The sequence below is a fragment of the Desulfosporosinus youngiae DSM 17734 genome (genome assembly GCF_000244895.1).
In the GTDB taxonomy this organism is placed as follows: Bacteria; Bacillota; Desulfitobacteriia; order Desulfitobacteriales; family Desulfitobacteriaceae; genus Desulfosporosinus; species Desulfosporosinus youngiae.
The window spans coordinates 3073862-3535234 of sequence record NZ_CM001441.1 but is presented as its reverse complement, the minus strand read 5'-3'; the positions used below and the strand labels follow the sequence as shown (position 1 = coordinate 3535234).

The following is a 461373-nucleotide window of genomic DNA, read 5'->3' as shown; positions in this document are numbered from 1 at the left end:
GCCAGTAATTCTTTCGGAACAGCTCCGCAATTTATGGCAACAAACGGACCTTTTCGTCGGTCACTGATTTGATGGATAGCTCTGGCAAAAAGTTCTTTACCTGATCCGCTTTCTCCGAACAGTAATACGGGAACGTTTGTATCGGCGACCATATTGCACTGGGTCATCGCAGAACGAATACTACCGGACTTGCCAAGGATTTTGTTCCAGGGAGTATTCTCCGGGGCTGATTTAGCGGGTGTTTTTTGCTTAGATCCGCTGAGTATCAGCATGGAACCTATTCGCTGGGCATTCAGATAGATTTCTTGGATAACTGCCGGAATTCCAAACTGTTCGATGAATACTTCGTATTCATCGTTCTTTGGCTCAGAGTTGTGATAGTGCAGCAGGCAGGTATTAAGTCCTTCCTCAGTCCATAATCGTTCCAAATTCTGACCGGAAATTTGATTGACAAATCTGCGTGCAAATTGGTTCGACTGAATCGGATTAAATGCTGCATCGAGGACAATAACACCATTGTGCGGATAACGCAGGATGGCTGATATATAGTTCTCCATTAATTGGGATCGGGCTATTATTGTTTGCTCATAAAGTTTATATTCAATAACTTGTGAGGCCATAACCGCCATTCCCAGGGAGTGGGCCTGAGCGTCTTGCCAAGAACCTGTAACATCGATTACCCCTAAAACTTCCTTTGTTACAGGGTCTTTTACCGGTGAAGACGAACAAACCCAGTCATGGATTCCTTCGCAGAAATGTTCCGCGGCAAAAATCTGGACAGGGTAACCTGTTTTTAGGCAAGTACCTATTGCATTAGTTCCAATAGATTCTTCACTCCAACAAGAGCCTAAGACGAAATTAATTCTTTCAGCTTGCTGTTTTACGTGACGGTTGCCGCCAAGGAAAATTATCCGGCCTTGGGAGTCGCATAAGGTTAAAATATAGTTTGTTTCCTGAGCTTGAATCAATAAATCATTTAGTGTAGCGATAGAATAATCATAGAGTTTCGAACGTCTGATAATATTAGCGGTGTCTTCAGTATTAAGGGGATCATCAGTCTGTTTTCGTCTGGGGTCAATGCCCGATTGCAGACAACGTATCCAAGAGTCATACACTGTGGATCGTATTGAACTAGGGTCTTTAGAATTAAATAGAAATCGGTTTCGTGTCTCTTCTAATCGTTTTCGGTGTTTGAAAAGTCCTTTAGAGCTAAATACAGCTAATTGCGAACTCATAAAAACCACCTTTTTATAAAGTATTAAAAGTAGACTGAAAATTGTGATTATTACTGTAATTTTATGCCAAGCACTTGTTAATAGCAAGTATTTTTCTTGAATGTAATTAAACCCCATAATAAAAAAGACTCCCGTCTCGGGAGCCTTTTTACCGATTCATATTTCTTAAGTAGAAATGAAGAAGAAATCAACTTAGATGGTAATTATTTAAGCATCTCCTTTTAGGACGACTTTAATAGCGTTGTCACGGCGCTCTTCAAAGATATCATATCCTTCCGCAACCTGTGATAAGGGTATGGTGTGAGTTATCAGCGGTTTCATATTAAGCTTGCCCTCTTTAATAAGATCAATCAGCTCAGGGATATGATCGGCCTTAACGAGTCCCATCTTAATAGTAATGTTTTGAATCCAGAGCTTTTGCATTTCTAAGATCTGGGGTTTTTCAAAGACTCCGATTAAGGAAACTGTCCCGCCTGGCCTGACCCCTTCAATAGCACCTTTAAAGGTTGGCTCAAACCCATTAGCTTCAATGGTTACGTCTGCCCCGCGGCCATTGGTGAAATCCTTTAAGGCCTGGGTAACATCAACATTTTGGGGATTTAATCCATAGTCTGCCCAGCCTTGCTTAATGGCAAAATCCAGCCTGGATTGATCTATGTCTACAGCAACAATTCTCGACGGTCCCCATAGTCGTGCGGCTGCCATGGAACACATGCCGACAGGACCGGAACCAAATACCGCTACAGTATCTCCCGGCTGAATATTGCCATTTTCCGCTCCGAAATAACCGGTCGAAAGAATGTCCCCAACGAACAAGACATCTTCGTCTGTTAAACCGTCAGGAATAAGATACATTCCTGAATCAGCATAAGGAACTCTGACGTAATCTGCCTGGCAGCCATCGATCATATAGCCGAAGATCCAACTGCCATTTTCACATCTGGAATATAGGCCTCTTTTACAATAGAAACATTCCATACATTGAGTAACGCAGGATACAGCGACCTTATCCCCTACCTTGAACTTATTAACCCCTGGTCCGGTTTCAACGACTACGCCGCAGAATTCATGTCCGATGATTCTTCCGGGTTCTACCTCGGGCAATCCGCCATTTCGAATGTGTTTGTCTGTTCCGCAAATGGTTGAAGTGGTTACTTTTACTATGGCGTCCGTAGGTTTTAGGATTACTGGATTTGGTACTTGGTCAAGGCTCATATTTTTGGGACCATGATAGACAAATGCTTTCATTGAAAACCCCTCCTGTTTTTTCATTGACTAATCTAGATTCAAGAGTCCTTGCCTCTTGATTTAAACTTGAAACCACTAGGGTTTAATCTCAAAGAGTTGTTTGGATAGGGAAATCCAGCAATATTACCTAATGCCCGATAACCAGTCACTCCCTTCTTATAGATAATATAAATTTATATAATATTCTGTATATTGCAAAAATAATGCCAGCGATCAAATTTAGCCGGGAAGGCAGGAATTACGGGGATATGTCCAAAATTTAAGATTGACTGATTTTATAAATGCTACAAAATTTGCAACAGGTTGTAGCGCTACATATGTTGCGCTACATGTTTAGGCTTGTAAAGTACAGATGGATTGGATGGTTGATGATTTAGCGGGATTGGGGAGAATTGCAAACTATTGTCGAATACAAAATGCTTTTATGATAAACTATATAAAATAAAATGAAAGGATTTGGTAATTCCTTGAAAGAATATAAGAATGATCATCTCATCGTTCACTGGTTTCCTGAACTATGTGCTCATCCAGGAACATGCTTAAGGCTTTTGCCAGAAGTGTTTAGTTTAAAACAACGTCCTTGGGTTAATGTAAATGCGGCTGAACCGGAGAAAATAATAGATGCGATCGACCAATGTCCATCAGGTGCCTTAAGATACTCCCTTCCCGAGAGTTCCAAAGTTGATAAACAAATCGCTAATGGGGTAGGTAACATGAATTTCGAAAAATCAAACCCGCCTATAGTAAAGATACGAGTAATCCCTAACGGACCATTGTTAACTGAGGGTCCTGCCGTTGTAATTGGTTTGGATGGCAAGCCTATGAAAGAAGGCAGCAGACTGGCATTGTGCCGTTGCGGACTTACAGGAAACCGTCCATTTTGTGATGGAGCTCATAGCAAACAAGGATGGAAGCCTGATGATGGCGATGATTTGAAATCCTGTGAGTAATCTATGATAGAATGATAACTGAATGGCAGTCCTAAGGAGTATGAAGACAACGGTCTTTAATTTAAGAGAAAGGAGCAGGATGTATGCCCGTAATTACGATTGATGCAGGTAAGATGTCTAAAGAACAGAAAGCGACGCTGGTTAAAGAGCTGGCTTCTAAAGCCAGCGAAACCCTGAATATTCCAGTGGAAGCTTTTGTGACAATTATTCGGGAAAATGACCCGGATAATATCGGAAGCGGCACTCAGCTTTTGACAGAAAAAATGGCTAAAAAATAGACATAACTTTCAGAGCCGGACAACATAGAAACGAAAACGTTTAGAACAATGCAAAACCCACTGCATGTGTCATTGCAGTGGGTTTTGCATTGCTACCCGGAGGGATCAATCTTCAAGAATTTGTCCGTCGGTGGAAATTGTTACAACATTCCAGGGTATCATTTTTTGACTGTTGATTAAGGCGTTTTTAACGGCTTGAACCATACCCCCGCAGCAGGGAACCTCCATCCTTAGAACCGTCACGCTTTTTATTTCATGCTGTTTCAATATAGCGGTCAGTTTCTCTGAATAATCTATAGCATCTAGTTTAGGACAGCCAATTAAGGTGATCTTATTGCGCATGAAGGTTTGGTGAATATTGGGGTAAGCGAAAGCGGTGCAGTCAGCTGCTATCAGCAGGTGTGCGTTATCAAGATAAGGCGCGGTTATTGGTACCAGTTTTAACTGGCAAGGCCACTGACCAAGTTGAGATTGGGCGTTTTGTTCTGAGAGAACGGATGTTGCCTGAGGTTTTCTTTTAGCCTGCAGCTTAGCTTGGCTACCAGGGCAGCCGCAGGGGAGAACTTCTTCGGGTTGCTGCTTCCGTTTCTCCATATGTTTCTTTACAGCTTCCTCATCATATTCAACAGTTTCTCTCTCTTCAAGGACGATAGCTCCGGTCGGACATTCCGGCAGACAGTCTCCAAGGCCGTCACAATAACTTTCGGAAACAAGGCGGGCTTTGCCATCAATTAGCTGTAAGGCACCTTCATGACAGGCATTGACACAAAGACCACAGCCATTACACTTTTCTTCATCTATTTTGACAATCTTTCTTAACATCGTAATTCCCCCTTAATCTTGTTTTTACAGGTTCATTATATTACAATCAAAGAACTAAGTCGGTATCCTGGGATACAAAGTATAGGCGGTAAGAAGATGTTTGGTAAATATTTAGAAAAAGTATCAGGTGTGGGCTTATTTCATGGAATCCCCAGAGACTCCCTTGAGGTTATGTTAAATTGTCTGAAGCCCAAAGTGTGCTGCTTTAAAAGAAATGATTATATTGTCACCGGCGGGGATACCTATGAAAGCGTTGGCATACTTCTTCAGGGCACAGCAACCGTCAGTAAAGAAAATGCTGCAGGAAACAGAATCGTCATGTCTCTTTTAAAATCAGGGGATATTTTCGGCGAAATTGTTGCTTTTTCAAGCTTCATGACATGGCCCGCTACAGTTCAGGCCCAGGAAGTATGTGAAGTTCTCTTCCTGCCGAGGGGAAAAATAGTCGGTGATTGTGAGAGAATGTGCTCGTGGCATAGGATTTTAATCCTGAATTTCTTGCATATAATTTCTGAGAGGGCAATCATGTTAAACAAGAAGGTCGAATATCTGACACTCAAAAGTATCAGGGGGAAGATCTGTACGTATTTACTGGATCAATATAAAACAACAGGAAACAAAAACATAATATTACCATTAAACCGCAATGAACTGGCTGACTTTCTCAATATTTCCCGGCCCTCCATGTCCAGAGAAATGGGTAAACTGCGAGATGAAGGACTTATAAAGTTTCATTTAACATCTTTTGAACTTTTAAATCTAGAAGAATTAAAATCTATGAGTGAGTTATAGTATAGAGACATAAATTCTAATTAGCTATTGACGGCAAGGTTAATTTAGAAATATAATATCTTTGTAATCAATACAAAACCTTATTTTACTTGTTTGATTCAAGATGTTTGGGTGTAGTGGTTACAGTGAAAATGTGGATTAATTAGAGATAGGAGTTTTGAGGATGAATTTAAAGGGAACTAAGACTGCGGAAAACCTAATGAAAGCCTTTGCCGGTGAATCCCAAGCCCGCAACCGTTATACTTATTATGCATCAGTGGCAGATAAGGAAGGTTATAAGCAAATTAAAAATATTTTCATTGAAACCGCTGATAATGAAAAAGAGCATGCCAAGAGATTCTACAAGTTTTTACTGGCGGGATTTCAAGGGGAACTTCCGGCTGGAATCGAAATCACGGCTGACTTCCCGGTGGCTCAGGGGACGACTTTAGATAATTTGCTTGCCGCAGCAGGCGGAGAAAATGAAGAGTGGGCTGAATTATACCCCGCATTTGCAAAAGTTGCTGAAGAAGAAGGCTTTCCGGAAATAGCCAATACTTTTAAAATGATTGCTTCCGCTGAAAAGAGACATGAAACAAGATATAATAAGCTTGCAGAAAATATTAAAAATGGTACTGTATTCAAAAAAGAAGAGACAAAGCTTTGGAAGTGCGGCAATTGTGGTTATGTTCATGAAGGAACCGGTGCACCTGATGAATGTCCTGCCTGTATCCATCCACAAGCCTATTTTGAAGTTTTCGAAGAGACTTATTAATTCTTTAAAGCTTTCATTTTACTGAAAAGCTAATCCTTAATACTCTCGAAGTAACCTTAAACCCCCTGAAGCAGGCTTTTAAGCCTGATCTTTAGGGGGTTTTGAAATATCCTTTATCTTAAAACAACACGTTGCTACTACCGGGAAAAAATTCTATACTTAAAGCAGTTATTCAGATCAACAATCAGTTTAGACCGGTCAAACGGGTTTACCGAAAAGAACGTCTTAAACCAACGCTAGAAAGTAGGTTCTGATAGCTATGGATGATAATGTGAGAAAACGGATGGAAAATGATCGTTTTGCGGCATTTGTCGGTATAAAATTAGTCAAACTTGAGCCCGGGTACGCTGTTGCGGAGCTGGATATTTCCGAGAAGCACTTAAATGGAGTGGATATTATTCAAGGGGGAGCGATCTTCACTCTTGCTGATTTTGCCTTTGCTGCAGCCTCTAATGCTTGCGGACAAATAACCGTAGCTATAAATGCCAACATTTCGTATTATAAAGCTTCAACTGGAACAACATTAATCGCGGAGGCAAAAGAGGCTTCGGCTTCACATAAAATTGCCAATTATAATGTTGATGTTTTTAACGAACATAGAGAGCATATTGCCCATCTGAGTATAACGGGCTATAAAAAGACTAAAGAGAATTTTGGCGGTGAGAACCGGGGGTAAGATAATGAATAGACAGACAGAGGTTCTAAACGAGTTTGGCCGGGCACGCCTGAATGAAGAAGCTGTAAACATAGAACGAGTTTATTTTTATAAAACAGATAAACGGGTTAATCCTAAGCAGGAGGAGCCTTTCTGGATTTCTGCCGGAAAGCTGCCTGTTTTGCTGTCTGCCCCACATGCCGTCAGGCATTACAGGCAAAAAAAGATTAAAATGTCGGATCAATTCACCGGCTCTATTGTCTACTTATTAGCCCGGCTGACGAACTGCCATGCAATTGCAGCGTCTAAACTTTATGGAGGAGATCCTAATTTTGATGACCCGTGTATCTTTAAAGAAAAAATTGCCGAATTGTGTACCGGTAGGAAAGTGAAGCTCGTACTTGACATCCACGGTGCCGCACGTGAAAGAGAATTCGATGTGGATTTTGGCTCGAATAGAGGAAAAAATCTTTTAGGCAAACCCATAATTCTGGAATCCTTGCAGCGAAGCTTTCAGGACTTCGGATTCTCCGGAGTCTCCCATGATTATTTTGCAGCTTCCGGGCCAAACACGGTTGCCAATTATGTGGCACGAGAGCTGGGAATTCCGGCTATTCAGATAGAGATTAATAAACACTATAGGGTACCCGCTCAAAACCCCCAGGGGTTTCATCGTTTGTTGGGTGCTTTGGCTGAAAGTATTAACAAGTTGGCATGATCCGAGATTACGCAGCCTGGGAAGAGCAGAAAAGATCACTTAAATTACTGAGTTGGATTTGACAAGCTGAATAATTTAAGGTACACTTAAATTGTTAAGAGGGAGTAGTTGAATTACAAAGGCAACATACCCGGTAAGGTAACTTACCTGACTTTGTAAACCGTTTGAGGTAACAAGACTTTTAACATGGCTATTATGCTGTGTTAAAAGTCTTTTTTGTTTCTTCAAACACTTGATTAAAATGGAAGTAAGGAGTGATTATTTCGTAAATACTATAAGGAACGATCAGCTCTATTAATTAGCAATGGGTAAATAGAAGGAGGATTATACTGTGGAGTTTTTCCGAAAAGAAGCTGAAGAAGTCATCTCCGAGTTGCAGAGTAACGAAGAGAAAGGCCTGTCAGCAGCTGAAGCTGAGTCGAGAATCCAACGTTATGGGAAAAACATTTTTACTCCGAAAGAAAAAGAGAGTATATTGGTAAAAATATACGAAAGCTTAAAAGAGCCCCTTATACTCATTCTTTTGATTTCCGGGTTAATATCACTAGCGATGGGTCATATTGCGGACGGTTTAGGGATCTTTGTTGCCGTTTTAATTGCTACCTCAATTTCAATTATTCAAGAAGGTAAATCAGATAAAGCCTTTGAAGCCCTCTCTAAGCTAAGTGAAGATGTGCATGTCAAAGTAGTCAGAGACGGAAAAATTGTGTTGCAAGCACAAAGTGAACTTACGGTTGGAGACATTATCCATTTAGAAACAGGGGATAAAGTTCCCGCGGATGCTAGGATCATACATTCTTCAAATCTTGGAATCGACGAATCGATGTTGACCGGTGAAGCTGAAGCAGCTTCTAAGAATTCATTGAAAATCGAAAGGGATAATTGTCCTCTGGCAGAACGCAAAAACATGTTATACTCCGGTACGATGGTGATTGAAGGCAGGGCCATCGCCATTGTAACATCTATCGGTGATAAGACTGAGATGGGTAAAATCGCTGATGAATTAAAAGGAGAAATAACCTCACAAACCCCGCTTCAACAAAAATTAGCGGACCTGGGTAAACGAATATCCATTATCGGATCGATCGTGGCCGCCGGAATTTTCCTTTTCGAAGTCTTCAAGATGTACAGCCAGGGGATCCTGGTGTTGGATAATCTGGGGGCTGCTCTTCCAGGGATCAAGGATGCATTCGTAACTTCAGTAGCTCTGATTGTCGCTGCCGTGCCTGAAGGATTGCCCACCATGGTTGCTATTACCCTGGCCTTTAATATGCAAAAAATGGCTAAGAATAATGCGCTTGTTCGAAAGCTTATTGCCTGCGAAACAATTGGCTCGGTTAATGTCATCTGTTCGGATAAGACAGGGACTCTGACAGAAAACAAGATGACCGTTGTTGAGGTATGGGCCGATGGCAACGATGTTTCAGTCGATCAGCTGCGTAATGAAGAGATGCTTCAGAATTTCTGCCTCAACTCGACAGCGGATATTTCTAAAAAAGATGGAAAATATGAATTCCTGGGAAATCCCACAGAGTGTTCGCTGCTTGTCTGCGCCGATAAAAATAATATCAACTATCTCCACTATCGCAAAGAGTATAGTGAGCCTGTCAGTGAATACAATTTTACGTCGGCCAGAAAAATGATGTCCACAGCGTATCAAACAGAAAAGGGCTTCAGACTCTATACAAAGGGTTCGCCCGAAAAGGTTTTAAGTATTTGTGACCGGATTCTCTACAATGGAACGATTGTTCCGATGACTCAAGAGCACATTAATGAAATTGAGGCTAAAATAAAGCAGCTTCAGGATAAGGCAAGAAGGGTTTTAGGGTTCGCCTTTAATGATTTTACGGAAGAACCTCAATGGGAAGATATCTATAATGTTGAAAAAAACCTTGTATTTACCGGCTTTGTCGGAATTGAAGATCCATTGCGTTCGGATGTCAAGGAAGCCATTGACCATTGCCGAAGAGCAGGCATCACGGTCAAAATCCTGACAGGGGATAACATTAATACAGCGCGGGCCATTGCCGGTCAATTAGGAATTGTCAAGAATGACTCCCTGGTATTAGAGGTTACAGACATTGACGCCATGAGTGATCAGGAGTTGAAGAGTAAGCTTCCGAATATTGTGGTCATCGCACGCTCAAATCCCACGGCTAAGATGAGAGTTGTCAAGCTCTTGCAGGAAATTAATGCTTCAGTGGTTGTGACCGGTGATGGCATTAATGATGCTCCTGCTTTAAAATCGGCAGATGTCGGTGTTGCGATGGGGATTGCAGGAACGGAAGTATCTAAAGAAGCTTCGGATATCGTCTTATTAGATGACTCTTTCTCCACCATCGTTAAGGCTATTAAATGGGGACGGGGCATCTACGAAAACTTCCAGCGGTTTATTCAATTTCAGCTTACGGTCAATGTTGTTGCCTTTGTAACTGTCATCTTGGCAGAAGTCATGGGATATGCGATGCCCTTTACCACCTTACAGTTATTATGGGTGAACATTATTATGGATGGACCTCCGGCCTTAACCTTAGGTTTAGAACCGCCGCGGGAACATCTGCTTGAAAAGCAGCCAATCAGGAGAAATGCATCGATTGTCACCAAGGATATGCTATTCAAAATTGTTGCTAACGGGTTATTTATTGTAGCAGGCTTATTATTGCTGATGGACACACAAATGCTTGGCGGTACAGCAGCACAACAATCCACCATTGTATTCACTTCCTTTGTGTTGTTCCAGCTTTGGAATGCATTTAACAGCCGGGAGTTTGGGGTGCGGAGCATTTTCCCGAATCTCCTCAAAAACAAAACCATGGTCGGGGTTGTGTTCTTGACCTTCCTGGTTCAGGTTATGGTTACTCAATTTGGCGGAAACGTGTTCAAAACGGTTCCTCTCGAATTGGGATTATGGTTCAAGATCATTGGCTTCACCTTTAGTATTGTGATTTTCAGTGAAGTCTTGAAACTAATAATGAGAGCCTTCCCAGGGGCTAAGACTGCTTAGAATGACACAAACGTCCACAATCTCATCTAAAAGGGATTGTGGACGTTTTATGTAAACCTTGTACTAGGGGCAATTCATGAATTGCCCCTAGTACAAGCACATTTGCCAAAAAAGTATTATAATAAGAATGCTAAGCAGTTTAGTAACTAAATCTTGAGGAGGAAATCTTAAATTGGTTATCATCAAAACTGAAAAGGAAATTGAATTTATGGCAGAGGCTGGAAAGATTCTTACTGCCTGCCATCGAGAACTCCGTTCGTTGATTCGTCCAGGGATAACATCTTTGGAAATCGATAAATTCGCAGAGGATTTTATCCGCTCCCATGGAGCGACTCCCGAGCAAAAAGGGTATAAGGGATATCGATTTGCTACTTGTGCGTCCGTCAATGATGAAATATGTCATGGGTTTCCAACGAAAGACCCTCTGAAAGACGGAGATATTGTCGGTATTGATATGGTGGTCAATCTTAAGGGCTGGCTTGCGGATTCAGCCTGGACTTATCCTGTGGGCCAAATATCTAAACAAGCCGAAACCTTGCTTAAGGTTACCAAGGAATGCCTCTATCTGGGTATCGAAAAATCAGTCGTTGGCAATAGAATCGGGGATATATCCCATGCTATACAAAGTCATGCTGAAGCGCACGGGTTCTCAGTGGTCCGGGATTTTATGGGTCATGGAATCGGGCAAATGATGCATGAGGATTTGCAGGTCCCGCATTTTGGAAAGCCTCACAGGGGGGAAAGACTGCGGGAAGGGATGGTATTTACGATTGAACCCATGATCAATATCGGTACATATCATCTCAAAATTGACTCTAATCAATGGACGGCCAGAACGACAGACGGCAGTCTTTCCGCTCAATATGAACATACCATCGCAATTACTAAAAATAGTCCTCTAGTATTAACCGAGCAGGACTAAGGATTACACTTTCCAACGTTTGCGCAGGATTATGTACCTTAACATCAACCAATTTCTAGCTTTAGTCAATTTCCATAACATCCTTGAAAAAATATCCATATATTTGTACCCTCCTATATTAAGATTAAAGTTATGTTTCCCGAATTTCTGAAAAAAAGTCAATAATAAGCTGGTGCTTTGAATATTTTGTAAAGTGATGAGAAACTTATGTATCTTGAAATGAGTAAACTGAATTATAGGATGAGATACTATAGTTTTAAAGGAGTTGTGATATGAGCTTTATTAAGGAATTCAAGGAATTTGCCACTAGAGGCAACGTGGTGGATCTGGCGGTAGGGATCATCATCGGAGGCGCTTTCGGGAAAATTGTATCCTCTCTTGTCGCGGATATTATTATGCCTCCGATTGGCCTTATTGCAGGCGGAATAAAATTCACAGATATAAAGCTGGAGCTTAATGATCCCGTAGTCGATGGTGCGGGAGAGATTGTTCAAGCGGCTGTTACCTTAAATATTGGTAATTTCATTCAGACGACGTTTGACTTTTTAGTTATTGCGGGTTCGATTTTCTTACTGGTTAAATTAATGAATTCGCTGAACAGGAAAAAGAAGCAAGAAGAAGCCGTTAAACCGGAAACTCCAAGTGCAGAAGTTCAGCTTCTCACGGAGATCAGAGACCTTCTAAAAAAGCAGCCATAAATTTAGAAAAAACATAGAGCCTCCCTTAAACGTTTTGATTTAAGAGGGAGGCTCTTGATATTAGGGTATTTCATAATAATAGTATATAATTAATAAATTACTTAAATATGGAAGGATAAAATGTGAAGGGGCACAAACTATTCCTGAGTAGTTGCAACAAAGTCCCGTAATTTTATGACTAGCAGGCGAAGATCTTCCGGAAAGGGAGCGCGAATCACCATGGGGAGGCCGCTCGAAGGGTGCAGAAAGGCATACATTGAAGAGTGTAAGGCATGACGATCAAGAAGTGTTTTCGTACCGCTATAAAGGTCATCCCCGATTAAGGGATGGCCGAATCCTTCACAATGTACTCGGATTTGATGGGTGCGTCCGGTTTCTAAGATGAACTCAAGAAACGTGGCGCAGGAATAGCGGCGGAGGACACGGAAATGGGTCCGGGCTGTCATGCCATCGGGGTGGATCTGGCGTTTGATAAAGCTATTTGGAGCAAACCCTATGGGATCGTCGATCGTTCCTTCATCTTCAGGCACAACTCCTTCGACAAAACCGAGGTATCGTTTATGAATATGCCCCCGTTCGAGCTGCCAGGCAAGCTGTTGATGGGCGAACTGATTTTTGGCGATGACTACGACGCCTGAGGTATTCCGGTCTATCCTATGGATTGGGCGATATAGGCGATTTTCTCCTTTGCGTTCCCAATGACCGGTGACAGCATTTGCTAAAGTGTGCTCAGGGTAACGGCGGTTGGGATGAACCACTTGGCCGACAGGCTTATTGACAGCTAACAGGTAGTCATCTTCATAGAGTATATCAAGGGGCAGATCTTCTCCTTGAAGGTTGGCTTCCTCGTCGGAAACGAGTTGAATGGACAACAAATCCCCTTCTTTCCCACGTGCGGTCAGATAGGTGAATTGTCCATTAACCCAAACTCGTTCTCCTTGTTTCAAGCGCTGTAATAACTTAGCTGAAAAATGAAATTTATGAAGCAGAATAGACAAATATTTATGACCGGAGTCTTCAGATTGCAGCCGGTATTCCCAAAGGTTAGATGATGTTTTCATAATTCCTCCAAGTAAAGCAGTGAGGCTCACTAAATTCATAAGAGTAAAAATTAATCCAGTGAACATACTTTTAGATAGACTAAAATTTAAAAAGGAAAATTATGCGGCATGAAGAATATTCCATAATGAACGTATCCTTCATCCTGCCCAAACCACGTTCTTAATAATCGAGTTGTAAGGAGGCCCTAATGTGAAAGATCCGCGTATAGAAGAACTTGCCGATTCCTTAATCAATTACTCAATCGCCCTTCAGCCAGGTGAAAAAATCCTGATAGAAGTGATAGGACCGGATATCCCTCTCGCTCAAGCTTTAATTGGTTCTGCTTACCGGGCAGGCGGATTGCCATTCCTGTCTACCATTAATCATACCCTACAACGTGAACTATTAAAAGAATTCTCGGTGGAACAGGCTGAAGCTATGACCCGCTGGGATCTCGCCCGCATGAAAGAGATGCAGGCCTATATCGGGATTCGCGGAGGAGACAATGTTAATGAGTGGGCAGATGTTCCAAACGAATGTCTGAAAACCTATACATCCTGCTACCAAAAACCCGTTCATTCAGAGCAGCGAGTAGCGCATACCCGTTGGTGTATACTGAGATATCCCAATGCTGCAATGGCCCAGTTAGCTAATACAAGCATCGAAGGGTTTGAGGACTTTTACTTTAAGGTGTGTAATTTAGATTACTCGAAAATGTCGAAGGCTATGGATCCCCTGAAAGAGCTGATGGAGAAAACAGATCGGGTGCGTATTGTCGGCCCCGGAACCGATTTGCAATTCTCGATAAAAGGAATGCCGGCGATAAAGTGTGACGGACATCTTAATATTCCGGACGGGGAAATATTTAGTGCCCCCTTGAAAGAATCCGTCAATGGCCGGATCAGTTACAACACACCGTCACTTTACCAAGGATTCACTTACGATAATATTGTTTTAGATTTTGAAAACGGGAAGATTGTTAAAGCGATGGCCAACGACACTGAACGAATTGAGTCCTTGTTTAACACTGACGAGGGGGCGCGTTATGTCGGAGAATTTGCCATAGGCGTCAATCCGTATATTAGTACTCCCATGAAAGACACACTTTTTGACGAAAAGATTGACGGAAGTTTTCACTTTACCCCGGGATCCTGTTATGACGAGTGCAGCAATGGAAACAAATCCGCGATTCATTGGGATTTAGTGTGCATTCAAAGACCGGATTATGGTGGCGGTGAAATCTACTTTGATGATCGATTGGTACGGAAAGATGGGCGTTTTGTCTTGCCGGAACTTGAGGATTTGAACCCGGAAAACTTAAAATCTTAGACAAAACCCACCTTAAGAAGAGGATAAGGAGTCGATTACTAAGCTCATGAAGGGTCAACGATTACGTTTAGTTTATAATCCCTATGCAGGCCGGCGAAAACTGACTGCACAGCTGGATACGGTTATTCGCATTTTCCAGGAAAGCGGCAATGAAGTATGTATACACCGGGCCTGTTCTCCGGAAGATATGGAACAGGCTGCCTCTCAGAGCAGAGATGTTGATCGGTTTGTGATTGCCGGAGGGGATGGCAGTATTCATCAAGCGGTTAATGGACTGCTGAAAATACCGGAGGAGCAGCGTCCTGCCTTGGGTATTCTGCCGGTAGGAACTGCTAATGATCTGGCCTACGCCTTAGGCTTGCCTAAAAGTATCCCTGAAGCCTGCAAAGTTATTGCCAAAGAAAATATCTTCAGAATGGACACGGGTCAAGTTAATGAGCGCTATTTTGTCAATGTCGCCAGCGCCGGACTTTTAACCGATGTTTCCCAAAAAGTAGATACTCGTGTCAAAAATACCCTTGGACAATTAGCCTATATTCTTAAAGGAATCGAAACTCTTCCTTCCTTCCGGCCTTTTCACATTGAGTATGAAAAAGACGGACAACATTATAATGAAGAGGTTGTCTTGTTTCTGGCGGTGAATGGTCATTCAGTGGGAGGACTCAGGCAGCTGGTTCCCAGAGCTTCACTGACGGATGGCAAGCTGGAAGTTTTAATTGTACCGGCAGCAGGCTGGCCGGAGACCATCCGCTTGCTGTTAAATGTTCTGCGCGGTGAAAAAGCAGGTAACGGGAAGATTAAAGAATTCCAGACCACGGAACTGACGATACACACGGATCGGCCTATAAAGTCAGATCTTGATGGAGAATATGGCCCTGTAAGCTCATGGCATGTAAAAATTGGGCCGAAAATTTCAGTGCTTTGTTAATACTATCAGGGGAGGGATTTCATGATCGGTACACCATTCCAACAAGAGGTCTTGATGAGGCTGAGTGAGTTAAGCCCAGTCTATATTGTAGGCGGGGCTGTTCGGGATGCGGAATTAGGACTCCCCTCAAAGGATGTGGATGCGGTAACCCGCCTTCCCCTCCAGCAGATTGAGAAGAATCTGTCTGATTGGGGGTATCATCCTCACCTGATCGGAGCGCATCAGCCGACGGTCAGCTTGTTTCGGGAAACGGACAGGGTAGATATCTCGGTATTTTCCGGAGAAGTCGAAAGGGATGCTCTATGCAGGGATTTTACTATTAATGCCATTTATCAAGATGTTCGCACAAAGGAGATCATTGATCCTTTAAGTGGGATTCAAGCCTTAAGCGAAGGGAAATTGATCGCCTGCGGACAGGCGGAGGATCGTTATCAGGAAGATCCCCTCAGAATCCTGCGTCTGGTTCGATTAGCAGTCCGTTATAATCTGGCCATCAATCCTGAGACTTGGCAGGCCGCCCAGGATAACCTTTCTCTGCTGGAAAGAGTCTCCGTAGAACGGGTAACAGAGGAATTAGGGCGGATTCTCGTCTTGACAGAGGTGGATAAAGGGTTAGGACTTCTCGATGAATTAGGGTATTTTAAGGTGTATATACCCGAGCTGGCCAGGCTGAAAGGGCTGGTACAAAACCGGTATCATACCAAGGATGCCTGGGATCATACCCGGCATGTGGTTAAAAATACTCCCTCTCGGGTTTTAGTGCGTTTAGCGGCCTTATTTCATGATATGGGGAAATGGGAAACAGCCAGCCGGGAATGTTATACATGGGGAACAATCAGGTTAGCTGACGAAGGGTATAAAGTCAATGAATTTAAGTTGGTTGGGAAAAACCTGGATAAATGGAGGAATAAAGAGGTTGAAGTCCATGGGGGAAGACTGGACAACCACCCTGATACGATCGTGATTAAGCGAATTAAACCCTGGCGCAACATACGCCGGAACCATTTTGAGTGGGTCACAGACGGAAAACGGCATTTCTTGCAGCATGAAAAGGAAAGTGCACGTTTGGTCACGGGAATCCTGCCCCGCTTCCGCTGGTCGATGGTCCTTCCCGGAGGGAGTAAAGGAGAAGGAGAACTGCACTTTTTAGTGGGGCATCATATGCTGGGAACATTGACCTTTATGAGTGAATTAAAAGGAGACGTGGATAATACTAAGCTTAGAATTAAAGCCCGCCGCTTTGCCTGGGAGGTTGGCTGGGATGGGCAGATCTTTAATGCCCAGAGGATCGAGAACCTGCTCACCTTATGGAAAGCGGATTTTCTTGGAGGCAAGCAGGATGCTGAACGAAATTTGATCCGCTTGGATCGGATACAGGCAGAAATCCGAAATGCGTGTGCTTTTATAACTGAGCGGGCCGGCATCTTGGATTGGAGGCTTTTTGCAGAATTTGCCCGCGGAAAAGGACTTGAAGCCCAGCGATTCGGCCAGTTCAAAGAACAAGTCCGCAAGCAGGTCATGATAGACACGAAGAATTGCTTGACTGATCAGGAATTTCTTGAAAAAGAATACAGATTCTTTTCTACCAGGCAGAAATGAAGATTACATCATTCTCAGACAAGATAAGCCGAGGTATGATCATGATCAACGTGAATTGGTTAGCTAAATTGAACATCGTATTAGCTGATTTCTAAAGGATTTCAAAGGATTCATCTTGACCTGTATCTATTATAAAGTTATAATTATTGCAATGAGAGGATGGTGTTAATTAATGGAAAAACGTTGGCGTTGTACGGTATGCGGGTATATACATACTGGCGAGAATCCGCCGGATATTTGTCCGATTTGTGGGGTTGATGCAAGTTTCTTCGAACAGGTGACTGAGGAGGAAGCGGCGAAAGCTTCGCCCGCGGAAAAATCCGTTCCCAAGCCGGTAACCGTTCAGCCGGATAAAGCAGCGGCTATTCGTCAAGCACTTTATCGAATTTCGTACGGCCTTTTTATTATTACTGCTCATGCTGAAGGTAAAGATAATGGGCAATGTGCGAATACATGTTTTCAAATCACCTCTGAACCGGCTAAAGTAGCGATTGGAATTAACAAACAAAACTATACTCACGAGTTAATTCAAAAGAGCGGCAAGTTTGGAGTATCCGTATTAAGTCAAACAGGACACGACTATGCCCGGGGGTTTGGGTACCGGTCAGGAAGAGATGTCAATAAGTTCGAAGGTTTAGCGGTGCACCGGGGAGAATCGGGAGTTCTGTTGCTGGACGATGTACTTGTAACCATGGAGGCGACGGTTACGGGCCAACTGGATTGCGGAACCCATACCCTATTCGTAGGGGATGTTACGGCAGGGGAGATCCTGCAAGAAGGAGATCCCATGACCTATGCCTATTTTAGGGCGTCTAAGTAACCCGTTAAGCTAAGAGGAAGGTTGAAAATTTAAGTGCTGCCAATGACTGATGGTGTTATCAAGAACTAATGAGAAAAGACTTAAAGCATAAAGCCATTATATTAAGGTGGTTTTGTGCTTTATTATTTGGGTAAAAATCAAACATCCGTTGAAAGGCGGTTTTCAAAATCGGGGAATTTGAAGATGGATATTGTTGAACAGACGCAGTGGAAAATGAACATAAAAAGATGGGCAAGGGAATTGGGTTTTGTCTCAGTTGGGTTTACTGCGGCTGAACCTATAGATAGCCTGGCCTCATTGTTGCAAACCCGAATTGATCAGGGGTTGATGACACCTTTTGAGAGCAAGGTAATTGAACAAAGGATAGATCCTCAAGCGGTCTGGCAAGATTGCCGGACGGTCGCTGCCTTAGCTTTTCCGCTTCCTTTAACAGTTCCGCCTCAGGAAGGAGAGGGTGTCATGGCACGCTCAGCAGTGGGGGAAGACTATCACCGAGTTATTGTTCGGAAAATCAATCAGCTGATTGATAGGATGGTTAACCATGGTTGGCCGGGTTTCCCACGCTTTCAAGTGGATACCGGACCATTAGTCGAGCGTGCCTTTGCGCTGCGGGCAGGAATCGGCTGGATTGGACGGAATCAGCACCTGATAATTCCAGGGTACGGATCGTTTGCAGCTCTTGCCCTGCTTCTGTTAGATCAGGAGATCAGGCAGGATGATCCTTTAATCCCCGGGCAATGCGGAACCTGCCAAAAATGTGTTCAGGCATGTCCTGCCCGGATCATCGGCCAAGAACCCTTTGCGGCTAAGAAATGTGTTTCTTATTTAACTCAGAGTAAAGAGGTGCTGACGTCTGAAGAGAGGCACCGCCTTGGGTTAAGAATTTTTGGCTGCGATACCTGTCAAGAGGTGTGCCCCCACAATCAAAAACGGCTGGAAGAGGAAGCGCTGGCTGAAGATCCAGGCTTATGTCCGCCCGCAGCCTCGACAGCCCCGGCTCCCTTCTGCCGAGGTGTGAATTTGTACGAGATTCTTAATTTAAGCAAAGGGGAATTTATAAAACGCTATAAAGCGACTGCCGCAGGATGGCGCGGAAAGGGAGTTCTGCAGAGAAATGCTTTTTTAGCTTTAAGGAATGCTCAGGATGCCCGGAGTGAGCAATGGTTGGCAGAACGCGAAAAGGATAAATCTGTTCCGCCGGTGATTTTGCCTTATATTCAGGATGGCTCCGGAAGATGTGAGTAACACGTATAGAAGGCGGTAAAAAAATTTCATAGTATCTTTGTTATAGATTTTACGTGGATCGTAAAAGACTGCGGCATCCCGCAGTACGATTTTCGGTGCAAAAATATTTGGATTATAGTAAAGTTATTTGTAACAAAGAAGGATTAATTTACCCGATCAATATTGGTGCGATTTTGAAGCATTCATTGAGGCCGGATGGGATATTGAAGAAGGTTGTCCTGATATAGGTTTTTCAAGAGTCGTTCTTGCGCGCTGCAATCCTTGCTAAAATGCAGACTAATTAAACAGAAGGAGGTCAGCCGTGCCTTTATTCTTTTGGTTACCTTTACTCGTAATCGTTGTAACATATTTTGCTTGGCATAAGTTAGATACCAAAATCAATGCACGTTCCCGAAAAATCATAAAATTACTTATATACATCATCACTTGGGTATCAATGGTTTACCAGTTTATAAGTATTGCTCATTATATAGATGACAGTGGACAGCGAATAAGTAATGTAATTGGAGAATACGGATCGATTTTATCTTGGGTTAGTCTAATAATATTCTCGTTATTTTTGATATGGACTATCTTTGAAACCATAGGAAAAAAACCGCAATAAAAAAGGGGAGCATAACAAAACCACAATGCGCTTCATTTTTTAATTCGTGTGTTATTTGCAATGTATTCCCATGTCTGCTACTGGTCGGTCTACAGACATCTTCCTGGCGGCAGCCGCGGTTGAGCTTATGATTCTTTCGCTGGATATATTTGATGACTTGCAGGACCAAGACAATTTTTCAGTACCTTGGCATACTATATAACCGTCTTTAAGCTAAGCCCCGATCCTGACTAGAGGATTAATTTTGAAATTCGAGGTTGAGGGGATTTAAATGAGCATAGCAAACGAAAGAATTAAACGTTTTAATAAAAAAAGGGGAAAATTTAAGCCTAAACTATTAATTTTATTTATTATCTTTCAGATCCTTTTTCCTATGTTAATGGCTCCGTTTATCATCTTTTACGGCCCATTCGACACGCTTAGATCTCTTGCCGTTGGTACGGTTTATACATCCCGTCATCCTCAGTATCTTCGTTTTTTTTTAGCCCAGGAAGAGATTGAAAAGATTATTGGTCAAAGTAATCAGAGTTTGGGGGGGGACATTGAGAATACTAATCGCAGTAATGCTGTGAATTTAGCATCAGGTATCGTTGTTGAAGATATAAATGGTCAGAACGCATTAGGGAAATTTCATGGGAAAGTCATGTTAATAAAAGACCCCAAACGCATTAAAGTTGCTGTTACAAAGGATATTGGAGTTAATGGGAATCGTTTAAGCGATTTAGTTAAAAATATAGGGGCCATTGCCGGTATAAATGGCGGGGGTTTTTATGACCCGGATGGCATCGGTAATGGAGCTTTGCCGGACGGGCTTACGGTTCATAATGGGGAACTTGTCCATAACAATGTTGAAGATAATGCTGTGAATATTATTGGCTTAGACAAAGAAGGACACTTAATACTGGGTAATATGTCATCGACGCAGATACGTGAGAAAGGTATTCAAGAAGCAGTTCATTTTGAACCCAATTTAATCGTCGATGGAAAGAGGGCGGATTTTACTGACGGTCCGTATGGATATGCACCTCGCACGGCCATAGGTCAAAAAGCCGATGGAACAATTATTTTTGTAGTTATTGATGGCCGCCAACCCACATGGAGTATGGGGGCTGGCATGAGTGATGTCTACAATATATTTAAAAAATACGATGCTGTTACGGCTGCTAATCTAGATGGTGGATCCTCCTCCGAAATGGTTTATGATGGTAAAGTATTAAACAAACTTTGGAATATTTTTGGTGAGCGCTATATTTCTACTGGTTTTGTGGTTATGCCATAAGTACATCAAGAAGTGAGGAGAGTTAAGCTATTAACCCATTTACTTGTCCACGTATACTAAGCAGCAATTCCTTGACGGATATTGCTGCTTAGTACAATTTAAACGTTATTCCAATTTAAAGTTCGTATATTGTGTTTGGAGGGGTAATCGGAGCTGCTAAAGCTGTAGTACTTATGGAGAGAACTAAACCTAAGGTAGTAATAATATAGAGTTCAGAACGAAATTGAAAAGTTTTAGTTTGGGGGAATTGGAATTCAACGTAAAGAGATGAAGTAGGCGGATCAACGAAGTAACCTGGCTCTTTCCTAACCTTACGGGTGGTCATGGGAAATTCCTCCTTATTTAATCTTGGGATATTATCTCGGTTCCCAATGGCTATTGCTATGTGCAGACATTTTGACAATTACCAATATACTCAAAGACTAATTCTTGAGCTTTTTAAATGGTTTTAATCACATAGTGCTTGGGTCGGAAAAAGTCTCCGAAGTCTATCTTCGAGGGTCTTTCTTACCAAAGGGACTAGTGCGTCTCGAACATTGTTGAACTATTCGGATCGTAAGCATAGGGCTAATGACCGTGCCAAGAGATTCTTCTTTGCATTAAGATGCTTCTTGTCATCATAAGCGAAGGGACTTTGGAGAAATAAGGCTGAAAGGTGTGAGTAACCTACGTCAGCGGAGCAGTTGTTCTGTACCTTTACGCTTTTGTGGGGACATAGGAGGGAACAAATTTTATGCAAGAGGATCGGGATGTTATTGGACAAGTCATGTTACAATTAGTACAACAGTTTTTTTCAGTAAAAGATCTTAAAAATGATATGTCAGACTTCATTATGTTCAAAATGAAAGGCGACTTTCCTTTTGGTCAGCTGGTTATTTTGCATTACCGGATGTTTGCCGGCCAGTCTAAAGACATCTTCCTGGCGGCAGCCGCGGTTGAGCTGATGATTCTTTCGCTGGATATATTTGATGACTTGCAGGACCAAGACAATTTTTCAGTACCTTGGCATATTACTAACCCGGCATTAGCTATGAATATAGCTACGGGCCTTCTAGCGCTTAGTACAAAAGCAATAGAACAAACGTCATTTGAACAAGATCTAAAGGATATGGCAAACGATCACCTAAATATGTGTGTACTAAAAGCGGTTAATGGTCAACACACGGATCTTATGGATTTGATTGAATCCGAAGAAGATTATATTCATATGGTCAGGGGAAAGTCAGGTTCACTTATGGCTGCCGCATGTTTGGTAGGAACAGTTTTAGCCGGAGGAAAACATCATGATAGTGTTAATAACTATGCGGAGCATATCGGGATAATTGCCCAAATCAAGAATGATATTAAGGATATCTGCCGGTGGGATGAAAAAAATGACCTGGTCAATAAGAAAAAGACTCTTCTTACCCTATATTTACTTAAGAAACAACAACCGCAATATCAGTTTGCCAGGGACTATTTTGCCGGTAAACTAACTAAAGGAGAACTCGTAAAAAGAAAGGTAGAAATTCAAGAGTTAATTGAAAAATCCGGTGCTCTTGAATATGCACGCGTTATTATGAGGCTAAATCAGTTACAAGCTGTTGATCTAATAGATAGTATAGGTATAGTTCAAGAATGGAAGGAAAAGTTGGTGCAATATATTTAGACCTTTTGTTCCCCCGCAATATAATTGCGGAAAACCGCAGTACTGTTGGCGGGGTCAAGCGGTAGTTTTTATGATAGAATTTTGATAAAAATTAAGGGGGGAAAAGGGTATGTTGCAAAATGTTGTTGAGTATTTAATCCAAAATCCTGATGTAAAAGAGAGAGTACAAGAAGGGACAGCAAGCTTAATAGGATTAACAGAAATGGAACAAAAGGCCGTTCATGATGTTTTTGAAAGTTCAGGTAGCACCTCTGAAATCCCGATAGAGTATTGGTAAAAGACACGAAGAGTCAGGATAGCACCTGACTCTTTTTATGGAAGGAGATTTCGCATGGGAAACTTAAAAAAAAGGTTCGTGTTATTAATTTTAGCAGGAATCATTTTAATGTTGTCCTATTACTTGCTGTATATCACTTTAAACATTCCATACATTGGAGTAAGTGTAGATGAAAATGAAGCAGGTAAATGGCAAATATCTTATGTGGATCATCTCGGATGGGCGAAACAACAAGGAATCAAAGTTGGGGATACTGTTTCACTGATAAACCAAAATCAACCTAGTGAGTATTTTGCAGTTCTAAAGTATGGTGTCATAGAACAAGCAGAGACAATTGTCATTAATAGAAACGGAGAGTTGATCTTACATAAGGTGACAAATAATATGACTCCGCAGCAAGTTCAGTATCATATCGTGATACCAACACTTGTCTTTGTAATTTTATTCGTTTTTTCCTGTGTCTTGTATGTCAAAAAAAGCAACGATATGTCTGCTCATATTCTAATGCTCTTTTTTCTTACTATTGGATTAAGTTATTTAAGTGCTGGGGCTTCGTCAAGGATAGATACTCCAGGGATATACGTCAACCGAATTACATTCTCATTAATACCAGTACTTTTTTTGGAATTTCTAAATACTTATTTCTATCGATATGGGCTTTCTTTTTTGAATAGTCGTAAAATCCTGTTTGCATTATATTTAACAAATGGTTTTCTTCTGGTTATTCTTGCAGTATCTCAGATTTTTGGCCGAAATTTATGGATTATTAGACATTTATTCCTTGTTGTCTTTTCAATAGGTATTCTTTTATGTCTTTACATTTTAATCTCTCGTTATATTCGTTATAGGAATACCATCCGCAAACCAGTTTTTAAAATAATAATAATTGGGTTTACACTGTCGTTTTTTCCCTTTGTTGCCTTAGCGAGTCTTCCAAAAGTTTTATTTGGAATTGAACTAATACCAGGAGCTTTAGCAGCAACTTTTTTAATATTTCTGCCCGGAGTATTTGTATATCTGATTATAGCAAATAGCTTGTTCGATATTGATTTTATCCTTGACCGTATACGTTATTATTCTCTATTAACCCTTATACCCACTGCAATCTTTATATTGTTTCTTTTTAATTTTGTAAGGGGATTTACCTTAGTTCAGTGGATTCAGATTATCCTTGTTGTATATATAGGACTTATAGCATTTCTTTATGTAAAAGAAGACCTTGATTTCCGTTTTCGTACGAAATTATTTAAGGAAAAATATAATTTCCAAGCAAGCTTAGATCGCTTTTCTCAGGATATTGCCAAAGTAATGAAAATATCCGATTTAGAAGAACGTTTAATTATGGAAGTAACTGAAGTTTTATCCGTCAAATCCATCTCCTTATTAGAAATAGATTTGACAGATTATTCATTATCGATAGGGACGGGGAGTGCAGACTTTCCAGAAACAATAATAATTGATTGGCTGAAGAATAATACTGAATTAGTTTTGGTCGGTGAGTTAATTGACATTGGTAGAAGTGGAGTCTTTCTCATACTAAGTAAAGAGAAGGACAAAAGTCGCCTCGTATGGATTAGGGAAAAATTAAATCGGACTGAATTTAACCAAGATGAAAGAGTATGGCTTAGAACAATCGCTTCTTATGCAAGTATAGTTTATGAAAACCTACACTTAATTGAGGGGCTAATAGAGAAATTAGAGGAAGCGGTTACGCGGAAAGATTCAGCTAATCCTTGGGTATTGCGACTTTTATTTAATTTAGCGGAGAAAGAGAGACGTCGTTTAGCCTCAGACTTGCATGATTCAGCATTACAACAACAATTGCTGTGGTATCGTAACCTTGAAAGAATATCGGTTGATGAAAGAATCCCGGTAGATCTAAGGAAACAATTAAAAAACATGGCCGAAGGGCTGTTAGATGTCACTCATCAAATTCGTGAAACCTGCAATGAACTCCTCCCACCTTTATTAAAAGAGTCGGGAATTGTAGAAGCGTTAAAGAATTTATTTGCTAAAGCTCAGTTACGAAATGATTATATTGTGAATTTTAATGCAAAAGGTTTCAGTATAAATTTGGATTATGAACATGTATTGGTACTTTATCGAATTGTACAAGAACTATTGACTAATGCAGCTAAACATTCCAAGGCAACGGAAATCAATATTACCTTAGCCAATAGTAATGATAGTATCAATTTCGACTATCGAGATAATGGTATTGGAATGGATCTTCAGAATTTGCAATCTTCTTTGAGTCATATGGGGTTAGCTGGAATCAAAGAGCGAATTTCGGGTCTTGAAGGTAAAACATGTTTTTATTCGAGTTTAGGCAAGGGGCTTGAAGTTTCAATTTGGCTGCCGATTGATATGATTACTAACGTAAACGAACAAGGCGTTAAAGAGGGGAAGAGGACAACGTGATTCAAATATTATTAGTCGATGATCATCCCTCAGTTGGCGAAGGGACAAAAAGCATGATTGAGCAAGACGTTGAAATGAAAGTTACTGTTGTAACTTCTAGTATGGAAGCCTTAGAGGTTTTGAAAAGCGAGACATTTGATGTGCTGATGTTTGACTTGAATATGCCGGTAATCAATGGATTGGAATTAACTCGGAGGGCAATCGCAATAAATCCGGATACTCCTATTTTAATTTATACAGGATACGATATTTCATCTCATTTCAATATTTTGGTAGAAGCACGTGTCTCCGGGTTCATAAGTAAGACGGCATCCCAAGAGCAGCTTGTTAACGCTATTCGCTGTGTATTACGTGGTGAGGCAGTTGTACCGATATCCCTTTTACATCAGCTAAGGAGGAATGATGTACGGGCTATTGTTTCGGCGAATGAAGTAAACTTAGAAGGTATATCGATTGATGAAAAGGAGCAAACAATTCTTCAAGAAGTAGCCAGAGGTAGAAGCAATAGGGAAATTGCGGATAGTTTATTAATGAGCCAACGTATGGTTGAGTATAATTTGACTCGAATTTTTGGGAAATTAAAGGTTCGGTCGCGATCAGAAGCGATATTTGAAGCCAAACGCCTTGGGCTTATTCCTAATGAGGATTTCATGAGTTATTAGTTATAACAATTTGGGTGGTCGCGACGGTTGTCAAGATAGTTGTAGCATTTGACTAAGATTTCACATAAGGACCAATCCCTTGTTTGACGTGTCCAGCGTTCCAGATGACAGGCCTTCGCAGTTTCATAGAGCTTGTGCAGTTTCTCAGGTATCTCTTCGCACTAATGTAGATTTTATATAGTTATTAGGTTTTAAATATGGGAAATAAACTCAGGGGCCGTGAGGTCAATGTCATTAAGTTAAGGTGCAGGGCTAAAAATCAAGAAAAAGAGTAGGTTATCGAAAAAATAGCCCGCTCTTTTTTTGTATGGAAAAGAAAATAGGACTTGACAAGCAGATGAAATTGTGTAGCGAAGCCCCTTGAAAAAACAAGGAGGCTACGCTAATGAATGGGTACACACATTCGCTAAAAGAAACACTGACATCCCTCATACGAGAAATGTCAGCCGCACCAGCATCTTATGTCAAAACCCTGAAAAAGATTTTATCCGAAAGAAAAAGCTGCTCTTTGAAACGGTTATGCAACTCCTAATCTCCATGGGGGGGGCAACAGCCTATATAAGGAGCTCTTGGAATCGCAGGGCTATGACGTAAACACCGCAACCACTTCTGCTTTTGTCTAACAGAGGAATAAAATCTTGCCGTCCGCTGTGGAATTCTTGTTTCATCAATTTACGCAATCGTTTACGGATATTAAGGACTACCGAGGGTATCGATTACTTGCCGTTGACGGTTCGGATTTGCATATCGCGACGGACTCTGCGGACACGAACACCTATTTTCAAAGTCAACCGAACACGAAAGGCTATAACCTTCTGCATTTGAATGCAGCCTATGACTTGTGCAATAGTCTTTACGTGGATGCCCTTGTTCAGCCGCGAAGATTGTGCAACGAGGGAAGGGTGCTGACTGCTATGGTTGACCGTTCTCCCATCAAGGGCAAAACCATTGTTACGGCCGATAGAGGGTATGAAAGTTACAACAATCTCGCGCATCTTGAACGCAAAGGGTGGAACTTTCGTCCCGCCTAATGGCCCTTATGAAACCGTCATGACGGATCTTTCTGCCGCTGATTTCCCACCCGATGAAATCAAGTCCATTTATAATATGTGATGGGGCATTGAAACCTCTTTCAGGGCGGTACCCCTACTAAGTCAACTTCACGGTTGCCGTTCACGTTTGCAGACATTTCCTGTGCTCACGGGACGATGAATCCCCGCCCGATGTTGAAGCGTTGATTCGCAAAACATTTTGCCGATTCGACCCATTCGCCCAGGACAGAAGAATACGCGCAAAATCCGCTGGAAATCAGTCGTTAGCTTCGTCTACAGAGTAGCATATTCGTTTTACATGAACACTTTTTTAAGCGGATATTTCATCCGCTTTGTTTCCTGTACGTTTTTTTTCTGCTTGCACAAAAAAACAAACGGCACAGGGCTTTTCCCATGCCGTTTCGAATTCCAGTTTTATTCCCGGTCTTATCTTTGAGCTTAACTTAATGACATTGACCGTGAGGTCCCTTTTTTCATCGCATCTTATATTTTGTAAAATAGGGCTTGCGGTGACCACAAAAGAATTGCGGTATCTTGCAGCATGATTTTCGGTGCAAAAGTATTTATATTATTGTATAGTAATTTGCATGAAGAAGGTTATATTTTCCAAGAGAGTTGATCCGAGGATATTGGTGTTCATATATGCTGATATCCAGTGAGGTGTCGAGTAGACTTTATTGTATTTAATTGGTTTTGCCATTTAAATAATGACGTCCCAAATCATCAATACTCGTAAGGTAATAAATGATCTGAAGGCGTTCGCCCCTACACAAGACATACTAATACTACTAAGGATTTTTGTGAAGGGAGATTTAGAAAAGGAGAGAGCAATATGTTTCGTATCCCAGAAACTATTTTTAGTCGTTCTATATTCGATAGGATTAGGTAAAGCTTTTGCTATCTTATTCTGTGAGTGAATTCTGAGAGGCTAGATATTTAAATGAGGAGGAAGAAAGTTTATGAAACTAATGGAAAAGATCAAGTCAATATTAGTTCTAACACTAACAGCATTTTTATTAGCAAATAGTGTTGCTTTTGCGTCAAGTACAAAATTATCAAACTTAAACCTTTCAAAAAGTGTTGCGATAATTGATACCGTAGGGGCTTCTGAGTTCATTGATGTCGATGCAATCTTTAATGATGGAACTTCGCTAAACGTATCAAAAGATGCCGAATGGCAAACCGAAGACCCGAATATTGCAATAGCATATGATGGGAGAATTCTTGCAAAAGGAATAGGTAACACTGTAGTAAAAGTTTCTTATAATGGCATTGAAGAAAAAATCAAAGTAAATGTGCAAGGGCCTAGTAAAAGGCAACTCAAACCTCATGTACTCAGTGCAACAGATACATCAATATCACCTCTTTCTCTTACCCCTGCAGAAAGACAGGCAATTTTAGATAAAGGTTATAGTATGGTATCTTTATTCTGGACCCCAACCAAAAATTTAGTTGGATGGAAAGGAAGATATACTTTTTCTGCAAATACTGAATATAGAGGAATACCATATACCCAAACCTATTATCAGGTAGACAATACTGGATTTAAGAATGCTCTTAGCAAAACCGATTTTTATAATGCGTACTCAATAAACGACATTAAAATGCCTAAATATGGTAATGATTGTTCTGGTTTCGTTAGTTTTTCCATGGGATTATCTCGCCAGACTACTTATACTTTTATAGAAGGGATAAAAAGCGGGCTATATCCGAAGGTTGGTAGTTACAATGTTAACAGCCCTAGTTACACCGATCTATATAATTCATATAATTACCTTCAGGCAGGCGATGCTGTTGTAATGAATGATCATACTTTCTTAATAGATTACAATAGTACTTACTATAAAACTATTTCTGCCTATGAACAAACACCATATCATGCTGAGTATACAACCTGGTCCTATGATCAAATGGCTAGTGCAAAATATATGCCTTTTTCAAAAAAATAAGAACTAATATCTATAGGTTATTAGCTATTGAATAGAATGGTTAATAACCTTTCTGCCATCATAAAACCAGAAATGAGGATTTAATAATGAAAATTTATAAATTTATTATTTTATTAGTAGTTCCTTTAATTCTGTGTGCCTTTTGTTCAGGATGTAACAGTATAGCTAAAACAAATGTGACCAGTGAACCAGGAAATTCTGAAAGTAGAATGAGTTTTATCAAAGAGTTGGATAAATTTACAAACATCTATATAAATAATAAATTTAAATTTAGCGTTGCTTATCCTAAAAAATGGACGGTTCATGAAGACGTTTACAATTCAGGTACTAATGAACAAAATGCAAGCCCTGATGGTGGACTGAATATTTTTGTAGAAGGTAAACAAGATGAAATAATCTATGTTTATGGTCAAGTCGGACATATAGTTATTCCAGAACCTGATTTCCAAAGAGATGACTTTACAACAAATAGTGGCTTAAAGGGAACTTTATCAAGTAAAGAAATTGACGGAAAAAAAGTAATCTATTTAATCCTTGATGAAGGTTTCATAGGAGCATATCTAAATATTAAGACTGAACATTTTAATCAAAACAAGAACGAGATAATAAGTATTCTTAGAAGTATTAATCTCATAAAATAAGACTTAGGGACATAATTTATATCTTCATCTTTACTTACAAGGAAGTGAATCCAACCCCCTACATATTGCGGGACTAGCAATCAAAATGTCACAGTCAGCAGTTCGAACCTCGGATGATACACTGATAACAGAAGACATTGCTTTAAATTTAGCAACTGGATACTTTGTTAAAAGCCAAAAACTCATCCCACAAGACGAAATATGTTAAGGATTTTAAATAAAGCGGTAGTAGCAATACTATTCGTGATTGTCATCATGTTACCGCCGTTGCAAGCGCACGACTTGAACCCACCCTTTCTCCGGAGCGGTTTGGTTCCGCTCTTTGAGCTGCCGCCGTCATCGCTGGCAGCGAACAGTATCCTCCATGTTTTTCAAAGAGTAGAATCAGCCCGGATTTTCGACAAATTGCGGGAATTTAAATCACCACGCCGTGCACCTTGCCCAGCGCAGAAACAGTTGGAGTGCCGGCCTTTTCGTTTAACTCGTTTTTTCGGCATGTTTTGCTGTCAGGATGGGATATAATTAGTTTGAAAAGTTTATCCGGTGAAGTGGTTAAAACAGGACGTTTGCTTTATGAAGTTCAGGAAGGAGTGGCAAGTATGGTTAAAATAACAGAACCGGCGGCCCAAAAAGTTAAGGAAAGACAAAAAGCAGAAGATACGGAAAACGCATTTCTGAGAATCCATTTCTTAAATGCAGACTGCAGCGGACCCAATTTTGGCATGACTTTTGAGGAGTCAATGACTGAGGATGATATGTTATATGAAGAATATGGAGTATCAATCATCGCGGACATAGGACTGGCTACGGTTTTAGAGGGAGTCACCATAGATTATAATGACTCTGACAACGGCAAAGGTTTTGAAATGCGCAAGGAAATCAAGGGCCATGCCGGAGGCTGTGGCGGGAGTTGCGGATGCGGAGGAAGCTGCTGATAGACACAACTTTTGCAGCATTTACGGTTCATTTTAAGACAAAAAGAGGCATTACGCTTTGTAAAGCCTCTTTTTGTCTGCGGCTTGAGGCTTAGTCACAAATCTATGTGATAAGTCCTTACCTTTAGCAGTATTTTTTTCAGTGATATTTCACCTGGCAAAAGGATCGTATACTTTATCATTATTCCAAATATATTCGCTTTCGATCCCAGCTTGTTTGGTAGCTTCAGGACCATTAATATCATTCAGGAGTGTTAAGTTTTTATCAAAAGCGACGATATATAAGGAAAGAGGATATTGAGAATTGGGGGGAAGTATTATGCCAATTAATCCGGTATTACCATCGACACCGAGTGGGATCACTAATGCGGTAAAGGTTCTTGATAGTGAGAATAGTTCCAAAGCCTCCGCCGCTGATAAGAGGTCAATAATTCCTGTCACGGAAGCTGCCGTATATGAGGCGTCAGGGCAAGAGACCAACAATACGAAGCTTACCTATACCAGGGATTCGACAAAACTGAGCGAAATCAGCAAGCAAGTTGATTTAAAACTGAGTAGTTTGCAGGGAATAGTGGAAAACCTTGTCGCTATGCAGAGTCTGAAAACAGGTGAAAGTAAGGGCCTAAGCTACGATCAGATCATGAAAAAATACGATGGCAGACTGAAGGCGTTTTATCAGAATCTGCAAGTGAATGATTCGACTCGCCTAAATGCGCAACAGGAAATTTCTGAAGACGGCTTTTGGGGTGTAAAGCAGACTTCGGAAAGGGCAATAGAATTTGCAAAAGCGCTTGCGGGCGGTGATCCCTCCAAGGTAGCTTTATTAAAAGATGCTATAGAAAAAGGTTATAAAGCTGCCGAAAAAGCGTGGGGTGGAGGATTGCCGGAAATCTGCAAACTGACCCAGAAGGCTATTTTGAAAGGACTTGACGATTGGGCTAATGAAACAATGCACCCGGCCGAGAATGATAAAGCCGACGGATAAACTCTTAATACCATAAGCCAAAAGCGTCCCGCTTTATTTTGACAGTAAAAGGGGACGCTTTTCATTTCTCCGGTACCGGCTTCTATAATTTGAAATCAGGAGAATATCATTAAGGTATATGTCGCACATTTTTTTGAGACTATCTAATAAATTCTCTTATCCTCCAATCTGCTGGATAGGCAATATACAAAAAACCGCATTGAGCAGAAATTAGCAAATTATGAACATATGGAAATCGTTATTTCAGAGAATACCAATTGACGGCGGCAAAGAAATGGTAATAAAATACACTCAGGGAAACCCGGAAGTTCAATCAGCGGGAGAGGATAAGGCTCAGAGTTTACTGTAAAGGGCGGGATAAACATGAAAGGTAAAACGGCTGTTATAACAGGAGCGACCAGCGGGATTGGTGCGGCTTATGCCCTTAGGTTTGCACGGGACGGATATGATCTTGTCATCACGGGAAGGCGCAGAGCCGTCATTGAGGAGTTCGCCCAAAAGCTGAGACAAACCCAGGGCGGGAAAGTGGACGTTGTGTTAGCAGAACTATCCCAGCCTGACGGGGTGGAGAAACTTATTGAGGCAATCAGATATCGCCAGGTGGAGGTCTTAGTCAACAACGCCGGTTTTGGGATAAACAGCTTCTATCAGGAGTCGGATTTAAATACCATGGAACAAGTTGTGGCAGTGAACGTTTCGACCCCCATGAAGCTCATTCATGCCCTGCTGCCGGGCATGGTGCAAAGGGGCAAGGGGATTATTATCAATATTTCCTCGGAAAGCGCCTATCTAAGTATTCCTAAAAACTCAGTTTATTCAGGAGCCAAAGCTTTCTTACTAAGTTTCACTGAAGGACTTCACCTGGATTTGCTGAACACCGGCGTCATAGTCCAAGTGGTTTGTCCGGGTTTGACGAAGACGGATTTTCATAAAAAAATGGGAATGAAGAAAGCGAAACAGCGGAACAAAGGTTTAATTCATTGGCTGTCTCCGGAAAAGGTAGTGGAAATAGCCATGAAGGACCTTGAGAAAAACAGGGTTATCTCCATACCGGGAATACATACAAAATTGACCGTTAAAATTGCTAAGGTGCTGCCAAAAAATTATTATTATAAATTAGCAAGTACGTTTAATCAGAAAGGAAGAGGCAAAAAGAAGAAAAATTTATGAAATAAAAACACTCCATGAGGAAGCAGATTCTGAATCAGTTATTCGACAAGTAGATGGTATGGAAGTTCTTTCCCATTTAGCTTACAGGATACAAAGTGAACAGTAAACTATTAACCGGGGGGGATTGTATTTGAGAAGGGAAGGATATCTATGAGGAAATTATTAAGGATCTTATTTTTCATTTTGATTATTGTTGTTTTAAATACGGGTTGTTCTAATCAGTTAGATTTAAAAAGTAAGATTGAATCTTTAGAAAATGAGAATGCTGATTTACGGTCAAAGTTAGAGCAGGTTGATTCATTATCTATGGCCTACCAAGATTACAAGGATAAGCAAAGATTTGTCGCGAAAGAATCGCTGATTCATGCGCTTCCAATTCAGAATTATAAAATCATCCGTCCAATAGCAGCAAACACTGTAATTCAAGTGTTGGATGCTGCTCAATGTCAAGATCAGCGCTTGTGGTTACATGTATCTGTGCCGGTTTATGATTCTCCGATAAATTATAAAGGATGGATACCTGAATCGGAAACTGTTCGATTAACGGAGAACAATATTAAGCTGGTTCAGGGAGATTTATTTATTAAAGAAGGTACTCCAATTTATGAAGTAGATCAGTATAATCAGATTGAATCTACAGTTTCAACTAAGATTTCTCACGACGTAAGAGGAAGGATTGAGAAAAGACAAGATTCTTACGTCTACTTTATGTCGCCGGGAGGATGGTATTTTTGGGTACAGGAAAAATATCTTATATTTCCGGTACTTGAATAAGCGAGATACGCAGTCTGTCGCTAACAGTCAACTCACAAATCTGAGAGAATATAAAGGACATGGAATTCATAAGAGTCTTTGATCTGTACCAGTGAGGCGTTCATTGAGATCGTATGCATAGCTGCTGACTGTAGAATTTGGTGCATTCTTTTTAGAACAGCTACATCAAAATAAAGAAGACCACTGATACATTTTATGGATTGTATTGGTGGCCTTCATTCATTTTCAAATTGATGGCGTTCGTAAGCTTCCATGCTCATTACAAACCATATCGCCGTAGCTAAAATGAGAAAAACCACTCTCTTTTTAATGATTCCTTGTTAATTTCTTGTCTCGTGTTATAATTAAAGCAAACAAGAAGAATTGCAGAAGATGAAAGGAGAGAGGATATGATTTGGAAAGAAAAGTATATGGTGGGAGTTCCCCAGATCGATCAGCAGCATGAAGAGCTGTTTTCCCGGGTTACTGCGTTTGTAGAAACCCTGCGTTCCGATAAACCCTGGGAGGAAAAGCTTGAAAAAGTCAATGAAACCCTTGAATTTATGAAAGGTTATGTAGTGACCCATTTTGCCGATGAAGAAGCCTATCAGGCGGCAATCGGCTATCCCCATTATCAGGAGCATCAGAAGGTTCATCAGAGAATGGTTGCCTATGTGGTGGCGGTTTCTGATGAATACGAAAAAGAAGGCTTTAAAGAAGAACTCATGCAGCAATTCGGAGGGAAGCTTTTAGCTTGGTTGATCAATCATGTGGTGGCAGATGATCAGAAGATTGCGGAATATGCAAGAAGTAAGGAGGCTAACTAATGAAAAGCGAACTTTTAACCTCCTTTTCTGATGCAGCCAGTCAGACCTTTAAACTGCTCTTGGATCTGGACGTAACCACTGATACTGTTCCGTCCCTGGAAAACAATGATAAGAAGGAATACATAGAAAACATCGATATTGTCATAGAAATTACCGGAGATCTCAATGGTGAGGTCATGTATAGCTTTCCCAAAGATACGACCCTGGAAATGGTGAAAATGATGAGCGGTATGGAGTTCAAGGAAATCGATGAGTTTGTTAAATCGGCTTTAGGTGAGATCGCTAATATTATCAGCGGCAATGCTTTGTCAGGTCTGTCGCAAGCCCAATTGATCTGTGATATACGTCCTCCCAAAATTATCGAGGGCCAGACTTCCACTGTCGATGAAGGGTGTTCCATTTACCAGGCCAAGGTCAAGACTTCTATCGGGGATGTGGGGCTGAACCTCCGGACAATTCAGGCTGCGGGCTAAGGCAGTTTCAAATAAGTCCCAGTACATTTTTGCGATGAAAATGAAAGGATAGGAGTTTATCTGATGGCAAAATGGTTATTAGATGGAGACAAGGAAAAATGTCTGACTTCGTAGAAGGTCCTGGCAGCAGGTCAAATTCGTCAGCGCTGACGAATTTGACCTGCCTGCGTCATCGCTGGAAGCGAACAGTTTAGCTCCATACTTTTCAAATAGCTGCATCAGCCTGCTGGTTGTGGGGGAGCAGGGCCTTGACCGGCAAGGTGAACTCGTTTACGCTCAAGCTGAACGAGTTCACTTTCATATCCGGGAACAAGTAAAAAATATATAATTTCGCAATAATTCCGAGCACAGAAGCCCTTGTATTAAACATCAGAACAAACGACTATTTTTCTACATTTAAAGTAGCAAAGGAGCAGTGATACATAATCATGCCTATCGAAGTCGTTAAAGGTCAAAAAACTGAGATTACGAAAACTAATCCGGGGTTAAAGGCAATTGTGATAGATCTGGAATGGAAAGTCCCCATGGGTATGGAAGTAGATGCCTCGGCCTTTCTGTTGGGGGCTAATGGCAAGGTTCCCAAAGATGAAGATTTTGTCTTCTATAGCAACCCAAAGGATAGGAGCAATTCTGTCTTATATGTCGATCAAGATTCCGCTAACAAACAACTTAAGATTAACCTGAATACCATCCCGTCGGAAATCCAGAGAATTGCCTTCAGTGTTACAATTTATGATGCCTTAGTAAGGAAACAAAACTTTGGGCAAATATGGGATTTGCATATTAAAATCTTAAATGGTGTTAATAACACTGAAATATGTAAACTGAATCTAGGCAACGGTCTGACAGTGGAAAATGCACTGGTTCTGGGTGAGCTTTACAGGCATAATGGAGAATGGAAATTTAATGCTATTGGCAGCGGTTTTAACGGCGGTTTAGCCGCTCTATGCCAAAACTTTGGAATTGAGGTCAACGAACAGCCCAAACAAACCAAGATTACTTCTAAGGAAACAGATAATCCGCAACAATCCTTAAATCCTAGGGAAACAGATAACCCCGAAAAAAACCTTAATTCCCAAGCAACAGGTTCTCCGAAGATAAATCTCACTAAAATCGAGCTTAAGAAAAAAGGCGAGACTATTAATTTGGTCAAAACGACCACTAAACTCGGGGAGATTTTAGTCAATTTGAATTGGAATCGAAACCGGGAGACTAAACCATCGGGCGGATTCCTAGCTAATTTAATGGGGAGTGGTGCTAAGTCAATCGACTTGGACTTGGGTTGTTTGTATGAACTTAAAGATGGGACCATTGGCGTGGTCCAGGCCTTGGGAAATTCCTTTGGCAAGCTTAATAAACCGCCCTATGTTGCCTTGGATGGGGACGATCGGACCGGAGCTGTTTCGAGAGGGGAAAACTTAAGGATCAATGGGAATGAGCTGGCAAAGATAAAACGGATCTTGGTCTATACATTTATTTATGAAGGTATCGCCGATTGGAGTCAAGCTGATGGGGTTGTTACCTTAAAGCAACCTAATGGCCCGGACATTGTTGTCGCCCTGGATGAATATAGTACAGCTCAGAGGATGTGTGCCATTGCCCTGATAGAAAATGTGAATGACCAAACTTTAAGCGTTAAACGATTAGTTCAATTTTTTAAGGGTCATAGAGATCTGGACCAGGAATTCCATTGGGGACTTCGCTGGCAAGCCGGACATAAGTAGCAAGGGACAGTTGCTACGCCAGCTTCAGCGGAAGGGTAACGCTCAAATCGGCGAATTGCTAAGATACATGAATAGTGCTGGAGCTGCTCTGTCTTTTTTGGATATGGAAATAGAGTTTCACAGCGGATCAGCGAATGCTGGTTTCTTTCTAAACGTGAATTTGTCATGAAGTGACGTTTGTTGTGAAGGCGGATGAAAATGGGGAAAGAGTTATTACGATTCGACAAAAAGCTGCCAATCTAAAATGCTATAATAGGTGGTAATTAGACAAAAAATCCTTAAAATTTTAAGTCGTGGATTTAATTGCCTCTAGTTGGCTGTAATTCAGTGAAAAACCTTAATTCCACAGACCAATTAAATCTCGAACTTTGAAAGGGTACATGAGTGATAAAGATAAACAGACCTGCCCTCAGGCCGGAGGATGCCAGTACAAACACTGAATGGATTATTCAGCGTTTGTCGGATAAGGCTGAATAGGCGGCTGATAATATCAATCAATATTAGCAAATAATAATCAATAATATCACTAAAAAAGCTTAACGGTTGATGTGGAGGTACTTAAACCATGAATTACTCGACAAAAGAAGAAGTGCTCGGGGCAATGACGTTTGCCGCCGGATTTATTCAGGATGTTTTTCCGTTGGACTGCATGGTCAGCGTGACCGATGAAAAAAAGTTTATAGCCTATTATCCCGGTAAAAAGATTGATGTCAAGGCGACTGTGGGGGCGGCGATACCGCCCGAGGATATTATTAACCAGGTTCTGAGGACAGGTACGAAAATAGTGGCCGCAGTGCCAAAAGAAGCTTATGGTTACACTTTTCAGGGGATTGTTACGCCCATCGTGCATGCCGGCCGGGTCGTAGGCACTTTCAACGTCGGCATAGATCTTTCTTCTCAGAGCGAATTGATTGGGATCGCTGAACAACTCTCCAGCGCTTTTCAGCACGTGGCCGCCAGTTCGCAGGAGCTTTCGGCGTCTGCGCAGGAACTGAGTGATTTTCAACGTGAATTATTGGCACTGTCGCGTAATGCTGAAAACGATCTGCAGAATACAGCCCAAATCCTCAATGTCATCGAGAGTATTTCCAAGCAAACCAATTTGCTCGGTCTTAACGCTGCCATTGAAGCGGCGAGAGCCGGCGAGCAAGGCAAGGGCTTTTCTGTTGTCGCCGAAGAAATAAGAAAATTATCGCTCAATACATCTGTTTCCACGAAGGAAATAGCAGCGATTCTAGCCAAAATCAATGAAAACATCGCCAATATCATTGATTACACGGAAAAAACTGAAAAGATTAGTGAAAACCAGGCGGAGGCCACACAGGAAATCGCTTCTGCGATCCAGCAGAATATATCGATTGCCGAAAAGTTAATTGAATTGTCTAAAATACTGTAAGCTCAATTGATCTGTGATATACGTCCTCCTAAAATTATCGAGAGCCAGACTTTCACTGTCAATGAAGGGTGTTCCATTTACCGGACGAAGGTCAAGACTTCGATTTGGACATAGTCTTGGTGTTATGCATTTAATAGCTCAAGCTATGGATATATTAAAAATAAAGCAACCGGAACCGATGGAGGACAGTGAATATGAACGTCTGAAGCAAATCATTAAGATTGTTGCTTTACTGCATGATATAGGGCATGCTCCATTTTCTCATGTGGGAGAGGAAGAGGGTGGAGTATTCCCACTACTCATGGATTTTGATGGCGAATTAGCATCTGGACATGAAGTGTACTCAAGGCTGATTGTTCAACAGTGCTTTAAAGACGTCATAGAAGAAAATGACTATTTTAAAAAAATGGATATTAAAATCACGACAATCCTTTCTTTTATGAAAGGAACAATAATTGAACCTAAATGGTTTTTTGCCAAAGAGCTGATCAGCGGTCAGATCGATATGGATAGGATGGACTATCTTTTAAGGGATTCTTATTATTGCGGTGTAAAATACGGTGAATATGATTTGAACCGATTATTGGATACCTTAACAATTTGCCCTTCACTGGAAGGAATCTGGCAGTTGGGTGTAGAATCTGATGGCGTACAAGCTGTGGAGGAGTTTGTTTTTTCCCGATATTGGATGTTTATTCAGGTGTATTTTCATAAGACACGCCGCATCCTGGACAGCTACCTTATTAACTTTTTGAAAAACTGCCTTCCGGGAGGCCAATATCCTACGGATATTGAGGAATATCTGGGCTATACTGATAATTTTATTTTAGAACTGATAAGGGAAAAGGCACGCAAAAATCAATGGGCAAAGCGGTTACTGAACAGAAAGTGTATCAGTGAGGTCTTTGTTTCCACTCCTCATCAGTTAAGCGATGAAGAAAATGGTTTTAGCGATTATCATAAGCTCGGTTGGATCGATGATGAAATTAGAAAAAGCTTTCCTATTGACGTGGAGCCTGAAAATTATTATATTGATCAGGCCAAAACTTCGTCTGCTAAATATCAAATAAGTCCCAGTACATTTCTTTCCGATGAAAATGTAGGGGAAGGATCGCAGCAACTTTATGCAGTACCTATAAAGGATAAGCATACCGAAAGTATAAAGCCAGTCCAGAGTTATTCCCTGCCCATTAAGAGTTTATCTGATAGTAAAATCAACATTATCCGGATCTATGCCAATAAGGAGCACTGTCTTGCCGAAGGTGAGAATGCCTATAAGACAGTGAAGGAGTATATGGACACAATGGATGATCGGTGGCTGAAATATGTACAAAAAATGAAGAATCTTGAAAAAGAGTATGAAGAAATGCAAACCAAAAAGGAGGGATTTGGGAAACGATTTAAATGAATCGAAATGAATTGGAGGAGGTATGTATGAATATGGGCAAAAAAGCCTTTTTAACGGCTTTGATTGACCAATTGCAAGAAATCAACGGCAAGAAATCATTGCAAAAATTGGTGTATCTGGCAAGGGCCTTTGGATTGGAAACCGGATATTCTTTCCGCTTTCATTACTATGGTCCGTATTCGGACAGCCTGGCAGCAGATTTTGAGCAATTGCTGGAAACCGATCGGGTAAGTCTTTCTGATAAAAGCAGATATAAATATCAGGTTTCAGACGATTTGTCTCAGGATCCTGCACTTCAGGAACTAGATGCAGATAAACAAGAGAAAATTCGTGAATTGATTGAGTGTTTTGGTAGCAAGAGCCCTTCAGATCTGGAGTTATATGCTACAATTTACTTTATTGATCACCATGAAAAATATGTTTTAGGCAATGGATCCGTTGAAGATGTTTTGGAAAAGACATATCAAGCTAAACCTAAATATAAAAAGCTGGAAATTAAGAAAGCCTATAAAGATCTTGAAGATTGGGGCTTGCTCTATCAATTACAATAAATAGATACATGGCTGAAGTATTGAACAGTTTTATTGGACTGTCTAGTATTTCGTACCTTTTTTTATACCCAAAAGCCTATGTTTATCGGTGGGGGAAAGGTTCTTTTCAAAATGCTTCCATCGCTCTCGGCTCCGTAACAAAAGTACACTCCGAGCAAATTATTGAAGAATTAATAAAAGAGGCCGATAAAAGAATGTATTCTCAAAAACAATATGATCGCAGAAAAAGGTGAATACATCGGCCGGGAATGCAGAACAAGGCCGCCATCGCAACCGGAGAGGATAGCGGCATTGGCCGGGCAGCTGCGTTTACTGCAGAGAAAACGAGATGCTTCTGCTGAATCCCCGGAAGGAGAAGGGCCTGGTAACAGGTCAAATTCGTCGGCGCTGACGAATTTGACCTGTCGTCGTCAGTGCTGGCAGCAAACAGTTTGTCTCTCCATATTCTTCAAAGATGGGTTCATTCATTTTGGTTCCCGCCTTTTAATAGCTTTAATTACAGCATATGTAGACTATGAACCTATCAAATCACTTTCCAAATTGGAGAGCTGACTTCATCAAATAATAGAGCGCGTATTATACCTAATGCCGGTTCTCAGAGAGCCGGCATTTTTTTATTCTTTGAAAATCTAACAAGCCAGTTTGGATTCAACTTTATAATGTAATATTTTTTTTCGGGAAAATTTTATTACACCTTAATAATCGCTCTTTAGCCCCGACTGTAAGAAAATAGTTACAAACAAGGTTACTGTTGTTTGGTCCGGAATTCCTGAGAACCGCTAACTATCAGCATTTTCATCCTTGTCTAATGTTGGCATCAAAGTTGCTTAATAATTCTGATAAGCGGGGGAGAAGGAGGATTATGATGTCCGGGGATCTCTAATTGAAGTATTAAAAATAGAGAGTAAAGGAGTTGTTTTAATATGATTATTATCGGCGAATTAATTAACTCAACACGAAAAGCCATTAAACAAGCTATTGAAGAAAGAAATATCCTGTACATTCAGGAGCTTGCCAAAAAACAAGTCGAAGCAGGAGCCAACTACATAGATGTTAATGCAGGGGCTTTTGTTGATGACGAGGAAGAACATTTGCTTTGGTTAATTGATGCAGTTCAGGCTGTCGTAGATGTTCCTTTAGCAATAGATAGCGCGGACCCGGAAGTTATACAAAAAGGACTTATGGCCCATAAAGGGGAGGCCATGATTAATTCCGTTACAGCTGAAAAAGAAAAACTTGAAGCGATAATTCCGCTGATTAAAAAATATAACGCTAAAGTTATTGCCTTATGCATGGATGATAACGGCATGCCAAACACCGCAGAAGAACGTTTAGTTATAGTTGAGAAGCTCTGTGATAGTTTCGCCAGTGCCGGGATAGGCTTAGGCGATGTATTTTTAGATCCCTTAGTTAAGCCTGTTAGTGTAAACACGAGTTTTGGTAATGAGGTATTAACTACATTAGAAGAAATTAATAAGCGTTACCAAGGAATTCATACCACTTGCGGCTTGAGTAATGTTTCCTTTGGACTGCCTGAAAGGAAACTTTTAAATCAGGCGTTCTTCGTAATGTGTATTGCTAAAGGAATGGATTCTGTAATTATCGATCCCTTGGATAAAAAAATAATGGCCTTACTCTATGCCTCCGAGGTCCTCGTGGATAGAGATAAACGATGTATGGCTTATCTTAAAGCGGTAAGAAGCGGAATTGCCAACGCGTAATCTTAGGTCCATAACTATGGCGTCTTCCCGTTAGCGGGGATAATCGCATAAAAATTTGAAAGGAGCTTGAAAATGACTATTACAACCAGACTAGGCGACGGCTTGCGAGTAGAAATGTCGGTGGACGAAATCAAAAAAGACATCGAAAATGCCACCATTGATGCCGCAGACCGTGCCAATTGTGCTCCTCTTTCTGAGGATGATCAAAAACATTTGCTGGAGATTATCACTAGAAAAGGCCGGTTTGTAGGGGTTGAACCTGGTAAAGAATTAGTTCTGACCTATGATGAGGGCAGCGTTAAGCTGATGCGCTTGGGAATCTCTATCGGCAGAATTCAAGACTTACAAATATACGAACGGTGTTTTGGTGCTGATACTGCTGAGCTGGCTCACGTAGACTACAGCTATAAACCCACGAAGCCCATTATTCACGAAGAACAAGCCACAATGGAACAAGCACAACTTGTTACGACTCTTCCTTTATTTTACGGAGCAATGCCGAATATGGCACTTTACAGCTACCCTGACGGACCCGCTGCTAACCCGATTACCCTATTGCCAAAGGGTAAAATTAAAGAAGCCCGGGCAGCCTATGATGAATCCATTGAATTAATGATTCACGACCTCGTTTTTACGTCGAGCAAGATGTACGAGGCCGGTGCAGATGGGATTAACTTTGACACAACGGGCTCCGCTGGTGATGCTGATTTTTACGCAACACTGAAAGCCACTGAAATTCTAAAGAAGAAATATCCTGATATATGCATTGAAATGGGTATGGCTGGAGAATACGTGTTAGGTATGCATGGGGACCTTTATTATGATGGAGTAAAACTGGCTGGCTTATATCCCCATGAGCAGGTTAAATTAGCTGAAAAGGCCGGAGTAACCATCTTTGGCCCCGTGGTTAACATTAATAGCAGTCACTCCTTCGCTTATGACATCACCCGGGCTGTAACCATGTGCAAAGCCTGCACGGAAGCTTCCAGTATTCCGGTTCATGCCAACATGGGAATGGGAGTTGGAGGTATTCCGATTGTCGATACTCCACCTGTCGATGCTTTGAGCCGGGCCTCCGTCGCAATGACCGAGATTGGCCGGTTAGACGGATTATAGGTAGGCGTGGGCGATCCTTTCGGAATGGCAATAAGTCATGCAATGGCCGCAGGCATGGGCGGAGTACGTACTGCCGGAGATCTGGTAGCACGTATGCAAATGTCTAAGGGAATGCGCTTAAATGAAGCGAAAGCATATGTTGCCGGAAAATTAAAAGTTTCTGTAGAAGATTTAGTTGATCCGGTAGTGATGGATGAAGTGAGAGAAGACCTTGATATTGGCAGAATCCACTCAATCGCCACCGCTGCTAAGGGCATTGAAGCGAAACATAATATCGCTAAATTGCTCGATATTGAAATCAACTGTGTCGAGCGTTTTAAGAAAAGAGTTAAGTAATTAGGGAAGATTTTAATTAGCACAGATCTTAGTTTCCCAGACTCTAGTTATTGGCGTAGGTTAGCAGGGCCTAACTTGCTTATAATTAAGCCTGGGTCACTAAGTCTGACTAATTAAGTCTGTCTGGATTATTAAGTTTTCGAAGTAAGTCAATCCGGAGCAGAACATGAAAAGATGATGGGGAGGGGTTATAACAATGAGTAATGAACTGTTTGAACTAGCGGCGCAATCCATTATAGATGGAGATGAGGCCAAAGCTGTAGAAATAGCCAAGCGGGCCTTGGCCGAAGGATTAGACCCTTTAGAAGTTATCGAAAAGGGCTTCACAGTGGGGATTAATAAGGTAGGCGATCTTTTTGACAGGGGCAAATTCTTCTTGCCTGAACTTATGGTAAGTTCTGATGCTATGAAGAACGCGGTAACGATTTTAAATGATGCCATTCCTCCAGCCGAACAAACTAAAAGCATTAAAGCCTTAATCGCAACCGTTGAAGGGGATATTCACGATATTGGCAAAGGTCTTGTTGTTTCCTTGTTTAGGGTTCATGGCATGGATGTTTATGACATAGGTAATGATATCCCCGTCGATGAGATCATTGATAAAGCTTTGGAATATGAAGTTGACGTTATCGGTACAAGTGCATTACTTAACACGACCATGAAAAACATGAAAAAGCTGGAGGATGCACTCCGCGAAAGGGGAGTTCGTGACAAATTCAAGACGATCATTGGCGGAGCTCCTGTAACGCAACGATATGCGGACAAAATCGGGGCTGATGCTTATGCGGAAAATGCCAATGATGGAGTCAAAAAAATTCTTGAAATGGTGAAAGCATAAAAACTAAGTGATTCCAATGGTAGAGTAAGCGGCCTTCTAACCGCTTGCTTTACTTTTTATTAAGATCACCTTATTGCAACTGCTATTGAAAAGGTGTGATGAAAGATGGCTAAGGTAACCTTTTTACCCTTCCGCAAATCAGTTGAAGTTCCGATGGGCAGCACTATTTTGCAGGCTGCTGTGGCAGCCGGAGTACAGATACAAAGTACCTGCGGCGGCAGAGGGACGTGCGGCAAATGCAAAGTGCAAATTTCCTCAGACGGTTGGGTTTTGGCTTGCCAGCATATGATAGAACAGGATTTGACGGTAGAGCTCAATGTACAAAAAGATGCGTTTGAACGAAAGCTCTCTCTAAACCATCTTAAAGATATTATGATAGCGCCAAGTATTCGTAAATACCATGTACAGGTTGAAAAGCCCAGTGCTAAAAACCAAACACCGGACTGGGAGCGTCTATTGGCAGCTTTGTCCAATCGTACAATCCCATTTAACCGACGGGTCGCGGCAAATTTGCCAGAGACGCTGCAGAAAGCACAATTTCGTGTGACGGCGGTACTCGATGAGAATTTCCTGCTGGCAGTGGAAGAGGGAGAAACGCTGGAGCGCAGCTATGGTCTTTCGGTGGATATTGGCACGACCACTGTGGCGGCCTACCTTATGGATCTGAATAATGGTACTGTCCTCACTAGCGGGGCTATTACGAATCCCCAGCATGTTTTTGGGGCGGATGTTATTTCACGCATTACCTACGCTTCAGAGGATTCAGATAAACGACGCCAGCTTCAGGTGAAACTAATCAATGCGCTCAACGAAATTATTGCCCAGCTCTGTGAAGCGGCTGGAATAGACCATCAGGAAATTTATCAAGCGGTCGTTGTTGGCAATACGACGATGAGCCATTTGTTTCTGGGCATTGACCCCACTTATTTGGCGACGGCACCCTTTATTCCCGTTTTCCGGCAAGCTGTTGAGGTTGAGGCTAAGGAATTAGGTCTCCGTATTTTAGAGTCGGGCAAGGTCGTCGTCTTACCGAATATCGCGGGCTATGTTGGCTCTGATACCGTAGGCGTCATGCTGTCCACCGGAATCGACCGCCTTCCCGGCCTGAGTTTAGCGATTGATATTGGTACCAATGGTGAAATAATTCTAGCCGGCAATAAGCAAATACTCACTTGTTCCGCAGCAGCCGGACCCGCCTTTGAAGGGGCTGAGATAAACTGCGGAATGCGAGCTGCCGAGGGTGCTATAGAAGGGGTTTTAATCGGTGATGACGTAGAGTTGGCAGTGATTGGCGGCAGCAAACCCAGAGGCATCTGTGGTTCCGGTCTGATTGATGCTATCGCTCAACTACGAAAAAGTGGTATTATCGAAGCATCCGGGCGGCTGACGAGCAAAGCAGATCAACTGGAGAAGCTGCCTCCGGCGGTCAGGGAGCGGTTACGTAATGACGATCAGAAAAGTGAATTTATCCTGGTTTGGAGTAAGGATTCGGCCACGGGCGAGGATGTTGTACTTACTCAAAAGGATATCCGTAAATTACAGTTGGCTAAAGGAGCTATTATGGCGGGGATACAGCTTCTGCTCCAGGAAATGAAGGTGAGTGCGGAAGCAATCGACCGTGTACTGATTGCGGGAGCATTTGGTCATTATATTAAAAAAGAAAATGCTGTGAGCATCGGACTTCTCCCTTCTCTTCCGCTCGATAAAATAACCACTGTCGGTAACGCAGCCGGGGATGGTGCCAAGATAGCCTTGCTTTCCAAAGAAGAAAGAACCCGGGCCGAAGCATTGGCCGGCCGAACTGTGCATATCGAATTATCGGCCCGAAGGGATTTTCAAACGGTCTTCATGAAGGCTTTAAGTTTGTGATTTAAAAATACTATTTTTTAATGCCCAATATTTTAAATTTATAATATAAATTTTGTCTGGAAATACCCAATTCCCGCGCCGTTTTAGTGATATTTCTATTGTTTTGTGCCAGGATACTTTCTATCATTTCTTTTTCAGTTTCTGATAAAACGCTTTGAAGCTTTTTATCAGAAACTATAGTATTTACTGGAGATTTTTTATTAGAAAGAATTCTTTTTCTGAAATATTCCGGTAAATGGTGCAAATTTAATGTCTTATCCTTATCTTGAACAAAATTCATAGCACCTTCAATAAAGTTTTCCAACTCCCGAACATTGCCTGGCCAGTAATATTCATCAAAAAGGTTAAGCAATTCCTCTGCAATGTTATCAACAAATAAGCCAAATTTAAGGTTATATTTCTTAATAAAGCTTGCGGCCAGATAGTTTATATCTTCTTTTCGTTCTCTTAGGGGAGGAATGTTTAAGGTGATGGTTGCTAAACGGAAATATAAGTCGGACCGGATAAGTTTTCGTTCAATGGCTTCAACAGGATCATTATTTGTGGCACTTATAATTCTGCAATTGATAGGTTTTTGAACTGTGCTTCCGATTCTTTGAATGGATTTGACCTGTAATACTCTCAGCAGTTTAGCCTGCAGGAAAAGGGGCATGGAATTAATTTCATCAAAGAAAATCGTTCCATCTTCGGCTTGTTCAAACAGGCCGGGGGTTTCAACGGCACCGGTAAAAGCACCTTTAACGGTGCCGAAGAGCAGGCTTTCGAAGAGCGTTTCGGGAATAGCGGCACAATTGACAGATATAAAAGGACCTTTTGACCGCAAACTGGCATTATGAATACCTTGAGAAAAAAGTTCTTTTCCTGTGCCGGTTTCCCCAACGATTAATACCGGTGAGTCGCGGCGGGCAATACTGCGTGCTTCTTCCTTGATCTTTTTTATCGAGCCGCTTCCAATGATATGGTCCAGAAGAAACACAGCCCCCGTTTGAGAGGTAGTTTCATCCTCGAAAAACCTTTTCCGCATTTCTAATGTCCTTGCTATAAAATCACTCATCTGATTCACATTGCGAAAGATAATATAAGCCCCGAAGATTTGTCCCTTGTATAAATAAGGAAACACGCTGAAGATCATGTTCGTTTGTCTGCCGTCATTTAAGTAATACCAATAGGGCTGTTCAATTACGGCTATGCCTGTTCGCAATACTTTTTTTACAACTTCGTCTGAAAAGTAAAAAGGCGGGGCATATACATCATCTTCTTTTTTCCCTAAGACATCGTTTCGGTTAAGCCCTTCCATTTTTTCTGATTCGCAGTTATAGAGAATGATCTCATCGTTTTTATTGACCGCAATGACCGATTCGTGAATATTATCAATAATGGTTTTAAGCAATTCGTTTTCTATTTTCAGTTTTTCATTCTCTATTTTTAGTTCTTCATTTTCCTTTTTAAGTTCCGCTATTTTATCATTTTGCAAAAAAAATACCTCCAACAGACAAGTTTAAATCTTCTGTAAGTTAAATAACTTGTTATATTAGGTATTAAGTATTTAATATTGCCATGAAGCTGCTTCTAGATGTACAGAGTATCGCCGTTTTAATGGGAATTTTACGACATTAATTTGGGGAAGAAGGCCTATAAAACGATGATTGCAAGGGATTGCTAGGGCTGGAATGCTTGAAAGCTGCCTGTATTATATCATATTAAAACAATGATTATATTTTGAAAATTGTGATTATTAAGCTATGATTTATATATTTGATGATATATTTAATGGAAAAGCCCGGGCTTTAGCCTGGGTTCTTGTATGAACATTATTTTTCCTAGGCATCATGAAGAGTCAGTGGATAATATTCATGATCAAAGGTTATAGAAAATTGGAGTATCGAAAGAAAAACAGACTTTAGCTTTCAAACGAATATTCATAAAAAATATTGATTGTAATAATTCGTATAACCTATCGACATAATGCTAAAACAGTGATAATCTTCACTTAACGGAAACTATATGATGATCAGGCCGCAGATATAGGCAAGAACCAGAAGCCATGTTGGAGTCCCGGAATGCTTAAGTATTCCGATTGGGAAAAAGCAGAGACAGGTCAAACATGTGGAATTAAGCAAGGTGAACGGAAAATACCAAGGATATGCGAAGGGACGGTTAATTGAAGGAAAGGAAGTGGTATTAATGTCAAAGTCTAATATTGATAATTTCAAAGCGGAAGCAATTAAAGAGGCAGCAGCGATTAAAGCAGAAGCCATTAAAGAAGCGACAAGGATTAAGGCAGAAGCCATTAAGTGGCATCTGGCTAAAGAGGTGGGAGTGGTTGATGAAGCATTCTGGGAAGGTTTGGTCTTTGAGTGAAGATAACTTTTCTCACATTTGTGAATTTTAGAACATTATAAAGCTCCGGCTCACAGGATAGGGTTGGAGTATAAAGAAAGATTTGTGCCGCCTATAATGAAAAGACATACTGGTTTCAAACCAGTATGTCTTTTCATTATAGGCAGATCCTCACCTTTTAACGTTTGGCCAATCTGCGTTCCACAAAATTGGCGATGCGTTTAAGGGCTTCCTGGATTTGTTCCATAGAATAAGCATAAGAACAGCGGATATGACCTTCCCCGGAAGGGCCAAAGGCAGTCCCCGGAACGACGGCTACTTTTTCTTCTTTTAAGAGCTGTTCAGCAAACTCTTCTGAAGATAATCCGGTCTTAGAAATATCCGGGAAGGTATAAAAAGCACCTAAAGGCTCGAAACAGTCCAGGCCCATCTCCCGAAAACCATGAACCATCAGCCGTCTCCGGCGATCGTAGGCTTGGACCATATCGTTTTTAGCTTCATTGGCAGACTGCAAGGCCTCTATGGCTGCAAATTGTCCCATAATGGGGGCACAGAGCATAGTGTATTGATGAATTTTCGTCATTCCTGAAATCAAGTGCGCATTACCCGCGACATACCCGATTCTCCACCCTGTCATAGCGTAGGATTTCGAGAAACCACTGACAAATAAAGTACGGTCGCGCATACCGGGTAAGCTGGCAAATGAGACATGTGTTCCGTCATAGGTAAGATCTGAATAAATATCATCTGCGAGGACGAGAAGATCGTGCTCAGTCACAAAATCGGCGATGGGCAGCAGATCCTCGCGGTTCATAATCGCTCCGGTTGGATTATTCGGATAGGACAGGACCAGAAGTTTCGCTTCAGGAGTATAGACTCTGGCTAAGTCTTCCACACGCATGCGAAAGTTTTCCTTAGCATAAGTTGGAACGTACTTAACGCTTGCCCCGGCCAATATGGCGCATGGCGCATAGGACACATAGGATGGATCGGGAATTAAGACAGTATCCCCAGGTCCCAGAACCGCCCGCATTACCAGGTCTACGGCTTCACTTGCTCCGGTAGTGATGAGAATCTCATGAAGCGGGTCGTAGTTTAGATTCAAAGTCCGGCTCAAATGGTGGGTCAATTCTTCACGTAATTCAAAGAGCCCCGCGTTACTGGTATACATGGTCTGTCCTTCTTCTAAGGAGAAGATGCCGCTTTCCCTGACCGTCCAAGGGGTGACAAAGTCAGGTTCACCGACCCCTAAAGAAATGACATCTTTCATGGTTGCGACAAGGTCAAAGAATTTGCGTATTCCCGATGGGGGAAGGGTAGCAACGTGGGGGGCCAGATATTGATTCATGGTGACACCACCAAGCGCTGGATAGTCTCTTCATCACCCATAAGCTCTATTCCGTCCTGCTTATAGCGGCGGAGCACAAAGTGGGTTGCAGTGCTTTGAACATGTTCAAGAGAGGCCAGTTTTTCAGCCACAAAAAGAGCGACATCCTGCATGGTCTTACCTTCGATAAGAACGGATAAGTCATATCCTCCCGACATTAAAAAAAGCGCTTTGACTTCCGGATATTTCTGCAGACGTTTAGCTATTTTATCAAAGCCATAGCCCCGTTGGGGTAAAACTTTAACTTCAATTAAAGCAGAAACCTTTTCATCGCCGGTTCGATCCCAGTTGATCATAGGCTGATAGCCGACGATTACTTTTTCATTTTCCCAATCCCGGATACGTTGTTTAATATAGTCAGGGGACAACCCTGTTTGAATAGAGAGTTCCTCAGGAGTAAGCCGGCAATCTTCAGCGATGAGTTTGAGCAGGCTGCGATCCTTTTCAGTGAGCATTTTAATCCACCTCTTTTTATCTACCTCGGCGACCGAAGTCCTAATGTTCAGCATTAACTGAACAATTCATTATAGTATATCATATCTCGTTTTTTCTTCTATAAAAAAATTTGTCATTTCAACGGCAGGAAAAAGGAATAGGGGGGCGCCTGGAATATTTAAAGATCAAATAGAGGCTCTTGTTGAATTCAGCAGCCCTCCGGCAAGCAGGATTTTCGCTTGTCGTTCGGTGAGATCATGCCTGACCAAGACTGGAGCCGAGTCATTATCTAAAGCAATGGCGAAAGGCTCAGAGGTTTGAATAGCCTGATGCAGGCCGGAAAGGTGCAAAGTCGTCCCAACATTTAGACGGTCCAGATCATTTTCATCAACAAAGGTTAGGGGCAGAATCCCAAAATTAATTAGGTTAGCACGATGAATGCGGGCAAAACTCTTGGCTAAAACGACACGCAGTCCGAGATACATGGGAGCCAGAGCAGCATGTTCCCGGCTGGAACCTTGACCATAATTATGGCCGGCTATAATGACACTTTGGGTTTGGGCCTTGGCCTTAGCAGCAAACTGAGGATCAATCTTGTGAAATGTGAATTCAGAGATAGCGGGGATATTAGAACGGAGCGGCAGAATTTTAGATCCGGCCGGCATGATATCATCGGTGGTTATATTGTTGCCCAGCTTTAGAATAATAGGTAAGTCAAGTGAGTCATCTAAGGCGGGAGCAATAGGGAGGGGCTGAATGTTAGGTCCGCGTTTGATTGGGGTATCCGGACTCCCTGGGGGGAGAATCATACTGTCATCAATGCGAAACCGCTCAGGGAACCCGACATTGGAAGATAGTCCCAAGGTCCGCGGATCAGTTAAGAAGCCGGTCAAAGCACAGGCTGCCGCAACTTCGGGACTGGCCAAAAACACGGAGGCATCTTGAGTCCCGCTGCGGCCTAAGAAGTTCCGGTTAAAGGTCCGGACAGATACCCCTTTCGAGACTGGGGATTGTCCCATGCCGATACATGGTCCGCAAGTCGATTCCAACAGTCTGGCCCCGCTGTCCAGGAGATCGGTTAAGGCGCCATTGCTGGAAAGCATGCTTAGAACCTGGCGCGATCCGGGGGATATGACTAAGCTGACGCCTGGATGGACATGTTTTCCTTTAAGGATTTGACGAACCCGCATGAGGTCTTGATAAGATGAGTTAGTACAGCTTCCGATAGCCACTTGATGAACTTGAGTTGTGGAATGCTCACTAACCGGAGCTACGTTATCCGGGCTATGGGGCTGGGCGACGAGGGGAACCAGAGTGGAAAGATCTATAGCTAATTCTTCGTCATAAGCAGCATCTTCATCAGCGCAAAGAGGAACATAGTCCTCTGCTCTGCCTTGTGCTTCTAAAAAACGAAGGGTTTGTTCGTCACTGGGAAATATTGAAGAAGATGCGCCTAATTCTGCGCCCATATTGGTGATAGTTGATCGCTCCGGAACCGTAAGAGTTTTTACACCCGGTCCGGCGTATTCGATTATTTTGCCGACGCCCCCTTTGACCGTGAGCGTGCGAAGAATTTCCAAGATGATATCTTTAGCTGAAACCCATTCGGGGAGTTGGCCCGTCAGCCAGACACGCAGGACTTTAGGGTTAGGAAGATAAAAGGCTCCGCCGCCCATCGCCACAGCAACATCAAGCCCCCCGGCACCCATAGCAAGCATGCCCATTCCGCCGGCAGTTGGGGTATGACTGTCGGACCCCAGCAAGGTTTTGCCTGGTTTGGCGAAACGTTCAAGATGGACTTGATGGCAGATCCCGTTTCCCGGACGGGAAAAATATGCCCCAAAGCGCGCAGCGGCACTTTGCAGAAAGGCGTGATCATCAGCGTTTTCAAACCCTGTTTGGAGAGTATTATGATCTATATAACTTACCGAACATTCGGTTTGCACTCTGGAAAGATTCATGGCTTCAAATTGCAGATAGGCCATGGTTCCTGTGGCGTCCTGGGTTAGAGTTTGATCAATGCGAAGCGCGATCTCGTTTCCGCTGTCCAAGCTGCCGGAAACTAAGTGAGATGAGAGTATTTTTTGTGTCAAGTTTTGTCCCATGATAATTCCTCCTTTGAACTTGGTATTAACTTTACCAAAAACAAGAGGAAACATCTATGGGTTTCCTAAATGTATACAAAATTTCTTGTAAGTTAATATATTATTTCCAATGTTTGTTTTACATAGCAGAACTGTAAAGATTTATGTGTTTATAATGTTGATTAGTTTTCATGTTTTACATAGAAGTTTTAGAATAGGCTGGGTGTATTGAGTCATTTGCTTATACTTGCAGGTATAACCTAAAGAGATAGTCAGATGATTTACAATACAAAAGCCTTTAAACGTATGTTAAGTTTCGGTAATATTTGTTTGGGTTTGTCATTATTTCAGGTTATAATAGGTTGGATAGCCTTTGACGTTTGATGTTGATAGCCGGGAGGAATCGTTTTATGCCTATGTATGAATTTGGATGCCCGAAATGCGGGGTTGTGATCACAGAACTGTGTAAAATGGGAGAAAAAGGTGAGCGGCTTGTGTGCAGCAAATGCGGACATATTGGGCTTACCAGACATATCTCCGGTTTTTCCAGCCCGGGAATTTCGGGAGGAACCGGGGGCGGAAGCTGTTCGCCGGGATGCAGCGGTAATTGTGCGGGGTGTCATTGAAAGGGGACCATCTAATTGAACACGAGACTTAATATTGTCCTTGTAGAGCCGGAAATTCCTCCTAATACAGGGAATGTGGCCCGGCTTTGTGCTGCTACCGGAGCTGCGCTGCATTTGGTAAAACCATTAGGTTTTAGCATTGATGATAAGCACCTTAAACGTGCCGGCCTGGATTATTGGCACTTGCTTGATATCTTTCTTTATGAAAATTTTGCCGAGTTTGAGGAAAAAAATCCCGTGGGCCCGCGTTATTTGGCGACCACTAAAGGCGGGCGATCCTATACAGATGTTACGTATGAGCCTGGCGGATACCTTCTTTTTGGGAAGGAAACCAAAGGACTGGCTCCTGAAATCCTGGCACGCTATCCGGAAACGGCCTTAAGGCTGCCGATGCGTGCAGATGCCCGTTCCTTAAATTTATCGAATTCTGTAGCAGTTGTTGTTTACGAAGTACTACGCCAATGGGGATTTCCTGATCTTGTATAGGAAGGGATACGTAATGCATGCAAAGGCGGTTGAAGAACAATCATGATGAATGAGTATGGGTTGACCTTTCTGATGGCTTTGGTGATCGTAATAATCGCTACGCCTGTTTCTATTAAACTTGCAAAACATTGGGGAGCGATTGCTTATCCGGGCGGACGGCATATTCATAGCCGGCCGATTCCCCGGCTGGGCGGATTGGCGATTTACGCCGCGTTTTGGATGACCGCTTTGGTGACACAGGCTTGGACTAAGAATATCTGGGGCTTATTTATTGGAAGTACGATCATTGTAGCGGTTGGCATCTGGGATGATATCCGTGAAATTCGTCCTTTGTATAAGCTTTATTGGCAAATCGCCGCTGCGGCTGTGCTCCTCTTCTTTGGTTTTTCCATGGATTTCATTTCCCTCCCGTTCCTCGACAAAGACGTTATCTTTTCGGACTTCGGTCTAAGTGCTGTAGGTATTATTTTAATGCTCTTTTGGGTGGTTGGACTGGTGAATACGGTTAATGTATCGGACGGATTGGATGGCCTGGCCGCCGGCATTTGTTTTATAGTCGCCATTTTGTTGTTTTGGTCGGCGTATGGAATCAATCAAGTTTCGGCTGCCCATCTTACTTTAGCATTAGCCGGAGCACTCCTCGGTTTTCTGTTGTTTAATTTTCCCCCGGCCCGTGTTTTCATGGGAGACTCGGGAAGTATGTTTTTAGGGTATATTATTGGAGGAATCTCAATCATGGGTCTCCTCAAAACCGCCACAATTCTGGGATTGGTTTTCCCGCTCCTTGTGATGGGTATGCCGGTTACAGATCTTACCTTTGCCATTATTCGGCGAAAGCTGCGGGGGCAATCCATAGCAATGGCCGATCGGGGGCATCTGCATCATCGTTTGCTTGATGCAGGGTTTACACAAAGGCAGGCTGTGCTTTTGATGTACGGAATCAGTGCCTGTTTTGGGATGGCCGCTGTACTTGGAGCCAAAGGGCTGTGGGTAGGTGCTCTGGTTGTTCTCCTGATCGTTTTTGGGATCTTGATTACTATTCTTATGCGCAGAACGGAAAAACTGGCGGTATTCAGCCGGCGGCATTCAAAGTAAGCTTACACTTCTTTTTTCCTCCATGCATATGATGGTCGGAAAGGGGGTATAAGTATGCCATTAAATGTATTTGCCTTTTATAATGGCTTAACAGAGCAAACAAGGGGTTATCCTTATCTCCAGCGTTACGGAAGCAGTATTGACCAGTTAGCAATTTTTGAGGTTTCGATTCAGAATAATGGAACAATCCTCGGGCGCCCAAGCCGTGGGCTTATTGATGAGGCCCACGCCATGGGAATCAAGGTTTTCCTGGTGGTCAGCAATCTGACACGACAGGGCCAATTTTCCACGGCTCTGATGAGTCGGTTAGTGCGGGATCAGGACTTTGCTAATCTTGTTTGGCGAAACATACGTGATATCTTAGTTGATTATCGGCTTGATGGTGTCAATTTTGATCTGGAAAGGGCGGCACCGGCAGATCGTTCTCTTTTTACCCGACTGATTCAAACATGGTCCAGGATGTTTCAACAAGCAAATTTTATTGTATCGATTGATGTTCCTGCTAAAACTTGGGATGATACTGAGAATGTCTGGCGAGGGTCCTTTGATTATAAACTGATCGGTCAGGCTGTTGATAAAGTTATTCTGATGACTTACGAAGAGCATTGGTCGGAAAGTGAACCAGGCTCAGTAGCCTCAATTCCCTGGGTGACTCAAGTTTTAGATTATGCCATAACCAATATTCCGCGGGAAAAAATCTATATGGGCATTCCGATCTATGGTTATGATTGGCCGGAGGAAGGGAGGGGCAGGGTTATAAGCTACCGGCGGGCCACTGAGCTGGCGCGGCGATACGGTGCTCCGCTGCAGTGGGATGCAAGGCAGCATAGTACATTTTTTCGTTACGAAACTGGAGGCGTGCGTCATACAGTATATTTTGAAGATCCCAGAAGCTTAAGGGAAAAACTCGACTTAGCTCTGCAGAAGGGCATTGGCGGTGTGGCGCTTTGGGAAATGAACCTTAGCTATCCTGCTTTCTGGGAGGTGCTTCAAGCGTACGTTAGGCGTTAAAATATAGGAGGTTTCTAAAAAGTATGCGTATTCATTTCCATGGACATGCCTGCTTCGAAATAGAAGGGGAAGCAGGAAGAATCCTTATAGACCCTTTCTTGACGGGTAACCCAAGCGCTACAGCTAAGCCCGAAGACTTTACCCATCTTGATGCAATTCTGGTCACTCATGGACACAGCGATCATTTAGGAGATGCGATACAGTTGTCTAAACAGACAGAAGCTCCGATCATTGCTGTTTTTGAGCTGGCGAATTATTGCCAGAGCCGGGGTGCCAAAACCCATGCTATGCATATTGGCGGAAAGCATCAGTTCCCCTTTGGCTGGATTAAGCTTACTCAAGCTTTACATGGATCAGGGATAGAAAACCCTGATGGAGAAACGATTTATGGGGGCTTAGCCTGCGGTTTCCTGCTCCAGGTGGAAGGAAAATGGCTTTATCATGCAGGGGATACAGGGTTATTTGGGGATATGGAACTGATCGGACGTCGTTACCCCATTGAGGTTGCTATGCTTCCCATCGGCGATAATTTTGTCATGGGGGTCGAGGAAGCCGTTCATGCCTCCCTGCTATTGCGTCCTAAAGTCGTTATTCCGATGCACTATAATACGTTTCCGGTGATTGTTCAGGATGTAAAAGAATTCTTACATCTTCTCCAGCGCAGAGTTCCGGAAAGCCGGGGTCAGGCCCTTAAGCCTGGCGATGTTTACGAGGTTTAAATCATTATAGAGATCATTCATCCCGCTTGATGATTCAAGTGGGATATTTTTATTTGGAAATGGTCAAACTTATTGAGAGGAGAGATAAATTTATGGACATAGGAGATGAATTTAATGACAAGAAAACCATGTACGACTCGTTGTCTTTATGGGTCTGAAGGCCGTTGTAGTTTGGAACATATTTTAGGTGAACGCGGACCAAATTGCCCTCATTACGAAGAAGGGTTTATTTTGAGCAGAGGGAGAATCTAGAAATGGAAAAGAAACAGAAAAAACCTAAGGTGAGACGAATAGATCCTTTAGAACCGCTGAAAATGGAGATCGCGGCTGAGCTGGGATTGCTCGATCAGATCCATAGTAATGGCTGGCATTCTTTAAGTGCCAAGGATGCCGGAAGAATCGGCGGGCTCATGACGCAAAGGCGGCGAAAAAATGTATAGAGCCGCTGAATTCGTAGTTGAATAGTCAATCATGTGATATAATAATAGTCCGATATAGTTAATAGTAGGGAGCGTATAAGTTGACAAAACATCAACAAATTTTAACCTTTATTGAAGATCTCGCGATTGGCAGCAAGGTCTCTGTTCGCTTTATTGCCAAGGAGTTGGACGTCAGTGAAGGGACTGCTTATCGGGCTATTAAAGAGGCTGAAGCTAAAGGATTTGTCCGTTCGATTCCTAAGGTTGGAACCATACGGATAGAAGGGGTTAAAGAGCGGCAAATTGAGGATTTAACCTTGCATGAAGTTTCCCAAATCGCTGAAGGGGTTGTTATCTGCGGCTTCGCGTATCTCAATCGCTCCCCTAATAAGTTTGTTATAGCTGCAATGGAATTAAAGACTATGGCCCGGTACTTAGAAGATGGAGCGTTGTGTATTGTTGGCAACCGTCGCGATGCCCAGATGTTTGCTTTGAGTCATCACAGTTCCCTGTTAGTTACCGGGGGATTCGAACCTGATGAAGAGGTTATAGCCTTAGCACAAAAAAATGAGTTAGTGATTATCCAGTCTCCCTATGATACATTTGCAGTTACTTCGATGATTAATCGGGCTCTTTATGATCGCTTGATCGAGAAGGAACTTATTTTGGTTGAAGATATTATGGTTAAAGATGTGAGCTATTTAAAAGCGGATGCAACGGTTGAAGATTGGCGAAAACTTTCCCAAGATACCGACCACAGCCGCTTCCCGGTCGTTGATGAGGAAATGACTCTGGTTGGAATCGTTTCCGCAGTGGATGTCGCCGGGGCCGATGTTAAGACGCCGATCAGAGAGGTAATGAATGCCAATCCTTTTCTTGTCGGACGAGATGACCCTGTGACCCATATCTCCCGGATCATGGTTTGGGAAGGGTGGGAAATCGCGGTAGTCGCCGATCAGGGAAAATTAATCGGTATCATAAGCCTGCAAGATGTTATTGAAGCTTATCAGCAAGTCCAGAAACAACCGCAATTCGGTGAAACAGTGGACAATCTTGTCCTGAGCGGGTTCCGCTTTGTTGATGATGCGGAACATCTCACGATCGAAGGGGAAATCACGAATGCCATGAGTGACGACTATGGGTCAGCCAGTTGCGGAGTCATAGTGACAGTCATGAATATGGCCGGCTATATAGGACTGCGGAAGAAGTATCGACTGAATGCGATTACCGAAAATTTTACGCTCTATCAGCTTCAGCCGATTGCGGTCGGGACGGAGATCAAGGTTACCGCCAAGCTATTGCTGGTTGCCAAGAAACACTGCAGTATTGAGGTGGAAGTAATGGCCAACAGTGCCTTGGTAGCCAAAGGTTTGATGACAGCCAGAATAGGGGATAAGAAATTAGTCATTGAGACAGCCCATCCGGAGCTAATGGTATAAAGAAAACTTGGCTGGCGCCAAGCCGCAGGCGCGGGCGGCCGCCTTAGTTGCACTTATGCTCAGAAAGTATATAACGCAAGTTTATACTTTCTATACAGTATAAAATAGCCCCCTCGTCATGTGAAGCGAGGGGGTTTTCTGAAGGAAGGTGAACCACTATAAAGACTGAAAAAACTCAAAAAACCTGTGGCTTTGTTCACCTTCATAATCATACAGAATTCAGCCTGCTTGACGGAGCAGCACGGATCAAGAACTTAGTCCAGCGTGCGGCAGATCTGCAAATGCCGGCTTTGGCAATTACGGATCATGGGGTGATGTACGGGGTCCTGGATTTCTATAAAGCATGCCGGAAAGCAGGAATTAAACCAATTATCGGGTGTGAAGTATATGTGGCACCTAATAAGAGGACGGATAAGATCTCAGGCAAAGACGACTCCAATTATCATTTGGTCTTGCTTGCTGAGAATGAGCAAGGATATCGCAACCTGATCCGACTGGTTTCGATGGCTCATATTGAAGGTTTCTATTATAAGCCTCGGGTAGATAAAGAAATTCTTCGCAAACATGCCGAGGGGATTATTGCCCTTAGTGCTTGTTTGGCTGGGGAAGTCGCGGATTACTTGGTACAGGATCAATTGGAAATGGCAGTTCAAAGTGCCCGGGAGTATGAGAGCATTTTTGGCCAGGGAAATTTTTTCCTTGAGCTTCAGGATCATGGCTTAGAAGAACAGCGCAAGGTCATAATAGGAATGTGGAAGGTGCATGAGCGTACGGGGATTCCCATGGTGGCCACCAATGACGTACATTATGTTAAACGTGAGGATGCGTTTGTTCAAGACGCCCTGCTTTGTATTCAAATGGGCAAGACCTTAGAGGATACTGCAAGGATGCGTTTTTCAAGTGAGGAATTCTTTCTCAAATCTGAAGAGGAGATGGCCATGCTCTTCGGAGAACACCCGGAACTATTGACAAACACCTCCCTGATCGCTGAACGCTGTCAGATGGATTTTCATTTCGGGGAGAACTTTTTACCTGTGTTCGAGGTCCCTTCAGGCTATACACTAAATGGCTATCTTGAAGCAGAATGCCGCAAGGCCTTTCCCCGTTTCTATCCACAAATGACAGAGAGAGAATGTGCGCGCCTGGATTATGAACTCCAAGTTATCTTCCAAACGGGTTTCGCCGGATACTTTTTGATCGTGGCAGATTTTTGCCGTTATGCAAGAGAAAATGGGGTCGTTGTCGGTCCGGGGCGGGGATCAGCGGCAGCTAGTATGGTTGCCTATTTATTAGGGATAACCTCGGTTGAACCTCTGCGCTTTGATTTGCTCTTTGAACGGTTTTTAAATCCCGAACGTGTTTCGATGCCCGATATTGATATAGATTTTGATCCGGAAGGCCGTGAACGTGTTATCCGCTATGTTACTGAAAAGTACGGTGCTGATAAGGTGTGTCAGATTATCACCTTCGGAACTATGGGTGCCAAAGCAGCCATTAGAGATGGGGGACGAGTGTTGGCAATCCCTTTGTTTCGAGTCGATAAAGTGGCTAAAGCAATTCCTTCGGATCTGGGGATGACGTTAGAAAAGGCTCTGGAGGTATCCCCTGATTTGGCCCGTATGGTGGAAGAGGATGAGGAAATAAAAAGGCTCTATACCTTAGCCAGATCGTTGGAAGGGATGACCAGACATGCGTCTACGCATGCTGCCGGGGTCGTCATCGCCAAGGAGCCCCTTATGAATTATCTGCCTCTGCAAAGGACATCAGAAGACTTTGTTATGACCCAATTTCCCATGAAAGCTGTCGAGGAAATCGGACTCTTAAAAATGGACTTTTTAGGTTTGCGGAATTTAACGATTTTGCAAGAGGCTGTGCGGCGAATTGAAGAGACCCATGGCTTCAAGCTTGATTTACAAACATTAGCTTTAGATGATCCCAAAACTTACTCGCTCCTGGCCTCAGGAAACAGTACGGGAATCTTTCAGTTGGAAAGCGGAGGGATGCGCACGATCCTGAAGGACCTCAAGCCGAACTGCTTTGAGGATATTATTGCCGTCGTGGCCTTATACCGCCCTGGGCCAATGGAACAGATCCCGGAATTTATCCGGCGGAAACGCGGGGGCAACATTACCTATCTGCATCCAAAACTGGAACCAATCCTTAAATCGACCTACGGTATTATCGTCTATCAGGAACAAGTCATGCAGATTGCCCGGGATTTAGGAGGTTACTCCCTGGGACGAGCGGATTTGCTCCGGCGGGCGATGGGGAAAAAGAAGAAAGAAATCATGGCAGAGGAACGCCAGAACTTTATTGATGGTTTGCAGGACAGTGATGGAACTTGGATTATTCCAGGCGCGCTTCGGCTTGGCCTGACACTTAAAGATGCGGAAGAAATTTTTGATTTAATGGCCAAATTTGCGGAGTATGGCTTCAATAAAGGGCATGCGACAGCTTATGCTGTGATTTCGTATCAGACGGCTTATTTGAAAGCAAACTATCCTTTAGAGTTTATGGCGGCGCTTTTAAGCACTGTAATGGGTTCATCGGATAAAATATCCTTCTATATTCAAGATGCCCGTTCGAGTGGAATTAAAGTATTGCCGCCGGATGTTCAATACAGCCAAGTTGGATTCTCCATTGAAGACCAGGCTATCCGTTTTGGCTTGGGAGCGATTCGCAATGTGGGAATCAATGTCGTAGAAAAGATTCTGGAGGCCAGGCAAGAGGGGCCTTTTAAATCTCTCGACGATTTCTGTCTCCGCGTTGACCAGAAAGTTTTAAATCGGCGTGTCCTGGAGAGCTTGGTCCGTGCCGGTGCTTTCAGTTCGATTTGTACACGGGCTCAGGCCTTGGCAGTAATGGATCAAGTTTTGGATACAACCGGACGCCGGCAAAAAGACCGGCTGTCGGGCCAATTTTCTCTTTTCGATTTAGATGAAGAGATGGATGAAGGGACCAAGCTTCCTCAGCTGCCGGATTTTAAAGAACGGGATATTTTGAACATGGAAAAGGAATATCTTGGTCTCTACTTAAGTGGACACCCCCTTTCTTCCGTCTTGCCTCAACTTAAAGAATATATCTCATCAGATATCATAACATGTCTGGAGGGGGAAGAAGAGAAGAAGGTTGCTCTAGGCGGACTGGTAACTGGGTTTAGGCAGAATGTTACTAAAAAGGGAGAAATGATGGCTAGTTTTGTTCTGGAAGATTTAACGGGCGGTATTGAGGTATTAGTCTTCCCCCGTGTCTTCGCTCAAACCGGCACTCTCAGCAATGATCAGGCAGTTGTTGTGGTTGGCAGGTATAATATCCGGGATGAAGAGAAAAAGATTTTTGCCGAAAAAATCACAAGATTAGAGGACCTGAAACCTTCCGGAGAGAATAAAACTATCATGTCACCGGCTGCATCGAAGCGTCTCTTCTTAAGGTTTTCTCATGAAAAAAGTGATCTTATGCAGCTTGTTTTAAGTATTATCCAACGTTTTCCGGGCAATCAGCCGGTGTATTTCTACTTTGAGGATACTCAGAAAGTCCTTGAAGGAAAACGACAATTTTGGGTGAACGATCAGGATGAGCTGACGAATGCGCTTCGTGAAGTGATGGATCAACATAATATAGTCTGGCAGCAAACTAAAAATTTTGCTTAAAGGGTTATATCCTTGCAGGATTATTCGCTTTCAAGGCGAAACCCATCAAAATATCCTTAAATGAAAAGGAGATTGATTGTGCGTATTGCAGTATATCCTGGAACATTTGACCCTGTAACCAAAGGACACCTTGATATTTTAGTCCGGGCTAAAGAACTGTTTGATCTCTTGATTATTGCTGTTGCAGCCGATAGCAATAAGACTCCATTGTTTACCCTTGGTGAGAGAATGGAACTTCTCGTGGAATCAACCAAAGACATGCCGAATGTTGCTGTTCGCGTTTTTGAAGGGCTGACAGTAGAGTTTGCCCGTCAATGCGGGGCCATAGCAATCATTCGGGGACTCCGGGCCTTATCCGATTTTGAGTATGAGTTCCAATTAGCCTTAATGAACAAAAAAATTGCGCCGGATATTGAAACGACGTTTCTCATGACTCAAAGTGAGTACTCATTTATTAGCTCAAGTGCGATTAAATGGGCCTCCAGCTTGCATGCAGGAGTTTCGGATTTTGTGCCCCCACATGTGGAAAAAGCCTTGATGTCGAAATATGCCAGGCAGCGTTCAGACTCTGATGCAGAGGATTAAGGGCCCGTTTCTTGCACAATAAGAGGTGCTATGGTATCATAAATCGATTTAATAAGGGGGATTTTAGGAAAATGTGGACGGTTATTTATATTGCTCCCAATAAGTTAATTGCAGAAAAGTATAAGAAAATCCTCACTGATGAAGGAATGTTGGTCCAGCTTCGTCCAATTGGTTCGGCTCATCTTGGGGAACACGCTTCCGTCGAAATTCTTGTTCCGGAATCCGAAGCTGAAGAAGCACATGAAATAATTACTGGCGCTATGGGGAGCTGACTATGTTTAAGGATATATTCAGGAAGACAAAGTATGTTACGATCAATTCTGGTCAGGCCAAGGATCGCAGAGCTTCTGAGGTTTTAACTCAAGAAGAGCCTGTGATAACTAAGAAAGAACTTCCTGATGGTCTTTGGGCTAAATGCCCAAAATGCGGGGAGGTTCTCTTCAATAAAAATCTGGATGAAAATGCACGGGTTTGTACAACTTGTGAGTATCATTTTCGAATTACAGCCGGTTTACGTCTCTCATTATTGGTTGATGAAAATAGTTTTGAAGAATGGGATGCTGAATTAAAAACCCTGGATTCCTTAGAGTTTCCTGGCTATGATGAAAAAATCTCAGATGCTCAGGAAAAGACGGGTATGGCTGAAGGGGTACTGACAGGCCGCGCTAAGATAGAGGGTGTTCCCTTTGTTGTGGCTATTAATGAAGCAGGTTTTATGATGGGCAGTATGGGTTCGGTCGTGGGGGAAAAGATTGCCCGTGCGATTGAACGTGCGGTTGAGTTAAGGCTGCCGGTGGTTATTTTTTCCACGTCTGGAGGCGCGAGGATGCAAGAAGGGATTCTTTCCCTTTATCAGATGGCAAAGACGAGCGCGGCTTTGGGAAAGTTAGCTGAAAGCCGCTTATTATATATTTCCGTACTTACAGATCCCACTTTTGGCGGGGTTACAGCCAGCTATGCTTCACTTGGAGATATTTTGATTTCAGAGCCTAATGCTTTAATTGGGTTTACAGGACCGCGTGTTATTAAGCAAACCATAAGGCAAGAACTTCCCAAAGGAGCACAAACAGCGGAGTTTAACCAAGAACATGGTTTAATCGATCTGATCGTGTCACGTACTGAGATGCGGCCTGTTTTAGCACGTTTACTGCGATACCATCAGGAAGGGGCTCATTATGGCGCAACTGTTTGAATTTGAAAAACCAATTGCGGAATTAGAGCAGAAAATCTCCGAACTTCAAAAGTTTTCCGCGGACAAAGGAATTGATCTTTCCAGAGAGATTATAACCCTTGAAAAGAAGGCGGTTGATTTAAAGAAGGAGATTTATGGAAACCTTGAACCCTGGCAAAAGGTTCAAATAGCCAGACATTCCGAGAGGCCTAATTTCTATGACTATGTTCCTCTCTTGTTTGAAGATTTTATAGAACTTAAAGGGGATCGGCTTTACGCAGATGATCCTTCTATTAGCGGTGGAATTGCACTTTTTCATGGGATTGCCGTAACTGTTATAGCCCAGGTTAAAGGTAAAGATACGAAAGAAAATATTAAACGCAATTTTGGTATGCCACATCCGGAAGGATATCGTAAAGCGGTACGGCTGATGGATCAAGCCGAAAAGTTCGGGCGTCCGATTCTGACGTTCATCGATACACCTGGAGCCGCATGCGATCTTGCTGCCGAGGAACGAGGCCAGGGTGAAGCTATCGCCCGCTGCCTGATTGCAATGTCAGGCTATCATGTCCCCGTGATCAGCACGGTTATTGGGGAAGGCGGAAGCGGCGGTGCACTGGCTCTTGGAGTGGGCAACGTTCTTCTGATGCTTGAGAATTCCTTTTACTCGGTCATTGCTCCGGAAAGCTGTGCTACAATTCTCTGGAAGGATGCCACTAAGGCGAAAGAAGCTGCAGCCGCTCTGAAGTTTACGGCTCAGGACCTGCTAAGACTTGGGGTTGCTGATGAATTGATACGCGAGCCTCAAGGCGGGGCTCATAATAACCTGCATCAGACTGCGGAGGAACTGTCCCAGGTTATTTCCAAGTATCTTGTACGGCTGCGTTCTGAAAGTCCGGAAGCGCTGCGGGCTAAGCGCTACCAGAAGATGCGGGCTATTGGATTTTTTCAGGAAACAGGGGTCAAAGAGAGTGCTGATATAAATTTAACAAAAAAGCTTGACTAAGTCTTTGGTTTAATGTTATTATATCTAAGTCGCCGCGGTTAATGCCGCGGAGCTGAATAAGGGCGAGTGGCGGAATGGCAGACGCGTCGGTCTCAAAAACCGATATATGTGAGTATGTGTGGGTTCAAGTCCCACCTCGCCCACCACAGTAAATTCAAGGCCTGCGGGCCTTTTTTAGTTTGAGAAAACAGCAGTGTAATTTTAGAAAAAGCCATGAACTTAAAAATGGCCAGATAAACACAAAAAGAGGGCATAGATACCATGCTCTCTTTTTGTGTCTCCAGAAAGAACCGGCTTAAGCCGCCTCGAAAGAATAGCTATGAGAATACGAAGGAATTTAAGGCGATTGACCGGATGATGAGGAATAATCGCGGGGTAGCATTAAAATAAGCAGCCTTAACGGCCGCTTACTTTGAAATATATTATATTTTTGTTTTAAGAGAGTCTGATACCCTAGGCTAAGGCTTGTTAAAATAATAATCTGCGACAAGGCTTAGGTGGTGGCGGAAAGATTGGTCTCTGAAGCCAGAATAGTACTCCAATAATTACTAGCAGTAAAAAAATAATTATAGACAATGCTAAGATCATATACTTCACCTCTTTATCTTAGATTCCTATAAGATTAAGATTGAGAGGTTTCTCGATTTATACTATTCAGCATGTCCCTAAAATGTTCATTGTAACAAATTGCCCATCATCTAAAAGAATATCCTTTACCATTGATGGAGTTGGGATGATCTCCTTTTCATCCATGAGGTAGTCTAACCATGAAACATTTTGCAGAAAAGGAATCAGTTATTATATGCTAAAATAGGGGTATATTAAAATTTAAGTTTTAAATTAAAGGAGGGTTTATCTATGAATAAGTTTATTTTCAATGATTATTTTCATGAGCCCCAAGGAAAAATCGCCAAGCGGATGCTTTTCAAAAGCGATAATGTAATTGCCTTTGTTCTAAACATTGCAAAAGGGGAAATACTACCGGGACACACACATCTGGAATCAACCCTTTTCCTGCAGGTCATGGAGGGTAATGCCAAGGTTGTCACGGATGGCAATGAGACCTCGTTGCAAGTGGGCGAGTTAATGCAGGTTGATGGTCAGGAAAGCTTGCAGGTTATAAACATCGGCGAAGATGTCTTGCGCCTTTACGTCACAATTTCACCAATGGGTTCAGAGGCTTTTGCAACAGATGCCAATGTTTAATGACTTATCTTGTCCTTGCTATGTGAAGAACTTTTTTCACCATTTGTACCACTTGTTAAAATTGAGACAGATAAGAACTTGAGCTAAAATACCAAAGCTTTGAAAAGACTTTCTATGAAATGAGTGAGAAATCTTTTTTCCACTGTTACTTCACGATTAATGAAATACAGTTATATCAAGGCTTTAACGGAGTTGGTAAGAAATTACCAGCTTCTTTTCGTTTTTAGACCGTTGTATTCAGAGGTAAGTGTGACGGATACATTATGACAGGATAACGGTCGTGTTTGGTGCTGATGGGGAATAACTGAATTATAGCACGGAATTTAACGGACTGTTATTGAAGGATTTTCCGTGTCCTCACCAGCATCAGACGCCTTTGCCATCTATGGCCAGGCCTTGTGGCTAACTAGAGGGCTAATTCGTGCGAAGACAGTGTTTCCGGGCGTCAGCCAAGTCGCTTTAGGCAATGACCTTATAAATTGGTAAGAAATGGACGTCTAAGCTAACGGTAAAAGGTTACATTAAAAGAGAGACATTCATTTGTCCAAAATCAAATTCTAATGCTAATCCAACCTAAGAAAAAAGATTTATAAGGAGATGTTAAATTAATGATTACAGGAACTGAATCGATTACGAGTGTTGTCGAAAAATATCCACAAACGGTTGAAGTCTTTGCAAAATATGGCATGCATTGTTTTGGCTGCATGGCTGCACGATTTGAAAATGTAGAACAAGGGGCATTGGCCCATGGAATTGACGTACCGAGTCTGATTAAGGACTTGAATAAAGTGGTTGATAATCACTAGCGAAATTATAACCTTGGCGTTTCTTTATGTCTGATTGATGTAGACTGTCTACGGCAATCAGGCTTTTTTTATGGCCATATAAATGTTAGGCAATAAAAATATATCGATAAACAATAAAAATATATTGATAAATGGGTAAACCTTATGTATACTTAATCACGCAAAGCAGTTTATAGGGAGGACTTAGAGCCTGGTGATTTAGATCAAAAACCAGGAGACATTTTTTAGCCTATGAAGAAGATTGAAGAACTGAAAGGGGCATAATGATGGAGGATTTAAAGATAGTTCAAGTGGAAGAGACCAACAAGACTCCAGTTCAGAAGGAGGATATCTATCTCCTCATTTCTTCAGTTGTGTTAGGCCTGCTATTTGACACTTTGTTTTATAAAAAACCACTGGGGATTTCTTACCCGCTTTTTGTAATTGCTTTTTACATAGTGTTTTTAGGAAATCTTCGTTGTAAAGTCAAATTTAAGTGTAATTTTGGTTGGTTTTTAAGTATACCCATCATCACCTTGTCAGTGACTTATTTTACCGGTTCTAATCAAATTTTTGCTGCCTTAAACTTCCTCATAATCCCAATTTTGATAATAGCCCAAACAGTATTGATTAACGAAGGCAATAAATACAAATGGTTTGATGCAAGGTTTATTAAGGATATTTTCTATGGAGTCTTTAATCGAACCTTGGGGAATATCCTCAAACCATTTGTCGTGGTATTAAGCTCTTTAAGAATCAGGAAAAGTGATGGAAAACATGATGTGCTTCAAAGAGTCTTGATTGGGCTAGCTATGTCGATACCCCTTCTGATGATCATTATCTCTCTTCTTACCTCAGCGGACAGGGTTTTCAAACATCTTATAGACAATATTGTAAGTTCATTGGGCAGTATTAACCTAAGCGATTTTCCGATACAAGGAACTCTTGTCCTGCTGATTAGTATCCTTGTATTCAGCTATACATGGAGCTTTTTAAAACCCACTGATAAAGAATGTCCGTCAACTCAAAGGCAGCAGGGACCGGAAAGTAAGCAAAGCACTATTTGGGATCCGGTAATTTCTATAACCGTTATGAGCCTGATTAATGGGGTTTATCTGGTATTTATACTAATTCAGTTTGCTTATATGTTTGGTTCTGTCAATAATGGTTTACCGGCGGATTTTACCTATGCGGAGTATGCACGAAGAGGCTTTTTTGAATTACTAATGGTCACATTAATTAATTTTAGTCTTTTACTGAGCAGCATTAAATTCACTGGAAACAATGGAAAATCAGTCGCCAGGATTGTTCGTATTTTGCACTCGCTTCTAGTTCTCTGTACCATGGTTATCTTATCCTCGGCATATCTCAGAATGTCACTCTATGAGGCAGCCTATGGGTATACCTATTTAAGAGTTTTAACCCATAGTTTCATGATTTTCCTGTTTGTATTGCTTGTGATAGCTCTCTATAAAGTCTGGAATGAAGGAATCTCGCTGCTGAAACCCTATGTCGTTCTTGCAATAGCGGCTTATATGATCCTTAATTTCGCGAATATTGATGTCTTGATAGCGAAAAAAAACATAGACCGGTATATGGAAACGGGAAGGCTGGATACTTATTATCTGAGACGATTATCCTATGACAGCATTCCAGTCTTAGTGAAGCTGCTTGATGAGGAAAATGTCCCTCTGGAGCTCAAAAATGATTTAGCGCAAAAACAAAAAGAGCTATCTGAAAAGCAGGCCTGGCAGTCGTTTAATTTGTCCAGGCATAAGGCTGGACAAGTGCTTTCACAATATGACTTGAAGTCCAGTGAAACTATGCCTTAAAAAAATCCCCACACCTCAAACTGGGTGTGGGGATTCCTCATTGGCTTATTTTTTCTTAGTATCCCGTGATCGTGTGATTACAAAGAAGAAAAGACCGACAAGAATATAAATTGCCCCTGTACTTGCCCGCTCTGTTGCCAGATAGTAACTGCCTGCAAGAATAAAAGCTATGGCTGCAAAATAGTCCCAGAATGCTTTGATTGGCTTCTTCTTTGACGTGTTTCCCATCCTTTTCCCTGTTTTTTTCATAGGTATTCCCTCGCTTTATTAGTTTTCACATGTAATCGCATCGGCGGCGACCTTAGGTTAGAATTTTTCAAATCTATTGGGATGATCAGGTCCGGGCCACAAACGGGCATGGTTTATTGTAGCGCATAATAACTATTAACATTCAGCATTCACAAAAATTGGCTGGAATCTCCGGCAACGGCTTATGCGACACTCTGAGATTTCCAGGAATTAGCTCTCGGGTCCTGGTGTGTCGCCAAATAAACACCGGATATAACAATGCCGGCACATAATAATTTAATAAGGGTGATCGATTCCCCTAAGATTGTCACAGACTGGATAATTGTAAAGATAGGGACGAGATTAATAAAAACGGCGGTGCGGGGAGCACCAATGCGCTGAATAGCAATTGCCTGAAAAAGGTAACCCAATACTGAAGCGAATACGCTCATATATAAAATAGAGAGCCAGCCTCTGGCTGTGGTTGTTGGCAGATAGGCGGCGGGGTTTTCCCACAAGACGAAAGGAATCGAGATAACAGCACAGATTAAGAAGGTATAGGCGGTGACCATGAACGGTGTTAGTTGATAGTTTTTCATATACCGCCGGCTGAGAAGGGAATAGACCGCAAAGCAAACGACCGCGAGCAGCATTAAAAAATCCCCATGATTTAATTGGAATTGAGAGATCAATTGCAAATCCCCATTTGTAATGAAGAGAAAAACACCACTGAAGGATAGAATAATTCCCAATATGCTCCGAAGAGTTAAACGTTCACCGAAGAACGCAGCTGCAAGAAGGGCCGTAACCATGGGGTTGATCGCTCCGATTAGCGAGGAGTTGATCGCTGTGGTATAGCTGAGGGAACTAAAGAATAAGGCGTGGTAGCAAAAGGTTCCGACAAATCCAAGCAAGAGCAGTGCCGGCCATTGCTTGCCATGGGGAAAAAGGTTTTTTGGTTCTTTGAAGAACAAGATTGCAAAGATAAAAGGCAAGGCGAAGAGAAAGCGAAAGAAGGTTAAAGCGAATGGCGGAAACTCCTGTACGGAGAATTTTCCGGTGATAAATGCGCCAGACCACAGAATACTGGTAAGTACCATGAGCAAACGGACTTGTTTATCGGACACAAGAATACATCTCCTTTATGTAGAGGGAGTTTCAATAATACCGTAACCTCTTAATCGTACCATGGATTATGCGCTAGTCAATCATTAGGACTAAGATTTACTACAAGAATTTAATGGGCTAATTTGTTAGAAAGTAGTGGGTATGGTATAGTTAATTGTGAAAGAATGGGGGTTTTAGGATGCCGCGGATGGTGATTTTAGACGGAAACAGTCTTGCAAATCGCGCCTTTTATGCTCTCCCGCCGCTAACGACGGCCGATGGGAGACCGACGAATGTTTTGCATGGTTTTCTGACCATGCTCTTTCGCTTAGAGCAAGAGCAACATCCGGATTATTGGGTGGTGGCTTTCGATAAAACAAAGGCAACTGTTCGGATTGAGCAATATGCCGGTTATAAAGCGCAGCGCAAAGAAACCCCGGAGGGACTGCGTCCGCAATTTGATTATCTAAAAGAAATACTGACAGAAATGGATGTTCCCATGCTTGAACTGGCGGGCTACGAAGCGGATGACCTGATAGCTGCCATAACCAAACAAGCGGAAGCGCAAGGTATGGAGATTCAGATATATACCGGGGATAAAGATGCACTGCAGCTTATTTCACCCAGGACAACTGTTTTCCTTACTAAGAAAGGCATCAGCGAAGTTGAACCTTATGATGAAACAGCGTTATGGGAACGCTACCAACTGCGTCCTCATCAAATCATTGATCTTAAGGGTCTGATGGGTGATACCTCGGATAATATCCCTGGGGTTCCAGGAATCGGAGAGAAAACCGCGCTGAAATTACTCTGGGAATTTGAAACGGTCGAAGGGGTTTTGGCGAATGTGGATAAAGTCTCCGGGAAAAAGGTGCAGAGTAATCTGAAGGAGTATACCGATCAGGCTATTCTCAGCAAAAAGTTAGCAACCATGCTGACAGAGGTTCCGATCGGGTTTTCCTGCGATGATTTTGTTCACCGGCGTTCCATAGCAGCCAAAGTACTTCCTGTCTTGCAGAAATATGATCTCAAGAGTGTAACCCGTTTATGGCAGGAACGGCATAAGGATGACGAAGAAATCCCTGGCGGAAGTCCGGAAGAGGTCTTAGAAAACTGGCCAGAACGGGTATTGACTGAAGAAGAATGGCTTATGCAGATTGAACAATGGCAATCGAAAAACATCCCACTTACCCTGGCCTGCCGATATGAAGGAACCGGTTTGCAAGGGGGGCGCTGGCTGGAATGGGGAGTGGCCGCCCAAGGTGAGACCTTTACATTGATACGTGAAGAGGCATCTGAAAAAGTTTGCGAAGCTTGGCTGCAATTGATGGGAAGCGAGCGGGTTCCTAAAACTTTAGCGGACAGTAAAACCGTGGCCTTATTACTGGCTAACGAAGGTATAAGCTTGAAACGTTCCGTCTTAGATCTAAGCCTTGCCTCATATCTGATTCAATCCTCACGTCCGAAATTTGCTCCCTTGGATTTGGTCAAAGAATACTTCCCGACCCAACCGGCCTTCAGGAATGTTGCTGAAGAAGCGGCTGCCTTAGCTCAAGTTGCTCCAAAGTTTGAAAAAGAAATTCACTTCCTCGGACTTGCGCGCCTGCTCCATGAAGTCGAAGAACCTTTAAGCCTGGTGCTTGCCCAAGTGGAAAGGCATGGAATTGGGATTGACTCTGAGCAATTAAAGGTTTTTGGTGAAGGAATAAGCCTGACTCTAAGGGAGTTGGAGCAGGAGATCTATGCTCTCGCTGAGGAAACTTTTAATATTAATTCCCCCAAACAATTAGGCACCATTCTTTTTGAAAAGTTAGGTCTGCCGACCGCGAAGAAGACGAAAACGGGTTATTCGACAGATGCGGAAACCTTAGAAGAACTGCGCAACGCTCACCCTGTCGTGGCTAAGATACTTGACTACCGGCAGTTGAATAAATTGATGTCTACTTATGTAAACGGTCTGCTTGCTCAAGCGAAGGAGGGGCGGATTCACACCACCTTTCAACAAACCGTGACCACCACCGGTCGTTTGTCGAGTACGGAACCCAATTTGCAGAACATCCCGATCCGGCTTGAACAAGGACGTCAGCTCAGAAAAGTTTTTCATCCCACCGAACCTGGATGGGTGTTGCTGTCTGCTGATTATTCCCAAATTGAGCTTCGGATTTTAGCCCATTATTCTCAAGATCCTCTTTTATGCGAATCGTTCTCCCTGGGACAGGATGTCCACACCCGAACTGCGGCGGAAGTCTTTGGCATCTCACTTAATGAAGTGACTTCGGACATGAGACGAAGTGCCAAAGCGGTCAATTTTGGCTTGGTATACGGTTTAACAGAGTTTGGCCTTTCCAGGGATTTAGGAATTCCTCGCAAAGAATCGAAGTTTTACATTGAGCAATATTTTAAACGCTATGGCGGAGTCAAACGATATCTGGAGGATGTGGTGACCCAGGCGAAAAAAGAGGGACAAGTGCGCACCTTGCTGAATAGACTGCGGCGGATTCCGGAGTTGCTTCATTCCAACCGCGTTAAACGTCAATTTGGAGAACGGATTGCTATGAACACACCGGTGCAAGGTACTGCTGCTGATATTATGAAATTAGCCATGCTTAAAGTGGCGGAAGGATTGGCGCCATATCGGGCGGCGATGCTTCTCCAAGTCCATGATGAGCTTTTGCTTCAGGTGGCTCCTGAGGATCTGGAGAAGGTTGCTCATATGCTGAAAGATAAAATGGAAAATGCCTTCACACTGTCGGTGCCAATGACGGTGGAATGCAAGGTGGGAACGAATTGGTATGATATGCAGCCATTTAAGCCGATAGATTAAGTCCAAATCCATTGTTTATGAGTATGGACCTTTAGATTGGTAAATAGGACATAATAGCTAAAGGAAATGAATCGGTTGTTCAGTTGTCTTCACTGAGACAAATATAAGCCGACCGTCTGGTTATGAGCGGTCGGCTCTTTTAAGTTATCTAAGTTCAAGTCAATTAGATTTCATAATTAGGCCCGAATATCAATGGCGTTATTGCTTAGAATAGTTGCAGACTCTGTTGCTTGTACACGATTACTAATTTCATTGCTTGGGGTAGACTGTTTTGCTTGGATTTGTGCTTGAAGTTGGCTTATTTGAGCTTGTAATAGTTGAATCTTTTCCTGTTTGACTTTTTCGCTGTCCTCACTTTGATTCACAGTTTTGATTTGATTCTGAAGTTCTTTGATACGATCCGTGATTTGCTTTGCGGTATTATCATTACTTGAGATATAAGAACTATTAGATGTTGAAGAAACTGAGGAAATGTTCATCAGATGTTAAAACCTCCCAGCTATTGATTTTAAACTTATTGTACTTTACTATATAAATCTGAAAAATGGCTGAAAGTTAACTGAAAGTTTCCTGAAGATTTTGTACGATGTAAAGGACCAATGCGTTCCAGCATTGAGAAAAAATAAAGGAATGAGATAAGAATATGCCGGAATTACCTGAGGTTGAAACCATTCGACGAACATTAGCCCAGCACGTTACTGGTTTAGAGATTAGAGAAATAAAACTTATCTGGTCCTCTGCAGTCTGCGGTTGGGAAGATCAATCATTTGAATACCTGGTCACTGGTCGAAGAATTAAAACCATAGACCGCCGCGGTAAATACCTTTTAATTCGGCTGGATGAAGATTTGACCCTAATAGCTCATATGAGGATGACTGGGCGCTTGAATTATTACGCGGAAAGTCAAGAGCCGGAGAAGCATACTCATGTTGTTTTTCAATTGGAACATGGAGAAGTGCATTTCTCAGATGTGCGGAAATTCGGGCGTATTCAGGCGATACCAACTCAGCTTTGTATAAGCGGATCATCTTTATGTAAACTAGGTCCTGAGCCCTTGGAGGCAGAATTCACACCTGAAGTCTTAAAGGAACGTTTCGGGAAGAAAACCCTCTCCCTAAAAGCGGCCTTGCTCGATCAGCATGTGCTGGCAGGTTTGGGCAACATCTATGTAGATGAATCTCTTTTTCAAGCAGGAATATCTCCCGAACGCGGAGTAGATACTTTATCCGAGGAGGAAATCTCCAGACTCCATGGTGCTATTCGAAATGTGCTTCAAGCGGGAATCGATGCTCAGGGCACCTCTTTTCGGGATTATCGGGATGCCAATGGAGAAAAAGGATCCTTTGAACGGGCCTTGCAAGTGTACGGGCGGGGCGGGGAACCGTGTAAGCTGTGCGGGCAGGCGCTGGAACGAATTCGTCTTGCCGGCCGGACGACGGTCTTTTGTTCCAAGTGCCAGAGGTAGACTGATAAGACGGTTGCTTGATCACGGTCAATTTACGTCTGATTCTACGAATATGATTATAAATGGTGGTTTAGGAGAAAGCGTTTTACCAATAAGGTTTTACAATAGGCCGGAAATTGTACTGGTAAAATTAGTTTCCGCTGGTTAGCATTTGGAGAGATGTAACGACATATAGCAGAGAGGAAATGAATTGCGTTTGACACCTAAACGAAATGTAATCACCTATTCTTTCCTGAGTGTCACGGTTATGATACTTGGTTTATGCGCCAGAGGTTTTTCTGTCTATTTTCCGGGCTGGATTAATCTGTATTTAGGTGATGCCCTATGGGCGCTTATGGTCTTTTTCTTACTGGGACTTCTATTCAGGAGCAGGGAAACAAGATGGGTTGCGGTAGGCGCGCTCCTTTTTTCCTTTGCTATTGAATTCAGTCAATTGTACCATTCCCCTGGGGTTGATTTATTAAGAAAGACCAGGCTCGGCGGACTGGTTCTAGGTTATGGATTCTTGTGGAGTGATTTAATTTCCTATACGGCGGGAATTGGGATCGGAATCCTAATTGAGATTAGAGTTTTGCATTCTTACAGATTGGATTAATCCGTAAGTTAATGTTATTGGGTGATGTTTCCAAATCAGCCCGACCATTTTAATCGTTCATGAAAAAGCGAACATGGCTGTTGGTGGTGCTGGAATTGTTGGCGGTATGAGCCCGAAAGGTTATGTGGATGAAGAGGCCGATATTTGATAATAGTTGGCTTCGATAATAGGACTATTGTACCGTTTGTCAAAGAAGTACCTTTAAGTGTTTGTTTGAAAACAGTGTGTATGATATAGTAAAATTTATAGAAGCGTCATAACGTTTTCAAAGATTGAATGTTACTCAAGCTTCAAGAGGTACGGAGCAATAGAGCAGATATGAACGTAGAAGCAAGAGAACATCCCCTTGCTTCCACTGAAAATAAAGGGGCTATCTAGAGAAATGAGTGTTTTATTTTGCCGGGATTGCGGCGTTGATATATCGGGTGAGCCGCTTTTTCGGCGGATTAGTCTTGCCTTAGAAAATGGAGAAAAGGCAGCCTTGGTTGGTCCCAATGGAGCGGGTAAGACGACCCTGATTCGGGCTTGTTTAGGAGATGTGCGCTTAGAAAGCGGAGAAGCTCAAATTCTGGGTTCTTATGGATATCTGCCCCAGACTCCCATCGTAGAGGACGAGGGGACCGTTTTTGAGTGCGTAATCCAAGAACGGGCAGATTTACTGCAAATGCAGGAACAACTGCGTGAGCTGGAAGATAAAATGGCTTCCACGCCTAGTGAGAAAGTCATGGATCAATATGCAGCCTTAACTGAATCATTTGAACGCCAAGGAGGGTACGCTTTAGAAGCTTTGGTCAGAAGAATCCTGGCGGGACTGGGGCTTGAAGCGGAGGTTAATTCTCAGGTTGCGAGGCTGAGCGGAGGACAGAAGACAAGGTTGGCTTTGTGCAAGCTTTTGCTTAGAGCGCCCGAACTTTTGATTTTAGATGAGCCAACGAATCATTTGGACATCGCTGCAATGGAGTGGCTTGAAGGATATCTGCGGGATTATCCAGGTGCCCTGCTGATAGTTTCTCATGACCGCTACTTCTTAGATCGTACTGTTACGCGGGTTTTTTGCCTGGAAAACGGCGGGTTAAAAGGATATACGGGGAACTATTCGGAATACGAATTACTGAAAGTGTTAGAAGCAAAAACTTTAGGCCGGGAAGCCGAGCGTTTAGCGAATAAGATTGCTAAACTTGAGGAGTATGTCCGCAGAAATAAAGCTGGGGTTAATTCCAAGCAGGCTCGTGGACGTGAAAGTCAGTTGCAGAAACTTAAACCGATTCAGGTTGCCAAGACGGAACTCGGACTTTCTATTTCATTGGGAAATGGAGGACGAAGTGGAAATCGCGTTCTTTTAATAGAAGACCTCTCGATTTCCTTTGGTTCCCGAACGCTTTTTTCGAATGTTCAATTAGATCTGAGACGGGGAGATAAAGTAGCCCTATTGGGCAAAAATGGCGTAGGAAAAACCACCATTCTGAAGGCGATTCTTCATCAGGTTCCAGTAAAGGGAACGATTCGTTTGGGAGCGAATGTGAAAATTGCTTATTACTCACAGGAACATGAAAATTTAGGCACGACCGGAACTGTGATGGATGAGATCCGCAATGTCTCTAAATTGAAAGACCCGGAAATTCGAAATCTGCTGGCACGCTATGGTTTTCGAAAAGATGATGTTTTTAAATTGATTTCCGTACTGAGCGGCGGAGAGAAGAGCCGTTTGGCTTTATGCAAGCTTTTTTTAGAGCAAGGAAATTTACTTTTGCTGGATGAGCCGACCAATCACCTGGATGCGGAAACCCGGGGAGTGTTGGAGGACGCTCTTCAGGAATACGAAGGAACCGTACTCGTAGTTTCTCATGATCGCTACTTTTTAGATAAGGTTGTGAACAAGATTGCTGAACTCACACCACAGGGGCTGTTGCTTTTTGAGGGAGATTATACTGGGTTCAAGGATTATAAGCAACAAGAGGAAGCGAATCTTGTCCCCATCGAACGGAGTTCAAAGCCAAGTAACCTGGATCAGCAGGAAAGCCGCAATTTGGCACGTGAAAAAAAGCGGCTGAAGCAACTTGAGCTGGAAATTGAGGAGTTAGAAGAAGCTCTCCAATCTTTGGAAGAGGAACTTGCTATGGCGGGTACTAATTATGAATTGGCCATGAAACTCCATAATGAGTGCGAAAACGTTAAGCAGCGGAGAGATAATGCCCTAGAAGAATGGATTGCTGGAAATGATTGATTTCACCAAATAGCCTTTGATTCCATATATTATCCTGAAGTCGCAAGATGGAGGGATACATATTATGGGTGTAGCTTTACTTATGGCAGTGGCTTTAAGTTTGGATGGATTTGGAGTCGGATTGGCGTATGGGTTGCGCCGTATTCGTATTCCCATCAATTCACTTATTGCTATTGCAATGTGTACAGTTCTGGCAATGGGAATATCCATGCTCTTTGGTGGTTGGGTTACGTTATGGTTTGAGTTAATACAGGCACGTTTGCTGGGGGCTTCAATTTTGCTGACCTTAGGGATTTTTCAATTAGGGAAAGCAATCTGGAACCATAAAAAAGAAGCGTTTCCGGAAGCAGTTCCTGCGATGGCTATGGCCCAGCCCAATCCGGTTTTAGAGCCTGTATTCCGGTTTCAATTGCGTTTTTTCGGTTTAGTAATTCAGGTACTTAGAACGCCGGATATTGCCGATATTGATGGTTCCGGAGTCATTAGCCTGCGTGAGAGCTTTTTATTGGGGTGTGCTCTGGCAGTCGATGCTTTTGCCAGCGGAATAGGTGCTGCAATGGCGGGAATGACCATATCCGTTATTGGGATTGTGGCTTTAACACAAATTATGATGCTGCGTTTAGGTCAGCAAATGGCTGGCAAGATACCGGTTAACTGGACAAATATTGCGGAGTATTTGCCGGGCGCGGTATTAATCTTAATCGGTCTAGGAAAATTGATCTGAGGTGATATGGATGGTGAACATTGGACTGACCGGCGGAATCGGAAGCGGCAAATCCACAGTGGCCCAATGGTTTATAAAGCAGGGAGTACCAGTATTGGATGCCGACAAAACGGTACACCGTTTGCTGCAATCAGATCAAAGAACTATTTTAAGACTCATCGAAGAATTTGGCCCGGACATTCAAGCTGAAAATGGACAAATCGATCGCTCCAGATTGGGAAACGTGGTTTTTAAGGATGATGATGCACGAAAGCGCTTAGAGCGCATCGTGCACCCTCGCGTGGTGGAAAGTATGAATGAAGAAAGAGATGCCCTAAGCAATAACGGGGCTTTAGCTTGTGTATGGGATGTGCCTTTGCTTTACGAAGCAGGTTTTGACAAATTTGTGGATGAGGTTTGGGTGGTGTGGGTACCCCGTGACATACAAATTTCCCGTGTTCTTGCGCGGGACAAGCTCAGTCTTGACGAGGTGGAAGCCCGAATATCTGCCCAAGGCTCGTTAGAGGAAAAACGTCAGAGAGCGGATATTGTCATCGACAATTCGGGGAGCGAGAGTCAAACGACAGCTCAGCTTGAAGATGCTTGGGAAAAATTGCTGCAAAGACAAACGGATTATCAATCATAATAGTTGATGTGGTGTAAATAGATTAAGGATAATGACCTTCACAATTTGAGAAGAGGAGATGGGATGGCCATAAAGAAGCGTTGGGCAAATGGAAAAACAGTAAGTTTAATGATTATTTTGACGGTCCTATTGGGTTATAGTATATTTCAATTATCGGACCTGCAGAAGATTATCTATCCATATCCGCATCGGACAATCATAGAAAAGTATGCCGCTCAGTATGGAGTAGATCCTTTGTTTGTGCTTGCCGTAATCCGTGAGGAAAGCAAGTTTCTTCCCCAATCAGAATCCTATAAGGGTGCCAAAGGTTTAATGCAGCTGATGCCCAGCACAGCCCAATCGATTGCTGAAAGTATTGGGGATAAAGCCTATACTGACGAGGATTTACTGAACCCTGAGAAGAATATTCAATATGGAACCTGGTACCTTGCAAGTCTGCAAAAGTTATTCTCTAATAATCGTACCTTAGTGATCGCCGCTTATAATGGTGGAAGAGGTCATGTAAAGGAATGGATTGACACCGGTCAAATTGATCCTGAAAATATTCGTCAACAAGATATTCCCTTTAAAGAAACCCGGGATCATGTAGAGCGTGTTTTGAATAGTTATCAGAAATATATTAAACTTTACCGTACATAATCCATTAACTTAATAGCCTGCAGATGTTAATGAAGCAAACGAGTAAAGTGATTTTTCCTGATGGGAATTAAGAGATTTTTCTTGGCAGTTTGACGGCAACAACGAGGTCAGAGTGCTGGAATGTGAGGATAATTAGCAACGTCCCGGAGAATAAGCTATAGAAAGGAATGTGTCTTTTTGAAAGAAGTCGATCCCGAAGAAGTTCAAAAAATTCTTACGCGTCTGAAGACTGTGCGCGGGCATATAGCAGGAGTAGAACGCATGATAGAGGAGGATAAGAGTTGTGAAGACATATTATTGCAGCTTGTCGCTATCCGCTCTGCAGTGCATAAAACCTCTGTTATAATAGCAAAACATTATGCAAGTTCCTGTCTGCTGGAGGCCATTGACTCAGGGGAGGATCGTCAAGAGGTCCTAAGCAAGGCCATTGAAACTCTCATGACATTAAATCAATAACCTGAGACTGACCGGCATCCTTTTAGGGTGGCGGTTTTGTTTTTCTTTTATCAAATTTGGGGATGGATAAGCGTAACCATTCAAGAAATAATAAATCCAGAAATAATAAAGTTAAAAAAATAAATGTTTTTTGTTTTATACCAAATTTTTATTGATTTATTTGTCAAATTTGATATACTTTATTTGAGCATATGCCCAAAAGGAGCTGGTGTGATGCCAAGGCAACGTTGTTGTGGCCTGATCGACGATGCAATAGTCTGCCAAACGTTTATTCCTCTTGGACAATCCTGTTTGGAAGAGGTAAACATTAAGCTGGAGGAATTAGAGGCCATTCGTCTTAAAGACAAAGTGGGTTTGGATCAAGCCGAGTGTGCAGCGTCTATGGGGGTTTCCAGAGCTACGTTTCAGCGAATTTTAGGTTCTGCCAGATCAAAAATTGCTTCTGCATTAGTAGAAGGACGGCCTATAATCATTCGAGGTGGTCATTATTTGATGAAAAACCGGGTGTTTGAGTGTGTAGGATGCGGACATGTCTGGGAAGCTGCATCCTGTGCAGCAGGGGGTAAATATGGGTATGAGATCTCTTGCCCGATGTGTGGGAGCATGAAAAAAATGAGGCTCAACAACTGTCATCAAGAAAGGAATATCTAAGGTCGTTTGGTGCAGTCAGGAACGATTGATTCAAAAAGAATTTAGCGGGAGGTTTAGTTATGGCAAAGAAAATAGCAATTCCAACAAACGGTGAAGATTTAGATCCGCATTTCGGACGAGCTGCTGGGTTCACAGTGTTTGAAATCGAGGGAAATGAGGCTCGTTTTGTTGAATTACTAAGTTCGACAGGTCTTCAGCATCAGCATGCAGGTCTTGCCAATATGTTCAAAAGTAAAGGGGTCGAAGTCCTCGTATGCGGTGGTATCGGCGGAGGCATGATTAATGGTCTTCATGCGGTAGGACTTGAGGTTGTTTCGGGCGCATCGGGGAAAGTAGCTGATGTGGCGAAACGGTATGCTTCAGGTCAGATTGTCAGTACGAATGTGGTTTGTTCACACGATCATGGTCATGAGCATGGTCACCATCATCACTGAGGCGAATTTAAGTATTGGCATGAGTGATTGGACAGTCCTTGACAAGTAAAGAATTTGAGGAGTAAGATGAATTTTGGTTACTTATCCGTACAAGGGTAAATATTTTATTTAGAATGGGAGGCAGTTAAGTGAGCGAGTCATGTAGCAGCTGTGCTGCAGCAGGTTCATGCAACACAGAGAGTTGTTCTAGTGCGCCCCAATTAACCAAAGCTCAGAAAGCCAGTAACGTTAAGAAAGTTATTGCGGTCATGAGTGGAAAAGGTGGAGTCGGTAAATCGTCGGTAACAAGCATGCTGGCCGTAAGCCTTATGCGCCAAGGATATAAAGTAGGGGTATTGGACTCGGACATAACCGGCCCAAGTATTCCTAAGATCTTCGGGATTAAAGAAAGAGCGGGTGCCAGCCAGGGCGGCATTATTGCACCTACTAGCCGTGGCGGCATTAAAATCATGTCCCTAAATCTGATGATTGAAAATGAAGATGATCCGGTAATTTTACGCGGGCCATTGATTACTCAGGTTGTCAATCAGTTTTGGACGGATGTTATCTGGGGACAGCTGGATTATCTCTTAATTGATATGCCTCCCGGTACCGGGGACGTAGCTATCACAATCTTCCAATCCCTGCCGATTAATGGAGTTGTAATGGTAACAAGCCCGCAGGCTCTGGCCAATATGGTGGTACGTAAAGCAATCAAGATGGTCAGAAACTATGAACCGCCTATTTATGGGTTAATTGAAAATATGGCTTATGTTCAATGCCCGGATTGCAATAAAAAGATTGAGGTCTTCGGGAAACCTCAAGGGGAAGCAGAAGCTAAGCGCTCATCTCTTCCATTCTTAGGTGCACTTCCTCTTGATCCTGTTTTAGCGACCTTATCGGACGAGGGGAAAATCGAAGACTATCAATCACCGGAGTTTGATCAGATTGCACTTAACTTAGCAGAACAGATTAAGCAGGGCAATGAAAATATTTTTGCCTAATTAACAACTAATATTATAGATATTATTCATAAGGGGGTGCAGCAACCGGCTTTTCAGTTGCTGCACCCCCTTTTTAAGTGGCGGATCTCTTATTTGAATCCGAAGGAACTTCCATTTAATCCATAGGAGGCTGATTAGTTATCTGCGAAGTTCTAATTCCGCTTTTAATTCTGAGATAGAATCCTTTAAGGTTTGGGTTTGAACTTCATATCGCTTTACGGTATGGCCGGGAAGATGCAGACCGGTCTGTTTAAGAACAAAGCTTCGCTCTTCTTCTAACTCTTCAAGTTCTTCAGACAATGTTTGCAGACGTCTTGACAAATCTTCGTTGCTTAATGAGGATAAATCACCCATAGTTAATCTCTCCTTTGCCCTCGATGGCATCATTATAGTATAGGGCAGTGATTTTGGATGTCCTATCTCTGACGTTTATCGATCAGATATTTAAGCCAAAGATAGATAGAGTTTAAGGGGTTGACAAAAGAGAACCGGGAGAATATATTAAAACATAATACCTCGTGGGGGTATCTAAGCCGGCTTCACGCCGCATCGGCTGAGCAGGCCGCTGAGCGAAACCGTGTGTTCGCTGGAAGGGAGTTTGAGACAGATGGCTGCGTTCATTTTAGAAAAGCTGTGTCGGGGGTGCAAACGCTGTGTTAATGCCTGCCCTGTACAAGCCATTACTATGCTTTCACATCTTCCGGTGGTAGATCCCGCGATTTGTATCGAGTGTGAAACTTGTATGGAACAGTGTATGCATGGCGCTATTACGTTTGTTGTGCCAGAGGAGGGAACGTTGGATGGATAATAAAGAACAAAGGATCGATGGACCCGGACAACCCATAGATCAGCAGGAGCTGATGCGCCAGCTTAATATTGTAGAGAAAAAGTTAGCTGACGTAAAAGCGCGCTGGCCTTATCATTCTGTTCAGCCAAGGCTGGTGGCTGAACGAGAGGATTTAGAAGAGGAACGGGAGAGATTGCTGAACTTGCTTACATAAAAAGCAGCCGGCTCGCTGCCGGCTACTTTTGTTACGGTTTATTTATTCTAAAATAGCACCCTTATTTCCAGACGTTACTGCGGCGGCATATCTTGAAAGATATCCGGTGGTAATTCTCGGCTTTCTAGGCTTCCAGGCCGCTCGTCGTTTTTCTAGTTCTGAGTCACTAACTTTAAAATTAATCTCATTAGCCATAATGTCAATTTGGATAATATCTCCGTTTTCTATCAAAGCGATATTGCCGCCTACCGCTGCTTCAGGGGAAACATGACCGATTGCCGCGCCTCTGGTTGCACCGCTGAATCGTCCGTCGGTGATCAAGGCGACGCTCTCTCCCAGTCCATGTCCCATGATAGCTGAAGTAGGATTTAACATTTCCCTCATACCTGGTCCGCCTTTAGGGCCTTCATACCGGATCACCACAACATCTCCTGATACGATTTGACCGGAATTAATCGCCTGCATGGCGTCTTCCTCGCAATCAAATACTTTTGCAGGGCCTTCGTGTTTTAACATTTCCGGGGCAACGGCGGAGCGTTTGACAACACAGGAGTCAGGAGCCAGATTCCCTTTCAATACGGCGATTCCGCCTGTTTTACTGTAAGGGTTCTCGACAGGTCTGATCACCTCGGTATTTTTATTAATGCAGCCGGCAATGTTCTCTCCGACGGTTTTGCCTGAGCAAGTTATTATATCGGTCTTAAGCAAACCTAATTTGTTGACTTCATTCATGACTGCGTAGATGCCGCCGGCTTCATCGAGCTCTTCTACAAAGTTATGCCCGGCAGGGGCGAGGTGGCAGAGATTCGGGGTTTTGTCACTAATGGCATTAGCGATATCCAGATCTAATTCAATGCCGCATTCATGAGCAATCGCAGGAAGATGCAGCATACTGTTCGTACTGCAGCCTAAGGCCATATCTAAGGTCAGGGCATTTTCAAAGGCATCTTTAGTCATAATATCTCTAGGCCGGATAGTTTGTTTCAGCAGCTCCATAATCTGCATACCTGCGTGCTTTGCCAGCTGAATCCGGGCCGAATAAACAGCAGGGATCGTGCCGTTGCCTTTTAATCCCATTCCCAATACTTCTGTCAGGCAGTTCATACTGTTGGCAGTATACATGCCTGAACAGGAGCCACAGGTCGGGCAGCCTTTATTTTCATATTCCTGTAGTTTTTCCTTAGTGATTTTTCCCGCCTGGTATTCGCTGACTGCTTCTGAGACATTAGAAAAGCTGATTTTCTGCCCATCCACTTTACCGGCAAGCATCGGTCCGCCGCTGACAAAAATGGTCGGAATGTTTAATCTTGCTGCAGCCATTAACAATCCAGGAACGTTTTTATCACAGTTGGGAACCATAACCAAAGCATCAAAGGCATGAGCTAAGGTCATGGCTTCTGTAGAGTCGGCAATCAATTCTCTGGTGACAAGTGAATATTTCATTCCTTGATGTCCCATGGCAAGACCGTCACATACAGCAATGGCAGGGAATACAAGTGGAGTACCTCCGGCCATGGCGACACCCAACTTTACAGCATCGACAATTTTATCCAGATTCATATGCCCCGGGACGATATCGTTTTTCGAGCTAACAATGCCGATTAAGGGACGTTCGATTTCCTCATTAGTCAATCCCAGCGCGTGAAATAAGGCGCGGTGTGGGGAAGTTTTGGTTACTGCATCACTATTCATAATACAAACACCTCTTTAATGTAGTTGTATAACTGCATTATATCTTGTATGATGTCCAATGTCTATCTGAAAATTATACGAATCTTTCCTCAGTCTTCAGTAATCCCAAAGCCTCTCATGGCATGGATGATATGCAGTTTCATAGCAAGTTTAGCCCCCTCGGCATCCCGCTTTGCTAAAAACTCCATGATCATCCGATGGTCATTTAAGGTATTCTGCACCATTTCTTCATTGGAGTCAGACAAAAGGACTCCCTTGTCAATGGCCTGATAAAGTATCGGCATCAAACGATTCATAAACTCGTTGTGAGTTGCCTTGGCAATTGATTTGTGAAAGGCTTGCTCTACCTCCGTACGATCTTCCTTTTTCAAAATCTTTTCTTCTTCCAGCCTGCCATAATATAAGATGCGCTCAAGTTCTTTATCAGTAGCTCGTTTGGCAGCATAATAGGCTGATTGGGGTTCAAAGATCAGCCGCATTTCATAGAGATCTTTGACGCCAAGCTGTAAGGATGAAAGCTCTTTCAGGCCAAACTCCTCGTTTAACTCCTGATTATTCTTTACATAAGTTCCTTTCCCGCGTTGGATTTCCAAAACATTATGTGCGGCTAAAATGCGAATTGCTTCCCGTAAAGTTGTGCGGCTTACCTGTAAAACTGCGGAAAGCTCATTTTCATTAGGGAGCTTATCGCCCTTGGCGAACTTTTTGTCTATGGTAATCATCGCCAGAATATCATCCGCTATAGTTTCTGCCAGACTTCTTCCTTCTCTTGTCATAAGAACCTCCCAATATGTCTGTTCAATTTATTGTACCAGACATCTTTTTAAACACAAGATGTCTGATGTCTGAAAATATTCCCACAAGAGAGGAATTGAAGTTAAAATGGTGAGATAATACATTGACTGGAGGTGTACAGATGATCATTCGTGAAATGATCCTTGAAGATGTTCCTCAACTTGCCCGGATTTATAAACAATTTTGGAATGAAGAGTCGTCTGTTGAAATCATGAGCAAGAACTTTGTCAAGTTTCATGAGGATGGTTCACACTTATTACTTAGTGCGGTAGAAAACAATCAGTTAATAGGTTCGGTGATGGGGATTATCTGCGGGGAGCTGTATGGAGATTGCAAACCTTTTATGGTATTGGAAAACATGATCGTTGATAGCAGGTACAGAAATAATGGAGTCGGGAAAGCACTGATATCTGAATTGGAAAAAATAGCTTCTGAAAAAAATTGTTCACAAATTATTCTTGTTACTGAAGCCGATAGGATTGAGGCGTGTAAATTTTACGAATCTGCAGGATATAATCCTGATACACATAAGGGATACAAAAAGAAACTAAATGATGGTTGAAGAAAGGGAAGACTAACAATGAAATATGAGTGGAAAAAACAAGCCAAGGAATTGTATTTGCCAAAGAATAAGCCTGAACTTGTTACGATTCCGGATTTTAAGTTCTTTATGATTGATGGAAAAGGTAATCCTAACTCCGAAGAGTTTTCTGAAGCTATCGGAGCGCTGTATTCTTTAGCTTATGCCGTCAAAATGTTGCCCAAAAAAAACAGTATTCCTGAGGGGTATTATGATTTCACGGTTTTTCCTCTTGAAGGAGTCTGGGATCTGGCGGAAGAAGCACGAACTAAGGAAGTATTGGATAAAAACAGTTTGATCTACACTATCATGATCAGGCAGCCTGATTTTGTAACAGAGAAGTTAGCTCAGGAAGTCATAAATAGTGTAAAATTAAAAAAACCTCACCCGTTGCTTGATCAAGTAAGATTTGATTCCTTAGAAGAGGGACTTTGTGTACAAATGTTACATCAGGGATCTTACGATGATGAGCCAAGGAGTTTTGCAATCATGGAAGATTATTGTGTGCAAAATAATCTAAGACGCTTATCAAAGATTCACAGAGAGATTTATCTTTCAGATGTGCGTAAAACCCAGCCGGAGAAGCTTAAAACAGTCCTGCGGTTTAATGTTGAGTATCATGGTGCGTTTGCAGAGTAAGAATTTTATTTCCCATTACAGAAACGTGAAATTGTAGTTAAGGGGTACATAATTAATGCTGAGAGTAGAAACTATTAAAAGAATCTGTAATTTAGGGACAGGCACAATTGGTCCGAGTATAACCCTTACATTTGCCATGGCCGGCTATCAGGTCTTTATGTTTGGTCGTTCCGATGCCAGCGTTAAGCGCGGCTTTCAAAGAATCGAGACTATCCTGGGAAGTTTCTGTGAAAATAATATTATTCAAAAAAACCAGGTCCCTGAGATAATGGGACGGATAAAGGGTGTGACAACATTAGAAGAAGCAGCAGAGGGAGCAGACTTTGTCATCGAGGGGATCGTTGAAAACCTGATTGCGAAACAAGAGGTTTTTGGGAAAATGGAAGAGCTTTGCCCTGCTAATACCGTGTTTGCTTCAAGTACTTCCGGTCTTAGTCCTACTTTAATTGCAGAGAAGCTGGACCATAAGGACCGCTTTGTCGCAGCTCATTTTTGGAATCCGCCCCATCTTATACCTTTGGTTGAAGTAGTCCCGGGGAAGCACACTTCCCAAAAAACCGTTGATTTTACGGCTCAACTAATGGAGAAGGTTGGGAAGAAACCTGTGGTATTAAATAGGGAAGCTTTGGGATTTATCGGTAATCGCCTGCAGTTTGCGATGCTTCGGGAAGCTCTGTACCTTATTGAGTCAGGAATTGCAACTAAAGAAGCAGTTGATACCACGATTAAATACACTTTAGGACGCCGCTTAGCTGCCACAGGCCCATTTGAAAGTGCTGACTTAAGTGGTCTGGATATTATCAATAATATTGCTTCTTACCTTTTTGAAGATCTTTGCAATCACTCCCATGTGTCGCCAATACTAAGAGAGCTGGTTGACCAAGGAAATCTTGGCGCTAAGAATGGTTCTGGTTTTTACGAATGGACCATAGACGAACTGACCAAAATTAATAAAATCCGTGAAAATGACTTAATTCAGTGGCTGAATAAAGATAAAACAGGCAGGAACCCTTGAATGAACTTGTTTATGATCTTGGAGGAAGAGTTTTTTAGTTTATGATAATTGAAGGGAGAATTTACATGAATTTTGAGTATAAGCTGAATGAGCAGGATCTGGTGGACTTTAATCTTTTCCATATTACCTATTCCAAATTGTCCAGGCGGTCGTATTTTATTCAACGGTATGTACTCTCCTTATCCTTTTTAGTCCTCCCCTTCTTACTCAGGAGATTTACAAATCTGCCATTAGGGTACTGGTTCGTTGTTTTCATACTCCTGTATGTGTATTGGGTGGCTGTCTATCCGAAACGTTTAAAGAAAATTGTTTCCAGGAAAATTTCAAAGATGCTTGCCGGCGGGAAAAATAACAGTGTGGTGGGAACTCACAGCTTAGCGATCTCTGGCAGTGAGATTATCGATAAAAGTGAATACAGTGAAGCAAGGACTCAGTTCAGTGATATTGAAAACATTGTTGAGGACAAGGAACATATTTTTGTCTATGTAAATTCGAATTCGGCACATATCATTCCCCTTAGAATATTCGAAAATGAGAATCAGAAGCAGGAGTTTTTAACACTTTTGCGTCAGAAGGCTGGTAAAACAGATGGAGTCTTAAAGAAATAGAAGGATAAATAAACGGTGATAATAAGAAAATAACTCAACTTACAAAAAGGGAGGTACTATTGATGGCAGAAGAGCTTCATACCTTAAAAGATCACTATGAATTAGCGATTATCGGTTGTGGACCCGCCGGAATGTCAGCAGCCCTTAATGCGAAAATACGTAATCGTGATTTTGTTTTACTGGGTTCCGAAGTTTGTAGCCCGAAGCTCTCCAAAGCTCCGCAAGTTGACAATTGGCTTGGCTTCCCGGAAATAGGTGGTGAAGAATTGCGCCAGCGCTTCCTGAAGCATGTAACGGAAAAGGAAATACCGATAACACAATTTAAAGTGACCAATATTTATCCTGGGCCGCCCTATATCCTTATGGGAAAAGACAAATCCTTTGAAGCAGATACCGTGATTATTGCTACAGGCGTTTCAGCGGGAAAACTATTGCCAGGCGAAGCCGAATTGTTGGGTAAAGGAGTAGGGTATTGCGCGACGTGTGACGGTCCTCTCTATAAAAACAAACAAGTCGCTATTATTGCTTACCATCAAGAAGGAGAAGAAGAAGCTAATTATATGGCCGGTATCTGCTCAAACGTTTACTATATTCCATATTACCGCGACATTTTAAAGCTTGACCCACGAATTGAGGTTATTAAGGCCAAGGTTGAAAAAATCATTGGGGATCAAGCTGTGCGGCAGCTTGACCTCGGAAAAGAAACCTTAGAGGTTGATGGGGTATTCATCCTGAGAGATACCCTGCCTGCCGAGCAGCTAGTGCCAGGCTTGGAAATGGAAGATACAGCAATTAAAGTCAACCATAAACTGGAGACAAGCTTGCCGGGCTTATTTGCCGCCGGAGATTGTACGGGCCAACCTTATCAGTTGATCAAAGCGGCAGGAGAAGGTGGTACCGCTGCTTTGCAGGCTGTCAAATATTTAGATAATCAAAAATCAACGAGTCCTATTCACTAAAGGATAAAAGCCCGCTGTCTGCAGACTTTCATTTGACTTAGCAAACAGCGGGCTTTTATATTACTGTAGTTTCTTGAACAACCATAGAGGCAATTTCCCTAAAATATCATGATCTTTTAATGAGTTCAGCCCTGAATTGTCCTTTAAGACCATGCCAAGTAACCCAAAGGCTTTTTGAACCGCCTCGGTTATACTCGGCGGAAGAGGAAATTGTTCGGAATTTTTTTGTGCGGAAATCTCTTTTTTCTTATTCTCGAGGGGTTTAATTATAAGGTCTGAAAATTGTTTTTCTGAAATAGGAGAGTCTTCTTTCTCAGATAGCCCTTGCGTGTCATCAATCACCCTGTTTTTCCTGAATAGTCGAATAGACTCGTAATTATTCATTTAAATGAACCTCTTTTCTATAAAAAATACCAAAAAATGTTATTTGTATAAGATATGTAAGACAGCATCCATTTGTTTATCTATCTCAAATTTACAGGGCATGTCACCGTTTGTCCTCTTTTTCATATATTGCAGAAAAGGACAAACGGAGGGCTTTCTTGATGAATAATAAAAACAAGAAATCATTAATGGCTCTTCCTCAAGTTATTGGGGTAGGTCAGGGTCTTAAGGAAATTGGGGGAGTCACAACAGAACAAAAAGCAATTATTGTTTTAGTAAAAAGAAAATTACCATTGGACCAATTAAAAAAGCATCAGCTAGTTCCCAAAACCCTGAATGGAACAGTAACTGATGTTATTGAAGTCGGGGATATGCAGGCATTTTCAGCAGGAAATCCTGCATATGCTATTCTAAGCTACCCAAGGCGTATGCGGCCGGCTGCTCCGGGTGTCAGTATTGGGCATTATCTTACGACAGCAGGAACCTTTGGAGCGGTTGTATATGACCGCAAGAGTGGGCAACCACTTATCCTATCTAACAACCACGTTTTGGCCAATTCCTCCAACGGCAGAGACAGGAGGGCAAAAATAGGGGATTTGATTCTTCAACCTGGAGCAATTGATGGTGGAAGTACATCGGCAGATGGAATTGCCCGATTGAAGAAATATGTTGCATTAAATGAGTATCCTACAAGAAACCATGTTGATTGTGCTTTAGCGCAACCCCTGAACAATGAACTGATTATCCCTGAGATCCTGGAAATTGGCTTAGTTCGAGGGACTGAAACAGCAAAAATAGGTATGAATGTTAAAAAGACTGGGCGGACGACCGGACTGACCACCGGCAGAATCAGAGCAGTTAATGTCGAGCTTAATGTCGGCTATGGGAGAGGTCGAACCCTGAATTTTCAAAACCAAATTTTAACCACAAATATGTCTGCAGGAGGGGATAGCGGATCTTTAGTTCTGGAGGAAAATAATCGTGCAGTTGGGCTTTTGTTTGCAGGTTCAGGTCAGGCAACCCTCTTAAATCCAATTCAAACGGTGTTAAGCTTACTGGATATTGAGTTTTAAGACCAAGGAGGGCTTCGTTTTTAGTTTGTGTCAGAGTATGCTGAAAGCCCGTGGAGGCAATTCATGAATTGACCCTACGGGCTTTCTTAATATCAGAAATCCATGCCGCTGTGCGGCACCAGCAGAGGATGAAAACGAGCCTTACCTCCTCTCCATGCAATGGGTTCACTTCTGTAGGCGAAGCTGCCTTGCTTTTGGGTCTGTGAGATTCTTTAGGGTACCCTTTCATTTACTAATCGATATAGCGGTCATGCTTGTATCAAAATCCCAAACGTTTGGGATTTTGGACAAACGCAGAAGTTTGGCTCCAGCCAAGTTTTCTGACTTTCTGTGTCATCCCTGATAAAGATAGGCTTTATGCGTACCTGATTATCTTAACTTTGAGATGGAATAAAAAAAGCCCACCTTTAACGGTGGACTCGTTGAAAATGGATCTTTAGAGAGCGAAAATGACAACACCAATTAGAAAAAGAATAAAACCGACAATGGATGTGACGGGACCGGAGGTTGGAGAACCGATGAGAAAAAGACCAATTCCGGCAGAAAAAGCACCGATCAACAGACCGATATTATTAAATGGGAAGGATTGAATGGCAGCTTCTTCATCTTCGGAAATAACTATATCCGGCATTGCAAGTCCCCCTATAGTCTGTATTGGTCCTGCCAAAGAGCAAGTCCTGATATAGGCTATGTGGAGGACGTACATGTTGTTACCTGATTGGGGAAGATGAAGCTCCGGCGGAATCAATCTCAAGGATCATGGCCTGTGCATTGATTCCATGTGTCGCAAGCGTGGATATCATAGTTTGAGATACATCTGTCTTAGAGTTGCTGGGAATAAGAGCTAACAAGGTGGGGCCGGAACCGCTGAGAGCGGCACCATAGGCTCCTGCCTGAAGGGCAGCTTCAAGAGTTTCGAGTAAGCCGGGAATAAGTGCAGCACGTTGACTTTGGTGAAGTGTGTCACGCATTCCCTCCTTTAGCAGAGCATACTCTTCGCGAATAAAGGCTTCTGTGAGCAGTGAGACGTGGGAAATATTAAAAACCGCATCCTTACGCTGAACTTGCGGAGCTAAGATTCCCCGTGCTCTTTTGGTATTCAAGTGTGTATCGGGGATTATGACAACCCCTTTCAGATTAGGGGATTGAGCCAGAACTCTGGGAAGTACACCATTTTCCGTAGGCACAGACAAAGTGACTCCGCCATATAAAGCAGGGGTTACATTGTCAGGATGTCCTTCCAGGGCATCAGCTACCTGAAGCAGCTCCAGCTTTGTATAGGGTGATCCGGCAATTATGTTCGCCGCTACGAGTCCGCCAACGATGGCTGCCGAACTGCTTCCTAAGCCCCGGGCCGGAGGAATGAAGTTTTCAAAGGTCAAATCAACTGTGGGAGTAGGATAATGGATAAGGTCCCAAAAATGGCACATGGTTCTCCAGACAAGATTGCTTTCGTCCGCGGGTATACCATCTAGATAAGATCCGGCCAACGAAATCCGGAAGGGCCGCTTAGTTTCGACGGTAATCCTGTTGTATAGTTGAAGGGCCATGCCCATGCAGTCAAATCCAGGCCCGAGATTGGCGGAGGTGGCTGGTATTTTAACTTGAAACATCATATTCCTCCCTGAACTAATCTTCCTTTTCAAAACGGATGACATTATCAATACTCAGGACTTTGCTATAAGCTCTAACAGAATCAAGGGCTTCCTGAAGTTCGCCTTCACGGCAGGGATGGGTCAGGAGGACAATCTCCGCCTGATGCTCGCCGCGCTGCTTTTGAATGATTGAGGCGAAGCTGATATTTGCTTCTGCAAAAAGTAAAGCAAGAGTAGCCAGGACACGGGGTTCGTCTTTAACAAGAAGGCGAATATAAAATGCGGTATGGAAATCAGAAGCGGCCTTGATCGGCAAGTCGAGATAACATGTACAGTTACTGGAAGGGGTTGATTTGGTTTGGATATTGCGGACGATACGCATAATATCTGATACAATCGCACTTCCGGTGGGAAGAGATCCTGCACCTCTGCCATAAAACATGGTTTCTCCAACAGCATCTCCTACGACATAAATAGCGTTGAAAACACCGCTGACAGAAGCAAGAGGATGGTTAAGCGGCAATATAGCCGGATGAACCCGAACTTCGATTCCCTCTGAGTGGTGTTTAGCAATGGCTAACAATTTGATAGTACAGCCCAGCTCGGCTGCATAAGCCAGATCTTCACGAGTAATTTTCGAAATACCTTCCACAAAAACGTCCTTAAGGGCAACACGTGAGTTAAAGGCGATGGAAGCAAGAATGGCAAGTTTACGTGCAGCATCCAGGCCGTCAACATCGGAAGAAGGGTTAGCTTCGGCGTACCCTAATTGTTGTGCTTCGGCAAGGACTTCCGCATACTCACGCCCCTGCTCAGCCATGGCCGTGAGAATATAGTTTGTTGTTCCGTTGATAATCCCAAGCACTTCTGTAATATGGTTGGCTGCTAAAGAATCTTTCAGAGCTGCAATAATCGGAATTCCCCCTCCGACACTGGCTTCGAAGCAGAGATCCTTCCCTGCTGCATCGGCAGCTTCAAGGAGTTCATGACCATGCAGTGCTATTAAGTCCTTATTGGCAGTAACGACATTTTTTCCGTGTTCCAAAGCTTCTAAGATAAAGGTACGAGCAGGTTCTATTCCTCCCATTACTTCTACAATAATGTCGATATCAGGGTCATGAAGAACCTCTTCAGATTGATCAGTGAGGAGATAGTCTCCGCTTACATCCCGTTCACGGTCAAGATCACGGTCCAGGATTGCTTTGATTTGCAGTTCGCAATTGGTACGTGTTTGAATATCCTTAGCATTTTGCTGTAATACTTTCACTACCCCGCATCCTACAGTGCCTAAACCCAATATGCCTATGTTAATTGGCATGAAGAACAACTCCTCTCGAAAAAACAAATGTACCTACATAGTGGACATTATACCTTGTACCCTCTAACTTTGACAAGGAAATTCTAGAGGAAATTCCCCATAATTACAGTAAATTAGGGTTGACACTGAGTGAGGTATTCTGTATCATATACACAACGTTCCCTAAAATGAATGTAATATAACAGATAAGGAAGTGTACCTAGGGTTCCGAGGATATTCTCCTCCACAAATGGAAGAGAACCTGGCTGGTCCGAGCGGTACAGAATCCAGAATGGGTTTACACCGTGGGTAGAAAAAACCCAAGCGGAAAGTTCCACGTTATTAGGGGACTGCGCTTGGGATTTTATTTGTTCACTATTAGAGAGGTGATTCGATGGGACTAATCATTTACCTGAATGGCGCTTTCGTTCCTGAGGAAGAAGCGAAAGTATCTGTTTTTGATCATGGTTTTTTGTATGGAGACGGGATTTTCGAGGGGATCCGTGCTTACCATGGTCGAGTGTTTAAATTAGAAGAACACTTAAAACGTCTTTATGAATCTGCAAAGTCGATTAATTTATCGATTGGATTGACTAAGCAGGAAATGCAAGAGGTTGTTTTGGAATCGCTGCGCAGGAATGGCTTAAAAGATGCTTACATTCGCCTGGTGGTATCACGAGGTAAAGGAGATCTGGGTCTAAACCCGGATAATTGTTCCGGGGCTTCTATTGTGTGTATTGCAGCACAAATTAAGCTTTTTGAGGAAAGCATGTATGAGCAGGGATTAGACGTGAAAACTGTGGCAATCCGGCGGAACAACCCGGATTCTTTGAATCCGAGAATTAAATCCCTTAATTATCTTAATAATATTATGGCAAAAATTGAAAGCATTCAGGCCGGTGTTATTGAGGCCATTATGCTTACTCAAGACGGGTATGTGGCAGAAGGAACGGCTGATAATATCTTTATCTATCGTAATAATGTCTTAATAACCCCGCCTCTTTCTGCAGGCATACTTGAAGGTGTCACCCGAAATACAGTGATACAGCTTGCTGATGAGCTTGGAATCAACGTAAAGGAAGAGCTGTTTACTCGTCATGACTTGTATACGGCAGATGAATGCTTTCTCACCGGCACTGCAGCTGAATTGATTCCGGTAAGAAATGTCGACGGGCGTGTGATCGGAGCCGGTGTTCCCGGTCCTGTGTTTAAACAACTTCTGGAGGTATTTAGGGCTCATACCCATGTCAATGGTCCTGAGATTTACAGCATGTAAAAAGTAATAGCAGGGAGGGCAAAGACTATGAGTGAAGAAAAAAAAGGGTTAATGGGAGCGACCATCTTATTGAATGCCTTGCAGCAGGAAGGTGTCGAGGTCATCTTTGGTTATCCGGGTGGGGTATTGCTTCCATTATATGATGCCCTTCTGGATAGTCCTATACGCCATGTGCTGGGGCGGCATGAACAAGGGGTTGTGTTTGCAGCAGATGGTTATTCACGTGTTACAGGGAAAGTCGGAGTTTGTTTAGGCACCTCCGGCCCGGGGGCTACAAATTTGGTGACCGGTATAGCCAATGCTTTCTTAGACTCTATCCCGCTTGTTGTTTTAACGGGGCAGGTTCCAACCAGTTCTATAGGATCTGATTCCTTTCAGGAAGTAGATATCGTTGGAATTACAATGCCTGTCACTAAACACTCCTATTTGGTTAAGGATCCGCGTGATCTCCCCAGGATTATCAAGGAGGCTTTTTATATAGCCCGGACCGGCCGCCCTGGTCCTGTCCTCATCGATCTTCCCAAAGATGTATTAGCTGAGGAAAATGTTGTTCCCTTTTCCAATGAAATGAAATTGAAAGGGTACAAAATTTTTGGCCGGGATAATAATGGTCAGATTGAAGAAGTGGCAAGAGCACTTTCAGAAGCCAGCAAGCCGGTTTTTTATGCCGGAGGCGGTGTGGTGACTGCCGGAGCTGAAGGGGTCTTAAAACAATTTGCTGAAAAAACGGGAGCACCGGTGGTCACAACCTTGATGGGAATAGGGAGCCTGCCGCTTGGACATCCTAATCTATTGGGTATGGTGGGGTTGCATGGCACGGTAACAGCGAATTATGCTGTTAATGATTGTGACTTGCTTATCGCTGTGGGCGTACGTTTTGATGACCGTGTAACCAATGGTCCCGGAGATCGATTTGCGACCAATGCTAAAGTTATTCATATTGATATTGATCCTGTCGAGATCAGTAAAGTTGTTAAAACGGATATTCAAATTGTAGGGGACGCCCGTAAGGTCCTGGCAGAGATTATCGAGGCCCTGCCCAAATTTGTCTTGCCGGAAATTACAGACTGGTGGGATCAGTTGCGTGAATGGAAGGAAAATCATGCTTTAGATTATGATAAGGACAGACTCACGCCTCAGATGGTGATGCAATGTCTGGGAGAGATCGCGGGAGGAGAAACCATCATCACTACGGATGTAGGTCAGCATCAAATGTGGGTAGCTCAGTATTATCCTACAGTCAATCCACGCAATTATGCGAGTAGCTGCGGACTTGGGGCCATGGGCTATGGACTTCCTGCCGCAGTAGGAGCGCAAATAGCTCGCCCGGAGGATAGGGTCGTATTGGTAACAGGGGATGGATCCTTTCAAATGTCGATTCAAGAGTTGGGGACAATTGCTCAGAATAATCTGCCCATAAAAATTGTGCTGATCAATAATGGGGTTCTGGGAATGGTTCGGCAAATGCAAAAATTATTTTATGGAGAGCGGTATAGTCAAATTCAGCTTCAAGGGAACCCGGATTTTGTTAAAGTGGCGGAGGCCTATGGTATTCGCGGGATCCATGTTAATTCCCTGGAGCAGGTGCGCAGTGCCTTTGAGGAAGCTTTTAAACATCCTGGGGCAGTGCTGGTAGATATTAAAATTTCAGAAGATGAAAATGTTTTGCCTATGGTCTCGCCGGGTAAGGTCATTACTGAAATGATTGTGAGGTAATCATATGTTGCATACACTTGCAGTTCTTGTAGAAAATAATCCTGGTGTTTTGATTCGAGTGGCAGGATTGTTCACACGCAGGGGGTATAATATTGATAGTCTTACGGTATGTCAGACAGAGGATCCTGAACTTTCACGAATGACGATTGTCGTTAATGGGGATGATCAAATCATTGAGCAAGTTAGGAATCAGCTGAGCAAACTGGTGGTTGTTCAATCAGTCGCAGATCTGTCCGGACAAAGTGTTGTGGATCGGGAGCTGGCCTTAATCCGCGTTCAGGTCAGCCCGGAAACACGATCTGCGGTTCTCCAGACAGTGGATATTTTCAGAGGACGGGTTGTAGATATGGGAAGAACCAATATTACCGTAGAGTTGACAGGGGACATTCCTAAAATAGACGCCTTTGTTCATGCCATTCAACCTTATGGTTTATTGGAGCTGGTGCGTACCGGAAAGGTTGCAATTTTGCGATCTGAAGCATAGAGAAAGATTTTACCAAGTGTAGTATAATAAATAAGGCCTTGCAGACAGGCTTAAAGTTGAAAGGGAGTTATGAATAATGGCAAAAATGTACTATGAAGTAGACGCAAATCTGGAGTTATTAAAAGGCAAAGTTATTGCAGTAATGGGTTATGGCAGCCAAGGACATGCTCAGGCTCAAAACCTCAAAGATTCCGGTCTTAATGTTGTAATTGGGCTTCGCCCAGGCAGTGCTCGTACAGAACGGGCTCAAGCAGCAGGCTTTGAAGTTATGACGGTAGAAGAGGCGGCCAAACGCGCCGATGTTATTCAGATTTTGCTTCCTGATGAAACCCAAAGTAAAGTTTATAATCAGGAAATTAAACAACATCTCACCGCAGGCAAGGCTTTAGTCTTCTCTCACGGATTTAACATTCATTTCGGACAAATCGTTCCTCCAAGTGATGTGGATGTCTTCATGGTCGCACCTAAAAGCCCAGGGCATTTAGTGCGCCGCACCTATACTGAAGGTGCAGGAGTACCGGCTTTGATCGCAGTCCATCAGGATGCTACAGGAAAAGCTAAAGAATTAGCCTTAGCTTACGCTAAAGGAATCGGATCGACTAAAGCGGGCGTACTGGAAACAACCTTTGGAGAAGAAACCGAAACCGACCTTTTTGGAGAACAGGCAGTCCTTTGCGGAGGGGCGTCCGAACTGGTTAAAGCTGGTTTTGATACCTTAGTTGAAGCAGGCTATCAGCCGGAAATTGCTTACTTTGAGTGCTTGCATGAGCTTAAACTCATCGTCGACTTAATGTATGAAGGCGGTATGAGTTGGATGAGATATTCCGTATCTGACACGGCTCAATATGGAGATATGACGATTGGTAAACGAATCGTTAATCAGGAAACACGTAAAGAAATGAAACGTGTGCTCGAAGAAATCCAAGATGGCCGTTTTGCGAAAGCCTGGTTGCTGGAAAACCAAGCCAATCGTCCGACCTTTAACGCGATGACCCGTATTGAAGCAAATCATCCTATCGAAAAAGTTGGGGAACAGTTAAGAGGAATGATGAGCTGGCTGAAAAAACACGAGTAGGGGTAACGTTATCGGAAGGAAGTAGAGTAATGCGCCGGATCGAGATCTTTGATACAACGCTTAGAGATGGTGAACAATCTCCCGGAGTAGCACTTAATGCAGATGAAAAATTGCAAATCGCTCATCAATTAAGCAGGCTGGGGGTTAATGTTCTCGAAGCAGGATTTCCTATTGCCTCCCTTGGAGATTTTGACGGAGTGCGCAGGATTGCCCAGGAAGTAAGAAATGTAAGTGTAGCGGCTCTGGCCCGGGCGAATGCCAAAGATATTGAACGTGCCTGGGAAGCAATTTCGGGTGGAGAATCCCCACGTATTCATACGTTTATTGCCACTTCGCCGATTCATATGCGTTATAAATTGCAGAAATCTCCCGAAGATGTGCTGGAGCAGGCTGTTCAGGCGGTCCGATTGGCCAAATCTAAAGTAGCTGATATTGAGTTCAGTGCGGAAGATGCTTCGCGCAGTGAGGTGGATTTCCTGGCCAAGGTCTTTTCAGGTGTTATACAAGCGGGCGCCACTGTACTCAACATTCCGGATACTGTGGGATATGCGACACCTGAAGAGTATGCTGCCTTTTTACGAGCCATTATGGAGCGAACCGCCGGCATAGAGAAGGTTAAAGTCAGTGTCCACTGTCATAATGATCTGGGTCTGGCAGTGGCCAATTCCCTGGCCGCTGTCGGGGCAGGGGTGCATCAGTTGGAGTGTACCGTGAATGGGATCGGAGAACGGGCCGGAAATGCAGCCTTGGAAGAACTTGTGATGGCGCTGCACACCCGCAAGGATCAGTTTGGTGCAGAAACAACGATTGTGACATCGGAAATTGCCAGGACGAGTCAGCTGGTCAGCCGCTTAACCGGTATGGTGATTCAACACAATAAGGCTATTGTGGGTAAGAATGCCTTTGCTCATGAATCGGGTATTCACCAGGATGGCATGCTTAAAGAACGGTCCACCTATGAAATTATGTCGCCAAGTGTCATTGGAGTGGATGTTGAATCCATTGTTTTGGGGAAACACTCCGGACGGCATGCGGTTCAGCAGCGACTTACGGATTTAGGGTTAAATTTAGAAGAGAGTCAGTTTGAAGACTTGTTTTCCCGTTTTAAACTGTTGGCAGATCGTAAACGGGAAGTAACGACTTCGGATTTGTTCTCCTTAGTAGATGAACAAAAAGAAAAGGCGGAAGAGATCAGCTTAGATTATTTACAGGTTTCAAGTGGCACCAATTTAGTTCCCACAGCAACAGTCGGTCTCCTGTATCAGGGGCAGCGCCAAGCAGATGCAGCCTGTGGGGACGGACCGGTCGATGCTGCGTTTAAAGCCATTGATAAGGTACTGGGGACTAATGGTAAACTAACCCACTATTCCTTGCAGGCTCTTGATGGCGGAGAAGATGCTCAGGGAGAAGTTACAGTTAGTGTGAAATTCGGAGAGAATCTGGTTGCCGGACGCGGGGTAAGTACGGATATTATTGAAGCAAGTGTGCGTGGTTATCTCCAAGCGGTAAACCGCGCCTTCGTTCGGGGTTGGATAGAAATCAGAGCGAATAACGAGAGCTAAACCATAGGTCAAAAGGAGGAAAAATAATGCCTAACGTTCTAGTTCTCCCTGGAGATGGAATTGGGTTAGAGATAACCCCTGAAGCGGTAAAGGTATTGCAAGCAGTGTTAAAAGGCCATTCAACTACGCTTAATTTTGAATATGGGTTGATCGGCGGAGCTGGGATTGATGAGGCAGGCAAGGCTTTGCCGGATGAAACATTAGCAGCGGCACAGGCAGCTGATGCGATTTTGTTGGGATCAGTTGGCGGTCCTAAGTGGGACACTCTGCCGGCACCCCAACGCCCGGAGTTGGGAGGACTGCTGGCGCTTCGTAAAGCTCTGGGTCTGTTTGCCAATATCCGCCCTGTGAAAATGCTGCCGATGTTGGTGGAAGCTTCTACCCTTCGTACCGAAGTCGTTAAGAATGTTGATCTGGTTGTTCTGCGTGAGCTGACAGGTGGACTTTACTTCGGGGAGAAAGGGAGAGGAACAAATCCCAATAGTGCATTTGACACATTAGTTTATACAGAAGAGGAAATCCGGCGCATTGTTGACCTCGGTTTCCAAATGGCAGCTAAGCGCCGGGGCAGACTTTGTTCTGTGGACAAAGCGAATGTCTTGGAATCCTCCCGTTTTTGGAGAGAGATTACCTTGGATATTGCTAAGAACTATCCGGAAGTTGAATTAACCCATATGTATGTGGATAATGCAGCTATGCAATTGGTCCGCTGGCCCGAGCAATTCGATGTAATCGTAACAGAAAATATGTTCGGTGATATCCTTACAGATTTGGCATCCATGTTAATGGGGTCGATCGGAATGATCTCCTCGGCAAGCTTAAATGGAGGCAAAGGACTCTACGAACCAGCTCATGGATCGGCGCCGGATATTGCGGGCAAGAATATTGCCAACCCCTTAGCTACAATACTCTCCGGAGCCTTAATGCTGCGTTATTCCTTTGGATTAGAGCATGAGGCTCAGATGATCGAAAAAGCGGTTGAGCGCGTCTTGCAAGAGGGGTATAGAACGCCTGATTTAGCAAAATCAGGGGATAAAGTACTAGGAACCCGGGAAATGGGAGATGCTGTTGTAGAGGCATTAAAGTAGAGGATCAAATATAGTACTTGAAATTTTTGGACCAGTGAGTTAGAGTATAGTAAGATGAATAACGCCTAAAGCATGAGATCGACCCAGTATGGTAGACGTTGGTGTTCAGAGAGAAAAGCAATTGCTGAGAGTTTTTCCGCCTATGGTATCAGAAACCCAGTCGTGATGCTCTGATGATGAATCGGACGGTTTCCACCGTTATTGGAATTTTGTTGGATCAATCTGGCAGCATAAAGTTGGCATTGGCAATAAAGGTGGTACCGCGGAAGGCTTCTTTCGTCCTTGATAAGGATGAAAGGAGCCCTTTTTTCTGGGTAATAATAATACGGTTTAGGAAGGATGGTAGTGGGATGTCACAAAGTATTGGTTTTATTGGTGGGGGAAATATTGCGGAGGCTATGATCAGCGGTCTGAAGAAGACGAATAGTGCACTGGAAATCCGAGTGACTAATCTTTCAAATCATGGACGTATTCAGGGTTTGGTTGATAGATATAAGGTTATTGCGGCTCCGCTGAAGGAACTCGTGGAAGATTCGAGGGTCTTGATTATTGCAGTGAAGCCGAAGGACGTCCAAGGCGTGCTTAAAGATTTAACGGATTTTTCGCTGCAGGATAAGCTGGTTATTAGTGTGGCAGCGGGTGTCCCTTTGAAGCTTTTTAATAAATATCTGCCCGGGGTTGCAGTTGTTCGGGCGATGCCAAATACCTCTACTGCCGTGCTTCATTCAATGACCGGCTTAGCGCGGGGGGATAATGTCACTGATGAACAGGCGGAGATAGGAGAGAAGATTTTCTCGGCTACAGGACGAATTATGTGGGTGCCGGAAAAAAACATCAATGCCTTAACAGCAATTAGCGGAAGTGGTCCGGCCTATTTTTATCTGTTTGCGGAGAGCTTGATTAAAGCGGGGATAGAATTAGGACTCAGCGAAGAGGAAGCCGAAATATTAGTCCTGGAGACCTTGATTGGCTCAGGAAAAATGATTGCCGAAAGTGATAAATCGCCGGGGAGGCTTCGTGAAGAAGTCACTTCTCCCAATGGTACAACTTACGCAGCTTTGAATGTTTTTATGGATGAAAAATTAGCTCAGACTGTGCTGAACGCTGCTAAGGCTTGTGCGAAGCGTGCAGAAGATCTGGAAGGAGAGTATTCCGAGTGTTAAGTGACGTGCGTAGAGTGGTCTTGAAAATAGGGAGCAGTAGTTTAAACCATCAGCAGGGTGGGATAGATGAGCGGGCAATTGATGAGATTGTCTCGGTTATTGCAGCCTTAAAGGAAGATGGAGTGGAGTGTATTATTGTTTCATCAGGGGCTGTTGCCGCGGGAATGGGGCAACTAAAGCTGCAAGGCCGGCCCCGGGATTTAGCGGGAAAACAAGCTGTAGCGGCTGTGGGCCAAGGGGTACTCATAGAGATGTATACCCGAAATCTCGAACAACATGGTATTATAGCTGCTCAAGTATTGTTATCTCGAATTGATTTGGCGCAAGCATCCCATTATAGGAACGCCCAAAATACACTGGAGAAATTGCTGCGTCTGCAAGTCGTACCGATCATTAATGAAAATGACACAGTTGCGGTAGAGGAACTTTGTTTTGGGGATAATGATACTTTGTCTGCTTTAGTGGCAGGCCTGGTCGGGGCCGACTTATTGGTCATTTTAACAGACGTCGATGGCTTGTATACGGCCAATCCGAAAAAGGATTCCTCCGCTCAACTTATTAAAGAAGTGACAGAGGTATCCGCTGTTGAAAGTATGGCGAGCGGGGCTGGAAGTCTTTTAGGAACGGGAGGGATGGTCACCAAATTGAGAGCTGCCAAGATTGCCACTCGTTTTGGGATTGGTATGCTTCTCTTGAATTTCACACGTCTTCAGGAACTTAATTTCCTGACTAAGGGTCAGAGTCCCGAAGGAACCTATTTTCAGCCGGTAAAGCATCGTCTTGCCGGTCGGAAACGCTGGATTGCCTATGCAGGCTTAACTGAAGGAAGTATCCAAGTCGATGATGGGGCGGCTAAAGCTCTGGTGGAAGAAGGCAAGAGCCTGCTGGCCAAAGGAATCATTGCAGTGGAAGGGACTTGGGAACGGAAAGAAATCGTTCGGATTATCAATACGAAAGGAGAAGAGATTGCCAGAGGGGTAGCAGAATTGACTAGGGATGAAGTACAGACAGTGAAGGGGCTGCATTCGGAAAAACTGCATCAGCTTTTTAGGGATTTTGACGGGGAAGAAGTGGTTCATCGCGACAATATGACACTTATATAAACAAAGGAGGCAGATTCTATGATTTTCCCGGAATTAATTGAGATCGGGCAAAAGGCTAAACAGGCCGCACGGCAGTTGGCTTGCGCAAGCACTGAGGCAAAGAACAATGCTTTAATCTCAATGGCAGAGGCGCTCCTGAAAAGTGAAGAAGAAATCCTGAAAGCCAATGGCTTAGATGTTAAGGCGGCTGAAGAGAAAGGTCTTAAGAAGAGTCTGGTTAATCGTTTGAAGCTGACATCGGCAGGCATTTCCCAAATCAGCCAATCCCTTAAAGAAGTCGCCGCTTTGAGGGACCCTGTCGGGGAAGGGGAAGTCTGGACGCGGCCGAATGGACTGCGTATTCAACAAACCCGGGTTCCTTTGGGAGTTGTGGCGATGATCTATGAAGCACGGCCCAACGTTACTGTCGATGCGGCTGCTCTGTGTCTGAAGTCAGGCAATGTGGTGATTTTAAGAGGTGGATCAGAGGCTTTAGAAAGTAATAAAGTTTTAGCCGGAGTTATTGCCGAGGCTGCTGAGGCCGGCGGACTGCCCTCAGGATGTATCCAATTGATTACGGATACGAATAGAGAGTGGGTTCAGCAATTGATGCGTTTAAATGATTATGTTGATGTCATTATTCCCAGAGGAGGAGCCGGGTTGATTGAAACGGTGGTGCAAAATGCCACTGTACCGGTGATTGAAACCGGTACAGGCATGTGTCATGCTTTTGTTGACCGGGATGCAGATTATGAAAAGGCGTTGCCCATTATTATTAATGCCAAGACCCAAAATCCGGGAGTGTGCAACGCCTTAGAAACTGTGCTCGTGGATGAGGGGATTGCGGAGAACTTTCTTCCCTTAATCGGTGAAGAACTTAAAAAGAAACAAGTTGAAATTAAAGGTTGTCCGCGAACCTGTGAACTGTTGCCCTATGCTCTCCCGGCTAATGAGGAAGACTGGGTTCTGGAACACCTGGACCTTATATTAAGCATAAAAGTTGTGCCGGATCTGGATGGGGCACTGGATCATATCTTCCAATACTCTACCAAGCATTCTGAAACAATTATTACCGAGAACTATACCAAAGCTCAACGGTTTTTAAAAGAAGTTGATGCGGCTGCTGTATACGTAAATGCTTCAACCCGCTTTACGGATGGAGGACGTTTTGGCTTTGGGGCGGAGATAGGAATTAGCACTCAGAAGTTACATGCCCGTGGACCTATGGGTCTGAAAGAATTGACGACGATTAAGTATATGGTCTATGGAGACGGACATGTTGTAAAATAATTATTGGCTGGACTTTTGCTGATGATTAAGTTATTCTTAGCTTGGTATTGTGGGTCCATTTTAAGGAGTGGCTGGGATGGCAGGTTTTTACCTTAATATAAAATAAGAATGATGCAGAAATTAAAGGCCGCCAATTTTCTGGCGGCCTTTAAAGATAGATAAATGATCACTCAATACAATCATCCTATGTGCGAGAGTTTGTGAAGGTAGGGGCAACGGCAGAAAAAGGGTGTGAATTAATTGGAGTGGGATATCGCGGAAAGAGAATTATCTGGATTAAGCGTCTCAGCGAATGGGAAAAATGAGCTTGTTACTGTAGAGGGAAGTTCGAATGAATTCGAGTGCATCGGTGTGGGGACTGACGCTGCCGTATTTCGTTCTTTGTCTGAGCCACAGTATGCTTTTAAAGTATTTAGCAATGATAAGCTAGGGAAGTTAGAAAGTGAGATTGAGGTTTATCAAAAACTGGGCCGTTCAGAGTATTTCCCAGTGTATTATGGCAGAGGATTAAATTACCTTGTGATTAGTTTTGAAGAAGGGGTAACTCTCTACGATTGTCTATGGCAAGGGATTCATATACCACACCAGGTTATTTTGGATGTCGACAACGCAATTAGCTATGGATTAAGCAAAGGACTAAACCCGAGAGATATTCATTTAAAGAATATAATCCTTCATGAAGGCAGAGCTAAACTTCTTGATGTCTCTGAGTATATGAAACCGGGAAACGATCGAAGGTGGGAATACTTAAAAGAAGGGTATATGGAATACTATCACTTATTTGATGGTAAAGCTCTTCCGCTCCTGCTGATTGAAACTGCACGAAAGTGGTATAACCTGACAAAGCCTGAAAGTTTTAATGTTCAAGACTTTGTCAAGGCGATCATTGTTCTTTTCCGAATGAGCAGATAGGGAATGTAAAAATAATCATTAATGTTAATAAGTGTTTGAAGCAAAAATATTGTAGCGACTGATGAAATTCAGTCGTTTTTTTGGTTTTAAGAAGTATTATTTCCAAGATGATTCAAAGGGGCAGCGCTTTCAGCTGCTATAAGAAAAAACACATAGTGTGGCCTTAGTGAAGTATTAAAGATGTTTTTAATTTGATTTTAAGAAATTCCTAATAATTTGACTTACTTTATTTTAAGAACTACACCTTATAATGCAGTTATGGCTGATGTCCTTTTGCTGAAGCTGCATCACTCTATATTAAAGAGTTAAACAGCTGGCAGCGGCGTGTTTAGGACGTTTGAGCCGGAAACGATTTTTGAGGGGGGCTATCGTTGAAGCATTTACGAATTCTTGTGTTTTCTGCAGCCTTTGGAAATGGACATTTTCGGGCTGCTGAAGCAGTTATTGAGGAAATACGTATCAAGGAACCTTCAGCAATTGTGACACATATAGATTTTGGGGATTTCCTGAGTAAGCGCTTTAATAGCGTGATTAAAAAACTATACTTTGAGTTGATCAAACATTCGCCAAAACTATGGGGGAAATTATATAAGCAAACCTCCAAGCTGAGTCCTAAGTCGAAAATTCAGCGTTTTTTGAATCTATTAGGCCGCTCTGATTTTCTCAAATACATTCAGGAATTTGATCCTGATCTGATCGTCTGCACTTATCCAACAGTCTCTTCGATCCTGGCTCAGCTGAGATTAGAGCATATATTACAGGTTCCGGTGGTCACGGTCATTACGGACTACACGGTTCACGGTCATTGGATCCATCCAGGTGTGGATGGGTATATGGTGGCTTGTGAAGAGGTTAAGGAAATGTTAGTGACAGCGGGAATCCTTGAACAACGAATACATGTGACAGGAATCCCGATTAGTCCAAAATTTGAAAAAAAGAAGGATCGGGAAGAGATTATCTCTGCTCTGGGACTTAAACCGGGTCTGCCGACCTTTCTTGTAATGGGGTCCTATGGTAACTGGGAAAGCACGAGAAAAATCTGTACAACACTTGCAGATTCAGGACCACCGGTACAGTCAATTATTGTATGCGGGAATAATAAAAAATTGTATCATTCTTTGCAAGATCTCGTTGCCAGTGCCCTTAATCCCCTGATTATCTTAGGGTATGTTGATAATATGGAGGAATTAATGTCCGCAGCGGATCTAATTATAACCAAGTCCGGAGGTTTAACTGTCACTGAAGCACTAACGATGGACCTGCCGCTCGTTATCTATAAGCCTATACCGGGTCAGGAAGAAGAAAATGCAAACTTTGTGCAGCGCATCGGTGCGGGACAGGCCGCAGGTTCAGACAAGGAATTGGAAGGATTACTTAAGTGTTTTATAAGCCATCCGGAGGAACTTGAGAAAATGAGGGAGAAAGCAAGATCTGCTTTAATGGGTCATTCGGCAGAACAAACGGTTAATCAGATGCTTCAATTAGTGGCGAATTCAAGCAAAACCCAAAGAACTGGATGATTCCAAGGAGATAGTCAGCCGAAAGGAAGATATAGATGCAGAAAAAGATTAAAGGTCTGATGCCTCTTTTCTTAATGTTGTCGATTCCAATTTCTAATATCCTATATTGTCTGCTCAATAATGGGGATCGAGGCATCCATAGCCTGGTTACAGATATAGATCAGGGAGTCCCATTTATAAAACTTTTTATTTTACCTTATATAGCTTGGTATTTTTTCATATTTGGAACCTTAACTTACTTTTGTTTTAAGGATAAGAACATCTATTACCGGACGTTGCTGTCAATTAATCTTGGATTATTGATATCATACGGAATCTATTTCTTTTTTCAGACACATGTTCCCAGGCCTGAACTTATTGGCGATGACCTGCTGACGATGCTGACAGCTTTTATATATAGTAACGACCAACCTTATAATGCCTTTCCAAGTATTCATGTCCTGTTAAGTTTTCTAATGATTAAAGCAATTAACAAGTATCCGGCTAAAAATTACTTAAATGTAACGTTTGTTTATATTAACGCTATCCTAATCATTTTAGCAACTCAATTTATTAAGCAACATGTTATTTTAGATCTCTTATCCGCTATACTATTAGGAGGGTTAATTTTTGACCTGGTTTTTTACGTAAACATGGAGAGATTGGGCGAACTGCTAAAGGCCCCCGGCTTGGGGCCGGTAATAAAAAAAGTCAAACATCAAATAATAGTTATTACCAATGAACAAAGCAACAGCAATAAGAGATTTTAGCGGTTTATCGTCCGATAATCGGAATGATTTTAATGTCAGAATCACTAACTAACTTCCGTCTATAAGAATATAGGTAGTGATAAAGCAGATCACTAGGTAATAAAACAATGACGTTTACGGAGGGTTAAATGAACGTAAGTAAAGTAATCAAAACCATCGCTATCTCGCTTGTAAGTGTTTTAGTCCTTTCCGGATGCGATGCTGCCAAGCCCCAAGACTCAGGGAATCCCCAAGATGCCAAGCAAATAGACATTCTTGGTACTGTTATCAGCGTGACCAGAAATCAATCCGGGGATATACTCGGAACCATTTACGTGGAAGGGGAAACGGGTTTTAAGCCTTACGATAAGGCATCAATTAAAGTGACTCAAAAGACCAGAATCTACGAAAAGACTGCAGACCAAGAGGTAAACGCTATATTTGATTCCTTAAAGAAAGATCAAAGAGTCGAAGTGAGCTTCATTGGACCGGTCGCTGAATCATACCCTGTCCAGGCAACTGCCGGTGAGATCACGATACTGAACGATGAACAAGCGGATAAGCGCGCGAGCCTAGGCGGAATCCGGTTAGGAGATAGTCAGAGTCAGGTTGACAAGGTATTAGGGAGTGCCTTTAAGGAAGAAGTTTATGATGAACCTGGTCATTTTCCGGAAGCTTGGAAGCGAAGGGTCTATGATAATGGGATGACTATTATTATAGGAAAGAACTCAGGACAGGTACTCGAACTTGAGACCACCTCGGCACAATTTCCGACAAATCGGGGAGTTAAAACGGGGGATATGGCCAAAGACGTGTTTGATAACTACGGTTCAGACTATAAACAGATGGAAAGCCGGCACGGAGAAGGAATGCTTGAAGGTTTTTATGAGCTGGGGGAGGGGCAATTAATCATTTTTGACCTGGACAAAGCGGATAACTCCCTGTTAAACCAGAATGTGAAGGCGGATTCCAGAGTAGAAATGATTCGCTTAACCAGGGACAATTTTATAGACTAGAAAATAGCTAAGAATTCAATAAACAGGGAAAAGTAAGCCCATAATCCCGGAAAAAGTGAGGATTATGGGCTGTGTTCTGTGTATTATTCATTAGTATAGTATAATTTGTCGTTGGAAATTTTCTGGAACTATCTATAAGATAGGGTAAAGGGGGAAAAATGCGTAAGAACTATTTGCTTTTAATCCTTGTCCTTGCTTTATTGGCTATCCTGGGGTATGGATATGTTACGACCATGGATAACCGGAAAAATACGGAAGATATTGATCCCATTCAAGAACAAATTAAGGGGATGAGCTTGGAGGAAAAGGTCGGCCAATTGGTCATGGCGGGCGTTGACACATATGAAAATGACCTTAATTCGGCGCGGCTGCTTCAAGAGTATCATGTGGGCGGTTTTGTATTTTTTAAAAAAAATGTCAAGGATGCCAACCAACTGCTGTCCTTAATAAATTCATTGAAAGAAACAAATTCGGTTAACAAACTGCCTTTAATGTTAGCCGTTGATGAAGAGGGGGGCAGAGTTTCCCGAATGCCGTCCGAATTCACAAAGCTTCCGTCGAGCCGGCGAATTGGTGAGCTGAATAGTGATGAACTTTCCTACCGGCTGGGTGGCATCGTCGGAGAAGAATTAAAATCCTTTGGGCTGAATACCAATTTTGCGCCGGTTCTGGACGTTTTCAGTAATCCTCAAAATCAGGTGATAGGAGATCGGGCTTTTGGAGATAACCCAACTCTGGTTAGTAAGCTTGGCATTCAGACCATGAAGGGACTCCGGTCGCAGAATATTATCTCTGTTGTCAAACACTTTCCGGGGCATGGGGATACTTTCGTTGATTCTCATGTTGGGCTGCCTGTTATTAATCACGATCTGAACAGGTTAAAAAGTCTTGAATTAGTCCCTTTCTATAAGGCTGTCGAAAACAAGGTTGATGCAATTATGCTGGCGCATATCCTCTTGCCAAAAATCGATTCCGAGTATCCCGCCTCGTTTTCGAAAATCATTATTTCGGATATTCTGCGCAAAGAAATGTTGTTTGATGGGGTAATTATAACCGACGATCTGACGATGGGGGCGATCGTCAATAATTATGATCTTAGTGAAGCTGCAATAACATCCATAAATGCCGGCAGTGATATGGTATTAGTATGTCATGAGTATGCTAAACAAGAGGCTGTACTTAAAGCAATGCAAACGGCCGCCCAAACAGGAAGGATTTCTCTGGAGAGGATAGATCAAAGTGTTTATAGGGTATTGAAATTAAAAGGGGAGTACGCCCTCTCCGATAGGTCAATCGAATCGGTGAATCCGTTAAGTATCAACCATAAGATTGAAGTACTCTACAGGGATTTCCCATCCCTAAAACCATAGAAACTAAAAATCATTCCTTTTGCCGGAAACGGCAAGGGGTCCCGGAAATCCTTTCCGGGGCCCCTTTTTTTATACTATTAGAAAGTTTTTTTACCTGGGGTCATAGCCTGTAACTGTCCAAATGCCGCTTTGGTCCTGACGGATTAATCGTTTCAAATAAACCGTTTTGACAGGACCTTCAGATAGTTCAATCCTGGCATCTGTACCTGTATTTGAGGTTATTTTGAGAGAATTGAAATCAAGGGGAGGTTCACCTTGGATTCCTTCCGGGGATATCTGCAGTGCGGCAAAGGTGAAGGCCACCTGTACAGGGTCGAGCTGCCAAGGGCTGCTTCCGGCATCAACTTGTTGTTGATTGTTTTTAACGACCTCCATGTCGATCTCTACTTTAACTGAGGGTTGATCCGGAAGGACTTGGCCGGGTTGGGGGATAACAATAGTTTTGGCTAATTGTTTGGCCAGTTCCTCAGTTCGTTGTCCTTGAATGTTTATTTCCAGTCCGTTTTGCTGCCAGCGAAGGCTATCCGGCAAAATTTCCAAGGGGCTTCCTTCTATCTGCCCAAGGGTTGCCAGAGGGGAGAGAATAAAGGGGGTCGTTGCTTTAGACTCGATAACAATTGTATCATCGAAGTCAAGGACGATTCGGTTAGGGGAGGCAAAGAAGCGCAGAGGTTTATCTGAGGGCTGGAGCGGAGAGAGGTTACTCAAGGCGACTGCTTCCTCTAAGTCAGCTGCGGGCTTATCAGGATTCTGGTCAATGATTCGATATCCCTCCGGCAGATTATAGTTGAAGGTTGAATTAGGAACTTGAACATTTGTTTCCAGAGTCACAAATGTATAAGTCGTGCGCAGGGATTTTTGCATAGCGGTTTGAAGCTGGATTGGCAAATGTGTTTCTTTATCAATCCACAAATAGTAGGTCAAACCGCCGGGAGGAGCTATTTCCAGACGGGTAGCGGCACGACCTGCAACGGTGTCTGTACCTGCGATTTTGTGGGGATATTGTTGTGCTCTGGCTGCTTCTTTCTTTAAATCGAAATCATGTGGGTCAAGATAGATAGGCAGTAAAGTGATTTCTTGATTATTAGCCTGAGTCTTCCAACGCTGTTCTCCGTTGTTGACCGTTATTATGTTATCTTCGCTTTGGGTAGCATATTTATTTCCCTCAGACCAAATCTCAGTCCGCTGGATGAGCTGAGTTTCGCCGGCTGCATTTGTACTGACCTTTTCAAGAATTCCATGATAGTTTTGAAGCTGTTTTACTTCCTGTTCCATTGCCAAGACAAGATCTTTGTTCGAATGAGACCAGGGGGATATTAAGAAAATAACAACTAAGATACTGGCTACGAGCGCACCCCAGGGTAAGAATTTTTTCTGAGGCTTGTTTGTTTTTCTGAGGTTTTCCTGTAATTGGCGAGTGAACTGTTCACGAGGTTCTGCAGCCGGACGCAGGTTTTTAATGTTTCTCGTTAGGGACTGCAGTTCCGCGACATCGTCATGGGTGCTTTCCTTAGGCCTTAGTTCCAGATTCAGAGCATCAATAAAATCGTCTAATTCTTGCTCCGGAGAACTTTGAGCGAAGGTGTCCTTTGTTTTCATAGTTTTTATCCTCCATTCCCGTCTGCGGCTTTAAATAAATCACGTAAAGCTTGAAGCGCTCTATACTGTAAACCACGAATGGCATCCTCACTGCGTTCCATTCGTTCCGCTGTTTCTTTGCGCGAATATCCTTCAATAATGCGGAGTTCTAAAACCTGCCTATATTGCTCCGGAAGTTGGTTCATGAGTTCCTGTACTAAGGCTCGAGTCTCCCAATTTTCTTCGGTGGCAGAAACATCTTCGGTCAGAGAGTGATCGTCCATCTGGCTGCCGATTTTCTGCCAATGGCGATACCGGTCGTAAATTAGATTGCGGGCAACCTTTTTTAGATAGGGATAGGGCGGAAAACTCTTGGTATCTCTCCTCAGGCAGCGAAAATAGGTTTCTTGAGTGATATCTTCCGCCTCTTCCCGGTTCTGAAGAAGAGAGTATGTGAAACTATATAGTTTCTTAACTGTTTGTTGGTACCAGGTTTCCATCCCATATTCATTAAATGAGCTTTTCTTCGTGGTCACTTTTTCACCTCCTCATTAACTAAAACGGCTAAGAGATTAAAACGTCACGGCAAATTTATAAAAACTAAATTGAGATTAATATAATCATCGTAGTATGTTCGTTTCTTGGATAAATCAAACAATCCCGGATTTGATCAGGATGCTTGAACCAAGAAGCTTCACGATCGAGGTGTTGGAAACTCTTGAATTCTGAACGGGGAACCACAGATTAACACAGATTTCACAGATTAAGAAGGATTACGTATAGAAAAATGGCGGAGATGGGAGTCAATGAAGAAGCGATAATTATCAATTATCGCAAAGCTACAGGATTAAATCGGCCTTTTATCAACTTTGGTGAATATCAATTGCGTTACAAGCGATAGGTAGTTTAGAGCTAAAAATGTATTTTTTAAATCTGTGCTAATCTGTGTAATCTGTGTAATCTGTGGTTGATTAACTGAGTACCTGAATAGTCACAAAAAATAATGATGGATTGGGAAGAGAAGTTAGCCAAAGATAACGTTGAATTTTATAAGTGACATTGGAAAGGTCTGAATAATCCTGAAAGAAAGGCGTCCTTATCCCACGTTTAGCGTGAGAGAAGAACGCCTCTTGTTACCTGTAATTACTTTGAAGTTTGAGAATTATGGTTTCGCACAGCCTCTTTGTAATGGGTAAGGTTACCTTCCGGATTAAATTCAAGTTAGAACTAATAGACACGTTTGGCCCCTACATAGGCCTTGGTCCAATAGGGAGTAAAGCTGTAGACAGCAATTCCCTTACTGCTCGTTGCACTGATAAATTCATTGTTTCCGAGATAGATACCGACATGGCTAACGTTTGTTCCTGAGGTAAGGTTAAAGAAAACTAAATCACCGGGGATGAGATTGTTAAAACTTACCGGGGTTCCAACTTTGTATTGATCAGCACTGACACGCGGCAAATCAATACTTTGGCTGGCAAAAACATAACGTGTAAATCCTGAGCAGTCAAATCCTGCCGGAGTGGTTCCTCCCCATTTATAGGGAACGCCTAAAAAACTCTTGGCAGTACTGATTATTTGCTGAGTTTTTTCCCGGGATGAAGGTGAAACCGTTGATTTCTTTAAAGCCGCTTGAGTTTGTGGCCCGACAATTCCATCTGCTACTAGATTGTTATCACGTTGAAACGCTATTACAGCAGCTTTGGTTCTAGTTCCAAAAATGCCGTCGACCGGGCCCACATCATAATTCATGGCTTGGAGTTCTGATTGCAACAGGCGGATTTCTGAACCAGCTGATCCGACCTTTAATGTTGCAGCTTGGGTCACGGAAGCTGAGGCGAAAAACGTAAGGACTATTAAGGCCATTAGGATAATGCTTTTTTTCACTTAAACTACCCCTTTCCTGTGCTTGCTACCTTCAAGGCCTCGTAGTGAAGTATACATGCTGACTACATAAAAATATAGTACAAGTTGTTGGTTTTGCTGCCATTTATATCCGCCTGAGGAATTTTGCACAAGATGACTGCAAGCTTTTTCAGTTTCGGGGCACGATATGATTACCTGAAAAGTCAAAGTGAGGGAGAGGTACTATGCAAAAGGTTTTAGTTGCAGAAATTGGAAATGAGACAACGGTCGTCAATGCCTTTGGTGATTTGGCTACTGAGAATCCCAAGTTACTTGGCCAGGGGATTTCTCCGGCGACAGCAGGTAATGGAGATATCGGGATGGGAATAAAAATGGCCGTAACAGATTTAGAGCAAGAGATTGGGCCGCTTGGTTCATTGAGAGATACGCCCTTTTATGTTACGAGTTCATTGCCCATTGAGAGCGCTATTCAAGAGGGAGAAATTGTGTTGAAGGGCAAGATCCTGACTACTTCGGAAGCTATTATGCAGGCAGCCCAACTGATTTATGAAGAAGTGGGTGATGTGCTGGTGTTTGATATTGGAAGTGCAGCGTCGGCAGTATATTCGGTAACTTCGAAACGACAGGCTCAGCATACCATTGAAGAAGATCTCGGAGTGGCTAAGCAGGCTACGGCCTTAGTAGAACTCATCGGTGCAAAGAAAATTATGGAGCATCACGGGCGGGATTGGGAAAAATTTTTAAAACCCAAACCAGAGACAGCAGAAGAGATAGCCCTTAGTTCGGAGCTGGCTGCAGCGGCTGTGTCTAATGCGTTGCAGCGACACAGTGAACGATTAAGAATTTTAAATGGGGCGAGTGATCAATTGGCCAGTATCGCAGGAGAGGATTTCCGGATTAGGTGGATTGTCGGAACAGGTCTGGCGCTCACTCAGCTGCCCAATGGCCTGGATATTATGAGAGAAAGTATTAAGGGGATTGCTGGTGGTGCTTTTTCACAAGAGGGCATAGCAATGTTGTTAGATAAAGACTGCATAATGGCTCCCTTGGGAGCGTTAGCAATGGGTTTTCGGGCAGGTGCCTGGCAGCTGTTGCGCGAATCATTTGGAGTGGAGAATTAGAGGCTGACCATCTCAAAGGGAGTTGCATAAATGACGAATCAGTACAATAAGCTATCAGTTGGACTGGCATTGTTGTTTGAGTTGATTCTAGTGGTTACGGCCATCCTTAGTACTGTATCGGGAGAATGGAAGAATGTAGCTTTGACCATGCTCGCTATGGTCTGCCTTATGCTTCCTTTTATAATCACTCGTATTGCTGACATGAAGATGGTCGTTCTACCTTCCGGCTTTCAGATAATGGCCTTAGTATTTATTTTTCTCGCCCAGTACTTGGGGGAAATTCGGAACTTTTATCATATGCTTTGGTGGTGGGATTTACTTCTTCACGCTATATTTGGAAGTTATGCGGTTATAACTGCCTTACATATAATCAAAGGGATTATTATAAAGGAAAGAGAAACGACAACCAAGCGATTCGGCTTTTTTGCAGTAATTTTCGCATTTAGCTTTTCCATTGCTTTAGGCACATTATGGGAAGTGTTTGAGTTCACGGGGGATTATCTGCTTAAAACAAACATGATTAAGGGCGGACTTGAGGACACCGCTACAGATCTGATTGTAAAAATCCTGGCGGCTTTTACTACATCGGTCATAGGTTACTATTGCTTTATAAAACCGAAGAAATTTTATCCTTAGGGGCGGCGATCTAAAGGGTGCACTTTTTTAAATGGAGCAATAGGAAATCCATGTTATATAAGCGGTAACTTCAATACTAAGAAAGTCACCTGAATTATGTTATAATACTATGTAAGATGAAAAGTGCCTAATATAGGACAACGCATGTGGACAACCTTCCTGATGCTCGATTTCTCGCTCTGGAACCGGACAGACTCTATCATCCATTACATATGGGCATCCATTGCAACATGCTGGTAAATCAGGCTTAATCGCAGCGTTCCAGTAATGTACAAGGTTCAGTACATCCCATTGTTAAGTAAAGCTAAAAAGAAAGGTATGATCATTAATGATATCCCAAAAAATGCAGGAGCAAGTACAAAACAGTTCTGTTATTCGAGCTATGTTTGAGGAAGGAAAACGGCTGGCAGGAATTCATGGTGCGGAAAATGTCTTTGATTTTAGCCTGGGAAACCCCAATGTTGAACCGCCCGAAGAAGTAAAAAAGGCAATTTTGGAAATCGTCAATGATGAAAATAGTATGGGTATTCACGGGTATATGAATAATTCCGGCTTTGAAGATGTGAGAGAAGTGATTGCTAAATCGATCAATCAGAAATTTGGCACCGCATTTACTCAAAAAAATATTATTATGACGGTTGGTGCCGCCGGCGGTTTAAACGTTATTTTTAAAACCTTACTTAACCCAATGGACGAGGTCATTACCTTTGCTCCTTTTTTCGGAGAATATAGAAGCTATGTTAAAAATTATGGGGCAGAGTTAGTCGTAATATCCCCTAATACCATTGATTTCCAGCCTAATCTTACGGAATTCAAAGAGAAAATCACCTCTAAAACTAAAGTGGTTATTATTAATTCCCCCAATAACCCAACAGGTGTCATCTATTCGGAAGATACCATTATCAAGCTCTCGGAAATACTGAGAGAGAAGCAAAAAGAATTTGGAACAGATATTTATATCGTTTCCGACGAGCCATATCGGGAACTTGCCTATGATAATGCTGAAGTGCCCTATCTTTCGAAGTATTATGCAAACACGATTATTGGCTACTCCTTCAGCAAATCTCTTTCCTTACCGGGAGAAAGAATAGGCTATTTAGTGATTTCTGATCAGGCTGCTGATTTTGAAAATATCATTTCGGCCGCTAATATTGCCAATCGCATTCTAGGGTTTGTCAATGCCCCATCATTATTTCAGCGCGTCATTGCCAAGTGCTTAGATGCCAAGGTGAATCTTGAGGCCTATAACAGGAATCGGGAATTATTTTACAATGAACTCTTAGCCTATGGTTACGAATGCATTAAGCCTGAAGGGGCATTTTACATGTTTGTTAAATCCCCCATTGAGAATGATGCTGAGTTCTGCAGTTTGGCTAATAAGAAAAATATTCTTATCGTTCCAGGCAGTGCATTTGGCTGCCCAGGTTATGTTCGTATTGCCTATTGTGTTGCTTATACTACCATTGAGAAAGCATTACCGGGCTTTAAGGCATTAATTGAAGAACTGAAGAAATAAGAAGTGCAGTATTTACGCTTAGCTATAATATGTTTCTAGGTACACGAATGAGAGCAAGAAGCTAAACCCTTGTGCTATGGGTGCTTCTTGCTCTTATAAGTGAAGGGGTGTTTAATTGCTTGTGCTATCTGAGAACCAAACTACGGGGATTTTTCTATAGAAATGACCATAGGAAAATGGCGGAAACAGAGAGGAGTTAAATGAGTTAATGCATATTTCGTGTAGTGCAGAACAGAAAATCTTTGAAATTCCCAGTACGGGAGAAGGAATTATCGCCGGGTATTGGAGTTCTGAACAAGATTTGTGTTCTCAGCCCGTACGTTTACAGTGGAAGGATGGTAAGGTCAGCTCATTGGAGCCCTTAAATCATTTAGAGGATTATCCTGAAAAAGCGCTGCGTTGGGATTCCTATTTTCTGATGCCCGGATTTTCAGATGCCCATGTGCATCTGGCTTTAGACAGTCTTGACTTTTATCAGTGTTTGGAAAATTGGGCTCAGCCTTTATTAATCGAGGATAAGGTCAAAAGGTTTTTACAGCGGTATCTTGAAATGGGGATTGTGGCTGTTCGTGACGGCGGTGACTTACCGGGATTTTCCTGGAAGGCGAAAAATAGGGTGAATGAAGGAGTCTGGTCCGGACCTGCTGTCGTATCTGTACACGAAGCTGTGAACCGGGCGGGAATGTATGGACGTTTTCTGGGGCGTGGCTTCAAGGATCTCTTAGAGTGGCGGGAAAAGGAGAGCGACTTCTTTAGGCAAGGCCTGGATCAACTCAAAGTTATCGTGACGGGATTGATTCGGTTTGATGATTTTCAGAGAGTCGGCCCAACTCAATGGATGGTTGAGGAATTAAGTGAGTTGGTCAAGTCCGCTCATGAACGAGGCATACTTGTTATGGCCCATGCCAGTGGGGAAGAGGGGATTTCTGCAGCAATTGCTGCGGGTGTGGATTCGGTTGAACATGGATATTACATAAGGACTAAGCAGCTTGAATTAATGAAAGAAAAAAACATTGCCTGGGTTCCAACGGTAGCACCAATCGGCAATATTCTGAAATATCCAGCCGATCGTTACTCCTCTCAGGAGATTGATACCTTAAAACGTATTCTGGAATCACAACTATCTAAGATCCAGGAAGCTTATGGTTTACATGTCCGGCTGGGTATAGGGACAGATGCCGGTGCGTATCGGGTACCCCATGCTGAAAGCTTGTATGATGAGTTTGAGTGGATGGTTCAAGCCGGAATTCCCAGGCGGGAGGTCTATGGGATGGCGACGCATGAAAACGCTCGAATCCTGGGCAGGCCTGAACTGGGCAGGTTAGAAATTGGAACGCCTATGAATCTATTACAACTGGTTAATAACTTAGGTAAAGGTTTGGCTTAAATGTGCCTGGAAGTGATCTTTTGAAACATCACCAAAAGTCCAACGCAAAGCCTATAGATTGAATCAATCTTAAGGTTGTCCTCCGCTGTCGCATCGAAGAAAACATTAAGCTTAGATTCCAGATCTTCTTCCGGTTTTTTATAACAAATGAGCATCGGAACCTTGGGGAGGGGATGCAAGACAAGGGAAATATCGGAGGAGAAGCTGGTTTCAACTGGTTTTCCGTTAAAAATTACAATCAAATCCTCAATCAGATCAGGATAACTATCCACAAGTTGTTTTAAAGGTTTTTCAAATCTCTGTTCAAAAAACGAATTCCATACGGTTTGACTGCTTAGTTCCCTGAAAGGGACCCATTTGCCGGAAGGATCGTTCCCTGCACTGTAAATAATATAATTTAGTAAAGGGACACTCACCCAGACATTGATGTGACAGTCTGAGACAATAGTTCCCTTTGGATCGACGGTGAAGTTCTTGCCAAGACACTTAATGGTCAGCTTATCGTCAGTAAGTTTGGCCTCTAATCGTTTGACTGACTCAGCAAAATTTATTTTAAGAATTTCCTTTTTCAAAGGCTCAAGGGCTTGCTTAAGTTGATCTTCGGGAGTCGCTTGTTTGATTATTTTTCCGTCAAGTTCCTCAAGGATATTGTTTTCCAGATGGGGGCATTGATTGAGACGCTTCTGCCCTTTAATTACCTCAGCGGCAAAGGCTAAGCAGGTGGCTTGCCCGCACTGTCTGCAATTTGATTTGGGGAGCAACTTATAGAGTTCAATGGGATTATCGAGTTTTGACATGGTATTACCCCTTTCAGATAGGATTTACCTTTTTAAACAGAAACTGCATAATTCTTGTATAAAGAATATTCTATGACAAATCATAATTTCCTTCAGCAAGTTAAGTGACACTTCAAGAGATAACATGGCAACGAATAGGATTTTTGGTTCTTCCACCATAAAAAACACCGCAAGCTGGCTGCGGTGTTTTTAAGTGACTCGGTCAGGCCTAAAGTTGGATTCTGATCAGGTTATCCAGTAAAGGAAGTATTCTGGGAGTAATGGTTATTTCTTCTTTTGTAAGCGCGTGTTATGATAATAAGTAAAATGTAATTAGCACGTTATCCCTGAAATATTGTCATTCTGAAGAATTATAATGTTTGCCGGGAATATGTGTAGAAGGAGAGATGTTACTTATGGAGAATTTTTTTGGAGGGCTGGGGTTACAAGCTGTATTGATGGGGGGTTTAGGGATTCTGGCAGTAGGTTTTATCCTTAAAAAATTGTTCAAATTGGCCATTACTATAGCTGTTATCATTATACTTGTTTATTATGGATTACCTATACTCCAGACGGTGCTGCCAAATTAGAGGGAGGTAGGCTATGAACCTTATCGGTAATTTAATCTGGTTATTATTTGGGGGTATTATTGCAGCAATTATTTGGTTTTTAGCAGGCTTATTATTGTGTTTAACATTCATCGGCATACCATTTGGTCTTCAATGTTTCAAGATTTCCATGTTTGTATTGTGGCCTTTTGGAAAAGAAATAGAGCTTGGACACTTCGGAGCGGGAGGGCTAATTTTTAATATCATCTGGCTGGTTGTTTTTGGTTGGGAATTTGCTATCGCCCATCTTGTGATAGGTGCAATATTTTGTATAACAATTATCGGCATACCATTTGGGTTGCAGCATTTTAAATTTGCGAAACTGGGGCTCATACCTTTTGGGGCCAAAATACTCTAGACATAACATTAGTTCTCAGTGGTGTATTGTTCAAATGCTTACACTTTTTCCTGCAAATACGAGATTAAGCTTTGACTAAACATGCTATAGGATTTTAGCAATCGGCTAAACTACAAGATTAGATTAATAGGCCGTCCAGCCTGCATCGGCTGTAATTACGGTTCCGTTCACAAAACTTGAATCATCGGAGGCTAAGAATAGTGCAACTCTAGCGATTTCTTCTGACTCACCCATGCGGGGATTTAGATTTATTCCGGCCATGGCTCTTGCCATACCAAACTCATTGGGAGCGCTTATAGTAGCACCAATATTCGTGTTAACTCCCCCCGGAGCAATTGCATTACAACGAATTCCTAAAGGAGCATATTGAAAGCCTACATTTTTAGTCAGTCCCACAACAGCATGTTTTGAAGATGTGTATGCCGCGCCCGCTCTCGAACCAAATAAACCTCCTGCGGAAGCAACATTTACGATGACTCCACTTCCCTTTTCAATGAAAATGGGAAGTGCTTTTCTAATGGTGCGCATTGGGCCAGTCGTATTAATGGCAAAGGTTCGTTCCCAAAGTTCATCCGTTACCTCTGCAGCAGGATAAAAATTATCCATAACCCCGGCATTGTTGACGAGAATATCTAAAGTTCCATAAACCTTGACTGCAGTATCAATCAGATTCTGAACATCGTCTTCTTTGGTTACATTAGTCGCTACGGCAGTTGCCATACCGCCATTGGAGACAATCTCAGAAACCGTTTGATTTGCTCCTTCAAAATTTATATCCGATACGACTACTTTGGCACCTTCTTGGGCGTAAACCAGGGCAATTGCTTTTCCCATACCAGATGCAGCGCCTGTGATGACGGCTACTTTTCCTTGAAGTTTCATAATTTACCTCCTTTTGATAAATCAACAGTGTTCAATGGGTTTATTTGAATATCATAATAATTCTGACTAGTATATGCAATAGGCAAAAGGTTAAGTATATTTCCATACCAGTTAAGTAAGAAATTCATGGTGATGAACTCTTATTTACCAGTCCTTCACGCGAAAGTGATCCCCCGAAGCGCTTTAAGTTGAGTAATTCTCCAGAACTCGTAAAAAATTTGTTGGATACGATGCTTCAACCATAATCTCACCCTGCTCAACGGGATGTGGGAAGCGTAAAGAGAAGGCATGTAAAGCTTGACCTGTTATGAGAGCTGAGCCTTTCCCGTACATCCTGTCTCCGATAATGGGATGTCCCAAATATGCTAAATGAACACGGATCTGATGAGTCCTGCCAGTGTCTAAGGTTAGTTCCAACAAGGAAGCTTCAGAAAAGCTTTGAAGTGTTTTGTAATGAGTTATTGCCGGGTCCCCTTTTTGGTTAACTGCGCGGCGATTCGGTTTAGTAGGATGTGGGCCGATCGGCGCATTGATTGTTCCGAGCGGAGGATTCACAATTCCATTTACCACGGCTCTGTAAGTGCGCTTCAGGCTTCTAATTTTTAGAGATTTATCTAATAGGGCTTGGGTATGGCTGTCTTTGGCGAAAACAATACATCCCGAAGTTTCTCTGTCGAGGCGGTGTATTGGACGAACTGTGTTAATTGCATTCTGCTCTTGATAATAATAGGCGAGGTAGTTACTTAAGGTACCCCGTGAGGTTTGACCGGCCGGGTGTACTAATAGACCAGTTGGCTTATTCAATACGATAAGATAGTCATCTTCATACAATATTTCTAATGGCCCTTGTTCTGGTTCAACCCCGTAGGAAAAATCCTCGAGGGTCGCTACCCGCAAAATATCTCCGGATTTAATTTTTCGCTGCAAGAAAACCTTCTTTTTGTTAAGTAAAATTCCTTTTTGCCGAGTCAGCTTCTGTATTTTCCTTCCTGAATAATTAAGAACCTGTTTTAAGTAGACTTCCACGGTAAAGCCTTGATGTTCCTCAGCAATCGAATAGCTATTATATGATTTCATAGTTCTAGTTCCATTCTATTCAAGCTCAACACAACATTTCTTTATAGTTTAGTTCTAATATCGTCCGCAGTAATGATGAAAACCACTTCCCTTTACACTAACATATTTTGGCCATATTATCATACAAAAACTTCATATTTATTCAGGCAGGATATTAGTGATATAATCGGTGCATTTAGAGGTCGTCTTGGTATTAAGACTACAGGAAGTATTTATTTACCCTGTTGTAGTTATTAATTATATAGAAGTAGAATTCATGAAATATCTCGTAAAAGGAGAATACCTGCAAATGCTAAATATTGACACACTTCATAATCCTTATCCATCACGCCGAATGACCGTATATGCCAAAAACGGTATGGTGGCCACTTCTCAGCCCCTTGCAGCAGAAGCTGGATTGGCTGTCTTAAGAAAAGGAGGAAATGCAATAGATGCTGCAATTGCCGCAGCAGTATGTCTGACGGTCGTTGAACCGACCTCGAATGGTATCGGCGGGGATGCATTTGCCTTAGTCTGGTCAAAGGGTCAACTTTATGGTCTTAATGCCAGCGGTCCCGCGCCGCAGTTACTCACATTGCAAGCCCTAGAAAAAGCCGGGTATCAAGAAATGCCCGCCTATGGATGGTTTCCGGTCACCGTTCCAGGCGCCCCTGCCGCCTGGGCAGAATTATCCTCCCGTTTTGGTAAACTGCCTCTGACCGAAACAATGGCACCAGCCATAACCTATGCCCAACAAGGTTTTCCCATTTCTCCGACGGTCGGAAGGAATTGGGAGATCGCTTTCCAGCGCTACGCACAAGATCTTAAAGAAGAACAATATCAAAACTGGTTTAAGACATTTGCACCGCAAGGACGTACTCCGAAAATTGGAGAGATTTGGAGTTCAGCTGATCATGCCCGCACATTACAATCGATAGCGGAAACACAGGCGCACTCGTTTTATTGTGGTGCTATTGCTGACCAGATCGATCATTTTTCTCAACGATATGGTGGTTTCTTGAGAAAAGAAGATTTAGCGGCTTACAAGCCGGAATGGGTAACTCCGATCTCTATTAATTATCGTGGTTATGAGGTCTGGGAGATTCCTCCCAATGGACATGGACTGGTGGCTTTGCTGGCCTTAAATATTCTGAAAGGGTTTGACTTCGGGATAAAAGAGAGCGCAGATTCCTATCATCGCCAAATAGAGGCTCTGAAGCTGGCTTTTGCTGACGGGAAAAAGTACATAGCCGACCCCTCCCGGATGACATTAAGGATTGAAGATCTCCTTTCTGATGGATATGCCATGGAACGCCGGAAACTCATTGGAGAAAAAGCGTTACAGCCTGAACCGGGTAACCCTCATAAAGGGGGAACTGTCTATTTGGCAGCAGCAGATAGTGAGGGAAATATGGTTTCCTTTATTCAGAGCAATTATTTGGACTTTGGCTCCGGCTTAGTCGTCCCAGGAACAGGGATTTGCCTTCATAACCGCGGGAATAATTTTTCCCTTGATCCCAGCCATGCTAATTGTCTTGAACCCGGTAAAAAGCCATATCATACTATTATTCCAGGTTTCTTAACTAAGGGGCACCTTCCAATTGGCCCCTTTGGAGTTATGGGTGCATTTATGCAACCTCAAGGACATGTTCAGGTTATTATGAACACTCTCGATTATCATTTAAATCCTCAAGCATCCCTAGATGCACCCCGGTGGCAATGGATTAATGGAAAAACGGTCGAGATTGAACACGCTTTCTCAAATCAGGTTGCAGAAGAACTTATTCGCAGGGGACATGATATCAGATGGTCGGTAAATACGGCTGGCTTTGGACGGGGGCAAATCATTTGGAGAAATAAAGAGGGAATATTAGTCGGCGGCACTGAGCCAAGAGCCGATGGGCACATTGCTATGTGGTAATTTAGGGGGGATAATAGGGGGCACCCTTTCACTTGCTGGTCCATATAGCGGCCATGCTTATTCCAAAATCCCAAACGTTTGGGATTTTGGAATAAGCATGGCCGTCTGGCACCGGCTTAATCTCTAAGCACAGGCTAAAACCGATTAAACGGAATTACGTGGAGCCAGAGGCAGGGCCTTTGCTATAGGCGGGTTGGATATGGATTACTGTGTATGGAATAATGCCGTTTCTGCAATACTAGGGGTAATAAGTGATTGGAGGTGTTTTTGTGGGAGACAAAAATCCTAAGAACAAGGAAAAAATGAAGAAGAAGTCCGAGAAAAAGACAATTACTCCAATATCTTAGTTCCAATCTTAAAATGCAGATGATTTATATCTATCTAGACGACTTCGGTATTAGTCCGGGGTCTATTTTTTTAGTGAATTGACCTTAAATATTCATGTTTTGTTATAATGAGTGTAAGCAATAAAATAAGCTTGTAATAATAGTTGTTAGGATTTTAAGATTAAAATCTTGGGGGAGTTAAGGTGACAGATTCGCAATTATTCGGTATGCCGGTAACTGAAATAATCAGAAAGAGAATATCTATCCGAACTTATTCAGACCAACCTCTGACGCTTGAGATAAACGAAAAATTGAGTGGATTTATTCAGAATTCGAGCGGTCCATTTGGAAGCTCTGTGAGATTTAAACTGATAGAAAGCGATCATGCTCGTAAAGGATCGAATGCCAGGCTTGGGACATATGGAGTGATAAGGGGTGCCTCGGCCTATATTGTTGGGGTAGTCAAAAAAGCTCACAGAGATTTAGAGGATTTGGGATATTCTTTAGAAAAAGTAATTTTATATGCAACATCTTTAGGGTTAGGCACATGTTGGCTTGGGGGAACTTTTAAGAAAAGTGAATTTGCTAAAGCAATTGGGCAAAAGGATTATGAGATATTGCCCTGTATCTCACCGATCGGGTATCCCAGTAGCAGAAAGAGTCTGATTGATTCTGCTATGAGATTTACTGCCGGATCAAATAACAGAAAAAGATGGGAGGAGCTTTTCTTCCTTAGGAAGTTTGGCCAGCCTTTAGCTGAGCCAGAGGCAGGGAGTTACGAAACTCCTTTGGAAATGATTCGGCTTGCGCCTTCTGCATCTAACAAGCAACCTTGGCGGATTGTGAAGGATTCTAATCAGATTCATTTCTATCTCCAGCACACAAAGGGATATGCGAAGTTTTTAGCCTATGATTTGCAAAGAGTAGATATGGGAATTGCTATGTGTCATTTTGAAATGACAGCTAAAGAACTGGGCATTGATGGGAAATGGCTGATTAGTGATCCCGAGATAAGTACACCTCAAGACACCGAGTATGTTGTAAGCTGGTCTGAAGGGATTTAATAAATTCTTTATGAAGGATGGGGTCGATTGAACACAGGGTCGTGGATTGCAATCTATTTACCACTGTTCATTATTTTTGTTATCATTCTGCCTCAGCAACGTGCAGTACATAAGGCGGTACTCTTAAAAGTCAGGAAACGGAAAGGTGTTGCAAAGATGACAAACGATCTCCTAAAAAAATATATCGGCAAGAAATGCTTAATAACTACAGGGACTTTTGGAACTAATGTCAGGGGAATTATTATTGAAGTCAATGAAAACTGGCTTGAAGTAGAAACAAAAAAGGGTAATGAACTTATTAATGGGGAATTTATTCAAAGCATAAAAGAGGAATAAGGAAAAAGTTTGACTATCATATCGTCAGGTAACAAGCGAGAGACTATCTCTAACGAGGTAGTCTCTTTACGTTCAGCCATACACGTAGTTCAATTCTCAAATCGTTCTCTTAACCTAAAATAGCCCCAGGTAGCTAAAGGAAACCAAAAAACAAAGGGTATGATGGAGTCTATTATTCCATGGGAAAGTTTCAAAACACCAAGCTTCGTAATCATTTGGCAGAACATTATACTGTAAAATATCCCTGAAATAATGTAAAGATAAATATAATATCGCTTGTCGGGCAAGAAATAGAAATATAATATAAAGAAGATGGCCCAACTAATTGGGGCAAGAAAATGTATGCCCATAAGTCCAAATGGCTCATAATTGATGTATGTAAATGATCCGGTAATATTTGCAATAGTTACAAGTATTACATCAAATATTGCTCCGAAGATAATTCCGTAAATTGAGAGTCTGCGAATTTCTGCTTTGGGTACTACCGAAACAAGAATCATACTAAAAATCAACGTGTAGAAGAAAGGAATATATTTTATCGCCATCTCGTAGCTCCTTTTTAGTGATGGTGTTAGAATAACCTTTCAATAATGATTTTATTTAATTTGAACAATGGTCATATTTACGGCTTAAGGTTAGCCGTAGTATGAGCCAAGCCAGGCGCTTTGGAATGCTTGTACATGAAATTAGGGAATGCCACAACCCTATGAGCATCTTAGAAGTTAGCATGTATCCCAGGCTATCCATGGTATAATAAAATCATAATGCTTTACCTATCAAACAGAGAGCGGGCTGTGGAGGTAATATGTATCAAAAAGATTATATTATTAAGATGATTAAACAATTAACGTTGGCTGTGGCCACACTTCTTAGCTCAAAATCCAAGACCAAAATTGAAGAATGTCAACAAATGCTTAATGGAGCAATTTATGATTTAACGGGTATGAGTGAGCACACAATACTCAAGCTTTCGCATAGAGATTTGATCAGTATAATTAGTGGCGGCAAAGAGATCAATACCGAAAAGTGTTTTGCACTTGCTGAAATGTTGAAGCTTAGTGCAGAGGTCTCTGAAGATGATACGGCCAGAAGTTTTGCTTTATATCTTAAAAGTCTCAATATCTTTATTGAAGTATCTTTAGATCAAAGATCAGATACCACCCAAAATAAATCCCAAGCCATTCATGAAATTATCAATGTCATAAAACAATACAAGCTTCCGAAGGAAAGTAATCTATTAATCTTTCGGTATTATGAATTTAATGGTCGGTACGACAAGGCGGAAGATGTACTCTTCAACATGATAAAGACAAATAAGGACGAAATAGTCGATGAAGGTTTCGCCTTTTATGAAAGGCTTAGGATGAAGACACAAGAAGAGTTAGAAAGCGGAAATTTACCCTTGGATGAGGTGATCGAGGGCTTAAACGTATATCGAAACTTACTGAACCATTAAATTAAACCCTGGTTATCATACCTGATTGGAGTGCTTGCATCAGTATGATGGAAGCTTTCCAAAAGAGGCTTACAAAGCAGAAAGTACCCCTTGCTATTTAAGGGGCATCAATATAATCTGGAGATATTCTAAAATATTTGAGGTTGAGAGAGGAAATGGATACAGAGAGTTTGTTTTCGGCAGTATCATTAGTTTCTGTTGTTGTGTATGCATACATTGGTATTTATACCTTCACCCAAAACCCAAAATCGATGGTTCATAAAGTATTTTTACTTTTATGTACTAGTTACGCCATATGGTCCTTTGCTTATTCTTTCGCCTATATTGCCCAGGATAAAATCAGCTTTTCCTTGTGGAACAAGATATCGGCTCTGGGGTGGTGCAGTTTCAGTGCTCTAACCCTGTTTTTAGTTCTTTTAATAACGGAGAGTTCAATTGTAAATAATCGAGTTGTCAGGGTTTTGATATTTTTGCCAGCAGGAATTTTCTTTTACATGGCAATTTTTTTGTTTGGGGAAGGCATTGAGACTTCAGAATTTATTACCCATACTTTTTATATAGGAAATTTCCTATATAATTTTTCGTTCTTATTAATCAGTATACTGACCTTGCTCTTTTGGGGTTTAAAAAGTAATAATGTCAGAATTAAAAAGCAATCCTTTATATTAGTTGCCTGCAGCGGGATTCCTTTTAGTTTAAATCTGTTGACTCAAACCATACTCCCGGTCGTTGCAGGAATTCAATTTCCACTAATGGGGCAATTATATTCCATTATTATGATTTTAGGGACTTATAGAGTGATTACTAAATATAAGTTTTTAAGGTTACCGGAACGATTCATATTTGAAGAAGTTGTTAAAGAAATTATGGATATGGTCATATTGTTAAATTCAGAAGGTAAGATTATTAAGATATCTAAACATACTTTGAGTTTACTGGAATTTAGAGAAGATGAACTGATAAACCAGGATATTGATGTAATTCTTGAAGAGAAAAGAAGACAAATTTTATTAAACTCGTTGAAAGAAAGCAGTAAATTTAATGATATAAATCTATTGCAGAAAAGCGGCGGGAGAATTCCAGTTAATATTTCCTACAAGCAAATCATTGATGATAAACTGCACGATCTCCTTGGTGTCATTCTTGTTATTCAAGATATTAGATTAATGTATGATTTGCGGAGAAAAAATGAAGAACTCCAAGCTTACGTCCAACAAGTAGTGGCTAGTGAATACACTTTTAGAAAGCTGTTTGAGGGTTCGTCGGATTCAATTCTAATAATGGAAGGAAATAAGATTATCGATTGTAATCCAGCTACCATCAAATTATTAGGATTTGCTTCTAAAGAAATAATCATCGGGAAACATCTCTGGGAGCTTTCGCCGGAACATCAACCTGATGGGGTTCTCTCCCAAGAAAAAGCCCGGGTTATCAATAAGCAGGCCGAGACCACAGGTGAAGTAAAATTCGAATGGTGGCATAAGAAAGAGAATGGTCTTGAGTTTCCGGTTGAAATCATGTTGACTTCTATTCTACTCCATGGCAAACAAGTTTTTCATGGATTGTTAAGAGATGTTAGTGAGCATAAACAATTGGAAAAGGAGCTTGAGTATTTAAGCTACAATGACGTACTGACAGGGTTATATAATAGAAGGTTCTTTGAAGAGGAATTAAAGCGGCTGGATGCAGCGGGGAATCTTCCGCTAACCATAGTTATGGCTGATGTGAACGGGTTAAAGCTTATCAATGATTCATTTGGCCATACTATGGGGGATAAACTCTTGCAGAAAGTAGGTTCAACTCTGGCAAAAGGCTGCCGGTCAGGTGATATTATTGCAAGGCTTGGGGGGGATGAATTTGTTATCCTGTTACCTAAGACAGGCAATAAAGAAACAGAGCAGGTCGTTAAACGTATCAAAGGCTACTCCAAATTAGAAAAAGTAAGCCCGATAGAACTATCTATTTCCTTTGGTTGGGAAACTAAGCATGATCCGCAAGAGAATATTTTGGAAATATTTAAAAAGGCTGAAGATCGAATGTATAAGAAAAAGCTCTTTGAAAGTCCAAGCATGAGAGGAAAGACCATTAAGGCCATCATTAGTACTCTTCACGAAAAAAATAAACGAGAAGAACAGCACTCTTACAGAGTTTCGGGATTATGCAAAACTATTGGGAAAGCTCTTGGTTTACCGGAAGGGGATATTGAGGAGCTTGAAACAGTCGGGCTGCTTCATGATATAGGGAAAATTGCCATAGAGGAGACCACTTTAAATAAGCCGGGAAAATTAACGGAGGATGAATGGGAAGAAATAAAGCGGCATCCGGAGATAGGTTACAGAATACTTAGTACCGTCAATGATATGTCAGAAATAGCGGAATACGTTTTGTGTCATCATGAAAAATGGAATGGTATGGGTTATCCGAAAGGCTTAAAGGGGGAAGCAATACCGCTGCAAGCGAGAATCATAGCTATAGCTGATGCCTATGATGCAATGACTAGTGAAAGGAGTTATCGCAGTGCGTTGCCGGAAGAGACTGCTCTTGAAGAACTACAAAAAAATGCAGGTATCCAGTTCGACTTGGAAATTTTAAAGGTATTTGTTGAGGCCGTATTAAACAAACCTGCTGTAAATGACAGTCAGGCCGGATAAACCGGTTCAATTGATTTCGGGACTTTGGATCTTTAACAGAAAGGTATGATTTCGGCAATAAACCTCCATAATAACAGAGAACTACTCATAATATCCGATACCTTGATTTGAGATTAGGTAGTGGACAGCGAAGAGGGGTTCTTGACTTAGAGAAGGGGGTTTCACGGGTGCTTTCTAATGAAACGGCTTCACCTGAGGAAGATAAGAATATTGCTTTATCCAATTTGAAAGAATTAGGACAGATTCAAATCCCCAGTGCAACAGAGCGAATCTATTGTTTACCGATCATTGGGCAAATCGAGGGGCATCAAATCTTACCCGCCCAATCCAAGACGACTAAATATGAGCATATCATCCCTCAACTATTGGCAGTTGAGCAAAACCCAAATACTGAAGGAATTCTGGTGATCTTAAATACTGCGGGCGGTGATGTAGAAGCGGGATTAGCAATTGCTGAAATGCTCAGCAGTTTAAGCAAGCCTTCTGTATCCTTAGTTCTTGGCGGCGGGCATAGTATTGGAATTCCTATTGCTGTAAGTTGTACAAAAAGCTTTATTGCCCCGACAGGGACCATGACTGTTCACCCGATCCGGTATACTGGATTAGTGATTAATGGACATCAGCAGTTTGATTATTTACGTAAAATGCAAGAACGGATTAATCAATTCATTTATTCTCATTCAGAAATTACTCCAGAAAGATTAGAACAGTTCATGTTTACTACAGGAGAATTAGCCCAAGATATTGGAACCATCCTAATTGGAAATGAAGCAGTGAAAGCTGGGTTGATACAAGCCGTTGGAGGAGTCAGGGAAGCCTTTAAAGAACTCAATGATTTGATTGCTTCGAAATCTGAAGAGTGAAGTTTTAGCAACGGGAAAAGCAGCGAAAGCTGCTTTTTAACGTATTTTTCGGAACAAAACAGGAATATGCACTCAAGGTGTGGAATTTATATATAGTGTGGACAACTTTTGAGAGCCCCATTAATTTTTTATGTTTGGAGGATTGGTTCTTGGCGAAGGCAAAAAAACGCCGCACGGTTAACAAGCAGGTGAATATGAGAGTAACTTCCTTAACAGAGACAATACGCAATGAAGTGATCGGAGTTTTTATTGTGGGGATGGCTTGCTTGGGATTGGTCACGCTTTTCTCAGATAAAATTGGCGTGGTTGGCGGGCAAATCAAACACCTTTTAACAGTGCTTGCAGGAAGCGGACGAGTCAGTATTCCTCTCATGGCAGGGGCCTGGGGACTTGCGTTTATGAACAAGCAAACCCTTCGTGTTGGATCTAAAGCCGGTGGAATAATCCTTCTCTGGCTTGTTTTTCTCGGGATTCTCCACCTTCAGTTGCCGGATATAGAGGCTTTTTCCAGTGCGGAAATGGTTGATGAAGGTATATTAGGGCATGGCGGCGGACTTATAGGTGCCGGTGTTGCAATCCTTTTAAAAACAACCATCGGTATTACAGGAAGCTATGTTGTCCTAATTATGGCTGCCCTTATGGGGGCATTGCTGATTACCAATCGTTCGTTGATCAAAGGAGTTCAAGAAGTAGGTCAGGTTGGGAAAGAATCAGGGCAATGGATGAAGCACCAAATGGGCGATTTTATCGATGTCCTCAAGAATTCAGACCCTGAGGACTCTCATAACAAAGGCTCAGGTACGCAAGCGGATTTAAAAGCAGATACAAAAATACAGACCAAAAAGAGCAATACAGTAAAAAGCAGCACACGAGCCCTCGACCCGGATGTAGCGGAACGACCGCTGGTTATCAAGACTCTTGAAGATCATAATGAGCTTCAAGAAACGAACATCCCCCCCAAAGGACAGATCGGTTTTGAGAAAATGTCCAATACAGTGCTCGAAAATACGATTATGCCTCCCGGGAAAGTGACAAGTACTCCAGTTTCCCGTCAGACCCGGGAAGATGGGAATTTTCAGCTTCCTCAAGTTGCGTTGTTAAATAAAGCTCTGAAAATAAAAAATCCGAGGCTTAATAAGGATTTAGCTGACAATGTAAAGATCCTTGAGGAAACCTTGGGCAGTTTCGGAGTGAAGATAAAAGTGACTCAGGTCACACAAGGCCCTGCTATTACACGATATGAAGCACAGCCTGCACCAGGCGTGAAAGTGAGTAAGATAACAAATTTAGCCGATGATATCGCTTTAAGTTTAGCTTCTGCCGATGTGCGTATCGAAGCGCCTATCCCCGGGAAATCCGTGGTAGGGATTGAGGTGCCGAACAAAGAAATCTCAATGGTGCATTTCCGGGAAGTTCTTGAAACGCCGGAATATCAAGGTACTCCCAGTAAATTGGCTTTATGTCTGGGCAAAGATATTACAGGAACCCCGGTTGTTGCGGACTTGACAAAGATGCCCCATCTTCTGATCGCGGGGGCAACAGGCTCCGGAAAATCCGTATGTATCAATACCTTGATTCACAGTATATTGTTTAATGCCCGTCCCGATGAAGTAAAGTTTCTGTTAGTGGATCCTAAGATGGTTGAACTGGCGAACTATAACGGAATACCTCATTTGATTGCTCCGGTTGTCACGGACTCCAGGAAGGCGGCGGGTGCTTTGAAGTGGATCGTGACTGAAATGGAGACCCGCTATGAACTATTTGCTGCTGCCGGAGTTAGAGATATCGTTCGTTATAACTTTCTGCGCATTCAGGATAAGCTCGATGAGCATCCGCCGCTGCCCTATGTGGTAGTGATTATTGATGAATTAGCGGATCTAATGATGGTTGCGCCGGGTGATGTAGAGGATGCGATTTGCCGTTTAGCCCAAATGGCACGTGCGGCAGGTATTCACTTAATTGTTGCGACTCAGCGTCCGTCCGTTGATGTGATTACAGGCCTTATTAAAGCAAACATTCCTTCGCGTATTGCTTTTGCAGTTTCCTCTCAAACAGATTCCAGAACGATTCTGGATATGAACGGTGCGGAAAAACTTTTAGGCCGGGGGGACATGCTTTATTACCCCATGGGGTCAAGCAAACCCCTTCGTGTCCAGGGGTGTTATTTAGGAGATAAGGAAGTAGAAAATGTTGTGTCCTTCCTGCAAAACCAAGCTAAGCCGGAATATCAGGAAATACCTAACCTGGATCTGGGGGATATTAAAAAGGAAGAGATGGAAGATGAACTCTTTTATCAGGCTGCCCAGCTTTTCATTGAAGGCGGAACAGCTTCTGTCTCTCTTTTACAACGCCGTTTGCGCATTGGGTATACAAGAGCCGCCCGGTTGATGGACTTTCTTGAAACTAAAGGGGTTGTCGGTGGATACGAAGGCTCCAAGCCCAGAGAGGTGCTGATGACCAGAGGTCAGTTTGAATTAAAATATGGCCAATGGATGGATGAAGCTGTACACTAGTTGCATATTCCTTGCGAAGGATTTATGATAACATTAGTAGTATATCGAACTGGAAGGAATTAAGGATGATTAAGGAGATCAATGTAGAAGAACTTCAGACTTTAGACAAGCCGATTCTGATTGATGTGCGTTCTGAGGGGGAATACGCTGAAGCAACCATTCCCGGTGCCGTGAATCTGCCTCTTTTTAATAATCAAGAACGTGCTGAAATTGGTACGACATACACACAAGCTTCACCCGGTTTGGCCCGGGAACTTGGTTTAAGTATAATTAGTCCGAAACTTTCCGGCCTGGTCAAACAGGTAGAAGAACTTGCGAAAAAAGGTCCACTGGTTCTTTTTTGCTGGAGAGGCGGCATGCGGAGCAAATCTCTGGCGACGGTAGCCGATTTGATGGGTATTCCTATTTACCGTTTGCAGGGAGGATATAAAGCCTATCGCAGTCAAGTCGTTGAGTTTTTTCAAAAGAAACTTCCGTTTCAGGTTGTAGTGCTCCGGGGAAATACGGGAGTTGGAAAAACTGAGTTTTTGCGCCGTTTAAGGGCTGAAGGGTATCCGGCCATAGATCTGGAGAAGCTTGCCAATAACCGGGGATCTGTTTTTGGGGCCATGGGTTTAGGGAATCCGCCGTCCCAAAAAAAATTTGAAGGATTATTGTTTGAGGAACTTGCAACTCTTGGAGAATTTTCTTATATTATTGTAGAGTGTGAGAGTAAACGAATCGGAAGAGTAACCTTGCCGCCCAGTTTCTTTTCAGCGATGCAAGAGGGAATTCAAATCCTCCAATATGATTCCATAAAAAATCGGGTTCAACGACTTATCAATGAGTATACTTCTGTGCCTGATGCCTTTCAGGAAATTAGTGTGGCCTTGGAGAGGCTGATAAAAACATTGGGGCATGTGAAAGTCCAAGAATTACGGACGTTATTGGAATCGAATTGTCTGGAAGAGTTTACGGAGCAATTACTGGTGGACTATTATGACAAACTTTATGCTTATCCAAATGAACCAAGTTCCGACTATGCGTTTTATATAAACTATGAAGAGCCGGTGAAGGCGCTAAGGGAGTTGGAGTGCTATCTTGATGAGAAGGTGGCCCAACAAGGCGGAAAATCTTCTGTATCTAGAGTACGATATTCAGCAAAATAAACCGGGATTACTTGGCGCTGTCTCAACCTTGATTGGAATGCTGGGTATTAATATTCTAACAGTTACCGGGATCGAAGATATTAGCCGGGGGCTTCTATTAGAGACTCATTCGCAGAGGAAATTAAAAGCTTTATATGAAGTGCTTAATGAAGTAGAAGCTATTAAAGTGACGGCCTTTCGACAGCCCACCTTATTAGACCGGATTGCCCTGCGTCATGGAAAGCGTTTGGGTATGGCGGAAACTAATCCGCCAACTTATCGCTTTGTTCGTGAAGAATTAGGTGTGCTGGTTGACTTTTTAGGAGATACTTTATTAGAAGGCGGAAATCATGTCATTGGGATAAGGGGTATGCCTCGTGTTGGTAAAACAGAAGCAGCTATAGCAGCCTGTGTGTATGCCAATAAACGGTGGATATTATTGTCTTCGACAATCATTCGTCAAGCATTACGAACCGAGTTATTACTTGATGAAGCCAAGAACAGTATTTTTCTGATTGATGGTATTACAAGTACTACGCGCGGAAATGATGCACATTGGTCCTTAATAGAGAAGACCCTGCAAATGCCGACGATTAAACTTATCGAACATCCGGACATTTTTATGCGGGATGGGCGTTTTGAAGTTGACTTTGATTTTATTATTGAAATCCGCCATCATGAAGAAGATGTGATTCGTTTAGAGGATATCTCTATGAGTTTCACAGCATTCGATATGAGTTAACAGAGATAGAAAGGGGGTTTTAGCAATGGCAGGAGAAGGTCAAATGCTTCGGACCGCTCGGGAAGAAAAAGGGTGGAGCTTATTAGAGACTGAGGAAATCACCAAAATACGTGTTCGCTATATTCAGGCTCTGGAAGAAGAGGAATATGGAATAATCCCCGGGGCTACTTATGTGAAGGGGTATTTGCGAACCTATTCAAAACAATTGGGTATAAATCCAGATGAGATTATTGAACTTTACAGTTCTTCAATTAAGCCGGAGCCTGCACCTGTCATTGAAATACCGGACAGGATGGTTAAATCTCACTCATTGCGGGTCAGGCCGGTGATTATAGGAAGTATGGCTTTAGCGGCAATTGCCTTGGCAATCGGCATCAAAATTTGGTACCAACCGGAGGGAAGTGTTCCTGATCCTGGGTATACCTCACCGCCCATGATTAGCTCCCCGAATACAGAGACAACCCCTCCTCCCGCGACCTCACCTGAAACGCCTGGCAAAAGTTCACCTCCGGATGTGGTAGCCTCTCCTCAGGATGGCTTAACAGCACAGCTGGTTTTTACTCAAGCCTGCTGGATTGAGATAAAAATCGATGGACAGGCACCTTTTCAAGGAACGTTCGCAGCCGGAACAAGTAAAGAGGTTAAAGGTATCGATAAAATTGAGCTGGTCTCGATTGGGAATGCAGGAGGACTTACAGTTACATTGAATGGTAAAGCTATGCCGAGTTTAGGGAAACCCGGCGAAGTTCTCCGCAATGTTGTTTTAACAAAAGAGACTTTGAATAAGCTTTGATTAATTTAGTTGAAAAATTATAAAGGAGAGTTTAGTTTGGCTAAAGATTCTTCATTCGATATTGTTTCCAAAGTAGACATGCCCGAGGTTACGAATGCGGTACAACAGGCGCAGAAAGAGCTTGCCCAACGGTTTGATTTTAAAAACAGCAAGTCGTCCATAAAGCTTGAGGGAGAAAAGATAATTTTGGTCTCTGATGATGATTTCAAGTTGACTAATGTGGTTGACATTCTAGAGGGAAAACTCGTCAAACGAGGAGTCTCATTAAGAGCCTTAGACTATGGAAAGCCTCAGGCAGCGGCCGGTGATACAGTAAAGCAGGAAGTTAAGTTAGTTCAAGGGATTGCCCAGGAAAAGTCAAAGTTAATGATTAAGGCTTTGAAAGATAGCAAGCTAAAAGTTGTAAGTTCAATTCAGGGCGAAGAGATCAGAGTGTCTGGCAAGAATAAAGATGATCTGCAAGCAGCGATTGCCCTTTTGCGCAAAGAGGACTTTGGAATTGAACTTCAGTTTATTAATTTCCGATAAGGAGTAAAGTTCATAGGATGTAAAATGCTTGGCAATTTGCCAAGCATTTTTATGGAACAGGTTAGGTGGCTAATGCTTCATAGTTTGATATATTTCGCCGGAGATAACAAATTTAAAGGAATTCGTCGAACCGATATTGAATAGTAATTAATAATTAATTAACGGGTAGGGAAAGGAAAATTTACAATGGAGAAATCAACCTACATTGGTTTGATAGCAGCGGTCATTGCCATCGGTGCCGGAATGGTCCTGAAAGGTGCTAGCCTTTCGGCTTTGCTGAACCCCGCTGCAATTTTAATTATTTTAGGGGGTACCGTGGCATGTATATTTGTTGGTTTTCCAATGGAGGACCTGAATAAAGTACCAAAGCTCTTTAAGATAATGTTTACTACCCAAGCATTGGTCTCAAAAACTGAGCTGATTAATCAGATCGGCGAATGGGCAACGATCAGTCGGCGAGAGGGCTTGCTTTCCCTGGAAAGCAAGGCAGAGGAGGTTGAAGATGAGTTTCTGAGAGAAGGAATGCGCATGGTCATTGACGGGAATGACCCGACGTTTATTCGTGAAGTCCTTATGGAAAATATTACATCAATGGAGGAGCGGCACAGACAAGGTGCGCTTATCTTTACTCAGGCAGGAACTTATGCACCGACCCTGGGAGTTCTGGGTGCAGTCGTAGGCTTGATTGCCGCCTTGGGTAATCTTAATGAAATAGAGGCATTAGGACATTTGATTTCCGCTGCTTTCGTGGCAACCTTGCTGGGTATTTTTACGGGTTATGTCTTGTGGCATCCTATGGCCAATAAATTAAAGCAAAAATCTAAAAAAGAGGCACTGCTCAAGACGATGATGGCAGAAGGGCTCTTAGCCATTCAAGCAGGTGAGCCTGTATTGTCCATTAACCAACGATTAGCAGTCTTCCTTACTCCGACTGAACGCAAAGTTATGAGGGTTGATAAACTTGAACAAGCATAAAAAAGAACACCATGAAGAACACGCAGATGAAGCATGGTTACTCCCCTATGCAGATTTGTTAACGTTATTATTGGCATTATTTATCATATTATTTGCATCCAGTCAGGTTGATGAAAAAAAATATGCTCAGATTATGCATGGCTTGAACAGTGCTTTCAATGGGGGGATCAATGTTTTTGAGGAATCAAATAGCATATCAATTGAGGATATTCCGGCTAAAGATATTAAAAACATTCATGATTATGGCCAAGACCAAGCCCTGGATAATCAAATAAACAGAGAAAAACAGGATATGGAAGCCATTAAGAAAAAGCTTGATCTTTTTATTTCGGAAAACGGCCTGACTATGCAACTTCAGACTAATGTGACAAGCGATATGCTGAAGATCACGATTCAAGATTATGCTTTATTTGATTCAGGAATGGCTGTCGTAAAACCAGAGGCTCAAAAACTGGCTTCGGTCATTTCAGACATGCTAAGCATGTATCCAGGTTACAAAGTTGAAGTAGCTGGGCATACTGATAATATCCCGATTAAAAATCACGAATTTGATTCGAATTGGGATTTAAGCTCAAGACGGTCTTTGAACTTTATGAAATATCTGTTGAATTCCAATGACCTTAATCAAGCTCGATTTCGTTCCATTGGATATGGTGAGTATCAACCGATTGCCAGCAATGAAACGCCGGAGGGCCGTGCAAAAAACCGGCGCGTTGAAGTGAATATTATTCGAAATACCATAGAAGCTAAAGCTATTATTCCATGATCCAACCGGTGTTGTTGACTATAGAAAGGGGAGACTATGCGTACACGAAATTTTTTGCCTATGAATCGACGGGATATGGAGACGGTTGGCTGGAATGAACTGGATTTTCTTCTGATTACCGGAGATGCCTATGTGGATCATCCGAGTTTTGGGATTGCTATTATCGCTCGTGTTCTGGAAAAGCACGGTTTCCGGGTGGGAATTGTGGCTCAGCCTGATTGGAAGAATCTTGAGGATTTCCGGGTGATGGGAAAACCCCGCTTGGCTTGTTTGATATCCGGCGGGAATCTGGATTCTATGGTCAATCACTATACAGCGGCTAAGAAAAAACGACATCAAGACGCTTATTCTCCCGGCGGAGAATCTGGTCTGCGTCCCGATCGGGCTACTATTGTCTATGCAAATCGGGTCAGGGAAGCTTTACCCGGTATTCCAGTGATTATAGGAGGGATTGAAGCTTCCTTGAGACGCTTTGCCCATTACGATTATTGGAGCAATGAGGTTCGAAGGTCCATTCTTTTGGACAGTCAGGCGGACTTATTGGTCTTTGGCATGGGAGAAACGTCGATCGTAGAGGTTGCGGAACGTCTTAATAACGGGGAACAGATTGACCAGATATGGGATGTAAGGGGTACTATGGTACCTTTGAGAGGAGAGGCCGTACCCCATGATGCCCTGGTTCTTCCGGGCTTCGACGAAGTCCTTAAGGATAAGAAAAAATATGCTGAAGCTTTTTGGGTGCAATATAACCAACAGGATCCTTTTTTAGGAAAGCCTATGGTTCAAGCTCATGGACGAAAAAGCGTGCTGCAAAATAAGCCTGCACTTCCTTTAACCCAAGCCGAAATGGATGCTGTTTATGCCCTGCCGTTTATGGGAACCTATCATCCATCCTATGAGGAACAAGGGGGAGTCCCGGCTATAGAGGAAGTAGAGTTTAGTTTGACCAGTGTGAGAGGATGTTTTGGGTCATGCTCTTTTTGTGCCTTAACTTTTCATCAAGGGCGCATCATTCAAAGCAGAAGCGCAGAATCAATTACCAGAGAAGCAGAGAAAATGACTTGGAATTCCCGCTTTAAAGGATACATCCATGATGTAGGGGGTCCGACGGCCAACTTCCGGCGTCCGGCCTGCAAGAAACAATTAACCAAGGGAGCTTGTTCACACAAACAGTGTCTATTTCCTGAGCCATGCGCTAATTTGGAAAATGATCATGAGGAATACATTGATCTCTTGCGTCGTTTGCGTAACTTACCAAGGGTGAAAAAAGTATTCGTTCGTTCCGGCATCCGTTATGATGCGGTGTTGGCCGATCGAAAATCCAAATTTATCCGCGAACTTTGCGAGCACCATGTCAGTGGTCAATTAAAAGTTGCGCCTGAACACGTTAGTGATACGGTTCTGAACCTAATGGGCAAACCAGGCAAGGGTGTGTATGAAGAGTTTGTGCAGGAGTTCCGCAAGACGAATGAGAGATTAGGAAAAAAACAATACCTTGTGCCTTATCTGATGTCCTCACACCCTGGAAGCACGCTTAAAGAAGCCGTCGAACTGGCGGAGTATGTTCGGGACATGGGCGTGAATCCTGAACAAGTACAGGATTTTATTCCAACCCCAGGAACCCTTTCTACTTGCATGTATTACTCCGGTTTGGATCCCAGGACGATGCAAGCGGTTTATGTCCCCCGCAGCATGCATGAGAAGGCTATGCAGAGGGCTTTAATTCAGTACCGGAATCCCAAAAACTATGCCTTAGTTGAAAAAGCTTTACGTGCAGCACATCGTGAAGATCTAATTGGGCATGGACCAAAGTGTCTGATACGGCCTGGAAATTATGGGCGTGATGATCAGAAAGAGACTGGTATCGGGAGAGCTAAACGTCCAAGACGATCCGGCATGAAGAAAAAGGATGCTTGGGGTAAGGATGTCCAAGCCAAAGATACGCCGGTCAAAGAACAGTCAGGAAAGGCCAATAAAGATAGATCAGGAAAGTCAGGCCGGTTCAGGGATATCAGGAATGCTGAAGCACCTCATAAAAGCACAGCAGGCAAATCAGAGCGCTCAAAGAATGCCGGGAGTCTGAAATCCCCGCCAACGAAGATAAAACCTAAAGCTAAACAAAAACGAAAATAACCAAGACGAAACGCGGGGACAGGTGCACTGTTTCGCCGAAAGGCAAAACAGTACCCTGTCCCCGCGTTTTGTATTATGTCCACTCACCGAACTCATCGATGAGTGTATCTTCAACCTCATCCAGAATAATTCTCCCTAATTCTTTAAGGTGTCCATCTTCGGACCATTCCAGAAAATCTTCGTAGGTTAAGTTTGGTTCATCATAATAGAATTTCAGAAAGGAAAACCAAATCCCTTCCGTGCGGCTATCTTCCTCATAACGAAGCAGGTAGTATTCGGAATCCTCAAGTTTGCTGCGGAAAAGGATAGCCTGGCCGGGTACGATCTGTACGACCCGAGCATCTTCGTACTGCCGGTTGACAAACTGAAGAGTAAAGGCTTGTAAAGCAAGTTCGTCCGTCGTCTGATCCAGGGCGGTCTGGTCTGGCTGGGTGCCTGAATCCTGAACGGGTATTTCTTTGTCCTGCCAGGTATAAGTCGTTTCCGTTGCTTGTGTCTCTTCCATCTGTTCCGCAATGGTTTCCAGACGGCGGGAAACAACTGGAGGAAGAGAAAATTCCTGACAGTAAGCGGATCTGCAATGGTAGACGGGAACCTTATCTATGCGCCCTACGCCGTGGGCTAGGTCGATGGGAACCGTTCGAGCGGTTAAATATCCTATATCCCCACAACCGCATGTGTCCATAGGTTCTATGGTTTCATTTTCGTCAAACACACCTGACACCTCACAAAGCTTGATGGAACTTAATTCGCCAATATTAATGACAGTTCCTTTAAACCCTTATACATTAAATGTAGCCATTTAACGCAAACTTTACACAGAGCCAATTTTAAGACGTTTCGATAATCTAACCAAGACTATTAATGAAATAAGGGGAATGTTATGTTTAGAAAAAAAGAAAAGTTTTTAACCTGCTTACTATGGATGGTATTAGTTCTTGCCCTTGCCGGGTGCGGAGACAAGACTCCGGGTACGCCGGCAGGACAAGAAAACACCGGGAAAGCAAGTCTGACGGGGTCGGGCAGTTCGTTTGTCTATCCTCTCTTAAATCAACAAATAGAAGAGTACCGCAAGCAAAATCCAAACATTACGATTAACTATCAGAGTACGGGCAGCGGCGCAGGGATTAAGCAAGTTTCAGAGCAAACCATCGATTTTGGAGCAACCGATGGATTAATGACAGATGACCAGCTTAAGGCAGCAAAAGGCGGTAAATTATTACACATTCCCTTGACATTGGGGGCTGTAGCCGTCACCTATAATCTTCCCGATGTACCAAAGGATTTAAAAATTAGTCCTGCGGTGCTGGCGGACATTTTTCTGGGGAAAATTACAAATTGGAACGATCAAACCATTGCAGCGGATAATCCGGGTGTATCTTTGCCGGATGCAAAAATTACAGTGGCACATCGTTCTGATGGGAGCGGCACAACCTATATATTTTCAGATTATCTTAACAGCATCAGTCCGGAATGGTCAAGCAAGGTAGGCAAAGGGACTTCATTAAATTGGCCGGCGGGGCTTGGCGGCAAAGGGAATTCCGGTGTTGCCGGTGTTATTCAGCAAACCTCCGGAGCAATCGGATATCTGGAGCTAGCCTATGCTGTACAAAATAACTTGCCCTATGCCATGCTGAAAAACAAAGAAGGAAAATGGATAGCTCCTAATCTTCAATCAACATCTGCGGCCGCAGCCGGAGCAACCATTCCAGATGATATGAGAGTATCAATCGTCAATGCTCCGGGACCTGATGCTTATCCCATTGCCGGCTTTGCCTGGGCATTACTATATCAGGATCAAACGGATAAAGCCAAAGGTGCAGCATTAGTTAATTTCATAAATTGGGCTATTCATGATGGGCAGGCTCTTGCTGAAGGGCTGCACTATGCAAAACTGCCCGGGGATTTAGTTGGTCGTGAAGAAGGGATGCTTAAATCGATCACGTTTCAGGGGCAGCCTTTATTGAAGTAAAGGCTGAATGAGGACGGCGAAAGGATCAGAGAATATGAGTAAGACACATAAACTTACAGCTTCGATAGGGGATCAAATTTTGAGATTCCTGACACTCTTAATGGCTATGGGTGTCTTGGTACTCATGGTTTGGATGGGCTGGCAGACGTACGATGGGGCACGCCCAAGCATTCAAACATTTGGACTTGGCTTCCTTACCAGCCGTGTTTGGGACCCGGTAAAGGAACAATTTGGAGCGCTTCCCTTTATATATGGAACATTAGTCACTTCTCTGCTGGCCTTGCTCCTGGCGGCCCCAATTGGTCTGGGAGTAGCAATTTTCTTGAATGAAATGGCTGAGTCGAGGTTTCGTGCTGTGGTTGGTTTTTTAGTAGAGATGCTGGCTGCGATTCCCAGTGTTGTCTACGGATTATGGGGGATTTTTGTCCTGGCCCCCTGGCTTAAGGAAACGGTTGAACCTGGGCTGGCTAAGTGGTTAGGGTTTATCCCACTCTTTCAGGGTACTCCTGTCGGCTTTGGTATGTTAGCCGGAGGATTGATTCTGGCAGTGATGATTTTGCCTACGATTGCGGCCATCTCCAGAGAGGTGATGGCCGCTGTGCCTGATATGCAGCGGGAAGCTGCTCTGGCTTTAGGAGCAACAAAGTGGGAGATGATTCGGGTAGCCGTGCTGCCCTATGCCAAATCAGGCATTATGGGGGGAATTATGCTTGGTTTAGGCCGGGCACTAGGTGAGACGATGGCTGTAACAATGGTCATCGGTAATCGCCCTGATATCCTTCCCTCCTTATTTGCGCCTGCTTATTCTATGGCAGCGGTAATTGCCAACGAGTTTACGGAAGCTACATATGACCTTTATTTAAGTGCACTCGTTGAAATAGGGCTGATATTATTTGGAATCACTCTCGTTCTTAATTTTTTTGCCCGACTTCTTGTTTGGTCCGTAGCGCGTGGTCCGAAGGGAGGCAGCCTTGTATGAATGATGTTTTCCGTAAATATCGGAATTATCTGATGCTGGGTGTCTTTATTGCAGCGACCATTATTGCCTTGATTCCACTGTTCGGAGTCCTTGGTTATGTTTTGAAAAATGGGTTGAGTGCCTTGAATATGCAGTTTTTTGTCAGTTTACCTAAAGCAATGGGTTTGCCGGGAGGAGGCATGGCCAATGCCATTGTAGGTACCTTGATCATGGTTTTGCTTGCCAGCCTGATTGGTATTCCAATGGGTATCCTTGCGGCAATTTATTTGACAGAATATGATCGCCACAGTTGGCTGAGTACAGCTGTTCGTTTTGCAACCGATGTTCTAACGGGAATCCCCTCAATTATTGTCGGAATTGTTATATATACGGCAGTGGTTTTGAAAATGGGGAATTTTTCGGCTCTGGCCGGAGGGCTTGCTCTGGCAATTATTATGATCCCCTTAATCATTCGATCGACGGAGGAAATGTTAAAGCTTGTTTCTCATTCAATCAGGGAAGCAGGTTATGCTTTGGGAATTTCTAAAGGGAAAACTATTTTGCGAATTGTATTGCCTACCGCTGCCAAAGGAATTATCACTGGGGCGATGCTGGCAGTAGCACGTGTGGCCGGAGAAACAGCTCCTTTGTTATTCACCGCCTTAGGCAACCAATATTGGGCACGCTCTCTGAATGAACCGACAGCTTCTTTGCCGGTTCAAATCTTTCAGTATGCTACTTCTCCCTATAAAGAGTGGCACCAACTGGCTTGGGCAGGATCTTTAGTATTGATACTAATGGTGATCATTTTGAATTTAGCGGCACGGTTTGCATTTCGGTCTCGAAGCAGCTAGGAGGGGGGAGTACGGATGAGTCATAGCTTAAGTGTTCGTCAGCTGGAAGCCTGGTATGGGTCTAATCAGACCCTGAAAGGCATAAATATGGAAATTATATCGAATCATGTGACAGCGATTATTGGTCCGTCGGGGTGCGGGAAATCAACCTTTGTCCGCTGTATTAATCGTATGCACGAGACACTGTCAGGTGCGAAGGTTAAAGGGGAAATTATTTTAGACGGTAAAAGCATTTATGAGCAAGACCCTGTAGTGTTGCGGAAAATGGTAGGGATGGTATTTCAAAAGCCTAATCCCTTTCCTTCCATGAGCATCTATGAGAATGTCGTTGCCGGAGTCCGGCTTAATGGGATGCGGGACAAGCAAACCTTACAAGGCATCGCGGAGAAAAGTTTGCGTATGGCAGCTTTGTGGGATGAAGTAAAAGACCGTTTAAATTATTCAGGCATGAGCTTGTCAGGCGGACAACAGCAGCGCCTTTGTATTGCCAGAGCTTTAGCAGTAGAACCGTCTGTTTTGCTCATGGATGAGCCGGCCTCGGCCTTAGATCCCATTGCGACCTTGCACATCGAGGAATTAATCAGGCAGCTGAAAGAAGATTACACCATCCTCATTGTAACCCACAATATGCAGCAGGCAGCGCGAATAGCAGATTCCACCGCATTTTTCCTTAGTGGGGAACTGATAGAACATGGACCGACTTCGGGTATTTTTACCAATCCGAAGGATAAGCGGACAGAGGATTACATAACGGGTCGTTTTGGATGATGAAGGAGGGAAAAAAATGCGTCAGTCGCTAAATGAAGGACAGCTTGTTTTAATACAACGGCTTAAAGATATGGGAGGGGAAGTTGAGCGCATTCTTCAGGGGTGTATGCAAACCTTGATAACCCTAGACCGGGGACAGGCAGAATTTTGGATAACAGAGGATCAGAAAATCAATGATTATGAACGTCAGGTCGATGATGAATGTGTACGTTTAATCGCTACCCAGCAGCCGGTAGCCAAGGACTTGCGGAAGATTATTTCAGCTATGAAAATATCGACGGATCTGGAACGGATGGGGGATCTGGCCATTGATATTGCTAAGATTGTACGTAGAATAGAAGGGCCCTTATTAAAAGAGCTGGTTGATATTCCCCATATGGCCGAAAAGGCTCTGGCAATGATGAAACAAGGCCTGGAAGCCTACGCTGGGGAGGATATGGAACTTGCCCATGATTTGGCCGTTCAAGACGACCAAGTGGACAAACTTTATAATAAAGTTTTGCGGGATTTGTTAATTATCATGACAGAAAATCCGGACGTCTTGGATCAAGGCATGTACTTAGCGTTTGTAGGCAGATATCTTGAACGGTTCGCTGATCATGCCACCAATATCGGAGAAAATGTCATCTATATTGCTACGGCAGGGAGACAGGACTTAAATAAATAATTCGGCCTTGAGGCGGCGCGGCAGATAGTTTAACTACAATATTTTTTGACCTTGTTGAGGTGTTGGTTTATACTAATAAAAGCAGACCAATGATATGAGGTGTAACGTTGACTAAGAAAGTTGCAGTTGTCACTTTGGGATGTCCGAAAAATCAGGTGGACAGCGAAGTAATGTCAGGATTACTGGCCCAAAATCACATATTTATCGAAAACCCTGAAGAAGCGGATGTTATTATTGTAAATACTTGTACTTTTATTCAATCTGCCAAGGAAGAATCCATTGAAGCGATTTTTGAAATGGCGAGTCTTAAGAAAACCGGTGCTTGCCGAACCCTGATTGCGACGGGTTGTCTGGCTCAGCGCTATGGTTCCGAATTAATGCAGGATATCCCGGAATTAGATGGTGTGCTTGGAACAGGAAATATTGATGAAATTACCAAACTAGTTGAGACTGCCGAAGGATCACGAACCTCTTTGATCAAAGAAGGCGCGCCGGATTTTCTCCACACTGAGCAGATGGCGAGAATTCGATCTACGCCGGATTATTTAGCTTATGTCAAGGTTGCAGAGGGCTGTGATAATTACTGCACCTATTGTGTCATTCCTTATGTCCGCGGACATTTTCGCAGTCGCACGGAGGAATCGGTGATACTCGAAGTACAGGAGATGGCTGCTCAGGGAGTTAAGGAAATCCTTGTTATGGGGCAAGATACCACGCGCTATGGGCAGGATCTCTATAAGGAACTCCGTCTTCCTCAACTCATTCGCAAGCTGGCAGGCATTGAGGGAATCGAATGGATTCGCTTGATGTATTGCTATCCGGAGCGTTTTACCGATGAATTGATCGAAACTATGCGGCAGGAACCAAAAGTCTGCAAATATATTGATTTGCCCTTACAACATGCGGACAATAAGATCCTGAAAGATATGAATCGGCGCGGTACCATAGAGCAAGCCGAAACGTTGATCGAAAAATTACGGACGGCTATGCCGGAAATAACCATTCGAACGACCATGATCACTGGTTTCCCGGGTGAAACTGAGCAAGAATTTCAAACGATGGTTGATTTTATTCAACGGGTTCAATTTGACCGGCTTGGAGTGTTTTCCTATTCTCAGGAAGAAAATACGCCGGCGGGTCAAAGAGAGGATCAGATTCCACCAGAGGTTCGCGAACAGCGCAGAGATCATATAATGCAAATACAACAATCCATATCCCGGCAGCGGCTGCGGCGATGGCTTGGCCGGGTTGTAACCGTGCTGCTGGAAATGAAACTACCGGATGGACGGTGGATGGGGCGAACAGAAGGGGACGCTCCTGAAATTGACGGGCAGGTCTATATCCCTGATACTCAGACCTCACTAAATGTGGGAGATATGATCAAAGTTCGCATTATTGAGGCGGATAACTACGATTTAATGGGAGTGGTTGTCTCGTGAATTTACCCAATCGCTTAACTCTAGCCCGGATTATATTAATACCGGTGTTTATGAGCTTTTTACTGCTGAAGGTCCCTAAAGGTTATACTCTGTTTCCCCATCAAGACCTAGTGGCGGCTGTGATTTTTATCCTGGCTGCTGCTACAGATGGTTTGGATGGCTATATTGCTCGCAGGCGGAATCAGGTTACGAACTTGGGCAAATTTATGGATCCCTTAGCTGATAAACTCTTGGTTTCCGCCGCACTCATTTCTTTAGTTCAGCTTGGAGAGGTGACAGCCTGGATTGCCTGGATCATCTTAGCCAGAGAGTTTGCGGTGACAGGATTGCGGGCTATTGCAGCGGTGGACAGGGTTGTAATTAGCGCCAGTAAACTTGGTAAAATTAAAACGATTACTCAAGTCATTGCGATTTCCGCAATCCTTCTGAAGGATTGGCCTCTTTCACTCATTGGTATTCATATTGGTCAGCCCCTGTTGTACATAGCCCTGTTTTTCACAGTTATTTCGGGGTTTGATTATTTGCTTAAATCACGTAAATTGCTGCGCAAGTGAACTAGGGGATACAAATTAGAGAGAATCAAGTGCATATTTACGTTATTGCTGTGTTTACAGAAACGGGTGCCATTCATAAGATTGGCGCCCATTTTGATACTATCTGCCTGATTATTCCTCATTTGGTTATAGAATAGTTTTTCTGTGTGATATACAACGTGCTATAATGTCGATATAGCATGAAGTGTAGCAAATGGAGGAAAATGTTATGACAAATCGCCGAATACTGCTAATCAGCTTTGTTGGACTTCTAATATTTGGACTGCTATTAGGGGGCAAAATTGTATATCAGAAAAAGTGGGTCGATGTTTCTATTTTAAATCAGAGTCAGCAAATTCCCGGTGTGGTTTCTGCTAAAGTTGTTAATAAGAATAGTCTGAAAGAGATGGTTGTGGAGACTGATCAGCTGACCGGCCTTCGTAAAGCCAGTCAAACACTTGCAGAGGTCGCGGATAATGTCCCGATACGATTCATCGATCGAAGAAATAGCTCTCTTGAGAAATTATTTGGGCAAATTCAGTTTGCCCTACAAGAGGGAATTGCACGTGGGAATTTTACGGAAATGGAACAAAGTGTTAGAAATCAAGCTGAAAAGGCAGGCGTACAAATAGAATTAGAAATGGATAGTGATGCTATCTATGTGATCCTTAATCAAGAGCAAGCTCAATTGATTGAGGTGATTGAACGGAATGGGCAAAAGAAGTTTCTGCCGACTGAAGAAGGATGATAGATATTACGTAAGAGAGGGAGAACGTTCGTATGAAATTAGACGTCTTAATAGGTCTGGCTATAGGGGTTTTTGCCTTTTTGATGGTTATGGGATATAACGTGTTCCCGGTAGGTCTGCTTTTTGTGACTGCTTATGTTGTTTGGAAGTTTGTCCTTTCCCGTCAAATCGTAAAAAACGGCAACGGAGTAGCCATAGCCACCTCGGGGGTTGATTTCGAGGATATTGGAGGACAAAGCGTCGCTAAAAAGGAATTGCAGGAAGCTCTGGACTTTCTATTATACTCAGATCGCATGAAAGCCTTAGGAATTCGTCCCTTAAAGGGAATATTATTATCCGGTCCAACGGGGACCGGAAAAACCTTATTAGCCAAAGCAGCGGCAAGATATACAAACTCAGCATTCCTTTCGGTATCAGGGAGTGAATTTGTGGAAATGTATGCCGGTGTGGGAGCGGAACGTGTACGGGGCTTGTTTCGCAGAGCACGTGAAATGGTACGCAAGGAAAAGAAGTCCAGCGCGATTATTTTTATCGATGAAATGGATATCTTAGGGGCCAAGCGTGGAAGTAATGTTTCCCACCATGAATATGATCAGACCCTTAATCAACTTTTAATAGAAATGGATGGCTTGAAAGTAGATCAAGGTCCTCATGTCCTTGTCATGGCTGCAACCAATCGCCCGGAGGCCTTAGATGCGGCATTGCTTCGTCCGGGGCGGTTTGACCGGCAGGTGAAAGTAGACCTTCCTGATAAAGAAGGACGTCTGGCTATCTTGCAAATTCACACCAAAAATAAGCCCTTAGCTGAAGAGGTTAGTTTGGAAGAAATTGCCCACGAAACATTCGGTTTTTCAGGTGCTCATTTAGAGAATGTCACCAATGAAGCAGCTATTCTCGCTTTGCGTGAGGAGGCTGAGGAGATTAATAAGCGCCACTTACATGAAGCTGTCGAAAAAGTGATGTTGGGAGAAAAACTTGACCGGAAACCAACCTCTGAAGAATTACGCCGTATTGCCATCCATGAGAGCGGGCATGCGATCCTTGCCGAAACAGTTCGTCCAAACTCCGTTTCGCAGATATCGATCCGCTCAAGGGGAAACGCTTTAGGCTATGTCCGGCATTATCCAAAGGATGATTTGTATCTTTATACACAGGTAATGCTGGAAGAACAGATTATGGTTGCTTTAGCGGGAGCATTGGCAGAAGAGCAGATTTTAGGTACACGGAGTACCGGAGCAGCGGGTGATTATGAACAAGCCTTAAATCTTGTGGAGAAGATGCTTCTTGCAGGAATGTCTTCTTTGGGAGTTACAGATGTCTCCCTCTTAAATGCGGATAAACGCCAGGCTGTTACCAAGGATATCCTGGCGGAACTTGAAGAACGGACGATGAAGATTATTGAGAACAACCAACAATCCTTATTAGGGATCACTGAGATTCTTGTGGCTGAAGAAACCTTAACTGGCGATACTTTGCGAACCTATCTAAAAAACGCAGCCTGAAAAAATCCTCCGATAGCTGAGATTATCAGCTATCGGAGGATTTTTTCTATACTAATTTAGGCTTAATCCTCAGATGGGAGCCAAAATGGCATGAAGCCCAGCATAACTTAAATTTAATAGTTTGCTCGCGAAAGAAGGATATTTTCGAGCTGGATCAGAAATAATTAATCAAGAGAATGGTCGTAGTTCGATGTCAGACAGTCTAAGTTAAAACTACAAATATTTAACATGAACTACGTATTTGCGTTGACTATGGGAGAGTGATAAACTATATGAAGGCTGAAATTGTCTCAACTGGGACTGAGTTATTACTTGGAGAAACCCTTAATACCAGTGCTCACTATTTGACGGGAAAACTGTCGTCTATAGGTATTGAAGTAGATTATCATACGACCGTAGGGGACAATTCCCAACGCTTAGAGCAGGTTTTGCACCAGGCGATCGAACGTTCTGACCTGGTCATTACCACAGGGGGATTAGGCCCTACTGCAGATGACTTAACCAAGGAACTGGTTGCCAAAGTTTTAGATTTGAAGATGGAAATGGATTCCTCAAGTTTAGAACAAATTAAGCAGTTTTTCGGTCGCAGAAAAGCTCCGATGCCTTCCAGCAATGAGAAACAAGCTCTTTTCCCTCAAGGCTCAAAAATTTTACCGAACCCTATAGGAACTGCCCCTGGTGCAATCATAGAAAAAAATAATAAGATAATTATTATATTGCCTGGTCCTCCCTTTGAAATGGAACCTATGTTCAATAACTATGTGTGGCCGGAATTAGCGGAGATCTCCGGATCGAATGCCGAGCGGATGAATGAGCGTGTCCTGAAGGTTTTTGGAATCGGGGAATCGGCCATTGAGAAAGTACTCGCTGAACTGATGGATCTGCCGAACCTGACTGTGGCCTTATTAGCTAAACGGGCAGAAATGCATATTCGTTTGGTGGCGAGAAGTTCGGAAATGGAATCCGGTCAGGCTGCAAAGATTCTGGATGACGTTGAACAGGAAATCCGACGCCGTTTAGGAAATAAAGTATTTGGTAAGGATCAAGAGACAATGATGGGGATTGTCGGACAGGCACTAAGTCATCAGAATCTTACTATTTCGACGGCAGAATCGTGCACGGGAGGTTTACTTGGTGCTGCACTGACCCAGGAGCCGGGAAGTTCCAGCTTCTATTTAGGCGGAGTTGTGAGTTATTCTAATTCTTTAAAACAAAGTCTTCTGGGAGTTGGTGAGGAAAGCCTGAAAGCATTCGGAGCGGTGAGCGAAGAGGTTGCTAAGGAAATGGCAGAAGGAATCCGTTCCAGGACGGGATCAGATCTGGCTGTCTCAACGACCGGAATAGCAGGGCCTGACGGAGGCAGTGATCTAAAACCAGTGGGGCTTGTTTATATCGGTATCGCCACGTCCGAGGGGGTTCATGCGGAAAAATTTCAGTTCTACGGTGAACGGGAGTCTGTTCGTCAGTTGACTGTCCAAGCTGCCCTTAATAAAGTACGCCTATATGTTAAACAGTGAAAGGAGATTACAATTAGGTGATGGTTGAACGGTTACATACCTTTGGAGATATACAGTTAAGCAAACAACTTTTACAGGCACTTTCAGAGATGGGGTTTGAAGAGCCTTCTCCCATTCAAAAACAGGCCATTCCGGTTGCCCTTGACGGTGTCGACCTAATCGGTCAGGCTCAAACAGGAACCGGTAAAACGGCTGCTTTTGGAATTCCCATTACGGAAAAGGTTAATTCAAAATTCCAGGCGGTGCAAGCGCTGATTGTCACGCCTACCCGGGAACTGGCAATCCAAGTTTCTGAGGAGATCGCGAAACTCGGCAAGTACAGGCATGTAAAGCCATTGCCGATTTACGGCGGGCAACCTATTGACCGCCAGATCAGAGCCTTGAGGATGGGATATCAAGTCGTCGTAGGAACTCCCGGACGCTTGTTAGATCATTTAAATCGCGGCACACTTCGTCTCCAGCATGTGAAAATGGTGGTTCTTGATGAAGCTGACGAAATGCTGGATATGGGCTTTATTGACGACATAGAGAGTCTGCTGAGAGAGGTGCCTGAAGAAGGTCGTCAGGTTCTGCTTTTTTCAGCAACTATGCCTCCGGGAATCCGAAAATTGGCCCAGACCTATATGAATGCTCCCCGCTCTGTAACAGTTAGCCGTGATGAACTAACCGTTCCGCTCATTGATCAGGTTTTCTATGAGACCAGGGAAAGTATTAAAGTAGATGCTTTAGGCCGGATCATTGATACGGAGGATATCGGGCAGGGCATCATATTCTGCCGTACCAAACGGGGGGTCGATGAGTTAGTCGTTTCCCTTGAAGCCCGGGGATATTTTGCCGATGCCTTGCATGGAGACTTAAGCCAACAACAGCGGGACCGGGTCATGAAGAGGTTCAGAGATGGAAAAACTGAATTATTAGTGGCCACGGATGTTGCGGCCCGGGGCTTGGATATCAATAACGTCACCCATGTTATTAACTTTGATATTCCTCAGGATCCGGTATCCTATGTGCACCGGATAGGACGAACCGGGCGTGTCGGGCGCAAAGGTCAGGCAATAACTCTGATTTCTCCAAAGGAATACCGCCAGCTGCGGCTGATTGAGAATCTTATTAAAACCAGAATTCGCAGGCAAGAGCTGCCCTCATTGGCTGATATAAGCGAACGTCAAGCAGAAAATCTTAAGCACCAACTTATTAAGCTGATGCAAAGCAACCGTTTAGGCAGCTATCGTGCGATTGTCGGAGACTTGCTTCAGGAATATGATTCCATGGATGTGGCTGCTGCTGCCTTGAAATATGCCATCGAGGGAGCAAGTGTGGATGAATTGGAAAGTAAGGATTCTGATGAGCGTCTTTTTGGAAATACAGGTGCAGCAGCAGGAATGGTCCGCTTTTTTATAAATATAGGCAGAATTCAACAAATCCGTCCTCAGGATATTATCCGTTGGATTGCTGATCAAAGCGGAATTTCCGGGAGTTGTATCGGAACCATAAATATTTATGATAAGTTTACCTTTGTGGAGATACCGGAAAAATATGCTTCCCGGGTTCAGAGCTGTATGCATCAGACAATGATTAAAGGGCGTAAAGTGAGTGTTGAGCCGGCGAAGGTACGTGAAATCTGAGTTTTGAGCGTTAATCTGCGGTTCCTTTAGAAAGCTAACCTTGACTGGGTTAGCTTTTTAAATAGATTAGGCTTTTATGCCGTATGGCGGCGTTAGTGATAAATGAAAGATTTATTAATTTTTCAAAGTAGCCTGCCATGCCGCTGATGCGACACCAGCAGAGGATGAAAAGGAGCTGTGTCCAGGTCGGGCAGCTTCTCCCACATCCTGTAAGAAAAGCTAATTCGTGCGAAGACAGTGTCTTCGTCACTCAGCACTCCGAGGCTCGCCCACTTACCGGCGCGGGAGCTACCTTCAGCGGATAAGTCTTCTTTGGAGATTGCCGCTTCGGCGAAAGTGTCCACCGGACACTTTCGTGCCAAACCTCTGGGTAATACCTTGTAAGATAAGTATAGGGTTTGTGGTTAAAACCTCTCCATGCGATGAGTTCACTCCTGTGGGAGAAGCTGCCTTCCTTTGAGGTCTACAGATTCTTTGAATGTTTTTGGGGTGTTTTTCAGAGTAGAAAGTTTTTGGGGTGCCATCATAGGGTACCCTTTTACTTGCTAATCGATATAGCGGCCATGCTTGTCCCAAAATCTCAAAATCCCAAACGTTTGGGATTTTGAGATTTTGGGACAAGCATGAAAGTCTTGGCGTCAGCCGAGTTTTCTAAACGTGGGGGCAATTCATGCATCCCCACTGATGGCTTATTTAACCTATGTTCACAAAGAATTCTCCCACCTCGTTAGGTGAGGGATGAATTTGCGATATCTTCTTGTTATTTGTTGTACCTATTATATAATTACAATCAGTAGTAATTTCTGGAAGGCTGATGGCTTGGGGGAAGAAGGAATTTCCCCTTCTAAGAAAACAGTTACGGAAGGAATACTTTTGATCAAGAAGTTTTTGCTTGGTGACAACGGGTGGAGTTCCCATTGAAGTATTAAGAGATATATTGAAAATTAAGGGGGTGATAAGGTGTGAACAAGGCTTATAATTTTAGGTTGTATCCAACTAAGGAACAGGAACTATTATTTGCCAAAACATTTGGCTGTGTAAGGTTCGTCTACAACAAAATGTTAGAGGAACGAATTGAGCTATACGAGCAATTCAAAGATAATGAAGCTGAACTGAAGAAGTATAAGTCACCGACTCCTGCTAAATATAAGGCTGTATTTGTCTGGCTAAAAGAAGTTGATTCCCTAGCCTTGGCAAATGCGCAAATGAATTTGCAAACTGCCTACAACAACTTCTTTAGAGATAAAAGTATTGGATTCCCAAAGTTCAAAGCTAAACATAGAGATAAGAATTCTTACACAACCAATAACGTCAACAACAATATTAGGTTTAGAGATAAGCAAATCAAACTTCCAAAGCTTGGTTTTGTTAAGTTGAAACAACACCGCGAAATACCCGGCAATCAAATTATTAAGTCTTGTACCATATCTAAATCACCCTCTGGCAACTATTATGTGAGTATCTTGGTTGAATTCTTTCAAGATGTACAACCAATCTCTCCAACAAGGGAAAATGTTTTAGGGTTAGACTTTGATATGAAAAACCTTTATACAGATAGCCAATGTGAGAGGGCAGAGTATCCAAGATTCTACCGTAAAGCATTAGAGAAACTTGCAAGAGAGCAACGCAAGTTAGCCAAGTGTACCAAGGGAAGCAAGAACCGACGTAAGCAAAGGGTCAAAGTTGCCAAGGTGCATGAAAAGGTTGCCAATTGCAGAAAAGATTTCCTCCATAAGAGGTCAAGAGAATTAGTGGAGAGCTATGATGCAATAGTAATTGAAGACTTAAATATGAAAGCCATGAGCCAATGTTTGAATTTCGGAAAATCAGTCGGTGACAATGCTTGGGGCATGTTCACGACATTCCTAAAATACAAGCTAGAGAATGAAGGAAAATTATTAGTCAAAGTTGATAAATGGTTTCCTTCCTCCAAAGCCTGTCATTACTGTGGTGAGATAAACAAGGAGTTGGAACTGTCCGATAAAGAGTGGACTTGTTCCAACTGTGGATGCACGGTTGATCGAGACTATAATGCCTCTAAAAATATCAGAGACGAAGGGTTGAGACTACTTGCCTTGACAGGATAAGTTAGCACTCAAAGAACCGTAGGGATTACGGGGTTAGCCTGTTGATACTCCTAGCAATAGCTAGGTTGAGCAGGAAGCACCCACCTCTTAGGTGGTGTGTAGTTCACTCCATAAGAATGTAAAATAGTTTGTTTTATTGTCGGCAGCGGAATAAACAAATTGACAAGTGTTAAGGCGGGCATCTATAATAAGAACCGAACAGACGTTTTGCTGAGAAATTAGATGCTAAATGCGTTATATCCAAGATGAGGAGGATAATAGAATGGCCGAAACGAATAAGCTGAAGGCACTTGACAATGCACTTGCCCAGATTGAAAAGCAGTTCGGTAAAGGTTCGATCATGAAACTTGGGGAATCTACGGCGGATAGGTTTATCGATGTTATCCCTACGGGTTCTTTGGCGATAGACCTTGCCTTAGGAGTTGGAGGGGTGCCGCGGGGACGGGTCATCGAAATTTATGGACCGGAATCTTCAGGAAAAACAACCGTAGCCCTTCATATTATTGCTGAAGCTCAGAAATTAGGTGGTGCTGTTGCCTTCATTGATGCTGAGCATGCCCTTGATCCGGTCTATGCCAGAGCATTAGGTGTTAATATTGATGATTTGCTCGTAGCTCAGCCGGATACAGGAGAACAGGGCTTGGAAATCTGCGAAGCCCTGGTGCGCAGTGCCGCGGTAGATGTGGTTGTTGTGGACTCCGTAGCGGCTTTAGTTCCCCGTGCCGAGATTGAAGGGGAAATGGGGGATAATCATGTCGGCTTGCACGCCCGGCTCATGTCACAGGCTTTACGTAAGTTGACAGGGTCTATCAGTAAGAGTAATACCTGCGTGATTTTTATTAATCAAGTTAGGGAAAAAATAGGGGTTATGTTTGGTAATCCGGAGACAACTACGGGTGGCCGCGCTTTGAAGTTCTACGCCTCAATTAGAATGGAGATACGTCGCCAGGAGGCCATTAAACAAGGCCAGGATGTTATCGGCAATAAAACCCGGGTTAAAGTTGTCAAGAATAAAGTTGCGCCGCCCTTTAAAACAGCTGATTTTGATATTATGTACGGAGAAGGTATTTCCCGGGAAGGCAGTCTTGTCGATATAGGTACAGAATTTGAGGTCATCGCGAAATCGGGGGCTTGGTATTCGTATAATGGAGAGCGGTTAGGGCAAGGTCGGGAGAATGTCAAAGAACACCTCAAGCAGCATCCGGAAATAGCCCTTGAAATAGAGCAAAAGATCCGGGCCAACTTGGCTCCTGCAGCCGCCCCAACTTCTCCGGATGAAGATGGTACCTTTGACGAAATCTAAACCTCGCAAAAGCGCTAAGGAAACTGCGCTTGATTTATTATCCCGCCGGGCACTGACTCATTACGAATTAGAGACACGTCTTAAGGATAAAGGCTATGAAAGCTCGGAAATTGATGAAGTGTTGGCAACGATTCTGGAATGGGGCTATCTAAACGACCAGGAACTGGCTCTTAGGTATTCTGAGAGCCGTCTTAAGCGTTATCCCCGGCGACGGGTTCAACGGGATATGCAAAATAGAGGATTGGAGCCTCAATTAATTGAACAAGCCCTGGGAGAAACCTATTCCAGTGATGATGAGCTGGAGCAATGCCAAACTCTCGCCGAGCGTTGGTGGGTACAAGAGAACAAGCGCTGGGAACATAGAAATACAGCGGATAAGACAAAGGAAACGACTCCCCGTGAACTATGGCTCCGGCAAAAGATTGCCCGGAAGCTTATCCAACGGGGGTATCCCTCAGACATGGTACGGAATGTACTTTATAGTATTCAACAGGATAAAAATGAAGATAATTGAGATATAGACTGATTGCATAGAATTTACCGATTTAGGACAAGCTTGACATTGATTGCAATTGATATTAAAATCTTAACAGAGACCTGTCTCTGTTAAGATTTAACCTTTAAAGGTTTTCTTATAGATTTCGTTGTAGTTAGCTCTAAAATATGGGTTTTTTTGACTAGCGAGCGAGAGTTGTAGGAAACAGGATAAGATGCCTGTTTTAAAGGTTATGCTTAAAGTGACTGGTTTTGGAACCAGTTTTTTTTATGCAAATAATAGAGTTTAAAGTTGATTAACAAAGGAGGTGTATAGACGTATGATGGAACTTATTATTACCGGATTGATCTCCATTTTAGTGGGATTAGGTATAGGCGTTTCAGTCGGTTGGCTTTTTCGTAAAAATACTGCAGAAAAGACTATCGGATCTGCAGAAGAAGAAGCAAAACGAATTGTTGAAAACGCTCATGCGGCCGCTGAAAGTAAGAAAAGGGAATCTGTGGTGGCGGCTAAAGAAGAAGTCATGCATATTCGCAATGAAGTAGAGAAAGAAACCCGCGAACGACGCAATGAACTTCAACGGTTAGAGCGGCGCCTGCTCCAAAAAGAAGAGAGTTTAGACCGTAAAATCGAGTCATTGGAACGCAAAGAGGAAAATCTGCACCGTAAAGAAAACGAAGTGGAACAGCTAAAAGAAGAATTGAATCAGATCGTTGGCAAGGAACAAGCTGAACTAGAACGTTTATCAGGCATGACATCGGAAGAAGCCAAACAATTGTTACTTAAACGCGTCGAAGAAGACGTTCGCTATGAATCTGCAATTCTGATTAAGGAAATTGAGACTCGTGCCAAGGAAGAAGCTGAGAAAAGGGCAAAGAATATTATTGCCTTAGCGATACAGCGATGCGCAGCGGATCATGTAGCTGAAACGACGGTATCCGTGGTAGCATTGCCAAGCGACGAAATGAAAGGACGGATTATTGGCCGTGAGGGACGCAATATCCGTACCTTAGAAACCATGACAGGGATTGATCTTATCATTGATGATACTCCTGAAGCTGTAATCTTGTCAGGATTTGACCCAATCCGCCGGGAAGTTGCTCGTATTGCCCTTGAAAAACTGATTGCTGATGGCCGCATTCACCCAGCGAGAATAGAAGAGATGGTGGAAAAGGCTCAGAAGGAAGTTGATCAAAAGATTCGTGAGGAAGGGGAACAGGCGACGTTTGAGACGGGTGTGCATGGGTTGCACCCTGAGCTGATACGTTTGCTTGGCCGGTTAAAATTCCGAACAAGTTACGGACAAAATGTCTTGAAGCACTCGACAGAAGTCTCTCATTTAGCCGGATTAATGGCAGCTGAGTTAGGTGTCGATATTCAACTTGCTAAACGCGCTGGTTTGTTGCATGATATCGGTAAGGCAGTGGATCACGATATGGAAGGGACTCATGTGCAAATCGGGGTCGACATGGTAAGAAAGTATAAGGAATCCAGTGATGTTACTCATGCCATTGAAGCACATCATAACGATGTTGAACCCAAAACCATCGTAGCAGTACTTGTGGCTGCTGCAGATGCAGTTTCTGCTGCCAGGCCGGGAGCTCGCAGAGAAACCCTTGAAACCTATATTAAGCGCCTTCAAAAACTCGAAGAGATTGCTGAGAGTTTTGAAGGAGTTGAAAAATGTTTTGCTATTCAAGCCGGGCGGGAAGTTCGCATTATCGTTAAACCCGATAAAATCGACGATGTGCTCGCTCCGCGTGTTGCTCGTGAGATCAGTAAGCGAATAGAAGAAGAACTTGAGTATCCGGGACAAATTAAGGTTGTCGTTATCCGTGAAACTCGGGCAGTTGACTTCGCGAAATAATTATTTATTGTAAAATGTTTGATCAGGCGATCCAGAGGGTCGCCTGATTTTTGTATTTGCTGCCAGAAAGCTAGAACCTGGGTCGTTTATTTTCTGGCAGGTCAGTTTTCGCCAGCCGGTTTTCTACTCTGTGAGGGTCTATCCATAAATGACCAGTTCAAATCAGCGGAGTCAGAGCAGGAGTTTGCTTCCCAATGCCGAATAGTAGTTTGATAGACAGCGTAAAAGAGAGGGCGAAAACAAGGATGTTAAGTAATTTGACCTATAAAGATGGAGGGCGTTCACAGGATGGAGTTGGATTATTGACTTCGATCCTAATGAGATATTCTGAGGTAGGATCAGTACATTATTGGCGTGAACAACATGCCTTAAAGTTTACATTTATGGTTACTCAGGCTCAAGATGATGCGACTGTCCAAGACTTTCTGCAACCCGCTATAGAATTTTTCCATCAACTTGAGGGGCAGAGGATGCGAATGTTTGCTATTGCCTGTCGAAATGAGGAAGGCTTTTGTATGATTACCATAACTCGTGATGTTGATAGTATGAGTCAACGTGAAGTGGGACTTATTGTTGAGCTTTTAAAAAGGAATTATAAACACCAATTAGTGTATGATGAAATTTACCTGCCTGAAGATGAACAAATTTATCAGGAAGAAATAATAACTCAGATGCTGTCTTCCATTCAGAGCAAGGAAATAAATAAGAATGTTGTTGCGTTGCGGGAAGAAGGAAAAGTATTAGTTTTCAAAAACTAGTTCCTTTAGCTAGCATGCTAATTACGGCAGCATGTGAAATTTTCTGCAACCAAGACTTTGAATGCAATGGTTATTATCCTGGTGAAATAATGGTATCCTATATATAATAGTTAATTTAGCTATTTGAAGGAGGAAACAATAGTTGCGCATACTTTTTATTGGAGATATTGTCGGAAAGCCTGGAAGAGAAGCAGTAAAACGGTTTTTAAATCCACTTCAACTAGAGCATAAGATCGATGTAACGATTGCAAATGGTGAAAATGCTGCGGCTGGGAAAGGACTAACCAAAGAGATAGCTGATGAACTATATAATAATGGAATTCAATTTTTAACAATGGGAAATCATGTTTGGGACAATAAGGATATAATGAACTTTATTGATCGTGAATCCCGCATCGTACGACCGGCTAATTACCCAGTTGGAGCACCGGGTCAGGGACATGGTTTTTTGCGTGCGATGGGTAAAAAAATCGGTATCCTTAATCTTTCGGGACGTGTATTCTTACCTTCTCTCGATGACCCTTTTAGTGGAGCAATACGCTGGATTAATCAGATGAAACAAGAAACTCCGATTATTATCGTAGATTTTCATGCCGAGGCGACATCGGAAAAGGTTGCCTTGGGTTGGTTTCTCGATGGAAAAGTCAGTGCGGTAATAGGTACACATACTCATATTCAGACAGCGGATGCCCGCTTACTTCACCAGGGTACAGCTTACATCACAGATGTCGGCATGACCGGACCGCGAGACTCTGTCTTAGGAGTTAAGAAAGAAATCATAATCAATCGTTTCTTAACCCAGCTGCCCGCGAAGTTTGAATTAGCAAATGGACCGATACAGATGAATGCTGTCGTTTTAGATATTGATGAAGATACTGGAAAGACCCGGCAAATTGAAGCTATTCAACGATTTGCCGATACTTGAAACGAAGCGGCTAAGGATGAAGGAAGCAGGAATTGTAACCTTAAACGGTCTTGATGTCAGATGTTTAGATACTATGACCATAGAAATCTGAAAATTCTTTATGCGTAATAGAGGATTTTGTCTGCTTGCTCGCGAATACATATATTCTAAGTTGTGGTAATACTTGTAAATGAATTCGAGCAGGAGGATGTGTTTATGGAAGTATTAAAAGTCTCAGCAAAATCAAGCCCGAATGCGGTTGCAGGTGCTCTTGCGGGAGTACTTCGTGAAAAAGGCGGCGCTGAGCTGCAAGCTATTGGGGCCGGTGCTCTGAATCAAGCTGTAAAGGCTGTTGCTATTGCTCGTGGTTTTGTAGCTCCCAGCGGCGTAGATCTGGTATGCATTCCTGCCTTTACAGACGTAATGATTGAAGGAGAAGAAAGAACAGCCATCAAATTGATAGTCCAGTCACGCTAAGGTTATTGGTGGTATAATAAATCACCTGTTTGCTTATTCATAAGCAGACAGGTGATTTATTACTTAACAGGGAGGTTATGCTGATGAACAATCCTTACATTATTGACGGTCATTGTGATAGCTTAATCCACTTTGTCGATGGTGAAAGGACCTTGCAAGATCCTTCGGAAGGCGGGCAGTGGGATACACGGCGTGCCTTGAGAGCGGGAGTATCCCTGCAGTTTCTGGCAGCCTTTATTGAGACAGAGTATAAACCGGCAAGGTCAACATCCAGGGGCTTGCAACTAATAGAAGGAGCGCAGCGATTCATTGCGGATTATTCGGATCAAGTCTTTCTCGTACTAGGAAAATCCGACCTTACACGAATACCTGACCGTGAACGTATTGGTATCCTGCTTAGTGTTGAGGGCGGAGAAATCTTAGGGCAAAACCTCTTTATGCTCGATAAAATCTATCAATTAGGAGTAAGGGCTTTAGGCTTAACCTGGAATCAACGGAATGCTTTGGCAGATGGTGTCGGTGTGCCGCAAAGCCAAAACAGGCTGACCAGGCTCGGACAAGAGGTTGTTTTGCGTATGAATGAGCTGGGAATGCTTATCGATGTTTCTCATCTTAATGAAGCCGGGTTTTGGCATGTCTTGGAATTATCAAAGTCCCCAATTGCCGCCAGTCATTCCTGTGCCAAATCCTTATGTAACCATCCCCGGAATTTAACGGATCAACAATTACGTGCTCTGGCGAAGCATAAAGGGGTTGTAGGGGTGAACTTTTATCCGCGGTTTCTTAAAGAAACCGGTCCGGTAACCCGAGAAGATGTGATTCGCCATATTTGTCATATTGCTGAAGTAGCAGGGGTTGAGGCGGTGGGTTTAGGCTCTGACTTTGATGGAATCAGTGAAGTGCCTATAGGGCTGGAGCATGTGGGGGATTATCCCTATCTTATTGAGGACTTGATAAAAGCAGGTTTTTCTGCAAAAGAGGTTGAACAGATTGTGGGGCGTAATTTTATGCGGTTACTCACGGACGTGTTAAAATAGAAGGAAAGATTGGGGTAACCATTAGAAATGAGGTTTTAACATGGCTGCAGCAGGCTCTCTATTCGAGGCAGATTTACACTGCCATACAACTGCGTCCGACGGATTACTGTCACCGAAAGAACTTATTTGTTTAGCAGCAGAGTTAGGCTTAAAAGGTATAGGAATCACAGACCATGATACAATACAGGGCTGGAAGGAAGCAGAGGAAGCAGGAGCAGATTATAAGATACAAATACTTAAAGGGATCGAACTTAACACGGATTGGCAGGGAAAAGAAATCCATATCCTTGGCTATGAGCTTGATCCCGCAGCGGGCTATTTGATAAATAAGCTTAAGACCATACGTGAGGCTCGTGAACAACGCATGCTTGATATTATCCAGCGACTGTCTGCCCAAGGAATTCGAATTGGTGAGGATGAAGTCCGGCAGTTAGCACAAGGGGAATCTATTGGTCGTCCGCACATTGCTCACGTATTGCTGGAGCGTGGCTTTGTAGGAAGTATCCAGGAAGCGTTTGAGCGTTTCATAGGTATAGGAGCTCCAGCCTACGTTCCGCGCTACAGATTAACCACAGAAGAGGGAATAGCCTTGATCCGGGAAGCACACGGTATCCCGGTTCTCGCCCACCCCGGAATGCAGCGGCTTGAAGGTGAAATATCGACTTGGGTTAAATTCGGATTGCAGGGAATTGAGGTTTCCCATTCTGAGCACTCATCAGCTGATGTTGCCAGATATCAGGCCCTTGCCCAGCAATATAATTTACTTATGACCGGAGGATCAGATTTTCATGGGGAAGTTCGTAAGCCCGGAGTAGAGCTTGGACGGTGGGGTACGTCCCTTAGCGTTCTGCAGAAAATTCAGGAACTTGCCAAGTTTCCTAGAGATATCTCAACCTCTGAATGAGTCTTTTGAATTTTGGGTTTAAAATGTGTTTTTCCGGCATAGACTATTATCATTGATAGAGCCGGGGGGGCGTTTGGATTGAATTCAACGGACGAAATAAAGTTGCTTAGGGCTCGTGTTGGAGAATTAGAACAGCGTGTCGAACACTTAAGAGTAAGTCGCCGGGTGCTAATGAATTTGTTAGAAAAGGTTGAACGGGAAAAGGTGGCCTTAGTTCGCCATCTTGAAAGGGAAAATGTTCGCTTGCAACGAGATAACAAACGTTTTGCAAAGTGGATTTTTTCTAAGAATAGGGAAATAGTAGAACTCCAGGATAAGATGCAGTCATCTGTGCAAAAGGCATGAGTAACCGTTTGGGGGACTCATGCTTTTTTAATACTATTTAGAGGTCCATGCCGTTATAAACAGCACCGGCAGATGATGAAGAAGAGGGTCTTTTTTAGAGTAGCCTGCCATGCCGCTGCCGCAGCAACATCAGAGGATGAAAATGTGAGTGCTTCCGGGTTGGGCAGCTTCGTCCACATCCGCTCACCGCAGCACTCCGAGGCTCGCCCACTCGCCGGTGCGGGACTCCGCCAAACCTCCGGGTAATACCTGATGTGAACCCGTGGCTCCGTATCCCCGCACCGTCTTGTGGGCTTTTACCGCCTCTCCATGCAATGGGTTCGCTTCTGTGGCCGAAGCTGCCCTGCTTGCGGGTTTGGGGATTTTTCTGCATGTCTTTAGGGTCTTTTATTTTTCAGAGTAGCCGCCCATGCTGCTGACGCAGCACCAGCAAATAATATCCACTAGTGCATATTATCTGCTTGTTCAAGTATACGGCCTAAATATGTACTGGGAGTATGATGTTCGCGTATTAAGAGGCAAACGGCCGAATTCAGTCCTGCTTTTTTGGCTAAGGATTCCCCCCATAAGGCGTGTTGAACATCAATCCTTAAGGAAAACGCAAAAACCGAGCGTCCTTTTTCAAGGCGGGAGCGCAGAGATTGGGGTGTTTTTTGCATTAAGACTATGTAGACCCTTTGCCAGAGACGGATAGAGACAAGGGATTTTCCGCAATCATGGAGGAGTGCGGCGGTAATAAGGTTTTGTAAATCTTCTAAGGATATGGGAGGGTTTGTTTCAAGTATACTCTTAGCCACGTTAATAGCGTGCCGTTGCTCCGGCAGGGATTGTTGAAGGAAAAGTTCTTTCGCCTCAGGAGATAAATAACCTAAGGCCCAATTTTTCTCAGAAGGATTAATACGAGGAAAGACAGCGAGAATGAATTGATTTATGCGGTACAACATGATTGCCCTCCTTCTTTCCTATCATAATAATCTAAACCTTGTTTGACAAGCCAAGGGAAGTATATCATTAGACAGAATTGCTGCCGATCCCATTTCCTAAGTGATTAGGTATACCGCTAAGTTGTTTGGCCGTATTCTTTGACGTTCTAGGGGCAGAGCTTTTTCCGGAACTTTATCCGAATATTGTTAATGGGAATGGGAAAATCTAAGGATGAAAGGAGGAATTGTCGATGATCCGTGATAAGGACGGCGATAATCAATCTTACTTTAATTTTGCTCCGTGGAGCATGGATTCTAGTCTTAAAGAGAAAACAAGCGAAGTCAATGTGAATTATGATGCCTTTATCGAAGGACTGCAAAACAATCGCAGTGACATGGAAATGGCAACGGAGTTTGCCGTTCCAGAAGGAACCATTCGCAACTTGCGTGAACATTTTGAGTCTGAAATTGGCCTGAACTGCATAATGGGACACTAACAAATGGAAAGGGCATTCGCATGTATTGTGTATAATGCCCATTTTTTTATATAGTAAATAGAATTACAAACTTAGATAATTCCAGAAGACATAGGACGGTTTAATTTTTAGATGTTTTTTGATTGTATTTCTGATATACTAATTAGAAAACCATTGCGAAGGGAGTATATCATGTCCAATCGTATAATCAATGAAGCGGCACTAACGTTTGATGATGTTCTCATTGTTCCGGCAAAATCTGAGGTTCTGCCACGAGATGTGGATGTCAGCACTTATCTGACCAAAAAAATTAAACTTAATATTCCTCTGATGAGTGCTGGTATGGACACAGTGACTGATTCCCGGATGGCAATTTCGATTGCGCGGGAGGGCGGAATAGGGATTATTCATAAAAATATGAGCATAAAGCAACAGGCTTTAGAGGTAGACAAGGTCAAGCGCTCCGAACATGGGGTTATCACTGATCCGATCTTTCTAAATCCAACCGATACTATTATGCAAGCCTTAAAACTAATGGAGCGTTACCGAATCTCAGGCGTTCCGATTACGGTTGAAGGAAAACTGGTTGGCATATTGACCAACAGAGATCTGCGCTTTGAAAAAAACTATGATCGTCTGATTGAGGAAGTTATGACCAAAACCAATTTGGTGACCGCCCCTGTCGGGACGACCCTTGAGCATGCCCAAGAAATATTAGGGCAACATAAGATCGAAAAGTTACCTATTGTTGACCCCGAGGGGATGCTGAAGGGACTTATCACAATTAAAGATATTGAAAAAGCACGACAATATCCGAATTCCGCCAGAGATGAGAGCGGACGGTTAGTGGTCGGTGCTGCTGTAGGCGTGACAGCAGATACCTTACAACGTGCCGAAGCGTTGGTTAAAGCTCGTGTGGATGTTCTTATCCTGGATACCGCCCATGGACACTCCAGAGGAGTTATAGAGATGGTTAAAATTCTTAAAGATCGCTTCCCGGAGACCCAAGTAATTGCAGGTAATGTGGCAACAGCAGATGCCACACGGGATCTGATCGAAGCAGGTGCAGATGGGATTAAGGTAGGCATTGGCCCTGGATCCATTTGTACTACCCGTGTCGTTGCGGGGATTGGAGTTCCTCAAATTACCGCAGTAATGGATTGTGCTGAAGAAGCCGAGAAGTATGGAGTTCCGGTTATCGCGGATGGCGGCATCAAGTTTTCCGGAGATATTGTTAAAGCCTTGGCGGCAGGTGCTCATATGGTGATGATCGGAAGTCTCTTCGCCGGAACAGAAGAGAGTCCTGGAGATTTAGAGATATATCAGGGACGAAGTTTCAAAGTCTACCGGGGGATGGGATCAATCGGCGCCATGAAAGAAGGCAGCCGGGATCGATATTTCCAAGATAAGGATCAGAAACTTGTTCCTGAGGGAATTGAAGGACGGGTTCCATATAAAGGTCCGGTATCTGAGACGATCTACCAAATGATCGGAGGATTACGTGCAGGAATGGGGTATTGCGGAACCCCTGACATCGAAGCCCTTCGAACCCAAACCAAATTCATTCGTATCACAGCAGCAGGACTGAGAGAAAGTCATCCTCATGATGTGACCATAACCAAAGAAGCACCTAATTACAGTTAAAGAACGGGGAGGGAGTGTAGCTCTCTCCCTAATTTAATCACAAGTTATTACTACTGAGCGCCTAAGCTGAGAAATTAGCACAAGCAAAGGCTTCTGTATAGTTTGGGGAGGTGCGCATGAATTTAGCTTTTTGGCGCTATCAACTTATTTTAGGTCTTCTTTATATTTTTTGGGAAGAGTTTTTCGTGATGGGTGGCATACTAAATCAGCTGGCGTTTAATTTTTCAGTCTTTTATCCGCTGGGCTTTTTAGTAGGATATCGCCCGGAAAATGAGGATTTGCGGACAGCCTATCTTGCGGCCTTTATATTTAACCTTTTATCCTATCTGATTGCCCGCTTGGTCGGGTATCCCATTGAAAGCGTGATTTTAGTTGTTTTAGACTTCGTTAGTCTGGTTGTTGTACTTAAACTTGGTCTGTATTTTGGGCGGCGCGCTCAGTCTGAGGAGTGAAATAATAATGCGGATTGTCATTGCACCCGACTCGTTCAAGGGTTGTCTGAATGCCTTAAACGTTGCCCAAGCTATGCGCAGAGGAGTTCAGCGGGTCTATCCGGAAAGTGAGATCCATATGATCCCGATGGCCGATGGGGGGGAAGGGACTGTAGAAGCTATCCTAAGTGCGGTCCGCGGAGCAGAGGTTAAAGTGAAGGTTACAGATCCGCTTGGCCGTCCAATTGAGGCAATGTATGGTCTTATCGATAATGGTTCGACCGCCATTATTGAAATGGCTGCGGCTTCCGGGCTGACCCTTTTAGCGGATGATGAAAAGAACCCATCCGTAACCTCTACCTATGGAACAGGTTTGCTTATTAAGGATGCCTTAGAACGTGGTGTGAATAAAATTTTGCTCGGTATTGGAGGAAGTGCGACTAATGACGGCGGAGCAGGTCTTGCTGTCGCCTTAGGAGCCAAATTACTGGATTCCCGGGGTAAGGAGTTGCCTCCTGGGGGAGCGGCCCTTGCCCAGCTTGCCTGCATAGATATGTCAGAACTGAGTCCCTTTCTCTCAAAGGTAAGAATTGAAGTAGCTTGTGATGTTCAAAATCCCCTTTGTGGACCGGAAGGTGCCAGCGCTGTTTATGGTCCGCAAAAGGGTGCTAACCCGGAAGAGGTTCAGAAACTGGATGGGGCTTTGAAAAATTATGGGGAATGTCTTAGTGCTGTTGCAGGCAGAAATCTGCTGGAATTAGCAGGAGGCGGCGCTGCCGGAGGACTTGGTGCAGGTGCCGTCGGTTTTTTGGGCGCAGAATTGCGGCCGGGGTCGCAAATCGTCTTAGAAGTATCTAAAGCAGAGGAAAAAATCAAAGGTGCTGATTTAGTATTAACAGGTGAAGGAAGGACCGATTTTCAGACAGCTTACGGAAAAGTACCGGTAGGTGTTGCAGCCTTGGCCCAAAAGTATGATGTCCCGGTGTTGGTTGTATCGGGATCTGTAGAAGGGCCCCCAAATCTTCTCTCAGATCAAGGGATTGAGAGTTGCTTTAGTATTTCCGAAGGGCCTGCTTCTTTAGAAGAAGCCTTTGCCAAAGCTCAAGAACAATTGGAAAGGGAAGTTTGGAGGATCCTCTCGGTCTGGAAACTTGGATGGAAGTCCGCTTCAAAACTGAACCGAAGTTGAACACGTTCAACCAACTAAATAATTTGTAGATATCCCCTTTTAACAGAAGGAAAAAAATGTAAAATCTAGAATAGATAATTATAGTTTTTTCTTACTGATATTGGGATAAGGGGGGATTCTAAAGTGAAAGAGTTGTCTCGCAGAGAGCGTAAGAAAAAAGAAACTCGCGAACGGATATTCTCCAATGCTATGCAGCTTTTTCGTAGGCAAGGGTTTTCAGCTACATCTGTTGAACAAATTACGCAGAAGGCCGATGTAGGTAAAGGAACGTTTTATAACTATTTTCCTACAAAAGAAGCCGTGATTACGGAGTTTTCCAGACGAACATGGCAGGATCTTGCCAATAAGGGGCGTCAAAAGCCCAGTATAGGCACACGACAGCGGTTAGGGACCCTTCTTCAAGATTGGGCTGATTTTATGACAAAGGATCGTGAAATTGCCTGGGTCACTGTGCGGAGTCGTGAAGGGGCAGATTATGATATGAGCTTGCATTACGGTTTATTAGCTATCCTAACGGTTGGGCAGCAAAATGGTGAAATCAGCCGTGAGTTTGATCCTGCTTTTCTGGCGGAAAGCTTGGAAGGAATGATGGTGCAGCATTTTATCCGCTGGTTTGTTTCCGGTACGGGAGATTTGCATCAGGAGTTGAACCATGCCCTCTCTGTTTTTTTTGACGGACTCTCTGAAAAGACGTTGGAGGCTTGACAATTGTCTGCAGGGTCAAAGTTTAAATTAATTATCAGATATTTATTCATATCCCTCCGATAGTGCCCATAGTGTTACAACGGAGGGGTTTTTGATGCAAGTAAGAAGGACACCGCGGGATTTAGGGCTTTGGGTGGGACAGATGCCGGCCGGCACGAACAATGATATAACGGATGTACCGGGAGTGCGAGTGGGTCATGTATCCCTAATTCAAGGAGTTGGACCGTTAATTCCAGGTAAGGGTCCTGTCAGAACAGGCGTGACTGCGATCTTACCCCGCACGAATAATCTGTATCGTGAGCCATGCAGCGCCGGTATAGAGGTCATAAATGGGTATGGGAAGTCTCTAGGAGTTCCTTACATTCAAGAAACAGGTGTCTTGAATTCTCCAATTTTATTAACCAATACACTTAGCGTGAATGATGTAGCTAATGGAGTTATCACCTATCTATTAAAACAGAATCCGGAAATTGGGAATGATGGGCGAACTCCAAATATTGTTGTTTTGGAGTGTGATGATTCTTATCTAAACGACATACGCGGACGTCATGTCAAACCATGGGATGCCATATTGGCGCTTCAACGTGCTGCTAAAGGTCCGATTGAGCAGGGTAATGTTGGGGCGGGAGTTGGTATGTCCAGTTTTCAAATGAAAGGCGGGATTGGGAGTTCTTCCCGTCTTGTTAAGGATCAGAGTGGGCGTAATTATGTCTTAGGAATGCTTGCTCTTGCGAATTTCGGAGTTTTACCTGATTTTTATCTAGTGGGTGTTCCGGTAGGAAAATTGTTAACTCAGCAGCCCTTAGGGTATATTCCAGGTTCATTAATTCTCGTAGGAATTACGGATGCTCCCATATCCCGCTGGCAATTAAAACAGCTGGCGCGCAGAGCAAGCTTGGGAATGGCAAGGACTGGTTCAATCTCCATGACAGGAAGCGGGGATTTCTGTCTGATGGTCAGTACTTATAAGGGCAATTTGAATAATTATTTATCGGATTGGGACTTAGATGAATTCTTCAGAGCTGTAGTTGAAGCAAGCGCAGAGAGTATTTGGAACTCAATGTTCTTAGCTAAGACAATGGAAGGGCGGGATGGACATATCCGGACAGCGCTGCCAATCCAGGAAACCTTAGAAATTGTTCGTTGTTGGCAAGGAGGTCTGGGATATTAGTCTCCTTTTGAAAATTTTGTCATGATCTTCGTACTTAGCGCGTAAACATCCTTATGGAGAAAAGCTAAGGGAGGGTCTTTGTTGAGTATTACCTGGAACAAAATCTGGGAAACTCATCCGGATGTATTTATCGTCAGGGATTGGAAAGAGTACCCGGAAGAGAAAAAAAAGGCAAGTCGGCTTCCTCTGCAGTATGACTATTTCATGGGCGGAGAAACGACTTTAAGAGTAGGCATTATTGCCTGTTCTTCCATAATTCACGAAGAGGAATTTCTTCTTGCAGGCTTACTATGGGGAAATCGTCTGAGCAATGGAGCGAAGACGGTCATTTATTATGTTGCTCCTGATTTTTCGGCGTCCTTTCTGACAGGGCTCACTAAAATAGGAGGAATGATTCATGCCAAAGCCGTATATTGGCGTGAGAAACTGACTCCTAGTTTATACCCTATTCCGGAAAAACAGCAAATCAGACGACCGCGATATGCTATAGGGGAAGAACGTTCAGATTGGAAACGTTGGGGAGTAGGCTTAAATCCTGTGGCAAGACAACAACTAATGACCGTGAACGGGTTTTTTAATCAGTTGGCTGATCGGCAAGTTCGGTCTGTTATTAAAAGCCAAAGTATTAACTTTTATTGGGGTAACATAGAAATTGCAGAAGTACGGCGTAAAGGCAAAAAATTTGAGTTAACCAGCAAAGTAAAATGGCTTAAGGCAAAGGACCTTATGTTGAAGTGGCAGAAACAAGGCTGGGTAGATTCTTCAGGGTCTCTAAACTCTGATTTTTGTGAAACGATCTCAGGAATTGTAGATTATCTTAACTCTCTAAAGAGAGAGGGTAAACTTCGTCCTCAAGATCTCCTTTCTTTGTTGCTTCATCAAGGAGATGGTGCACTGAAATTACTGTGGGGGAGTCCCTGGCCCTGGCCCTGGCTCCCTAAAGACCGCAGTGAAAATGCTGTCCTTGAATTGGAAGAATGGTTTTATTTCCAGGGTAATGGACAGCTGAGTGTGGTATGTCCGATTTTCGACAAACCACTTCTAAGAGCTGCGCGCAGCATTTTGTTGGCATCTGTGTTGGAAGGCAGCTTACTATTAGCGATTGCTAGAGATAATCAAGGAAATCCCTTAGTTTGGGATGGACGAGTACACTGGCTGACAACGCTGGGCAAGGAGGAAGAACTTCGGCGATGTTACTCCTGGTTAAACGATGTGGATCGGTTTCCTATTTGGACATTACCGGAAGATTGGCAGGATAATGGAATTTATCAGCTGAACTGTCAAAGTAATTATTTAAATCATTCTCTTATGCAGAAAGATTACCTTTAACATTGGATAGGCTGGGAAAATCGATTGTGACGATGGTTCCGGAAGAGGATGCCAATTCTGAAAAATTGAGCTTGCCATGATGGGTGAGAATGATTTGCTGAGCAATGGTTAAGCCCAACCCGGTATTTTCGGCGCGGGTGGTAAAGAACGGATCCAGCACTCGCTGGCGAAGATTTTCCGGTATACCGGGACCATTGTCAATGATACTGACTCTGACAAAAGGCTCTTCTTCTGTTAAGCGAATAATAACCGTTCCTCCTTTCGGAGAGACTTCAATTGCGTTATTGAGAATTGACAATAGCGCTTGAAGAAGTTGTTCACGGTCGCCCATTACATAGACTGAGTGAGAGGGACATTCTAAAGCCAGCGTAACATTCTGTTTATGGACGATAGATTGAGTTTTTTGAGTCAAGGAAGGAATAGCTTCTACTAGGTTAAGTTTCTCTATATGTGGCGCAGTAGGACTGGTTAAGAGGAGAAAATTGTTGAGTAGTTGATCGATGGTTTGGATCTCGTCGAGAATAAGCTGCTGGTAAGGCCGAAATGATTCCGGCCACTGCTCAGGGGTGATTAGCTGCATGAAACCTTTGATGGTTGTCAAGGGGTTTCGGATTTCGTGCGCTAAACCTGCTGAAACCTGGCTGATGATCGAGAGTTTTTCGACCTGCATAGACGCTTCTAAGCGAGTTTTTGCTTCGCTGATATCGGAAAGTGTTACAAGCGTGCCCGTTGGAATGTCATCGTCAAGGATAGGACGAGTATGGTATTTTACTTGGATTGTAACTCCTTTGGGAGTTTTCCAGGCAAATTCACCATGTTCCGTAGCATCGGTTTGCTGTAAATTTGGCAGGATGCCCAGAACATCAAATATATGTTTGCCAATCAGATTGGATTCGGGCAGGGATAGAAGTAAGGCCGATTGAGAATTCAGTTCAATAATAGAACCGGTATTATCCAATAAGATAACTGCTTCGCAAGTATAGTCAAGGGTTTGAATTAAAGGAGGATCTTGGCGGAGAAGGGCTTTCATCGTTTTAAGATGACGTTGATGAAGAGCGCTTTTTTGTGATTCCCTACGGTCAAACAGATACATCAACCCAAGCAGGAAGATGATATGAGCTAAAAGTAATGGACCTGTAGGAAGGACAGGATCCGCATGTGAACCAACTGTGAATAGAGCGGCAGATAGAATCCAAACTTTTCCCCAACTGTGAAACCAGAGTTCAAACCATATAATAATGATGATTAGCGGAAGGAATCTTAAGGCAATCTGCAAAGAATAGGGAATTGGCAAGATATCAGATATAATAATCGTTATTATGAAGATAAGTGACAAAACGATAAAAACCCGTTGACGAAGAAACGGACGGTAACGAAATTTGAGAGGTATCACTTGATAATCTCCTTCCAAAAACTACTACAACCAGCACACTGACATAGTTTACCATAAAAGCCCGCAAAAAATTGTAAGAAAAAGGAGATAGTGTAATTTTCAATACATTTGTTAGAGTGGCCTTTTATCCTAGGTTTTTAAGACTTAAGTCCGAAAACAATGTTTCAAAATCCGACAAAACTAAAAAAGATACATGTCACTAAGTTGATATTGGAAAGCTAAGTAAAGGGATATGCAAAAATATAATATATGGTGTATAATTATGCAAAAACTAATAAAAGGGGATATCGAACGATGAAATTGCGTAAGGCTCGAATAGCGGATGTAGAAGCTATGATGTCATTGATTAATAGTAATGCAGAAGAAGGACTCATGCTTCCCCGATCCAGAAATATGCTTTATGAAAACATTCGCGAGTTCTTGCTGGCTGAAGTTGATGGGCAAATAGTAGGAGTTGCGTCCCTTCATATTCTCTGGAGTGATTTAGCAGAAATAAGAGCGCTGGCGGTCGCAAGTGGTTACAAACGAAGAGGGATTGGAACACAAATTGTTAGAACACTTGAGGAAGAAGCCAAGGAACTTGGCTGTGCCAAAGTTTTTGCTCTGACATATCAGCCCGAGTTCTTCAAGCATTGTGGATACAGTGAGGTCAGTAAAGATCAAATGCCTCAAAAAGTATGGCGGGAGTGTATCAATTGTATCAAATTCCCGAATTGTGATGAGATTGCAGTTAGCCGAAATCTCTAAAAAATAAGATCAGATGCCGAACTAATGAGTTCGGCATTTTCTGTTTCTGGAACAATTTTCCTCAGGATATCATAGCTTAATATTACAGCGTGCGCTAAATAGAAGGATGGAGAGAGTTCTATGGAGCTTAGAAGAGAAGTTCAAGAATGCCTTGATTTGGCACGATCTTATGTGTCTGAGGGTGTGGGGCAGATTTTATCGGGAAACATCAGTGAATCTTATGGCGTTTCATCAAGCCCAGGGGCTACTGCACTGGCAGCTCTTGCTCTCCTCGCACTTGGCAGAGGGTATGAGAACTCCCAACAGCAAGGGATCAAATGGCTTGTGCTGCAGGATCATGGAGGATGGGGGAAGTTTCCGGGAGACGAACGAGACGAAGAGATAACTCAGATTGTAAGAATGGTTCTTCAGGGAAGTCAAGGCGGATGGAAGGCTAAAATAAGACTTTTATCTCAGGCAAGACAATTTTCTCATGTGATTTTATCCCTAGGTCATAGAGTAGTTCCCGGCCTGGAGGGGCCAACGCCGGAAGAAATATTGTTTCCTACAATCCTGGAAGACAGGGTATTGACTAAGCTGCCGCTCTATGGCAGACCAGTTGTGGTTGCGGCATCCCTCTTGGCTTCAAATTCTCAAGAGGAAATGCATAAAGGTCTTAACTATCTTTTGCAAACCCAAATGCCGGACGGTTCATGGGCAGAAGATATTATTGCAACGAGTATGTCAATTCTTGCGATCATGAGCAAAGGAAGCCATACGGAACAGGTTCGGAGAGCTGGACGATGGTTGGTGCAGAAACAATATCCAAGCGGCGGATGGCCCGCCTTTGACCAACTTCAAATATGGGCAATTGGTTGGGCTATTAGTGTATTTGGAGAGACAACTCAAAACCCCTCGGATATCCCATGGTTAGATGAAGGGATCGATTGGTTGAAAAGAGCACAAAACCAAGATGGCAGTTATGGAAGTACACCTCCCTACACCCATCCTGATCTGGATGATACTGCAGTTGCTTTGATTGGGCTGCACCAAGTGAGTGGAGAACGAAATATCCTTGGAGTTAATCTTCTTGAACGGTTACAAAATGCTGATGGAAGCTGGAGTACATTTCCTAGTTTTCAGGGGATTCCCCCTAATGTTTCTTCGGAATTTCCAGTTTATATACCAAGTGTGGATGTCAGCATTCATGTCTTAGAAGCCTTGTGGCGAAGTACACGTTCTCAAGAGGAAAGAATATGGCGTGGGCTGAATTGGGTCTTGTCGCAGCAGAATGATCAAGGCGCTTTTCCTGCCTCTTGGTTCGAAGGGTCGGTTTATAGTACGGCACAGGCCTTAGAATTATTCAGTAAGTGGAAGTTCAGCTGGGAACGCTGGAATACCGCACGTCACATTCTTGGGGCAAGAAAGAAAGGGCTTGATTATCTCTTGAAAATACAGAATAGTGATGGAGGCTGGGGTTCTGTTGTTGAAACGAGCTTAGCTCTTGCCGGGTTATGGCGTTATATGAGACATGTGCCGCAACAAGTTTTGGACAACGGGGTGAAAAACCTTCTTACTTTACAGAAAAGCAATGGTTCATTTGAACCCTCTTATCGGGGGATCTATGCCAAAGGATGGAATTATGAAGAGCCCATAACAACAACTCTGACAGCTATCAGGGCCTTACAGCGTTATCAACGCTTGTATAAAGCATCATTTTTTAGATGAAATAGAGAAAAAACAAGAGCCTCTTTCAATGGCTCTTGTTTTGGGGCGTAATTCAACTATGAAGAGTCTCAAGTTTAGGAGTCTTAATAGTTAGTTTTTTTTTAAGGATCGTATGCAGGAAATTCCATTGTAAGTCAAGATAGGCATTTCTCATCTCGTATTCACTCAAGCCCTTGGAGAGGAGATAATCACGAGAAGATACTTCAAAATCACGGATAAATCCCAGAACCTCGTCAGCATGTGTTGACAACATTTTTCACCCTCCATTTCAGAACTCAGAGTTAGTATTGTCCGATTTTGCAATAAGATATTAGTTTTATCAATATTATAGGAAATTATCATTGAAAAAGCTGTTGGAATAGGGCATAAGGATTGGTGGCAAAAGGGAAAAGAATGAAGAACTAATAAGTATTTTTGCAGTTTTTTGTTGAATCAATATGAACAGCCGGACAATGGCGCCAGAGAGATATGTCCAGCAGAAGGCGATTTCCTGCTCGGAAATGCTTTTTAGCTTGTTTAAAGTCATTAAGGATAACATAACAATCAGCCAGTTTATGATGAATATTAGCGATATAGCTTATGGTAAGCATTTTTTGCGTGAACCAGTTGGAGGAGCTTTTGGGAAAGTTCACCTGTCTTGAGAGGTGTAAACTTCGTTCGAACATTCTAACAGCTTCGGGAATTTTACCAATCTGTTTAAGAACACGGCCTTGTGTCGCCAGCATAAGCGGGTCAACCAGGGCATAGGGATTATCTCTGAGAATATAAAGTGCCCGCTTCGCTTTTCCCTCTTTAAGAAGGATGTCTCCAAGTGTCGTATAGATGAGAGGATCATGATTGGGAAGAAATTGTTCCAGCAGAGATATTGCCTGATTAGATTCATGAAAGTAATAATAAAGTTGGCAGGCAAAACGTGCGATTGTTAAAGAGCTGGTGTCTTGAGAGATTGTGTGAGCCATTCGTTTCGCGGTTGTTTTTTTTTCAGGAGGATTAAAGTTCTTTTTCAGAACCATAGCCGCATAGGAAATGCCTAGCCCACCGGCTAGTACATAAAGTCCTGTATGCCAATCAAACTTCCATAGAATAATTCCGGCAGCAAGTGTGGTCAAAGTAGTTAAGAACAAAAAGAAATATAGTTTTTGAACATAAATTATTTCTGGATCGTATCGCATACTATCCCCTCATTCATTATTACGATAGTTGGTTGCTAAATAGAACTGTTTTATGAAGGTGAGCGCTTTTTCAATTGTACCAATAATTAAGAAACCGCCCTTTCGGACGGCTTTGATTATTTACACTCCTCTTTGTCCCCGCAGGATTTACCGATCAAAGCTGCAGTTCCTATGGCAGCCAGGCTAAGGATAAATAACGAAGGAGGACTAAATAATCTATTTGGTTTTCTGGATCTCATTTTTATGCCAAACATTCACAAAACCTCCTCTTTAATTCGACAGTTTAGGTTTTGTAATTTACGTTCATGCAATACCGGTTAAAATTTGTAAATTATAAGAAACCAGGAGACTATCAATCTCCTGGCCTGCACAATTTGTCCATGCCGACGTTTTGGGCTAGAACTTGTTAAAATAATAATCTGCAGCGGCAAGGTTGTGGCGGCGGCGGCAAGATCGGTCTCGGAAACCTTTGTAATTGCCCAATAATGATAAGCAATAAAATAATAATTATTGTCGGCGCTACACAAATCATATGCTTCACCCCTTTATCTTAGATTCCCATAAGATTGAGAGGTTTCTTGATTTATATTATGCAGCATGTCCATAAAGTGTTCGGGATTGGATATTCTATGGGATCAGATCGCAATTCAGATAATGTAAACAGGGGAGAGCTGTCCAGACTCTCCCCTTCAGAAAGGAAGACAAATAATGGCCACAACCAATACATACTATGCCGGATTGTCCCATAAGGTTACAAGCTTAGGCTCTCGCTAAAACGGTGGGGGCTTTTTTAAAGATAGGACCTTTTTCCTGTTTTTGATCCGTATAGAGGATAAAGGCTATGCATTGCAGAAAAAGCCAATACAAGAGCGTGGGAGAAGGTGAATTATTATTTGATCATAATTGATGAAACCGTCTGTAGACGGATAGCTTACTACAGAAATAAGCGTAATTTGACCAGAGAAGATTTAGCCTTTAATGTTGGGGTAAGCTTGAAACGCCTTATCAGTATAGAAGATGAATCAAGGATTCCTCGTATAAACGAACTTGCACAATTGGCTGCAGGGCTAGGTGTCTCGATTGGTGAGCTCGTTAATAACGAATAGGCTTCTACCAGAAAGCGGTAGGGCCTTTTTTGTTTGCTAAAGATCAAATGTGACGCCAGTAATTAGCCAGCGCTTGTCACACTCTCTTGGACAGAGGCATATAGTATCGTAGGGGTAGGGTTTGTTGTATCTATGGTTTCATATCTCGTTTACCAAAAGCAGAAACCTGGTGTGTGGTGGCACCGGGTTTCTGCTTTTGGCGGAGGGCTTTATAACTCTTTATCACACTTGGCTCTGCTGTGACATAGAGTATAGTAGCTCAGGTAATTCAGGGTTTTTTGCAAAGCAGAACTCCGGTATGGTCGAGCTGGGGTTCTGCCTATAATATTAGGCAAAGTAAGCTGAAGTTTTAAATGCTTCCTATTATAATGGTATAATGGGTCGTCCCCAATTGCATTTTTAACCCTTAACTCAAAAAAAATACATAATGCAAAAAGAAAAAACCCTTGGAATACCAAGGGTTTAACGCTTTCATTATGGTGGAGGTAAGCGGGATCGAACCGCTGGCCTCTAAAATGCGAATCTAGCGCTCTCCCAGCTGAGCTATACCCCCAATAACAATATACTAAATCGACTGATTTAAAATTGCAAGCATTTCTTCATTAAAATCATTAGTTTGAGCATCATTATTTATAACTTTATATCGTTTACTATAAATTTTTGAGGATTCCCGCGTCCGGGAATCCTCTTATTTGCGCAAAATCCAGAAGATTTAACTACTAGACTTCACTGTCTAAACCATAACGCAAATATTGTCGAAAATCAATATGTAAATTATAGGAGATTTAGTAGGTTGGCTGGAATTATATCTGGCTAAATTAAAGGCATTACTGTCTGCGCAAAGAATCTTCGTCTATAGACTCCCCAAAACGTTCTCTTAGATAAATATCACAATAACCATTATCCCAGCGTTGACACATATCACAGCTAATAATGGTTGCTCCCATAAGGTCATTAGCCAGCTCAACAGGATAACTAGATTTAAAATACGAGCACTCTTCGCCTATAGCTCTTAATTCTGTGGGTGCATCATGTTCTGGCATTTCACAATCCTCCTTATATGGTCATATGTGTTACAATCTCCAAAAACCATGAAATAATACAAGCCCCCTCAGAACTTAGAGACAGAAAGATATTATCTTAATATTTTAAAATTTTAGGTAAACAGGATATTGTAATTTTAATAATTATGTCATAAAATTAGACTAAAGTGGCATGATGGTCTGACCATTTTATAAATTATAGAATCATTAGGAGGAAGTCCGTATGAGAGATGACCAAACAAAATTGTACGAACGTTTTAAAACAAAATTAGAAAATGTGTCCGGCGAATGTTATCGTGTGAACACTGCCAAAGAAGCAGGAGAACTTGTTTGCAAAGTTATGATAGAAAAAGGAATTGAGAATGTCGCTCTCCTGAATTCCTCTATCTCACAAAAAGGAAGGTTTGCTGATTTAATCGGAGAAAAAGGCATAACTGTCTATACGGATAAGTTTCGTGAAGTAACGCCAGAGGCGCACGCGGGTATCACGCAAGTGAACTATGCCATAGCTGAACTTGGAACCCTCGTTCAAGCAGATTCCGATGTCAATCAGCGCCTATGTTCGACCCTTGTTCCCATCCATATTGCCCTGGTATCGACTTCCAGTTTAATTCCAACCCTCAAAGAAACGATGGCCACACTCCATAGGCTTCCTGAAATCCCAGGCTTTGTAGGGTTTATTACGGGTCCAAGCAGAACTTCAGACATTGAGCGGGTTTTAACCATAGGAGTTCACGGACCCAAACAACTAGTTGTTATCTTTGTCGATGAGGAAGTAGGAGGTTTGGCTTAAATGGCGGATAAACAGTTTAAAAAGAAAATTTCAGATGCACTTGGTAATGACGTCTTACGTGGAGCCTTGGGGCGTTTTGGAGATGCTTATGTCATATCTCGTGAAAAAGCGTATGAAGGCTACAATTTTAAGGAAATCAGCGACAATATTGCCCAAGTCAAATCCTATGCGGCAAGTCATTTGGATGAAATGATTGATCAATTTGAAAAAGCCGCAACTTCACGGGGTGCTAAGGTATTTCGTGCCATGACAGGTGAGGATGCTAAGCAATATATTCTTGAGTTAGCCAAACGAAACGACGTGAAAAAAGTAGTAAAGTCTAAATCAATGGTCTCAGAGGAGATCCTACTTAATAAAACATTAATGTCTGAGGGAATGGAAGTACAGGAGTCCGACTTGGGAGAGTGGATTGTACAATTGGCAGGCCAACATCCCTCCCACATGGTTATGCCGGCGATTCATATGACAAAAGAAGAGGTTGCCGATGTCTTTTCTGGTCACCTGCATAAATTGAACCAGCCAGTGATCGCCGAATTGGTTAAAACGGCTCGATCCGAGCTGCGAAAATCCTTTCTTGAAGCTGATATGGGGATTTCAGGGGCCAATATGGCGATTGCCGAAACAGGGACGTTAATGATGCTTACCAATGAAGGCAACGGTCGTTTAACCTCTACCTTGCCCCCTATTCACGTGTTCTTAGTTGGTATCGAAAAACTAGTTCCAAAGTTTGAAGATGCAACCCACATTCTTCAAGCACTTCCGAGAAGTGCAACCGGCCAGCAAATTACCAGCTATGTCAGTATGGTAACAGGTCCAACCCCTGCCTATTACGCAGATGGTACGGTGAAAGATAAGGAATTCCATATAATTCTCATGGACAATGGCCGACGAGCGATGTATAACGATGAAAAGTTCAAAAAGACCTTTCAGTGTATTCGCTGTGCATCCTGTCTTAATGTATGCCCGGCTTTTCAGCTCGTAGGCGGGCATGTGTATGGACATATTTATACCGGAGGCATTGGTACGATTTTGACTAATTTCCTTAACTCCGAAAAAGATGCCCAAAATCCTCAAAATCTTTGCCTGCAATGTGGTAAGTGTACTGAAGTATGTCCTGGGCAATTAGATATCCCACAAATGATTCTGGAAATTCGCAATCGTGTGGGAGAAAAAGAAGGACTCCCGTTCACGCAAAAGTTTGCCCTTGATGTAGTGTCGAATCGAAGACTCTTCCATTCATTGCTGCGGGTTGCCTCCGTCGCCCAAAAGCCGTTTACCAAAGGACAGCCGGTTATACGACACTTACCAATGTTTCTTTCCGGACTTACTGAGAATAAGAGCTTACCGGCAGTAGCTAAGGTTCCCTTCCGGGATGTGTTCAAAACAATCAAGCAGGAAGTTAAGAATCCGAAAGGAACGATTGCTTTTTATGCCGGCTGCCTGATTGATTTTGTTTACCCCAAAATTGGCGAAGGTGTTATCGGCGCACTGAATGAAAAAGGATATAAAGTCGTTTTTCCGGATGGCCAATCCTGTTGCGGTGCTCCAGCGACTTATATGGGGGATCGGGCTAATGCCCGTAAGTCTGCGATTATTAATATCGAAGCCTTAGAAGCTGAAAAGGTTGATTATGTAGTCTCAGCATGTCCAACCTGTACTCATGCACTTAAAGAGAGCTTTAAAGAGTTGCTTCAGGATGATCCCAAATTAGCGGCCCGGGCTGAAGAGTTAAGCCGGAAATCCAAAGACTTCTCCAAGCTGTTATTTGATCTGGGGGGACTGACGCCAGGGGGAGATGGAGTACCACTAAAAATTACCTATCATGATTCCTGTCACTTAAAACGTTCAATGGGAGTTTTTGCAGAGCCAAGAAAGTTATTAACGGATACTTCGGGGGTCCAACTCATTGAAATGCAGGAATCCGATCGCTGCTGTGGATTCGCTGGATCCTACTCCATCAAATTCCCCGAGTTATCAGGTCCAATCCTGGCCCGTAAGCTAGACAATATTGATAAAACTGGTGCGGATGTTGTTGTTGTTGACTGTCCTGGATGTTTGATGCAAATTTCAGGTGGCCTCGATAAGCATAATCCAAAGGTTAAGGTTATTCACACGGCAGAACTTCTCTTGGAAAAACGAAAAAATCAAACTGGGAATAAGAATACAAACAAAACCAAGAAGAAAAAGTAACCCCTAACCGACAATATTAGTGTCAAAATTCTCTTTTTCTGCCAAGGATTTTCCAGGTGATACCAAGAACTAAACTAAAGGAAGCAGACGACCATTTATCTAAAGATAGTAGGCAATGTGTTGCCACGAAAGCGAGCGAAATCGCATGACAGGAGAATGGTTGTTGGCGAGAGAGGAGAGGGCAGAGAAGGGTTAACCATTTTAAGAAGTGACGTTTTATTATTTTTAGTGTGTTGAGAGGGACGGACTTAAATTTTCAGTCAAGTCTTAGTTGTAAGAAGGAATTGCAGTATATCCTTACCCTTTAAAACCACTAAATTAAGCGTTTTATGACATGAATGGGGATCCTTTGTGCTGAGGCCTCATAATCACAAATGGCCCTCCCAATATGCCTGCAGCATACTAGGAGGGCTGCCTTAGGGATTGCACCTCTGATAACAGAGTGGGTCGTTGCAAGAACTGAGATTGTTAAGTGCCCCAGGGGAAAACTCTGGGGTCATTTTTAGTTTCAGCGACAAACGAACGAGGATGTGACGGGGGGACTTGACAAACCCGTCCCTGTCACACCGGAATTAAGTTCGTAAAGATGGGAATATTAATAGTTACCTGTGAACAACGAAGGTTAGAAGGAATTTCGAAGAAAAAGGAGAATACTACTGTACAGAACCAGAACAAAGAATTGTTCTGCGTTTGAGACCTCAATTAGGAGGACAACAATTGTGATCCAAGCTATTCTCTTTGATATAGAAGGAACAATGATAAATCTTGATACGGCAAAGTTCATACAGAATTACCTTGGAATTTTGGCGCCTCGTTTTGCCCATCTTCTTTCGCCTGATAAATTTACTAAACATTTATTAAAATCTATAGAAACCATTCAAAAAGAACCAAAGCCAGAGCAAACAGTTGTGCAGACATTGTTAGATGATTTAGCCAAAGCTACAGGTCAGTCCGTACAGGTGCTAAAGCCGATTTTTGAAGAGTTCTATGTTTCAGATTTTCCTGCCTTACGCTGCTTAGTTCAAGCTAATCCACAAGGAGTTAAAGCAGTGGAGTATGCTATTCAACAAGGCTTTTTAACAGCTGTTCTTTCTAATCCCCTAATACCCTTAATAGCCATAAAGGAACAAATTCGCTGGGCCGGTCTTACTCCTGAACACTTTAAGGTTATCGCAACTCCGGATAACTGCCATTACTGTAAACCTCATCCGGGGTTTTTTAAGGAAGTGGCCAATAATCTTGGGGTTAGGCCACAAAACTGCTTAATAGTTACTAAGCAAATCAATGATTTGATCTGTCGGGAACTGGGAATGAAAACATTTATTGTTGATGGAATTGATTTAGAAGTTCAGACTGATTATTCGGGTTCGCTCGATGATCTCTACAGGCTTATTAGTCAGGGGAGCTTGTAAAGAAGCCTGATCAAGAAAGGAAGGATAAGAGTGGGAGTACTTTGCCAGTACGTTGGCGATAAAACGGTTGAGAGTCCGAATCCGCCGTTTCCATCAGTGCGTATGGCACAGTTGTTTTTTGAATTTCTAGGACGGTATAATGAGTGGAAGTTGGCTAGACGCCAGGAAAATGTGGGAATGATTATAGTTTGTACATTAGGATTATTGGCCTTAATCATTCCTTGGTTGTTTCCAAAAGCGGGGATAGCTGTGAGTATTGTTCTACTGATACTGTTTTATTTTTCAACCAAACACTATCTTGAACTAAACGAGCGAGTGAGTCATCTGTACGTTAACGTTCATATTCTACATCATCATTTAACAGGTAAATTAGAAGTTGGTTTTTGCGATCATCAAGAACCTTGCAATTGTGTTGATAATTTCCGGAGGTATGTATTAACGAATTACAATATTTCCTTTGATACAGGATTTATTCGATAAAAACATTTAAAATTATAGGAAAGGATTGGCTAAACTAGCAAAATAGTGCTAGAATAAGGAATACTTAAATTTATGAAATGGAGGATAATTGTTATGAAAAAGTATGTTTGTACAGCATGTGGTTATATCTACGATCCTGAGGCTGGAGATCCTGATTCAGGAATTGCTCCGGGTACCGCTTTTGAGGATATCCCGGAAGATTGGGTTTGTCCGATCTGCGGCGTAGGCAAAGACATGTTTGAGGTTTCAGAGTAAAGAATGTATAAGAAAACCCGCCGGGCAATTCATGAATTGCCCGGCAATGGTTTGCAATCTACTTTTGGATATCGTACAAAGGGAAAAGCATTGTGCTTTTCCCTTTCCCTTTGTACGGATCTAATACAAGCCAAGTTTTACTTCTGATGGTGCCGCGGCAGCGGCATGGAAGACTACCCTGAAAAATCCTCGCCTTCGACAAACTCTGGGAAGTACCAGACCCCAATAGCACACTCCTATGGCAGATCCTTTATTACGGTAAAGCAAATTCGCCAGCGCTGGCGAATTTCAGGGCTGATCTATCTAAAAATGGCCTAAAACCGCTGCCTAACAGCCCCCAAAATTGCACAACAAAAACACCCCTGGACCCGTAAGCAGGGCAGCTTCGTCCACAGAAGCGAACCCATTGCATGGAGAGGCGGTAAAAGCCCACAAGACGGTGCGGGGAAACGGAGCCACGGGTTCACATCAGGTATTACCCTGAGGTTTGGCACGAAAGTGTCCGGTGGACAGTTTCGCCGAAGCGGCTATCTCCAAAGAATACTTATCCGCTGAAGGTAGCTCCCGCACCTGCGAGTGGGCGAGCCTCGGAGTGCTGCGGTGAGCGGATGTGGACGAAGCTGCCTGACCCCCGGGAGCGACCCCATTTTCATCCTCCGCTGGTGCCGCAACAGCGGCATGGGCGGCTACTCTGAAACCAGTCCACCTATAGTTCCATAATAGCGGCTTCATCTCTATCAAGTTTTTCCATACAAGCTTTCAGACGATTGCGCAGAATTGTATCACTAACTGCCTCCCGCATTTGACGCATAAGATCTATAGCTCGTCGAAAAACGCTGATGATGTCTCCTTCATCCAGGTTACATAACGCCTGGACTTCAGCGAATGTGCTGCCTTGACTCCAAGCATGGGTAATTCCAGCAACTCGGGGGTCGTATCTCACAGCATCCTGTCCGCAAATGCTTTGGATGTATTCTGCAATTTCTTTGACAGGGGTTGGATCAAAGACTGTCGTACGATGAAACATATCATTTTTCCTTGCTTCAAAGTCAATGCTGGAAATTAAAGCATTCAATTGATCGTCATCCAGCTGCTGGAAGACATCAGAGTAAATCAATTCTGTGACCAGGAGTTCTTGAACATAGATACGACTGGCACACGTACCACGAGGTAATAATTCATCATTTCGTAAATATCCTAGTTGACGCAGGTGATTCTTCTTGTATTCAAATTCTTGAAGAAAGGCATTTTCATCAGGAAGCGCATCCAGAGCATTTTGTAGTTCTTGCTGTTGATGTTTTAGTTTCGAATAGGTTTTACCTTGAGCATGGCAGTTTTCCTGGTGTTGAATGGAGCAGTTTTTGGGAGTTTGGGATAGGAGTTTTTCCCAAGCCCGAATTTTGCGAGCCATTTCTCGTCCATAGACGCGCGATTGCTTGCGGGGACCCAATGCTTTATAGGCCTTTTTAAGCTTTTCGAGCTCTTTGCGTTTGGGATGATGTTTTAAAGGACAGGTAAAGGAGCCAACCTCTTCGCAGAGATATTGGGTTTCTTCGAGTCTTTGCTGTATTTGGGCCAGTTCGGAATGTAGCCGCTCGGAACTTAAGTGGTAGCTATAGGCAGAAAAACTTTTTTGAAAGTAAGTTTCTATTTGAGTTTGAGTTAAAGTTGCAGTGAGATTCAGAACGGTATTGTAAGTCAGCCGAAATTGACTGGTAAGAGGTTCGAGCCGGTTTAGCTGGAATTTAGGGGGCGGACTTTTTTCCATATAGGCTAAATCAACGATGGCGAAGGAAAACCCTTTTTCATCAAGCCCCCGTCTTCCTGCCCGACCGGACATTTGGAAAAATTCATGATTGGCAAGGGGACGGAAATTCCGTCCGTCATATTTATTGAGAGAATCAAAACAGACTGCCTTAACCGGATAATTAATCCCGACACTAAAGGTTTCTGTACAGTAAAGGACTTTAATCAATCGTTCAAGAAAGAGTTCCTCGACGACAACCTTTTGAGAGGGAAGTAATCCGGCATGATGATAAGCGATCCCTTTGGAACACAAACGTTTGAGTTGACGTGTTGAGGATGACCAGTCAATTTCCTGACCAAAGATATGAATAAATTTCTCCTCGACGATTTTCCGTTCATGAGGTCTTAAATAATTAGCAATGCTTGCTAACTCCAGTGCTTTTAAGGCACATTGCTTTCTGCTGAAGACAAAGAAAAGTGCAGGAAGATGACTGCGCTGAATTGTGCGAATGAGGTCCAAGTGAGTTGTGGGGCCAAAGGGATTTTCGTCGTAGTTCCGGTCTTTGATTTTTCGACGATAATAACGCCAAAGCTGATCATAATTTACGAGGCCGGTGTCTTTAGTATAGTAAAAGTACTCAAGAGGAACAACTCGATTATGTTCTTCGATCAGAGCAACCTCTTCATGCCGAATGGATTCGATCCAATCCACTAAATGCCGGGCGTTTGCAATTGTGGCGCTTAACCCAAGAATTTTCATTTTAGGCGGAGCAAGAATGATCGACTCTTCCCATACTGTCCCGCGTTCCTCGTCGTTCAGCCAATGAATCTCGTCAAATACAATGTGGGAAACATACTCCAGGTTGGGATCTTCGGTAATAACTTGATTGCGAAAGACTTCTGTTGTCATAATAAGCAGGGGAGCGGTTGGGTTAAGGACAACATCCCCAGTCATTATTCCTACAGCATCTTCTCCAAACTGCTTTTTGAAGTCTCTGAATTTCTGGTTGCTGAGGGCCTTGATCGGTGCCGTGTAGATAACTCTTAAGTGCTCATTCATAGCCTTTTCTATTAAATAATCCGCAACAAGAGTTTTTCCTGTCCCGGTGGGTGCGGCAACAATGACGGATTTACCGGCATCGATTGCATCAAGTGCCTCTTCCTGGAAGGGATCCAGGATCATTTCGTGATATGTACGCTTAGACATAGTTGTCAGCTCGTTTCTGATATCATTTTACTAATTTTAACAAAGCAACGAATAATGGTCAAATTTAGCTCCGGCAGGTCTGAATTATCTCTCGAATCCATAGGATGAAACAAGAGACAAGGCTAGGGGGGATCAGATGTGTCTTCTATGAGATTAGATATTGAGAAGGCCATGGGGCTTAAGTTTCCGGAGCGAAATGGAGAAGTGATAGTACGGTTTGAGGAATCTATGGAGATTCCCCAATCAGCTGAAGCGCTTATGCGGGGATTATACCGCGATCCTGATCGGGTCCGTCAAGGCTTTAAACTTTTGCACCAAGAGACTGGTTCGATAATAGAACTTTTGATGCCTCGGCGATCCCGCTTGCGTGAATGGGCAGATTCCCTTCCGGAACGTCCCAGAGAAGCGGAATCCTTTTTAAAAGAAACGGCAGACCAGTTTCTTTTAAGAGAACAGCGTTTAATTCAGGCAGAGCGGGAGTTAGTAGGTCAATTACAAGAAAGCGGGTTGGATGATATTTACCCAATCCCACTTGCAGCCTTTGGAATATGTACTTATCGGGATCCCTGTGTTAAACTGTTTTTGAAACCTTTGGGACGTTTTGCAGAGCTATATGAGCTTAATCCGGATACATTGCGGCAAGCTGTACGGGTGCATTTTTTGTTCTTACTGCTCTTAGTTGCCGGGTTAGACTTGGATGGGCAAGTATATTCCAGGGGTGGTGAAGATAAGGTTATCCATTGGATAACGAGCATTTACACGCTGCGGTATTTGAAAAGCCAATCCACAGAATTGATTCATTGTTATCAAGAATGGCTCAATGCCTGGGGCGGCAAAATGCCCAGCCAAAGCATGCTCAACGATCGTGAGTGTGAAAAAACTCGTGCAGCTATGATATTTTGGCGCCGTCAGGCTAGTATAAGTTGGGAAGAATGCTGGCGTATTGTTTGTCAACTCGAACGGTCAAATAGTGCTGGTTCCATGATGTTTAATTAAGGCCATTCAGCAAGTTCATAGGGTTTGATAATTTCTAACCGATTGTCAACCAGCTTTATGATCCCTGATCGTTTCCAGCCATTAATAGCCCGGTTGACACATTCCCTTGATGTGCCGATCATACTGGCTAAATCACGATGTGTCAGAGAAGCGTCAACGAAAATCGGCTGCCCGGGAGTTGTAGCCGGTTGCGCCAGACGAAGGAAAAGTGCTGCAAGAATTCCGGTAGTAGATCGGTTGGTTAAGATTCGTATGAACTCTTGCGCAAGTCTTAAACGTCGGCTCAGCGTACGGATCAGTGCTACAGAGAGTGCAGGATTGGCTTCTAAAATTTGTGGCATTAGTTCATTGTTAAGGACTAACAGGGTGCTGTCTTTGAGTACCTCAGCTGTTGCGGGATATGAACCGGATTCAAGAAGAAGAACCTCAGCAAAACACTCATACGGACCACACCAGTCGAAAATTTGCTTTTCACCTGTCAAGGTTGATTTGCTTAGTTTTACTTGCCCGGAAAGGACAAAATATACAGATGAACCAATCTCGCCTTCGACAAATAGCAGCTGTCCGCGACGATAATGACGCTCTACTAAATGTGGAAGAAGAGGGGCAACATCATCAGAGCTTAAGGATGAAAACAGAGAAAATCGGAGAAGGTCTTCAGCGGTAAGCACTAATTGCACCTCGATTCTGAATTTGTTCCCTATAGAATTAGCTTCGTTGATATAATAATATTTTTAATGCCTCATTCTCACAATTCCATTAAATCTCATACACTAGAGAAAAGTGGTGAGGAGGCGTGGAATATGTTGGATATTGAATGGACTCCCGTTCGGATAATACCAACTATCAATGATGCATTTCGGATATTTGCCTTGTTTCTATTCGCAGTTCTCGCAGTAATTATCATAATTAATGCAGACTAATTGTACATTTTCGCTGGATTATTAAGGATTATCGAGTGGGTGAGAGGGATTTGTACTAACTTGCTGTGCCGCACGGACGACATCTGCCATAACTCGGGCTTGGTCCGGAAGGCCTTGGGCCTCACATTGCGTCATGATCTCTCCACGGCTTGAAACATAATATCGTGCTGGTAGGCGATTCAAAGCGAGTGCCATAATGTCGGCCTGACAGCGCTTGCATGTGCAACTTAGAATGTTGTCACGGAGGTAGGTTTCCAGTGCTTGTTGAACAACGACTTCCGTGTGGTTTTTAAGCTCATACATATATTCATCTCCTTAATAATTAGTCAAGTCAATAATAATAGTTCATCATCTAAAGAACAAGTACATATGATTACATTTTAGAAAAAATTTTAAAATAATAAAAGGTTAATTGTTAAGAAGTTTAGGATAGATTTGAGGGGATAATTTTTGTGCGGTTTGATTGCTAAAATGAACGTATTGGAGAGACGGATATGAAATGGGAATTTATCAAGGATATGCAAAGGATTTTTACATTATTGGATAGTATTGAAAAGCAAAGAAGTGAGCGTGATTATCCGATCATGTGGGAAAAAGTTCATGCGGTGAGCTGTGCTCAGATTGGCCGCATGCTTGCGGAAAAAAGAGGAGCGGATATTGAACAGGCTGGATTAGCATGTGCTTTACATGATATCGGCCGGTGGATCACGGGACGACAGCATGACCATGCGCCAAAAGGTGAAGACGCAGTAAGACGTTTCTTAGCCGAAAAACAAGGTACAGATGAAGAAAAAGAACAGATTGTCCAAGCGGTTATAAACCATTCTAAAAAGGATGAGATTGGAACGTTGCTTGAAGAAATTGTAAAAGATGCTGACATCTTAGATTGTCATTGGTACGGAGAAGGTATTATGAAACCATTTCATATAGCCAGACTGAAGAAGGCTTTAGCGGAACTGCAGATCCATAATCCTGAAGTGCTTAACAAGTAACAGAGTTAAGGTTGGACTCTAAATTAAGTTATCTACTTAGTTAGATTTCGATAAGGGATTTCAAAAGACTATGATTTTGTAGAAAATTTTGGTTGCTATTAGGCAGACCCTCTGCTATACTGACCCTGTGCTTGTTAATATTGGGGCCTAACTAAATTTAGAATCCATAATTCAGACCTTATTTGGTGCAAGGATGATAATTTGTGAGGATCCAACTCGTACAAGAACACCAAATAAGGAGGAGTTATCATGGCTCAAGACAAATATCTAACATGCCGGGATTGTGGTCAGGAATTTGTTTTTTCTGCAGGTGAACAGGATTTCTACGCTGAAAAAGGATTTGAAAACGAACCAACCCGCTGCCCTGCTTGTCGTCAGGCTCGTAAGCAACAATCAGGTGGCGGTCGCAGTAATTACGGCGGTTTTAGCCGTTCACCCCGTGAAATGTACCCGGCAGTCTGCGCAAGTTGCGGAGTACAAACGGAAGTTCCTTTCCAACCATCTGGAGAAAAACCCGTATACTGTCGGGATTGCTTCCAATCCATGCGCCGTTACTAAGAACGATTAAAAGAAGGCTAGGGGATACCCCCTAGCCTTCTTTAATACAATTATCGAAGTCTTTACAATATCATTCTACATCCAATCGTTAGACACCCACTTCCACAAGTGGGTATTCCATATTCAATTAATTGCACGAGGTTACTCCATGATCTCCAGATCATCCGGGCTTTTATCTTTAGCAAAAATCACGTCGTCTTTAATTTTCCCTCTGGTGTTAGTTAGAGGAGAGTTCTGAGAATCAGGTTTAGATGGCTGGGATTCGGCTTGGTTGGCAACCGGCCTTTTTTGAGATGGCATGGTATCTTCCTCCTTACGCATGGTTGGATATGGCGAAAAACATAGTATTTAAACTTATTTCTTAATATTATTAAGTATGATTATCTTGAAGAGGAATTATGTATAGTAGAGTCATCCTGCTATTAGGATTAGGGATATTATGTAATTCAGGAAGGTTATGGTAATATTATGTCTCGGATCATTCAAAAACTTATCCGTTTATTTATGGGTCTTTTTTTGTATGCTATAGGTATAGTATTGACGATAAATGCTAACCTCGGTCTATCCCCATGGGATGTCTTTCATCAAGGAATTACCTTTTTGTTTGGCATAACAATGGGGCAGGCAACCATAGCAGTGGGAATTCTTATAATAATCATCAGTTCAGTCCTGGGAGAACGGCTGGGATGGGGAACGTTATTCAATATGTTCTTTATTGGGTACTTTATGGATCTGATCATGCTCAATCACCTGATCCCAATCTCGAATAATGCCGTATCCGGCCTGATGATGATGTTTTTGGGAATGATTATTATAGGCATTGCTAGTTATTTCTATATTGGCGCAGGAATAGGTTCCGGCCCGCGGGATGGGTTAATGATTGCCTTGACCAAAAAGACTCACAAATCAGTTCGGTTCATCAGAAATTCCTTAGAAATCAACGCACTTTTAATAGGCTATCTATTAGGTGGGTACGCGGGGTTAGGAACCTTGATTATGTCAATAGCTTTGGGGTATATAATGCAGTTTGAATTTAAACTCCTCAAATTTGATATTAATAGTATCCAGCATAGGTTTATTGATGATGATGTAAGGCTTCTAAGGGAGAAGTTATACAACAAAGGTGAGACAAGGGGGCGGTCTTTTTGACATATTTCTGTCAAAACTTTATTAGATCAAAATCCCTGCAAATAATGTCAGAATCTTAAATTATATGGTATGATGGATGGGTGTTATATTAAGTAATACTGAGTTTTGAGAGTAAAGAAGGGAGCTTGTATCCATATGAGTAAGCCCCGTGAAGAAAAATATCACGCAATTTTAGATGCTGCCACGGAGGCTTTTGCATTATATGGCTATTTCACTTGCCAAGTCTCTAAAATTGCAAAATTAGCCGGCGTTGCTGATGGAACGATTTATTTGTATTTCAAGAATAAGGAAGATATTTTGGTAAGCCTTTTTTCAGATCGAATGGGAAAATTCATTCAGGAAATTCTTCATTCAGTTGTGCAGTATCAGACAACTCAAGAAAAATTATTATGTATAATTCGAACTCATTTCAGATATCTACAGGAAAATCGTTCTCTGGCCATAGTTACTCAGATTGAGCTTAGACAGTCCGACCCAAAAATCAGAGAGGCTATTTCCGGGCCTTTGCGAGACTACTTTCATTTGATAGAGCAGGTTCTCGCTGAAGGGATTGAGAGAGAAGAAATTGTCTTAGCGGACGTAAAAGTAGGCCGCCAGATGTTTTTCGGAACTCTGGATGCTGTGATCAGTGATTGGGTGAGTTCTAAGAAGCCACGTCCACTAGAGGGGATAGAAGACTTAGTTTTCGATCTAATGCGCGGAGCCTTTAGAATTAAAGAGTGATACTGTTCTATAATTCATACGAGAAAAACATAAAGCCTTTCACTTTATTTTATCAAAAAATGAAAGTGAAAGGCTCTATTTGTCAATGAACCAGTTTTGATGGCGGAGCCAAGGTATGTTTATGGTGCGGTTACTCGTTCTGATTTTGCCGTAGGGCGTTTTTTCATGAATAAGGCGGTAGTACCTGCTGCCAGGGGGAGAAAGAACAGTACGGAAATTGCCGTAGATAAACCATGCAGATCTGCTATGCGACCGATTAAAATGACCATCAGGCCTCCGATTCCTCCGGCAAACCCCATTGTCAATCCAGCTGCTAAAGACTTATTGTTAGGAATTGCTTCCTGTGCTGCAACAACGGTTACCGAAAAGCTGGACAATAGAGAAGCGCCTGCAAGGGCTAAGAAAACAACACTTAGAGTGCCCTGAGTGTGTGTGAAACCAAAAAATAGAGGGGTAGCCAAGACCAGTGAACTTACGATCAATAGTTTACGACCATAACGATCGGATATATATCCACCTAGAATTCCGCCGATTGCTCCGGAGAAGAGCATGATAAAGACCAAATGACTTGAAGCGATGGAAGAAAGATTTTGGGCATGAAAGTATAAAGGAAGGATGGTTAACAATCCGGTATAGGCTAAAGCACGAATTGCAATGACGCTGGTAATTGCCAGCAGTTCAGTGCGAGCATTTTTCAAAGAACGTAATACGTCAGTTAAGGTCGGGGGGGCTCCGCTAAGCACAGTATTTTTAGGGGCAAAGAAAAAGAGCAGCAAGGCGACGAGAATTCCGGGGATAACTGTGTAAACAGTGGCTCTAAGCCCATAGGTTTGAAATAAGGGAACGAGCAGAAGCGGGCTAAGTGCAAAACCCATATTTCCAAAAGCGATAAAAGCAGATAGGAGAACCGCTTTTCGGTTGCCGCTTACAGCAGTAATCATGGTTGATGCCTGAGGATGAAAAGCGGCAGTTCCAAGACCGGCTAAACCGGCCAGGAGTACCAGAAGAAAATAGTTACTGACAAGACCTGTCAAGCTGAGCATGATCGCCATCCATAGTGTGCCCACATGGACCAACCAACGTTTTCCCTGCCTGTCGAGGAAGTAGCCAAAGATTGGTTGGATGAAGGATGAACTTATAGTAAAAGCAGAAACTAAGATTGCTGCTCTAGTGGCACTTAGGGATGTGGCGGCTACAAGAAACGGGAGCATTTGCGGCAGATAGTTGCTGTACATGTCGTTTAGCATATGAGCCAAGGACAGTATGCCGATCGTTGAATACTCTATAGGTTGCTTAGGATTCATGAAGGAGGCTCCTTTCGGATAATACGGAAATCATTTTTGCATTAAACGACCATAATGCTCAAGAAAGTAGTTAAAGTTGGCTTGACGTTGAGTAATGTCTTTAGCGTAATCATGGAGTGCCATCCGCCCTTGGGGCGTGATAGAATACCATTTGCGAGGAGCACCGGTCTTTGGAGCTATCCAACTCGATTTCACCCAACTCTTGTCTTCCATTTCTTGAAGAGCACGATAAACACTGGGGCTATCTGTTAAGCAAAAGGGCAAATCTGCCTGTAAGCGTGAGAGAATCTGGGCACCGTAAGCAGATTCCGACTCTTCTAAAAGGAGAAGAATAAAGGCATTCGTATGACGGCTTTGTTTAGATCGATTCAATGGTTTCCTCCTCGCTATACTGTTTTTTGCAGTGTACTGTTTTTTACACTATATTGCCGTGGCCGCATAATGTCAACAACCTTTAATCTATTGCAAAGGTAGAATTGTTTAGTCTCTGGACAAGATGTTAATGTAGGGGTAGTATTTAAGAAACTGTTAATACTATTTAAAAGAACTCGTTGAAACCATTAAAAACCGTTAGATAGGGAGATTAGGATGGATTTTGCAGGGAAAGATAAAGCAACTTATGTAAAAGAGACGTTTAATGCAATAGCAGCGCGTTATGACTTAATGAATAGTTTAATGAGTCTGGGAATGGATAAGCGATGGCGGCGCCTGGCGGTTAAGGAAGTCGGTGCAAAGCCTGGCATGCATATTCTTGATGTTTGCTGTGGGACAGGCCAGCTTTCTATGGAATTAGGAAGGGCAGTCGCTCCTGAAGGAAGCGTGACAGGTTTGGACTTTTCGCAAAAAATGTTGGAGGTTGCCGAGAAATCATTGCTTCAAACCTCGAATCCCGGACATATTCGATTTATTCAAGGAAATGCCATGGAACTTCCTTTTTCGGATAATTCCTTTGACGGTGTGACTGTGGGGTGGGGATTGAGAAATCTGCCGGATTTGCGTCAGGGTTTACGGGAAATGGTAAGGAATGTTAAGCCGGGAGGAAAAGTCGTATCACTGGATATGGCTAAACCATCACTTTTCGGTTTTAAACAAGCCTATTGGTTATATTTCGAAAAGCTTATTCCCTTAATGGGTAAAGTATGGGCCAAGAAGGCTAGTGCCTATCAATATCTTCATGACTCAGCCCGAGAGTTTCCGGCTCAGGAAGAATTAGTCAAACTATTTGCGGAATGTGGACTCCAGGATGCTCATTTTACGAATTTGGCCGGTGGTGTTGTAGCCATCGTTTCAGGAACAAAACCACGTGATTAGCCGCAGCGAATAATACTTCCGCTTTTCAAGTGGGGGTTTTATTTAATTTGCATGATTCGAAGCAAAGGAGTTCATACTATCCTTGTTATATGAAATAATTAACGTTTAAAGGAAGGGATAAGTATGAAAGTTCGTGACGTTATGACTCAGCAGGTTGATTGGGTTGCTCCAACTGCTTCAATAGCAGAAATCGCGCGGTTAATGAAGAACAAAGATGTCGGTTCAATCCCTATTTGTGAAGACAAAAAGGTTATTGGAATGATCACAGACAGAGATATCGTTTTAAAAGTTATCGCAGATGGTTTAAACTGGGAAAGCAAAACGGCTAAAGATATTATGAATTCCCAGGTTATCACAGTAACGGCTGATCAGGATGTTCATGAGGCTGCTCATTTAATGTCAGAGTACCAAATCCGCAGATTGCCGGTCGTGGAACAGGGCAAACTAGTTGGTATTGTAGCCTTAGGAGATTTGGCGATTGAAAAGATTCATATTAATGAAGCCGGTGATGCACTAAGCGATATTTCGCAAGGGGCCCGTCATTAAATTTACCGGCAGTGACTTGGCAGGATATAGGTTGAACTGGTAAAATAATAGCGTTGTGAGAAAATCACAACGCTATTATCTGTTATGAGAGTTTTGTGATAGACTTATGAGAAATAACGACAATATTACTAAGAGAAGGATGTGCTTGCTGTGACGTTAAATGTTGGAATAAAAGGACAGGCGCAAACGACCGTCACTGTCTCAAATACGGCCAAGGCCATGGGCAGTGGACAACTTGAAGTTTTCGCGACGCCTGCAATGGTAGCGCTTATGGAACAAGCTGCTGTGAATGCTTTAGAATTACCGCAAGGTCAATCTAGTGTAGGGACTTCAATAACTATAAAACATACCGCGGCTACGCCTCTGGGTGCTAAAGTCTTCGCAACGGCAGAACTACTTGAAATAGACCGCCGCCGGCTAGTTTTTCAGGTAGAAGCATGCGATGAAGCCGGGCAGATCGGTATAGGAAATCATGAGCGTTTTATCATCGATATTGAACCTTTCCTTGCTAAAACCCAAAATCGTAAACAGGAGTCTTAGGCGTGGAAGGGTTTAATACACTCTCTGGGATTATAACCGGAGAACAAGTGATTGATAAATCTCGCTTTATTTGTATTGGCATTCCCCTCTCATCCCTGGAGGAAATTGAAAAGGCTATGCTGAAGATTCGCGATGACTATCCCAATGCCCGTCATTATGTTTACGCATACCGACTGCACAATGGATTTATTGAGAAATCCTCCGATGACGGTGAACCTCAAGGGACGGGTGGCCGCCCGATTATGGATATTCTACAACATCGGAATATTTGGAACGTTTTAGTAGTGGTTGTAAGATATTTTGGCGGTATCCTTTTAGGAACGGGGGGACTATCCAGAGCGTATGGCGGGACTGCCCGGCAAGTTATTAATGAGACAGAATTAAAAACGTTAACTCTTTATCAGATCTATGCCCTTCGTGTGCCCTATCAATGGTACGAAACGCTTAAATATCAATTTGACCAACATACTTGGATCATTCAAGAAGAAGATTTCAGTGATGTGATTAAGCTTACTGTTCATGTCCCTGAACAAGAAACCGGTTTATTCGAAAAATGGATCAATGACTTCACCAGAAAACAAGTTCAATTTGAGGCGCTGGGGGTTGTCTGGAGGTAGTCCATTTAGTCAGAAAAGTCTCCCGATTTAGAATAATAAAACTTTAAGAAAGTGAACACAATCACTTTCTTTTTTTATATATATCTGGTAATATTAATGATGAGTATCAGAACAATTAATGATTGTACAGCAAATAATGATCAGCGAAGAATGTGCAAGTTATTCTCGTAAAAAAAATGAATGAAGGGAGTTGTTTCTATGTTAGCTTTCATTCCGGCTCTAATTATCGGAGGATTTCTTGGGGGATGCGCAGTGGTTATTACAGCTTCATGTTTACAGCTTGTTAAATTAACGGTCAATTTACCCAAAAACGGCAGATCGATTCGCAGAGCAATTGAAGCCTAGTCTTTGTTTAAATGGCAGGTCGTAAAAACACCCCTTCATTATTTTGAAGGGGTGTTTTAGGCATTCCTGTTACTTATAGATACTTTGATTACGTCCTGTTGTTTTGGCCTGGTAAAGAGCCTGATCTGCTCTTGAAATCACAATAGAGGGTGAATCGGAGGGATGCCAAAGAGTCACTCCGATACTTATAGTGACAGATACATAACTGTCCGTCGCTGGGTTCAGTACTTGGGTTTTTTCCACAACTTGCCGTATTTTTTCACTGATAAATAATACGATTTTTTCAGTAGCTTCCGGGATAAGAATGACAAATTCTTCCCCTCCATATCGGGCAATGAGGTCTTCTTCTCTTAAATTATTGCGAAGCTCCCGGACAATCGTTTTAAGGACGGTGTCCCCAAATTGATGTCCATAACGATCGTTAAAGTGTTTGAAATTGTCAACATCAATCATAAGTAAGCCAAAGGTTACTGACCGCTTATGACGTTGGCAGAGGGATATGTATTCGCGCAAACGCTTTTGGAAGTAACGATGATTATAGACACCCGTTAATCCATCCGTGATTGATTCGCGTTCTACTATAGCGTAAAGAAGGGCGTTTTCCAACGCTGAAGTGGCGTGACCGGCTACAGTTTCTAAGAATCTCATTTGTTCAGGAGTGATTTCCGGCTGGCGAATAGAGTGAATGTTAATGGTACCTGTTTTGTGTTGGGCATTCTGAAGAGGCAGACAACAGATCCATTCCCAATTTTGTGTTCTATTTCCGGGTGGACAATAATAGGTCACACCGTTTGATAATACTTGAGAAAGAAAAGACAAATCAAGATTTGAAGGTATCTGAGGTGAGATGGTGCGTGAGTCGAAGACTCCTATAACCTCAAACGTTTGGGTTTTCTCATTGAAAAGGCAAACGCTTGCTTGATCAATACTAATTAGGCAGGCAATGGCGCTTATAATATTGGTGGCTATTACCTTTGGATCAAGAGAAGCATTAAGAGCACGTGCAATGTCTAAAAGAACGTTTGTCTGTAAACGTATTTCCTCTAATTGGTTTTCTAATACTTTTATTCTTTGCAGTAATTTGGAAGTGTCTTCTGGATCAGTTTTGTGATCACTTGACATACCTATGCCCCCTATAACCCATTCTTAAAACATTATATTATTCTCTATTCAGATTAAATAATCCTTTCCAACTTTTATTTTTTCTAAAAAAGCTTATTAATAATACCCTAAAAATGCAAATCAGAGGAGACAGAAGAAGGAGAAACAGGAGTTCTGTCGAATTTTTAAATACAGAATGGCCAAGATAAAGGGGGACCTATTCTGATATATGAAGTAACCGTAATTTTAGGGAGCATACCATTTTTTGTGTTTTTTATACAGAAAGCTAAGGCATTTGGAATATCCCGCATGAGGGCGTTTTCGGTCACTTTTTTAGTAATGGGTGCGGTCTTGATGTTTCCAAGGGCTCTTCGATTAGGTTGGGCACTTTGGTGGTTTTTGTCAGTGATGATTATGGTTATCTGTGGTAGTATATTATGGTCAAGAAAGCAACTGGCGGAAGAGCTAGGCCAAGCAGAGGAGATAGGCCGCGCAGAAGAGCTAGGCCAAGCAGAAGTGATAGGTCAGGAAGAGGCGATAGGTCAGGAAGAAGAGCTAGGCCAAGCAGAAGAGCTAGGCCAAGCAGAAGTGATAGGCCAAGAAGAAGAGATAGACCAAGCAGAAGAGATAGGCCGAGCAGAAGTGATAGACCAAGTAGAAGAGATAGGCCAGGAAGAAGAGATAAGCCAGGCAGAAGCAATAGAGGAAGTAGATACTATGCCCTCAGAAGCTGTTGTTGAAGCAAAACCGCTAGTTGAAGAAGACTATCCGGTGGATAATAATGTCTCGATAGAGATCATTGAACGATCCGAAGGTTCCCTAACCATTGAGGAACTTATCGATATGGGATTTGACGAAAAAAGTTCAGGGAATTTCCAACAAGCAGCTTATTATTTTTCCCGGGCTTTAGCTCAAAAACCAGTGCCTGATTTAGCCTTTTATTTAATCATTGATTACTACTGGCTGCTGAATAATCTGGAGGAGCGTGATTATGCATTAACTGAGTTAAAGGTACATATTCAGAATTATTTACCTCAATTTAATCCAGAACTGCGAAATCGCTTTGACGCCTGGATGACCAAGGAAACTATCACAAGTATTTCTTAATTGAATAGGAGGCGTTAGCCATGAAGCCGACAAACGAAATTATTGGTTTACGAGTTATTAGTATCTCAGATGGGACACAAGTTGGGGTTATAAAGGATCTGGTTCTTAATCAGCAGAGTAAATCTCTGGATTTTTTGATTATTGATCAGCCATCTGATTATTTTGGAGCAAAAGTTATCCCCTATTCGGATATTTTGGGCCTTGGGGAGTTTGCAATTACGATCCCCCATCAGCAGGTAATTCAAGATGTTGCTCAAAATACCGAGGTGCAACATCTCCTAAAGCAAGATATCCGCGTAATAGGAACTAGAGTTTTGACTAAAAAGGGTCAACTTATTGGAGAAGTAAAAGAGATCATTATTGATGAAGAGACGGGTCTTATTGCATCGTGTCTTTTTGAATCAGAGGGACAGATGAAGGAAATTGATAAAGACAAAATCATTACCTTAGGTAAAGAATTACTGATCATTGAAGGGGAACCTTCGCCTACAAATCATGAGAGCCTAGAATTCAGCAATGAACCACTAATTCAAGCTGAATCTCAAATTCAGACCTTAGACAACGTTGAGGATATTGCTGAAACGGCAGAATCTGCTGCGGAAAAAGAAGCTGATTTTAACTTGTTTGAGCAGCGCCAACTCCAATATTTCATTGGCAAAAAGGTTGATAAGGACATTGTCTTGGACAATAATGATATTTTACATGCTGGTGAAAGTATTACACCTGAAATGGTTGCAAATATTACGACCAGAAGCACATTAATGGAAGTAACTTCTCATTTGCGAAAAAGCTGAGAAGGTTAATGTGATTTATGATAAAAACTAAGTTGTTTATCCTAGCCTTATTGTTTCAATTATGCTTCACATTAGGGTTAGGAACGGTCGTTTCATATGGTAATACGCGTGACAGAGCACCATCCGGTTTAATGGTCTGGGGCGAGGATCTGACTGGACTCAATAGAGCCCAAGTATCTGCTCTAATAAGAGAAAAATTACCGACGGCTGTTACGTATGAAGGACAAGTTTATCCCTTAAAGTGGGATAAAACTTATGCGGAGATTGAATTATGGCTGGATCGAGTCTATCCTGTCACCACGGGTTCTTGGTTTGAGGATGTCCTTCAAAATCTCGCCCGGCCTTCTGACGTCACCTCATTTGGCAGTATTTCCTTAAACCAAGCTGAAATCTTTGAACAGCTGCAAGCATTTAGTTTGAAGATCAATCAACCTGTACGTTCAGCAACCATCAGCTTTGCAGATGGTCAGTTAAAAAAGTCCGATGGGGCAGCAGGGAAGGAATTGGATATTGAAGCGACCTGGCTGAAGATTTCCCAGGAGCCCCAACAAAAGCAGGTAGAAGCTAGTGTAAATGTTATTCCCGCTAAGCCAAGCACGTCTGATATCAATAAAATTGTTAATAATTTGGGAGATTACACTACATATTTTAATCCCCTGGATAAGCTGCGAACGAATAATGTTCGTTTGGCCGCTTTGGCCTTGAATAACCGTTTGATTCCGCCGGGAGACGTGTTTTCTTTCAATGAGGTAGTGGGAGAACGTACGGAAGCTTCTGGTTATTCCCCCTCAGTTGTTTTTGTAAATCAGTCGATGATCAAAGATATTGGAGGAGGGATTTGCCAAGACTCAAGTACTCTCTATCAAGCGGTCCTCCAAGCTAATCTAGCTATTGAAGAAAGGCACAGCCATTCTTTGGCGGTATCTTATGTTCGGAGAGGACAAGATGCCACAGTGGCCTATGGAATTCTTGATTTTCGCTTTCGCAATAATACAAAGGGATATTTATTAATAAGTGCACGAATTGGACCAAACTGGCTTAGAATACGATTATTTGGAGTAGCGGATGAAAAACATCCTGAGCTTCGGAAGCCGGAAGGTTATCCTATTGGCCCGGAATCCTGGGATAAAGATCCTAAATAGGTCTTATAAAGTATTTATTCAAAAGAATTGACTCGCGGACAGGGGGTTAGCGCCCTATTCGCGAGTCAATCTGGTTTTTCAGCAGTATTACAGTTTAATCCCGGATTGTTACAAGAACTGAAAAATAAGTTTGGCGGCCACTAGGATAGACATTATAACAAAAAGAGGCCTTACAAGCTCCGGACCATGATGAATGGCAAGCCTGGTACCCGCATAAGAGCCTAAAATCATGAATAGAGCCATAGGGATTCCAATAGAGTAAAGAATCTTCCCATTCCAGGCAAAGAAAATAAGAGAAGAAATATTGCTTGAGAAATTTAATACTTTAGAATTTGCGGAAGAGGAAACAAAGTCGAAGCCAAAGAGTGTGATGAATGAGAAAATCAGGAAGGACCCAGTTCCCGGTCCAAAAAATCCATCATAAAATCCTAAGAACATGGCCAATAAACATCCCATAACTATTTTCGATGAGCTGAGGCCTTTGAAGTTATTTTCCATCCCTAAGTTTTTACGGACAAGAGTGTATATTCCTACAAAAAGAATCAAGAATAAGACCGCTTTGTTTAAAAAATCCGAACTAACACCAAGTACGGCCCAAGCACCCAGGAAGGCGCCAAGCAAAGAAAAGGGAATCTGCCACTTAACCAGAGGAAAGTGCACTTTACCAGACCGGGCGAAGGTGATAGAACTATTCAAAGAAGCCAGCGATGCAGCAAATTTATTAGTACCCAGTGCAAAATGAGGGGGCAGCCCGACCATCAGCAAGGCCGGCAGACTGATAAGCCCGCCTCCTCCGGCAATAGCATCGACCATCGCAGCAATAAAGCCAAAGGTACATATTATGATTAGATCAAGAGACATAGTTTTACCTCACATTCAACATCCCTTTATAGTATACTCCTTGAAAGCAGCTTGAGTATATACTTGTTATAAAACCCAGACTGGGAAAAACGCTGAAAATAGTGTAGGATTATAGTGCAGGGTGTTGAAAATGATGCTTCAACAGGAAGGAGCAACTATCTAAGTGCGGCAAGTAAGTGTGAATTCGTTAACAATGGGAGATGTATTGGGTAAAACCATTTTCTCTAGTTCAGGCAGAATCCTGCTAGGGAAAGGAGTTAAACTTACTCCATTGTATATAGCGAAATTAAAAGATATGGGAATTTCTATTCTCTACATTGAAGATGATCGTTTTGACGATGTGATAGTTGAAGATGTTATTAGCGAAGAGCATCGTCGTGAGGCCATGGAGATTCTGGAGAAAAGCACAAGGTCTGTTCGATTAGGCAAAGATCTTGATGGTTTTGACTTGAAAAAGATTATCAACAAAATTGTCGAGGAGATCTTATTTAAAAAGGATATACTAGTCAACATGATGGAGATGCGCAGCTTAGACAACCAAATCTTTGCCCACTCTGTTAATGTGTGTGTTCTCTCAACCATTTTAGGGAAGGCCATGCTATTAGACCGCGAAAAGCTTGAAAATTTGGCCATTGGTGCCATACTCCATGATATTGGCAAGGTACATCTCGACCCTAAGCTATTAGCAAACGATGATTTGACGGCTGAAGAAGCTGAGCTCCTCAAAACACACACAACCCTTGGTTTTGAGGAGCTCAGAAAGCGAAAAGATCTTAATTTGGTTATCGCCCATATTGCCTTTCAACATCATGAACATATAAATGGTACCGGCTATCCCAGACGTCTGAAAGAAGGGGAAATTCACCCTTTGGCGCAGATTGTAGCGATTGCCAATCTCTATGATAAGATGACATCCGAGCAAAGCAGTGGAAAGAGAATCATGCCCCATGAAGCTTGTGAAATTTTAATGGGACTGGCCGGTGTGCTCTACCCCTTAGAAATGGTCCGGGTATTCCTCAAAAGTATTGCTGCGTATCCGACCGGGATCACGGTCAAATTAAATACAGGTGAAATCGGGGTTGTTGTGGATCAGAATTTAAGCATGCCGGCAAGGCCGATCGTCCGGGTTTTTGATGGGTCAGAATTTGGATCAAATGGGATGAAAGAGTATAATATGGTGGAAAAACGAACGATCTTTATTCAGGAAGTCTTAAGCTAGACAGCGGAGGTAAGATAATGACAAAGATTGGTTCTAATGAGCCAGTTTCACAGTTTATTTGTGATGCTTTACAAGAGAGATTCCCGGATGCTCACTGTGAGTTGGAGTACAACACCCCTTTTGAGCTATTGGTAGCTACGATTTTATCCGCTCAATGCACCGACGAAAGAGTGAATCTGGTTACTGCGTCCCTATTTGCGGAAGCAAATACTCCCCAATCGATCCTTAATTTAGGGCAAACCGCACTTGAGAGTAAGATTCGTTCCTTGGGTCTCTTTCATAATAAAGCTAAAAATATACTTGCGGCCTGCAAAGTGCTCGTTGAGAAATTTAATGGAGAAGTACCTGCGGATTTAGAATTATTAAGGAGTCTCCCGGGTGTCGGACGCAAAACTGCCAATGTCGTTGTCAGTAACGCCTTTGGAATTCCGGCAATTGCTGTCGATACCCACGTTTTTCGAGTTGCCCACCGCTTAGGCATAGCCCGCGGGAAAACCCCGGAGAAGGTTGAAGAAGAATTGATGAAGATTTTCCCAAGAGAACGTTGGTCCCTGGTCCATCATCTTTTGATCTTTCATGGAAGGCGAATTTGCAGTGCCCGGAAGCCTGCTTGTGAGGAATGCCCTGTTAATCAGGTTTGTAAGTTCTATTCTGAACAAAGGCCCTAAAGATATGCAGAAGAATCCCTAAGCCCACAAGCAGGGCAGCTTCGTCCACAGAAGCGAACCCATTGCATGGAGAGGCGGTAAAAGCCCATAAGCCGGTGCGGGGATACGGAGCCAGGGGTTCACATCAGGTATTACCCGGAGGTTTGGCGAAGTCCCGCACCGGCGGGTGGGCGAGCCTCGGAATGCTGCGGTAAGCGGATGTGGGCGAAGCTGCCCGACCCGAGAGCGCTCTCTTTTTCATCCTCTGATGGTGCTGCGTCAACTGCATGAAAGGCTGCCAAGGATCTCCTCCCATATTTGTCCATTAAGAAAGGTTGGTCTTTATGAAATATGTCCGTTTCTTAGATAGTAAAAACGAGATTAGATATGGTATCGTCGAAGGGGAGAAGGTGCGCCTTCTGGATGGACCCTTTTTAGATTCCAAAAGCAACCCGACGGATGCTGTGTTATCCAGCCATGAAATTACCTTGCTTGCTCCTGTAGAACCCAGTAAAGTAATTTGTGTAGGACTTAATTATGCGTTGCACGCTGAAGAGTTAGATCATGCCTTACCTGAAGATCCGGTTATTTTTATGAAGCCGCAGACAAGTGTCATCGGTCCGGATGCTCAGATTATCTGCCCTAAAGTCAGCCAGCGTGTTGACTATGAAGCAGAGCTGGCTGTCGTCATTGGCAAGACAATCAAAGACGTTCCTGAAAACGAAGCCGCCGCGGCTATTTTTGGCTATACCTGCGCCAATGATGTTACTGCCAGAGATTTGCAAAAGAAAGATGGTCAATGGACTCGGGGAAAATCATTTGATACCTTTTGTCCAATTGGACCGTGGGTTGTGACAGATATTGATCCCAGCCACTTAGATATTCAGCTGCTGCTTAATGGGGAAATCAAGCAGTCTTCGAATACCCGTTATTTTATAAACTCAGTACCAAAACTAGTGAGTTTTATGTCTCAGGTTATGACGCTTAATCCAGGAGATGTGGTGCTGACCGGAACTCCTGAAGGGGTTGGTCCTATGCAGCCAGGGGATGAAGTTATTGTCAGACTGCAAAGTATTGGAGAATTAAGAAACACTGTAGAGTAGGCATGGGGGTACAAGCATGATTCGCATCGGACATAATCCAAATACTAATATGCTGCCAATGTTTTATTACTTAGAGAAAGAGCATCCTTTACTCGAATCAGTTACGGCAGAACCAACAGGGCATAATGCAATGCTGGCTGAAGGTCGGATTGATATGGCTCCGATCAGTGCCTTTTCCTATGGTGAGCATTGGAAGGACTACGCGATTTTGCGGAACCTCTCGGTCTCGACCAACGGAAGAGTAGGATCAATTCTATTATTCTCTAAAGTCCCCATAGGGGATTTGGAAGGTTTGACGATTGCTTTGACAAATGCTTCAGCAACGTCCGTTAATCTTACTAAGATTTTACTCCATCATTACTATGGAGTTACCCCTGGCTATTTAACCATGCCGGCTAATCTCCCGGAAATGTTTGCCAAAGCGGATGCGGCACTCCTGATCGGAGATGCAGCAATACAAGCTGCGCTTCTGCGCCCGGAGTGTTATATCTACGACCTGGGTGAAGAATGGCATAAACACACAGGCTGCTCTATGACCTATGCTGTTTGGGCATTTCCTAAGAGTCTCTTAGCTGAACGAGAAGAAGAGATAATGCGCATTTATGATTTGCTTCTGGAAGCAAAGGCTAAGGCTTTGGGCAATATGGATGATATTTTAAGGACATGCCAAATGATGCTTGGAGGATCGCTGGAATACTGGCGGGACTATTTTGCTCAGTTTAACTACGGACTTGATCATGACTTGGTCTTAGGGCTGGAGAAATACTATAATCAATGTTTTGAGCTGAATTTGCTGCCCAGCCGTCCGGTCCTTGAGTTTTGGCCTAAGGAGTAAAGGATGGAATATTGGGTTTACCTGGCAAGGTGCGGAAACAATACGATCTATACCGGTGCGACAACCGATCTTAGGCGGAGACTGAAAGAACATAACGGTACAGCGAGAGGGAAAGGAGCCAGATACACAGCCTCGCATCTTCCGGTTACGTTGGCTCAAGCCTGGCAGGTTGGCTCGTGGAGTGAAGCTTTACGTTTAGAGTACGCTATAAAACAATGCCCGCGAATAGAAAAGGAGCAGCTAATAAATCAACCGGACCGCATTTCCCAGCTTGCAGAACGACGCAACCTCACCTTCTCAATTCTAGAGGTTTCTCAAGAGTTCATTCATTCCGGGGATGGATCCCTTGATAATAAATAGTTTGGAGGTATACCATGCCAATAGTTCAAATCGATCTGTTAGAAGGACGTACACTTGATCAGAAACGCTTACTCGTAGAGAAAGTCACTCAGGCTATCATGGAATCGACTGGGGCTCCAGCGGAGAGTATTTCAATCATCCTTCGGGATATGGCCAGGGAAAACTATGCCAAAGCCGGGAAGCTGGCCAGTGACAAATAGTCTGCACTATGATCAGAGTATAAGCAAAAAGCCAAGTGCGAAGCAAGACTGAACTTCGCACTTGGCTTTATTATTGAGCTGATGGATTTGGTTGATAGACTCATCCATAGGTTAGGGGCAAATTAGGATTAGGCCCCCATGCTATACGTTGAAGGCACTTCCTCCCAAAAATTCTCTGAGAATTGAGTTAAAGGGAACTTTAGAAATATCTAAAGTATCAAAAAAGGAGAGAAGAGTCAGGAGGTGGACTGCCATCTCATAATGAGGGCAATCCGGGGTAATAGAGACTAATAAGTGTTCGGCATAGGGACGTAAAGCATTGAGTTCGTATAGAAGGCTGGAGTTAAACATGACATCCGCTTCTTCCTGATAAGGGAAGATATTGTTGTTTTCCCCTCGGCGGACACTCTCCCACTGGGCAAGAGTTCGGGCAGGGTCGGTCCCGCGGAATTTATCATCTCTGACAAGCCGGCGGATGAGCCTGACCTCTGTTGTAGGAACCCGAGTGTAGGCATCAATATTCAGCTGGAATAGGGCACTTACGTAAATCTTGAACATTTGGGTCCGATCAAGTGAAGGCAATAAGGCTGGATTCAAAGCGTGAATCCCCTCAATAACCAGAATTTCATCGGAGCTGAGGCGCATAGGTTTGCCGGCAGGGCAGCGTCCGCCGCAGACAAAATCAAAGACCGGAGTTTCAACTTCTGATCCCCCAATAAGAGCATTTAACTGGGCGGCCAGTAAGGGTAAATCAAGGGCTTCCAAGCACTCAAAATCGTATTGTCCGTTGCTGTCAAGAGGGGTTTCTTCTCGAGGCAAGAAGTAATTGTCGAGAGATAAAGCAACTGGACGCAGACCATTGACGCGTAATTGGGTCGAAAGTCGTTGAGCAAAGGTCGTTTTACCTGATGAGGTTGGCCCTGATATAAGGATGACCCGGACTTTGGAACGCTGCTCAAAAATCCGATCCGCAATCGAGGAAATCTTTTTTTCATGTAAGGCTTCCGCCAAATAGATTAGATCGTGGGAAGACTTTGTAGAAATAATGGCATTGACATCTTGAACGTTCGAGAGGTGCAAATTTTCTAACCAACGCTGAGTTTCGGAAAACGTTGCTGAGAGTTTTTCCGGAGGAACAAAGGGAGACAGAGACTCCGGATGGTTAGCATTCGGAAAGAGGAGAATAAAACCAGGCAAAAAGTGAATTAATTTAAAATACGTTAAAGAACCTGATCGCTCCAGCGGCTGATAGATTGTTGTGATCATTTCATCGTTTATGCGGCAGCGATAGAGATGATCCTTTCCGGTTTCATAAGAGATAGCCTGATCTGAAAGCACCCAAGCTCTTAAATAATTTTCAATTTTTTGGGTTTCCCTTGAAGATAAAACAGAATTTTCAAGTTCGCAATACACACCGTCAAGGATTGAGTGAGAAATTTTGAGTTGTTCACCAGGAAAAAGGTCTTTCACGACTCCAATGAGTCCAATAACCAAACTTTGTCGATATTTACGTATTGAGTAGTCTGACATTCCTGCTCTCCTTTCCAATCTTAGTTGCATTAAAATGGTTATTCAACAAGAATGATTGCTTTCCTTCAATTTTTAGATTAAAATTTAAAATCAAATGGTCATTTACATAAGTCTTTTTTATAAGGAGGATATTTATTCTTATTGGGCGAATATACCGCGAATGATGTAAATAATCAGTCTAAATTAAAGGTCAAGGAGGGAAACGTATTGTACGAAAGCACACGGGGTAATCTGCATGGCCAAACTGCATCACAAGCCATCACTTTAGGAATGGTACCAAACGGGGGACTTTTCGTTCCTTCAGCTTTTCCCGACTTGAATTGGCAGGACTTGGAGGGGTTAACCTATGGTGAGGTTGCCAAACGTGTTATGATGCCATATTTAACGGACTTCTCCGAGGAAGCTGTTTCTCAAATTGTCAATGTCTATTCAGATGGAACATTTGATGGAGAAGACCCGGCACCTTTAGTTTCTCTGGGCAGCTTCGGAGTGTTGGAACTCTGGCATGGCCCCACGGCCGCTTTTAAGGACATGGCCCTGCAAGTGCTGCCCGACTTATTGAGGATCAGTCTTAAACAGTTTAACCGGGATGAAGAGGTTTTAATTCTGGTAGCAACATCTGGTGATACTGGGAAAGCAGCCTTAGAAGGGTTTAAAGACAGAAAAGGTATGCATATCGTGGTCTTTTACCCTGAGGGAGGCGTGAGCCCGGTTCAAGAACGTCAAATGACCACAACAGAAGGCTCTAATACTCATGTTGTTGCGGTTAAGGGAAACTTCGATCAATGTCAAACTGCCGTAAAACAAATTTTTGGTTCCGATACCTTAAAAGCTCAGCTTCAAGAGAAACAGCTGATCTTTTCCTCCGCAAATTCAATTAACTGGGGCCGGCTTCTGCCTCAAATCGTCTATTATTACTGGGCATATTTGCAGGCCGTAAAACAGGGAAAAGTCCCCTCGGGGGGTAAGATGAACGTTGTGGTTCCTACCGGAAATTTCGGAAATTTACAGGCCGCTTATTATGCTAAGCGCATGGGTCTGCCCCTTGACCGGATTATTTGCGCTTCAAACAGCAATAATGTCTTAGCCGATTTCTTTGCATCCGGGGTTTATGAGAGCCAGCGAGCCTTCTATCAAACTATCTCCCCTTCCATGGATATTTTAGTTTCCAGTAATTTCGAACGTTTTCTTTATGAGATGAGTGGAAGAGATGCGGAGAAAATTCGGACCTGGTACGATTCGAGTCGGCAGGGAACCTTTACGGTTGATCCAACAACCCTAAAAGCCTGTCAGGATACAGTTTATGCCGGTTGGGCGAATGAAGAGGAAACTCTTGAAACAATAACCAGAAGTTATCAAACCTATCAGTATGTGTTTGATCCTCACACTGCGGTTGCTATGAAAGTGTACGAGGATTACCGCTCTGAGACAAAGGATCAAACATTCACAGTTATTGCCTCAACGGCAAGCCCTTTCAAGTTTTCATCGAATGTGATAAGAGGTTTGGATGGAGTGAACCAAGAGAGCTGCCGGGATGAATGGGAAGCTCTTAAGCGTTTAAATCAATTAACGGGCTGGGAAATCCCTAAAGGTTTACAGGGCTTGGAAAATAAGCCGGAGAAAACAGTCAGCTCTTGTACACCGGAAGGGATTGCCGACTTAATCCAAACGATGTTCGTCGGATGAAGGTTAAAGAAACATCTAATTGGCGGGAGTAGACGGGAAGAGTTAAGGAGCTGCGCGAAAACTTGTTGATAGTTTTAGCGCAGCTCCTCTTTCGTCTAAATAATCATGAAAGAAAGAATTAAAATATTCTCTCATCGGGCAGTGCTTTGGGGTAGGACCCCAGTAGTTTAACGGAAATACGTTCTTGCTTGAGTGCCCATAGAACATCTTGAATGGGAGGAGCAAAAACATAGCCGTCTACGTCCACAAAGAAAACATACTCGCCTAGTTTCCGTTTCGAGGGACGGGATTCAATGCGGCTAAGATTGATTTGGCGTTTAGCGAATTCCCCTAGGATTCGATAGAGAGAACCCGGCGTATTGGCAGCAATAACCAGAAGAGATGTTTTATCTTCTCCGTCGGACATTTCCGCAAGATGATGACCGACCAGTACAAAGCGCGTGGCATTTAAGGTGACGTCCTGAATGCATTCTTGCAGAAGATGAAGGTTATAAAGCCGGGCGGCTCGGCGTGGTCCTATAGCCGCCCAGTTTTCCCGGATTGAAGAAATCCGATGAGCCGCTTCAGCCGTGCTTAGACAAGTGACCTGTTGAGCATGAGGCAGGTGTTTCTCAAGAAATTCCCGGCATTGCCCAATCGCCTGCTCGTGAGAATAAATTCGCTCGATTTGTTCAAGGGACATAGGTTCGTGGGTTAAAAGGCATTGATCAATAGGATGGACAAATTCACGAGTGATATAAAGATGTTCGGTTTGCCCCAGAGTATCCATGGTTACGCCGACTTGCCCTTCCGTTGAATTTTCTAAAGGGACAAAAGCCCAGTCAATTTCTTTATCATTACAGGCGAACAGTAACCGCGGTATGGTAGGGAAGGGAATAAGCTCAGGCGGTGAATCCTTAAATTCAGGTTGTGTGGCTAGAAATAAGTGAATTGCCTCCTCAGAAAAGCTGCCTTTTGGCCCTAAAAAGCCCATTTTTTTCATGTTTAGTTTCCTCCCATAAATAAAAAGGATCTGCCCCATCCATTCAAGGGACGAGTCAGAATCTCATGTTCCAACCTCAGGCCGTTTAGTAGTCAGGATATTTATGTAAACTCATGATGAATATTAAATATTTTTTACTATCATAATACAGATAAAGATTATCAGCAAGTTTATTGTCGAATACAAATAATCAGTCACTTGCATAGGGCGCTGTGATTTAGTAAAATATAGCTAGGAAGGTTGGGGAACCTTCCTAGGGGATAGTGGACAAGGTGAAGCAGGCAGTGGAACGTACGCTGCCTGTTTCGCTTTGTTTTACGGCAGTATGGGCTTCCTTACCTGATCATGGCCCTGAGAAAATAGTAATTTTCCGGCTTGATGTATATAATAAGATAGGAACTATTTATAGGGGGGTAAATTAGTGGAACAACAGACCTTAAAGTCCAGATCAGAGATTCCGGAAGCGGACAAGTGGCATTTGGAAGATATTTTCGCCAATAATGATGAATGGGAGAAAGAGTTCGCCCATGTGGAAAAACTCTTGGATGAGGGGAAGAAATTTCAGGGTCATTTAGCGGATGATGCGGATACTTTAATCTCCTGTTTTGAATGGATGGATGATTTAAGTCTCCGGATTGAAGAAGTGTATGCCTACGCCCGTATGAGGCGGGATGAAGATAATCGAATTGCCAACTATCAGGCTTTAACCGACCGGGCGGGAGCGCTTGCTGTCAAGGTGAGCAGCGCTGCCTCTTACGTAGTTCCGGAGTTACTGGCTATGCCGGAAGGAAAACTTGACGAATTCCGCGCAGCATCTGCCGGGATGGAACTCTATAACCATGCCTTGGATGATATTCTGCGCAAGAAGGAACATATTCTTAGTTCCGTGGAGGAACGATTATTAGCTGAAGTTGGGGAGCTGGCAGAGGCGCCCGGAGCAATCTTTTCCATGGCTAATAATGCTGACCTTAAATTTCCCAGTATTACCGATGAATCAGGCAAATCTGTTGAGTTAACTAAAGGGAACTTTATTCAATTTATGGAGAGCCAAAAGCAGGAGGTGCGCAAGGAAGCTTTCCAAACTCTTTACAGTACTTATGGCAAGCAAAGAAATACCTGGGCAGCTACCTTGAATTCCAGTGTAAAGTCAGACGTATTTTTTGCTAAAGCACGGCGCTATCCGTCAGCCCTGGAGGCTTCTTTAGATGATGACCGGGTTCCGTTAAAGGTTTATGATGCTCTGATTGATACAGTCCACGAGTTCTTACCTCAGATGCACAGGTATGTCCAACTCCGTAAAAAAGCTCTGAAACTTGATGAATTACATATGTATGATATTTATGTGCCCATCGTACCTGAAACAAGCATGACCATTACCTATGAAGAAGCGAAGAAAATGGTTGTCGAAGGATTGAGGCCGCTGGGAAAGGATTATATTAATATCCTGGAAGAAGGGTTTGCCAAGAGCTGGATTGACGTTTATGAAAATGAAGGGAAAACAAGCGGAGCTTACTCTTGGGGGACCTATCGCTCCCATCCCTATGTGCTGCTGAATCATCAGGATACACTGGATTCTATGTTTACTCTCGCTCATGAAATGGGTCATTCATTGCACACCTATTTGTCAAATCGCAAACAGCCCCATCTTTATGCCGGATATAAAATCTTTGTCGCTGAGGTAGCCTCGACATTAAACGAATCCTTAATAATGGAGCATCTCTTAAAAGAAACAAAGGACTCTAAAACTCTGGCGTATTTGATCAACCATTATTTAGAGCAGTTCCGAGGGACTATTTTCAGGCAAACCATGTTTGCTGAATTTGAGAAGAAGATTCATTCAGTCGTTGAGGAAGGCGGGGCCTTAACGGCCGAAAACCTCTCTGAAATGTATCGGGATTTAAATGCCCGATACTATGGTCAGGAGGTTGTCCTTGATCCGGAAATTGCCCTGGAATGGGCGCGTATACCTCATTTTTACAACGCATTTTATGTTTATAAATATGCTACAGGTTTCTCTGCGGCAATTGCTTTTGCCCGGGCGATTCTGGAAGAAGGGGAACCGGCAGTAACCCGGTATTTAGAGTTCTTAAGCGGCGGTAGTTCAGATTATCCCATCGAATTGCTGCGTAAAGCGGGCGTGGATATGGAGACTCCCGTACCTGTACGGAATGCGCTGCAGGTTTTCTCGGAACTTGTGGAGAAGTTGGAGAAGCTTTTAGAGTAGCCGACCATGCTGTTGCCGTGGCAGCAGCAGAGGATGAAAAGGAGCTGTGTCCGGGTTGGGCCGCTTCGTCCACATCCGCTCACCGCAGCACTCCGAGGCTGGCCCACTCGCCGGTGCGGGACTCCGCCAAACCTCAGGGTAATACCTGATGTGAACCCGTGGCTCCGTATCCCCGCACCGTCTTGTGGGCTTTTATCGCCTCTCCATGCAATGGGTTCGCTTCTGTGGACGAAGCTGCCCTGCTTGCGGGTCTGGGGATTCTTCTGCATGTCTTTGGGGTCTTTTTCAGGGCAGCCTGCCATGCCGCTGTCGCAGCACCATCAGAAGATGAAAAAGATTCCACGAAGCCTTACCAGCCTCCCCCCAAAGTTCTGCTTACATTCCCAACAAACTGGCTGAAGGAGCGCTTGTCTGCTAAGCGGATGCGTCAGTGGAGCCGCGCTAAGGCGAGCGCAGACGGTTCGCGTCCCCGTAGCGCGCCGCAGGTTCACATGCAGAAATACCCAGAGGTTCGGACGCGCTCGCGAACCGTCCAGCGAGCCAGCGGCGGAACTCGCAGACGCGTGCAGATAAGCGCTCCGCCCCAGAGCCAGACAGTAGAACCAACCCCCTGTCTAACCCCGGAGGCTTTTTTCAGGGTAGGGGTTAGGGTTTGACCAACTCCTGAAATCGTGGATCATTACGAACGGGGAGAAAATCATGTTCGTTACGGGCGACTTCCTTGACCTCTGCCTCAAGTTCGATGGCTGGTTTCAAATAGTCCAGGACTTTGTCAACATTTCCTTGACGGCCGTAAATGCTGGCTATGCCATAATAGCTCCATGTATCTCTATGGTCGAGTTGTAATGCTTTTTGATAGGCTGCGATTGACTCATCCCATCGACCGGCCAGTTCTAAAGCCAGACCTTGGTTAAATTGGGCATAAACAAACGATGGATTGAGTTCAAGGGCTTGCTTTATCAGAGCAAGCCCTTGATCATGGTGCCCTTGAAAGGCTAAGGTAGCCCCTTTAGCGTTTAACGCTTCATAACAGAGTGCGTCGATTTGTAAAGCCTGATTGAAACGATCAAGTGCCTCCGGGTAACTGCGTTGATAGTAAAGCTTAAGCCCCTGTTCATAGAGAAGGACTGCCTGAGGATCCGAGATATGAACCGGCTTAGGAGCCGGTAGGACCTGTTCAGTTTCAACTGGAGATGAAGACTCTGTATTTACCGCAGGAGAGGTTGAAGGAACAGGCGGTTCATCTAAGGGTTGGGTTTGGTTCGTGTGACTCGCAAAGGGAGAGGAAGAATTGTTGCTTAAGAAATAATAAGCAGTTGGCCCGGCTATGATCAGCAGACATGCAACTAAAATTATCCGGGATGAATATCGTTTACGCATAAGCACTCCTTTCAAGAATCCTAGGCCAATTATAGCATAGCATTTAAACTTCCATAACCTGAAAATGGAAAACTTGACAAGGAATAAATCCAGGCATAAGATGATTTTAGGTTGTTACACCTTAGCACGGAGTGTAGATCATAGTTATGTTTAGGCTCTGGATGGGGGTTATTTATGGAAACTACAGCATCACAAGATAAGTTTCAACAGATTATTCAGGTGGCTCAAGGATTTTATTCTCGAAAGGATCGGGCCCATGATTTAGAACACGCACTGAGAGTGAGGGAATGGGGCAAAAAACTTGCCCAAGCGGAAGGTGCAGATACCGCGGTCATAGAGTTAGCAGCCCTTCTTCATGATATTGGCCGTTCAGGTGCCGTTGAAAAAACCCATGCTGAAAGCAGTGCAAGTTTGGCAGTGACTATTTTGCAAAAAAACGGGTACTCAGAGGACGTCGTTCAACAGGTTAAAGAGGCAATTATCTCTCATTCCCGGGAAGCAGGGCATGAACCCAAGACCCTTGAGGCAAAAATCTTGTATGATGCCGACAAATTAGATTTCGTGGGAGCAATCGGGTTAGCTCGATTATTTACATTGGCCGGGGCAGAAGGGTGGACTTTGGTTGGTGAAAACTCCTGTGAAGAGTTTTACCGGGCAAAGATTAGTACCTATAGAGAGCATTTGTTTACAAAGACTGCTAAAGCCTATTTTGATCCTTTATTTCTTTACATGGAAGGCTTTTGGCAAGAGCTGCATGCCGAACGACTTAAATTATCTCTTTCTGGACAAGCTAGCAATGTATAACGGCTTGAAAGGATGAGTCAAAAAAATGCGTTGGTTTTGGCGTTTGTTAACTCTTGTTGTTTTTCTGGGACTCGTACAAACTCTATTTGTTCCCCAGCCCAAAGCATTTATTGCATGGCCGGAAGAGCAGAACTGGGTCCAGAAAATTCAAGGTGAGTTGAGACAATGGCAAAGATTGTCACAGGATCTTCCGGCAAGTATAGAAGTCGAAGTACGGCGACTCTGGAAGGATTTCCAACCAAACGGAAGCGGCAAAGAAGTTTAATCTGCCGCGGGGCTGTTGTTCTGGCAGTTTGCCTTTTAAAAAAACGAGAAGTATGGTATATTAAGTTGAATTGGTTAAAAAGGAGTGAAGATAATGGTTAATATTACTGAAATAGCTGCCCAGAAAGTTAAAGAAGTGCTTAAAAACCAAAATAAAGAAGATGCATTTCTCCGCCTTTATCTTGCAGGCGTTGGCTGAGGTGGGCCGAATTTCGGCATGACTCTGGAAGAGTCAAAAACGGATGAAGATATTCTCGATGTAGAACACGGTGTATCCATACTAACGGATAAAAAACTTACCAGTTACTTAGAAGGGGCAGTCATTGATTTTATTGAATCCAGCCATGGCGGCGGATTCGAAATTCGTACTGCGAAATCCGGCGGCGGCTGTGGCGACAGTTGCGGCGGCAGCTGTTCATAAATAACACGGAACACCACTTATGAGTGGGTTCTCGAATGTGGATGAAATGTTAAAGAGAGCTCGAAATTGAGCTCTCTTTATTTAGGCAGCGGAAAGTATAATTGGCAAGATGGTAGGGGCAATTCATGAATTGCCCCTTACAGCATTTTTTTATAGGGCTGCAAAGTTCAAACGGGTAAATATTTTCGAATTGGCAATGCACTTTGTATTAAGCTTGAATAGGGCTTGAGTATACTGAGTATATATGTTAGTCTAATCCCCATAATAGATACTTAGTCTATAAAAGAGAGGAAGAACCATGACTATGACACAAAATGAAAACTCTAACCGTGCAATTATCACTGTATTAGGACGTGATCAGATTGGAATTATTGCCTGGGTTACCGGGCGTCTTGCGGAATATCGTGTCAATGTATTGGATATTAGTCAAACCATTTTGAACGAATTTTTCACGATGATCATGGTCGTCGACTTAGAACCATCTACCATAGAGCTTGTGGAATTAGCGCGCTTACTGGAACAAGAGGGAAATGGCAAAGGTTTGCAGGTAAAGGTTCAACACGAAGATATTTTTAGGTTTATGCACCGTATCTAGAGGAATCCCAGAGGATTAAGGAAATAGTGGAGGGAAATCATGACAATCACGTTCGCACGCGAAGAAATCCAACAAACGATTAACATGATACATAAAGAAAACCTTGATATCCGTACTATTACAATGGGAATCAGCCTGCTGGACTGCTGCACCGATGATATCGGTAAGCTGGAGACAAACATTTACGATAAGATCACTAAGAATGCCGGACGATTGGTGGCCGTAGGCGAGCAAATTTCAGCTCGTTACGGGATACCTATCATCAATAAACGGGTATCGGTAACACCCATAGCGATTGCGGCAGCCCGGATGAACTCAGAGGAAATGGTACGGATTGCTAAAGCGTTAAATAAGGCCGCCCGGGAGATCGGAATCAATTTTATCGGTGGTTTTTCCGCCCTTGTTCAAAAAGGGTTTACAGCCGGGGATATGGCACTTATTGATGCTATACCGCAAGCACTCAGTGAGACTGAATTTGTCTGTTCGTCAGTGAATATTGGCAGCACAAAAGCAGGAATTAACATGGATGCGGTTCTGAAAATGGGGAATGTGATTCTGCAATCTGCCCAACTTACTGCGGAGCAAGATGGGATAGGGGCTGCAAAATTAGTGGTTTTCTGCAATGCCCCGGAAGATAATCCCTTCATGGCCGGCGCTTTCCATGGCGTAGGAGAACCGGATTGTGTGATCAATGTCGGTGTAAGTGGTCCGGGGGTTGTCGCAAAGGTTGTAAAAGAATATCCCCAGTCAGATTTTAGTGAGCTATCCAATTTGATTAAGCAAACTGCCTTTAAAATCACTCGTATGGGGGAACTCATCGGACGAGCTGCCTCAAAATCCTTAAATGTTCCGTTTGGAATTGTCGATCTTTCTCTCGCGCCGACACCGGCAATTGGAGACAGTGTCGCAGAAATCCTTGAGAATATGGGTCTTGAACGATGTGGAACCCATGGAACCACTGCAGCCTTGGCCTTGCTGAATGACGCCGTTAAAAAGGGAGGAGCGATGGCCTCGTCTCACGTCGGAGGTTTGAGTGGTGCTTTTATTCCGGTTTCAGAGGATGCGGGAATGGTGAGAGCCGTGGAAGAAGGAGCCTTAACCCTTGATAAGCTGGAAGCTATGACCTGTGTCTGTTCAGTTGGCTTAGATATGATTGCCTTACCGGGTGATGTCAGTTCAGAAACGATTTCAGCGATTATAGCGGATGAAGCGGCTATAGGGATGATTAATAAGAAAACAACGGCGGTTCGAGTGATCCCGGCCATTGGCAAGAAGGCAGGAGAGCGGGTGGAATTTGGAGGGCTTTTGGGAGGAGCGCCTATTATAGCCATACATCCTTATTCGTCAAACATGTTTGTGCATCGCGGCGGGCGAATACCTGCCCCGATTATCAGCCTTACTAATTAACGTCGGAAATATGACTTGATTCGTTAAAAGAGATTAAGACCTCAGGATTTAAATTGAGGTCTTAATCTCTTTTTGAAGTAACCTTTAATGGAAAATGTCTAAAACCTAAATGGCTAAAACTTGATTGAGAGGAAAATACTGGCTGGATGTATCTCAAAAAATCGGGATACACTGTTATAGGAGTTTTAGCGAGATCCCTTAATAATCGAGCCAAGGAAGATAGAGATTTGACAGAAAAGATTACCCCCTGGGACCTGGATTCGTGTCAAAGAGTCCGCATAATGCCCAGAAAAGATCTTTTTCTACAGTATAGGAATAATTTCCCTTAAAAATTTTGAAGGACATTTTCTGTTTGTCCCGAATACTAATAATTATAGTAAGAGCTGAATCCAAATCCTGTACTTTGGAGCGGGGGATTATTTTGGGGTGAATCACGTTGTCTTTTCACGTGTAGGGCTTACACCTGCTGCCCGAATCCGTCAACTAACCTCGTAAGCTAAGAAAGGTGGACAAAGTTTGTTGGTTTCCTCATCTACGCGAAAGTGGCTGGGAAGCATTTCTTTAGCTGGCTTACTTCTGGCAAGCAGCCTTCCGGCATTAGCTTCTGCTGAATCTGATACGGCAGCAAGCCGGACCCCGGCGAAGCCGTTGCTCGCAGCTTCTGCCACTGTTCCGACAGAAACTTATACGGAGACCGTTCGCAAGCAAATGAAATGGATTGCCAGCCCGGTTAAAACCGATGAGAGTGTGGAAAGTGCTCCCGCACCTGAACCCGCTCAAACCCCCATACCAGTACCAGCGAATGAGCCGGTCGCAGTGGCAGAAACCTCAACTCAGGCTTCACAGGAAGTACAAATTTTGAAACAAGCACAGCCCGCTGTTAGGGATACAGAACCTGTTCAAGTTGCTGAAGCACCTAAACAACAAGTATCCCGGTCAAGTAGCTCTACTTTGGCGGATAATGCTTTAAGCCTAGCAGGCGTTCCCTACGTTTTTGGAGGAAACACCAGGAACGGCTTTGATTGTTCGGGGTATACTCAATATGTTTTTGAGGGCTCGGGTATTTCCTTACCCAGGACATCCCAAGCGCAGTTTAAGGTAGGGTCATCTGTAACTAAAGACGAACTACAAACAGGTGATTTGGTATTCTTTTCAACCTATGCTAAGGGAGCGTCTCATGTTGGGATTTATATCGGCGGCGGAAAATTTGTGCATGCCTCTAATAGCGGGGTTCGTACTACAAGCCTTAGCGACGGTTATTATGAGAGCCGTTATCTTGGTGCCCGGCGGGTTAACTAGCAGGGGGAATTTAAAATTCCCCTGCTGCAGTTCATAAAATGTCTTAACAAATGAAACAAACTTTAAAAAGGAACGTGTCAGGGGGACGGGGTTATTGACACCGTTATGGTGTCAATAACCCCGTCCCCCTGACACGTTTCAAGCGTCCCCACTCCACTTTTATAGTGAAAGGAGGACGCTTTTTGATCGTTGAACATCAGTTTAAAACTGCGGCAACCAAGGGACGGGTTTGAATCTGACACATTCACCGCCCGGTTTAGCAAGGGAAAACGAAGAATTATGAATATAATAATCTGTCAAATGGCAATTATGGGTTCGTTTAAAATAACATTTCCGGCACAACTCAACTCGGTAATTCAGGATCAAGATGCATCCCCCTTTGTACGAAAATATTCATAGATTGCCGCGGCTGAATTTTGTGGAATACCGGCTGCTTGAAGTTCTTCGATATTAGCTTGCCGTATGTCATCAAGAGATGAGAAATGCCGCAGCAGGCACTGCTTGCGTTTGGGACCGATACCAGGAATGCCATCCAGGGCAGAGAGGGTCATATTTTTAGCGCGTTGCTGACGGTGAAAGGTGATAGCAAAGCGATGGACTTCATCCTGGATTCGATTGAGCAGAAAAAACGTGGGATGACTTTTAGTCAAGGGGACCTGAGTTCCTGACTGATCTAACAGTCCATGGGTTTGATGACGGTCGTTTTTAACCATCCCGGCAACAGGGATCGCTAAATTTAATTCTTTCAAGGCCTTTAAAGCTGCCGTGATCTGCCCTTTCCCTCCATCGACTAAGATTAAATTCGGCAGCGGGTCATTTTCAGACACTAACCTGGTATACCTGCGCTGAATGACCTGCTTCATAGCGGCAGTATCGTCCAATGTCTCCATAGGTTGGATTTTAAATTTCCGGTATCCCCGGCGCTGAGGTTTGCCTTCAACGAATTGAACCATCCCGGCAACGGTATGTGTTCCTGCAGTATTTGAAATATCAAAGGCTTCGATTCGGCTGGGAGCAGGGATGTTTAAAAGTTCACCAAGTGTAGCTAAGGCTTGCCCTGTTTCAGTTTGCTGATTTACTTCAATGGTAATTTGATCGTGAAGGGTAGTCCGGGCATTGGTCATGGCCATCTGAATCAATTCCCGTTTTTTCCCTTTCTGTGGAACGCTGATGGGAAATAGCTTAGATAAGACGATGGATTCGATGGACGGGAGTAAAATCTCTTTAGGCCAAACCGCGCGTTCCAGATAAAACTGAGCGACAAAGGAGATGAAGGCTTCCTCGGGGTCTTCGTAATAGGGGAAAATAAAGCTGTCTCTGGCCAGTAATTTGCCCTGACGTAAATAAAAGACTTGAATGCACATTTGATCGGTGGTTATGGCATAGCCTAAGACGTCACGATCAATGAAGTCATTAAGGGTGATGTTTTGTTTTTCGCCAAGCTGCTTCAAATCGTCGATCAGGTCACGATATTCCTTGGCTCGTTCGAATTGAAGGGCTTCTGAAGCTTTTTGCATCTTTTCTTGTAAGAGAGCCAGTATTCCGCTTTGATCTCCTTTGAGAAAGGCGGATACTTCTTTACGCATAACTTTGTAAACATCAGGAGAGACCTTTTTTGCACAAGGGGCAAGGCATTGTTCCAAATGATAATAAAGACACGGCTGCGAAGGCATCTGGCGGCATTTTCGAAAGGGAAACAAGCGATTTAGTAAACGGGCAGCCTCTTTTGCGGCAGTTGCATTAGGGTAAGGTCCATAGTATTTGCCGCTGTCTTTTTTTATTTGGCGTGTGACAAGGACCCGGGGGTGGCTTTCCTCGGTAATCGTCAAGTAGGGATAGGTTTTGTCATCACGCAGAAGAATATTGTATTTCGGATTGTGCTTTTTAATCAGATTGCATTCCAAGACGAGGGCTTCAACTTCTGAGTCAGTCATTATATATTCAAAATCTGTGATTTGACGAACTAAGCGTGCAGTTTTGCCATCATGTGAACCGGTGAAATAAGATTTTACCCGGTTCTTTAATAGTTTAGCTTTGCCGACATAAATAATTTGTCCCTGACTATCTTTCATTAGATAGACGCCTGGCTTATCTGGCAACAAGGTCAATTTTTGTCGAAGCAGATCCATATTCCCCACCTCACTTCTATTTTAGAGGGTGGAATTGTGAGATGCAAGTAGGGGAGATTTAGAGCGTGAAGATGATTATACATATCCTGACTCTAATTGACGTATACATGTTAGGAGAACATTGCGGTTGTCAATTAACCTAGTATAAGTATGGGAGGGGAAAGGTATGCCAAATACCTGGGGACGACCACCACGCAATGAAATATGGCAGGATTTGCAAGCCCTGGCCCTTTGGATTTTAATAATTGGAGTTGTGGGCTATGTACTTTTCCCGAACTTTTTTAAAGATATTTACTCCCACCTGGCGGACCCTGTTACTCAAACCAGTGGTTTTAATGATCAATATACATTAAATAACTCTTTAAATACAACCCCGGATCCAACAGATACTCAAAACTTCTTCGGGCAAGACTTTTCTAGTGTAACCAATGCTCTATACAATAATACGAATAACGAAGTCTCCGTAGGTTATTGGGTAATCTTTGTCGCTGACGGAGACTTTAAGCAAATGTCTGTAACCAGTGAGGCTTATGCTTATTTGCTTCGTTTGATCGAAAGTGATCAAAATGCCGGAGGGAAAATCACGATTATTTTGTCGGCTAATGGAAAAATCAGCAAATATGTTGTTAGCGAAGAAATCTATGCCATTATTACGAATATGGCCTTGATTATGAATCGCAGCACTCCATAAATGTTCAATAATTAGCGGAAAAGCAGTTTCGCTCCGGCGGCGAAAAAGCCGATGCCCAGAATCTGCCACGGACTCCAAGGTACCTTGGTTACACCGAAGCAGCCAAAATGATCAATAAGGACGGCCATACTGACTTGCCCGATGATGATTGCCGTGGTGGCATTACAAACTCCTACTTTGGGAATGCTCACGGCAACCAGCCCGACGATGACGACACTTAGTATACCGCCGAGATAAAGATACCAGGGCACTGAACCCCAATCATGCTTTAAGAGGGGGGCCCGCCAAGCCAGTACCACCAAAAAAGCGACAATCGTACCGATAATATGGACGACCAGTGTAGCTGAAATTAAGGATGTTTTTTGGCTTAATGATGAGTTAATGGTACCCTGAACCGCCATAGCAACCCCTGAGATCGCGGCTATCAAAAAAGGCAGAGAAAGTAATTTTGACATAATAAACCTCCTGTATAAGTTTTTGACATGATGGTGAATAAAGCCAATTCCGTTAAGAAGTATCAGTATTCATTACAAAGGTTGAGGGGAAAATGTAGGTATCGTAAAAATAAATGAAACGAGGTGGCGTCGTGGACATTGATTATAATTTAGTGCAGCGGGCCCAGATGCTACTCACCCTAGACCATCCTTTGACACAGGTGAGAGAGATTCTCTTAAGGGAAGGATATCCTCAAGAACAAGTGGGGGAATTAATGGATGCAACGGAAGAAGTATTAAACTATCTTGTACCTCCGCAATATGATGAAAATAAAATCGGAATTGACATTTTACATCCCGGTGAGGAAAAATCCCAGGATCGGAAGCCGACGGTTGATATATTGATCGACAAACGGACGGGACGCTTGGAATTAATAACCCCCCATCAACCTGAAACATGGCGAGTAGCAAATGAGGTTCGCAAAGCAATTAAACGGCAGCATAAGGGAAGTAAGGGAATGAAGTATTTTCACTAAATTATAATCATGGGCTGTGAGGCATTTTGCTTTGCAGTCCTTAGCTATATCTTTTCTCGAATTTCAGGAATTATGTTATAATAAGAATAAGTAACAATTTCAGGAAAGAAGGGTCCGTTGTGGGATTTGATCCAGTAATAAAAGGGTTAGAAGAGGTATATACAAAAATTAGTCATCATCAGCGCCTGAACCGGAAGGATGGTTTAGACCTTTTACAAACGACGAATATACTTGGTCTCGGTTATTTGGCCAATGAAATGAAACGCGCCATGACCGGTGATCAGGTTTTTTATAATAATAATGCTCATATTAACTACAGTAATGTATGTAAGGTGCGCTGCGGACTCTGCGCCTTTGCCAAAGATCCCGGAGAAAAAGGCTCCTATACGATGTCCATTGAAGAGGTTGTCGATAAAGCCGGACAATATGCGGATCAAGGGGTTACGGAAATACATATTGTTGGCGGAATACATCCGGACCTGCCATTTTCTTATTACTTAGACATGATTACAAAAATCAAAGAACGTGCTCCTCAAGTCAGCTTGAAAGCCTTTACGGCAGCGGAATATGATTATTTTGCCCAGATTGAGAATGTCCAGGTGCTTGAAATTCTAAAAACATTGAAAGCTGCCGGCCTTAGCTTTATAACGGGCGGAGGAGCGGAAAATTTCAGTCCGAGAGTAAGAGAGATTATTTGCCCCGGAAAACTTTCGGGTGAGCGTTGGCTGGAGATTCATCGCCTGGCTCATCAGATGGGTATTCCTACCAATGCCAATATACTTTATGGTATTATTGAGACTGATGAGGAACTGATTGATCATCTTTTAGCTTTACGGGCTTTGCAAGATGAAACAAAGGGGTTTATGGCGCTCATTCCAACAGCCTTCCATCCTAAAAATACGAAATTTGAAGACTTGCCTCAGGCCAGTGCCATTCGCACCTTAAAAGTAATTGCAGTAGCTCGTCTCATACTGGACAATTTCCGTTATATTAAAGCCTATTGGATTTCTTCCAGCCCTCAAGTAGCCCAAATGGCTCTATCCTTTGGAGCCAATGATCTTGACGGTGTAGTACGGGAAGAAAAAATTTATCATACTGCCGGTGCCACAAGTCCCCAAATGCAAACCGAACAACAGTTGATTCGCATGATTCATGAATTAGGTCTGGAGGCTGTTGAAAGGGATACCTATTATCAGGTTATAAAGACCCTACGTCCTTAGTAAATAGCCCGTAAGCCGAGAGTAAAAACCTAGAGGTGAATAGGATGCAGATTGCAGTATTGTCCGACACTCATTTACGCGAGGGTAAATCTCTCCCGAGCTTCGTCTGGGAACACTTAACTCAAGTTGATCTGATTTTGCATGCCGGCGATTTAACCCATATGGGTTTATTGGAGGAGCTTGCTTGTTTGGCGCCTGTTCGTGCTGTCAGGGGAAATTGTGACGGTTGGAATGTTTCGCTGCCTGATCGTGATATTATAGAATGTGAGATGTTGAATGTAGGATTAATTCATGGTTACGCGGGAAAGGGAAAAAACACTCCGGAACGGGCCTATTCAGCCTTTCTGGATTCAAAGGTTGACATCATAGTTTTTGGACACAGCCATTCCCCTTACATGGAATGGAGAAACGGTATCCTCCTGTTTAACCCTGGCTCGCCAACGGATAAACGACGTGAGCCGCACTTTTCCTTTGGACTGATGGAAATCGGAAAAGGGCAGGTTCAGGCAAAACATCTCTATTTCTAAAGTCCGGAGGAAATCATGAAACATCGCAGGAATAAGGTGAAACGTGAACACGGTATTATTGAAAATGCCTTGCAGTGGCTTGAAAGTTTAAGCCATCTGGCGGAAGTAACTGACATTATTCCTGGTGTTATTGATGTTAACCGGTCATCCGAAAGAGGGGTTGTTTACAAATATGAAACTCAAACAGGTTGTAAGCTGTTGCTTAAAAGCAATGGTTCCATTCAAGAAGCCTTTGTCATCACTAAATACCCTGAACGAGTCAGGGAATGGGTTGATAAAGAGTTTAAAAAATCACTGGAAGAACACAGGAGTCAAAATCCGCAGGTAAGGGGTAAACGAAATAAGAAAATCTAAGACAGCTTAAGACTCATTGTCTCAAGCTGTCTTTCGGCATATGCACCTGAGCAGATAAGGAGGTGGACAAGGATGGAAGTAGGCGGCATATCCGCCCCGGGTTCGGTTAACCAAAATCTGCAGCTGAATAAGTTTAAACTTGGGGAGCGGCTTTTAATTGAAATAATCCATAAAACCAGTGAAGGTGAAGGAACCATCCGCACAAGAGGACAGACTATGCTGGCTCTGATAGAAACCTCGACTAAGGCAGGAGAGAAATTTTGGGCTAGAGTTGCTAGTTTGAACGAGGGCGGCTTACTGTTGGTACGTGAACCCCTGCCTGGAAAACCAGGAGAAGTTTCCGCTCCACAGCAATTTCAAGCTCTAACTGAAAGGGGATTACCTAACAATCCCGAGATTATTGCTTTGCTTAAATCCTTTCCCGCTGCAAAGATGGGGGTATTGAGTTCGCTCTTGGGGAGTATGCCGGGGTCTTTGCTGACGGATGAATTATTGAAGAACTTGCGAAAAGCAATTCCGCAATGGAATAGCTTAGCTGAAGAAAATGGTGTTGATAAGCTTTTGGCAAGTTTGAAAAAACTTGGTCTTAATTATGAACAGCGCCTGCAACAGATGCTGAAATTAGATCATCCTGCCAAGGAAATAGAAAAGAATAGTCTGAAAGATACCTTTAAAGGCAGGCTTCTTGAAGCGATACAACGTCAAGAAGACCAGGGCTTTTCTGATTCTGATAGTCCGTTAGCGGGATTACTCCAGAAAATCACAGGTCAGCAATTGTGGTTTAAAACAGGAGCCATGGACAATGCTTATATGTTGCTGCATTTCCTGCTGTTTGATCAGGAACGATTTGTCCCTGTGCAGATTGCCATTGAAAGTGCCCGTAAGGGACTGAAAATGGACGAAGAACATTGCCGTATTGCTGTCTTAGTAGAAACTGAGGAGCTTGGAGAACTTGGGATTGACGCATTTTTTACGGAGGACTCTCTTTCCTGCCGTGTTCTCAGTCATGACTTGTCAGATTTGCCTCAGCTTCTGGACATGGTGATTCCCGAAACAAGGAAACGGTTTGCTCAGATGGGCTTTACGTTAGGAAATGTTGAAGTGGGAGAACTTGAACAAAATCTGGAATTCCAAAAGTTCTTACTGGGATCCCGCCGAAGTGGAGTTGATATTTCGAGATGATTGACAAAAAAGAGAATGATGCCAGGAAGCCACTTAAAAAGGATAAAGCGGCGGCACTTATCTATGATCAGACGGGAGCGCCGCGGGTTGTGGCTAAAGGAGCAGGAGAAGTTGCTCGAAAAATGATTGAAACCGCTCAGGCGGAAGGAATTCCTATTCAAAAAAATGAAGTGCTTGTTGAAGCACTGATGCAGGTAGAGCTGACTAAGGAAATACCGCCTCAGCTTTATCGTGCCGTCGCAGAGTTATTAGCATTTATTTATAGGCTGAATAATGCCAAATCTCACTCAGGATCCTCATCGGCCATACATAATTCAGAGAATGCTCCGCAAACTATTAAAGATAGTAAAAAACGGCGGGAGGGCTCTCTATGATGACACCTTTTGAAGCACTGAATAAGATCCTAAAGGGTGAGCATATGGCAATTAAACAATATCAAACCTACATTGACGAACTGACGGACAGTCCGCTTCGCAACCATCTTACCGCTATTCTCTCGGATCACAAAGAGCATGCAACCCGTATATCGTATTACATTCAAACCAATGGAGGACAGGCTGAAGAAGGCGCAGGTTTGGCCGGTACCATGGCAGAATGGAAAACCAAGCTGATGAATGCCGGGGAGACCGCGCCGCTGGAGATACTTGAACACCTATATGACGGAGAAGACAAGGGATTGGCCAGAGCTGTTCAGTATTCGGAACAATACCTGGATAGTGCTCAAAAGGAGGTTCTGGAACCGATCCTGGCAAATGAGCATGATCATCTCAAGCAGTTACAGAACTTACGGGAAGGTCTCTACAATAATATATAAAGAAGCTAGTATATAAGCGAAAATAAAAGCGGCTTTCGCCGCTTTTACTTATCCCTTTGCAATTCATTAAGCCTTTTCACGCTTCCTCGATAAATGCTTCCTGGCCAGCATATTAGCCACTTTGCCATTGTCCCCCAGAATGAGACCCTGCAGTCTCCATTCGCGGAAAGTCTGCCAAAATTGTTGTTCAGTGATTCTACGTGTATACCCTTCAGATTCCTCATCATAGGGCCAAAATACATCAACCCATAAGGTTCCTTTATTGCTTAAAACCAGCAAAAAATGAATTAGTTCAGGATTGGTGGATTCAGAATCACGCATCAATATGTTTGAACGGCCGTTAGGAAAATCGGTTCGTATGTAACTAAGTCTCATCAATAATCCCCCTCTGTAAATTCCAGAGATTCCTGACGTATCCACCTTAGTATAGCACGAATTGACGAATAAAACGATGGGCATTTTTGTGCTTACGTCACATCACTCATTATATCTTAATTTATGTCAGAGGCTGATCGAAGGTTCACAGAATATTGGCGTATGGTTCATGAAGTTGAGGATAAACTATAGATGCTGACGACGAAATTAGATAATGGAGGGTATAATATGCTGACAGTAATTCATACGTTCAACGGACCGGATGCTGATCGAATCTTAGGTGAAGTTCGAACCGGGATACAATCCGTTGAAGATATCAAGGGCTTCAAATTTGCTTCCGTTAATAAGCAAGAGAATACAAGAGATATAATGCTCTTTTCAAAGTGGGAAAATCGCTCGGCTTACGAAAATTGGGCGGACACTGTTGGTGAAAATAAAGCGTTTAAATCATCAACGCCGCAAATGTTTGAAGTACTTGAAGAAAAATATTAATCTAATTTAGGCGGGATAAAGGCTGTTAAATCAGGCTGTAAAACTAAGCAGGGGCAATTCAAATTTATGAATTGCCCCTGCTTAGTTTTGCATAGCCCAATTCCAGGCATCTCATTGCTGAATTCAGCGAGCCGGGCGGGGAAACCGTCAATGTAAGGTTTTGAATCTTCCGGACGGGCATAATTCCCATGAGGGCGTTGGTCATAAAGATTTCGTCGGAGGATAACAAGTCGCTAAAGGTGTATAAGCCTTCATGGGTTGGTATCTGAAGTGCGCGAGCTAATTCAAGAATAAGCTGACGTCGTGTTCCGGGCAGACATCCGCTTGAAAGTGAAGGAGTAAAGAGGGCGCCGTTTTTCAGAAAGAATAGATTACTCATCGTACCTTCAGCAAGATATCCTTGAGTATTAAGCCACAGGCCTTCTTCACATCCATGTAAAGCCGCTTCTTCCTTTGCTAAAATGTTTTCTAAATAATTGGTTGATTTCAAGGTGCACAAAGGGGAGTGTTCATTGCGAGGGCTGGTTAAAAGGTGAAGTTGTATTCCTGCAGTATATTGAGCGGGTGTGTAGGGTACTGAACGCCGCTGAAACAGAAGCTGAGAAGGAAGACCGGCAAGAGGCGCTCCGCCGCTTAGTGTGATGCGAAGGGCATAAGGGGTGGTCCCGGGAGTTTGTTCCATGAATGCCTGGATATGTTGCAGCCATTCTTGCTGATCCGGCGGTACGAGGCCGAGAATTTGAGCGCCTCTATGCAGGCGCTGCCAATGGAGATCGGCAAACAATGGACCATAATCTGTAATGAGCAGAGTTTCAAAAAGCCCAAAGCCAAATAAAGCCAGACGGTCATTTGCTAATAAGGTTGTGCTGGAATTCAATTTAATCGTCCTTTCAAAACCCGAAAGAGGGCTTAGACTTACAAAAAGAAAAGTTGCATCGATGCAACTTTTCTTTTGTCCTACTTCTTATTCAAAACATCGGTTAATTCTTTGAAAGCAGGCTGCAGGTTAGGGTTATCTATGCCCTGTAATACCAAGGTCTGATTGATGATAACCTGCCCCACATGTGCACCCTCAACTTCAATTTGAATAGATTGTACATCCAAGTTTAGTACGTGCTTATCGACAACGAATTTCATGCGCTTGGGTTGATGAAAGTTAGCCTGGATTCTTGTGGCTTGGAGAGGGGCTTCTTTGGATACCTCTGTGGAACTGGGTGTTTGTAAATCACTTAGGACAAAGGAAGCTTCCAAGAGAAATTTCTGTAGGACCGCCGTGTTCGTATTCCATGGTAAGTCAACAAGTTCTGATTGAGTCATCCCCGAAGGAGAAACCGATAAAATAACATACGTGGAATCCTTGGTCAAAAAAGGTTTTGGGGAACATCCGCTAAGGAAGAGACTGGTGAATAAAATCGCGAGACTGAGTCCGAAAATTGATATCTTGCGTCTTAACAATGGGGTATCCTTCTTCCTTAATCAAAGCTAGTCGAAATATTAAATTGGACGAGGAAAGTAATTCGCTGTAGATTCCGCAAAATCCTGCTTCCATTGGTCCCTTTCCTAAAAATAGTGTACAATATATCAAGAGAGGGGTCAATATTTGTGGGTAAAGATATCGTGGTTTTGGATATAGAGATAACAGATTTGGAGTCTGATCAGGATACGGTTTTTAAATTGGCTGCCCTCCGGGTTTGCTGCCAGCAGATTCAAAAATCAGTCCATATGGTTATTGGGCATCAAGGAATCATTAGTCATCATCTGAACGGTGCCGATATAACGGATGAAGTCTTGGAAAGTATATCGCTATCTCAGCATGGTCAAATAATTCTTGATTTTTTTGACGATGCAATTTTAGTGGGTCACGATGTATCTGAGTACCTCTCTAGGCTGGAACAAGTGTTGAAGGTTCGCTTTCAGCAGCCCCTTTGGGATACCTTAGACTTAGCCAGGATTTTGTATCCATCCATGCATCATTATCAGTTGTTATATTTGGCTGAAAAGCTTTCCCTGCCATCAAGAGAAGAAACCTTAAATCTCTCTGAAAACGGAGTTTGGTTAATCTGGAAATTATTCGAAGCTTGCTGGAAAAAAGGGTTGGAATTCGATCTGAGTTTCTTTGATCACGCCAACAGTTTTCTGGAGGGATGGGCGGGGAAAGGATTTTTTCAAGAGCTGCAAAAAGAAATGATCCGCTCGTTTCCGGATCGTCCAATCCGTACAGATTTGGTACTTGCTCCTCCTCCGGAGGGCTTGTTTGTGTTGGAAAAAAATCCGCCGCCAATGATTCCCGAGTCGATTGACTGGGTTGTAGGGAACTTTTCACCGGGGGGAAATCTTGAGCGGAATTTAGCAAGCTATGAAAGCAGACCGGGTCAGGTAATGATGGCAAAATTAATTGCTGAAGGATTTTCTTCTTCACATCATGTGGTAGTTGAGGCCGGAACAGGAACAGGAAAGTCATTTGCCTATTTGATTCCCAGTCTGTGGTCCGCTAAAAAGACAGGCCAAAAAGTCGTCGTTGCAACTCATACAATTCCCCTGCAGGAACAACTTCAAAAAAAGGATATTCCTGTTTTGGAAGGGGTATTGCCGTTTCCGTTCCGGGCTTCTGTATTGAAAGGGAAGAACAATTATTGTTGTCTGAAAAAATGGCAGGGATGCTTAGGTATTCGTGAACATTTAAGTGCAGAGCAAAAACTTGCCATATTGAGTGTCCTTGTCTGGTTAAGAGAAACCTTAACCGGAGATGTTCAAGAACTTTCCAAGGTTCCCGGACTGATGGAGATTTGGCCAAGCGTATGCGCCGACAATGAAACCTGTCTTCCCGGCAGGTGTGCCAAAGCCGGAGTTTGTTTCTTGCTTAGAGCACGGAAAAAAGCAGAGGAGTCGGATGTTCTGATCGTGAATCATTCCCTTCTCTTCTCTGATCTTAAAACAGACTATAATGTCTTGCCTGAGTATCGCCGGTTGGTGATTGATGAAGCGCATCAGATCTATCAAACGGCACTGCAGCATCTTGGTTCGGAACTAAGTGTCGAGGATGTCGGCAGGATTATTGACAGTATTTATCGACCGGCCGGACTAAGTTTCTATGGGACAGTTAAACAACGTTTGGATGCACTTGCCCATATTGTACCGTCAGTACCTTGGGAGATAGTGATTAAGCGGCTTGAAGGTATACCTGGAATTTGTGCCGGTGTCATGGCGCAAACGAAGGAACTATTTGACTTATTGTCAATGATTTTAGGAGAGGAGCGAACCTTTCGCTTTGTTGCTCAGCATGCCTTAAGCCCTTGGTGGAACGGGCTTAATGTCCAGATCGAGAACCTGGTTGGAAGGATCAAAACATTACTTAGGACTCTTGAGGGTTTGACAGGTATCCTAAGCGAAGAAGACGCCGATGAGATTGAAGAATTAAAGTATATCTTAACGAGCCACCAAAGGGAGCTGCAGGAACTTGTCGATACTCTGACCCAGGCGATCAATGTAAATAACCCCAAACAAGTAACCTGGCTTGAACAATCAACCCGGTTATATCTTAAAACATCCCCTATTGAAGTCAGTGATATTCTCAAAGCAAAGATATTCTCCCGTCTTGACGCTGTGGTTCTTACTTCGGCGACCCTGAGCATCTCCAATTCATTTGAACACTTTCTTAACGATATTGGTTTACCAAAGGATACTATAACCGCCCAGGTAGATTCCCCCTTTGACTATGAGCGGCAGATGCAATTCATCGTCGTCAGGAAGGGCATTAACTATCTGAATTCCGATCAGGAGAAGGCGTTGGAACTCTCAGAGTTTATCGCTGAAGTTGCAGAGCGTATGAATGGCAGAACCCTGGTTCTTTTTACGGCCCATAGCTTGCTTCGGCAGACTTATACGGCTTTGGCTCCTATACTGTCCAGAATAGGAGTCGAAACACTGGCTCAGGGGATACAAGGCGAGCGCAGCACACTGATCGAAGCCTTTAAGAGAAATCCGAAAAGTGTTCTCTTGGGAGCAAACAGCTTCTGGGAGGGAATTGATATTCCAGGTGATGCCTTATCTTGTGTTATTTTGGTTAAACTTCCTTTTTGGCCGCCAACTCTGCCTTTAATTGAAGCCAGATCCGAGTATCTGAAATCTCAAGGCCGGGATCCGTTTCGTGAACTTTTATTGCCTGAAGCTGTGATCCGCTTTAAACAAGGATTTGGACGTCTGATTCGTTCCAAAGGGGATCGGGGGGTTGTCATCTTACTTGATGACCGGGTCATTGAAAAATACTATGGACGGTTCTTTTTAGGCTCCCTCCCCATAAAAACCCATATTCGGGGGGAGAATACTTTCGTATTTCGAAAGATCGAGGAATATAATAGGGATTTAGATGAAGAGCTTTTATAATCGTCTTAAAAATGATAAACTAGAGAAAACAAAGGAGGAGGTTTATTTTTAGGTGAAACAGTATCCCATTTCCCGTGATGGTTGGTTGTATCTGGTGATATTAGCAAGTCTGTCGGCTCTAGCTTATTGGATTTGGCCGTGGCTTGTTATTTTACCAGGTGTTTTGTTCTTATTCGTTTTGTTTTTTTTCCGAAACCCTGAGAGACAAGTTCCTATGGACGAATTAACCTTAGTTTCCCCGGCAGATGGGGTGGTTATGGATGTTGAAAGGGTCTTCGAAGATCATTTTTTTAAGGGAGAAAGCATTCGCGTTCGAATCTTTTTGAGTGTCTTTAACGTTCATGTTAATCGCAGTCCTATGGCTGGAAAGGTTGTTTTCCGCTATTACAGGCCGGGTAAGATGATTCCTGCCTTTAAAAGTCATGCCTCAGAGCTGAATGAAAAGAATTATGTAGGAATCGAAAATAAGCATTTGAAAATTTTAGTGACACAAGTGACTGGCTTTATTGCGCGGCGGATTGTGTGTTGGGTGGATAAAGAAGACACTCTGACTAAAGGTGAACGATTTGGCTTAATTAAGTTTGGTTCATGTACGGAGATTTTTGTGCCAACGAATGTAGAAATAATGGTGAGTCCCGGAGATAAGGTACGCGGAGGACTAAGCGTTGTTGGGAAGGTGGGTGTCGAGTGAGGGGAAATCCAATTACTACACGCATGATCCCTAGTATTTTTACACTGGCTAATTTGCTTTTTGGTTTTCTGGCTTTGATATGGGTTATTGAACAGCATTATACGTTAGCTTCTGCCATGATCCTGCTTTCAGTACTTATGGACAGTTTGGACGGGAAAGTTGCACGCAGACTATCTGTAAGTTCGGATTTTGGCAAAGAACTTGATTCTTTAAGTGATTTGGTGTCTTTTGGGGTAGCGCCTGCTATCCTAACCTATCAAGCCATCTTGTACTCTCAGCCAGACTATGTAAAGTTTACTGGGTTAGGTATTGCCGCGATTTTTGCACTTTGTGGTGCCGTCCGTTTAGCACGGTTTAATATGATGAATATTACGACTTATTTTGTTGGTGTACCTATTACCTTTGCAGGTGGTTTTATGGCTCTATTAATGTTCTTTCGTACGATGCTGCCCTGGTATGTCTATCTTGTCAGTATGGTGGTTTTGGCATTTTTAATGGTGTCTACATTTAAGGTTGCGAAGCTGGGAAAATAGCAGGACTTGTGTGACACAGTGCTTGGCGCTTATGAAGCAGAGTAAACTAAATACGTCCCGTGAATTATATGAGAGCAGAGAAGATAATTTTACCTTCTCTGCTCTTTTCATTTGAGCGGTATGTTAGCTTATCCTCGAAGGTTTCTTCCGGATGTTCGCGGCATGCTTATGCTATGCGGCTTCTCCCCTAAGTTAATACGTGCTAAGACAGTGTTTTCCTTGGTGCCGGCCGGGTTTTCTTTATTCACCCTTGCTTGGCGTTAAGCATATAGTATGGCACGGGTAATGAATGTTTAGGGGGGAACATATTAATGGATAATCAACAAATTAGTTGGAATAGCGTTGGGTTACGTATGGTTCAGGGGTTAACGACAACAATTGATGCTGTTCGTCAATTAGATGTTCAGGAAGCTTCTTTAGTTATGAGGCTGCTGGGAAAAAGTTGTACCCGTATGATTAAGGAGGGAGTAGGGCATCAATTTGGAATTGCCTTGATCGAAACAAGTGCTCAATTGGCTATGAAAGAGAAATTAGTGTTAGAAGATGTGCTTAAATTGATTACCGGTATTATCGGCCGGCTCTATTTTACCGCCAATACGGAAGAGGAGAGGTTGTTGGTTGCTCAGCTTGAAGATGCAGTAAAGAATTACCAATCCGTGTAAGGGTCATTCCCGGCTTTGTCTGCATACATTACCACTGAGCGATGAATATTAACAAGGCAAAAGGAGGACGTGAGACTATGAGAATTTATTATGTTCGGTTACCTGAATTTGTGCTTAATGTTTTGAGAAAAGTTTTTGGATAAAGTGGTCTGAAACTAAGGTTTCCCTCCTAGAATATATAGTAGAGACAAGCAAGGAGGGAAATTATGCGTCAAAGTCGTTATGTATGGTTCCTGGGGATATCACTCTTCTGTCTTATGACAATCATTGTTTTTAAAACACCTGAAGCGGTGATATCGACTCTGGCAGATCCTCAATACGGGAGTTCGCCAAGAGCAACAGTTCAACAGTTCTGGAAATACATGGATTTGCGTCAAACCAGCTTGGCGCGTGACCTGCTGATTTTACCAGAGGGGTCAGCGGACGAAAATGAGTTCAAAGCTTGGGAGTCCCTAATGAACAAGGATCCATTGTTGTCCTTACAAAAAGTGGAGTTTATGAATCCTGATGCGGAAGGTTCACAGGAAGTCATAGTGCGCGTTGTATGGACGTCATCTGTCGAAAAAGAACTCCAGACAATGTTTGCTATGAGTCTGGCCCAAACGGAAAATGGCTGGAAAATTCAAGGTATAAAGCGGATCAACGACCTCTCGTATATTGGAGGGGATCACGATGGAAGGTCAATACAGACCTGACACTGATAGGCAATCAAGCTCTCAAAAGAGTGAAGCACCGTTGCGCTTATATGTGGGTTTAGTCTACTTAGCTATTGGGTTATTCTTGTCTCTGTTTTTCGCCAATTGAGCTTCTGAAACACGGTCGTACCACACTTGGTAAACCGTGTTTTTTCATGTCCGGTTCTGTATAGTTTGGCTCGTTATGGTTTAAACTGAGTGCGTCAGCTTTCTCGCGGAGTGCTTAAAGACACACGCAGATGTGTCTTGGGTCACACTTAATCACTGCTTACCATGCTAAACTTATAAACATAGTAAGAAGGAGGTAATTACAATGTCAGATGTAAAAAAAGAGGCTCCTGAGTTAGAGTGTTCAAATTGCGGAACTACAAGCGAATTGACCCCAGTATTGAGTTATGTTCACCAAGGTGAAGAGAAACATATATGTACGCGTTGTTTGCCAATGCTCATTCATGGTTAGGAGATGGATCGATGAGATTTACGCTAGATATGAAACTAAAAGACATCATGTCCGCCAATCCAAAGACCGTGGAAGCGATGCAGGAATTAGGCCTGCACTGTTTAGGCTGTGCGTTTTCTGTCAATGAAACCCTTGCCAATGCCGCCCAGATGCATCATCTTGATCCCAATCTGTTGCTGGAAAAGGTGAATTCTGTTGAACAGGGTGAAATGTCGGCAGAGGCCGCTGCAAAAGCTCAGCCTCCCGGGGGCATTTTGCAAATGGATAAGAAAACCTATTCAATTGCCCCTCATATACCGGCAGGTGTTGTGACCCCTGAAATCTTGCGGAAGATTGCAGATGTCTCTGAAAAATACCATGCGCAGGCAATCAAGGTTACTTCTGCCCAGAGAATAGCTATTGTTGGCCTGAAGCCGGAGGATGTTCCTAAGATATGGGAAGAACTGGGTATGGACCCGGGACATGCGGTGGGGTTATGTGTACGAAGTGTAAAAGTTTGCCCGGGTGATACCTTCTGTAAGAGAGGACTCCAGGAAACATTGTCCCTGGGTATGGAAATTGACAAACGCTATCATGGTATGCAATTACCCTCTAAATTTAAGATCGGAGTGGCGGGTTGTCCTAATAAATGTGCAGATTCTGCTTCGGTGGATTTGGGCCTGATGGGTACCAGTAAAGGCTATCATCTCTACGTAGGCGGAAATGGCGGGGTAAAACCAAGACAAGGGAATATCCTTCTGGAAAATCTACAGAAGGAGCAAATAATACCTGTGATGGATGCTGTAATATCTTATTATAAAGAAAATGCTAAGCCTCAAGAACGTTTGGGACGGCTAATCGACCGAATTGGTTTAGAGGGGCTGCGTGAATTCGCAGATCAAGTCAAATCTGGAGCCAGCCAAGAAGCGGATGCCTGAACATCCGCTTCTTTGACTGGCTCGATTTATTTCTAATTAACATGGATAGCGTCTACTGGACAGCCATCAGCAGCATCTTTGGCAGCTGCCTCAACCTCACTGGGAACAGGGTTGGTATAGGCGGTGGCTAATCCGTCATCTTCCATCTTGAAAACCTCAGGGCAAAATTCCGGGCAAGCTCCACAACCAATGCAAGCATCTTTGTCAACTTCAGCTATCATAATTTATCCTCCTTTACTCGGTTGAGATTATTCTCCCCGAGTTAAAGATGGTCTATTCGCTAAAATCCTAACATATCAGTGATTTTCTAATAATTGATGTCTGATTTCCTAAATAAACCTAATATGATTCAGCAGCTATCGATCAATCTGCTAAATATCGATTGTGTTCATAAGAATTCGCTAATGATAGGGATGAACTAAGGCTAATTGGAAAATAATAGATGATTTTGCGATCGATTTAATTCCATAAATATCCATTAAATTCCTTTTGTGGTAAGACTTTAGCGATATTTCAACCGCTTTTTAGTGTTGCCTTTTTATTTGCGATTTCGACATCCCCCCTGGCGTATAATAAAGGCACCGGAAAGATGAACATGGTCCAGGCCATAATAGAGACCGGAATACAATTAAGGCGGGATGTTGGAAGAATGAGCAAGAAAATCAAAATAATTGTCGCGGATGATAATCGGAATTTATGTCAAATGCTACAGAACTATCTCCAAGGCCAAGAAGATTTGATTGTTGCTGGAGTTGCAAATAATGGTTTAGAAGCATGGGAACTTATTCAAACCCAGGAACCGGATTTGATTATTCTTGATTTAGTAATGCCTAATTTAGATGGTTTAGGTGTTTTAGAAAGAATTAACTCACGGACAACTATTTCACGTCCTAAAATAATCATGCTTACAGCTTTTGGACAGGAGTCTCTCACCCATCAAGCGATGATGCTCGGTGTGGATTACTTTATTCTCAAGCCCTTTGATTTAGATATTCTCAGTAAACGTATTCGCTCCTTAACTCAGGATATGCCATCGTCTCCGCCGACTCAAAGTACTGCCGCTGCTCCAATTGTGACAACGGCAGGCAGCGGGCTTAATCTGCATGTTGAGGTGACGACAATGATGCATCAAATCGGAATTCCAGCTCATGTAAAAGGATATCAATATATCAGAGATGCCATTCTGATGGTTGTTGAGGATGTTTCATTATTAGGAGCGGTGACTAAAGAACTATATCCCAGCATAGCGAAAAAGTTTGATACCGCACCCAGCAGAGTCGAACGCGGTATCCGCCACGCTATAGAGTTAGCTTGGGAACGGGGACATACGGATACACTTAAACGGATTTTTGGATATTCGATGAACATAGAGCGACAAAAACCTACCAACTCTGAGTTTATAGCGCTTCTTGCGGATAAATTGAGAGTTATGAGTAAGGTGTCGTAAATCAGTGACACCAAGCGTTTTTGGGGTCTTTATAAAAGATGAAAAATATCAACAAACTATTTTTTATAAGCTTAAATTAACAAAAAAAGCATATAAACTAGTTTACATGATATCAACATATTTCTTGTCTGCAAACACTCCTATTCAACAAAAATGGGGGTGTTTCTTTTTGAGATCGACACAGTTTGAAGCCAGTATCGAAGAGTTTATGCTCTACTGTTCGAGTAAAAACTTGTCAAAAAAAACTATTAAATCCTACGAACAGACGCTTAACTTATTTGCATTATATCTCAAGGAAGAAAATCAAATCGAAAGGATTGAAGATGTAAAAAAGACCCATATTCGACTTTATGTTAAGTATCTACAAGATAGAGGCAAGTACAAAGTTAATACCCCATATAATCGTACTGATAAGGGGAAAGATATTAGTGTCAATACTATTAACAACTATGTAAGGAATATCAAGGTATTTTTCAACTGGCTCAGCGAAGAGGATGAGCTTAATAAAAACCCAGTGGAAAAGATCAAATTACTTAAAGGTACTGAAAGGCTCAAACCTCTCTTGACAGAACAAGAAATTATCTCTATTCTCAGTTGTTTTGACAAAACAAAGTTTAATGGCTATAGAAACTATATGATTACTATATTAATTCTAGATACTGGTTGCCGGATCACGGAATGCCTTAGTATCAAAGATGATGACATTAATTTGCAAAACAAAACTATCGTACTTAGGAACACAAAAAACAAAAAAGAGCGATTAGTCTTCTTTTCAACTAAACTCAAAAACAATCTTCAAAGGTGGATGAGGTACAAAGACCGCTACATGAACAATGATCTTTTGTTTCCTACTAATCGCGGTACACTTTTTTCAATATGCAACTATGAAAAAGTTTTGAATCGGATAGGGAAAAAACTAGGAGTTGAATTATTTCCGCATCGTTTAAGAGCTTCCTTTGCCCAGTATTACCTTCTAAATGGGGGAGACTTGATCACGCTGGGTAGAATTTTGGGGCATAGTAGTCCTGAAGTGACCAAGATTTATCTTCAATTAGATGACCAAAGTATCCAAAAGCAACATATTAAGTTTAGCCCTCTCAATGGAATGGATTTGGATTAATGGTTTGAATAACAAGAAGTGCCCATTCTTTTTAGAGTGGGTGCCTTTTATTATTCAAAAACCTTATTTAATCAATTTTAAAAGACTTCTGAGCCTATTAAACTAGCTTAGGGTAAAATTATATCAATCAGCAACTTAACCCCCTTTAAAAGGTCTATAATTCGATTTTTGCAATAATTATTGATTGAACTCTTTGTCCTAAAGCTTAGCTAACAAAAATAAAACGGCAGGAGCTATGTATATAACTTCTCTTGCCGTTTTACAATTTCCCTATTTAGTTTGAACAAACTTCTGGACAAATTTTGCTCTTTCTTCAGTATTGTCATATTTCGCTAAGAAGTCATTTTGCCACTTATCTGTCTGTTTAAGACTTGTTAAGTCAAGGTTAAAGAATTCCTCAACTGCTTTTCTGTCTACTGAAAGATTATATTCTTTACCTTGGAAAGGCAAAACCATATTGATTTTACTTAGGCCTTCAAACTCTTTGAATAACCTAACAGTTTCTATTGACAAAGTCTTGTTTATTGCATCTCCTTTACTCCAGTAATTTTTATAATCATCTTCGGTTATTTTGTTTTCAGGTTTGACGCTTTTTAATTCAGCATAGTCTTTTACAAACAAAATGGTTGCGGAATTATCTTTGATTTCGGCTTGTTTTATGAATGAACCACCCTTAATGTTTGGGACATATGTATTGAAACGATCAATTTCTTGTTTATCCATAGTAGTAGCTGGGGTTGGAGTGGATTGCTGGGTTTCGCCTTGGGGTGGTGCTGTAGTTTGTTTTGATTCTTGATTACCACAACCAATGGAAATCCCCATTAAGACTGTTAGTGATAAGGTTAGAGCTATCTTATTAAAGTTCTTCTGCATTTTTTCTCCTCCATTATTTATATATTTTGGCATCCCACAGTTCAAGTGATATTGTAACAAATTTGGCTTAATAAACCAATACCAGATTGAGATGAATAGATAAAGATGGAAGGGCGGGAAAAGAGGTTGAATTCTCACACCTCTGAATATTTTATTAAGTTCATTAATTTCGACAATTATTTGTATGGGTCTAATGATATAGTAGAATTTAAGGAAATTAAGGGGAGGGAATTAACTATGGAAGCACCTCAAACACAGTGTAAAGATTGTAGTAATATTTTTAATTACAAGATACCACGTTGTCCGATGTGTGGATCAAATAAGCGGATGGGGAAAATCAATATTAAAGCACCTATTTTACTCGATAAGAATTATAGATTAGCTGGGTTAGCCATTGCTTTTGTTATCGGAACAATTTTAGATTTAATATTACTTTTTAATAGTAGTATTGATTCTGTTTGGTTCTTCATGCTCATGCCACCGGTGTTTATAGTAATTGGGTATTATTTGGGTTTAATGCTTGACAAGAGCTATAAGAACAGCAACCAATATCAGGAAGATTTGAAAATTCAAATGCAATACCAAAAAAATACAGATGAATTTAATCGTAGAATGTCTGAAATATCTGAAGCAAATAAAATCAAATATGAACTTCCTAAGAATGCTCTTGATTACAAAGAAGTTTCCTATTTGCGAGGACATCCTGAATTTAGTAGCCAAATGAGATTTTTTGTTTGGATTAAAGATGATCGCTTAAACTTGGTTGATTCTAATTTAGGGTCAAAATGTAAAGGTGGAGTTAAAATATTCATGGACAATATTAAAAGCTTTACGAGAAAAGGAGACATTCGAACTGAGACAAGGGTAAGCGGTGGAGGTGGAGGTGGAAGTTCGATAAAAGGGGCAGTTATAGGTGAAGTAATTGCCGGTCCCGCAGGTGCAATTATTGGAAGTCGCAAAAAGAATGAAGCCATTAAGACGGAAAATGTTGTTATTGATGAACGTGAAACAATTATGGAAATCGACTATAATGGGGAACGAAAATTTTTGTTCTTTGATTCAAAAACTTATGATGTACTGATAAAGATGATACCTCAAAAAGAAATCAGCTTTGTAATTAGCAACAATGAATCTAAAGCCAATTCTTCTGTTACTACTTCTTTTTAATGCTTACACCAAAATATTGTGCAAGTATCAAGAGTGTATTGTGGAAAGGAGTATATCAGACTTTCATGCCGCTATGCGACACCACTGATGAATGAAAATTTTGTCAATAATACTCCTTAGGCTGGCGAAGGTAGGTCGAACTTTCTTGGTGCCGCGAGCCCGTCTATCAGACGGACCACATCGACCTGGTGTATCACGGATTGTTGCTCCTTCGGGAAGCACGCAGGGCAGAATAACCCATATTGGTTGTTGCACCAGCCTTAAATAAAACCAGTCTAAGGAGAAGTTGTTGTTATGGAAGTATTGCATGAACGATGTTGCGGACTGGATGTGCATAAAAAAAGTATTACAGCCTGCATCATTACCCCCAAAGGAAAGGAGATTCATACATTTTCAACAATGACTCGAAACCTAATCGAACTAGTTGATTGGGTAAAAGACAACCGATGCTCCCATGTCGCGATGGAGAGTACAGGTGATTACTGGAAACCGATCTATAACCTCTTAGAGACAGAGGATCTACAACCGATGGTAGTTAATGCCCAGCATATTAAAACTGTGCCGGGACGAAAGACGGATGTTAAAGATGCCGAGTGGATTGCACGTTTACTGCGTCATGGTTTGGTCCAAGGAAGTTTTATTCCGAACCGGGATCAAAGAGAATTAAAAGAGGTCGTTCGATATCGGCGAAGCATCGTTGAAGAAAGAACGCGAGAAGTGAATCGCCTACAGAAAGTATTAGAGGGGGGGAACATAAAACTATCCTCTGTGGCTTCAAATGTGTTGGGTGTATCTGGGCGAAACATGTTGGAAGCTATGATTAAAGGAGAGGAAGACACTTCTGTTTTAGCGGATTTTGCTCTAAAGAAACTAAAGGATAAAAAGGAAGATTTGAAACTTGCGCTAGAAGGATTACTTGGAGCCCATCAATTATTCATGCTTGAGAAGCAATTAGCTCATATCGATTACCTCAATGAACTAATTAGTAAATTGGACGAAGAAATTGAGAAACGTATGACCCCTTTTGCGGAAGAACTGAAGTTATTGGATTCTATACCCGGAGTTGGAAAAAGAACTGCTGAACAAATTATTGCTGAAGTTGGTACAGATATGTCACGATTTCCTACACCCGGACACTTATGTTCGTGGGCAGGGATGACTCCAGGTCATGATGAAAGCGCAGGAAAAAAAAAGTCCACAAAGACGCGTAAAGGAAATAAGAAGCTTCGAAGCGCCCTTACCGAGGCAGCAAAAGCGGCTGCTCGTAAAAAAAATAACTACTTATCGGCACAATATCATCGGATAGCAGCCCGACGTGGAAAAAATAAGGCTTCGATAGCTGTAGGACATACAATCTTGTCTCTTGTACATATCTTGTTAACGCGAAAACAAGAATATGTGGATCTAGGCTACAATTATTTTGATGAACGTAAAAAAGATAGTTTGATTAAAAATTCGATCAAAAAATTGGAGTCACTGGGTTTAGTGGTAAGTGTTCAAGAACAAATAGCATAAATGTATTCAAAACGATTTACACAGATCGAAAAATAGCCCGGGTAAACTTGGTTTCTAACGTCTTAACCATTGTGCTTACACTAATTATTTTTTTGTAATGATAACCCAGGGTTTATTTTAGTATTGTCATTTTCGTAAAACGTGCACTTAGTCCAACTTTTTGAATTTTCAGGGCAGAAAGTATTAGAGGGGGGGAACATAAAACTATCCTCTGTGGCTTCAAATGTGTTGGGTGTATCTGGGCGAAACATGTTGGAAGCTATGATTAAAGGAGAGGAAGACACTTCTGTTTTAGCGGATTTTGCTCTAAAGAAACTAAAGGATAAAAAGGAAGATTTGAAACTTGCGCTAGAAGGATTACTTGGAGCCCATCAATTATTCATGCTTGAGAAGCAATTAGCTCATATCGATTACCTCAATGAACTAATTAGTAAATTGGACGAAGAAATTGAGAAACGTATGACCCCTTTTGCGGAAGAACTGAAGTTATTGGATTCTATACCCGGAGTTGGAAAAAGAACTGCTGAACAAATTATTGCTGAAGTTGGTACAGATATGTCACGATTTCCTACACCCGGACACTTATGTTCGTGGGCAGGGATGACTCCAGGTCATGATGAAAGCGCAGGAAAAAAAAGTCCACAAAGACGCGTAAAGGAAATAAGAAGCTTCGAAGCGCCCTTACCGAGGCAGCAAAAGCGGCTGCTCGTAAAAAAAATAACTACTTATCGGCACAATATCATCGGATAGCAGCCCGACGTGGAAAAAATAAGGCTTCGATAGCTGTAGGACATACAATCTTGTCTCTTGTACATATCTTGTTAACGCGAAAACAAGAATATGTGGATCTAGGCTACAATTATTTTGATGAACGTAAAAAAGATAGTTTGATTAAAAATTCGATCAAAAAATTGGAGTCACTGGGTTTAGTGGTAAGTGTTCAAGAACAAATAGCATAAATGTATTCAAAACGATTTACACAGATCGAAAAATAGCCCGGGTAAACTTGGTTTCTAACGTCTTAACCATTGTGCTTACACTAATTATTTTTTTGTAATGATAACCCAGGGTTTATTTTAGTATTGTCATTTTCGTAAAACGTGCACTTAGTCCAACTTTTTGAATTTTCAGGGCAGAAAGAAACGTTTTTTGGAAAGTTGGTCCATTCACGAACTCAGCAGACAACTGAAGATTTCCGGGCAAAAAGAAAAGAGACTCGTTAAGTCTCTTAAATAAATTCGTATTCGCCGTTCTCTATTTCTTTTCTTGCTCGTTCAAACATTTTTTTGTCATACTCGGTTGCTACTACTTCAATGTTTTCAGATATCAGTTTCAATAGTTTTTCTGCATCCTCGTCGGAGATGCTTTTTAAAATTTGTTTGATCTGTTTTTTTGCATTCAAGATAGTATAACCTCCCAAGGTCTAGTTCTTAGGTCATATTAATGGCATTATATCACACTCCTCCCCTAGGAAACCTTTATCCATGTCAGTTTTAGTTATTTTACTCTTAAATATGTAGGTCTTGGTCCCTCCTTAAAGTATCATGGTTAAAATACTAACAAACGTAATATAATATTTTATACAAAATCATTGACACATAGTGTAATAAATGTTACCATTAATGCATAAGGTAATATTTTACATATTTGGAGGATGGAGATAGATGGAAATCAAAATTACAAACAATTTAGAAAGGAAAATTGATGAGCTTAGAAACAATACTGGGGTCACTAAAAAATGGATCGCTTCACAGATGGGTATGAGCCAGCAAAGGTTATATTATCTTTTTAAGGCTGATAATATGATGCTCGACCTTGCAATAAAATTTGCTGTGTTCCTAAAATGTGACATCACTGATATATTTGAGTACGAAGTAATTGATTAGATTCGTTAAATTTATTAATAATATACAATAAAAATATTAAACAATATCGTTGACATTTTTTCAGAAATCCCCTATACTAAGATTGAGGAGAGCGAGGGCAATCCGACATCAAAAGTAGAGAGGGGATTTTTATTATGGAAAAAAATTTTGTGATCATTGATAGCGAAGGAAGATTCAATGGAGGAATTATTATTTATAAGGATATCAATTCCAAGGAAACAAGTTTTGAATACTATTCCAATAAACAACCAATTCGCAGTAATATGTTTGAATACAATGCTAAAATTGAACTTCAAAGACTCCAGGAGCTTAACAATTTAGCTGGCTATGACTTAACTTTTGAGGTGACAGAAATCCACCTCGAAAAAATGATTCCCGGCAACACAGCCCCAAGTTCAAACTTTTCAATAAAATCTATACCCATTCCCAAAGGGAAACTAACTGCAACCCGAAAGGCCGTGAATGATATCTACAAAAAATATAAATCGATGGCTAAAGAGAGAATAGCGTAATGGGTATGGTTATGGGAAAGGTTTATAATTTTCCTATTAAGGAGTTAAGTTTAGAGGATATAGGCATAGATGAATCTGAGCCTGTTTTTACCTGGACTGAGGAAGAAATTATTAAAGCCTATGAAGAAAATTTTGAGTATGAAAAAGACGAATACTATTACAATTGGTTAATGAGACAAGAGCAGGAGGAAGCTGAGAAACGGCAAAAAGAAAAAGCTTGTGTTGTGTGCAAGCTTCTCCAGAAAATCAATTCAATATTTAAATAACCAAACCCACCTGATGATGGCCCTTTGGAAAGGCCGAAACCAATGATCCGGTGAATTTACCGGGGAGGTCGTGGGGTTCCACTACGAGCTAGTTTCATGAAGCTGGCCTTAACATATATTGATATTCCTGATCTTTTAAAAATTAATCTGATAGGCAACACAATTCGGTATCCTGGTTAGCGACCACGGGCACACACCGAACGAAGAAGGGAAAGCAGCAAATATTTTAGCAGAATAAGTTAATCTTAGTTCAGGCAGAAACTTATAAATCAAACTAAAAACCTTCGCCGGAAGTTGCGAAGGTAGGAGATTCCTTATAATTTTTTTATATAAAAAATATTTCTTGACTTACCAATTAAAACCATGATATTCTATCTATACGACTAAAGGTATGGGATGCACAAAAACCGCTCACCTATACAGGTAGCGTTTCGTTTCTTCAAAACCTTTATGTCTAATTTTCAAATTAAAGGGGTGATGATATACATGTCTGTGACTTTCTAAACACATATGTATTTTCGGGGAGTATCAAGTGAATATTACATTTCAATATTGTGTTAGATTCGATAGACCTAGTATAACCCACCACAACAAAAAATAAAAGTCCTTTTTAAGAAAAAATCAATAAAAGTTTAGTTTTTCCCTTGACGTAGGGGAGAAGAAGACTTAAATATCGCACCCTACAAAGGGTACATACTTTTGAGGATCGAGTAAACCAAAAATAAGAGTAAAAATAATAAACTAAGAAAGAAGAGGAATTAATAATGAGAGCAAATTTACTGTCAATATTATCTAATTTTACAGTTGAAGAGATTGAGTTTTTAATCGAATACCATAATGCACTTGGCATGATTAATAACATGGAAGAAATAATGAAAATTAAAGAGCGTGAAGAAAAGCTTAGTGGATTAACGTGGGCAATATTTAGTTCTAATCTTGAAGCCTCCCATAAAGAAAGTATTGTTGAAGACTTTATTAAAAAGAATATAAGTGAAAGAGATTTCTTTTTGCTAACAATTGCAATATGCGAAGAAAATCCAGAAGTAGCATCCTACATATCAACCCCTTATGGATGTTAGCGTATATAGTCCAGAGTATTTCTTTGTGACTTGTGCGAAATTTAATAAGAAGGAGGAAGTGCATATATGTTACTAAGAAACAGAAGTAGTCCTGGATTTTTGTCTAGCTAAAATGAAGGTAATAAAAACCAAAAATTAAGGAGGCAAGATAATAATGGATAAATTCGAAAACGCATTACTTAAACAATTGGATGGTCAGAAAACTTCTAGAGATTGTATGGTGTGTAATAGGAAGACTGATTTTATTTTCAATAAAGACGGAACCATTACATGCACAAAATGTAAAACTAAAATTAAGGTTGATTTGACTGATGCGGTTAAGGGGTTGAAAAAATTAGGTGTGTCCGTTGATTAACCCTTGGGGACTAAACATAAGCACAATAAAAAATAAGAAAGAGAGAGTGAATTAATAATGGAAATAAATGAACAAAATTTTGAAAACGGTATCCTGATAACCCCAGAAATGGAAATGGAGACTCAAAACACAATTAAGACTGAGCCAAATGAAAATATAATAAATGAGCAATCTGGAGGGGAATCAAGATATATAAATTTTAGTCAAGCGTTAGCAAATCTGAAAATTGGTGAAATATTAACAAGAAAAGCATTGGTAGGCAAAATGATCAAGATGGAAAGCAATCAATTTGTATTATGGAGTAATAATTTATTCAATAAACCTACTTATAATTTCACGAACGAAGATATAATGGCTGAAGACTGGGAAGTAATTGACCCGGATGACATTAAAGTGTTCAATTTATCAGTTAATCAGCTAAAAGACCTTGGAGTAAGTGAAACTGATATAGATAAGTTGAATGTATTAAAGAATACACCCTCGTTACCAGAGCATTTAACTAATCTCCTTAAAGATAAGGATATAAAATTAGATATTTCCTCGATATTAGAAAATGTAAAAATTGTTAATACATTACCAAGTTATGAAACTCCTAAAATTCCATTTATCAAAAACTAATACTAATAATAACTATAAAATAAAAAAGGGCATAAAGGTAATTATGGCGCAGATTCAGAACTGTGCCTTCCAATCCCCCTATCACAAACAAGAAAAAGAAAAATTGAAATAGAAAGAAGGATTTAATAGATGTTAACCATTAAAAAGGAAAAGGAAATTATGTATTTTGCAAAGAGCAAGGTAAGAGAGCTTAGAAATATACTTGAATCAAAGGAAACCCAACAAAAATATAAAAATGTCAATTTTTACGGCTCAGTAGCCCTTCGATGAATAGGAATATTCAAACGCTAAGACTAATGAGTTATATGGAATCGGATAAAATAAACTCTCTCTTTTCAGAAATTAATCGTACTAAAGATAAATCATTATCGGCGAATATAAGGAGCATCAAGAAATTACTTAATTTAGGTGTCGATATCATGCTTAATCTATCCTACAAAGGGGAAGAAGTAACTGGAAGAATTAAAACAATAAAAGACAATGTGATTGAACTGATGGTTCGCTGTCAGCCAGAATTAATAACTCTCTCTACAATAAGAATTGAAGATCCTTGGGTGATTAATAGCATTGATGGCGAAACTCCTATTAACTATATGTGGAACAATAGGAGGGAAGTAGTATGATGAATAATGTTTTGGATTTACGTGTGCAACGGAAAAGGCATGAGGCAGCATATGCGGTACAAGAGCACGATTATTCGAGATATGGTTTTAAAAGAGACTTTGGGAAGCTTAAAAGGGAGGATACAGAGGTAATTTTGATTCTCTTGACCGGGGTGTATTTGTCAACCTAAAAGTTGACCACCTTGATAACTTAAAAGTTGACCTACCCTGGCAAAAAAAATTAGCGTTAAATACATACGAATGTTAATGACATATTCTTCTTTTGGAGAGAGTGCGCGTGTAAAATCGAAGTGAGGACGTAGTCCGAATGAAGATTTTACACGCGCCGCGAAAAATTCAGCCTCTATCACCAAGGAGAAAGTAAGTTATCCGCCGGAGTAACCCTAGGCTACTAAGCCACCTATCCACAGACAAGACCAAATCAATCTTTGGGGTTACGCATAAACCACTCGCTTATTCCCTTGTGGATAGAATGTACATACCGTTTCGTTCATAGTAATGGAATCCATTTGAGTGTAACAGCCATGACAAGGAAATGAAGGACCATCTAATTGGTCCGGGTCCTCATAAACCCACATGATCTCACCGCATTCGCCACAATGCAGTTCATACGCCTGCTCAAGCTTCTCTTCTTCTACCATCTGAAAGAGTATAGTTTGAATCATTTCCACTTCACAATGCAGCATGCGGGCTATTTCTGCAGGATAAATTGCCGGTACATTATTTTTGAGCAGTATTTGAATTAGATTTTTAAGGTCGCGGTTGAATCGATTCACGTAATTTCCTCCATTTTAACGTATTCAAGCTGGATTAAGATAGGCTTATCTGTTGCCACTAGACGTTCTCACATGCTCACGCTATAAATAGTCGTTGGATGCAACACGAAGGGAGTTTCCTGAACAATGACATACCAGTTAGCATCTAACTCCAATTGGCATGAAAACGTGGTTTTTCCTATATGCAACAGAAAGGATTCTCCACAGTGTAAGGGATACATCCGCTCATTTAATTTGACACACCACTGGTCTTGCTCACGGTTGTAGTGAATCGTCGTCTTTCTACTCACCACTTCACACCTCCTCTGAGCGGCTTAAGCGCTCACGGAATCGGTGTGATTCGCCATCAAACACAAGGATGTGAGAATGGTGGGTCAGTCGATCCAATAGTGCGGTGGTTAAAGCGGGATCTCCAAACACTTCGATCCAGCGGGAAAACTCCAAATTAGAGGTAATAATGAGGCTGCTTCGTTCATAACGCTGAGAAATAAACTGGAAGAGAAGCTTGCCGCCTTCTCCCAAAGGGATATACCCAAGTTCATCAAGAATCACGACATCATATTTGTTCCAGGTTTTCAGATAACGGGGAAGACGGTATTCCGATTCCGCTTGCTGCAACTCCTGGATGAGTTGCATAACCGGTGTAAAACGCACCCGATACCCCTGACGCATAACCTCTATCCCAAGAGCAATGGCTATGTGGCTTTTACCAGTTCCAGATTTTCCGATGCAAAGAACGTTTTCGTGGTGACCGACAAAATCTCCCCCGGCAAGCTGTTCTACCTTCATTTTTGGCAGTTTAGGGATCTTTGTAAATTGAAATTCTTGCAGTGTTTTAAGGACCGGAAATTTGGCCTGCCTAAGTAAGGCTAATTGTTTTTGCTCTTGTTTTCGGGCAACCTCATATTCCAAGCAAGCTGCCAAGAAGCTTAAGTGATCTGAATTCCGTTCAAGAGCATCGCGAACAATGTCTCGATAGTATTGAGCAAGTCCCGGCAACCGTAGTTGCCCACAGGCCAGCTCTATCCGCGCTTCAATAATGGCAGAGGCATCCATTAGATCACCTCCGCTAGAAGTTGATCGTATTTCGTCGCATCATCAATGGTCGTGATGGCTTCTGAATAGACTTGGGGTTGAACATTATCTCCTGATACTATTTGGCGGATAGTATCCGCTGTGATCGTAGATTCACCCAGCAATTCCAACGCTGTGGTCAGTTCGGCAACGGAATAGTCACGCAGCAGAAGCAGAACTTCAAGAAAGTCTTTGTAGCCGCGGCTATGGACCCCGACCATTCGTTCACGTAAACGTCCAAACACTGCCGGGAGCTGCCTCACCACTTTAGCATGGGTGACGGCATGAGGTTTGTGCTGAAGCACGGGTAGGTAATGCAAGATTTCAAGGATAGCTTCACCTCGGGCATAACAGCGAGGATGTGTTGCTACAATTTGGCTAAGATGGATGATGTCTACACGATCCACATACGCTTTGGCTAGAAGCACTTGGCCAGTATACTGGCATGGAACGGAATACTTGTTACGATCGACCGTAACTAAAGCATAAGAATCCACTTTAACGGGTTTTGGCCGTGCAGCGGAGAAGGAGGTGACGGGAAGCGGACGCAGAGCTTTTTGTTCTTCAAGCCATTGATCCATATGCTTCTCTTTCTCTTTTTGGCACCAAGAAAGCAGATGAGCATTCAATTCATCCCATGTCTGAAACGATGGAACTGGAACTAAAGCGCGTTTACGTACATATTTAACAAGAGATTCAACGCTGCCCTTTTCGTTTCCACGACCAGGTCGGGCAAATAAGCTGTTAAAGAGATAGTGAGCCCTCAGACTGGAAAACCAAGTGTGTTCTTCTCGTTCGGGACCTTCAAGGATTTTAACGACCTGAGTAGAGGCATTGTCATACAAGCCTTCTTTACAAACACCTCCAAAATATGCGAAGGCACGATTATGGCCTTCAAGAAAAGCTTCAAGACGTTGGGTTGGGAAAGCGATAACAAACGGTACGCTGCTGTGCTTTAAGCGCATACAGAATAACAAAACTTTCACAAGCTTATTTTTTAAATAGATTTGGGCTTCCCCGAAATCGATCTGCATTTGTTCGCCTGGTGCGGCTTCGAGCAAAAGAAAACACTCATTCTTTACATCTTTTAAACTGCGCACGTAGCGTCGGACCGTTGATTCTCCGCCTTTGAATCCATATTCATCATGAAGTCGTTCATAAATACGAGCTGAGGTATGCCGCTGCTTTGGTGGAGCATTTGTATCCATTTCTAAGATGTTTTCTATGACGTCTCGATAAGGATCCATGACCGGACTGGGTTTAGGCTTTTTTCGATGGTACTTCGGTATTTCACCATCCTTTAGCATTTTCCTTACGGTTTGCCTGGAAATCTTCAGTTGTCTACTGAGTTCTCGGATTGACCATCCTTCCAAAAAATGTTTCTTTCTGATATACTCTTTGTCGACCATTCTAAGCATTCCTTCCTCCTGTTTTGCTGATTCTTGGACAAATCGAGCATAACAGGTTAGGGCTCAGGGTGGTCAACTTTTTTGTTAGCAAACCATGTCTAAGTGGTACACTTTTATGTTAGCAGATACATAAATAGCGAATTTAGAATTAAACATTTTGAAACTAGTAAAATTATTGATGGCAAAAAGAAGAATTTTAAGGATGCTTGGAAAATTCAAAGATTATCAGATCAATGACCTACCCCCCTAAAATGTGAAAAATCTATTATATAAATAAATCACATTTTAGGGGGGTAGAAAAACAAAAACATAAAAATTAATGGTCTTTCGCCACGGTGGCGAAAGATAAACAACAATTCAGTCATTTTCTTAGTGAAGGCGACGAGAGGAAGCCTGAACTTAGAAAATGCTAATTGTTGTGTTGTCGAATGCCATAGGCTAAAGTTATAAAAGTTATAAATGAAAGAATACAGGACGCTTGCCGGCGGGGCATGTATGTCGGGGTGCAGTGGCCCCCGCCATCCATAATAATGATTTATTTGTTTATTAGGGTGAGACTTAATTGTTGCTCCCTTTTTATGTTTTCACCAGATGAAAATAATAAAAGGAAAGGATAATGATGGAATGAATGATTGGGGTTTACCAGATTACTAACAATATAAATAATAAGGTTTACATAGGAAGAAGTAATGATATTGAAAGGCGCTGGAAGGATCATATCCGGCAATTAAATAAAGGAACTCATAATAATCAAGGATTACAAAATGATTGGAATAAATATGGTGAAGGGAACTTTGCCTTTGAAATTATCAAACTATGTGATGAAAAGGAATTGAAGTATGAAGAGTTAGATCAGATATTTACAGCATGGCATGAACTTTATAATGTCCCCAGTATCAAGGACAATATTGTTTATTTGGTCAGCAATTATTTAAAAAGTCTCAATGCTGACTTTGAGATTGACCATAAATCTAGTGATTGTGCGAATAAACAACCGTTGAATTTTAATGTGTTTGCTTTGTCCAATGAGGAAGAATTATATTTATCTTTAAGGAATAAGGACTTTATCAAGAGTGAAGAAGATGAAGATAAGTATAAGAAATCCAGTGATATTAAGCAGGATTATGTTTTAAGTAAAGATGGTGACTTAATTGAAGTTGAATATGGTCATTCAGAAGATGGTCGAATTTGTTACGATATTAATTAAATTGGTTATTAGCCCCTTCAGTAAGGGCTTTTAATATTTCAAGACATTATTATTAAATGCGGCAGTTTACCCTTTCTTGAGGACGAGCCCCTCACCCTCCTTACCAAATCCGGAAAAAGGGCGTACCTATGGACGTATCATAGGTATTGGTGCATTGAGTGATTAGCAAACACTTGATGCACCAATATTATTTTTTGCTAGTGTGGAGATAGAAGAATATGGTATAATTAACTCGTCAATAATCTCAAACGGGGTGATATTGATGGGTAAAAAATATGTTTATGTGTTTTCCAATCTTGCTCGTGAAGTATTGGAAAGAAGGTACTTAAAGGAAATCGACGAGATTAATTCTGTATTAAGTGAGATTACAGATGTAAAGGAAATTGACCAGGAAACATTATCTAGAATTATTGAACTTGAGACGAAGAGAAAGCGACTCAAAAAACTCTTAAGAGATTATAGGAAACTAGACATCATAAGGGCAAGGGTTGCTATTATCAAAGCTAAATCGTTTATTAAGCGAATGTTTGATTCACTAGGAGAGTTTAGCAAAAAAGCGGTAGCTATTTATGGAATATGTAGAATCATTTTAGACATAGTTGAACAAGTGAAGCAATTGGTACATAAGAAAAAGAGCCGGAATGGCTCTTTTTTATTTGGATGACAATTGGGTTTTATAAAGGAGATGCAAAAGATGGACATTAAGCAATATAGCGATTTGTTAAACGAGATGGAAAATAGGTACGGCGGGAATTTAGATTATGAGAAATTATCCGATGGTGACAAGGTTGTTTATAAAGAGATTATCCAGCAATACATAAAGTATTTTGATTTTATCATCAGATGTATTGAGCAGTGGGAAGAAGTATATGGCAAGGCAGAAAATAGATTAGTTTTGCATTAATTAAGAAGGAGTTGCGGATTTGCAAGAAATTACCAAACAAGAAATGGATTTTTTAATAGATAAGGGCATTTTAAAGTGCGTTAGAGGTAAATATAGAGGTTTGATCACAGGCAGTGGACAAAAATCTGGAAGAGCTAAGTCCAGGTGGGTCGAGGAGCCAATATATCTGAGGATGTTGCAAATGCAAGAAAATAGAAAAGGGAGAATTAAAGTATGAGTGAGCTTGGGAATGAAGTCGTTGTTGAGGAAAAGGGTAAAAAGAAAAGGGTTAGCACAGAGGATAAATTACAAATGCTTTTGGATAAACAATTCGAGCGTATAGAGCAACTAATGGATGAAAAGCTTAATAAATTGTTGTTAAAAATGGATAGCAAATTGGAATATTCTCAACTAAGGATTTGGAAGTCCTTTGAGGCAGAATTCAAGAGGTATTTAGCCGGTTATTGCAATGAGAATTGTCAGTAACGAGCATTGATTGTAAAAATTTTAAAATAAAGGAGATTGTGAAATAAATGGAAAAATTGAATTATGATAATGGGGATTCTAATTTTGTGGCTTACTTAGCATATTTGGGTTATAAAGGTGAGGCCAAAGTGGTTGAAAATAAATATAAAAAACCTCATGTTATTTTCTCGTTTGAGGAGGATCAGGAGAAATTCGGGCATATTTACCATGAATATAAGTTTGATGAGGTTAAGTTAAACCTCTCTAAGTACAGCAGATTCAAAGATGAGACTTTTAGGAGAGTTAAGGATACCCTTAGGGATTATTATCAAGATAAGGAATTGAGGTAAATAAAAAAGTCCTGGGACGTTAAAAAATGGGTAGGTAAAGGGGCAAATTGATTCGGCGCTGGAGAAGGCAATGCTTAATAAGAAAAGTTTAATTTTCCCCTATTAAAATTCAAAGGGAATTGCTTGGAAGATATTGAATATAAGGTAGGGGGTGTTAAAGATGAGTGGATGGAATTTTAGGAAGTCACAAAAATTGATTGGTGGGCTACGGCTAAATTATAGTTCTAAAGGTGGATTAGGAATTAGTGCAGGTGTCAAAGGAGCAAGGGTAAGTGTTAATCAAAAAGAGGTTAGGACTACTCTATCTATACCTGGAACGGGAATAATTAAACAAGATCGACATACTTTAAATCCTAAGATGAGAGCGAAAAAAGTTAATCGTTCCAAGAAAGTCGAACAACAAATTGCTCCGGTTGTTAATGATTCTTCTTTAAAATATGGTCAGTTTTTGTTATCTGACTATCAGTCAAATAATGAATCAATAGACGAATATATTGGTTGTAAAGGATCTATAGAAATTCAAGAAGATAGCATAATTTTTAATGGGGAGATAAATGAGTATGGGTTATCAGATGGATTTAGTTATCAAGGAATTCATTGGACTGAAACGGCTGTATCATATGATCATGAACCGTGTTTGGTTAAAGTTGGATTTATTCAGAAATTAACTCAAACGAAACTAGTTCTGTATTTTAAGTGTAACAAGGAGACAGCTATTGCTACTCATCGAAAATTAAAAGAGATTATTGAGAAAAGAAATAAGAAAAGCTGTTTTGTAGCAACAACTGTTTATGGAGATCCCAACTGCTTGCCGGTTATGAAGTTAAGAAACTGGAGAGATTCTTTCTTAGCTAAAACAAATTTTGGAAAGTGGTTCATAAAAGTATATTATCAAAAAGGTTTTATTTGGGCTGATTTTGTGGGTAAACATAAGATCCTCAAAGGGGTTATTAAGAAGAGTTTAAATATCTTTACATACTTTTTGCCTTAAGAATATCTTTATCAGTCTTTTAGTTTAGAGTAGAGAATGGGGAATACAAATTTATTTAATAAGCAAGATGTGAGACCTGTCAATGATGATGGGTCTTTTATTTAGAATTGTTTTAAGTTAGTTTAGATTATCTAAAATATGGAGGTGATAAAATGGCACAAGGAGATAGATTTAAAACTCCTGAAAATATCGAACGATTTGTAACAATGGTTCTATTAGGTTGTGATAGAGTTGATATTCAAAATGAGATCGGCATTAAAAGAGCAACTTATTATGTTTGGATGAATGATCCTATTATAATTGCTGAGTTGGATTCCCGTAGAGCTGAAATAAAAGACCAGGGATTAGCCTTTATTAAGGGACGTTACAAGAGATATCTGGAGAACATTGATAAGCTTTGTAATGATACGACAGACCGTCGAACATGTTTAGCAGCTAACCAGTTTATGGTCGAGAAGATGGATGGTAAAAATACTGCCAAGCTAGAAGTATCCGACAACAAAGAAGACACCAATCAAGTTGATGTCCTAGAAAATATTGATAAGTTTATGGAAGAGGAAGAATCATCGTTGCGCATTGTTCGTTAAAAGTTAAATGCTTTGGATACCATTTCAGCCATCTCACTTGAATTAGGATTGGCATAGCGGCGAGTTGTGTTAAGGTCACGATGCCCAGCTAATTGAGCAATGGTAAAAGGATCTACTTTATCCCTGGCAAGGATTGAGCAAAAAGTATGCCGGAGCAGGTGAGGATTTATGCCATATTTATTTAAGATCGTTTGAACCATGCGGATAGATATTCTTTGATTCCTGCCGGATATAAATAGGGCTTCCTCATTATCGGTACGGGATTCAAGATACTTCTTAATGTACTTGAATTTTTTGGAGTCGAGATAAGCCTTCTTGACTTCATTGTTTTTGGTTTCATAAACAGTAATGGTATAGATACCTTTGTGATATTTAATGTCATCTCTATCAAGGGAAACTAATTCGCTAACCCTAAAGCCAGAATAGATAAGTAGGTCAATGATTGCTTGATTTCTCAGTTTATTAGGATTATGGTCATTGGCAACTTTGAGTCGAAGAGAAGTTACTTCATCTTTACATAAACCTTTACTTGGTTGTTTAGAGATATGGGGAATCTTAGGGATGTCAATCTCTTGTACGGCTTCAAGTTGTTTTGACCAATGACAAAATGTAGCAATACTAGCCAAAGTTCTGTTCTTAGTGGCCGGGGAAGAAGGTTGACCATCCTTAGTTTTCATTTGATCAAGGTATGTTTGGACTACCATATCATTAAGGCGGTCAAGGGATACGTTATACTTGTTGATATATTGTTCGAATAGGAATAAATCTCTTTCATATGCTTTGCGGGTATTAGGAGATTTCTTTAAAACTTTGGGTGAGTTAAGAAAATCATTCAAGGTTTGTGACATGGGTCAGCACTCCTTCATTAGTTATACGCAATCAAGAGTATTGCTTTAGTCATTGAATATGTACTGAAAAGGATTTATTTATAAGCAAATTATATGTTTTTATTGCGTATAAGTCAAGTTAAATGCAATTGATATGGGGTCTGCTTTTTCATATTTTTCATGATCATTGTTGCTTATTACCCTTGACCAGGGGGTGGGTTTCTATCCCCGAGCCTGGAGGAGGAGCGACAGTAATCGCTACAGTTTTTTATAAAATTTTCAACTCCAAAGGAGGTGATTTCTAATATATGATAATGATTTAGAGGATCAAAGGCTCCTCTTCAAATATTTATCTCAATTCTATGGTCAAGAAAAAGCTAAAGAATTGATGATTAAACACTCAAATAATCTATTCGGTAAGGATAGTCTTGCATTTGCCACGGCAAAACGGAGTCTATCTTTTTTCTGTTTGTACTATCTTCAGGACATTTTTAGAGTTAAACCAGACAATGATCGTAGGGAGTTAAGTCAAGTTCATTATGATATCTGGGACTTACTAGAAAGAATGTTCATTAAGAATGAGATACATAAAGCTAATATTGTCGTTCCAAGAGGATGTTCCAAAACAACCACATGTGATTTAGCTTTAACACTCTATTTGCATTGCTTTAAAATATCCAAATTCACAGTAATCGGAGCCAAAAAGGAAGATGACGCTTATCAATTCATTGGTAGCGTAAGAACCCAATTAGAAGAAAATCCATATATCGTCAAAACCTTTGGTAATCTAATTAATGCTAAGAAATTCACTGTAAATAAACAGGAAATAGAATTAACTAATAAAACCTGTATTAAAGCGGTATCATCTGGATCATCACAGCGAGGCATTAACTGGAATGGAGTGAGGCCAACTACCTTTATCGCGGACGATTTCCAAGATAAAAACGATGTTTTGACCCCTCAATCGAGGGAAAAAAAGTGGAAAGATTGGAACGATGAAGTTGAGGAATTGGGAGATACAGCGGTATTTCGAGAGGGAAAACTCATCAAAGCCCCAACAAAGATAATCTCGATAGGTACAATTCTCCATTCCAGTTGTCTAATTTCTCGTTTAATAAACATGAAGGACTATATTACACTCCTTAGAAGTGCTATTAAGCTTGATCCAGGGAAAACCATTGAAGAATTACTTGATGAAGGTTTATGGGGCGAATGTAAGAAAGTTACCTTTGATTTGAAAAGAGAAAATGGTATTGAAGAAGGTTATCAATTTTATCTTGAGCATAAAGAGGAAATGGATTTTCCAATTTTGTGGGAAGACAAGTGGGATCGTTATTATGATCTTGCTTTAAAATATTGGCAAAATCGCAATAGTTTCATGCAGGAAAAAATGAATGATGCAAGTAAGATAGGCGAGAAATGGTTCAAATCTAATCAAGTCCAACCAAAGGAAGAGATTGAAGCTAACATATTCAAAAAGACAATGCTTTGTGTAGATTGTGCTTCGACAGATACAAGGCGTTCAGATTACTTTGCTTTTATAGTTGGTTCTCTGTCTGACAATGACTTCAAATATGTTCGTAAAGGCGAACTATTAAAAATAGATGCCAGAACGGAATTTGACAGGTATATTAAGCACGTCATAGATTTGCTTAAAGAATTTCCAAATATAACTCATATTTATATAGAAAAGAACACGTTCAACGGTGTTGATGCTGGAAAAATCGAAAAAGAGATAATGAATGATCCCGATTTGTCTTATAGAAATATTGAAATCATCAACGAGATGCAGCGGAAAAATAAAAATCAAAAAATCTCCACAATCACCGACTCTGTCAATAATGGCAGGGTTATTTTTTGTGCTAAAAGGGTTCAGCCAGAAGCCCTTGAACAGCTTATGGATTTTTCAGGTCAGGAAACAAGTCTTCACGATGATTTTGTGGATTGTCTTAGCGAGTTTTGTAATCGAATTGATGATATTGAAGTTGTCCACAAACTTGAGTTTATGGACATCAAAAAACTATTTTAGGTAGGTGATCTAATGCCAGATGAACAGCTAATCCAACAATGTTATAACGACTATCTAAGCAATTTACCCTATTACCAGCAGATGCAAAGATATTATCAAAATAACTCTGATGTGGTAATAGAGAAAAGTGATATAGATACCACTAGCACATCTAAAATTAAAATGAATTATCTCAAAAAGTTTATCAAAGAGGAAACTGATTACATCGGAAATGATATTACATTTGTAAATCTTGATCCTGAAAACAACCTAGAACAAGTGGTTAAATATCAACTAGCTCACTGGAAAAAAGATCATGACAAAAAAGTGCTGCGCAGAGCCTTGCTTTATGGAAGGACATGGGAACTATATTTTGTTGATAAGGATGCCAAATTCTCAAGTCGAATTATTTCTCCGATCGAGGGATACCCATATATTGAGAATGGGGAGTTAAAGCTATTTCTTCATATTTTCAAAAAGAAATTTGACACAACTACAATTTACATGGATGTCTATGATGATAATAATATCTATCATTATGAAAATTGGAAGCTGGTGGGAGTAGATCCTCACATTTTTGGAGAAATACCTGTAGGAATTTGTTTGGTTGATGACGATGAAAATGACACTCTTTTTGAGGATATTAAATCCTTGCAGGACAGCTATGAAACAAATCTCTCTGATTTGAGCCATGAAATAAGTCAATATAGGCAAGCATACTTGAAAATGCTTAATATTGATGTAGATGAGGCTGATTTACCAAAGATGAAGAAACTGGGAATCCTTAAAGGCAAAGGTGATAAGATTGTCATAGAATGGTTAACTAAAAACATTAATGACAATTTTGTCATGAACACCTTGAAGGAAATCAAACAAAATATGTACGAGTTGAGCGGTCATATCAATAATAATGAGCAAGTTCCGAGCAATAATTCTAGTTTAGCAATGAGAACAAGGCAGCTTAATCTTGAAAACAAGTGCAAGTCTAATGCAAATGCTATGTTCAACCTAATAAAAGATAGGTTGAAGTTTTTATTTAGGTATTTATATATCCTTCAGAACAAGCAGTATGATTATCTTTTGATTCAGCCAAAATTCACCCCCTCATTGCCCCAAGATGATTTGATGATGGCTCAGATTTTAAGTCAAGTGCCTGAAGATTTAATCTCCAAAAAGACAGCTAGAGCACAATTCTCCTTCATTGACAATGTTTCCTTCGAAGAGCAGCAAGTTAAAAAAGAGCAAGAGGAAGAAATGTCTATTGACTTAGACAAGGTTGATGATAATAGTGAATGATCTTCAGCAATCAATCTTAGATATCAGGCAGTCGGCTGAAAATAAGGCCAACAAGGATATAAAACCCATTTTACAGGCTTATAAACGCTCATTAAATGAAATCAGGACTGAGATTGCTAAACTTTACACTAAATATGCGGTTGATGGCACATTGCAAATTAGTAAAAAGGACAGATATACCTTTCTTAAGCGGTTGGAAAAGCAACTAATTGAGCAAGCAAAAGCGATAGGCAATATTGATTTGGAGCATACAACCAAGATATTGAATGAAATCTACCAAGATTCATATTATCAGACTGCTTTTGCGATTGAATCAGGTGTAGAAGTGGCTATAGATTTTGCTTTGTTAAATTCAGAAATGGTAGAAACAGTGGTTACTGCATCATTTGAAGGAGCAACATATTCAAGCCGGATCTGGAAAAATAAAGAGTTACTTGTTAAATCCTTGAGAAGGCAAATTGAGAATGGTATTATCCAAGGACATTCTATTGATAAGATGAGCAAAGTCATTAAGGATCAGTTTGGAGCTGGTGCTTATCAAAGCAAAAGATTGATTAACACTGAGATGGCTAGGGTGGTATCTCAAGCTCAAGATCAGATTTACAAAGATAGTAGTGTTGTTCAAAAAGTTATGTACGATGCTACATTGGACAATAAGACCAGTGATATCTGTAGGGATTTGGATGGAAAGACATTTGATGCTAATTCAAATTATCCTAAACCTCCTCAACATCCAAATTGCAGATCGGCAATAATCCCTATGGTAGATGGTTGGAGGCCAAAAACTAAGAGAGACAATATCACAAAGGAGATTGTCCCATATCAAACATATAGTGAATGGCAAAAGAAAAGGGGATATAAGTAGTTGAAAATCGAAGAAACCCAAAGACAAGAGGACAATAAAAGGAAGTTGTCACAGTTTAGTGTTGATAAATAGAAATAATAATCAAAGACGTAAGAGATAGGCTAATAGCCTGTTTTTTATTATATTTATGGACTCTTAGGCGAGAACTATGAGGCCGGAAGGAGAATGAAAGTAAATGGATTTAAATGAGGTTAAGAGTTTTATAGAGCAAAATGCCCAAAACGAAGAGGTAAGAAACTATATTGGGGGTTTTATTACACCTGATAGAGTAAATAGTTGGCTTGAAACTGAAGATGGCAAGAAGTTAATTCAGCCAAAGTTGGATCAGTTCTTTTCAAAGGGGTTAGAAACTTGGAAGACAAATAATCTGGAAAAACTGGTTAGCGATGAGGTTGCCAAGCGTAATCCATCAGAAACGCCGGAGCAAAAACAGATTAGGGAATTGACAGAAAGGCTTAATAAAAAAGAAGCCGAAGAAAAAAGACAAAGTCTAATGAATAAGGGCTTACTCGAAGCTGATAAAAGGAAATTACCAAAAGAGGTAGTTTCTTTCTTTTTAGGCGAAGATGAAGAAGCCACTACAGCCAATTTGACTAAGCTTGAAGAAATCTTTAATAAACACATTACAGATTCAGTTGAACAGAGATTAAAAGGTGGATATAAGCCCCCTGCTGGTGGCAAGACGGATGAAGCAGAATTGCTTAAGGAACAGATTAGGAAAAGTCTTAATGGTGAATTTTAATAAATTTAGAAAAGGAATGGTGATTTTATAATGGCAAATGTAATCGAATATGCAAAAGTATTTCAAACTGAACTTGATGCTCAAATGGTAGCAGGTGCTACTTCTGGATGGATGGAGTTAAATTCCAACTTGGTAAAATATAACGGTGGGAATGAGATTAAGATCCCCAAAATTGTTATGGATGGCTTAGGTAACTATGATCGTAGTGAAGGATATGTAAAGGGTTCCGTTAATCTTTCTTATGAAACCCATACATTAACCCAAGACAGAGGTAGAACTTTTACTCTTGATGCCATGGATGTTGATGAATCAAATTTTGTGGCAAACGCCGGTGCTCTACTTGGTGAATTCCAAAAAACTAAAGTTATCCCAGAGGTTGATGCATATCGTTATTCTAAACTTGCAACAAAGGCAATTGCGGGAAGTAAGGCGGTAGGTGGATATACTGCTGCATCGACAGATATTTTGGATAAATTGTTAGCCGATATTTACAAGGTTTATGACATTGTAGGCGAAGGAACACCCCTTGTAATTTCTCTAAATATGTCTATTGCCCCTGCTTTGGATTTGTCCGATAAAATTGCTAAAAGACTTGATGTTGTAGACTTTAAGCAAGGTGAAGCTAATCTAAAAATAAAGGCAATTGATGGTATTCCCATTGTTCGTGTACCTTCTGCTCGTATGAAAACAGCTTATGTATTTAATGATGGTACTACTTCAGGTCAACAAGCAGGTGGTTTTACTGCTGATGGCGCAGCTAAGAATATTAACTGGATTATTTCAGCCAGAAATAGTGCTATTGCTGTTTCTAAAACTGACAATCCTCGAATTTTTGACCCTATGAGTAATCAATCAGCAAATGCTTGGAAAATTGATTATAGAAAATATCATGACCTGTTTGTCCCTGACAATAAAGTTGATGGAATTTATGTAAACGTTAAGGAAGCACTTGCCTAATTGATATATGAGAGAGGAGTAATCAATGTTTAAGTTACAAAAAGAAAACGTAATCAAAATTGTTGATTCTTCTTTGAAGCTAGATCAATTGATTAAGCAGGGGTTTGCTTTAGTGCAAGCCCCTGCTGACTTTGTGGCTGAGAAAGAAGAGTTATTCGATAAAGTTCATGAAACTGAACCAGAAGTTAAGAAGACTAATACATCTTCTAAAATTAAAAAGTAGGTGATAAATAATGCTTGAGCTTATGAAAGAATTACTGAGTATTGACCTGCTTGATACTTCCAAAGATAGTATCTTAAATCATTACTTGAATAAGAGTCAAATTGCCATTAAGGCTTACAGTTACATAGAGGAAATTCCTGAATCTCTCGATGGTATTGTTGTAGATTTGGCGATTTTCTTTTATCAAAATAAAGATGCGCAAGGCATTATTCAGCAAACCCAAGGCAGTAGAAGTAAAACAATTATAGATGGTATCCCTGAATCGATTAAATCTTGTTTACCCTTACCCCGTATTAAGGTGGTGGGGTAATTGTTTTATAATCATACTCTTTATTTACTAAACGTTAACCCAGGGGAACTTGATGATTATGGAATTTATCATGAAGGTCAAGAACAAGTTTTAAAGTCATTTCCTTGCGATATTCAGCCGTATTCAAGTGAATTGCTCTATCGTGAATATGGGTATCAAGAGCAAGTTACAAAAAGGGTTTTTTGTGATTTGGATTCGGATATTAAAAACGGAAAAATTGTTAGAGATGGAAGTGGTCAAAAATACATGATCAAAAAGATTATTCCGTGGGATGACTATATGGATGTGATGTTGGATGATGAATAGTCCTTTCCAAAGAGCAATTCAAGATATTAGGGCAAGACGGAAAAGAGCGGTTGAAGAAGTATGTTTAATAGTTGAAGCTGATGCTAAACAACTTTGTCCAGTGGATACTGGTACATTAAAGAGGTCTATTACTCACAAGGTTAAAGATGAGGAAAACAAGACCCTTGGAGCAGTGGGTTCTAATGTTGAATATGCTTATTGGGCAGAAAGACATACTCCTTACCTTGAGCCGGCAGTTGATCAAAACCAACAGGTGATTATAAATAGAATTGAAGAGGTTTTCCAGTCATGAAAATAATAAGAAATTATCTGCTCAATGATTTGCAGTTAAAAACTTTGCTAGATAATCAAAATGCAATTTACTTGGTAGAAAAACCCAAAGAAATGGAGAATAATACCTACATAATTTACTTCTATAAAACTCTTACAGGTGGGTTTATCAAGGACTATCAAGTGGAATTCAGGTTGATTAGTAAAGATTTGAGCAAGCTTATTGCAATCCAGAGTAGGTTAATCAATTTACTTGATGACCCAAGAGGGAAAAAGATTATAAAAGATACTGAGACCGTTATTAGGAGCACAAAGTTACTTAATGGTGGTGGAATGGTCAAGAATGAAAGCACAGGCAACTATGAGGTAGTTGTCTATTTTTTATGCCAAATTTAAAAAGAAAGAAGGTTTTATAAATGGCTTTAGATTATCAAGAATCAGACCCAATTATCTTAGGGAGTGGAGAATTATATCTTGGTACAGTGGCTAATCCAGAAACGGCGTTAGAAACAGCTATTGAAGCAGCACTTAAAAATGTTGGTGCTATTGAGAGCGGTGCCACTTTAGAGTACAAGAATTCCATCCAGGAGATCCAAAGTGCAAATAGAGGGACGGTCATGAGATTTATCACTAAGGAAGAGGTAACGTTTGATTGCGGAGTTTTGACTTGGCTAGTAGATAATTTAGCATTATTAGCTCCAGCAACGGTTACAACTGATGGGACTTCAGGTACAAAAACCGTAAGAATTGGCGGGAAAGGTCTATTGCCGACAAATTATCTAAGGTTTATCCATACCAAAAAGGATGGGAGCGGTACAATTACCGTCAACATCATGAAGGCCCAAAACACTAATGGATTTAAACTCACTTTTGACAGTGAGAAACCATCGTCAATTGGCTATCAGTTTTCCGCATTAGCAACGAATGATGGCACATTGGTAGAAATTATTGAAACATTTACTGAAGTCTAATTTAAGGAGTGGATATAAATAATGGCAAAAATAATTGATTTATCCGTATTGGTTAGAGATCCCTTAATTTTCAGAGATATAAAAGGTGAGGAGTATGTGATTCCAGGGGAAGTGGATTTAGACTTCATGCTTAAAATAAATGCATACCAAGAACGGATCAAAAAAGTTACTAAAGAAGAGGATTCAATCAATTTGGGCAGACAAATGATGATTGATATTCTTGCGCTGGATAAATCTAAGGATATTACAATGGATTTAATTAAGGAAAGATTCAACGATATTCGACATATGAAAATTATCATTGAACAAACAATATTGTTTATCCGGGATATTGTGAAAGACCCAAACTCTCTTTCCCTAGAATCTACCAACAGGGAGTAAGTGGTGGTTCTGGGGGTTCTGATGACTTTGAAATGATGGAGAATATCACCTATCTAATGTCACAAAGTAAAATGAGCTATTTTGAGATTAAGAAACTGCCTTATGCGGTTTTTCTTTCATTGTTAAAGCATTTTCGGTTACTTGAATTGAAATCAACGCCTGAAGGAAGAGAATTATTAGCAAAATCAAAGAGATTGTATCAGACTGAACCTGACTTAAACAAATTAAGGAATTCAGAATTTTATCAAAAGGGTTAATAGGTTTTATACCTACTAACCCTTTTTGTTTGCAAAGGAGGTGACAATAAACATGGCTTCTACAACTATAGATTTAGCTACATATCAATATAATTTGGAATTGAATTCTGAAGGGTTCAGTTCTGGAATGTCAAGTGCTGAGGGCAATGTGGATAAGTTAGAAGGTAAATTTGGTGGTTTTACTTCCTTTTTGAAGGGTGCAGTTATTGGCGGCATTGCTACGGTTGGGGTTGCACTTGTAGGTATGGGTTTAAAAGGGATCAAGAGTGCTGATGAGCTTCAACAATCATTAAATAAATTGTCCATGCAAACAGGAGCAACAGCAGAAGAAACAAAGCAATTAGAAGAATCATTAACCAATATTTACGCTAATAATTTTGGTGAAAGTTTTGATGATATTGCTCAAAGTATGGCAACAGTTAAACAAACTATGGGTTTAACTGGTAAAGAGCTAGAAAGTACAACTCAGACAGCATTAATGATGAGAGATACTTTTGACATGGATGTGGGTGAAAGTATTGACACAGTTAATGCTTTAATGGCCAATTTCGGGATAACTGCTGAACAAGCATATAATTTGATGGCACAAGGAGCACAACAGGGAGCAAATAAAAATGGTGATTTGACTGAAGTGCTTAAAGAATATGCTCCACATTTTTCACAACTTGGAATTAGTGCTGAGGAGTTTACTGACACTCTAATCCAAGGGGCAAAAAGTGGAGCCTTTCAGATGGACAAAGTAGGGGATGCCGTTAAGGAATTTGGTATCAGATCTAAAGACATGTCTGATGCAAGTGCTCAAGGATTCGAGGCACTAGGTCTAAATGCTGATGAGATGTTTAATACCTTCGCTCAAGGTGGAGATGGAGCACAAAAAGCTTTTCAAGATGTCATTAGTCGATTAGGGCAATTGAATGATCCACTCGCACAAAACGCAGCAGGTGTAGCACTTTTTGGAACTCAATTTGAGGATTTGGGGATAAATGGGATTAAAGCACTTGCAGACATTGGGGATTATGCAAAACTTGATATTGATGCACTTGGTCAGATTAACAGTGTCAAATATGATTCTTTTGGGGAAGCATTGACTGGAATCAAGAGAGGTTTAGAGACAGACATTTTAATACCTATGGGTCAAAAGGTTCTGCCCATTATCAACGAATTAGCAACTTGGGTTCAGACAAATATGCCACAAATAAAAGGAACTATTGGTAATGCTTTGAATTTTGTTGGAGAAGTATTAATATCTGTTGGTGAGTTAATCGGGGTATTGATATCCATTTTGCAGAACTTTTACACTGAAAATCAAGTGATATTTGATGGAATCACATTAATCATAAAGACTGCCTTTGATATTATTATTGGAGTATTTAATGTTGCCACAGCATTGTTAAAAGGTGATTGGTCTACTTTTGGGACAGAATTAACAAATCTCACCCAAAAGGTCTTTGAACTGATTAAAGCTATATTTAAGACAAGTTTTGATATTATCAAATCCTTATTAACTACGGCAATAGGAAATTTCCTAAGTCTTGGCTATTCAATAATGAATGCACTGTTTGATGCTTTTAAATCGGTGTGGTCTTCAATAACTAGTTGGCTTGGTTCATCAATAACGAATGCTGTTTCATCAATCAAAGGGTTTGCGAGTAGTTTTTATTCTTCGGGGTATCAATTATTTTCATCTTTTTGGGATGGGATTAAATCTGTCTGGAGTAATTTGAAATCATGGTTCAATGACACAATAAGCTGGATTAAAGATAAATTGTCCATTTGGGATTCAGCACAAAGTAAAATGTCCTCTAAAGATGATAGTAAGGATGATATTCCTGCTTATGCCGTAGGTACTCCATTTGTACCGAATGATCAGATAGCTTTAATTCACCAGGGCGAGGCAATAATTCCAGCACAATATAATCCTTTTAATCCGGCGAATAAGACAACATTGTCATCTAGTGCAGGAATGCCAGCAGTATTTAATAATTCAATCACTTTTAATGTGAGTGGCGGTAATGGATTAACGAAGAAAGAAATGGATAAGGCAGCAGGCTATGTATTCGGTAGTATAATAACTAATTTAAAGAAGGTTGGAGTTAAGTAGCATTGGGCTAGGAGTAAAATCCTAGCCTTTTATTATTTTACAATTATTATTGATTAGAAAAGGTATTATAAAAAATATTCTTTAATCAAGTTGTAAAGTTACATAATCCACCATAAATATGTACAAAGCCAGTGAGGAGTGTGGTTACTTGATAAAATATGCTTTTACAGTATGGTGCCTATTGCCAATCATCGTTAGTCTGTTTTACATACTATATTATTTTAGAAGTAAAGAAATTATTGATGTGATTACAGGAGTATCAGGTATAGCAGGATACATATTTTATCAAGTCGTAATAGTGATTGCTTCTCACCTTAACAACAGTATTATGCTTGTGTATACGCTTAAATTTTTCATTCCATTTTTTTTACTGCTACTGATTGTGAGGGTCAAAGATCAAGAGTGGTATGACGTGAAAAATACTGTATTCACTTTATTAGGTTTCCTAGGAATGGTCTTATTTATAGGTTGTTCGGATTTGATCTTTAAATAAAAGAGAGTTAGGATATCGTAAATGAAAGCCCTAGGCATTAAATTGCTTGGGGCTTTTTGTTTCTATATTGATTAATTGACTTCCCCTAAATAATGGCATAAAATATGTATATATATTGACTAATTTTCACAAAAAGGTCAATAAACTAAAATGAATAGAGTGTTTGCAGAAAGTCTGAAACCGTTGATATCACTAGGTTTTATTCGATGAACATAGAGCGACAAAAACCTACCAACTCTGAGTTTATAGCGCTTCTTGCGGATAAATTGAGAGTTATGAGTAAGGTGTCGTAAATCAGTGACACCAAGCGTTTTTGGGGTCTGTTTGTGCGGTAAACTTTCGGGAATATAACTGTTGATACACGTGGAATCATTGGAAGAGCGCAGAAAATACAAATTCTGTGAGCAAAAGAGTTTATAATGTCACCTTGTTTATTTTAAATAAAGACAGCACCTCATATTTAAAGAATACCTGAGAAAAGTCGTTGGAGAGCACATTATTACCGTTTGAATCTTTAATTTTAAAGATTGTGTAGATAGAAGGCAATTTGAATAGTTGTCAATTAGAGGCCAGGCAGATGCTTGGTCTCTAATTTTTTTAAAAAATCGTTTTTCGACGATAAACGCTGCTGAATCGAAACTGTTTCATGGACAAAACCTTTGTCATAATTCACTGTTTAATGGGTTATCCCGCTGCTTGAAAGTTTCGTGCTTAAATCATCTTCCTGTTGATTACTGTTAATCAAAGTTCTATTTTGGGGCTTTTTCGTTCCACGTAAAATACTTTAAACCCAGTCCCCCTGATGTTCTAAATTATGAGTACGGGATCTGAAATAAACTTGTGGAATTAGGGGAGGGAATAGTATTGTATGTGTCGAAGAATATTCTATGGCACTACAATTCCTCTACTAAAAACAGAAGGAGGAGAAAATTTGAATAGCCACCTGTCCCAACTAAATAAAGACTTAACCCAACTGTGCGAAGGTGGAAATTTTGGTGAAATATTTGATCAAAATCCTTATATGGCTGTTGTTATTGTAGATAAGAATAATATAGTAACTTTTATAAATAAAACATATCTAAAGATTTTACAATTACCTATGGATAAAGTCTTGCGAAAACCACTTACAGATATTACACCTGCCACCAAAACCGCCAAAGTGTTAATGACGGGTAAAGCAATCACAGCTTACAATTGGAAGGTTAATGGCCAACACCTAATTGCCTGTTCTGTGCCTTTATTTAAAAACAAGGAAATTGTAGGCTGTTTTGCTTACTCTATTTCTTTAAATATATGGGATTCCAAGACCTTAGTAGAAGATCTCTTGTCTGACATTACTATGCTCAGGGAGGAGGTACATAAATCCCATACTGCACAATATAAATTTGATGATATTGTGGGAAATGATAAACGGCTTTTGCATTCCGTATCCTTAGCCAAACAGGTAGCCCGCCAAACCCAAACAAAGGTGCTTATTACCGGTGAAACTGGAACCGGCAAAGAGCTTTTTGCCCATTCTATACATAATGCGAGCGCCCGCTCCCACAAACCCTTTGTAAGAGTGAACTGTGCTGCTATTCCAGAGAATTTGCTGGAAGCTGAACTTTTTGGATATGAAGAGGGGGCCTTTACCGGAGCGAAAAAAGGGGGCAGACTGGGAAAGTTTGAACTAGCCAATCATGGTACAATTTTTCTCGATGAAATAGGAGAAATTCCGCTCAGCCTTCAAAGTAAATTGCTAGTAGTCTTACAGGAGCGAGAGATAGAGAGATTAGGCGGAAATCGCTCTGTGAAGCTGGATGTGCGCGTAATTTCGGCTACCCACCGCAATTTGCAAAGTATGGCGGAGAAAGGTCTTTTTCGGAAAGACCTTTATTATCGCTTGAATGTGGTACAGGTGGAAGTACCGGCTCTCCGTCATAGAAAAGAAGATATCACCTTACTGGTCGAATATTTACTCCATAAATTGAAGGATCGTTTGAAGACTCCAGTTGTAGGAATTTCCAGAGGAGCTCTTGAAATGTTGAAAAAGCATGTCTGGCCAGGAAATGTGCGCGAACTGGAAAATGTCCTGGAAAGGGCCATGAGCCTGGCTTACATGGAAAATGCGTATTTGCTTGATCAAAGGCATTTTACATTTATTTTTGACAAGATAAGTGCTACTTGGTCGCCGGGTAGGAAAAGCTTGAGAGAAGCAACCCATGAATTTGAACAAAGAATCATTACCCAGGTTATGGAGGAGACAGGCTCTAATAAAGCGCAGGCGGCTGAACTTTTGGGAATCGACCTGTCATCTCTTTACCGCAAACTAAAAAAATATGGAATTTCTATGGACTAAATGTCATTCTGCAGCCTATCTCACACTTTAATAGCTTTTGTGCTTGCCAGCAGGCGGGTGCGGGGGCTATTATTTGTTGTTCATTCGCATTTCTGCAAACCTTTGCATTTATGACAATGGCTGAATAGGCCTCTATAACCCGTTCTATATAAATTTGATGGAATATTGCCAAAATTCTAACTTATAGGTCAGTTACCTGATCTGCCAACCCTTTAGGGGCTAGCCTTTGCGGTTCTATGAAATGTCGGCACAAAGTTTGCATATCAAGGGAGAATAAAGGAGGGAGGTCTGGCAAAAGAGGGCAAAAATACTGTTCTATTTTTAGAAGTCATCAATACAAGTTATCTATCATTCCAGATTCGGCATATTTTGAGGAGGTTATGTAAATGTCGTATGCAGATGAATATCGTTCTAAGCTAACGAGTCCAGAAGATGCAGTGAAAATCGTTAAGAACGGGGATTGGGTTGAATTGGGTACGGCGATGGGCCATTCTTATGCTCTGGATAAGGCTTTGGCTAATCGCAAAGATGAACTGAAAGACATAAAGATTAGGAGTACCCTTAGTTTGAAAGAGCATGAGATCTGGAAACAAGATCCGAACGGCGAAACCTTCACCTTTAATAGCTGGTATTTTGGAGGTACAGACCGTAAGAATCATGATAAGGGCCTGGTTAATTGCATACCTATGCTTTTTAGAAATGAACCGCTCCTTTATAGAAAGTGTTTATATAACGAAGTAGATGTAGCTATGATTAGGGTTACCTCAATGAATAAACATGGCTACTTTAACTTTCACTGCGCAGTAGCAGCAACCGCTGCTCAGTGCGAAATGGCTAAAAAGATTATTGTAGAAGTGAATCCAAAGCTGCCCTGGGCGATGGGGGGGAGTGAAGAGTGCATTCATATTTCAAAGGTGGATTTTATTGTTGAAGCAGAATCACCTGTGGAGACCCTTGCCCCTGCCATTCCGACAGAAGTCGAAAAAAAGATTGCGCAGTTCGTCGTTGATGAAATAGTTGATGGTTCATGTATTCAACTAGGTATCGGCGGAATGCCCAATACTGTGGGTACATTATTGGCAGAATCTGACCTTAAAGACTTGGGTTGTCAAACTGAAATGATGGTTGACGCTTATTATCACCTATATATGGCAGGCAAACTTACCAATAAGTTTAAGGGAATTGATAAAGGTAAGTCAACGTACACCTTTTCAATGGGCAGTCCGTTTCTTTATGAATGGATAGATAATAATCCCGGACTGGCAGCATATGCATCTAACTATATTAATAACCCCTACAACATCGCTATGAATGATAATATGGTTTCGATAAATAACTGTTTAGAAGTCGATCTATTCGGTCAAGTCTCCTCCGAATCTTCCGGCACCCGACAAATCAGTGGTACAGGCGGGCAGCTTGACTTTGCCACAGGAGCCTTTATGTCCAGAGGGGGAAAATCCATTCTTTGCTGCCGCTCCAGCTACATTGATAAGCAGGGAGTATTGCAATCCCGCATTATTCCCACACTCTCAACTGGTTCGATTGTAACTGTCCCTCGTTCACAAACTCATATTATTGTTACCGAATACGGAAAGGCAGATTTAGCTGGACGATCAACGTGGGAGCGAACGGAGAGACTAATTAGCATAGCTCATCCTGACAAACGAGATGAGCTCATAAAGGAAGCAGAAACTATGAATATTTGGCGTAAAACAAATAAACGAGTCTGATTCGAGCCAGCCCTTACAGAGCAAACCAAATTTTCAAGGAAAGTAGCCTGCAGCTAAGGGACCTGTTACCCGGCGAGCGTACCGGTTATGAAACTTATTGAAATTATTAAGGGGTACGAACTATTTTCAGAGTGTTTGGAAGCACCTTTCTTTTACCTTTGAGGGAAAAAAGAGAGGTGCTTTCGGTTTCACTGAATAGCTAGACTATAATAATGACTAAAGAGTTGTTGAAATGCCTTTTTATTGATACACTGTCTGATAGGGTAAGGGCTAATTACCATCTCAAAAATTAGAAGTAGTTTGACTTATACTTATATTAAAGAGTAAAAAAGGAGTCGGTTTTCTTGAAGGGTAAGCTAATAGTAATAGAAGCTGGAGATGGTAGTGGCAAGGCTACGCAAACCCAATTATTGTTTGATAAACTAGCCTCATCTAACTATAGAGTCAAAAAGGTCGAATTCCCTGACTATCAGAGCGATTCCTCTGCCCTCATCAAGATGTATTTAAATGGAGAATTCGGCGGCGACCCAAATGATGTCAATCCCTATGCAGCATCTACTTTTTATGCTGCCGATAGATATGCATCTTACAAGCGAGTGTGGGAAGGCTTCTATCAAAGCGGCGGTATTATTTTGGCAGATAGGTACACAACATCGAATATGGTTCATCAGGCAGCTAAAATAACGAATCTTGTCGAACGAGAAGACTATCTTAAGTGGTTATGGGATTTGGAATTTGTAAAGTTCAGGCTTCCGGTACCTGATTGTGTTATTTTCCTCGATATGCATCCGGAATTTAGCCAAATACTTATGAGTAACCGATCGAATAAATTTGGTGACCCGGAAAAGGACATACATGAAAGAAATTATGATTACCTGCTTCAATCATATAACACGGCCACTCAGATAAAAGAAGCCTATGGCTGGACTATGATAAACTGTGTGCGTAACGGTGAACTTAAGAGTAAGGAAGAAATTCATGAGGAGATTTACGAAATTGTAAAGAACTTGATTGATGTCGAGGTTGATTAAAGTAATAAGGCAAGGGGTGGCAAATTAAAATTGCCACCCCTTGCCTTATTACTTTAAAAAATCAAAGCCGCAACAGGTTGCGGCTAAATTCTTCGTGGTGCGCCCGGCGGGATTTGAACCTGCGACCTCCGGCTTCGGAAACCGTCACTCTATCCACTGAGCTACGAGCGCTTATTTAGGACACTATAATAATTTAATCAATTATGAGTGGTTTGTCAAGCCAAATTTATAGGAATTATTGTTGATGGTGATATTATCACCCTGAACGTGTTCTAAAAAATGTTTTGAGAACGTGTCACTATGAATTAATCTAAAAGGTATTGTTCTTTATTAGCGTGGTTTTTCGTTTGTTTTCTCATGATACGGAAAAGCTTAGACCCGGCCCTGAATTTGTTTCTTGAAAGACTCTACTGTATAATTTAATATGAAATTATGGCAACACCATTATTCAGCAGGCGTAATGCAGTAATAATGGTGTTGTTGGATGCGAGGACGGGGGATTCTCTTGATAAGACGGTTACGAGACTATTTCACATGGCATTTGTTTAAGCATTTTATTGGGATAGTAATAGGCTCAACCATTGTGAGTATTAGCATCAACACGTTGATAATACCCAATGAAATTGCCGATGGTGGAGTCACAGGAATCGCCATCATCCTTCATTACTTATTCAATTGGCCGGTCAGCTGGGCTGTTCTAATGTTAAATTTGCCCTTGTTTCTTATAGGGCTGCGAATGGTGGGAAGAGATTTTTTAGTGTTCAGTATTGTAGGTGTTGCTGTTCTCTCCGCAACCCTTTCTCTGACTACGAATTTCCCTGCATTAACGGATGACACATTGTTGGCTACGATATCCGGAGGAGTTCTTACCGGAATCGGAATGGGTATTATCTTTCGCTCCAGAGGGTCACTTGGCGGTACGGATATTCTGGCAGTATTGTTTGCCCGAACCACGTCCTTCAGTGTTGGACAGATCCTGCTTGGTATTGATGCCGTCATTTTCCTGGTTGCTGCTATCCTGTTTCGGCCGGAAATGGCCATGTATGCTATGATCTACATGTTTATTGCGACACGTGTTGTGGATCTTGTTCAAGAAGGCTTAAGTGTTTCGAAGTCCGTCCTGGTGGTGACAACTCAGCCCCAGAGGATTGCCGAGCAGATTATGGCCAAGCTTGAGCGGGGGGTAACCCTTTTTCAAGCGATCGGGGCTTTTTCGGGGGAGGCTAAACAAGTTGTTTATTGTGTTATAAACCGTTCGGAATTGTCACAAATTAAGGAAATTGTCCGTGATCAGGACCCTCTGGCTTTTGTGGCGATTTCCGAAGTACCGGAAGTAGTAGGAGAAGGATTTTCATCATGGAAGGGTCATTAAGCGGATTGCAAGGATTAGCTAAAATGTCCTCACAACGCATCAGTGAATTATAAAATGATGATAGGCAACAGTAAAACTAGAAAGCAGAAAAAATTGAATACTGCTGGATAGGATTTCTTGATATAAAAAGAGGCTAAGTTTTTAGGTCAGTTTCAATGACTATTTAGAACTTAGCCTCTTTTTATGTCAAAATGCGGAAAGGAAGAGTTTGTAATACCCCACTGACAAGACACGATTTTGAAAAAGTGTTTCCTTGCTTTTTTGCTCCGAATATCTGAAGGTGCTCTCACTCAAAAAAGTTTAACAAGGATACAGGAAAGATAGATGGGTATGGTAACCTATCCTTAGAGGTGAAAACATGACGATTAACTTGCTATTGGTTGAAGATGATCCGGAGATACGGGAAATCATCAGCGACTATTTTACTGAGAAAAGCGGCGGGACCTTCAGGCTGGATTCGGCCCCGAGCGGCGAGGAAGGCCGGCAGAAATGCCTTGAGCAGGAATACGATTTAGTACTGCTGGATGTCATGCTGCCGGAGGTGGACGGATTTACCATCTGCCGGGAGATCCGGAAAAGAAGCGATGTGCCCATAATTTTTCTAACGGCCAGACATCAGGAGCGGGACCGCTTGCAGGGATATCACTTGGGCTGTGACGATTATATCGTTAAACCCTTTTCCCTGGCGGAACTTTATGCCAAGGTTACGGCTTTGCTCAGACGGGCTAAAGGGATGGCAAGCAACGAGATAATCTCAGCCGGCGGCATCCGGATGGATCTTTTTCGTTGTCAGGTGTTTGTCAATGACCAGGAAGCAGTTCTGGCCCCCATGGAATTTGCCATTTTGAAAATACTCCTGGAGAACCGCGGCCGGATCGTGAGCCGGGAAAGCCTGCTCATCCGCATTTGGGGCTATGACTTTGCAGGCAATGAAAGAGTCGTGGACAACCATGTGAAAAAATTGCGCAAAGCCCTGGGAGAGGCTGCAGGGCAACTTAAAACCGTCATCAAACGAGGGTACAAATTGGAGGGATAGTCTTGAAGAGAACTAAAATAAAGAGGAAAATCTATCTCCGTATCGTTGGGACGTTAATGGCCACCTACCTGGTGCTGATGACAGCTTTCAGCCTGTTTCTGATATCTCGGGAGAAGGAAGTAAAGGGCTTGGAGCTGCGTGCTCTTGCTTTGCAGGTCAATAACAGGGTTGAAGATATCCTGGGGAATACCACGGAGAACAGTGGGCAGCGGAGGGATACGGCGAAGCTGAAAAAGGAATTGGCGAAACAAATTTCTTTCATAAGCTATTCGGGGGCAGAAGCCGCCCTTTATTCAGGGGATTACAGCTTGATTTACAATACCAACGATTACTGGGAATGCAGCTATACAGAATACAGTGAAGGCAGTACCAATTATGCTGGGTATGGCTATTTAAACCCCCGGGAGTGGTTCAGTGAAGAAGAAACGGCGGAACTGGAAAATTATCTGAACGCCCAGCCTCAGGCGGAAAAGGCTGGTGATCTGGTCGGGTATTCTCTCGATTTGGAGGGACTCTGGGTGGATAACGAAATGATTATTCCCGAGAAAATTAAAGTGGTGCCCATGTATGCGGACACTTTCGACGAAGAGGGGCAGCTTAAGTCAAGCAGCGGAACAGATTTAAATGCAATAATCTATACTTCGGACTACAAGGAAAATAGCAAAAAATTACCCTATTTCAAATATGGCGGCATTCAGCCTGTCAATAACCGCCTTCTTGATCAGAAGGAAGCGGCCGGCCTACGTGAGCTGGTCCTGGATCAGGAAAAGTTAAAGGAAGTTGTACAGCATCTTCCGTATAGGGATTATAACTTCAGCGAAAGGGTGAGGGGGCTGACCTATCACTTCTATTGGCCCCAGCCTTACCAAAATACGATCAAATCAACGGAGGACCAAGGCAATTACAGTGAATTCTGGACCGTCTTTGCCCGCCAGGTCAATCTTTGGGATGAATGCCGGGACACCCTGGTCTTTATCTGGGCGGCCTGTCTGATCACCTTTCTCAGCGTAGCATTGCTACTGGCCGGTCAAACCTACAAGACCTACCGCAAACGGGAGGAGCTGGAACAATTCCGCAGGGATACCACCAACGCTCTGGCTCATGATCTGAAAACCCCCTTAAGCATTATTTCCGGCTATGCTCAGAATCTCAGGGAAAATGTCCGGACGGAAAAAAGGGAGCACTATGCGGCGGGCATTCAGAGCAATGTGGAGCGGATGGATAAAATCCTCCGGGAAATGCTGGAATTGTCCGGGTTGGAAGCCGGTTTGCTGCCCATAAAAGCGGAAGAGGTTTCCCTTCAGGTCGTGTGTACCCGGGTCCTGGACCGTTACCGGCAGATTTGTGCGGAAAAGCTCATTCAGATAGGTCTGGAAGGGGAGGCAGTGGTCAAAGCAGACCCCTCCTTAATGGAACGGGTGATTGATAATCTGTTTGTCAATGCTCTGGACCATACCCCGGCGGGGGGAAGGATCGGGATCGAAATCAGCACCGGTACCTTTAAACTGTTTAACAGCGGCAGCCACATCCCTGAAGGAAAGATTAAAGAAATCTGGCTGCCCTATAAAAAAGGGGATGAGTCGCGGGGAGGAAGCCGGGGCACAGGCTTGGGTCTGGCCATTGCCCGGACCATCCTGGAATTATTTCACTTCAGCTATGGTGCCAAAAATACGGCTGAAGGTGTGGTATTCTGGTTTAAATTCACTTGAATTTGCTGACAGATGATGGGTGCCAGTGATCATAAAGGCAGAGAATTAACTGCCTTTATGATCACTTCCTTTTTCTAGTGATTGGTAGTGCTGAACTTAGCCTATCTATTTAGTGTATAATTGTGCTCTAAGGGAGGTTACAGTTTGGCTGAAGTTGATAGAAACGGCAAAGCCGGGAGGGAATCTCAAGAACAAACAAGCGCATCGCCGTTCTTGACACTCTCTCCCGGTCTTGCTTTTAGGCAATCAAGGCAGGAAAAAGGGGGAAAGCTCTTGATTTTTAGGGCTAAAATTCCTTATAGTAATAACTGCGTTCGGTAAATATAAAGAAAAAGACAGTTTTCATTTACACCTTAATAGTTTTCTTATATGATTCAAGTACGGTTTATGGAGGAGTTCGCTATCACAACGTTGAAAACCGCTATATAAAAGTGAGGGATAGAGATTGATAAAACGACGCAAACGAGGGTATAGAAGTCGCCGCAAGGCAGTATTCCTGCTGTTGTTGGTTATTATTTTTTTGTTTACTGCCGGACCGTTCGTTTGGCATATGGAGAAAATCCGGCAAGCAAAAAGCATTTATGATATCCCAAAGGTTCAGGAAGAATTGCTTTGGGTAGAGACCAATGCAGGCTTATTAAATAAGCTGGGATTTGTTAAAGATACCAAACTGTGGCTGGAACTTAATGTAGGTGGTCAAGACTTAGAGTCAAAGCTGGTCTCATATCAGGACGAAAAGCATCGGTTTTGGCTGTATCTGCTTTATCTGCAAGAGGGCAAGCTTACAGACGCCCGGAATGTTTTGGATAGTATGAGTGAGAGCAGTCTCAAAGGACTGGGTGAAGGATTGATGTTAATCTCTAAAGGAGATGCTGGGCAAGCCCGGCAGTTACTTGCGGAAACCGGATTTAAGTGGAAGGAGTTATCCGTGGAGGAGCAGATCCTGGGACATTTAAGCTTAGCTCAGGCAGCTTTGATCCTGGGAGATCCTCAAGGGGCGCAAACAGAGCTTCAAGCTGCTCAAGAACTAAATCCGCATAATCCCGCCTATCTGTCTATGGCCTTTAATATGGCCATAGAGCAAGAGCAATGGACTAAAGCTGTTGAGCTTAGTCAAAGGATTGATACCCAAACCTGGCGTCAGGGCAATGGGTTATATGAAACTAAAAAAGCTATCCTCGCCATCCGTCAAGACAACTCCCAAGCTTTGTCTGAGAGCCTGAGTTCCCTGCAAGAACTGCCCCAGGGGGAAGCCTGCATAAACTATGTCAATGGAATTCAGGCGTTAGGGCAGGGTAAGCTGGAAGAGGGAAAAAAATTGCTGACTGAGGCGCTTGCCAAAGGATTAGAGGGTGAATTAAACTCAGATGCTCAAAAAGCTCTGAATCAGGTGATCGATCGGGAAAAGGCCGAACAAAAGCTGCGTGCTGTAGTGGCTGAAACCAGCTAGACAGTTACTGAGGTTTGCTTGGTTCTTCTTTTAAATTACTTTCAGGCGGCCAGGTACTGGTCGCTTCAGATAGCAGATTTCCGACCGGGAGCAAGGTGTTCCCTTTGCTTTTGAGACTCCGAATAACGATGGGTAAGGCTTGAACGGTATCCGGCGCGGAATCAGAGGCGTGAAATAAAATGATGTCTCCGGGTTTTGCTCCGCTTCCCGCCTTGGACCCATTAAGTACGTTATTAACGACGGCACTGGGGCCGGGGCGCTTCCAGTCCAGTGAATCAACGCTCCATTGAATGACACGATACCCCAGCTTATCAGCGGTTGCTATGACCTTGTTATTATAAGCTCCATTAGGGGGACGTATTAAGCGCACCTGTTTACCGGTTATTTGTTCCAGAACTTGTTGGGCAGAGGTGATTTCTTTTTCAATTTCTCCTGCCCCTAAGGTATTCAAATCAATGTGACGGTTGCCATGAGAAGCAATTTCATGACCATCGGCTACCATTCGTTTCACTAATTCCTGGTGTTTATCGGCCCAAGGACTGGAAAGAAAAAACGTGGCTTGAACTCCTTCTTGCTTAAGAATATCCAGAATTGGTTCGGCTGTCTTTTCCCCCCAACTGATATCGAAGGTCAGACCAATAGACTTGGTGTTGACGTTGACTGAATAGATTGGCTTTAATTTTCCGGAAAAAACAGTTGTGACATTTTCACGATAAGCCAGCATGACGAACAGCAAAATTCCCCAGAGAGCAACATTTCGCCATGAGGGCCGTTTGAAAATAATAATCCGCATTTGGCACTCCTCCTTCGACTAAAGGATATTCATTTGTTAGTAAGATCATGAGGAGTAAAACAAAAAAACGCCTGAAAAGGCGTTTTTTATTGTACGGAAAGTCTATAAATTTTGGTTTGCGGATAACGCATTTGAGCCTGTGCGGCAGCAGGCTTTTTTGTACTACCAGAAAGTATAAAACTTCGTTATTATACTGCAAGAACGGTTAACCCGTGCGAAGACAATGTCTTCGTCGTCTAAGCATAAATGCAACTAAGGCTGGTGCCGTTTGGCGCCAGCCAAGTTTTCTTTAAATAGCCGCCGATGGAATCCGAAGGCGAGACTTTGGGATTTACTTCTTGGCGGATACCGGAAAAACTTAGTAAGTTCTGCGTTGAATAAACCGCTTGCCGGAGTAAATTAAATCAACGTTAAATAATAATTTGAGAAAGAAATGAAGGACAACAAACGAAACTGCGATAAAAACAAGAATACGGATTAAGAAGAAGGCAATGGTAAATACAAATGAAAACACTTTGCTCAAGATCAAGGCCGAAAGAGATAGCCCGAGAATGAGAATAAGTAATTTAAGTGCAAACATCCAATAATTTGAAGCCTGTGATGGACGATAAGTATTCAAGGCCAAACACTCCCTTCTTGAGAATAAGATATCATATTTCGACTTTTATGTCTAGGTTGCAAGTTGGTTCGCCTTAAAGCTCTTAACCGGCTATGTAGAGTTCACTGATTGATGTCGTTATTTCAAATTATATCATTATAATATGCCCAATAAATCCACTCGTGCATATGATGGAGCAGACACGGAGGGGATTGATATGTACGATGGAGAGTTATATGCCTGGCGGAACCTTATGGAAAGCGGAACACAGTGTCTTGGAGATGAACAATATCTTAAAGCTGAAAAATATTTTATTCAGGGTCTTATAAAAGCTTATGAATTGACGGTACCGGAAATCGTGGCATTTACATTACGGCTTTTAGCGACGGTAAGAGTGCGCCTGGGAAATCTGGAGTTTGCGGAAGACGGATTTAAAGAGGCTTTACGCATTTGTCAAGAACTTCAGAATGCTAAAGGTATGGCTGAAGCCTTGGCCGGTTTAGCAAGTATCTCGGTTAAAAGGGGCAAGCTTCAAAACGCGGCAGCCGAGTATGAACAAGCAATAGCTGTTTACCCAAAAACATCTCCTCAGTTAAGGCTTGGTATGCTTTATGCAGACCTGGGTCAAGTATATACGGCTCTCGAAGAATGGGCCGGAGCTAAACGTTCATATTCCCAAGCCCTGGAACTCTGTCGTTTGTATGGTTTTCCTAAAGGGGAAGCAGAATTAGTGGTCCTTTCAGGGGAATTATGCTTTCGGCTGGGGCAGAAAAATGAAGCCATAAGCAAACTAAAACACGCCTGTCAAATTTTCGCCCAAATCCAGGATATGGTGGCTTTATCAACAACCCTTCAATACCTGGCTCTGCTTTACTTTGACCAAAATAAAATGTTTTTGGCCTTTGAATGTCAACAAAGGGCTGTGGCCCTCAGTCTGGGATTTGACACAAAAGAGGGATTTAGTGAAAGCTGTTATTTTCTAAGTAAAATTGAGCAAAACCTGGAACATTTTCAAGAGGCTAGAAGTTACCTTGAACTATCGATTGATTTTTATCCGCATAAAAATTTAGATATGGCCTTACGCTATCAGAATTTGGGAAGCTTATTTTTCATTTCCATGGATTTGGCGAAATCTGAATTATATTATTTGAAGGCCTTAAGCCTCTTTGAATTGTTCCGGGATGAGCAGCGCATCAGTGAAGTATATGAAGCTTTGGCCCTCCTTAAGGGAATACGGGAGCAAAGGGAAGATCCTCTTAAATTTCAGGATAAGTCAGAGGATAGATCTCAACTCCATGGGGGGTTTACGTTGGATGCTTTAATCCATTTAGCTGAGTTTTACGAAAAACGGCATAATTATAGGGATGCTTTAGAATGTTACTGGAAGGCTCTGAAGAAAGCGCGTGATGCGGAAATAGTAACAGATTGGATTGAATCCAGAGTCCAGCAGGTATCAAAACGCCTGCGCAGGAAGAAATAGTTGGGATATTTCCAAAATTATTTAAAAGAGCTTTATAAATTATTGAAATTCAGATAGAATAAGCTATAGAAGTTGCTCCTTAAAGGGGACGGGGGGATGATCAAGATGAGAGAGGAAGACCCAATACTTCTCGAATGCTTGGAAGATGTGTATCTCACGTTTGAAAAAGCTTTAAAGAAGGCCTATCAGGTTCGTTCGATCCATGTCCAGAAGTTTGAACAGCTTCTTGTTGAGATAAGAAGCGAGCGGCGGATTTTTGAAGACATTTCTATTCCGGCCCGGCTGATTGTGGAACAACTCTTAGAATCCCAATTTAAAGTTGGACAGGTTGCGATAGAAGCGGAACGTCTTAAGCAATCTTTTGCCAGCGTAGCCTATGTTAAAGTTGAGGAGTTTGGAATTATTCACCTAAAATTAGGTGAATTGGAAATCTCCTGGCGTGACGGGAACTATTCTTATTATCTTTATCCTGATAAAGTAGAATTAAGGGCTGCCGATGAGAAGTCAGCTATTAAATTATTCTTTTCTATATCCTTTAATCGACAAACCCTGGAGCGGTTTCCGGAAATTTTAATTTCGCCGAACGTTGTTTATGTACATCCGCAGCTCGAAAAATGGATACGGAAGGTGTAATGATGTCAAATTTAGCTCAAGGATTAGTTCAGATTTATACGGGAAATGGCAAAGGGAAAACAACAGCAGCCTTTGGCTTAGCATTACGGGCAGTTGGTCACGGATTCCGGGTTTACATCATTCAGTTCATGAAAGGAATCGATGGCTACGGTGAATTAGATGGTATAAAACGTTTAAGTCCGGAATGCCAGCTTGAACACTTTGGAGGGCAAGGCTGGGTTCATAAAGGGGAAAACCTTGAGGGGCATCTTGAAGAAGCCAATAAAGCCTTCTTAAGAGCTGAAGAATTAATTCTGTCCGGGAACTGGGATATTGTTATCTTGGATGAGATTGTAAATGCCATTTGGTTTGAACTGATTCCGGAAAGTCGGGTTCTCGAACTGCTGAGTAAAAAACCGCCTCATGTTGAATTGATTTTGACGGGCCGAAACGCTTCACAGGCCTTGATTGAAAGAGCTGATTTGGTAACGGAAATGGTTCCGAAGAAACATCCTTATGAGAAGGGGATTATGTCGCGTAAAGGGATTGAGTTTTGATTCTTCTAGTATAAATTATTAAAAAAAACATCTCTTGTTTTGAGGGATGTTTTTTTTGTGCCTTTTATGCCGCTAAGGCGGTGCCAGCAGAGGATGAAAACGAGAGTGCTCCCGGGTCGGGCAGCTTCGCCCACATCCGCTCACCGCAGCATTCCGAGGCTCGCCCACTCGCCGGTGCGGGACTTCGCCAAACCTCCGGGTAATACCTGATGTGAACCCGTGGCTCCGTGTCCCCGCACCGTCTTGTGGGCTTTTATTGCCTCTCCATGCAATGGGTTCGCTTCTGTGGACGAAGCTGCCCTGCTTGGGGGTCTTTAAGTTTTAGGATGGTTTTTTCATAATAGGCCTCCATACCGCTAAAGGCGCTTAAAGGATGAATTTGTAAGGCCATGGAGGGCAATTCATAATTGTCCCTTTAGGTTTTCTGATGAGTATACTTAAATGAATAACGACTTATCTTCTCCAGCCAGGCATATATATTAAAGTATTATCCTGACAAAGCTTGTTGTTGGAGAAGGGAGGGCTACTATGGAAGTCATTAAGTGGCTGCGTGAACATCGTGAAGTTGAGGCTGCACTGGCTTGGAGCGGTACATTTGCTAATTACTTGCAGTTGGTTACTAATAACTCCAATTTGGCGCTGCATGCCCATGCTCGAATTTATGAGATGATCAAAGCGGCTGGGGTGGAAACAATCGGGGATCACAAAAACTATCATTTTTTTGACAAAGAACTCTTTGGCTTGGATAGAACGTTGGAACGACTTATTGAAGAGTATTTCCATAGTGCAGCTAAGCGTTTAGATGTTCGCAAACGAATCTTACTCTTAATGGGTCCGGTGAGTGGTGGCAAATCGACAATCGTCAGCCTGTTGAAAAGAGGACTTGAGGATTATACACGGACAGAGGAAGGAGCGGTTTATGCTATCGACGGGTGTCCCATGCATGAAGATCCCCTGCATTTATTGCCAGTATCTTTACGCCAACAATTCGAAGAAACTTACGGGATACGTATCGAAGGGAATTTATGCCCCGTTTGCCGCTTGCGCTTGGATGAGGAATTTGCCGGTGAAGTTGAACGTTTTCCAGTAAAAAGAATTTTGTTTTCGGAAGAGCAGCGGGTTGGGATTGGAACCTTTACTCCATCAGACCCTAAGTCTCAGGATATCGCAGATTTGACAGGAAGTATTGACTTTTCTTCGATCACGGAATATGGTTCGGAATCCGATCCCCGTGCCTATCGTTTCGATGGGGAGCTTAATAAAGCCAACAGAGGTCTGATGGAATTTCAGGAGATGTTAAAATCGGACGAGAAATTCCTTTGGAATCTGTTAAGTCTCTCCCAGGAAGGCAATTTCAAAGCCGGCCGCTTTGCGCTGATTTCTGCGGATGAGCTGATTATTGCTCATACTAATGAAAATGAATACAGAGCCTTTGTGGCCAATAAGAAAAACGAAGCCTTGCAATCCCGCATTATCGTTATGCCAATCCCCTATAATCTTCGAGTCAGTGATGAAGTTAAGATTTATGAAAAGTTAATTAGTCAAAGCGACATCAAAAATGTGCATCTGGCGCCCCATAGTCTCTGGGCAACCTCAGTCTTCAGTGTCCTGACCCGGTTAAAGCCCTCGAAAAAGCAAGGTATGGATTTGGTTAAGAAGATGCGTATCTATGATGGCCAGGATGTGGAAGGGTTTAATCAAAAGGATATCAAAGAGCTGTCCATGGAGGGGGAAGAACAAGGTGAAGGCATGAGCGGCGTGGATCCGCGTTATGTCATCAACCGTATTTCAACCGCTCTGATTCGTGATGAACATGCCTGCATCAATGCCTTGGATATTCTCAGAGCTTTAAAAGACGGTTTATCCCAACATACATCGATTATGAAGGACGAAAAGGAGAATCTGCTCAATCTAATTGCTGTGGCGCGCCGGGAATATGACGAAATGGCTAAGAAAGAAGTTCAGAAGGCATTTGTCTATGCCTATGAAGAATCGGCTAAGTCGCTGCTGAACAATTATTTGGATAATGTGGAGGCCTTCTGTAATTCAACCAAACTATACGACCAAATTACAGGGGAAGAATTAGCGCCTGATGAACAGCTTATGCGCAGCATAGAAGAACAAATCGGAGTTTCAGAAAATGCTAAGAAAACCTTCCGTGAGGAGATTCTGATTCGGATTTCAATGTACGCCCGCAAAGGAAAAACCTTTGGCTATGAATCTCATGAACGCTTGAAAGAAGCTATAGAGAAAAAACTGTTTGCGGATCTTAAGGATGTTGTTAAGATCACGACCTCTGTCGCTCATCCGGATCAGGATCAATTAAGACGAATCAACCATGTTATGGACCGGCTCGTTAAAGATCATGGCTACTGCCCGGTCTGCGCCAATGAGATCGTGAAGTATGTCGGCGCCCTCCTGAACCGCTAGAGAGGAAGGGGGATTTGTATGCCGGATGACATCATCGTAAATCATGATGACTGGACGTTGCATCGCAAAGGACATCTTGACCAGACCAGGCATAAGGAAAAGGTTGAAGAGGTCATCAAACAACAAATGGGAGATTTGATTGTTGATGAAAGCATCATTTTATCCGATGGCAAAAAAAACACTAAGATACCCATGCGTTCTCTTGAGGAATTTCGTTTTCGGTATGACTATAATAAGCAAAATCATACCGGGCAAGGGACCAAAAAGATGTCCCCCGGAGATATTCTGGGGCGGGAACAGGGTAAAGGAAAAGGTAAAGGAGGTCCGGGGAGCGGCGCAGGCGAAGAGCCGGGTCAGGATATTTATGAAGCAGAGGTTACCTATGAGGATTTAGCCAATATCCTTTTTGAAGAATTAAAACTGCCTAATTTAGATGATAAAAAGAGGCCCCTCATTGCCCATGACCGCCCGGAATTTAACGATGTCCGCAAAAAAGGCTTAATGGCTAATGTGGATAAAAAACGGACCTTGCTTGAAAGTATCAAGAGGCAAGCTTTTTCCAAAAAACAGACGAAAGATGCTAAATTAAAGATATCTCCGGAAGACCTGCGCTTCAAAACTTGGGAAACACGACCGAATTTCGAGACGAATGCGGTTATCCTGGCGATGATGGATACCTCAGGTTCCATGGGCCAATTTGAAAAATATATTTCCCGAACCTTCTTTTTTTGGATGGTACGGTTTCTGCGTTTAAAATACGAAAATGTTGAGATGCGCTTCCTGGCTCATCACACTGAAGCAAAAGAAGTTACGGAGGAGGAATTTTTTACTCGCGGCGAAAGTGGAGGAACCCGTTGTTCATCCGTCTATAGGTATGCCTTGGATTTAATTGAAAAGGAGTATCCCCCGGCTCATTATAATATTTATCCCGTTCATTTTACGGATGGGGATAATATTGGCTCGGATAATGCCAGGGCGCTGTCCCTGATGAAAAACTTGGTTGAAGTCAGTCAGGTAGTGGGCTATGGAGAAATCTTAAGAACCCATTATTCCAGTACCCTAATGTCAACGTTAAAGCGCATTGCTGATCCTAAGCTGCGGTTGGTAACCATAAGGGACCGCAATGAGGTTTACGATGCCCTTAAAACTGTTTTCTCTTAAGGAGGGAAGTCATGGTCAATGAGATGCGAGCCTTAAGTAATATGGCGCAGGATATTGCGCAAGTGGCCCGTGGCATGGGACTTGATTTCTATCCTGTGAATTTTGAAGTCGTTCCGGCGGAAGCATTATATACCTTCGGCGCTTATGGAATGCCGGTGCGTTTCACCCATTGGAGCTTTGGCAAAGCTTTTTACAGGATGAAGTTGCAATATGATTTGAATTTAAGCCGGATCTATGAATTGGTGATCAACACCAATCCCGCCTATGCCTTCTTGTTAGAGGGGAATGGATTAGTTCAAAACAAACTTGTGATAGGGCATGTCTATGCCCATGTGGATTTTTTCAAAAATAATCACTATTTCTCACGTACTCCGAAGGATATGGTGGAGCGGATGAGCGCCCACGCTGAGAGAATCCGCGACTATGAAATCCGCTATGGACGGGAAAAGGTTGAGAAAGTCATGGATGCAGTCCTGGCTATTCAAGAACATGTGGATTATCGGGCCCATATCGGGCCTAAGGATGAAACGGAAAAAGGACGCAAGCTGAATTTTTCAGCCAGGAAGGTTGGACATAGTTGTCAGAGTGATGCCTGCGGCGGCAAATGCAGTGGGGACTCAGCAAAAAACTCTTGTGGAGATGCGCAAGAAAAAACGCGCAAGAGAAGAGTCGTGTCAGCCTACGAAGATCTTTGGGAGGATCTGTCGGACGATGAATCAGAATCCTCGCCTGAGCAGGAATTCGAAGATCTGCTGCTTTACATTATTAAGTTTGCACCCGGTCTGGAAGAATGGCAAAAAGATATTGTCAGCATTGTTCGTGAAGAATCCTTGTATTTTTATCCTCAGATCGAAACTAAAATCATTAATGAAGGTTGGGCTACTTTCTGGCATGCTAAAATTATGCGGGAACTTGATTTAACGGATGCCGAGTCTCTGGAATTTGCACTGATGCACAGTCAAGTTGTTCAGCCATCCCGTATGGGGTTAAATCCTTATTATTTAGGCGTGAAAATCTGGGAAGACCTTGCTGAAGATAAAACCTTGGAGGAATTATTTGAAGTGCGCGAGACCGAAAATGACCTTTCCTTCATCCGCAATCACCTAAGCCGGGACTTAGTTAAGGATTTGAATTTATTTAATTTTCGGAAGGTCGGTGCGCACTGGCAGGTTACAGAAAATGAATGGGAGAAAGTCAGGGATAACCTGGTGAAACAATTGGTTAATGGAGGGCATCCGCGGATCGTAGTTATTGAGGGAGACTACGAGGGAAAAGGGGGATTGTATCTCAAACATTGTCATGAAGGAATTGATCTGGATATTATTTATCTGGAGAAAACACTCACTCTTGTTCAGTATCTTTGGGGAAAATCCGTGGCCTTGGAAACCATTATTGATGGCAGGAAGTACATCTATGAATCATCTAACCGGATGGTCAGCCGGCGTCAGGTATCTAAAAATGAAGGTGAAAACTAAAAAATAGTCCTTACTTAAAACAGATGCTAGAAATAGCGTCTGTTTTGAGTGAGTTAAGGGGGCTGTATATGGAGACGGTGTTAACCTTCCTCGGACAATTGGTTCAATCTATGATTTCATCCTTTGGTTATTCAGGGGTTTTCTTGGCCATGGCCATCGAAAGTGCTTGTATTCCTTTGCCAAGTGAGATTATCCTGCCATTTACGGGTTATATGGTATTTGGAGGGTATTTCAGCTTTTGGCAGGCAACGCTTGCCGCGACGTTAGGAAACCTCTTTGGGGGTCTTGTCGCCTATTATGCCGGTGTGTGGGGAGGGCGGCCCTTTATCAAACGGTACGGGCGATACGTCTTTATTAATGAACGGGAATTGGCTTGGACGGAACAGCTCTTTCGCCGGCATGGAGAGATCACGGTTTTTGTTGGACGCATCTTGCCGATCATGCGCACCTTTATTTCCCTGCCGGCAGGTATTGCCCGGATGAATCCCTTTAAAATGGCCGCCTATACGACTCTTGGGGCGTTCATCTGGTGTACTTTTTTGATCTATGTCGGTCAAAAACTGGGGGAGAACTGGGATTCGCTCAAACCCTACTTTCATCGTGCCGATGTTGTCATTGGTGGTGGTTTAGTACTTGCCATCCTTTATGTCATATGGAAACGCCATAAACGCGCCAGACCTTGATTCTGAACGCTGACTGAGGTATTAATTTATTAAATTGGAAGGAATTATCAAGAAGAATGTAGAATTTTTATAAAGAGCAATGAGGTTTTGTTTTTTTCGATAATGCCGAGGAGGGTATCAATGGTTAAAAAGAACTTTTTACTAACAACTGCCATTCTATTTGTTGGAACTTCATTTATAATTGGCAGTTACCTTATTGGAAATTCTATTCAATCGGTTGCCATGAGAGATTCAGACCAAGTATCAATCGATAATAAGGTGTTAAGTTTGTCTCAAACAGCTAAATACTTGAATATGACAGAAGACGAGATTCTGGGAATCATTCAGACGGAAAAGTCTATATTGGAGAAAACAGGCAGCTTTCACGGAAGAATGTTTCCTTACTTCACGGTAAATAGTAAACAATATTTTTATCTGAATGAGATAGACGAGTGGTTAAAAGAAGTTTCCAGCGGCCGCAGGGAATACAATACAACGGCGGGATGGATGCTTTAGGGTCTTTGGCAAAAAAAAGTTTCCATACATTAGGGAAAGTTTGAATCCGGTGGTATAATACAAAGGATACAAACCTACATAAAGGAGGTCACTCAGGTGACAAATGAAATGACTCAGGACCAAGAAGTAAAGCAAAACCCCATGGTGCTCATTGAAATGGAAAACAACCAAACGATTAAAATCGAACTTTATCCATCCATCGCCCCCGAAACGGTTCAAAATTTCGTGTCGCTTGTTTCACAAGGCTTTTACGATGGTCTTATTTTCCATCGCTGTATTCCGGGCTTTATGATTCAAGGCGGAGACCCTAATGGGACAGGAATGGGCGGCAGTAAACAAACCATCCGCGGCGAGTTCACTGCTAATGGATTTAAAAATGATTTAAAACATGATCGCGGAGTCATATCCATGGCTCGGACCTCCGCTCCTAATTCCGCAAGTTCTCAGTTTTTTATTGTCGTTAAAGCTGCCGGCCATTTAGACGGTCAATACGCTTCCTTTGGCAAAGTACTCGAAGGTATGGAGGAAGTGGATCGAATTGTAAGTGTTCCGAAGGATCGGGCAGACAAACCTTTAGAAGACCAGAGAATGAAGAAAGTTACGCTGCTGTCCTAGTGACACTTTGAAGTTGAGGGATTTATAACAGAAGAGGAGGGCCATGCCCTCTTCTTCTTGTACTATCAGACTTCCATGGCGCTGTGCGGTACCACTGATGGGTGAAAATAGGTCTCTCGGGTCGGGCAGCTTCTCCCACATCCGTTCACTCAGCACTCCGAGGCTGGCCCACTCACCGGCGCGGGACTCCGCCAAACCTCTGGGTAGTACCTGATGTGAACCCGTGGCTACGTCTCCCCGCACCGGCTTGTGGGCTTTTATCGCCTCTCCATGCAATGGGTTCGCTTCTGTGGACGAAGCTGCCCTGCTTGCGGGTCTGGAAATTCTTCAGATTGTTTTGGAGCTTTCGGGTTCCTTTTTTCAGGGCAGAAAGCATAAAATTGCGTTATATACTGCGAGAAGGCTAATACGTGCGAAGACAGTGTCTTCGGGCGCCAGCCAAGTTTTCTTTACATATCTATATCAATGAACTACTTAAAATCGAGGTGTAATATGTTAGATTTAATGCGGCTATTTGGTCAGGTGGTAGAAGAGCAGAGTTTTACTGTGGTTGCCCGAAAGCTGGGAATCAGCCAGCCTGCTGTTTCCAACCAAATACGCGCTTTCGAAGAAAAGCTTGGAGTCAAGCTGCTTTATCGAAAAGGAAAGGGCTTTGCCCTGACTCCGGAAGGAGAGATAGTCCATAAGCATGCCTTGCATATGCTTGATGAATGGTCAGAGCTTATGCGTGAAATTGGTGATTCAGAGAAGTTAATGAGCGGAAAAATTCATATTGGAGCATCCCATATTCCGGGAGAGTATTTGCTGCCTGCCTACTTAGCCGCCTTTCGCAAAAACTATCCGGAAATCATCTTTAAACTGTCAATTGGTGACAGCCTGGAGATGGCAGAAAAGGTACTCTCTCATGAAGTGGATTTTGCGGTTGTCGGAGCAGTATTTGATACGGAAAAGTTAACCTCCGAATTTTGGCTGAACGATGAATTAGGTTTCGTCATCTCCAGTGATCATCCCCTAAGTACGTGCGAAAGCCTTGAAATCAACTCCATTATGGAGGATCCTATGATCATTCGTGAGATGGGGTCCGGACATCGAAGAGCCTTTGAAGAAGCAATCTCCAAACATGGACTGGATTTAAATGATTTCAACATTGTCTTGGAAGTCGGAAGCACGGAAGCTGTAAAAAATGCCGTGCGTTCTGGTATAGGGTTTTCATTTCTTTCCAGGCATGCATCGGAATCTTGTGAGAAACAAGGTTTAGTCTGGGCAAACGTTAAGGACTTATCCATCGAACGGGGTTTTTATCTGCTGACCCGCAGAAATAAACCGCTCACACTCATTGCCGATGAATGCTACCGTTTTCTGGCCAGCCAGAGGTCGGAGGCCAGAGGCCAGGGGCTGGAATAAGGTACGAGTAATCGATGACAAGAAATGTTAGGGCAAAATGTCGTTGTTTGGATGGTTATGATCCCTTTGAGCTATTTTCGATGTAAGGGTATTTTTGCTATCGACACCTAAGTCTAAAATCCGCTGCGGCAGTATGCGATAATATTGTTGGAGGATGTTAGTGCTTTAGCTGAGGATTTTATTAAGGAGAGACACCGTTGAATTGGTTTATCAGTGACTTCAACATTCGGGCTTGCCGTTTGGTTAAATATTATAAACTAGAGAAAGCTCCTGACGTAACCTTGCTATATGGGCCAAGGGGGGTAGGGAAATCAGCACTGCTCCGGTATCTCTATCAAAAAAACGAGCCGGAGCAAGGGATGCTTATGACGGATGCCCTGGCTTTTGCTCGTCAGTATGCCTACTCTGCTCAGGAGAACAAGCTCGATGTTTTTCGTAAACGGCACCGCTCGGTCCGGCTGTTATTAATCGATGATCTTCAGTTTTTAGCAGGGAAAGCTAAAACAATTGAGGAGCTCCATTATACCTATGAATATATCATCGAAAATGGGGGCAAGATGGTGATCACTATGGAAGCGGATCTTCCGGTCTTAGACTTCCTGGGAGAGCGTCTCGCTTCACGGTTTTTGAGCGGTGTCGTTATCCCTATCGCCGGACCTGAAACCGATGAACTGGAACGTTTTTTAGAAGGCTATATTCGGGAAAAGCGTCTTTTCATGGACACTTCCGTGCTGAGCTTAATTGCCGGGCGCACGGATAATTTAGCCGATGCCCTTCTGTGTTTGAGGAAGTTCATTCAATTTGCTGAATTGCAGCAAGAGGAGTTAAGCCTCACCTGTTTTCAGGCCTACTGGGAACAAGAAGAAAGCAAAAAGAATAACTCGGCGGATCCCATGAATATTATTCGAAATGTCAGTGAAACTATGGGAATACCGGTGGAAGAATTACTGAGTGCCAGCCGAAAGACAAAGGTAAATGAAGCCAGGGAAATGGCAATTTATATCATACGAACCCTTTGCAATTGTTCTTATCCGGAGATAGGGCGATATTTTAATCGTAATCACAATACAATAATAATGTCTCATAAAAAAATGCAGGGAAAACTAGCCAAAGATCAGGAATTAAAAACAAAATATGAACTAATACTGAATGGTTTTCAATATTGAGAGTGTGATAAAAACGATGATAGAGCAAGATAATAAGAAAGGGTGATCCAATGTCGGGAAAAATAGAGCGGATCGGGGTGCTGACCAGCGGGGGAGATGCTCCTGGAATGAATGCAGCCCTTCGTGCAGTGGTCCGTAAAGGTATCTACCATGGAATTAAGGTTTATGGAATCAGCCGCGGATATGAAGGGCTTATTCACGGTGAAATTCAAGAGTTAAGTTTAGGATCCGTGGCGGATATTGTCCTGCGCGGCGGAACCATGCTCAAGACGGCACGTTGTCCGGAGATGAAAACAGAAGAAGGGCAGCAGAAGGCCTTAGATCAATTACATAAGCACCAAATAGACGCCTTAGTGGTCATCGGCGGGGATGGCTCTTTCAGAGGTGCTCAAACCCTGGCCAGGGGAATTCAGATCGTTGGGATTCCAGGCACTATCGACAATGATATTTCAGGAACCGATCTGACAATCGGTTTTGACACGGCAGTTAACACAGTCATTGATGCTGTGGGCAAAATCCGGGATACAGCGACCTCTCATGAACGGACCTTTGTGGTGGAAGTTATGGGCAGAGACTGCGGAAATATTGCTCTTCAGGCAGGGATTGCCTGTGGGGCGGAATCGATTTTGGTACCCGAAATCCCCTTTGATTATGATGAAATCTGCGATAAATTGAAACGCGGGCATCAACGCGGCAAAAATCACAGTATTATCATCGTCTCCGAAGGTGCGGGAAGTGCTTATAAAATAGGTGAGGAGCTGCGTACTCGTTCCGGGTTTGAGACTCGCATCACTATTCTGGGGCATTTGCAGCGGGGCGGCAATCCCAGCGCCTTAGATGCTGTCATTGCGGCAGCTATGGGAGGAAAAGCGGTGGAGATCATTTTGGCCGGAGAGACTAACAAAATGACAGCCTATGTCAACCAGGAGGTCATTTCCAGGCCCCTTGATGCGGCCTATGGTGAACGCCGTCCTTTTAACAGAAATCTTTATGAGTTGGCAAATCAGCTTTCAATTTAGGCTTGGAAACTGCAGAAATGAGGGTGATTTAATGGAGAATCAAGTTCGGTCCGGAGTAGGAATAGACTACACGGGGATGATGAATAGTCCGCAAAATCCAAGTGGCTTAACAAAGGAAGAGCTGTTGAGTCTTCAGAATGCCTTGGATCAAGCCCAGACTTCACTTGAGGAGCGCCGGGAGGCCGGTGAGCTGGATTTCTCTAAGCTTCTGGACTCCATGAAGGCCCAAGTTCCAGGAATCATTAAGTATGCCGATACTGCAGCCGCTAACTTTGAAAACTTGGTTGTTTTGGGCATTGGAGGCTCAGCCCTTGGACCGCTGGCTGTTCAGCAGGCCCTGAACCATTATTACTACAATGAACTTCCTCCCGAGAAGCGGGGGTACCGGCCCCGTTTGTATGTGGTGGACAATATTGATCCGGTGCGATTTAAAGAATTGTTAGAGATGCTTGATCTTCGCAAAACCCTGTTTAATGTGATTTCCAAATCAGGCAATACCTCAGAAACCATGGCTCAGTTTTTAATTGTCCGGGATAATTTACGCCGGGTCTGTGGAGATACTTATGGGGAGCATATCGTTGTCACGACAGATAAAGAAAAAGGGAACCTCCTGCCAATTGCTCTTAAAGAAGGGTTTCAGCGCTTTGTAATACCTGGGGGAATAGGAGGACGGTTTTCTGAATTAACCCCTGTGGGTTTGCTGGCTGCTGCCATCTGCGGAATTGACATTGCTCAGCTTCTGGAGGGTGCTCTGAGCATGGACCGGCGGATTCGGGAAACCCAAGGGGTGCTCTTAAATCCGGCCCAATTAAGGGCAGCCTTGGCTCATCATTTATGGCAAAAAGGCAAGACTATTTCGGTGTTTATGCCTTACGCGGACAGCTTAAAAACCATGGCGGACTGGTATGCTCAATTGTGGGCGGAAAGCTTGGGAAAACGCTATGACCGCCAGGGACGTGAAGTCCATGCCGGGCAGACCCCGGTCAAAGCGCTGGGGGTAACGGATCAGCATTCCCAAGTGCAGTTATATGTTGAAGGGCCTGATGATAAGGTGATTACCTTTGTGACTATCGGGAACTTTAAGGAATCCCAAGTGATTCCCTTAGACCCTGAGCTGCCTGAAGATATTCACTTCTTAGGAGGACGTACCTTGGAGGAGCTGCTGTTTGCGGAACAGAAGGCAACCGAATATGCTTTGACCTTAGCCGGGCGGCAGCATCAGAAAATCATACTTTCCAAGTTAGATGCCTACAACCTAGGACAGTTGCTGCTGCTCCTGGAGTGGGAGACAGCCTATATGGGTGAGCTGCTGAATATTAATGCTTATGATCAGCCGGGGGTTGAAGAGGGAAAAAACGGGACCTACGCCTTAATGGGCCGCAAGGGATATGATGTGAGAAAACGCGAGATAGAGGAGTATGGGAAGATTCGCTATATCCTCTAAAAGAGGGTCGGGAGGACAAGGTACCTTGTTCCTTAATGCAGATAACATGAGTGAACTCTCAATATTGTTAAATATAATATAAGATTTAAAAAAATTAGATTCTATTATGAAGGATTTTGACGGATTGATGTAGAATAAGCTTAATATAGATAATAAATTGAGATCTGTGAAGGAATAACAGCCTTTTCAAGATAACTCAAGATAACTCAAGATAACTCAAGATAACAAGAATAAGTATAAATGGCCATGGAGGTCAATGTTCTCGCTGCATGTGAGAGCTTGTCTTTCATGGCCATTTTTGTTTTTATATGTCAGTTATAAGTTACTTCTATCCGATAATTTTACCGGTTTTCTTGGCAGTGACCGAATACTTTTTATTTAACGAAACCCGGCTGAAGGGTTAAGAAAGAGGCTATTTCTCTTTTTTTATAAATAAATTCAACTTTTAGGAGGGGGAAATCAAACAATGAAGAAACACCGAAGAATCTGGGCCTTACTGATCTCCTGTATCATGCTGGGGTCACTGGTGCTTACCGGCTGTGCGGCCGGAACCGCTCCAACCGGAGGCAGCTCCCCAAACCAACCCGTCAAGGATGAGCTTGTCATCTCGGTTGGTTATGGCATGTGCAGCGGGGGCTATGATCCGATTGTCGGCTATGGGATTTATGGCTATGGCATTTTTCACAGCACATTATTAAAATTTAACGAGAAAATCGAGACCGAGCCGGACGTGGCCAAGGAATACAAGATCAGTGACGATGGTTTGACTTATACTTATACTTTGCGGGATGATATTAAATTCTCCGACGGACAAGCTCTGACAGCCTCCGACGTAGCTTTTACTTATATGAAAGCCAAAACAAGCGGTTCCAGTGTGGACTTGACCATGCTGGAAAAAGCGGAAGCAGCTGATCCTGCAACCGTGGTATTTACCCTGAATAAAAAATGGTCTGCCTTTGCTTCCACAACCGCTCTGCTGGGCATCGTTCCCGAGCATGCTTATGGTGAAGGGTATGGAGATAACCCCATCGGCTCCGGCCCCTTTAAGGTGGCACAATTGGACAAGGAGCAGCAGTTGATCGTGGTTCCCAATGAATATTATTATGGTCAGAAACCGGCCTTTAAGAAAATCACCATTCTCAATCTGGATGAGGAAGCAGCCCTTGCTGCCGCCAAATCCGGCACCCTGGATGTGGTGATGGTCAACCCTGAATACGCTGAAGAAAAGGTGCCCGGGATGACCTTGCAGAGCATCAAAACCGTCGATAACCGGGGCTTCAACCTCCCGGTTATCCCTGAAAAACTTGACGCGGACGGCAAGGTGATCGGCAACAATGTTACCAGTGATATTGCAATACGGGAAGCTCTGACCATCGGGATTGATCGGGTAACGATTATCAAGAATGCCCTTAACGGTATCGGGGTTCCTGCCTATGGCCGGGTAGACGCTCTGCCCTGGAACAATACCCCGGAGTTTAAAGATGACCGGGTGGATGAAGCTAAAGCTATTTTGGAGAAAGCAGGCTGGGTGGATACAGACGGTGACGGCATCCGGGAAAAGAATGGCCTCAAAGCGGAGTTCAAGATTACCGGACGCAGCGATGACCTGCAGCGCTATAATCTGGCCGTGGCTTTAAGCGGGGATGCTAAAAAACTGGGCATTAACATCATTGCTGAAGCGGCAGCCTGGGCAGATGCCAAAGCCATGAGCAGAAATACACCCACCTGTTTTGGCTTCGGAGATTATAATCCCATTGACCTTTACAATGGCTACTACTCCAAGATGATGGGACAAGGGATCAGCAACACTCCATCCTACTCTAATCCCAAAGTGGATGAATACATTGAAAAGGCGCTTGCCGCTACCACTATGCAGGAAGCCATCGAATACTGGAAGCTGATGCAATGGGATGGACAGACCGGAACCAGCGTGGATTATCCGTACCTGTGGCTTGTCAATATTGATCACACTTACTTTGTCCGGGATGGGTTGGATCTGGGCAAGCAGCGGCTTCACCCCCATGGGCATGGCATTCCTGTTATTGCCAACCTGAATGAGTGGAGCTTTAGCCAATGAGCCGGAATTCCCTAATCTACATTCTGACAACCTTGCTGCGCATGATGACCTTGCTTGTTGCGATCAGTATCGTAACCTTTATGCTGGTCATGTCTTCCCCGATCGATCCCATTGATGCCTATGTGGGTTCGGAATCAAACATTTCCCAGGAACAGCGGGACAATGTGGCTGAATATTGGGGGCTGAACAAAGCGCCGGCGGAACGATATTTAATCTGGGCGGGTAATTTGCTGGAAGGGGATATGGGAACCTCCATCACCTATCGCCTGCCCGTTTCCCAGGTTATTGCCGAGCGTTTTAAAGCTTCCTGCATCCTGATGGGGGTAGCCTGGGTGCTCTCCGGCCTGCTTGGCTTTATCATGGGCATTCTGGCGGGAGTAAATAAAGGAAGGAAGCTGGACCGGGTTCTTAAAACATTTTGCCTGACCCTATCCTCGGCACCCACCTTCTGGGTCGGGCTGCTGATTCTGATGGTCTTCGCCGTCAATCTCAAGTGGTTTCCCATCGGCTTGGCAGCCCCCATCGGCAAACTGGCCTCGGACGTCACGATCTGGGAGCGTATTCACCATTTAATTCTGCCGGCCTTTACCTTAAGCATTATCGGGGTGTCCAATATCGCTTTGCATACCCGTCAGAAAATAATTGATGTCTTGGAGTCGGACTATGTCTTATTTGCCAAGGCACGGGGGGAATCGACGTTCAGTATTGTCAAACGCCATGGCTTGAGAAATATCATGCTTCCGGCCATAACCCTGCAATTTGCCTCGTTCAGTGAGCTGTTTGGCGGTTCGGTTCTGGCTGAGCAGGTCTTTTCCTATCCCGGTCTGGGCAATGCAGTCACTCAGGCCGGTCTGAAGGGGGATGTGCCCTTGTTTTTGGGAATCGCCTTATGGAGTGCCTTGTTTGTGTTCGTGGGCAATTTCCTGGCTAATATTATCTATGGAATTGTCGATCCTCAGATAAGGGAGGGGAATGCCCATGGCTAGACCCAAGGGGATGAACCGGCGCACCCGAACTCTGATTGTCCTAGGTCTGGCGGCGGCGGTTTTGCTTCTGATTACGATTATGGGTGTGATGATGAGCCCGGATGCCTATGCTCCGGACTATAGTGTCAAAAAACTGGCCCCTTCTTTGGAACATTGGTATGGAACGGACTATCTGGGGCGGGATATGTTTGCCCGGACGATTAAAGGATTGTCCAACAGCATTCTGATCGGCATGCTGGCTGCCACGGTCAGTGCCCTGATTGCCCTGGTGCTGGGAATTGTGGCAGCTACGGCTGGGGGTAATGTGGATAAGCTGATTACCTGGCTGGTGGATTTATGTATGGGTGTTCCCCATTTGGTCATGCTGATGCTTATTTCGTTTATGATGGGGAGGGGGATGCAAGGTGTGATCATCGGGGTGGCAGTGACCCATTGGCCCAATCTGACCCGGGTGGTGCGGGCCGAGGTTTTGCAGATCCGCAATGCCCATTATGTTCAGGCCGCCCGGAAATTAGGCAAAAGCAATTGGTTTATTGCCAAAGCCCATATCGTTCCTCATGTATTTCCTCAATTTGTAATCGGGCTGATTCTGTTGTTCCCTCATGCTATCCTCCATGAAGCAGCCATCACTTTTTTAGGATACGGGCTGCCCCTGGATATGCCTGCCGTCGGGATCATCCTGTCTGAGGCCATGAAGCATTTAGCCACCGGGATGTGGTGGCTGGCTTTCTTCCCCGGCCTGATGCTTCTGCTGATTGTGATGATGTTCGATGCCATCGGAGAGAATGTTAAAGCCTTAATTGATCCATTCAGTGCCCAGGAATAAGGAGGTAAAAAGGTGACAAAGCAACCGGAAACGATTCCTGTGCTGGAAGTCGAGAACCTTTCGGTCCAATTCAGGATGTATGACAGAGGGCTTAGACAACGGGATCTGGAGGTTATTTCCCAGCTCGACGTGAGTATTGAGGCAGGGGAGATCCTGGCCGTGGCCGGTTCCAGCGGCTCGGGGAAGAGTCTGCTCGCCCATGCTATCCTGGGTCTGTTGCCCGGCAATGCCGGAACCAGCGGAAGGATTAAATTCTGCGGTCAAACCCTGACTCCTGAGCTGCAGAAGAAATTGCGCGGACAGGAGATGGCCCTTGTTCCTCAGTCTGTAACCTATCTTGATCCACTGATGCGGGTCGGCAAGCAAGTGAGGGGGGAAAAAGGAACAGAGGCGCAGCAGCAGCAAGCCTTTGCCCGTTATGGTCTTGGTCAGGAAGCTGGCCGGAAATTCCCTTTCCAGCTTTCGGGGGGGATGGCCAGGCGGGTGTTGGTCTCTACCGCAGTCATCAACGATACCAAACTAATTATTGCGGATGAACCGACGCCGGGGCTTAATCCGGAAATCGCCGAGGAAACCTTGCGCAATTTCCGGGAGCTGGCTGATCAGGGCTGCGGAGTTATGCTGATTACCCATGATATTGATCTGGCCTTTAAAGTAGCGGACCGGATCGCGGTATTTTATGCCGGAACAACGGTTGAAATTGCTCCTGCGGGCGATTTCGTCAAGGGCGGGGATGCTTTGAGGCATCCCTACAGCAAAGCCCTGTGGAATGCTCTCCCGCAAAATGGCTTCACACCGATTCCGGGGACCCAGCCTTATGCCGGCAGCCAACTATCAGGCTGCCGCTTCGCTCCCCGCTGTTCCGACCGCACGGCTGAATGTACAGGCGACATACCTATGCGCTCTGTCAGGGGCGGGAAGGTGAGGTGTGTTCATGCGACTTGAAGCGCAGCAAATCAGTTTCAGATATGGCAAAGCGGCCTGGCTGCTCAAGGATATCAATCTAAGTGTAGCGCAAGGGGAACGTGTCGGCCTGGTTGGTCCGTCCGGTTATGGGAAAAGTACGTTGGCTCAGATTTTGTCAGGTTATATCAGGCCAACAAGGGGTAAGGTGCTGATCGACGGCAGCCCTCTGCCTGATTCCGGCTACTGTCCTGTCCAGTTGATTTATCAGCATCCGGAAAAAGCCCTGAACCCGCGCCGGAAGTTAGGCGACTCTCTTCGGGAAGGCTGGGCCCCGGATGATCAGCTCCTGGCTGCCATGGGAATCGAGCGGGAATGGCTGGGACGCTGGCCTAATGAACTTTCGGGCGGGGAACTGCAGCGCTTCTGTGTTGCCCGGGCTCTTGGACCCCAGACCCGTTTCCTGCTGGCAGATGAAATGAGCACGATGCTTGATGTGATTACTCAGGCTCAGATTTGGGATATTGTGCTCAAAGCAGTGGAAGAGCGCCAAATGGGTCTTTTGGCGGTCACCCATAACCGGGCCTTAGCTGAAAGGGTATGTACGAGGATTATCGATTTGGAAGAATTGAACAATTGTTAATTCGATTTCTTTGGCCAAGTGTTTGATCCTTGGGAAGCCCCCCTTACTTACATTGTGACTATAACAATGGCAAATAAGGGAGGCCTTTTTCAATGCCCGAGTCCATCCTTGATCTTCAGAAAAGCTCGCTGGGGTTGGCAGGTGTTGATATAAAAATTACAAAGTGTGATATAAAAGAAAAAAAATGTCAAAGGCTAGAGGAAATTTGAAACATATGTTGAAAGTAATATAAGACAAATTAGTAATTAATTCAAAAAAATAGAACCCATAAAAACTTTCAGGAAGTGACAGGATTTTCAATTGAGTAAATAAGGGGATGATTATAAGCGGAGAGGTTTGTTGTAAAAAGAAGAAACTGATTGATCACGTATCCATGAGATTGAAGGTAAGGTGAAGAGGATGAGCGAAGAACTGATCTTTGATAACCGTAACAAAAAGCATACGTTTTATGAACTTTTTGATTTGGAGGAAATTCAAAAGCTTCAGGATTCATTGTCTGCCGCAACTGGTGTGGCTTCTCTGATTACAGAGCCCGATGGAACTCCAATCACTAAGCCCAGCGGATTTTGCAATTTGTGCACTGAAATAAGAAAAACCGAAATCGGGCGTAAGAACTGTCTGATTTCAGATTCAATCATTGGCGGTCTTAATAAAAAAGGGCCCAATATTCAACGATGCTTGAGCGGAGGCTTGCTTGATGGGGGAGCAAGTATCATCGTTGCGGGGGAGCACATCGCCAATTGGCTGGTAGGACAAGTGCTTGACGAAGCCTATGGAGCGGATCAATTCCAGTATGCAGATTTAATTGGTATGGATCAGGAACTTTATCAACGGGAATTACTGAAGGTTAAAAGGATGACTCGCGGACAATTTGAGAATATATGTAATTATCTGTTCTTAACGGTCCAACAACTTTCAAGCTATGCTTTGCAAAACAGTTTTTTAGAGGATAAAGTCAATGAAAAAATTCATAAGGAAATAGAAATTACCAATTTAAATAAGGACCTTGAACAGCGAATCCAGGAAAGGACTATCCAGTTGGAAGAGACCAATGCCTTGCTGGAAGAGACTAACGCTTTGTTGGAAGAAACCAATGCCGAACTGCAAGAGACCAATGCCGAACTTGAAGAAATGAACGCCGTGCTCGAAGAAGAGATTATAAAACGCCAAAAGGCTGAAGACGAAGTCAAGGTGCTTAATGAAGATTTAGAGAAGAAAGTTATTGCACGAACCATTCAGCTTCAGGACCTGAACAGTATTTTGGAAGAGGAGATTATTGAAAGGATCCGGGCTGAAAATGAATTGAATAAGGAGAGAGTCTTCACAGATGCCCTGTTTCATAGTGCCCAAGGGATGATTTATCTCTATGATGATAAGAGTAAGTTAGTCCGTTGGAATGACAAACACGAGGAAATGACCGGCTATAGTGCTGAAGAATTGGCAGAAATGCATTTGTTGGATTGGTATGAAGGAGATCAAGCAAGCCAAAAAGCCGTTTTAGATGGGCTTGCTATGATTGACAAGACAGGTTTCGGGAACGCTGAAGCTAATCTCCGGAAAAAGGACGGCACAAGAATTCCCATGCTGTTCACGGCCAGTAAAGTCATGATTGATGACAAACAATATTTTGCGGGTGTAGGAATTGATATAACCGAATGGAAGCAACTGAATGAACGGCTTCATAAATATCAAGTTCTGGCTGAAAAATCCAAAGACCCCATGCTTTTCGTTGACAAGCAGGGGAATATTCTTGAAGTTAACAATGCTGCCGCTGAGACTTATGGTTATACTTACGCTGAACTCTTGTCGATGACAATCTATGATTTGCGGCATTGCAGTGAATCAGCTGAGATTGCTGAGCAAATGGAATTAGCCGATAAAGAAGGTATTCTTTTTGACACCGTTCATTATCTTAAAGATGGGACGTCCATTAATGTTGAAGTAAGTTCACAAGGAACCATGTTAGGGGGCAGACGGGTTCTGCTGAGCATTGTCAGAGATATCACGGATCGAAAAAGACGAGAAGATGAAAATCGTTTTTTGAGCTATCACGACCCGTTAACAGGGCTCTATAACAGAAGGTTTTATGAAGAAGCAATCAAACAGTTGGATACGGAAGAGAATATTCCTATTTCCATTATTATCGGGGATGTCAACGGCCTGAAGCTTGTCAACGATGCCTTTGGTCACGATATTGGAGATAAACTTTTGCAAGAAGCAGGAAAAGCCATTCAGAGTGCCTGCCGAAACGATGATATTGTGGCTCGCTGGGGCGGAGATGAATTTGTTATTCTTCTGCCTAAGACAGCTTCAGAGGAAGCAGAAAAGCTTGTCGTCCGAATACGGGAAAACTATAGTGATGTGCTGATTAATGCTATTCGCATGAGCATATCCTTTGGATGGGAGACTAAGAAGAATCCCGGTGACGATATATTAAAGATTTTAAAAAGTGCTGAGGATATTATGTACAAGCACAAAGTCATTGAGAACGAAGGTATGAGAGGCAATACTATTAATACGATTATTAATACATTACACGAAAAAAACCCTCGGGAAGAACAACACTCGAAAAGAGTCAGTCAAATTTGTCAGGATATTGGCAGAACAATCGGTCTGTCGGAAATAGAAATAAGCCGGCTGAAAGTTGTAGGGTTGCTTCATGATATAGGAAAGATTGCCATTGAAGAAGGAATTCTCAATAAGCCCGGAAAACTTACGGATCGTGAGTGGGATGACTTAAAAAGGCATCCGGATATAGGCTACAGAATTTTGAGTTCATCCTATGAAATGGTGGATTTGGCTGACTGTATCTTAGCCCATCATGAACGATGGGATGGAAAAGGCTATCCCAAAGGCTTAAAAGGTGAAGCTATTCCATTGGTATCAAGGATCATTGCTCTGGCCGACAGCTATGATGCTATGATCAGCGAGCGCCCTTACCGGGTCTCTTTGACAGAAAAACAAGCCTTGGAGGAGATCAGGAGGAATTCCGGTACCCAGTTCGATCCAGCGATTGCAGGAATATTTATAGAAAAGCTTTTAAGCGGCTATCCAAAGGATTGATTGGATAGCTTTTTTTTGTATTTGGCAAGAATTTAGGATTAAAACCACAAGGAGAGTAAAGTGTTATGAAAAAAACATTATTTCATTTATCTATACTTATACCTACATACATTATCTTTTCTTATATAATGAAAGGATCATTTTTAAATATAGATTGGAATATGTTAGTTTTTGTTATAATTGTTTCTTCTATTGCGTCATTTGTAGTAAGTAAATTAAAGTAAAATGTTCATTCCCGAGGAAGAACGGAAGTCATTTATGGCAGAAAATGATGTGACCGTCATGTCTACTCGGGAGTTTAAGCAGACAGTTCTGGAAAGAGACCAGGCCCTTAGCGAGAAAGCGGAGCTCCAAAATGCCCTGGAAGCCAACCAAGACGCAGCCACTAAAATAACCTTTGAGCGGGATGAGTTGAGAAAACAGGCCTCCAGTCTTCAAGCCGTCCGGATCAAGCTGTCAGCCAACAAAGGCTTTCTCTACAACAGTATAGCTAAAGAATATGAAGAGTTGTTGAAAGAACTGAATAAGCTAGCTCCGGCGGACCCGGAAGCTCATGAAACGTGTAAAAATGAGGTAAGCGGGCTGATTGGAAAAATAACGGAAAGACTGTAAGCCCTGCGGGTCTAAGTGCAGGCTGGTTTGCGAATAATTGAAGGGCCTGGTGCAAAAACGAAGAAAGTTTGTGGAGCATCAGCCCCTTGTTTTCAATAGAAAATGGCTCAAAAACCAAATTGATTTTTTCGTAAATTACCTTTAATAGAACAATATGTAATATACTGTAAAAGTAAGTAAAATTTTAAATAGAGGAGGGAGTTTGTTTGTGGCAGTGGAATCGTAAAAACGATGATATTTTTTATGAAGATTTATGCGATAAGTATTTCAATCGGATTGCTGTTTATTGCAGAAGACTGGTCAAGGGGCAAGAAGAATTTTTAGACTTTGTTGAAGAATGCACTCAAAACACATTTCTGGAAGCCTGGAAACAAATCTCAAAATTAAAGAATCACCCGAATGTGGAAGGATGGTTGTATGCCACGGCGCGGAACTTGATTAACAATTCATATAGAAACATGTACATTAAAAAAAGGCATGAAGTAAGCATAGATGACAATATCACCGGAGCTTTGACGGAACTGGATGATGATTTGGAGAAACTTTTTAACAACACGCTCGACCCAGATAAAATCAGTGCAGAGATATTGGGAAAACTTAAGCAGAGTGAATATGACCTGTACTTAGACTATTACAAAGATAATATGTCCGTCACAGAGCTTTCCAAAAAACATGACATTTCGGCCACCGCCATGACGACTCGGATTTACCGTCTGAAGAAAAAAATAAAAAATATTATTCGTGCTTATTTTGAAGAAAATGAAGTTCGAAAATCTTTTTCAGAATAACATGTGATTTTCGGTAACTTATGTAATGTATATAGTTGAAAGGAGAAAGACATGGAGGAGAAAACGAATAATTCTTATCCCCCCGACATAAGCAGCGACAAAGAGATTATCAAAAAAATACTGTCCGAAAAGGAGAGTGACGCGATTGTAAAAGATAAGCTGTATAGGATTTTATATGAAGCCTCGTCAGCTGATGAAATAAGCATGGATACCGATCTGATCGACGAATGTGTAAAAGCGATTGATCTTATTGAAGGCAAAGAGGAATATCTTTCCGAAGAAAAAGTGCAAGCCATGCGCCGGAATGTTGACCGGAGATATAAAAACTGGTGCGCCAGTCAGCGCAAAATCCATACAAAAAAACGGGTTGCGCAAATTGCCGCTTGCTTTATTATAATTTTCTTCACGTCATCTGTTGCTGCCAATGCGTTCGGTTATAATTTTATACAATCTATGGTTCAGTGGGGGAAAGATACATTCAATTTATCTACTCAAAATTACTCAAATGGGCAAAACAGCAATACCAATATTGCCCAAAGAAATACCTATAGCAGTGTCGAGGAAGTTATAAAGGGTCTTCCTTTAAAGCCATTATCACCCAAATGGTTTCCTGACGGTTTTACCTTTAAATATGCTGAGAAATTTGCCCGGTCGGATAGCCTTAAAATATTGTTATATTACCAGGATAACACCAATAAAGCTATCGTTTTTGACCTTAGTATCTATGATGATAGTAATAAAGCAGCAGCAAATATTAATTTTGAAAAAGATGAAAAACTGGTTGAAATCTACGAAAAAAACAATGTGAAACACTATATCATGAATAACCTTGGTCAAGTTCAAGCCGTTTGGAGTGATTCGGTAGTTGTATATAACATCAGTAGCGATGTCTCGGCAGATGAAATGAAAAAAATTATAGATTCGATGTATGGAGGTTAAAGATATGCTATGTAAAAAGAAAATTATTGCGCAGCTTTTTACCGTTATGCTGTGTATGCTGACTTCACCGTTGGCTTCTTATGCAAGCGCCGATAATGTTGAATCTCAAAAGGCAAGTTTATACATCCGTTCCACAAGTGTAACTGCACAAGCAATAGGAAATGGGACGCTTTTGCTGGAAAACATGTTAGGTGCCACAAGGATCGTCGATCAACTTGGAGTCAAAACCATAGAAGTTCAAACTTTAAGAAATGGTTATTGGCAGTCCATATATACAATCGTGAGAGATGATTACCTCTACAATACCGGTACCTATGTTTATGATTGCTATTATTATGGAACGCCCGGCACACAATACCGAAGTTATGTTGAATTTTACGTTGCAGATGACGGGGGATCAGAGACCAAGATTGTCACCTCAAATCCAGTGACTGCGTATTAAATAAATATTTTAAAACGCCGTACTACTGTTTTTTGATAAACGTTAGTATGGCGTTTTCAAATATCTAATCAGCTTTTCTGAAAGATTAGCTTCCTCATTTTCCGGTTAAATTCAGGATCTGAGTCATTCTCAACCGGATATTCAGCCAATTTTATAGAGAAACCACTTGCATGTGTCCAACTTATACTTAAGTGCATATCGCTTCAACTGCTCATTAACTTCACTTTAGCACTCGTAAACTTCCATCTTGTTCCCGGCAAGTTTTTCGTCTGATATTCTGAGAACCCGCTCCACTTTGACCACATTTCCGTTATGCCGGAATCGAACCAGGCGATCATTTCAATAGGTGCCATAATCAGGTGCATTTTTACCTTCTCTTTTACAGCAAGCTGGACATTATGGGATATTCTTCATCAGACACAGTACCGCCAGCCGTGTAGGCTGCTATTTAGGAAGGACGAGCGGAGCATGGATAAAAAGTTTTCAGGACAGCCTTTTGTTTCAATACGCCTGTATCAGCAGTCAGTAAAATGAGTTAATTTGTCGTAATTTGTTTGAAAGTTTTTTGCTGAAAAGATGTGATTTTGTCAGTTCAATGTAATGTATATAGTGAAGGGAGAAATTAGAGGTTGATGTTACTCTCAAATGATTAATGTCATTTATGTACAAGGAGGTGCGAAAAAGTAGTTTGATAAATAAAGAAGTATTTGGGCCTGAAGGGACTAAAAAGTAAATACTAGATTAATTAAGTAGTTGGTGAATGTGAACTAAAATAAAAAATCTGCATTTTTGTCGGAGGATTTAAGTGTTAAAAAAGAAAGGTGAAGGTGATTTCTTTGAATAAGAGAAAAGCTTTTATAGGCATTTCTGCAATATTAACACTAATAATTGTGATATTGATCGGAAATGTTAGTAGTGTTTTTTCAGATCAAATAATTGGTAAAAGCAGTAGATATACAGAAAAAGAATATGCTATCAAGGATTCAGCTATAAAAACCTTTAGTTTAGATACAGGTAAGGTAAAAGCTCTTTTTGATAAGGATGTATTTGACAATAACATTGCGACTGAAAGCGTTGAGGTTAGAGGCAAACTTGCAAATGCTCTTGCTATGTTAACTGATGATAATATATTCGTAGTAGGTGATTTAACACCGATTTATTTCATCGAAGGAAACAACGTTGCTTCAATTGCAATTCAGCATGCGGACGGTACCATTTCGCTTACTAAGTTTGATATATCAAAAGAAAAGCCAGTTAAAATAGATCATAAAGTTAAGGGGGCAAAATAATGAACAGAAAGAATTTTATTATTACTACATTAGCATTGACTTTTGTACTATTATACTCAACTGTTGCTTATGCCCTTATAACTACTAGTTATTCTCTTATTTATACGGGTTCTACTATGGAAGGTTATGTAATTTCGTCTACTGATGAGCCAACAGTTGATGAAATTGGCTTGCGTGGTTGGTTTTATAAAGATGATGTTCTGGTAGACCAGGGAGCCGATAGTTTTGAACCTCCATATGCACAATATGATATGACAGCTAGTAATTCATTTGGAACACAAAATTGGAGAGTTAGCGGAGCTCATTCTTTTGTTGTTGATAACATAGTTGTAAAAAATGAAGTTTCATCTACAACTTGCCAATACTAAACAGAATATAAGTTGTAAGCGCTGGAACAAACACTGTCGTGTAGCACAGCCCCCCGTCTGATAAACCAAGAGCAAGTGATCAGATGGGGGGGGGGTTGACATTTTCGGGGTTTACAGCTCAATGAAAGACATCTGTATGCGAATGCCGTACAAAAAGGAATGAATGACCAAGATCTATAATTCAACCACTGTCAATGGCGGCGATTCACCATGGCAGTGGTTATATCGTAAGTGTCAAACCGACCGTGTCTGGAATGGGTACTAGGTTTCTGGGATAATACATACATACAAGATTTTTATACAGAGATCTGGAGGTGTGAAATGTCCCGAGAAACATCCTTGGAATTATGGCGAGACCGTGTAGCTGCCTATCGATCAAGTGGACTAACTGCTAAACAATGGTGTGCCGAAAACTCTTTCCCAATCTCCACTTTGCATTACTGGATGAGAAAGATCAAAAATTCAGTTTCCTGTGAAAATACAGTACCTGAATTCGTTTCCTTATCCGAAGCATTGCCTGATGCTGAATGTTCTCCTCTAGTGGTAAAGATCGGTTTGTTTTCCGTTATGATTCCAGAAAACTTTCGCCCTGAACAATTAGCTAGAGTTATTGGGTTACTGAAAAATCATGCTTGACTCCGCAGCAGGGACTCAAGTTTATCTGGCAACTGGAATTACTGATCTGCGTAAAAGCTTTCATGGTCTTTCGGCTATTATCAAACTTAGATTCCAGTTGGATCCTTATTCCAAAGCTATGTTCGTTTTTTGTAACAGAGCTCAAACCAGACTCAAAATCCTGCAGTGGGATGGCTCAGGTTTCTGGCTTTTCATCAAACGTTTGGAACGGGGACATTTTCGTTGGCCAATGAACGCCCAAGAGATACGTTTAATTACTCTTCGTGAGTTAAGATGGTTAACTGAAGGCCTAGCTGTCGAACAACAACAAGCCTTTGAACAACGCCATCCAACACTTGTTATCTAGGATGTTTTTCAGAATCAACAAACCGAAAAAAACTGGGTGAAATCAAGCTTTCAGCTACATCAGCGTGACGAAAAACCTCGTAAAATAGGTCTTTTCATGGTATAATTTGTAGTATGAAAAAGCAAACGTTACTTCCACTATCATCCCAACAACTCAATAATTGTTCTAAGGATGAATTGCTTTCGCTATGTAAACTATTAATGGCTCATAACCAAGAAATTACTGCGAAATTGGATTTCATGACCCAACAGTTGGCTCTAGCCCAGCATCAGCGTTATGGTCGCTCTAGCGAGAAGAGTAACCCTGAAGATGGCGTAAAACAACTGTCCTTTTGTTTTAATGAGGCGGAAGTCCAAGCTAGCTCTGATGTTACTGAGCCAACGATTGAAGATATTATTAAAAAGCCTGCTAGGACGAAAAAGCAAAAAGGTAAACGCCAACAAGATTTATCGGACTTTCCTGTTGAACGCATCGAACATAAACTGTCTGAAGAAGCTTGTTCCTGTCCACACTGCAGTTCACCATTGAAAGTTATCAATAGAGAACTATCAAATTATATGAAATTTGTCCCTGCACACTTTGAGAATGAAGAGCATGTCGTATATGTGTATGGATGTACTAACTGCGAATGTGACCACATTGAACGAGCTGAAAAGGAAAAACCGCTACTGCGAGGCAGTGTAGCAACCCCATCTGTTGTTGCTGCTGTTATTAACGGGAAGTATGTGAATTCTGTTCCACTTGCTCGTCAGGAAAAAGAGTTTCAGCGCTATGGCGTTAATCTTTCCCGTCAGACAATGGCCAACTGGATAATCCGTTGCACTGAGGATTACCTTTCCCTCCTGTATGATGCCCTGCGTGAAGAATTGCTGTCCTGTCCAGCAATTCAATGTGACGAGACTAGAGTTCAAGTTATTAAGGAAGATGGCAGACCAGCCGAAAGCGATAGCTGGATGTGGATCTACCGTACGGGAGAGCTGACAGAACAACCTCCGATTGTGCTCTATAACTATCAAATGACGCGTCAAGCACAACACCCCAAAACTTTCCTTTCAGGATATAAGGGGTACTTGACCTGTGATGGTTATGCTGCTTACCATAGCATGTCGGAAGACATTGTGGTATCAGGTTGTATGGCTCACGTACGCCGGAAATTCAACGACTGCCTAGTTGCACTTCCAGCCAAGGACAGGAAAGGAACTGTCGCGGAAGAGGCACTTAAGCGTCTAGCCTTGCTCTATAAGATCGAGGATTTTCTGGAAACGAAAACTGAAGAAGAACGGCGTGAAGGTCGTCTGCAACAAAGCAAGCCGATCCTTGAGGCCTTTTTTGAGTGGCTAAAACCGATGGAAGTCGCCGCAGACAGCCAAAGTCTGATAGGGAAAGCTGTAAAGTACGCCCTCAATCAACAAACGTATCTTGAAACCTATTTATTAAATGGACTTATCCCAATCGATAATAATGCAGCAGAGCGTGCAGCCAAAGCCTTTGCCGTAGGTAGAAACAATTGGATGTTCTGCTATTCGCCAAATGGTGCCAAAGCTAGCTCGATCATCTATAGTATTGTTGAAACAGCGAAAGCCAATGGTCTGAGACCCTATGAATACTTTTCATATCTTTTAGAAACTATTCCGCAATATCTAGACGGAAAGCAGCGAGAGTTTATAAAAGACTTGATGCCGTGGTCGAGCACGCTGCCTGACCGCTGCCGATCAAATAAAAAATGATTAACGCAAGAACCCTATCGCTGGGGTTCTTTTTATATTGGCATTCGGTACAAGGTCGGTTTGACACTTACGTTATATCACAGGGGTTGAGCGTAGTTCGCTACAGTTAGCTCCTATTTTTCACGCCAGCGTTTAATTCAACTGAAACACAAACCGGCTTCCATCCCATAAATATTTTGCTTGTGCAAAGCGATATTCAAAAAGGCTGCCTAAAGTGACTACTATACCAACTTCATCGTTATTAAGTAAAGGAAATCCCGCCCGTGTTTCCGCGCTATAAATATATCCGTCTTTCCTATAGCCCACCGCAGGAAGGTTGTATACTATTCCCTCCGGATTGACACTGAATAAAGCATATTGAAAATCAGGACTATCACCAATCGGAGCAGGCCGGCCAATCACAAAATCCGCATTTCCGTCTTGGTTATAATCTTTGAACTTAAGCGGAATATCCCCAAAGCCCAGGTCATCATCTCCAAAATATTTGTTCAACGAAATACGGCTGGTCACCTTACCGCTGCTGTCCTGGACAAGAAGGTCAAAACGTCCGCGGTACATGCTTTCAAAAATACTGAACCCTTCATCCTCCGGCGTAAGCGGTTTCTTATATTCGGTTTGGATGGCTGTTATTGAATATTTTTGATTATGGGCATTTGTTTCGGCATTAGCGACCACAAAAGGGCTGCTAAAATTAAATTGCTTTCCATCCCAGACATATTTGGCCGGTTCATAACCGCCGTCCTTGCGGATCCCCATCAAAATAGCTGGATGCTGCCTATTGTCCGCGAAATTATCTATTTGTGTAAGCGCCGCTGAGTGTTTGTCATCAAGCGCCGTATAAACAAAGCCATCATCTTTGTATCCTTTGACCGGCAAGGAAAAAATCTTACCATCTTTATCAATACTGAATATGCCATATTGATATTGACCGCTGCCGTCACCCGCAGGGAAGCCAATGGGAATATCAAATAAATTGTCGGCATTATAATCGTTGCTGGCGTCAAGATTCACCGGTCCTTCAAAGACCAGTTTTTGCTTGCTAAAGTAATCATTAAGGGATTTATGGGAGGTTTCTATTCCTTTGTCGTTCTTAACAATCAACTCAAAAGCCCCGGTATAGGAAATCTTATCATTTATCTGGGCAGAAGAGCCTTTACTTTGGACAATAGAAAATGTATATTGTTGGGTTTGAATATTTGTTACGGTCGTCTGAGAAATAACCGGATGCTTTCCGCTTATATCGGCACATCCGGTTAAAAGTAAGAGAAAGGGGAAAATAAGCAAATAGCTCTTTCTTCTCATAGAAATGGTTCTCCTTTGCTATCAATTCATCGGGCAATTCACCGGAAATATCATAAAGCATGGAATTTATTTTAGTATATAAAATTAGTATTCAATAATATTTTATACTAGTTTAGTTAAAGAAGAGAGAGATTAATTTCTTCTCTTAACTTCTCTCTTCTATCAATTTTAAGGCTGCGCTGCGGTATAATTTCCCGACCAGATTACGTCTCGGCCAAAAGAGCCAATTGACTGGGGGGTATATTGTGATAGAACCTCATAGGCTGTATTAGAATGCTTTGTATGAGCAGCAACTTTTACTTGATCTTTAGTACGCGATCCAGAAGTCCCTGATACTTGAGTTACAAACATAGCGTGATCTATTGTCGTTAAAGAGGGTGATCCATCCCAATCTACAGTTAGGACATTCCCTACTTCTGCATTTTGGACTCCATTACTAAAATATGCATTGCCATATGGACCTTCACCATATTCTGGTCCACTACGTATCAATAGATTTGCAAATGCTATTACATTATCCCAACTATAGTTATATGGAAACCCGTAAGCTGTTGTCGCTTGGTTAACGCACCAAACATTAGGGGCAGAAGCACCTACACGAGATATTGGCACTGCGGGTCTTGCTTCTTTATTTGAACCTGTACCTTTTAATCCTGCCCAAACACATTGCGAGGCAAAATTTTGACAGTTATTTCCGGAGTGATAACCAAAAACAGAGTTAGTGGTATCAGCGTAATGGGCAACTGCATATGATACAGCTAAAGAAGGGTGGTACGTCCATTGGTACCAAGCTGTAGGCGCTACTACAAAAGGTTTGCTTTCATCGGCTGATGCCGGTGACGCGGCAACTTCCTTGTTTTCTTTTATGTGTGCATTAACGGCATTTGTTACATCAATTGGTTCATATTTAAAATTAGTATCTGTTTCCCATGGGTCATCAGTAGTCACGTTTGTAATTTTCCATCCATCTGAATCACGAAGCAGTTCAAAGGTATACTTTTTGCTTCTGTAACTTTCATCATCAAAACCATCGTTAATGTAGTAGGTATATTTTTCAATAATACTTGCAGTAGCAGTGTTTTTACTTTGATTCAATAGTGTGAAATCAGAAAAAACCAAATTATCTTTTGAAATTTCCCACCCCAGAGCGTTATTTAAAGCGGCTTGATATTGATAGCCAGTTAATCTGTATTGGATTTTATCGTTTTTTAAACTATTTTTGCCGATGCGCAGGGTGTTATCATAGTTTTGGGGATCTCGTACAGAAGCTTTGGATAGGGTCAGGAATTCTTCACAGATTGCCTCAATTTTTTTATTATCGCCGATATTTTGGCTAATAGCATTATTGGTAATACTCACATATTCATTTTGACTTTTACTTAATGTATCGCCAGGAGTAGATAGTTGTGATATAGGCTCGCCTGAATTTGAACTAGCAAATACAGGATTATAAGCAAATGCTATTAACAAAATGCATAAAAGGCAAAGCAATATTCTATTTTTTTTCATTATCATTTTCCTCCTATTTCATTGTACATATGGATAACCCTATTAGTACCAAAAATCCTCCCTTCAATATTAAGGGTAATTAAACGATTTCAAAGGGTTAGCGATCATTGGAATATCCGAGAGCCTATTATAGTAGATGGGGGTCTTATGTGTGCCATTGCTTCTCCACCTCCCTTTATTAAACTTTCAGGAGTAACATCAATCTCATAGTGCTAGTGAAGATTCGCTTAGCTAGCCTTTGTTTTTGTTTCTGCATAATTGGCTTTGATTTGGGATTAGATGTTAATTTCTCCCTTCACCCTATACATTACATTGAACAGGCAAAATCACATCTTTTTTAAAATTGATTTTTAAATTAATTACGAAAAATTAACCTGTTTTTGCCAATCGCTGATACAGGCATATATTGGAGGCAGCAGGTCTGACTGTACCACTAACATCAAAAAGACTTCCCTTTCGGACAAACGAAAAGGAAGTCTTTTTGGAGAGCCTTTGATTTATCAAGATAGTTGCTATATAGATTTACAGAAATAAGAAACTATGCCCGCGTCGTGGCGATTGCGGAGCTATTAATATCAATTTGGATTGGGTATATGACCTGGTTGGTGATACTATGTGCCTCGGTGTTGGCAATACTTTGCTGGATTGGACTTGGATTATACAGGCGACTATTATTTTAAAGAGATGAAGCTGCCAAAGAGTAGGGAGGAAATGGCGGCGTATCGGCTGAAACATATTGGCATTGTGACGCAGAACTACCGGCTGTTATCGGACAGGCACTGTTATGACAATGTGGCTTTTCCGCTCCGGTGTTTAAAACTCGATGAAAAGACAATTCGCCAAAAGGTGCATGAGACGATGACACTTTTGGATGTACTGGCCTTTAAAGATAAATATCCACGGGAGCTTTGAGGCGGTCAATGTCAGAGAGTAGCTATTGCCAGAGCTGTAGTTAAATCTCCTGATATTTTACTTCCATGAACTTCCGTTATCTGTTTTTCCTGTAGCCACACTCGCTCACGTGGCCAGGTTTGTTATTGGATGAGTAAAAAAATCTTATATTGGTTGTTGATTAACAGCAGATGTGCCATTAAAATAAAAAATGGATTGATCCAATGAGGTGGTTTGGTATGAAGGTAACAATTAACAGGGACTCTGATGCACCGGTCTATGTCCAAATTATTGAGCAAGTACGTCGCCAAATCTTATCTGGGGAGCTTTTGCCCGGATTTCGCCTGCCAGCGGAGAGAAAACTGGCAGAAAACCTTGGCGTTAATCGAACGACAGTATTAAATGCTTACAGTGAACTGAAGGCTGAGGGGCTTATTGGCTCCAGAGTTGGAGCCGGTACTATTGTGCTTTCCTATCTCGATGAGGAATTGAGCGGTTGCGGCTCTTCACGGGAGCCTCAATGGAATCAAATTTTTAGTCAATACTCGAACAGATTTGATTCCTGCTTGGTGCAAGATCTATTGATGCTGGCAAGCAGAAACGATGTTATTTCATTTGCTACCGGTATAGCATCCCCTGAAAGCGGCCCAATTGAGGCACTGGAAGGGATTGAAAATGAAGTTGTAAATAACAGAAACTTTAGGTCTTTACTTCATACTCCAACAGAGGGGTTTATATCTCTTCGTAAGGTCGTTTGCGGGCTTATGCAAAAGAGAGGGCTCTACTGCCGGCCCGATGAAATTATGATACTTTCCGGTTCCCAGCAGGGCATTGATTTGGCTGCCAGGATATTAATCGATCCCGGAGATATAGTTGTTGTGGAAGAACCCACATATTTCCCCGCCATTCAGGTTTTTAGAACAGCCGGAGCGCGAGTAATCGGTGTTCCTATTGACGACAAAGGCATGAATGTCGATGTGCTCGAACAGCTGCTGCACAGGTACAGACCTAAACTTATATATACCATACCAACTTTCCAGAACCCTTCAGGAGCTGAAATGGAGCTGGAAAGAAGGAAACGGCTTGTGAGACTTGCCTCAAAACACAATGTAATGATTCTTGAGGATGATGCCTATGGCGATCTATGTTATGAGGGTAATTTGCTCCCGATGCTCAAATCCCTGGATAACGAAGGGTATGTTATTTATTTGAGTACTTTCTCGAAAAACATTTACTCCGGTCTGAGACTGGGGTGGATGGTGGCTCACAAAAAAATAATACGGGAATTTGCATCGGCCAAACAGTTAATTGACCTGCACTCAAGCAGCCTTTCACAGTATATTGTGGAAAGATTTATTGAAAACGGTTCACTTGAAGCTCATTTAAATAAGGTTTGCAGCGAGTACCGAACAAGACGAGATATTATGTATAAGGCTCTGGCTAAATATGCTCCTAAGGATTTAATATGGAACAGGCCGAAAGGGGGCTATTATTTCTGGTGCCGGCTTCCGGATGGCATTTCATCATTAAAGCTTTTAGCAAAAGCCGCTGATTACAAGGTATCCTTTGTGCCGGGCTCACCCTTCTTTTCTTCAGGACAAGGTGATAACTTCATAAGACTCAATTTCACCTATGCACCTCTTAAGGATATTGAGGAAGGGATTAAACGGTTATGCGCTGCCATGAAAGAGCTGGAGGCAGAAAAGGGCAATGATGATCTATATTCAATCCTGGAAATCAATCCCATAGTATAAGCGGGCTTATAAATGAAATAACGTAAAGGATGGAAGGAATAAAATGGAATTCAAATTTGCAAAAAGAATGTCCTATTTAAAGGCTTCAGAAATAAGGGAGATTCTAAAGGTAACCGAAAGGCCGGAAGTTATCTCCTTTGCAGGAGGCCTGCCGGCACCCGAGCTTTTCCCGGTAGAAGAAATTATGGAGGTAAACCGGCGGGTGCTGGAGGAAGATGGTCAGGCGGCACTCCAATATGCCACAACTGAAGGGTATGCACCTCTGCGGGAGTGGATAGCAAAAAGAATGAATTCTACACGCGGGACTAATTTCGATGCCGACAATATCCTGATAACCCATGGATCCCAGCAGGCGATTGATTTGTCGGGCAAGGTGTTTCTCGATGAGGGAGACACTGTACTTTGTGAAAGCCCGACATACCTTGCAGCAATCAGCGCCTTCAAAGCCTATGGCTGTAAGTTTCGGGAAGTGCCGACAGACGATTGCGGGATGATCCCCGACGCACTTGAGCGTATTATGGAGACGACCGAACGAGTAAAAATCATTTACGTAATTCCTGATTTTCAAAATCCAACCGGCAGATCATGGAGCCTGGAGAGGAGAAAATGGCTGGCAGATATCGCTGAAAAGCATCAGGTTGTTGTTATTGAAGATAATCCGTATGGCGAACTGAGGTTTGAAGGCGAGCCTTTGCCATCTGTAAAGTCCTTTGATAAGACGGGTTGTGTTCTTTGTCTCGGAACATTTTCCAAAATATTTTGTCCCGGCTACAGAATCGGATGGATAGCAGGTGACAAAAGTGCAATAGCAAACTATGTACTTGTCAAGCAGGGCGCTGACCTGCAGTGCAATACGATTGCTCAAAGGGAGATCAGCAAATACCTTGAACTTTATGATATAGAAACACATATCGAAAAAATACGCCGGATATACAGAAAACGCAGAGATATTACCATTCAATTAATGGAGGCTGAATTCCCTCATGGTGTAACATTTACGAAGCCCCAGGGAGGTCTGTTCGCTTGGGTAGAACTCCCTCCTCATATTAACGCGAGGGATGTTCTGGTTAAATGTCTTGAGAAAAATGTCGCCTTTGTTCCGGGTGGGTCTTTCTTCCCCAATGGAGGGAAAGAAAATACGTTCAGAATTAACTTTTCAAACATGCCGGAAGACAGGCTCGTCGAAGGTATTAAGTGTCTTGCGGGGGTTCTAAAAGAGGCTGTTTAAGTTCAATTCTTCGACCTGTCTTTGCGGGAGTCGTATCATCCGGAATCAAAGCGGACTTGTCTGAGACTTGGTTCTTAGGATTCACCAACTGTTGAAATTGTTTGGCTACTACGAAAATGGTTGAGTGTAATACGCATTCTTAAGTTTGTCCGGATGTAACCGGGAGCGAGGATCGTCGTCTGGTCTCTGTTCAAATTCGGAATCGATTCCGAATTTGAACTGCCATGGTTGGAGCCGGGTTTTATCCATAAGAGCGGCCATAGGGCCGCAAAAAATCAACTGCCATCGGCAAGCGGGGCATTTCTCGTCTGGCGCGCTTTAATACTGGGGCGGATCATATAAATCGGTTGTAGTTGAATCCGTAATTTTTATATCTCTCTTGCCGATCAATTCACCGCCGGTAGTGAGAAACATATTTTTTGCGATAATCAGTTCCATAGCGGCCTCAGCTTCTGCGGCAGTCAGATCTTCCCTTGGTGCCGGCAGTGTAAGAGTAAATGTGCTTCCCAGGGTTGTAGCAAAGGTCAGCCGAAGGGTCTTCTGCTGCGTATTTGCCATACTAATATTCCCTCCTCTTTATGATTGATTGAACAGACCTCTATTCCTCAGTCAGGTCAAAGCGGTTATTCCGGGTCACGGATACCAACGGATATTCCAGCAAATTGAATAAGGTGGTTGCTGCTTCATAAAGGTCCTCATCGGACACGTCCATCTTCAGTCCGGAAAAGCTTTTTTGCCGGATAACCGGGGAGCCCTCGGCAGTTGTCCCGGTCTGATAACGCACAACCATTTCGGTTTCCACCCCTGACGAAATGATAGTCATGAATAATTTCCCCCTTGTTTGAAGTTTGACTGGCCAAGCCTTGGCCGGTCTTTTTATCTTATGTTATGCACCTTGTCCGGCAGGGGTTACCCTTGTCCGGGATACTTGTGACAAAATAAGGGCAAAACCGTGAAGTGCCTATGCTCCGGCGTTCTTTACGGTCTTGCCCTTGTTATTGTCACAAGTGAGGGCTTGAACACATAGGCTATGAGTAAGATTGTTCAAATCCGTCTTGTCTTATGGGAGCTTTTCCTCCGGAAAAGCTTATGAATAAGAAGAGGAGCTTGAAAAACATGGCGAACGGATTAACTGAGCGGACGCCGCAGATTATAGCGGCCGAAATTAATAGTATTAAAGATCAGACCGGCAGAATGCTGCTTTACAGCTCAGTCGAGATCGGACGGCGCTTGGCGGAGGCCAAATCCATGGTCAATCATGGAGAATGGGGAAAGTGGCTGGAGAGTTCGGTGAGTTACTCCCAAAGCACGGCCAACAAACTGATGCGTGTCTTTGATGAGTATGGGGACAAGCTGACCGTCGCCCAGAACGGTTCAAATTCGGAATCGATTCCGAATTTGAGCTACACCCAGGCAATTATCCTCCTGGGTATTCCCGAGGAGGAACGGGAGTCATTTATGGCAGAAAATGATGTGACCGGCATGTCTACCCGGGAGCTTAAGCAGGCAGTCCTGGAAAGGGACCAGGCCCTTAGCGAGAAAGCGGAGCTCCAAAATGCCCTGGAAGTTAACCAAGACGCAGCCACTAAAATAATTTTTGAGCGGGATGAGTTGAGAAAACAGGCCTCCGGTCTTCAAGCGACCATCCACACTAAAGAGTTAACCATCAGGACGTTACAGGAGAAGCTGGAGGCAGCCAAGCAAAGCGAGGCTTCAGCTGTGAAAGTCACCGCTCTGGAAAAGGAGATCAAAGCCGCCCGGATCGGGCTGACAGCCAACAAAGTCGGCTTTCTCTACAAAAGTATAGCCAAAGAATTTGAAGAGTTATTGAAGGAACTGACTAAGCTAGCTCCGGTAGACCCCGAAGCTCATGAAACGTATAAAAGTGAGGTAAGCGGGCTGATCGGGAAAATAGCGGAGAGATTGTAAGGCCCGCGGATTTAGGTGCAGGCCGGTTTGGGATAATTGAAGGGACTGCTGCAAAACGAAGAAAGTTCGCAGAGCATCAGTCCTTGTTTTCAAAGAGGAGAGCAGATGCCTAAACTGCCGTGAGGTATGTTGTAATTAGACTGTAATTTGACTTTAACCATCTTCCTGATTTTGCCTACCTACTCTATAACATCTCCGGCTATAGTAATGATGAACTAAAAGTCAGCATTAAGTTCCCTAGGGAGGAAAAAGGCCCTTCGAAGACAAAACTTCAAAGGCCTTTTCCGACCCGAGCATTTTTAGGCACCTATACAGGGAACTTGAAACATGATCTAAAAACTTTACTCAATGTATCCCTTAGTGTATAAACTTCAAAGTAGCTATAATCGAAGGCTCTTATCTCTATTTCGGATTCTGGATGATGGAGTCCCTCTAAAGCTTCAGTTTGTGGTAGTAAGTTTTTCTTCCAAAGTACTTCCTTATTTATTGGAAATGCGATGAAAACACCGCGCTCAAATTGAATTACCTTCTTAACCTTTTCAATTAATTCTTCAGTTGTATTAATCAAACATATCCCTGCTTGGTCTTGAGGGAACAGGCAGCTCATAAGAGTGTGCGAACTCCCAAAGACATCAAACACAAACCAGCAATGATTTCTCAGTTCATACTTAATACAATTTAAAATTTTTCCTAGTTGATCGCCTAAACAGATTAGTTCAGCTGAAAACTGCTCCTTTCCCAATAAAAAGCTATATTCAAAGCGGTTGTCCCTGAAAACCTGCAAGATCAATTCCTCCCTTAATTTAAAGTTTTCACTTAAATCACCACGAACCGTTAATAAGCTCTGCATAATGATTGTGAGGGTTAGTATGATTTTGTGGACGACCATGATCTGTCCAATCGGTTCGTTTAATAGGGATACCATTTCAGCCCATTCAAGAGTTTGAATATAGTCACCGGTTCTAGGTCCAGATAAATATTATCCTTCGTCAAAAACCTGCCAATCCCTGCATTGTAGTACCTGGCATTGAGGAAATACAGCCCGGTTTCCTATCATACCAATATCCCGCATAAGTTGTCGACAGGACAGCATCAACAGAGGATGAAGACGAGAGTGCTTCCGGGGTCGGGCAGCTTCGCCACATCCGCCCACCGCAGCATTCAGAGTAATGAATACAATTAGGGTATCGCAGGATTTGATTTATACTGGAGGTCAAAGCTGAGCTCTCAGGACTTACATAGTAGGCGGTTTTCGTTTAGACAAAAAGGGGGTTCCCTATAATGGACTGAACCCTTGTTACGCATTTTGCTGATATTTGCTTTCTAACACTTCTTTTAGTGATCAACTTAATGAGTATTTTGGGGCTTAGTTAGAGAAGGCTTACCAAATGCGCATTCATGGGACGGCGAACAAAAGCCTCGGGTCCATGTCTCCCTTGGCTTTGATTCTTAGCGGGCAACCGGAACTGAAATACCGCATGAAGCTGCTATCCTTAAGAGCCATCGGCCAATGCATCAATGTTCGTTTTCATCTAAGCGGCCTCTCTGAAGAGAAACCAAAGACTATGTCTTCCATAGCCTTCGTAAAGCCGGTGAAACTCATATGTTTTTCTCCGAAGATGACATTAAAGCGGTTTATCTTTTTTCTACTGACACTAACATTTGGAAGAGGTCACTTTTTGAATGACAGACATTTCTAAAAATAATGACTTCCAACTGTCAGTGATTTCCGAGAATTCTACTGCCAAATAGCTCGGGAAGTGACACCCAGGAATTTGACATCTTTTCTGTCGCCGAAAACTCACGGCAGAATTGAAATAATGCAACGAAGAAAGGGGAAAGACCGGACAGCAAGAACACATCTTCCCTAGATGGCTACGCCTAGTACAAAGAAAAAAGAGCCAAACCATCAGTTGACTTATCTTATAATTACAAGGTCTATTTGTTATTTCAATAATTGCAAACTAGTCGGAGAAAAAAATTTCTCCCTGCCAATATTTTTTAATTTCAGTTATTATACACTTTCTGTAGTTCATCATAAGAAATCCTGAAACATTTTTCATTCTAGATAAACTATCAAGGTATCGTTCCTGTTCTGAGAAATACAGCCAAGGGTGTTTGCTCACCAAAAAATTAAAATTTGCAATCCCGATTATCTTAATCTCGTGCCATTTTAATTCATAGCAAGTAAATGGGGTTTTATACTTAACACCTTGGTCGCTTATCTCAATCTTCTGACTCAAAAGTTTGTAAACTATGCTAATAAAAACTACACTACATAGTCCTAAGAAAAAAACACTAAATATTTCATGTGGAATAAATAGATATAGCAACATACTCACAATCCATATTCCAAACAAATAGAAAATTATTATTGTTATCATCAAAGGTTTAACGATAAAATATTTTTTCAACTTTTTGACCTCTACTTTTTTAATGTGAGAGCAAAAGAAAGAAGGCCCAAATGTAAGGCATTATTCTTCTTTTCTAACTCTCTAAATATTATTCTAACATTTGAACTTGTTGGGTGAATAGAGAAAGGCGTAGGGGACTGTAGGATTTGTCTTATACTTAAGGTTAAAGCCCAGGAGTTGATCCGTCTTGGAATACTCCCGATGAAGGTTCCGTGATACTTCCGATAAACGTGCCGCTGCCATCCTTTTCGACGGAGCTGATCAGATTTCCTACCTTATCGTAATCATAGTCGAAAGTATGACTGATTGGGCCAGTGGGTGTTTTAGAAACCGTTGCCTGCTTGCGCTTCCGTTGGCACTGCTTTTGGTATGTCATAAAAGAACAGATCTATTAAGCAAAAACAGGAAACTCCCTCATTTATTGAGGTGAATTTTCAGTTAAATAACTCCTTTTTACCCAAATGATTCGTATAATATATTACATGTTTTGTATAGATATAAGAATAGCTATAAATAAAGTAACTAAAATTGAAACCATTATTATTACGAATCTGACAAAAGGTCTTATTTTTGAATCATCTTCCTTTTTAAGCTTTTTCATTGTTCCAGCAATCATTAGAAAAATACTTATTACCAATAAAATATAAAATTCTGTAAGGAATATAAATAATGCTTTATATCCCAACCCTTCCCTCAAGCAATCAATTCCCAATTGGATTATTAATACTACCCATATTCCAAAAGCAATTGATAAAATCTTCAGTTTTGATTTCCAGAATTTTATTAATTGGTACAGAATTATTACCAAACAAATTGAAAGAATTATAAGATTAAGTTGCCACGGTAGGTAGCTAAAAAGCATTTAAATACCTCCTAAAAGCTTAATATCGTATATCTTTCTTTTAACGGCCCTCCAGCAATAGGATGTTGCAAAAGCAGCGGTCAAACCCACTGTGGTAATTGTTAAAGCTGATGCTTCTGCCGAAAATACTACTCCAGTAACCAGGCTGATGCTGCAAAACCAAAATTACTAATTTTTGTATGATTTCTTAAGAATTTCCTGATAAGTTTTAAGGCATCGCCAGTAAAAAGGTCCTATAAAAAACATGAAAATAGGAATCCCTAACAGGAATAGAGAGTATACCCCAATTTCAGGGAACAAAGCCCATGTGAAAATCCCACAGAACGGTGAAAAACCAACAGCAGCAACGATACTCGTAATTTTGCCTTTAGTGAGCTTTGTAATTCGACTTAGAATAAACCATAGACCTACTGCTACTACGGCATCAAGTACGAGTAAACCAAGAAACGCCTGTGTTAGAGAGTTTTCCAACCTAAAACACTCCTTAAATTAGTATAAGCTTGCGATACCAGCACCAATATCCATCAAGGCAGCGCTAGGATCCCAGCCCATACCATATTGAATACTTTGAGAAATAGCCGCTACCTCACCAAACAGCAAACCTAAACCGAAGGCAGCAGTACCAACAGTTGTTAAAATAACCGAGGATCCAACAACAGCGGTAACACCAATCAACCCTAAACCTACTACGCCTGCTATAATTCCAGCATAAGTCGCTGAAGTACCAGCTTTTGTGATAATGTCCTTTGAAAGCTTTGTCCTTGGGGCCGTTTTCTTCGGAGATGGGGTATTATAACTGCCAGTCGGGGGAAGCTCCAGTTCCTGATACTCCAGATACACACCTAAATCCATCCCCGGTGCCCCTAACATCATGTCCCGTCGAATCAACAAAACTAATGGGGTTCCCATGGACATAAGCATATCGATTTAAGCTTAGGGGATTCCATTGTCAGGTTTCCGGCATTATAGGCGTAGGTTTTAGAGTTGCCGGCCTGGTCAGTTTGGGTTTGCTGGTCTAAGCTGACCGGATCTCAGGCATTCTGAACGTATTTGCCGTCTGCTTACATTTCTCCACCGCAAGTTTTGTGATATATATTTAGTCAAACCCTTTAGGTTTCTCATTCAATGAGATATTAAAAAAGTAGGGGGGCTCAGCCAATCCATGGACTGTATACTGGCTTGTGTGTTTGCCCAACCAGCCGTATCTGCACCAAATCCAACTAATTCCGTCCCTAGTTTTGGATAGCCGTATTGTTCCAACCGCATCTACACCTAAACAGCTGCTTTTCCCATTGAGATTGCTCCAAGTGCAGACATAGCAAAGAGCAGTCGATCTTTTTCGCTGAGATTGTTACTGCCTGCATGTGAAACACTCATTGTTTGCTCGTGTTCGGATTATGGATAGCTAGATGCCTGAAAAGCATCTGCCCTATCAAAAGAGGAGTCCTTCTTACGAGACGAAGGACTCCTCTTTCAGACCTTTGAGATGACTTAGATCTGATTCCTGTTTTTAGTGGTACCCTAGTTCATCGTGGTCAGTGTTGAGGAAGCTTTCGTGATCAATTCTTTTCCTCGTTGCTCTCTACCCATTTGTAAAAGATCCTAATTATTTCTTCCAAATTTCTTGGCCCACCGCATCCTGTAAAAACCCCATTTGTAACCTTACAGTCAATCCAGTCTTCTTCTGTGCGAAAATGTTTAATAGCTTGAAATTGTTTAGTTTCCATAAATGTTTCTAACAACTCAATTTTAATAGTCCAACCAGGATTGTCTAACGTAGAAATTGTAACACCATATAAGTGTTCCCAATCACCGTCACAATTCGAGTAATACCAATCTTCTAACCATTTTAATAAGTTCAATTTAAGCACTCCTTACGGCATTTCCCAAAGGTTCGGGATTCGACCCCCACCAGGCACCAGTGGATCATGAACATGAGGCATGAGAATTTCACCTGTTATCTTATCATGTGTGGCTTCCCGATTCCGTCAAAACGTTTGATGCGTTCCCACGTGTTTGGATTTCTAAGATCTGCAAACTTATAAGTTTTATAGTTCGTTGTTTTTGTTAATTAGTGGGTCGCATTTAAAGGGTACTATGTGGCCCAACTGCATATAAATCTGGCTTAAGTTTATTTGCGGCTCAATCAGTATTCTTGGCTAACTTCACAGCTGCTTTAACTTCTGCAGCAGACACACCCGGTACAGCTGAGGATAGCGCATTTACTGCCGCTCCTACATAGTCACCTTCAGCTAAATTCATGGCTGTCATCTGAACATCCTATTGAAAATCGGGCGCAGAAGCTACTGTTGCTAGATATTCTCCAATAACGATTAAAGCCATAACCACCCCTTCACCCAAATATGGCAAAGGAACTAGAAATGATCACTAGGATTAATCCTGTTTACAGGGTCTCCTCCTGTATAAGCGTATGTTTTCAGGCCTTGAGGATTTGAAGGTTCTCCATAGAAGGTATCCTACGTCAAAAACCTGCTAATCTCTGCATTATAGTACCTGACATTGTGGGAGGTCGGCTGACCAACTAATGATCAGCCTCCTACCCGATTATAAAGGACCAAGCCCTTTAGGCTTGAACCTTCCTCGCATGTGTTTGCAAAATTCAATTAAAAACTTAATCAGAGTCCAGTTATTTTTCAGCAATATTCAAATTTTTACTGTTGTCTCTTTTGTACGTCATAGATATGGTTTGGTAATCCTAGTAAAAGACTTAAGAGTGCAACAACAAATAGTAAATGCCGTTGAAAAAACTCCTCTCCGAATTTGTTCAAGAAATAATATCCAACAAAGGGCAAAAAGAAAGAAGAAAATAATGAAATAAATAAATTGTTGAATATCTCCAAAGAACCAATTATAAAATTGATGAAAATAGCAAGTACTCTTCCAACAACTAGTGCCATAAGGATACCTGTAAGAACCAGGACTATCCAGTCGTTTAAACCGTGCATTGGACACCTCCTAACTCTTTCGCCTTATAGTTCTATCTTCGTAAATGATTGAGCCTCATAAATTATGGCTGAGCTTACCAAGGTGGCAGTAAATGCCCCATCCTACGCCAGGGATCAATAAGCCGATTGACACACCTGTTACAAAGCCTAGTCCAGTAAATATCCAGTTACGTTTAATTAGTTGCTGCTTTTGCAAAGATGTATATGCTGGGTTCGCTGAGATAAGTGCAGTATTTACTATTCCAGACACTCCTGCAACCACTCCACCATATCTTATCTTGCCTAGGCTTTCCAAGGGTTTATCTACCCATCGTCCTCCTCCCACAACATCCCCATGGGCATTGTAATGGCAGTAATAATAGTTCCAATAGACCTCAACAGGACGGAAGATACAAATCGAGAGCAGTTTTCCTTCCGAGGTCCAGGTATAGCGGGCGGTCACTTTATCCGCATACTGATTGGAGGTTTCGTACATCAGCTGACCCTTAAAGTAATGATAAGTTATGGTCTCCGATCCCACGGTTTTCGTAAGGCGCTGGCCATCCCCGTCATAGGTGTAACTGGCAATGACAGTACCTGCTCCGTTTTTCACGCTGGTTAAACGGTTAGCTGCATCATAGACATATTACAGGGTTTTGCCGTTAACCGTCAGCTTGATCAGATTCCCGTTGGCATCATAACTCACATTACTCGCCGACCCACTGATAGAGCTGATCTTATTATCCCCATCATAAGCAAAGGTATTTGTCTGCCCGCTGGGCAGCTCCATGGTTTTAAGGTTTCCCGCCGGATCATGGCTGTAATCCAGAGTGTAGTTTATTCCGTCATTCGTGATCCCGGCTTGGGTTAAGCGGTTCAGCTTTTCCGTGCCATTGTTGTAAACATATTTTGTTGTTGGATCTTCTGAACCGTCACGAGTAATGCTTTTAAGTCGGCCATCGTCATCATACTCATACTTGTTCGTGATTTTTGTATTGGTGCCGGGTTTGAGGTCGAGGTACCAATCAGCTGATTGCCTTCATTATAATCGAAGCGATCCTCCACACCATTGGGATTCGTCTGTAACTTCAGCTTGCTGCCTTCATCGTACTTAAAGAGAGTGTCTTTGTCCGCTGCCGAGACTTTTTCCACCAACTTGTTGAGGGAATAGAGAAAGGCATAGGGGACGTCAGGACTGGATATATATTTAGGCTTAAAGCCCAGGAGTTGATCCGTCTTGGAATACATTCCTCCTTATGAGTGATGGCAGGACCATTGTTTTCAATATGTTAGTTCTATGAATAGTAATATTGAATTCTAAGCTTTTATTGACCTAGAAACGTATCGCACTGCATATTACGCCTAGGATTAATAAAATTCGAGAGTTCCCATGGTAGAAAAAGGAACGAGCCGAAGGTTTTATCCCTAAGTCGTTCCTTTTCTCCTTGTCACATTTTAGAAATATAATAATCTTTTTTATTCACCTACATTGCCCACCTAAGATTAAATTGGAAATGATAATTATCAAGAAAAGTAATATTGGCGAAATAATCTCCCTGTCTGAAATAATAAGACACGGTTCCATCTCTGTTTTTTTGCTTCATATGAAATTTCCACCCATTTTTCTCTAACTCGTCAGTATAATGCTTAAATACTTCGTCAAAAGGAACACTACTTCGATAAAACCAATCAAGATCTACTAAACCTTCTTTCACAATATAATCGGAATCATATTGTTCCGTTCCAGGGAATGGTGTTATCATGCTAAATTGATTTCTTAAATCAGGCTCAATCTTTAGAGCCTTTTCTCCTCCAATTAAAACAGAAAAAATTACATAGATTAAACCTAGTCCAAAAAGTATATATCCAATAGTACTTGTTTTTACTTCTTTAAACATTTTATTAGCCTCCGTTTAAAAATGGGGAACAATTGGCCCTGCAAAACTACCTGGGGAAAACCTACCAATTATCCTGGTATACATTAAATATCCAGCTTGAGGAATTTCAATAACATATTCCGTTGCAAATCCAGAGGTACCTTGCATTTGTCCAATCCCACCCACTCCCGCTGTGAAGCCTGCGTTAAGGCTCCAACCAGGTAAAAATCTGTTGGCAAGGAAGGCTGTCTCATGAGACAGCCAACGATAACTGTAATGATTGAATTTAGTTTACTCCTTTACTTATAACAAATACTGAATTGAGTTCTCCTTGTGTCTTCAGATAATCGGTAACCACATATTGAAACATTTCATTAATGTCTTTTACTCGGTGTAGTTCTAATTGCTCGTAGATACTTAAATCCCATCCTAATATAATAACAATTTTTTGTATCATCTGATTCGTCCAAAGTTCTTTGAAAAACTTACAGAAATTACTGTTATATGGTATTTCGCCTAATTGTTCTTGCAATATTAAAAATTCTTGTAGTCCCGATCCAAAATCTGGTGCAATTGGCGCATCAGTTAAATAAAATTCCATAATATTTTTAGCTTCTAGCATATTCGATGTTTGAAGTCTATCAAGTATATCCCTAGACATTGGGTCTAATACACGATTGGTAAGCTCAAGGTAATAATTGTGGAACAGAGATTTTGCAACTAATTCCCTAGTCAAGGGATAAGCCATGTTTGTGTCGTCTAAATCTATATTAAATTCAATAATCCCAAAACATATAGTACTCATGTTCTACACTCCTTTTACGGCAGTATGCGATACCTACTTGGAAATTTTGATTTTGGAATATCACTTAAGTCTTCGGGGGTAGCTGGACGCCATTCTTTATTACCAATTGCTTTCGCTTGTTACCAATCCATTCATGTGCATGTGGCCAAGGATGAGAGCCAGGTTTTTCAGTATGATCTAAATGGATGTCTTTTGCTTTTCCTCCGGCACCATCCTTAACACTGATGACATTTCCATAAGGATCATAAGCATACTGCAGGTACACAGCTTCATTGGAATCCGTTACCGCTACAAACATCCCCATGGGCATTGTAATGGTGGTAATAATAGTTCCAATAGCCTCTAACAGGGCGAAAGATATAAATCGAGAGTAGCTTTCCTTCCGGGGTTCGGGTATAGAAGAACCAGTCCCTTAGGGAGGGAAAAAGGCCTTCGAGACGAACTTCGAAGGCCTTTGCCGACCTAAGCATCACAGCTAAACAGTAGGTTCGACAATTCTTTACCTCAAAGATATAAACACCATTATTTGAAGAATTATTAGGATTATCCCAATTACTATCAAGAATTTAAGAGCATCTTTATATCTTTTGTTATCTTCTCTCTTAATCTTCCAAACAGCTCCAATCAACATCGAAATGAAAACTAGGCCAGTTTCAATTTTGAAACCTCTTGTTATAATCCCCATTATATCCACTTCCTCTTAAATAACCCAAAACCATTTGTGCAGCTAGAATACTAAATCCAAAAAAAGATACTGCAACTATCTTATATCCTGAACGCCAATACTTTACCGAATACGAAATACAAACAATACACGATAATGTTAGTAGTAATACACTTAGTTGCCAAGGTAGATAATTGCTTAATACCATGAGAACATCCCCTCTTATTTGGTATTAATGACACAGTAAATCTTTCTTTCTTTTTCTTACAAATTCATCAGCTATGAAAAAAGCTCCAATTCCTGCATTATAATACCTGGCAGTGAGGAAATAACAGCCCAGTTTCTCTATCATACCTATATCCCGCATAAGTATATGCATGATTAAAATTATCATTCGCACTCATGTCGATAGTAATAGTAATTGTAATGGCCTCTAACAGGGCGATAGATATAGATCGAGAGCAGCCTTCCTTTCGGAGTTCGGGTATAGCGGGCCGTAATTTTACTCGCACACTAATTGGAGATTTCGTACATCAGCTGGCCCTTAAAGTAATGATAAGTTATGGTCTCAGATCCTACGGTTTTTTTTTCGTGAGACGCTGACCACCTCATAAATGTAGTTAGAATAGCATCACCCGTTCTGTTTTTCGCAGCTGTTAAGCGGTTAGCCACATCATAGACGTATTGCTGGGTTTTGCTGCTGACCGTTAAAACTTCAACCTAGAATTACAGCTAGTGCAAAAAATGAAGAGCCAAGCCCTCTTCGGACTTGACCCTTGTTTCGGATGCTTTTGCTAAGATAGTAGAAGTTATTTTTGATTAAATGGTTCCCACTTTTTACCGAACCCTTGTCCGGCGATATTGCTTCCACAAAATGGGCAAAAGTAAAGATGTCCTATTCCAGGAATATACCATTGGGTTTCATCAAAATCGAGGGTGTAGACAAATATCTCATGGTTCGAGTCATCATCCTCATATACTTCTTTTAGTCTTTTGCAGCAAAAGATATTTTCATTAATGTGATTCATTCTCCCTCCAATATTGCTTAAGTTGTTGGAATACCATAGAAATGGCTCATATTTGAATCTTCAATATAAAACATTGGCAAAAAACTTTTTGGTCCAGAGAAAAACTTAGGGACAGTGTTCATTAATTGTTTTAGAATTTTTAATTTCAATGTACAAGGTTTAAATTAAAGCGAAAAACTACCTAGTTTGAAACCAGACAAACAGAGTAAAGAAGACACAAAACAGAAAAAAACCACCAACTAAAATAAAATCTTTCTTGACTTTTTCACCCATTCTTCCTTCATTTTTAACTTTCTGATAACCCCCAATTAAAAGCAAAGGTATAGAAAAAGTGAATAAAAAAGTTGAAATGTTAACCATAATATTATAGCTTTGATCTGCTAAAAAAACTTGAGCTATTTTTAAAAACCCAAAAAAGATAAAACTAATTCCAAGAAGAAAATACGATAGTACGAAAGCTGTAGGTGATTTTTTTCTAATCTTTATTGCATTTACAATAAAGAACATACCGCCTAAAAATAAAGCAAGTATAATTATTGGCCAGGGTATATAGTTCCACCCCATCTATATTTCCTCCTAAGCTTTTTTTAGTCGTCTACTTTTTATTTCAGGAATAATAAATGATAATGCAAAGCCTGATGTTACACCAAAAGTAATTCCAGCGGTAGTCGCGCCTAACACTCCAACTAAAAATGCAGTTCCAATGACAGGTAATGTTGCCCCTATAAACGTTAGTCCCATAGCATAAATCAAATTATTGCCGTTATAATTGGTCCAATCTTGTGCTAAACCATAAGCAAGGGTGCTTGCACCAAAAACCGGTAACGATTTCCCTATAGCTTTTGATAAACCTTTATTAGCTACTAATAATAAACTTTTCGCTGAACTCATCCCATCAATAGTTAGTGCTGTAGTTGATAATAGTTGATCATTTGCATTTGCAACACTATTAGCATTATGCACATTCCCACTTGTATTCTTAGGCGCAGGCATTGGTGTAGAGTAACTTCCTGTTGGATAGAGACCTTGTTTTTGATACTCAGTATAAACTCCCAAATCCATCCCTGGTGCCCCTACATCATGTCCCGTCGGATCAACAAAACTAACGGGATTCCCATGGGCATAAGCATATCGATTTAAACTTTGGGGATCATTAGCTCTGCCTTTAAAGGTATCCTTCGTCAAAAACCTGCCAATCCCTGCATTATAGTACCTGGCATTGAGGAAATACAACCCGGTTTCCTTATCATACCGATATCCCGCATAAGTGTAAGCATGATTAAACTCATCCGTGCTCATGTCTTTCGAGACATTGGCTCCATCCTTAACACTGATGATATTCCCATACGGATCATAAGCATACTGCCGGTACACATTTCCATTAGAATCCGTTACCGCCACAACATCCCCATGGGCATTGTAATGGTAGTAATAATAGTTCCAATAGCCCCCAACAGGGCGGAAGATATAAATCGAGAGCAGCTTTCCTTCCGGGGTCCAGGTATAGCGGGCGGTCACTTTATCCGCATACTGATCGGAGGTCTCGTACATCAGCTGACCCTTAAAGTAATGATAAGTTATGGTCTCCGATCCCACAGTTTTCGTAAGACGCTGTCCATCCCCGTCATAAGTGTAGCTGGCAATGACCGTACCTGCTTCGTTTTTCACGCTGATTAAGCGGTTAGCCGCATCATAGACATATTGCTGGGTTTTGCCGTTAACCGTCAGCTTGGTCAGATTCCCATTGGCATCATAACTCACATTACTCGCCGACCCGTTGATAGAGCTGATCTTATTATCCCCATCATAGGTGAAAGTATTTTTCTGTTCTACCTGCCCTTTGGGTACATCCATGGATTTAAGGTTTCCTGCCGGATCATAGCTGTAATCCAGAGTGTACTGGGTTCCGACATCCGTGATCTCAGCTTGGGTTAAGCGGTTCAGCTTTTCCGTTCCGGCAAGATCATTGTAAACATACTTTGCCGTGGGACTGCCCGGGCCTTGGCCCTTGATTTCGATCAGCCGGCCGTCGTCATCATACTTATAGGTGCTCGAAATTCTTGTCTTATAGTCATTGCCGGGCTTGAAGGCCGAGGTGCCAATCAACTGATTGCCTTCGTTATAGTCGAATCGATCCTCCACACCATTGGGATTAGTCTGCAACTTCAGCTTGCTGCCCTCATCGTACTTAAAGAGGGTGTCTTTGCCCGCTGCCGAGACCTTTTCCACCAACTTGTTGGGGGAATAGAGAAAGGCGTAGAGGACGTCAGGATTGGATAGATACTTAAGCTTAAAGCCCAGGAGTTGATCCGTCTTGGAGTACATGTCTCCGGCAGGTTTGGTGATGCTCCCGATAAACGTGCCGCTGCTGCCCTTTTCGATAGAGCTGATCAGATTTCCTACCTCATCGTAATCATAGTCGAAGGTATGAAGGATTGGACCAGTGGGCGTTTTCGAAACTGTTGCCTGCTTGCGCCGACCTTCCAGGTCATAGCTGAAGCCATAGGTTTCATTACTGGATAATCTCAGAGTCTTAAGCAAGCCTAAGGGATCGTACTCTAAGCTGACAGTGCTGCCGCCGGCATTGGTTTTTTGTGTGAGCCGGCCATTGGCATCGTAGGCATAACTGCTGACAATGGAGTTGGCGGCGTTTTTCTCAGCCTTGAGATTGTTCTTGTCATCATAGACGAAGGAGCTTTGATTGTAGATCGTACCTGAGGGAGCCTTGGTGTTGACACTTAAGACGTTGCCGTTGGCATCCAGGCCGTAGGTGGTCAGGTTTTGAGCGTTGTCTGTGACGGTGCGCAAACGCTCCTGGCCGTCATAGGCGTAGCGGATGACCTCACCGGTAGGGGAAGTGACGGAGGTTGCTTGTCCATAGGCATCGTTGGCATAGCTGACCGTTTTGTTCAGCTGATTGGTGGTGCTGACAACATAATTATTCGAGGAATCATAGTTTGAGGTAACCGCTTCCCGGCCATACCCGAAGCGAATATTATCAAACTTGGCAATCCCTTGAGCGCTGGTCACGTCTAAACGGACTTTGGCGGTTCCGTTGACCGGGGATTCGAAGGGTACGACATACTTGGCCAGGTCTGATTTTTCCGAAACGATTTTAGATTTAAAGGTTTGAACATAGGTCCCGGCCTGATTGTAGATCAGGACCTGCAGGGAAGCTCCCTTATCTGAAGCGGCGGTCATTGGGCCTGTGCTGAGATTTCCGCTTAGGGTATAGTCTTCCCCTTGTTTAATGGGGATCAGGGTTTGAGATTCCAAATAGCTGCTGCCGGTGGAGGGGAGATTGATGGTTCCTACTTCTGATATGACGTCTGCATAGCTGCTGGAGCGAATCCATTTGGAAAGCCCGTTGACAAAAGAGGAGTTTTGCAGAGCGTTATACCCCCGGATCTGTGAGCTTTGTTCAAACTGAAGGTTGTCGAAGTAACCGGTATACCCTTGGTAGGTGATGGCCATGATCCGGGTATAAACAGCATTGGCTGGCGGTTTAATGTCCATGGCGGTATAGCGTTGCCACTCTCCGTCTTTGACTTTAAAATAAGGGGTCGGATCTTCAATTAGGTTTTTATCCGCATCGTACCAGAAGATATTGATGACTGCCCCTAAAGTTGAGCCGCTTCCTGCGGCTTTAATATCCCCACTAAGGATATAGTTGCCCTTCGCTTTGTCGGCTACACTGACAAAGCCTGTCCACTGATAGGTGTTATGGTTTGTTCCGGGATTGAGCTTTAAGATACGACTCCCGCCGTAAGGGGCTTCCGGATCCTCCTCGGTGAGATTAGTACTGCCCGTGGGCGCATAACCCAACCATTCCAAGGACTGATTATTGCTGTCCACTTCATTAAACCCGCTGTTGTAAATCCGGTTATCCGCTATCCCCAAGAGATTGGATTCCATGGTCAGGTTTCCGGCATTATAGGCGTAGGCTTTGGAGTTGCCGGCCTGGTCGGTTTGGGTTTGCTGGTCTAAGCTGACCGGGTCCCAGGCATTCTGAACGTATTTGCCGTCTGCTTGGGTTAAAGTTTTCAGGCGATTTCTATAGTATTCATAGTTGGTTTTATTGTTTTTGGGGTCTGTGGCCTTTTCCATATTCCCAAGGGGATCATACTTATAGTTGTAAGTGTTTCCAGAAGGTGTGGTGAGACTTGTCAGCTGGTCTGCGGCATTCCAGGTCATGCGGGTGGCTGAATTCAGACCGACCGGATCATTGATCACGGCTATGGGATTGCCATAATTATTGTGCACATACTGAGTGACGTCCCCCAGGGGAGAGGTAACCCAGCCATCCCCGCCGAAGCCGATCTCTGTATGACCGTGGAACTCGGCTGCGGCTGCTCCTTCGACCAGTTGAGCCTCATCGAAGTAAGCATCTCCGCCAAAATGGGTGCTGTCATGGTCCGCTTGCATGTAGACCCTCAGGTAAGCCGCATTGGCTTGGGTGGTCACACTTAGGGATTGTTTTGTCCAGTCCTTTGTTCCCGTGAGGGCAATGGACCGGGTATCCTTCCAGGTGGAATCCAGGATGGTGCCGTTAACATCCAACTGCACCGTGTTGAGAAAAGCCTTGCCCTTGAGAGCACCGGTTTTCAACTGAGCGCTTAAATTGTAGGATGTGGAGGGTTTAATCGGAAGGGTTTGACTGACATGGAGATAGCTTTGAGTAGAACCGGGGTAAAGCGTTGAGCTGCCTTGGATGTGCACACTGCCTTTACCCGTTGTTGCTGTTGAGGAGTCTTCTGTTATGCTTCCATAATCGGGTTCCACCGTTTCTTCCCAAGAATCGAGATTAGTGCCATAGCCTGCTTCAAAGCTGGGGTTGCCCAGCAGATTGATTTCTCCGACACTGGCAATGCGGTTGAGGTTATCATAAGTCAGATAATAGGGTGTGCCATTTTTATCCGTCATGGACCGCAGTTGACCCTTGTCCCAGCTGTACTTAAGGCTGGAATCCCCATAGGCTGCATCTTTGTAAGTGACTTGGGTCAGGAAACCGCCCGTATAATTGTAGGTTACCTTTACCTGACCGGTATGGTCTTTCAAAGAAGCCACGGTACCGTTTGCAAGGGTTAATTCCACCATCCGGCCGGAAGCATCGGTTAAGCGGATTTTATCCCCGGCGCGGGTGATGTTCGTGGTATTTCCTTTGCCGTCCAGAAGGCGAATCACCTTGCCGTCCCCGGCAAAGGCGACACTGGGGAGCTCCGTTCGGTAACCGCCGCTTTCATTGATCTCCTGAAGGGTAAAGGTTCCGTCAGGGTTCTTATAGAGCTGAACCGGGTAATTATCCGGGGCGGCATAGGTTTGTCCGTCGCTTTTGAGCATGAAGGGACGTTCCGTCCCGGCTGAATCCAAGAGCACTTTTCCCCAGGGTTTATCCACGAGCTGCATGTCGAGATTGGAAAACCATTTTTTGCCGAAGATTCCCTCAAGAGCCCCCCGGTTGTTAAAGGTTCTCGTAACGCTGTTGGGTATTCCTCGGCCAGGCAGGGAGAAATCTACAACAGAGCTAATGAAGTTGCCGTTATCCGTGTTGGCGGAACCGACCGGTGTATTGGCGTAACTCCAGTAAGGGTTTAACCCTGTTTGGTCGGTGATATAGGTGATGGAGAGAAAGGGCTGATTGGTTCCGTAATTGCTTGTGCGATAGAAGAACAAGGGATTGCCTTCCTGGTTATGTGCAACCATGAAGCCATTCTTGTCCAGACCGCCATTATACCAGCCTTTGACGATAGACCAGACGTTAAAGTTTACCCAGCCTATGTGGCTGCCCGGAACGGTAATAAGTGAGGCTCTGGTTTGTTCGTTATCTTTGTCAATTTCAGGTTGATGGTCCCAAGTGATGTCCAGCGGACTCCAGGCAGTCTTGATTCTAAAGGCAGCTAGGTCCTGAGCTTCACTGGTTGTTGTATACTTGTAAAGAGAGAAGATGCTGTCTGTAACGATAGCGCCGTCCGGAAGGGGGGGGAGAGGGAATTTGATCAACGACCGGGTTGCGCCAAGAGCAGTATCCCAGCCCGTGGTCATATAAGGGCTGTTGTAATATTTGTAAGGGCTATTGGATGCTATATAGGTATCAATTCCGTTGGCTCCTACATCGGCTGTAATGTTTTCGTTGGAAATGATCGGATCCACAATGACGGGAAAGGATCGCTCAGGATCATTTAACCAGGTTAGATCCGCCACGATATCCAGGATAAACTGATTTGGTTTGTCAGACGAAGAAAGAGTTACCTTTGCGGCATGACTGATTTGCTGTTTTTGGTCGATCATATAGGCGGGAGGCAAGGTTAACTGGGTCTCTCCCGAGGTTTCGTCCTGCAAGGCGATACTGCCATCGTCCAGGGCTTTGGGTTTTAAGCCTTGGGTTTCCAGGATAAATTTAAAGGAGTTGGGGGCTGCCTTGTCTTTGAGGATAATATTTTCTTTGAGTCCATCGGAATAAGGGAGGTACTCTAAATCCGTCGAAGGAAGCAGATTTGGGTAAGTTACAGAAGTGTCTGTTTTTACGGCATCAACCTTCTGAACTTGATCCATTTTCCAGGCAATTTGGTGTTTAGCATCAAGAATAACGTTCACAAGAATGTCGGAGGCGGAATGATCGGCGAATTGAGTTTGAAATCCATTGGCCTCGTTTTGGGCGGCAAAGCCTGCTTTAGCCGAGGGAACCACTTTATTGGAGATATCCTGCCATTTTCCGCCGGCATCCAGATAATGTCTGCTGCTCTTAGAGGTTTCGGCAGTAAAGCTGCCGTCACTGTTTAGATAGTGCTTGGTGTATTTATCCCGATTCTCGGTGAGTTCCCGGACTTTGGTGACATTTTTGTTGAGCTTTTTTTCGCTGATGGCTTGTTCTGTCTTAGAAAGGTTGGTTAAACCTTCCTTCGCTGCGGCGGCAAGGGTCAGTTGCGGGGCAATTCCGAAAAAGAGCATACTCAGAGACAGGATGCCGGAGATTAAGTTTGTTCGTTGTCTACCCAAGACGTTTCCTCCTTGATGAATAAGAGCTCTCGGTCTTGACCGAGGCAGTGGGCTGAAGCTCGATTGATTAGGGACCGGAATTCTGGAATTGTGAAAAATTTATAAAGAAGTTGTGAAGAATTTATAAAGACTGTTAACTATTCGCGATTTATCGACAATCCCTTTTTTTATCAGGTATGTAAGTTATTCCAATTTTCTTATCCGGGCAAATGGTAAGTCTGAGGGACATTATCCGGGAATTTTTATCCCGTTCTAAAGGCCAGCTATTGCCCATAAAAACAGAGCCCCTTTTATGGGACTCTGTCATCTCAAAAACAATGGGTCTTGAACTCTTAGAAACTTTCAGCGCTAAAAGAGGTCTGCGCTCATAGTGAGCAGGATTTTGCCCAAATAAAGCGAATTTAGGTAGAGAGAGGTGAAACGAGTGGAACCGATTTTTGCGCTGGATATTGGAACCCGAATGGTCATGGGACTGGTAATGACTAAGAATGAAGATCAGGGTTATGAGATATTGGCGAGTGCGCAGACAGAACATCGCCAACGCGCCATGTATGATGGGCAGGTTCATGATGTGGATGAAGTTGCCCGGGTAGTCGCTAAGATTAAAGCCCAGTTGGAAAAAAAGCTGGATACCCCTTTGAAACAGGTCGCCGTGGCAGCTGCAGGCCGTGCCTTACGCACAGAAGTAGCGGTTGCTGAACATAAGGAACTCCTTCCGGTACGCTGGGAACGGGAGAATGTATTGGCCTTGGAAATTGAAGCCGTTCATCAAGCCCTGCGTCAGCTTCAGGCTTCCGCTGATGATCATTTACAAAGCTATCACTGTGTAGGATATAACACGATCTCCTCTTGGAACGAGGGGGAAGAGATTGCGAATCTGATCGGACAAAGGGGGAGAGTTGCCAAGGTATCCGTGATTGCCACCTTCTTGCCCAGGACAGTCGTTGATGGTCTGGTGGCTGTCTTAGGCCGGGTAGGCTTAGAAATGACGAGTCTGACCTTGGAACCGATTGCGGCAGGTCAGGCTGCCATTCCCCCGAATATGAGACGTCTGAATCTTGCCTTAGTGGACATTGGGGCAGGGACTGCGGATATTGCCCTGACTCGGAGCGGCTCTTTTTTTGCCTATGGGATGGTTCCCATGGCGGGGGATGAGGTTACTGAGGAGATATGTACCCATTATCTGCTTGATTTTAAAGTAGGTGAAAAGGTTAAGCGGGAATTATCTAAGAAACAGACCATTAGTTTTACAGATTTTCTGGGTGCAAAAGTCGCTGTAGACCGGTTGGAGGTTCTGGAAATCATTCGCCCAGTGGTCGGAAAACTGGCCGAAAATATTTCCGGGGAGATTTTGAGACTGAATAATGGCGCTCCCCATGCCATTATCCTCATCGGAGGAGGAAGTCTGACTCCCTTGCTTTGTGAACTGTTGGCTGAGACCATGGGAATTCCCCGGAACAGAGTGGGCATTCAGATTAGGGATAGAATAGGGGAAATTAAGGGAGAAAAGAGCTTAAAAGGACCGGAAACGATTACCCCCATCGGAATTGGCATAGCCGCTCTTCAAGAAAACGGGCTGCAATATTACACTGTATTAGTCAATGGTTCGCCGGTTTCAATTTTCGCCTTACAATTAGCGACCGTTGCCGAAGCTTTACTGGCTGCGGGAATACAGCCCCGTTCATTTTTAGGAAAGCCGGGAGCGGCCTTGACCTTTGAAATAAATAATGAAATGCGGGTGATCAAGGGGACGATGGGCAGCCCGGCTCAATTATTGGTCAATGGAAAACCGAGCAAACTAGATCAATCCCTGAAAGCAGGAGACGAGATCAGCTTTATCCCGGGTGAAGCGGGTCAGGATGCCAAGGCCTGTATTAAAGATGTGTTGTCATTGCCCAAGTCAAAATGGATTTCCTGGAATGGACAGCGTGAGAGGTTTGCTCCTCAAGTTTTTATGGATAACCAGTCGGTAACTGAAACAGACCAAATTCTTGATGGCTGTAAGCTTGCCTATCTTCCCAATGATAATCTGGAGAATTTGCTTAAACAAAAAAAGTATGATTTAACACAAAAAGAAAACGTCGAAATTCGTGTTAACGGAGAATTTCAGACCCTTAAATTAGATCGTGAAGTTTTGGTCAATGGCAGCCGGGCAGAAGGTGACCGAATACTTCAAGATGGAGATTCCCTCGAGACTCGTATTATCCAGCTCACGATCGGTGATCTGCAGCTTAAGCCTGAGCCAATGATTTTCTATGTCAATGGGGCGGAAGTGGACTATCCCATTCAAGAAATCCTTATCACATCTCAGGGCCGTTCCGTGTCGGAGACTGAACCGCTTAGAGACGGAATGGATCTGCGGGTTAATGGATACAGGCAAATGCCGATCCTTTCAGACCTCTTACCCTATGCTAAGTTTCCGGATGAGGTTCGTCCCGGATCTTCCTTAACTCTAAAGGTCAATGGTCAGCCTGCTGAGTTTACCACAGTATTGCATCCGGGCGATCGTTTGACAGCCAACTGGAATTAATGCTTGACAATCGCGCCGGAGGACATAAAATAAGAATGGAGGTGTTGTGAAATGTTGTTCGAATGGTTAGTTGTACTAATTGTAGTTGCTGCCTTAGTTATTACATTGATTTCTGATGCAGGATCAGCAAAGAAGAAACATTCCGACTATTTTCTAAGAGTTCAGAAACCAACCGGGAAAGCAGAACGAGAAGCGGCGATACCCGATGCCAACCGACACAATGGTTTTTTTGCCAGACTAAACAACTAAATTAAAAAACAGACTAGCGCATTATGGCTAGTCTGTTTTTTAATTTAAAATGATATCTGAATTTGGAGGGATAGTTCGGATTTGCCTTGGGATTTCAGAGAAACTTGTGGTCACTCATCTTTCAAGCTATAATGGAAAATAAATGTAACGGGACCATAAGCGTTAAATTTATAGCAGCTGAAGGAGAGTGTAAATGCATCAGTATTGGTTTTTTATTGGAGATTTTCCTATTAGAGCCTATGGAACAATTTTTGCATTAGCTTTTATCGTAGGAGTAGGTGTTACCTTATATTTTGCCAAATCAGACGGCAGGCCGGAATTAATCGATGTCTTCATGGATTTAGCGCCTCTTTTACTCATTTCCGGTATCATAGGTGCGCGTTTTTGGCAGGTGTTCTTTTTTGACTGGGCGTTCTACCGTCAATATCCCGAAGAAATCCTGGCTGTCTGGCACGGTGGATTGTCGATTCAAGGAGGTGTGGTCGGGGCCTTATTAGCTGGCGGGATATACGTTTGGCGAAAAAAACTGTCCTTCTGGGAATTAGCAGACATAGCAGCCCCGGGACTGATCCTGGCTCAATCAGTGGGGAGAAATGCTAATCTGATGAACGGCGACGCTTTTGGAGGTCCGACAGGAGGAGATTTTGGGATACTTTATCCGGTCGGCACCATTGCCCGAAAAACCTTCGGGGACCAGCCGCTCTGGCCGGCAGAAGTGTGGGAAGGGCAAGTCGATGTGCTTATTTTTGCCCTGCTGGTAATTCTTAAATTAAGAAAATGGCCGTCCGGTATGATCTTTTTGTTATACATGGTCTTGTATAATCTATCAAGGTTTTTCCTGGAAGGTCTCCGGGGAGACAGCCCGCGCTTTTTATTCGACTGGACGGCAGCCCAATGGAGCAGTATGGCAGCGGTAGGAATTGCTCTAGTGCTTCTGATCTGGCGAGTATGGAGAAATAAGAAGAATGAAGCAGTGTCTTAAGAAGCCTGTGGATTAGAGTGTAACTACTGTTTTTTCACGAACTGAAAACTGCAGAATAGTGATTCTTCCGCGCCTAAAATCACTTTAATGGCTTCCAGGTTCTTATTTTGCTGCTCACGCCTGGTTAACGATTGATCAGTGACTGAGAGGTGTTCCAGGATTTCGGGCCGTATGGAAATCTGTAATTCTTCCAACCCACCGGTTTTTTGAAAATGATAGACATGTTGTTTCGTTTCCTCAACCCTTAAGTTGCCCCGGCCATAGGTTGCCCGGTTAATTATTTGAAAAGCATCGAGGGCACAAGAGTGAGTATAGGCAGTAATCATGATCGAAGTCTCCGGTTCGGGGCTGAATCCCAATTCGCGTTTAGCAATTTGAGCAACTCGATAACCTAAAGCAATTCCAGGACAAGTATGCCCGTGAAAATCAATAACTTGTTCCCAAGGTGTTTTTTCGATACACATAGTTCTATTCCCCCCTGCTTGCGTTTGGAATTATTGTATATCTTTAGAGTTCAAAGTTCCATAGTTTATTTGAATTAAGAACATTTGAATTGCAGGATTTTTCAAATAAAAGTAGAAAATAAAGAGAAGGGATAAGAGGGAAATCTCATGGCGAGATTTCCCTCTTATCTCAAGGTTTTAACAACCTTAATTTAATAGTAATTAGGATTGAGGAAAAAGCACCCCGATAATTCCGCCCACGCCGCCTGAAACAAGTGCGATGATCATTTTCTCGGCGATTTTTAGCCAGGATGGAGTGTCCGACCACAAAATTGCGGAAAGGACCAGTACTAAAAGGATAGATCCTATGCCTACAGACAATCCATAGTACAAACCCCGTGTGCCTGCGTGATAAGCCGTGATAAAGGCAGCGATGAAGACACTTACACCATAGATAATGTTGATTACCAGTGTTGATTCAGGAAGTGATGTGTAAGAGAGCAGAACGCCAAATACCAGAGACAAGACCATTGCTAAGATGGACGCCAGGAGAATTCCTTTTAGAATTAGGTTAAATTGAAAGGATTTTGACATAGGTTAATCCCTCCTTTGACTGATAAGTACCTATGCCAAAATTTCAAAGAGTATGACTGGTTGTTATAAATGTTTTAGGACGATTTAAACGGTTTAAACCTGAATTTGTTAAGCACTATGCCGAATCAAGGTCGAACTGTGCATCTATTTAATCTGCTCTGAAAAAGAAGACTCCCGTTTTCATCCTCTGATGGTGCCGCGGTAGCGGCATGGAGGGCTATTCTGAAAAATTAAAGACATGCAGAAGAATCCCCGGACCTGCAAGTAGGGCAGCTTCGTCCACAGAAGCGAACCCATTGCATGGAGAGGCGGTAAAAGCCCACAAGACGGTGCGGGGAAACGGAGCCACGGGTTCACATCAGGTATTACCCGGAGGTTTGGCGGAGTCCCGCACCGGCGAGTGGGCGAGCCTCGGAATGCTGCGGTGAGCGGATGTGGACGAAGCTGCCCGACCCAAGAGAGCCCCCATTTTCACCCTCTGCCGGCACCGCCCTAGCGGCCTAGAGATTTATTCCATCAGAAGAACACCCATTTGCCCGCTCAAATAAGGTTTATTGAAAAACTCTATAGCGATTAACCATATTCTTAATCCGCTGGAATTTCCAAACTGAATCTTAGACAATGTTATCCAGTTATTACTGGCAGTTAAATAGCGGATAAATGAATTTTAGTCTAAATAGTTTGATTAAAGTTAAATATTAACAATATTCAGTATAGATTTTTTCCATAAATTTGATATAATATAGACAGATTTTTAATTTATATTATTCTTGGTATGGAAGGATGGACTAGCATTGAGATTAAAAGAAAAAACACATAGAAAATTTGTCGAATTTTTCGAAAAGATTTCTAGTATGTATCAGGGTAAGGATTTTGAATTAGCATATTCTGATATTCAACGAGAAACAGGAGCTGCAAGTGTTACCTTAAAACGAGCTATTCAGGCTTTAGCAGAAGATGGTGTCATTGAAGTTCAGCCGGGACGGAACTCGAGATACGCACGATTTCGCTATTTGTTGGCAGCGCCGGATATTGAGGAGACCCCCCTGGATGCTTCAGCCGCTGAAACACAGGATTCGGAGACCCCAAGTGCCGAAGAGAGTGCCCGGTTTGGGGAGGTTTTCGAATCTATGACCGAGGATGTCAGAGAACTTACTCAGCTGGTAGATCATCTGAAGCGACGGGTACGTAATCAGGAAATGGCCATTGCCCTCCTCCAGGATCGCTTAGCAGAAATTGAGGATAAACTACGAAAACATTAATTTCCAAGGATTTTCTAGAGATTTTTTGACTAAGCAGTGCTATAATATAAACATATCCTAACTTGTGCGTATAGACTACCATGGTTTTGATCCTATTATGTGACCAGGGAACCAAATGCCGGACAATTACAACACGCCCTCCTCTTTAGGAATAAGGGAAGCTGGAACGTTTGGACTAGGTGCCCACCTGCGAGAGCGGGGTCAGAAACCTGGAGTCTTACGGCAAGTCGGGGAAGGGTAGGGATGATTCCCTACCCTTTTAATTAAGGGGTGTATTTATGACTCGGATCATTCTAACTCGTCACGGGCAGACATTATGGAATATCGAAGGAAGAGTTCAGGGGAGTTTGGACTCTCCGCTCACAGAAAAGGGGATACTTCAAGCGCGTTCGTTAGCCTTGAGGTTAAAAGAGGAAGGAATTACACACATCTATTCCAGTGATGCTCCTCGAGCCGTTAACACAGCTGAAGAGATTCGCCGGGAACTGGGGCTTGAAAAACTATTAGTGGATCCTGCTCTTCGCGAGTTTTCATTTGGAGAGTGGGAAGGCAGCGTTTGGCAAGAGCTACGGGAAAGCAATCCGGATATCTTTAAACTATGGGATTCGGAACCACACCTGGTTACTACGCCTGGCGGGGAAAATATGGAGCTTGTCACAGAAAGAGCATGGAAGTTTTTGCAGCAGATCCTTAAACTTCATTCGGGAGAAACGATTTGCCTTGTAACCCATGGACTCACCCTTAAGCTCTTAGTGACCAAAGCGTTGGGTTTTGAAGTTCATGAGTGGGCCAAGACACCCTGGCAGCATAATACGGCACTCAATATTTTAGAGGTTAAAGAAGATCAATGGATACCTTGTATCCTTGGGGATTGTCAACACCTGGATGATCTGAAAGAATAGGTTTTCTGAATTGGGTCGTTAAACCAGATAGGATACTTGTGCTACATAAGGGGTCGTGCAAAAAACTTCTTGATAGTTTTTGAATAATCATTAAAGAAAGGCGTTCTTCCCACGTTTATCGTGAGAGAAGAACGCCTTTTTGTACCTGTACTCACTTTACTTCAATGTACCGGACAGACATTCGTGCCGCTGTGCGGCATCAGCGGATCATGAACATTGGATATCTGCCGGGCAAAAAGCAGGCCAGAAGAAGTCGCAGCGATTCAGGACTCACCACTGCGGCTTTTTTCCCAATCTTGTTTAAACATCTCAACTAATTTGTGGGAGGCAGTCAGGGAAGGAACCGTAACAGAAAATTCATGATTGGCGAGAAATGAGTAGCTTGTCCAGCCTGAACTAGTCAAAATAAATGACGAATTATCAAATAAAGCTAAGTTCATGCCCAGCGGCGGCTCGCTGGGAAAAAAGCGGATCTGAACTCCTTTAGACGCTAATTCCTGAACGGAATCGGGTGTCTTGGTAGCTAATGACGGCTCAAGGATAAGCCGGACATCACACCCTGTTTGGGCAGCCGCAATGAGAGCTTGGATCAATTCAGGGTCGGTAATTTCTGTGGTTTCTATCCATATGGATTCTGTACTTGAAGATATGCGGTCTACAAGTTGTTGTCTTACCTTGGCATTAGTGGCCAAAATAATATTATCTTCCGGAAGAGTTGAAGTATCTGCTACATCCAAAGAAAATGTCGTGGTGAATTCCCAATCCTTGGAGAACACTGAAGCTGCTTTCCAGGCGGATTTTCCGGATAATTCAACGGCAAGATCGTGGGCTTGAAATCCACTTCCCGTCCAGGAGGGGCCATAAATCAGAGCTTGTTTTTGGTCGATGATTAAATACTTAGTATGATTGATTTGCCCTTTTTGAGCCGGATAAAACTGAACGGAAACATTTTGACTTTTTAATTGATCCAGAGTTGCCCGGTTGACCTTTTGCCATTGGTCTAAAAGGACCCGGACATCGACCCCTGAACTAGATTTAGAGATGAGAAGCTGGATGAGACTTGGATCATCAAACACCGCCTGCTCCACATAGATTGAGGTTTGAGCGGATTCAATCAGGGCGACGGTTTTATTATAGATGGCATCCTTGTCGATAAACAGCGCTTCAGCAGGCAAGTTAGAAACCGGAACTTCTTTAGGAAAAAGTTCGGGAATTTTAAAGGCACAACCGCTTACGAATAGAAGGCTTAGCGAAAGCAGAATAAAAATTGAACCAATGGAATTTCGTTTTGACATGCGCATACGTCTCCCACAATTATAATAGTTTCATTATATCATATACTTCAGAGAGGATAAAACCATAATCTCCAGTCAGCCGGGTTTTTATCAATATGCCATTAAGTTAGCAGGGCAGATCAACCAGATAGGCATAACCGTTGGAAGTTTTTCATAAGAATTGGAAGTAAGTTTGAAGTTTGAAGGGGCATTGACTATGAAGAATACTAAGATTATTGCGATCGCCTTAATGGTCGTCTTGGGCTTATTCACAATTTCGTGGTTAGTTTCTTCAAAAGCTTATGTAAAACCGGCTCTCAATGATTCGTTATCGGAGTTTTCCGGTGAAAAGGCCTTTGAACATGTTAATCATCTCGTTCAGAAAATCGGACCGCGCCCTGCAGGAAGCAAGTCGGAGCTGAAGGCAGCCCAATATATTGCTTATATATTAAGGCAAAATGGTTGGAAGGTACGGGAACAACCCTTTAGCAAAGTTGTCGTTCGTGAGCCTTCTCTATTACAAAAGGAGCAGCAGGTTGAGCTGATCAGCAGCCAGAACATTATTGCCGAACTGCCGGGGACACGTCCCGAAACGATTGTTGCCGGTGCTCATTATGATTCAGCAACCTTCAATGTTCCGGGGGCAGTGGACAATGCCTCAGGCGTGGGAGTTTTATTGGAACTGGCCAGGGTTCTGAGTCAGGAACCCCACGAAGAGACCTATCAATTGATCTTCTTTGGGGCAGAAGAGTATGGACTTGTCGGCTCTCAATTTTATGCGTCCCAGGCAGACTTGTCGGCAGTTCAATGGATGCTTAATGTCGATATGGTTGGCAGTCCGATAGAGATTGATGCGGCCGGAAAAAAATCGACCCCTCCGGAGCTGGTTAAGCAGGTAACTGCTTTAGCGGCTGAAAGCCGCGTTCCTTTCCGCCTCAGCCGGGATACCATCCTAATGACCCGTGAAAGCTCCCAGGGTGGTTCAAGCGACTACAGTTCTTTCCTGGATCAGGGAATTCCTGCTCTTGGCTTAGGTATTTATGGCCGGCCTGAGGGGTATTTCCATCGGCCGGAAGATAGTATTGAGCGTGTTTCACTCGAAGATATTCAGAACGTCGGAGAATTCACGCATCATCTCCTGACTACAGTAAAGATGGAAAGGATGGGCCCTCATGAATGGGATGAGTTGTATTTACCGTTTCAGATAGGAAAACACGTCCTTATTCTTCCCGGTTACGGAGTTCGTATAGCTGCCATCCTAACCTTCCTGCTGACGGGTTTTATGTTAATGAAATTTTATAAAGGAAGAACTAAAAAACCGTTAGACTTCAAAAAAGTTCTGGGGATTTTAGGGACATTGCTGTTGCTGAGTGTTCTGGTAGTTGGAGTCAGCGGAATTGGAGAATTGATCTGGGGCTGGATTAAACAGGTGAACTTATTATACGGCGCCCACCCTTTGGTTTTTGTCATAGCCCGCGCGGGGATAGCCTTAGGGGTATTAATCCTTCTCACAAGTTGGTTCTATAAGCTTCCGGTGGTTCGAGACCCCCAAGTCTATTGGATTACCGGGGTAATGATCCTATTGGGCATTACCCTGGTTCTGGCGCTTACCCGAATTGATCTGGCCTTTCCGTTTGTATTTTGGCTGCTGTGTCTGAATTTACAGTTCTTCTTGCCCAACCCTATCCTGGTTTTAATCGGCCCGTATTTTCTCGGCTGGCTGCATTTTGAACTCTTAAATTCCCATCAGTGGATGAGTTATTACCAGGCCTTGCACAAGTATTTCCTGGTGTTTCTTGGAGTCTACAGCTTGCTGCTGATCCCCTTTTTATTAGCGGCAATGCATGTGGGGGCAGCAAGAACTCAAGTCCTTAAAAAACGCTTGATTCAGGCACGAAGACCTGCGTTATTAGTCACTGTTCTCTTGATTTTGGCGATCGGCCTGGTACCGGCCTTTACAAGAGATTACCCCCAGGTCATCATTGTTCAGGAAGAATGGTCCGGAAGTGATGACGGAAAAGTACAAGTTTTCTCTGATGAACCTTTACCGGGCCAAGTGGTAAACGATTTAAGCGGCCAGAAAGGAAAACAAATTTACGTACCCATCCTCAATGAAAAGCCGCCAATAAGTGTCGAAGCTGTCGTTGTAGAAACCATCAAGGATTCCATACGAACCCTGACCATTTCTTATAACCTGAAATATGCGAGGGAACCGTACTTAACCCGCCTCAGATTTGAAAGTGACTATCCGTTTGAGGTTCGAACGGATGACTATTTGCCCATGTCTAAGCTTCCTAAAAAGCTGCAATTAAAAGGAGCACAACAATCTTCAGGAACCTATTCCCTGATTCTCCAGAGGACTCCCCCCCAGAAAAACAGTATTCAAATCTCGATTGAAACTCAAGGCGTCATCAACTGCTCTGTTGAAGCGTTGTTTCCCGATCCATCCCCGCGAATTCTAATACAGCACCCGCTCGTCTCGACGGACTATAAGATCAGGTTCCAAGAGAATTTTGAATTTTAAGCAGAAACTAATTTGCATAGGTTAAAACTTATAAGGGAATTATAAGGATAGTTTAAAGGAGGGTTAAAAAAATGTATACAACGATTGCCGTTGAAGATGGGCTGGCAAATGTCATTCAGGCCCTTCATAATGCCGGTTTTAAAACGACTCCTTTAGAGGATCAGTCCTTAAAAGGTGTTCGCGCAGTTGTGGTAAAAGGGGACGGTACGAACATTTTAGCACCTGAATGGCCGGTGAAAATGCCGGTGATAAATGCAGCAGGGCGCAGTGCGGACGAAATCGTTGATGTACTGCGGGACCGGCTGTCCTAACCTTCCAATGCTTTCATTTTCTCGTCCTTTGATAAAGGACGAGTTTTTTGTGCCAAGGAGGGATAATTTACCATATACTGAGTTGAGACTATTTCGTTCAGGAAGGAGTTGACCTTATGTTCTTTGGTCTTATTCCGTTTGCCTTGGGTTTCGGTTTGGGAAGATTTTCAGCACCGCGTTATATCCCATCCTATCAAGCTGCTTATCCTTACCCATATCCCTTCTTTTACTAAGGAGCACTATGATAATAAGTCCGAAACCTAAGAAAAGGAAGCGAAAGCTTCCTTTTTTTCAGGTTTCGGGGTATATTTTGAAGGACATAAATCTCATATTAATGGTAAACTGAAAGCGAGGGCTATTATAATGACGGCTGGGAAGGCGTTTCTTAAGAAAAACCGCAAAAAACGACTGGAACAAGGGCACCCCTGGGTTTTCCCCGGGGAAATTGAACGAATCGAAGGTAATCCCCAAGGCGGAGATATTATACATATTGTGAATCATGCCGGTCATTTTTTGGCTCAAGGATTTTATAATCCGGCATCTCAACTTATCCTGCGGGTTGTCACCTATTCAGAAAACGATCAGATCAATGAAGGGTTATTTTTCCGGAAAATCGAACAGGCATGGAAGCGCCGGCAATGGTTGGTGCCGGACGCCGCTTCCTGCCGGGTCGTCCATGGAGAAGCCGATTTTCTGCCGGGATTAATTATCGATAAGTATGAAGATGTCCTGGTAGTGCAAATTCTGTCCTTAGGGATCGAAGTTCGGCGTCAATGGGTTTATAATGCACTAAAGCAACTTTTTAACCCGCGGGGAATCTACGAACGCAGTGATGTCCCGGTGAGAAGGCTTGAAGGACTTGAAGAGAGAGCAGGCTATGTGGATAAGCCCTTTGACACTAAAGTAACCGTCCTGGAAAATGGAATACAAATTCTGGTGGATGTTGCGGAGGGACAAAAAACAGGCTATTTCTTTGATCAGCGGGAAAACAGAGCTGCTTTAAAGCCTTTGATGAGCGGCTGGGGGGCCAGGCGAGGCATCAAACTCTCGGAAGATGGATGGCCTGTGGATGCTAAAGGGAAACAGATTAAGAATCCCTTTTGGGATGGCGCCGAGGTATTGGATTGTTTTTCCCATACAGGTTCTTTTATGCTGCATGCCTGCCTCTACGGCGCTAAAAAGGTTACTTGTGTGGATATCTCAGAAAAAGCGATTGAAATGGCTAAGGGGAATGCCTTACTCAATGGCTTCCTGCACCGCACCGAATTTATAGCCGCCAATGCCTTTGATTACTTAAGGGACCAGGTAAACCAACGAAAAACCTGGGATGTGGTCATCCTGGACCCTCCTGCCTTTGCTAAGAATCGTCAGGCTATTGAAGGAGCGGTGCGCGGATATAAAGAGATTAATTTACAAGGCATGAAATTAGTCCGGGACCAGGGCATTTTAGTAACAGCCTCCTGTTCCTATCATTTAAGCACGGCCCGCTTCTTAAGCTTGCTCCAAGAGGCAGCCAGAGATGCGCACAAGGTCTTAAGACTGATCGAATTCAGGCGTGCCGGCCTTGATCATCCCGTTCTTCTGGGCAGTGAGGAAACAGATTACTTAAAATTTGCCGTATTTGAAGTGTTTAATCTTTAAAATAACAAGAAATTACTTGCAATGGAGTTTCATTATCATATAATAGGTAATATATGGAGGAGGGTTTGGAATGGAGGAAGTAAAAACCTTTGAAAGTATTTGCAATTTATTACGCAACCGCTCCTACAAGTTAACTCCCCAGCGTCAGACAATATTGCAAACGTTTCTGGAAAACGTGGATAGTCATTTGAGCGCTGAAGAAGTTTACATGCTTGTAAAACACCAAAATCCAGAGATCGGTTTGGCAACGGTTTACCGGACCCTAGATATTTTAGCTGAAATAGGAATCCTACTTAAAAATGATTTCGGTGATGGACGAAGCCGCTATGAATTCAGCCGGCAAGACGAACACCATCATCACCATCACCTAATCTGTTTAGGGTGTGGAAGTGTCTCAGAATTTGATGATGATTTGCTGGAGTCTCTCGAAGCAGTGATTATCAAACGAAATCATTTCAAGATCCTGGATCATGATTTAAAATTTTATGGGTATTGTGAGAAATGCGGAGAAGCGCCTTAAGGCGTTTCTCTATTATTTTTAAGCAAAACATATTATGGAATATTGTAAGAAATAATCAGGAAAAAGAGTCAGATGCTGATAAAACTGGCGAGTGTCGTTGCGGTTTTCATATCTTAGTACGAATTACCGCGCATTTGCTAAGCATTTGACGTTCGATTTATGGTCTGGGTTAAAGGGAAAATTGATAAGAAGGGAGAATCTGAATATGGAAAAATAAGTAAAAAGGAGCGAAAACTATGGCTTTACCTATGGCCTCGAATAGCAAACAAAGAAGACCCTCTTTGCAAAGTTCATATTTGTGGGGTTCTCTGCAAGCCCGATGGCATCAGCGGTGGGGGGAGACGGATGAAGCAATCCGGTATTGGGTGGATTTATTAAATCGAGACTCAGCTAAGCCAAGGTTTAAAGAAGTCGGATATTTAATTGAGATCCAGGCTCTCCAGGAAGCAAGGGAATATTTAGAACGTTTGGAAAGTGACCATCAAGAGGATTCTGCGGAGATCGGCTATTTTCTTGCTAAGTGCTATCTCGGACAAGCACTGATCCCTCAGGCCAAAGACAAAATCGAGCAAGCAATCAAGCTGAAACCTCAGACCGCTAAATACTGGGATCTGCTGGCGGACTGCCAGTTAGAACTTGGAGATTGGTGTGAAGCCATTAAGGCCTTAGATAATTCCATGAGGGCGGCACCTCAAAATGCAGAAACCGTGTATCGCTTAGGGATTATCCACGCTCATCATGAGGAGATTCATGAAGCTTTAAGGTGTTTTCAGGGATGCTGCCAACTTCGGCCCCGGGAATCATTGTATTGGGAAATGAAGGCAGAAATGCATTTGCTTTTAGAACAACTGCCGGATGCCTGTCATAGTTATGAAAAGGCCTTCCGTTATGGAGGAACGCCGGACTTAGCAGCCAGGTTAGCCTACTGTTATGTTCAGAACGGTAAGATTAAGAAAGGCATTCAATTTTATAAATATACATTGAAATATGAGCCGGATCATTATGAAAGCCTGAGCAACCTTGCTGCAGTCTATCAAAATGAGGGCCGTTCCCAGGAAGCCTTAACCTTGTTGGAAAAGGCTAAAACCATCTATCCCAAGGATCCGGTCTTACTTAACAACTTGGCCTTTACCTTAGTTCATCAAGGGCGCACCAGAAAAGCAGCGGAGTATTATAGAGAGGCTTTGGAACTGACTCCGGATCATCCGCTGATTCTCTATAATCTGAGTGTCTGCCTGACCCGTAAAGGAAATTGGCAGGAAGGCATTGATTTAATCAATCAGCTCCTGAAAATCGACCCCGATCATTCCGCCGGATGGGCTTTACTGGGAAATATATATGACCAAATTGACCAGGCGGATGTGGCCATTGATTGTTATAATAAGGCTTTGAAACTTGCTTAAAGGAGAAGGAATAACCCCTTCTCCTTTTGATTTTCAGATTTTTTGATATTTCGTTTTCTTTTGTAAATAATAGTGGTAAAATAATATGTAATTTGTCATGTAAGGAGCGCAAGATGTTTCAGGTATGTGTACGAGCACATTTCGATGCTGCTCATTTTATCCGGGATTATGATGGTGATTGTGCAAAGCTGCATGGTCATCGCTGGGATGTTGAAGTTTGTATTGAAGGCAGCCAATTAAATCAGCTGGGTATGTTAATAGATTTTAAAGACGTAAAGCAGTCCATACGCAAAACCCTGAAATTACTGGATCATAGTTTGTTAAATGACTTGACTCCTTTCGGGATCAATGGAGTCAATCCAACCGCTGAAAACCTGGCCAGGTTTTTGTTTTTTGAATTCAAGGGGGATCTTGTTCTTGAGGATAAGCACTTGGCGTGGGTTAAAGTCTATGAATCTCCGGATACCTGGGCCCTTTTTAAAGAGGATAAATCCGTTCGAGGAGCTTTGTAATGCCTAAACTGCCGGTTACAGAAATCTTCTCATCGATTCAGGGGGAAGGTCCTTACGTTGGGGTCAGACAAGTTTTTTTGCGCTTGCCAAACTGCAATTTAAAATGTCCGTATTGTGATACCGGGACATCAGTCCCGCAGCAATTGCGGATGGAGACGGAAACTGGTTCGGGGATGTTTGATACCCATGAAAACCCTGTCTCCTTTGCTAAATTGATTGAGCTGCTCCAATCCTATGATTTTTCGATTCACCACTCCCTAAGTGTTACTGGAGGGGAACCTCTTTTATGGAGTAACCAACTGCGAGTATTATTGCCTTTTTTGCAAGAAAAAGGTATAAAGATATACCTCGAGACCAATGGGACAATGCCTGAGCAACTTCTTCAAGTTTTACCCTGGGTAGATATCATTAGTATGGATATAAAATTACCGTTTGATGGTCAGACCTTCTGGGCTGTTCATGAAACCTTTTTACGTTATAGTCTTCAGAAAGAAGTCTTTGTCAAACTTGTTGTGCATAATCAAACCGATTTGAACGAACTGCGAACCGCCCGCGATTTAGTGGCCGGGGTTGATCCGCAAATCCGGACAATCCTGCAGCCTGTAACAGCAATACATGGAATAAAGGCTCCCGAACCTTACCAACTTCTAAACTGGCAGCGTTTTTTTCTTGAGAAACTTGCGGATGTACGAGTCATTCCTCAGACACACGTTTTTATGGGACAACTTTAGTGTTTTCGACAGTTTATAACCTGACCAAGAGAAAAGGAGACAAGAATTATGGGGATGGATTTAGAAAAGATTGAGCAGGCTGTATATATGATCTTAGAGGCTATCGGAGAAGACCCCGAACGGGAAGGGTTGAGAGATACTCCCAAAAGAGTGGCCAGAATGTATGATGAAGTTTTTCACGGGCTGCATGAAGACCCGGGGCAACACTTGAATGTACAATTTTCGGAAGAACATGAAGAGATGGTTATCGTTAAGGATATACCGGTTTATTCCATGTGCGAGCATCATCTGGTGCCGTTTTATGGCAAGGCACATATTGCATATATTCCGAGAAAAGGAAAGATTACGGGATTGTCAAAATTTGCTCGTGTTATTGAAGGATTCGCGCGCAGACCGCAGCTGCAAGAACGTTTAACCTCGGAAGTTGCGGATGCTATTATGAATAAACTTACTCCACTCGGCGTATTGGTAGTTATAGAAGCGGAGCATATGTGTATGACTATGCGGGGGGTTAAAAAAGCAGGTTCACAAACCTTAACCTCCGCTGTAAGGGGGATATTCAAGACGAATCCCATTACAAGATCGGAAGCTTTTTCATTGATTCAGGGACACAGCCGCTAGGAAAGAGGTAGTTTTGGGTGAGCGACAAGATAAACCCGTCTGAACCCCAGGGAAATATAGAGCTAATGGCATCGTTACGGGTTGATGTCAATGGCGAACTTTATAAAGTGGTTGATTTTCTTAATAAAAATTTAAAAGATTATCGTCTGATGTTCGGATTAAAGAAGAAAGAGGATAAGATGGTTATTTCTGTCTACGAAGTAGAGTGATCGGGGGAATCAAATGCATATCTTACTGACCAATGATGATGGCTATCATGCCTCCGGGATTCAAACCCTATATCAGGCCCTGCGGTCTCAGACGAAGCATGAGATCAGCATTGTTGCTCCGGAAGGCCAGCGTTCAGCCATGGGTCACTCCATAACCTTATTCCAGCCTTTATTTATCACGGAATATGATCTCGACGGCGATCAGAAGGGGTTTGCTGTCAGCGGCACACCTTCTGATTGTGTTAAAATTGCCATCCAGGCAGGGCTTATCAGCAGGCCCGACCTCCTTATTTCAGGTATCAATCAAGGCTCCAATCTAGGTACGGATATTTTTTACTCAGGAACGGTTTCGGCAGCTATGGAAGGGGTTATACTTGGAGTTCCTTCACTTGCCCTTTCCCTGGCCAGCTATGATTTCCTTGATTTTGAACCGTCGGCCAGTTATTTAGCGGAGCATTTGGATTACTTTGTGTCCTGTTACCAGGAGGGATTAATGAATATTAATTTCCCCGGAAAGCCCCGGTCCGAGTGGGCAGGTGTCAAGGTGACACGTCTGGGTAAAACGGTTTATGACAATGTTTTTGAGCGCAGAGTCAATCCCCGGGGCAGAACCTATTATTGGCAATGCGGGAATCGGGTTCAGGATCTAGAGGAGGGTACAGATCTAAGAGCCATCCAGGATGATTTTGTCTCGATTACGCCCATGCACAGTGATCTGACAGACTATAAATGTCTGCAAAATTGGAAATCCTTATTCGAGAAAGCGGACGGTTTTGATGTTAATGGGGTATAATTAAAGGAGTACAGACGATTGGTTCTGTACTCCTTTATCAGCTTTTCAGATTAGTTATTTAAGGATTCTTTGGCTCTGCGGATCATGGTTTTAACCATACTTCCGCCAATGCGGCCTCCCACATGCCCGCATTCACGGGACGTCATGTTTTCCCAGCCTTGACTTTTAATTTTGGAGCTTAAGCCTAATTCCTCGGCGACTTCCCATTTGAATTGTTCTAATACCGGTTGAGGTAAAATACCGCTGTTTTTATTTGATCTCCGGCTCATTTATAACCATCTCCTCTCAAATTTTTCACTGCGACAATTCTAGTATTCACAGATCGATGATGGTTTATGGTGCATAAATAATGGATAGTTAATGTGTTTTTACTAATGGAGGAAGCTTTCGATGATAATTGGAACGTTTATATTTTATTTTGTCTTATTTGTTGTGATTTTTTCTTATCCTGGCTTCAGAAACAAGGAAAATTCAAGGTCAATCGTTAAATTATTGGCAATACCGGCTTTATTAGGACTGGGTATGGTTTTTTTGACCGTGATAAAAGTGTATTTTGTCTATAAGATCTTAGCAATTTTACTGGTCCTTGTGACCTTTGTCCTGTCATATTGGCAATGGGGACAGCAAATCCGCAGATGGTGGAAGTGATTTAAGGGGGCAGAAATTTCCCGATCCAAGGGAGCCGTCTCAAATCTGAGAAAGTAACTCCGCCGTTGAACAATAAGATGATACCATAAAGGGTTAAACCAACGACGAATTCACATAGATAGCCAAGTACATGCCCCTTGAAGAACGGGTCCATGAATTGGAACACAATAAGCATGCCCACCCCTCCAAAAACAGGCTGGAGAACAAAGCGCTGAAGGTCCAGAGGCATGCCGGTATACCGTGAAATTGCCATAAGATTTAAACATGCTGTAATAAAATAACCTAGTGTAAATGTCCAGGCTGTTCCGCGGAGACCCCACTGAGGAAGGGCAGTCAGATAGAATAAGGCCGGGATGCGAATGACCGCTGCAATGATGGAATGCAGGACCGGAAGATGAACCTTGCCAAGTCCTTGCAAGATCCCCGTTGTGGTTTGCTGTATATAGGAGAAGATGCCGCCTAAGGCTAATAGCCGCAAAATAGGTGCAATATCATCGCTCTTAAAAAATGCGGTCAGCGGACGGGAAAAGTAAAATAAAATGATCAGGCAGGGTATACCAATCAGGATGGTTAAGCGTATGGCTTCAGCGCTGCGTGCCCGGACGACATTTAACTGCCGTTTTACGGCTGCTTCGGATATGGCGGGTACCAGGGACGTTGCTAAGGCAAAGGTAAAGACACTGGGAAAGGTAAGTAAGGTAAAGGCTGAACCGCCGAGCTGACCAAAGAGGGTTACTGCTTCACGAGCTGTATAGCCTGCGGCTTGAAGCCGAAGAGGGATGATGATAGCATCTAAGGAGGATAAACCCGTGGCCAGCAGTCGGCCAACGGTCACAGGGGAGGCCAGCTGCCATAACCGGCTTAAGATTTGGCGGGAGGAATAGGTTGCTGTCAGACCTTCACTGGTGACTTTAGGTTTTGCTCTCTGATATTGAAAGATAATAACCACTAATCCCACGACTTCTCCGGCTAACATACCTAAGGCCAATCCCGCGGCAGCCCACTCGACTCCATTACCGAGGAGCCGGAGGGCTGCGGTATAGCCGACAGCCACCCGGATAATTTGTTCGCAAATTTGACTGATTGCCGTAGGGACCATGTTCTGTAAACCTTGAAAGTATCCCCGGAAAACTGAAGACACAGAGACGACAAAAATTGCCGGAGTGCAGATGAGAAAAACATTGAACACTCGCGGGTCGGAAAAAACCCGCTGACTTATGTAAGGGGAAAGGACATAAAGAACAATTGAGACTATGGCGCCTGAAATACTGAGCAGCCAAAGAGATAAGCGAAAGATAGACCGGGCGTTCGCAAATCGTCCGAGAGATACTTCTTCAGAGACCATCTTGGCAATCGCCAGCGGGATACCCGCTGTTGTAACAACCAGAGCCAGCATGTAGATCGGAAAAACCATATTAAACAAACCATAGGCTTCACCGCCAATATTAATCATGATTAAATATTGGTAGGCGAAGCCCAACATGCGGTTTAACAAATTGGCTCCCAGCAGTATCGTTGCGCCATATACAAACGTCCTTTTCGACATGCGGCCCTCCATAATCTGAGTGATATATAACCATATGCTTGGGGAAAAAAAGAAATGCTTAGGAAATTACAGTTTGGCTCTTTATGTTTAAAGGATTTTGGCCGGCAATCGAGAAATATTAAACAAGTGGAATATTGATCCGGGAATAGGGCATGATACCTCGTGAGGGAGAGGTCTAAATGTGGTTATTGCTTAAAAACGCCAAACTTTTTTGTCCCGAATTTACTGATCATTCCGACTTGTTGGTTGTGGGAACGAGTATTGCCGCGATCGGCAACGATCTGAGCCTGCCTGATTTTATCGAGGGGGAAGAGATTGACCTGCAAGGCAAAACCATCGTGCCGGGGTTTATCGATGCCCATGTACATATATGCGGAGGCGGAGGAGAAGCGGGACCGGCCTCCCGTACTCCGGAACTTCAGCTTTCTCAATTAACCCGGGCCGGCACGACGACGGTCGTCGGCTGCCTGGGGACAGATTCGGTATCACGCTCCATGGCGGAGCTTTTAGTTAAAGCGAACGCCCTGCAGGAAGAGGGAATCAGCACTTATATTTATAGCGGGGCCTACCGGGTTCCTATAGAAACATTGCTGCCAACCTTAGAACAAGATCTGGTCTTAATTTCAAAAGTTATCGGTGCAGGAGAAATAGCTATATCGGATCATCGTTCTGCCCAACCCCAAATCAAAGATCTTGAGCAGCTGGCTGCAGAAGCACGAGTCGGCGGAATGCTCGGAGGCAAAGCGGGAGTGGTTCATGTTCATCTGGGGGACGGCAAACGCGGCTTGGAACCTATTTGGACAATCCTTGAGCAGAGCGATATTCCTATTACTCAATTTGTGCCGACTCATATTAATCGAACTCATACATTATTAGACCAAGGGATTCAGTTTTTATTATCCGGAGGGCATATTGATTTAACGGCAGGGTGTGACGATTTCCCGGTTGAACTGCAGGTGCCTTCGGTTTTAAAAAGGTTGAACCAACGGCAGATCCTTAATGACAGAGTTACGGTAACATCGGACGGAAATGGGAGTATGCCTGAGTATAACGAAGCCGGTGTGCTTATTGGCATGGGAGTTGGTTCTGTAGAGGTTTTGTGGCGTGACATACGTAAAGCGGTTATCCAGGGCGGTGTCCCTTTAGAAGTGGCCTTGCGTACGATCACTTCGAATGTCTCCAATGTTCTTCGCTTAAAAAATAAAGGGATGATTCGTGTCGGATACGATGCCGACCTGGTGGTCCTGGATGACGATTTGCAGGTTGACGATGTCTGGGCTATGGGGAAGTGTATGGTCCGCAATAAGCAAACCCAGATATGGGGAACTTACGAGGCAAGAAATTAATCATCAAACTTGAGAATACTTGACACACTTTAATCAATAAATTAGTACAAAGCTAGGATCTTTTAGACATAGAACTCCAGTAATCTGTTGCAAGTAAAAAGGCAGGTGTCTTTTTTCTTAAATAACAAATCAAGGAGGAAATCGTCTTGAAAACCTATGACACTGAACATCTTCGTAATGTCTGTCTGGTTGGGCATGGTGGTGCAGGAAAGACATCCCTGGCGGAAACCTTTTTGTTTAATTCAGGTGAAATCACCCGTATCGGCAAAGTTTCTGAAGGAAACACAGTCTCAGATTATCTGCCCGAAGAAGTAAAGCACAAAGTGTCAATTAGTACGAGTCTTATTCCGATTGAGTGGCAAGGAGTTAAAGTCAATGTTCTCGATAGTCCGGGGTATCTGGATTTTTTAGGAGAGGTTAAGAGTGCCTTACGCGTGGTCGAATGTGGAGTTTTAGTCTTATGCGGTGTAGCGGGGCTTGAAGTTCAGTCGGAAATAACCTGGGGTTTAATGGAACAGCAGAAACTGCCCAAGATTCTATTTATCAACAAACTTGATCGAAAAAATGCCAATTTTGGCAAGGTAATGGACCAGCTGAAAAGTGCTTATCCCGATGCCAGGCTCGTTCCCTTACAAATACCTATGGGTCAGGAAGAGAGTTTCCAGGGGATCATCGATATTGTCGAGAATAAAGCCTATGTCTATGCAGCGGATGGAAGCGGATCTTATTCCAGCCAAGAGGTTCCGGCCGAGTACAGAGAAGAGACAGAACGTCTGAGAGAACATTTAGCTGAAGCGGTTGCCGAAGCTGATGATGAACTATTGATGAAGTATCTTGAAGGAGAAGGATTAACTGAGTCGGATTTACAGACTGCCTTGGGGAAAGCATTAAAGCAGGATCTTGTGATTCCTGTGCTTTGCGGTTCAGCTAATAAGAATATCGGGATTTCCAAGATGATGAATTTCCTGGTCGATTTTGCTCCTCCTCCTGAAGCGGTTCAGGAAAAAGCGGCTTTAGTCTTTAAAACTCTCACGGACCCCTATGTAGGTAAAATGTCCTTCTTTCGGGTTTACGGAGGGAAATTCACAGCTGAAACCTCCGTGTATAATTCAAGCCGCGGATTGGAAGAAAAAATCGGGCAGCCTTTTTATCTGCGGGGCAAAACCCAGGAACCGGTGGCCTCAGTGCTCCCGGGAGATATTGCGGTTATCGCCAAATCACAAGAGGTTAGAACAGGGGATACGCTCTGCAGCAAGGAACAACCTGTTGAACTTCAGGGAATTGATTTTCCTGTTCCTACTCTATCCGTAGCGATCGGACCGAAAACCAAAGGGGATGAGGATAAGCTGGGCGGTGCCTTGGCCCGTTTAATTGAAGAAGATCCGACCATCCAAATTCACAAAAACACAGAGACGAAAGAATTGATCTTAACCGGGCTGGGAGAAATGCAGCTGGAGATTCTTCAGGAAAAGCTAAACCGTAAATTCGGGGTGGACGTAACCTTGAAAGTGCCTCGCGTACCTTATCGTGAGACGATTCGCAAAGCAGTGAAAGTGGAAGGAAAACATAAGAAGCAAACAGGCGGACATGGTCAATATGGGCATGTATGGATAAACATTGAACCCACTGACGGAAGTGACTTTGAGTTTGCTGAGTCGATCTTTGGCGGGGCTGTACCCAAGCAATATATTCCGGCAGTAGAAAAAGGGATCAGAGAGGCCATGATGGAGGGCACGATGGTCGGCTATCCTGTGACAGATATCAAGGTTACCTTGTGTGACGGCTCTTATCATGCTGTAGATTCTTCAGAAATGGCCTTTAAACTTGCCGCGATTATGGCATTCCGCAAAGGGGTAGAGCAAGCTAAACCCACTTTGCTTGAGCCTGTGGTTGAGGTCGAAGTAAGTGTGCCGGAAGTCTTCATGGGGGATGTGATTGCCGACCTCAATGGCAAACGGGGAAAAGTGCTGGGTATGGAGGCCGGTGAAAAAAATCCATTAATCCGGGCCCATGTGCCGCAAGCTGAAATGATGCGCTATGCTATTGATTTAAGGAGCTTAACTCAAGGGAGAGGCTCATTTACGATGAAATTCCTTCGCTATGAAGAAGTTCCCGGTAAAATCAGTGATTCTCTGGTAAGTCAATTAAAAACCGCTCAAAATCGTTAAAGCGGTGAACTTGTCAGATTAAAGCTGAACATTGGGATTACCCGGAGCAGGGGAGCGCGCTGCCCCTTTGAGGTTGAAGTCTGGGGATAAATAAAACGAGGCTGGACAGTTTGTTCCAGCCTCGTTTTATTTATCCCCAGTCTCCTATCTGATGGCCAGACCGCAGTTTCTTAAAGAATGATACAAATAAAGGTAATTAGCCCATGATGTTCGATTGAAGTTCTATACAGAGAATGATAAAATAGGGTCATGTTAGTAAGAACTAACATAAACTAATGAGCATGACTGGAGAAGGGCTATGAGTACTTTGGACACCGAAGACAGAATAATAAATGCGTCAATCCTCCTTTTCGCCCAAAAAGGTTATCCTGCAGTTACAACGAAGGAGATTGCTAAAAAAGCAGGCGTAAGCGAAATGACGATCTTCAGGCACTTCGAAAGTAAATACAATTTATTTGAAAGGGCATTTGATAAATTTGCATTTTCACCGAAATTTAAATCGTTGTTTGAAAGCTTAGAATGGAACTTAGAAACAGATTTGAATAAAATATGTTCTTCCTTCCAAGATGTCTTATATAGGAATCAACAGATTATTTTGATGCATTTGAAAAACGAAGAATTGCATCCTCATTTTGAAACTATGTTGTCTGAGTTTCCCAATGAATTTAAGAAACTATTAATCCGGTATTTCGAAGAAATGTGGAGCAGAGGCGCTATCACTGAAAATCCTGAAACATTGGCTGTTAACTTTCTGGCAACCAATTTTGGTTTGTTTTTTACATCTTTGGTTATGAACGAGCTGACTTTTGAGACCGATATTCAGACATGTATTACAAATTATGTTAAAATATTTACAAAAGGCATAGCCTGTTATAATAATTCTAAAATTGCTGAATAAGTTATTTTGTACTGTCGGAAAGTATAAGGGCAACCAACGGTTCGCCTCAATCGAGAGTATGCGTTTAAAGGCTCGGCGAAGCCGGGTTTTCTTTAGACGTTTTGTATAGTGGAGGAAGAAAATGTGCAGTAGAGTTTTAAATATCGGTTTGGACATTGGTTCTACGACTGTTAAGATAGTTGTTTTAGATAATCACAAAAATATTATTTATAAGAAGTATTCAAGACATTTTTCCAACATTAGAAATACGGTTGTTAATGTACTTGAGGATACTAAAGATATCATGCAAGGGCATTTATTGACCTTGATGGTCACTGGCTCGGGCGGATATAATGTTTCCCAATTATTAGAGGTGCCCTTCATTCAGGAAGTCATTGCCTGCACGAAGGCGATTAAAATTATTATTCCTGACACGCATACTGCCATAGAACTTGGGGGCGAGGATGCCAAGATCACTTATTTCGGGGAATCCGTTGAACAGCGAATGAATGGAACTTGTGCCGGAGGCACAGGAGCCTTTATTGACCAGATGGCATCCTTGCTGCAGACGGATGCTATGGGGTTAAATGAGCTTGCTAAAAACTATGAGCATATTTACCCGATTGCTTCCAGGTGCGGAGTGTTTGCCAAGACAGATGTGCAGCCCTTGTTAAATGAAGGTGCCGCCAAGGAGGACATTGCTGTTTCTGTTCTTCAGGCTGTTGTGAATCAGACGATTAGCGGGCTGGCTCAGGGACGTCCCATCAATGGAAATGTTGCGTTTTTGGGCGGGCCTTTACATTTTATGTCTGAATTGAGACAACGGTTTATTGAAACTCTCAAGCTGGAGGAAAAGAACGTAATCTTCCCCGAGAACTCCCAATTCTTTGTAGCGATCGGAGCGGCATTGTCTTCCGGAGATATGCCGCCGATGACTCTTAAGCAGCTTTTTGAAAAAGTACCCGGGATTCTGAAGACAGACAATTCCGAGACGGATAAATTAGACGTCTTATTTGCCAATGACGAAGAATACGAGGAATTTAAAGCGAGGCATGGTCTGCATAAAGTCAGCCGGGTTGAACTGGACAGTTATGAAGGCAATGCTTATCTGGGCATTGATGCCGGCTCAACAACCACCAAGATCGCCTTAGTCGATGAAACCGGAAGTCTATTGTATTCCTATTACGGCAGCAATAAGGGCAAACCCTTAGAGTCTACAATTGAGGCCTTAAAAGATTTATATGGAAAACTAAACAAGAGAACCAACATTATTAATTCAGCGGTTACAGGATATGGGGAACATCTGATCAAAGCAGCACTCAGAGTCGATATTGGAGAAATTGAAACCGTTGCTCATTATACGGCGGCTAACTTTTTTCAGCCGGGTGTTGACTTTGTTCTGGATATTGGCGGACAGGATATGAAAAGCTTAGTAGTCAGAGATGGAGTAATCGAGTCCATTACCCTCAATGAAGCCTGCTCATCCGGCTGCGGTTCTTTTGTGGAAACCTTCGCTAATTCTCTGAATATGGATGTACAGGAATTTGCCCGTTTAAGCCAAAGCTCACGGCATCCGGTAGATCTGGGGACCCGGTGTACGGTCTTCATGAACTCTAAAGTAAAACAAGCCCAGAAAGAAGGTGCTGAGATTAGTGATATCTCGGCAGGGATATCCATTTCAGTCATCAAGAATGCCCTCTATAAAGTGATCCGTTTAAGGAATATTGATGAACTTGGCGAGAAGATTGTTGTTCAAGGGGGGACCTTTTATAACGATGCCGTCCTGCGGGCTTTTGAGAAAATCACCAATAAAGAGGTGGTCCGACCGGATATTGCCGGTATTATGGGAGCCTTTGGTGCGGCATTAATTGCCAGAAATCAATATGAGTCCGGTTACAAAACAAGTCTTGTGCAAGGGGAAGAGCTGCTCAACTTCACCACTGAAACGACGATGAAACGTTGTGGGTTATGCGGAAATAATTGCTTGGTGAGTATCAAACAATTCCCAGGCGGAACTATTTATGTTTCAGGAAACCGCTGTGAACGGGGTGCAGGTAAGGATGTCGTCAAACAGCAAATTCCTAATCTTTATGAATATAAGTATCAAAGAGTCTTTAACTACAAACCCTTGAGCAACGACAAGGCCCCCAGAGGAACCATTGGTATTCCCAGAGTATTAAATATCTATGAGGACTATCCTTTCTGGTTCACATTCTTCACGGAATTGGGTTACCGAGTGATAATTTCCGGGCGATCCTCTAATCGGATTTATGAATTGGGAATGGAAACAATCCCTTCAGATTCCGCATGCTATCCAGCCAAATTGGTGCACGGTCATATTGTAGACTTAATTAAAAAAGGGATTACCAAGTTATTTTATCCTTGTATTCCTTATGCCCGTCAGGAAGATCCTGAGGCTGACAACCATTACAATTGTCCAATTGTTACGTCTTACCCTGAGACGATCAATGCCAATATGGATTGTCTTAAAGAACCAAATGTCAGGTTCTATCATCCTTTTTTGCCCATAGATATGCCGCGCAGGATGCTGAAACGATTGGCTGAAGAGCTCGAACCCGAGGGAATACCGAAGAACGAGCTGGCTCGTGCGCTGGACAAGGCGTATGCAGAGCTGGACCGCTATAAGGAAGAGGTAAGATTAAAGGGAGAAGAAACTCTAAACTATATTCGGGAAACTAAGATTAAAGGAATTGTCCTGGCAGGAAGACCTTATCATATTGATCCGGAAGTCAATCACGGTATTCCTGAGATGATCAGTTCATATGGATTTGCTGTTTTATCGGAAGATGCAATCCAGCATCTTTCCAAAGTAAAAAGGCCTTTGCGGGTGGTCGATCAATGGGTGTACCATTCCAGAGAGTATCATGCGGCAAGTTATGTTGCTCAGGAAAAGGATTTAGAACTAATTCAATTGAATTCCTTTGGATGCGGCCTTGATGCGGTAACCACTGATCAGATTAAAGAGATCCTTGAGGCCTATGGGAAGATCTATACGGTTTTAAAAATTGATGAAATCAATAATTTAGGGGCGGCGAGAATACGTGTGCGTTCCTTGATCGCGGCCATAAAAGAACGGGACAAGAAAAACTTCATCCCTAAAAAACTTTATGATAATCCGGACAGAGTCCTTTTCACCAAGGAAATGAAGAAAACTCACACTATTTTAGCTCCGCAAATGTCCCCGATTCATTTTCAATTCTTTAAAGCAGCCTTTGAGGATACGGGGTATAAGATTGAATTCCTGCCCTCTGTGGATAAGTCGGCGATCGACGAAGGGTTAAGGTATGTGCATAATGATGCGTGCTATCCGGCCATTATTGTGGTTGGTCAGTTAATGAAGGCCTTAAAATCAGGTGATTATGATATAAATAACACTTCAGTTATAATGACCCAAACCGGCGGCGGATGCCGTGCGACAAACTATATCGCGTTTATCAGAAAAGCATTGCAGGATGCGAATATGGCCCAGGTCCCGGTCATAGCCTTAAACACGGGAAATTCCTCAAGCTTAGAAACGAACCCAGGCTTCAAATTGACGATTTCTATGTTTAATAAGATCATGCGGGGATTGGTCTATGGGGATCTTTTAATGCGGGTTCTGTATAGAGTGCGTCCCTATGAGAAATTCCCCGGCTCTGCCAACCTTTTATACGAATCTTGGGTTAAGCGCTGCTATGAATCCTTGCACAAAGGGGATAAAAGAGAGCATTCGGAGAATATTTGGCAGATTGTGGCAGATTTTGACAGCCTGGAACTGCAAGAGGATCTGGTCAAGCCTAAGGTGGGAGTGGTTGGGGAAATTCTTGTTAAGTTTCATCCTACAGCCAATAACAATATCGTAGAATTGCTGGAGGCTGAAGGGGCGGAAGCAGTGGTTCCGGATCTGACCGACTTTCTCTTATACGGTGCTTTTGATAACCGCATTAAATACCAAAAGCTTTCAGGCAGCTTCTGGGAGATGGTATCCGGGTATTTTACGGTTAACAGAATTGAAGCTTATCGTAAAGAGATGAAAAAGGCCCTTGAAGCCAGCAGACGGTTTGAACCCCCAAAACCTATCGAAGAGATTGCCAAGTATGCGCAGAACCATCTGTCTCTTGCCAATCAATGCGGTGAAGGATGGTTTCTGACAGGAGAGATGGTGGAGCTGATTCGAAGCGGGGTGGAGAATATTGTTTGCTTGCAGCCCTTTGCCTGCTTGCCGAACCATATCACAGGCAAAGGTATGATTAGAGAAATCAGACGATCTTACCCCAAAGCCAATATTGCTGCCATTGATTATGATCCCGGAGCAAGTGAAGTCAATCAACTCAACCGCATTAAACTGATGCTTTCAGTGGCTCAGGAAAATCTCAATGGCAATTCGGAGAAACCTAAACCACCCATAGATTTAGAGACTAATTTAATGGAAAGCAAAATGACAATGATGTTAAATACAGATTCCAAGTTTATCGGATGCAAAATAGATTAATCTACTCTCCCTAAACCGGCGCTTTACTGTCGGACCCGAGCGGTTTAAACCAAAGGATTGCCCAGCGAAAAAAATTGACCTCAGCAAATTGGTGCTGAGGTCAATTTTCCATTTATTTTTAATGTACATCTCTTCTACTATTATCCCATCACTAGAAAATTAGTCCAATATAAAGCGAAAAATATAATAACAAAAAACGCTAATTGACTAATTGTTAATTTGTAGTCATTATGATTTTCTGCATATTTATACTCCATAATAGCTCTGGTTACTTCAGTCGCAACAACAAATCCTATTATTAAAAACCATGGTTTAAAAAACCAAATCCAATCCAGAGGGTCCCTCGTCATATTGACAAAATTGCCGATTAGCAGGGCGGCTACAAATGTCATCCTAATCTTCCATTCAATTTTGGAATGTTTCTCATTAACATAGTTATATGAAAAAAATTTCTTCTTTTTAACCTTTAGTAATTTGCTCATTACCGCATTAAACGAAACCAGCAATAATAATAAAATAATGATCATGAGGAATAATCCCTGCCAGAATTTCGGTTCAAGATCATTGATCATGAGGAATAATTCCTGCCAGAACTTGGGTTCAAGATCATACATGAATTTCACCTCCAGACAGTTAGCCAAAAACAATCGACATTTCCCGTTTGTTGAGCAATAACATTCTTATAATCCATAATCAATTGTATCATACATTACCATAAATGGTATTAAGTTCATTCAATATCTTTACGACAGTGGATGGTCTCCAGGAAACACTGATTCTCTCTCATTTTATTTTAGCTTTAACACTATCAATTTCAATAAGGAGGACAATTCATACAAAAAGAGCTGGTAATTTCTTACCAACTCTACTAAACCACTGATATTATTGACTTGTTACCGTTTTGGCAGGGGATGAAGGAGTTGAACCCTCACTGACGGTTTTGGAGACCGCTGTTCTACCATTAAACTAATCCCCTATAATTTTAGCAACGAAATGAATTATATCGGAAAAAGCTAAATGTGTCAATAAGGGAATTCAAGCATTTAGGATTTTGATATTTAAACAGCCAAAGCAGGCAGGATTTTTTAAGTAAAAAAAGAATAGGCATACTATACTAATAGTTAAATAATTGACTCTTTCTGGGATTTGCCAGAACTTTAAAATTCCTTTAAGTGAACTCGTTTAACTAACGATAAACAGAAATAGGGATAGGGAGGGGTTTTTTTGAGGTCCGATTTACACATTCATACGCATGAATCTGATGGCTTGCTTTCGGTTAAAGAGGTCATTAAACTTGCTTATGCTAATAATGTTCAAACCATAGCAATTACGGACCATGAAAGTACCCAAGGGGTTAGTGAGGCGGAAAGCCTTGCCAAAGAGCTGAATATTAAAGTTATTCCGGGTGTTGAATTGTTAACAAGTTATCAAGGTCATGAGGTTCACCTCCTTGGGTATTTCAATCATGTAAATCATCCGGTGCTGCAAAACCGCTTGCAAGAGATTCGGGCCCAGCGGACTGAGCTTGCCCATGATATGGTCGAATGTTTGAACAGCGGCGGGATTTCTTTAGGCTGGGAGGATGTTGAGAAAGAAGTCGGAGCCAATGGGGCTGTCACTAAGGGGCATATTATGAGGGCGATTTATCACCAATCAAGTGATAATAGCCGGAAAAACTGGCCGGAAATCGCGGCCCATTTCCGCCCCGGCGGAGTTGCCCATCTGCCTTATCTGAACCATACCTTTGAGGATGCCGTCGATCTTATTTTCTCTTGCGGCGGCCTCCCTGTCGTTGCCCATCCGGGACTGCTCAGAGATCCTGAGATGGTATTTCCGCTTTTAGCTTATCGGCCGATCGGGCTTGAGGTTTATTACGGATACTGGGAAAGACAAGCGGAACTTATTCGATATTATACCGAAGTCGCCAATAAATCTGCTCTCCTGGCTACGGGCGGCAGTGACTATCATGGCCCTTCCGGGTATATAAAACTGGGTCAGATGGGTGTCCCGGATAAGTGTGTTTTTGAATTAAGATCTTATTTAGGGATTTAAGTCTTTCAATAAATTGGCATTCAATCACAACTCTGCCAGAGTAAAAGAGCAGGACTTGGGATAAAATACCCTCTAAGTGAAAAGCGCAAAGAGTTTTCATGTGGAGGGAGAATTTATGCATAACTCACGAGCCGAAATAGATGTTCTTCGGGACATCAAAAACCTTATTCATACACATTTTGGGGAAAGCGGCCAGGGAATTCATGTTAAGGTCAAAGGAGACCGGGCCATAATCTGGGGAACCGTCGATAGTCTTGCGGAAAAAGATTTCTTTGGGAGCAGGGTGGGACGGATCGACGGGGTTCGGGAACTGGATAATTCCTTAACAGTGGCTAATGATGGAACGATCAAAGATAAGGACATAGAAAAAGGGATTATAGAACGGTTTCAAGGGTCAAATTTGGAAGATATTACGCATCTGGGCTGCCGGGTCAGCCGGGGTATAGCTACCCTGCTCGGGCATCTTGAGATCCAGAGTACAGAACGGTTAGCCAAACGCCTGGCTTCCCAGGTTCGCGGAGTTAAAGAGGTTAGAAGTGAAATTCAGTTCCTGGAAAAAGCCGTAGATGATGCGACTCTTGTGAACCGTGTAGAAAATGCGTTGGTTGCTTCTCCATGGGTTGATGCACATGAGATAAAAACAACGGCCCGGAATGGCTTAATAACCTTATCCGGACTTGTTAACACCCAGGAAGACATGGAATGGGCGGTAGAGACAGCTTATCAGGTTCCGGGGGTAAAAGCGGTAGTCAGTGAAGTATTTACCCGTCATAGATCCCAAGGAGATGATCTATGGTTAACAGAACAATTGGTGGCCAAACTTGGTCAGCATCGCTTAAATTCCGGGCAAATCCGGGCATTCGTTCAAAATGGCATCGCTTTCCTGACTGGGGAAGTGTATTCCGAAGAAGACCGTGAATGGGCTGAAAAAATGATTCAGCATATTCCTGAAATACATGATGTTAATAATTCAATCAAAGTAGCGGCACATTCCAGCAAATAATCCAAACTTAAATAGATGATTGAGAGCCTTTTAATTGTTTTATCTAAAAATGATTAAAGGGCTCTTTGTCTAATGCGGGCAAGATTTTGCAATCAACATAAAATGGAAAATGGAGAAAATATAACCTAACTATTTTGCTGCAGAGTCATGTTATAATGGGGATTGTTGATAAGCAGGGCAGTTATTGGTGCCCAAATAATTGCGGAGGTGAGCCTTGTTGGATCCTATAACCCATGGCTTAATTGGAATTGCCCTTAGTACTCTTTCGGGTCACACCATGCAGCTGAATGATCCTGTTTTTTTAGGCTGTACATTAGGCGCCATGCTGCCTGATTTAGATATTATATTTCATGTAAAAGGACGCTTGAATTATCTATTAAACCATAGAGGAGCAAGTCATTCCTTGATCGCTTTAACCGCCTCAGCCCTAGGACTTGGTTCAGCCTTGTATTTAATTTTTCCGACGGCTTCATGGTGGAGCGTAATCCTCTGGACCCTGATAGGGACTATGTCTCACGGAATAATGGATTTGTTGAATTCTTATGGTGCAGAGCTATTATGGCCTTTTTCACGCAAAAAAATTACAGTTGACATGATCATGCTGACTGACCCGGTAGTATTTGGTTCCCTCTTAGTGTCTTTTATGATTGCCCTGATCAAGCCCGAATTGGCAAATATCTCTTCACAAACGGCCTTATTATTAAGCGCGTTATATTTAGCTTATCGTCACTTGGGGCGCATTAAAACAAGAGACCGCCTTATGGATATCTACCATCTAAATGATGAAGAGCAAGTAAGAGTGATTCCGGCCATGTATCATCCTTTTACCTGGAACTTTATACTTTTTGAAGAGGACTATGTGCGTTTTGGAATTATTCGGGATCAAGAACCATCCATATGTCGTGTTCTGCCCAAATTTAAGGGAGATAACCCATCGGTTGCCAATGCCTTAGCCGGAAATCTGGCGGAAATCTTTAGTCAGTTTACACCCTATTGCCACATTATTGCTCATGCCTCGGAGACGGACGAATGTATTGTGGAGTTTTTAGACTTACGCTATTGGGCCAAAGGGAATTTTTTATACACTGGAAACGTTTATTTGAACTTGGATGGGGAAATATCTCAAGAAATATTCCATGCCTTGCCCAACCAAAAAGGTGTGCTGTTAAGTTATTAGGCGTATGAACCAAAAAAACCTTTTGACATTCACCTGGCACATCTACCATAATGAATAAATGGGGAGGTGGAACTGTGTCGAAAAGAAGAAATACAACAAGTTCTTTTTGGCTTAAATTATTGAGTGTACTTTTAATGGTCTTAGCTTTGACCGGACTAATGGGTGCTTTCGGCTTTGCCATCGGAGCGCCGGTTTATTCTATGTTTAAGTATCTTATGAAAGGTCTGTCTTGGATAGGGCCCTTCATATGTTTTGTATCAGCTCTTGTAGTATGGCATAATTCCTCAATTTTTGATTCTATATCGTCCCGAAATTCAGATAGACCAGCGAAAAAGAATCATTCAATTCAGCCTAAGAATCACAGGCGGAAGCACTATGAGGAAAAGGTTGCCGATCAGTCCCAAAACTCTAAGGTGATTCCTCTTCCACCAGGAAAACTGGTGAGTTTACAGGGATTTAATAAGTATTTTTCTTCGCCGGATTGGGTAGAAATGAAAAATACGGATATTGAAATGGCTGAAGAAATGAAGGAAATTGGCAGAGATTTTCCTTCTTATTTTGGGACAGGAAAAGCGGTTTTACCTAAAAAACATGGCAATCTGACCCTATTAAAAGGGTTTAATCATTACTTTGCGGAAGTCGATCAAGAAGAACGATTAACTCAACCTATCTCCAGGGAAAAAATCTCCGAGCCTGTTAAGGTATTTAAAAAAAGACCCGATGAACTAACGCCTTTTTCTTCGGTGTTTAAATCTAAAAAGGAACAGGAAGAATTCTTAGCTCAATTTAAGGAAGATGTGAGCCCTGTCGAACAGGAACCGGATTCAATGGCAGAATCGAATTCAGAGAACAAACCTCCCGATGATGTCTCGAAAATCTCAGTTATAGAGACTTCAATGACCGGGGCTGAGATTGAAGCACAGAATATATCCATACATACATCGAAAGAAGCTGTAACAGAGACTGAACTAAGCCCCAAGCCTGAACCTGAGTTAAAACCCGAGCTGGAACCTACCCCGGAATTAGTGCCTGAAGCCGAATATGAAGCCAACCCTGAACTTGGACTTGAAACAGCCTGTGAAGTACTATCCGGGCGGAATGTTGAAGATAACCTGTCAGGGTCGGATCCCATGGATGTCCTGGCAGAGACGGCATGTAAGGCAAAGATGATTTCAGAGGCTCAGGTCGCTGCCGCCTCCGGTCTGAATTTGGAATTCGTCGAGCCGGCTCCTGAGGAGACTGATCACAGCGCTGAAAGGGTTAACTCCTGGGGATTACCTGATTTTGACTTATTAGAACCAATCCCGCCCAGAACCATCATCCAGGATACAGAAACAACCAGGCAGCTTGAAAAGGTCCTCTTAGATTTTGGAGTTAAAGCTAAAATAATTCGAGTGACGAGAGGCCCGGTCATTACTCGTTATGAGCTGGCTCCAGCCCCAGGGGTCAAAATCAGTAAGATTGTCAATTTGTCCGATGATATAGCGTTGGGGCTTGCAGCACGGGACGTGCGCATTGAAGCCCCGATCCCGGGAAAAGCAGCCATCGGAATTGAAGTCCCGAATAAACAGGCACTTTCGGTTCCTTTCCGGGAAGTGTTGGAAACCTCCAGTTTTGGACAATACCCTTCCAAACTTAAAGTTGCCTTAGGGAAAGATATTGCCGATCAGCCTATTATTGCGGATTTGATAAAAATGCCTCATCTCCTTGTCGCGGGTGCCACAGGTTCAGGGAAAAGTGTCTGCATCACGACGATTATTAATTCCCTGCTCTTTAATGCAACTCCGGATGAAGTAAAGTTTTTGCTCGTCGACCCTAAGATGGTCGAACTCAGTCAATATAACGGTATCCCTCACTTATTAGCCCCGGTTGTCATCGATCCTAAAAAAGCGGCCAGTGCTTTAAAATGGATTGTTAAAGAAATGGAAAACAGGTACGAACTTTTTGCGGCTTCAGGGGTTCGGGATATTGAACGTTACAATAAATTAAAGGCAGGGGAAACTCCCGGCGATAGGCCGGCTTTACCATTTGTGGTGGTAATTATTGACGAACTGGCAGATTTGATGATGGTTGCCGCAGGAGAAGTCGAAGAAGCCATCTGCCGCTTGGCTCAAATGGCACGGGCGGCAGGAATTCATCTGGTTATCGCCACTCAGCGTCCCTCCGTGGATGTGATTACCGGAGTGATCAAGGCCAATATACCCAGCCGGATATCCTTCGCTGTTTCATCTCAAATCGACTCGCGAACGATTCTTGACGCCACCGGCGCAGAGAAACTTCTGGGACGGGGAGATATGCTTTATTCTCCCTTAGGAGTGAATAAGGCCCTCCGTGTTCAAGGCTGTTTGGTAACAGATGAGGAAGTACAACGGGTAATCATGCATTGGAAAGAATCGGGCAAGCCGGAGTATCTTGACCCGGAAAGGCTTTTTGCGGAAACGACACTGAAAAATGAAGAGAGCAATGGCCCGGATGACGCCTTGTTTATAGACGCAGGGCAGCTATTTATCAGGACAGGCATTGCCTCCGTATCCTTTCTCCAACGCAGGTTAAAATTAGGGTATACCAGAGCCGCCCGCCTAATGGATATGCTGGAAGAACAAGGGGTTGTGGGAGGCTACGAAGGAAGCAAGCCGAGGCAGGTGCTCCTGACCTTAGAGGAATTTAATGAACGTTTTAGTTAATGGAATAGAGAAACCCCCCTTGCCGCGAAGCGGCAAGGGGGGTTTCTTCATGAATGAAGTGAGAAGAAATGGGAATAATGCATAAATGATGTATAGAAAATAAAAATAAGACGGAGACGGAGAATGAAGTTTTTCACACGATCAACAACGAAACATAAACCCTATAAAGATATTGTACTTCATGGTGAAGATTTACTTAGTCATGCTGAAGAAATTGCCAAATCCGATGTCAACCAGGGAAAAACCCGCTTAAAACAATCCTTGCTTCCCCGGGTAAAAGAAAATATGAAATTCTTAGAGCAGGCTTATGGTGAAATTGCAGATTATAATGCCAGAACACAGGATATTGTGCCTGCCACTGATTGGCTGCTGGATAACTTTTATAGTTTAAAGGATTTGAGAGCGGAGATTCAGAACAGCCTTCCTGAGAAATTTGAACGCCAATTGCCATTAAACGCCAGCGGAGATTTCCAGGGATACCCGAGAATTTATGGGTTATTAATTGAACTCATTGAACACACGGACAGTCAATTGCAAAGTGATACCCTTAAAGCATTTATTAACGCCTATCAGGTCCAAGTCCCCCTATCCAGCGGAGAATTATGGGCAATTCCCATTATGCTGCGCATTATTCTGCTGGAAAATATCCGGAGGCTGACCGAACAAATTCTATTTACTCAGGCAGAACGTGAAGCAGCCGATCATTGGGTTTTACCTTTGTTAGAATCCGAACATCTGCCGGAAGAATGGGATAGACTCTTAAAATCTCTTGCCGCCCAGGAAGAATACTCTTCCGCTTATGCAGAGCAGATTCTGAAACGTATTCGCGAGCTTGGTACAGACGTAGTACCCCTTTTACAGTGGGTAGACCGTGCCATAGCCAAACAAGATACGACGATTGAAGAATTGGCAAAGCTTGAACGTCAGCATCAGACCATGTGCCAGGTATCCATGGGTCACGCGATTGCCAGCCTCCATTTTGTCAATTCGGAAGATTGGCCGCGTTTTTTTGAAGAGGTCAGTTTAGTAGAACGTGTTTTTGAGCAGGACCCAAGTAATGTTTATAGAGAAATGGACTTTCAGTCCAGAGATTATTACCGGCATTGCGTGGAAAAGATAGCCCGAAACTTCAGAGTGTCTGAACTGGTTGTTGCCCGTAAAGTGTTAGCGAGGGCGCAGAAGGCGGTTGAGCAAGGGGAGACTGTTTCCTCCCATGTTGGTTACCACTTGATGGGTCCGGGCCGTGATGAACTTGAACAAGAATTAGAACAGGACTTTGGAAAGTCACAGGACTTCCGGGGTGAGCTTCGTCGTGAGATTCGCAGGAAGCCTGGCTCATATTATTTCGGCAGTTTGTTGGTTGGGGTCGCGCTTCTGTCCGGCTTGGTTTTAGCATACGCAATTCAGGACACACCTCTTTTCTTTAGTTATATACCATTAATCATTGGTCTCTTAATTTGGGCAAGCAGCATGGTCATTCCTTTGGTGAATTGGATTGCTTCAGAACTGGTTCGTCCATCATTTCTGCCGAAATTAGCATTGGGGGAAGGAATTCCCCAGCACTTGCGTACTATGGTTGTAATTCCAACTCTCCTGACCAATGTTAACAGGGTGCATGAACTTATCAATGAGATGGAAGTCTATTTTCTCGCCAATCGGGATGAGAATTTACATTTTGCCTTGCTGAGTGATTTTGCCGATGCTAAGACAGAAATCAGGGAAGAGGATAACGAAATCCTATCAGCAGCCACCTCCGAGATAGAACGATTAAACCGTAAATATGGTGATAACCGCTTTTATTTTTTTCATCGCCAACGGCTATTCAATGATTCTGAAGGGGTATGGATGGGCTGGGAGAGAAAGCGCGGCAAGCTGGTTGAGTTCAATAGACTATTGCGTCAAGAAGGAAGGACAAGTTTTAATGTGCAAATTGGAGACTTGTCAATTTTGCCAACCTTTCGTTATGTGATTACCCTTGATGCCGATACCCAGCTGCCGAGGGGAATCGCCAAAAAACTAATTGGGACGATCGCCCATCCTTTGCATGCACCCCGCCTTAGTGCGGATGGAGAGAGAGTAGTCCAGGGCTATGGGATCCTCCAGCCACGTGTGGGAGTATCTATTCTCAAAGCCGGCGCCTCAAAGTTTGCCCGCATTTTTTCCGGCAGAGTTGGAGTTGATCCTTATACCACAGCGGTTTCAGATGCATATCAGGATTTATTCGGAGAAGGTATCTATACAGGAAAAGGAATTTATGATGTTGAAGTCTTCCATAAGGTAACCAATCATAGGTTTCCTGAAAACACCATTCTCAGCCATGATTTAATTGAAGGATTATATGCGCGGGCCGGTCTTGTGACAGACGTAGAGCTGATCGATGGTTATCCGGCGAACTACCTGGCTTATATGTGCCGGCTGCATCGCTGGGTGAGGGGAGACTGGCAGCTGATCCCCTGGTTATTCAAGGAAGGTCCGGTTTTAGCCCGTTGGAAGATTTTTGATAATTTGAGAAGGAGTTTAGAAGCTCCCGCTCAGTTACTGCTTATTATGTTAGGGTTTACAGTTCTTACGAGAGACCCCTTAGTTTGGCTTGGAATCGTCTCTTTGAGTTTACTCTTGCCTATCCTTTTATATCTTCTCAGTCAGCTCTTCAATGAACGTGCCGACAAAGGGAATATGGTCTCTGACCTGTTAACCTTAACCCTGCAGTCCATACTTCAATTTTTGTTTATTCCCTTTCAAGCCTGGATAATGCTCGATGCGATCATAAGAAGCCTGTACCGGCAGTTTGTTTCACATCGAAACTTATTGGAATGGGAAACGGCCTTAGATGCGGAAAAACGTTTAGATGCCAGCCTGAAAACTATGTTCAAGACAATGTGGCCGGTCGTTTTATTTGTTTTTCTCGCGGTATTGACCCTTTCCGTTGCTTTCCCCGGAAGGTTGGGACGGTTTGTTCCGGTGGGAATTGTCTGGCTTGTGTCCCTATGGGTTGCTTACAAGGTAAGTTTACCAATTCAGCATAAAAGAATAGAACTTTCATCTTCGGAACTGATCTCTTTACGTCGCTATAGCAGAAAGATATGGGCATTTTTTGAAGACTATCTCTGCGCTGAGGATCACTGGCTGCCGCCGGATAATGTGCAAATTGATCCGCCTAATGGGGTAGCACACCGGACATCACCAACCAATATCGGACTTGCCTTGTTAACGAATCTGGCGGCAAGGGATTTCGGGTACATTCCTTTAGCCGGAGTATACGGAAATATAGAGCAAACCCTTAAAACCCTGGAGGGATTAGATCATTGGCAAGGACATCTTTACAATTGGTACGATACTCAAACTCTTGCCCCCTTAGAGCCCAGGTATATCTCAACCGTTGACAGCGGGAACTATGTGATGTATCTGATGACCTTAAAATCCGGGTTAGCTGAGTTATTAGACAAGCCTGTCTTTGACCTGCAGTATGCCGGCGGGCTGAAAGATACTTATACTCTCCTGGCAGAAGACGTGGGCGAGGATACCTTGGCAGTGCTTAAGCCATTCGGGCAGGAGCTGGATCGGATTTTAAGTTCGGATGAAGCATGGAGCCTCAAAACCTGGATGGATCTCCACTCCTTATGGCCGGCCCGCATTCTGGACCATGAATTACGCCGGGAGGGCAGATACTGGGCAGGCAACCTGGATAGGATGATTCGAAACATTCATGCAGAATTGCAAGAGCTCTTCCCCTGGATTACGGATCAGGAAAATCCGGAGACCCAGGGGATCCTCAATGAGCAGGTTTTGAACCTTGGTCTCCGTGAACTTGCCGGCTTATATGGAGAGATACTTAAAAACGATCCTTTTCCCGCGGAGATCAATAAGATCCTAAAACCTGCGCTCAGCAAGATTCAGGATTATATTCACAGGTCTGAAAAGCTGCAGCTGCGGCTGGAGGAGATCGCTTTAAAGACAGATTTTCTGCCCCTCTATGACGAATCACGTCAGCTCTTCTCCATTGGTTATAATGTTTCCGAAAGCAAACTCGATAAGTCTTTTTATGATTTATTGGCCTCTGAAGCACGCCAGGCCAGCTTTTTTGCCATTGCCAAGGGAGATGTGCCGCCCAGCCATTGGTTTAAGCTTGGACGTTCGCTGACCATGACCAAAGGAAAACGAAGTTTAGTTTCCTGGAGCGGAACAATGTTTGAATTCCTAATGCCCCTTCTGGTCATGAAAAACTATGAAGCGACCCTTCTCGATGAAACCTATCACTCAGTGGTTGAAGTCCAGAGAAAGTATGGCCTGGAGAAAAATGTGCCTTGGGGTATTTCTGAGTCAGGATTTCATGCCTTTGATCCGCAGCTCAATTATCAGTATAAAGCCTTTGGAGTGCCGGGCTTGGGTTTGAAGCGGGGACTCATTCAGGACCTGGTCATTGCGCCCTATGCCAGCTTCTTAGCTCTCATGGTTTCTCCGCGTGAAGCCGTGTCTAATATTTCCGCAATGGAAGAAAAAGGCTTTGGGGGACGCTATGGCTTATTTGAGGCGGTCGATTTTACGAGCGAACGTGTTCAAGTTGGGCGGCCATTTAAGCTGGTCCAGAGTTTTATGGCTCATCACCAGGGGATGAGTTTACTAGCCATCGATAATGTCGTGTTTAAAAATGTGATGCAGCAGCGTTTGCATAGTGAAGCGCTGATTCAGGCCACTGAGCTCTTGCTCCAGGAACGTCTGCCGGAGGCTACCCAGATAATTCCTCAGCCTGAAGACGAATATCAGGTTACAAAACAGCGAAGCAAAGATCTTGAACTGGAGAAAAATCAGTTTACACTTTTAAACACAGTAAATAGCCCTATCCCGGTGGCGCACTGTATTTCCAACGGTCAGTATTCTGTCATGCTGACCAACTCGGGAGCCGGCTTCAGCCGGTTTAAGACGATTAGTCTCTCGCGTTGGAGAGAAGACGTTACTCAGGATGCTTGGGGAGTATACTTCTATATCCAAAACTTAAATTCAGGGGACGTATGGTCGGCAGCTTATCAGCCTTGTCGGGATTCCGGCGAGGATTATAAGGTAACCTATGCCCCGGACCAGGTTGAGTTCTGCCGCAAGGATGGCAACATAACCACTCATACCGAAATTGTGGTTTCTCCGGAAGACCAAGCAGAGATGCGCCGTATTTCCTTAACAAATCATAGTAAGCATGATCGAACTATCGAAGTCACAAGCTATTTCGAAGTGGTTTTAGCCAGGCAAAGCGAAGATCTGGCTCACCCCGCCTTCAGCAATCTCTTTATTCAAACTGAATTTGCCCATGAGGCTCTTTTAGCGTCCCGCAGACCCCGGAGTGAACACCAGGCAAGACTATGGCTTATGCACACAGTTTGCATAGAGGGAGAAAAGGTTGGTTCTCTCCAATATGAGACAGACCGCTCGCGCTTTATCGGACGGGGCAGAAGTCTTGCTAAGCCTCAAGCCTTAGACGCCAACCACCCTTTGTCGAATACGGCAGGAGCTGTGTTGGACCCTATTATGAGCCTGCGCCGGCGGGTTAGGATTCGTCCGGGAGAAACAGCCAGGGTATCCTTTTCCATTGGATACGCGGAGAGTCGTGAAGAGGCAATCCGTATTGCGGATAAATATCAAGATCCTCTTTCCGTTAAGCGGGCTTTTGAGTTGGCATGGACACATAGCAAAATGGAGCTCCGTCATTTAAACTTAACAGCAGCACAGGCTAATGAAGCATTAAGCCTGGGCGGTCATTTGCTTTATCTTAGTCCCTGCCGAAGAGATGCGGCGGAATGCATTAAACAAAATCGTAAAGGCCAGTCAGCCTTATGGGCTTATGCCATTTCCGGAGATCTGCCGATTGTTTTGGTTCGGGTCGCGAATACAGAGCATTTAGATTTGGTGCGCAGACTTTTGACAATCCATGAGTATTGGAGACTGAAAGGATTGTTTGCCGACCTTGTGATTCTCAATGAAGATGACAGCGGATATGTTCAGGCTTTCCAGGATAACCTGCGCGATTTCATCTCCATGGGGCATGCCCGGGATTTATTAAATCAGCCCAGCGGTGTCTTTCTGCTGCAAAAAGGTCATGTTCAGGCAGATGTCCTTAATCTTCTCTGTACGGTTGCCCGTATAACCTTTACCGGAGAAGGAGGGTCCTGTACTATTCAAGTCCGCAAAAAGGCTAAGCATAGCCTGAGGGAGCCTGTGCATTTCAAGGAAGAAAACCAACCCCTCCCAAATAACACCGACAGCCGAAGTGAGTTTCAGGAAGCAGCAGGAGAAAGCTCCGGAAGCCGGCTGCATTTTTCCAACGGCTATGGTGGGTTCAGCGAAGACGGGAAAGAGTATATCATCGAGCTGCAGGAAGGTATGAACACTCCCTTGCCTTGGATTAACGTTATCGCCAATTCAAACTTCGGTTTTCAAGTATCTGAAGTTGGGGCCGGGTATACCTGGTCTCAGAACAGCAGGGAGTATAAACTTACACCTTGGTCAAATGATCCGATTCTCGATCCGGTGGGGGAAGCACTTTACTTGCGTGATCAGGAAACAGGTGAGTTTTGGTCGGTTACGGCTAATCCAAAACGTGAAAAAGGGTTATACAAAATCCGGCATGGTCAGGGGTACTCGATTTTTGAGCATTGCAGCCGAGGATTGAAACAACATCTCCGCCTTTTTGTCCCAATGGCTGACCCTGTCAAGATGGTTGAGTTAACCCTGACCAATACCTCAGATCGTTCCTTAAACCTAAGTGTAGTTTACTATGTTGAGTGGGTGATGGGGGTTGTACGCGATCAAACCGCACCTTATTTAGTCACTGAGTATGATCAAGCAGGCAGTACGTTCTATGTTCAAAACACCTATCAAGAAGAGCACCAGGGCAGGATTGGGTTTTTAACTGTCTTGGGAGCGGACGTGACCGGTTATACCGGAGATCGTTCCGAATTTATCGGACGCAATGGAAGCTTGGCAGATCCCGCGGGATTAAAGCTTGATTCGTTGTCCGAATCTGTAGGAGCCGGACTTGATCCATGTTCTGCTCTGGAGTTGGAGGTTTTCATACCCCCGGGGGAGAGCAAGCAGATTACGTTCCTATTAGGGGAAACCGCCAATCGCCAGGAGGCCGGGCAGCTCATTTCCGCCTATGAACAACCGGAAAAGATCCATGAGGCATTTAATCAAGTCCTGGAGCATTGGGATAAGCTGTTGGGAAGCATTCAGGTTCAAACCCCGGATATCTCCATGAATTTACTAATAAATCGCTGGCTGATGTATCAAACGATTGTCTGCCGGTTATGGGCACGTTCTGCTTTTTATCAATCCGGGGGTGCCTATGGCTTCAGGGATCAACTTCAGGATGTGATGTCCCTTGTTTATACTGATCCCCCGGTTACACGCCGGCAAATTCTTATCCATTGCAGACATCAGTTTATCGAAGGGGATGTGCAGCATTGGTGGCACGCAGAAAAAGGCAAAGGGATTCGAACCAGATTCTCAGATGACTTGTTATGGCTGCCCTTTGTTACAGCTCATTATATTGAGCGTACGGGGGATATAGGTGTTTTGGATGAAGTGACTGAGTTCCTGGAGGATGAACCATTAAAAGAAGGTGAAGATGAACGCTACTCAATTCCAAGGATTTCGACTGAACAAGGGACTGTTTACGAACATTGCCTGCGGGCTATCGAAAGAGGACTGAGATTTGGGGAACATGGCTTACCTCTGATCGGTTCAGGAGACTGGAATGACGGCTTTAGCCGGATTGGACATCAGGGGAAAGGGGAAAGTGTCTGGTTGGGTTGGTTTTTATACCTGACCTTAATCCACTTTGCCGAATTATGTGATGCGCGTCAGGATCTTGAGCGGGGAGTCCGGTATCGAAAGCTGGCGGAAGAACTTCAGACCAATATTGAGGCCCATGGTTGGGATGGAGGGTGGTATCGGCGTGCCTATTTTGATGATGGAACACCCTTAGGGTCTTCCCAAAATTCGGAATGTCAAATTGACGCTTTGGCACAGTCCTGGTCGGTTATTTCCGGGGCGGCGCGACCCACTCGGGCTAAGGATGCCATGCTGGCCTTAGAACACTATTTATGGCGCAAGGAAGACGGCCTTCTTCTTTTGCTGACTCCGCCCTTTGACAAATTATTACCCGATCCCGGTTATATAAAAGGGTATGTTCCGGGTGTTCGGGAAAATGGCGGGCAGTATACCCATGGAGCGATTTGGTCAATTTTAGCTTATACTACATTAGGCGAGGGAGATAAGGCGGCGGAACTCTTTCAGATGTTAAATCCTATTCACCATGCTCGTACCGAACATGAGGTTCATCGTTATAAAGTGGAACCCTATGTTATGGCAGCCGATGTTTATGCCACTCCTTCACATGTAGGAAGAGGAGGATGGACATGGTATACTGGAGCAGCGGGGTGGATGTATCAAGCGGGACTGGAGGGGATTTTAGGATTTAAACGTCTGGGAGATAAATTAGTCTTAAAACCGTGTATCCCCAGCCGCTGGCCGGGCTTCAGCTTAGTTTACCGGTACAAAACGACAACCTATGAACTGTACGTAGAAAATCCTGCCGCCAGGATGACCGGGTTCGTAAAACTTACCTTGGATCAGGAAGAATTACTTGAGCCTGTCATTGACTTGAAGGATGATGGTCGGACACATACGGTTCGTTTAACGATCTAACCTGAAAACGGCTATGCGGGTCGGGTTTAAAGAGAATTCACCTTGGATAGAGAGAGGAGGGAAACAGGATGGATTTCTACCGCGCCTTATCTGAATACTATGATGAACTATTTCCGTTAAAAGAACCCCAGAAACTTTTCCTGCATGATTATTTAAAGCAGGAAGCTCTGACATCCGTACTGGATATCGGCTGTGGCACGGGCACATTTGCCTTGGAAATAAGCCGGAAGGATGTAAGGGTGTTGGGGGTGGATCTAAGTGAGGAAATGGTCGAAATATCCAAAGAAAAAGCACGGGAGAGAGGAAGCGGTGCGACCTTTGCCAAAGCTGATATGCGGGACCTCAGAGAGATACAGGGAGAATTTGATGGAGTCCTGTGTTTAGGCAATACCTTAGCTCATGTGTCCGGAGAAGCAGAGTTAAATCAGGTTTTAGCTCAGTTTAGGGAAAAAGGAACCCGCTTATTATTACAAACCGTGAACTATGATAGGATATTAGCTGATCATGTCCAGGAATTGCCTGTTATCAAGACTGCTCAGCTCACCTTTTACCGGTACTATACTTATAGAGAGGATGGAAAACTTGATTTCTCGATGAAGATCGAGTTTCCAGAGACTAAACAGGTAGTATCCGGAGTTAACATTTTGTTCCCTATTACAAGTGACCTCTTAAAAAAAGCTATGCAGGAGACCGGCTGGAAGATATCCGGTTGGTGGGGAAGTTATGATAAAGCCCCGTGGACAGAGAGCTCACCGGCCACAATTGTAGCTGCAAGTGTATAACCAAGTAAGCTAAGGACCTAATATACACATTATTAAAAAAATGATTGCCTTTGTTTGGCTAAACAAAGGCAATCATTTTTTTTAATGCTGATCAAGCTCAAATTAAATACCTACTAAAAGAGAAAATCTTCAATATGACTTCCATTACCAAAGGAATTTTAAAAAATACGTTGAATAAGTAGAAAGTAATGGAAATATGGCGACTGAACCCTATGCCGTAAGTTAATTTTAGTACGCAGGAAAAGCAGAATTGCAAGAAAAAGAGAGGGAGATAGTACTATGAAAAGCATAGGAAACGTATTAAACATCTTTTCTAAAAAAGCACCATGCGAAGAAACAACCTTTATTTTTGACTATGTCGAAGAGAGGTTACAGGGGATAGAAGCTGTCGAACCCAAGGTAGACTACCCAATTCACAAGAAGATGGTCCATTTCTTTAAAAAACTGTTTGATAATGAACGACAAATGGGTTTGTCAACAAGAAAATTATTAAATATTGCGGCAACCTTAAGCAGTTTTGATGTCAATATGACCCATATTGCTCATCAATTGATTGATTTCGCTAAAAAAATGGCCTTGCTGAGCGAATCAAATCTAGCCGTTGTTGAACAAACCAACGCCGGAATGAACGAAGTAAATTCTACCGTAGAAAGAACCTCTACCACATTGTCCCAATTAGCGGGTGCTTCAGAAGACCTCGTTCAAAACAATCACGTAAGTTTAAATCAATTAAGAGAGGTTAATGAATTAAAGGATCGAGTTATGCTTGATGCTAATATTATGGGAGAAAAAATAGCTCAGTTAGTGGAAATGGCGAACAGAGTCAATACAATCGTTCAGGGCGTTGGAGAGATAGCAGAGCAGACAAATCTCTTGGCACTAAACGCTTCCATAGAAGCGGCAAGGGCTGGCGAAAATGGACGGGGCTTTTCTGTTGTGGCCGAAGAAATAAGGAAATTGGCAGATGATACTAAGAAAAGCCTTGAAAGTATGAAGTCGTTTGTCGGGAACATTCAAACAGCTGCCAAAGAAGGAAAACAAAGCATGGATAACACTATGTCCTTAACTGAGGAAATGAGCCTGAAGATCGATACGATCACAGATACAATGGAAAAAAACGTCGATATGCTGAATACGACCATTAGTGATGTTCAGCTCATTAATCAATCCATGGAGGGAATAAAAATTGCCACAAACGAGATAAATCAAGCAATGGATGTGTCCAGCCGTGATGCGGAAGAGCTGACGTTAATGACCCAAATAATTCACAAAGATGCTTTGGCCAGTGCCGACTATGCCAAGGAGATTGCAAAAATTGATGATGATATTTCCACTATTGTTAAGGAACAAATGCGGGCCCTGCAGGGCAGCAGCAATTCGTTGGACAATCAGGAATTTTTAGCGACAATAAGTAATGCGAAAAAAGCCCATGCCAATTGGTTGGAAAACTTTAAACGAATGGTCGAGGAAATGAAGGTATATCCGCTGCAGACTGATGCGTCTAAGTGTGCCTTCGGGCATTTTTATCATGCAGTTCAAATCTCTGACGGCGTAATCGCCGATGAGTGGGGAAAAATCGAAACTATTCACAGTGAGTTTCATAAAATTGGGCAGCTGGGTATAGAAGCAGTTAAAGCGGGTCGGCAAGAAACGGCTCAACAACATTATAGCGGAGCAGAAAAACTATCTAAGAGCATTTTTGGCCAGTTAGACAAAGTAGCCATGGCAGTTGAAGATATGACTGGCAAAGGGATTCGATTGTTCGGAAGCAATCAAAGTCATCTTAATTGTGGCAGTGAATGTGCCGACTGTTAAAACCGCGAACTTGATTCTGAGCCGGGTCTAACTAAGTTGTTTTATGAAATTGTTTTATGTGAAATGGAAAAGGAAGGCCGATTTTTCGGGCTTCCTTACTCTTATACTATCTCAAAACGTTAATTAATTTTCTTGTTTTCGTCAGTAAACAATTCAAGTCTTTAGGCTATGCCATTGAGCCGCTCATAAATGACTTTACGCGCGCCAACCGTTATAATAACAATTAAGTTTTCAGGTTCGAATATGGTGTAAACAACTCGGCACTCCTTAGTTCCACAGCGGAAAGAAACACGATAAGTCTCATAATACGGCCCTCTTAGTCTCTTATAAGCAAACGGGTCTTGTTCTAACCGTTCAAATACTCCTGTGATTTCTCTAAGCTCTTCTTTGCGAAGGGCGACCAGATCATGAATGCCACGGGCGGTAATTCTTACATCGTATGTGCCCTTAGGGACCTTTTGAATACCTAAGGATGTTAAGGCCTGGGCATCCCAGCACTTGATTATTTGACCATTTTTATGTGCTCTGAAACTGTCTTCAGATAAACGGTCAAGGATGGTACTTAATTTCAATTTGCGTTCCAAGAGTTTCTTTTTCAGGCAATCCCCGCTGCAGCCCTTAGCAAGCAGGTCATTTACAATTAAGTCTTCAAAGAAATCGCAAAGTGGCCGGACAGATCGTTCAGCCGTTCGTACAAATACTTTACCTTCTGAATCAATGCATAAATCCAAAGCATCTTCTTCAACAAGTCCCAAGAGTTCCCGCAATTCAACAGGTAAAACAATTTCTCCTTTGGTGCCAACCTTCACTCGATAAGTTTCCATTTAGATACTCCTCCTTCAAGAATTTTTTATCTAATAAGGTTAAGATCAAATGTGACAAGAGCCTTAACAAACGGTTAAGGGAATATTTTGAATATTCATTATATTTAATTATATGCTCGCAATTTGATTTTGAGATATAAGATTCCATTAAAAATGGATTGTATTTTGTGTTCATGGGTATTTAACATTTTCTATCCAAACGTGTATAATAATAGTTCCTAATCAGGCATACAGGGGTATGGAAAGATTCTATTGGGGGATGAAATCTTGGCTAAGAAAAATTTTTACATAGTGAAAAAGGGACATAAGACCGGAATTTTTGATAATTGGGCGGAATGCCAGGCATCTGTTAAAGGGTACAAAGGAGCTGTATTTAAAGGGTTTGAAACAAAAGCTGAAGCGCTTGAATGGCTGAACGGGAGTGAGGACACGACCCCTCGCCAGGACAGCGGTAACGAAGATAGGGCAAAGACTGCAAGGGATGTGGATTTTGATGTTTATACGGACGGCAGTTATGCAAAAGGCAAATATTCCTATGGATATGCCTTTGTGAAAGATGGCCGGATTGTTCATGAAAATAACGGAGTCGGGGAAGACCTTGAAGCAGCCGGCATGAGGAATGTGGCAGGTGAAATTGCGGCTGTGTGCCATGCGGTAGAAAAAGCGAAATCTCTTAATGTGCGTATTCGTATCTACCACGACTATTCTGGAATTTCCCACTGGGTTACCGGAGATTGGCAGGCAAAAAATAAATTTACACAAGCCTATGTGGCATTTATGCGGGCGCATCACGGACTGTACGAATTCCAAAAGGTTGCCGGTCATAGCGGAGACCGGTTTAATGATTATGTTGATCTGTTGGCTAAACAAGCCTTAGGGATAAGTAGGACTAAGTGAAAAGGTTTGTTCAGTAGGGTTCCCCTGGTTGTCCCAAATTGGTCTGCGCAGGCCAATTTGACGACCAAAGGATTCTGCCGAGTTGGCCATCTATGCCGCTAACTTGGCACCGGCAGAGGATGAAAAGGGGGTCACTCGGGTCGGGCAGCTTCGCCCACATCCGCTTACCGCAGCACTCCGAGGCTGGCCCACTCGCCGATGCGGGACTTCGCCAAACCTCAGGGTAGTACCTGATGTGAACCCGTGGCTCCGTATCCCCGCATCGGCTTGTGAGCTTTTAACGCCTCTCCATGCAATGGGTTCGCTTCTGTGGACGAATCTGCCCTGATTGCGGGTCTAGGGATTCTTCAGGGCGGTTTTGAGAGGTATTTTTAAGGATGAGTTTTTCGGAGTAGCCTTCCATGCCGCCGGCGCAGCATCATCTGATAATGAAAATGAGAGTCTTCTTTTTCAGAGAATCGACGGAGGTGTAGATTCGTTGGCGGATTCCTGTGCCGAAGAATGGAATATCCCCGATTAATAACCCCCACCATGGGTGGGGGTTTTGCTGATTTAGATAAAGAGCTGCATATCTGATTCCAGGGCATCGGCTAAATAGTCTTTCGCGGTAATGATTTGAACTTCTGGGAGCAGTTCTTCTTTTTTAAAGCCCATCACATCAACCGAGAGCTTGCAGCCATAAAATTTTACGCCCTTTTTTCGTGCTCCGTTGAGAAAATCCGTCAGAGAAGGAGCTTTTTCATCTTCCATCATTTCCAGAAGCATGTGTTTACCCAGACCGACCATATTCATGCGCGAGAGAGGCAGCTCTTCCGGTCCTTTTGGCGTGGCCATCCCGAACATTTTTTCGTAAACGGTCTTATCCTCTGAGGTCACTTTTTCAGGATCGCGAACCAGACAGAGCCCCCAAAACGCGAAGAACATCGTTACATCAACATCCAGCTCACGGGCAGAATTAGCAAGTATCAGTGCCGCCAGAGCTTTATCATAGTCGCCGCTGAACATAAGTAAGTTCATTTTTTTATTCAATGCTTGCACCCCTTTAGGATTGTTTATACAAATCCTATTATAAGTAGAAAGGGGCATTTATATTAGGTGCGTTAAATGTAAGATGCTGGATGACGGACGATTCGTTCAAGCAATTGAGTCAGGATATCGATTTCACTAAAATCATTGTATAATCCAAAGCTAAGACGAACGATACCGGGGCGGGGAACATCTCTGCGTTTGCGATAGAAATCCATTTGTTTTGGCGAAATTGACAGTAACCTTTGAATATAGGGCTGAGTACAAAAGCAACCGGTTCGTACTGCAATTCCGGCTTGATTTGAGAGAATTCTGGCAACCTGCTCATGGGCGATCCCTTTGATATTAAAAGGAATCACACCGATTCTAGGCTCGCCAGGGTCCGTATGAGAATAAAGAGTAATACCGGGAATCGATTTCAGTTTAGAGTTGGCATAGGTCGTGAGTTGATTCTCATAATGATCGATATTTTTCATACCTAAAGACGTAAGGGTTTTTATCGCTGCCACAAGCGCAATGACCCCCATCAGATTAGGAGTACCTGCTTCTTCGTTATGGGGGGGAGGTTCCCACACTACCCAATTATGGGTCACAGTTTCGGCAGTTCCTCCTCCGACAAACTCTGAGACGCCTTTCTGAAAGGTTTCTTGTGGGCCGATCAGCACACCGGTTCCAAAAGGAGCGTACATTTTATGGGCGGAAAAGGTGAGATAATCGATGCGTTGGAGCGGATTCTTCGGGTTCATATTGATTGAGTTATGGGGGACTAATTGTGCGCCATCAACCAGAATTTTTGCCTGATAGCGGTGGGTCAGTTCAGCAATTTTATGTATCGGGTTTACATATCCGGTAACATTAGAAGCCCCGGTAACTGTTACGAGTTTTACATTGCCCTTATGCTTTATTAATCGGGTCTCGAGATCTTCAAGGCTTAATTTTCCGGTGGAATCTGTTTGCACATAATCGACTTGAAACTTGTTTCTCCACGGGAGATCATTGGAATGATGCTCCATCCAAGTTGACAGAATCACACTTTTTTTGTTTCCATCCCATAGTCGATAGGATAATTTGTTAATCCCTTCTGTCGTATTTTTGACAAAAATGACAGTATCTCTAAAGGGGTCGGCATTTACAAATTTAAGAACGGTAGACCTTGCTTCTTCAAAGAGTTTCGAAGAAACCCTCGATTTATACCCTGTGCCGCGATGAATTGAAGAATACATATGTGCAAAATGATTGATTTCCTCCATAACAGATACAAAGGGAGGGGTAGAAGCTGCGTTGTCAAAATTGATGGCGGTGGTGTATTGTCCGTTTTGGAGGGGAACTTTCGTATCAACACCTACAACCAGATGCCTATAATTCGATCGGGATAATTTAAAACTTAAATTCACGCTATCACCTCTATCTGGTAATATCAAAGGCTTTATTACTCTGTTAGCATGATATTTATTTATAGAAGAAAAGGTGACAGAAGTACTTAACTACATGATATTTGTGTTCCCGAAACATAATAAGATTGGTTGCAGAAATTAAAAGGCTGGAGGTAAGTATGAAAAAGTCAGGCGAGATACAAAAGCATACTAAGGGGTATACTAGTGCCAAGTATGATTCCCGAAGTGCCGAATTTAAACAGGAACAGAAGAAGGTCAAAGAAGACTCAGGGGAAAAATCATAAATTATTGATACTATCATTAATAGGGCTGTTAGCAACCATGGGGTTGTTAACAGCCCTTAAAATAATGCTGCGATAATGTTATCGTTAGAAACGGTCCTTAGGTTTGTTGGTAGGATTTGTCGGAAATCGTTTCTGATCATTATCTGAGTTCTGGCGGTTATCATCGAGATTAGCGGCATGTGTTCTCGACTTGTCAGTTTTCTTATTACTCATTTCAGGTGATTCTCTCCTTTTCCAAAATCTTAGGAACATCCGGATTTCAAGTCACTGATTCTGCATGAGGGATTGAACGGATGTACTTATTTAGGTTTCCCAGAATGGTTAATCTAATGCTTGCTTAAGAGACAAAACGTAATTAGTGCTTGACTAATGGAATTTTATATGATTTCCTAATATTAGTAATCCGAATATTACGAAAGTTTTGGAGCTAAGTCTTATTGAGAAAATGGAAGGGGATTAGAGGAGTGCCATACATAAATATTCAGGGAAAGAACATGTATTATGACCAAAATTCCGATTTCCAGGCCGACTTGCCAACCGTATTATTTGTTCATGGTGCCGGCGGATCAGGAAAAAAGTGGACGCATCAATTAGGGGGAATCCAAGGCTGCAACTTGATTGCCCCTGATCTCCCGGGGCATGGCCGTTCGGAAGGATCAGCCGCCGATAACATAATAGCGTATTGTGAATTTGTTTGGAGCTTTGCTCAAGCCTTAAACTTAAAGAAGTTTATTATTGCCGGGCATTCTATGGGCGGGGGGATCGCACTAGAGCTGGGGCTGGCTTATCCCGAAGCAGCTTATGGCCTGATTATTGTTGCCAGCGGGGCACGGTTAAGAGTAAATCCCGGGATGCTGGATGCTTTAACGAGAGGTGAGCATCCAATAGAAACAATAAAATACCAGTATTCCCCTAAGATTAACCCGGATGTCTTAGTAAAAGCCGCCGAAGAAATGAAAACTATTCCAACGAATGTTTACCTGGCAGATTTCAGGGCATGCAATAACTTTGATATCATAGATCGTATTAACAATATCTCTAATCCGGCCTTAATCATCTGTGGCCAAGATGATCAAATGACTCCCCTTAAATATTCGGAGTTTCTTCATAAAGAATTATCCTATTCAACCATAGTGCGGATACCGGAGGCAGGGCATATGGTTATGCTGGAAAAGCCGGATCAGGTCAATGAAGCTATAAGTGACTTTTCAGCTCAAATATCGTCTAAAGAATAACATTTATCAATGACAAGCGTGAGTGAGGGTAATGAGTGAAAAAAACAATAAGTGCATTTGTTAATGTAGCCTTGGATGACTATGACGATTCAATGCTAAACCATGTGGTTGAACTAATGAAAGAAACCTTACGAGAGCAGTACTTTGAAAAAATTTTTGAAGATACCTGGAGGGTGGAAGAAAATCGCCGATGCTTAGTTAAGGATAAAGAAGGAGCATGGGTAACTCAATCCTCCGAAAGGATTATAGAGTCCAAGGAGATTCTGGAAGTTATGACAGTGGGGATAACCGTAGATGTAGAAGACGCAATCTGATCAAACTTGCCATTTGGACGAACACCACTTATGATAGTAGAGAAAGTGATGCGGTTCAAAAAACACAAACTGAATTAAGTCCTTTTAAGCAAAAGGGTATAGACGTATATCCGGTTAATTAGGAGAGGTTGATCCAGATGGCAAAAATCGAGCTTATCGCCACGGCCGCGTTTGGTTTAGAATCCATCGTTGCTCGTGAACTTAAAAAACTTGGGTATGATCAATTGGTTGTTGAAAATGGGAGAGTTACGTTTACAACGGATGAGTTGGGAATTTGCCGGACAAATCTCTGGTTACGAACATCCGATCGTGTCTTATTAAAAATGGGCTCCTTTGAAGCCCAGACGTTCGAAGAGCTTTTTCAACAGACAAAATCCCTTCCTTGGGAAGAATGGCTGCCTGAGGATGCAAATTTCCCGGTCCAGGGAAAATCCATAAAATCTAAGCTGTATAGTGTTTCAGATTGCCAAGCCATTGTCAAAAAGGCGATTGTGGAACGCCTCAAGGAAAAATACGGCCGCAGCTGGTTTGAAGAGACTGGACCCCGTTACCAGATTGAAGTCGCTCTTTTAAATAATCGGGTGACTTTAACTATTGACACCTCAGGGTTGGGATTGCACAAACGCGGATACAGGCAGCTCGCCGGTCAGGCCCCCCTTAAAGAAACCTTAGCAGCAGCTATGATTCAGTTAAGTTTCTGGAACAGGGATCGGGCCTTGATTGACCCTTTTTGCGGAACCGGGACGATTCCCATCGAAGCTGCTTTGATAGCTCAAAACCGGGCACCAGGCCTTAAAAGAAGCTTTGCAGCGGAAAAATGGCCTAATATTCCTAAGGCAGCCTGGCAGGAAGCGTGGCAAGAAGGGTTAGACCTTTGGGAACGCAGTGCTCCATTACATATCTACGGTTCTGATATTGATCCTAACGCATTGGCATTAGCTCGAACCCACGCTGTCGAGGCGGGCGTAGAAGGGCTTATACATTTTCAGAAACTGCCTGTGGCTGAAGTAAGGTCCCGATTTAAATACGGGCATATGATAGCTAATCCACCCTATGGTGAACGACTAGGGGATACTAAAGACGTTGAGGGGCTTTATCTTGAATTAGGTGAAACATTTAAGGGTTTAGATAATTGGTCCTTACATATTCTTACGACTCACCAATTCCCGGAACGGTTAATCGGACGGCGTTGGGATAAAAGTCGCAAGCTCTATAATGGACGGCTGGAGTGTCATTATTTTCAATTTTTTGGTCCGCGTCCGCCCAGAGAACCATACACGAAGGATGATAAGAACAGAAAAGCTTAAATGAAATTTAAACTTTAGCCAAAGATAAACAGGGTCTGCCTTATTAATATACATTAATAGGCAGACCCTGTTTATCATTAGGGTTTTGAGCCTTACGCTAAGGCAGCAACGGGCTCTTATATCACTAAAGTTTCTTGAATAGCCATAGAGGCAATTTGCTAAATGAGTTTTTATCAGGCTGGTCGGGAATTAGTAGTGAACCGATACCGGTGGCTCACCTTTTAAAGACTTCACAGCTTGGAGAGCTCGTTGAACTTCTTCATCTAATCCTTCAATAGCGATTGTAACAGAACCTTCTGAACCATCAACGCCGCCTGCTGCAATACAACGGGCTTCAATATCATAAAGAGTTTCCAGGGCAGTCAATTCTGTGACAACGGTTGCTCCAACCATGGGAATAAGCCCAACCTTAAGTCCAATTGCTTCGTCTACAGTGGATTTAGTCATGAATTCAACCGCTGCACGAACATCGGGAACCATTTTTTCAAGCCCGATAGGCACGATTAATTCGATGCCCCGGGCATAAAGGATTCCCTGGGCAGCCCCAATCGTTCCTCCCGTTAAACTTGAAACCATGACAGCGGCTAAGCCGGTATGATCGACAGCATTTCCGCCTTTTATAAAAATGTCACCGCTTTGCAGCTTAGGTAAATAATCGTTCCAGGAAACGTTCAGAGCCTGCCCTTTACAGATAACGTAGGGAGGAGTCTTTTGGGAAGATTGACTAATTCCCAACTCGCCTTTAGTGACGATGCCAATAGTATAACCTGTTTTGTCCTTAATCTGAACATTAAGTAATTCTTCAGCCACAAAGGCGTTGGATGTCCCTCCGGCTACAATAATCGTATGTTTTTCTAGGGCGTTCTGTACACTGGGCATTCCCTTTATTCCTCTGGCAATAAGTCGTTTCGATTCACTTGAGGTTAGCGTTATCAATGCTTTCATAGAGTTCCTCCTTGTGTTTTTACGGCATAATACAAGCTATTCTTATGTTATACCAAAACCAACGAATAATAAAGTGTCCCTGATAACCTAAGAGCATTCAGAATCCATTATCCGGAAAGAGGAAATTAAATCCAAAAATATTTCCATAATATGTAACAAAATACCTTCTAAGGCATATTTTAAATTAAGCAAATCAACCATAAATTAAAAGGAAATGGAGGAATATAAAATGACATTTGGCGGAACTGGCGATGGAGCATGTGGCGGTGGATCTAACTGGTTATCAGGTATTGCAGTTGTCGTAGTTATCATTCTTCTGCTCATTGCAATGGGGATTGTATTCTAGTTAAAATTAAGGTTTATTCATGAGTTGAAAGGAGGAACCTGTATGTACGGATATGGAGTTTGTGGCGGTGGCAGCACTGGAAATTTTGTCGGCGTAGGCATTATTGCGATTGCTATTCTTATTTTGATTGCCCTCGGAGTAATCTTCTAGAACAATAGCAGCTATTTAGCAAAGATAGTATTAAAGAGCATCTCTGCCAAGGTATCCTTCGGAGATGCTCTTTGTTTTTGCTAAAATTCGAATAATTACTACAATAAAACTTAAATTTACTCTGAATATTTCAAATTTCATGGTCATCAATTTCTGCGATAGTATAATGAGAAATGATAATTTTACAAGCTATATAAACTATCTTAAACTAAAATGTGCATAGATAATAAGAAGAGGAGGTTAGGGTTGTGATTCTTAGTATCATTTCTTATGTTTCCATAGTTCTTTTCCTAGGTATATCTATTTACAAGGCGTACCAATTCGCAAAGATGCCCTTTCACGGGCGAATGGATCTCTATCCTGTCCCTAAAGAAAAAGGGTACGAACATGGAGGTTCTTACTACGAAGAGGTAGCTTGGTGGAGCAAACCACATGAGGTTTCTCACATGAGAGAAATCATAGAAATGCTCAAAGAAATTATATTTATTAAAAAGTTATTTGAAAACCAACGCCCGTTCTGGTGGATTTCTTACGCTCTGCATTTAGGAATTTACTTATTAATGGCTTGGACGATCTTATTGGTTATTGGGGCGCTTTTTGTACTCGACGGAATTCAAGTTGCAGCAAACAGTTCAAATATCTTGGGGCTGTTGCTTTTTTACGTGTCGGCATTTGTAGGATATTTAGGCCTGGCTCTTGGTGCGTTAGGTTCCGGCTTGTTGTTTCTCCGCCGATTGACGGATAATACATTGAAGAAATATACAACTCCTCAGGAGTATTTTAACCTTCTGCTGCTCTTTGCGGCAATAGTTACCGGAATTTTTACGTGGGGCAATGATTTATCCTTTGGGTATGCAAGAGAAGTGACGGCGAACCTCGTAACCTTTACTCCTTTTGATGCCAATGGCTTACTTACCCTGCATATAGTCCTTGTCGGTATAATGTTGATTTATATTCCAATCAGCAAAATGAGTCACTATGTTGGAAAGTATTTCACGTTCCATAAGGTTTTGTGGGATAATAACCCCAATCTTAAGGGTAGTGACGTTGAGCAGCAAATAAAAAATGCATCCTCCTTCCGTCCGACGACATCTTGGTCTGCCCCTCATATTAATCCACCCGCCACACCCGAAAAATAAGCTTTGATTCTTGTGCGTCAACTTTATGGAAAAAGGAGATCAAAGAATGATAAATCAAAACGATCTATGTCCAAAAGATATGGGGCGATCCGATGATCAACTCATTAAGCTGGATAATCTTATGCCTTTATTAGCCCCGTTTGATAAGCCTGGTATGGAACCCCCTCTGACCGATCCTAAACCTGCTTGGAAAGAGAAATACTGTACATCCTTAGATGGTTATGTGGGAATTGATACTCTGACCCGGCCAAAATCGAAAGAGGAAGAAGATGAATTTGTCAGGAAATTCCTTAGCGGCTTGGAAAAGATCTTTTCTGATGCCAATAATGGAGTTCTTCAGCCTCTTTTATTGTCTTATGAATACTGTGCCAAATGTAATACCTGTTCGGATGCTTGTCATATTTATACCGCCACAAGTAACAATGAGATGTACCGTCCTATCTTTCGCTCAGAGGTTTTGCGAAAAATTGCCAAGAAATATTTCACGACGAGCGGCAGACTCCTTGGTGGCTTTGTTGGGGCGGATATCGATGTCAATTGGGAAACCATTGCCCGTCTGGGTGAATTAGCGTATCGCTGTAATCTTTGTCGCCGCTGTGCTCAAACATGTCCATTAGGCTTGGATAATTCTATTCTCTCCAAAGAAATCAGGAAGATATTCAGCCAGGAAATGGGGATTGCCCCCACGCCTCTTCATACTAAGGGGACAATGCTTCAATTAAAAACCGGTTCCTCAACCGGATTAAGTAAACCCGCTTTTATGGACACCCTTGAGTTTTTAGAAGAAGATACGGAAGAAAAATTTGGCATTAAACTTAAGTTTCCCGTCGATAAGAAGAATGCCGATATCTTAGTGCTGCATAATGCGGGGGAGTTTATGGCTTGGCCGGAAAATCCTGTTGCTTTCGCCATTCTCTTTGATGAAGCCGGCTTAAATTGGACTCTCAGCAGTGAGATCATGGGGTATGACAGTGTAAACTACGGGCTGTGGTATGATGATGCTCAAGCTAAAAAAATTGCTATGATGCAGATGAAAGTAGCCAAAGAAATTGGTGTAAAGAGACTAGTGGTGGCGGAGTGCGGACATGCCCATAAGGCTTCGATGATTAGTGGTGATCGTATGATGCCTGACAGAATTCCGGTGGAGAGTTGTTTGCCGCTTCTTTGGGATATGGTGAAGACTAAACGTTTGATCCTTGATCCCAGTAAGAACAATTTTCCGGTAACTCTTCACGATCCTTGTAACGTGGTACGTCAAATGGGGATTGTTGAACCTCAGCGCAGTACACTTAAAGCTATCTGTCCGCAGTTTAGGGAAATGACTCCTCATGGTGTCGATAATTACTGTTGCGGCGGGGGAAGTGGATTTGCTATCATGAATTACGCGAACTTCCCGGAGTTTAGAACACAGGTGGCTTCACGGATGAAATTCAACCAGATTCTGGGGGCTTTCAAGGGGACTATGGAAGACACCTCAACCCCCAAATATATCTGTGCGCCATGTTCCAACTGCAAGGGTGCAATGCGCGGTATCTTAGAGCATTATGATGCAACCGAAAAGTTCAACCTTCAGTATGGTGGTTTAGTCGAACTTATGGTAAATGCTCTCGTAAGTCTGAAAAAACCATTTCTTGAGTTTTTAGAATAATTGTATCGATTTTGGAACCCAAGATTTTATGGAATGGACCATTTCAGTTTCTGAATGGTCCATTTTCAACCCCTTATTATTCGCACCCATTTCAATAGTTCGGTAATGATGTCAGAATTACACCACCATTACAATCACTATTACGCCACCATTTATCCTGGCTATTGATGCGCTCCTACTAACCGCTATAAAACAGAAACCCCTTTGCGGGAGTGGTTTTAAAAGGGATCACAGCCAGAGGACTATTTAGGCGCAGCAAGTGCCGGAAAAACCATGTATTCATAATGTCCGGTATCAAATGAAGCAGAGAATAGGCCATTGTCACAGGATGAACGATTGTGGCCGGCAACGGATTCATAATTAGTTTTCAATATAGTACAATCTGTATTATATATTGTACGAATGGAACTCAAGGTGTTAAATTAAGTACATGGACTAGTGTTAATTTACACAAGTGAAAAGTTTCCCAGTGTCCCATGTTTGTTTGTTCTCTTTAATAGTTTAAGGAGGTGTTTTTTGTGTTTATTGTATCAATCGATGAAGATCTGTGCTCAGGATGTGACTCTTGTACAGAAGGATGCCCAGCTCACCTGCTTGGCTTTAGTGAGGACAAGGCTCATGTAACTGGTGATGAATCAGAGTGCATGGGCTGTGAGAGTTGTACATCAGTTTGTCCGACTGGTGCTATCAGCATTACTGAAATGTAAGGACCCATAAACTAGAAGACGGAGGGTGTGCCATGACAGAAAAGAAAACGCCACTACTGGACGAGCTGGAAAAAGGTAAATGGCCCAGTTTTGTGACGGAAATTAAGCGTGCTGCAGTGAAGAGTGAAGCTGCAGGCGAATTGCTCCAAGTCTTGGAAAGATCCTATGTAGAGCGCAGAGGACATTGGAAGCATGGTGGAATTGTTGGGGTTAGAGGTTACGGCGGCGGCGTAATCGGCCGTTATGTAGATGAGCCTCAAACTTACCCGAATGTTGCTGAGTTCCATACGATCCGTTTACTTCAACCATCTGGATGGTTCTACAATACTCAAGCACTTCGTACCGTATGTGATATTTGGGAGAAACATGGAAGTGGTTTGACCAATATGCATGGTTCCACAGGGGATATCATTCTCTTAGGATGTAAAACAGAGCATATTCAACCTATTTTCGATGAGTTTAGTGAAGCTGGATTTGACCTCGGCGGTTCAGGTTCCTGCCTAAGAACTCCTAACTGCTGCGTCGGACCAGGACGTTGCGAACATGCTTGCTATGACACTCTCGAAGCATGTTATAATGTTACGAACGAATTCATGGATGAGCTTCATCGTCCTATGTGGCCATATAAGAGCAAAATTAAGTTCTCTGGTTGTGCAAACGACTGTACTTCTTCTATTGCTCGCTCCGACTGCTCCGTAATCGGTACTTGGCGTGATACCATCAGAATTGACCAAGATGCTGTTAAAGAGTATGTTGCAAATAAATACGATGTTCAAGGACTGGTTTGTGACAAATGCCCGACAAAATGTCTCACATTCAATGCTGAGACACAGGAGCTCAGTGTAGTAGGCGAGGATTGCACACGCTGCATGCATTGTATTAATATGATGCCTAAAGCAATTCAACCAGGAAAAGAAAAGGGCGCTACTATTTTAATCGGTGGTAAATCCACAATTGTTCAGTCTGCTTTCATGTCTTGGGTTATTGTTCCATTCATGAAAATGGAAGCTGAAGACGATTTTGAAGAGTTTAAAGACCTCATGCGTCGTATTTGGGAGTGGTGGGATGAGCATGGTAAGTCCCGCGAGCGTATTGGTGAAACAATTTATCGCTTAGGAATGACAAAATTCCTCAAAGGTATTGACGTTCCTCCTGTACCGCAAATGGTCTTCCGCCCACGTGCTAACCCGTATGTATTCTGGAATCAAGATGATCTTGACAGAAGCGGAACCGCACTTGACGGATCGAAGCTCTAATTTAAAATAATAAGTAGCTAACGAGAGGTGGATAACGATGGCAATTTTAGATCAAGGACCTCCGCATTATAAAAAGATGCTTCCTCCGATTGTACAAGAAAACTATGGACAGTGGAAATATCACGAAATTCCTCGTCCAGGCGTCCTAAAACATGTTGCAGAAAGCGGCGCCGCCCTGTATAGTGTACGTGTAGGTACTCCTCGTCTGGTCAGTATTGATTTCATCCGTGATGTTTGCGTTATCGCTGACGAATATTGCGATGGATTCCTTCGCTGGACGACCCGTAACAACATCGAGTTTTTAGTTTCTGACGAGGCTAAACTTAATCCTTTGCTCGCTAAATTAGAAGCTGAAGGACTATCTGTTGGTGGAACAGGTCATTCCGTAAGCAATATCGTACACACACAAGGATGGGTACACTGTCATACTCCTGCTACAGATGCTTCAGGTGTTGTAAAAGCAGTTATGGATGACTTGTATGAATACTTCAATACTATGAAGCTTCCTGCAAAATTAAAAATGGGCTTAGCCTGCTGCTTGAATATGTGCGGTGCTGCACACTGCAGTGATATCGCAATTGTAGGTGTTCATAGAACTCCTCCTCGTATCAACCACGATGTAATTCGTAAAGGTACTGAGATTCCAAGTCTTGTAGCTAGCTGCCCGACAGGAGCTATTCGTCCAGATCCGAAGAACAAGAGCGTTATCGTTAATGAAGATAAGTGCATGTATTGCGGTAACTGCTACACAATGTCTCCTGCTATGGAAATTTATGATCCTAAGAATGACGGTATTGCGATCCTTATTGGCGGTAAAACCTCCAATGCCCGGACCGCACCTAGTTTCTCACGTATGGTCATTCCATTCCTTCCCAATACCGCTCCTCGTTGGCCTGAGACGACCGAAGCAATTCGCAAAATTGTTGAACTCTGGATTGCTAATGCTCGTCAAGGAGAGCGTGTGGGTGAGTGGGTTGAACGGATTGGCTGGGAGAAATTCTTCGCCATGGCTGAGCTTCCATTCTCAGAAATGTTGATTGACGATTATATCTTCTCCAGAGAGACTTTCCGTACTTCAGCACAATTCAAGTTCTAAATCTGAAGGAATAATGTAGAAAGTTGGTATTTTAAAATGGCAAGAGGACCAGCTGATCCCGCTATCAAAGCGAAGATTCTTGAGTATCTTGGTAAAGTTGAAAAAGCCAAGAGTAGAGATGTTGCAGTTGCTATTGGGGAGAAAAAAAGCGATGTAGATAACGCAGTAAAAGAACTTACTGCTGAGGACCTCGTTGAATATCTCTACATTACGACTACATTCATTTGCTTAAAAGGTAAGGTTAAAACTCCAAACTAATCGAGTTGACCTTATGATGGGCCGGATATAAAGATTTTAATCATGTATATAGACCATCCTAAATGCCCGATGTTCCTGTTGCTGCCGATTCATTTCTGCATTATAGGAACGGGATTTCAGGGTGGTCAATTTTTCTTCTGTCAAATCTTTGACTATTAGCAGTAAGTAATATTCTCTCCTGACTAAATTCTCCAAGAAAGGTGTGGGTATTATGTTATCATTATCACAAAATGAACAGAATATCAAAAATGTCCCTCGCTTAGTAATTGGAGCACCTCAGGGGCGAAGCGGGAAAACAACCTTTACCTTGGGATTACTCAGAGCTTTTGCACGGCAAGGGATGGCTGTACAACCTTTTAAAAAGGGACCTGACTATATTGATACTAGTTGGCATACTGCCGCTGCAGGTAACACTTGCCGAAATCTGGATTCGTTTTTTATGAAAAAAAGTGAAATATGCAGTTCCGTATTCGATCAATCCACAGATAAGAAGATTACGATTATTGAAGGTGCCATGGGACTTTATGATGGCTTGGATTTGCAAGGCAGCAGCTCTACTGCTGAAATAGCCAAGATAACTCGTACGCCGGTTTTATTTGTAGTAGACGCTACCCGAAAGACCAGGAGTATTGCAGCGATGGTGATGGGATATCAGCACTTTGATCCTGGTATCCAAATAGTTGGCGTTGTCCTTAATAAAGTGGCGCGAGCTCGACATGAGAAAATGGCTAGAGAAGCCATAGAAGAGTTTTGCAAAATTCCTGTAGTTGGAGCGATTCCCAAAGATGCTAACCTATGTATACCTGATCGTCATCTCGGACTTATTACTAATGGTGAAGTTGATGAAATAGATAAGTTGTTAGACTATTTTGCCGATGTTATCAGTAAACATGTCGACTTAAATAAAATCTTAACCTTAGCTCAGAGTGCGCCACAACTCCCAAGATATTCGGAATCTATTATTCCTGATACAGTTGAATACTCCTTGAAAAATAGAGGCTCGAAGCCTAAAATCGGAATTATTCAAGATGCTGCTTTTAGTTTTTATTATCCGGAAAACATTGAGGTATTAAAAGCCTTAGGAGCTGAGGTAGTTCCTATTAGTGCTCTTTTAGATCAGCAGCTCCCGGGTGATCTTGACGGTCTTTACATTGGCGGAGGTTTCCCCGAAGTCTTTGCCGCTGAACTTGAGGATAATGTATCGTTGAGAACAGATATTAGACTAGCTGGAGAAAAAGGACTGCCGATTTATGCTGAGTGTGGCGGGCTCATGTATCTTGGCCGCTCAATTCAGACGACCTCGCAAAGCTATGAGATGGTCGGCTTACTTCCACTCGATACTAAAATGGAAAGCAAACCTCAAGGCCATGGCTATACAATTATGGAAGCGAATGCTGATCAACTTTGGTTTGACGAAAAGACAGAAATAAAGGGTCACGAATTTCATAATTCCCGTGTTATTAACTTAGCGCCTTATGCAAAGTTTGGCTTGAAAGTTAAGCGGGGTTATGGGATTGATGGCCAGCATGATGGAATATGTTATAAGAATGTATTCGCCGCTTATAATCATATTCATGCTCTAGGCTGCCCGGAATGGGCTGAAGGTATGATTAAATTAGCTGCTGCTTACAGTCAATCGAAATGGACACAGATAGAGAAGATGTCAGGTTAATATGACCTGTTGAACTCTAATGATTTATATATTAAAAATCGCTATGTTAAATGATAGTAAATAGCTTTCTGGATGGGAAATCTTTTTACTATCATTTTCTATGTTTGAGTTAGTTTATTAAACTTTTACCCGAAAAAAATGAGTAACTATCTGGCTAATAAATCCTTTGGGTGATATTATATTAATTAAGGTGTATCAATCATAAACAACTATTGAGCACTCGGAAAATAGGAGCATAATCTTTACTGGTCATTATATTATTTTATGATTGAGGCTTATTAAAAGATTAGAACTATTTGAGGGAGGATAGATTGGTTAAACCTTAAACGATCCACAATCACTCTCATTTCCCGAGAGCTAATCATATATGGGATCTAGGAAGGGGATACATCATCATGGAACAACACCTTCTTGTCTTTAAAGAGGTGGCAGAAACCAGAAACATTACGTTAGCAGCTAAAAAGCTCCACATGAGTCAACCCAGCATAAGTTTACAGATTCAGAATTTAGAGAACCAATATGGTGCACGCTTTTTTGACCGTACTAATAAAGGTGTTACTTTAACAAAAGAAGGCAAAATTTTTTATGCTCATGTTCGTAGTGTATTGGATATTCTATCAAATGCAAAAGAGCAGATAAGTGCCTTGGCAAAGGATCAAAGAGGGCTGATTTACCTTGGTGCAACTCTAACAATTGGAGAATATATCCTTCCCAATATTCTGGCATTCTTGTTTAAGACCCACCCTGACGTTGACTTTAAAGTTAAAATCGCCAACACAGAATCAATTTCTCAAGATGTCCTTGAGAAAAAATTGCATATTGGCTTAATTGAAGGACCTGTCCCTCAGCATAAGGATTTAAATGTTGAAAACTTTTGGGAAGATGAGTTAGTCGTAGTAATCTCTAATTTACACCCTTGGGCATCAAGGAAGAGCATTACCCTGGCTGAGCTTCCAAATGAGCGTCTTGTGACCCGAGAGGATGGTTCAGGGACACGTAAGGTCATGGAGATGGCCCTTTTAGAGAGGGGACTTGATCCGGATCAATTAAATGTGTCTATGGAACTCGGTAGTACTCAGGCAATTAAACAGTTGGTCTCGGCAGGACTGGGAATTACGATTATTTCTTCATTGACAGTCAGTCGGGAAGGGGATCAAAAATTATTTAAAACGTTAAAAATTCAAGATGCACCGATTTATCGTCCCCTTAGTATACTTACAAATGCTCGAACGACTCAAACGAAAGATGAACGAATATTAATCAACTTACTCCATGATCATAGGTTGTTATCTGATGTACTAAGCAGAGACTATAACGAAATTTTGGATCTGGAGTAGATACCTCTGTACAGTGAATTGTAGGAAGGACGAGTTAATATGGAAAAGGATTGCCGGATCGGACTCGTTCAGATGGAATCGATCGTAGGGGAGACTGAACGGAATCTGCAGACCATTACTCATTTGGCGGAGATTGCACAAAAACAAGAAATCTCAATTTTGTGTTTTCCGGAATGTGCTTTAGATGGGTATTCCCCCCATGATGCTTCTGAAATCGGCAATACTATCGATAATAAATGGATTAATCAGTTGAGTGAGTGCTCTGGAGATCTTGGGATAACCCTCTTAGTTGGTATGGTTGAACAAAGCACAAGACCTTATAAGCCTTACATTTCTCAGGTTATCTTATCTCCGGGAGAAGTGCCTAAGGTTTATCGTAAAGTTCACTTGGGGCGAAGCGAATTAGATTATTTTACGCCCGGAGATAGTTTTCCTATTTTCTCAGCCCATGGGACTTCATTCGCAGTAGGAATCTGTTGGGATTGGCATTTTCCTGAAACTGCTGCTATCTATTCGCTTAAAGGCGCCGAGATCTTATTTGCGCCTCATGCTTCTCCTAAAGTGGCCGGTGATCGAAGGCAAATATGGCTGCGTTATCTTGGGGCCCGGGCCTATGATAATTCGGTTTATCTTGGAGCGTGCAATTTGATCGGCAGTAATGGTAAGTCTAAAGAATTTAGTGGGGGCGCGTTAGTCATAGGACCAAAGGGAGACCTGTTTGATCAGGCGCGAATGAGTAATGACGGTATTCTGGCCGCTGATCTTTCGGCAGAACGGATTAATCATATACGCCGGCCTGAGCGTTCCTCGATGCGAGATAGTTTCTTTTTGGCGGACCGGCGTAAGGAACTATATCGTGAATTACTGGAATTAGAGATTCCTGAAAAATAAGTAAAAAACCTTCCCCGACAAAGTCGGGGAAGGTTTTTATTATTACCTTATTACCAATTGTTGCGTGAACGTGGTTGGTAGCAGTCTCTGCAATAAACCGGTCTGTCACCTGATGGTTGGAAAGGCACTGTAGTCTCTTTTCCACAGGTGGCACAAATTGCTGGGAACATTTCACGTGGTTGGCGGGAATAACCGCCACCGCCGTTATTTCTATTCTGAGCTTTTCGAGCAGCACGGCATTCCGGGCAGCGTCCAGGCTCATTAGTGAAGCCTTTTTCTGCGTAGAATTCTTGTTCAGAAGCTGTAAATTCAAATTCACGACCGCATTCTTTGCAAACTAAAATCTTGTCATTAAACATTAAAAAACCTCCGATTTTTTATTACCCGCGACATGGGAAGTTCAGTATCTTCCCAGAGCCTTAGGCAATCGAGAAGCTTTTTGGAAATCCTCAAGTACTTCGAGCATCTTAATTATAACTAAGTAGAAAATATTAGTCAATGCTTCAACCGGAATCGTGCTATATTTTACCAGCTTAGAAAACCGCAGAATTCACTAGTCGTATTTTCAGCGTCATAATTCAGGCCCCAATGAATAACAATAAACCTATAGACATTAAATACTCAAGACAGGGGATGACACTTTGGAGCATAATGATGTTGAGATATTGCCGGAACGAATTCTCGGCATGCAGAAACTAGAGGCTATATTTAAACAGAACGGATATTTGATCTGCCAGTCCAGCGGAGAGCGGATCTATAACTTTGATGAAGTTGCAGCAATTTTTTTGCCGCTGAGTTCATCCATAGATCAGGCCATGGCTGTACACCGGAGTCATGCTCCGGAATTCCTGCATAGATGTTTGTTAGCTCAATTTTAAATGGTTTCAAAGAATGCCGAAAAGACCTTCGCTATAGCCAGGTGATCTTTAACCCCTCCAAGCTCCCGCGCCGAATGCATTGCCAGTACAGGGTTACCAATATCAACTGAACGAATATCGAGGTGAGTGCTGGATATTGGGCCGATCGTGGAACCCCCTCGTTCATCGGAGCGATTAACGAATAGTTGGACAGGTACATTTACTAATTGACAGAGTGCCTTAACTATTGCTGAAGATTCAGCATCAGTAGTGTAACTCTGGTTTGCACTGATTTTTATTACCGGACCGCCATTGAGGATGGGGCGATTAATAGGATCATGCTTTTCATTTGAGTTGGGGTGGAGAGCATGGGCCATATCTGCCGAAATGAGAAAAGAGTGCTCTAAGGCTTGGAAATAGGTTTCCCGGTCCTTTTTTTGTGCTAAGAGAATCCGTTCCAGAACATGGGCCAGAAGTGGGGAAGCAGCACCCTGTTTTGAAGTGCTTCCACATTCTTCATGATCGAAGCAGACCAGAACTTGGGTTGATAAAGCTGGTTTAGCCTTTGTAATCGCCCAGGTACCTGCATGTATCATGGCTAAATCATCAAGACGCGCGCTTGAGATGAATTCATTTTGAAACCCAATAAGACAGCCTTTTTCTGATTCATAGAGAAAAAGGTCAAAGTCAAGAATATCATCTGCAGGGCAATGCAAGGTTTCAGCAAGGTGATTCATTAATACCCCCTTTGTTTGTAAGTTCTCTGTGATTTGAGCCAACAATGGGAGCATGTCCTTTTGTTTATTTAATTCCAAGCCTTCATTAACCTTTCGGTTCATATGAATTGCCAAATTAGGTATTATAAGTAAAGGACGATCACTGTGGAAGAGCCTCGTTTGTGGAGAGAAAGGAGAATCTCCCTTTAGGATTATTCGACCCGCTAAAGAAAGAGGACGGTCCAGCCAGGTATTAAGGATGGGGCCGCCATAGGTTTCAGTATTTAATTTCAGATAACTACCTTCCACAGAGATCTCGGGCAGTGGTTTAATACGAAAGCTGGGGCTGTCTGTATGGGCTGCAATCAGGCGGAATCCGTGATTTTCAAGTTCGCCCTGGCCAACCACAAAAGCCAGAAGGGCAGAATTATTTCGAGTAACAAAACATTTGTCTCCAGGAGTTAAGGACCATTTCTCGTTGAAGTTCAACTCTCGAAAGCCTTTGGGAACGAGCATTCTCTTAACACTTTCTACGGCATGGAACGAAGAGGGACTAGCCTCGATAAACTTTAGAAGTTCCCCGGCAAACAATAGTTCAGCATTGTTGATATATGAAATACTCATGAATTTGACCGCCTTTCAAGAAATTTCGAAGGATACTTTTTATGGGTTTCTCTTTAGTTTTCAGGTAAGATCATTGAAGGTTAGCAGGATATTAGACATATTATATAGAAAGTTTTTGAAAGATCAACTTAAAAAATAGAATTGCGGGATGTTAATTGGAAATAGACATGAGACGTGTTCGGGTTACAACCCTTGAACATAGTAGTTTATATGAAATTACAGAGATGTGGAACAGATGTTGGCGCGGATATTATTACGATATGTCGTATACCCATGAGCATATGAAAATTTGGCTTGAATTAAGTCATGTTTCTTTACGGCATTCGATTGCTGTACATGTAAATCACCAGATTGTGGGGTTCTCTCTATTATCAATCGATGGCAGAGATGGATGGATTGCCGGGGCTTGTATAGACCCCGAGTATAGAAGAAACGGTCTCTTTAAAGTTTTAATGCGTACTCAGCTGAATATGGCTAATTATATTCAGCTAAAACGGGTTTTCCTTGAGGTACTGGAACAGAATCCTGCTCGTCTGGTATATCAGTCCGTCGGCTTCCTGTGTGTGCGCCAACTGAATGTTTACCGTTCAAAGCGTAAACTTTTACAGAATAAACCATTCGAGGGCAATCCTCTTGTATTGATTCCAGTAGAACATTATTTTAAAAACCGCAGCCAAGCTTTTTTTAATCCAGCCTGGCAGCGAAGAGAAGGATATTTGCGACGTCATAATAATCTTAGAGCGTTGATAAATCTAAATGGAACAGCGGGGGCTTTGTTTGCCGGTGATAAATGGGGGCCCTTACTCGATATTTGGAGCGCTGACTCTGCGGGAGCTGAGGAAGTGCTATCGACTCTGCTCCGCAAATTAGACGATCCCCTGACACTCATCAACCAACCCAATGATTGGATAGCAGCATTGCTCGGAAAGCTTGGGATTAATCCAAATGCAAAACAAATAGAAATGTGTGTAGAACTGTCATAAACTTGATTCTCTGAACATAAGTTAATAAAGTCCGGATGAATTGATGCAAAAAGAGGGTCGCTTTTTGGTGAATACTATGGGCAGAATGTTGAGAATTATTATTTCGAAAAGCCTTGTAAATTCAGAAAGAAAGGTATATACTTGGTAAGTTATCAAGTAAGTGGAAAGGAGAAATTTATGAAGCAAAAAGAAACATTAATGATTAATGCGATTTTAGAGTCTATAGGACTGGAATCCATTAAGACCACTCAAACCCAAAAGGCAAATTCATAATGAAGGATAAGTAGTTACAGAAAGGGAGCGGTATTTTGACCCGGATTCTAATCCTAAAGTGTAACCTAAGTTGCTTAAAACCATTCGGAAACAGCCAAATATAAAAGCGAGATTCTTATGTTAGTTAAGAACCTCGCTTTTATACTTGGAATGATAGTAAGGATTGGAAGCAGCAATACTAATCGAATAAAGGACAGGAGTGTATGAATATGGCATTATCAGTACTAGGCATTGCTTGCAGCCCAAGGCGGAATGGCAACTCGACACGATTACTTTTAGAGGGAATGAAAACTGCTCAATCTGAGGGTCACATTACTGAGCTAGTGTATCTTTCCGACCTGAATATGAGCCCCTGCCAGGGATGCGGTGCATGTTCGGCTAAAGGAATCTGTGTAATCAAGGATGATATCCCAAAACTTCAGGAAAAATTGATTAGTTTTGACCGTTTTATCCTCGCAGCGCCCATTTATTTTATGGGTATAAATGCTCAGGCGAAAATCATGATCGACCGAATGCAAACCTTCTGGGCGCGCAAATACTTGCTTAATCAAACATTAATCAGACCATCTGGGCCTGAGAGAAGCGGTATTTTCATATCAACGGCCGGGACACAACTACCGAAGGTTTTCGACTGCGCCGAAGGTTCTGTGAAGACGTTTTTTCATATGCTGGATATTGAATTTAAGCAATCTTGTGTTTTTAGCAAAGTGGATAAAATTGGGGATATTGATGAATTTCCCGAATCATTTGAAGAAGTACGAAAAACAACTCAAAGTCTTTTGGGGTTCTAAATAGTTTAAAAAAACTTACTAGTCGAATTGTTGCCTATTATGATATACTAATTTGAATGTATTTAAGTTTTGATGGAAAGGAACTTGCCTCATGCAACAAACTTCAACGCCGCCTAAAATTGCTATTGTAACTGACAGTACAAGTGATCTTAATTCAGAAATGACTAAGGAGTTTGGGATTGAGATCCTGCCTTTGCACGTTGTGTATAAAGATCGGGAGTATCTCGATGGGGTTAATATCAGTCCAAATGAGGTTTATGATCATATGGATATTGAAGTTCCCACAACATCATTACCTTCTCCAGCGGAAATTTCCGCTTTATTGAATCGTCTTCGAGATGAAAAGTTTACACACGTTCTTTCGATGCACATATCAAGCGGCTTGAGTGGTACCTATGAAACAGTCTGCCAAGTAGCGAAAGACTATAAAGAAATGGATATTGAAGTGTTGGACTCTAAAGCACTTTCGATGGGGCTTGGCTTTCCTGTATTGGAAGCAGCTCGTGAACTCCGCCGTTCAATGAATTTTCAGGCAGTGATTAAGGCAGCAAAGACCGCATCTCAGCGGACTAAATTATATTTTGTCCTGTCTACATTGGAATATCTTAAACGTGGCGGCCGGATCGGATATGTTTCAGGTACGGTTGGTGAGCTTCTCAACATAAAACCCATTATTTCTATAAATTCCGAAGGCAAATATATTACATATGCCAAAGTCCGTGGCCGGGATCAATCTCTCAGAAAATTATTTGATATACTTATTGAATCTACTCAAGGCGGACAATATAATGTAGCCGTTGTTCATGGCGGCGCAGAGCAGGAAGCTCGCAAACTATGGCAAAAGGCTAGAGAACTTCCCAATATCAAGGAATTGTTATTTAATCAGATCAGCCCGGTCATGGGGGTTCATACAGGGCCCGGACTGGTGGGTGTTATTATATCTCCTGTTATTACAGCTCAGTCTTAGACTGAGCTTTTTGTTTGTTGTTCAGGAAAGTATATAATTTTTGATTTCTGAATAAATGATGTAAGATTAAATTGATGAGTTAAGTGTTTAGTTTGAATGTTATATGCTATATGTTATAATTAGCTTTAAAGGTAATATTATCCATATCAATCAATAATCTATAACTGAGTTTCGCGCAAATAAAGGAGGGTATTAAGGTGAATGTTCAAGAACGCTACCGTTTATGGTCTGAAAATCCCTATTTCGAGGAAGAAATACAGCAAGAACTGAAAGAGATCACGGATCCACAGGAAATTGAGGACCGTTTTTATACTGATTTAGAATTCGGAACAGGTGGATTAAGAGGAATTATCGCGGCAGGCACAAATCGCATGAATAAATATGTGATTCGTAAAGTAACCCAAGGGTTGGCGGAATGTGTTTGTGATCATGGGCCGGAAGGTATGCAGCGGGGGGTGGTGATTGCTTATGATTCCCGGAAGTATTCACCGGAATTCGCGCTGGAGGCTGGGTTAATACTTGCCAAAAATGGTATTAAAGTGTACCTCTTTGATGCCCTTCGCCCAACACCTGAACTTTCTTTTGCGGTTCGCCATTTGCGGGCTTTAGCGGGGATTGTCGTAACTGCGAGTCATAACCCTAAAACCTATAATGGTTATAAAGTTTATTGGGATGATGGAGGGCAGGTACCTCCTGTCAAAGCGGATCAAATTCTTGCCCGTATCAATGCCCGCGAGAACTGGCTGGGAATCGAACCCATGTCTCTAGATGAAGCTAAGAGAAGCGGATTACTTCAAATCATCGGCGAGGAAATTGATCAACTCTATCTTTCTCGTGTCAAAGAACTTGCGCTGTACCCGGATCTTGATGCTCAGAAAGGGAAGGAGCTTAAAATCGTCTATACTCCTTTGCATGGAGCAGGGAATATACTTGTCCGCAGGGCCTTATCTGAACTGGGATTTAGTTCAGTCCAGGTCGTACATGAACAAGAACATCCGGATCCGGAGTTTACAACTGTCCCATACCCCAATCCGGAGGCTCCGGCGACCTTTGAACTAGCCAGAAACTACGGAAACGAGATGAAAGCAGATTTGCTCTTAGCGACAGATCCGGATGCGGATCGTTTAGGGGTGGTTTTGCGGAAACCTCAAGGGGATTATATACAGCTGACCGGAAATCAGATTGGGATAATCCTGACCTACTATATCTTATCTCAGAAAAAGTCCCTGGGAACTCTCCCCAATAATGCGGCGATTATCAAAACAGTAGCCTCAACTGATTTGGCAGATGAGGTTGCTCGTTATTTTAATGTTCGTGTTGAAAACGTGCTGACAGGGTTTAAATTTATAGCTGAAAAAGAAAGAGAAATGGAAGAAGGCGGTTGGGGGACATTCCAATTTGGTTTTGAAGAAAGTTATGGATACCTGGCGGGAGATTTTGTTCGGGATAAAGACGCAATTATTGCTTCTGTCATCTTGGCTGAAGCTGCCCTTTATTATCAACAAGTTGAAGGACGCACTTTCTTTGATGTACTGGAAAGTATCTATCAACAGTTTGGATATTACGTTGAGGATCAGGAGTCCCTTACCCTCGAAGGTAAACGTGGTAAAGAAGAAATGGCATTAATCATGAATACACTTCGTCAAGAGGAGATCCATGAACTGTGCGGAATGACGATTGAACGATTTGACGATTATGAGCAACGAATCAGCAAAAATCTAAGAACCGGGCAGACTGAACCGCTCAAGCTTCCACGTTCAAATGTTTTGCGATATTCATTTAGTGACGGGGGATTTGTGATGGTAAGACCCTCTGGAACGGAACCTAAAATCAAATTTTACATTTCAGTAAAAGCTGATACCCGAACAGAAGCTGATGATCTCAACTGCAAACTTAAAAAAGAGCTTATGGAACGGATCGCTAAAATAAGGTCTGCTTAAAGGGCAGGATCTGCGAAAAGGATTTTCGTTCTAAACGTCGAATAATCCCGGGATGGGCAGATATGTGCTGAAAGATCTCTAAAATGTCTGCCAAAAAGGGAGAGTTTCTCAAATGCATATAAGGGACCATTGGTTCGCCGTTGTTAATCCGCACTCTGCCAATGGCAGCACTCGAAAACGATGGCCACACTATTTGAAACGACTACAGGATGAAGGCTATCTTATTGATTTTGTTTATACATCTAAGCCTGGAGATGCAACCCGAATTACTCAACAGGCCTTGAATAACGGATGTACCCATATCATCTCGGTCGGTGGAGACGGGACTATGAATGAAGTCGTCAATGGTTTCTTCTCTAATGACCAACTAATCAGTTTGGAGGCTGAACTTGCCGTTTTTTCCCATGGTACCGGATGTGACTTTATTCGTTCATTACAAATTCCAAGAGGGATTGAGGGTTTTGTTGGAGTTCTGAAACAAGGTCGAAAACGGATGGTCGATTTGGGAGAAGTCTTGTTTTATAATGACCAGGGGCAGCAGGTTCAGCGTTACTTTCTCAATGTAGGAGACGTAGGTTTAGGCGGAGAAACGGTTGCGCGCGTCAATCGGCAAAGCAAGCTGCTCGGAGGTAAATTATCCTTTCTGATTGGATCCGTACTAAGCATCCTTTCTTATCGCAATAAAGTTATGAGCTGTGAAATTGATGGAAAACTAATCTGTCATGGTCGGCTCAACAGTATTATGGTAGCAAACGGCCGGTATATTGGCGGCGGGATGATGATTGCGCCGCAGGCCGAGCTGGATGATGGGTTGTTTGATGTGGTTGTATTGGGTGATTTTTCTGCCTGGACCATCTTGCGGCATATTCCAAAGATCTATAGGGGAACTCATCTGAGAATCCCCGGGGTCAGTGTGCAGCGCGGCCGTTCTGTTGTCATTACTTCAGATGAAAGGATTTTACTGGATATTGACGGAGAACAACCCGGTCAAGGCCCCATTGAATTTAGACTTAAACCGGGTATCCTTCGTTTATGGGGATGATAAAGAATAATTAAACAGGGATAGTTAATTCATAGGGCTTATGAATTAACTATCCCTGTTTCAGCAGAGTATCCTCTAACGCTGTTTTCAGTGGGAATCTGAGAGTGCCCTGAGGTTTGGAATAGTGGTAAATAGTTTTGAGTCGAAGGTCAATATTGGTCAAGAAAATGTCTGACCAATATTGACCTTCGACTTAAAAAAGACTATAATTTTAATAACAAGGAAAATACTCTATATAATCAGAATTAGATAAGCTGAGATTTTATGTCTGTTTACAAAGATAGTATGTTTATAAACCATCAGTAATATGAGGTGAGAGTATGGATTTTAAAGATTATTACGCAAGCCTGGGTGTTTCACCGGATGCGGATGATAAAACTATCAAGAAAGCTTACCAGAAACTAGCCAAAAAGTATCATCCGGATGTTAACCCGGGGGACAAAAACGCTGAAGAAAAATTCAAAGAGGCTACGGAAGCTTACCAAGCGATTAGTGATCCCGAAAAACGACGCAAGTATGATGAATTAAGACAGGATTATCAACAATGGCAGGCTCGCGGAGGGCGCGGAAATTATAATTGGGATCGTTGGCAGTCTAATCCAGGTGGAGGCGGCGGGGGTTTTACCTACACCATGTCTCCGGAAGATTTTGCCGAAATGTTTGGCGGGACGGGGAGTTCGGGTGGATTTAACTTTGGCGGGGAAGGATACTCGGATTTCTTCTCAACTCTCTTTGGAGGAGGCGGTCCTCATGCAGGACGGCCACGCCCAGGTCAGGACGTTGAAGTTGATGTTCAAGTGACTCTTGAAGAGTCTTATACAGGAACGACCAGGTTAATTCGAAGCGGTGAGAAACAAATCGAGGCTAAGATTCCAAAAGGGGTTCGGACCGGTTCCAAGGTACGCCTGACAGGTCAAGGCGGTCCTGGGATTTCAGGGGGACCGGCGGGAAATCTCTATTTGATCATAACGGTTAGTCCACATTCTCATTTTGTCCGAGAGGGAGATGATTTGAGGGTTGAAATTCCGGTCGATTTCTACAGAGCCGTTTTAGGAGGGGAAGTAAGTATCCGGACTCTTAGCGGGGAGGTCCTGCTCAAGATACCACCACATACCCAAAGTGGCAAAAAGTTTCGCCTAAAGGGAAAAGGTATGCCAAAGTTAGAAAAACCAAGTCAGCAAGGAGATCTCTTCGCGGTCGTGTCCATTGTATTACCTGAAAACATGAGCGATCAAGAGATTTCTGCCCTGCATGACCTGGCAGCTAAAAGAGGAGTTATTGTCTAAAGAAATGAAAAATTCATCTGTTTAACTAGCTTGAAAAGGAGTGAAAGATTATGTCATTTGATACCAACCGTTTTACCCAGAAATCCCAGGAAGCAATCACAGGTGCCCAAACAATGGCGGAACGCAACGGGAACAGCCTGGTTGAGCCCGAACATCTTTTACTCTCCTTATTAGAGCAAGGAGAGGGTGTCGTTCCTCAGGTACTGACTAAGATAGGGATCGCAGTAGGAGCACTCATCCAGACTGTGCGGCAGGAAATTAACCGCTTTCCCCGTATCAGCGGCGGAAATGTGCAATTAAGCATCTCCCCCCGTTTAAGAACGGTCTTAGTAGCAGCTCATGATGAGATGGCTCCCTTTGGGGATGAATATGTTAGTACTGAGCATTTGTTGCTCGGTATTTTAGAAAAGGCCGGAGGGTTTGTCGAACAAATCTTCAAGAAAGTCGGTTTGAATCGGGAAAAGTTACTTCAGGCTTTACGTGAAGTCAGAGGAACCCAACGTGTTACAAGTCCTAATCCTGAGGGTACCTACGCTGCTTTGGAACAGTATGGACTTAACTTAGTGCAGCAAGCACGGCGCGGAAAGCTTGATCCGGTGATTGGACGTGACGAGGAAATCCGCAGAGTGATCCAAACTCTATCCAGGCGTACCAAAAATAACCCCGTCCTTATTGGGGAACCGGGGGTTGGTAAAACAGCCATCGTCGAAGGTTTAGCCCAGAGGATTGTCAGGGGAGATGTTCCGGAGGCAATCAAGGATAAACAGGTGATTGCCCTTGATCTGGGAACCTTAATTGCCGGAGCGAAATACCGGGGAGAATTTGAAGAACGTCTGAAAGCAGTGCTTAAAGAAATCCAAGATCGTCATGATGTCATCTTATTTATTGACGAATTGCATACGGTTGTTGGGGCCGGAGCTGCCGAAGGAGCAATGGATGCCAGTAATATGCTTAAGCCGATGCTTGCTCGCGGAGAACTCAGTATGCTTGGGGCGACCACTTTGGCAGAATACCGCAAGCATATAGAAAAAGATGCTGCGCTCGAACGGCGTTTTCAGCCAATTATGGTGGAAGCGCCCACAGTACAAGATACAATTTCAATATTGCGTGGCCTTAAGGAACGCTATGAAACCCATCATGGAGTTCGAATAACCGATGGAGCAATTATTGCTGCTGCTGTTCTTTCAGATCGTTATATTAGTGATCGTTTCCTCCCGGATAAGGCCATTGATTTGATTGATGAAGCTGGGGCACGCATGCGGATGGAAATTACCAGTGATCCTTATGAGTTAGATCAGATTAAACGTCGAATAATGCAGCTGGAAATTGAACGAGAAGCTTTGAAAAAGGAAAAGGATGACGCCAGCAAGGAGCGCTTAGCAAAAATCGAGGAAGAGTTAGGTAACCTTAAAGAAGAGCGTTCTGGAATGGAAGCTCAGCTGCAAGGGGAACGGGAAATTCTGATTCGGATTCAACAACTTAAAGAAGACGTTGATCGTTCTCGTACGTTGATGGAACAAGCCCAGCAGCAATTAGATTATAATAAGGCGGCGGAGCTTCAGTATGGCATAATCCCTAATTTAGAGAAAGAACTGAAAGCTGCGGAAGAAAAGCTGCAAGTTAAGCAGAATAGTTTATTAAAGCAAGAAGTGGTCGAGCAGGATATTGCGGAAATTGTAGCAACTTGGACCCATGTTCCGGTTTCCAAACTTATGGAAAGTGAAATGCAAAAGCTTGTCCGTATGGAAGAACGAATTCATCAACGGGTTATTGGGCAGGAAGAAGCTGTTAAAGCTGTCTCCGATGCTGTACGCCGGGCTCGTGCCGGACTGCAGGACCCCAACCGCCCTTTAGGGTCCTTCCTTTTCTTAGGCCCTACGGGAGTTGGAAAGACTGAACTGTCAAGAGCATTGGCAGAGTTTCTCTTTGATGATGAACAAGCAATGGTGCGGATTGACATGTCCGAGTATATGGAAAAGCATACTGTCTCACGCTTGATTGGAGCCCCTCCCGGATATGTAGGGTATGAAGAGGGGGGACAACTTACAGAAGCTGTTCGTCGTAAACCCTACAGCGTCATTCTCTTTGACGAAGTAGAGAAAGCGCATAGTGATGTTTATAATGTTTTATTGCAGCTTTTAGATGATGGAAGATTGACCGATGGTCAGGGTCGTATTGTCAACTTTAAGAATACGGTTGTTATTCTAACCAGCAATATTGCCAGCCCGACGATTCAGGAACTGACCCAGCGCAACGCGTCGAAGCAAGAAGTCCGCACCGCTATCAATGAAGAACTTCGGCACTATTTCCGTCCGGAATTTCTGAACCGTCTTGACGAAACTATTGTCTTCCATCCCCTTGGACGTGAGCATATTGGGCAAATCGTTGAGATTCAGCTTGGTCAGTTACGTCAACGTTTAGGTGAAAGCAAACTCACGATGGAACTGTCGGAAAAGGCCAAAGCACAACTTACCAACGAGGGATATGACCCTATCTACGGAGCCAGACCTCTTAAACGTGTGATCCAGCAACGTTTGCAGAATCCTTTAGCCCTCAAACTTTTGCAAGGAGAATTTATGCCAGGGCAGGAAATCCTGGTCGATATCGATGAATTCGGAAATTACTCGTTTACTGTCAGAAAAGAGTCAGTGACATTTGAAGGAGTTTAATTTGATTGAAACGCAAAAGAGAGAAGAGAGCCTGGAATTTCGGCCTCTCTTCTCTTTTTTGTACTAAAATCTCAATTCCAGCCTTTGAAAGATTACTTTGATCTGGAACTTGGCTTCTCTTCGGCACTGAATGTATAATGTAGTTAGCTAAGTCAAAAAGTAAAGCGAGGAGAATTAGGTGCCCCATAACAGATTGATTAATTTCCCCATTTGGCAAGGAAAAGCAGGGGAAGGGCGGTGTCAGATTTCATTATTTCTCCAGGATACTGGAAATGGGCTGAATGGCCTTCTGACCGGCGGAGAAAAACCCCATGTCGGCGGAGTCGTTCTGGCGCTTCCCCGTCCCAGTCTCAGAGGGGAAGGGTGGAGCGCAGACGTTTATATCACACCGGTGCCTGGTCATAAAGATGTCGATGTTGCACGAAAGGTGGCAGCTTTATTAGCATGTGAACTCCGCTGCTCAGTCGTTGTGACCGCTGGAATTCATTCGGACAATCTTTCCCCGGAAGAACTGAGCCAGATAATTTGCCATTGTGAAACACTGACTCAAGATGCCTTAGCTGCCCTGAAGTAAGGGTTAAGATTTTAATAAGAGGTGACACTGTGCACGCAAATTTACGACAGTTTATTGAAACCCTCCAACGAGAAAAGCAGATTGTGGAAATAGAAACAGAGGTTGACCCATACCTTGAATTGGCAGAAATCCATCGTCGTGTCATTGAGGAAGAGGGGCCGGCTTTGCTCTTTAAGCGAGTTAAGGGAAGCCCTTTTCCGGTAGTTACAAATCTATTCGGAACCCGCAGGCGTGTCGATCTCGCTGTCGGGCCAAAGCCTGAGGACACAGTACAACGAGCAGTATCGGCTTTGCATCGCTTGCTGCCGCCGAAGCCCTCTGTACTTTGGCAGGAAAAAGATTGGATGCTTTCTTTAGCTAAGACTGGACTGCGCACGATTAATCCGAAGCATGCTCCGGTTCTTGAGATACGGGAAAGCTCAGTCGATTTAACCCGGCTTCCGGTACTAACGAGCTGGCCTGATGATGGAGGCCCGTTTGTCACCTTGCCCTTAGTCTACACAGAACATCCTGTGACAAGAGAACATAATTTGGGAATGTATCGTATTCAAATACATGAACCATCCCAAACCGGTATCCACTGGCAGATTCATAAAGGGGGCGGGTTTCACTATCATGAAGCCGAACTTCTGGGGCAGGATCTCCCTACAACGCTTTTCCTGGGGGGGCCGCCGGCCTTGATTCTTTCTGCCATAGCACCACTCCCGGAAATGCTGCCTGAGCTAATTTTCACTTCTTTTTTAATGGGAGAAAAACTAAGCCAAGTTAAAGTGCCTACCCATTCCCATGCTCTGATCGCTGAAGCTGAGTTTGCTATATGTGGAACTGTACCGGCCCATGTCCGCAGACCGGAAGGTCCGTTTGGTGATCATTATGGTTATTATTCATTAACCCATGATTTCCCGATCTTTAATGTACATACTGTTTACCACCGCCGGGATGCTATTTATCCGGCTACAGTTGTAGGAAAACCCCGGCAAGAAGATTATTTTATTGGAGAGTACCTGCAGTCCTTGCTTTCTCCGATGTTTCCAGTTGTTATGCCGGGAGTTAAAGCACTCTGGACGTATGCCGAAACAGGTTTTCATGCTTTGGCGGCTGCTATAGTACGAGAAAGTTATCACCGTGAAGCACTGGCTCATGCTTTTCGTATTTTAGGGGAAGGGCAGCTCACCTTAACCAAGTTCTTGATCATTACGGATGTTCAGCTTGACTTACAAGATTTTAGAAACCTTCTCGAAACTGTTTTGGCCCGCTTTGAACCGGAAACTGATCTCTTAATCTTAAACGAAACATCCATCGATACCTTGGATTATACAGGCCGGCGGCTCAATCATGGAAGCAAAGCAATAATGCTGGGCCTGGGGCCTTCTAAAAGAGATTTGCCTCGTGAGGTCAGGGAAAATACACTACCCGGGGTCTTGGGGATCAAGCCATTCTGTGCAGGCTGCCTGCTCATCGAGGCTCCTTCATTTACCAGCTCGCCTGGGCTTGCCGATGATGTATTGCAGCATCTCCAAAAGGCTCCTTTCCAAGATTGGCCGCTGGCGATTTTAGTCGATGACCTAACTCTTGCTCTGAACACTCCTGGCTTTCTCTGGCAAGTCTTTACCCGCTTTGATCCAGCCCATGATATCTATGCTTCGACAGAGATGCTTAATCATCGTCTGGTATACCATGGTCCGATTCTAATTGATGCACGGATGAAACCAGGATATCCTGGCGAAGTCGTTCCCGACGAAGCGACAGTAAACCTTGTCAATCAGCGCTGGAAAGAGTATGGACTAACTGATTGTCTTTAAGATCAATTTTTATATCACTAAAGGCAGAATTACTTGATCACTAACCTAGATCAAGAATTCTGCCTTACTATTCTATAATCTGAAAAGCTTTCGGAAGTTGGTTCACTTGATTAAGTCCTTTATCATATCCAAATATTGAACAGCCTGTTCAACAATAGTTTGGAGCTCTGCTTTCTGCTCGGTTAATTCTTGTATTTGTGCCTCAAGTTGGACAATCTCCTTGCGCTTTTCAATGAGTAATGTTTCAGTTTCCATTTCTTCGGCTTCCTTAAGACGTGTTGTTTCCTTAAGGATTGTTTCACTTTCGTTGCGAGTTGATTGCAAAAGTTCTTCAGCTTGCTTAGCAGCATCCTCTTTAACCTGCTTAGCGATTCTTTGAGCACTGACAAGCGCATCTCTAAGGTCTTTTTCGATCTGTTCATAGTCCTTGAGGCGATTTCCCCATTCTAAGTTCTGTTCTCTTAAACTATTGATTTGTAAACGTAATTCTTTATTGACAGCATTTGCTTCGGATAATTGACGTTCATTTTCAGCCCATGCCTGGTCAACTTCATCTGAATCATACCCACGGAAAACCCGCTTAAAGTCTGGCGCCTCCAAATTCATTTCCTCCATTTCCATAATTCAATTATAGGAATTGCCTCCTTTTTCTTTCCAGTTTAACTTATTAAGATCCTATCTGTCCAGATAATACGCTTTTGAAATCTTTAAACGAGTTTATTTATGAAAATAGAATAATTTGAGGTTTTTTTACACATCCTGAAACTGTTATGTAAATTAGTTTTTAAAAAGGAGGGATCTAGATGCAACTGAATGAGATGGAAATGAAAAAAGTCCTTGACCAAGGTATGTTAACCAGAAGTATCATTGAAAATGATACCGCTAGGAAAAAGTGCCAAATGTATACTGAACTGGCGAAAGACCCAGCTGTAAAGGGATTTTTTAAAGAACAATCTAAAGCTTTGGACGATGTAGTAGGATACTTTAAAAAGGGTATGATAGAGCTTCAATAGAAAGGAGGGTTCGAAATGACTAGTCAATTTACGGATTTAGATATGCTTTATGATTACGAAAAAGATGCTGCGGCCGCGGCAATGGGATACATGACCTTAGCCACGCGTGCTCATCATGCTAATCTAAGAGATATATACTTACGCTTAGCCAACGAAGCAACGAATGCCCATAGTAAAGTCAGCAAATTGATTAATCAAAGCGGTGGTATTGCCTAAATTTAAGCGTAAATAAAGAACCGGGAACAATAGAGTTCCCGGTTCTTTATTTTGCTGGTCAGAATTGCCCCTACGGATGGCATTTAACCGGCAGCTTGTTGAGAGCGGTAGAGCGCTGTTTTATGGCGAATGCGCTGGAGAGCATTGTCTAATGACTTGGGATGAAGCCCTAAATGCTCTGACAGTTCGCGTTGTTTAAACCCTTGTATGAAGTAGTGTTCAAACACTAAGCGTTCAAGATTCGACATGTTTTTATTTAAGTCTTGAATCATAGTGTTGATCTCATCATTGGCGATAACCGTTGATGCCGGGTCCTCAGCGTTTGGCAATAATTCCAGGAAGCTTGTTTCCTCAGACTCAGAAATAACATTATTAAGGGAATAAGCTTCATTGAGATTAGTGTGTTTTTGGCGAGTATACCTGCGCAGGCTATCAATGAGTTTGCGTTTAATGACCATTCTTAAAAAATGAAGGAAGGGAATTCCTGAATCATCGTCGTAAGATCTTATGGCCCGATATATCGCAATCCGTCCTTCTTGAATGAGGTCATCATAATCTGCTCTAGGCAAAAAATATTTAGACGCGATCAAGCGAACTTCGGGTTCATAATGTTGAATTATCTCATTTAAGGCATCCTTATTACCCGAGCGCGCTGCTTCAAGCATGCTAGTTTCCATGTCTTGGGCGCTAATGTTCGAAGTCATAGCACTCAACTCCTTGTCAAAGAATAGGCAATTACTTATAGAGTGTAATAAAGATTATGCCATTTGACAAGGATATTTTGGTGGACAGTAAACCATGTTATTCCAGTAAATTAATAAACTTATGATCTTACCTTTATAATGATTTGATCAAGTTTGCAGTTTCAATGGCTGTCATAGCGGCATCAAAACCTTTGTTTCCTGCTTTTGTTCCTGCCCGTTCAATCGCCTGCTCAATACTGTCAGTTGATATGACGCCGAAAATTACTGGTACCCCGGTTTGTAAGCCTACTTGAGCAATTCCCTTGCTAACTTCATTACTGACAAGTTCAAAATGGGGAGTTGCACCCCGAATTACGGCTCCCAAGCAAATTACCGCATCATAACGCTTGGAAAGTGCCATCTTTTGTGCAATCAGGGGGATTTCAAAGGCTCCCGGGACCCAAGCCAGTTCAATATCATTTTCAAGAACACCATGACGGTGGAGAGCATCGACTGCACCACTTACTAATTTGCTTGTAATAAACTCATTAAAACGAGCAGCGATAATACCAATCTTTAGTCCTTGAGCAATTAAATTTCCTTCAAATGTTTTCATTTCTTAAATCATCCTTTCTATAATGCCAGAGGTTGATATCACTTACCTAACCATGCTTCAGGTACAGGGATCTTATTGAACACCTGTCAAATAGTGTCCCATCTTTTGTTTTTTTGTGCATAGATATTTAGTATTTTCAGGCTTGCAGCCTATCTCTACGGGGACTCGTTCCACTACGTTCAGCCCGTATCCTTCAAGGCCAACGATTTTCCGTGGATTATTCGTCATTAAACGGACTTGGGAGATACCGAGGTCCGCTAAAATTTGGGCACCTACACCGTAGTCGCGTAAGTCCTCCGGAAATCCTAAGGCAAGATTAGCCTCGACCGTGTCTTTTCCTTCTTCCTGAAGTTTATAAGCTCTTAGTTTGTTTAACAATCCGATTCCGCGGCCTTCCTGACGCATATAGAGCAAAACCCCGCGTCCTTCACGTTCAATTTCTTCCATCGCAGCAGAGAGTTGATCGCCGCAGTCACAACGTCGTGAGTGGAAAACATCCCCGGTCAGGCATTCAGAATGAACCCGAACGAGTACTGGTTTCCCGTCATCCACTGTCCCTTTGACCAAGGCAATATGTTCATCTTTATCGAGAACGCTGAGATAACCTATAGCACGGAAGTCCCCGAAACCAGTGGGAAGGTTAATGCTTTCAACCCTCTCGATGAGTTTTTCGGATTGTCGGCGATAACTAATCAGATCCTTAAGCGTTATTAATTTCAAATTATGTTTCTCTACAAAAATCTGTAAATCCGGCACTCTGGCCATTGTTCCATCTTCATTCATAATCTCGCAAATCAGACCTGCCGGTTTAAGTCCGGCAAGACGGGCCAAATCAACGGCACCTTCCGTATGACCGGCGCGAACCAAAACTCCGCCTTCTCGTGCCTGGAGCGGAAAAATATGTCCGGGGCGCTGTAAATCGGTGGGTTTACTTTGAGGATCCACCAAAACTTTAACCGTTTGCGCACGTTCAAAGGCGGAAATTCCGGTAGAACTCATAACAGAATCAACACTTACGGTAAAGGCTGTACCATGAGGATCGGTATTGTTATTCACCATTTGTTGAAGCTCCAGGGCTTGGATTCGCTCTCTTGTCATCGGAACGCAGACTAATCCCCGTCCATAGGTAGCCATAAAATTAATGGCCTCCGGGGTTGCCAGTTCGGCAGCCATAACCAGATCTCCTTCGTTCTCACGGTCCTCGTCGTCCACCATAACCACCATTTTACCTTGTTTAATATCTTCCAAGGCTTCTTCTATCGTGTTAAATGCCATATCATTCACTCCTCAATTAATTTCATTGCTAACAACCTGTTTAAATAAATCCATGCTCAGCTAAAAAACCTAGTGAAAGATCCTGCTTTTTATTGTCTGCTTTCCCATTAAGCCCCATGAAACGAGCAACATATTTACCGATGAGGTCTGTTTCAAGGTTAACGCTGTCACTTAACCCTTTTAAGCCAAGTGTGGTTTCCTTAAATGTGTGGGGAATCAGAGAAACTGTAAAATAATCTGCTTCTACATCTATAATGGTCAGGGATATTCCATCAATTGCAATGGAGCCCTTCGGCAGCATAAATGAAAGAAGTGCAGGGGGGGCGTTGATTTCGTAAACATTGGCAATGCCCCAGGGTACAATCCGGCGAATACTGCCAACCCCGTCGACGTGCCCGCTAACTAAATGTCCGCCTAAACGAGTTTGCAGCTGTAAAGCCCGTTCCAGGTTAACATGGCTGCCGCTCTTTAGTTCAGCCAGATTGGTTTTTACTAATGTTTCAGCCATTACATCCACTGTAAATTCACGATCACTTAACCGAATGACGGTTAAACAGACTCCGTTAATGGCGATGCTGTCACCGATCTGAGTGCCGTTTAAAACCTTTTGGGCTTGAAGGGTAAGTTGTCCTGAGTCTGGTAAAAGACGAAGGGCCCGAACTGTGCCCAGTTCTTCGACAATTCCAGTAAACATATATCTCCTCCCTAATGCATCTTCGCACTGTGCGTTGATACATTCATTGCTTGAAGTTTGAAATGTATCCGGTAACATGAAGGTCACCTGTGTGCATATCAAAACTGAGATTGTCCAAGGTTACAGCCTCCGACATGGCTTTGATATGAAGACCCGAAAGGGGAGAAGGGCCGGTTCCGCCAACAAATTTGGGTGCGATAAATAGTTCTGCTTTATCTATCAGCTTATTTTGCAGGAGTGTACCTGCCAGCCCGCCGCCTCCTTCGAGTAAAACACTTATCCAGCCGCGAAGTACAAGATCACGCAGCAGTTTTTCAAGTGGGACATGACGTTCAGTTTTATATTGCCAGACTTCAACCCGTTCAAGGCTTTGCAGGCGTTGAACTTTCTCTGAAGATGCAGCCAGTGTGGTCGCAATAATACAAGGACTGTGCTTAGAGGAGGTCAGTACCTGTGCCTTCTCCTCCAGCCGTAATTTTCCGTCAACAATGAGTCGAACAGGATCTTTTCCATGGGGAAGACGGCAGGTAAGAGCAGGGTTATCTTGAATGACGGTTTCACTCCCAACCAGGATAACATCATATGCATCCCGAAGCTGATGTACATAATGGCGGGAGGACTCATTGCTTACCCAGCGCGAGTCTCCGGTCTCGGTGGCAATTTTCCCATCGAGGGTCATTGCTGTCTTGTAAACAATGAAGGGTAAACCCGTCGTAATTGATTTAAGGAAAATTTCATTGGTACGTTCAGCTTCATGCTGCAAAACTCCCAGGTCAACTTGAATTCCGGCTTCTCGCAGTCGTTCTGTCCCCTGACCCGATACTAATGGATTGGGGTCTTGCATGGCTACAACAACTCTCTTGACGTTGGCTCGAATCAAGGCATCGGCACAGGGAGGAGTTCGGCCGAAATGTGAGCATGGTTCTAAAGTTACATAAGCCGTAGCGCCGGACGCTTGATCTCCTGCCGCAGCAAGGGCGTGTACCTCTGCGTGAGGAGTCCCTGCTTTGTGGTGATATCCTTCTCCAATAATCTCATTATCTTTAACGATAACACATCCTACTAAAGGATTTGGACTAGTTCTGCCTGTTGCTTTGGCTGCTAACTCAAGCGCTCTTCTCATGAACTGTTCATCTTTAAGAATTGAAGGACTTGATTCGTGCATTAGAGTTTCCTTTCTTTAATTTCAGATTTAGTTTCTCCCAAAGAAAAAAATAGAAACAAAAAAACACCTGTCTCTCTCCAGGTGTCTTAAACAAGGACGCAGCTTAAATAAGCGTTCATCACGCTATAAAATAAAACTAGCTGTTCCTCTTCTCATCCAGACTTTTACTGTCGGCCCTGGAATTTCACCAGATCTGCCAAAAGGCTCGCGGGCTTTACCGCCGGTAGGGAATTTCACCCAACCCCAGAGGAGTATTGTGATTATTGAATTGTTTATAGTTTACTCCAGGCGATCGATTTACGCAACCCTATTATTTTCCGTGTAAAGCGAGAAACTCATCCCGCAATAAACCCATAAGAATGGCATCATGATAATTTCCCAGCACGAAACGAGCTTCACGTTGCCGGCCTTCGATCTTGAAACCGACTTTTTCATAGGCTTTAATTGCCCGGATATTTTCGTCCCAAGTATCTAAGGAAATTCTATGAAAATTCCATTGGTTAAAAAGAAAGCGCACGAATACAATTAAGGCATCTGTGCCATATCCTTTCCCCCAATAGGATTTATTGCCGATTACTATATACAGAGCAGCTGATTGGCCGGGGATATTAATGTCTTTAAAACCTATGGTACCAATAAGGAGATTATTTTCATCCAGAACAGAATAACGATAAATGTCCGGAGATCCATCAAGGAATTTAAGAGCTATTTGATCTTTATTGAGAAGAGTATTTAACGGCCAAGCTCCACTAGCCCAAAGATTAACATCCGGATCATTATACCACTGGTATAGTTCTTCGATATCATCTTCTTCAATAGGACGAATGGTTGTTTTCTGGCCTCGTATCATTATGAAGAACTCCCTCAATTATAATTAGTATGTTCAATAACAGACATTCTATCATTCTTTTCAGATTATGACCATCTGAAAAAAGATCTTCTAAAAAATAATTTGAATAATATGCAGACCTCAAAGCCAGGCAGCTTAGCCCACAGGATAAGATAAAGGGTTTCCTTGCCGGAAACCCTTTAATTGCAATGGTCGGGGCGACGGGATTCGAACCCACGGCCTCTTGGTCCCGAACCAAGCGCGCTACCAAACTGCGCTACGCCCCGAATATTTAAGAACGATTATCATATTAACAAATCACGCTTAGCCTGTCAACCAATATATAAACTTTTATTCTTGATAAACAATATTTTCACTATGAAATTGTTTGTCATTTGATGGGCTTTAGATTGCTACGGAATTTATTTTAAGATATACTTTATACAAGCATATACAGATGTTTCCAAGGTGTTTGATTCATGAGGGAGAGAAGATAATTGAGTAAAATAGGGATCGTGATGGACTCTACCGGATATTTGCCAAAAAATATCTTGGAGCAATTTCAAATTCGTGTTGTGTCCCTTAATGTTAATATCGGGGACGAAACCTTCTTTGAAACGGAATTAACCAATCAGATTTATTTTCAAAAATTAAGTCGGATTTCAGGCTTATCTACTACTTCCCAACCTTCTGTGGGTACGTTCTTAGAAACTTATGAGTCCCTGTTTTCAGAGGGGATCGAGGATATTGTAAGTATTCATATTTCTTCGGCTATAAGTGGGACGCTGCATTCAGCCCAAATGGCGAAAGAACTTGCCTCTAATTCAAATATTCATATTTTTGATTCTAAATCATCTGCTCTGGGTCTTGGTGTATTGGCATGGGCTGCAGCTGAATGGGCTCAGCAAGGTAAGAAGGTTTCTGAAATTATGGAAGGGTTACAGAGCTTGATGCAACAGACTGAAATGTATTTTATTGTCGATACATTAGAAAACCTAAGAAAAGGCGGACGGATTGGCGGAGCGGCAGCTCTTTTGGGAACATTGCTCCAAATAAAGCCGATTCTTTACTTTAATAATAATGCCCAAATCGATGTTTTTGACAAGGTTCGTTCACGGTCACGTGCTTGGCAGCGTGTCATTGATGAATTAACCCGGGCATTATCGACAGGAAAACGTTATCGAATTTGCGTTATGCATGTTAATATTCCTGATGTGGGAATGGAATTACTCGACGAACTTAAGGATCGTTTTCCAGGGCATGAAATAGGTTTATTCGAAGCTGGACCTGTCATCGCAACTCATGTAGGTACAGGCGCTTTTGGACTTACATTTCATCCTTGGCCTTTAATTAACTAAAAGTTTAAACGTTAATCTTAAAAATACCCTCACTCTAAAAGTGGGGGTATCTGTTATGCCCTTTTACTATGCTCTATTGCATAGTATTCGTAATTATCCTATTCTAAACTAGAAAAGAATGGGAGAAAGTTAATTATTAGTCACAAGGACTATTATAGCCTGGTAGGAAACCCAAAAATAAATGGCCGGTAAATTACATCTGAGAAGAATTTAATTCTTCAGAATATACTGAAAATTAAACAAATTTAAATATTCAAAATTCGGGGCTTGTTATAGGTTTCTTTAATCTTGTAATTTCAAATTTTTAGAATAAAATAAATATTAAATTCAGAAATTTTTGCAGGATTTAGCAAAGAAAAAAAGAATATATAATTATTAATAAAATAGCAAGATTGTTATATTAGTCGTAAATTTAAATGCTATAAAGGAGTGAGGTCCGTTGAAAATAGCAATTTCTGGCAAAGGTGGAGTCGGAAAAACCACATTTGCTGCAAATTTTGCCCAATGGCTATCAAACAAAAAAATAACAGTCTTGGCAGTTGATGCTGATCCAGATGCTAGCTTGGGGACGGTCCTGGGAATCTCCGATGAAGTTCTTGCCAATCTTAAGCCGATCGTTGATATGAAAGAATTAATTGAAGAGCGTATGGGTGGGAGTGGAACCTACTATCCGCTTAATCCTAATGTCGATGATATATTAGATGATTATAGCATTCCTTTGGGAGATCTAAGGTTTTTTCGGATGGGTAACATTAAAGGGGGAGGGACCTCTTGTTACTGCAAGGAAAACAGCTTCCTTCGAGCCTTGGTCAATTCATTAATACTGGGGGAAAAAGATACTGTCATTCTAGATATGGGTGCAGGGATTGAACAGCTTACCCGCGGAACAGCCTTGGGTGTCGATGTTCTGGTCATTGTTACTGAACCGTCTAGGGTAAGTGTTCAAACAGTAAAAGTTATCCAACAATTGGCAGGGGAGTTGGGTATTCCTCGTGTAGTTGTGGTGGGCAATAAAGTTCGTAATTCTAAAGATGAAAAGTTTCTTAGAGACCACATTCCTTCAGAACAGCTTGTTGGCATAATCCCTTACAGTGACGAGCTGTTAGAAATGTCCTTAAATACAGGATGTGTGGAATTGCCCGGTGGGTCTCTGGGAGTCGAGCTCAATACAATTTATCAAAGAATTGTCGATGAAGGGAGATGACAGAGGTTTTCGTAGTAGAGATGTGAGTATTTGTATGTAACGAGATCTTAATAAAGAGGAGGGTGTAATATGCCTAGATATCGGGATTTAACCCATACCGCCCGACCATCAGACGCTCCAAGAGTCGTCGATGCCAAGAATCCCATTCGTACAACTGACCCCGGTGCCCTGCAAATGTTAGAAATGATTAAGGATAAAAATATTGAGACGGTCTATGATCGGGTAGTTGCTCAACAACCACAATGTGCGTTTGGATACAAAGGAATATGTTGTCGTATTTGTATAGCAGGTCCATGTCGGGTCAAAAAAGATGACGGTCCTGGAAGTCGTGGAATTTGCGGAGCTTCTGCTTATACCATTGTATCACGTAATCTTGTTCGAATGATTGCAGGAGGAGCCGCATCTCACTCCGAACATGCTCGCCATGTTTTGCATACAGCTCATGCGTTAGTCGACGGACATGCCGACGATTACGAAATCAAATCCCCCGCGAAGCTTCATAAATTAGCTGAAAAGCTTGGTGTCGCCACTCTTGATCGTGAAGATAAGGATATTCTGAGAGACGTTGTAGAGATCGGTTACGCAGATTTTGGACGTTACCAGGATCGGCCGTTAGCCTTTTTAGACTCCTTCATGACAGAGGGACGCCGTAAAAAATTCCAGCACACCAATGTTATGCCCAGGAATATTGACGGTTCTATTACAGAGCTGATTGCCCAAACAGCTATGGGTGTTGATAGTGATCCGGTAAATATTATCTTCGGAGGACTGAAAAGCGCACTTGCAGATTTAGGTGGGGAATATATCGGAACAAATCTGAGTGACGTGTTGTTCGGAATACCACAGCCTATCGTTTCAGAAGCAAACTTAGGTGTAATAAACCCGAAAATGGTAAATATTGCCGTTCATGGTCATAACCCTGTTCTTAGTGAAATGGTTGTTGCAGCCGCAAGAGCAATGAAAGAAGATGCTGTAAAAGCAGGGGCAGAAGGAGTCAATATCGTCGGGATCTGCTGTACCGGTAATGAATTGCTCATGCGTGAAGGCGTGTATTTAGCAACATCGTCCGCTTCACAGGAAATGGCTATTTTGACGGGTGCCTTAGATGCAATGGTTGTGGATATTCAATGTATCTACCCTGCAGTTCAAACCCTTGCCGAATGTTATCATACTAAAGTTATTACTACCGAAGCGATTATGAAAGTTCCCGGTGCTCAACACATCGCCTTTAATACCACCTCAGCTATGGAGGATGCCAAGAAGCTTATTAGAATCGCTATTGAAGCTTATAAGAATCGTGATCCTAAGAAAGTTTCTATTCCGAACGAAAAGCATAAGCTTGTGGCTGGTTTCAGCGTAGAAGCGCTGACGGAAATTTTCTCTAAGATAAATCCTGAACGTCCAATCTCCGTATTAACAGATGCAATCCTGAGCGGACAACTCAAAGGGGTCTGCTTAATGGCTGGATGTAACAACCTTAAACGAGCTCAAGATGAATCCCATAATATTGTCTTAAAAGAGCTTGTCAAAAATGACGTTTTAGTCATTTCGACGGGTTGCTCTTCAGGAGCCTTTGCTAAATTCGGTCTAATGTCGCCCTTAGCGGTCGATGCTTATGCCGGCGAAGGACTAAAATCATTCATTCAAACCTTGGAAGCCGCAAACCCGCAATTGGCAACTGGTCTTCCGTTGGTATTCCATGTTGGCTCCTGTGTGGATAACAGCCGCGCTGTAGATTTAGCTGTTGCAATGGCGAATGAACTAGGGGTCGATATCCCTAAAGTTCCGTTTGTTGCATCTGCTCCGGAGGCTATGCATGAAAAAGCTATAGCAATTGGAACTTGGGCTGTCACAATGGGATTCCCAACTCATGTTGGTTCTTTGCCTCCTGTTGAGGGAAGTGACCTTATCTATGGAATTACGACCCAAATCGCTCATGATGTCTTTGGCGGGAACTTCATTTTTGAAGTCGATCCTGTTATTGGTGCGACTAAACTCATAGATGCTTTAGAGTATAGAACCTGGAAGTTAGGTATTCACAAGCAAGCAGCGGAGAAAAACGATACAGCAATAGCCCAAGGTTGGTAAGAAAGGAGGAATGTATATGTCTATGGAGGAAATTTACGCAGGCGCAATTAAGGATCCTAATAATCAACCCAAAAAACTTTTACGCAGAGCGTTTGACGGCACCACTATTGCTATGACTTATGCTGAAATTTTATTGAATCGTGCAATCAAAGACTATGGTACGGAGCAAGAGGTTGGCTATCCGGATACTGCATATCATCTCCCGGTTATCACCTGTCTTTCCGGAGAAAAGGTGACCAAATTGGGTGAGTTGGTTCCTATTCTGAACCGCATGCGCAGTCAAATCCGCACAGATCTCACCTTTGAAAACGCTCGGCTTTGGGGTGAATCTGTATTATATGCTGCAGAAATTATTGAAACACTTCATTATTTGCGTGGAGATGAGCCAAAAGTCAAGCCTTGGACTGGATTCTTAGGTGATCCGATCGTACGGAAACATGGGATTAAGATGGTTGACTGGACCATTCCTGGTGTTGCTGTAATTCTTGGCCGCGCAAAAGATTCTCAATCCGCTAAGAAAATTGTTGATAATCTAATGGGCAAAGGATTTATGATCTTCCTCTGCGATGAGGTTATTGAGCAATTACTCGAAGTAAACGTTAAAATTGGTGAGGATTATATTGCTTTCCCTCTAGGCAACTTTACGCAGATTATCCATGCTGTTAACTATGCTTTCCGTGCAGGTCTTGCTTTCGGTGGTATTCCAGCCGGAGAACGTGAAAACCATCGTGATTATCAGCGCCGTCGGATTCGGGCTTTCGTTCTTAACCTTGGTGAGCTGGACGATGTCAAAATTGCGGCCTCATTGGGTGCAATTTTCATGGGCTTCCCTGTCTTAACCGATCAAGTGCTCAGTGACGATATGCAAATTCCTGATTGGTATGTCTCAGAGCCTGATTATGAGAAAATTGTTCCATTAGCTTTAGAAATTCGCGGAATTAAAATTACGAACGTTGAATTGCCAATTCCGGTTAACTTCGGTCCGGCATTTGAGGGTGAGACCATTCGTAAAGGGGATACTTACGTCGAATTTGGCGGCGGACGTACCACAGCTTTCGAACTTGTCCAAATGGTTGGACCTGAAAATATCGTTGACGGTCAGGTCACGGTAATAGGTAACGATATTGATACTGTTCCTGAAGGAACCAAACTTCCTTTAGGTATTAAAATTGATATCTATGGACGAAAAATGCAGGCAGACTTTGAAGGGGTTTTTGAACGTCGAATTCACTATTTCGCAAACTATGGTGAAGGAGTTTGGCACGTTGCACAGCGTGATTTGTGCTGGGTGCGGATTTCTAAAGACGCCAGAGCAAAAGGCTTCTTAATGAAACACTTTGGGGAACTATTGATTGCTAAGTTAAAAGAGGAATTCCCGGCTATTATTGACCGTGTCGAAGTAACGATCATGCTTGACCAGGCTGCGGTAGAGGAAGGCCTTGTCCAGGCACGTGAACGCTATCGTGCGCGTGACGACCGGATGAGGAGCTTAACCGATGAGTCTGTCGAAGACTTTTACTCCTGCTTACTTTGCCAATCCTTTGCACCAAACCACGTTTGTATTGTTACCCCTGAACGTGTCGGTTTGTGCGGTGCAGTGAGTTGGTTAGATGCTAAAGCATCTCATGAGATCGCTCCAAATGGACCAAACCAACCTATTCCTAAAGGACCGGCTATTGATGAATTAAGAGGTATGTGGCAATCCTGTAATGAGTATCTGTATAAAGCTTCGAACAATACCTTAGAGGAAGTTAACCTTTATACATTAATGGATAGACCAATGACCTCATGCGGTTGTTTCGAAGCGATCATGGCTATCGTTCCGGAAGCTAATGGGCTTATGCTTACAACACGTGAACACTCGGGAATGACTCCTTGTGGTATGACATTCTCCTCATTAGCAGGAACCTGCGGCGGTGGGATGCAAACCCCAGGATTCATGGGAATTGGAAGAACTTATTTGCTTAGTAAAAAATTCATCCCTGCAGACGGCGGGATTGCCCGTATCGTTTGGATGCCCAAAGAATTAAAAGAATTTATACGGGAAGACTTTATTCAACGATCCATCGACGAAGGTTTGGGAGCAGACTTCATAGACAAAGTTGCTGATGAGTCAGTCGGCAGTACAGTAGAAGAAATCCTTCCTTTCCTTGAGGAAAATGGACATCCATGTTTTGCCCTTGACCCACTAATGTAATTTTTCCCAGACGACAAGGTCCCACGATAATTTTCCAGGGGCCTTGATTGTCTGCGATATCCTAGATCGACTTAGAAAGGGGATTTAAAATGGCTCTTACAGGTTTAGAAATCTATAAACAAATGCCTAAGAAAAACTGCGGAGAATGCGGTGTGCCAACTTGCTTAGCTTTTGCTATGGCCTTGGCCTCGGGGAAAGCATCTTTAGACTCTTGTCCATATGTCACTGATGCTGCCCGCGAGAACTTGGATTCCGCTTCGGCTCCTCCGATCAAAGCCATAAAATTTGGAAAAGATTCTGTTCTCGGAGACGAAACGGTTCTTTTCCGTCATGATAAGACCTTCTATCACCCAACGACATTATTGATTTATGTTGCTGACAGCCTAAGTGATGATGAGTTAACTGCCAAAATTCAGGAAATCAAAGGCTTGGAATTTGAGCGCGTCGGTCTTCAATACTCTATGGATGGTGTAGCCATTGTTCAAGAATCCGGAGATGCTGCACGTTTTGCAAAAGTAGCGGCAACTGTGGCAGAAGCTACTGATAAATCCTTAGTATTATTAAGCAACGATCCGGAAGCAGTGAAAGCAGCTCTTGCGCCTTTGGCATCCCGCAAGCCTTTAATTGGATCAGCAACTGCCGATAACTACGAAGCAATGGTCAACCTGGCTAAAGAAAACTCAGTTCCGGTTATTATTAAAGCAGAGGGCTTAGATGCTTTAGAAGAACTTGTCGTTAAAGCCCAAGGCTTGGGGTATAAAGAATTCGTCCTGGATCCTGGTTCGAGAAAACCTGTTGATACCTTAGCAAATCTTACTCATATACGGCGTTTAGCTATTAAGAAAAAATTCCGCCCATTAGGTTTCCCTGTTATTGCCTTTACAACCAAAGCAGAGCCAATGGAAGAAATCATGGAAGCTACTGTTTATGTGGCTAAATATGCCAGTGCTGTTGTGTTAAAGACCAGCGCCAAAGCTCATGTTCTGCCATTAATGACTTTGAGACAAAACATCTACACTGACCCTCAAAAACCAATTCAGGTTGAACCAAAACTGCATAGTGTGGGTAATGTTGATGAAAATTCACCATTCTATATTACGACAAACTTCTCCTTAACCTACTATAGCGTCGAAGGCGAAGTTGAAACCTCCAAAATTCCCAGCTATATTTTACCGATCGATACTGATGGCACTTCTGTTCTCACTGCTTATGCTGCTGGTAAATTTGAACCAGAGAAAATCGTTGAAGCAATGAATGCCAGCGGAATTGCAGATCGGGTAAAACATCGCAACATTATCATTCCAGGCTATGTTGCCGTAATTTCGGGAAAACTTTCTGAACTGTCCGGTTGGAAAACTATTGTTGGGCCTCGTGAGTCCAGCGGAATTGTATCATTCTCGAAAACTTTATCTTAATAATTCTGGTGGATACATTACTCTAAATGCTATGTTGAGAAAAGGCTGTTTAACTTGCAAATAATATCTCGATGGGATTTCTTGGTGAAGTAAGGAAGTGAAAGCGATGTCCCAATTTCAAATTAAATTCATGCCTGAGAACCGCGTCATCGAAGCTGAACATGGTGCATCCCTGCTTAGTGTAGCCGCAAAAGCCGGAATCATGATCAAATCCGGGTGTGGTGGAAAGGGAACTTGTGGAGCTTGTAAAGTTGAAATTATAAGTGGGGACCCCATAGTAAACGGCACAGGTAATTTAACGCCTGAGCAGCTTTCTAAAGGAATTCGTCTGGCCTGTAAAACGTCGGTTCAAGGAGATATGACCGTTGAAGTACCTCCTGAATCTAGGTTGCAAGAACACCAAGTGTTGTTGGGGGATGCCCCAAAAGGCATCATACAGGAAAGTGAACATGATTTACTCGAGAAATTTGGGCGTCAACCTTTAGCGTTAAAGCAAAGAATTTCACTTTCCAAACCTACTTTGACGGAAAATTCCAGTGATTGGGCACGACTGAGTATAGAACTTCGCCGCGCGCTAAAAACTGGAGATAAACCCATCCATATTCCTTTATCCGTACTCAAACATTTGCCTGAATCACTTCGCAAAGCAAATTGGGATGTATCTGTAACTATGACTGATACAGAAGCTGAGTTAACTGTTACACACATTGAGCAGGGAAATGATGTCCCCCCTTATGGGCTTGCTGTTGATATTGGTACCACGACAGTCGTTGTCTATCTTATTAATCTTTTGACGGGAGAGATCGTTGATCAGCAGGGTACCTATAATAAACAAGCAAAATATGGGGATGACGTTATAACTCGGATTGTATATGCAGTTGAAAGCGAACAGAACTTAATAGAGATCAGGGATGCTGTTGTTGGAACCGTCAATGGTCTGCTGGATAAGATTCTCGCTCGCCAGTCCTTAAGTAGTAAGGATATTGCCAGCGCAATGGTAGCCGGAAATACGACTATGACTCAATTGTTCCTGGGTGTGGATCCGCGCTATATTCGCCTGGAACCCTATATTCCTACTATGACAACCGTTCCTTCATTCTCTGCTCAGGAGATTGGTCTCCATATGCTGCCAGAGGCGTTGGTACATTGTTATCCCTCAGTCGCAAGTTATGTTGGAGGAGACATTGTTGCCGGAACATTGGTGACGGATTTAGCCAATGGGGAAGATATTATACTGTTTATCGATATTGGAACAAACGGGGAAATTGTGCTCGGCAATCAGGATTGGCTTGTTTCTTGCGCTTGTTCTGCAGGTCCAAGTTTTGAAGGCGGCGGTATTACCTTTGGTATGCGAGCTATGCCAGGGGCAATTGAACGGATCTTCATTGATCCTGAAACCTTGGATGTATCCCTTAAAGTGATCAATGACCAGACACCTGTAGGTATATGCGGATCGGGGCTTGTGGATTGTATGGCCAAATTACTCGGCGCGGGTATTATTGACCGGGCAGGGAATTTCCAGTTAGGACACAAATCAGGCTCACAGCGAATACGAGCTACCGCTGATGATAAAGAGTTTGTCCTGGCTTGGGCTCATCAAGCCGGTGGAGAAAAAGATGTGGTCATTACTGAAAATGATGTTAAGAATGTTATTCGTGCTAAAGGCGCCATCTACGCCGGAATCCGATCATTACTGAATATGGTCGCAGTGGATATTGATATGATCAGCAGGATTGTCATCGCCGGCGGTTTTGGCAATTACCTTAATATCCATGATGCTGTTCAAATTGGACTGCTTCCAGATCTTGAACCAGAGCGGTTCGAGTTTATCGGAAATGCATCCGTCAAGGGTGCAAGGCTAGCATTACTTTCTCAGAATGCGTGGCGGGAAGCAGAAGAATTGGGACGGAAAATGACCTATGTCGAGCTTTCAGTGGGAGCGACCTATATGGACGAATATATGGCTGCCTTGTTTTTACCTCATACGGATATGAACTTATTTCCATCTTTTCAATAACGTTATTTTGGAGGGCAATTATGTCAAAATATATAGCTGTTGCAGGTAAAGGTGGAGTAGGGAAAACCACATTCACCGCTTTATTATTAAGGCAGATGGTACGTCATAAAAAAGGGACTTCAATACTCGCAGTCGATGCAGATCCAAATGCGAATCTAGGAGAAGCTTTAGGCTTGGATGTCACATCAACAATATCTGAATTGCTGGAACAGAGTAAAGATCCTAAAGCGATTCCCCAGGGTATGCCAAAAAACGTTTTTATCGAATACAAGCTCCAGCAATCCTTAGTTGAATCCAATGATATCGATCTGCTTGTCATGGGAGGCCCCCAAGGGGCTGGCTGTTATTGCTATCCTAATGACATCTTGCGCAAACATCTGCAGGACATTGGCGAAAATTATGACTTTGTGGCTGTGGATTCTGAAGCGGGATTAGAGCATATCAGCCGACGAACAATCCCCCGTGTTGAGGTCATGTTTGTCATCAGCGATTCTTCGGCTCGAGGAATCCGTTCTGCAGGAAGAGTTCACGATCTTATTCGAGGATTAAAGTCTGCGGTACAAACTGTCTATTTAATTGTAACTAAGACTAGTGAAGGAAGTATGGAATCCCTGAGAGAAGAGATCGAACGTACTGGTCTTACTGTTATTGGAGACATTCCGTTAGATCCTTTAGTTGTGGAATATGACTTGGCAGGCAAACCATTATTTGATTTGCCGGATGATGCCGTCTCGGTCCAGGCAGTGGAAAGCATTCTGAACCGTGCCGGAATCTTTAACTAGAAAGGAGAGAAGTTCATGTCCGTAGCGTTAGTGAAAGAAAAGTATTCCAGTAAAGTTGGAGAGGTAGTCCTTGGCGCGACTGCTGAACAAGGAGGAACAAGAACCTCCACCATTACGGTTGGAGGGGACGCTGCCTTACCATTTCTCCACTTTGAAGGAGAAACGAAGAACCGTCCTGTGATCGCTATGGAGGTCACAGATGTTGTGCCAACCTGGAGTGATATAATCAAGAACCAAATTGGGGATGTCATTAACGATCCAGCTGCCTGGGCTAAAAAATGCGTTGATGAGTTTGGCGCTGATCTCATCTATTTAAAACTGAACGGTGCAGATCCTGAAGGTGAAAACCGTTCCCCTGAAGATTGTGCCCGTATCGTAAAGGATGTTTTAGCTGCTGTCGGGGTACCCCTTATTGTAGAAGGGTGCGATAATGCTGAGAAAAATAATGAAATTATGGCGGTTATTGCTGAAGCAGCTTCCGGAGAGAACCTCCTGATCGGTATTGCTGAGCAGGATAACTACAAATCCATTACTGCTGCTGCGATGGTCCACAAACACACTCTAATAGCACGTTCCCCTCTTGATATTAATATCTGCAAACAGCTCAATATCTTAATCAATGAAATGGGCCTGCCTTTAAACAAAATTATCATTGATCCTACGGTCGCCGGTCTTGGTTTCGGTATTGAGTATGTATATTCCATCATGGAGAGAGCACGTCTTGGAGCCTTAGCAAATGACAAAATGCTATCTATGCCAATCATTTGTACTGTCGGATATGAAGCCAATCGCTGTAAAGAAGCTTATGCATCTGTCGAAGAGTTTCCCGGCTGGGGGGATCTCGCAGACCGCAGCGTGCTTTGGGAGGCTGTAACAGCTTCTGGGGTTCTTCAAGTTGGAGCTAGTATTCTTGTCATGCGTAACCCAACAGCAGTTGCTGTGGTCAAAAAGAACATTGCTGATATGATGGGCGAATAATCCCTTAACTTCATACATTTATCTGTAAAGTACCCTTCAAATTAGTATTTTAAGTTTATAAAATATGGAAGGACGTGACCGAATGCTTATTTTTGGCGAACGGATTAATGGTATGTTTACTGATATTGGAGAAGCACTTCGTAATAAAGACCCTAAGCCGATTCAATATTGGGCAGTTAAGCAATATGAGGGAGGAGCTCACTATCTCGACGTTAACTCAGGTCCTGCTATTCCAACTCATGAAAGAGTGGAAGCCTATGAGTGGATGGTTAACGTTATTCAGGAAGTTTCCGAATTGCCACTTGTCCTGGACTCAACTAATTACGATGCCATCGAAGCCGGCTTAAAAGTTTGCAAACGCCCGGCAATTATTAACTCCTGCCCTGCAGAACAAGCTAAAATTGAACGCGTATTCCCGATGGCTATTAAATATAACGCAGGAATTATCGGATTGACCATGGATAAGAAAGGTATTCCTAAAGACGCCGAGAATCGTGTAGCATTTGCTATGGAATTAGTTGCTGCAGCAGATGAGTACGGTGTACCTATGGAAGATCTATTCATTGATCCGCTGATTCTCCCTGTCAATGTCGCTCAAGAGCATGCTCCTGAGGTTCTGGAATCCTTAAGACAAGTTAAAATGTTGGCAAACCCAGCACCACGTACGGTTCTAGGATTATCGAATGTATCCCAGAAATCACCAGACCGTAACTTAATTAATCGGACATATATGGCTATGGCAATTGCCTGCGGACTTGATGCCGCCATTATGGACGCCAATGATGATGACCTTGTCGACGTAGCTGCTACTTGCCAAATCCTTCTGAATAGAAGCATCTACGCTGATTCCTATCTTAAGGTTTTCCGCGCCCGCTAAGATAAACCAATATACTGATAAATATACGAGAGATGAAACAATACGTTTCAAGTTTGTTTCATCTCCGTATCTAAGTTGTATTTTTATTAAGAAGTATTCACCTTTTTTTGGTGGGTATTTCTTTTTTTCAAAAGAATGCTTTATGAAAACTATAAAAAACTAAACATCTATTTAGTACTATAGATTAATAATAGAATGGTTTAGTATTTTTTGATAATAAATCATATCCTCAAGGAAACAAGCATAGCTATCTAGAGAACTATTATCTGGAGGTGGATGTTTGTGGAGGCTTTCTATCATAACGATCCGAGAATTGAAGAGTGGGTACAGCAAGTTATCGAAAAAGTATTTTCGACTTGTTTATTAACCGGGGAAGATGCTGAAGCAGAGTATCATAACGGATGTAAAAATGTTGCAAATCTTACATCATTATTAAAGGAATTTTCGATGTTGCCTTCTGAGTATTTAGCGGATGGACTTCACCAAATCCTCGAGCAGCAGCTTCCGGACTCAAGGGTTATTAATAACTTTCCTGAATTTCGAGAGACAATGAATAGAATGCTGATCGATGGTATGTCAAAGGCGATCGATACTCAATGGGAGGATGTTATACCCATACCGGCCTTAGCCCCTATTCATAACCATATATCAGAAGAAACCATCATAGATGATTCGTCGGAGCATAAAGCAGTTATTACTCAAGATCAGTTAAATGATCCAATTGACTCGGGAGTAAAACGGCTTAGCGATGTTTCTGAAAATACAGATCGTCTTAGCTTAGCACTGAATTATGTTTTTCCCAACACTCCTGTCGATTGGAACGTTAATGTTTTAGGCTGCGATTTTCTAGCCCGAGTTGACGATATTTTAATCTGTCGGTATGATTCGGCAAATCCATGTCAGACAGAAACGTTCAAAAAAAATGGATGGAAGGTTCTGCTATGCCAGGAGGAAGACCTTTTTTATCCTCGTAGATTAGAAAGACAACTTAAAAACATCCGCCGTTTAGGACGTCCATCTTAATTTTCTGGGATTAGGAGTAGGAAATAGCAGTTCTATGTCGAATAAATTATTCTTAGAAAGGTAATCAACTATTTAAGCCATTGAAATGAGGAAAACGTTTTGACAGATCAGTTGGGAGAAATTTTAAAAAAAACCTTAAAAGCGATCGAATCTGGAAAGGAAGAAATATTTTTAATCGCAGAAACATCCAGGACTGAGACGCATCGGCTGATTAATGAACTCTCTCAGCTTAAATCGGATATCACGGAAATCATTTTGCAAGTCGATTATCAAGAAAAAGTGGAACGACGTATGCGTCAGAAACTGATGGAAGTAAATCGAGCCTATCAAGTATATACCCATGAAGAAATGATGAAAACATACGCAGAAGCACAAGATGCGCAAATTAAGCTTCAGCTCTTGCAGCAAAAAGAAGTTCAATTGCGTAAGCGTCGTGACGATCTTGAGAGATCTCTTAGTCAAATGGAAGTTACAATAGAGCGAGCACAAAATTTAATGACCCAGGTAAGTATGGCAATCAGCTTATTACAAGGCGGTGTCGTTGAGGCACTTCAAACTCATAATCATGAACAACGTCTGGAAATGGGTTTGCGTGTCATTAAAGCTCAAGAGGAAGAACGTAGACGTGTAGCAAGGGAAATTCATGATGGTCCCGCTCAAACCCTTGCTAATATTGTTTTGCGGCTGGAAATTGCTGAAAAGCTACTTGAATTAGATCCTAGTGGAGTTAAAGCGGAGCTAAAGGACCTTAAAAATTTAGTTCGAGCAAATTTGCAGGACATTCGCAGGATTATTTTTGATCTTCGACCATTGGCCTTAGATAATTCGGGAATCGTGCCTGCAATTTCGAAATATCTGGATAATTTTCAAGAAACCTACGGGATAACCTGTAAGTTGCGAATTGAAGGACGGGAAAAGAGGCTTCTTCCAGCAATGGAAACGGCGCTCTTTCGGTTAGTGCAAGAGGGAATGACAAATGTTGCGAAACATGCCCATACAGATAAAGTCGATATATATTTGATTTATAAAGACGATTGGACGATTGCCAGAATACGAGATTATGGAAGAGGATTCGAAGTAAAATCCGCTATGAATGATCCTGGAGAACATTTTGGACTCGTTGGAATGCGTGAACGAGTTGAAATGTTTTCCGGGCATTTTTCCATCCAATCAATTATTGGCAAAGGAACATCGATAGAACTTTCAATTCCATCGAGCCAAGAGGGGGAACGGTAACTTGATAAGAATTGTAATAGCAGATGATCATCCCCTCATAAGAGAGGGGCTTCGCCGTATTTTAGAATTTGAGGATGGGATTGAAGTCGTTGCGGAAGTAGGGGACGGCCAAGGGGCCATTAACGTTGCCCGAACTATGAAGTTTGATATCTTATTAATGGATCTTAATATGCCGGGAGTCAATGGCTTAGAAGCTGGACGGGTTATTCGCCGCGAACGTCCGAATATAGGGATTCTGGTGCTTACTGTTGATGATTCGGATGAAAAGGTTTTTCAGGTACTTCAAATTGGAGTTGCGGGTTATTTGCTAAAAGATGTTGATTCAAAAACTCTTATTACATCGATTCGTAAGGTTTATTCCGGAGAGCCGATATTATCTCCAAGCGTGACTGGAAAATTGCTTGACCAATTGAGCCAATCGAGCCCTTTGAAGGATACATGTGGTCTTAGTGACCGCGAGATGGAAATTCTCCATTATGTTGTGAAGGGGTCTTCAAATCGTGAGATTGGGACTTCTTTATTTATTAGCGAAAAGACTGTAAAAAACCATTTATCAAGCATATATCGTAAATTGGGTGTTGAAGACAGGACTCAAGCAGCTCTCAAAGCTGTCAAACTTAATTTTTTCAAACTTGAATAAATGGGCAGCAGTTGATAAGGTTCTTTAAGGTCATTGCTAAACCTGACATAAAACGTTAAAATAAAAGAGATAAGCAGGGATAAACAACTTTAAAATTATCAATAGCATTGTTCTAATAAAGCGTCCATAATGCTATTTTTCAGAATAACTCTGAAAGGAAGCAATAGAGACGCTATTTTTGGAGGATTGATTAGATGAAAATCAGCTTCTTCGGCGCTGCACAAGTCGTCACTGGATCATCCTTTCTTGTCGAATCGGGAGAATCCCGAGTGTTGATTGATTGTGGAATGTTTCAGGGTTCGAAAGCACTTAAAGAGTTAAACTACGGGGAATTTCCTTACAATCCGGCAAGTCTCGATGCTGTCATATTAACTCATGCCCATACAGATCATTCCGGTATGTTGCCTAAACTGATTAAGTCAGGCTTCAAGGGAACTATTTGGGCGACACCAGAGACAATTAAGTTATGTTCAATTATGCTGCCTGATAGCGGTCATATTCAGGAAATGGAGATTGAGCGTAAAAATCGAAAACGAAATCGAGCAGGACTTCCGCCCCTGGTTCCAATCTATACTGTTCAAGATGCGCTTGATACCATCCAGCACTTTAATGCGGTGCCTTATAAAAACTCTGTCGATCTTGTCCCTACGATTTCGTTTCAATTTTTCGATGCGGGTCATATTCTTGGTTCAGCTCATGTGGTGCTTCAAATTAAGGAACCTGATTGCAACAAGTCGATTGTCTTTTCCGGTGACATAGGAAATGTCAACCAGCCTTATATTGAAGATCCTAGTATTCTGACTGTAGCCGATGTTGTCGTAATGGAGACCACCTACGGGAATCGTCTTCATTCCGATAACATCGATCCTGAAAAAAATAACCGTTATGAGCAGCTTGCTGAAACAATACGTTCAACCTATGAGGCTGGAGGAAATCTGGTAATACCTGCTTTCGCGATTGAACGGACACAAGACCTGCTGTTTTATCTGCGAAAACTACAGGATGAAAAACGCATACCGGTTTTGCCGATTTATATTGATAGTCCTTTAGCAATTGCCGCTACAAAAATATTTCAGGAAAACACCGAAAATTTTGATGCGGCTACTCAAGAATTAATCAGAACGGGCAACAATCCTCTCAAAATGCCTAATGTACATTTCAGTCAAACTGCCCAGGATTCGATGGCTCTCAATACAATAGAAGGCGGAGCGATCATAATTGCTGCCAGCGGCATGGCGGATGCAGGTCGAATCAAACATCATTTGAAACATAATCTTTGGCGTGAGAATGCAACGGTTCTATTCGTTGGGTATCAGGCTCAAGGGACACTAGGCAGACTTCTTTCAGACGGTGCTGAAACTGTAACCATACACGGTGAGAAAGTTGCCGTAAATGCCCGAATTAGTCATATGGACGGTCTCTCTGCTCATGCAGATCAAGCAGATTTGCTTCGTTGGCTTTCTCTGCTTGGAAAAGAAGCTGAGCAAATTATTCTTGTTCACGGTGAATTAGAATCCCAGACGGCCTTTTCTGAGAAAGTTTATGAAACATTCGGCAAAACACCTCTGATACCTCAGCTTGGAGAAGCCATTGAATTCCATAACGAAAGCATCATACGGGTTGCTCCTGAAAAGACTTGGTTAGCGCCGGCTCCAAAGACAGAAATCTGTAGCGAATCTACACCAGCTCCTTCATCATCCATTAGCGATCGTCCCCTGCATCCTGTTGCGCCTGCTTACAAGAAAGCTAAGACTGCAACTGCCAAGGCATCCCGGTCACAAGTCAATAGAGCCTATGTCCGATTTCGACACCATCTTAAGCGACTTATTGACGAAGGACAAAGAACCCGAAACTTTGGACATGTTATTAACGTCCTTGATAGCCTGACACGATGGCTTGAAGAGCAAGAGAGGAAAACACGGCGCTAAAGCTTTAGGGCTTAGAGCCATGCATATTCTGAGGATTGGCGTTTAAGACCGGCCAGAAAGCGGAGAGTTTCTTCCCGTCGTTTTACGGCTAAACGTTTTCCCGCTTTTGTAGATACTTTGTCCGGAAGTGCCTCCGCAAAAAGACGGGCACGCTCAATAGCATCTTCAGGAGTCTGGATTAATTCATCATGTCCAATCAAGCTGAAGAGACGCATTAAGCCAATGTTTCCTAAATTATCCAGGATATCCGCTTCACGTAAATACACTGCTTCATCACTGCGTCCGGGTTCAGAATAATACATGTGGTTTTCAACGGCGTCTAAAACTATGGGTATTTTATCTGGAGGAAACATCATTTGTTGGAGAAGATTTGCGGTTACTCCTTTGGAACGTAAAGCATGGTCCACGTTCTTGAGGGCATAGACCGGGTATTTGCCTGTGTCATGCAGCATAGCTGCCGTATAAAGGACTTCATCATCTAAGGTTAGATGACTGGATAATTCTTTAGATAGATAGTAAACTCTGTAGCAATGTTTAACTCCCCAGGCAGAGGGAGCACCTGATTTTTCTACGATTTGAACAAGTTCTTGCCTACAATCCATTACATTGTCCTCCTTAGAGTTCGTTTGTTACTATATACGCCAAATGACCGCCAGAATCCTTCCATAATATGGGATATACAATAAACACTTTTCGATCATATTTATTTAAAGTTGTCTATAAATGCTTGGTTGGGGATCTTGAGAAAGAATCCTGTTTAAATTAGAAATTATTTAAAGATGTGAGAGTGAACGGTACATGGGAGATGAATGTCAATGAATAAAGTTAGTGTCTATGGGAGCTTTACACAGGCTCTTTTCTTTTCCGGTGTCGTTTCAATTCCAAAATATTTGTTAACGCACTATAAAAAAATTGGAATTAATGATTCTGAAATGATGGTATTGATTCAGATATTATGTGAATCTGATTCAAACCCCTATCCTTCAATCACGACTTTAGCCAGTCGTTTGACGGCTTCACCTTCTGATATAGAAGAGAGTTTGGGTAGTTTAGTGGAGCGAAAGCTTCTTGCTATAGAAAGGTATTGGAATCCTATTGAGCAAAAGTGGGGAAATAGTTATAGCCTTGTTGGTTTGATCGATGAACTTGCAGAGCTTTGGGCGATTGAGCGTTCTCAACAATTAGAAGAAGAACGGGTGCTTATGCAAAGTCAAGTATCATCAAATCTGCCCCTTACTCCAACAAATCCTGCGCTGGATAACTTAGTTCAAACCTTTGAGCAGGAATTGGGGCGTTTGCTCACTCGCCTGGAGTGTGAAAATCTCGATCGATGGTTGTCATCGAACTTTTCTGAAGAACTTATTATTGAGGCTTTAAGAAGAGGAGTTAGTGCAGGTATTCGAAATTTCCGCTACTTAGATTCAATACTAAGGGAATGGGAGAAAAAGGGTTTGCGTACGCGAGCTGAAATCGAAGCAGAAGATGCTTATTTTCAATCCCGTCAGGAAAAGAAGACCTCCAAACCTAAAACCAGAGCAACAAAAACGACATCCAGTAAATATGAAAATTTCTATTTATAGGGGTTTCTTTATTGTCTATAGGGGGATGCCAAATGAAACGTATAAAAGATATTTTAGGAAGTAATGTTATGCCATCCCAAACGTCATGTACAAACCTGATATCTGATACAGATCAGCCATATTCTCTTGATAAGGTAAAGTGTCCTATTTGTGATGACCGGGGAATTGTGCTCAAAGGGGATATAGCTTATCCCTGTCATTGTATGCAAACAAAGAAACTTGAAAATCAGTTTCGGCATGCTCGAATCTCCAGAGATTTAATGAAATGCCGATTTGATAAATTTAGATTTGATTTTTATTCTTCCGAATTGATCGATCAAAATCATAGAGACGGAGCTGTTAAAGCCTTAAGAGCAGCTAGAGGCTTCGTAGATGAATGTTTACAAAACCCTTATGGTCTTGGGATCGTTTTTACGGGGCCTGTTGGATCAGGTAAAACATATCTGGCTGCATGTATAGCAAATGAACTTATGGAATCCGACTTAAAGGTTCTTTTTATAGTTGTTCCGGACCTGTTAGATGAATTGAGAGCAACTTACAAGTCGGAACTTAATGAGCTGGATTTACTCGATACAGCGCGAACCATTCCTATATTAATTCTTGACGATTTGGGTGCCCACAATTATACAGATTGGACAAGAAATAGACTGTATTCCATTATAAATTATCGTCTGAATGAGCAGTTGCCTACTGTAATTACGTCTAACCTTTCTCTTGATGAAATGGAGGATTATATAGGATTACGAACAACATCACGTATTATTCAGTCTTCGCGGATATTTCGGCTGACAGTACAAAAAGATATTCGCCTTCAAATTTATCAGGAACGGGAAGGTAAAAAATAAAAAAATAGACTAAAATTTTTTTCAGACCTATGCATGTCCTTACTAGGACGTGCATAGGTTTTTTTAAGGAACCAAAAAAATAGGAGGTGTTCAGCTATGGCAAAAATTATCACAATTAACCGCAAATACATTGTCATGGTCGTAAGTGTTTTCGTATTATGTTTGATCGGGTTTGCCGCATTTTCGCTTGGGGAGAATAAAATGGCGAGTGTCAGTAAAGACAACGGAACTCCGGAAATCAAAATGATCGGTGTTGCAGTGGAACCAGCTTCAATTGTTAAGGATCTCACCTATGGCAGTGTCTCATTAAAAGGCTCACAGGTGATCTCTACTAATACGTTTGACCTTATCGTAACGGTTCAGAACATGACAGCTAAGCAAATGACCAATGTACCGGTTGAACTTCAAGTATCGTTAATCGGAGATGAAGCTAAAAAGGTAATTTCACCAGGGAGCTTGAAAACCTTAGAACCGGGCGCCACTGCTCGTGTAGCATTCAGGCAGATTAAAGCCCTTGGGGACGCATCAGGTAAAAGCGGCACTGACGGACAGCATTTGATTACCTTTAAAATCAATCCAAATCCCGAAGGAGGGCTGGAACAGGCAACTGAAGCAAGTTTTCGTTTTAACGTGGATACGACGGTTAAAGTCCCCGCGACAGTCAATAAACAGTAAATCATCCTATATGAACTTAAAAATAAGTGCCATAATAAGCACTTATTTTTGTTTTTTATTCAATGGCGTTATAATTAAATTTAGTGAGGTGAATGAAATGGATATACAAGTAGATTTGCATACACATACCGTTGCAAGTGGACACGCCTACAGTACTCTTTCAGAAAATGCCTTAGCGGCCTCGCATAAAGGCATTAAATTATTGGGGATGACTGATCATGGTCCTTCAATGCCAGGTGCCCCAAATCTATATCATTTTGGAAATTTGGCAATTATTCCTGACGAGTTATATGGAGTTAAAATTTTACCAGGCGTTGAAGCCAATATCACAACTCATGAAGGGGAACTAGATATCCCAATACGTTATCTAGCCAAGTTGAAACTTGTTCTGGTGGGACTACATGTTATTAGTTATCCTGGCGGAACCTCTGAGCAAAACACAGAGGCCTATATCAAAGCTATGAAAAATCCTTATACAGATATGATGGTTCATCCGGGACGCCCGGAATTTGAGTTGGATCTTGAACGTATTGCTCATATGTCCGCACAATTAAATATACCGGTTGAAATTAATAACAGCTCCCTGTCAAGCAAAAAGAGGGGGGCGCGGGAAAACTGCCGGCGCTTTGCCCGTTATATGGCTCACTATAATGGACCGGTTATCTTAGGAAGTGATGCTCACTTTACAGACCGGGTAGGAGAATTCGGCCATGCTCTTGCTTTAGTAAACGAAGTGGGAATCAAGGAGCAGCAGGTTCTTAATACTTCTCCTGATCGGGTTATGGATTATTTGGCAAGCCGTCGTAAAAACCGTCCAATCATTACACATACTTAGATTTCACAGTGAGCTTATAGCGGCGATTAAAGCCAAGGTACACAGCATCTCCCTATTCCATATATTGTAACAAGGAGGAAGGGGAGGTATAGATATGCCCGGCAGAGAACCTGAAAGAGTTTGCGAAGAATCTCTTAACATGGGGATTACTATTTTTGCTCCTATCAGTTCAGTTGCTGGGAGTTCGACGATTATATTTTCTCAGACTCTCTTAACTGGAAGGGTTTTCGCGGCATCTGCTGTTAGCATCGGAGCCCAAACCATCCTTTTTATTGCCCAACGATTTTTCAAGGTTAAAAGTATCCCTATTCTGGATGTGACGAATGAACAAACCGTACAAATGCCAATTTCTGAGCTTCAAGACTTCCTGAAATGGATGGCCAGCGGATCCCACTCTTCTCCAAACGTTAATACCACAACTAATGGGACACTTACTAATTCGAACGGAGCGCTTGGCGTGGGAACAGGAGAGCGGGGGTTTCCTACTCCCGAAAGCCCCGAAGCGCCACTTGTATTTGCTATATTTTTTAATGCGGACTATTCTAATGAATTATACACACCGTATATACGTCTAACGATTCCATTATTCATATTCCCTGGTCTCAGAGGAGCACTTCCGCTTCTAATCGTAGGATTGTTGGCTACGATTTTTGTCAGAGCGGTTGTTCCGCCTGAAACTACGGGTTCAAGACCCCTACGCAAACCGGTTAAAGAGACGAATAATAATACTCCTCTTACCTTTACTCCGAGCGATCTCCTGCAATTGCTTACCAGATTTGGGACGCACTTTGGCACAAAATAAGTTTCGAGCCCCTTAGCCATGTGGTTAAAAATGGCATTAAACACTCGAAAGAACAAGATAACACACAAAGGAAAGGAAAAATGCCTTTCCTTTGTGTGTTATAGGTATTTATTGATTTGTTTCACTAAATTATTTATAGTACAATGTGTTTTGGGGGTAAACTATTTAAAAAAGAGACAGAGAGAGTTTCTCATAGTAAACGTAAAGGACGTGTGACTGTGCTTTTTAAAAGAAGTCAGATAGATCGCGAACGCATAGCGGGAGTTGTAATATTTTTAAGTCTGTTTCTAATACTAATATCAATGGTTGGGGTTCGATTGTTAGATGTTAAAGTAATCAATATTGAATTAATTGATCGTGGTTTATACTCAATAATTACAAATAAGGGGCCTGTGAATGTTGGCAAGGATGATATTCTAAGAATTGAGAGAACCTATACTAAGGCTGCAATTACGGGTGCACCAGTAGAATTGTATAAGGTATATACAACCAAGGGTTTTATCTATATGTCTTCGTTAGATCCTTTCTCTAAAACGGGAAAGCAGTTGATTAATTCCGTAGATACAGAAGAAAAGGAAGTTTGGATCAGCAACATAACTGGTTCCGATGCTTCTCTTGAGCAAAGGCTAAAATCTAACTTGGAGCTTGTACAACCGTTTAGTTATGCTATCGGTACATCGTCTAAATTAACCTCTCTGGTCTTTTCCATTCTTTCGCTGCAATATCTTTCACTTGCCGTAGGTGGTCTGGCATTAATGATTCTTATATTCCCACTAAGGTTTGAGACTCATTTGCATGGTCAATCCATTATACTCCAAGATCAGGAGTATCCCGATGATGAAGAGCAGCTTGACGCGGTCGCCAAGTAGGAAGGAGTGGATAACAGTGAAAGTATCAGTCAAACATATAAAAGGAATGCATTTCCAAGGTGAAGGCAGTGCAAAAGTCTTAACCAATATGGATGCCAGCGTAACAGCCGGAGGAACCGGGCATGGGACGAGTCCTATGGAGCTTCTCCTGATGACAATTGCCGGATGCAGTGGTATGGACATTGTTTTAATCCTTGAGAAGATGAAGGTTAAATACCAGCGTTTTGAAGCAACTGTCGAAGGTGAACGCGCCAGCGATCATCCTCGTGTCTTCAAAGATATTGAAATAGTCTATAAGTTTTGGGGGGAATCTCTTCCAAAAGATAAGCTTGATCGTGCCGTTCAACTTTCAATGGAGAAATACTGCAGTGTTGCTAATATGATCGATAAAGCTGCTAATCTGACCTATCAAATTGAAATTAACGAACGATAATAATTTGAGCCGTCTTTATCTAAGACGGTTCTTTTTTTACTTCCTGCCATCAAGACACCAAGATACTTTAGAGACAATCCTTGATAGTATATACATGTTTTGTTATACTAAGGACGTTGAAATTCGATTTCATAACGGAAGATCTATAATGAGTAGTCTGTCGTAAAGTGATTCGTGGCCGCATCTCCAAAATTGCGGCTTGTTTTTTTGCACTACCTAACTCTAATCCTTGTGTGTTTTATATCAATTTGTATCGGAAGGAGAAAAATAGATGAGAAAAAAAAGTAAGATAAGAATAAGAATGATCCTAGTGTTTTTTATGTATAATATGATTTTTGCAGCGATTCTTGTTCCATTTATATTGTTTTGGGGACCATTTGAGTCACTCAAAACCGTTGCTGTGGGAGCAGTAGCTACCTCCAGACATCCACAGGTTGTAGAGGCTTTTCTCTCTCAAGAAGAAATTAGCCGTATTATGAATTCGAATAGCTCTCCAGGGGGCGACCAAGATTTTGGACGAACAGAAGTTATTACAGATAAGGCTTCAGGAATAACAATCGAAGATATTCAAGGTCGAAGTTTTAAAGGTAAAGTGATGTTGATTAAGGACCCAAAACGAGTTAAGTTAGCTGTCACTAAGGAGATTGGGGTAACCGGAGAACGGGTAACTGATCTCGTCAAGGATATGGGAGCAATTGCCGGGATCAATGCCGGAGGGTTCTATGACCCTAATGGCAAAGGAAACGGAGCGTTTCCGGATGGTTTGACAATGCATAACGGGGAAATTGTCCATAACAATGTGGGGGATAAGGCGGTTAATATTGTTGGATTTGATGACCAAGGGAAACTCGTTCTCGGTAAAATGAATGCTCAGCAACTTATAGAGAAAAACATGCGTGAAGTCGTTACCTTTGAACCGAATTTGATTGTTAATGGCAAGCCGCAAATCAGCGGCGATGGCGGGTGGGGAATTGCCCCCCGGACAGGCATCGGGCAAAGGGCGGACGGAACGGTGATATTTGTTGTCATTGACGGACGCCAGCCTACATGGAGTATTGGCGCAACTTTACGGGATCTCATGAATGTCTTTGATGATTATGATGCCGTAAATGCTGTCAATCTCGATGGCGGTTCTTCTTCAGAACTTGTTTATGATGGAAAAGTCATGAATAAGCTTTGGAATATTTTTGGTGAACGTTATATTCCTACTGCTTTTGTAGTAACCCCATAGGAAACGAGAATCTCTGCTGAAGGAGGATGAATGACGCATGAAGAAAAAGCTGCGTATTATATTAGTTTGGTCCTTAATCTCACTTTTTCTCCAATTCGGAGCCTACTCTCTGCTTGACCATCAAGTGGCCAAAGTTTTGGGGCCTGTCGCTGACAATGGACCGATAACGGAGGAACTAAAAGCGACTATACCCGGTTCAAATCTGGAAAACATTCAAATATCTTATGCTAAAGATTATTTAGCGTATATGGAAAATGGAACTTTAAAAATCTTCAATCTCAAAAAAGAAAAAATAGTTTTTGAAAAGAAAGCTCCCGACAACGAAAAAACAAAGGGGGTTCTCTCTTATCAATGGCTGCCTGACCGGGATACCCTACTCTATTTTTATGCTAAAAAGAACCCGAATCCTGTAACTTACGTGACGGTACCCGTGAAACCTGTACAGACTCCAACTAAGCCGGCTGTCAATGAACCTGATCTTGAAGATCCCAATCAAAAGCCGAATAAACCCGCAGAAAAGCCAAAAGAAACTGTACCTCAGACTAAAACCGAAGCCCGGTACGGCAATCCGCAAATTACAGAACTCTATACACTTGAACTTCCTGATAGTGATGAAGATACTTCACCAGATGATCGTTTTAATCAAACCATTAATGAGTTTCCGGCCGACGGAAAAATCGACGAATTGGTTGTTTCAACAACTACGAATCTTATTTATCTTACCGTTAAAAACGGATCAACTGAAAAACTTATGGAAATTGACGTTATGAAAAACGTACGCACCTTGAATCGAACTGGGGAGATCATTGATGGAATGGCTGCCTCTGATCGGTATGGAACATTATTTATCAATAGCAAAGTGAGTGGGACTCAGCAAGTCGTTTCTTTAGGTGTTGGAAATCGTCAAACTATCTCTAAGAATGCTAATGATAGGGTCTTAGGAATACGAAATGGCAAGGTGTATATAGGGGAAATTAAAAATAATCAGCTTGTTAAGATCAAAACGACAGAGGACCTTTCTGAAATGAAAAATAATCCGTCTCTGGTAACAGAATGGGAAGGCTCCCTTCCCTTTAGCGAGGTAAGGACTATTATCGGTTCAAAAGGCCAGATAGTCATCTATAATCAGAAAACAGTCTCTATTATCACTGGAGGGCAGCTTGAAGAGTTTGAATTGCTCGGGGATGAGAACTACATCTCTGATGATGGTGCTGAGCTTATTCAGCTTAATCGATCAGGGACCTCGACCCTTGTAGAATTATCCCCTATTAAGTCCAAAGTGAATTAGGCCATAGCAATTTGCTAGTATTTTTTAGGATAAGGTAATAAAAAGGCCCGAAAGGCGTTAAAAAACGTCCTTCGGGCTGATTTTTTGTGCATATTATTTACCGAAAGCTGTTTTGCAGCAGCCCTTTCTTACTCTGAGATTATATCACTTGAGGTGCTTTGCAGGCCTTTGAGTTGAGTTTCTAAATTATCCAATAAGGCTCGGATTTGATTCATTTGCTCAATGATGGTGGTTATAGTTTGGGAATCTTCAGCCGTTACTTCTGCTTCTTTTGGAGAACCAGGCGGCAGCACAGCACCTTGTCCGGGTGTTGTGAGCCGAGGTACTCCTTCTCCAAATAGTTGAGTTAAGGCTTCCGCCAAAGTTCCAGCCATGACTAAACGATTTTGATAGGCAAGAATGACCTGTTTCATTTCCGGAATACTGCCGCCTTTATCCGACTGCAGATAAATAGGTTCTACATAGAGGAAGCCTCCGCCAATCGGAAGAGCTAAGAGATTTCCGCGAATGACACTTGATCCTTTTTGATCCCACAGGGAAAGCTGTTCGGAAATCCCAGGATCCTGGTCAATTCGAGATTCGATTTGCAAGGGTCCGTAAATCTCAATATTCTTAGGAAGCTTGTAAAGCAATATCTCACCATAATGCTCTCCATCCATCCGCGCTGCCATCCAGGCAATCATATTATTTCGTGTATTTGTGGCGCTGGAAGCCGGTGTAAAGGGAAGCATCAGCACAAACTCCGGTTTGTCTTCTCCCGGAATCTTCATTATGGTGTAATAGGGGGTTACGCTTTGAGGTTTACTCTCAAAGAGTTCTTGAGCAATATCCCAGGAGTCCTCTTTATTGTAAAAAACAGAGGGATTTGTCATATGAAAGTTCTTAAGCATATTACTTTGAACACTAAAAAGTGTTTCCGGATAGCGTAAATGACTCTTCAGACCGGGAGGTATGCTTGCAGCGTCCTTGAAAACGCCTGGGAAGATTTTCATGTAGGTTTGTAAAATAGGATCGTCGGGATCGATAGCATAAAAATCAACCGTTCCGTCATAGGCATCAATAATTACTTTTACGGAGTTCCTGATGTAGTTAAATTCTAAGTTTGGCTGAAGATGTGAATAAGGAAGAGCCTCGGAGGTGGTATAGGCGTCGATAATCCATTTTATGCGGCCATTATTAATGACCATATAGGGATCTGTATCATAGGTCAAAAAGGGTGCCAGTTTTTGAACCCGATCATTGATATTGCGGAATACAAGCATTTTACTTTCTGCAGTCACTTCATTGGCAAGATAGAAACGTGGGGTCCCATGGCGAAGAGAAAGCATAAATTTATTAAGCGGAGTTAAAGGAATTCCGGTTTTACCCTCATAAGAATTTTCAGCATTGGAGTTTCCCAAGGGGTAATCGAATTCCTTAACCTTAGTATTGGCGACGACCCAGTCGTCCGTAAGTTCACCATAGTAGATTCTTGGCTCTGTAAGTCTTAATTCAGGAAACTCACTGACAGGAGGAACGTCTTTGATGGCGAATGAGGGCAGTCCTTCAGAGGTGACGGCATTGGCAAAGGATGCGGAAGCGCCAAAACCGTGGGTATATTTAAACCGAATATTAACAAAGGTTTTTGCTTCTGAAGCTAAATCGGAAGTGGATATTTCCCGGGGGCCTATCATAACTTGACGTGATTCACCATTGATCAGGTAGCGGTCGATATCAATATCGTTAAATTTGTAATAGAGTCGTATGCCCTGTTTCTGGTTATAGGTCTGCAACAGGGGACGGGCATCATTAAGCCGTATGTTGTTGAGTGTTCCCAGATCATTTTTCAAAGCGTCGGTTGTAATAGGGGTGTCGCCAGGATAATCGATCTCCTTAATATGGTCCAGGCCATACCCGAAGCGGGTTAGTTCGAGTTCATGCTGAATATAGGGGCGCTCTTTACTAAGTTCATTGGGAAGAACAATAAAGGATTGAATGAGCGCTGGTATAATGCTGTAAATCAGGATTCCGACGAGGATATTTCCGACAACTGGAACGGTTAATAAGCGGGTATCTCTAAAAGTAAGGGAACCAAAGGCCAAAATAGATCCTATAATACTGATAACAATCAAGATTTTGAGTGCGGGCAGAGTAGCATTTAGATCCGTGAAGCCGGCTCCAACTACGTGTCCATGAGTAGAATAAAGCAACTGAAAAATATTCAAGTAGTATCCATAGGCTTTTAAGACAAAGAGGATTCCAATTAAAAAGGCTAAATGCTTCCGACAACTGGGTCCCATGGAGACAGCCCCATTTTGCCATAGCTTTTTCGAATGGAAACGAATAACCCCGGTTACGATATAGAAAATGATGGTAAACAAGGTGAGTAAAAACAGAGGACCAAAAAAAGCCTCATATATGGTTACCAAGAAAGGCAATCGAAAAAAGTAAAACGCTAAATTCTTGCCGAAAATCGGATCGACCTGACTAAATTGGGTAGCATGGGTAAAGGAGAGAATATCCAGCCAGCCAGTGAATCCAGCCACAAAACTAATGCCAAAGCTTACAATTGCCGATATAATTAATAACCATATAGTCACCCTTCGTTGGCTCAGGCTTAAAACCGGGCGGTTCATATCCTGTACCAAACGCAAACGAAGACGCAGGCGTTCGTTAACGGAGGTCACAATAGCATGGCGAATAGACAATAAGGTGCCGGCGATAAATAGGAAAAGAATGGTTCCGTTGACGGCTTGAAAAAGTAATTTACTTAATAATGGGGTCCAAAATAATTGAGAATAACCAAGATCATTGAACCATAACCAATCCTCATATAGACCGCTCGACGCAGTCAGGATTGCGATCACAATAATAAAGCCAATAAGTATTCTTAGGAAACGGCGCAAGTATGATTCCTCCTTTTAAGACTGGAACATTGAAACTAGTTAAGACAGTCTTATTATATTCTTCCCAACATTTGAAAATCCCTCCATTAATTTAATCTATTTGGGCCAATTACTTTTAAATTCCGGATAAACTATGTTATACTATGAAAGAGCAATACCCTTAAGGGGTATAAATTGTTGAATAAAGAGAGGTCGAAAGTCATGTATGACGTTCTTATTGTCGGTGCCGGTCCTGCAGGTCTAACAGCCGGGATATATGCTGCACGGGGAGGGCTGAAAACAGCGATTATTGAATTAGCAATGCCGGGAGGGCAGGCTGCTTCGACGGAGAATATTGAGAACTATCCTGGATTTCCGGATGGAATTAATGGGTATGAACTTATGAATTTATTTCATAAGCAGGCTTTAGCCTTTGGTGTTGAGTTTATTTTCGAGGAAGTACAAACCTTCGAACTTCAGGAGTCTGTAAAAAAAGTACATACAAACAATCAAGTACTTGAGACACGAAGCATTATTATCACTGCGGGATCGAAGCCCAGGTTATTAGGTGTCCCCGGGGAAGATCGATTTATAGGCAGTGGAGTATCCTATTGTGCAACCTGTGACGGCGCCTTCTTTAAAGGTAAAAAGGTTATCGTTGTTGGCGGGGGAGATGCAGCAATCGAAGAAGGTACCTACCTTACCAGGTTTGCTGAGGAAGTAACTATTGTCCATAGAAGAACCGGCTTTCGTGCCTCCCAAACTGCTTTGAACAGAGCTAAAGACAATCATAAAATCCGTTTCGAACTAAATGCTGTGGTAGAGGAAATTTTAGGTTCCAGCCATGTAGAAGGTGTAAGAATTCGCGATGTCCTAAGTGGGGCAATACGAGAAATTTCTGCTGATGGCGTATTTATTTATGTAGGAACGGATCCTAATGCTCAATTCCTTCAAGGGGAGATTGAAACGGATGAGCGGGGGTATATTCTGACGAATGCACTATTAGAGACCAATATTAAAGGTGTTTATGCAGCCGGAGACATTCGCAATACTCCTCTGCGTCAAGTGGCAACCGCTGTTGGGGATGGTGCTTTGGCCGCGGTCGAAGTTGAAAAGTATCTCGAAGAGAACAAATAGATCGTTAAATCTACAAAATTCAACAAATAATATTATAAAACGAATAAAACCTTGAAATTTTTTAAAATTTAGACTAAAATATTTAAGTGATTCAAATTCTAAATTAATTTGGATAAGTCCGAAACTTTCACATAAAGGAGGGAATTTTTTGTGAACTTAGTCGTCTGTCTTAAACAAGTTCCAGATACTTCTGAAGTGCGTATTGATCCGGTTACTAATACCCTAATGAGAGAGGGCGTACCGTCAATCATTAACCCCTATGATGCGCATGGTTTAGAAGAAGCAATTCGCCTTAAAGAAAAGGTTGGCGGGAAGGTTACCATTGTATCTATGGGGCCCCCGCAAGCCAAAGAGGCACTGAAAAAAGCTATGACTTACGGGGCTGATCGTGCAATTCTTCTGAGTGACCGTGCCTTCGGCGGTTCAGACTCTTTAGCCACGGCCTACATACTTTCGATGGCTATCAAAAAGTTACATGAAGCTGAACCTATCGACCTTGTATTTGCGGGAAAAGAAGCTATTGACGGAGATACCGCTCAAACGGGCCCTGGTATAGCTCAACGACTTGGATTCCCTCAATTAACCTATGTGATAAAGGTACGAGAAGTCACCGATACTTCCGTAACGGCCGAACGCAAAACAGAGAGTGGGCGTCAGATTGTTGAAGCTCAGCTGCCGGCCTTACTTACGGTGGAAAAAGAGTTGAATGACTTGCGTTACGCTTCACTTCCCAATATGATGAAAGCGGCTGCCTATGAGCCGGAAGTATGGGATGTTAAAGCCCTTCCCTTTGATGTCAAACAAATGGGGCTTAAAGGATCCCCCACCAGTGTCTCCCGAATTTTTGCACCACCGGGCCGCAGCGGCGGAGAAATAATTGATGCTACAAACGATCCTGCAGGAATAGCCGCTACGGTCGTGCAAAAACTATTTCAATCGAATATTATTATGGTTAGTCCCCTGGCGAAGGGAGGAAAGCGCTAATGACAGTCTTGGTAGATAAAACAAAATGTATCGGGTGCGGGGCTTGTGTCGTGGAATGCCCAGTGGAAGCTATGGACCTGATTGATGGATTGGCAGTCGTCGATCCGAATAAGTGTGAAGACCACGGCAAATGCGTCATCGTCTGTCCGGCCGATGCCCTTGCCTTACCCAATAAACCCGCAAAATCCAAAGAAGAGCTTGATCCTGAAGCCGGTTCCAAGCTCAGCATAAAAGATCCACAACCCGATGCGATTAAAGACTATGCTCAGGGTAATGACAAAAAGCCGATTAGTGCTCAGGCGAAGCCGGTTGCAGGCGGAGATGTATGGAGCGGAGTCTGGGTTATTATTGAATATATGAATGGGAAAGTCGCTCCTGTATCCTGGGAATTGCTGGGTGAAGGGCGTAAATTAGCGGATGCAATAGGGTGCGGACTCAGCGGAGTAATCACTGGGCATCAGGTTGACAGTGTTATTCCTGAAGCTTTTGCTTACGGGGCTGAAACAGTCTACGTGGTTGATCATCCCATTCTTAAAGATTACCGAACTGAACCTTATGCTGAAGCCATCACTGATCTCGTTAAAAAATATCAGCCTGAGATAATTTTGATGGGCGCAACGTCTATGGGCCGGGATGTTTTTCCGGCAATTGCCACAAAGTTGCAAACAGGATTAACGGCTGATTGTACAGTCCTTGGAATTGATCCGGATACTAAGCTTTTACAACAAACCCGGCCCGCTTTCGGCGGAAATATTATGGCGACCATTCTTTGCCGCACTCGTCGTCCGCAAATGGCGACAGTTCGTCCCAGAGTAATGGCTATGCCTGATCGTGTAGACGGACGTGAGGGTGAAACAGTTCGGGAGGAATTCACCTTAAACGAAAGTGACTTCCGGACCAAAGTGCTTGAATTTATCAATACCGATGCTAAGAGTGCTTTCTTAGACAAGGCGGAGATTATCGTAGCAGTTGGTTTAGGTCTTGCTGCCAAACGGAACCTCGTAATTGCTGAAGAGTTAGCGGATGTTCTGGGAGCTACTATAGCAGGAACCCGCGGAGCTGTAGAAGCAGGGTGGCTGAATCATGATCAGCAAGTCGGGCAATCCGGGGTAACGGTTCGTCCTAAAGTCTATATCGCTATCGGGATTTCCGGTGCCATACAGCATCTCGTCGGCATGGAAACTTCGGACTTCATTATTGCCATTAACAACGACCCTGAAGCTGCGATTCTAAAAGTAGCGAATTATGGGATTGTCGGAGATCTATTTCAAATAGTTCCTGCGCTGACTGCAGAGTTTAAGAAACGCCTACAGCATGGCGTGGCAAATTAAGGAGGGGCAAACATGGAAAACTTTGATGTAATAGTCATCGGCGGTGGTCCTGCTGGCCTGTCCGCCGCGCTTAGTGCTGCACAAGCAGGCATGAAAACCGTAGTCATTGAGCGCGGGGATTATCCAGGAACCAAGAACGTAATGGGGGGCATACTTTATACAAAAGCAACCAGCATGATTGTGCCGGAGTTTTGGAAAGAAGCGCCCTTAGAACGGCCAATTATTGAGCAGCGTATCGCAATGTTAAGCGGTGATGAGTCTATCATGGCTGGTTACCGGGATCCGGCTTGGGGTTCCGAGCCCTATAATGCCCATTCGGTTTTTCGAGTCAAATTCGATCGCTGGCTTGCCCAACAAGCTGAAAAAGCGGGTGTCATGATTATTCCTGAAACAATTGTCGAAAACCTCTTATATAAAGGTGACGAAGTTGTCGGAGTTCGTACAGGACGTGCTGAGGGAGACCTGGGGGCTAAAGTTGTTATTATAGCTGAAGGGGTCAATAACTTTATTGCCGTAAAAGCCGGCCTGGCAAAGCCCTTAAGACCTGAATCAGTAGCAGTTACTGTCAAAGAAGTAATCGCTCTGCCTAAAGAAAAGATCGAAGATCGTTTTTGTCTTGAAGAAGGACAGGGCGCTACCATCGAACTATATGGGGACTCCACAGCCGGGATGATGGGTGTAGGTTTTATCTATACGAATAAAGAATCTATTTCTATTGGTGTAGGTTCAATTCTTCAGCCTTTGATTCGCAATAACTGGACCCCTAATGATCTCTTGGAAAACCTAAAATCAAAGCCCTATGTTAAGCGGCTTCTTCAAGGCGGAGAAACGAAGGAATACTTATCTCACCTAATTCCCGAAGGCGGATACACACATGTACCTAAACTTCATCGGCAAGGAGTCATGGTTGTAGGGGATACGGCAATGCTCATGAATTCGCTCAATCGTGAAGGTTCAAACCTGGCGATGATTTCAGGTAAAATAGCTGGGGAAGTCGCGGCTCAGGCTATCAAAGCCGGAGATGTCAGTGATCATGCTATGTCAGTTTATGAAACCCGCCTGAGAGATTCCTTTGTCCTTAAAGATCTCCACCATTACCGCCATATGGGTAAGTTCTTCGAAGAAAATACCCATCTCTTAAAAGTATATCCCAAGTTATTCTCTAAAGCCGTTAAGATGTATTTAACAGCGGATGGGACGCCTAAGAAACAGCGTCAAAAGGAAATCATCAAGATGGCCTTCGAACACCGTTCTAAAGGTGGTTTGATCAAAGATATTTATGGAGCATGGAGGGCGCTCTTATGAAATTAGATGATAAACTCTATTTGGTGCGCTTTAACACAGATAAATTAAACCATATTAAGATCGCTGATCCTAACGTATGCTTGCAGCAGTGCCAGGATAAACCTTGCACCCGTTTTTGCCCGGCCCATGTTTACGATTGGGATGAAGAGGAAAAACGCATTGCCGTTGGATACGAAGGGTGCCTGGAGTGCGGCACATGCCTGATCGGCTGTCCCTTTGGCAATATTGACTGGAAGTATCCCAGAGGTGGTTTTGGAGTCTCCTGGAAAAATGGATAATACTGTTGCAAGAGAGCAGAAAGGAGTTATAACCTCCTCTGCTCTCTTGCTTTGTTATCACTTCCTCCTTTCATCCTCTGCTGGTGATGCCTTAACGGCATGGGCGGCTACCCTAAAAAAAGCCTCCTGTGTTAGACAGGGGTCAGTTCTACTGTCTGGCTCTGGGGCGGAGCGCTTTTCAGCTGTGTTAACTCGTGCGAAGACGGTGTCTTCGGTCTGCACGCGTCTGCGAGTTCCGCCGCTGGTTCGCTGGACGGTTCGCGAGCGCGTCCGAACCTCTGGGTATTTCTGCATGTGAACCTGCGGCGCGCTACGGGGACGCGAACCGTCTGCGCTCGCCTTAGCGCGGCTCCACTGACGCATTCGCTTAGCAGACAAGCGCTCCTTCAGCCAGTTTGTTGGGAATGTAAGCAGAACTTTGGGGGGGGCTGGTAAGACTTCGTGGAATCTTTTTCATCTTCTGATGTGCTGCGTCAGCGGCATGGGGGTCTCTCTGAAAAAAAACCAAAGACATGCAGAAAAATCCCCAAACCCGCAAGCAGGGCAGATTCGTCCACAGAAGCGAACCCATTGCATGGAGAGGCGGTAAAAGCCCACAAGACGGTGCGGGGAAACGGAGCCACAGGTTCACATCAGGTACTACCCTGAGGTTTGGCGGAGTCCCGCACCGGCGAGTGGGCGAGTCTCGGAATGCTGAGGTAAGCGGATGTGGGCGAAGCTGCCCGGCCCAAGCGACCCGATTTTCATCCTCTGCCGGTGCCGCAGCAGCGTCATAGAGGGCTACTTCTAAAGTTTCTTTGACAGCCCATTCTACAATAGGTAGAATAGAAACGAAGGAAGGGATTATGCCAGAATGAATAATATTCAACTAGAAGAGGCCAAAAAAAAAGAAATCCTACTGATAGAACGACTAAAATCCTTTAAGAAAGTCCTGGTTGCCTTTTCCGGAGGAGTTGATTCTACTTATCTTTTAGCTGTCGCCCGTGAATCTTTAGGAGATAATTGCAAGGGAATTTTTGCGCGCGGGCCTATGATTTCTTCCCAAGAAGAGAAAGAAGCACTGGCTTTAGTTGAACGAAACAACTTCCAAGTGCAGATAATTGAGGTTGATGTCTTAAACCTCCCGGAGTTCAGAAACAATCCTCCCAATCGCTGTTATTTCTGCAAGAAAAAGCTTTTTAAAGCCTTTATCGAATACAATCAGGAAGAAGATAACGCCACAGTCATCGAAGGAACAAATGCTTCCGACGTTCTTGATTATCGGCCAGGTAGGATTGCTCTCCAGGAATTAGGGGTTATTAGCCCGCTTCATGATGTAGGGCTTACAAAAGCCGAAATTCGTAGTTTGTCACACCTTCGGAATTTAACGACCTGGAATAAACCCTCCATGGCTTGTCTTGCCTCCAGAATCCCCTATGGAGATTCAATTAGTCTTGAATTGCTTCAACGCATAGGCCAGGCCGAAGCTATACTTTATGAAAAAGGATACATAGAATCTCGAGTAAGAGTGCACGGTGAAATTGCGCGTATCGAAATTCCGGTCAGTAATTTTTCGAAATTAATCCAGGAACATACAGAAATCAGTGCCCTCTTGTCAGAATTGGGGTTCAAATTCGTTACCTTAGACTTGATGGGACTGCGATCAGGAAGTCTTAATCCCATATCCCGGGAGGCATTATATGAATGAGGAGACTATAAGAGCGCTTTTGGAATCGGTTCACCAAGGTTCCTGCTCTCCAGATAAAGCATTACACCAATTAAAGGATCTTCCCTTTGAAAACTTAGACTTTGCCCGGTTAGATCATCATCGTGCCCTAAGAACAGGGCAAGCAGAAGTGATCTTTTGTCAGGGAAAACAACCAGACCATATTATTTCTATTTTAAAGCACTTAGGCAGAAAGGCTGAAAATGTCTTGGCTACGAGACTTGACCCACATCATGCTGAGACAATCCTGCCCCATTTTCCGGAGGCATACTATGATCAACAGGCTCACTGCCTCTTGCTCAGACCGCTTAAGGAGCCTGCAATTCCAGGTAAGATTTTGATCATGACAGCTGGAACGGCAGATTTATCCGTAGCACAAGAGGCCTGGCTGACAGCTCGTTATATGGGCCATGACGTGGACACACTTTTTGACGTAGGGGTTGCAGGGATACATCGTTTGCTTGGACAGCGCCAATTGATGGACCGCGCTGAAGTAATAATTGTTGTGGCAGGGATGGAAGGCGCTTTAGCAAGCGTGGTCGGAGGACTTGTGGAACAACCTGTTATCGCTGTGCCGACCAGCGTGGGATATGGTGCTCACTTCCAAGGGTTGGCAGCGTTACTTAGCATGTTAAACAGCTGTGCTTCGGGAATCGGTGTGGTGAACATCGATAACGGATTCGGGGCAGCCTCTTTAGCCTCTGCGATAGTCCGGCGCATAACGAGAGACCGCTAGGGGGAATAGTTACTTGAACATTTTATATTGGGATACGTTTGCGGGTATCAGCGGCGACATGGCCCTCGGGTCATTGATCGCCTTAGGTGCTGATCCTGAAATTATTGTCAATCAACTTCATTCCATAGGACTAACCGAATTTGTGTTGGAGGTTAATCTACGCCAAATCCATGGTATTCAGGCTACAGATATTAATGTAGTAGTTTCTGCGCAGATCTCAGACCAGCACGATCATAACCATAAGCATGATCACAATCATAATCATGACCATAAAGGAAACCGCTGTCTTTCGGATATTCAAGAAATGATTCTAAGCGGCAATTTATCAGAACGATCCCGAAAAAACGCCCTTCAGGTATTTAATGTTTTAGCTGAAGCGGAAGCTCATGTTCATGGAACAACTATTGATAAGGTTCACTTTCATGAAGTTGGGGCCGTAGATTCCTTAGTTGATATCGTAGGTACATGTATTGCTTTGGACCACTTAAATATTGATGTAGTTAAGGTTTCTACGTTGCCTTGGTCTCATGGTTTTGTAAAGTGTGCCCATGGAACTTTACCGCTGCCCGCACCTGCCGCCCTGATGCTGTTAAAAGGATATAAATTCCGTGAATCCGGAATTACGGGCGAACTTATAACGCCAACCGGAGCGGCTCTCCTTCGTGCCTTAGCTGAACAATCAAGCTTTCCGGAAATGAATTTGCTCAATGTCGGATATGGATCCGGAAAAAATGATTATGGCATTCCGAGTTTGTTGCGAGCAGTTTTGGGGGATATATAGAAACAGAGGTGAAATATGTTCGCAAACATTATTAGTACTCTTCAACAATCCGGATGGAAGTTAGTTACTTTTGACGGAAACTGGCTGGCTGCTACTCACGAGTCGTTAAAGCGAGGGCTTCTGTTCGGAAATATCAGCCAGATCCCTAAAAGCTTTACGCCCATGATGCAAAATAATGCTGATATTCGCCAATGGGACGTTATTGTCCTGTGCCTTGAAGGAATTGATTCGTCATACTTGAGGGATAACAGGTTTTCTGGTGTTCAACTTTGGTATTGGGATACTCAACAAGGCAACCTATTTCCATTTCCTCCGACGAATGATCCATCGATTCCCGATTGGTTAAGGCAGCTTGCCAGTGGCAATCCTATTCTTCAGCAGACAAACATCCGAAAAAAGAACCGTTTTGTCCCATTTCTTACGTATATCATTATAAGTGTGAACCTCATTGTATATTTACTTATGACCTTAGCCGGAGGATCAACCGATCAGCGTGTCCTTATAGAGTTTGGGGCAAAGGTCAACTCCTTGATTCAAGCAGGTGAGATCTGGCGGTTTTTTACGAGTATGTTTATTCATATCGGGTTTATGCACCTTATCTTTAACCTTTATGCGTTCTGGTCCTTAGGGCCTTTTATCGAAGAACGATTTGGGCATTGGCGATTTTTTACGATCTATAGTTTGAGTGGACTTGGAGGATCAATCGCCAGCTTTTTCTTTTCTCCCGCGTTGTCTGCAGGAGCTTCCGGGGCAATTTTTGGACTTTTAGGAGCACTGTTCTATTATAGTATAAAGCGGCCCTCGCTTTGGAAATCAGGCTTGGGTATGAATCTGGTACTGGTCCTCTTAATCAATTTGGGGTTTGGACTCACTATGCCGGGAATTGATAATTTCGCTCACCTTGGGGGACTCCTTACAGGAATAATTACGAGTATCCTCTTAACAAAACCTGATTAATACAGTCAATAATACAGTAAATGAGTCTAAGTTGTTCCAGAGTTTCATAAAAATACCTTCGTTTTGAAATGTATTTTTCGGCCTGCAAAGGACAAAATAGAATCAAGAACTTGCGGTTTCTTAGCAAGGTGGCTTTCCTGAAGTCATCGTTAGTTAAGAAAGCGTAAGTTCTTTTCGGCAATTAACTCGATTAAAGAGTGACTTTATATTAATAAGTATTTTGGAGGTATTCTATGTAGAATTATGCATTGTTTCACATAAAAAGGGTTGTTCGGGAAGCATGCTTGAAATGCTATAATTTAAGCCAGAGAGGAGGGTCGCTTTGAGAAAAAGCAAACGTAATTCCAGTTATTTTTCTCGTGATCGATGGGTTCAGTTAATATTGCTCTTTATGATCTTTCTTGTGTCCGGCAGGCTTGTAATCCTGCAAGTCGTTCAAGCGTCCGACCTTAAGGCAAAAGGGATAGAGCGAAGAACGATTGATCAAAGTTTAAGACCGGACAGAGGCGCGATTTTTGATGCCCAGGGAAATGTCTTAGCTCAAAGTATACCAGTCAGGGGAATCCATGCAGACCCCAGGTTATTAACTACTTCAATCGAAGATAAACAATATAAAAAAACAAAAGAAGAAGCAGCGTTGGAACTTGGAAGTATCTTAGAAATAGACAGCCAGCAAATTCTCGATAAACTTAATAAAGATTCGTCTTGGAGTAGCATAGCGCACCAAGTAGATATTGAGAAAGCAGATAAAATAATGGCACTCAAAATCCCTGGTGTAGGCACTGATGAAGAAGAAAAACGAGTCTATCCTATGGGAATGTTTGCGGCCTCCGCTCTTGGGATTGTTAATCTAGAGGGTCATGGCATGGAAGGAGTCGAATACTATTATGATAAGGAGTTATTCGGTAAGCCTGGGTTCCAATCTGAGGAACGGGATACCAAAGCACGCTCAATACTTGATGCCCTGAGTCACGGTGACCCGTCAAGACCCGGAAATTCTCTAACCTTAACCCTAGATTCCACAATTCAATATTATGTTGAACAACAATTAGAAGAAACATACAAAGCAACCAACCCCAACAGTGTCACGATTCTGGCAATGGACCCAATGACAGGACGCATCTTAGGCATGGGCTCTCGTCCATCCTTTGATCCGACAAATTATAATGATGTTGAACCCGAAGTTCGCCGCAATTTAGCGATTGGAATGTCCTATGAACCGGGATCTACCTTCAAAATTATTACGGGGGCAGCCGCTTTGGAAGAAGGAATAATCAATCCGGATGATACCTTTCCTGATCCCGGATACCTAAATATTCCACCCCGTATAATTACAAACTGGGACTCTGATCAAAGACCCCATGGCAACCCTACTTTTACAGAAGGAATGCAGCTGTCTTCCAATGTCGTACTCGCCCAAGTAGCGCAGAAAATGGGTAAATCCGTCTTTGATACTTATTTGAAGGCCTTTGGTTTTGGTGCGAAAACAGGAATAGACATTTTAGGTGAAGAAGCTGGAGTACTCCTGCCCCAAGATAAAATCCGGGAAATAGATATTGCCACAATGTCTTTCGGTCAAGCTAATTCTGTCACTCCAATCCAATTATTGACTGCGATTTCTGCTGTTGCTAATGGCGGAACTCTTTATCGCCCCTATATTGTTGACAAGATTACGTCCTTTGATGGCCAACTTGTTCAGCAACAAAAACCTACCCCTGTACGAGAGGTGATTTCCAAATCAACTTCGGAGCAAATGACCAATATCCTGGAAAAGGTTGTTACTGATGGAACAGGGAAGACCGCACTTATTCCTGGTGTCAGGGTTGCAGGGAAGACGGGAACCGCTCAGAAAGTAGACCCGGACACAAAAGGATATTCTTCAACAGACTATATTGCTTCGTTTGTGGCTTTTGCGCCGGCTGAAGATCCGAAAATTGCGGTTCTTGTCATCATTGATACGCCTAGAACTGAAGAAGGCCATCAAGGAGGTACATTGGCAGGTCCAAGGGCTAAAGCTATTATCGAAGGTGCCCTTCAATATTATGGTTTTCCTGTAGCCAACGATACTGAAAGTACTGTAACCATTTCACCCACTGATTCTGCTGTCAGACCATCCCCGCAACCGGTTGTTCCTGAACGGACACCCGTTGGAGGAGAAATTGTTGTTCCGGATCTAACAGGTATGACAATGCGGCAGGCAGGAGAAACCCTGGCCAAATCAGAGCTGCATTTTAACTTTTCCGGCAGCGGCCTGGTCAATCAACAATCACCTGCACCAGGAAAAATTGTAACTCGCGGTACGCCAATTGAGGTGAATTTTTCTCCCTTAGCGCAGTAATCTGCCATATGCAAATTCATTTCTCAATCAGGGTATGCTAGAATAACTCAGCAAACATTAAACTACGGAGGAATGATTCAAATATGCGTCTTAATCAACAGATTGACCTAATGAAAGAAGATATCCTATCTGCAGTACAAGCTTGTATCCAAATTAAGAGTGTCAAAGATGTTGAAAACGCTGTCCCTGGTGCGCCGTTTGGGCCGGGCATTAAAGAAGCATTAGAGTGGACCTTAGCATTAGGAAAGGAGTTTGGGTTCACTGTCAAAAATGTTGAAGGATATGCAGGACATATCGAAATGGGCGCCGGCGAATTATTAGGTATTCTAGGTCATCTTGATGTCGTTCCGGAAGGGGACGGGTGGTCTGTGTCTCCTTACAGCGGAACTATTAAGGACGGAAAAATTTTCGGCAGAGGTGCATTAGATGACAAAGGGCCAACCTTGGCTGCTCTTTTTGCCATGAAAGCCATTAAAGATGCCAATATACCCTTGAAGATGAGAGTTCGCCTGATCTTAGGGACAGATGAGGAATCAGGATGGGATGATATGAACTATTATCTGAAGAAAGAAGAAGTTCCTCAGATCGGATTTGCACCTGATGCCGAGTTTCCGGTCATTCATGCTGAGAAAGGAATTCTTCACCTGGAATTCAGTAAATATCACCCCGCTTCTCTTTCTCATCTAGTTCGTGTTCAGGGCGGCGAACGAGCGAATGTCGTTCCGGAT

454 protein-coding genes, 5 tRNA genes, 1 other RNA gene, 4 pseudogenes and 2 riboswitches (2 of these 466 only partly in view) are annotated in these 461373 nt (G+C 42.7%); of the genes and pseudogenes, 356 read left to right on the top strand and 108 right to left on the bottom strand.

Annotated features, from left to right (window positions below; all coding sequences use genetic code 11):
- Nucleotides 1–1235 carry the 5' portion of a sigma-54-dependent Fis family transcriptional regulator gene (locus tag DESYODRAFT_RS16510; protein ID WP_042339797.1) on the bottom strand. The gene continues 754 nt to the left of window position 1, outside the view, so 1235 of the gene's 1989 nt are visible here — the first part of the coding sequence; it begins with the start codon at nucleotides 1233–1235; its stop codon lies off the left edge, out of view.
- A 207-nt stretch (nucleotides 1236–1442) separates the two neighbouring features.
- Nucleotides 1443–2483 carry an alcohol dehydrogenase gene (locus DESYODRAFT_RS16505; RefSeq protein WP_007784846.1) on the bottom strand — a complete coding sequence of 347 codons (1041 nt, stop codon included), beginning with the start codon at nucleotides 2481–2483 and terminating at the stop codon, nucleotides 1443–1445.
- A gap of 467 nt (nucleotides 2484–2950) precedes the next feature.
- Between DESYODRAFT_RS16505 and DESYODRAFT_RS16500 the strand changes: the two genes are divergently transcribed.
- Both DESYODRAFT_RS16500 and dmpI read left to right on the top strand, forming a co-directional pair.
- On the top strand, nucleotides 2951–3433 hold the full coding sequence (locus tag DESYODRAFT_RS16500) for a (4Fe-4S)-binding protein (RefSeq protein ID WP_007784845.1): 483 nt from the start codon (nucleotides 2951–2953) through the stop codon (nucleotides 3431–3433).
- Nucleotides 3434–3516: 83 nt separating this feature from the next.
- Nucleotides 3517–3711, top strand: a complete 195-nt coding sequence (gene dmpI, locus DESYODRAFT_RS16495; RefSeq protein ID WP_007784844.1) for a 4-oxalocrotonate tautomerase DmpI — start codon at nucleotides 3517–3519, stop codon at nucleotides 3709–3711.
- 105 nt (nucleotides 3712–3816) lie between these two features.
- Here the strand turns inward: dmpI and DESYODRAFT_RS16490 are convergent, their stop codons facing one another.
- The gene (locus DESYODRAFT_RS16490) at nucleotides 3817–4533 is read right to left on the bottom strand and encodes a 4Fe-4S binding protein (protein ID WP_007784842.1); all 717 of its coding nucleotides are present in this window, start codon (nucleotides 4531–4533) and stop codon (nucleotides 3817–3819) included.
- 96 nt (nucleotides 4534–4629) lie between these two features.
- Between DESYODRAFT_RS16490 and DESYODRAFT_RS16485 the strand changes: the two genes are divergently transcribed.
- The 7 genes from DESYODRAFT_RS16485 (at nucleotide 4630) to mscL (ending at nucleotide 12076) form a co-directional block, all read left to right on the top strand.
- A complete protein-coding gene (locus tag DESYODRAFT_RS16485; protein ID WP_007784840.1) occupies nucleotides 4630–5325 on the top strand; it encodes a Crp/Fnr family transcriptional regulator in 696 nt (231 codons plus the stop codon).
- A 163-nt stretch (nucleotides 5326–5488) separates the two neighbouring features.
- Entirely contained in the window at nucleotides 5489–6079 is a 591-nt protein-coding gene (gene rbr / locus DESYODRAFT_RS16480) for a rubrerythrin (protein WP_007784838.1), read from the top strand.
- 259 nt (nucleotides 6080–6338) lie between these two features.
- A complete protein-coding gene (locus DESYODRAFT_RS16475; RefSeq protein WP_007784836.1) occupies nucleotides 6339–6755 on the top strand; it encodes a PaaI family thioesterase in 417 nt (138 codons plus the stop codon).
- Between the two features lie 4 nt (nucleotides 6756–6759).
- Nucleotides 6760–7452, top strand: coding sequence for a hypothetical protein (locus tag DESYODRAFT_RS16470; RefSeq protein WP_007784835.1), 693 nt, complete (start codon nucleotides 6760–6762; stop codon nucleotides 7450–7452).
- A 331-nt stretch (nucleotides 7453–7783) separates the two neighbouring features.
- A complete protein-coding gene (locus DESYODRAFT_RS16465; protein WP_007784834.1) occupies nucleotides 7784–10456 on the top strand; it encodes a calcium-translocating P-type ATPase, PMCA-type in 2673 nt (890 codons plus the stop codon).
- A 172-nt stretch (nucleotides 10457–10628) separates the two neighbouring features.
- Nucleotides 10629–11378 carry a type I methionyl aminopeptidase gene (gene map / locus DESYODRAFT_RS16460; RefSeq protein ID WP_007784832.1) on the top strand — a complete coding sequence of 250 codons (750 nt, stop codon included), beginning with the start codon at nucleotides 10629–10631 and terminating at the stop codon, nucleotides 11376–11378.
- 272 nt (nucleotides 11379–11650) lie between these two features.
- On the top strand, nucleotides 11651–12076 hold the full coding sequence (gene mscL, locus DESYODRAFT_RS16455; protein WP_007784830.1) for a large-conductance mechanosensitive channel protein MscL: 426 nt from the start codon (nucleotides 11651–11653) through the stop codon (nucleotides 12074–12076).
- Nucleotides 12077–12213: 137 nt separating this feature from the next.
- Here the strand turns inward: mscL and DESYODRAFT_RS16450 are convergent, their stop codons facing one another.
- Nucleotides 12214–13137 carry an RluA family pseudouridine synthase gene (locus DESYODRAFT_RS16450; protein WP_007784829.1) on the bottom strand — a complete coding sequence of 308 codons (924 nt, stop codon included), beginning with the start codon at nucleotides 13135–13137 and terminating at the stop codon, nucleotides 12214–12216.
- Nucleotides 13138–13327: 190 nt separating this feature from the next.
- Here DESYODRAFT_RS16450 and DESYODRAFT_RS16445 point away from each other — a divergent pair, with 190 nt between their 5' ends.
- The 28 genes and pseudogenes from DESYODRAFT_RS16445 to DESYODRAFT_RS16285 all read left to right on the top strand — a co-directional run bounded on the left by DESYODRAFT_RS16445 (nucleotide 13328) and on the right by DESYODRAFT_RS16285 (nucleotide 45673).
- The gene (locus tag DESYODRAFT_RS16445; protein ID WP_007784827.1) at nucleotides 13328–14446 is read left to right on the top strand and encodes an aminopeptidase; all 1119 of its coding nucleotides are present in this window, start codon (nucleotides 13328–13330) and stop codon (nucleotides 14444–14446) included.
- A gap of 46 nt (nucleotides 14447–14492) precedes the next feature.
- On the top strand, nucleotides 14493–15374 hold the full coding sequence (locus DESYODRAFT_RS16440) for a diacylglycerol/lipid kinase family protein (protein WP_007784825.1): 882 nt from the start codon (nucleotides 14493–14495) through the stop codon (nucleotides 15372–15374).
- A gap of 21 nt (nucleotides 15375–15395) precedes the next feature.
- The gene (locus DESYODRAFT_RS16435; protein ID WP_007784824.1) at nucleotides 15396–16973 is read left to right on the top strand and encodes a tRNA nucleotidyltransferase/poly(A) polymerase-related protein; all 1578 of its coding nucleotides are present in this window, start codon (nucleotides 15396–15398) and stop codon (nucleotides 16971–16973) included.
- 172 nt (nucleotides 16974–17145) lie between these two features.
- Nucleotides 17146–17793 (top strand): flavin reductase, encoded by a 648-nt coding sequence (locus DESYODRAFT_RS16430; protein WP_007784823.1) that lies wholly within the window; start codon nucleotides 17146–17148, stop codon nucleotides 17791–17793.
- A 183-nt stretch (nucleotides 17794–17976) separates the two neighbouring features.
- Nucleotides 17977–19038 carry a tRNA epoxyqueuosine(34) reductase QueG gene (queG, locus tag DESYODRAFT_RS16425; RefSeq protein WP_083842256.1) on the top strand — a complete coding sequence of 354 codons (1062 nt, stop codon included), beginning with the start codon at nucleotides 17977–17979 and terminating at the stop codon, nucleotides 19036–19038.
- Nucleotides 19039–19913: 875 nt separating this feature from the next.
- A complete protein-coding gene (locus tag DESYODRAFT_RS16415) occupies nucleotides 19914–20921 on the top strand; it encodes a phosphodiester glycosidase family protein (protein ID WP_007784818.1) in 1008 nt (335 codons plus the stop codon).
- A 733-nt stretch (nucleotides 20922–21654) separates the two neighbouring features.
- Nucleotides 21655–22569: a polyprenyl synthetase family protein gene (locus DESYODRAFT_RS16405; protein WP_007784814.1), complete on the top strand. Its 915-nt coding sequence runs from the start codon at nucleotides 21655–21657 to the stop codon at nucleotides 22567–22569.
- A gap of 109 nt (nucleotides 22570–22678) precedes the next feature.
- Entirely contained in the window at nucleotides 22679–22846 is a 168-nt protein-coding gene (comX, locus tag DESYODRAFT_RS16400; RefSeq protein WP_007784813.1) for a competence pheromone ComX, read from the top strand.
- A gap of 54 nt (nucleotides 22847–22900) precedes the next feature.
- Nucleotides 22901–25267 (top strand): ATP-binding protein, encoded by a 2367-nt coding sequence (locus DESYODRAFT_RS16395; RefSeq protein WP_007784811.1) that lies wholly within the window; start codon nucleotides 22901–22903, stop codon nucleotides 25265–25267.
- Nucleotides 25264–25929 carry a response regulator transcription factor gene (locus DESYODRAFT_RS16390; RefSeq protein ID WP_007784810.1) on the top strand — a complete coding sequence of 222 codons (666 nt, stop codon included), beginning with the start codon at nucleotides 25264–25266 and terminating at the stop codon, nucleotides 25927–25929. Before DESYODRAFT_RS16395 ends, DESYODRAFT_RS16390 begins: the two co-directional genes overlap by 4 nt.
- Nucleotides 25930–26567: 638 nt before the next feature.
- Nucleotides 26568–26960, top strand: a complete 393-nt coding sequence (locus DESYODRAFT_RS26670; RefSeq protein WP_052315270.1) for a transposase — start codon at nucleotides 26568–26570, stop codon at nucleotides 26958–26960.
- Nucleotides 26961–27940: 980 nt separating this feature from the next.
- Nucleotides 27941–28930, top strand: coding sequence for a hypothetical protein (locus tag DESYODRAFT_RS16375; RefSeq protein WP_007784809.1), 990 nt, complete (start codon nucleotides 27941–27943; stop codon nucleotides 28928–28930).
- Nucleotides 28931–29016: 86 nt separating this feature from the next.
- Nucleotides 29017–29571 (top strand): hypothetical protein, encoded by a 555-nt coding sequence (locus DESYODRAFT_RS16370; protein ID WP_007784808.1) that lies wholly within the window; start codon nucleotides 29017–29019, stop codon nucleotides 29569–29571.
- Between the two features lie 599 nt (nucleotides 29572–30170).
- Nucleotides 30171–30506, top strand: coding sequence for a HesB/IscA family protein (locus DESYODRAFT_RS16365; protein WP_007784807.1), 336 nt, complete (start codon nucleotides 30171–30173; stop codon nucleotides 30504–30506).
- Between the two features lie 319 nt (nucleotides 30507–30825).
- Nucleotides 30826–31491 carry a hypothetical protein gene (locus DESYODRAFT_RS16360; RefSeq protein ID WP_007784806.1) on the top strand — a complete coding sequence of 222 codons (666 nt, stop codon included), beginning with the start codon at nucleotides 30826–30828 and terminating at the stop codon, nucleotides 31489–31491.
- Between the two features lie 220 nt (nucleotides 31492–31711).
- Nucleotides 31712–31840, top strand: a complete 129-nt coding sequence (locus DESYODRAFT_RS29605) for a hypothetical protein (protein WP_282433036.1) — start codon at nucleotides 31712–31714, stop codon at nucleotides 31838–31840.
- Nucleotides 31841–31854: 14 nt separating this feature from the next.
- Nucleotides 31855–32661: an SDR family NAD(P)-dependent oxidoreductase gene (locus tag DESYODRAFT_RS16355; RefSeq protein ID WP_007784805.1), complete on the top strand. Its 807-nt coding sequence runs from the start codon at nucleotides 31855–31857 to the stop codon at nucleotides 32659–32661.
- 150 nt (nucleotides 32662–32811) lie between these two features.
- Nucleotides 32812–33435: a hypothetical protein gene (locus tag DESYODRAFT_RS16350; protein WP_007784804.1), complete on the top strand. Its 624-nt coding sequence runs from the start codon at nucleotides 32812–32814 to the stop codon at nucleotides 33433–33435.
- Between the two features lie 389 nt (nucleotides 33436–33824).
- On the top strand, nucleotides 33825–34241 hold the full coding sequence (locus tag DESYODRAFT_RS16345; RefSeq protein ID WP_007784803.1) for a bacteriohemerythrin: 417 nt from the start codon (nucleotides 33825–33827) through the stop codon (nucleotides 34239–34241).
- Nucleotides 34241–34714, top strand: a complete 474-nt coding sequence (locus DESYODRAFT_RS16340; protein WP_007784802.1) for a chemotaxis protein CheX — start codon at nucleotides 34241–34243, stop codon at nucleotides 34712–34714. Before DESYODRAFT_RS16345 ends, DESYODRAFT_RS16340 begins: the two co-directional genes overlap by 1 nt.
- A 428-nt stretch (nucleotides 34715–35142) precedes the next feature.
- Nucleotides 35143–36438, top strand: a complete 1296-nt coding sequence (locus tag DESYODRAFT_RS16335; protein ID WP_007784800.1) for a TerD family protein — start codon at nucleotides 35143–35145, stop codon at nucleotides 36436–36438.
- A 565-nt stretch (nucleotides 36439–37003) separates the two neighbouring features.
- On the top strand, nucleotides 37004–37834 hold the full coding sequence (locus DESYODRAFT_RS29600; RefSeq protein WP_007784799.1) for a methyl-accepting chemotaxis protein: 831 nt from the start codon (nucleotides 37004–37006) through the stop codon (nucleotides 37832–37834).
- 124 nt (nucleotides 37835–37958) lie between these two features.
- Nucleotides 37959–39242, top strand: a complete 1284-nt coding sequence (locus DESYODRAFT_RS16325) for an HD domain-containing protein (RefSeq protein WP_052315269.1) — start codon at nucleotides 37959–37961, stop codon at nucleotides 39240–39242.
- Between the two features lie 26 nt (nucleotides 39243–39268).
- Nucleotides 39269–39793, top strand: coding sequence for a hypothetical protein (locus DESYODRAFT_RS16320; protein ID WP_007784797.1), 525 nt, complete (start codon nucleotides 39269–39271; stop codon nucleotides 39791–39793).
- A gap of 923 nt (nucleotides 39794–40716) precedes the next feature.
- Entirely contained in the window at nucleotides 40717–41514 is a 798-nt protein-coding gene (locus tag DESYODRAFT_RS16305) for a methyltetrahydrofolate cobalamin methyltransferase (RefSeq protein ID WP_007784794.1), read from the top strand.
- Nucleotides 41515–41586: 72 nt separating this feature from the next.
- Nucleotides 41587–42966: pseudogene (mtbB, locus tag DESYODRAFT_RS16300) on the top strand ([dimethylamine--corrinoid protein] Co-methyltransferase).
- Nucleotides 42967–43162: 196 nt separating this feature from the next.
- A complete protein-coding gene (locus tag DESYODRAFT_RS16290; protein ID WP_007784793.1) occupies nucleotides 43163–43804 on the top strand; it encodes a cobalamin B12-binding domain-containing protein in 642 nt (213 codons plus the stop codon).
- Between the two features lie 105 nt (nucleotides 43805–43909).
- Nucleotides 43910–45673, top strand: coding sequence for an ASKHA domain-containing protein (locus tag DESYODRAFT_RS16285; RefSeq protein ID WP_007784792.1), 1764 nt, complete (start codon nucleotides 43910–43912; stop codon nucleotides 45671–45673).
- A gap of 10 nt (nucleotides 45674–45683) precedes the next feature.
- Here the strand turns inward: DESYODRAFT_RS16285 and DESYODRAFT_RS16280 are convergent, their stop codons facing one another.
- Nucleotides 45684–47147, bottom strand: a complete 1464-nt coding sequence (locus tag DESYODRAFT_RS16280) for a sigma-54 interaction domain-containing protein (RefSeq protein ID WP_007784791.1) — start codon at nucleotides 47145–47147, stop codon at nucleotides 45684–45686.
- A 710-nt stretch (nucleotides 47148–47857) separates the two neighbouring features.
- Between DESYODRAFT_RS16280 and DESYODRAFT_RS16275 the strand changes: the two genes are divergently transcribed.
- Nucleotides 47858–48034, top strand: a complete 177-nt coding sequence (locus DESYODRAFT_RS16275; protein ID WP_157137193.1) for a hypothetical protein — start codon at nucleotides 47858–47860, stop codon at nucleotides 48032–48034.
- A 157-nt stretch (nucleotides 48035–48191) separates the two neighbouring features.
- On the opposite strand, the gene DESYODRAFT_RS16270 is transcribed toward DESYODRAFT_RS16275, so the two are convergent.
- The 3 genes from DESYODRAFT_RS16270 to DESYODRAFT_RS16260 all read right to left on the bottom strand — a co-directional run bounded on the left by DESYODRAFT_RS16270 (nucleotide 48192) and on the right by DESYODRAFT_RS16260 (nucleotide 51940).
- The gene (locus tag DESYODRAFT_RS16270; RefSeq protein ID WP_007784788.1) at nucleotides 48192–49361 is read right to left on the bottom strand and encodes an aminotransferase class I/II-fold pyridoxal phosphate-dependent enzyme; all 1170 of its coding nucleotides are present in this window, start codon (nucleotides 49359–49361) and stop codon (nucleotides 48192–48194) included.
- Complete coding sequence (locus tag DESYODRAFT_RS16265; protein WP_007784786.1) at nucleotides 49358–49855, bottom strand: Lrp/AsnC family transcriptional regulator; 498 nt, start codon at nucleotides 49853–49855, stop codon at nucleotides 49358–49360. The genes DESYODRAFT_RS16270 and DESYODRAFT_RS16265 overlap by 4 nt, the downstream gene beginning before the upstream one ends.
- Before the next feature lie 165 nt (nucleotides 49856–50020).
- The gene (locus tag DESYODRAFT_RS16260; RefSeq protein WP_042339791.1) at nucleotides 50021–51940 is read right to left on the bottom strand and encodes an aconitate hydratase; all 1920 of its coding nucleotides are present in this window, start codon (nucleotides 51938–51940) and stop codon (nucleotides 50021–50023) included.
- A 389-nt stretch (nucleotides 51941–52329) separates the two neighbouring features.
- Between DESYODRAFT_RS16260 and DESYODRAFT_RS16255 the strand changes: the two genes are divergently transcribed.
- The 16 genes from DESYODRAFT_RS16255 to DESYODRAFT_RS16180 all read left to right on the top strand — a co-directional run bounded on the left by DESYODRAFT_RS16255 (nucleotide 52330) and on the right by DESYODRAFT_RS16180 (nucleotide 67949).
- On the top strand, nucleotides 52330–52545 hold the full coding sequence (locus DESYODRAFT_RS16255; protein ID WP_007784780.1) for an FmdB family zinc ribbon protein: 216 nt from the start codon (nucleotides 52330–52332) through the stop codon (nucleotides 52543–52545).
- Between the two features lie 15 nt (nucleotides 52546–52560).
- A complete protein-coding gene (locus DESYODRAFT_RS16250; RefSeq protein WP_007784778.1) occupies nucleotides 52561–53031 on the top strand; it encodes a tRNA (cytidine(34)-2'-O)-methyltransferase in 471 nt (156 codons plus the stop codon).
- Between the two features lie 42 nt (nucleotides 53032–53073).
- Nucleotides 53074–54126 carry a glycosyltransferase family 4 protein gene (locus tag DESYODRAFT_RS16245; RefSeq protein ID WP_007784776.1) on the top strand — a complete coding sequence of 351 codons (1053 nt, stop codon included), beginning with the start codon at nucleotides 53074–53076 and terminating at the stop codon, nucleotides 54124–54126.
- A 54-nt stretch (nucleotides 54127–54180) separates the two neighbouring features.
- Complete coding sequence (locus DESYODRAFT_RS16240) at nucleotides 54181–55137, top strand: glycosyl hydrolase family 18 protein (protein WP_007784775.1); 957 nt, start codon at nucleotides 54181–54183, stop codon at nucleotides 55135–55137.
- A 23-nt stretch (nucleotides 55138–55160) separates the two neighbouring features.
- Entirely contained in the window at nucleotides 55161–55856 is a 696-nt protein-coding gene (locus DESYODRAFT_RS16235; protein ID WP_007784774.1) for a metal-dependent hydrolase, read from the top strand.
- A gap of 254 nt (nucleotides 55857–56110) precedes the next feature.
- A complete protein-coding gene (locus tag DESYODRAFT_RS16230) occupies nucleotides 56111–56296 on the top strand; it encodes an alpha/beta-type small acid-soluble spore protein (protein ID WP_007784770.1) in 186 nt (61 codons plus the stop codon).
- An 80-nt stretch (nucleotides 56297–56376) separates the two neighbouring features.
- Nucleotides 56377–57714, top strand: coding sequence for a DRTGG domain-containing protein (locus DESYODRAFT_RS16225; RefSeq protein ID WP_007784769.1), 1338 nt, complete (start codon nucleotides 56377–56379; stop codon nucleotides 57712–57714).
- A gap of 158 nt (nucleotides 57715–57872) precedes the next feature.
- Nucleotides 57873–61364, top strand: a complete 3492-nt coding sequence (locus DESYODRAFT_RS16220; RefSeq protein ID WP_007784767.1) for a DNA polymerase III subunit alpha — start codon at nucleotides 57873–57875, stop codon at nucleotides 61362–61364.
- Between the two features lie 78 nt (nucleotides 61365–61442).
- Nucleotides 61443–61949, top strand: coding sequence for a pantetheine-phosphate adenylyltransferase (gene coaD, locus DESYODRAFT_RS16215; protein ID WP_007784765.1), 507 nt, complete (start codon nucleotides 61443–61445; stop codon nucleotides 61947–61949).
- Between the two features lie 71 nt (nucleotides 61950–62020).
- Nucleotides 62021–62221 (top strand): putative signal transducing protein, encoded by a 201-nt coding sequence (locus tag DESYODRAFT_RS16210; RefSeq protein WP_007784763.1) that lies wholly within the window; start codon nucleotides 62021–62023, stop codon nucleotides 62219–62221.
- 2 nt (nucleotides 62222–62223) lie between these two features.
- Nucleotides 62224–63141, top strand: coding sequence for an acetyl-CoA carboxylase, carboxyltransferase subunit beta (accD, locus tag DESYODRAFT_RS16205; protein ID WP_007784762.1), 918 nt, complete (start codon nucleotides 62224–62226; stop codon nucleotides 63139–63141).
- The gene (locus DESYODRAFT_RS16200; protein WP_007784760.1) at nucleotides 63125–64126 is read left to right on the top strand and encodes an acetyl-CoA carboxylase carboxyltransferase subunit alpha; all 1002 of its coding nucleotides are present in this window, start codon (nucleotides 63125–63127) and stop codon (nucleotides 64124–64126) included. Before accD ends, DESYODRAFT_RS16200 begins: the two co-directional genes overlap by 17 nt.
- Nucleotides 64127–64186: 60 nt before the next feature.
- Nucleotides 64187–64272: transfer RNA gene (locus tag DESYODRAFT_RS16195), tRNA-Leu, on the top strand.
- Nucleotides 64273–64984: 712 nt separating this feature from the next.
- A complete protein-coding gene (locus DESYODRAFT_RS16190) occupies nucleotides 64985–65332 on the top strand; it encodes a cupin domain-containing protein (protein ID WP_005816017.1) in 348 nt (115 codons plus the stop codon).
- Between the two features lie 608 nt (nucleotides 65333–65940).
- Nucleotides 65941–66138, top strand: a complete 198-nt coding sequence (locus tag DESYODRAFT_RS16185) for a DUF1858 domain-containing protein (RefSeq protein WP_007784752.1) — start codon at nucleotides 65941–65943, stop codon at nucleotides 66136–66138.
- A gap of 263 nt (nucleotides 66139–66401) precedes the next feature.
- The gene (locus DESYODRAFT_RS16180; RefSeq protein ID WP_007784748.1) at nucleotides 66402–67949 is read left to right on the top strand and encodes a DUF4153 domain-containing protein; all 1548 of its coding nucleotides are present in this window, start codon (nucleotides 66402–66404) and stop codon (nucleotides 67947–67949) included.
- A gap of 45 nt (nucleotides 67950–67994) precedes the next feature.
- On the opposite strand, the gene DESYODRAFT_RS16175 is transcribed toward DESYODRAFT_RS16180, so the two are convergent.
- Complete coding sequence (locus DESYODRAFT_RS16175) at nucleotides 67995–68198, bottom strand: hypothetical protein (RefSeq protein WP_007784746.1); 204 nt, start codon at nucleotides 68196–68198, stop codon at nucleotides 67995–67997.
- A 182-nt stretch (nucleotides 68199–68380) separates the two neighbouring features.
- Nucleotides 68381–69304: a DMT family transporter gene (locus DESYODRAFT_RS16170; RefSeq protein ID WP_007784745.1), complete on the bottom strand. Its 924-nt coding sequence runs from the start codon at nucleotides 69302–69304 to the stop codon at nucleotides 68381–68383.
- 179 nt (nucleotides 69305–69483) lie between these two features.
- Here DESYODRAFT_RS16170 and polA point away from each other — a divergent pair, with 179 nt between their 5' ends.
- The gene (gene polA, locus DESYODRAFT_RS16165) at nucleotides 69484–72108 is read left to right on the top strand and encodes a DNA polymerase I (protein WP_007784744.1); all 2625 of its coding nucleotides are present in this window, start codon (nucleotides 69484–69486) and stop codon (nucleotides 72106–72108) included.
- Between the two features lie 176 nt (nucleotides 72109–72284).
- Here the strand turns inward: polA and DESYODRAFT_RS16160 are convergent, their stop codons facing one another.
- Entirely contained in the window at nucleotides 72285–72587 is a 303-nt protein-coding gene (locus DESYODRAFT_RS16160) for a FlxA-like family protein (RefSeq protein ID WP_007784743.1), read from the bottom strand.
- 164 nt (nucleotides 72588–72751) lie between these two features.
- Between DESYODRAFT_RS16160 and mutM the strand changes: the two genes are divergently transcribed.
- From mutM to DESYODRAFT_RS16110, 11 genes and pseudogenes are all read left to right on the top strand, one after another.
- A complete protein-coding gene (gene mutM / locus DESYODRAFT_RS16155) occupies nucleotides 72752–73573 on the top strand; it encodes a bifunctional DNA-formamidopyrimidine glycosylase/DNA-(apurinic or apyrimidinic site) lyase (RefSeq protein WP_007784742.1) in 822 nt (273 codons plus the stop codon).
- A gap of 19 nt (nucleotides 73574–73592) precedes the next feature.
- A pseudogene (locus DESYODRAFT_RS29260) lies at nucleotides 73593–73721 on the top strand (metallophosphoesterase); the annotation flags it as partial.
- Nucleotides 73722–73769: 48 nt separating this feature from the next.
- Nucleotides 73770–74168, top strand: a complete 399-nt coding sequence (locus DESYODRAFT_RS16150; RefSeq protein WP_169315949.1) for a ribosomal maturation YjgA family protein — start codon at nucleotides 73770–73772, stop codon at nucleotides 74166–74168.
- Nucleotides 74169–74550: 382 nt separating this feature from the next.
- A complete protein-coding gene (locus DESYODRAFT_RS16145; protein WP_007784740.1) occupies nucleotides 74551–76392 on the top strand; it encodes an ABC-F family ATP-binding cassette domain-containing protein in 1842 nt (613 codons plus the stop codon).
- A gap of 64 nt (nucleotides 76393–76456) precedes the next feature.
- A complete protein-coding gene (ytaF, locus tag DESYODRAFT_RS16140; RefSeq protein WP_007784739.1) occupies nucleotides 76457–77116 on the top strand; it encodes a sporulation membrane protein YtaF in 660 nt (219 codons plus the stop codon).
- Between the two features lie 10 nt (nucleotides 77117–77126).
- Nucleotides 77127–77741, top strand: a complete 615-nt coding sequence (gene coaE / locus DESYODRAFT_RS16135; RefSeq protein WP_007784738.1) for a dephospho-CoA kinase — start codon at nucleotides 77127–77129, stop codon at nucleotides 77739–77741.
- A gap of 63 nt (nucleotides 77742–77804) precedes the next feature.
- Complete coding sequence (locus tag DESYODRAFT_RS16130) at nucleotides 77805–78380, top strand: lytic transglycosylase domain-containing protein (protein ID WP_007784737.1); 576 nt, start codon at nucleotides 77805–77807, stop codon at nucleotides 78378–78380.
- A gap of 177 nt (nucleotides 78381–78557) precedes the next feature.
- Nucleotides 78558–78836 carry a metal-sensitive transcriptional regulator gene (locus DESYODRAFT_RS16125; RefSeq protein WP_007784736.1) on the top strand — a complete coding sequence of 93 codons (279 nt, stop codon included), beginning with the start codon at nucleotides 78558–78560 and terminating at the stop codon, nucleotides 78834–78836.
- Nucleotides 78837–79049: 213 nt separating this feature from the next.
- Complete coding sequence (locus DESYODRAFT_RS16120) at nucleotides 79050–79487, top strand: DUF134 domain-containing protein (RefSeq protein WP_007784735.1); 438 nt, start codon at nucleotides 79050–79052, stop codon at nucleotides 79485–79487.
- A 59-nt stretch (nucleotides 79488–79546) separates the two neighbouring features.
- Nucleotides 79547–79921, top strand: coding sequence for a NifB/NifX family molybdenum-iron cluster-binding protein (locus DESYODRAFT_RS16115; protein WP_007784733.1), 375 nt, complete (start codon nucleotides 79547–79549; stop codon nucleotides 79919–79921).
- Nucleotides 79922–80049: 128 nt separating this feature from the next.
- A complete protein-coding gene (locus DESYODRAFT_RS16110; RefSeq protein WP_007784732.1) occupies nucleotides 80050–80904 on the top strand; it encodes an Mrp/NBP35 family ATP-binding protein in 855 nt (284 codons plus the stop codon).
- 138 nt (nucleotides 80905–81042) lie between these two features.
- Here DESYODRAFT_RS16110 and DESYODRAFT_RS16105 read toward each other — a convergent pair whose 3' ends face one another.
- Nucleotides 81043–81258, bottom strand: a complete 216-nt coding sequence (locus DESYODRAFT_RS16105) for a hypothetical protein (RefSeq protein ID WP_007784730.1) — start codon at nucleotides 81256–81258, stop codon at nucleotides 81043–81045.
- 253 nt (nucleotides 81259–81511) lie between these two features.
- On the opposite strand from DESYODRAFT_RS16105, the gene DESYODRAFT_RS16100 reads away from it, so the two are divergent.
- The gene (locus tag DESYODRAFT_RS16100) at nucleotides 81512–81712 is read left to right on the top strand and encodes a DUF362 domain-containing protein (protein WP_042338679.1); all 201 of its coding nucleotides are present in this window, start codon (nucleotides 81512–81514) and stop codon (nucleotides 81710–81712) included.
- Nucleotides 81705–81905 carry a hypothetical protein gene (locus DESYODRAFT_RS16095; RefSeq protein WP_007784729.1) on the top strand — a complete coding sequence of 67 codons (201 nt, stop codon included), beginning with the start codon at nucleotides 81705–81707 and terminating at the stop codon, nucleotides 81903–81905. Before DESYODRAFT_RS16100 ends, DESYODRAFT_RS16095 begins: the two co-directional genes overlap by 8 nt.
- Before the next feature lie 42 nt (nucleotides 81906–81947).
- Here the strand turns inward: DESYODRAFT_RS16095 and ilvD are convergent, their stop codons facing one another.
- Both ilvD and DESYODRAFT_RS16085 read right to left on the bottom strand, forming a co-directional pair.
- The gene (gene ilvD / locus DESYODRAFT_RS16090; RefSeq protein ID WP_007784728.1) at nucleotides 81948–83597 is read right to left on the bottom strand and encodes a dihydroxy-acid dehydratase; all 1650 of its coding nucleotides are present in this window, start codon (nucleotides 83595–83597) and stop codon (nucleotides 81948–81950) included.
- An 89-nt stretch (nucleotides 83598–83686) separates the two neighbouring features.
- Complete coding sequence (locus DESYODRAFT_RS16085; RefSeq protein ID WP_007784726.1) at nucleotides 83687–84373, bottom strand: FadR/GntR family transcriptional regulator; 687 nt, start codon at nucleotides 84371–84373, stop codon at nucleotides 83687–83689.
- Nucleotides 84374–84513: 140 nt separating this feature from the next.
- Between DESYODRAFT_RS16085 and DESYODRAFT_RS16080 the strand changes: the two genes are divergently transcribed.
- The 5 genes from DESYODRAFT_RS16080 to DESYODRAFT_RS16060 all read left to right on the top strand — a co-directional run bounded on the left by DESYODRAFT_RS16080 (nucleotide 84514) and on the right by DESYODRAFT_RS16060 (nucleotide 88193).
- Nucleotides 84514–84954, top strand: coding sequence for a GNAT family N-acetyltransferase (locus tag DESYODRAFT_RS16080; RefSeq protein ID WP_007784724.1), 441 nt, complete (start codon nucleotides 84514–84516; stop codon nucleotides 84952–84954).
- An 18-nt stretch (nucleotides 84955–84972) separates the two neighbouring features.
- Entirely contained in the window at nucleotides 84973–85611 is a 639-nt protein-coding gene (locus DESYODRAFT_RS16075; protein WP_007784721.1) for a GyrI-like domain-containing protein, read from the top strand.
- 55 nt (nucleotides 85612–85666) lie between these two features.
- A complete protein-coding gene (locus DESYODRAFT_RS16070; protein ID WP_007784719.1) occupies nucleotides 85667–86626 on the top strand; it encodes a 3-hydroxyacyl-CoA dehydrogenase family protein in 960 nt (319 codons plus the stop codon).
- Between the two features lie 65 nt (nucleotides 86627–86691).
- Nucleotides 86692–87234 carry a YcxB family protein gene (locus tag DESYODRAFT_RS16065; RefSeq protein WP_007784718.1) on the top strand — a complete coding sequence of 181 codons (543 nt, stop codon included), beginning with the start codon at nucleotides 86692–86694 and terminating at the stop codon, nucleotides 87232–87234.
- 62 nt (nucleotides 87235–87296) lie between these two features.
- Nucleotides 87297–88193 (top strand): NAD(P)/FAD-dependent oxidoreductase, encoded by an 897-nt coding sequence (locus DESYODRAFT_RS16060; RefSeq protein ID WP_007784716.1) that lies wholly within the window; start codon nucleotides 87297–87299, stop codon nucleotides 88191–88193.
- A gap of 60 nt (nucleotides 88194–88253) precedes the next feature.
- Here the strand turns inward: DESYODRAFT_RS16060 and DESYODRAFT_RS16055 are convergent, their stop codons facing one another.
- On the bottom strand, nucleotides 88254–88577 hold the full coding sequence (locus DESYODRAFT_RS16055; protein ID WP_007784715.1) for a hypothetical protein: 324 nt from the start codon (nucleotides 88575–88577) through the stop codon (nucleotides 88254–88256).
- A 161-nt stretch (nucleotides 88578–88738) separates the two neighbouring features.
- Between DESYODRAFT_RS16055 and DESYODRAFT_RS16050 the strand changes: the two genes are divergently transcribed.
- Nucleotides 88739–89650: a chymotrypsin family serine protease gene (locus DESYODRAFT_RS16050; protein WP_007784713.1), complete on the top strand. Its 912-nt coding sequence runs from the start codon at nucleotides 88739–88741 to the stop codon at nucleotides 89648–89650.
- Between the two features lie 436 nt (nucleotides 89651–90086).
- On the opposite strand, the gene DESYODRAFT_RS16045 is transcribed toward DESYODRAFT_RS16050, so the two are convergent.
- The 3 genes from DESYODRAFT_RS16045 to DESYODRAFT_RS16035 all read right to left on the bottom strand — a co-directional run bounded on the left by DESYODRAFT_RS16045 (nucleotide 90087) and on the right by DESYODRAFT_RS16035 (nucleotide 92563).
- Nucleotides 90087–90281 carry a hypothetical protein gene (locus DESYODRAFT_RS16045; protein WP_007784712.1) on the bottom strand — a complete coding sequence of 65 codons (195 nt, stop codon included), beginning with the start codon at nucleotides 90279–90281 and terminating at the stop codon, nucleotides 90087–90089.
- Between the two features lie 79 nt (nucleotides 90282–90360).
- A complete protein-coding gene (thrB, locus tag DESYODRAFT_RS16040; protein ID WP_007784710.1) occupies nucleotides 90361–91263 on the bottom strand; it encodes a homoserine kinase in 903 nt (300 codons plus the stop codon).
- Nucleotides 91264–91279: 16 nt separating this feature from the next.
- The gene (locus tag DESYODRAFT_RS16035; protein ID WP_007784708.1) at nucleotides 91280–92563 is read right to left on the bottom strand and encodes a homoserine dehydrogenase; all 1284 of its coding nucleotides are present in this window, start codon (nucleotides 92561–92563) and stop codon (nucleotides 91280–91282) included.
- 373 nt (nucleotides 92564–92936) lie between these two features.
- On the opposite strand from DESYODRAFT_RS16035, the gene ilvE reads away from it, so the two are divergent.
- From ilvE to nagZ, 14 genes are all read left to right on the top strand, one after another.
- On the top strand, nucleotides 92937–93818 hold the full coding sequence (gene ilvE, locus DESYODRAFT_RS16030) for a branched-chain-amino-acid transaminase (RefSeq protein WP_007784706.1): 882 nt from the start codon (nucleotides 92937–92939) through the stop codon (nucleotides 93816–93818).
- Between the two features lie 27 nt (nucleotides 93819–93845).
- Nucleotides 93846–95534 carry a biosynthetic-type acetolactate synthase large subunit gene (gene ilvB / locus DESYODRAFT_RS16025; RefSeq protein ID WP_007784705.1) on the top strand — a complete coding sequence of 563 codons (1689 nt, stop codon included), beginning with the start codon at nucleotides 93846–93848 and terminating at the stop codon, nucleotides 95532–95534.
- Nucleotides 95535–95538: 4 nt separating this feature from the next.
- Nucleotides 95539–96018 (top strand): acetolactate synthase small subunit, encoded by a 480-nt coding sequence (gene ilvN, locus DESYODRAFT_RS16020; protein WP_007784704.1) that lies wholly within the window; start codon nucleotides 95539–95541, stop codon nucleotides 96016–96018.
- A gap of 76 nt (nucleotides 96019–96094) precedes the next feature.
- The gene (gene ilvC / locus DESYODRAFT_RS16015) at nucleotides 96095–97093 is read left to right on the top strand and encodes a ketol-acid reductoisomerase (RefSeq protein ID WP_007784702.1); all 999 of its coding nucleotides are present in this window, start codon (nucleotides 96095–96097) and stop codon (nucleotides 97091–97093) included.
- 29 nt (nucleotides 97094–97122) lie between these two features.
- Nucleotides 97123–98655 (top strand): 2-isopropylmalate synthase, encoded by a 1533-nt coding sequence (locus DESYODRAFT_RS16010; protein ID WP_007784700.1) that lies wholly within the window; start codon nucleotides 97123–97125, stop codon nucleotides 98653–98655.
- A 26-nt stretch (nucleotides 98656–98681) separates the two neighbouring features.
- Complete coding sequence (leuB, locus tag DESYODRAFT_RS16005; RefSeq protein ID WP_007784699.1) at nucleotides 98682–99743, top strand: 3-isopropylmalate dehydrogenase; 1062 nt, start codon at nucleotides 98682–98684, stop codon at nucleotides 99741–99743.
- A gap of 350 nt (nucleotides 99744–100093) precedes the next feature.
- Complete coding sequence (proC, locus tag DESYODRAFT_RS16000) at nucleotides 100094–100906, top strand: pyrroline-5-carboxylate reductase (RefSeq protein ID WP_007784697.1); 813 nt, start codon at nucleotides 100094–100096, stop codon at nucleotides 100904–100906.
- Nucleotides 100900–102009 (top strand): glutamate 5-kinase, encoded by a 1110-nt coding sequence (proB, locus tag DESYODRAFT_RS15995; protein WP_007784696.1) that lies wholly within the window; start codon nucleotides 100900–100902, stop codon nucleotides 102007–102009. The genes proC and proB overlap by 7 nt, the downstream gene beginning before the upstream one ends.
- An 18-nt stretch (nucleotides 102010–102027) precedes the next feature.
- Nucleotides 102028–103278: a glutamate-5-semialdehyde dehydrogenase gene (locus DESYODRAFT_RS15990; RefSeq protein ID WP_007784695.1), complete on the top strand. Its 1251-nt coding sequence runs from the start codon at nucleotides 102028–102030 to the stop codon at nucleotides 103276–103278.
- Nucleotides 103279–103518: 240 nt separating this feature from the next.
- Nucleotides 103519–104190: a protein kinase family protein gene (locus tag DESYODRAFT_RS15985; protein WP_007784692.1), complete on the top strand. Its 672-nt coding sequence runs from the start codon at nucleotides 103519–103521 to the stop codon at nucleotides 104188–104190.
- 371 nt (nucleotides 104191–104561) lie between these two features.
- Nucleotides 104562–105710: an MGDG synthase family glycosyltransferase gene (locus DESYODRAFT_RS15980; RefSeq protein WP_007784691.1), complete on the top strand. Its 1149-nt coding sequence runs from the start codon at nucleotides 104562–104564 to the stop codon at nucleotides 105708–105710.
- Nucleotides 105711–105745: 35 nt separating this feature from the next.
- On the top strand, nucleotides 105746–106459 hold the full coding sequence (locus tag DESYODRAFT_RS15975) for a phosphatase PAP2 family protein (protein WP_007784688.1): 714 nt from the start codon (nucleotides 105746–105748) through the stop codon (nucleotides 106457–106459).
- A 128-nt stretch (nucleotides 106460–106587) separates the two neighbouring features.
- Complete coding sequence (locus DESYODRAFT_RS15970) at nucleotides 106588–107454, top strand: DUF3221 domain-containing protein (RefSeq protein WP_007784687.1); 867 nt, start codon at nucleotides 106588–106590, stop codon at nucleotides 107452–107454.
- Between the two features lie 158 nt (nucleotides 107455–107612).
- Entirely contained in the window at nucleotides 107613–108824 is a 1212-nt protein-coding gene (gene nagZ / locus DESYODRAFT_RS15965; RefSeq protein ID WP_007784685.1) for a beta-N-acetylhexosaminidase, read from the top strand.
- A gap of 90 nt (nucleotides 108825–108914) precedes the next feature.
- Here nagZ and DESYODRAFT_RS15960 read toward each other — a convergent pair whose 3' ends face one another.
- From DESYODRAFT_RS15960 to DESYODRAFT_RS15950, 3 genes are all read right to left on the bottom strand, one after another.
- Nucleotides 108915–110423: a LolA family protein gene (locus DESYODRAFT_RS15960; RefSeq protein WP_007784683.1), complete on the bottom strand. Its 1509-nt coding sequence runs from the start codon at nucleotides 110421–110423 to the stop codon at nucleotides 108915–108917.
- Between the two features lie 5 nt (nucleotides 110424–110428).
- Nucleotides 110429–110938: an RNA polymerase sigma factor gene (locus tag DESYODRAFT_RS15955; RefSeq protein ID WP_007784682.1), complete on the bottom strand. Its 510-nt coding sequence runs from the start codon at nucleotides 110936–110938 to the stop codon at nucleotides 110429–110431.
- A gap of 691 nt (nucleotides 110939–111629) precedes the next feature.
- Nucleotides 111630–112289: a C40 family peptidase gene (locus DESYODRAFT_RS15950; RefSeq protein WP_007784681.1), complete on the bottom strand. Its 660-nt coding sequence runs from the start codon at nucleotides 112287–112289 to the stop codon at nucleotides 111630–111632.
- A 203-nt stretch (nucleotides 112290–112492) separates the two neighbouring features.
- Between DESYODRAFT_RS15950 and DESYODRAFT_RS15945 the strand changes: the two genes are divergently transcribed.
- From DESYODRAFT_RS15945 to DESYODRAFT_RS15930, 4 genes are all read left to right on the top strand, one after another.
- Complete coding sequence (locus tag DESYODRAFT_RS15945; RefSeq protein ID WP_007784679.1) at nucleotides 112493–113389, top strand: glutamate mutase L; 897 nt, start codon at nucleotides 112493–112495, stop codon at nucleotides 113387–113389.
- Between the two features lie 30 nt (nucleotides 113390–113419).
- Nucleotides 113420–114025: a DUF2238 domain-containing protein gene (locus DESYODRAFT_RS15940; RefSeq protein WP_007784677.1), complete on the top strand. Its 606-nt coding sequence runs from the start codon at nucleotides 113420–113422 to the stop codon at nucleotides 114023–114025.
- A gap of 328 nt (nucleotides 114026–114353) precedes the next feature.
- Nucleotides 114354–115541, top strand: a complete 1188-nt coding sequence (locus DESYODRAFT_RS15935) for a pyridoxal phosphate-dependent aminotransferase (protein ID WP_007784676.1) — start codon at nucleotides 114354–114356, stop codon at nucleotides 115539–115541.
- 208 nt (nucleotides 115542–115749) lie between these two features.
- Nucleotides 115750–116928, top strand: coding sequence for an amidohydrolase family protein (locus tag DESYODRAFT_RS15930; protein WP_007784674.1), 1179 nt, complete (start codon nucleotides 115750–115752; stop codon nucleotides 116926–116928).
- Here DESYODRAFT_RS15930 and DESYODRAFT_RS15925 read toward each other — a convergent pair.
- A complete protein-coding gene (locus DESYODRAFT_RS15925; protein WP_007784672.1) occupies nucleotides 116925–117725 on the bottom strand; it encodes a DUF3786 domain-containing protein in 801 nt (266 codons plus the stop codon). The genes DESYODRAFT_RS15930 and DESYODRAFT_RS15925 overlap by 4 nt on opposite strands.
- 395 nt (nucleotides 117726–118120) lie before the next feature.
- On the opposite strand from DESYODRAFT_RS15925, the gene DESYODRAFT_RS28295 reads away from it, so the two are divergent.
- Both DESYODRAFT_RS28295 and DESYODRAFT_RS15915 read left to right on the top strand, forming a co-directional pair.
- Nucleotides 118121–118294 (top strand): hypothetical protein, encoded by a 174-nt coding sequence (locus DESYODRAFT_RS28295; RefSeq protein WP_007784670.1) that lies wholly within the window; start codon nucleotides 118121–118123, stop codon nucleotides 118292–118294.
- A gap of 13 nt (nucleotides 118295–118307) precedes the next feature.
- Nucleotides 118308–118670 carry a YccF domain-containing protein gene (locus DESYODRAFT_RS15915; RefSeq protein ID WP_007784669.1) on the top strand — a complete coding sequence of 121 codons (363 nt, stop codon included), beginning with the start codon at nucleotides 118308–118310 and terminating at the stop codon, nucleotides 118668–118670.
- Nucleotides 118671–118793: 123 nt separating this feature from the next.
- Here DESYODRAFT_RS15915 and DESYODRAFT_RS15910 read toward each other — a convergent pair whose 3' ends face one another.
- Together DESYODRAFT_RS15910 and DESYODRAFT_RS15905 are read right to left on the bottom strand one after the other, a co-directional pair.
- Nucleotides 118794–119552 carry an SDR family oxidoreductase gene (locus DESYODRAFT_RS15910; RefSeq protein ID WP_007784667.1) on the bottom strand — a complete coding sequence of 253 codons (759 nt, stop codon included), beginning with the start codon at nucleotides 119550–119552 and terminating at the stop codon, nucleotides 118794–118796.
- 183 nt (nucleotides 119553–119735) lie between these two features.
- Complete coding sequence (locus DESYODRAFT_RS15905) at nucleotides 119736–120629, bottom strand: RluA family pseudouridine synthase (RefSeq protein ID WP_007784665.1); 894 nt, start codon at nucleotides 120627–120629, stop codon at nucleotides 119736–119738.
- A 256-nt stretch (nucleotides 120630–120885) separates the two neighbouring features.
- Between DESYODRAFT_RS15905 and DESYODRAFT_RS15900 the strand changes: the two genes are divergently transcribed.
- The 3 genes from DESYODRAFT_RS15900 (at nucleotide 120886) to DESYODRAFT_RS28915 (ending at nucleotide 124255) form a co-directional block, all read left to right on the top strand.
- Nucleotides 120886–122529, top strand: coding sequence for a gamma-glutamyltransferase family protein (locus tag DESYODRAFT_RS15900; protein WP_282433035.1), 1644 nt, complete (start codon nucleotides 120886–120888; stop codon nucleotides 122527–122529).
- A 529-nt stretch (nucleotides 122530–123058) separates the two neighbouring features.
- Nucleotides 123059–123919, top strand: a complete 861-nt coding sequence (locus tag DESYODRAFT_RS15895; RefSeq protein WP_007784662.1) for a nitroreductase family protein — start codon at nucleotides 123059–123061, stop codon at nucleotides 123917–123919.
- A gap of 156 nt (nucleotides 123920–124075) precedes the next feature.
- Nucleotides 124076–124255, top strand: a complete 180-nt coding sequence (locus DESYODRAFT_RS28915; protein ID WP_207636345.1) for a DUF6897 domain-containing protein — start codon at nucleotides 124076–124078, stop codon at nucleotides 124253–124255.
- 89 nt (nucleotides 124256–124344) lie between these two features.
- On the opposite strand, the gene DESYODRAFT_RS15885 is transcribed toward DESYODRAFT_RS28915, so the two are convergent.
- Entirely contained in the window at nucleotides 124345–124800 is a 456-nt protein-coding gene (locus DESYODRAFT_RS15885) for a hypothetical protein (RefSeq protein ID WP_007784660.1), read from the bottom strand.
- 260 nt (nucleotides 124801–125060) lie between these two features.
- On the opposite strand from DESYODRAFT_RS15885, the gene DESYODRAFT_RS15880 reads away from it, so the two are divergent.
- From DESYODRAFT_RS15880 to DESYODRAFT_RS15830, 11 genes are all read left to right on the top strand, one after another.
- Nucleotides 125061–125711: a DUF6483 family protein gene (locus tag DESYODRAFT_RS15880; protein WP_007784659.1), complete on the top strand. Its 651-nt coding sequence runs from the start codon at nucleotides 125061–125063 to the stop codon at nucleotides 125709–125711.
- 155 nt (nucleotides 125712–125866) lie between these two features.
- Nucleotides 125867–128362 (top strand): HD domain-containing phosphohydrolase, encoded by a 2496-nt coding sequence (locus tag DESYODRAFT_RS15875; protein ID WP_007784658.1) that lies wholly within the window; start codon nucleotides 125867–125869, stop codon nucleotides 128360–128362.
- A 167-nt stretch (nucleotides 128363–128529) separates the two neighbouring features.
- Entirely contained in the window at nucleotides 128530–129225 is a 696-nt protein-coding gene (locus DESYODRAFT_RS15870) for a ClpP family protease (RefSeq protein WP_007784657.1), read from the top strand.
- 149 nt (nucleotides 129226–129374) lie between these two features.
- Nucleotides 129375–131738, top strand: a complete 2364-nt coding sequence (locus DESYODRAFT_RS15865; protein WP_007784656.1) for an FtsK/SpoIIIE family DNA translocase — start codon at nucleotides 129375–129377, stop codon at nucleotides 131736–131738.
- 65 nt (nucleotides 131739–131803) lie between these two features.
- Entirely contained in the window at nucleotides 131804–132886 is a 1083-nt protein-coding gene (gene mnmH / locus DESYODRAFT_RS15860; protein ID WP_007784655.1) for a tRNA 2-selenouridine(34) synthase MnmH, read from the top strand.
- Nucleotides 132822–133607 (top strand): DUF3388 domain-containing protein, encoded by a 786-nt coding sequence (locus DESYODRAFT_RS15855; protein ID WP_007784654.1) that lies wholly within the window; start codon nucleotides 132822–132824, stop codon nucleotides 133605–133607. Before mnmH ends, DESYODRAFT_RS15855 begins: the two co-directional genes overlap by 65 nt.
- A gap of 25 nt (nucleotides 133608–133632) precedes the next feature.
- On the top strand, nucleotides 133633–134400 hold the full coding sequence (locus DESYODRAFT_RS15850) for a helix-turn-helix domain-containing protein (RefSeq protein WP_007784653.1): 768 nt from the start codon (nucleotides 133633–133635) through the stop codon (nucleotides 134398–134400).
- Nucleotides 134401–134436: 36 nt separating this feature from the next.
- Entirely contained in the window at nucleotides 134437–134928 is a 492-nt protein-coding gene (locus DESYODRAFT_RS15845; protein WP_007784652.1) for a YajQ family cyclic di-GMP-binding protein, read from the top strand.
- Between the two features lie 186 nt (nucleotides 134929–135114).
- A complete protein-coding gene (gene motA, locus DESYODRAFT_RS15840) occupies nucleotides 135115–135903 on the top strand; it encodes a flagellar motor stator protein MotA (protein ID WP_007784649.1) in 789 nt (262 codons plus the stop codon).
- Nucleotides 135890–136669 (top strand): flagellar motor protein MotB, encoded by a 780-nt coding sequence (locus tag DESYODRAFT_RS15835; RefSeq protein ID WP_007784648.1) that lies wholly within the window; start codon nucleotides 135890–135892, stop codon nucleotides 136667–136669. Before motA ends, DESYODRAFT_RS15835 begins: the two co-directional genes overlap by 14 nt.
- Nucleotides 136670–136705: 36 nt before the next feature.
- Nucleotides 136706–138802 (top strand): YgiQ family radical SAM protein, encoded by a 2097-nt coding sequence (locus DESYODRAFT_RS15830; protein ID WP_007784645.1) that lies wholly within the window; start codon nucleotides 136706–136708, stop codon nucleotides 138800–138802.
- Between the two features lie 73 nt (nucleotides 138803–138875).
- On the opposite strand, the gene DESYODRAFT_RS15825 is transcribed toward DESYODRAFT_RS15830, so the two are convergent.
- Entirely contained in the window at nucleotides 138876–139517 is a 642-nt protein-coding gene (locus DESYODRAFT_RS15825; protein ID WP_007784643.1) for a hypothetical protein, read from the bottom strand.
- 168 nt (nucleotides 139518–139685) lie between these two features.
- Here DESYODRAFT_RS15825 and pstS point away from each other — a divergent pair, with 168 nt between their 5' ends.
- The 21 genes from pstS (at nucleotide 139686) to DESYODRAFT_RS15720 (ending at nucleotide 161563) form a co-directional block, all read left to right on the top strand.
- Nucleotides 139686–140774, top strand: coding sequence for a phosphate ABC transporter substrate-binding protein PstS (pstS, locus tag DESYODRAFT_RS15820; protein WP_007784642.1), 1089 nt, complete (start codon nucleotides 139686–139688; stop codon nucleotides 140772–140774).
- Nucleotides 140775–140808: 34 nt separating this feature from the next.
- Nucleotides 140809–141753: a phosphate ABC transporter permease subunit PstC gene (pstC, locus tag DESYODRAFT_RS15815; protein WP_007784640.1), complete on the top strand. Its 945-nt coding sequence runs from the start codon at nucleotides 140809–140811 to the stop codon at nucleotides 141751–141753.
- Nucleotides 141750–142586, top strand: coding sequence for a phosphate ABC transporter permease PstA (gene pstA / locus DESYODRAFT_RS15810; RefSeq protein WP_007784638.1), 837 nt, complete (start codon nucleotides 141750–141752; stop codon nucleotides 142584–142586). The genes pstC and pstA overlap by 4 nt, the downstream gene beginning before the upstream one ends.
- 15 nt (nucleotides 142587–142601) lie before the next feature.
- Nucleotides 142602–143354, top strand: coding sequence for a phosphate ABC transporter ATP-binding protein PstB (gene pstB / locus DESYODRAFT_RS15805; RefSeq protein ID WP_007784637.1), 753 nt, complete (start codon nucleotides 142602–142604; stop codon nucleotides 143352–143354).
- Nucleotides 143355–143370: 16 nt separating this feature from the next.
- Nucleotides 143371–144021 (top strand): phosphate signaling complex protein PhoU, encoded by a 651-nt coding sequence (phoU, locus tag DESYODRAFT_RS15800; RefSeq protein ID WP_007784635.1) that lies wholly within the window; start codon nucleotides 143371–143373, stop codon nucleotides 144019–144021.
- Nucleotides 144022–144128: 107 nt separating this feature from the next.
- Nucleotides 144129–145460, top strand: coding sequence for a 30S ribosomal protein S12 methylthiotransferase RimO (rimO, locus tag DESYODRAFT_RS15795; protein WP_007784634.1), 1332 nt, complete (start codon nucleotides 144129–144131; stop codon nucleotides 145458–145460).
- Nucleotides 145457–146014, top strand: a complete 558-nt coding sequence (gene pgsA / locus DESYODRAFT_RS15790; RefSeq protein ID WP_007784633.1) for a CDP-diacylglycerol--glycerol-3-phosphate 3-phosphatidyltransferase — start codon at nucleotides 145457–145459, stop codon at nucleotides 146012–146014. The genes rimO and pgsA overlap by 4 nt, the downstream gene beginning before the upstream one ends.
- A 208-nt stretch (nucleotides 146015–146222) precedes the next feature.
- The gene (locus tag DESYODRAFT_RS15785; RefSeq protein ID WP_007784632.1) at nucleotides 146223–146741 is read left to right on the top strand and encodes a hypothetical protein; all 519 of its coding nucleotides are present in this window, start codon (nucleotides 146223–146225) and stop codon (nucleotides 146739–146741) included.
- A 32-nt stretch (nucleotides 146742–146773) separates the two neighbouring features.
- Nucleotides 146774–148243: an AAA family ATPase gene (locus DESYODRAFT_RS15780; RefSeq protein WP_007784631.1), complete on the top strand. Its 1470-nt coding sequence runs from the start codon at nucleotides 146774–146776 to the stop codon at nucleotides 148241–148243.
- Nucleotides 148244–148515: 272 nt separating this feature from the next.
- On the top strand, nucleotides 148516–149760 hold the full coding sequence (locus DESYODRAFT_RS15775; protein WP_007784629.1) for a competence/damage-inducible protein A: 1245 nt from the start codon (nucleotides 148516–148518) through the stop codon (nucleotides 149758–149760).
- Nucleotides 149761–149777: 17 nt separating this feature from the next.
- On the top strand, nucleotides 149778–151385 hold the full coding sequence (locus DESYODRAFT_RS15770) for a DEAD/DEAH box helicase (RefSeq protein WP_007784628.1): 1608 nt from the start codon (nucleotides 149778–149780) through the stop codon (nucleotides 151383–151385).
- 962 nt (nucleotides 151386–152347) lie between these two features.
- On the top strand, nucleotides 152348–153472 hold the full coding sequence (locus DESYODRAFT_RS15765; protein WP_007784627.1) for an RNA-guided endonuclease TnpB family protein: 1125 nt from the start codon (nucleotides 152348–152350) through the stop codon (nucleotides 153470–153472).
- 262 nt (nucleotides 153473–153734) lie between these two features.
- Entirely contained in the window at nucleotides 153735–154775 is a 1041-nt protein-coding gene (gene recA / locus DESYODRAFT_RS15760; protein ID WP_007784625.1) for a recombinase RecA, read from the top strand.
- Nucleotides 154753–155289: a regulatory protein RecX gene (locus DESYODRAFT_RS15755; protein ID WP_007784623.1), complete on the top strand. Its 537-nt coding sequence runs from the start codon at nucleotides 154753–154755 to the stop codon at nucleotides 155287–155289. Before recA ends, DESYODRAFT_RS15755 begins: the two co-directional genes overlap by 23 nt.
- A 301-nt stretch (nucleotides 155290–155590) precedes the next feature.
- On the top strand, nucleotides 155591–157138 hold the full coding sequence (gene rny, locus DESYODRAFT_RS15750) for a ribonuclease Y (RefSeq protein WP_007784621.1): 1548 nt from the start codon (nucleotides 155591–155593) through the stop codon (nucleotides 157136–157138).
- Nucleotides 157139–157332: 194 nt separating this feature from the next.
- Entirely contained in the window at nucleotides 157333–157896 is a 564-nt protein-coding gene (locus DESYODRAFT_RS15745) for a hypothetical protein (RefSeq protein ID WP_007784619.1), read from the top strand.
- A gap of 142 nt (nucleotides 157897–158038) precedes the next feature.
- Nucleotides 158039–158821: a TIGR00282 family metallophosphoesterase gene (locus DESYODRAFT_RS15740; RefSeq protein WP_007784618.1), complete on the top strand. Its 783-nt coding sequence runs from the start codon at nucleotides 158039–158041 to the stop codon at nucleotides 158819–158821.
- 195 nt (nucleotides 158822–159016) lie between these two features.
- The gene (locus DESYODRAFT_RS15735; protein ID WP_007784615.1) at nucleotides 159017–159277 is read left to right on the top strand and encodes a stage V sporulation protein S; all 261 of its coding nucleotides are present in this window, start codon (nucleotides 159017–159019) and stop codon (nucleotides 159275–159277) included.
- Between the two features lie 83 nt (nucleotides 159278–159360).
- Nucleotides 159361–160314 carry a dipeptidase gene (locus DESYODRAFT_RS15730; protein WP_007784613.1) on the top strand — a complete coding sequence of 318 codons (954 nt, stop codon included), beginning with the start codon at nucleotides 159361–159363 and terminating at the stop codon, nucleotides 160312–160314.
- A 40-nt stretch (nucleotides 160315–160354) separates the two neighbouring features.
- Nucleotides 160355–161218, top strand: a complete 864-nt coding sequence (locus tag DESYODRAFT_RS15725) for a PHP domain-containing protein (protein ID WP_007784612.1) — start codon at nucleotides 160355–160357, stop codon at nucleotides 161216–161218.
- A 78-nt stretch (nucleotides 161219–161296) separates the two neighbouring features.
- Complete coding sequence (locus DESYODRAFT_RS15720; RefSeq protein WP_007784611.1) at nucleotides 161297–161563, top strand: hypothetical protein; 267 nt, start codon at nucleotides 161297–161299, stop codon at nucleotides 161561–161563.
- Between the two features lie 183 nt (nucleotides 161564–161746).
- Here the strand turns inward: DESYODRAFT_RS15720 and DESYODRAFT_RS29595 are convergent, their stop codons facing one another.
- Entirely contained in the window at nucleotides 161747–161878 is a 132-nt protein-coding gene (locus DESYODRAFT_RS29595) for a hypothetical protein (protein ID WP_282433034.1), read from the bottom strand.
- A 128-nt stretch (nucleotides 161879–162006) separates the two neighbouring features.
- Nucleotides 162007–162507, bottom strand: coding sequence for an HD domain-containing protein (locus DESYODRAFT_RS15715; RefSeq protein ID WP_007784609.1), 501 nt, complete (start codon nucleotides 162505–162507; stop codon nucleotides 162007–162009).
- Between the two features lie 230 nt (nucleotides 162508–162737).
- On the opposite strand from DESYODRAFT_RS15715, the gene DESYODRAFT_RS15710 reads away from it, so the two are divergent.
- The 7 genes from DESYODRAFT_RS15710 (at nucleotide 162738) to DESYODRAFT_RS15680 (ending at nucleotide 169431) form a co-directional block, all read left to right on the top strand.
- The gene (locus DESYODRAFT_RS15710) at nucleotides 162738–162983 is read left to right on the top strand and encodes a hypothetical protein (protein ID WP_007784608.1); all 246 of its coding nucleotides are present in this window, start codon (nucleotides 162738–162740) and stop codon (nucleotides 162981–162983) included.
- 171 nt (nucleotides 162984–163154) lie between these two features.
- Entirely contained in the window at nucleotides 163155–164606 is a 1452-nt protein-coding gene (gene guaB, locus DESYODRAFT_RS15705) for an IMP dehydrogenase (RefSeq protein ID WP_007784607.1), read from the top strand.
- A 116-nt stretch (nucleotides 164607–164722) separates the two neighbouring features.
- Nucleotides 164723–165058: a hypothetical protein gene (locus DESYODRAFT_RS15700; RefSeq protein WP_007784605.1), complete on the top strand. Its 336-nt coding sequence runs from the start codon at nucleotides 164723–164725 to the stop codon at nucleotides 165056–165058.
- Between the two features lie 7 nt (nucleotides 165059–165065).
- Nucleotides 165066–166226, top strand: a complete 1161-nt coding sequence (locus tag DESYODRAFT_RS15695) for a glycerate kinase family protein (RefSeq protein WP_007784603.1) — start codon at nucleotides 165066–165068, stop codon at nucleotides 166224–166226.
- A 123-nt stretch (nucleotides 166227–166349) separates the two neighbouring features.
- Entirely contained in the window at nucleotides 166350–166931 is a 582-nt protein-coding gene (locus tag DESYODRAFT_RS15690; protein ID WP_007784601.1) for a TetR/AcrR family transcriptional regulator, read from the top strand.
- 94 nt (nucleotides 166932–167025) lie between these two features.
- Nucleotides 167026–168102, top strand: coding sequence for a DmpA family aminopeptidase (locus DESYODRAFT_RS15685; protein WP_007784600.1), 1077 nt, complete (start codon nucleotides 167026–167028; stop codon nucleotides 168100–168102).
- Between the two features lie 81 nt (nucleotides 168103–168183).
- A complete protein-coding gene (locus tag DESYODRAFT_RS15680; protein ID WP_007784599.1) occupies nucleotides 168184–169431 on the top strand; it encodes a hypothetical protein in 1248 nt (415 codons plus the stop codon).
- Here DESYODRAFT_RS15680 and DESYODRAFT_RS15675 read toward each other — a convergent pair.
- Nucleotides 169409–170824, bottom strand: a complete 1416-nt coding sequence (locus DESYODRAFT_RS15675; protein WP_007784598.1) for a two-component system sensor histidine kinase NtrB — start codon at nucleotides 170822–170824, stop codon at nucleotides 169409–169411. The two genes, DESYODRAFT_RS15680 and DESYODRAFT_RS15675, sit on opposite strands and share 23 nt — an antisense overlap.
- A 294-nt stretch (nucleotides 170825–171118) precedes the next feature.
- Between DESYODRAFT_RS15675 and DESYODRAFT_RS15670 the strand changes: the two genes are divergently transcribed.
- On the top strand, nucleotides 171119–171571 hold the full coding sequence (locus DESYODRAFT_RS15670; RefSeq protein WP_007784597.1) for an N-acetyltransferase: 453 nt from the start codon (nucleotides 171119–171121) through the stop codon (nucleotides 171569–171571).
- 120 nt (nucleotides 171572–171691) lie between these two features.
- Nucleotides 171692–173278 carry a prenyltransferase/squalene oxidase repeat-containing protein gene (locus DESYODRAFT_RS15665; protein ID WP_007784595.1) on the top strand — a complete coding sequence of 529 codons (1587 nt, stop codon included), beginning with the start codon at nucleotides 171692–171694 and terminating at the stop codon, nucleotides 173276–173278.
- 52 nt (nucleotides 173279–173330) lie between these two features.
- Here DESYODRAFT_RS15665 and DESYODRAFT_RS15660 read toward each other — a convergent pair whose 3' ends face one another.
- From DESYODRAFT_RS15660 to DESYODRAFT_RS28750, 3 genes are all read right to left on the bottom strand, one after another.
- On the bottom strand, nucleotides 173331–173531 hold the full coding sequence (locus DESYODRAFT_RS15660; protein WP_007784593.1) for a hypothetical protein: 201 nt from the start codon (nucleotides 173529–173531) through the stop codon (nucleotides 173331–173333).
- A 148-nt stretch (nucleotides 173532–173679) separates the two neighbouring features.
- On the bottom strand, nucleotides 173680–174450 hold the full coding sequence (locus DESYODRAFT_RS15655; RefSeq protein ID WP_007784591.1) for a tetratricopeptide repeat protein: 771 nt from the start codon (nucleotides 174448–174450) through the stop codon (nucleotides 173680–173682).
- Nucleotides 174451–174566: 116 nt separating this feature from the next.
- Entirely contained in the window at nucleotides 174567–174704 is a 138-nt protein-coding gene (locus DESYODRAFT_RS28750) for a hypothetical protein (protein ID WP_007784589.1), read from the bottom strand.
- 627 nt (nucleotides 174705–175331) lie between these two features.
- On the opposite strand from DESYODRAFT_RS28750, the gene DESYODRAFT_RS15645 reads away from it, so the two are divergent.
- Nucleotides 175332–175556: a helix-turn-helix domain-containing protein gene (locus DESYODRAFT_RS15645; protein ID WP_242833473.1), complete on the top strand. Its 225-nt coding sequence runs from the start codon at nucleotides 175332–175334 to the stop codon at nucleotides 175554–175556.
- Between the two features lie 477 nt (nucleotides 175557–176033).
- Here the strand turns inward: DESYODRAFT_RS15645 and DESYODRAFT_RS15640 are convergent.
- A tRNA-Ala gene (locus DESYODRAFT_RS15640) sits at nucleotides 176034–176109 on the bottom strand.
- A gap of 274 nt (nucleotides 176110–176383) precedes the next feature.
- Nucleotides 176384–176599, bottom strand: coding sequence for a hypothetical protein (locus DESYODRAFT_RS15635; RefSeq protein WP_007784586.1), 216 nt, complete (start codon nucleotides 176597–176599; stop codon nucleotides 176384–176386).
- 223 nt (nucleotides 176600–176822) lie between these two features.
- Here DESYODRAFT_RS15635 and DESYODRAFT_RS15630 point away from each other — a divergent pair, with 223 nt between their 5' ends.
- The 5 genes from DESYODRAFT_RS15630 (at nucleotide 176823) to rd (ending at nucleotide 181729) form a co-directional block, all read left to right on the top strand.
- Entirely contained in the window at nucleotides 176823–177392 is a 570-nt protein-coding gene (locus DESYODRAFT_RS15630; RefSeq protein ID WP_007784585.1) for a LutC/YkgG family protein, read from the top strand.
- Nucleotides 177393–179582 (top strand): L-lactate dehydrogenase (quinone) large subunit LdhH, encoded by a 2190-nt coding sequence (ldhH, locus tag DESYODRAFT_RS15625; RefSeq protein ID WP_007784583.1) that lies wholly within the window; start codon nucleotides 177393–177395, stop codon nucleotides 179580–179582.
- A gap of 719 nt (nucleotides 179583–180301) precedes the next feature.
- The gene (locus DESYODRAFT_RS15620) at nucleotides 180302–180994 is read left to right on the top strand and encodes an HAD family hydrolase (RefSeq protein ID WP_007784582.1); all 693 of its coding nucleotides are present in this window, start codon (nucleotides 180302–180304) and stop codon (nucleotides 180992–180994) included.
- Nucleotides 180995–181024: 30 nt separating this feature from the next.
- Complete coding sequence (locus DESYODRAFT_RS15615) at nucleotides 181025–181474, top strand: hypothetical protein (RefSeq protein WP_007784580.1); 450 nt, start codon at nucleotides 181025–181027, stop codon at nucleotides 181472–181474.
- 93 nt (nucleotides 181475–181567) lie between these two features.
- The gene (gene rd, locus DESYODRAFT_RS15610; RefSeq protein WP_007784579.1) at nucleotides 181568–181729 is read left to right on the top strand and encodes a rubredoxin; all 162 of its coding nucleotides are present in this window, start codon (nucleotides 181568–181570) and stop codon (nucleotides 181727–181729) included.
- 468 nt (nucleotides 181730–182197) lie between these two features.
- Here rd and DESYODRAFT_RS28285 read toward each other — a convergent pair whose 3' ends face one another.
- Nucleotides 182198–182461, bottom strand: a complete 264-nt coding sequence (locus DESYODRAFT_RS28285) for a hypothetical protein (protein WP_042338668.1) — start codon at nucleotides 182459–182461, stop codon at nucleotides 182198–182200.
- Entirely contained in the window at nucleotides 182436–184682 is a 2247-nt protein-coding gene (locus tag DESYODRAFT_RS15600; protein ID WP_007784577.1) for a DEAD/DEAH box helicase, read from the bottom strand. Before DESYODRAFT_RS15600 ends, DESYODRAFT_RS28285 begins: the two co-directional genes overlap by 26 nt.
- A gap of 138 nt (nucleotides 184683–184820) precedes the next feature.
- On the opposite strand from DESYODRAFT_RS15600, the gene DESYODRAFT_RS15595 reads away from it, so the two are divergent.
- Nucleotides 184821–185678, top strand: coding sequence for a hypothetical protein (locus tag DESYODRAFT_RS15595; protein WP_007784575.1), 858 nt, complete (start codon nucleotides 184821–184823; stop codon nucleotides 185676–185678).
- On the opposite strand, the gene DESYODRAFT_RS15590 is transcribed toward DESYODRAFT_RS15595, so the two are convergent.
- Together DESYODRAFT_RS15590 and DESYODRAFT_RS15585 are read right to left on the bottom strand one after the other, a co-directional pair.
- Nucleotides 185675–186349 carry a Crp/Fnr family transcriptional regulator gene (locus tag DESYODRAFT_RS15590; protein WP_007784573.1) on the bottom strand — a complete coding sequence of 225 codons (675 nt, stop codon included), beginning with the start codon at nucleotides 186347–186349 and terminating at the stop codon, nucleotides 185675–185677. The two genes, DESYODRAFT_RS15595 and DESYODRAFT_RS15590, sit on opposite strands and share 4 nt — an antisense overlap.
- A gap of 273 nt (nucleotides 186350–186622) precedes the next feature.
- Nucleotides 186623–186904: a late competence development ComFB family protein gene (locus DESYODRAFT_RS15585; protein ID WP_007784570.1), complete on the bottom strand. Its 282-nt coding sequence runs from the start codon at nucleotides 186902–186904 to the stop codon at nucleotides 186623–186625.
- 191 nt (nucleotides 186905–187095) lie between these two features.
- On the opposite strand from DESYODRAFT_RS15585, the gene DESYODRAFT_RS15580 reads away from it, so the two are divergent.
- Nucleotides 187096–187593 carry an HD domain-containing protein gene (locus DESYODRAFT_RS15580; protein WP_007784569.1) on the top strand — a complete coding sequence of 166 codons (498 nt, stop codon included), beginning with the start codon at nucleotides 187096–187098 and terminating at the stop codon, nucleotides 187591–187593.
- 249 nt (nucleotides 187594–187842) lie between these two features.
- The gene (locus tag DESYODRAFT_RS15575) at nucleotides 187843–188151 is read left to right on the top strand and encodes a zinc-ribbon domain containing protein (protein ID WP_007784567.1); all 309 of its coding nucleotides are present in this window, start codon (nucleotides 187843–187845) and stop codon (nucleotides 188149–188151) included.
- A 141-nt stretch (nucleotides 188152–188292) separates the two neighbouring features.
- Here the strand turns inward: DESYODRAFT_RS15575 and DESYODRAFT_RS28280 are convergent, their stop codons facing one another.
- Nucleotides 188293–188451 (bottom strand): hypothetical protein, encoded by a 159-nt coding sequence (locus tag DESYODRAFT_RS28280; protein WP_007784565.1) that lies wholly within the window; start codon nucleotides 188449–188451, stop codon nucleotides 188293–188295.
- A 168-nt stretch (nucleotides 188452–188619) separates the two neighbouring features.
- On the opposite strand from DESYODRAFT_RS28280, the gene DESYODRAFT_RS15570 reads away from it, so the two are divergent.
- Together DESYODRAFT_RS15570 and fadR are read left to right on the top strand one after the other, a co-directional pair.
- Nucleotides 188620–189300, top strand: a complete 681-nt coding sequence (locus DESYODRAFT_RS15570; protein ID WP_007784564.1) for a YczE/YyaS/YitT family protein — start codon at nucleotides 188620–188622, stop codon at nucleotides 189298–189300.
- A gap of 135 nt (nucleotides 189301–189435) precedes the next feature.
- On the top strand, nucleotides 189436–190023 hold the full coding sequence (gene fadR / locus DESYODRAFT_RS15565; RefSeq protein ID WP_007784562.1) for a fatty acid metabolism transcriptional regulator FadR: 588 nt from the start codon (nucleotides 189436–189438) through the stop codon (nucleotides 190021–190023).
- Between the two features lie 119 nt (nucleotides 190024–190142).
- Here fadR and DESYODRAFT_RS15560 read toward each other — a convergent pair whose 3' ends face one another.
- Both DESYODRAFT_RS15560 and DESYODRAFT_RS15555 read right to left on the bottom strand, forming a co-directional pair.
- A complete protein-coding gene (locus DESYODRAFT_RS15560; protein WP_007784560.1) occupies nucleotides 190143–191327 on the bottom strand; it encodes an MFS transporter in 1185 nt (394 codons plus the stop codon).
- Nucleotides 191328–191357: 30 nt separating this feature from the next.
- Nucleotides 191358–191699 carry a PadR family transcriptional regulator gene (locus DESYODRAFT_RS15555; protein ID WP_007784559.1) on the bottom strand — a complete coding sequence of 114 codons (342 nt, stop codon included), beginning with the start codon at nucleotides 191697–191699 and terminating at the stop codon, nucleotides 191358–191360.
- A 216-nt stretch (nucleotides 191700–191915) separates the two neighbouring features.
- Here DESYODRAFT_RS15555 and DESYODRAFT_RS15550 point away from each other — a divergent pair, with 216 nt between their 5' ends.
- The 5 genes from DESYODRAFT_RS15550 (at nucleotide 191916) to DESYODRAFT_RS28745 (ending at nucleotide 194686) form a co-directional block, all read left to right on the top strand.
- On the top strand, nucleotides 191916–192638 hold the full coding sequence (locus DESYODRAFT_RS15550; protein WP_007784558.1) for a demethylmenaquinone methyltransferase: 723 nt from the start codon (nucleotides 191916–191918) through the stop codon (nucleotides 192636–192638).
- Between the two features lie 123 nt (nucleotides 192639–192761).
- Nucleotides 192762–193184, top strand: coding sequence for a CBS domain-containing protein (locus DESYODRAFT_RS15545; protein WP_007784556.1), 423 nt, complete (start codon nucleotides 192762–192764; stop codon nucleotides 193182–193184).
- 150 nt (nucleotides 193185–193334) lie between these two features.
- Nucleotides 193335–193724 carry a thioesterase family protein gene (locus DESYODRAFT_RS15540; protein ID WP_007784554.1) on the top strand — a complete coding sequence of 130 codons (390 nt, stop codon included), beginning with the start codon at nucleotides 193335–193337 and terminating at the stop codon, nucleotides 193722–193724.
- 2 nt (nucleotides 193725–193726) lie between these two features.
- Nucleotides 193727–194341 (top strand): YigZ family protein, encoded by a 615-nt coding sequence (locus DESYODRAFT_RS15535; RefSeq protein WP_007784552.1) that lies wholly within the window; start codon nucleotides 193727–193729, stop codon nucleotides 194339–194341.
- 198 nt (nucleotides 194342–194539) lie between these two features.
- Nucleotides 194540–194686: a hypothetical protein gene (locus tag DESYODRAFT_RS28745; RefSeq protein WP_007784551.1), complete on the top strand. Its 147-nt coding sequence runs from the start codon at nucleotides 194540–194542 to the stop codon at nucleotides 194684–194686.
- Nucleotides 194687–194755: 69 nt separating this feature from the next.
- Here DESYODRAFT_RS28745 and DESYODRAFT_RS15530 read toward each other — a convergent pair whose 3' ends face one another.
- The gene (locus DESYODRAFT_RS15530) at nucleotides 194756–195808 is read right to left on the bottom strand and encodes a sensor domain-containing diguanylate cyclase (RefSeq protein WP_007784550.1); all 1053 of its coding nucleotides are present in this window, start codon (nucleotides 195806–195808) and stop codon (nucleotides 194756–194758) included.
- 384 nt (nucleotides 195809–196192) lie between these two features.
- Between DESYODRAFT_RS15530 and DESYODRAFT_RS15525 the strand changes: the two genes are divergently transcribed.
- The 3 genes from DESYODRAFT_RS15525 to DESYODRAFT_RS15515 are packed head-to-tail and all read left to right on the top strand — an operon-like array spanning nucleotide 196193 to nucleotide 198830.
- A complete protein-coding gene (locus DESYODRAFT_RS15525) occupies nucleotides 196193–196894 on the top strand; it encodes a hypothetical protein (protein ID WP_042338663.1) in 702 nt (233 codons plus the stop codon).
- A 20-nt stretch (nucleotides 196895–196914) separates the two neighbouring features.
- Nucleotides 196915–197688 (top strand): PRC-barrel domain-containing protein, encoded by a 774-nt coding sequence (locus DESYODRAFT_RS15520; protein ID WP_007784547.1) that lies wholly within the window; start codon nucleotides 196915–196917, stop codon nucleotides 197686–197688.
- Nucleotides 197689–197705: 17 nt separating this feature from the next.
- Nucleotides 197706–198830: a VanW family protein gene (locus DESYODRAFT_RS15515; RefSeq protein WP_007784545.1), complete on the top strand. Its 1125-nt coding sequence runs from the start codon at nucleotides 197706–197708 to the stop codon at nucleotides 198828–198830.
- 108 nt (nucleotides 198831–198938) lie between these two features.
- Here DESYODRAFT_RS15515 and DESYODRAFT_RS15510 read toward each other — a convergent pair whose 3' ends face one another.
- A complete protein-coding gene (locus DESYODRAFT_RS15510; RefSeq protein WP_007784543.1) occupies nucleotides 198939–199691 on the bottom strand; it encodes a TSUP family transporter in 753 nt (250 codons plus the stop codon).
- 163 nt (nucleotides 199692–199854) lie between these two features.
- Here DESYODRAFT_RS15510 and DESYODRAFT_RS15505 point away from each other — a divergent pair, with 163 nt between their 5' ends.
- From DESYODRAFT_RS15505 to DESYODRAFT_RS15480, 7 genes are all read left to right on the top strand, one after another.
- The gene (locus DESYODRAFT_RS15505; protein WP_007784542.1) at nucleotides 199855–200910 is read left to right on the top strand and encodes an HD-GYP domain-containing protein; all 1056 of its coding nucleotides are present in this window, start codon (nucleotides 199855–199857) and stop codon (nucleotides 200908–200910) included.
- A gap of 17 nt (nucleotides 200911–200927) precedes the next feature.
- Complete coding sequence (gene nth / locus DESYODRAFT_RS15500; RefSeq protein ID WP_007784541.1) at nucleotides 200928–201578, top strand: endonuclease III; 651 nt, start codon at nucleotides 200928–200930, stop codon at nucleotides 201576–201578.
- Nucleotides 201579–201640: 62 nt separating this feature from the next.
- On the top strand, nucleotides 201641–201772 hold the full coding sequence (locus tag DESYODRAFT_RS29590) for a hypothetical protein (protein ID WP_282433033.1): 132 nt from the start codon (nucleotides 201641–201643) through the stop codon (nucleotides 201770–201772).
- 129 nt (nucleotides 201773–201901) lie between these two features.
- Nucleotides 201902–202660 carry a fumarylacetoacetate hydrolase family protein gene (locus tag DESYODRAFT_RS15495; protein ID WP_007784540.1) on the top strand — a complete coding sequence of 253 codons (759 nt, stop codon included), beginning with the start codon at nucleotides 201902–201904 and terminating at the stop codon, nucleotides 202658–202660.
- Nucleotides 202661–202676: 16 nt separating this feature from the next.
- Entirely contained in the window at nucleotides 202677–203495 is an 819-nt protein-coding gene (locus DESYODRAFT_RS15490) for a menaquinone biosynthetic enzyme MqnA/MqnD family protein (RefSeq protein ID WP_007784538.1), read from the top strand.
- A gap of 3 nt (nucleotides 203496–203498) precedes the next feature.
- Complete coding sequence (locus DESYODRAFT_RS15485; protein ID WP_007784536.1) at nucleotides 203499–203855, top strand: GIY-YIG nuclease family protein; 357 nt, start codon at nucleotides 203499–203501, stop codon at nucleotides 203853–203855.
- Between the two features lie 14 nt (nucleotides 203856–203869).
- A complete protein-coding gene (locus tag DESYODRAFT_RS15480) occupies nucleotides 203870–204055 on the top strand; it encodes a 2-hydroxymuconate tautomerase (RefSeq protein ID WP_007784535.1) in 186 nt (61 codons plus the stop codon).
- A 141-nt stretch (nucleotides 204056–204196) separates the two neighbouring features.
- Here the strand turns inward: DESYODRAFT_RS15480 and DESYODRAFT_RS15475 are convergent, their stop codons facing one another.
- Nucleotides 204197–205585: a uridine kinase family protein gene (locus DESYODRAFT_RS15475; protein ID WP_042338659.1), complete on the bottom strand. Its 1389-nt coding sequence runs from the start codon at nucleotides 205583–205585 to the stop codon at nucleotides 204197–204199.
- 207 nt (nucleotides 205586–205792) lie between these two features.
- Here DESYODRAFT_RS15475 and thrC point away from each other — a divergent pair, with 207 nt between their 5' ends.
- Entirely contained in the window at nucleotides 205793–207271 is a 1479-nt protein-coding gene (gene thrC / locus DESYODRAFT_RS15470; RefSeq protein ID WP_042339769.1) for a threonine synthase, read from the top strand.
- Between the two features lie 118 nt (nucleotides 207272–207389).
- Here the strand turns inward: thrC and pheA are convergent, their stop codons facing one another.
- Nucleotides 207390–208253, bottom strand: a complete 864-nt coding sequence (pheA, locus tag DESYODRAFT_RS15465) for a prephenate dehydratase (protein ID WP_007784532.1) — start codon at nucleotides 208251–208253, stop codon at nucleotides 207390–207392.
- Between the two features lie 421 nt (nucleotides 208254–208674).
- Between pheA and pepF the strand changes: the two genes are divergently transcribed.
- Both pepF and DESYODRAFT_RS28275 read left to right on the top strand, forming a co-directional pair.
- Nucleotides 208675–210477: an oligoendopeptidase F gene (gene pepF, locus DESYODRAFT_RS15460; RefSeq protein ID WP_007784531.1), complete on the top strand. Its 1803-nt coding sequence runs from the start codon at nucleotides 208675–208677 to the stop codon at nucleotides 210475–210477.
- Nucleotides 210478–210701: 224 nt separating this feature from the next.
- Nucleotides 210702–211133, top strand: a complete 432-nt coding sequence (locus DESYODRAFT_RS28275; protein ID WP_042338655.1) for a hypothetical protein — start codon at nucleotides 210702–210704, stop codon at nucleotides 211131–211133.
- Here DESYODRAFT_RS28275 and DESYODRAFT_RS15450 read toward each other — a convergent pair.
- Entirely contained in the window at nucleotides 211123–211857 is a 735-nt protein-coding gene (locus DESYODRAFT_RS15450) for a tetratricopeptide repeat protein (protein WP_007784530.1), read from the bottom strand. The genes DESYODRAFT_RS28275 and DESYODRAFT_RS15450 overlap by 11 nt on opposite strands.
- A gap of 174 nt (nucleotides 211858–212031) precedes the next feature.
- Between DESYODRAFT_RS15450 and DESYODRAFT_RS15445 the strand changes: the two genes are divergently transcribed.
- From DESYODRAFT_RS15445 to DESYODRAFT_RS15420, 6 genes are all read left to right on the top strand, one after another.
- On the top strand, nucleotides 212032–212661 hold the full coding sequence (locus DESYODRAFT_RS15445; protein WP_007784529.1) for an HD domain-containing protein: 630 nt from the start codon (nucleotides 212032–212034) through the stop codon (nucleotides 212659–212661).
- Between the two features lie 25 nt (nucleotides 212662–212686).
- A complete protein-coding gene (locus DESYODRAFT_RS15440) occupies nucleotides 212687–212926 on the top strand; it encodes a hypothetical protein (protein ID WP_007784528.1) in 240 nt (79 codons plus the stop codon).
- Between the two features lie 93 nt (nucleotides 212927–213019).
- Entirely contained in the window at nucleotides 213020–213346 is a 327-nt protein-coding gene (locus DESYODRAFT_RS15435; RefSeq protein WP_007784527.1) for a HesB/IscA family protein, read from the top strand.
- A gap of 298 nt (nucleotides 213347–213644) precedes the next feature.
- Entirely contained in the window at nucleotides 213645–213941 is a 297-nt protein-coding gene (locus DESYODRAFT_RS15430; protein WP_007784526.1) for an ACT domain-containing protein, read from the top strand.
- Between the two features lie 39 nt (nucleotides 213942–213980).
- Complete coding sequence (locus DESYODRAFT_RS15425; RefSeq protein ID WP_007784525.1) at nucleotides 213981–215348, top strand: PFL family protein; 1368 nt, start codon at nucleotides 213981–213983, stop codon at nucleotides 215346–215348.
- Nucleotides 215349–215719: 371 nt separating this feature from the next.
- Nucleotides 215720–215861, top strand: a riboswitch (cyclic di-AMP (ydaO/yuaA leader).
- 3 nt (nucleotides 215862–215864) lie between these two features.
- Nucleotides 215865–216647, top strand: a complete 783-nt coding sequence (locus DESYODRAFT_RS15420; protein WP_345788191.1) for a C40 family peptidase — start codon at nucleotides 215865–215867, stop codon at nucleotides 216645–216647.
- 362 nt (nucleotides 216648–217009) lie between these two features.
- On the opposite strand, the gene uvrC is transcribed toward DESYODRAFT_RS15420, so the two are convergent.
- A complete protein-coding gene (gene uvrC, locus DESYODRAFT_RS15415) occupies nucleotides 217010–218776 on the bottom strand; it encodes an excinuclease ABC subunit UvrC (protein WP_007784522.1) in 1767 nt (588 codons plus the stop codon).
- 166 nt (nucleotides 218777–218942) lie between these two features.
- Here uvrC and DESYODRAFT_RS15410 point away from each other — a divergent pair, with 166 nt between their 5' ends.
- A complete protein-coding gene (locus DESYODRAFT_RS15410; RefSeq protein ID WP_007784520.1) occupies nucleotides 218943–219467 on the top strand; it encodes a hypothetical protein in 525 nt (174 codons plus the stop codon).
- Between the two features lie 11 nt (nucleotides 219468–219478).
- Here the strand turns inward: DESYODRAFT_RS15410 and DESYODRAFT_RS15405 are convergent, their stop codons facing one another.
- Entirely contained in the window at nucleotides 219479–219922 is a 444-nt protein-coding gene (locus DESYODRAFT_RS15405) for a DMT family transporter (RefSeq protein ID WP_007784518.1), read from the bottom strand.
- A gap of 131 nt (nucleotides 219923–220053) precedes the next feature.
- Here DESYODRAFT_RS15405 and DESYODRAFT_RS15400 point away from each other — a divergent pair, with 131 nt between their 5' ends.
- From DESYODRAFT_RS15400 to DESYODRAFT_RS15370, 7 genes are all read left to right on the top strand, one after another.
- Nucleotides 220054–220437 carry a hypothetical protein gene (locus DESYODRAFT_RS15400; RefSeq protein ID WP_007784516.1) on the top strand — a complete coding sequence of 128 codons (384 nt, stop codon included), beginning with the start codon at nucleotides 220054–220056 and terminating at the stop codon, nucleotides 220435–220437.
- A gap of 119 nt (nucleotides 220438–220556) precedes the next feature.
- Nucleotides 220557–221657, top strand: a complete 1101-nt coding sequence (mqnE, locus tag DESYODRAFT_RS15395; protein ID WP_007784515.1) for an aminofutalosine synthase MqnE — start codon at nucleotides 220557–220559, stop codon at nucleotides 221655–221657.
- A gap of 44 nt (nucleotides 221658–221701) precedes the next feature.
- Nucleotides 221702–222184, top strand: coding sequence for a metallophosphoesterase family protein (locus DESYODRAFT_RS15390; protein ID WP_007784513.1), 483 nt, complete (start codon nucleotides 221702–221704; stop codon nucleotides 222182–222184).
- Between the two features lie 15 nt (nucleotides 222185–222199).
- Nucleotides 222200–222538 carry a DUF2103 domain-containing protein gene (locus DESYODRAFT_RS15385; protein WP_007784511.1) on the top strand — a complete coding sequence of 113 codons (339 nt, stop codon included), beginning with the start codon at nucleotides 222200–222202 and terminating at the stop codon, nucleotides 222536–222538.
- A 72-nt stretch (nucleotides 222539–222610) separates the two neighbouring features.
- On the top strand, nucleotides 222611–223720 hold the full coding sequence (locus tag DESYODRAFT_RS15380; protein WP_007784509.1) for a hypothetical protein: 1110 nt from the start codon (nucleotides 222611–222613) through the stop codon (nucleotides 223718–223720).
- Complete coding sequence (locus tag DESYODRAFT_RS15375; protein ID WP_007784507.1) at nucleotides 223717–224094, top strand: EscU/YscU/HrcU family type III secretion system export apparatus switch protein; 378 nt, start codon at nucleotides 223717–223719, stop codon at nucleotides 224092–224094. Before DESYODRAFT_RS15380 ends, DESYODRAFT_RS15375 begins: the two co-directional genes overlap by 4 nt.
- Complete coding sequence (locus DESYODRAFT_RS15370; protein WP_007784505.1) at nucleotides 224091–224534, top strand: DUF2383 domain-containing protein; 444 nt, start codon at nucleotides 224091–224093, stop codon at nucleotides 224532–224534. The genes DESYODRAFT_RS15375 and DESYODRAFT_RS15370 overlap by 4 nt, the downstream gene beginning before the upstream one ends.
- A 66-nt stretch (nucleotides 224535–224600) precedes the next feature.
- Here DESYODRAFT_RS15370 and DESYODRAFT_RS15365 read toward each other — a convergent pair whose 3' ends face one another.
- Nucleotides 224601–224909, bottom strand: coding sequence for a hypothetical protein (locus tag DESYODRAFT_RS15365; RefSeq protein ID WP_007784502.1), 309 nt, complete (start codon nucleotides 224907–224909; stop codon nucleotides 224601–224603).
- A 228-nt stretch (nucleotides 224910–225137) separates the two neighbouring features.
- Between DESYODRAFT_RS15365 and DESYODRAFT_RS15360 the strand changes: the two genes are divergently transcribed.
- Complete coding sequence (locus tag DESYODRAFT_RS15360; RefSeq protein WP_042338653.1) at nucleotides 225138–225401, top strand: antibiotic biosynthesis monooxygenase; 264 nt, start codon at nucleotides 225138–225140, stop codon at nucleotides 225399–225401.
- A 64-nt stretch (nucleotides 225402–225465) separates the two neighbouring features.
- Here DESYODRAFT_RS15360 and DESYODRAFT_RS15355 read toward each other — a convergent pair whose 3' ends face one another.
- Complete coding sequence (locus DESYODRAFT_RS15355; protein ID WP_007784499.1) at nucleotides 225466–226278, bottom strand: aminotransferase class IV; 813 nt, start codon at nucleotides 226276–226278, stop codon at nucleotides 225466–225468.
- An 80-nt stretch (nucleotides 226279–226358) separates the two neighbouring features.
- A complete protein-coding gene (locus DESYODRAFT_RS15350) occupies nucleotides 226359–226856 on the bottom strand; it encodes a hypothetical protein (protein WP_007784497.1) in 498 nt (165 codons plus the stop codon).
- 147 nt (nucleotides 226857–227003) lie between these two features.
- On the opposite strand from DESYODRAFT_RS15350, the gene DESYODRAFT_RS15345 reads away from it, so the two are divergent.
- The 7 genes from DESYODRAFT_RS15345 to DESYODRAFT_RS15320 all read left to right on the top strand — a co-directional run bounded on the left by DESYODRAFT_RS15345 (nucleotide 227004) and on the right by DESYODRAFT_RS15320 (nucleotide 233742).
- Nucleotides 227004–229784, top strand: coding sequence for a helicase C-terminal domain-containing protein (locus tag DESYODRAFT_RS15345; RefSeq protein WP_007784496.1), 2781 nt, complete (start codon nucleotides 227004–227006; stop codon nucleotides 229782–229784).
- A 52-nt stretch (nucleotides 229785–229836) separates the two neighbouring features.
- Nucleotides 229837–230475, top strand: coding sequence for a phosphatidylserine decarboxylase family protein (locus DESYODRAFT_RS15340; RefSeq protein WP_007784495.1), 639 nt, complete (start codon nucleotides 229837–229839; stop codon nucleotides 230473–230475).
- Entirely contained in the window at nucleotides 230472–231008 is a 537-nt protein-coding gene (gene pssA, locus DESYODRAFT_RS15335) for a CDP-diacylglycerol--serine O-phosphatidyltransferase (protein ID WP_007784494.1), read from the top strand. The genes DESYODRAFT_RS15340 and pssA overlap by 4 nt, the downstream gene beginning before the upstream one ends.
- Before the next feature lie 311 nt (nucleotides 231009–231319).
- Nucleotides 231320–231670, top strand: a complete 351-nt coding sequence (locus tag DESYODRAFT_RS15330; protein ID WP_007784493.1) for a hypothetical protein — start codon at nucleotides 231320–231322, stop codon at nucleotides 231668–231670.
- 206 nt (nucleotides 231671–231876) lie between these two features.
- Complete coding sequence (locus DESYODRAFT_RS15325; protein ID WP_007784492.1) at nucleotides 231877–232365, top strand: hypothetical protein; 489 nt, start codon at nucleotides 231877–231879, stop codon at nucleotides 232363–232365.
- A gap of 313 nt (nucleotides 232366–232678) precedes the next feature.
- On the top strand, nucleotides 232679–232825 hold the full coding sequence (locus DESYODRAFT_RS28740) for a hypothetical protein (RefSeq protein ID WP_169315926.1): 147 nt from the start codon (nucleotides 232679–232681) through the stop codon (nucleotides 232823–232825).
- An 11-nt stretch (nucleotides 232826–232836) separates the two neighbouring features.
- A complete protein-coding gene (locus DESYODRAFT_RS15320; RefSeq protein WP_007784491.1) occupies nucleotides 232837–233742 on the top strand; it encodes a DUF1858 domain-containing protein in 906 nt (301 codons plus the stop codon).
- Nucleotides 233743–233774: 32 nt separating this feature from the next.
- On the opposite strand, the gene DESYODRAFT_RS15315 is transcribed toward DESYODRAFT_RS15320, so the two are convergent.
- Nucleotides 233775–233963, bottom strand: coding sequence for a ferredoxin (locus DESYODRAFT_RS15315; protein WP_007784490.1), 189 nt, complete (start codon nucleotides 233961–233963; stop codon nucleotides 233775–233777).
- Between the two features lie 428 nt (nucleotides 233964–234391).
- Here DESYODRAFT_RS15315 and spo0A point away from each other — a divergent pair, with 428 nt between their 5' ends.
- Complete coding sequence (spo0A, locus tag DESYODRAFT_RS15310) at nucleotides 234392–235189, top strand: sporulation transcription factor Spo0A (RefSeq protein WP_007784489.1); 798 nt, start codon at nucleotides 234392–234394, stop codon at nucleotides 235187–235189.
- Between the two features lie 4 nt (nucleotides 235190–235193).
- On the top strand, nucleotides 235194–236309 hold the full coding sequence (locus DESYODRAFT_RS15305) for a tyrosine-type recombinase/integrase (RefSeq protein WP_007784488.1): 1116 nt from the start codon (nucleotides 235194–235196) through the stop codon (nucleotides 236307–236309).
- Nucleotides 236310–236579: 270 nt separating this feature from the next.
- Here the strand turns inward: DESYODRAFT_RS15305 and DESYODRAFT_RS15300 are convergent, their stop codons facing one another.
- Nucleotides 236580–237182, bottom strand: coding sequence for a hypothetical protein (locus DESYODRAFT_RS15300; protein ID WP_007784487.1), 603 nt, complete (start codon nucleotides 237180–237182; stop codon nucleotides 236580–236582).
- A gap of 237 nt (nucleotides 237183–237419) precedes the next feature.
- Between DESYODRAFT_RS15300 and DESYODRAFT_RS15295 the strand changes: the two genes are divergently transcribed.
- The 3 genes and pseudogenes from DESYODRAFT_RS15295 to DESYODRAFT_RS29255 all read left to right on the top strand — a co-directional run bounded on the left by DESYODRAFT_RS15295 (nucleotide 237420) and on the right by DESYODRAFT_RS29255 (nucleotide 240823).
- Nucleotides 237420–238349, top strand: coding sequence for a hypothetical protein (locus DESYODRAFT_RS15295; RefSeq protein ID WP_042338652.1), 930 nt, complete (start codon nucleotides 237420–237422; stop codon nucleotides 238347–238349).
- A gap of 294 nt (nucleotides 238350–238643) precedes the next feature.
- Nucleotides 238644–239864: an IS110 family RNA-guided transposase gene (locus tag DESYODRAFT_RS15290; RefSeq protein WP_007784484.1), complete on the top strand. Its 1221-nt coding sequence runs from the start codon at nucleotides 238644–238646 to the stop codon at nucleotides 239862–239864.
- Between the two features lie 249 nt (nucleotides 239865–240113).
- Nucleotides 240114–240823, top strand: a pseudogene (locus DESYODRAFT_RS29255) (transposase).
- A 269-nt stretch (nucleotides 240824–241092) separates the two neighbouring features.
- Here DESYODRAFT_RS29255 and DESYODRAFT_RS28270 read toward each other — a convergent pair.
- Nucleotides 241093–241266: a hypothetical protein gene (locus tag DESYODRAFT_RS28270; protein WP_007784482.1), complete on the bottom strand. Its 174-nt coding sequence runs from the start codon at nucleotides 241264–241266 to the stop codon at nucleotides 241093–241095.
- Between the two features lie 262 nt (nucleotides 241267–241528).
- Here DESYODRAFT_RS28270 and DESYODRAFT_RS15280 point away from each other — a divergent pair, with 262 nt between their 5' ends.
- The 9 genes from DESYODRAFT_RS15280 (at nucleotide 241529) to DESYODRAFT_RS28260 (ending at nucleotide 245373) form a co-directional block, all read left to right on the top strand.
- A complete protein-coding gene (locus DESYODRAFT_RS15280) occupies nucleotides 241529–241750 on the top strand; it encodes a helix-turn-helix domain-containing protein (RefSeq protein ID WP_007784481.1) in 222 nt (73 codons plus the stop codon).
- A 134-nt stretch (nucleotides 241751–241884) separates the two neighbouring features.
- Nucleotides 241885–242262 carry a hypothetical protein gene (locus tag DESYODRAFT_RS15275; RefSeq protein WP_007784479.1) on the top strand — a complete coding sequence of 126 codons (378 nt, stop codon included), beginning with the start codon at nucleotides 241885–241887 and terminating at the stop codon, nucleotides 242260–242262.
- Nucleotides 242262–242528, top strand: a complete 267-nt coding sequence (locus DESYODRAFT_RS15270) for a hypothetical protein (protein WP_007784476.1) — start codon at nucleotides 242262–242264, stop codon at nucleotides 242526–242528. Before DESYODRAFT_RS15275 ends, DESYODRAFT_RS15270 begins: the two co-directional genes overlap by 1 nt.
- Nucleotides 242529–243292: 764 nt before the next feature.
- Nucleotides 243293–243607 carry a hypothetical protein gene (locus DESYODRAFT_RS15265; protein ID WP_007784474.1) on the top strand — a complete coding sequence of 105 codons (315 nt, stop codon included), beginning with the start codon at nucleotides 243293–243295 and terminating at the stop codon, nucleotides 243605–243607.
- Nucleotides 243608–243761: 154 nt separating this feature from the next.
- Nucleotides 243762–243962: a hypothetical protein gene (locus DESYODRAFT_RS15260; RefSeq protein WP_007784473.1), complete on the top strand. Its 201-nt coding sequence runs from the start codon at nucleotides 243762–243764 to the stop codon at nucleotides 243960–243962.
- A gap of 57 nt (nucleotides 243963–244019) precedes the next feature.
- A complete protein-coding gene (locus tag DESYODRAFT_RS15255) occupies nucleotides 244020–244580 on the top strand; it encodes a hypothetical protein (protein WP_007784472.1) in 561 nt (186 codons plus the stop codon).
- A gap of 129 nt (nucleotides 244581–244709) precedes the next feature.
- Nucleotides 244710–244850 carry a hypothetical protein gene (locus tag DESYODRAFT_RS28265; RefSeq protein ID WP_007784471.1) on the top strand — a complete coding sequence of 47 codons (141 nt, stop codon included), beginning with the start codon at nucleotides 244710–244712 and terminating at the stop codon, nucleotides 244848–244850.
- 35 nt (nucleotides 244851–244885) lie between these two features.
- Entirely contained in the window at nucleotides 244886–245203 is a 318-nt protein-coding gene (locus tag DESYODRAFT_RS15250; RefSeq protein ID WP_157137188.1) for a hypothetical protein, read from the top strand.
- Nucleotides 245200–245373, top strand: a complete 174-nt coding sequence (locus tag DESYODRAFT_RS28260; protein WP_007784469.1) for a hypothetical protein — start codon at nucleotides 245200–245202, stop codon at nucleotides 245371–245373. The genes DESYODRAFT_RS15250 and DESYODRAFT_RS28260 overlap by 4 nt, the downstream gene beginning before the upstream one ends.
- 264 nt (nucleotides 245374–245637) lie before the next feature.
- Here the strand turns inward: DESYODRAFT_RS28260 and DESYODRAFT_RS15245 are convergent, their stop codons facing one another.
- From DESYODRAFT_RS15245 to istA, 4 genes are all read right to left on the bottom strand, one after another.
- Nucleotides 245638–245979, bottom strand: a complete 342-nt coding sequence (locus tag DESYODRAFT_RS15245; RefSeq protein ID WP_007781996.1) for a hypothetical protein — start codon at nucleotides 245977–245979, stop codon at nucleotides 245638–245640.
- A gap of 68 nt (nucleotides 245980–246047) precedes the next feature.
- Nucleotides 246048–246269: a DUF5348 domain-containing protein gene (locus DESYODRAFT_RS15240; protein WP_242833471.1), complete on the bottom strand. Its 222-nt coding sequence runs from the start codon at nucleotides 246267–246269 to the stop codon at nucleotides 246048–246050.
- Between the two features lie 4 nt (nucleotides 246270–246273).
- Nucleotides 246274–247035, bottom strand: a complete 762-nt coding sequence (istB, locus tag DESYODRAFT_RS15235; protein ID WP_007782005.1) for an IS21-like element helper ATPase IstB — start codon at nucleotides 247033–247035, stop codon at nucleotides 246274–246276.
- Nucleotides 247035–248471, bottom strand: coding sequence for an IS21 family transposase (gene istA / locus DESYODRAFT_RS15230; protein WP_007782006.1), 1437 nt, complete (start codon nucleotides 248469–248471; stop codon nucleotides 247035–247037). Before istA ends, istB begins: the two co-directional genes overlap by 1 nt.
- A gap of 619 nt (nucleotides 248472–249090) precedes the next feature.
- On the opposite strand from istA, the gene DESYODRAFT_RS26665 reads away from it, so the two are divergent.
- The 8 genes from DESYODRAFT_RS26665 (at nucleotide 249091) to DESYODRAFT_RS15190 (ending at nucleotide 252945) form a co-directional block, all read left to right on the top strand.
- Complete coding sequence (locus tag DESYODRAFT_RS26665; protein WP_007784468.1) at nucleotides 249091–249669, top strand: GIY-YIG nuclease family protein; 579 nt, start codon at nucleotides 249091–249093, stop codon at nucleotides 249667–249669.
- 262 nt (nucleotides 249670–249931) lie between these two features.
- Entirely contained in the window at nucleotides 249932–250333 is a 402-nt protein-coding gene (locus DESYODRAFT_RS15220; protein WP_007784466.1) for a hypothetical protein, read from the top strand.
- Nucleotides 250334–250363: 30 nt separating this feature from the next.
- Complete coding sequence (locus DESYODRAFT_RS15215; protein ID WP_007784464.1) at nucleotides 250364–250573, top strand: hypothetical protein; 210 nt, start codon at nucleotides 250364–250366, stop codon at nucleotides 250571–250573.
- A 19-nt stretch (nucleotides 250574–250592) separates the two neighbouring features.
- Nucleotides 250593–250790: a hypothetical protein gene (locus DESYODRAFT_RS15210; RefSeq protein ID WP_007784463.1), complete on the top strand. Its 198-nt coding sequence runs from the start codon at nucleotides 250593–250595 to the stop codon at nucleotides 250788–250790.
- On the top strand, nucleotides 250787–251038 hold the full coding sequence (locus DESYODRAFT_RS15205) for a hypothetical protein (protein WP_007784461.1): 252 nt from the start codon (nucleotides 250787–250789) through the stop codon (nucleotides 251036–251038). The genes DESYODRAFT_RS15210 and DESYODRAFT_RS15205 overlap by 4 nt, the downstream gene beginning before the upstream one ends.
- 47 nt (nucleotides 251039–251085) lie before the next feature.
- The gene (locus tag DESYODRAFT_RS15200; protein ID WP_007784459.1) at nucleotides 251086–251367 is read left to right on the top strand and encodes a hypothetical protein; all 282 of its coding nucleotides are present in this window, start codon (nucleotides 251086–251088) and stop codon (nucleotides 251365–251367) included.
- Between the two features lie 160 nt (nucleotides 251368–251527).
- Complete coding sequence (locus tag DESYODRAFT_RS15195) at nucleotides 251528–252358, top strand: DUF4236 domain-containing protein (RefSeq protein WP_007784457.1); 831 nt, start codon at nucleotides 251528–251530, stop codon at nucleotides 252356–252358.
- A 152-nt stretch (nucleotides 252359–252510) separates the two neighbouring features.
- On the top strand, nucleotides 252511–252945 hold the full coding sequence (locus tag DESYODRAFT_RS15190; RefSeq protein ID WP_007784455.1) for a hypothetical protein: 435 nt from the start codon (nucleotides 252511–252513) through the stop codon (nucleotides 252943–252945).
- Here the strand turns inward: DESYODRAFT_RS15190 and DESYODRAFT_RS15185 are convergent.
- On the bottom strand, nucleotides 252942–253793 hold the full coding sequence (locus DESYODRAFT_RS15185) for a tyrosine-type recombinase/integrase (protein ID WP_007784454.1): 852 nt from the start codon (nucleotides 253791–253793) through the stop codon (nucleotides 252942–252944). The two genes, DESYODRAFT_RS15190 and DESYODRAFT_RS15185, sit on opposite strands and share 4 nt — an antisense overlap.
- Nucleotides 253794–254160: 367 nt before the next feature.
- Between DESYODRAFT_RS15185 and DESYODRAFT_RS15180 the strand changes: the two genes are divergently transcribed.
- The 18 genes and pseudogenes from DESYODRAFT_RS15180 (at nucleotide 254161) to DESYODRAFT_RS15095 (ending at nucleotide 270051) form a co-directional block, all read left to right on the top strand.
- A complete protein-coding gene (locus tag DESYODRAFT_RS15180) occupies nucleotides 254161–255801 on the top strand; it encodes a phage terminase large subunit family protein (protein ID WP_007784452.1) in 1641 nt (546 codons plus the stop codon).
- Nucleotides 255802–255813: 12 nt separating this feature from the next.
- Nucleotides 255814–257076 carry a phage portal protein gene (locus tag DESYODRAFT_RS15175; protein WP_007784451.1) on the top strand — a complete coding sequence of 421 codons (1263 nt, stop codon included), beginning with the start codon at nucleotides 255814–255816 and terminating at the stop codon, nucleotides 257074–257076.
- Nucleotides 257069–257941 (top strand): minor capsid protein, encoded by an 873-nt coding sequence (locus tag DESYODRAFT_RS15170; protein WP_007784450.1) that lies wholly within the window; start codon nucleotides 257069–257071, stop codon nucleotides 257939–257941. Before DESYODRAFT_RS15175 ends, DESYODRAFT_RS15170 begins: the two co-directional genes overlap by 8 nt.
- A 175-nt stretch (nucleotides 257942–258116) precedes the next feature.
- Nucleotides 258117–258683: a DUF4355 domain-containing protein gene (locus DESYODRAFT_RS15165; RefSeq protein WP_007784447.1), complete on the top strand. Its 567-nt coding sequence runs from the start codon at nucleotides 258117–258119 to the stop codon at nucleotides 258681–258683.
- 30 nt (nucleotides 258684–258713) lie between these two features.
- Nucleotides 258714–259640 (top strand): hypothetical protein, encoded by a 927-nt coding sequence (locus DESYODRAFT_RS15160; protein WP_007784446.1) that lies wholly within the window; start codon nucleotides 258714–258716, stop codon nucleotides 259638–259640.
- Nucleotides 259641–259665: 25 nt separating this feature from the next.
- Nucleotides 259666–259863: a hypothetical protein gene (locus tag DESYODRAFT_RS15155; protein ID WP_007784445.1), complete on the top strand. Its 198-nt coding sequence runs from the start codon at nucleotides 259666–259668 to the stop codon at nucleotides 259861–259863.
- Nucleotides 259864–259873: 10 nt separating this feature from the next.
- A complete protein-coding gene (locus DESYODRAFT_RS15150) occupies nucleotides 259874–260173 on the top strand; it encodes a phage head-tail connector protein (protein WP_007784444.1) in 300 nt (99 codons plus the stop codon).
- Nucleotides 260174–260479 (top strand): hypothetical protein, encoded by a 306-nt coding sequence (locus DESYODRAFT_RS15145; RefSeq protein WP_007784443.1) that lies wholly within the window; start codon nucleotides 260174–260176, stop codon nucleotides 260477–260479.
- A complete protein-coding gene (locus DESYODRAFT_RS15140; protein WP_007784442.1) occupies nucleotides 260469–260771 on the top strand; it encodes an HK97 gp10 family phage protein in 303 nt (100 codons plus the stop codon). The genes DESYODRAFT_RS15145 and DESYODRAFT_RS15140 overlap by 11 nt, the downstream gene beginning before the upstream one ends.
- Nucleotides 260768–261145, top strand: coding sequence for a hypothetical protein (locus tag DESYODRAFT_RS15135; protein WP_007784440.1), 378 nt, complete (start codon nucleotides 260768–260770; stop codon nucleotides 261143–261145). The genes DESYODRAFT_RS15140 and DESYODRAFT_RS15135 overlap by 4 nt, the downstream gene beginning before the upstream one ends.
- Nucleotides 261146–261165: 20 nt before the next feature.
- Complete coding sequence (locus tag DESYODRAFT_RS15130) at nucleotides 261166–261720, top strand: hypothetical protein (RefSeq protein WP_007784439.1); 555 nt, start codon at nucleotides 261166–261168, stop codon at nucleotides 261718–261720.
- Nucleotides 261721–261741: 21 nt separating this feature from the next.
- Nucleotides 261742–262101, top strand: a complete 360-nt coding sequence (locus DESYODRAFT_RS15125) for a hypothetical protein (protein WP_007784438.1) — start codon at nucleotides 261742–261744, stop codon at nucleotides 262099–262101.
- Nucleotides 262102–262410: 309 nt separating this feature from the next.
- Nucleotides 262411–264459 carry a phage tail tape measure protein gene (locus DESYODRAFT_RS26660; RefSeq protein ID WP_007784437.1) on the top strand — a complete coding sequence of 683 codons (2049 nt, stop codon included), beginning with the start codon at nucleotides 262411–262413 and terminating at the stop codon, nucleotides 264457–264459.
- A 148-nt stretch (nucleotides 264460–264607) separates the two neighbouring features.
- Complete coding sequence (locus DESYODRAFT_RS15110; protein ID WP_007784436.1) at nucleotides 264608–264952, top strand: hypothetical protein; 345 nt, start codon at nucleotides 264608–264610, stop codon at nucleotides 264950–264952.
- A gap of 200 nt (nucleotides 264953–265152) precedes the next feature.
- Nucleotides 265153–265245, top strand: a pseudogene (locus DESYODRAFT_RS29250) (sporulation transcription factor Spo0A); the annotation flags it as partial.
- A gap of 638 nt (nucleotides 265246–265883) precedes the next feature.
- On the top strand, nucleotides 265884–267290 hold the full coding sequence (locus DESYODRAFT_RS15105) for a sigma-54 interaction domain-containing protein (RefSeq protein ID WP_242833470.1): 1407 nt from the start codon (nucleotides 265884–265886) through the stop codon (nucleotides 267288–267290).
- Nucleotides 267291–267676: 386 nt separating this feature from the next.
- On the top strand, nucleotides 267677–269020 hold the full coding sequence (locus DESYODRAFT_RS15100; protein ID WP_007784434.1) for an acetyl-CoA hydrolase/transferase family protein: 1344 nt from the start codon (nucleotides 267677–267679) through the stop codon (nucleotides 269018–269020).
- Nucleotides 269021–269364: 344 nt separating this feature from the next.
- Nucleotides 269365–270051, top strand: a complete 687-nt coding sequence (locus DESYODRAFT_RS15095; protein ID WP_007784433.1) for a dTMP kinase — start codon at nucleotides 269365–269367, stop codon at nucleotides 270049–270051.
- A gap of 95 nt (nucleotides 270052–270146) precedes the next feature.
- Here the strand turns inward: DESYODRAFT_RS15095 and DESYODRAFT_RS15090 are convergent.
- Nucleotides 270147–270222: transfer RNA gene (locus DESYODRAFT_RS15090), tRNA-Arg, on the bottom strand.
- A gap of 313 nt (nucleotides 270223–270535) precedes the next feature.
- Between DESYODRAFT_RS15090 and DESYODRAFT_RS15085 the strand changes: the two genes are divergently transcribed.
- The 5 genes from DESYODRAFT_RS15085 to DESYODRAFT_RS15070 all read left to right on the top strand — a co-directional run bounded on the left by DESYODRAFT_RS15085 (nucleotide 270536) and on the right by DESYODRAFT_RS15070 (nucleotide 275618).
- On the top strand, nucleotides 270536–271423 hold the full coding sequence (locus DESYODRAFT_RS15085) for a YitT family protein (protein WP_042338639.1): 888 nt from the start codon (nucleotides 270536–270538) through the stop codon (nucleotides 271421–271423).
- A gap of 358 nt (nucleotides 271424–271781) precedes the next feature.
- The gene (locus DESYODRAFT_RS15080; RefSeq protein WP_007784431.1) at nucleotides 271782–272459 is read left to right on the top strand and encodes a response regulator transcription factor; all 678 of its coding nucleotides are present in this window, start codon (nucleotides 271782–271784) and stop codon (nucleotides 272457–272459) included.
- A 2-nt stretch (nucleotides 272460–272461) separates the two neighbouring features.
- Nucleotides 272462–274168, top strand: a complete 1707-nt coding sequence (locus DESYODRAFT_RS15075) for a sensor histidine kinase (protein WP_007784430.1) — start codon at nucleotides 272462–272464, stop codon at nucleotides 274166–274168.
- A 144-nt stretch (nucleotides 274169–274312) separates the two neighbouring features.
- Nucleotides 274313–274489, top strand: coding sequence for a hypothetical protein (locus DESYODRAFT_RS28250; protein ID WP_157137187.1), 177 nt, complete (start codon nucleotides 274313–274315; stop codon nucleotides 274487–274489).
- Between the two features lie 124 nt (nucleotides 274490–274613).
- Nucleotides 274614–275618, top strand: coding sequence for a tetratricopeptide repeat protein (locus tag DESYODRAFT_RS15070; protein ID WP_007784429.1), 1005 nt, complete (start codon nucleotides 274614–274616; stop codon nucleotides 275616–275618).
- A 4-nt stretch (nucleotides 275619–275622) separates the two neighbouring features.
- Here DESYODRAFT_RS15070 and DESYODRAFT_RS15065 read toward each other — a convergent pair whose 3' ends face one another.
- On the bottom strand, nucleotides 275623–276411 hold the full coding sequence (locus DESYODRAFT_RS15065; RefSeq protein ID WP_007784428.1) for a polysaccharide deacetylase family protein: 789 nt from the start codon (nucleotides 276409–276411) through the stop codon (nucleotides 275623–275625).
- 815 nt (nucleotides 276412–277226) lie between these two features.
- On the opposite strand from DESYODRAFT_RS15065, the gene DESYODRAFT_RS15055 reads away from it, so the two are divergent.
- The 3 genes from DESYODRAFT_RS15055 to cobO all read left to right on the top strand — a co-directional run bounded on the left by DESYODRAFT_RS15055 (nucleotide 277227) and on the right by cobO (nucleotide 279658).
- A complete protein-coding gene (locus DESYODRAFT_RS15055; protein WP_007784426.1) occupies nucleotides 277227–278489 on the top strand; it encodes a tetratricopeptide repeat protein in 1263 nt (420 codons plus the stop codon).
- A gap of 105 nt (nucleotides 278490–278594) precedes the next feature.
- Nucleotides 278595–279122, top strand: a complete 528-nt coding sequence (locus tag DESYODRAFT_RS15050; RefSeq protein WP_007784425.1) for a hypothetical protein — start codon at nucleotides 278595–278597, stop codon at nucleotides 279120–279122.
- Between the two features lie 2 nt (nucleotides 279123–279124).
- The gene (gene cobO / locus DESYODRAFT_RS15045; RefSeq protein ID WP_042338637.1) at nucleotides 279125–279658 is read left to right on the top strand and encodes a cob(I)yrinic acid a,c-diamide adenosyltransferase; all 534 of its coding nucleotides are present in this window, start codon (nucleotides 279125–279127) and stop codon (nucleotides 279656–279658) included.
- Between the two features lie 140 nt (nucleotides 279659–279798).
- On the opposite strand, the gene DESYODRAFT_RS29585 is transcribed toward cobO, so the two are convergent.
- A complete protein-coding gene (locus tag DESYODRAFT_RS29585) occupies nucleotides 279799–279930 on the bottom strand; it encodes a hypothetical protein (RefSeq protein WP_282433032.1) in 132 nt (43 codons plus the stop codon).
- A gap of 256 nt (nucleotides 279931–280186) precedes the next feature.
- Here DESYODRAFT_RS29585 and DESYODRAFT_RS15040 point away from each other — a divergent pair, with 256 nt between their 5' ends.
- The 6 genes from DESYODRAFT_RS15040 (at nucleotide 280187) to DESYODRAFT_RS15015 (ending at nucleotide 286517) form a co-directional block, all read left to right on the top strand.
- A complete protein-coding gene (locus DESYODRAFT_RS15040) occupies nucleotides 280187–282088 on the top strand; it encodes a PrkA family serine protein kinase (RefSeq protein WP_007784421.1) in 1902 nt (633 codons plus the stop codon).
- Nucleotides 282089–282106: 18 nt separating this feature from the next.
- The gene (gene yhbH / locus DESYODRAFT_RS15035; protein ID WP_007784419.1) at nucleotides 282107–283249 is read left to right on the top strand and encodes a sporulation protein YhbH; all 1143 of its coding nucleotides are present in this window, start codon (nucleotides 282107–282109) and stop codon (nucleotides 283247–283249) included.
- A gap of 11 nt (nucleotides 283250–283260) precedes the next feature.
- Nucleotides 283261–284724: a SpoVR family protein gene (locus DESYODRAFT_RS15030; RefSeq protein WP_007784417.1), complete on the top strand. Its 1464-nt coding sequence runs from the start codon at nucleotides 283261–283263 to the stop codon at nucleotides 284722–284724.
- Between the two features lie 68 nt (nucleotides 284725–284792).
- Entirely contained in the window at nucleotides 284793–285407 is a 615-nt protein-coding gene (locus DESYODRAFT_RS15025; RefSeq protein WP_007784415.1) for a DedA family protein, read from the top strand.
- Between the two features lie 120 nt (nucleotides 285408–285527).
- Nucleotides 285528–285902 (top strand): hypothetical protein, encoded by a 375-nt coding sequence (locus DESYODRAFT_RS15020; protein WP_007784414.1) that lies wholly within the window; start codon nucleotides 285528–285530, stop codon nucleotides 285900–285902.
- A 96-nt stretch (nucleotides 285903–285998) separates the two neighbouring features.
- Entirely contained in the window at nucleotides 285999–286517 is a 519-nt protein-coding gene (locus DESYODRAFT_RS15015; protein ID WP_007784412.1) for a peptidylprolyl isomerase, read from the top strand.
- Here the strand turns inward: DESYODRAFT_RS15015 and DESYODRAFT_RS27395 are convergent.
- Nucleotides 286476–286793: a hypothetical protein gene (locus DESYODRAFT_RS27395; protein ID WP_083842175.1), complete on the bottom strand. Its 318-nt coding sequence runs from the start codon at nucleotides 286791–286793 to the stop codon at nucleotides 286476–286478. The two genes, DESYODRAFT_RS15015 and DESYODRAFT_RS27395, sit on opposite strands and share 42 nt — an antisense overlap.
- A gap of 216 nt (nucleotides 286794–287009) precedes the next feature.
- Here DESYODRAFT_RS27395 and DESYODRAFT_RS15005 point away from each other — a divergent pair, with 216 nt between their 5' ends.
- The 14 genes from DESYODRAFT_RS15005 to DESYODRAFT_RS14940 all read left to right on the top strand — a co-directional run bounded on the left by DESYODRAFT_RS15005 (nucleotide 287010) and on the right by DESYODRAFT_RS14940 (nucleotide 302829).
- Nucleotides 287010–287921, top strand: a complete 912-nt coding sequence (locus tag DESYODRAFT_RS15005; RefSeq protein WP_007784410.1) for a selenium metabolism-associated LysR family transcriptional regulator — start codon at nucleotides 287010–287012, stop codon at nucleotides 287919–287921.
- 197 nt (nucleotides 287922–288118) lie between these two features.
- Complete coding sequence (locus tag DESYODRAFT_RS15000) at nucleotides 288119–289087, top strand: DnaA/Hda family protein (RefSeq protein WP_007784409.1); 969 nt, start codon at nucleotides 288119–288121, stop codon at nucleotides 289085–289087.
- Between the two features lie 50 nt (nucleotides 289088–289137).
- Nucleotides 289138–290106 (top strand): 6-phosphofructokinase, encoded by a 969-nt coding sequence (gene pfkA / locus DESYODRAFT_RS14995; protein ID WP_007784406.1) that lies wholly within the window; start codon nucleotides 289138–289140, stop codon nucleotides 290104–290106.
- 31 nt (nucleotides 290107–290137) lie between these two features.
- On the top strand, nucleotides 290138–291550 hold the full coding sequence (locus DESYODRAFT_RS14990) for a glucose-6-phosphate isomerase (RefSeq protein ID WP_007784405.1): 1413 nt from the start codon (nucleotides 290138–290140) through the stop codon (nucleotides 291548–291550).
- A gap of 466 nt (nucleotides 291551–292016) precedes the next feature.
- Nucleotides 292017–293627 carry an ABC transporter substrate-binding protein gene (locus DESYODRAFT_RS14985; protein ID WP_007784403.1) on the top strand — a complete coding sequence of 537 codons (1611 nt, stop codon included), beginning with the start codon at nucleotides 292017–292019 and terminating at the stop codon, nucleotides 293625–293627.
- Nucleotides 293624–294613, top strand: a complete 990-nt coding sequence (locus DESYODRAFT_RS14980; RefSeq protein ID WP_007784401.1) for an ABC transporter permease — start codon at nucleotides 293624–293626, stop codon at nucleotides 294611–294613. The genes DESYODRAFT_RS14985 and DESYODRAFT_RS14980 overlap by 4 nt, the downstream gene beginning before the upstream one ends.
- The gene (locus tag DESYODRAFT_RS14975; RefSeq protein ID WP_007784399.1) at nucleotides 294606–295439 is read left to right on the top strand and encodes an ABC transporter permease; all 834 of its coding nucleotides are present in this window, start codon (nucleotides 294606–294608) and stop codon (nucleotides 295437–295439) included. The genes DESYODRAFT_RS14980 and DESYODRAFT_RS14975 overlap by 8 nt, the downstream gene beginning before the upstream one ends.
- A gap of 12 nt (nucleotides 295440–295451) precedes the next feature.
- Entirely contained in the window at nucleotides 295452–296384 is a 933-nt protein-coding gene (locus tag DESYODRAFT_RS14970) for an ABC transporter ATP-binding protein (RefSeq protein ID WP_007784397.1), read from the top strand.
- On the top strand, nucleotides 296374–296985 hold the full coding sequence (locus DESYODRAFT_RS14965; RefSeq protein WP_007784395.1) for an ABC transporter ATP-binding protein: 612 nt from the start codon (nucleotides 296374–296376) through the stop codon (nucleotides 296983–296985). The genes DESYODRAFT_RS14970 and DESYODRAFT_RS14965 overlap by 11 nt, the downstream gene beginning before the upstream one ends.
- A gap of 399 nt (nucleotides 296986–297384) precedes the next feature.
- On the top strand, nucleotides 297385–300048 hold the full coding sequence (locus DESYODRAFT_RS14960) for a PocR ligand-binding domain-containing protein (RefSeq protein ID WP_007784391.1): 2664 nt from the start codon (nucleotides 297385–297387) through the stop codon (nucleotides 300046–300048).
- 225 nt (nucleotides 300049–300273) lie between these two features.
- Nucleotides 300274–300660, top strand: coding sequence for a DUF3102 domain-containing protein (locus tag DESYODRAFT_RS14955; RefSeq protein ID WP_282433031.1), 387 nt, complete (start codon nucleotides 300274–300276; stop codon nucleotides 300658–300660).
- Nucleotides 300661–300866: 206 nt separating this feature from the next.
- Nucleotides 300867–301448 carry an RNA polymerase sigma factor gene (locus tag DESYODRAFT_RS14950; protein ID WP_007784387.1) on the top strand — a complete coding sequence of 194 codons (582 nt, stop codon included), beginning with the start codon at nucleotides 300867–300869 and terminating at the stop codon, nucleotides 301446–301448.
- 51 nt (nucleotides 301449–301499) lie between these two features.
- Nucleotides 301500–302387 (top strand): DUF4367 domain-containing protein, encoded by an 888-nt coding sequence (locus DESYODRAFT_RS14945; protein WP_007784386.1) that lies wholly within the window; start codon nucleotides 301500–301502, stop codon nucleotides 302385–302387.
- Between the two features lie 4 nt (nucleotides 302388–302391).
- Nucleotides 302392–302829, top strand: a complete 438-nt coding sequence (locus DESYODRAFT_RS14940; RefSeq protein ID WP_007784384.1) for a hypothetical protein — start codon at nucleotides 302392–302394, stop codon at nucleotides 302827–302829.
- A gap of 203 nt (nucleotides 302830–303032) precedes the next feature.
- Here the strand turns inward: DESYODRAFT_RS14940 and DESYODRAFT_RS27390 are convergent, their stop codons facing one another.
- Complete coding sequence (locus DESYODRAFT_RS27390; protein WP_007784383.1) at nucleotides 303033–303194, bottom strand: hypothetical protein; 162 nt, start codon at nucleotides 303192–303194, stop codon at nucleotides 303033–303035.
- Between the two features lie 462 nt (nucleotides 303195–303656).
- Here DESYODRAFT_RS27390 and DESYODRAFT_RS14935 point away from each other — a divergent pair, with 462 nt between their 5' ends.
- From DESYODRAFT_RS14935 to tnpC, 5 genes are all read left to right on the top strand, one after another.
- Nucleotides 303657–304118 carry a hypothetical protein gene (locus tag DESYODRAFT_RS14935; protein ID WP_007784382.1) on the top strand — a complete coding sequence of 154 codons (462 nt, stop codon included), beginning with the start codon at nucleotides 303657–303659 and terminating at the stop codon, nucleotides 304116–304118.
- Nucleotides 304118–304486 carry a hypothetical protein gene (locus tag DESYODRAFT_RS14930; RefSeq protein ID WP_007784380.1) on the top strand — a complete coding sequence of 123 codons (369 nt, stop codon included), beginning with the start codon at nucleotides 304118–304120 and terminating at the stop codon, nucleotides 304484–304486. The genes DESYODRAFT_RS14935 and DESYODRAFT_RS14930 overlap by 1 nt, the downstream gene beginning before the upstream one ends.
- Nucleotides 304487–304807: 321 nt before the next feature.
- On the top strand, nucleotides 304808–305122 hold the full coding sequence (gene tnpA, locus DESYODRAFT_RS14925) for an IS66 family insertion sequence element accessory protein TnpA (RefSeq protein WP_007784379.1): 315 nt from the start codon (nucleotides 304808–304810) through the stop codon (nucleotides 305120–305122).
- Nucleotides 305115–305468, top strand: a complete 354-nt coding sequence (gene tnpB / locus DESYODRAFT_RS14920; RefSeq protein ID WP_007784377.1) for an IS66 family insertion sequence element accessory protein TnpB — start codon at nucleotides 305115–305117, stop codon at nucleotides 305466–305468. Before tnpA ends, tnpB begins: the two co-directional genes overlap by 8 nt.
- A 113-nt stretch (nucleotides 305469–305581) precedes the next feature.
- Complete coding sequence (tnpC, locus tag DESYODRAFT_RS14915; RefSeq protein ID WP_042338633.1) at nucleotides 305582–307195, top strand: IS66 family transposase; 1614 nt, start codon at nucleotides 305582–305584, stop codon at nucleotides 307193–307195.
- A gap of 132 nt (nucleotides 307196–307327) precedes the next feature.
- Here the strand turns inward: tnpC and DESYODRAFT_RS14910 are convergent, their stop codons facing one another.
- Together DESYODRAFT_RS14910 and DESYODRAFT_RS14905 are read right to left on the bottom strand one after the other, a co-directional pair.
- On the bottom strand, nucleotides 307328–308497 hold the full coding sequence (locus DESYODRAFT_RS14910) for a hypothetical protein (RefSeq protein WP_007784373.1): 1170 nt from the start codon (nucleotides 308495–308497) through the stop codon (nucleotides 307328–307330).
- Between the two features lie 168 nt (nucleotides 308498–308665).
- Nucleotides 308666–310006, bottom strand: coding sequence for an amidase domain-containing protein (locus tag DESYODRAFT_RS14905; RefSeq protein WP_007784371.1), 1341 nt, complete (start codon nucleotides 310004–310006; stop codon nucleotides 308666–308668).
- 615 nt (nucleotides 310007–310621) lie between these two features.
- Between DESYODRAFT_RS14905 and DESYODRAFT_RS14900 the strand changes: the two genes are divergently transcribed.
- The 3 genes from DESYODRAFT_RS14900 to DESYODRAFT_RS14890 all read left to right on the top strand — a co-directional run bounded on the left by DESYODRAFT_RS14900 (nucleotide 310622) and on the right by DESYODRAFT_RS14890 (nucleotide 313879).
- On the top strand, nucleotides 310622–310918 hold the full coding sequence (locus DESYODRAFT_RS14900) for an FtsE family protein (RefSeq protein WP_052315266.1): 297 nt from the start codon (nucleotides 310622–310624) through the stop codon (nucleotides 310916–310918).
- Between the two features lie 218 nt (nucleotides 310919–311136).
- Nucleotides 311137–312651 (top strand): MocR-like pyridoxine biosynthesis transcription factor PdxR, encoded by a 1515-nt coding sequence (pdxR, locus tag DESYODRAFT_RS14895; protein ID WP_007784369.1) that lies wholly within the window; start codon nucleotides 311137–311139, stop codon nucleotides 312649–312651.
- Nucleotides 312652–312694: 43 nt separating this feature from the next.
- Nucleotides 312695–313879 (top strand): aminotransferase-like domain-containing protein, encoded by a 1185-nt coding sequence (locus DESYODRAFT_RS14890; RefSeq protein ID WP_007784368.1) that lies wholly within the window; start codon nucleotides 312695–312697, stop codon nucleotides 313877–313879.
- 318 nt (nucleotides 313880–314197) lie between these two features.
- Here the strand turns inward: DESYODRAFT_RS14890 and DESYODRAFT_RS14885 are convergent, their stop codons facing one another.
- Together DESYODRAFT_RS14885 and DESYODRAFT_RS14880 are read right to left on the bottom strand one after the other, a co-directional pair.
- The gene (locus tag DESYODRAFT_RS14885) at nucleotides 314198–314437 is read right to left on the bottom strand and encodes a DUF2922 domain-containing protein (RefSeq protein WP_007784366.1); all 240 of its coding nucleotides are present in this window, start codon (nucleotides 314435–314437) and stop codon (nucleotides 314198–314200) included.
- Nucleotides 314438–314477: 40 nt separating this feature from the next.
- Nucleotides 314478–314702: a DUF1659 domain-containing protein gene (locus tag DESYODRAFT_RS14880; RefSeq protein WP_007784365.1), complete on the bottom strand. Its 225-nt coding sequence runs from the start codon at nucleotides 314700–314702 to the stop codon at nucleotides 314478–314480.
- 293 nt (nucleotides 314703–314995) lie between these two features.
- Between DESYODRAFT_RS14880 and DESYODRAFT_RS14875 the strand changes: the two genes are divergently transcribed.
- A complete protein-coding gene (locus DESYODRAFT_RS14875) occupies nucleotides 314996–315808 on the top strand; it encodes a DUF3102 domain-containing protein (RefSeq protein WP_007784364.1) in 813 nt (270 codons plus the stop codon).
- Between the two features lie 307 nt (nucleotides 315809–316115).
- On the opposite strand, the gene DESYODRAFT_RS14870 is transcribed toward DESYODRAFT_RS14875, so the two are convergent.
- The 17 genes from DESYODRAFT_RS14870 to DESYODRAFT_RS14785 form a co-directional block, all read right to left on the bottom strand.
- Nucleotides 316116–316592, bottom strand: coding sequence for a hypothetical protein (locus DESYODRAFT_RS14870; protein WP_157137184.1), 477 nt, complete (start codon nucleotides 316590–316592; stop codon nucleotides 316116–316118).
- A 1793-nt stretch (nucleotides 316593–318385) separates the two neighbouring features.
- Nucleotides 318386–318598, bottom strand: a complete 213-nt coding sequence (locus tag DESYODRAFT_RS14855) for a hypothetical protein (protein WP_042338625.1) — start codon at nucleotides 318596–318598, stop codon at nucleotides 318386–318388.
- Between the two features lie 102 nt (nucleotides 318599–318700).
- Nucleotides 318701–319084, bottom strand: a complete 384-nt coding sequence (locus tag DESYODRAFT_RS14850) for a hypothetical protein (RefSeq protein ID WP_007784358.1) — start codon at nucleotides 319082–319084, stop codon at nucleotides 318701–318703.
- Nucleotides 319085–319252: 168 nt separating this feature from the next.
- On the bottom strand, nucleotides 319253–319555 hold the full coding sequence (locus DESYODRAFT_RS14845; RefSeq protein ID WP_007784357.1) for a hypothetical protein: 303 nt from the start codon (nucleotides 319553–319555) through the stop codon (nucleotides 319253–319255).
- A gap of 18 nt (nucleotides 319556–319573) precedes the next feature.
- Nucleotides 319574–319936 carry a hypothetical protein gene (locus tag DESYODRAFT_RS14840; protein WP_042338624.1) on the bottom strand — a complete coding sequence of 121 codons (363 nt, stop codon included), beginning with the start codon at nucleotides 319934–319936 and terminating at the stop codon, nucleotides 319574–319576.
- A 707-nt stretch (nucleotides 319937–320643) separates the two neighbouring features.
- A complete protein-coding gene (locus tag DESYODRAFT_RS14835) occupies nucleotides 320644–320955 on the bottom strand; it encodes an immunity 53 family protein (RefSeq protein ID WP_427854295.1) in 312 nt (103 codons plus the stop codon).
- Nucleotides 320956–321226: 271 nt separating this feature from the next.
- Entirely contained in the window at nucleotides 321227–321355 is a 129-nt protein-coding gene (locus DESYODRAFT_RS29580) for a hypothetical protein (protein WP_282433030.1), read from the bottom strand.
- A 401-nt stretch (nucleotides 321356–321756) separates the two neighbouring features.
- On the bottom strand, nucleotides 321757–322050 hold the full coding sequence (locus DESYODRAFT_RS14830) for a hypothetical protein (protein ID WP_007784351.1): 294 nt from the start codon (nucleotides 322048–322050) through the stop codon (nucleotides 321757–321759).
- Nucleotides 322051–322105: 55 nt separating this feature from the next.
- On the bottom strand, nucleotides 322106–322642 hold the full coding sequence (locus DESYODRAFT_RS14825; RefSeq protein ID WP_042338623.1) for a hypothetical protein: 537 nt from the start codon (nucleotides 322640–322642) through the stop codon (nucleotides 322106–322108).
- Between the two features lie 33 nt (nucleotides 322643–322675).
- Nucleotides 322676–322972, bottom strand: coding sequence for a hypothetical protein (locus DESYODRAFT_RS30080; protein WP_486599016.1), 297 nt, complete (start codon nucleotides 322970–322972; stop codon nucleotides 322676–322678).
- On the bottom strand, nucleotides 322906–323277 hold the full coding sequence (locus DESYODRAFT_RS14820; protein ID WP_042338622.1) for a hypothetical protein: 372 nt from the start codon (nucleotides 323275–323277) through the stop codon (nucleotides 322906–322908). The genes DESYODRAFT_RS30080 and DESYODRAFT_RS14820 overlap by 67 nt, the downstream gene beginning before the upstream one ends.
- Before the next feature lie 236 nt (nucleotides 323278–323513).
- Nucleotides 323514–323927: a hypothetical protein gene (locus tag DESYODRAFT_RS14815; protein ID WP_007784348.1), complete on the bottom strand. Its 414-nt coding sequence runs from the start codon at nucleotides 323925–323927 to the stop codon at nucleotides 323514–323516.
- A gap of 265 nt (nucleotides 323928–324192) precedes the next feature.
- Nucleotides 324193–324711, bottom strand: coding sequence for a hypothetical protein (locus tag DESYODRAFT_RS14810; protein WP_007784346.1), 519 nt, complete (start codon nucleotides 324709–324711; stop codon nucleotides 324193–324195).
- A gap of 64 nt (nucleotides 324712–324775) precedes the next feature.
- Nucleotides 324776–325009, bottom strand: a complete 234-nt coding sequence (locus DESYODRAFT_RS14805) for an RHS repeat protein (RefSeq protein ID WP_169315925.1) — start codon at nucleotides 325007–325009, stop codon at nucleotides 324776–324778.
- A gap of 1175 nt (nucleotides 325010–326184) precedes the next feature.
- On the bottom strand, nucleotides 326185–326403 hold the full coding sequence (locus tag DESYODRAFT_RS14795) for a hypothetical protein (protein ID WP_007784341.1): 219 nt from the start codon (nucleotides 326401–326403) through the stop codon (nucleotides 326185–326187).
- 177 nt (nucleotides 326404–326580) lie between these two features.
- Complete coding sequence (locus tag DESYODRAFT_RS14790) at nucleotides 326581–326967, bottom strand: hypothetical protein (protein ID WP_007784339.1); 387 nt, start codon at nucleotides 326965–326967, stop codon at nucleotides 326581–326583.
- 12 nt (nucleotides 326968–326979) lie between these two features.
- Nucleotides 326980–333399 (bottom strand): DNRLRE domain-containing protein, encoded by a 6420-nt coding sequence (locus DESYODRAFT_RS14785; RefSeq protein WP_007784336.1) that lies wholly within the window; start codon nucleotides 333397–333399, stop codon nucleotides 326980–326982.
- 424 nt (nucleotides 333400–333823) lie between these two features.
- Here DESYODRAFT_RS14785 and DESYODRAFT_RS14780 point away from each other — a divergent pair, with 424 nt between their 5' ends.
- From DESYODRAFT_RS14780 to lgt, 3 genes are all read left to right on the top strand, one after another.
- Nucleotides 333824–335929: a cell division protein FtsA gene (locus DESYODRAFT_RS14780; RefSeq protein ID WP_007784335.1), complete on the top strand. Its 2106-nt coding sequence runs from the start codon at nucleotides 333824–333826 to the stop codon at nucleotides 335927–335929.
- A 51-nt stretch (nucleotides 335930–335980) separates the two neighbouring features.
- Nucleotides 335981–336178 (top strand): hypothetical protein, encoded by a 198-nt coding sequence (locus DESYODRAFT_RS14775; RefSeq protein ID WP_007784334.1) that lies wholly within the window; start codon nucleotides 335981–335983, stop codon nucleotides 336176–336178.
- Nucleotides 336179–336371: 193 nt separating this feature from the next.
- Nucleotides 336372–337160 (top strand): prolipoprotein diacylglyceryl transferase, encoded by a 789-nt coding sequence (gene lgt, locus DESYODRAFT_RS14770; protein ID WP_007784333.1) that lies wholly within the window; start codon nucleotides 336372–336374, stop codon nucleotides 337158–337160.
- A gap of 23 nt (nucleotides 337161–337183) precedes the next feature.
- Here lgt and DESYODRAFT_RS14765 read toward each other — a convergent pair whose 3' ends face one another.
- Both DESYODRAFT_RS14765 and DESYODRAFT_RS14760 read right to left on the bottom strand, forming a co-directional pair.
- Nucleotides 337184–337624, bottom strand: a complete 441-nt coding sequence (locus DESYODRAFT_RS14765) for a formylmethanofuran dehydrogenase subunit E family protein (protein WP_007784332.1) — start codon at nucleotides 337622–337624, stop codon at nucleotides 337184–337186.
- Between the two features lie 201 nt (nucleotides 337625–337825).
- A complete protein-coding gene (locus tag DESYODRAFT_RS14760) occupies nucleotides 337826–338197 on the bottom strand; it encodes a TIGR04086 family membrane protein (protein WP_007784331.1) in 372 nt (123 codons plus the stop codon).
- Between the two features lie 296 nt (nucleotides 338198–338493).
- On the opposite strand from DESYODRAFT_RS14760, the gene DESYODRAFT_RS29575 reads away from it, so the two are divergent.
- The 4 genes from DESYODRAFT_RS29575 to DESYODRAFT_RS14745 all read left to right on the top strand — a co-directional run bounded on the left by DESYODRAFT_RS29575 (nucleotide 338494) and on the right by DESYODRAFT_RS14745 (nucleotide 340361).
- Complete coding sequence (locus DESYODRAFT_RS29575; protein ID WP_282433029.1) at nucleotides 338494–338625, top strand: hypothetical protein; 132 nt, start codon at nucleotides 338494–338496, stop codon at nucleotides 338623–338625.
- 366 nt (nucleotides 338626–338991) lie between these two features.
- Entirely contained in the window at nucleotides 338992–339459 is a 468-nt protein-coding gene (locus DESYODRAFT_RS14750; RefSeq protein ID WP_007784330.1) for a hypothetical protein, read from the top strand.
- Nucleotides 339460–339510: 51 nt separating this feature from the next.
- Nucleotides 339511–339697: non-coding RNA, 6S RNA (gene ssrS / locus DESYODRAFT_RS27380), on the top strand.
- 40 nt (nucleotides 339698–339737) lie between these two features.
- A complete protein-coding gene (locus tag DESYODRAFT_RS14745) occupies nucleotides 339738–340361 on the top strand; it encodes a histidine phosphatase family protein (protein WP_007784328.1) in 624 nt (207 codons plus the stop codon).
- 263 nt (nucleotides 340362–340624) lie between these two features.
- Here DESYODRAFT_RS14745 and DESYODRAFT_RS14740 read toward each other — a convergent pair whose 3' ends face one another.
- The gene (locus DESYODRAFT_RS14740; protein ID WP_007784327.1) at nucleotides 340625–341656 is read right to left on the bottom strand and encodes a phospholipase D-like domain-containing protein; all 1032 of its coding nucleotides are present in this window, start codon (nucleotides 341654–341656) and stop codon (nucleotides 340625–340627) included.
- Between the two features lie 196 nt (nucleotides 341657–341852).
- Between DESYODRAFT_RS14740 and DESYODRAFT_RS14735 the strand changes: the two genes are divergently transcribed.
- The 10 genes from DESYODRAFT_RS14735 (at nucleotide 341853) to surE (ending at nucleotide 350900) form a co-directional block, all read left to right on the top strand.
- Nucleotides 341853–344159, top strand: a complete 2307-nt coding sequence (locus DESYODRAFT_RS14735; protein WP_007784326.1) for a M28 family metallopeptidase — start codon at nucleotides 341853–341855, stop codon at nucleotides 344157–344159.
- Between the two features lie 71 nt (nucleotides 344160–344230).
- Nucleotides 344231–344470, top strand: coding sequence for a YkuS family protein (locus tag DESYODRAFT_RS14730; protein ID WP_007784325.1), 240 nt, complete (start codon nucleotides 344231–344233; stop codon nucleotides 344468–344470).
- 363 nt (nucleotides 344471–344833) lie between these two features.
- Nucleotides 344834–346111: a class I SAM-dependent rRNA methyltransferase gene (locus DESYODRAFT_RS14725; protein ID WP_007784323.1), complete on the top strand. Its 1278-nt coding sequence runs from the start codon at nucleotides 344834–344836 to the stop codon at nucleotides 346109–346111.
- 70 nt (nucleotides 346112–346181) lie between these two features.
- Nucleotides 346182–346631 carry a Fur family transcriptional regulator gene (locus DESYODRAFT_RS14720; RefSeq protein WP_007784322.1) on the top strand — a complete coding sequence of 150 codons (450 nt, stop codon included), beginning with the start codon at nucleotides 346182–346184 and terminating at the stop codon, nucleotides 346629–346631.
- A gap of 236 nt (nucleotides 346632–346867) precedes the next feature.
- Nucleotides 346868–348034, top strand: coding sequence for a tetratricopeptide repeat protein (locus DESYODRAFT_RS14715; protein ID WP_007784320.1), 1167 nt, complete (start codon nucleotides 346868–346870; stop codon nucleotides 348032–348034).
- Between the two features lie 113 nt (nucleotides 348035–348147).
- A complete protein-coding gene (queD, locus tag DESYODRAFT_RS14710; protein ID WP_007784319.1) occupies nucleotides 348148–348546 on the top strand; it encodes a 6-carboxytetrahydropterin synthase QueD in 399 nt (132 codons plus the stop codon).
- Nucleotides 348546–349277: a 7-carboxy-7-deazaguanine synthase QueE gene (locus DESYODRAFT_RS14705; protein WP_007784318.1), complete on the top strand. Its 732-nt coding sequence runs from the start codon at nucleotides 348546–348548 to the stop codon at nucleotides 349275–349277. Before queD ends, DESYODRAFT_RS14705 begins: the two co-directional genes overlap by 1 nt.
- Before the next feature lie 48 nt (nucleotides 349278–349325).
- Nucleotides 349326–349898 (top strand): GTP cyclohydrolase I FolE, encoded by a 573-nt coding sequence (folE, locus tag DESYODRAFT_RS14700; protein WP_007784317.1) that lies wholly within the window; start codon nucleotides 349326–349328, stop codon nucleotides 349896–349898.
- 17 nt (nucleotides 349899–349915) lie between these two features.
- Complete coding sequence (locus DESYODRAFT_RS14695; protein WP_007784316.1) at nucleotides 349916–350107, top strand: YpmA family protein; 192 nt, start codon at nucleotides 349916–349918, stop codon at nucleotides 350105–350107.
- Nucleotides 350108–350120: 13 nt separating this feature from the next.
- On the top strand, nucleotides 350121–350900 hold the full coding sequence (gene surE, locus DESYODRAFT_RS14690; protein WP_007784315.1) for a 5'/3'-nucleotidase SurE: 780 nt from the start codon (nucleotides 350121–350123) through the stop codon (nucleotides 350898–350900).
- 50 nt (nucleotides 350901–350950) lie between these two features.
- On the opposite strand, the gene DESYODRAFT_RS14685 is transcribed toward surE, so the two are convergent.
- Complete coding sequence (locus DESYODRAFT_RS14685) at nucleotides 350951–351169, bottom strand: alpha/beta-type small acid-soluble spore protein (RefSeq protein ID WP_007784314.1); 219 nt, start codon at nucleotides 351167–351169, stop codon at nucleotides 350951–350953.
- A 121-nt stretch (nucleotides 351170–351290) separates the two neighbouring features.
- Between DESYODRAFT_RS14685 and DESYODRAFT_RS14680 the strand changes: the two genes are divergently transcribed.
- Nucleotides 351291–351548 (top strand): hypothetical protein, encoded by a 258-nt coding sequence (locus DESYODRAFT_RS14680; RefSeq protein ID WP_007784313.1) that lies wholly within the window; start codon nucleotides 351291–351293, stop codon nucleotides 351546–351548.
- Nucleotide 351549: 1 nt separating this feature from the next.
- Here the strand turns inward: DESYODRAFT_RS14680 and DESYODRAFT_RS14675 are convergent, their stop codons facing one another.
- Nucleotides 351550–353094 (bottom strand): putative polysaccharide biosynthesis protein, encoded by a 1545-nt coding sequence (locus DESYODRAFT_RS14675; RefSeq protein ID WP_007784312.1) that lies wholly within the window; start codon nucleotides 353092–353094, stop codon nucleotides 351550–351552.
- A gap of 179 nt (nucleotides 353095–353273) precedes the next feature.
- Between DESYODRAFT_RS14675 and iadA the strand changes: the two genes are divergently transcribed.
- The 4 genes from iadA to DESYODRAFT_RS14655 all read left to right on the top strand — a co-directional run bounded on the left by iadA (nucleotide 353274) and on the right by DESYODRAFT_RS14655 (nucleotide 361977).
- The gene (iadA, locus tag DESYODRAFT_RS14670; RefSeq protein ID WP_007784311.1) at nucleotides 353274–354440 is read left to right on the top strand and encodes a beta-aspartyl-peptidase; all 1167 of its coding nucleotides are present in this window, start codon (nucleotides 353274–353276) and stop codon (nucleotides 354438–354440) included.
- Between the two features lie 146 nt (nucleotides 354441–354586).
- Nucleotides 354587–356608 (top strand): elongation factor G, encoded by a 2022-nt coding sequence (fusA, locus tag DESYODRAFT_RS14665; RefSeq protein WP_007784310.1) that lies wholly within the window; start codon nucleotides 354587–354589, stop codon nucleotides 356606–356608.
- 298 nt (nucleotides 356609–356906) lie between these two features.
- Nucleotides 356907–357506 (top strand): TetR/AcrR family transcriptional regulator, encoded by a 600-nt coding sequence (locus tag DESYODRAFT_RS14660; RefSeq protein WP_007784309.1) that lies wholly within the window; start codon nucleotides 356907–356909, stop codon nucleotides 357504–357506.
- Between the two features lie 121 nt (nucleotides 357507–357627).
- Nucleotides 357628–361977 (top strand): 2-hydroxyacyl-CoA dehydratase, encoded by a 4350-nt coding sequence (locus tag DESYODRAFT_RS14655; protein ID WP_007784308.1) that lies wholly within the window; start codon nucleotides 357628–357630, stop codon nucleotides 361975–361977.
- A 140-nt stretch (nucleotides 361978–362117) separates the two neighbouring features.
- Here the strand turns inward: DESYODRAFT_RS14655 and DESYODRAFT_RS14650 are convergent, their stop codons facing one another.
- Together DESYODRAFT_RS14650 and DESYODRAFT_RS14645 are read right to left on the bottom strand one after the other, a co-directional pair.
- The gene (locus DESYODRAFT_RS14650; protein WP_007784307.1) at nucleotides 362118–362591 is read right to left on the bottom strand and encodes a DUF4181 domain-containing protein; all 474 of its coding nucleotides are present in this window, start codon (nucleotides 362589–362591) and stop codon (nucleotides 362118–362120) included.
- Between the two features lie 288 nt (nucleotides 362592–362879).
- A tRNA-Trp gene (locus tag DESYODRAFT_RS14645) sits at nucleotides 362880–362953 on the bottom strand.
- Between the two features lie 248 nt (nucleotides 362954–363201).
- On the opposite strand from DESYODRAFT_RS14645, the gene DESYODRAFT_RS14640 reads away from it, so the two are divergent.
- The 7 genes from DESYODRAFT_RS14640 to DESYODRAFT_RS14610 all read left to right on the top strand — a co-directional run bounded on the left by DESYODRAFT_RS14640 (nucleotide 363202) and on the right by DESYODRAFT_RS14610 (nucleotide 380187).
- A complete protein-coding gene (locus DESYODRAFT_RS14640) occupies nucleotides 363202–364029 on the top strand; it encodes a PHP domain-containing protein (RefSeq protein ID WP_007784306.1) in 828 nt (275 codons plus the stop codon).
- 115 nt (nucleotides 364030–364144) lie between these two features.
- Nucleotides 364145–365032, top strand: coding sequence for a BON domain-containing protein (locus DESYODRAFT_RS14635; RefSeq protein WP_007784305.1), 888 nt, complete (start codon nucleotides 364145–364147; stop codon nucleotides 365030–365032).
- Between the two features lie 214 nt (nucleotides 365033–365246).
- Nucleotides 365247–366209 (top strand): metal-dependent hydrolase, encoded by a 963-nt coding sequence (locus DESYODRAFT_RS14630; protein WP_007784303.1) that lies wholly within the window; start codon nucleotides 365247–365249, stop codon nucleotides 366207–366209.
- A 74-nt stretch (nucleotides 366210–366283) separates the two neighbouring features.
- Nucleotides 366284–368893, top strand: a complete 2610-nt coding sequence (locus DESYODRAFT_RS14625) for a DNA translocase FtsK (protein ID WP_007784301.1) — start codon at nucleotides 366284–366286, stop codon at nucleotides 368891–368893.
- A 123-nt stretch (nucleotides 368894–369016) separates the two neighbouring features.
- On the top strand, nucleotides 369017–377590 hold the full coding sequence (locus DESYODRAFT_RS14620) for a glycoside hydrolase family 94 protein (protein ID WP_007784298.1): 8574 nt from the start codon (nucleotides 369017–369019) through the stop codon (nucleotides 377588–377590).
- Nucleotides 377591–377658: 68 nt separating this feature from the next.
- Nucleotides 377659–378372, top strand: a complete 714-nt coding sequence (locus tag DESYODRAFT_RS14615; protein WP_007784297.1) for a class I SAM-dependent methyltransferase — start codon at nucleotides 377659–377661, stop codon at nucleotides 378370–378372.
- Nucleotides 378373–378651: 279 nt separating this feature from the next.
- Nucleotides 378652–380187 (top strand): methyl-accepting chemotaxis protein, encoded by a 1536-nt coding sequence (locus tag DESYODRAFT_RS14610; protein WP_007784295.1) that lies wholly within the window; start codon nucleotides 378652–378654, stop codon nucleotides 380185–380187.
- Between the two features lie 161 nt (nucleotides 380188–380348).
- On the opposite strand, the gene DESYODRAFT_RS14605 is transcribed toward DESYODRAFT_RS14610, so the two are convergent.
- Entirely contained in the window at nucleotides 380349–381011 is a 663-nt protein-coding gene (locus DESYODRAFT_RS14605; protein ID WP_007784293.1) for an AbrB family transcriptional regulator, read from the bottom strand.
- 267 nt (nucleotides 381012–381278) lie between these two features.
- On the opposite strand from DESYODRAFT_RS14605, the gene DESYODRAFT_RS14600 reads away from it, so the two are divergent.
- Nucleotides 381279–381908: a ribonuclease H1 domain-containing protein gene (locus tag DESYODRAFT_RS14600; protein WP_007784291.1), complete on the top strand. Its 630-nt coding sequence runs from the start codon at nucleotides 381279–381281 to the stop codon at nucleotides 381906–381908.
- Between the two features lie 358 nt (nucleotides 381909–382266).
- Nucleotides 382267–382428, top strand: a complete 162-nt coding sequence (locus tag DESYODRAFT_RS28235; RefSeq protein ID WP_157137181.1) for a hypothetical protein — start codon at nucleotides 382267–382269, stop codon at nucleotides 382426–382428.
- Nucleotides 382429–382460: 32 nt separating this feature from the next.
- Here the strand turns inward: DESYODRAFT_RS28235 and DESYODRAFT_RS14595 are convergent, their stop codons facing one another.
- On the bottom strand, nucleotides 382461–382937 hold the full coding sequence (locus DESYODRAFT_RS14595; protein ID WP_007784289.1) for a DsrE/DsrF/DrsH-like family protein: 477 nt from the start codon (nucleotides 382935–382937) through the stop codon (nucleotides 382461–382463).
- Nucleotides 382938–383008: 71 nt separating this feature from the next.
- Nucleotides 383009–384328: an aminotransferase class V-fold PLP-dependent enzyme gene (locus DESYODRAFT_RS14590; protein ID WP_007784288.1), complete on the bottom strand. Its 1320-nt coding sequence runs from the start codon at nucleotides 384326–384328 to the stop codon at nucleotides 383009–383011.
- A gap of 158 nt (nucleotides 384329–384486) precedes the next feature.
- Between DESYODRAFT_RS14590 and DESYODRAFT_RS29570 the strand changes: the two genes are divergently transcribed.
- From DESYODRAFT_RS29570 to DESYODRAFT_RS14575, 4 genes are all read left to right on the top strand, one after another.
- A complete protein-coding gene (locus tag DESYODRAFT_RS29570; RefSeq protein WP_007784287.1) occupies nucleotides 384487–384612 on the top strand; it encodes a hypothetical protein in 126 nt (41 codons plus the stop codon).
- Between the two features lie 464 nt (nucleotides 384613–385076).
- Nucleotides 385077–385847: an alpha/beta fold hydrolase gene (locus DESYODRAFT_RS14585; protein WP_042338610.1), complete on the top strand. Its 771-nt coding sequence runs from the start codon at nucleotides 385077–385079 to the stop codon at nucleotides 385845–385847.
- Between the two features lie 35 nt (nucleotides 385848–385882).
- Nucleotides 385883–386161: a hypothetical protein gene (locus DESYODRAFT_RS14580; RefSeq protein WP_007784283.1), complete on the top strand. Its 279-nt coding sequence runs from the start codon at nucleotides 385883–385885 to the stop codon at nucleotides 386159–386161.
- A 137-nt stretch (nucleotides 386162–386298) separates the two neighbouring features.
- A complete protein-coding gene (locus DESYODRAFT_RS14575) occupies nucleotides 386299–387468 on the top strand; it encodes a THUMP domain-containing class I SAM-dependent RNA methyltransferase (protein ID WP_007784282.1) in 1170 nt (389 codons plus the stop codon).
- Between the two features lie 189 nt (nucleotides 387469–387657).
- On the opposite strand, the gene DESYODRAFT_RS14570 is transcribed toward DESYODRAFT_RS14575, so the two are convergent.
- Nucleotides 387658–388413, bottom strand: coding sequence for a hypothetical protein (locus DESYODRAFT_RS14570; RefSeq protein ID WP_007784280.1), 756 nt, complete (start codon nucleotides 388411–388413; stop codon nucleotides 387658–387660).
- Nucleotides 388414–389157: 744 nt separating this feature from the next.
- On the opposite strand from DESYODRAFT_RS14570, the gene DESYODRAFT_RS14565 reads away from it, so the two are divergent.
- The 9 genes from DESYODRAFT_RS14565 to DESYODRAFT_RS14525 all read left to right on the top strand — a co-directional run bounded on the left by DESYODRAFT_RS14565 (nucleotide 389158) and on the right by DESYODRAFT_RS14525 (nucleotide 398913).
- Nucleotides 389158–390048: a respiratory nitrate reductase subunit gamma gene (locus DESYODRAFT_RS14565; protein WP_007784273.1), complete on the top strand. Its 891-nt coding sequence runs from the start codon at nucleotides 389158–389160 to the stop codon at nucleotides 390046–390048.
- A 46-nt stretch (nucleotides 390049–390094) separates the two neighbouring features.
- On the top strand, nucleotides 390095–391696 hold the full coding sequence (locus DESYODRAFT_RS14560) for a (Fe-S)-binding protein (protein ID WP_007784271.1): 1602 nt from the start codon (nucleotides 390095–390097) through the stop codon (nucleotides 391694–391696).
- 518 nt (nucleotides 391697–392214) lie between these two features.
- Entirely contained in the window at nucleotides 392215–392403 is a 189-nt protein-coding gene (locus tag DESYODRAFT_RS14555; RefSeq protein WP_007784269.1) for an ATP-binding protein, read from the top strand.
- A 32-nt stretch (nucleotides 392404–392435) separates the two neighbouring features.
- Nucleotides 392436–393659, top strand: a complete 1224-nt coding sequence (gene dsrA / locus DESYODRAFT_RS14550) for a dissimilatory-type sulfite reductase subunit alpha (protein WP_007784268.1) — start codon at nucleotides 392436–392438, stop codon at nucleotides 393657–393659.
- 37 nt (nucleotides 393660–393696) lie between these two features.
- Nucleotides 393697–394755 (top strand): dissimilatory-type sulfite reductase subunit beta, encoded by a 1059-nt coding sequence (gene dsrB / locus DESYODRAFT_RS14545; RefSeq protein WP_007784266.1) that lies wholly within the window; start codon nucleotides 393697–393699, stop codon nucleotides 394753–394755.
- Nucleotides 394756–394791: 36 nt separating this feature from the next.
- Nucleotides 394792–395013, top strand: a complete 222-nt coding sequence (locus DESYODRAFT_RS14540) for a hypothetical protein (protein WP_007784265.1) — start codon at nucleotides 394792–394794, stop codon at nucleotides 395011–395013.
- A 211-nt stretch (nucleotides 395014–395224) separates the two neighbouring features.
- Entirely contained in the window at nucleotides 395225–396685 is a 1461-nt protein-coding gene (locus DESYODRAFT_RS14535; RefSeq protein ID WP_007784263.1) for a cobyrinic acid a,c-diamide synthase CobB, read from the top strand.
- A gap of 395 nt (nucleotides 396686–397080) precedes the next feature.
- Complete coding sequence (locus tag DESYODRAFT_RS14530) at nucleotides 397081–398022, top strand: LysR family transcriptional regulator (protein ID WP_007784261.1); 942 nt, start codon at nucleotides 397081–397083, stop codon at nucleotides 398020–398022.
- Between the two features lie 39 nt (nucleotides 398023–398061).
- Nucleotides 398062–398913 carry a nitrilase-related carbon-nitrogen hydrolase gene (locus DESYODRAFT_RS14525; protein WP_007784260.1) on the top strand — a complete coding sequence of 284 codons (852 nt, stop codon included), beginning with the start codon at nucleotides 398062–398064 and terminating at the stop codon, nucleotides 398911–398913.
- A gap of 50 nt (nucleotides 398914–398963) precedes the next feature.
- Here DESYODRAFT_RS14525 and DESYODRAFT_RS14520 read toward each other — a convergent pair whose 3' ends face one another.
- On the bottom strand, nucleotides 398964–399272 hold the full coding sequence (locus tag DESYODRAFT_RS14520; protein WP_007784259.1) for a zinc-ribbon domain containing protein: 309 nt from the start codon (nucleotides 399270–399272) through the stop codon (nucleotides 398964–398966).
- Between the two features lie 282 nt (nucleotides 399273–399554).
- Between DESYODRAFT_RS14520 and DESYODRAFT_RS14515 the strand changes: the two genes are divergently transcribed.
- Nucleotides 399555–399791, top strand: coding sequence for a hypothetical protein (locus DESYODRAFT_RS14515; protein WP_007784258.1), 237 nt, complete (start codon nucleotides 399555–399557; stop codon nucleotides 399789–399791).
- Here the strand turns inward: DESYODRAFT_RS14515 and DESYODRAFT_RS14510 are convergent.
- Nucleotides 399788–401110 carry a M18 family aminopeptidase gene (locus DESYODRAFT_RS14510; RefSeq protein WP_007784256.1) on the bottom strand — a complete coding sequence of 441 codons (1323 nt, stop codon included), beginning with the start codon at nucleotides 401108–401110 and terminating at the stop codon, nucleotides 399788–399790. The two genes, DESYODRAFT_RS14515 and DESYODRAFT_RS14510, sit on opposite strands and share 4 nt — an antisense overlap.
- A gap of 155 nt (nucleotides 401111–401265) precedes the next feature.
- Between DESYODRAFT_RS14510 and DESYODRAFT_RS14505 the strand changes: the two genes are divergently transcribed.
- The 9 genes from DESYODRAFT_RS14505 (at nucleotide 401266) to DESYODRAFT_RS14465 (ending at nucleotide 413437) form a co-directional block, all read left to right on the top strand.
- Nucleotides 401266–402093, top strand: coding sequence for a GNAT family N-acetyltransferase (locus DESYODRAFT_RS14505; protein WP_242833468.1), 828 nt, complete (start codon nucleotides 401266–401268; stop codon nucleotides 402091–402093).
- Between the two features lie 482 nt (nucleotides 402094–402575).
- Nucleotides 402576–403157 carry a flavodoxin family protein gene (locus DESYODRAFT_RS14500; protein WP_007784252.1) on the top strand — a complete coding sequence of 194 codons (582 nt, stop codon included), beginning with the start codon at nucleotides 402576–402578 and terminating at the stop codon, nucleotides 403155–403157.
- Nucleotides 403158–403248: 91 nt separating this feature from the next.
- Nucleotides 403249–404124 carry a DegV family protein gene (locus DESYODRAFT_RS14495; RefSeq protein ID WP_007784251.1) on the top strand — a complete coding sequence of 292 codons (876 nt, stop codon included), beginning with the start codon at nucleotides 403249–403251 and terminating at the stop codon, nucleotides 404122–404124.
- A 197-nt stretch (nucleotides 404125–404321) separates the two neighbouring features.
- The gene (locus DESYODRAFT_RS14490) at nucleotides 404322–406064 is read left to right on the top strand and encodes a phospho-sugar mutase (protein ID WP_007784250.1); all 1743 of its coding nucleotides are present in this window, start codon (nucleotides 404322–404324) and stop codon (nucleotides 406062–406064) included.
- 112 nt (nucleotides 406065–406176) lie between these two features.
- Nucleotides 406177–407106: a diacylglycerol/lipid kinase family protein gene (locus tag DESYODRAFT_RS14485; RefSeq protein ID WP_007784249.1), complete on the top strand. Its 930-nt coding sequence runs from the start codon at nucleotides 406177–406179 to the stop codon at nucleotides 407104–407106.
- Nucleotides 407107–407426: 320 nt separating this feature from the next.
- Nucleotides 407427–408392 (top strand): DnaJ C-terminal domain-containing protein, encoded by a 966-nt coding sequence (locus tag DESYODRAFT_RS14480; RefSeq protein ID WP_007784248.1) that lies wholly within the window; start codon nucleotides 407427–407429, stop codon nucleotides 408390–408392.
- Nucleotides 408393–408442: 50 nt separating this feature from the next.
- Nucleotides 408443–411061 (top strand): ATP-dependent chaperone ClpB, encoded by a 2619-nt coding sequence (gene clpB, locus DESYODRAFT_RS14475; protein ID WP_007784247.1) that lies wholly within the window; start codon nucleotides 408443–408445, stop codon nucleotides 411059–411061.
- A gap of 178 nt (nucleotides 411062–411239) precedes the next feature.
- Nucleotides 411240–411635 carry a prenylated flavin chaperone LpdD gene (gene lpdD / locus DESYODRAFT_RS14470; RefSeq protein WP_007784245.1) on the top strand — a complete coding sequence of 132 codons (396 nt, stop codon included), beginning with the start codon at nucleotides 411240–411242 and terminating at the stop codon, nucleotides 411633–411635.
- Between the two features lie 29 nt (nucleotides 411636–411664).
- On the top strand, nucleotides 411665–413437 hold the full coding sequence (locus DESYODRAFT_RS14465) for a UbiD family decarboxylase (protein WP_007784244.1): 1773 nt from the start codon (nucleotides 411665–411667) through the stop codon (nucleotides 413435–413437).
- A gap of 102 nt (nucleotides 413438–413539) precedes the next feature.
- Here the strand turns inward: DESYODRAFT_RS14465 and DESYODRAFT_RS14460 are convergent, their stop codons facing one another.
- Nucleotides 413540–414043: a DivIVA domain-containing protein gene (locus DESYODRAFT_RS14460; protein ID WP_427854294.1), complete on the bottom strand. Its 504-nt coding sequence runs from the start codon at nucleotides 414041–414043 to the stop codon at nucleotides 413540–413542.
- A gap of 197 nt (nucleotides 414044–414240) precedes the next feature.
- Between DESYODRAFT_RS14460 and DESYODRAFT_RS14455 the strand changes: the two genes are divergently transcribed.
- Together DESYODRAFT_RS14455 and DESYODRAFT_RS14450 are read left to right on the top strand one after the other, a co-directional pair.
- Nucleotides 414241–414450 carry a hypothetical protein gene (locus tag DESYODRAFT_RS14455; protein ID WP_007784241.1) on the top strand — a complete coding sequence of 70 codons (210 nt, stop codon included), beginning with the start codon at nucleotides 414241–414243 and terminating at the stop codon, nucleotides 414448–414450.
- A gap of 15 nt (nucleotides 414451–414465) precedes the next feature.
- The gene (locus DESYODRAFT_RS14450) at nucleotides 414466–414666 is read left to right on the top strand and encodes a spore coat protein (RefSeq protein ID WP_007784239.1); all 201 of its coding nucleotides are present in this window, start codon (nucleotides 414466–414468) and stop codon (nucleotides 414664–414666) included.
- A gap of 83 nt (nucleotides 414667–414749) precedes the next feature.
- Here the strand turns inward: DESYODRAFT_RS14450 and DESYODRAFT_RS14445 are convergent, their stop codons facing one another.
- From DESYODRAFT_RS14445 to DESYODRAFT_RS14415, 7 genes are all read right to left on the bottom strand, one after another.
- Nucleotides 414750–415370 (bottom strand): sigma-70 family RNA polymerase sigma factor, encoded by a 621-nt coding sequence (locus DESYODRAFT_RS14445; RefSeq protein WP_007784238.1) that lies wholly within the window; start codon nucleotides 415368–415370, stop codon nucleotides 414750–414752.
- Between the two features lie 133 nt (nucleotides 415371–415503).
- A complete protein-coding gene (gene ribH / locus DESYODRAFT_RS14440; protein WP_007784236.1) occupies nucleotides 415504–415965 on the bottom strand; it encodes a 6,7-dimethyl-8-ribityllumazine synthase in 462 nt (153 codons plus the stop codon).
- A 72-nt stretch (nucleotides 415966–416037) separates the two neighbouring features.
- Entirely contained in the window at nucleotides 416038–417240 is a 1203-nt protein-coding gene (locus DESYODRAFT_RS14435; protein ID WP_007784234.1) for a bifunctional 3,4-dihydroxy-2-butanone-4-phosphate synthase/GTP cyclohydrolase II, read from the bottom strand.
- A gap of 40 nt (nucleotides 417241–417280) precedes the next feature.
- Nucleotides 417281–417934 carry a riboflavin synthase gene (locus tag DESYODRAFT_RS14430; protein WP_007784232.1) on the bottom strand — a complete coding sequence of 218 codons (654 nt, stop codon included), beginning with the start codon at nucleotides 417932–417934 and terminating at the stop codon, nucleotides 417281–417283.
- A gap of 43 nt (nucleotides 417935–417977) precedes the next feature.
- Complete coding sequence (gene ribD / locus DESYODRAFT_RS14425) at nucleotides 417978–419099, bottom strand: bifunctional diaminohydroxyphosphoribosylaminopyrimidine deaminase/5-amino-6-(5-phosphoribosylamino)uracil reductase RibD (RefSeq protein WP_007784231.1); 1122 nt, start codon at nucleotides 419097–419099, stop codon at nucleotides 417978–417980.
- Nucleotides 419100–419239: 140 nt separating this feature from the next.
- Nucleotides 419240–419354, bottom strand: a riboswitch (FMN riboswitch).
- Between the two features lie 55 nt (nucleotides 419355–419409).
- Complete coding sequence (locus tag DESYODRAFT_RS14420) at nucleotides 419410–419949, bottom strand: GNAT family N-acetyltransferase (protein ID WP_007784230.1); 540 nt, start codon at nucleotides 419947–419949, stop codon at nucleotides 419410–419412.
- Between the two features lie 189 nt (nucleotides 419950–420138).
- A tRNA-Pro gene (locus DESYODRAFT_RS14415) sits at nucleotides 420139–420215 on the bottom strand.
- 210 nt (nucleotides 420216–420425) lie between these two features.
- Here DESYODRAFT_RS14415 and DESYODRAFT_RS14410 point away from each other — a divergent pair.
- The 13 genes from DESYODRAFT_RS14410 (at nucleotide 420426) to DESYODRAFT_RS14350 (ending at nucleotide 437671) form a co-directional block, all read left to right on the top strand.
- Complete coding sequence (locus tag DESYODRAFT_RS14410) at nucleotides 420426–421286, top strand: DegV family protein (protein ID WP_007784229.1); 861 nt, start codon at nucleotides 420426–420428, stop codon at nucleotides 421284–421286.
- Between the two features lie 439 nt (nucleotides 421287–421725).
- Complete coding sequence (locus DESYODRAFT_RS14405; RefSeq protein WP_007784228.1) at nucleotides 421726–422490, top strand: ATP-binding protein; 765 nt, start codon at nucleotides 421726–421728, stop codon at nucleotides 422488–422490.
- A gap of 69 nt (nucleotides 422491–422559) precedes the next feature.
- Nucleotides 422560–424578, top strand: coding sequence for an anaerobic carbon-monoxide dehydrogenase catalytic subunit (gene cooS, locus DESYODRAFT_RS14400; RefSeq protein WP_007784227.1), 2019 nt, complete (start codon nucleotides 422560–422562; stop codon nucleotides 424576–424578).
- A gap of 16 nt (nucleotides 424579–424594) precedes the next feature.
- A complete protein-coding gene (gene acsB, locus DESYODRAFT_RS14395; RefSeq protein WP_007784226.1) occupies nucleotides 424595–426775 on the top strand; it encodes an acetyl-CoA decarbonylase/synthase complex subunit alpha/beta in 2181 nt (726 codons plus the stop codon).
- 89 nt (nucleotides 426776–426864) lie between these two features.
- Nucleotides 426865–428190: an acetyl-CoA decarbonylase/synthase complex subunit gamma gene (gene acsC / locus DESYODRAFT_RS14390; RefSeq protein WP_007784224.1), complete on the top strand. Its 1326-nt coding sequence runs from the start codon at nucleotides 426865–426867 to the stop codon at nucleotides 428188–428190.
- Nucleotides 428191–428296: 106 nt separating this feature from the next.
- Nucleotides 428297–430207, top strand: coding sequence for an ASKHA domain-containing protein (locus DESYODRAFT_RS14385; RefSeq protein ID WP_007784222.1), 1911 nt, complete (start codon nucleotides 428297–428299; stop codon nucleotides 430205–430207).
- A 20-nt stretch (nucleotides 430208–430227) separates the two neighbouring features.
- The gene (locus tag DESYODRAFT_RS14380) at nucleotides 430228–430989 is read left to right on the top strand and encodes an ATP-binding protein (RefSeq protein ID WP_007784221.1); all 762 of its coding nucleotides are present in this window, start codon (nucleotides 430228–430230) and stop codon (nucleotides 430987–430989) included.
- Between the two features lie 15 nt (nucleotides 430990–431004).
- Nucleotides 431005–431967, top strand: coding sequence for an acetyl-CoA decarbonylase/synthase complex subunit delta (locus tag DESYODRAFT_RS14375; RefSeq protein WP_007784219.1), 963 nt, complete (start codon nucleotides 431005–431007; stop codon nucleotides 431965–431967).
- A gap of 82 nt (nucleotides 431968–432049) precedes the next feature.
- Complete coding sequence (locus DESYODRAFT_RS14370; protein WP_007784218.1) at nucleotides 432050–432844, top strand: methyltetrahydrofolate cobalamin methyltransferase; 795 nt, start codon at nucleotides 432050–432052, stop codon at nucleotides 432842–432844.
- Nucleotides 432845–433126: 282 nt separating this feature from the next.
- Nucleotides 433127–433867, top strand: coding sequence for a hypothetical protein (locus DESYODRAFT_RS14365; RefSeq protein ID WP_007784217.1), 741 nt, complete (start codon nucleotides 433127–433129; stop codon nucleotides 433865–433867).
- 99 nt (nucleotides 433868–433966) lie between these two features.
- The gene (locus DESYODRAFT_RS14360; protein WP_007784215.1) at nucleotides 433967–435103 is read left to right on the top strand and encodes a sensor histidine kinase; all 1137 of its coding nucleotides are present in this window, start codon (nucleotides 433967–433969) and stop codon (nucleotides 435101–435103) included.
- A 1-nt stretch (nucleotide 435104) separates the two neighbouring features.
- Nucleotides 435105–435743 (top strand): response regulator, encoded by a 639-nt coding sequence (locus DESYODRAFT_RS14355; protein WP_007784214.1) that lies wholly within the window; start codon nucleotides 435105–435107, stop codon nucleotides 435741–435743.
- 194 nt (nucleotides 435744–435937) lie between these two features.
- The gene (locus tag DESYODRAFT_RS14350; protein WP_007784213.1) at nucleotides 435938–437671 is read left to right on the top strand and encodes an MBL fold metallo-hydrolase RNA specificity domain-containing protein; all 1734 of its coding nucleotides are present in this window, start codon (nucleotides 435938–435940) and stop codon (nucleotides 437669–437671) included.
- A gap of 11 nt (nucleotides 437672–437682) precedes the next feature.
- On the opposite strand, the gene DESYODRAFT_RS14345 is transcribed toward DESYODRAFT_RS14350, so the two are convergent.
- Nucleotides 437683–438273, bottom strand: a complete 591-nt coding sequence (locus DESYODRAFT_RS14345; protein WP_007784212.1) for an HD domain-containing protein — start codon at nucleotides 438271–438273, stop codon at nucleotides 437683–437685.
- A gap of 213 nt (nucleotides 438274–438486) precedes the next feature.
- On the opposite strand from DESYODRAFT_RS14345, the gene DESYODRAFT_RS14340 reads away from it, so the two are divergent.
- The 9 genes from DESYODRAFT_RS14340 (at nucleotide 438487) to DESYODRAFT_RS14300 (ending at nucleotide 446229) form a co-directional block, all read left to right on the top strand.
- Nucleotides 438487–439251, top strand: coding sequence for a DnaD domain protein (locus tag DESYODRAFT_RS14340; protein ID WP_007784211.1), 765 nt, complete (start codon nucleotides 438487–438489; stop codon nucleotides 439249–439251).
- Between the two features lie 32 nt (nucleotides 439252–439283).
- A complete protein-coding gene (locus DESYODRAFT_RS14335) occupies nucleotides 439284–440096 on the top strand; it encodes an ATP-binding protein (protein WP_007784209.1) in 813 nt (270 codons plus the stop codon).
- A 96-nt stretch (nucleotides 440097–440192) separates the two neighbouring features.
- Nucleotides 440193–440771: a hypothetical protein gene (locus DESYODRAFT_RS14330; protein ID WP_007784208.1), complete on the top strand. Its 579-nt coding sequence runs from the start codon at nucleotides 440193–440195 to the stop codon at nucleotides 440769–440771.
- A 97-nt stretch (nucleotides 440772–440868) separates the two neighbouring features.
- The gene (locus DESYODRAFT_RS14325; RefSeq protein ID WP_007784207.1) at nucleotides 440869–441606 is read left to right on the top strand and encodes a phosphatase; all 738 of its coding nucleotides are present in this window, start codon (nucleotides 440869–440871) and stop codon (nucleotides 441604–441606) included.
- A gap of 94 nt (nucleotides 441607–441700) precedes the next feature.
- Entirely contained in the window at nucleotides 441701–442408 is a 708-nt protein-coding gene (locus DESYODRAFT_RS14320; RefSeq protein WP_007784205.1) for a hypothetical protein, read from the top strand.
- Nucleotides 442409–442626: 218 nt separating this feature from the next.
- Nucleotides 442627–443277: a hypothetical protein gene (locus DESYODRAFT_RS14315; RefSeq protein ID WP_042338602.1), complete on the top strand. Its 651-nt coding sequence runs from the start codon at nucleotides 442627–442629 to the stop codon at nucleotides 443275–443277.
- Between the two features lie 16 nt (nucleotides 443278–443293).
- Entirely contained in the window at nucleotides 443294–443710 is a 417-nt protein-coding gene (locus DESYODRAFT_RS14310) for an OsmC family protein (RefSeq protein ID WP_042338601.1), read from the top strand.
- Nucleotides 443711–443981: 271 nt separating this feature from the next.
- Nucleotides 443982–444941, top strand: coding sequence for a phosphodiester glycosidase family protein (locus DESYODRAFT_RS14305; protein WP_007784202.1), 960 nt, complete (start codon nucleotides 443982–443984; stop codon nucleotides 444939–444941).
- A 37-nt stretch (nucleotides 444942–444978) separates the two neighbouring features.
- Nucleotides 444979–446229 (top strand): hypothetical protein, encoded by a 1251-nt coding sequence (locus DESYODRAFT_RS14300; protein WP_007784201.1) that lies wholly within the window; start codon nucleotides 444979–444981, stop codon nucleotides 446227–446229.
- A 128-nt stretch (nucleotides 446230–446357) separates the two neighbouring features.
- On the opposite strand, the gene DESYODRAFT_RS14295 is transcribed toward DESYODRAFT_RS14300, so the two are convergent.
- The gene (locus tag DESYODRAFT_RS14295; protein WP_007784199.1) at nucleotides 446358–449114 is read right to left on the bottom strand and encodes a UPF0182 family membrane protein; all 2757 of its coding nucleotides are present in this window, start codon (nucleotides 449112–449114) and stop codon (nucleotides 446358–446360) included.
- 201 nt (nucleotides 449115–449315) lie between these two features.
- Here DESYODRAFT_RS14295 and trxB point away from each other — a divergent pair, with 201 nt between their 5' ends.
- The 12 genes from trxB to pepV form a co-directional block, all read left to right on the top strand.
- Nucleotides 449316–450230 carry a thioredoxin-disulfide reductase gene (gene trxB, locus DESYODRAFT_RS14290; RefSeq protein ID WP_007784198.1) on the top strand — a complete coding sequence of 305 codons (915 nt, stop codon included), beginning with the start codon at nucleotides 449316–449318 and terminating at the stop codon, nucleotides 450228–450230.
- A 150-nt stretch (nucleotides 450231–450380) separates the two neighbouring features.
- Nucleotides 450381–451214: an electron transfer flavoprotein subunit beta/FixA family protein gene (locus DESYODRAFT_RS14285; RefSeq protein ID WP_007784196.1), complete on the top strand. Its 834-nt coding sequence runs from the start codon at nucleotides 450381–450383 to the stop codon at nucleotides 451212–451214.
- Nucleotides 451214–452545: an electron transfer flavoprotein subunit alpha/FixB family protein gene (locus DESYODRAFT_RS14280; RefSeq protein ID WP_007784195.1), complete on the top strand. Its 1332-nt coding sequence runs from the start codon at nucleotides 451214–451216 to the stop codon at nucleotides 452543–452545. Before DESYODRAFT_RS14285 ends, DESYODRAFT_RS14280 begins: the two co-directional genes overlap by 1 nt.
- A 12-nt stretch (nucleotides 452546–452557) precedes the next feature.
- Entirely contained in the window at nucleotides 452558–453850 is a 1293-nt protein-coding gene (locus DESYODRAFT_RS14275) for an FAD-dependent oxidoreductase (RefSeq protein WP_007784193.1), read from the top strand.
- Complete coding sequence (locus DESYODRAFT_RS14270; protein ID WP_007784191.1) at nucleotides 453847–454128, top strand: ferredoxin family protein; 282 nt, start codon at nucleotides 453847–453849, stop codon at nucleotides 454126–454128. The genes DESYODRAFT_RS14275 and DESYODRAFT_RS14270 overlap by 4 nt, the downstream gene beginning before the upstream one ends.
- 441 nt (nucleotides 454129–454569) lie before the next feature.
- Nucleotides 454570–454776 carry a hypothetical protein gene (locus DESYODRAFT_RS29245; RefSeq protein ID WP_242833467.1) on the top strand — a complete coding sequence of 69 codons (207 nt, stop codon included), beginning with the start codon at nucleotides 454570–454572 and terminating at the stop codon, nucleotides 454774–454776.
- A 205-nt stretch (nucleotides 454777–454981) separates the two neighbouring features.
- A complete protein-coding gene (larE, locus tag DESYODRAFT_RS14255) occupies nucleotides 454982–455815 on the top strand; it encodes an ATP-dependent sacrificial sulfur transferase LarE (RefSeq protein WP_007784187.1) in 834 nt (277 codons plus the stop codon).
- Nucleotides 455808–456569, top strand: coding sequence for a nickel pincer cofactor biosynthesis protein LarB (larB, locus tag DESYODRAFT_RS14250; protein ID WP_007784185.1), 762 nt, complete (start codon nucleotides 455808–455810; stop codon nucleotides 456567–456569). The genes larE and larB overlap by 8 nt, the downstream gene beginning before the upstream one ends.
- A 13-nt stretch (nucleotides 456570–456582) precedes the next feature.
- The gene (gene larC / locus DESYODRAFT_RS14245; RefSeq protein WP_007784184.1) at nucleotides 456583–457350 is read left to right on the top strand and encodes a nickel pincer cofactor biosynthesis protein LarC; all 768 of its coding nucleotides are present in this window, start codon (nucleotides 456583–456585) and stop codon (nucleotides 457348–457350) included.
- A gap of 15 nt (nucleotides 457351–457365) precedes the next feature.
- Nucleotides 457366–458307, top strand: coding sequence for a rhomboid family intramembrane serine protease (locus DESYODRAFT_RS27370; RefSeq protein ID WP_007784183.1), 942 nt, complete (start codon nucleotides 457366–457368; stop codon nucleotides 458305–458307).
- A gap of 322 nt (nucleotides 458308–458629) precedes the next feature.
- Nucleotides 458630–460645, top strand: coding sequence for a penicillin-binding protein (locus tag DESYODRAFT_RS14235; protein WP_007784181.1), 2016 nt, complete (start codon nucleotides 458630–458632; stop codon nucleotides 460643–460645).
- Nucleotides 460646–460728: 83 nt separating this feature from the next.
- A protein-coding gene (pepV, locus tag DESYODRAFT_RS14230; RefSeq protein ID WP_007784180.1) for a dipeptidase PepV crosses the window boundary here: on the top strand, nucleotides 460729–461373 show its 5' portion. 756 nt of this gene lie beyond the right edge of the window; the window shows 645 of its 1401 coding nt (coding positions 1–645); its start codon is at nucleotides 460729–460731; its stop codon lies beyond the right edge, outside the window.

What these genes read in the sequence shown, in the direction of transcription:
- DESYODRAFT_RS15390 (WP_007784513.1), top strand. Translation starts at nt 221,702, where the DNA reads ATGCAGATTGCAGTATTGTCCGACACTCATTTACGCGAGGGTAAATCT.
- DESYODRAFT_RS14345 (WP_007784212.1), bottom strand. Translation starts at nt 438,273, where the DNA reads ATGGATTGTAGGCAAGAACTTGTTCAAATCGTAGAAAAATCAGGTGCT.
- DESYODRAFT_RS15480 (WP_007784535.1), top strand. Translation starts at nt 203,870, where the DNA reads ATGCCAATAGTTCAAATCGATCTGTTAGAAGGACGTACACTTGATCAG.
- DESYODRAFT_RS14885 (WP_007784366.1), bottom strand. Translation starts at nt 314,437, where the DNA reads ATGGCAAATACGCAGCAGAAGACCCTTCGGCTGACCTTTGCTACAACC.
- DESYODRAFT_RS14660 (WP_007784309.1), top strand. Translation starts at nt 356,907, where the DNA reads ATGAGTACTTTGGACACCGAAGACAGAATAATAAATGCGTCAATCCTC.
- DESYODRAFT_RS15715 (WP_007784609.1), bottom strand. Translation starts at nt 162,507, where the DNA reads ATGTTGTACCGCATAAATCAATTCATTCTCGCTGTCTTTCCTCGTATT.
- DESYODRAFT_RS16360 (WP_007784806.1), top strand. Translation starts at nt 30,826, where the DNA reads ATGCCAATTAATCCGGTATTACCATCGACACCGAGTGGGATCACTAAT.
- DESYODRAFT_RS16345 (WP_007784803.1), top strand. Translation starts at nt 33,825, where the DNA reads ATGATTTGGAAAGAAAAGTATATGGTGGGAGTTCCCCAGATCGATCAG.
- DESYODRAFT_RS15830 (WP_007784645.1), top strand. Translation starts at nt 136,706, where the DNA reads ATGCGTACACGAAATTTTTTGCCTATGAATCGACGGGATATGGAGACG.
- DESYODRAFT_RS16285 (WP_007784792.1), top strand. Translation starts at nt 43,910, where the DNA reads ATGGCTAAGGTAACCTTTTTACCCTTCCGCAAATCAGTTGAAGTTCCG.
- DESYODRAFT_RS15785 (WP_007784632.1), top strand. Translation starts at nt 146,223, where the DNA reads ATGACAAATCGCCGAATACTGCTAATCAGCTTTGTTGGACTTCTAATA.
- DESYODRAFT_RS16475 (WP_007784836.1), top strand. Translation starts at nt 6,339, where the DNA reads ATGGATGATAATGTGAGAAAACGGATGGAAAATGATCGTTTTGCGGCA.
- DESYODRAFT_RS15550 (WP_007784558.1), top strand. Translation starts at nt 191,916, where the DNA reads ATGGATTTTGCAGGGAAAGATAAAGCAACTTATGTAAAAGAGACGTTT.
- DESYODRAFT_RS16470 (WP_007784835.1), top strand. Translation starts at nt 6,760, where the DNA reads ATGAATAGACAGACAGAGGTTCTAAACGAGTTTGGCCGGGCACGCCTG.
- DESYODRAFT_RS15490 (WP_007784538.1), top strand. Translation starts at nt 202,677, where the DNA reads ATGATTCGCATCGGACATAATCCAAATACTAATATGCTGCCAATGTTT.
- guaB (WP_007784607.1), top strand. Translation starts at nt 163,155, where the DNA reads ATGTCCAATCGTATAATCAATGAAGCGGCACTAACGTTTGATGATGTT.
- DESYODRAFT_RS16355 (WP_007784805.1), top strand. Translation starts at nt 31,855, where the DNA reads ATGAAAGGTAAAACGGCTGTTATAACAGGAGCGACCAGCGGGATTGGT.
- DESYODRAFT_RS16080 (WP_007784724.1), top strand. Translation starts at nt 84,514, where the DNA reads ATGATCATTCGTGAAATGATCCTTGAAGATGTTCCTCAACTTGCCCGG.
- DESYODRAFT_RS14855 (WP_042338625.1), bottom strand. Translation starts at nt 318,598, where the DNA reads ATGACATACCAAAAGCAGTGCCAACGGAAGCGCAAGCAGGCAACGGTT.
- DESYODRAFT_RS16370 (WP_007784808.1), top strand. Translation starts at nt 29,017, where the DNA reads ATGAAAATTTATAAATTTATTATTTTATTAGTAGTTCCTTTAATTCTG.
- DESYODRAFT_RS14930 (WP_007784380.1), top strand. Translation starts at nt 304,118, where the DNA reads ATGAACAGAAAGAATTTTATTATTACTACATTAGCATTGACTTTTGTA.
- DESYODRAFT_RS14850 (WP_007784358.1), bottom strand. Translation starts at nt 319,084, where the DNA reads ATGCTTTTTAGCTACCTACCGTGGCAACTTAATCTTATAATTCTTTCA.
- DESYODRAFT_RS16075 (WP_007784721.1), top strand. Translation starts at nt 84,973, where the DNA reads ATGAAATATGAGTGGAAAAAACAAGCCAAGGAATTGTATTTGCCAAAG.
- DESYODRAFT_RS14620 (WP_007784298.1), top strand. Translation starts at nt 369,017, where the DNA reads ATGAAGTTTTTCACACGATCAACAACGAAACATAAACCCTATAAAGAT.
- DESYODRAFT_RS14775 (WP_007784334.1), top strand. Translation starts at nt 335,981, where the DNA reads ATGTTGTTCGAATGGTTAGTTGTACTAATTGTAGTTGCTGCCTTAGTT.
- DESYODRAFT_RS14675 (WP_007784312.1), bottom strand. Translation starts at nt 353,094, where the DNA reads ATGTCGAAAAGGACGTTTGTATATGGCGCAACGATACTGCTGGGAGCC.
- DESYODRAFT_RS16240 (WP_007784775.1), top strand. Translation starts at nt 54,181, where the DNA reads ATGCCATTAAATGTATTTGCCTTTTATAATGGCTTAACAGAGCAAACA.
- DESYODRAFT_RS15685 (WP_007784600.1), top strand. Translation starts at nt 167,026, where the DNA reads ATGCAAGTAAGAAGGACACCGCGGGATTTAGGGCTTTGGGTGGGACAG.
- ldhH (WP_007784583.1), top strand. Translation starts at nt 177,393, where the DNA reads ATGGCGGATAAACAGTTTAAAAAGAAAATTTCAGATGCACTTGGTAAT.
- DESYODRAFT_RS16375 (WP_007784809.1), top strand. Translation starts at nt 27,941, where the DNA reads ATGAAACTAATGGAAAAGATCAAGTCAATATTAGTTCTAACACTAACA.
- DESYODRAFT_RS15125 (WP_007784438.1), top strand. Translation starts at nt 261,742, where the DNA reads ATGGCAAAAATAATTGATTTATCCGTATTGGTTAGAGATCCCTTAATT.
- DESYODRAFT_RS14735 (WP_007784326.1), top strand. Translation starts at nt 341,853, where the DNA reads ATGAAGAATACTAAGATTATTGCGATCGCCTTAATGGTCGTCTTGGGC.
- DESYODRAFT_RS16190 (WP_005816017.1), top strand. Translation starts at nt 64,985, where the DNA reads ATGAATAAGTTTATTTTCAATGATTATTTTCATGAGCCCCAAGGAAAA.
- DESYODRAFT_RS15545 (WP_007784556.1), top strand. Translation starts at nt 192,762, where the DNA reads ATGAAAGTTCGTGACGTTATGACTCAGCAGGTTGATTGGGTTGCTCCA.
- DESYODRAFT_RS16145 (WP_007784740.1), top strand. Translation starts at nt 74,551, where the DNA reads ATGAGTGTTTTATTTTGCCGGGATTGCGGCGTTGATATATCGGGTGAG.
- iadA (WP_007784311.1), top strand. Translation starts at nt 353,274, where the DNA reads ATGTGGTTATTGCTTAAAAACGCCAAACTTTTTTGTCCCGAATTTACT.
- DESYODRAFT_RS14300 (WP_007784201.1), top strand. Translation starts at nt 444,979, where the DNA reads ATGAAGAAAAAGCTGCGTATTATATTAGTTTGGTCCTTAATCTCACTT.
- DESYODRAFT_RS16440 (WP_007784825.1), top strand. Translation starts at nt 14,493, where the DNA reads ATGAAGGGTCAACGATTACGTTTAGTTTATAATCCCTATGCAGGCCGG.
- coaE (WP_007784738.1), top strand. Translation starts at nt 77,127, where the DNA reads ATGGTGAACATTGGACTGACCGGCGGAATCGGAAGCGGCAAATCCACA.
- spo0A (WP_007784489.1), top strand. Translation starts at nt 234,392, where the DNA reads ATGAGCAAGAAAATCAAAATAATTGTCGCGGATGATAATCGGAATTTA.
- DESYODRAFT_RS16115 (WP_007784733.1), top strand. Translation starts at nt 79,547, where the DNA reads ATGGCAAAGAAAATAGCAATTCCAACAAACGGTGAAGATTTAGATCCG.
- DESYODRAFT_RS15185 (WP_007784454.1), bottom strand. Translation starts at nt 253,793, where the DNA reads ATGTCACAAACCTTGAATGATTTTCTTAACTCACCCAAAGTTTTAAAG.
- rd (WP_007784579.1), top strand. Translation starts at nt 181,568, where the DNA reads ATGAAAAAGTATGTTTGTACAGCATGTGGTTATATCTACGATCCTGAG.
- DESYODRAFT_RS15450 (WP_007784530.1), bottom strand. Translation starts at nt 211,857, where the DNA reads ATGCGTAAACGATATTCATCCCGGATAATTTTAGTTGCATGTCTGCTG.
- DESYODRAFT_RS15510 (WP_007784543.1), bottom strand. Translation starts at nt 199,691, where the DNA reads ATGTCTCTTGATCTAATCATAATATGTACCTTTGGCTTTATTGCTGCG.
- comX (WP_007784813.1), top strand. Translation starts at nt 22,679, where the DNA reads ATGTTGCAAAATGTTGTTGAGTATTTAATCCAAAATCCTGATGTAAAA.
- DESYODRAFT_RS14945 (WP_007784386.1), top strand. Translation starts at nt 301,500, where the DNA reads ATGGAGGAGAAAACGAATAATTCTTATCCCCCCGACATAAGCAGCGAC.
- DESYODRAFT_RS16405 (WP_007784814.1), top strand. Translation starts at nt 21,655, where the DNA reads ATGCAAGAGGATCGGGATGTTATTGGACAAGTCATGTTACAATTAGTA.
- DESYODRAFT_RS26665 (WP_007784468.1), top strand. Translation starts at nt 249,091, where the DNA reads ATGATTGGGGTTTACCAGATTACTAACAATATAAATAATAAGGTTTAC.
- DESYODRAFT_RS15200 (WP_007784459.1), top strand. Translation starts at nt 251,086, where the DNA reads ATGGAAAAATTGAATTATGATAATGGGGATTCTAATTTTGTGGCTTAC.
- DESYODRAFT_RS14370 (WP_007784218.1), top strand. Translation starts at nt 432,050, where the DNA reads ATGCTTATTTTTGGCGAACGGATTAATGGTATGTTTACTGATATTGGA.
- DESYODRAFT_RS15745 (WP_007784619.1), top strand. Translation starts at nt 157,333, where the DNA reads ATGCCGAATAGTAGTTTGATAGACAGCGTAAAAGAGAGGGCGAAAACA.
- DESYODRAFT_RS14940 (WP_007784384.1), top strand. Translation starts at nt 302,392, where the DNA reads ATGCTATGTAAAAAGAAAATTATTGCGCAGCTTTTTACCGTTATGCTG.
- DESYODRAFT_RS15325 (WP_007784492.1), top strand. Translation starts at nt 231,877, where the DNA reads ATGCGTCAAAGTCGTTATGTATGGTTCCTGGGGATATCACTCTTCTGT.
- istB (WP_007782005.1), bottom strand. Translation starts at nt 247,035, where the DNA reads ATGGATGCCTCTGCCATTATTGAAGCGCGGATAGAGCTGGCCTGTGGG.
- DESYODRAFT_RS15025 (WP_007784415.1), top strand. Translation starts at nt 284,793, where the DNA reads ATGGAGACGGTGTTAACCTTCCTCGGACAATTGGTTCAATCTATGATT.
- DESYODRAFT_RS28740 (WP_169315926.1), top strand. Translation starts at nt 232,679, where the DNA reads ATGTCAGATGTAAAAAAAGAGGCTCCTGAGTTAGAGTGTTCAAATTGC.
- DESYODRAFT_RS15885 (WP_007784660.1), bottom strand. Translation starts at nt 124,800, where the DNA reads ATGGCGATAAAATATATTCCTTTCTTCTACACGTTGATTTTTAGTATG.
- DESYODRAFT_RS15585 (WP_007784570.1), bottom strand. Translation starts at nt 186,904, where the DNA reads ATGTATGAGCTTAAAAACCACACGGAAGTCGTTGTTCAACAAGCACTG.
- DESYODRAFT_RS15710 (WP_007784608.1), top strand. Translation starts at nt 162,738, where the DNA reads ATGATCCGTGATAAGGACGGCGATAATCAATCTTACTTTAATTTTGCT.
- DESYODRAFT_RS16490 (WP_007784842.1), bottom strand. Translation starts at nt 4,533, where the DNA reads ATGTTAAGAAAGATTGTCAAAATAGATGAAGAAAAGTGTAATGGCTGT.
- DESYODRAFT_RS15970 (WP_007784687.1), top strand. Translation starts at nt 106,588, where the DNA reads ATGAACGTAAGTAAAGTAATCAAAACCATCGCTATCTCGCTTGTAAGT.
- DESYODRAFT_RS15660 (WP_007784593.1), bottom strand. Translation starts at nt 173,531, where the DNA reads ATGTTGTCAACACATGCTGACGAGGTTCTGGGATTTATCCGTGATTTT.
- DESYODRAFT_RS28745 (WP_007784551.1), top strand. Translation starts at nt 194,540, where the DNA reads ATGTTAGCTTTCATTCCGGCTCTAATTATCGGAGGATTTCTTGGGGGA.
- DESYODRAFT_RS14510 (WP_007784256.1), bottom strand. Translation starts at nt 401,110, where the DNA reads ATGAGTATTTCATATATCAACAATGCTGAACTATTGTTTGCCGGGGAA.
- DESYODRAFT_RS16210 (WP_007784763.1), top strand. Translation starts at nt 62,021, where the DNA reads ATGTGGACGGTTATTTATATTGCTCCCAATAAGTTAATTGCAGAAAAG.
- DESYODRAFT_RS14325 (WP_007784207.1), top strand. Translation starts at nt 440,869, where the DNA reads ATGGATATACAAGTAGATTTGCATACACATACCGTTGCAAGTGGACAC.
- DESYODRAFT_RS28750 (WP_007784589.1), bottom strand. Translation starts at nt 174,704, where the DNA reads ATGTTTGGCATAAAAATGAGATCCAGAAAACCAAATAGATTATTTAGT.
- DESYODRAFT_RS15945 (WP_007784679.1), top strand. Translation starts at nt 112,493, where the DNA reads ATGCAAAAGGTTTTAGTTGCAGAAATTGGAAATGAGACAACGGTCGTC.
- DESYODRAFT_RS15575 (WP_007784567.1), top strand. Translation starts at nt 187,843, where the DNA reads ATGGCTCAAGACAAATATCTAACATGCCGGGATTGTGGTCAGGAATTT.
- ilvD (WP_007784728.1), bottom strand. Translation starts at nt 83,597, where the DNA reads ATGAATAGTGATGCAGTAACCAAAACTTCCCCACACCGCGCCTTATTT.
- DESYODRAFT_RS15915 (WP_007784669.1), top strand. Translation starts at nt 118,308, where the DNA reads ATGAACCTTATCGGTAATTTAATCTGGTTATTATTTGGGGGTATTATT.
- DESYODRAFT_RS16260 (WP_042339791.1), bottom strand. Translation starts at nt 51,940, where the DNA reads ATGGGACAAAACTTGACACAAAAAATACTCTCATCTCACTTAGTTTCC.
- DESYODRAFT_RS14275 (WP_007784193.1), top strand. Translation starts at nt 452,558, where the DNA reads ATGGAAAACTTTGATGTAATAGTCATCGGCGGTGGTCCTGCTGGCCTG.
- DESYODRAFT_RS14705 (WP_007784318.1), top strand. Translation starts at nt 348,546, where the DNA reads ATGCCTAAACTGCCGGTTACAGAAATCTTCTCATCGATTCAGGGGGAA.
- thrB (WP_007784710.1), bottom strand. Translation starts at nt 91,263, where the DNA reads ATGTTTCAAGTTAAAATACCAGCCACCTCCGCCAATCTCGGGCCTGGA.
- DESYODRAFT_RS14380 (WP_007784221.1), top strand. Translation starts at nt 430,228, where the DNA reads ATGTCAAAATATATAGCTGTTGCAGGTAAAGGTGGAGTAGGGAAAACC.
- DESYODRAFT_RS14435 (WP_007784234.1), bottom strand. Translation starts at nt 417,240, where the DNA reads ATGGCATTTAACACGATAGAAGAAGCCTTGGAAGATATTAAACAAGGT.
- uvrC (WP_007784522.1), bottom strand. Translation starts at nt 218,776, where the DNA reads ATGGATCTGCTTCGACAAAAATTGACCTTGTTGCCAGATAAGCCAGGC.
- DESYODRAFT_RS16265 (WP_007784786.1), bottom strand. Translation starts at nt 49,855, where the DNA reads ATGCTCACTGAAAAGGATCGCAGCCTGCTCAAACTCATCGCTGAAGAT.
- pstB (WP_007784637.1), top strand. Translation starts at nt 142,602, where the DNA reads ATGAGTCATAGCTTAAGTGTTCGTCAGCTGGAAGCCTGGTATGGGTCT.
- DESYODRAFT_RS15030 (WP_007784417.1), top strand. Translation starts at nt 283,261, where the DNA reads ATGGTCAATGAGATGCGAGCCTTAAGTAATATGGCGCAGGATATTGCG.
- DESYODRAFT_RS15430 (WP_007784526.1), top strand. Translation starts at nt 213,645, where the DNA reads ATGACTATGACACAAAATGAAAACTCTAACCGTGCAATTATCACTGTA.
- DESYODRAFT_RS15385 (WP_007784511.1), top strand. Translation starts at nt 222,200, where the DNA reads ATGAAACATCGCAGGAATAAGGTGAAACGTGAACACGGTATTATTGAA.
- DESYODRAFT_RS14715 (WP_007784320.1), top strand. Translation starts at nt 346,868, where the DNA reads ATGGCTTTACCTATGGCCTCGAATAGCAAACAAAGAAGACCCTCTTTG.
- DESYODRAFT_RS15080 (WP_007784431.1), top strand. Translation starts at nt 271,782, where the DNA reads ATGACGATTAACTTGCTATTGGTTGAAGATGATCCGGAGATACGGGAA.
- cobO (WP_042338637.1), top strand. Translation starts at nt 279,125, where the DNA reads ATGTCAAATTTAGCTCAAGGATTAGTTCAGATTTATACGGGAAATGGC.
- DESYODRAFT_RS15260 (WP_007784473.1), top strand. Translation starts at nt 243,762, where the DNA reads ATGGATAAATTCGAAAACGCATTACTTAAACAATTGGATGGTCAGAAA.
- DESYODRAFT_RS29600 (WP_007784799.1), top strand. Translation starts at nt 37,004, where the DNA reads ATGAATTACTCGACAAAAGAAGAAGTGCTCGGGGCAATGACGTTTGCC.
- DESYODRAFT_RS14905 (WP_007784371.1), bottom strand. Translation starts at nt 310,006, where the DNA reads ATGAAAAAAAATAGAATATTGCTTTGCCTTTTATGCATTTTGTTAATA.
- dsrB (WP_007784266.1), top strand. Translation starts at nt 393,697, where the DNA reads ATGGCAATTTTAGATCAAGGACCTCCGCATTATAAAAAGATGCTTCCT.
- DESYODRAFT_RS14990 (WP_007784405.1), top strand. Translation starts at nt 290,138, where the DNA reads ATGGAGAATCAAGTTCGGTCCGGAGTAGGAATAGACTACACGGGGATG.
- DESYODRAFT_RS15130 (WP_007784439.1), top strand. Translation starts at nt 261,166, where the DNA reads ATGGCTTTAGATTATCAAGAATCAGACCCAATTATCTTAGGGAGTGGA.
- DESYODRAFT_RS16450 (WP_007784829.1), bottom strand. Translation starts at nt 13,137, where the DNA reads ATGAAAACATCATCTAACCTTTGGGAATACCGGCTGCAATCTGAAGAC.
- mutM (WP_007784742.1), top strand. Translation starts at nt 72,752, where the DNA reads ATGCCGGAATTACCTGAGGTTGAAACCATTCGACGAACATTAGCCCAG.
- istA (WP_007782006.1), bottom strand. Translation starts at nt 248,471, where the DNA reads ATGCTTAGAATGGTCGACAAAGAGTATATCAGAAAGAAACATTTTTTG.
- dsrA (WP_007784268.1), top strand. Translation starts at nt 392,436, where the DNA reads ATGACAGAAAAGAAAACGCCACTACTGGACGAGCTGGAAAAAGGTAAA.
- DESYODRAFT_RS14420 (WP_007784230.1), bottom strand. Translation starts at nt 419,949, where the DNA reads ATGATACGAGGCCAGAAAACAACCATTCGTCCTATTGAAGAAGATGAT.
- DESYODRAFT_RS15485 (WP_007784536.1), top strand. Translation starts at nt 203,499, where the DNA reads ATGGAATATTGGGTTTACCTGGCAAGGTGCGGAAACAATACGATCTAT.
- acsC (WP_007784224.1), top strand. Translation starts at nt 426,865, where the DNA reads ATGGCTCTTACAGGTTTAGAAATCTATAAACAAATGCCTAAGAAAAAC.
- yhbH (WP_007784419.1), top strand. Translation starts at nt 282,107, where the DNA reads ATGCCGGATGACATCATCGTAAATCATGATGACTGGACGTTGCATCGC.
- DESYODRAFT_RS15880 (WP_007784659.1), top strand. Translation starts at nt 125,061, where the DNA reads ATGTATCAAAAAGATTATATTATTAAGATGATTAAACAATTAACGTTG.
- DESYODRAFT_RS15190 (WP_007784455.1), top strand. Translation starts at nt 252,511, where the DNA reads ATGGCACAAGGAGATAGATTTAAAACTCCTGAAAATATCGAACGATTT.
- DESYODRAFT_RS16320 (WP_007784797.1), top strand. Translation starts at nt 39,269, where the DNA reads ATGAATATGGGCAAAAAAGCCTTTTTAACGGCTTTGATTGACCAATTG.
- DESYODRAFT_RS16060 (WP_007784716.1), top strand. Translation starts at nt 87,297, where the DNA reads ATGGCAGAAGAGCTTCATACCTTAAAAGATCACTATGAATTAGCGATT.
- larB (WP_007784185.1), top strand. Translation starts at nt 455,808, where the DNA reads ATGAATGAGGAGACTATAAGAGCGCTTTTGGAATCGGTTCACCAAGGT.
- DESYODRAFT_RS14485 (WP_007784249.1), top strand. Translation starts at nt 406,177, where the DNA reads ATGCATATAAGGGACCATTGGTTCGCCGTTGTTAATCCGCACTCTGCC.
- DESYODRAFT_RS14525 (WP_007784260.1), top strand. Translation starts at nt 398,062, where the DNA reads ATGGAAAAGGATTGCCGGATCGGACTCGTTCAGATGGAATCGATCGTA.
- DESYODRAFT_RS15855 (WP_007784654.1), top strand. Translation starts at nt 132,822, where the DNA reads ATGAGAAGGTGGCCCAACAAGGCGGAAAATCTTCTGTATCTAGAGTAC.
- DESYODRAFT_RS14880 (WP_007784365.1), bottom strand. Translation starts at nt 314,702, where the DNA reads ATGACTATCATTTCGTCAGGGGTGGAAACCGAAATGGTTGTGCGTTAT.
- DESYODRAFT_RS16120 (WP_007784735.1), top strand. Translation starts at nt 79,050, where the DNA reads ATGCCAAGGCAACGTTGTTGTGGCCTGATCGACGATGCAATAGTCTGC.
- folE (WP_007784317.1), top strand. Translation starts at nt 349,326, where the DNA reads ATGGGGATGGATTTAGAAAAGATTGAGCAGGCTGTATATATGATCTTA.
- DESYODRAFT_RS14795 (WP_007784341.1), bottom strand. Translation starts at nt 326,403, where the DNA reads ATGAATCACATTAATGAAAATATCTTTTGCTGCAAAAGACTAAAAGAA.
- DESYODRAFT_RS14375 (WP_007784219.1), top strand. Translation starts at nt 431,005, where the DNA reads ATGTCCGTAGCGTTAGTGAAAGAAAAGTATTCCAGTAAAGTTGGAGAG.
- DESYODRAFT_RS15475 (WP_042338659.1), bottom strand. Translation starts at nt 205,585, where the DNA reads ATGTCAGACTACTCAATACGTAAATATCGACAAAGTTTGGTTATTGGA.
- DESYODRAFT_RS16185 (WP_007784752.1), top strand. Translation starts at nt 65,941, where the DNA reads ATGATTACAGGAACTGAATCGATTACGAGTGTTGTCGAAAAATATCCA.
- DESYODRAFT_RS15270 (WP_007784476.1), top strand. Translation starts at nt 242,262, where the DNA reads ATGGGTATGGTTATGGGAAAGGTTTATAATTTTCCTATTAAGGAGTTA.
- DESYODRAFT_RS15695 (WP_007784603.1), top strand. Translation starts at nt 165,066, where the DNA reads ATGCGGATTGTCATTGCACCCGACTCGTTCAAGGGTTGTCTGAATGCC.
- DESYODRAFT_RS15375 (WP_007784507.1), top strand. Translation starts at nt 223,717, where the DNA reads ATGATTGACAAAAAAGAGAATGATGCCAGGAAGCCACTTAAAAAGGAT.
- DESYODRAFT_RS14790 (WP_007784339.1), bottom strand. Translation starts at nt 326,967, where the DNA reads ATGGGGTGGAACTATATACCCTGGCCAATAATTATACTTGCTTTATTT.
- DESYODRAFT_RS15990 (WP_007784695.1), top strand. Translation starts at nt 102,028, where the DNA reads ATGATTTTCCCGGAATTAATTGAGATCGGGCAAAAGGCTAAACAGGCC.
- acsB (WP_007784226.1), top strand. Translation starts at nt 424,595, where the DNA reads ATGTCTATGGAGGAAATTTACGCAGGCGCAATTAAGGATCCTAATAAT.
- accD (WP_007784762.1), top strand. Translation starts at nt 62,224, where the DNA reads ATGTTTAAGGATATATTCAGGAAGACAAAGTATGTTACGATCAATTCT.
- DESYODRAFT_RS15155 (WP_007784445.1), top strand. Translation starts at nt 259,666, where the DNA reads ATGTTTAAGTTACAAAAAGAAAACGTAATCAAAATTGTTGATTCTTCT.
- DESYODRAFT_RS15370 (WP_007784505.1), top strand. Translation starts at nt 224,091, where the DNA reads ATGATGACACCTTTTGAAGCACTGAATAAGATCCTAAAGGGTGAGCAT.
- DESYODRAFT_RS14605 (WP_007784293.1), bottom strand. Translation starts at nt 381,011, where the DNA reads ATGGAAACTTATCGAGTGAAGGTTGGCACCAAAGGAGAAATTGTTTTA.
- DESYODRAFT_RS16255 (WP_007784780.1), top strand. Translation starts at nt 52,330, where the DNA reads ATGCCTATGTATGAATTTGGATGCCCGAAATGCGGGGTTGTGATCACA.
- DESYODRAFT_RS15410 (WP_007784520.1), top strand. Translation starts at nt 218,943, where the DNA reads ATGCCAAATACCTGGGGACGACCACCACGCAATGAAATATGGCAGGAT.
- DESYODRAFT_RS16505 (WP_007784846.1), bottom strand. Translation starts at nt 2,483, where the DNA reads ATGAAAGCATTTGTCTATCATGGTCCCAAAAATATGAGCCTTGACCAA.
- pstC (WP_007784640.1), top strand. Translation starts at nt 140,809, where the DNA reads ATGAGTAAGACACATAAACTTACAGCTTCGATAGGGGATCAAATTTTG.
- DESYODRAFT_RS29570 (WP_007784287.1), top strand. Translation starts at nt 384,487, where the DNA reads ATGAAAAAGTCAGGCGAGATACAAAAGCATACTAAGGGGTATACTAGT.
- DESYODRAFT_RS16055 (WP_007784715.1), bottom strand. Translation starts at nt 88,577, where the DNA reads ATGAATAATTACGAGTCTATTCGACTATTCAGGAAAAACAGGGTGATT.
- DESYODRAFT_RS15175 (WP_007784451.1), top strand. Translation starts at nt 255,814, where the DNA reads ATGCCAGATGAACAGCTAATCCAACAATGTTATAACGACTATCTAAGC.
- DESYODRAFT_RS16290 (WP_007784793.1), top strand. Translation starts at nt 43,163, where the DNA reads ATGAGTAATGAACTGTTTGAACTAGCGGCGCAATCCATTATAGATGGA.
- ribD (WP_007784231.1), bottom strand. Translation starts at nt 419,099, where the DNA reads ATGCACGAATCAAGTCCTTCAATTCTTAAAGATGAACAGTTCATGAGA.
- queG (WP_083842256.1), top strand. Translation starts at nt 17,977, where the DNA reads ATGGATATTGTTGAACAGACGCAGTGGAAAATGAACATAAAAAGATGG.
- DESYODRAFT_RS15975 (WP_007784688.1), top strand. Translation starts at nt 105,746, where the DNA reads ATGCAGAAAAAGATTAAAGGTCTGATGCCTCTTTTCTTAATGTTGTCG.
- DESYODRAFT_RS28285 (WP_042338668.1), bottom strand. Translation starts at nt 182,461, where the DNA reads ATGAAGCCGCTATTATGGAACTATAGGTGGACTGGTTTCAGAGTAGCC.
- DESYODRAFT_RS15055 (WP_007784426.1), top strand. Translation starts at nt 277,227, where the DNA reads ATGTACGATGGAGAGTTATATGCCTGGCGGAACCTTATGGAAAGCGGA.
- rny (WP_007784621.1), top strand. Translation starts at nt 155,591, where the DNA reads ATGATGGAACTTATTATTACCGGATTGATCTCCATTTTAGTGGGATTA.
- DESYODRAFT_RS15655 (WP_007784591.1), bottom strand. Translation starts at nt 174,450, where the DNA reads ATGCGATACGATCCAGAAATAATTTATGTTCAAAAACTATATTTCTTT.
- DESYODRAFT_RS15440 (WP_007784528.1), top strand. Translation starts at nt 212,687, where the DNA reads ATGCGTTGGTTTTGGCGTTTGTTAACTCTTGTTGTTTTTCTGGGACTC.
- dmpI (WP_007784844.1), top strand. Translation starts at nt 3,517, where the DNA reads ATGCCCGTAATTACGATTGATGCAGGTAAGATGTCTAAAGAACAGAAA.
- DESYODRAFT_RS15725 (WP_007784612.1), top strand. Translation starts at nt 160,355, where the DNA reads ATGGCTGCAGCAGGCTCTCTATTCGAGGCAGATTTACACTGCCATACA.
- mnmH (WP_007784655.1), top strand. Translation starts at nt 131,804, where the DNA reads ATGATTAAGGAGATCAATGTAGAAGAACTTCAGACTTTAGACAAGCCG.
- DESYODRAFT_RS16235 (WP_007784774.1), top strand. Translation starts at nt 55,161, where the DNA reads ATGCGTATTCATTTCCATGGACATGCCTGCTTCGAAATAGAAGGGGAA.
- DESYODRAFT_RS15935 (WP_007784676.1), top strand. Translation starts at nt 114,354, where the DNA reads ATGATATCCCAAAAAATGCAGGAGCAAGTACAAAACAGTTCTGTTATT.
- DESYODRAFT_RS14570 (WP_007784280.1), bottom strand. Translation starts at nt 388,413, where the DNA reads ATGAAAGCATTGATAACGCTAACCTCAAGTGAATCGAAACGACTTATT.
- DESYODRAFT_RS15160 (WP_007784446.1), top strand. Translation starts at nt 258,714, where the DNA reads ATGGCAAATGTAATCGAATATGCAAAAGTATTTCAAACTGAACTTGAT.
- DESYODRAFT_RS14975 (WP_007784399.1), top strand. Translation starts at nt 294,606, where the DNA reads ATGGCTAGACCCAAGGGGATGAACCGGCGCACCCGAACTCTGATTGTC.
- DESYODRAFT_RS15930 (WP_007784674.1), top strand. Translation starts at nt 115,750, where the DNA reads ATGCATATTTCGTGTAGTGCAGAACAGAAAATCTTTGAAATTCCCAGT.
- DESYODRAFT_RS14685 (WP_007784314.1), bottom strand. Translation starts at nt 351,169, where the DNA reads ATGAGCCGGAGATCAAATAAAAACAGCGGTATTTTACCTCAACCGGTA.
- DESYODRAFT_RS16340 (WP_007784802.1), top strand. Translation starts at nt 34,241, where the DNA reads ATGAAAAGCGAACTTTTAACCTCCTTTTCTGATGCAGCCAGTCAGACC.
- pdxR (WP_007784369.1), top strand. Translation starts at nt 311,137, where the DNA reads ATGAAGGTAACAATTAACAGGGACTCTGATGCACCGGTCTATGTCCAA.
- DESYODRAFT_RS15425 (WP_007784525.1), top strand. Translation starts at nt 213,981, where the DNA reads ATGACAATCACGTTCGCACGCGAAGAAATCCAACAAACGATTAACATG.
- nth (WP_007784541.1), top strand. Translation starts at nt 200,928, where the DNA reads ATGACAAAGATTGGTTCTAATGAGCCAGTTTCACAGTTTATTTGTGAT.
- DESYODRAFT_RS14320 (WP_007784205.1), top strand. Translation starts at nt 441,701, where the DNA reads ATGCCCGGCAGAGAACCTGAAAGAGTTTGCGAAGAATCTCTTAACATG.
- DESYODRAFT_RS16430 (WP_007784823.1), top strand. Translation starts at nt 17,146, where the DNA reads ATGGAAAAACGTTGGCGTTGTACGGTATGCGGGTATATACATACTGGC.
- DESYODRAFT_RS15940 (WP_007784677.1), top strand. Translation starts at nt 113,420, where the DNA reads ATGACGAATCAGTACAATAAGCTATCAGTTGGACTGGCATTGTTGTTT.
- DESYODRAFT_RS14305 (WP_007784202.1), top strand. Translation starts at nt 443,982, where the DNA reads ATGAGAAAAAAAAGTAAGATAAGAATAAGAATGATCCTAGTGTTTTTT.
- DESYODRAFT_RS14980 (WP_007784401.1), top strand. Translation starts at nt 293,624, where the DNA reads ATGAGCCGGAATTCCCTAATCTACATTCTGACAACCTTGCTGCGCATG.
- DESYODRAFT_RS15205 (WP_007784461.1), top strand. Translation starts at nt 250,787, where the DNA reads ATGAGTGAGCTTGGGAATGAAGTCGTTGTTGAGGAAAAGGGTAAAAAG.
- DESYODRAFT_RS15570 (WP_007784564.1), top strand. Translation starts at nt 188,620, where the DNA reads ATGTCTCGGATCATTCAAAAACTTATCCGTTTATTTATGGGTCTTTTT.
- DESYODRAFT_RS14495 (WP_007784251.1), top strand. Translation starts at nt 403,249, where the DNA reads ATGCAACAAACTTCAACGCCGCCTAAAATTGCTATTGTAACTGACAGT.
- DESYODRAFT_RS14810 (WP_007784346.1), bottom strand. Translation starts at nt 324,711, where the DNA reads ATGAGTACTATATGTTTTGGGATTATTGAATTTAATATAGATTTAGAC.
- DESYODRAFT_RS15900 (WP_282433035.1), top strand. Translation starts at nt 120,886, where the DNA reads ATGAAATATCTCGTAAAAGGAGAATACCTGCAAATGCTAAATATTGAC.
- DESYODRAFT_RS16100 (WP_042338679.1), top strand. Translation starts at nt 81,512, where the DNA reads ATGGCTGCGTTCATTTTAGAAAAGCTGTGTCGGGGGTGCAAACGCTGT.
- DESYODRAFT_RS14725 (WP_007784323.1), top strand. Translation starts at nt 344,834, where the DNA reads ATGACGGCTGGGAAGGCGTTTCTTAAGAAAAACCGCAAAAAACGACTG.
- mscL (WP_007784830.1), top strand. Translation starts at nt 11,651, where the DNA reads ATGAGCTTTATTAAGGAATTCAAGGAATTTGCCACTAGAGGCAACGTG.
- DESYODRAFT_RS14745 (WP_007784328.1), top strand. Translation starts at nt 339,738, where the DNA reads ATGACTCGGATCATTCTAACTCGTCACGGGCAGACATTATGGAATATC.
- DESYODRAFT_RS26660 (WP_007784437.1), top strand. Translation starts at nt 262,411, where the DNA reads ATGGCTTCTACAACTATAGATTTAGCTACATATCAATATAATTTGGAA.
- DESYODRAFT_RS16175 (WP_007784746.1), bottom strand. Translation starts at nt 68,198, where the DNA reads ATGAAAAAAACAGGGAAAAGGATGGGAAACACGTCAAAGAAGAAGCCA.
- ilvN (WP_007784704.1), top strand. Translation starts at nt 95,539, where the DNA reads ATGTTGCATACACTTGCAGTTCTTGTAGAAAATAATCCTGGTGTTTTG.
- polA (WP_007784744.1), top strand. Translation starts at nt 69,484, where the DNA reads ATGCCGCGGATGGTGATTTTAGACGGAAACAGTCTTGCAAATCGCGCC.
- ribH (WP_007784236.1), bottom strand. Translation starts at nt 415,965, where the DNA reads ATGAAAACATTTGAAGGAAATTTAATTGCTCAAGGACTAAAGATTGGT.
- DESYODRAFT_RS14890 (WP_007784368.1), top strand. Translation starts at nt 312,695, where the DNA reads ATGGAATTCAAATTTGCAAAAAGAATGTCCTATTTAAAGGCTTCAGAA.
- DESYODRAFT_RS14615 (WP_007784297.1), top strand. Translation starts at nt 377,659, where the DNA reads ATGGATTTCTACCGCGCCTTATCTGAATACTATGATGAACTATTTCCG.
- DESYODRAFT_RS16275 (WP_157137193.1), top strand. Translation starts at nt 47,858, where the DNA reads ATGTCAAAGTCTAATATTGATAATTTCAAAGCGGAAGCAATTAAAGAG.
- DESYODRAFT_RS14280 (WP_007784195.1), top strand. Translation starts at nt 451,214, where the DNA reads ATGACAGTCTTGGTAGATAAAACAAAATGTATCGGGTGCGGGGCTTGT.
- DESYODRAFT_RS14875 (WP_007784364.1), top strand. Translation starts at nt 314,996, where the DNA reads ATGGCGAACGGATTAACTGAGCGGACGCCGCAGATTATAGCGGCCGAA.
- motA (WP_007784649.1), top strand. Translation starts at nt 135,115, where the DNA reads ATGGAGAAATCAACCTACATTGGTTTGATAGCAGCGGTCATTGCCATC.
- DESYODRAFT_RS14820 (WP_042338622.1), bottom strand. Translation starts at nt 323,277, where the DNA reads ATGTATTCCAAGACGGATCAACTCCTGGGCTTTAAGCCTAAATATATA.
- lgt (WP_007784333.1), top strand. Translation starts at nt 336,372, where the DNA reads ATGCATCAGTATTGGTTTTTTATTGGAGATTTTCCTATTAGAGCCTAT.
- DESYODRAFT_RS28260 (WP_007784469.1), top strand. Translation starts at nt 245,200, where the DNA reads ATGATGAATAATGTTTTGGATTTACGTGTGCAACGGAAAAGGCATGAG.
- tnpB (WP_007784377.1), top strand. Translation starts at nt 305,115, where the DNA reads ATGCTTGACTCCGCAGCAGGGACTCAAGTTTATCTGGCAACTGGAATT.
- DESYODRAFT_RS16180 (WP_007784748.1), top strand. Translation starts at nt 66,402, where the DNA reads ATGATGGAGGATTTAAAGATAGTTCAAGTGGAAGAGACCAACAAGACT.
- DESYODRAFT_RS15780 (WP_007784631.1), top strand. Translation starts at nt 146,774, where the DNA reads ATGAAATTAGACGTCTTAATAGGTCTGGCTATAGGGGTTTTTGCCTTT.
- DESYODRAFT_RS16035 (WP_007784708.1), bottom strand. Translation starts at nt 92,563, where the DNA reads ATGCCAATTAACATAGGCATATTGGGTTTAGGCACTGTAGGATGCGGG.
- DESYODRAFT_RS14445 (WP_007784238.1), bottom strand. Translation starts at nt 415,370, where the DNA reads ATGACTTCGAACATTAGCGCCCAAGACATGGAAACTAGCATGCTTGAA.
- DESYODRAFT_RS28265 (WP_007784471.1), top strand. Translation starts at nt 244,710, where the DNA reads ATGTTAACCATTAAAAAGGAAAAGGAAATTATGTATTTTGCAAAGAGC.
- DESYODRAFT_RS29580 (WP_282433030.1), bottom strand. Translation starts at nt 321,355, where the DNA reads ATGACAGCCATGAATTTAGCTGAAGGTGACTATGTAGGAGCGGCAGTA.
- DESYODRAFT_RS15560 (WP_007784560.1), bottom strand. Translation starts at nt 191,327, where the DNA reads ATGAATCCTAAGCAACCTATAGAGTATTCAACGATCGGCATACTGTCC.
- DESYODRAFT_RS15295 (WP_042338652.1), top strand. Translation starts at nt 237,420, where the DNA reads ATGGAAGCACCTCAAACACAGTGTAAAGATTGTAGTAATATTTTTAAT.
- DESYODRAFT_RS15320 (WP_007784491.1), top strand. Translation starts at nt 232,837, where the DNA reads ATGAGATTTACGCTAGATATGAAACTAAAAGACATCATGTCCGCCAAT.
- pstA (WP_007784638.1), top strand. Translation starts at nt 141,750, where the DNA reads ATGAATGATGTTTTCCGTAAATATCGGAATTATCTGATGCTGGGTGTC.
- DESYODRAFT_RS14340 (WP_007784211.1), top strand. Translation starts at nt 438,487, where the DNA reads ATGAATAAAGTTAGTGTCTATGGGAGCTTTACACAGGCTCTTTTCTTT.
- DESYODRAFT_RS27390 (WP_007784383.1), bottom strand. Translation starts at nt 303,194, where the DNA reads ATGCACCTGATTATGGCACCTATTGAAATGATCGCCTGGTTCGATTCC.
- DESYODRAFT_RS14840 (WP_042338624.1), bottom strand. Translation starts at nt 319,936, where the DNA reads ATGGATTTAGGTGTGTATCTGGAGTATCAGGAACTGGAGCTTCCCCCG.
- DESYODRAFT_RS28915 (WP_207636345.1), top strand. Translation starts at nt 124,076, where the DNA reads ATGACAAACGATCTCCTAAAAAAATATATCGGCAAGAAATGCTTAATA.
- DESYODRAFT_RS15255 (WP_007784472.1), top strand. Translation starts at nt 244,020, where the DNA reads ATGGAAATAAATGAACAAAATTTTGAAAACGGTATCCTGATAACCCCA.
- pfkA (WP_007784406.1), top strand. Translation starts at nt 289,138, where the DNA reads ATGTCGGGAAAAATAGAGCGGATCGGGGTGCTGACCAGCGGGGGAGAT.
- DESYODRAFT_RS15005 (WP_007784410.1), top strand. Translation starts at nt 287,010, where the DNA reads ATGTTAGATTTAATGCGGCTATTTGGTCAGGTGGTAGAAGAGCAGAGT.
- DESYODRAFT_RS15600 (WP_007784577.1), bottom strand. Translation starts at nt 184,682, where the DNA reads ATGTCTAAGCGTACATATCACGAAATGATCCTGGATCCCTTCCAGGAA.
- DESYODRAFT_RS15910 (WP_007784667.1), bottom strand. Translation starts at nt 119,552, where the DNA reads ATGAAACTTCAAGGAAAAGTAGCCGTCATCACAGGCGCTGCATCTGGT.
- DESYODRAFT_RS16130 (WP_007784737.1), top strand. Translation starts at nt 77,805, where the DNA reads ATGGCCATAAAGAAGCGTTGGGCAAATGGAAAAACAGTAAGTTTAATG.
- DESYODRAFT_RS15315 (WP_007784490.1), bottom strand. Translation starts at nt 233,963, where the DNA reads ATGATAGCTGAAGTTGACAAAGATGCTTGCATTGGTTGTGGAGCTTGC.
- DESYODRAFT_RS14335 (WP_007784209.1), top strand. Translation starts at nt 439,284, where the DNA reads ATGAAACGTATAAAAGATATTTTAGGAAGTAATGTTATGCCATCCCAA.
- DESYODRAFT_RS14765 (WP_007784332.1), bottom strand. Translation starts at nt 337,624, where the DNA reads ATGTGTATCGAAAAAACACCTTGGGAACAAGTTATTGATTTTCACGGG.
- DESYODRAFT_RS14955 (WP_282433031.1), top strand. Translation starts at nt 300,274, where the DNA reads ATGTTCATTCCCGAGGAAGAACGGAAGTCATTTATGGCAGAAAATGAT.
- DESYODRAFT_RS14560 (WP_007784271.1), top strand. Translation starts at nt 390,095, where the DNA reads ATGATAAATCAAAACGATCTATGTCCAAAAGATATGGGGCGATCCGAT.
- DESYODRAFT_RS16010 (WP_007784700.1), top strand. Translation starts at nt 97,123, where the DNA reads ATGCGCCGGATCGAGATCTTTGATACAACGCTTAGAGATGGTGAACAA.
- DESYODRAFT_RS15730 (WP_007784613.1), top strand. Translation starts at nt 159,361, where the DNA reads ATGAACAATCCTTACATTATTGACGGTCATTGTGATAGCTTAATCCAC.
- DESYODRAFT_RS14680 (WP_007784313.1), top strand. Translation starts at nt 351,291, where the DNA reads ATGATAATTGGAACGTTTATATTTTATTTTGTCTTATTTGTTGTGATT.
- DESYODRAFT_RS15925 (WP_007784672.1), bottom strand. Translation starts at nt 117,725, where the DNA reads ATGTCAAAACTCGATAATCCCATTGAACTCTATAAGTTGCTCCCCAAA.
- DESYODRAFT_RS14385 (WP_007784222.1), top strand. Translation starts at nt 428,297, where the DNA reads ATGTCCCAATTTCAAATTAAATTCATGCCTGAGAACCGCGTCATCGAA.
- ilvE (WP_007784706.1), top strand. Translation starts at nt 92,937, where the DNA reads ATGGGACTAATCATTTACCTGAATGGCGCTTTCGTTCCTGAGGAAGAA.
- DESYODRAFT_RS14650 (WP_007784307.1), bottom strand. Translation starts at nt 362,591, where the DNA reads ATGTATGATCTTGAACCCAAGTTCTGGCAGGAATTATTCCTCATGATC.
- DESYODRAFT_RS15580 (WP_007784569.1), top strand. Translation starts at nt 187,096, where the DNA reads ATGAAATGGGAATTTATCAAGGATATGCAAAGGATTTTTACATTATTG.
- DESYODRAFT_RS27370 (WP_007784183.1), top strand. Translation starts at nt 457,366, where the DNA reads ATGTTCGCAAACATTATTAGTACTCTTCAACAATCCGGATGGAAGTTA.
- tnpC (WP_042338633.1), top strand. Translation starts at nt 305,582, where the DNA reads ATGAAAAAGCAAACGTTACTTCCACTATCATCCCAACAACTCAATAAT.
- DESYODRAFT_RS15020 (WP_007784414.1), top strand. Translation starts at nt 285,528, where the DNA reads ATGGTTAAAAAGAACTTTTTACTAACAACTGCCATTCTATTTGTTGGA.
- rbr (WP_007784838.1), top strand. Translation starts at nt 5,489, where the DNA reads ATGAATTTAAAGGGAACTAAGACTGCGGAAAACCTAATGAAAGCCTTT.
- DESYODRAFT_RS16065 (WP_007784718.1), top strand. Translation starts at nt 86,692, where the DNA reads ATGAATTTTGAGTATAAGCTGAATGAGCAGGATCTGGTGGACTTTAAT.
- DESYODRAFT_RS16415 (WP_007784818.1), top strand. Translation starts at nt 19,914, where the DNA reads ATGAGCATAGCAAACGAAAGAATTAAACGTTTTAATAAAAAAAGGGGA.
- queD (WP_007784319.1), top strand. Translation starts at nt 348,148, where the DNA reads ATGTTTCAGGTATGTGTACGAGCACATTTCGATGCTGCTCATTTTATC.
- nagZ (WP_007784685.1), top strand. Translation starts at nt 107,613, where the DNA reads ATGCGTAAGAACTATTTGCTTTTAATCCTTGTCCTTGCTTTATTGGCT.
- DESYODRAFT_RS14910 (WP_007784373.1), bottom strand. Translation starts at nt 308,497, where the DNA reads ATGAGAAGAAAGAGCTATTTGCTTATTTTCCCCTTTCTCTTACTTTTA.
- DESYODRAFT_RS15135 (WP_007784440.1), top strand. Translation starts at nt 260,768, where the DNA reads ATGAAAATAATAAGAAATTATCTGCTCAATGATTTGCAGTTAAAAACT.
- DESYODRAFT_RS16245 (WP_007784776.1), top strand. Translation starts at nt 53,074, where the DNA reads ATGATGAATGAGTATGGGTTGACCTTTCTGATGGCTTTGGTGATCGTA.
- DESYODRAFT_RS14520 (WP_007784259.1), bottom strand. Translation starts at nt 399,272, where the DNA reads ATGTTTAATGACAAGATTTTAGTTTGCAAAGAATGCGGTCGTGAATTT.
- ilvC (WP_007784702.1), top strand. Translation starts at nt 96,095, where the DNA reads ATGGCAAAAATGTACTATGAAGTAGACGCAAATCTGGAGTTATTAAAA.
- DESYODRAFT_RS16105 (WP_007784730.1), bottom strand. Translation starts at nt 81,258, where the DNA reads ATGGGTGATTTATCCTCATTAAGCAACGAAGATTTGTCAAGACGTCTG.
- DESYODRAFT_RS15495 (WP_007784540.1), top strand. Translation starts at nt 201,902, where the DNA reads ATGAAATATGTCCGTTTCTTAGATAGTAAAAACGAGATTAGATATGGT.
- DESYODRAFT_RS16365 (WP_007784807.1), top strand. Translation starts at nt 30,171, where the DNA reads ATGGTTAAAATAACAGAACCGGCGGCCCAAAAAGTTAAGGAAAGACAA.
- pstS (WP_007784642.1), top strand. Translation starts at nt 139,686, where the DNA reads ATGTTTAGAAAAAAAGAAAAGTTTTTAACCTGCTTACTATGGATGGTA.
- DESYODRAFT_RS15300 (WP_007784487.1), bottom strand. Translation starts at nt 237,182, where the DNA reads ATGCAGAAGAACTTTAATAAGATAGCTCTAACCTTATCACTAACAGTC.
- DESYODRAFT_RS16200 (WP_007784760.1), top strand. Translation starts at nt 63,125, where the DNA reads ATGGCGCAACTGTTTGAATTTGAAAAACCAATTGCGGAATTAGAGCAG.
- DESYODRAFT_RS15265 (WP_007784474.1), top strand. Translation starts at nt 243,293, where the DNA reads ATGAGAGCAAATTTACTGTCAATATTATCTAATTTTACAGTTGAAGAG.
- DESYODRAFT_RS15040 (WP_007784421.1), top strand. Translation starts at nt 280,187, where the DNA reads ATGGAAGTCATTAAGTGGCTGCGTGAACATCGTGAAGTTGAGGCTGCA.
- DESYODRAFT_RS16305 (WP_007784794.1), top strand. Translation starts at nt 40,717, where the DNA reads ATGATTATTATCGGCGAATTAATTAACTCAACACGAAAAGCCATTAAA.
- recA (WP_007784625.1), top strand. Translation starts at nt 153,735, where the DNA reads ATGGCCGAAACGAATAAGCTGAAGGCACTTGACAATGCACTTGCCCAG.
- DESYODRAFT_RS14450 (WP_007784239.1), top strand. Translation starts at nt 414,466, where the DNA reads ATGACTAGTCAATTTACGGATTTAGATATGCTTTATGATTACGAAAAA.
- DESYODRAFT_RS15050 (WP_007784425.1), top strand. Translation starts at nt 278,595, where the DNA reads ATGAGAGAGGAAGACCCAATACTTCTCGAATGCTTGGAAGATGTGTAT.
- leuB (WP_007784699.1), top strand. Translation starts at nt 98,682, where the DNA reads ATGCCTAACGTTCTAGTTCTCCCTGGAGATGGAATTGGGTTAGAGATA.
- DESYODRAFT_RS16230 (WP_007784770.1), top strand. Translation starts at nt 56,111, where the DNA reads ATGGAAAAGAAACAGAAAAAACCTAAGGTGAGACGAATAGATCCTTTA.
- DESYODRAFT_RS29605 (WP_282433036.1), top strand. Translation starts at nt 31,712, where the DNA reads ATGAACATATGGAAATCGTTATTTCAGAGAATACCAATTGACGGCGGC.
- DESYODRAFT_RS14500 (WP_007784252.1), top strand. Translation starts at nt 402,576, where the DNA reads ATGGCATTATCAGTACTAGGCATTGCTTGCAGCCCAAGGCGGAATGGC.
- surE (WP_007784315.1), top strand. Translation starts at nt 350,121, where the DNA reads ATGCATATCTTACTGACCAATGATGATGGCTATCATGCCTCCGGGATT.
- DESYODRAFT_RS14350 (WP_007784213.1), top strand. Translation starts at nt 435,938, where the DNA reads ATGAAAATCAGCTTCTTCGGCGCTGCACAAGTCGTCACTGGATCATCC.
- DESYODRAFT_RS14610 (WP_007784295.1), top strand. Translation starts at nt 378,652, where the DNA reads ATGAAAAGCATAGGAAACGTATTAAACATCTTTTCTAAAAAAGCACCA.
- DESYODRAFT_RS14430 (WP_007784232.1), bottom strand. Translation starts at nt 417,934, where the DNA reads ATGTTTACTGGAATTGTCGAAGAACTGGGCACAGTTCGGGCCCTTCGT.
- DESYODRAFT_RS15960 (WP_007784683.1), bottom strand. Translation starts at nt 110,423, where the DNA reads ATGAAAACAAAGGACACCTTCGCTCAAAGTTCTCCGGAGCAAGAATTA.
- DESYODRAFT_RS15445 (WP_007784529.1), top strand. Translation starts at nt 212,032, where the DNA reads ATGGAAACTACAGCATCACAAGATAAGTTTCAACAGATTATTCAGGTG.
- larE (WP_007784187.1), top strand. Translation starts at nt 454,982, where the DNA reads ATGAATAATATTCAACTAGAAGAGGCCAAAAAAAAAGAAATCCTACTG.
- phoU (WP_007784635.1), top strand. Translation starts at nt 143,371, where the DNA reads ATGCGTCAGTCGCTAAATGAAGGACAGCTTGTTTTAATACAACGGCTT.
- fadR (WP_007784562.1), top strand. Translation starts at nt 189,436, where the DNA reads ATGAGTAAGCCCCGTGAAGAAAAATATCACGCAATTTTAGATGCTGCC.
- trxB (WP_007784198.1), top strand. Translation starts at nt 449,316, where the DNA reads ATGTATGACGTTCTTATTGTCGGTGCCGGTCCTGCAGGTCTAACAGCC.
- DESYODRAFT_RS14530 (WP_007784261.1), top strand. Translation starts at nt 397,081, where the DNA reads ATGGAACAACACCTTCTTGTCTTTAAAGAGGTGGCAGAAACCAGAAAC.
- pheA (WP_007784532.1), bottom strand. Translation starts at nt 208,253, where the DNA reads ATGAAAAAAATGGGCTTTTTAGGGCCAAAAGGCAGCTTTTCTGAGGAG.
- DESYODRAFT_RS14740 (WP_007784327.1), bottom strand. Translation starts at nt 341,656, where the DNA reads ATGTCAAAACGAAATTCCATTGGTTCAATTTTTATTCTGCTTTCGCTA.
- DESYODRAFT_RS16350 (WP_007784804.1), top strand. Translation starts at nt 32,812, where the DNA reads ATGAGGAAATTATTAAGGATCTTATTTTTCATTTTGATTATTGTTGTT.
- DESYODRAFT_RS14830 (WP_007784351.1), bottom strand. Translation starts at nt 322,050, where the DNA reads ATGCACGGTTTAAACGACTGGATAGTCCTGGTTCTTACAGGTATCCTT.
- DESYODRAFT_RS16485 (WP_007784840.1), top strand. Translation starts at nt 4,630, where the DNA reads ATGTTTGGTAAATATTTAGAAAAAGTATCAGGTGTGGGCTTATTTCAT.
- DESYODRAFT_RS16335 (WP_007784800.1), top strand. Translation starts at nt 35,143, where the DNA reads ATGCCTATCGAAGTCGTTAAAGGTCAAAAAACTGAGATTACGAAAACT.
- proC (WP_007784697.1), top strand. Translation starts at nt 100,094, where the DNA reads ATGTCACAAAGTATTGGTTTTATTGGTGGGGGAAATATTGCGGAGGCT.
- DESYODRAFT_RS16395 (WP_007784811.1), top strand. Translation starts at nt 22,901, where the DNA reads ATGGGAAACTTAAAAAAAAGGTTCGTGTTATTAATTTTAGCAGGAATC.
- DESYODRAFT_RS14760 (WP_007784331.1), bottom strand. Translation starts at nt 338,197, where the DNA reads ATGTCAAAATCCTTTCAATTTAACCTAATTCTAAAAGGAATTCTCCTG.
- DESYODRAFT_RS15635 (WP_007784586.1), bottom strand. Translation starts at nt 176,599, where the DNA reads ATGCCAGAACATGATGCACCCACAGAATTAAGAGCTATAGGCGAAGAG.
- DESYODRAFT_RS15630 (WP_007784585.1), top strand. Translation starts at nt 176,823, where the DNA reads ATGAGAGATGACCAAACAAAATTGTACGAACGTTTTAAAACAAAATTA.
- clpB (WP_007784247.1), top strand. Translation starts at nt 408,443, where the DNA reads ATGTCATTTGATACCAACCGTTTTACCCAGAAATCCCAGGAAGCAATC.
- DESYODRAFT_RS14455 (WP_007784241.1), top strand. Translation starts at nt 414,241, where the DNA reads ATGCAACTGAATGAGATGGAAATGAAAAAAGTCCTTGACCAAGGTATG.
- DESYODRAFT_RS15150 (WP_007784444.1), top strand. Translation starts at nt 259,874, where the DNA reads ATGCTTGAGCTTATGAAAGAATTACTGAGTATTGACCTGCTTGATACT.
- DESYODRAFT_RS15700 (WP_007784605.1), top strand. Translation starts at nt 164,723, where the DNA reads ATGAATTTAGCTTTTTGGCGCTATCAACTTATTTTAGGTCTTCTTTAT.
- DESYODRAFT_RS15755 (WP_007784623.1), top strand. Translation starts at nt 154,753, where the DNA reads ATGGTACCTTTGACGAAATCTAAACCTCGCAAAAGCGCTAAGGAAACT.
- DESYODRAFT_RS15775 (WP_007784629.1), top strand. Translation starts at nt 148,516, where the DNA reads ATGAAGGCTGAAATTGTCTCAACTGGGACTGAGTTATTACTTGGAGAA.
- DESYODRAFT_RS15250 (WP_157137188.1), top strand. Translation starts at nt 244,886, where the DNA reads ATGGAATCGGATAAAATAAACTCTCTCTTTTCAGAAATTAATCGTACT.
- DESYODRAFT_RS14460 (WP_427854294.1), bottom strand. Translation starts at nt 414,043, where the DNA reads ATGAATTTGGAGGCGCCAGACTTTAAGCGGGTTTTCCGTGGGTATGAT.
- DESYODRAFT_RS15215 (WP_007784464.1), top strand. Translation starts at nt 250,364, where the DNA reads ATGGACATTAAGCAATATAGCGATTTGTTAAACGAGATGGAAAATAGG.
- DESYODRAFT_RS14720 (WP_007784322.1), top strand. Translation starts at nt 346,182, where the DNA reads ATGGAGGAAGTAAAAACCTTTGAAAGTATTTGCAATTTATTACGCAAC.
- DESYODRAFT_RS16085 (WP_007784726.1), bottom strand. Translation starts at nt 84,373, where the DNA reads ATGACAAGAGAAGGAAGAAGTCTGGCAGAAACTATAGCGGATGATATT.
- cooS (WP_007784227.1), top strand. Translation starts at nt 422,560, where the DNA reads ATGCCTAGATATCGGGATTTAACCCATACCGCCCGACCATCAGACGCT.
- DESYODRAFT_RS16270 (WP_007784788.1), bottom strand. Translation starts at nt 49,361, where the DNA reads ATGAATCAATATCTGGCCCCCCACGTTGCTACCCTTCCCCCATCGGGA.
- DESYODRAFT_RS14730 (WP_007784325.1), top strand. Translation starts at nt 344,231, where the DNA reads ATGTATACAACGATTGCCGTTGAAGATGGGCTGGCAAATGTCATTCAG.
- DESYODRAFT_RS16160 (WP_007784743.1), bottom strand. Translation starts at nt 72,587, where the DNA reads ATGAACATTTCCTCAGTTTCTTCAACATCTAATAGTTCTTATATCTCA.
- DESYODRAFT_RS15665 (WP_007784595.1), top strand. Translation starts at nt 171,692, where the DNA reads ATGGAGCTTAGAAGAGAAGTTCAAGAATGCCTTGATTTGGCACGATCT.
- DESYODRAFT_RS14655 (WP_007784308.1), top strand. Translation starts at nt 357,628, where the DNA reads ATGTGCAGTAGAGTTTTAAATATCGGTTTGGACATTGGTTCTACGACT.
- DESYODRAFT_RS15280 (WP_007784481.1), top strand. Translation starts at nt 241,529, where the DNA reads ATGGAAATCAAAATTACAAACAATTTAGAAAGGAAAATTGATGAGCTT.
- DESYODRAFT_RS28280 (WP_007784565.1), bottom strand. Translation starts at nt 188,451, where the DNA reads ATGCCATCTCAAAAAAGGCCGGTTGCCAACCAAGCCGAATCCCAGCCA.
- DESYODRAFT_RS15530 (WP_007784550.1), bottom strand. Translation starts at nt 195,808, where the DNA reads ATGTCAAGTGATCACAAAACTGATCCAGAAGACACTTCCAAATTACTG.
- DESYODRAFT_RS15905 (WP_007784665.1), bottom strand. Translation starts at nt 120,629, where the DNA reads ATGAAATCATATAATAGCTATTCGATTGCTGAGGAACATCAAGGCTTT.
- DESYODRAFT_RS14960 (WP_007784391.1), top strand. Translation starts at nt 297,385, where the DNA reads ATGAGCGAAGAACTGATCTTTGATAACCGTAACAAAAAGCATACGTTT.
- DESYODRAFT_RS15220 (WP_007784466.1), top strand. Translation starts at nt 249,932, where the DNA reads ATGGGTAAAAAATATGTTTATGTGTTTTCCAATCTTGCTCGTGAAGTA.
- DESYODRAFT_RS16325 (WP_052315269.1), top strand. Translation starts at nt 37,959, where the DNA reads ATGCATTTAATAGCTCAAGCTATGGATATATTAAAAATAAAGCAACCG.
- DESYODRAFT_RS14815 (WP_007784348.1), bottom strand. Translation starts at nt 323,927, where the DNA reads ATGTTTAAAGAAGTAAAAACAAGTACTATTGGATATATACTTTTTGGA.
- DESYODRAFT_RS15275 (WP_007784479.1), top strand. Translation starts at nt 241,885, where the DNA reads ATGGAAAAAAATTTTGTGATCATTGATAGCGAAGGAAGATTCAATGGA.
- DESYODRAFT_RS14635 (WP_007784305.1), top strand. Translation starts at nt 364,145, where the DNA reads ATGCATAACTCACGAGCCGAAATAGATGTTCTTCGGGACATCAAAAAC.
- tnpA (WP_007784379.1), top strand. Translation starts at nt 304,808, where the DNA reads ATGTCCCGAGAAACATCCTTGGAATTATGGCGAGACCGTGTAGCTGCC.
- DESYODRAFT_RS15365 (WP_007784502.1), bottom strand. Translation starts at nt 224,909, where the DNA reads ATGAGACTTAGTTACATACGAACCGATTTTCCTAACGGCCGTTCAAAC.
- DESYODRAFT_RS16435 (WP_007784824.1), top strand. Translation starts at nt 15,396, where the DNA reads ATGATCGGTACACCATTCCAACAAGAGGTCTTGATGAGGCTGAGTGAG.
- DESYODRAFT_RS28295 (WP_007784670.1), top strand. Translation starts at nt 118,121, where the DNA reads ATGGAGAATTTTTTTGGAGGGCTGGGGTTACAAGCTGTATTGATGGGG.
- ytaF (WP_007784739.1), top strand. Translation starts at nt 76,457, where the DNA reads ATGGGTGTAGCTTTACTTATGGCAGTGGCTTTAAGTTTGGATGGATTT.
- DESYODRAFT_RS14330 (WP_007784208.1), top strand. Translation starts at nt 440,193, where the DNA reads ATGGCAAAAATTATCACAATTAACCGCAAATACATTGTCATGGTCGTA.
- DESYODRAFT_RS15670 (WP_007784597.1), top strand. Translation starts at nt 171,119, where the DNA reads ATGAAATTGCGTAAGGCTCGAATAGCGGATGTAGAAGCTATGATGTCA.
- DESYODRAFT_RS16070 (WP_007784719.1), top strand. Translation starts at nt 85,667, where the DNA reads ATGCTGAGAGTAGAAACTATTAAAAGAATCTGTAATTTAGGGACAGGC.
- DESYODRAFT_RS15180 (WP_007784452.1), top strand. Translation starts at nt 254,161, where the DNA reads ATGATTAAACACTCAAATAATCTATTCGGTAAGGATAGTCTTGCATTT.
- DESYODRAFT_RS15165 (WP_007784447.1), top strand. Translation starts at nt 258,117, where the DNA reads ATGGATTTAAATGAGGTTAAGAGTTTTATAGAGCAAAATGCCCAAAAC.
- DESYODRAFT_RS15515 (WP_007784545.1), top strand. Translation starts at nt 197,706, where the DNA reads ATGATAAAAACTAAGTTGTTTATCCTAGCCTTATTGTTTCAATTATGC.
- DESYODRAFT_RS14805 (WP_169315925.1), bottom strand. Translation starts at nt 325,009, where the DNA reads ATGTTTGTAGCGGTAACGGATTCCAATGAAGCTGTGTACCTGCAGTAT.
- DESYODRAFT_RS15360 (WP_042338653.1), top strand. Translation starts at nt 225,138, where the DNA reads ATGCTGACAGTAATTCATACGTTCAACGGACCGGATGCTGATCGAATC.
- DESYODRAFT_RS15520 (WP_007784547.1), top strand. Translation starts at nt 196,915, where the DNA reads ATGAAGCCGACAAACGAAATTATTGGTTTACGAGTTATTAGTATCTCA.
- DESYODRAFT_RS14575 (WP_007784282.1), top strand. Translation starts at nt 386,299, where the DNA reads ATGGCAAAAATCGAGCTTATCGCCACGGCCGCGTTTGGTTTAGAATCC.
- DESYODRAFT_RS14540 (WP_007784265.1), top strand. Translation starts at nt 394,792, where the DNA reads ATGGCAAGAGGACCAGCTGATCCCGCTATCAAAGCGAAGATTCTTGAG.
- DESYODRAFT_RS16095 (WP_007784729.1), top strand. Translation starts at nt 81,705, where the DNA reads ATGGATAATAAAGAACAAAGGATCGATGGACCCGGACAACCCATAGAT.
- DESYODRAFT_RS14535 (WP_007784263.1), top strand. Translation starts at nt 395,225, where the DNA reads ATGTTATCATTATCACAAAATGAACAGAATATCAAAAATGTCCCTCGC.
- DESYODRAFT_RS15140 (WP_007784442.1), top strand. Translation starts at nt 260,469, where the DNA reads ATGATGAATAGTCCTTTCCAAAGAGCAATTCAAGATATTAGGGCAAGA.
- DESYODRAFT_RS15735 (WP_007784615.1), top strand. Translation starts at nt 159,017, where the DNA reads ATGGAAGTATTAAAAGTCTCAGCAAAATCAAGCCCGAATGCGGTTGCA.
- DESYODRAFT_RS16045 (WP_007784712.1), bottom strand. Translation starts at nt 90,281, where the DNA reads ATGCCGGATATAGTTATTTCCGAAGATGAAGAAGCTGCCATTCAATCC.
- DESYODRAFT_RS15875 (WP_007784658.1), top strand. Translation starts at nt 125,867, where the DNA reads ATGGATACAGAGAGTTTGTTTTCGGCAGTATCATTAGTTTCTGTTGTT.
- DESYODRAFT_RS14480 (WP_007784248.1), top strand. Translation starts at nt 407,427, where the DNA reads ATGGATTTTAAAGATTATTACGCAAGCCTGGGTGTTTCACCGGATGCG.
- DESYODRAFT_RS15195 (WP_007784457.1), top strand. Translation starts at nt 251,528, where the DNA reads ATGAGTGGATGGAATTTTAGGAAGTCACAAAAATTGATTGGTGGGCTA.
- DESYODRAFT_RS15850 (WP_007784653.1), top strand. Translation starts at nt 133,633, where the DNA reads ATGGCAGGAGAAGGTCAAATGCTTCGGACCGCTCGGGAAGAAAAAGGG.
- DESYODRAFT_RS14965 (WP_007784395.1), top strand. Translation starts at nt 296,374, where the DNA reads ATGCGACTTGAAGCGCAGCAAATCAGTTTCAGATATGGCAAAGCGGCC.
- DESYODRAFT_RS15380 (WP_007784509.1), top strand. Translation starts at nt 222,611, where the DNA reads ATGGAAGTAGGCGGCATATCCGCCCCGGGTTCGGTTAACCAAAATCTG.
- DESYODRAFT_RS14985 (WP_007784403.1), top strand. Translation starts at nt 292,017, where the DNA reads ATGAAGAAACACCGAAGAATCTGGGCCTTACTGATCTCCTGTATCATG.
- DESYODRAFT_RS15405 (WP_007784518.1), bottom strand. Translation starts at nt 219,922, where the DNA reads ATGTCAAAATTACTTTCTCTGCCTTTTTTGATAGCCGCGATCTCAGGG.
- DESYODRAFT_RS15330 (WP_007784493.1), top strand. Translation starts at nt 231,320, where the DNA reads ATGGATAATCAACAAATTAGTTGGAATAGCGTTGGGTTACGTATGGTT.
- DESYODRAFT_RS15085 (WP_042338639.1), top strand. Translation starts at nt 270,536, where the DNA reads ATGCGAGGACGGGGGATTCTCTTGATAAGACGGTTACGAGACTATTTC.
- DESYODRAFT_RS15100 (WP_007784434.1), top strand. Translation starts at nt 267,677, where the DNA reads ATGTCGTATGCAGATGAATATCGTTCTAAGCTAACGAGTCCAGAAGAT.
- ilvB (WP_007784705.1), top strand. Translation starts at nt 93,846, where the DNA reads ATGAGTGAAGAAAAAAAAGGGTTAATGGGAGCGACCATCTTATTGAAT.
- DESYODRAFT_RS15065 (WP_007784428.1), bottom strand. Translation starts at nt 276,411, where the DNA reads ATGCGGATTATTATTTTCAAACGGCCCTCATGGCGAAATGTTGCTCTC.
- DESYODRAFT_RS14270 (WP_007784191.1), top strand. Translation starts at nt 453,847, where the DNA reads ATGAAATTAGATGATAAACTCTATTTGGTGCGCTTTAACACAGATAAA.
- DESYODRAFT_RS16050 (WP_007784713.1), top strand. Translation starts at nt 88,739, where the DNA reads ATGAATAATAAAAACAAGAAATCATTAATGGCTCTTCCTCAAGTTATT.
- DESYODRAFT_RS15290 (WP_007784484.1), top strand. Translation starts at nt 238,644, where the DNA reads ATGGAAGTATTGCATGAACGATGTTGCGGACTGGATGTGCATAAAAAA.